Genomic DNA, 453,859 nt, shown 5'->3' on the forward strand with positions numbered 1-453,859 from the left:
GGTCTGCCCGCCGTACCGGGCGCGCGCGGTCTGCCCGCCGTACCGGGCGCGCGTCCGCCCGTAACGGGTCACCGGCAGCCACAGCCGCCGGTGGGCGGCGCAACGTAGGTGCAACGTCGGTCCGCCTAGCCTCACGCCGGAAGCTGCCCACGGCGGGCAGCGCTTCACCGGGAGGCAGACCAGCATGACCCGTTACGCGGCGCCCGGCACCGAGGGCGCGATCGTCTCCTACCAGGCGCGCTACGACCACTTCATCGGCGGTGCGTACGTGCCGCCGGCACGGGGGCAGTACTTCGAGAATCCGTCGCCGGTCAACGGCCGGCCGTTCACCGAGATCGCGCGCGGTACCGCGGAGGACGTGGAGCGGGCGCTGGACGCGGCGCACGAGGCGGCGCCCAGGTGGGGCCGTACGTCGGTGGCGGAGCGGTCCGACATCCTGCTGAAGATCGCCGATCGCATGCAGGCCCACCTCGAGCCCCTCGCGGTGGCCGAGAGCTGGGAGAACGGCAAGCCGGTGCGGGAGACGCTGGCGGCCGACATCCCGCTGGCCATCGACCACTTCCGCTACTTCGCGGGCGCCATCCGCGCGCAGGAGGGCTCGCTGGGCGAGATCGACGACGACACGGTGGCGTACCACTTCCACGAGCCGCTCGGGGTGGTCGCGCAGATCATCCCGTGGAACTTCCCGATCCTGATGGCCGCCTGGAAGCTCGCGCCGGCGATCGCTGCGGGCAACGCGGTCGTCCTCAAGCCCGCCGAGCAGACGCCGGCCTCCATCCACTACTGGATGAGCCTGATCGCCGACCTGCTGCCGCCGGGCGTGGTGAACATCGTCAACGGGTTCGGCGTGGAGGCGGGCAAGCCGCTGGCCTCCAGCCCGCGGGTGGCGAAGGTGGCGTTCACCGGGGAGACCACCACCGGGCGGCTGATCATGCAGTACGCCTCGGAGAACATCAAACCGGTCACCCTGGAGCTGGGCGGCAAGTCGCCGAACATCTTCTTCGACGACGTGTGGGCCCACGACGACGACTTCCGGGACAAGGCGCTCGAGGGCTTCACGATGTTCGCGCTCAACCAGGGCGAGGTGTGCACCTGTCCCTCCCGGGCGCTGGTCCAGCGCGGCCACTACGGCGAGTTCGTCGAGGCGGCCGTGGCGCGCACCCGGCAGATCACGCCGGGGCATCCCCTGGACACGGACACGATGATCGGCGCGCAGGCCTCCAACGACCAGCTGGAGAAGATCCTCTCCTACCTGGACATCGGCCGGCAGGAGGGCGCCAGGGTGCTCACCGGCGGCGAACGCATCGAGTACGACGGCGAGTTGAAGGGCGGCTACTACGTCCAGCCGACCATCTTCGAGGGCGACAACCGCATGCGGATCTTCCAGGAGGAGATCTTCGGCCCGGTCGTCTCGGTGGCTTCCTTCGGCGACTTCGACGACGCCATCAAGATCGCGAACGACACGCTGTACGGCCTCGGCGCGGGCGTGTGGACCCGGGACATCAACACCGCCTACCGCGCGGGCCGCGCGATCCAGGCGGGCCGCGTCTGGACCAACTGCTACCACGCCTACCCAGCACACGCGGCGTTCGGCGGCTACAAGCAGTCGGGGATCGGCCGGGAGACGCACAAGATGATGCTGGAGCACTATCAGCAGACCAAGAACCTGCTGGTGTCGTACTCGCCGAAGAAGCTGGGCTTCTTCTAGACACGAGCAAGGGGGGCGCGCCGGCGGCCCTGGCCCGGTCCGGCTGTGGACGGCTGGGCCGGAGGCCGGGCTCCGATGCCCTCACGGTGTGTCCTCCTTCCGTCGCACCGCACGCCGCGTGGACCGACGAGGGATCAGCATGGGCTGCACGAGCCGCCGCCGGTCCAGACCGCTGCGGGCGTTGATGACGGCGATCAGCAGGTCGACGGCCTCGGCACCCACCCGTTCCGGACGCAGGCTGAGCGTGGTGACGGGCGGGGCGGTCGTCGCGTAATCCGGGTCCTCGCTGATACACGCCACCAGCAGGTCCCGCGGCACCCGAAGACCGTGACGGCGAGCGGCGGCGAGGATGTTGTGGCCGGAGTCGGAGTAGACCCCGACGACGGCCTCCGGTCCCGGATCACGGCGGAGCAGCCGACCGACCGCGTCCTGTTCGACCGCGAAGTAGTCGGGCAGCGTGGCGTACTCCCACCCCACCGGCGATCAGCAGTGCGCCGGGCCGCGTGCGTTGCAACGAGGTGAATGCCCCGTACGGCCCCTCGACGAACGCCCGGCTCCCGACCGGGACGCCGCAGGCCGGCGCTGGTGCTGCCGACCGCCTTGGCGGTCAGGCGCAGCGTACGGCCGTCCGGTGCCGCAGACAGCGAGAACGGATTCGCCAGCCACCAGTGGTGGTGCCCGGGGAACCGCCAGATGCAGAACTGGCCGGCCCGGGCAGGCAGCCTGTGGAGGTGGCGGCCGGTGACACGCACCGACGTGGTCCGACTCGGCCACCACTTCCACGACCCGGAACCGGTGATAGGCGTTGCGCCACAACAGCGCCCAACGCGCCGCCACGACCGGAGTATGGCGCCTTGCCGCAGCCGTGAAGTCGTCGCCTTCACCGCTTCCCCTCTGACCCTCTGGCGAGGACGCGGACCCTGCCGCCGCCCCATGTGGTTCACCGCTGGCCGGTTCGAAATTTCGGTCCACATTCGGAAATCAGGGTTGCCACGAGTATCGGATAGCGCCCCAGCACATCAACACCGTACGAGGAATCGAACTTCACGAACCGCATGGAGAGCGGGGACTCACCCTTCCACTGCGATCGAATGTTTCGAGATGTCAGCCGAATCATGCGAAAGGTATTGACGGCTCGTCAGGGCTCCCCAATCATCCAGGATGCTCGGCAAATCGAGCATGGTTCGGTATTGCGAACAACGTGGAGCACCCCGCACCCGACCGTACGAGGAGAACCATGAACCCGCTGAAGAGGCTCGGCCGTCGCCGAGCCTCGGTCTTAGCCGTCCTGGCCGCGGCCGTCCTGGTGACGCCGGGCACCGCGACCGGCGCACCCACCGCCGTCAAGGCCTCCACTCTGGGCGCCCAAGCGGCCCAGACCGGACGGTACTTCGGCACCGCCGTGGCCGCCGGACGGCTCGGTGACGGCACGTACACCCGGATCCTTGACCGGGAGTTCAACGCGGTCACGCCCGAGAACGAGATGAAGTGGGACACGACCGAGCGGTCCCGCGGCTCGTTCAACTTCGGCCCCGGCGACCAGATCGTCAACCGGGCGACGTCCCGGGGGCAGCGCGTACGCGGCCACACCCTGGTCTGGCACTCCCAGCTGCCCGGCTGGGTCAGCTCCATCAGGGACGCCAACACGCTGCGCAGCGTGATGAACAACCACATCACGACCGTGATGAACCACTACAAGGGCAAGGTCTTCGCCTGGGACGTGGTCAACGAGGCCTTCGCCGACGGCGGCAGCGGCCAGATGCGCAGCTCGGTCTTCCGGGACGTACTGGGCACCGGCTTCGTCGAGCAGGCCTTCCGCACCGCGCGGTCGGCCGACCCGGGCGCCAAGCTCTGCTACAACGACTACAGCATCGAGAACTGGAGCGACGCGAAGACCCAGGGCGTCTACCGCATGGTGCGCGACTTCAAGGCGCGCGGCGTGCCCATCGACTGTGTCGGCTTCCAGGCACACTTCGGCAACGGCGGCCCGCCCGCCAGTTTCCAGAGCACGCTGTCGAACTTCGCCGCCCTCGGGGTGGACGTCCAGATCACCGAGCTGGACATCGCACAGGCGTCGCCGACCGCGTACGCGAACACGGTCAGGGCCTGCATGAACGTCGCGCGCTGCAACGGCATCACGGTCTGGGGCATCCGCGACAGCGACTCCTGGCGGTCCTCGGAGAACCCGCTGCTGTTCGACCGCAACGGCAACAAGAAGGCCGCGTACAACGCGGCGCTGACGACGCTGGGCGGGACGCCCGCCGCCACCCGCAGCGCTGCCGACGCCGCTGCTCTTCCCAGCCGTTACTCGTGGAGCTCCAGCGGTCCGCTGATCGCACCGAAACCGGACTCGACCCACAACATCGCCGGGATCAAGGACCCTACGGTCGTCCAGTACAACGGCAAGTACCACGTGTTCGCGAGCGTCGCCAGCTCCTCGGGCTACAACCTGGTCTACCTGAACTTCAGTGACTGGTCCCAGGCGGCCTCGGCCACGCACCACTACCTGGACCGCACCGCCATCGGGTCCGGGTACCGGGCCGCACCGCAGGTCTTCTACTACGCGCCGCAACGCCTGTGGTACCTCGTCTACCAGACCGGCAACGCCTCGTACTCCACCAACCCCGACATCAGCAACCCGAACGGGTGGAGCGCACCGCGCAACTTCTACTCGTCGATGCCCGACATCATCCGGCGGAGCATCGGCAACGGCTACTGGGTCGACATGTGGGTGATCTGCGACAGCGCCAACTGCTACCTGTTCTCCTCCGACGACAACGGGCACCTGTACCGCTCCCAGACGACCGTCGGTCAGTTCCCGAACGGCTTCACCAACACCGTCATCGCGGCCCAGGACTCCAAGTTCAACCTGTTCGAAGCGAGCAACGTGTACAAGGTGCAGGGCAGCAACCAGTATCTGCTGCTCGTCGAGGCCGTCGGATCGGACGGCCGCCGCTACTTCCGCTCCTGGTCCTCGGGCAGCCTCGCCGGCTCCTGGACGCCCCTGGCCGCGTCGGAGAGCAACCCGTTCGCGCGGGCGAGCAACGTCTCCTTCCCCTCGGGTGCCTGGACCCGGGACATCAGCCACGGCGAGATGATCCGGGCCGGCTACGACCAGACACTCACCATCCCCGCCTGCCGGCTCCAGTACCTCTACCAGGGCGTCAACCCCAGCGCGGGCGGCGACTACAACCTCCTGCCGTGGCGGCTCGGCCTCCTGACCCAGACCAACTCGACCTGCTGACCGACCGTGCCGTGGGGAGCGCTTCCGCAGGGAGCGCTCCCGATGCGCGCCGCCGGCCTGCGGACACGTCCCTGCCGGAAAGCCTCGGCACCGGCCTGTCAGGAGGGGATGATCTGCCACTGCTGCTGGGGGAGGGCGGTGTAGGCCCACTGGTTGATGGTGGCACCGTCGGCGGTGGAGCCGCTGTCGACGTTGAGGGACAGGCCGCTGAGCCGGTTGGTGAGGAGGTGGTAGCCGCCGCCGGCGGGGGTGATGGCCCAGTGCTGCTGGGGTGCGTCGGCGTCGGCCCAGATGTCGGAGCCTTGACCGTTCACGCGGGAGAGTCCGCCGATTTCCAGGAGCGTGCCGCTGTTGACGTTGCGGATCTTGTAGTAGCCATTGTCGGCCGGGACGGTGGTCCACTTCTGGTTGGCGTGGTTCTGCCAGGGCCACTGCAGGATGGGGGTGTTGTCGGCGGTCCTGGCGCCCGAGACGTCGGCGACCTTGCCGCTGTGGCGGGCGACGAGGCGGTACACGGTGCCGTCCCCGGGAAGAGGGTGGAGACCAAGGCGGGTTCGGCGGCTGCAGCGGAACCGGGCCGTGGGTGCAGGCGGACCTGGAGAACGGCTTGTTCTTCGGCGGCAGCAAGGCGTGGAACCCCAGCCAGGTCTCCCGGACCAGCCGCTTCGTCACCGCGATGCTCAAGAACAACGGCACCACCCGGATGGCGCTCAAGGGCGCGGGCGCCCAGTCCGGGAGCCTGACGCAGCTCTACAGCGGCGCATTGCCCAGCGGTTGGAGCCCGATGCACAAGCAGGGCGCCATCATCCTCGGCAGCGGCGGCGACTGCTGCCAGACCAACCGCAACGCGAGCGCGGGCACCTTCTACGAGGGCGCCATGGTCAAGGGCTACCCCTCCGACACCACCGACGCCGCGGTCCAGGCCAACATCACCGCGGCCGGCTACAGCACCGGCACCACCGCCCCCTTCACCCCGGGCGCGAAGGTCTCGCTGCAGGCCACCACCCCCTGCTGCACCAGCGACTACCTGCAACACGACGCGAGCGACGACAAGGTCGTCATCGCACCGGTGTCCAGCAGCAGTTCCGCCACCGACAGGGGCGACGCCACCTAGATGGTCCGCGCCGGCCTGGCCAATCGGCTACGTGGCGAGCAACGGCGGTACCAACGCCTGGGACACGTCGTCGTCATGGGCCCAAGACACCAGTTGGCTGTCTGCTGCGCCCTGGAGCTGACGAGCGACCGGCGTCACGCTTCTCACCAGGAGGATCAGTCCGTCGGCAGGGTGTCCGGCAGGCCCAGTGCGGTGGAGACCTGGCGCCAGACGGACGTGAGGGCCGTGTCCAGGGTGACCGTCGGGTCGCGGAGCATGAGGCGGATGCCGTAGCCGTCGCTCAGCGACAGGATCAGCGTGCTCAGGTCGTCGACGTCGGTCGGGGTGAACTCGCCGGAGGCGATGCCGCGCCGTACGGCGTCGGCGACCCAGGCGTGCAGTTGCGCGTACAGGTCCACGGCGAAGGCGCGGGTGGTCTCGTCGCGCAGTGCCCGGGCCCACAGTTCCTGCCAGAGCCGCCAGTCCTGGTGCAGCTCGGGATCGGTCGGCAGCAGGCTGCGCAGGATGCGGGCCAGTACGACCGCGGCGGGGGCGGTCTCCGCGTCGCGCTCGACGTCGAGGGCCGTATGGGCGAAGGAGTGGGTCATCGCCTCGGTGAACAGCTTCTCGCGCGTCTCGAAGTGGTAGTGCAGGAGCGCCGTCGACACGCCGGCCCGCTCGGCGACCATGCGCATGCGGATCTTCTCGAAGCCGATGTCGGCGATCACTTCGCACGCCGCCGTCAGGATGCGCTCGCGCGTGTCCGCTGTGCGCACCTTGGTGGACACCCTGGCGCTCCCCTCGTTCGTTGGCCCTACGCCGTGGCCATCTTCCCTCACCTTTTCCCTCACCGCGGCCCCGCCGGGGTGGTGGCACGGCACTGTGGCTCTCCGTCGTAGCTGTGGAAGCCCCGTCCGGACTTCCGCCCGAGCAGGCCGGCCTCCACCATCCGCGACAGCAGCGGGGGCGGCGCGTACTGGGGTTCGCGGAACTCGGCGTACAGCGACTCGGCGATGGCGCGGGTGGTGTCGAGGCCGATGAGGTCGGTCAGCGCCAGCGGGCCGAGTGGGTGGGCGCAGCCGAGGACCATGGCGCGGTCGACGTCCTCGGCGCCGGCGCTGCCCGACTCGACCATGCGGACCGCTGCCAGCAGGTAGGGCACGAGCAGCGCGTTGACGATGAAACCGGCCTTGTCCCGGGTGCGGACGACCTCCTTGCCCAGCGTGCGGGTCACGAAGCTCTCGGCCCGGTCGAGGGTGTCGGGCGAGGTGAGCAGCGAGGGGACGAGTTCGACCAGGCGCAGCACCGGTACGGGGTTGAAGAAGTGCACCCCGACGACGTTCCCGGGCCGGCTGGTCGCGGAGGCGAGCCGGATGACCGGGAGGGAGGAGGTGTTGGTCGCCAGCAGTGCGCGGTCGTCGGTGAGGACGGCGTCGAGGCGCGTGAAGACGTCGAGCTTGAGGCGCTCGTCCTCCGCCACGGCCTCGATGACCAGGTCACGGTCGTGGAGTGCCTCGATCTGGTCCACCAGGGTGATCAGGCCGGCGGCCGCCTCGCGGCGTTCCTCGCCGAGCCTGCCGTGGGCGGTGGCCCGGTCGAGCGAGCGGGCGATGCGCAGGCGGCCCGCGCGGGCCGCCTGCGCATCGCGTTCCACCACGGTCACCGGCAGGCCGGCCCGCGCACAGACCTCCGCGATGCCCGCGCCCATCAGTCCGCAGCCGACGACTCCGATGCGTTCGATGTCGGTCATGCCGAGTTCCCTTCGGTCCGTGCCGGCCGGGGCGGCCGGTGTCGTCAGGCGGTGGGCAGGTCCAGGACCCCTGAACCGCGCTTGATCAGCTCATTGGCGATGATCAGGCGCTGGATCTCGGAGGTGCCCTCCCAGATCCGGTCGACGCGCAGCTCGCGGTAGAGGCGTTCGACGGCGTACGCGCGGTCGTAGCCGCGGCCGCCGTGGATCTGCAGGCACCGGTCGATCACCCGGCCGGAGGCCTCGCTCGCCGCGAGCTTGGCGATCGACGCCTTGGCGTGCAGCGTCTTGCGGTCGTCGGCCGTGGCGTGGTCGACCTCCCAGGCGACCTGGTGGGTGTAGGCGCGGTTGACCGCGATGTCCACGGCACTGTCCGCGAGCATGCCCTGGATGAGCTGGTACGAGGCGATCGGCGCCCCGAACTGCTCGCGCTCCACCGCCCAGTCCCGGGCCAGCTCCAGGGCGCGCTCGGCGGCCCCGGTGGTGCGGGCGGCGATCATCAGGCGCTCCTCGGTGAACCATGAGCGGGTGATGTCGTACCCCTCGCCGATGCCACCGAGGACGGCGTCCGCGCTCACCTGGACGTCGGTGAAGGTGAACTCGGGGTGCTCGTAGACGAAGGTGTGCATGAAGCGCGGCACCCGCGTCATCTCGATGCCGGGGGTGTCCTTGTCGACGAGGAAGAGGGTGGGGGCGCGCTCCGGGCCCGCCGCGGCGAGGACGATCATGAAGTCGGCGTGGTCGCCGACCGTCACGAACCACTTCTCGCCGTTCAGCACCCAGCCCTGGTCGTTCTTCGTCGCGGTGGTGGCGATGCCCTGCGGGTCCGAGCCGGCGCCGCGCTCGGTGACGGCGTAGCAGTCGCGCCGCTCGCCCCTGATCACCGGGACGAGGAAGCGTTCGCGCTGCTCAGGGGTGCACCAGCGCAGAGCGTTGGCGGGCCGCCACACCATGTCCCACAGGGCGCCGGTGAGCCGTCCCAGCTCCTCCTGCACGGTGACCTGCTCGGCGATGGTGAGACCGGCGCCGCCCCACTCGGCGGGCATGTTCACGGCCTGCAGCCCCGCCTCCAGGACGGCGTCACGGATCTTGGCGTGGGCGTCGGCCCGGAGGCCGTTGTTCTCCTCGCACTCGGTCTCGTAGGCGGCGATGACGTCGGTGAGGGCGCGGGCGTCGGCCTTGAGCCGTGCCTGGCGCGGGGTGAGACGGAAGTCCATGGAGGTCCTCGCTTCGCGGTGGTGAGGGGGCGGGTTCAGTGCGTGGGCAGGGCCAGGGCGCGGGTGCCGCGCTTGATCAGCTCGTTGGCGATGATCAGCCGCTGGATCTCGGAGGTGCCCTCCCAGATGCGGTCGACGCGCAGCTCGCGGTACATGCGCTCGACGGGGTAGGTGCGGTCGTAGCCACGGCCGCCGAAGATCTGCAGGCAGCGGTCCGCGACCCGGCCGGCGGCCTCGCTGGCGGCGAGTTTGGCGGTGGAGGCCTTGGCGTGCAGTGTCTTGCGGTCGGTGCCCGGCTGATCGGCCTCCCAGGCGACCTGGTGGGTGTAGGCGCGGTTGACCGCGATGTCCACGGCGCAGTCGGCGAGCATGCCCTGGATGAGCTGGTACGAGGCGATCGGCGCCCCGAACTGCTTACGCTCCACCGCCCAGTCCCGGGCCAGTTGCAGGGCGCGCTCGGCGGCGCCCACGGTGCGGGCGGCGATCATCAGGCGTTCGTCGGTGAACCATTCCTTGGTCAGCTCGTAGCCGTTGCCGACGCCGCCGAGCACGTCCTCGTCGGCCACGAAGACGTCGGTGAAGGTGAATTCGGGGTGCCCGTTGACCGCGGAGTGCATGAAGGGCGGCACGCGGGTCACCTCGACGCCGGGTGCGTGCTTGTCGACGAAGAAGAGCGTCGGCAGTCGTTCCGGCCCGGCGTCCGCCTGCACCAGCAGGAAGTCGGCGATGTCGCCGCAGGTGACGAACCACTTCTCGCCGTTGAGCAGCCAGCCGCCGTCGGTGCGGGTGGCCGTGGAGGTCCCGGCGGAGGGGTCCGATCCCGCGCCCGGCTCGGTGACGGCGAACGCGTCGAACCTCTCGCCCCGGATCACGGGCAGCAGGTACTTCTCGCGCTGCCGCTCGTCGCCGTACGCGAGGACGTTCGCAGGCCGCCAGGGGATGTCCCAAAGACAGTTGGTCACCTTGCCGAACTCCTCCTCCACGATCACCTGGTCCAGCAGGCCGAGGCCCGCTCCGCCCCACTCGGCGGGCATGTTGATGGCGTAGACGCCGGCGTCCATGGCGGCCCGGGTCAGTTCGGCGACGAGCGGCTGCGGCAGCGGGCCGCCGGCCTGCTCGGACTGGTCCTCGTACCGCATCAGCAGGCGTGCGTAGTCGGCGGCACGGCGCTTGAGGCCGGCCTGCTCGGGGGTGTAGCGCATGTCCATCGGTGCCTCTTCGGGTTCGGTGCGTGAAGGGACGGGTCAGGCGAGTACGGCGCGGGAGTCGAGCGCGAGGACCCCGTGCGGGAGCACGAGCAGCGGGTTGACCTCGATCTCGGCGATCTCCGGGTGGGCGGCGGCGAACGCCGTGATCGTCTCCACGGCGGCGGCGGCCGCGGCAACGTCGACGGGCGGCCTGCCGCGCACCCCGTCGAGCAGGGCGGCCGTGCGCAGTCCGCGCAGCAGGTGCAGGGCGCGGCCGGCGGGCACGGGGGCGAGGGCGAAGGCGACGTCGTGCAGGGCCTCGGCCAGCACCCCGCCCAGGCCCACCAGGGCGACGGGGCCGAAGCGGGGGTCCCGGTCGACGCCGACGATCAGTTCGACGCCGTCGGTCAGATCCGCCATGGCCTCCACGGAGTAGGAGGGGGCATCGAGCCGGGCGTGCATCTCCCGGAAGGCGGCGAGGAGTTCGTCGGGTCCGGCCAGACCGAGTGCCACGCCGCCGGCGTCGGACTTGTGCAGCAGATGGAGGGCCTTGAGGACGTACGGCCCGGAGAACTCTCCGGTTGCTGCCAGCAGTTGGGCCTCGTCGCAGATTTCCCGGGCGGCGGGGAAGGGGAGTCCGGCCGCTTCGAGGGCCCTGCGGGTCCGCAGGTAGCCGCTCTCGGTCAGCGGTGCGTCCGGCGGCGGCAGGGGCGGGACGCCGGTGCGCCGAGCGGCGGGGGTGGTGGCGGCGAGGGCGCGGGCGGCGTCCTCGGTGGCGGAGAAGACCGGTATGCCGGCCGCGGCGAGAGTGCGGCAGCTGGGCGACTCGGGATGCATCGACTGCACCACGAGCGGTTTCGCGGTGGCCTCATGGCGGGCGGCGATGAGCCGGGCGGCGGCCCGTTCCCCCTCCGCGAGCGCCGTACCGCCTCCGCCGAGCCCGCCGTCGGCGGCCGCGTACCCGCCGAAGTAGCCGGTCATCAGGACGGCGTCGGTCTCTTCGGCCGCCAGCAGCGCGGCGACGGCCCCGGCGTACGAGCCGGGATCCTGCTCGCCCATGCCAGCGAGGTCCACCGGGTTCGCGACGGCCGACTGGTCCCAGAGGATCCGCCGGAGGCGGTCCCGGGTCGGCGGGTGCAGTTCGGGGACGGTCAGACCGGCGCCCTCGGCGGCGTCGGCGGCGATGACGCCGTGGCCGCCGCCGTCGGTGAGGACGGCGACCCGGCGGCCGGCCGCGCGCCGCGTCCCGCTCAACGCGGCCAGGACGACGGCGAGTTCGCGTGGGGTGGCGACCAGTTCGACGCCGGCGTCGCGGCAGGCCGCCGCCACCACGTCGGCGGAGGTGGTGAGCGCCCCGGTGTGGGACTGGGCGCTGCGCGCGGAGGCGTCGCCGCGGCCGGCGGTGAGCAGGACCACGGGCTTGCCGGCCGCGGCGGCCGCCTCCGCGAAGGCGCGTCCGTCGGCGAAGTCCTCGGCGTAGACGGCGACGGCCCGGGTGCCCTCGTGCCGGGCGCAGTCGGCGAGGAGGTCCACGAGGGTGACGTCGGCCTGGTTGCCCAGCGACACGAACCGGGAGAAACCGAGGCCGTGCGGGCGGAAGCGGAGCTGGAGTTCCAGGGCGAGGTTGCCGCTCTGGCTGAGCAGCGCGACACCGCCGGGCGTGAAGGTGTCGGAGGCGAGGAAGAGGTCGGTGGTGTTGTCGGCCAGTCCCAGGCAGTTGGGGCCGACCATCACGGCGCCGGCGGCGCGTACCCGCTCGGCGACGGCGTGCTGGCGGTCCCGTCCCGCGGCACCGGTCTCGGCGAAGCCGGCGGTGATGGCGACGATGGCCCGGGCGCCGCACGCGAGGGCCTCGTCGACGGCGTCCTCGAAGCCGGCGGCGGGTACGGAGACCACCGCGAGGCCGACGGGTTCGCCGATCGCGCTCAGGCTGGGGGCCGCGCTGCGGCCGAGCACCGTGCCGCCGCGCCGGTTGACCAGGTGCACGGGCCGGCGGCCGTTCGCGCGCAGGGCCTGGACGGCGATGGCGTGGCCGTACTTGGCGGGGTCGTCGCTGGCACCGACGACGGCGACGGAGACCGGGTCGAAGAGTGCCGACAGATCGCGTGCCATGTCACTTCACCAGGCGCAACGCGGAGTTGGGGCAGGCTGCCACGGCGGCTTCGGCTGCATCGACGGCGTCGACGGCAGCCGGCTCGCCGACCCGGATCCTTGCGTACCCCCACTCGTCGAGGTCGATGAGCTCGGGCGCGGGTTCCTGGCAGAGGCCGTAGCCCTGGCAGCGGGTGGAGTCCAGCAGGAGTTTCACGGTGGGTCCTTTCAGGGCGCGGTTGCGGAGGGGAACGGGTCAGGGCACGGTCACCGCGAACCGGCGGGCGTCGTCGGGCACCACGCCCGCGCATGCCGGGCAGCCGGCCGCGCGGTGGGCGTCGATCCGGTCGGGGAAGTGGGTGAGCAGGGTCGCGACGATGCGGGCGGCCGCGTCGAGCAGTCCGCAGGCCCCGCGACCGGGCAGTTGGCGTGACCAGCGGTGCAGCTTCTCGGCCGTGTCGTCGTCCGCCTCGCCGCGCGCGACGGCCGTGAGGCTTCCGGCCAGCGCACCGGTTCCGGAGACGCACACCCCGCACTGCCGGGCGCTCTGCGCCGCGAGGTGCGCGGCGGCCTCGGCGGCGACGGCGACGGGGCAGTCCTGGCGGTGCAGGAAGTGCAGGGCTGCGCAGCCGAGCGCTCCACCGGCCGCCTTCAGACGGTCGTGGTCGAGCGGCAGGTCGGGCCATCCGGGGCCGTGGAGGCCACCGAACAGGCCGCCCAGCAGGACCGCTTCGGCGGTGCCGTGTCCGCCCAGGTCGGCGAGGACCTTCAGGTGGGTACCGGCGGGCGCCTCCATCAGCGCGGCGGCGGAACCGCCTGTTCCCGACAGGGTCACCAGATGAGCACCGGCGACGGACGCGGCGGCGTCGGGGTACGCGTGCATGACCGCGATCCGCGCCAGCGTCTCCACGTTCGCGACCAGCGTGGGCGCGCCGCCGACCCCCGCCTCGAACGGGCGTGGGGGCTTCGCGGTGGGGAGTGCCGGCCCGCCCGAGATGCGCCGTACGACCGCGGTCTCCTCTCCGGCCACGTACGTGTGGTCCGCGCGTACGACGTCGACGCGCGGGCCGGCGGGCCGCTCGGCGAGGGCGTGCCGGACGGCCTGCGCGGCGACGGCGTCGGAGAGGTAGACGAAGCAGTGTCCGGCGCCGGTCATGGCCGCGGCCAGCCGCAGACCGTCCAGGACCAGGTGGGGGCGGTGGCGCAGCAGCCACCGGTCCTTGACCGAGCCGGGCTCGCCCTCCTCGCCGTTGGCGACGACGACGGGCCGCCCGGGTGCGTCGCGCACGGCGCGCAGCTTCACGGCGGCGGGGAAACCGGCGCCCCCGCGACCGCGCAGTCCGGCGACTGCGATCCGGTCGAGCAGCCCGTCCGGCGCGCGAAGCGGCGCGTATCCACCCGCGGCGAGGTACTGCGCGAGGTCTTCGGCGCCGCGGTACGGCTCGGCACCGGGCGCCGGCGGGGCGAGCAGGCCGGGCTGTGCCGCGGGGAGGAGGGAGTGGACGCCGGTCATACGGTGCTCCAGGGCTCGCGGTGGCCGGTGCGGGTGGGGCGGCTGCGGGCTCTCAGGCGTGTCAGCGCGCCCTCCAGGTCCTGCCGCTGGGTGGCGGTGCGTGCGTAGCCGGTGCCGGGCAGCCCGATCAGCATGCGGTGGTGATCGAGGACGACCTCGCCGGCCAGCAGCGCCGGACCGGGATCGGCGTCCGCGGCCCCTGTGGCGGCCCGGACGACCAGGTCGGTGACTTCGCGCAGGTAGCGCAGCCAGCCGCGCTGGGTGCCGCGCAGCACGAGCCGCTCGACCCGGTGGCGCTCGGCGGCCACCAGGGCCGACGGCGGGCCGCCGGCCGACTGCGCCCGCAGGGCGGCCACGGCGGCGGGCAGTTCCTGCTCGGGCTCCGGCGTGAGGCCGAGCCAGACCAGACTCCGGCGTGCGCTCATGGGTGCCTCCTGGACGCGGTGGCGAAGGCGATGGCATGGACAGGGGTGCTTCGGTGGCCCGTGCGGGGTGGGCGGGGAAGCACGTGCGGATGCCGGCCGTGAGGCCGTGCATGGCGGGGACAGGGGTGAACCGGGGGCGGACCAGCGGTCGGAGCGGTGCGAGATGCACGGTCGGAGCCGTGTCACCGCCCGGGGAGTGCCTCTGGACGGGCCGGGCGGCCCTCGGCGGGCCCCCGTCGTCCATCTTCCCGCACACTAACTAACTAATCAGTCAGGACACAAGCCTTGACTTGCCACGACCTCGGGCCCACTCTGACTAACCAATTAGTCAGCCGGATCCCGGCAGGTCGGAACCTCGCCTGTCGTGTCGCTCCGGCCGAGCCTCACCGGCCATCGCCGCCCGCGCGGCGCGGAGGAGGAATCCATGCACCTCTCGACGACCGGGGCAGCCACCGTCCCGCCTGCCCCGCCGGAGCCGCCCCCCGAACATCCGGGGGAAGCGCTGCCCGCCCGCTACTACACGGATCCGGCCATCGCCGAGGCCGAGACCGACCGCATCTTCGCCAGGTCCTGGCAGCTCGTCTGCCACGAGTCCGACCTGCCGGGCCCCGGTGCCCGCCTCACCGCGACCGCCGCCGGCCGGGAGGTGCTGGTCGTCCGCACCGAGGACGGTGGCCTCGCCGCCCACCTCAACGTCTGCCGGCACCGCGGCACACGCCTGGTCACCGGACCCGAGCCGTCCGGCAAGGCCATCCGGTGCCCCTACCACGGCTGGACCTACAAGCTGGACGGCCGGCTCGTCGGCGCCCCCGAGGCCCGCCGCATCCCCTGCCTGGACAAACCCCGCCTCGGACTGCACCCGGTCAAGGTCGAGTCGTTCCTCGGCTTCGTCTTCGTCAACCTCGACCTGGAGGCGACCCCGCTCGCCGAGAGCTGCGCCGGCCTCGCCGAGGCGGTCGGCCGCTACGCCGGACCCGGCCTCGTCCCCGTGGGCAGGCACCGCATTCACGACCTGGCGGGGGGCGAGGAGCAGAAGGCCAACTGGAAGGTGATCGTCGACAACTACCTCGAGGGCTACCACGTCCCGGTGGCCCACCCCGCGCTCATGCGGCTGCTGGACTACCAGGCGTACACGGTGGACGTGCAGGAGAACTACGTCCTGTTCGAGTCCCCGCTGCGGGACAAGCCCTCCTCCAACTGGACCGAGCGGCTGTACCAGCGCCTCGCGAGCCCGATGCCGGGACTGACCGCGTCCGACCGGCGCGTCTGGCGGTACGCCGTGATCTATCCGAACACGCTCATCGACTTCTACCCTGACCACGTGCTCGCCTGGACCGCCCTGCCGACCGCCCAGGACCGAGCGGCGATCCCGGGCGCCTTCTACACCAAGCGCGGCGAGAGCGTCCGCACCCGGCTGGCCCGGCGGCTGAACATCCACATCGGATGGGTCACCAACGACGAGGACGCCGAACTGGTGGAGCGCGTGCAGGCCGGCCTCACCACCCCGGGCTTCGAGCCGGGACCGCTCTCGCAGCGCGAGGCGGCCGTGGGCTGGTTCGCCCGCCGGATCCGCAACGACCTGGCGGGAACGACCGACGCCCGGGACGCCCGCGAGGGGAAGACCACCGTCCGGGATGCCCACGAAGAGACTCCCCACCTCCGAGACACCGGCGAAGGAGCACCCCAGCTCCGCAACGACCGCGAGACGATGGCCCCCACCCAGCACAACCGCGAGACGACGGCCCGCCCCCGCCACGACCGCGAGACGACCGCCCACGCCCCGGGCAACCGCGAGACGACGGCCCCCACCCAGCACAACCGCGAGGCGACGGCCCAGCTCCGCAACGACCGCGAGACGACCGCCCCCACCCCGGACGACCGCGAGACGACCGCCCCCGCCCGGCACGACCGCGAGGGAGCCGCGCAGTGATGTCTTTCCGCACCCCGTGCGCCGTACGTCTCCGCTCGGGCTTACCGCTCCCCCGCTGACGCACGCCCGCGCCCTCCCCAGACCGGTCTTTCCCACGGAGTCAGGGCCTCCGTGAGCCGACCAGCCGGTCCAGCCCTGGAGTTGTGCCGTTCCTCGACGAAAGAGGACGTTCCGTGTCCCCCGAGGTACTCTCCACGACCCGTCGCTCCGTGCTGCGGGCAGGCGCCTGCGGCCTGCTCGGCGCCGCGGTCGACGGCTGCGGGTTCATGCCCGCGAAAAAGCCCGACGCGCGGGCACTGGCCCCGGTCAGACCGCACGTCGACGGCGATCTCGTCTACTTCAACTGGGCCGACTACGTCGACCCGTCCGTGTTCAAGGGCTTCGAGAAGGAGTACGGCGTCAAGGTCGTCCAGTCGAACTTCGACTCGATGGAAGGCATGGTCGCCAAGCTCAACGCCGGAAACCGCTACGACGTCGTCTTCCCCTCCGCCAAATGGGCCCAGCGCCTGGCCCACGCGGGCCGGCTGCGCCGTATCGACCACGCCCAGCTCACCAACGCCCACGCGATCTTCGGCACGTACACCTACTTCGCCGACCCCTGGTACGACCCGGGCTCCGCGCACACCGTCCCCTTCACCGCGTACAAGACCGGCATCGGCTGGCGCCGCGACAGGATCGGCGAACTCACCGGCTCGTGGCGGGACCTGTGGAGCGACAAGGCGCGCGGCAAGGTCTTCCTGCTGGACGACCGCGACGAGGTGCTCGGCATGGGCGCCCTCGCACTCGGACTCGACGTCAGCACCGGCGACGCCGGTGACCTCGACCGCATCACCTCCCTGCTGAGCACCCTGCGCCCCCAGCTGCGCGGCTTCTCCAGCGACAGCTACAACAACCTGCTCAACGGCAACGCGGTCATGACCCAGGCCTGGAGCGGCGACATGGCCGCCATGCTGAACCAGGCCAAGGACCCCTCGGTGTTCGGCTTCGAGGCCCCGAAGGAAGGCACGCCGATCAACTCCGACTGCTACGCCATCCCCTGGAACGCCGCCCACCCCGGCACCGCGATGCTCTTCATCGACTACATGCTGCGGCCGGAGAACGTGAAGAAGAACATCGAGTACATCGGCTACCCGATGCCGGTCGCCGGGACCGAGAAGACGTACGCCGAACTGGTCCGGCCCTTCCCCGAGTGCCTCGTCACCGAGGACGAGCTGAAGGGGGACCTGTTCTTCCGCAACGGCAGCCGCGCGGCGGAGGACGCCCGCGACACCGCCTGGACCCATGTGAAGGCGGGCTGACATGGCACTGCTCCGCTCCTCCTCCCGTCCCCGCCGGCGCGCCGACGACACCCGCATGTGGACCTGGTTCATGCTGCCCGGCACCCTGTGGATGACCGGATTCCTGATCGCCTCACTGGTGCTGGTCGGCGTCCTCGCGGTCGGCACCACCGACGACCTCGGCAACCCCCGCTTCGGCTTCGACCTGTCCGGCGTGCGCGCCCTGGCCGACCCCGCCTACACCGAGGTCCTCGCCCGCTCCCTCGGGTACGCCGTACTGACCTGCGTGCTCTGCCTGCTGATCGCCTACCCGGTGGCGTACACCGTCGCCCTGCACGGCGGCCGGTACAAGCACGCGCTGATCGCCGCCATCGTGGTGCCGTTCTTCGCCAACTACCTGGTCCGCATGTACGGCTGGTCGGTGGTCCTCTCCGACGACGGACCGGTGCTGCGCGCCCTGCGGGCCATCGGCCTGGCCGACGGCGACACGAAGATCCTCAACACGGGCGCCGGCGTGATCGCCGGTCTCGTCTACGGCTTCGTCGTCTTCATGATCATCCCGCTGTACGCGGCCCTGGAACGGCTGGACGTCTCGCTCATCGAGGCCGGCCGCGACCTGTACGGCGGCCCGGTCCGCACCTTCTTCTTCGTCACCCTGCCCGCCACCCGGCAGGGCGCGGCGGCCGGGCTCGTCCTGGTCTTCCTGCCGGCGATGGGCGACTTCGTCAGCGCGCAACTCATGGGAGGGCCGGACCAGATCATGATCGGCAACCTGATCCAGGACAAGTTCTTCCAGGGCCAGAACTGGCCGCTGGGCTCCGCCCTCACCATGCTGCTGATGCTGGTGCTGCTGGTCGGGATGCTGGGCTATCTGCGGCGCACCCGCAAGGACGAGGCGGAGGCCCGCCGATGACCCTGCTGCGTCCTCGCTCCGCCGGCGCTCCCGCCCGTCCCGCCGCCCGTCCCCGCGCCCGCCGCGGGCGCGCCGACCGCCGACCGCGGCTCCTCATCGCCGTCACCGGCCTGTTCTTCGCCGTGCTCTACCTGCCCATCGCCGTGGTGGCCCTGTTCTCCTTCAACTCCAAGAAGTCCCTGACCGTGTTCGGCGGGTTCAGCCTGCGCTGGTACCGGGCCTTCGTCCATGACGACGTGCTGATCTCCTCCCTGGGGACCAGTCTGCGCATCTCCCTGGTCGCGATGGCCGGTTCGGTGGTGCTGGGCGTGGCGCTGGCGCTCGGTCTGGTGCGCTGCCGTACCCGGCTCGGTTCGCTGGCCGGCCTCCTCATGCTGGTGCCGCTGATCACGCCGGAGATCGTCACGGGCGTGGCCTCGATGCTGCTGTTCAAGGGCCTGGGTGTGGCCCTGTCGACCGGCACGGTGATGCTCTCGGAGATCACCTTCTCCATCTCCTACGTCACGGTGGTCCTGCGCTCCCGGATCGCCGCGCTGAACCCGGAGGTGGAGGAGGCCGCGATGGACCTGGGCGCCACCCGCTGGCAGGCGGTCCGCCTGGTGACCCTGCCGGCCCTGCTGCCCGCCGTGCTCGCCTCGGCCGTACTGATCTTCGCGCTCGTCTTCGACGACTTCGTCCTCGCCTACTTCACCACCGGCGTCGACCCGCAGCCCCTGTCGGTGCGGATCTACTCCGCGATCCGCTTCGGGGTGCAGCCCACCATCAACGCCGTCGGCACGCTGATGCTCGCGGGATCCATCTGCCTGATCGCCCTGGCCCTGTTCGTTCCGCGCCTGTTCGGCCGCCGCGGCGGCCTCGACATCCTCTCCGGAGAGTGACCCATGGACGCGACCCCCGCCGTCCGGCTCGACGGCGTCTCCAAGCAGTTCGCCGACTCCTACGCCGTCCACCGTCTCGACCTCGACATCGAGGCCGGCCACTTCTTCTCCCTGCTCGGTCCCTCCGGGTGCGGCAAGACCACCACGCTGCGCATGATCGGCGGCTTCAGCGACCCCACCGAGGGTTCGGTGCTGCTCGCCGGTGAGGACGTGACCGCGCTGCCGCCGAACCGGCGCAACGTGAACACGGTCTTCCAGAGCTACGCGCTGTTCGACCATCTGAGCGTCGCCGACAACGTCGCGTTCGGGCTCAAGCGCAAGGGCGTCGACAAGGCCGAGAGGCGGCAGCGCGTCGGCGAGATGCTGGAACTCGTCCAGCTCTCCGCCCTCGCCGACCGCAGGCCCCGCACCCTCTCGGGGGGCCAGCGGCAGCGCGTCGCCCTGGCCCGGGCCCTCGTGAACCGGCCGGCCGTCCTGCTCCTGGACGAGCCGCTGGCCGCCCTGGACCTGAAGTTGCGCCGGCAGATGCAGGTGGAGCTGAAGCAGATCCAGCGGGAGGTCGGCATCACCTTCGTCTTCGTCACCCACGACCAGGACGAGGCGCTGACCATGTCCGACCGGATCGCCGTGCTGAGCGAGGGACGCATCGAGCAGTGCGGCACTCCCGAGGACGTCTACGAGCATCCCGCCAGCCGGTTCGTGGCCTCCTTCATGGGCACGTCCAACCTGATGACCGGCACCTACCGAGGCGGTGAGGTCGCGCTGGAGCAGGGCCCCGCACTTCCGGTCGGCCGCCGCGGCGGCATCCCGGACGGGACCTCGGTCAGCGTCTCGGTGCGCCCCGAGAAGATCTGGCTGTCCGACTTCGAACCGGGCATGGCGATGCTGTCCGGGGTGATCCGCGAGACGGTCTACAGCGGCCCGACGACCACCTACCTCATCGAACTGGCCCCGGGGGTCACCCTGTCCGTGCTGGAGCAGAACACGGCCCGCGCGCGCATGGAGGACCGCTGGAGCGGCGGCGAGACGGTGGAGTTCGGCTGGCGGCCCGAGCACTGCCTGGTCCTGGCCTGATCCCCTGCCGACGACATGACGAAAGCGACACCGATGCATCACGACGTGATCGTGCTCGGCGCCGGCCTGGCCGGCCTCGCCGCCGCCCGGGACCTGGCCTCCGCCGGCACCGATGTGCTCGTGGTGGAGGCGCGGGACCGCGTCGGCGGCCGGGTCGAGCAGACCCGCACGACCGACGGCCGCACCGTCCAGCTGGGCGGTGAGGTGGTCGGCCACGCCCACACCGCATACCTGCAACTCGCCAAGGAGCTCGGGCTGGAACCGGTTCCCAGCTACGTCGCCGAACCGGGCCTGATCACCCGCTCCACACCCGAGGGTGCCTCCGCCGGTGACCCTCCGCACTGGTTCGGGCCCGGAGACCTGGCCCGGCATGAGCGACTGAGCCGGGAGTTCGCCGCGCTCGCCGCCACGGTCGACCCCGACGACCCCTGGTCGCATCCGGAGGCGGCCGCCCTGGACCGGCTGTCCGTGGCCGGCTGGCTGCGCTCCTGCCACGCCTCACCCGCCGTGGTGCGGCTGTGGGAGATCGGCCAACGGGGCCTGGCGGGCGGGTCGTACGAGCGGATCTCGCTGCTGGCCGCGCTGCGCAAGAGCGCCGCGGTCCCCGGTACCGGGGACTACGACTACGGCAGCTGGGAGGGGCTGCGGCTCGCGGCGGGTGCGGCCACCCTCGCCGAGGTCATGGGCCGCGAACTGGGACCCCGGGTTCGCCTCGGCTCACCCGTCGCCGCGGTCGGCGTACGCCCCGGCCGGTGCGCCGTACGTCTGGGCACCGGGGAGGTCCTCACCGCGGCGGCCGTGGTGAGCGCCCTGCCGGTCGGGCCGCTGCGCTCGGTCGCCGTCACCGGGGTGAGCGACGCCCGGCTGGCCTCGCTGCACCGGCAGCGCCAGGCGGTCGCCGCGAAGTTCGCCGCCGTGTACGACCGCCCCTTCTGGCGGGCCGACGGTCTGAACGGCCTGTCCGAGGCCGAGGGCGTGCTGGGCAGTACCTGGCCGCAGAACGAGGGCGTCCTGTCGGCGCTGATACCGCCCGAGCGCTACGGCGTGCTGCTGGGCACCCCGCCGGAGCTGCGCACCCCGGAGCTGCTGGGCGAGATGGCCGGCATGTTCGGCGAGGAGGCCCTGCGGCCGGCCTCCTGCCATCTGCGGCTGTGGGGCACCGACCCGTGGACGCAGGGCTACGTCACCCAGTGGCCGCCGGGTGAGGTGATGGCGGTCGGCCCGCTGCACGGCACCCACGAGCCGCCCTTCTACGTGTGCGGCTCCGACCAGTGGGTCGCCGGATACATGGAGGGCGCCGTCCGCACCGGCCGCGCCGCAGCCGAGGAGGTGCTGAGCCGTGGCTGACACCGCCCCGCTCACCACGGTGCTGAACCACATCGGCGGCCGGGACGTGCCGGCCGCGTCCGGGGCCACTTCGGGGCTGATCGACCCGGCGACCGAACTCCTGCACGGCCTGGCCCCGCTCTCAGCGAGCGAGGACGTGGACGCGGCCTGCCGGGCGGCCCGGAACGCCTTCGACGGCTGGTCGGTCACGACACCCGCGCAGCGGCAGACCGCGCTGCTGCGCATCGCCGACTCCCTGGAGCGGGAGGCCGCCGCGGTGGCGAGAGCCGAGGTGACCGACACGGGCAAGCCGCGCGCCCGGTTCCTCGCGGACGAACTGCCGGCGATCGTCGACGTGCTGCGGTACTTCGCCGGGGCCGCCCGGAACCTGCCGGGGGCCGCGGCGGCCGAGTACACCCCGGGCCGCACCTCGGTGCTGCGCCGCGAGCCGGTCGGTGTGTGCGCCCAGATCACGCCGTGGAACTACCCGCTGATGATGGCCGTGTGGAAGATCGCGCCGGCGCTGGCCGCCGGGAACACGGTCGTCCTCAAGCCGTCGGACACCACACCCTCCTCGGCCTTGCTCCTGGCTCGGCTGGCGGCCGAGCACCTGCCCGCCGGCGTGCTCAACGTCGTGTGCGGCGATCGGGACACCGGACGCTCGCTGGTCGCCCATCCCCACGTCCGGTTGATCGCCGTCACGGGCAGTGTCCGCGCCGGGCAGGAGATCGCCACCGCGGCGGCGGCCGACCTCAAACGGCTCCACCTCGAACTCGGCGGCAACGCACCGGTGCTGATCCACCGGGACGCAGATCTCGGGGACGCGGTCGAGCAGTTGTCGTGCCTGGCCTTCTACAACGCGGGCCAGGACTGCACGGCGGCCACCAGGATCCTCGTCGACCACCGGGTCCACGACGACTTCCTGGCCACCTTCGCGGAACGGGCGGCACAACGGCGCCCCGGTGCCCCCGACGACCCGCGCGCCGATTTCGGGCCGCTCGCCAACGCCGCTCAACTCACCACCGTGAGGGAGCTGTTGGCCCGCCTGCCGCGCCACGCCGAGGTGGTCGCACGGGGTACGCCGGTGGGCCGCCCGGGCTATTTCCATCCCGCCACGGTGGTCGCCGGGGTCCGTCAGGCGGACGAGATCGTCCAGAGCGAGGTCTTCGGGCCGGTCGTCACCGTGCAGCCCTTCACCGACGAGTCCGATGCCTTCCGAATGGCCAACGGGGTGCCTCAGGGGCTGGCCGCGAGCGTCTGGACACGCGACCACGACCGGGCCATGCGGGCGAGCCGGGCGCTGCACACGGGCGTGGTCTGGGTCAACACGCACGGCACGACCGTGTCGGAGATGCCGCACGGCGGGGTCCGCCACTCGGGCCACGGCAGCGATCTCTCCCTCGCCGGGCTGCTGGACTACACGCAGGTGAAGCACGTCATGCTGTGACGTCCGCCCGGCCGGTCTCGAGGACCTTCTTCAGGGTGGCGAGTTCGGTGTCGACCAGGCCGGCCTGCTCCTCGAAGGCGGCCGGGGTGAGCGACGGCGGCCGATGGAAGGTGATCATGAACTCGGCGCCGTCGCCGTTCGGGACCACGCGGGCCGGTACCCGCCAGGAGGCGGTGTCGTCGACGTAGTCGTGGTCGAGGATGCCGAACTCGGCGTTGGCGCGCAGCCGCAGCCTGGCCGGGCCCAGCGGGGTGGACATGCGCCACCAGTCGGGGTCGTCGGTGGGCGCGACGGACTGGACGTTGACCACGGCCCAGGTGGGCCAGTTCGCCGGATCGGCGAGGAAGGCGAAGACGTCCTCCCAGGGGCGGTCGATGCCGATGGTCTTGGTGAGGGAGTGGCTGATGCTCATGGTGCGCTTCCTTCGGGGTGGTCGGGTGGTGCGGCGGGGTGGACCTCACCCACCAGGCGCCGTATCCACTGCTCCAGCTGCCGGCGCTGAGCGGCGTCGAGCGAGCCGAAGTAGTGACGGTCGTTGCGGTCGGCCAGCTCGGCGAGGACAGGCACGAGGTCCTGCCCCCGGTCGGTCAGTACGAGCCGGACCGTGCGCCGGGAGGCGGGGTCGGGCTCGCGGCGGACGAGGCCCTTGGCCGCGAGGCGGTCCACCAGGCGGGAGACGGCTCCCGGATCGATGTCCATGTGCGCGGCCACCGCCTTGGTGGTGTCGTGGCCGTGGAACACGCTGACCATCACCCCCCACTGGGAGACGGTGACGTCGTGCCGGCCCAGTTCGGCCTCGAACCGGCCGTGGACCTCGTCGGACAGGCGACGGAGCCAGTAGCCGAGGTGGTCGTGGAGTCCGCTTGTGTCACTCACACGTCCAGCATTATTGCCGTGACAACAATTGTCAAGGCAAGAGAGATGGCCGACCGCGACGCCGATCGCTCGCACGGAGCGCCGAGTCGGGCGGACGCTCCCGCAGCGCCCCGTAGGCGAAGAAGTACGCGGGGAGCCGGCGCAGTCCGCGCGACTCGGCGAGCAGCCACGCCACGCGCCGGGCCCGCGCCACACTCCCCAGCGGGGGCCGGCCGCGCAGCACCGGCGCGATGAAGCGGGCGTGGGCCAGGCGCTGGAGGGCCTGCGTGGCGACCGTGGTGGCACGGCGGCGGCGCTGCACGCGGCGCAGGTCACGCCGCCGCACGGTGCCTCGGCGCAGCGGCTCGGTGAGGCAGCGGGCGGCGGCCACCGCGTCCTGCACCGCGAGGTTGATGCCGATGCCGAAGACCGGCGACATCGCGTGCGCGGCGTCGCCGATGCACAGCAGGCCGGGGCGGTGCCAGCGGCGCAGCCGGTCCAGGCGCACGTCGAGGAGCTTGACCTCGTCCCAGGACCGCACGGCGTGCGCGCGCTCGGCGAGCCAGGGGGCGGCCGCCCGGAAGTCGGCGAGGAAGCGGTCGAGGCCGGCGGCGCGGCGCCGGGAGTCGCTGCCCTTGGGGATGAGCGCGGCGCACTGCCAGTAGTCGCCGCGGTCGATCATCGCGGTGAGGAAGCGGTCACCGACGCCGCCGACGAGGCCCTGCGGGTCGCCTTCGTCGCGCGGCAGCCGGAACCACCAGGCGTCCATCGGGCAGGCGAAGCGGCGCAGCCCGAGTTCCGGCCGGGCCCGGGCCAGCGAGCCGCGGCCGTCGCAGGCGACGGTGAGCAGGGCGCGCAGCTCGCCGGTGCGGCCGTCGGCGGTGCGGTGGCGCACCCCGGTCACCCGCCCGGACTCGACCAGGAAGGATGTCGCCTCCGTGTTCATCCACAGATGGAAGGACGGTTCGCGCCGGGCCTCGTCCGCGAGCAGGTCCAGCAGGTCCCACTGGGGCACCATCGCCACATAGTCGTAGGGACCGGGCAGGACCGCGAGGTCCGCGACCGTGACCGGCGAACGGCCGGCCCCGAGGGGCAGCTGGAGGGTGCGGACGCGGCGCTGCGGGAGTGCGGCGAAGCGCTCGGCCAGCCCCAGCTCGTCGAGCAGCACCAGGGTGGAGGGGTGGACGGTGTCGCCGCGGAAGTCGCGCAGGAAGTCGGCGTGCTTCTCCAGCACCGTCACCTCGACGCCGGACCGGGCCAGCAGCAGAGCGAGCACCATACCCGCGGGGCCACCGCCCACGACACAACAGGTGGTCCGTTCCATGACGGTCCCGCCTTTCACGGGAGCAACAATTCATCATTCGATGAATATTCTACTCCTGCAGCAGCGCGGAGTGGAGACGTTCAGGCGGCGCTCTTCTTGCGGCGCGCCGTGCGTGCGAGGGCGTCGATGAGTTGCTCGCGGGTCATCTTCGACCGGCCGGGGACGTCTTGGTCGCTCGCCCGCTGGTACAGCTCGGCCTTGCTCAGCTTCTGCAGCTCTCTCCTGCCGCCGGTGCTGCGGTCGCGGGTCTTCGCCGTCGCCGTACCGGCCTTCCTGGGTGGAGCCTTCCGCGCCGGCGTGCGCGCCGCTCTGCGGGGGCCGGGCTTGCGCTGCTGCTGGGCAGCCGGCTCCTTGCCGCCACGGCCGGACCGGGCGGCCTGCAGGCTGCCCTCGAGGACCTTCATCAGGTCGATCACGTCGGTGGCCTCCGGCGCCTCCTCCGCCACCGCGATCTCCTGGCCCTCGGCCTTGGCCCTGACCAGCTCGCGCACCTTCTCCTGGTAGGTGTCGTGGTAGCGGCCCGGAACCCAGTCGGTGCTGAGCGCGTCGACCAGTTGCAGGGCCATCTCGAGCTGTTTGCCGCCGCCCGCGCGGCCCGAGGGCAGCTCGGGCAGTTCCTCGCCGGGGTCGCGGACCTCGTCGGCCCAGTGCAGCGTCTGCAGCACCAGGACCTTCTCCTCCGCGCGCAGGGCCGTGAGGTACTGCTTGTTGCGCATGACGAAGGTGGCGATGCCGGCCTTGCCGGCCTCCGCCAGGGCGGCCCGCAGCAGCTCGTAGACCTTGGTGTACTCGGTGCCGCCAGGGGCGAGGTAGTAGGTGCGGTCGAAGTACACCGGCTCGATCCGGTCCAGGTCGACGAAGTCGGAGATGTCGATGGTCTTCGAACGGCCCGGCGCGATCTCGTCCAGCTCGTCGGGCTCGACCACCACGTACTCGCCCTCGCCCGTCTCGAACCCTTTGACGATGTCGCTGGTGTCGACCTCCTCGCCGGTGCGTTCGTTGACCCGCCGGTTGCGGATCCGGTCCGAGGTGCCGCGCTGCAGTTGGTGGAAGTGGATCGTGTGGTCCTCGGTGGCCGTGTACAGGCCCACGGGCACGGTGACGAGCCCGAAGGTGATCACACCTGTCCAGATCGCCCGTGCCATTCCGCGCTCCGTCCCCTCGCCCAGCGCCCCGACTGGATCTGCCTCTTCGCATCCACGCTCGCATCGCTGCCTCCGGGCCGCGCGCCGAGGGGAGGAGGGGCGCCGTCGGACTCATGGACCGGTCATGAACCGCGTGGGGACGAGGGCTGTGGGCGCAGGAGGAGCAGGGCGATGTCGTCGTTGCGGGCGGTGTTGTGCGTGTGGTCGCGGACGAGGGTGTCGGCGACGGCGTCCATGGGCTGGTGGGGGGCGTGGGCGAGGTGGGCGGCGAGCGCTTCGATGGCCTCGTCCAGGTCGGTGCCCGGGGTTTCGACGAGGCCGTCCGTGTAGAAGGCCAGCACGCCGTCGGGCGGCAGGGGGATCTCGGTGGCCCGGTAGTCGGCGGCGGGGTCGATGCCGAGCAGGAGCCCGCGGGGGATGCGGAGGATGTCGGTACGGCCGTCGGGGTGCCGCAGGAGCGGGGGTGGGTGGCCGGCGATGGCCAGCTCGGCGCGGTGGCGCGCGAGATCGAGATGGGCGTACAGGCAGCTGGTGAACAGGCCGCTGTCGAGGTCGGTGAGCAGGCGGTTGGTGCGCGCGAGGACTTCGCCCGGCGGGGCGCCGGCGGTGGCGTGGACAGCGGTGCGTACCTGCCCCATGAGGGCGGCGGCGTTCACGTTGTGCCCCTGGACGTCGCCGATGGTGGCGGCGACGGTGGTGTCGTCGAGGCGGATGAGGTCGTAGAAGTCGCCGCCGATCTCCATGCCGTGGGCCGCGGACAGATAGCGGGCGGCCACTTCCAGGCCGGGCACGGCCGGCAGGGAGGCGGGGAGCAGGCCGGTCTGCAGGCCGTGGGCGAGGTGGTGTTCGGCGTCGTACAGGCGGGCGCGGTCCAGGGCCTGGGCGAGCAGGCCGGCAAGGGAGACCAGGACGGCGCGCTCGTCCGGTGTGAAGGAGTGGGGCTGGTCGTAGGAGATCACGCAGCAGCCGACGGGCCGGCCGGAGACGATCAGCGGCAGGAACGCCCAGGCCGCCCTGCCCGTGATCCGCGGGATGTCGGCGTTCAGCCGGGCCATTTCGTCGGGCGAGGCGAAGAACAGCGGAACCCCTGAGGTCACCGCGCGTACGGTGGGGGCTCCCCGGTCCCGGAAGGGGGGCAGGTCCAGGCAGCTGAGGAGCTCGGGCCGGTAGCCGCGGTGACCGACGATGCGCAGCCGGCCGCCCTCGGCCACGGAGACGACGAAGCCCTGGGCGTGAAAGGCGGGCAGGACGTGGTCGGCGGCCTGTTCGATCACGTCCTGGACGGTGACGGCCTCGGTGAGCGTGGCGGCCAGGCGCATCAGGTCGTACAGTCCCCCTGCCCCAGCCGGCGAGGCGCGTCCCCGGTGGGCGGGTTCCGGGCGGTCGGCCGGGGGTGTGTCGATGGGGTGGGCGCCGGGGACGATGCAGACGCTGACGCCGGAGGCGTCCGGGTGCAGCTGGAAGTCCAGCGACCGCCCGGCCGGGCCCGGCATGCTGAAGGACGTGGGCCGACGGCCGATCACCGCGGCCCGGTAGCGGTCCTCGAAGACCGGGTCCTCCAGCCAGGGCAGCGCCTCCCACAGCAGTGACCCGAGCAGGTCCGGCACGCCGCGGGCCAGCAGGTCGGCTGCGGCGGCGTTGACGAAGCCGACCCTGCCCTCCTGGTCGAGCGCCACGCAGCCCTCCGAGAGCCGGTTGGCGAAGTCCGCCGCGGCCAGCGCCTCCGCCGGTCCGGCCGTGCGCGCAGGCGACGGAGCCGGGATGTGCACGGTGCGCCCGGGCAGTACCGGGTGCCCGTCATCGGCGGCCTGCTGCAGGAGCGCGCCCATGCGGTCACAGGCGGCAGCGAGCGCCTCGCGCTGGTGCGCGCTCAGGCCCCCGGGCCGGGAGCCCGGCCACAGCAGCAGCAGCCCGCCCCGTACCGCGGCACCCGCGGCGACGGGTGCCGCCACCAGCGCCACGTCGTACGGCATCACGAGCGACGCCCTCGGGTACCGGCTCGCCAGCTCCGTCTGGCCGGCGACCCACACGGTGCGCCGTTCCCGCACCGCCTCGGCGACCGGGCCGGACGCGGTCAACGGCAGCCGGGCATAGAGCGCGGCGATCTTCGTCGGAACACCGCTGACCGCTGCCAGCCGCAGCACCTGTTCGCTCGGCGACACCAGATGGAACAGGCACGCGGACGCACCCGTTTCCCGGACCACGTGATTCAGGGTGGGGACGAGGAGTTCCGCTCCGGATCCGGCGGCCCGCGCGACACGGTCGCGGGTCCCCCGCTGCACCGTCCGAGAGGCACGCGGGCGCCCGAAACGGTTTCGGGCCGCCCCGCCGCTGATCCCCAAGGCGGCTCCGATCCGCGCCCAGCTGACGCCGGCGCGCCGATCGGCGAGCACGGCCTGCCGAACCAGCTGCTCGGCCAGCCCGGGAACCTCGGCCGCCGCAGCGGACAGGCACCTCGCGGCGGCCCGCCGCGCCGGGAACCGGGCATCGGCCTGCTGCGCCGCCGCCTGCGCCCCGGCCAGCAGCTCCGCGCCGGCCAGCAGCATCGCCTGCCGGGCCTGCGCCGCCCCCCGCCAGCGACGCCGCGCCCGCCAGGCCGCCTGCCGGTGCGCCGGGCAGCAGTACCGCCGGTTGGTGGCCGACCGATCCGGTAGCGGCACACCGCACCAACCGCAGCGGGCATCACCCATATGCGCACAATACGCCCCAAATCCGAGACGATGCAGCGGGCCATGAGGTGGGGCCGGCGACGCTCTCTCACGCGGAGAGCGCGGTATCATTTGACCCCGTACAACCTTGGCTTCGGCCGGAGCGCGGCCCTGCTCCCGCCGGGGCCCGGCCCCCTCGGACGGGAGAGTTCCATCGTGCGCGCACTCGTCATCCGGCACGACCATGCGACGGAGCCCGGACTGGTCGGTGAGCGGCTCGAGCAGCGTGGGTACGACCTCACGCTCCTCACGGTCGTCCCCGAGGAACGGCACCACGCGCCGGACGTGCGGTGCGACTTCCCCGACGCCGACGGCTGGGACCTGGTCGTGGCACTCGGTGCGCCCTGGTCGGTGTACGACGGGACGGCGGTCGGCAGCTGGATCGGCGGTGAGCTCGCCCTGCTGCGCAAGGCCCACCACCTCGGCATCCCGGTGCTGGGCATCTGCTTCGGCGCGCAGGCACTGACCACGGCGCTGGGCGGCTCCGTCGAGGCGGCGGTGCGCCCCGAGATCGGCTGGTTCGGCATCGACACCGACGAGCCCGCCCTGATACCGGCCGGCCCCTGGATGCAGTGGCACTACGACCGCTGCGTCCCGCCGCCCGGCGCCGAGGAGCTGGCCCGCAACGCCGTGTGCACGCAGGCGTTCCGGGTCCGCAACTCGCTCGGGGTCCAGTTCCATCCCGAGGCGGTCCCGTCCGTCGTGCGGCGCTGGGTGGACCTCGGCGGCGCCGAGCAGTGCGTGCGGCTCGGCATCGACCCCGAGGAGGTGGTCGCACGCAGCCACGCCTTGGCGCCGGTGGCGCGGGAGAACGCGTACCGCCTCGTCGACGCGTTCCTCGACCATGCCACCCCCGTCGGCTGACACCGACCGACGCCGGCAGCCACCCGCACCTGCGCAGCGGTCCGGCCGGTCGGCCGGCTGTTCGTGGGTGCTGGGCGCCGGCAGGCGGGCCGGTGGGCGCTCGGTGGCCAGGAGCAGCAGGGCGCGCGCGCCGAAGACGAGCTGGTGCAGGACCAGGCCGTCCAGCGCGGCGAAGACCAGGCGGGTCAAGGACGGGGCGCCCCGCCGGGGAGGATGCGGGACAGCTCGCGCTGGGTCGCGTCGACGCACTCGTCGTACAGCGCGCGGATCGGGGGCAGCAGCTCGGGGCGGCGCCGGGCCTCGAGCAGCAGCCCGTACTGGAACGCCTGCTGGTCCGGGTCGGCCGTGACCATGTCGGGCAGCCCTGGGGCGAGGGCCTCCTCGATCAGCGCGTTCCGCGAGCCGAAGTGGTGCACGACCAGCCCGTGGGCGACCCCGGCCTCCTCCGCGACCGCCCGGTAGGTGAGCCTGCGCAACCCCCGCGGGCAACCACGCACACGGCGGCGTCCAGCAGGGCCTCGCGGCCCATGCCGCCTGGTCAATGGCTGTCCACCTGGATAACTTCTTCGGTCCGCCCTCTTGCGGGAGCGGGAGCGGCCTCCATAACGTTTGGCATCAAATGAACCCGCCACCTTCCCCGTCGCCCAGGAGGCATCGGTGAGCGCTCACGACACCCACGACGTGCACCGGCACATCGAGCGGCTCGCCGCAGAGGGCATCGACGTCGTCCGGGTCACCTATCCCGACCTCATCGGCATCGACCGCGCCCGCGACGTCCTGCTCGACCATCTGCCCTCGGCCTGCGCCCACGGCCTGGCCTTCTGCCGGGCGGTGTACCACACCAGCCCCCAGGGCGACACGGTCCCCGTCGCGGGCGGGCTGGAGGCGGGGCTGCCCGACATCACCGTCCGGCCGGATCTGGACACGCTGGTCGCGCTGCCCTGGGAGCCCGGTGTCGCCTCGTGTCTCGGCGAGGTGACCGACCCGGCGACCGGAGCCCCGGCCGCCGAGTCGCCGCGCGACCTGCTGCGCACCGTCCTCGACCGGTGCGCCGAGCACGGGCTGCGGCCGGTCGTCGGCCCAGAACTGGAGTACTTCCTGCTGGAGCCCGCACCCGGCACTCCCCGGGGCTGGCGCCGCGCCCCCGAGACGAAGGGCGCCGTCTACACCGCCGGCCTGCGCGCCGACCCCGACAATCACCTGCTGCGCACCCTGCGCCGGCTGCGCGACCTGGACATCGGCGTGGTCAGCGGGAACGTCGAGTTCGACGGCGGCCAGTACGAGATCAACCTCGACCACTCCACGGCACTGAACGCCGCCGACCGCGCCTTCCGGTTCAAGTCCGCCGTCAAGGAACTGGCCCGCACGGAGGGCAAGCTGGCCACCTTCATGGCCAAGCCGTTCAACGACGCCGGCGGCTCCGGGTTCCACCTCCACCTGTCCTGCGAGGGCGAGGACGGCCGCAATGCCTTCGACGACCCGACCGGGGCGTACGGCCTGTCCGCCACCGCACGGCAGGCGGCCGCCGGCATCCTCGCCCACGCCCCGGCGCTGGCCGCCCTCGCCAACCCGACGATCAACTCCTACAAGCGCTTCGGCCCCGGCACCCTCGCCCCCTGGCTCATCGACTGGGGCATGGACAACCGCAGCGCCATGGTCCGCGTCCCGCCCGAGCGCGGCTCCGGGGCGCGGATCGAACTCCGGCTCGGCGACGCGAGCGCCAACCCCTACCTGCTGATCGCGGCCACCATCGCCGCGGCGCTGCTGGGTGTGCTCGCCGGGGAGGAGCCCCCGGCCCCGCTGGAGGGGTACGGCTACGACACCACGCACTCCGCGGTGCTGCCGGCGACCCTGCCCGCCGCCCTGGACGCCCTGGAGGCGGACACCGCCCTGGCCGACGTGCTCGGCAAGAACTTCACGGCTGCCTATCTCGCGTACAAGCGCGACGAGGCCGCGCGGTTCGGACGACACGTCACCGACTGGGAGTTCACCGAGTACGCCTACCACCTGTGACCGAGGAGTCCCCGCATGACCGAGCCCCCGCCGGCAGCCGGAGGAGGCCCCCAACTCCGGTTTCTGGACGGTGACCCGGCACGCCGACATCTGTGCCTGGGCAATCTGCTCGCCCGCACCGAGATCCGGATCATGTTCGAGGAGCTGATCCCGCGCCTGGCCGACATCCGGCTCACCGGTGACGTCCCCCGCGTGCGCTCCAACTTGGTCAACGGCATCAAACGGCTGCCGGTCGAGGTCACCCCGGCCTGAGCGGACGCCCGGCTTCCGGGGCGGGCGCCCTCGGCGGCCGGTCCGGGGGGCCGAAGCGCAGATGGTCGGGGATCGCGGTCCACCAGCGGGCCTGCGCCCGGATGCTCGCCGACTGCGTCGTCGAGGCCGCCAGGGTGCGCAGGCGGTCGGTGTCACCGCTCATGCCGAGGGCGTACACCAGCGTGGACAGCACCCGTTCGTCGGCGCGGCCCGGCCGGTGCGCGTCCGGTGTCGCGTAGCGGGCCAGGGCCGCGGTCCAGAACGTGTCGTCGCTGTGGCCGTCGAGATGGCCCAGGGCCTGCGCGGCGGCATGGGCGACCGGGGCCGGTGCGTGGGGGTGCAGGATCAGGTCCTCGATCCAGGAGCGTTCGGCGCCGGCTCCCAGGCAGCGCAGCGCGGCGAGCGCACGCAGCAGGAGCCTGCCGGACGCCGGGCCGTCCTGGTGGACCTGGTCCCTCAGGGCGGTCGCCACTGTCGTCCGGTACGGGGTGGCGGCGAGCAGGAGGGCGGCGTGCATCCGGACGTCGGACACCGGTGCGTGGAGGACCTCGCGCACCAGGCTGCGCAGGACGGCGTCCTCGAAGCCCGGGATCTCGCGGGGCAGGGCGCTCACGGCGGCCCGGGCGACGCGGTCGATCAGGGACGCGTCGGGGGCCGGCGGCGGTTGTTCGTCACGGGCCGCCGACCGGGTGGAGCGTGCGGTCTCCCGGGCGGCGTGCGGGAGTTCGCCGTGCGGGACGGCGGTGATCAGTGCGCGGGCGAGGGCGCGCGCGTCGTCGTAGCGGACGCTGGTGTCGTGCAGCAGGTCGGCGCAGACCGCCGCGACCGTACGGAGCTGCTGGGTGCTGAAGTGGCCCTCGTGCACCTTGCGGACGCAGGCGAGCAGCGCCCCGTAGAAGGCGTCGTCGTTCGCGGGGTCGTGGAGCTGCGCGAGGACGTGGCGGGCGGCGTCGGGATGGGCGCTGGTGTCGAGCAGGCAGATGGTCTCCACGAGCCCCTGGTTGCCGGGCTCGGCTGCGGCGGCGCAGGCGGCGATGGCGAAGGGCTGGGCCGCAGGGTGCAGCAGCAGTCTGCTCATCGCCTCGAAGCGCTGCTTCCAGGCGGCTCCGTCGGAGATCAGCGTCTCGGTCAGCAGCCGGGTGCACAGGGCCGACCAGTCCGCCGCGCGCAGCCAGACACCCGGGCGGGCGGCCAGGGTCGCCGTCAGGTCGTCCCAGTCGGCCGCGGTCACCGGCGTGCGGCTCGTGGCCGCGTCCAGCAGATCACCGGTCCTGGCCGCCGCTGCCGGGTCGTCGTCCGGGTCGGGGCGGGCCAGCAGCGGGCCGGGGCCGGCCGCGGGGACGGCGTAGCGGTTGACGGTGTCGATGGCCGAGGTCAGCAACCGGGGTGGCAGGGCGAGCACTTCCTCGTACCGGCGCACGGCGAGGTAGGGAAGGGTCACCCGGGCGTTCTCCCAGCGGGAGATCCGGCTGGGGTCGACCGGATGGGGCCAGGCGCCGCCGGGGAAGGCCTCGGCGAAGGCGTAGCCCCGGGTCCACTCCTCCCGGGCGCCGTAGAACCGGTTCACGCGCAGCAGCCAGGCCGCCCGGTGCCGGACGGAGACGGGGCCGGCCGGGCCGTCGGACTCGTGGGCCGGATGCGGGGGCCGGCCACGCCCTGCGGATGCCATCGCCGTCCCCGGATTTATTGCGGCCGCCCGGAGGGCGCGCAAGACGCGATGCCGTGGGGTGCGATGCGCCCTACCGTGGGGCCGGGTCGACGGCCCGGGGCGGTGGCGCGGCCCGCCCGGGCGTGGGACCGGGGGGCGCCGTCGCTCCGCCGTGGGACCGGGTCGTCGCAGGGGTGACGCGGGACAGGGGGCGGTTCGCGATGCTGACGGTATGCCGGACCGGCGCACGGGTGGCGCCGGGCAAGCGGGGGACGCACGGTCCCGAGGACGGCGACGACGAGGTGTGCCCGCGCCCCGGGGCGGCTCAGCCGGCCGACAGGGTCCGCACCCGGGGGTCGTGGCGCAACCGGTCGGCGTAATCGGCGAGCGCGGACGGGCGCAGGTCGTGCAGCAGGGACGGGCGGCCGCGGTTGGCGGTCTGGTCCAGCCATTCGAGCATCCTCCAGCAGCAGCGGAACTGGTCGTCCATCAGCTGGGCCGGCCACCGCGGCACGGCCGCCTCGGGTGGCTCGGCCGGCTCCGGCAGCGTCAGCCGCAGATCACCGTCGCCCCCCTGCCCGGCACCGGGCCGGTCCCGCAGCGCGTCCTCGACGCGGTCCAGGGCGCGCCGGGCGGCGTCGGCCCACTGCGGGCCCGGGGTGCCGCCGAGGGCGGTGAGGTCGCGGCGCCGGGCCCACCACTCGACGTAGGCGCGCGGCGGGCGGACGTGGACGACGCGTGCGGGGGTGTCCCGCAGCAGCCGCAGCAGCCCGTCGGCGTAGGGGCTGTCGCTGCCGAAGACGTACGGCTTGACGACGACCACCGCGGGCCAGGGCGTGCCGTGCTGGTGGCGTGACCTGATGTGCCCGGCGACGAAGGCCCAGCCGCGCAGTCGTCCGGTCCTGCGGTGCAGCGGCTCGCTGTAGACGATGCGGTCGCCGTCCACGGCGGTGGCGGAGTTGACCGGTACGTGTTCCCAGCCGAGCGCCTCGGCCAGCAGCGCCCCGGCGTGGGCGACGGACCAGGCGGCGCCGATCACCACCACGGGGCGGGTGTCGGTCAGGTGGTGGGGCGTGACGGCGGGGCGGGCCAGGCCCGTGCTGGTGTTCTGCACCAGCAGATGGGCGGGCCACTGCCCGGCGGCGTCGCGCCACAGCGTGGTGCCGGGTTCGCCCTGCCAGCTCCACTCCCCCGCCCCGCGCAGTGCGCGGGCGGTGGCCAGCCGCAGTTCCGCGGCCACCCGGGCGTAGGCGGTGTCCGGCTCGGGCGGGCCGTCGACGTCGGGGATCCCGGCGGCCAGGGCGCGCGCGGCCAGGGCCGCGGGGGCCAGCGGCTCGGCGCCGTCCACCAGGCGGAACTCTCCCACCAGCGCGGTGGTGGCCGGGTAGGCGGCGCCGGAGCGGACATGCGCCAGCGTGACCCGGAACCGGTCCGCCGCCGGCCGGTGGGAGAGCACCGCTTCGGCCGCCCGGACGGGGGCGGGCCGCGCCGGGGCGGCGGCCAGCGCCCGCAGGTGCTCCCCGAGACCGCCGAGCGTGTCGATCGCGGTCAGCACTCCGGGTGCCAAGGTCTCCGGCAGGGTCTCGTGCCGGTGCGGCTGCGGGGGCAACCAGCCGATGTCTGCCAGCACCCGGGCCGGATCCAGGCCGGCCAGCTCCGCCAGGGCGCGGACGAACAGCGGGTCCGGGCGGCGCGATCCCGCCAGCCACTTGCGCACCGTCTCGTGGTGGTAGCCGAGTCGGGTGGCGATGGCGTTGTCGCTGACGCGTTTGCCGTCCGCCTCCAGCGCGGCACGGCACGCGGCCAGCGCGGAGCGGATCCGCTCCCGCTCCGGTGCGGCGAAGGTCATTCCCCTCCCCTGGGCAGCCTGGGACATCCGACGCGGCCGCGTACAGAAATGACAACCAGATCGTACGGATCCGACACCCCCGAGGGCGGAGATTCCGGGAATCTGGGACAGCTATGACCGGTGGGCCGGCTGTGCTTCGGCGAGGTGACGAGGCCGCCGGGCCGGGAGAAGGGGCGGGGCAGTGGGGTTCTCTGTGGTCGTGCTCGTGCTGCTGGGCATCGTGGTGGCCGGCATCGCCTGGCAGAAGGCGCTCGGCACACGCATCAGCACACCTGAGTACATCGACGTCGAGCTGCCGCTCGACACCATCGTCGCCGTGGGCGGCCGGGCCACGTCGTCCGTGCTCAGGCGCGCCCTGGGCGGTGGCGCCGTGCCCGCCGAACAGGACGTCAGCGGTGGGGTGTCGTGGCGGGTGCGCAGCAAGGGAGGCGTACTGATCATGCAGGTGCGCCCGGCCCTCGACGGCCGCGGCTACCGCGTGTCGGGCTGGGCGGAGGAACTGACGCCCGCTCAGTACGGCAGGAACGCGCGCTCCGGCCTGTTCGCCCTCAGTTTCGCGATCATGAACCGGATCTACGAGGCGCTGGGCGTGGCGCACGCGCCGAGCATTCTCATCCGCCAGCGCAAGCGGGCCTTCCGAGCGCTGGCCCGTGCCACGGAGCAGTGAGGAGCGCCGATGTTCGGAGCACGTCCGCAGGTGCACGCGGCCCTGGCCAGCCGTCTGTTCAACGGCGAGAACCGGACCGCGCAGCGTCTGGTCGGCGTCAACCAGGACGTCCTGCTCGCGGCGCTGGCCGACGGGGAGCTGATCAAGACGGTCGTCGCCGAGGAGGCGCTGGACTCACGCGTCGCCATGGTCACGTCCCGGCGGCTGGTGATCGCCCGCAAGCGGCGGATCGAGGGGTCGTACGAGCCCGGCCGTATCAGCCGGACCCGGCTGCTGCGGCATCCGGGCGGGACCTGGATGGCCGCGATCGACGGTCCGGGGCTGGTCCTCGGCTTCCGTGACCGTGTCCCCGCCGACCATCTGGCCGTCGCGGTGGACCAGTTCCTGCTGACGAGCCGGCCCGTGGTCACCGCGCCGCGGGACATCCCCGAGCTGCTGCCCGACTACTACCGGTCGATCCTTTTCGCCACCGGCAAGCCGGACACCCCGCACAACGTCGTCGCGCTCATCAACCTGGTGGCCCAGATGCTGAGTCTCAACGCGATCATCTGGTTCGGGCAGGTGGACGATCCGGGGGCCGAGGAGCAGTTCCTCGGGCGCTTCCGGGGTGGCGGGCCCGAGGAGCGGCTCGTGCATGTGGTCGACGACATGATCGACTTCCTCTGGGCCTGGCGGGCCGGCTGCCATCAGGGCCTGCGGGACTTCGTCCGCGAGGCCCACGAGAAACTGAGCGGCCCGAAGAGCCAGTTGTGGCGCTACGGCGACGAACTGCCCTTCGACATGTGGAGCGACGACGAGGACGGCATTCAGCAGTGACCGGCGCGGTGGGCTGACGCGCAGGTTGTGCCGGGGCGACGGTCCGACCCGGGGATGCAGCGGACAGGGGTGCGGCGGGGCGGCAGGCGGACGGCCGGTCGGCCCGCGCGCAGCCGCCTCGTCCCGGGCGACGCCCGCGAACAGGGGTGGCGATGATGCCGGCGGCGGGGGTCGGACTGATCAGTTTTGGAGAAGCCACGCGCGCGGGCGGCCTTCTAACATCGAGTCAAGTCCCAGAGCGGGGGCACGGACGAATGGAGGCCGAGATGGGCGAGACGGGGTTCACGGTCGAGGAGCGCGCCGCGATGAAGGAGCGCGCCCGGGAGACGAAGGCGGCGCGCCGCGGCTCCGCCAAGGCGGACGGCACGGCCGAGGTGCTCGCGAAGATCGCCGAGATGGAGCCGGGCGACCGCGCCCTGGGCGAGCGGATCCACGCCCTCGTCACGGCCGCCGCGCCCGGGCTCACGCCGAAGCTGTGGTACGGGATGCCGGCCTACGCCAAGGACGGCAAGGTCGTCTGCTTCTTCCAGTGTGCGGCGAAGTTCAAGGCCCGCTACTCCACCCTCGGCTTCAACGACCCGGCCCAGCTGGACGAGGGCGCGATGTGGCCGACCGCGTACGCGCTGACGGGTGACCTGTCGGCGGCCGACGAGGCACGGATCTCCGAACTGGTGAAGCGGGCGGCGAACTGACCGGGCGCCGTCCGCCGGCACAGCCGATCAGCGACGTGTGAGGCTGCCGGGCCGCCGACCCCGGCGCATCCCGCGGGTCGGCGGTTGCCCGATCGGATCGACGTGCGGTCCGACGGCGGCCGGACGGGCGGCGTGGTGGAGCACCGTGTGGGCGGTGCGGTCTGGTGGGAGCCCGCAGTGGCCCTCGCGGCGTCGAGGCGCCGACCCGGAGGAGGGCGGCGTCGGCCGGGTCGCGCACCCCGCGCCGTACCACCTCGTGGTCGTCCAGCGGGAAGGGCTGAGGCCGGTTGCACAGCGCCCAGGGCGACGGGAGCCGCCGCGCGCCGGAGGGCATCGTGCCGCCGACGCGCACCCGGGCGTCCGTCGCGGCGGGCCTCGTCGGCGGGACGCGGGGTGCCGGCCGACGGGGGCGGCGGGCCTGCTTCCCCCGTCGGTCCCGGGAGCGCCCGACCCCGTCACCCCGGCCGGCCGGGCGCCCCCCGCGCGAACGGAACCCCTCAGGCGCCCACGTACTGTGCGAGGTGCTCCCCCGTGAGGGTGGACCGCGCCGCGACGAGGTCGGCCGGGGTTCCCTCGAAGACGACGCGGCCGCCGTCGTGGCCGGCACCGGGCCCGAGGTCGATGATCCAGTCGGCGTGCGCCATGACCGCCTGGTGGTGCTCGACCACGATGACCGACTTGCCGGAGTCGACGAGCCGGTCCAGCAGCCCGAGCAACTGCTCGACATCGGCGAGGTGGAGGCCGGCGGTCGGCTCGTCCAGGACGTAGACGCCGCCCTTCTCGGCCATGTGCGTGGCCAGCTTGAGCCGCTGCCGCTCGCCGCCGGACAGTGTGGTGAGCGGCTGGCCGAGGGTGAGGTAGCCGAGCCCGACGTCGGCCAGGCGCCGCAGGATCGCGTGGGCCGCCGGGGTCTTGGCCTCGCCCGCGGCGAAGAACTCCTCCGCCTCGGTCACCGACATGGCCAGCACCTCGCTGATGTCCCGGCCACCGAGGTGGTACTCCAGCACCGACGCGTCGAACCGCCGGCCCTCGCACACCTCGCACGTGGTGGCAACGCCCGCCATGATCGCCAGGTCGGTGTAGATGACGCCGGCGCCGTTGCAGTTGGGGCAGGCGCCCTCGGAGTTGGCGCTGAACAGGGCCGGCTTGACGCCGTTGGCCTTGGCGAACGCCTTGCGGATCGGGTCGAGCAGCCCGGTGTACGTCGCCGGGTTGCTGCGCCGGGAGCCGCGGATCGAGCCCTGGTCGACCGACACCACACCCGCAGCCGCGGGGATCGACCCGTGCACCAGGGAGCTCTTGCCTGAGCCGGCGACCCCGGTGACGACGGCCAGCACCCCGAGCGGGATGTCGACGTCGACGTCCCGCAGGTTGTGCGTGTGCGCACCGCGGATCTCCAGCGTGCCGGTGGGCTTGCGCACCGTCTCCTTGAGCGCGGCGCGGTCGCCCAAGTGCCGGCCGGTGATGGTGCCGCTGCCGCGCAGCCCCTCGACGGTGCCCTCGAAGCAGACGGTGCCGCCCGCCGTGCCGGCGCCGGGGCCGAGGTCGACGACGTGGTCGGCGATGGCGATCACCTCGGGCTTGTGCTCCACGACGAGCACCGTGTTGCCCTTGTCCCGCAGACGCAGCAGCAGGTTGTTCATCCGCTGGATGTCATGGGGGTGCAGTCCGGTGGTGGGCTCGTCGAAGACGTAGGTGACGTCGGTGAGCGAGGACCCGAGGTGGCGGATCATCTTGGTGCGCTGCGCCTCGCCGCCCGACAGCGTGCCCGCCGGCCGGTCGAGCGAGAGATAACCGAGGCCGATCTCCACGAAGGAGTCGAGGGTGTGCTGCAGCGTCGTGAGCAGGGGCGCCACCGACGGCTCGTCGAGGCCGCGCACCCAGGCGGCGAGGTCGCTGATCTGCATCGCGCAGGCGTCGGCGATGCTGACCCCCTCGATCTTGGAGGACCGGGCGGCCTCGCTGAGCCGGGTGCCGTCGCACTCGGGACAGGCGGTGAAGGTGACCGCCCGGTCCACGAACGCCCGGATGTGCGGCTGCATCCCCTCGCGGTCCTTGGCGAGCATCGACTTCCGGATGCGCGGGAGCAGCCCCTCGTAGGTCATGTTGATGCCCGCGATCTTCATCCGGGTCGCGTCGCGGTGCAGGAAGTCGTCCAGTTCCCGCCTGGTGTAGTCACGGATGGGCTTGTCCGGGTCGACGAGGCCGGACTCGCTGTAGAGCCGGTAGTTCCAGCCGCCCTCCTTGTAGCCGGGGATCGTCAGGGCGCCCTCGCTGAGCGACTTGGTGTCGTCGTAGAGCTGGGTCAGGTCGAAGTCCTGGACGGTTCCCCGGCCTTCGCAGCGCGGGCACATCCCGCCGGTGATGCTGAAGGCGCGCCGCTCCTTCACGGTCCGTCCGCCGCGCTCCACGGTGACGGCTCCGGCTCCGCTGATCGAGGCGACGTTGAAGGAGTACGCCTTGGGTGAGCCGATGTGCGGCTGCCCGAGCCGGCTGAAGAGGATGCGCAGCATCGCGTTGGCGTCGGTGGCGGTGCCGACCGTGGAGCGCGGGTCGGCGCCCATCCGCTGCTGGTCGACGGTGATGACGGTGGTCAGCCCGTCGAGCACGTCGACCTCGGGGCGGGACAGGGTCGGCATGAAGCCCTGCACGAAGGCGCTGTAGGTCTCGTTGATCAGCCGCTGCGACTCCGCGGCGATCGTGTCGAACACCAGCGAGCTCTTGCCCGAGCCGGAGACGCCGGTGAACACCGTCAGCCGGCGCTTGGGGATCTCGATACTGACGTCCTTGAGGTTGTTCTCGCGGGCGCCGTGCACGCGGATCAGATCGTGGCTGTCGGCGACGTGCGGCGTGGTCGGCTGCGGGTCCGTCCTCGGGGCCATGCGAATGTCTCTTTCATCTGTGGGCGGGGCTGCCGTCACGCTAGTCGCGCCGTCGCGTCGCGCGCTTCTCCATTCCTGCCCAGTGCCGCGCGAGCGGGCGTCTTTCCGCCACGCCTGCCACGCCCGCCGGATCCCTCACACGCGCCGAATGCCGATGCCGTAAACACCGTGATTGGTCATTTTTGCTGTCATAGTGCCGCCATGGACATGAGAGCGCCGCTCCCCGGCCGACGCGCCCGGCGTGCGGTCCTGGCCGCGACCGGTGCCGTCGGTCTCGCGGGGGCCGCCGTCCTCACCGTCGTCCTGGCGCACGGGGAGCACCCCGCGCCGGCCCGTGCCGGGCACCCTGCGAGCGGCGCCTCGGCCGGCCCGCCCCGGGAGGCCCCCTCGCCCGGCGCCCGCGGCCTCGGCGACCCGCTGATGCCGCTGGACGGCAACGGCGGCTACACACTGCGCCACTGCACCCTGGCCTTCGACTGGCGGGCGCCCGACACGCCGTTCCCCGCCACGGCCACCCTCCGGGCCACGGCCACGCAGGCCCTCTCCCGCTTCGACCTCGACTTCGCGGGCAACACGCTGCGCACGGTGAGCGTCGACGGCGCACCGGCGCGGGCGGTGCGCGACGGCGACGAGCTCGTCGTCACCCCGGCCCGGCCGATCGCCCGCGGCCGCACCTTCACCGTCACCGTCGCGTACACCGCCGACCCGACACGGCGGCGGCACCGCGACGACGCCATCCAGGACTACGGCTGGGTGCCCACGGCCGACGGCATGCTGCTGGCCCCGCAGCCGGACGGCGCCAAGATGATCTTCCCGGCCGACGACCACCCCAGCGTGCGGGCGCCCTTCACCTTTCGTGTCACCACCCCGCCCGGCCTGACCGCGGTGGCGGGCGGCCGGCTCGTCGAGCGGGTGCGGCTGCCCGGCGGACGCACCCGCTGGACCTACGACTCCGAGCATCCGGTCGCGGCGCAGCTGGTGCAGCTGGCCATCGGGAAGTTCTCCGTGGTGACCGGCCGGGGGCCGGGCGGGCTGCCCGTGCGGGACGTGGTGCCGGACGGCCTGGTCGCGGACACCGGGGCCTACCGCGCGCTCACCCCGGGGCACCTGGCCTGGCTGGAGCAGCGGCTCGGCCCCTACCCGTTCCGCCGCTACGGCGTGCTGGTCGGCGACACGGACCTGCCGGTCGCCCTGGAGACGCAGTCGCTGTCCGTCGTCCCGAGCGCCGACCTGCTGGGCGACCGGGTCGACGCGGAACGCAACCTCGTGCACGAACTCGCCCATCACTGGACGGGCGACAGCGTGGCGATCCGGCGCTGGTCCGACCTGTGGCTGAGCGAGGGACACGCCCGCTTCTACGAACGGCTGTACGCCGACACGCACGGCGGCCCGGACATGGAGGAGGCCATGCGGGACGCGTACGCGGCGCACGACCAGTGGCGGCACGACGACGGCGCCCCCGCCGAGCCCGCCGCGGCGACCCTCTTCCGCCAGATGCGCTACGACGGCTCGGCACTGGTGCTCTACGCGCTGCGGGAGAAGGTCGGCGAGGACACCTTCGCGCGGATCGAGCGGTCCTGGGTGACGCGGTACCGGGGCCGCGCCGCCGGTACCGCGGACTTCGTCCGGCTCGCCTCCGAGGTGGCCGGAGAGAACCTCGCCCCCTTCCTGCACCCGTGGCTGTACGGGGCGCACACTCCGCTGATGCCGGGTCACCCGGACTGGCGAGTGGACCCGGTCCAGGAGGACTGACGGGTCCTCAGGTAAAGCGGACACGCTGCGTCCGACCGGGTGGCCTGTGCCCGGCGGCTGGTCCACGCCAGTGACGCTCGGCGCGACGCGGCGCGAAAGGCACGGAAACGTACGAGGGGTGACGTGACGGGCAAACGCCCACAACCCGCCTTGCCCTGTTCGCGTTTGTCCTCGCCGTGCCGAAACCCCCTGGGAGACCACCGCATGAGAAAACGCGTCACCCGACACGTCTGGACCACCGTGCGCGGGCACCGGCGGCTCATCTGCGCGACCGCCTCGGCGGCCCTCGTGGTGCCATTCCTGGTCGACCGCTCCGGCGACACCGCCGTACCGGCCGACCAGCTCCTCCAGGAGCAGTACCGGGCCGCCGCGGAGGAGTTCCATGTGCCCCGCAGCGTGCTCCTGGGCGTGTCCTACCTGCAGTCCCGGTGGGACTCGCATCCGGGCACCCCGAGCGTCGTCGGCGGCTACGGGCCGATGCACCTGGTGGACACGCTCCAGTCGCCGCAGGCCCGCCACGGTCAGGCCCGGCCGCACCCGGCGACGGCGGGAGCCCCCGCCGGCCACCCCGGCAAGTCCCCGGACAGCGGCACCGGGCAGCCCGCCGATCTGCGCCGGGCCGCCCGGCTGCTGGAGCTGCCGCCCGCTCAGCTGCGCACGGACGACGCCGCGAACGTGCGCGGCGGCGCGGCCCTCCTCGCGGCCACCCAGCGCGAGCTGGGCAAGCCGCTGAGCGCCGACCCGGCGGACTGGTGGGACGCCGTGGCCCGGTTCCCGGGCACAGGTGACAGCGTGTCGGCGGCGGCGTACGCGAACGACGTCTACGACGTGATCCGCCGCGGCGCGCACCGCCTCACCGACGAGGGGCAGTACGTCGCCCTCGCCGCGCATCCCGCCGTCCGCCCGCACGCCGCCCTCACGCAGGGCGAGCAGCGGCCGAAGAACGTGGACTGCCCGCCCGAGCTGTCCTGCTCCTGGCTCGGGGCGCCGTACGTCCGGACGGACGACGGCGGGTACGGCAACCACGACCTGGCCGACCGGCCCAAGGACCAGCGGATCGACTACATCGTCATCCACGACACCGAGGCGCCCCTGTCGTCGATGTTCATGACGATCCAGGACCCGGAAGAGGCGTCGTGGCACTACTCCGTCCGCTCCAGCGACGGCCATGTCACCCAGCACGTGCGGCTCAAGGACTCGAGCTGGCACTCCGGGAGCCAGTTCGTCAACGGCCGCTCGATCGGCGTCGAGCACGAGGGATTCCTGCGGCAGCCCGACGCCTGGTACACGGAGCAGATGTACCGGTCCTCGGCGCGCCTGGTGAAGTACCTCGCGAAGAAGTACCACGTGCCGCTGGACCGGCAGCACATCTTCGGCCACGACAACGTGCCGTCGCCGACCGAGGACACCATCCCGGACATGCACGACGATCCGGGGCCCTTCTGGGACTGGCGGCACTACTTCGACCTGCTCGGCGCGCCGCTGCGGGCGACGGCCGGGCCGGACAGCGACGCGGTGATGATCCTGCCGGACTACGCCCGGCACAAGCCGGAGTTCACGGGGTGCGTCAAGAGCGGTGTGCCGTGCGCGCCGCACGGCTCGAGCGCCGTACACCTGCACACCGAGCCGGACGACGCCGCCCCGCTGATCCAGGACCCGGGCCGGCGCCCGGACGGGGACGAGACCACCAAGGACGTCAACGACCTGGGGTCGCGGGTCTCGGCCGGGCAGACCTTCGCGGTCGCCGAGCGCCGGGGTGACTGGACGGCGATCTGGTTCCAGGGTCACGAGGGGTGGTTCAGGAACCCGGCGAACCAGCCCACGGCCGTCGGGGCGCGCGCCCGCGTGGTGACCCCGAAGCAGGGCCTGGAGGAGATCCCCGTCTACGGCCGCGCCCTGCCGGAGGAGACGGCCTACCCGGAGGGGGTGACCCCGCAGACCGAGTCGCCGCTCCCGTACACCCTGCGCGCGGGCCAGCGGTATGTGACGGGCTCCCAGGTGTACGGCACGTACACCGACCGGTCGTCCTTCACCGACTCCCCGGCGCCGGTGATCAAGGGCAGGGAGGCGTACTACGAAATCCAGTTCGACCACCGGCTCGCCTACGTCAGGGCCGGCGACGTGGACGTGAAGACGGTGGACGCGCCGCTGACGAGCCGTGAGACTGGACCGGTGGCAGGCTCCGGCTCTCCAGGACGGTGACCCATGGAAGTGGACGTACCCCGCGTCGAACTCACCCCTCGCGCGGCGGACCTGGTGCGCCGGCTGCGCGCCGAGCACGGTCCGCTGATGTTCCACCAGTCGGGCGGCTGCTGCGACGGCAGCGCGCCCATGTGCTACCCGGACGGCGAGTTCCGCACCGGCGACTCGGACGTGCTGCTGGCGGAGCTGGCGGTGGAGGGCGTCGGGGAACCGGTGACCTTCTGGATGTCGCGCAGCCAGTACGAGGTCTGGAGCCACACACGGCTGATCGTGGACGTCGTACCAGGCCGCGGGAGCGGTTTCTCGCTGGAGGCACCCGAGGGGGTCCGTTTTCTCACTCGTTCTCGCGTACTCGACGCCTAGACGCCCCGCGAGCCGCCCGCGTCTGCTGCACTTCCCTTGAGCGAAGGGGAAGTTGAGGAGACATCAGGAGGCGCGGGTGGCGCGTGTCGGGCGGCAGACGGCGGCAGGCAGATCGGTTCTCACGGTCCTCACGGCATTCGGCGTGCTGGCCGGTGCGGCCCTGGCGGGGGCGGCACCGGCCGGCGCCGTCCAGCGGGGCAAACGGATCGCACCGGGGGTCACGTACCGGCAGTTCGACATCGACGCGGCGGCGGGCGGGACACACGCCCATCTGCTGACCGTCGACCTGGACAACCCGCACGTCCACCTGGACCTGCTGTACCCGGGGGTGGTGGCGGCCCGGGCGACGGTGTCCCGGCTGGCGGACTCGGCGGGCGCGGTCGCGGGTGTCAACGGCGACTTCTTCCACATCAGCGAGACCCAGCATCCGGGCGTCGAGGCGACGGGCGCGAGTGTGGGGCCGGCGGTCGCGGACGGGCAGGCGCTCAAGGCGGCGGTGCCGGACGGGCAGCGGTTCGGGCCCGCGCTGCCGCCCGGCACCACCACGGAAGAGGTCCTCGGCGTGGGCACCGACCGCCGGGCCCGGCTGGACCGCCTCCGTCTCACCGGTTCGGTGACCACACCGCAGGGGCGGCTGCCGCTCAAGGGGCTGAACCAGTACGCGCTGCCGGAGAACTCGGTCGGCGCCTTCACCTCGCTGTGGGGCACTGCCTCCCGCGAGCGCGCCGTCTGCGGCACGGACACCAGGCGGTCGGCGCCGTGCAGCACGGACACCCACGAGGTGACGCTGCGCGACGGCCGGGTGGTCTCCGCCACCGACGCCCCGGGCAGCGGCTCGATCCCCTCGGGCACCACGGTCCTGGTGGGCCGCGAGGAGGGTGCCCAGCAGCTGCGGAAGCTGTCGGTCGGCGACCGGGTGAGTGTCACGCACGATCTGGTGGCGGCCACGTCCGGGGTGCCGTACGTCTTCGCCGTCGGCGGGTTCCCGGTGCTGCGCGACGGCAGGCCGCTCGCCGGCCTCGACGACACGACCTCGGCCGTGCGCACGGTCGTGGGCTTCACCAGCGGCGGACGGCGGATGCTGCTGCTCGCCCTGGACGGTGCCTCCGACTACCGCACCGGCATGACGGTCGCCGAGGAGGCGGCGGCGATGCGGGGCCTCGGCGCGTCCGACGCGTTCAACCTCGACGGCGGCGGGTCGAGCGACCTGGTCACCCGCGACGAGGGCGCGAGCGGCGTGACGGTCCGCAACCACCCGAGCGGCGGCGCCGAGCGCCCGGTGGCGAACGGTGTCGGCGTGTTCTCGGACTGACGCGGGGCGCTCAGGGCCGCAGGCTGCTCACCAGTTCGGCGGTCGCCGAGAGCCCGCTGTGGATGGTGGGCGCCATGCTCGTGCTGGCCAGGTAGAAGCCGAGCAGCATGCAGACCAGGGCGTGGGACATCTTCAGCGCGCCGTTGCGGATGAAGACCACGGCCAGGATCGACAGCAGCAGCACCACAGAGATGGAAATGGCCATCTGGAACCTCCTCCGCCACGCCCCGTATGCGGCGTTCGGCCGCAAGTGTGGCGCAGGGGAGGGTTGGTCCGGGCGGCCGACATGTCCTCCGATCGTGTGGTGTTGACCGGACGGATGTGCGGCAAGGCCCGCCCCCGGCGGGGGCGGGCTTCTCGGCGCGGGGTCGCTCAGGGCGCCTGGAGGTCGACCAGTGCGGCCAGTGCCTCGCGGTGGGCGCCGGCGGTGCCGTAGGCGATCGAGTCGGCCTTGGCGCGCTTGAGGTACAGGTGGACCGGGTGCTCCCAGGTCATGCCGATCCCGCCGTGCAGCTGCAGCGCCTCCTCCGCCGCGTGGACGGCGACGGGCGCCGCGTACGCCTGGGCGACGGCGACCAGCACCTCGGCGTCCTCGCCGGAGGCCAGCGCGTCGGCGGCCGCCCGGGCGGCCGCCCGGAGGTTGACCACCTCCAGCCAGAGCTGGGCGAGGCGGTGCTTGAGCGCCTGGAAGCCGCCGACCGGCCGGTTGAACTGCTTGCGTTCCTTCAGGTACCGCACCGTCTCGGTCAGCGTCCACTCGGCGACGCCGAGTTGCTCGGAGGCGAGCAGTCCGGCGGCGGCGCGCAGTGCCCGTCGTACGGCCGGCTCGGCGTCGCCGACACGGCGGCCGGGCGCGCCGTCGAGCGTGACGGTGGCGAGCGGACGGGTCAGGTCGAAGGAGACCTGCGGGGTGACGGTCGCTACGGAGGCCTCGACCGCGTACAGCCCGCCGTCGTCCGCGGGTACGAGCAGCAGGTCGGCGGCGGCCGCGTCGGCGATGCCGGTCAACTCGCCGTGCAGGGATCCGCCGTCGAGTCGTACGGTCGCGAAGGCGGCGCCCGCGGCGGTGTGGAGCCCGACGGCGAGCACGCCGACCGTCGTCGCCTGGGCCAGCCCGGCCAGCAGGTCGTCGGCGCCGCACTCCAGCAGCGCCTCGGTGGCGACGACGGCACTGGTCAGGTACGGCACGGGCGCGACCGCCCGCCCCAGTTCCTCCAGGACGACGGCGGCCTCCCGGTGCGTGGCGCCCTGGCCGCCCAGTTTCTCCGGGATCAGCAGACCGGCGAGGCCCATGTCGCCCGCGAGTGCCTTCCAGGCCGCGATGTCGTGCGGGGCGTCCGACTCCGTGCGGGCGATCACCCCCGGCGCGTCGCAGTGGTCGGCCAGCAGGTCCCGTACCGCCGACCGCAGTGCCTCTTCCTCCTCGGAGTAGAGAAGATTCGTCATCGGGCGAGGTCCTTCCAGGCGACGTCCTTGTCGGTGCGCGGCTCGGCGGGCAGGCCCAGGACGCGCTCGGCGACGATGTTCAGCAGGACCTCGCTGGTCCCGCCCTCGATGCTGTTGCCCTTCGACCGGAGGTAGCGGTACCCGGCGTCGCGGCCGACGAAGTCGACCAGCTCGGGCCGGCGCATGGTCCAGTCGTCGTACAACAGGCCCTCCTCGCCGCGCAGCTCCACCTCCAGGCCGCTGATCTCCTGGTTGAGGCGGGCGAAGGCGAGCTTCATGCCGGCGCCCTCGGGGCCGGGCTGACCGGCGACGAGCTGCTGGCGCAGGCGCTCCGCGGTGAGGCGGGCGACCTCGGACTCCACCCACAGCTTCAGCAGCCGCTGGTGCAGGTCGTGGGTGCGCAGCTCCGGGCGCTCGCGCCAGGTCCTGGACACCGGGCCGATCATGCCGCCCTCGCGGGGCAGCCGCATGCCGCCGATGGCGACGCGCTCGTTGTTCAGCGTGGTCTGCGCGACCCGCCAGCCGTCGCCGACCTCGCCGAGGCGGCGGGAGTCGGGGATGCGGACGTCGGTGAGGAAGACCTCGTTGAACTCGGCCTCACCGGTGACCTGGCGCAGCGGCCGCACCTCGACGCCCGGGTCGGTCATGTCGCACAGGAAGTAGGTGATGCCCGCGTGCTTGGGCACGTCCGGGTCGGTGCGGGCGATGAGGATGGCCCAGCGGGCGACGTGGGCGCTGGAGGTCCACACCTTCTGCCCGTTGACCACCCAGCCTCCCCCACTCTCCCGTACGGCCCGGGTGCCGAGGGCGGCCAGGTCGGATCCGGCGCCGGGCTCGCTGAACAGCTGGCACCAGACCTCCTCGCCGGTCCACAGGGGCCGCAGATAGCGCCGCTTCTGCTCCTCGGTGCCGTACTTCAGGATCGTCGGCGCGGCCATGCCGAGGCCGATGCCGATGCGCCGGGGGTCGTTGTCCGGGGCGCCGGCGGCTTCCAGTTCGGCGTCCACGACGACCTGCAGCGAGCGCGGGGCACCGAGCCCGCCCAGGCCCTCCGGGTAGTGCACCCAGGCCAGGCCGGCGTCGAAGCGGGCGCGCAGGAAGTCGAGGCGGTCGGTGTCCGCGGGGGGATGCGCGGCCAGCAGCTCCCGGGTGCGGCGGCGCAGTTCTTCGGCGTCGGTCATGCTGCTTCCTCCATCACCACGGCGATCCGGCCGGTGGTCCGGCCGTCCGCCACCTTCTGCACGGCCACGGCCGCCTCGCTCAGCGGCACCCGCTCGCTCACCAGCGGCTTGATCGCGCCGCGGGCGGCCAATTCGGTCAGTTCCTCGTGGCAGCGCAGGACCAGCTTGGGGTTCTTGGTGTTGTACAGGCCCCAGTGCAGGCCCAGGATCGAGTAGTTCTTCACCAGCGCGTGGTTGAGGGCCGGGCTGGGGATGGTGCCGCTCGCGAAGCCGACCACGACGATCCGGCCCTCGAACGCGACGAGCTTGGCGGACTGGGCGTAGGCCTCGCCGCCGACGGGGTCGTAGATCACGTCGGCGCCCCGGCCGCCGGTGGCCTCCTTCACGGCCGCGACGACGTCCTCGCCGCGCCGGTCGACCACCACGTCGCAGCCCAGGTCGCGGGCCACGGCCGCCTTGTCGGGGCCGCCCACGACGCCGATGACCGTGGCACCGGCCGCTTTGCCGAGCTGGACGGCGGCGCTGCCGACCCCGCCCGCGGCGGCGTGCACGAGCAGGGTCTCGCCCGCCTCCAGGTGCGCCCGGCGGTGCAGACCGAACCAGCCGGTCTGGTAGCCGATGTGCAGCGCGGCGGCCTCCGCGTCGTCGAGCGACTCGGGCGCGGGCAGCAGCGCCCGGGCGTCGGCGACGGCGTACTCGGCGAGGCCGCCGTGGGGCAGCACGGGGTTGGCGATCACCCGGCGGCCGTCCTCGGTCTCGGCGCAGATCTCCACCCCGGGGGTGAAGGGCAGCGGCGGCCGCACCTGGTACTGGCCCCGGCACAGCAGGGCGTCCGGGAAGTTGATGTTGGCGGCGCGCACGCGCAGCAGCACCTGGCCGTCACCCGGTGCGGGCCGCTCCACCTCCGCGAGGCGCATCACCTCGCTCGGCTCGCCGTTCTCGTGCACTTGCCATGCCTGCATGCGGGGCCTCCACGGGACTGCTTCGTCTGACCGGTCCGACGGCATACTAAGCGGTCGCTTGCCCATCGGGGAACAGTCGTGTGCGTCACGCCCGCCGGGGTTTGGCCCGCACGTGCATCCGCTCGCCCTGCGGCCCGAACAGGCTCAGGAACTCCACCGGCCCCTCCCCCGTCGACCCGAACCAGTGCGGCACCCGTGTGTCGAACTCGGCCGCCTCCCCCGACGACAGCACGACGTCGTGCTCGCCGAGCACCAGCCGCAGCCGCCCCGAGAGGACGTACAGCCACTCGTACCCCTCGTGGCTGCGGGGCTCCGGTTCGTCCTTGCGCCGGGGTTCGCGCACCTTGAAGGCCTGCAGGCCGCCGGGCTGGCGGGTCAGCGGCCAGAAGGTGCGGCCGCCCCGCTCCAGCGGCTCGGCCCGCACCCGCGGATCCCCGACCGGTGGCGCCCCGACCAGCTCGTCCAGCGGGACCTGGTGCGCCTGCGCGATGGGCAGCAGCAGCTCCAGGCTGGGCCTGCGCAGCCCGGCCTCCAGCCGGGACAGCGTGCTCACGGAGATGCCGGTCACCTCCGACAGCGCCGCGAGCGTCACCTCCCGCTCCTTGCGGATCCGCCGCAGCCGGGGGCCGACGCCCGCCAGAACCTCGTCCGTCGTCATACCGGAATTGCAATTCCGGCAAGGCCGTTTGTCAACGCGGCATGTCCCTGCCCGGCCGGCCGCGTGTACCGCACGATCCCCAGCAGGTCCGGCAGGGCGCGCGGGGCACGAGGCACCGTTCGGGACCACCGGGTGACCGGCGATCGCGCCCCGGATCCGGCGGCGGGCCGCACCGGGGCGTGCCCAGCAGGTGAGCGGCGTGGCGAGCCGCAGCCTCCGGCGGGAGGGCGGTCGGCGGGGAGCCGGGTGCGCGGATTCCGGCGCGGCCGTCCGGGTGTGGACCCCGGGCCGGCGGTGCACCATGACTGCATGCTGCTGACCCGGCTCGCGCAGGTGTCCCGGGAGGTCGCCGCGACGGCGGCCCGGTCCCGCAAGACCGCGCTCCTCGCGGAGCTGTTCCGGGACGCGGAGGCGGACGACGTGCCGATCGTCATCCCGTACCTGGCCGGACGGCTCCCCCAGGGCCGGCTCGGCGTCGGCTGGAAGGTGCTGAGCCGTCCGGTGTCGCCGGCCGCCGAGCCCTCCCTGACGGTGCGGGAGGTCGACGCCCGGCTGACCGAGCTGGGCAAGGTGTCCGGCCCCGGTTCGCAGGCCGAGCGCGTCCGGCTCGTCGGCGCGCTGATGGGCGCGGCCACCGAGGACGAGCAGCGCTTCCTGCTCGGCCTGCTCACCGGCGAGGTCCGGCAGGGCGCGCTGGACGCCGTGGCGGTCGAGGGGCTCGCGCAGGCCACCGGCGCGGATCCGGCGGAGGTACGGCGGGCGGTGATGCTCGCCGGGTCGCTGCAGACGGTGGCCCAGGCGCTGCTCGCCGAGGGGCCGGCGTCGCTGGACCGGTTCCGGCTGACCGTCGGCCGCCCGGTGCTGCCGATGCTCGCGCACAGCGCCTCCTCCGTCGCCGAGGCGGTGGAGAAGCTCGGTGCGTGCGCGGTGGAGGAGAAGCTGGACGGCATCCGCGTGCAGGTGCACCGGGACGGCGACACCGTGCGGGTCCACACCCGCACCCTGGACGACATCACCGACCGGCTGCCGGAAGTCACCGCCGCCGCGCTGGCGTTGGCGGGCGAGCGGTTCATCCTGGACGGCGAGGTGATCTCCTTCGACGCGGACGGCCGGCCCCGCTCCTTCCAGGAGACGGCGGGCCGGGTCGGCTCCCGCACGGACGTGGCCAAGGCCGCCGGAGAGGTGCCCGTCTCCCCCGTCTTCTTCGACGCCCTCGCGGTCGACGGCCGGGACCTGCTCGACCTGTCCTTCGCCGAGCGGCACGCGGAGCTGGCCCGGCTGGTGCCCGGGCCGATGCGGGTGCGCCGGACCGTGGTGTCCGGCCCCGGCGACACTCCCGAGGCGGAGCGCTTCCTCGCCGACACCCTGGCCCGGGGGCACGAGGGCGTGGTCGTCAAGGCACTGGACGCCCCCTACAGCGCCGGCCGGCGCGGCGCCGCCTGGCTGAAGGTCAAGCCCGTGCACACCCTCGACCTGGTCGTGCTGGCCGCCGAGTGGGGCCACGGCCGCCGCACCGGCAAGCTGTCCAACCTCCACCTGGGCGCGCGCACCGCGGACGGCGGCTTCGCGATGCTCGGCAAGACGTTCAAGGGCATGACCGACGCGATGCTCGCCTGGCAGACCGAGCGGCTCCGGGAACTGGCCGTCGAGGACAACGGCTGGGTGGTGCGGGTGCGGCCCGAACTCGTGGTGGAGATCGCCTACGACGGCCTGCAGCGCTCCTCCCGCTACCCGGCCGGGGTCACCCTGCGCTTCGCGCGCGTCGTCCGGTACCGGGAGGACAAGCGGCCCGCGGAGGCCGATACGGTGGAGGCCCTGCTGGCGGCCCACCCGGAGGTCAAGCCGTGACGGTCCGTACGACGAGGCGCAGCGCGGGACTGCTGCTGTTCCGGCACACCGACGACGGGCTCGAGGTCCTGCTGGGCCACATGGGCGGGCCGTACTTCGCGAAGAAGGACGCGGGCGCGTGGACCGTGCCCAAGGGCGAGTACGAACCGGACGAGCCGGCCTGGGAGGCGGCGCGCCGGGAGTTCCAGGAGGAGCTGGGACTGGCCCCGCCCGACGGGGAGGCGGTACCGCTCGGCGAGGTCGCCCAGGCCGGCGGCAAGATCGTCACCGCGTGGGCGGTGGAGGCGGACCTCGACCCGGAGTCGATCCACCCCGGCACCTTCACCCTGGAGTGGCCGCCGAGATCCGGACGGGTGCGGGAGTTCCCGGAGCTGGACCGGGTGGCGTGGTTCGGTCTGGACCGGGCCCGTGCGGTGATCATCACGGCACAGGCGGCGTTTCTCGACCGGCTGGCGGAGCACTCGGGCTGAACAGGGGCCTACGCGTTGCGACGGGCGCGGTCGCGCGCGAAGGTCGAAGCAAGCCCGCTCCCAGGGAGGTCAGCCATGCCCATCGCGACGGTGAACCCGGCGACCGGCGAGACGCTCAAGACGTACGAGCCCATGGGCGAGGAGGAGCTGGAGCGCCGGCTCCAGCTCGCGGAGGCCACGTTCCGCACGTACCGGACGACCACCTTCGCCGAACGCGCCCGTCTGCTCACCAAGGCCGCCGACCTGCTGGACGAGGACCAGCAGGAGATCGGCAGGGTCATGACCACCGAGATGGGCAAGCCGGTCAAGCAGGCCCGCGCGGAGGCCGCGAAGTGCGCCAAGGCGATGCGCTGGTACGCCGAGCGCGCCGAGGGACTGCTGGCCGACGAGGAGCCGGCCGAGACGGACGTGAAGGACTCCGGCGCCTCCCGGGTGCGGGTGCGCTACCGGCCGCTCGGCCCGGTGCTCGCGGTCATGCCGTGGAACTTCCCGCTGTGGCAGGTGGTGCGCTTCGCCGCGCCCGCGCTGATGGCCGGGAACGTGGGCCTGCTCAAGCACGCCTCCAACGTGCCGCAGACCGCCCTGTACCTGGAGGACCTCTTCCACCGGGCCGGTTTCCCGGAGGGCTGTTTCCAGACACTGCTGATCGGCTCGGGCGCCGTGGACGACATCTTGCGCGACGAGCGGGTCAGGGCCGCGACGCTCACCGGCAGCGAGCCGGCCGGGCGGGCCGTGGCCTCGACCGCCGGGGAGATGATCAAGAAGACGGTGCTGGAGCTGGGCGGCAGCGACCCCTACGTCGTCATGCCCTCCGCCGACCTGGACCGGGCGGCGCAGGTCGCGGTGACCGCGCGCGTGCAGAACAACGGGCAGTCGTGCATCGCCGCCAAGCGCTTCATCGTGCACACCGACGTGTACGACGCCTTCGCCGAACGCTTCGTCGCGGGCATGCGCGCGCTGAAGTCCGGCGACCCGCTGGAGGAGGACACCGACCTCGGGCCGCTCTCCAGCGAGCAGGGGCGCAGGGACCTGGAGGAACTGGTCGACGACGCCCGGCGCGGCGGTGCCGAGGTGCTGTGCGGCGGGGAGCGTCCGGACGGCCCCGGCTGGTACTACCCGCCGACCGTGCTGGCCGGGATCACCCGGGAGATGCGCATCCATCGCGAGGAGGCGTTCGGGCCGGTCGCCACCCTGTACCGGGCCGGGGACCTGGACGAGGCGGTGCTGATCGCCAACGACTCGGCGTTCGGCCTGAGTTCGAACGTGTGGACGCGGGACGAGAACGAGGTGGAGCGGTTCGCCCGGGACCTGGAGGCCGGCGCGGTGTACGTGAACGGGATGACCGCCTCCCATCCGGCGTTCCCGTTCGGCGGCGTGAAGCGGTCGGGGTACGGGCGTGAGCTGTCCGGGCACGGAATCCGCGAGTTCTGCAACATCACCACGGTTTGGCAGGGTGCGTGAGCACCGCGCAGCTACCATCCCGTTCTGTGAACCGCGAAGTGACTCTGCCTCTGATCGTCGACGACCGCGGTACCTTGCAGGTGGCTGCGGCCGACGTGAGTAAGCTGTTGCGGACCGTCGGCGGGCGGTGGCTGCATCTCGTCGAGGCCGGGGAGCAGCTCGACGAGGACACCGTGGCCGCGCTGACCATCGAGCTGGCGAAGCTGGCGGATCGCATCGACGTGGCGTGCATCGCGCACAGCAGCGGGGCACCGTAGACCTGTCCGCAGACCTGGCCGACCGTGGGCCGTCCCTGACCCCTGGTCACCGATTCGGCGTAGTCCGACGAGAGATCGTCGCTCCCTCGGGTGAACCTGGGTGGACCACCTTCTGACCGGTGGGCGAAGGCCTGCCGGACGGCGAAAGCAGGGACGGCTCATGGCGACTTTGTGCAGACCCTCGGTGTCCGTACCAGAACACGTGATCACGATGGAGGAGACGCTCGAGCTGGCACGTACGCACCACGCGGACCACCCGCAGCTCCCGCTGGCCCTCCGGCTCATCGAGAACACGGGCGTCCGCACCCGCCACATCGTGCAGCCCATCGAAGAGACCCTGAAGCACCCGGGCTTCGAGGAGCGCAACAAGCTCTACGAGGCCGAGGCCAAGGCCCGTGTCCCCGCGGTCATCCAGCGGGCGCTGGACGAGGCCGAACTCCTGACCTCCGACATCGATGTCATCATCTACGTGTCGTGCACGGGCTTCATGATGCCCTCGCTGACCGCGTGGCTGATCAACGAGATGGACTTCCCGAGCAACACCCGACAGCTCCCCATAGCCCAGCTGGGCTGTGCGGCCGGCGGTGCCGCCATCAACCGGGCCCACGACTTCTGCGCGGCCTACCCGGAGGGCAACGCGCTCATCGTCGCCTGCGAGTTCTGCTCGCTGTGCTACCAGCCCACCGACCTCGGCGTCGGCTCGCTGCTGTCCAACGGCCTGTTCGGCGACGGCATCGCCGCGGCCGTGGTGCGCGGCCGGGGCGGCACCGGCGTCCAGCTCGAGCGCAACGGGTCGTACCTGATCCCCAAGACGGAGGACTGGATCGCCTACGACGTACGCGCGACCGGCTTCCACTTCCTGCTGGACAAGCGGGTGCCCACGACCATGGAGCCGCTGGCCCCGGCGCTGCAGGACCTGGCCGGCAACCACGGCTGGGACGCCTCCGAACTGGACTTCTACATCATCCACGCCGGCGGCCCCCGAATACTCGACGACCTCAGCAAGTTCCTGAAGGTCGAGCCGCACGCGTTCCGGTTCAGCCGGGCCACGCTCACCGAGTACGGCAACATCGCCAGCGCCGTCGTCCTGGACGCGCTGCGCCGCCTGTTCGACGAGGGCGGCGCCCAGCACCGGGCCCGCGGGCTGCTGGCCGGGTTCGGGCCCGGCATCACCGCCGAGATGACGGTGGGCCGCTGGGTCCGCTCGGACGGAGACGCGCGATGACGAGTGCGCCGCTCACCCGGCCCATGCCCCCGATCCGGCACTGGCCGGCCGTCGACCTGACCGGGACGGACTTCGACCCGGTGCTGAGGGAGCTGATGCAGGAGGGCCCGGTCACCCGCATCCAGCTGCCCAACGGAGAGGGCTGGGCGTGGCTGGTCACCCGGTACGACGACGTGCGGGCGGTGGCCAACGACCCCCGCTTCGGCCGGGAGGCGGTCATGGACCGGCCGGTCACCCGGCTCGCCCCGCACTTCATCCCCGACCGGGGTGCGGTCGGCTTCCTCGACCCGCCCGACCACACGAGGCTGCGGCGCGCGGTGGCCTCCGCGTTCACCGCGAAGGGCGTGGAGCGGATCCGCGGCACGGCACGTGCCATGCTCGACGAACTGGTCGACGAGCTGCTGCAGGACGGCCCGCCCGCCGACCTGACACGTGCGGTGCTCGGCCCGTTCCCGATCGCGGTCATCTGCGAGCTGATGGGCGTCCCGGTCGCCGACCGGCACGCCATGCACACCTGGACCCAGCTCATCCTGTCCTCCGCGCACGGCAAGGAGGTCAGCGAGAAGGCCAAGCGCGAGATGAGCGCCTACTTCTGCGACCTGATCGGGGTGCGCGGGAACAGCACGGGCGAGGACGTCACCTCGCTGCTCGGCGCCGCCGTGGGCCGCGCCGAGGTCGCCCTGGAGGAGGCCGTCGGCCTCGCCGTGCTCCTCCAGATCGGCGGCGAGGCGGTGACCAACAACAGCGGCCAGATGTTCCATCTGCTGCTCAGCCGCCCCGAACTGGCCGAACGGCTGCGCTCCGAGCCGCGGATCCGGCCCCGGGCCATCGACGAACTGCTGCGCTACATCCCGCACCGCAACGCCGTCGGCCTGTCCCGGATCGCCCTGGAGGACGTGGAGATCGCGGGCGTGCGCATCCGCGCCGGCGACGCGATCTACGTCTCCTACCTGGCCGCGAACCGTGATCCGGACGTCTTCCCCGACCCGGAGACGATCGACTTCGCGCGCAGCCCCAACCCGCACGTGGCGTTCGGCTTCGGCCCGCACTACTGCCCCGGCGGCATGCTGGCCCGGCTGGAGTCCGAGCTGCTCCTCGACGCGCTGCTGGACCGGGTACCGGGCCTGAAGCTGGCCGTGCCCCCGAACCAGGTGCCCTTCAGGAAGGGCGCGTTGATCCGGGGGCCCGAGTCCCTGCCGGTGACCTGGTGAGGCGGCGATGACGGCGACCGAAGCACTTGCGACCGAGGGGCTGCTCGTCCCGCCGGGCCACGGCCGGGTCGTGGAGACACCCGCCCAGCGTGTGACGTTCAAGGTCACCGGCACGCACTCGCGCATGGCCTCCACCTTCGAGGTGGAGGTCCCGCCGGGCTTCGACGTCGGCGCCCATGTGCACACGCGCAGCGAGGAGTTGTTCTACGTCCTCGAGGGCGAGCTGGACGTGCTGGCCTTCGAGCCCCGCATCCGCACCCCCGACCACTGGCAGAGATGGGAGTCGAGGTCCGGCAACAGGGTGGTCCGGGCGACTCCGGGCACGGTGATCGTCGTACCGCCGGGCTGCCCGCACGCCTTCGCGAACCCGACGGACACGCCGGCGAAGATGTTCTTCCAGGCGTCCCCGCCTCCGGACCACGAGCGCTACTTCGAGGAGCTGCTGGAGATCCTGGGAAGCGGCGGCCCACCGGACCAGGAGGCCATCGAGGCGCTGAGAGTCAAGTACGACATCCAGCAGCTCACGCCGCTCAGGCACAAGGGACACTCGTGAGAGAGCCGGAGGGGCGTGGGGCCGCGCGCCCCTCGCCCCCACGGCGCTACCGGATCGGCATCCCCGACAGGGTCCGCGCGATCACCAGGCGCTGGATCTCGCTCGTCCCCTCGAAGATCGTGTAAATGGCGGCGTCCCGGTGCATCCGCTCGACGGGATACTCCCGCGTGTAGCCGTTGCCGCCGAGGATCTGGATCGCCTGCGCGGTCACCTTCTTCGCCGTCTCGCTGGCGAACAGCTTCGACATCGACCCCTCGGCCGCGGTGAACGGCTTTCCGTTGACCGCCATCCACGACGCCCGCCACACCAGCAGCCGCGCCGCGTCGATCTGCGTCCGCATGTCCGCGAGCTGGAAGGCGACGCCCTGGTTGTCGATGATCGGCCGCCCGAACTGCTCCCGGGTCCTGGCGTAGTCGAGGGCGACCTCGTAGGCGGCCCGGGCGGTGCCCACCGCCATGGCGCCGACGGCCGGCCGCGACGCCTCGAAGGTCGCCATCGCCGCGTTCTTCACCCGCTCACCGCCCGCCTTCGCGCGCTCGCGGGCCCGGGCGAGCCGCTCGTCCAGCTTCTCCTTGCCGCCGAGCAGGCACGAGCCGGGGACGCGGACGTTGTCGAGGACGACCTCGGCGGTGTGGGAGGCGCGGATGCCGTGCTTCTTGAACTTCTGCCCCTGGGCCAGGCCCGGCGTGCCCGGCGGGACGATGAAGGAGGCGTGGCCCTTGGAGCCCAGTTCCGGGTCGACGACGGCCACGACGACGTGGACGTTGGCGATGCCGCCGTTGGTCGCCCAGGTCTTCGTGCCGTTGATCACCCACTCGTCCTTGGCCTCGTCGTAGACCGCGTGGGTGCGCATGGAGGCGACGTCGGAGCCGGCGTCGGGCTCGGAGGAGCAGAAGGCCGCGACCTTGACGTCGTTCTGGTCGCCGTACATCTGCGGGATCCAGGTGCCGATCTGTTCCTCGGTTCCGTTGGCGAGAACGCCCACGGCGGCCAGGCCGGTGCCCACAATGGACAGGGCGATGCCCGCGTCGCCCCAGAACAGCTCCTCCATGGCCATCGGGATGCCGAGGCCGGTGGGGTCGAAGTACTGCTGCGCGTAGAAGTCGAGGGAGTAGATGCCGACCTTCGCGGCCTCCTGGATGACCGGCCAGGGAGTCTCCTCACGCTCGTCCCATTCGGCGGCGGCGGGGCGGATGACGTCTGCGGCGAAGCCATGGAGCCAGTCCCGGACTTCCTTCTGCTCGTCGTTCAGCTCCATGGTGAACTCGGCCATGACCCCTCCAGCGGCGATACGTACAGTGTTACTAGCGGTAACCCGAGTCTGTTACTGACCAGTAGGAAAAGTCAACTCCTGATGACGCCTCGGCATCCCGTTCGATGTCAGGGGCGAGGACAGTGTTAGTTTGCGCTGGCGTCACCGAATCAGCACGGGTGGGGAGAGCACATGGACACCACACAGCGGACCGATCAGCAGCGGTCCGCCGACCGCCGACGGCGTGAGCTGCTGGAGGCCGCCGACCGGGTGGTGCTGCGCGACGGCCCCCAGGCGTCGATGAACGCGATCGCGGCGGAGGCGGGCATCACGAAGCCGATCCTTTACCGCCACTTCGGCGACAAGGGCGGGCTTTACGCGGCTTTGGCCAAGCGGCACACGGACGCGCTCCTGGACTCGCTGCGGGCTGCGCTGGACGCGCCCGCCGACCGGCGCGAGCGGGTCGAGGCCACGCTGGACACCTACCTCGCGGCGATCGAGGCGCGGCCTCAGGTGTACCGGTTCCTGATGCACCCGGCGGAGGGCAGCACGGGCGGCGACCAGGGGTTCGACGTCGGCAAGCACTCGGCTCCGCTGCTGCGGCGGATGGGCGAGGAGCTGGCGCAGGTCATCGAGGAGCGGCTCGACCTGGGGCCGGGGAGTCAGCAGCTGGCGCGGGTGTGGGGACATGGCATCGTCGGGATGATGCACGCGGCCGGCGACTGGTGGCTCGGGGAACGGCCCTGCACCCGGGCCGAGTTGGTGCGCTCACTGGCGGATCTGCTGTGGGGCCGGCTCGCCGCCGCCGGGGACAGGATGGGGGGTCCCGGGTTCTGACGGCCGTTCGCCCGGCCGCGGGTGCGGGAGGCTGAGCGCACCCGCGTGGCGGAGCGGCACCTCAGGCACTGCGCCGCACCCCTTCAGGTGGCGCGGCCCGCCCGGTGCCAGGAGGCCCGGTCGATCTGCCTCAGCAGTCGGCGGTGACGCCGGCCCGTCACGTGGTCGACGTACAGCTTGCCCTCCAGATGATCGCACTCGTGCTGCAGACATCTGGCGAAGAAGCCGGTGCCGTGCACGGTGACCGGCTCCCCCGCCGCCGTGAACCCCTCGACCACCGCGCGGTCGTACCGCTCCGTGCCGGCCTCCAGGCCCGGCAGGGACAGGCAGCCCTCCGGACCGCGGATCACCACGCCGTCGGCCTCCACGAGCCGCGGATTCACCACGTGCCCGAGGTGGCGGACCTCCTCGTCGTCCGGACAGTCGTAGACGAACACCCGCAAAGCGGACCCGATCTGGTTCGCTGCCAGGCCCACCCCCTGGGCCGCGTACATGGTCGCGAACAAATCCTCCACCAACTCCGCCAGTTCGGGGCCGAAGTCGGTGACGTCCCGGCAGGGCTCGCGCAGGACGGGGTCACCGAGCAGGGTGAGAGGCCGGACTCGCCCGCGGGCGCCCGGAATGGAACCGTGTCGCATGGCGGCAAGGGTACGGTTCCCTCGGCCCACGCCCGCCGCGCAGGCGTGGGCCGGGATTCGGGTGTGCGAATGGATCTCGATAGGCTGAGGTCCACACCACGTTGCCGGATGGCTCAGGCGCGGCGCGTACGCAAGGAGGATCGAGAACTGATGGCAGGCAACTCGGACCCGCTCACGCCGCGGGCCAAGCTGGCCGTGACCGCGGGCAAGGCGGTCGCTGCGGCATCGCGCGCCGCAGGGCGCGGCAGCGGGTCGGTGATCGGTGGCCGGGTCGCACTGAAACTCGACCCCGACCTGCTCGCCCGGCTCGCCCAGAACCTGGACGTCGTCCTGGTGTCGGCGACCAACGGCAAGACCACGACCACCCGGCTCATCGCGGAGGCGCTGCGCGCCGCGGGCCCGGTCGTGTCCAACGCGCTCGGCGCCAACATGCCGGCCGGCATCACCTCGGCGCTCGCGGGCGGCTCGGAGGCGAAGTTCGGCGTCATCGAGGTGGACGAGAAGTACCTGGCCGGGGTGGCCCGGGACACCAGCCCGAAGTGCATCGCCCTGCTGAACCTCTCCCGCGACCAGCTCGACCGCGCCGCCGAGACCCGCATGCTCGCCGAGAACTGGCGCGAGGGCCTCGCCGGATCGAAGGCCGTGGTCGTCGCCAACTGCGACGACCCGCTGGTGGTGTGGGCCGCCTCCTCCTCCCCCAACGTGATCTGGGTCGCGGCCGGGCAGATGTGGAAGGACGACGCCTGGTCCTGCCCGTCCTGCGGTGGCGTGATGCAGCGCCCGGGCGACGACTGGTTCTGCGGCGAGTGCGGCTTCCGCCGGCCGACGCCGAGCTGGGCGCTCTCGGGCGATCACGTGCTCGACCCGCACGGGTCCGCCTGGCCGATCCACCTGCAGCTCCCGGGCCGCGCCAACAAGGCGAACGCGGCCAGCTCGGCGGCCGTGGCCGCCGTCTTCGGGGTGCCGCCGCAGGTCGCCCTGGAGCGGATGTACCAGGTGCAGGCCGTGGCGGGGCGGTACGACGTCGTCCAGTTCCAGGGGCGCGACCTCAGACTTCTGCTGGCCAAGAACCCGGCCGGCTGGCTGGAGACCTTCTCCCTGATCGACCCGCCGCCGGCCCCGGTGATCCTCTCCGTTAACGCGCGCGGTGCCGACGGCACCGACACCTCCTGGCTGTGGGACGTCGACTACACGCGGCTGACCGGTCACCCGATCTTCGTGATCGGTGACCGCAAGCTGGACCTCGCCGTCCGGCTGGAGGTCGCGAACCAGCACTTCCAGGTCTGCGACACCCTCGACCAGGCCGTGCAGATGTGCCCGGCCGGCCGGATCGAGGTCATCGCGAACTACACCGCGTTCCAGGACCTGCGCCGCCGCGTCGGCAACTGATCTTCTGATCCTCGAAGGGCGATCACCTCATGAGCGACAACCAACTGCGGCTGGTGTGGATCTACCCGGACCTGCTGAGCACCTACGGCGACCAGGGCAACGCGCTCGTCGTGGAGCGCCGGGCCCGGCAGCGCGGACTGGACGTGGCCCGGCTCGACGTGCGCAGCGACCAGCCGATCCCGACCTCCGGTGACATCTACCTGATCGGCGGCGGCGAGGACCGGCCGCAGCGGCTCGCGGCCGAGCGGCTGCGCCGCGACGGGCATCTGCACCGCGCCGTGGAGAACGGCGCGATCGTCTTCTCCGTCTGCGCCGGCTACCAGATCCTCGGGCACGAGTTCATCAACGACCTCGGCCAGCGCGAGCCCGGCCTCGGGCTGCTCGACGTGGTGTCGGTGCGCGGCGAGGGCGAGCGGTGCGTCGGCGACGTGCTCGCGGACATCGACCCGCAGCTCGGGCTGCCCCAGCTGACCGGCTTCGAGAACCACCAGGGCGTCACCCACCTCGGCTCGACGGCCCGCCCGTTCGCCCGGGTCCAGATCGGCCGTGGCAACGGCACCGGGGACGGCACGGAGGGCGCGTACAACGGGACGGTCTTCGGTACGTACATGCACGGACCGGTGCTGGCCCGCAACCCGCAGATCGCCGACCTGCTGCTGAAGCTGGCACTCGACGTCAACGCGCTGCCGCCGATCGACGACCGCTGGTACGAGGCGCTGCGCACCGAACGCATCGCGGCCGCGCAGCAGCCCGCGTAAGCGGCGCGAGAGCAAGACTTCAGCAAGGACTCAGCGTGTTCCGGCACGGTGGTTCCGGGCCCGCCTGACGGCGCGTCCGCTCACATGTGCGGGCGCGTCCAGCAGGCGGACGCCCGCTACGGAGCCACCCCCTCACGCCGGTAGGGTGACCGGGAATCCGCCGGACGACGTGGTCCGGTTTCCCGGCCCACGTTGAGAAGGTATTTCGGGCTATGCGCATTGGTGTCCTCACGTCAGGCGGCGACTGCCCCGGCCTGAACGCCGTCATCCGGTCCGTCGTGCACCGTGCCGTCGCCGACCACGGTGACGAGGTCATCGGCTTCCGGGACGGCTGGAAGGGCCTCCTGGAGTGCGACTATCTGAAGCTCGACCTGGACGCCGTGGGCGGCATCCTCGCGCGCGGCGGCACCATCCTCGGCTCCTCCCGGGTCCGTCCCGAACATCTGCGGGACGGCGTGGAGCGGGCCAAGGGCCATGTCGAGGAGCTCGGGCTCGACGCGATCATCCCGATCGGCGGTGAGGGCACCCTGAAGGCCGCCCGGCTGCTGTCGGACAACGGGCTGCCGATCGTGGGCGTGCCCAAGACCATCGACAACGACATCGCGGTCACGGACGTCACCTTCGGCTTCGACACGGCGGTCGGTGTCGCCACCGAGGCGCTGGACCGGCTGAAGACCACCGCCGAGTCGCACCAGCGGGTGCTGATCGTGGAGGTCATGGGCCGCCACACGGGCTGGATCGCGCTGCACTCCGGCATGGCGGCCGGCGCGCACGCCATCGTCGTCCCGGAGCGGCCGTTCGACATCGACGAGCTGACGAAGAAGGTCGGCGAGCGGTTCGCGGCGGGCAAGCGGTTCGCGATCGTGGTCGCCGCGGAGGGGGCCAAGCCGCGCGCCGGTTCGATGGAGTTCGACGAGGGCGGCAAGGACATCTACGGCCACGAGCGCTTCGCGGGGATCGCGCGGCAGCTGTCCATCGAGCTCGAACAGCGGCTCGGCAAGGAGGCCCGCCCGGTCATCCTCGGGCACGTGCAGCGTGGCGGCACGCCGACCGCGTACGACAGGGTGCTGGCCACCCGCTTCGGCTGGCACGCGGTGGAGGCGGTGCACCGGGGCGAGTTCGGCCGGATGACGGCGCTGCGCGGGACCGACATCGTCATGGTGTCGCTGGCGGAGGCGGTCGAGACGCTGAAGACGGTTCCGGTGGAGCGCTACGACGAGGCGGAGTGCGTGCTGTAGCCGGCGCAGTTCCCCGCCCCCCTGAGGGTGTTGCGGCCGACCCCGGTCACGAGGGTGCCCGGGGTCGGCCGTACCCTGAGTGCGGACAGAAACCGCACAACCCCCACGAATCAGGAGCCGGCGATGGATCACAGCGGGCACGGCATGATGATGGATCTGCCGCCGTTCACGCTGGGGCGAGGGCTCGAGTGGTCGGCGGACCCGTTTTTCCTGGTCGCCTGCCTGCTGGGCCTCGGGCTCTACGGCTGGGGGGTCGTACGGCTGCGGCGGCGCGGGGACGCCTGGCCGGTGGCGCGGACGGTGTCGTACGTCGTCGGAGTGCTGACCATCGCCCTGGTGATGTGCACCGCGCTGAACGACTACGGCATGGTCATGTTCAGCGTGCACATGGTGCAGCACATGATCATCAGCATGCTGTCGCCGATCCTCATCCTGCTCGGCGCCCCGGTCACCCTGGCGCTGCGCGCCCTGCCGACGGCCGGCCGGGGGCGCAGGGGTCCGCGTGAGCTGCTGCTGGCGCTGCTGCACAGCCGGTACCTGCGCGTCATCACGCATCCGGCGTTCACCATCCCGCTGTTCATCGCGAGCCTGTACGGGCTGTACTTCACCCCGCTGTTCGACTTCCTGATGGGGTCGAAGACCGGGCACATCGCGATGATGGTGCACTTCCTGGCCGTGGGTGTCGTCTTCTTCTGGCCGATCATCGGCGTCGACCCCGGCCCGCACCGCCCGGGGTATCTGATGCGGATGCTGGAGCTGTTCGCGGGCATGCCGTTCCACGCGTTCTTCGGCATCGCGCTGATGATGGCGTCCACGCCGATGGTGGAGACCTTCACGCATCCGCCGGCCTCCCTCGGCATCGACGCGCTCTCCGACCAGAACGCGGCCGGCGGCATCGCCTGGGCGTTCAGCGAGGTCCCGTCCGTGCTGGTGCTGATCGCGCTGCTCTTCCAGTGGTACGGCTCCGAGCAGCGCCAGGCCAAGCGCCTGGACCGCGCCGCCGACCGGGACGGCGACAAGGAGCTGGAGGCGTACAACGCCTACCTGGCCTCGCTCAACGCGCGCGAGAGCTGAGGCATCCGCGAGGGGTGTGGCCCGGGGTATGCCCTCGGGGCCGTAATCGGGGCACCATGGTCTGCGACGGACCATGAGGAGGGTGTCGCGATGCCCGGTTCCAGCGGTTCCACGAACGGTGCCACCAAGGCGATGGGGGCGATGACCTTCGGCGGGCTCGTCCTCGTGACGGCCTACACGGTCGCACTCGGCAGCAACGGCTGGCTGTGGTTCGGCTGGGTGGTGCTGGGACTGCTGACCCTCGCACTGGTGGTCACCCAGTCCTAGAGCCGCCGCGGCGGGCGTGGCTGATTACAGTGCCCGCATGAACAGCAGGGCCGCGTCCTTCGACGACCTCGACCGGAAGATCATCACCGCGCTGATGGCGAACGCCAGGACCAGCTTCGCCGAGATCGGCGGGGCCGTCGGGCTGTCCTCCACGGCGGTCAAACGACGCGTGGACCGGCTCCGGGAGACCGGGGTCATCACCGGGTTCACGGCCACCGTGCAGCCCTCCGCCCTCGGCTGGCGCACGGAGGCGTACGTCGAGGTGTACTGCGAGGGCGCCGCCCCGCCGCGGCGCCTGGCGGAGGTCGTGCGCAACCACCCGGAGATCACGGCGGCCATGACGGTGACCGGCGGCGCGGACGCGTTGCTGCACGTACGGGCCCGGGACGTGGAGCACTTCGAGGAGGTGCTGGAGCGGATCCGCACCGAGCCGTTCATCCGGAAGACGATCAGCGTGATGGTGCTGTCCCACCTCCTCCCGGAAAGCCCGGAAGCCGGTGCCACCCACGCGGCACCGGAGTGAGCCGCACCATGCGCAGCACTCGTGCGTGAGGGCGGGAGAAGACGCAGCGATGCTGCGGATGTGCGCAGTCTTCGTTCCTTGTCGTCCGTCGGCGTCGCTTCTTACCTTTGTGTCACCCCTCAGTGACACACAGGAAAGCGGAGGAAACCCTCTGTGTCCGAAACACGTGTGCCGCGCCTTCGGCGCTTCCTCGTCTGCGAACCCAGACACTTCGCCGTGCAGTACGCGATCAATCCCTGGATGCACCCCGACCGTCCGGTCGACGTGGACCTCGCCCAGGAGCAGTGGCAGGAGCTGATCCGTGCCTACCGCGCCCACGGGCACACCGTCGACGCGGTCGAGCCCGTGCCCGGGCTGCCCGACATGGTCTTCGCCGCGAACGCGGCCTGCGTGGTCGACGGCCGGGTCTTCGGCTCCCTGTTCCACGCGCCCGAACGGCGCCCCGAGTCGGTCCACTACGACACCTGGTTCAAGGCGGCCGGGTACGACGTCCACCGCCCCGAGTCGGTGACCGAGGGCGAGGGCGACCTGGTGTGGACCGGCCGGTACGTGCTGGCCGGCACCGGGTTCCGCACCACCCGTGAGGCCCATCGGGAGGCGCAGGAGTTCTTCGGCCATCCGGTGATCGGCCTGAGCCTGGTGGACCCGTACTTCTACCACCTGGACACGGCGCTGTTCGTCCTCGACGACGACAACATCGTCTACTACCCCGAGGCCTTCTCCCCGGGCAGCCGCGAGGTGCTCCGGCGGCTGTACCCGGACGCGGTGCTCGCCACCCGCGACGACGCGATGGCCTTCGGCCTGAACTCCGTGTCCGACGGCCGGCACGTCTTCATCGCGCCGCGGGCCGAGGCGCTGGCCGCACGTCTGGCCGACCATGGTTATGTCCCCGTCCCCGTCGACCTGTCGGAGTTCCACAAGGCCGGCGGTGGCATCAAGTGCTGCACCCAGGAGATCCGCTGATGACCGCGCCCACCCGTGCAACCGCGCGCACGCGTACGTCCGCCGACCTGATCCGGGCGGAGGAGCCGGTCCTCGCGCACAACTACCACCCCCTGCCCGTGGTCGTCGCCCGGGCCGAGGGCACCTGGGTGGAGGACGTCGAGGGCCGCCGCTACCTGGACATGCTCGCGGGCTACTCGGCCCTGAACTTCGGCCACCGGCACCCGGCGCTGATCGAGGCCGCGCACCGCCAGCTCGACCAGCTCACGCTGACCTCGCGCGCCTTCCACAACGACCGGCTCGCCTCGTTCGCCGAGCGGCTCGCGGAGCTGACCGGACTGGACATGGTGCTGCCGATGAACACCGGCGCGGAGGCGGTGGAGAGCGGCATCAAGGTCGCCCGCAAGTGGGCGTACGACGTCAAGGGTGTCCCCGCCGACCGGGCGACGATCGTCGTCGCGGCGGACAACTTCCACGGCCGTACGACGACCATCGTCAGCTTCTCCACCGACGAGACGGCCCGGGCCGGCTTCGGCCCCTTCACACCCGGCTTCCGGATCGTGCCGTACAACGACCTGGCCGCGCTGGAGGAGGCGGTCGACGAGACGACGGCGGCCGTGCTGATCGAGCCCATCCAGGGCGAGGCCGGGGTGATCATCCCGGACGAGGGCTATCTGACCGGGGTCCGGGAGCTGACCCGGCGCAAGGGCTGTCTGTTCATCGCGGACGAGATCCAGTCGGGCCTCGGCCGCACCGGCCGGACCCTGGCGGTTGAGCACGAGGACGTCGTCCCGGACATGCTGCTGCTCGGCAAGGCGCTGGGCGGCGGCATCGTGCCGGTGTCGGCGGTGGTGGCCCGGCGCGAGGTGCTGGGCGTGCTGCACCCGGGCGAGCACGGCTCCACCTTCGGCGGCAACCCGCTGGCGGCGGCGGTGGGCACGGCCGTGGTCGAACTGCTGGAGACCGGGGAGTTCCAGCGCCGGGCCGCCGAGCTGGGGCTCGTCCTGCGGGGTGGTCTGGCCGACCTGGTCGGCAAGGGCGTGACCGGGTTCCGGGCGCGCGGGTTGTGGGCGGGCGTCGACGTCGACCCGGCCCTCGGCACCGGCCGCGAGATCAGCGAGCGGCTGATGCGGGAGGGGATCCTGGTCAAGGACACCCATGGCTCCACGATCCGGCTCGCTCCCCCGCTGACCATCACGGCGGAGGAGCTGCGCTCGGCACTGGACGCGCTGGAGAAGGTGCTCGGCGAGGGCTGAGACGGGGGCGGGGGGGGGGGGGGGGGGGGGGGGGGGGGGGGGGGCCCCCCCCCCCGTGTCCTTCTTCTCCCCACCCCCCCCCCCCCCCCCCCCCCCCCCCCCCCCCCCCCCCCCCCCCCCCCCCCCCCTCCCCCCCCCCCCCCCCCGCCCCCCCCCCCCCCCCCCCCCCCCCCCCCCCCCCGCCCGTCTCGGGGGGCGGCGCCGGTCAGCGACGGCCCGTCGCCCGCCGCCGCACCGACCAGAACAGCGCCGCCGAACCCAGCGCCAGCGCCGCCGCGCCGCCGACCGCGGCGTACGAGGCGCCGGAGGAGGCCCCGGTCTCGGCGAGGTTCGCCGCAGTGCCGTCCGCCTCGGGCCGGTTGGCCGGGGCCGCCGTGGCGGGCTTCGGCGAGGTGCTCGTCTCGCCGCCCCCGTGCCCGTGGTGCCCGACCGCCGACCGGCCGGCACCGGCCTCGATCTGCCGGTCCGAGGGCGCCGACGCGCTCGGGGCGGGCGTCGAGGATCCGCTGCCGCCGCCGAAGTCGACGTCGGAGCAGGAGTAGAACGCCTCCGGGCTGTCCGAGCGCTGCCAGACCGCGTACAGCAACTGCCGGCCCGTACGCTCGGGCAGGGTGCCGGAGAACGTGGAGAAGCCGCCTGAGGCGACCGGGTCCGTGGCCGTCGCGACCGGATGCGCCAGGTCCAGATCCGCCCAGGCCGTCGGCTTCGCCGGGTCGTAACCGGGCTTGGTCAGATAGACCTTGAAGGTGCCCTTGTGCGGGGCGGTCACGCGGTACTTGAAGGTGTACGACCCGCCGCGCACCCGCGTCGCCGGCCAGTCGGCACGGGCCAGGTCCAGCCCCTTGAACTCCTCGTTGCCGGCGCTGCACAGCTTGCCGTCCGGTATCAGCTGCCGGTGCCGCCCGGCGGCGTCGCCGATCCGGATGCCGTTCCAGTCGTACAGCGCCTGCGTGCCGCCGGCCGCCACGGCGGCCCTGCACGCCGCCGACTCCGGATGCTCCGGGCCCTCCGCGTAGCACTGCGCGACCCGGCTGACCGGGTCGCCCATCGAACCGTGCGCGGACGCGGGCACGGCGGCGAGCGCGGTGAGGCCGAGGGCGGCGACGGCGACGGCGGCGGCCTGGCGGCGTGCGGGCATGGGGGACTCCTCGCAGCGGTCTCTCGACAGGGGCTGATCCCGTGGGGGCGATTCGAAGCTAGCCCCAAGAAACCGTGGGATCGCCTGCTGAGGGCGGCTTGCGGAGATCCTTATGGTGCCGTTAAGGGAGTGCTGAGGCTGCGCTCAGGTAGGTACCGTGCGCCGCATGACGCACGCACGCATCCGGCCGGCCGGCGCGGCCGACGTACCCGCCGTGAAGGCCGTGACCGACGCGGCCTACCAGCACTACATCGAGCGCATCGGCGTGGTGCCGCAGCCCATGCGGGCCGACCACGCGGCGGACGTGGCCGCCGGAAAGGTGTTCGTCACCGGGGAGCCCGTGACCGGGCTGGTGGTCGTCGAGGCGTTCCCCGGCCATCTGCTGCTCCACAGCATCGCCGTCCACCCCGGCGCCCATGGACGGGGCGTGGGGCGACGGCTGCTGCACTTCGTCGACGCGCACGCGCGGACGCTGGGACTCGGCGAGGTCAGGCTCTACACGAACGCGATGATGTGGGAGAACCAGGAGATCTATCCGAAGTACGGCTATGAAGTCGTCGAACGCCGGGTCGACGGGCCGTACGACCGCATTCACTACCGCAAGATGCTGGACTGAGGGCTCGCCGGGCGTCAGCCGTCGGGCCACCAGGTGCGGGCGATGTCCTTGCGCACCTCGGGGCGCGCCGTGGGGGCCTGCTGCTCCGCGTCTTCGCGGACGCGGCGGCCGTCAGTCCTCTTCAGGGGCTTCTGCACGGTCACACGGCGCATGGCTGCCTCCTTCGGTGCCTACCGGGTATCCGCGATGTCACGGGGGTAGACACTTTCGGCGAGAGTTCCTCATCGGTGCCGGATTGTCAGTGGCGGGTGTCACTCTTCGGGTATGACGAAACAGAGTGGGACCACGGGTGCGCAGCGTGCCGGGGTGGACTGGGACGCCGAGGCCGCCGCGTTCGACGACGAGCCGGACCACGGCCTGCGCGACCCCGAGGTGCGGGCCGCCTGGGCCGTCAGGCTCCGGGGCTGGCTGCCCGAGCGCCCCGCCGACGTGCTCGACCTCGGCTGCGGCACCGGCAGCCTGTCGCTCCTCGCGGCCGAGCAGGGACACCGGGTGACCGGGGTCGACGGCTCCCCGGCCATGGTGGAGCGGGCGCGCGCCAAGCTCGCCGGACGCAACGCCGTGGTCCTGCACGGCGACGCCGCCGCCCCTCCGGTGGGGGAGCAGCGCTACGACGTCGTCCTCGTCCGGCACGTCCTGTGGGCGCTGCCCGACCCCGCGCGCGTCCTGCGGCACTGGCGGGCCCTGCTGCGACCCGAGGGCCGGTTCGTGCTGGTCGAAGGCGTGTGGGGCGCGCTCACCCCGGTCGGCATACCCGCCGCCCGGCTCACGGCCCTGCTGGAACCGGTGGCCGCGCGGGTGCGCGTGGAGCCCCTGTCCGACGACCCCGCGCTGTGGGGGAAGACCGTGACCGACGAGCGGTACGCGGTGCTGGCGACCGTGTGAGCACACCGTCACGGCAGCAACGCGTCGAAGCCGCCCCCGCGGGCCAGCGCCTCCAGCTCGTCCAGGGCGGCCAGCGCGGCGGACGCTGCCCCCGGATCCCGCTCCGCCAGCCCGCTCTCGGCGAACTCGTCCTCGTCCAGGCGGCGTACGTCCGTGCCGTCGCCGGAGCGCCACAGGTCCAGGTCGAGGTCCTCGACGACCAGCTCGCTGCCGGACCGCACGGCGGGCCGGGTGACGTCGCAGTACCAGCCCTTGACGGTGCCGTCCGCGGCCCGGACCTCCTTCACCGAGTACCAGCGGTCCCGCCAGTAGTGCTCGGTGAACACGTCACCGGGTTCGAAGCGCACGAACCCGAAGTCGCGCACGCCCCCGCCCGCCCACGGTGCGCGCACCGAGACGCGGACACCGTCGTCGGACAGCAGCTCCGCCGGGTAACGGATCTTCGTACGGCCGCCCTTGACCAGTACCACCTCCACCCGGTCAGCCGAGTTCGCGGACATAGCGCACCTCCGTGGCGCAGATCTCGTAGCCGAGCCACTTGTTGACCGCGATCATCGGGTCGTTGCCGGCGTCGTTGCCCGTGAAGGCCTCGGTGATGCCGGCCTCGCGGGCCCGGTGCAGGGAGTGGATCTTGGCGAGCTTGGCCAGACCCCGGCCGCGGTGGGCGCGGGCGGTACCGGTCATCGCCGTGGAGTATCTGGTGGCGCCGTCGGTGTAGGCCACGGTGAAGGCGACCGGTCGGCCGTCGACGACCACGGCCGTGGTCAGCTCGCGGCTCAGCAGCGGGTGCCGCCAGTTCTGCTCCAGCCAGGCGTCGTAGTCCGTGAACCGGGTCGGGATCATGCCGGGTTCGTCCGACACCGTCTCCGCGTCCAGTGCGAACAGCGGGCGCGGGTCGTCCGCGAAGTCGGCGGCGGTGCGCAGCTCGACGCCCCGCGGCACCTCCGGGAGCGGCGGGAGAGCGCCGTTCGCCAGGTCGAGCCGGAGGAAGTGGGCGGGCCGGCCCCTGGAGTAGCCGTGCCGCTCGGCGAAGGTCCGGTTGGCGGGCTCGTCGAGGACCCAGGTGTACAGCTTCGTCGCGCCGACGGTGGCGAGGTGCTCCTCCCCGGCCCGGACGAGCAGCCGGCCGGCGCCGCGCCCGGTCCGGCCCGGGCGCACATAGACGTTGAGGGTCCCCTGGCCCGGCTCCGGACTGTCCTGCACCAGCGACGCCCCGGCGGCGCCGATCACCTCGCCGTCCTCCTCCGCGACGAGCAGCCGGGTGCGGGCGTCGGGGTGACTGTGCACGAGGAAGTGCCGGATCGAGTCGGGGGTGAACAGGATGTACGGCAGGGCGAGATGGCGCACCCGGGCGTAGCCCTCGGTGTCGGCCGGGACGTCGGGGCGGAGGTCGCGCACGATCACGGTCATGGGGAGGCACCGTACGGGCAGTCGTGCCGGGGGTGCCTCTCATTTTCCTCCGCGTGCGGGACAATCGGCGCTGTGAGCCTGAAGATCCACATCGATGACAGCGCGCCGCCGTACGAGCAGGTGCGGGCGCAGATTTCCGAGCAGGCGCGGTCCGGGGCGCTGCCGGTGGGGTACCGGCTGCCGACCGTGCGCGGACTGGCCGAGTCGCTGGGGCTCGCGGTGAACACGGTGGCCAAGGCGTACCGGGCGCTGGAGGGCGACGGGGTCATCGAGACACGGGGACGCAACGGCACCTTCGTGGCCGCCGCGGGCTCGGCCGCGGAGCGGGAGGCGTCGCTGGCCGCGCAGGCGTACGCCGAGCGGGTGCGGCGGCTGGGGCTGGCGGAGGAGGAGGCGCTGGCCGCGGTGCGCGACGCCCTGCGGGCGGCGTACGGCTCGTAGGACCTGTCCGGCGGATCATGCCGGTGTCGCCGGGCCCGGGTCACCGGTGTGCCACGGGCTCCGGTGTCCGCGTCACCGTGCGGCCGGCCTTGCGTGCCGCCCGGGCGAAGGTCACCGCGTCCCGCACCGCCGCGCCCCCGGGGTCGTTGTTGAAGTACGCGTACACGTCCTCCGCGTCGGACCACGTCGTCGCGATGCGGTCCACCCACGTCTCCAGACTGCGCCGGCCGTAGCGCGGCCACGGCTGGGCCCGGCCCTGGTGGAAGCGGACGTAGCCCCAGGGCGCCGTGCGCCACAGCGGGGTGACCGGGCGGGCCTGGACGTCCGCCCAGCACAGGGCCGCTCCCCGGGACGACAGCACGTCCCGCACCTGGGGGATCCACCAGGAGTCGTGGCGCGGCTCGACCGCCACCCGCGTCCCCGCGGGGAAACGGGCCAGGCAGGCGTCCAGCAGGGACGGGTCGGCGCGCAGGGTCGGCGGGAGCTGGAGCAGGACCGGGCCCAGCCGGTCGCCCAGGCCCGCCGCGTGGGTCATCAGCCGGTGCACCGGCTCCTCGGGGTCCTTCAGCCGCTTGATGTGGGTCAGATAGCGGCTGGCCTTGACCGCGACCACGAAGTCCGGCGGCACCCGCACACGCCACGCGGCGAAGGTGTCGTACGACGGCAGCCGGTAGAAGGCGTTGTTGATCTCCACCGTCGCGAAGAACCGGGTGTACTCCTCCAGCCACAGCCGCGCCGGGACCCCGGCCGGATACACCAGGTCCCGCCAGTCCTTGTACTGCCACCCCGAGGTGCCGACGAACAGGGTCATACCCTCATCAAAGCACTACAGGTACAGCCCCGCGTCCGCCCCGTCGCGCGCCCCCGGCACCGACGCGGGCGTCGTGCCCCGGCGCAGCGCGTACAGCTCGGCCAGCGTCGCTCCGTCCCGGCCGACGCCCTCCTCCGTGCCGAGCCAGTTCGCCGCCTCCCGGCGGGTCAGCCGGCCCACCTCGATGCGGGCCAGACAGCGGCCGGGGCGGACCACGGCGGGGTGCAGACGCTCCAGGTCCTCGTTGGTGGTCACGCCCACCAGCACGTTGCGTCCCTGGCCGAGCAGGCCGTCGGTCAGGTTGAGCAGCCGGGACAGGGCCTGGCCGGCGGTGTGCTTGGCCTCGCCGCGGATCAGTTCGTCGCAGTCCTCCAGCAGGAGCAGCCGCCAGCGGCCCTTGCCCGCGCCGTCCTCCTCGCCGATCGCGATGTCCATGAGATACCCGACGTCGCTGAACAGCCGCTCCGGGTCCAGCACACAGTCCACCTGGCACCAGTCGCGCCAGGACCGGGCGAGCGTGCGCAGCGCGGAGGTCTTGCCGGTGCCGGGCGGGCCGTGCAGGAGCAGCAGCCGGCCGGCGATGTCCTCCGGCGTGGTCTTCATCAGGCGGTCCATGGCTTCCGCCACCGGCTCCGTGTAGTTGGGCCGCACTTCCTCCCAGGTGCCCGCGGAGATCTGGCGGGTGGTGCGGTGCGGGCCGCGGCGCGGCGAGACGTACCAGAACCCCATCGTCACGTTCTCCGGCTGCGGTTCCGGCTCGTCGGCCGCGCCGTCGGTCGCCCGGTCCAGCACCGACTTGGCCAGTTCGGCGCTGGTCGCGGTCACCGTGACGTCCGCGCCGCGGTTCCAGCGGGAGACCAGGAGCGTCCAGCCGTCGCCCTCGGCGAGGGTCGCGCTGCGGTCGGCGTCGCGGGCGACCCGCAACACCCGGGCGCCCTCCGGCACCAGGGTCGCGCCGGAGCGCACGCGGTCGATGTTGGCCGCGTGCGCGTACGGCTGCTCGCCCGTCGCGAAGCGGCCGAGGAACAGCGCGTCGACGACATCGGAGGGTGAGTCGGAGTCGTCGACGTGGAGCCGGATCGGCAGAGCGTCGTGTGGGTTCGCAGACATGCCGCCATGATCCGCCACCGATGCGCTCGGCGCACGGCATTTCCGCCGCTTGTTCCGTGTCATCCCAACCCTGCCCGCGCCGTGGCCCGCGCCGTTAGTGTTGTCCTTGATGGGACGTCATGGGTGGTATTCGGGGGCTCGGCGGTGGCGGCTCACCGCCCTGCTCGGTGCGGGAGTGGCCGCGCTGGCCCTGGTGGTGACCTTGATCAACGCGCTGCCCGGCAACGGCGCGAGCACGGCCGGCACCACCCGCGCCGGCGACCGGGTGCACGGCACGCCCGCCACGGTGCCCGCGCACCCGCAGCCGTACGTGGGCTGGGGCTTCACGCACACCCAGTACAGCGCCGACCAGGGCAGCGCCGCGGCCACCGGGCGGGTCGAGCGGCTGCTGGCCAAGGACGGCGGGCTGCCGCAGGACCAGGCCCTCATGGGCTGGGGCGCGGACAACCCCGAGCCGGTGAAGGGCCGTTACGACTTCGGCTCGTTGGACCGCCGCATCGACTTCGTCCGCAGGTCGGGCGGCACCCCCGTCATCACGCTGTGCTGCTCGCCGGACTGGATGAAGGGCGGCCGGGCCGGCGTCGGCAACACCGACTGGAGCCGGGCCGCGCTGGAGACCGCGCCCACCCCGGACCACTACCAGGACTTCGCCGACCTCGCCGCGACCGTCGCCCGGCGGTATCCCGACGTCCGCCACTTCCTCGTCTGGAACGAGTTCAAGGGCTTCTGGAACGACGCCCGGGGCCGCTGGGACTACGAGGGCTACACGAAGCTGTACAACCTCGTCTACCGGGCGCTGAAGAAGGTCGACAAGGACATCATGGTCGGCGGGCCGTACCTGGTCATGGACAGCCTCGACCCGCGCGACCAGAACGCCTCCGGCGCGCTGAAGGGGCCCTGGGGCGCCATGGACCAGCGGGTCCTGGACGCCTTCGGCTACTGGAACACCCACAGGGCGGGCGCCGACTTCGTGGTCGTCGACGGCTCCAGCTACACCAACGACGACGAGCTGCTGCCCGACGAGTTCGCGGCCACCGACAAGCTCACGGCCGTCAGCCAGTGGGTGCGGCGCCGGACCGGGGACCTTCCCCTGTGGTGGGCGGAGTACTACGTCGAGCCCGCCGACCGGGGCGACGACCGCACGGGCTGGTCCGAGACCCACCGCCGGGCCGTCCACGCCGCCGGACTGATCGCCCTGGCCAGGGGCGGCGCCGACTCCGCCTTCTACTGGAACCCGGAGGAGAAGCAGGGCCCGGGCTGCCCCGGCTGCCTGTGGACCCCGACCGACACCGCGGACGGGGGCCGGCCGCTGCCGATGTACGGCCTGCTGTCCCGCTTCGACAAGGCGTTCCCGCCGGGCACCCGGTTCGAGAAGGTGTCCGTCGCCCCGGACGACGTGCCGAACGTGCGGGTGCTGGCCGACAGCCGGACGGTGCTCGTCGTCAACATCCTGGACCGGACGATCAGCGCCCAGGTCGACGGCAGACGGTTCGCCATGCGGGCCTACGAGGTGAGGTGGCTCGACCGCTGAGCCACCCCGCTCCCGTCACTTCATGGTCAGGAACCGCTGCACCAGCGAGGCCAGCAGCAGCGCCAGCAGGGGCACCGAGAACCAGAAGGTGCCCTGCAGCCATCGCAGTCGGCGCACGCCGGGCCGTGCCGCGACCCGGACCACCTCGCGGGCGGTGAGCAGCAGGATCAGCGCCACGGCGGCGAGCGCGCCCGCCACCGACCACGGCGTCCAGGTCACCTGCGGCCCGATCGGCCCCGGATCCGGCTTCGGCACCGGGCCCGCCGGCTGCCTGCGCAGGGCGAAGACGGTGACGTCGTCGTTGACCAGGACCTTCGTCAGTTCCTTCCGGTCGTCCAGATTCCTGAGCAGCCTCGACTCCCAGGTCGCCGAGTAGCCCGCGTCCAGCTCCAGATAGGTGACCTGACTCTCGTTGACCATCAGATACGAGTGCGGACCCGCGTCCTTCAACGCCTTGACCAGGCCCGCCACCAGCACCGGGTCGACCGGCGCCTGCGTCGGCACGTAGTTCACCCGCTCCATGTCGCGCGCGCCCCACGGCATCGCCGGTGTCACGTCGTTGACCGGGTCCTGGGTCAGCCACAGCAGCCGTACGGTCGGCCTGTCGTGGGCGTACACCCAGTTCATGGCCGCGACCTCACCGGGCCGCGTCCTTTCGAACGGCTCGTTGCCCCAGCGGGCCACCAGGAAGCCGCCCATCAGCAGCAGCCCCGCCAGCAGCGCGGCCGGCGGGGCGAGGCTCGCCCGGTCCTGCGCCCGCTCCTCGGCGGTGACCCCGCTGCGCGGGAAGAGGGCGAGGGCGCCGAGCAGGGCCGCGCCGGGCAGGGCGAACATGAAGACGCGCAGCGCCATCTCACCGCCGTACGACTGCATGCCGAAGCCCAGGAACGGCACGAAGGTGAGCACCAGCAGGGACCGCTCCCGGTACCGGTGGAGGCGCCGCCGCCACCAGCCCCAGCAGGCGAGGCCCATCACCGAGCCGGCCAGCAGCACCCGGGTGTACAGCACCAGCTTGTGGGTCGGACTCCCGCCCTGGATGCGGCCGGACACGGAGGTCGAGACATTGCTGCCGACGCCGCCGACCCCACCGAACAGGTCGTCGAAGTGCCCGGACCAGTACGGCTCGGCCATGAAGCCGACCCAGACCGCGACCAGCACCGCGAACAGCAGCGGCAGCCCGCGCAGTTCGGACCGGCCGGCCAGGACCAGGACGGCCAGCACACCGAGCATCACGAACGGGGTGAGCTGGTGCGCCGGCACGCAGGCCGCGTACAGCCCGATCAGCACCAGCAGCAGCACCGCCTTCTGCCGCCGGTCGGTGCGCTCCACCTCGGCCTCGCCCGGGCGCAGCCGGGTCCAGATCACGCCCGGGGCGCGGAACCAGACCAGCAGGACCGCTACGAAGACGAGGTACAGCAGATAGGTGAAGCCCTGCGGGGAGAAGTAGTCCTGGCCGACCCAGCCGCTCAGCACGAAGATCCAGACCCCGGTCCACTTCGCCCGCCAGCTGGCCCGCAGGGAGCGGGTGAGCAGGAACAGCGGTGCCAGATAGGCGAGTTGAACGGCGGTCGGCCACCAGCGCAGGATCTGCGTGAAGTCGTCGACGCCGCACGCCCTGCCGACGAACGCGGCCGCCGCGAAGAACCCCGGCCAGCTCCAGCGGGCGTCCAGGTCCGGTACGGCGGACCCGGTGCGGTCGATGTAGTCGATGAAGCCCAGGTGCTGCCAGGCCGTGGCGAACCGCGGCTCGGTCTCGATCACGGCGGGCAGCGCGTGCAGGGACACCACGGTCGCCAGCAGCGTGACGAGCAGCAGCGCCCGGTGCTCGCGGCGCAGCCGGAGCAGCGAGGCGAACACCGTGACCAGCAGGGCGGCGCCCACCAGCGTCGGCAGCGGCAGCACGGAGACGAGCCCGAGCCCGCCCATCCCGTCCAGATCGGCCTCACCGAGCCGCAGCGCGGGCACCCAGTACAGCAGGAGCGCGGCGACGAGGAGACAGCCGAGGACGACACCGGGGCGGGTGGGCAGCAGAGGGCCGCGGGGGCCGGGCGGCGGCTCCTCGGACCCGGGAAGCACCACCTCCTCGTCCTCCACGGCGCGTCGGAGCGCCGACTCGTCGGACGGCGCGCCGGTCTCCGCCTGCGTGAACGGCGCGTCCACCTCGACCCCGTCGAACGGCGCGGCCACCTCCGCCTCCTTGAGCAGGGCCGCCTCGGCCGGCCCCAAAGACGCCTCGGCGCCCGGCTCCGGCTGCTCGACCGGCGCGGGCAGGCCCGCGGGCGGGGTGCCCGGGCCGGGCCGGACGTCCGGCCGGCGTTCGACGTGGTCGAAGTCGACGTGGATGCCGAGGGCGAGGGTGTCGTGGTCCAGCGACCAGGCCGGGCCGCGCCGGTGCGCCGCCGAACCGGCCGGGACCTCGCGGGGTCCGAGACCGAGGTCGGCGAGGTCGCCGTCCGGTGCCGCGGTCTCCGGTACGGGGGCGGGCGCGGAGCGGATCGTCCGCCACAGCCGGGGCGCCGCGATCGCCACGATCACCGTGAGGCTGGCGATCTCGGCGACACCCGCGCCGGTCAGCCCCATCCGGGGCAGAAGCAGCAGCGTCAGGCTGAGCACGAGCACGCACAACAGGCCCTGCAGCCAGGCGAGCCCGGCGGTGCGGCTCTGCGCGCGCAGCACCGCGAAGTACGTCTCCATCACCACCCGGAGCACCCCGCCGACCGCGAACCAGCGCAGCAGCGGGGTCGCCGCGTCCGCGTAGCCGGGGCCGAAGACGCCCAGGATCCAGGGGGCGCCGACGAACAGCACCACGGCGATGGGCAGCATGATCCGGGCCATCCGCTTCAGCGCGGACCGGGTGTTGGCGGCCAGCCGCCCCGGGTCGTGCGAGCCCTCGACCGTCAGGGAGGCACCCATGTTGATGGCGAGCAGGTTGGTGGTGCCGCCGATGGTGGTGGCGATGTAGAAGTACGCGTTGTCCTCGGAGCTGACCTGCGAGGCGATGATGACCGGGACGAGGTAGACCACGGCGAGCGAGAAGAGCGAGCCGGTGTAGTCGCCGGCCAGGAACCTGCCGATCTCCTTCAGCGACGGCGGGCGGGCGTGGTCCTCGGTCGCCTCGACGTGCCGGGGCACCAGCCGCCGGAACACCAGCCAGCCCAGCGGCACCACCGAGGTGGCGATCGCGGCGATCCAGGACACGAAGACGCCGGTGGTCGGGACGGCCACCGCCAACGCGACCAGCAGGCCCAGCTTGACCGCCGAGAACACGGTGTTGCCGACCGGCACCCAGGGCGCGCTGCGCAGCCCGGTCAGCACACCGTCCTGCAGGGTGAGCAGGTTCCAGGCGACGACGGCCGCGATGAAACCGAGGCCGTTCACCGGCCCGTGCAGGAAGCGGTACGACGGCCCCCAGGTGTCCAGTGTCAGCAGGAAGAGGCCGGCCGCCAGCGCGACGACCAGCGAACTGCCCGCGTAGGTGCGGAAGACGAGCCGGGCGGTGCGCCGCCCGGACACCGGGATGAAGCGGGCCAGGGCGCCGGTCAGGGTCACCGCGGTCAGCCCGGCGAGGAACTTCATCGCGGCGATGGCGGCCGAGCCCTGCCCCACCGCGGAGTCGGAGTAGTAGTGGGCCGCCGCCAGCCAGAAGCCGAGGCCGAGGACGGCGGAGATGCCGGTGTTCAGCATCAGCGCGTAGGCGTTGCGGAACAGCTGGCTGCCGCCGGGGGGCCGGCCCGTCCCGGGCAGGCGGAGCCGGCGCCCGGACGGTGCGGGCGCCGCGGTACCGGGCGTGGCGGTGTCGGTGGTGGTCGTCGTGTCAGACACGGGAACGGATGGCCTTCCGGCGGACCTGGCGTGCTCTGCGGACGAGGGCGTAGCCCTTGGTGAGGGCCCGGTCCCGGGCGAACGTACGGGCGATCGCGCGGCCCTGGAGCAGCCGCTCGAACTCCTCGATGCCGGTGCTGCGGCGCACGGTGACGCGTTGCAGGGCGTACGGCCCCTGCCGGCGCCGGGCGAGCCCGTTGCCGACGGCGAGCGCCTGGTCGTACCCGGCCGCCCGCACCGCCCGGCGGACCCGGCCGCTGGAGTAGCCGTAGGGGTAGGCGAACGACAGCGGCCGGGTGCCGAGTTCGCCGGTGACGATCTCGGTGCAGCGCACCAGTTCCGCGTGCAGCGAGGCGTCGTCGAGCTGGTCGAGCTGCGGGTGGGTGTGGCTGTGCCCGCCGATCTCGACGCCGGTGGCGGCGAGGTCGCGCACCTGCTGCCAGTCGAGCATGGTGTCCAGGCCGCCGCCCATGTCGTGGGCGCCCCGGATCCAGCCCGTCGAGACGAACAGGGTGGCGGGGAAGCCGTGCTTGGCGAGGACGGGCAGGGCGTGCCGGTGGACGCCCTCGTAGCCGTCGTCGAAAGTGATCAGCACCGGCCGCGCGGGCAGCGCCCGTCCGGACCGCCAGCCCGCCGCCAGTTCGGCGGTTGTCACCGGCGTCAGCCCCAGGTCACCGACGAGTGCCAGCTGCTCGGCGAAGGCCTCCGGTGCGACCGACAGACCCCGGGTGGCGTCGTTGGGCGCGCTCGCGACGGAGTGGTACATCAGAACCGGTACGGCTGCGTCGGTCATGTGTCCGCTCCCTCCGCCGCACTGCCCGCGGCGACCGGCACCACCGAGAAGGTCGCCGTGCCTCGCCGGGCGCGTGCCGTGCCCACCAGGTAGCCGCCCGCCGCCGTGAGCACCCCTGCGACGATCGCGCCCGCGCGCCCCGCGCCGCCCGGGCGGGCGAGGAGGGCGTCGCGCAGGCCGCGGGCGATTCCCGCGGGCAGGACGCGGGTGGTGTAGCGGCGTTCGGACTCCAGGCCCTTGGCGGCGCCGACGCTGCGGGACACCAGGGCCTTGGAGAGGCCCTCCGCGTAGGTGCGGGTACGGAAGTAGGCGAAGTGCTCGCGGGCTTCCGGCACCCGGTGGTGGATCACCGCCCGGTCGTCGATGAGCAGAACGGCGTCGGGCCGGGCGCGGCCGAGGCGGATGCACAGCTCCGTCTCCTCGCAGCCCAGCGGGCGCCGGTCGCCGTCGCGGCCGATGCCGGTCGCGAAGCCGCCGGCCGCCTCGAACGCCGAACGCCGGAAGGAAGCGTTTCCGCCCAGCACGTTGCGCACCCGGACCCGGCCCGGCGGCAGACCCCGGTAGGTGCAGCCGACCACCCAGTCGAACTCCTCCGGGAACCAGGCCGGGCGACGGCCCGACGCCCAGACCGGCACCGTGCGGCCGCCGACCGCCAGCACGCGCGGGTCGGCGTACCCCTCGGCGAAGCGGCGCAGCCAGTCCCGCTCGGCCACGGCGTCGTCGTCCAGGAAGGCGATCACCTCGCCCCGGGAGGCGGCGATGCCGGTGTTGCGCCCCGCCGACAGGCCGCGCGGCCCGGCGTTGGCGAGCACGCGCACCCCCGAGGTCTCCTTGTACTCACGCTCCAGCCGCTCCCGCAGGGCGGTGTTGTGGTCCACGACCAGAAGTGTCTCCAGCGCCGGATACGACTGCGCGCGCACCGAGGAGACCGCCGCGAGGATGTCCTCCCAGCGGTCCTCGGTGTACACGCAGATCACGACGGAGATGCCGGGATCCTTCAAGACACCTCTCCCCGGACCGTGTCGAGCAGCGGCGAGGGGTGTTCCTGGCGGCGCAGCTCGCGCCGGTTGGAGCGTTCTCCCAGGATCACCTTGAGCACCCGGAAGCCGTCCCGCACGGCCCGCAGATTGCTCGTGCCGTGGATGCGCAGGTACTCGTGGCTGGGGATCTCCTGCACCTTCAGCCCCGCCTTGACCACTCTGATGTTCATCAGTGTCTCGACCTCGAAGCCGGTGCAGTCGAGCTCGATCTTGTCCAGGCAGTGCCGCCAGAACGCGTTGTAGCCGTAGCACAGGTCGGTGTAGCGGGCGCCGAACTTGCGGTTGACGACCGTGCACAGCGCCCAGTTGCCGAGCTTGCGGATGAAGGTCATGTCGTCGGTGCCGCCGCCGTTGGCGAACCGCGAGCCCTTGGCGAAGTCGGCACCGGAGACCAGCGCGGAGACGTACGACACGATCTCGCCCCCGTCGGCCGAGCCGTCGGCGTCGACCATCACGATGATGTCGCCGGTGCACGCCTCGAACCCGGTGATCAGGGCGTCCCCCTTGCCCTTGCCCCGCTGTTCGACGACCTTCACCTGCGGCCACAGCGAACGGGCCACCTCGACGGTGTCGTCGGTGGAATTGCCGTCCACCAGAACGACTTCGTGTATCCAGTCCGGAAGGGTCTTGAAGACGTAGGGCAGATTCTCCGCCTCATTCATGGCGGGAATCACCACGCTCACCGGCGGAGTGATCGCCAGGTGAGAGGAGATGGGCCGATAGTGGGCGGCGATTAACGGATCTTGGCCCGCATTCGGCGTACGCAGAACGGAACTCATGAGCTGGTCCCTCTCGTCCGGTGGACCGCCCGCCCCTGGGCGGCCCGGCTCTGTGTCCGGTTCGAAAGGGGGGTTCTCGTCCCCGGCACGGCGAACCGCTCTCCGCACCCGAGGATGAGCTGGCAAAGCTGGCCGGCCTGCCGGAAGAAGAAGGCAGCCGGTCGCGCGGCACGGCTCGGTCACACACTGCGGTCACCGAGCGCGGCACCCCCCTACCGCGCCCCGCGACGGAACGTCACGGCCCTGAGCCCTCCCCTGAACCGTATGACGACGGACCGATGCGGGTGAGATGTACGACGGTATTGACGATTGAAGCAGAATGGCAAGACCTGGAAGGTGGTCTCACGTTTTTGTTGGTTTGGCCGTTACACAACGTTGACCTGCATTGATCACTCTTGGGAGTGTTTCCTCGAACGGAATTTCCCCCGGGCGAGGACGGACAGGAAGAGCAGCAGACTGAGCCCGGTCACCGCGACGACTCCGCCGCGGACCGACCAGCGGTGCACGGCCAGCATGCCCTGGGCAACCAGCATGTCCACCACCACCGCGCCCGCAAGCGCGGTGAGCACCCGGCCGTAGGGATCCAGCCCGCGCAGGGTTGCAGCGATCCCCGCGGCCGGCGCCGCGAGCAGGAAGAACAGCGTGCACGGACCGCGCAGCGGTGAACCGGAACCGGTGAGCGCGAGTAGCGCGCCGACCGCGCCGACGGCCGTGGCCGCCCCCGCGAGCAGCGGTGACAGGTCCCTCCCCGGCCCCGTCCGCGCCCGCCCGGCGTCACCCTCGGCGCCGTCCGGTGAAGGTGTCTTGATACCTAAGGTCTGCATTGGCGACTTTGCCCCCCGACGCGCCGGATGCCGGGCTTCAATGTCGCGCAGGCCCGAGCGGCCCGTCAAGACGACCGTCCGCCTCTAAACATGTGTTCCCGTCAGGTCCGGCGCGCTCTTCGTGGTGGAGAAACCCCAAAAGTTTTGGCATGGACACTTCCTGTCAACACGCGTAGTTGCTACGACAGTTATGGCAGAGATCCTGCTAAAGGGAGGTTCCATGAGACGTTCCCGACTTACCGGATTCGTGACCTCGCTCCTCCTCGCCGCCGGCCTGTCCCTCACCGGGGCGGCGACGGCGCAGGCTTCCTCGACAGCCGCGACCGGCGGCTACGTGGCTCTCGGCGACTCCTACTCCTCAGGGGTGGGTGCCGGCAGCTACATCAGCTCCAGCGGTGGCTGCGACCGCAGCACCAAGGCGTACCCGTACCTGTGGAACGCCGCCCACAACCCGTCCTCGTTCGCCTTCAACGCCTGCTCCGGCGCGAAGACCGACGACGTGCTCGCGAGCCAGCTCGGTTCCCTCAACTCCGCCACCGCCCTGGTGTCCCTCACCATCGGCGGCAACGACGCGGGATTCTCCGACGTCATGACGACCTGTGTGCTCCAGTCCGACAGCGCCTGCCTGTCCAAGATCAACGCGGCCAGGGCGTACGTCGACTCCACGCTCCCCGGCAAGCTCGACACCGTCTACGACGCGATCAGCGCCAAGGCCCCGTCCGCCCGGGTGGTCGTCCTCGGCTACCCCCGGTTCTACCTGCTCGGCCAGACCTGCCTCGGCCTGTCCGAGACCAAGCGGTCCGCGATCAACGGTGCGGCCGACTACCTGGACACCGCCATCGAGAAGCGCGCCCTGGACCACGGCTTCGTCTTCGGCGACGTCCGCACCCCCTTCACCGGCCACGAGATCTGCTCCGGCAACTCCTGGCTGCACAGCGTCAACTGGCTGAACATCACCGAGTCGTACCACCCCACCGCGGCCGGCCAGTCCGGCGGCTATCTGCCGGTGTTCACCAACGCGGCCTGAGCCGCACGGGACGGCACCACCGTCCATCCGAGCCTTCGCGCGTCCACCCGTCCGAGTGAACTGTCCGGGTGAATTCCCACGAGGGACCCTCAGGGATTCCGAGGGTCAGTCCTCAGGGGGTTCTCAGGGGGTTCTCAGTGGGAAGCCGAAGGAGACGCGGAGGCCCCGTCCGACGGGGTCTCCGTCGCCGTCGAGCAGGTCACCGAGAACGGCACGGAGTTCGACGTCGTCCGCACGGGAGCGCGCACCTCGACGCTGATCTCGTTCTCGATCGTCCCGCTGCCGGAGTAGGCCGTCACGGTCACCCGCGTCTGCCGCGTCCGCCCGCCGTCCGCCGGGAACGACAGCGTCTTCCACTCCGGGTCGGAGACCGACCCGTGCGCGAGCACCCACCGGTACTCCACCTGCGTGGGCACCCGCCCGACCGTGAACGTCGCCGTGAACGCGGGTGCCTGCGCGGTCGGCGGCGGACAGCTCCCGGCGTACGTCGTGTGCGCGCCGGCCAGCGTGACGTGCACCGACTGGGCCGGCGCGCTGCTCGCCGGGCCGCTGCTCGGCGAGGGCGGCGGCGCCGACGTGTGCGCACCGCTGCCGGAACCGGGGGAGGCGGAGTGCCGCGCGGTGCCGCTCGCCCGGCTGGTGTGCGCGCCGTCGGTCCCGCCGGAGCCGTTGTCGCGGTTCAGCAGCGCGTACGTCAGCCCTGCCAGCGCCAGCACGAGCACGAGCACCCCGGCGACCAGCACCGCGCCGGCCCGCCTGCCGCGCTCCGGTTCACCGGCCGTGGTCCGGGGCTCCTGATACCCCGTGGGCAGCGGCATCGGCGGGGTCGGAGCCGGCTGCCGCGGCCCGGCCGCGAGCGTCGGGTCGTACGGCGAGACCGGCACCGGCGCGGTGCGGGCGGAGGGCGCCCCGCCCGCCGCGACGATCCGCAGGTCGTGCTCGGCCTGCTCGGCGGACAGCCGCTCGGCGGGGTCCTTGCGCAGCAGGCCCTCGATGACCGGGGCGAGCGGCCCGGCCCGGCGGGGCGGCGGCAGCTCCTCGTCCACCACGGCACGCAGGGTGCTCAGCGGGGTGTCCTGGCGGAACGGGGAGTCACCCTCCACGGCCGCGTACAGCAGCACGCCCAGCGACCACAGGTCCGACTCAGGGCCCGGCGTGCGCCCCAGCGCGCGCTCCGGCGCGAGGAATTCGGGGGAGCCGATCACCTCACCGGTCATGGTCAGCGCCGAGCTGCCCTCGACCGTGGCGATGCCGAAGTCGGTGAGGACCACCCGGCCGTCGTTCGCCAGCAGCACGTTCGCCGGCTTCACGTCCCGGTGCAGCACCCCGGCGGCGTGCGCGGCGCGCAGCGCGGCCAGCACCTCGGCACCGACGTGGGCGGCCCGCTGCGGCGACAGCGGACCCTCGGCCTCCAGCTGGTCGGCGAGGGACAACCCGCGCACCAGCTCCATCACGACCCAGGGGCGGCCGCCCTCCAGCGCCACGTCGTACACCGTGACGACGTTGCGGTTCGCCACCCGGGCCGCCGCCCATGCCTCGCGCTCCAGGCGCGTGTACAGCCGTTCGACGTCCGACGCGGGCAGTCCGGCCGGGGCCCGCACCTCCTTGACGGCCACCTCGCGGTGCAGCACCTCGTCACGGGCGCGCCACACGGTGCCCATGCCGCCCTCGCCCAGCGGGGCCAGCAGACGGTAGCGGCCCGCGATCACACGCTCAGGGCCGTATTCTTCGGACACGGGCGCCCCCCACGGCATCTCACGTGATTCCTCCACAAACGTAGCTCAGCCCAGCGCCGATGCCGCCCCCTTGAGCACCAGTCCGGCACCCAGGGCGACGACGACCAGCGCGGACACGAGGGGCAGGGTGCGGTGCACCAGGCCGGCCACCGGATGGGTGCTCCAGCGCGGGCGCCGGTCCAGCACTCGGGTGACCCCCGAGCCCAGCCGGACCACGGCGAACCCGGCCGCCGTGAGCGTCAGCGCCAGCCCGGCGCCGTACGCCACGACGAGCAGCAGCCCGAACCAGGCCTTGCCGAGCGCGGCGGCACCGACCAGCACGACGACCGCGGAGGGGCTGGGCACCAGCCCGCCGGCGAACCCGAGGAGGATCGTGCCGCGGAGGGTGGGGGCGGTGGGGTGGCTGTGGGTGTGACCGCCGTGGGTGTGCTCGAGGACGTGCGCGTGGGGGTGGGGGTGCCCGTGCGGGCCGTGGTCGTGACCGTGGTCGTGCTGGTGGTCGTGGTCGTGATGGCCGTGGTCGTGACCGTGGTGGGGGGCGCCCACGGTGGCCAACTGGCGCTCCTCCACCTCCGCATGGGCATGCGTGTGCCCGTGTCCGTGCGCATGTCCGTGTCCGTGTTCGTGTTCGTGTTCGTGTCCGTGGGAGCGGTTGCGCCAGGCCCGGCGTACGAGGTTGGCGCCCGCCGCGAGGACGAGGAGGCCGCTGGCGATGCCCAGCCAGGCGATCACCGACGGGGTGGCGGCGGAGCCGGCCGTGACCAGCAGGCCCAGAGCGACCACGCCGAGGGTGTGGGTCACCGTGACCGAGGCGGCCAGCGGCAGCACGTCCCGCAGCCGGGCCCGGCCCCCGCGCGCGGCGGCCGAGGCGGCCATCAGCGTCTTGCCGTGCCCCGGCGCGAGGGCGTGCAGGGCGCCGAGGACGACGGCGACGAGGAGGGCCAGCGCGGCGAAGCCGAGGGTGAGGTGGTCGCGGGCCACCAGGTTGTCCAGGGCGCGGGTCCAGCGGTCGGCGCCGCGCGGCAGGACGGAGGCGCCCGGTGCGTCCTGCCGCTCCTCGGCGAGGGCCGGGCCTCCGGGGCGGACGCGCAGCGAGGCGTCGACCGTGTCGGCGGGGGAGGACAACAGGTCCTTCGGATAGGTGGTGAGTTCGTGCGAGACGGAGCTCTTCGGTACGTCCGTCCCGGTGAGCGTCATGCGGTCGCCGCGCGCGGTGATCTCCCGCCAGCCGGGCCCGCTGGTGGCGCCCGCGCTGTGGAAGCCGACGGCGACGGACCGCGTGTGGGGCAGGGGTGCGGTGAACCGGCACGTCACGCGAAGGGTGTGGAGCCCGGCCTGGCCCGGCCGCAGCTCGGCCCGGGCGGAGCCCGGGGTCAGCGTGGCCGGCCGGCCGGCGACGGTGAGTCTGCTGTCCCGCGCGGCCCCGGCGCAGCGTTGCTCGGCCCACGACGCCAGGCCGAGTCGCTGGATGCCGGGCTCGGCCTGGGTCGCCGGGATCTCGGCGAGGTCCTCCACGTGGTCGACGCGGAGCTGCCCGGGGGCGGCGACGAGACCGTCGTAGCGGTTGACGGTGAAGTTGCCGAGGGGGTGGGCGCTCGCGGCCGTGGCCGGGGTGAGCGCGAGGGCGCAGGCGGCGGTGAGGACGGCCGCTGCGGTGGCGAGTGGGCGGCGGAGGTTCACCGGGCCGCCTCCAGGGCCTTGCGGGCCTTCGCGGCGCCCAGGGGGGAGAAGCCGGGGTTCAGCTTCAGGGCCGCCCGCAACGAGGCCCGGCCGTCCTTCTCGTGGCCGGTGGCCAGCTCGATCATGCCGCGGTGGTAGAGGAAGGCGGCGTTGCGGTAGCCGGTGGCCGTGGCCCGGCGGGTGTACGTCAGCGCTTCGCCGTCGCGGCCGTTGACGTGCAGGGCCCAGGCGAGCGCGTCCGCGGTGTGCACGGTGCGGCGGCGGGCCCACTCGGCGCGGGCCGCGTGCAGGGCGGAGGTCTTGTCGCCGTGGTCGGCGGCGGCCAGAGCGGTGTCGAGGTCGGCGTTGACGCCGTTGGCGCGGGCCAGGGCGATCCAGGCGTCGACGAGGGCGTATTGGTCACGAGCGCGCGCCCGATCGCCGGGCTTGCCGCGGGACTCGTACAGTTCGCCGAGTTCGACGAGCGGGCCGGGCAGCGGGTAGCGGGAGACGACGGTCCGCATACCCTTGATCGCCTCGTCGCGCCTGCCGACCGCCGCCTGTGCGCGGGCGCGGCCCTCGAGGGCGGGGAGATAGGTGTCGTCGGCGGCCAGGGCGCGGGCGTAGTGGCCGAGCGCTGCCTTGTAGTCGCCCTGGTTCCAGGCGAGTTGGCCGAGCTGGGCGGCCACGTAGGCCACGTCGCCGGACGAGGTGGCGCCTGCGAGCGCCTGCTGGAGCACGCGGTGGGCGGTCTTGACGTCGCCGCGCAGTTCGTGCACGTAGGCGTACCGGGTGAAGACCGGTACGCCCGGCTTGCGCGCGTCCGCCGTCTCGGCGGCCCGGGAGGCGTCGGCGTACCGGCCGAGTTCGACGAGGGCGTCGATACGGGTGGACAGGGCGCGTTCGCTGTACGGGTTCTGCTGCAGAGCCCGGTCCGCGTAGGTGAGGGCGTCCTGGAAGTCGTGCCGGGCGGCGGCGAGGGCGGCCCGGCCGGCCAGCGCCTGGTCGTTGCCGGGGGCCAGCGTCAGAGACCGCTTCAGGGCCTTCTCGGCCTGCGGGTACCGGGCGGGGTCGCCCTTGGTCCGCGCCTGCTCGTCGTAGGCCAGACCGAGGGTGGCCCAGCCGCTGTAGTCCTTGGGCTGGGACCGCAGGTGAGCCTGCAGCGCGGCGATGCTCGCGTCCAGGTTCCCGCTGCCGAGCAGCCCCGGGTCGACGGCACTGGACGCCGCCACCGGCGTCGGCCCCTGCTCCCGCGCCGCCCCGAAGGCGATGGCCCCACCGGTCAGCGCGACGGCCGTCAGCACCGCGCATCCCGCCAACTGCACCCCCCGCCACCGCCGTCCCGCGGCGGCGACGCGCCGCACGGCGGCAACCTTGCGCGCGTCAGCGGACCGATCCGCTTCCGGCCCGGAGCCTGCGCCGGAGCACTCCGCCGAGCGAACGGCGCTTCCGGCCGCCGGTGCGGAGTCCTCCGACGGAGTGGGAGCGTCGGCTGGACTCCGGTGCGCATCGGCCCCCGCCGTCCGACCCCCGCCCGCCGAACCCCCCGGTGTCCGCGACGGTGTGTCGTGGGGGTCGGGGTCCGGCGGGGTGGGCCCGGCGGCGGTGGGCCTGTCGGCGGGGGTCTGCGGGGGCATGGGTCTCCTCGGTCGCCTGGTGGGGTCGAAGGGGAAGGCGCGGCCCGCCGTGGGGGAGGGGGTACGGGCCGCGCCGGTCACAAGGGAGCGTGCGGGTCAGTACGGGCGCTGCATGCGGCGGCGCCACCAGGTGACGGCGGTGCCGAGCAGCAGGATCGCCGCCGCGCCCGAGGCCGCCGAGGCGGCGATCATGACCGTGTTGCCGGAGCCGCCGGAGGAGGACCCGGCCGGCTGCAGGGCGTCACCGAGCTGGCTGCGCACGTCCGCACCCGAGGTCGTCCCCTTGGCGAGCCGGCCGCGCGAGCCGGCGGTCGGCTCGGCGATGTACGGGAAGTACTTCTCGAACTTCTTGTCGTTCTTGTTCACCGCGTCGCCCAAGTCGTTCTTGGACCCGACGAGTTCGCCCTCCATGACCTGCAGCGCCTCGTCGATCACGTCGTCCGTGAGCCGGCGCCCGTTCGGGAAGCCCGCGTTGTCCCCGTCGAGGACGCCCAGCCGCTTCGGGTGCATCGCCGGCTTGACCGAGGTGTTCAGCCGCAGCTCCTCCGCGGGCTTCACGTACGGCGGCTGGTTGAGCCCCTTCACACCCTTGAGGAAGACGTCGACCAGGTCGTTGCGCGGCTCCGAGGGCGCCTTGATCTTGTAGATCGACTCGATGAGCTTCGGCAGCTCGGGGTTGGTGACGTTGCGCAGGAACTGCCCGTCGTAGGCCGGCTGGGACGCGTTGAACTTGTCCTTGTCCTTCTGCGGGTTGACCACCTCGTTGACCAGCGGGTTGCCCAGCCGCGACACCTGCGAGTAGTAGCCCTGCGCGTTGCGCCGCTGCGTGGTGGACCAGATGCCGACGACCGGCTGCTTCGACGACTCGCGGATCAGGTCGTTCGGGACCTGAAGGGCGATCGTGTTGACGTTGTAGCCCTTGAGGGTGTCCCGCCCGACCTCGGTCAGGTTCCCGCCGTACAGCAGGTCGAAGACCCGCAGGTCCGCGAAGAACGGGTCGTCGGCCTGGCCGGCGAAGGTGGCGGCGCCGCCCGCGGCCTTGTACACGGCCTGCGAGCGCAGCTTGGCGTAGTACGGCATGGACGCCTTGCCGACGTTCGACGGCGCGACCGGCACGTTGTCCGCGACCCGCGTCTTCGACACCGCACGCTGGTGCTTCAGCCGGATCAGGTCGATGTCGTAGGTCTGGGTGATGTTGAGGTCCGGGTCGTCGAGGCTGGTGACCGGGCCGGTGTTGTACAGGAAGGTGTTGCCGTTCTTCGTGTGCGTCTTGAAGGTGTAGCGGAACACCAGGTCGTCCTGCGCGTCCCCGTTGTTGTCGATGTGCAGGTCGTACTGCGCGTCGTCCGCGAACGTGTAGAAGTTCGGCCCGCCCGCCGGCTCCTCGAACGGGATCCAGTTCGCCACGATCGTCGTCGTGTCGGGCTTGTCCGGGCTGACGAACGCGTACAGGTCCGTGTTGTCGTACTGCGGCGTCCCCGAGATCAGCGGAGCCTCCCGGTGGGAGGAGGCGGAGGCCGCCCCGGGTTCCAGCGTGGCGACGCCGGCGGCTGCGAGCCCCCCGGCGGCCAGCGCAGCACAGATGAGCGAGACCAGGCCCTTGCGTCCCGTGCCGCTCCTGGAGATGAGAGGTGTCATGCCGTCCGTCCTCAGTGCCAACTTGCCTTGACGGACGGGTATACGGAGCGGCGAGCCGGTTCGGATTGGTCGGACGGAAAAAATCTTTTCGGCTTTCCGGACCCGCGTTTTCGCCTCCGGGATCCGTATCAACCGCCGGAGGTGTGCTCTCGTGCGGATGCGTGGTGTGCGAGGAAGGGCCGGCTGCGGCCACGGAAGGGGGACCGGTGGGGAGGCGGACGAACTCCTGGTACTCGTCGCCGGCGGCGACCAGCGGGCCTTCGAGGATCTGTACGCCGTGGTTGCCGGACCGGTGTTCGGGCTCGTCCGGCGGGTCGTGCGCGACCCCGCCCAGTCCGAGGAGGTCGCCCAGGAGGTGCTGCTCGAACTCTGGCGCTCCGCCGCCCGGTTCGATCCCCGCCGGGGCAGCGCCCTGTCCTGGATCCTGACCCTCGCCCACCGCCGTGCCGTCGACCGGGTGCGCAGCGCCCGTGCGGCCGGCGAACGCGAGCAGCGCGAGGCCCTGCGCGCCGGTGAACCCGCCTTCGACCATGTGGCCGAGGAGGTCGAGGCGGGCCTGGAGCGCGAGTGGGTGCGCCGCTGCCTGACCCGGCTCACCGCCCTGCAGCGCCAGTCCGTCACCCTCGCCTACTACGACGGTTACACCTACCGTGAGGTGGCCGAGCGGCTCTCGCTGCCGCTGGGCACGGTCAAGACGCGGATGCGCGACGGGCTCACCCGGCTGCGTGAGTGCCTGGGAGGTGCGGCATGAGCATCCTCGGCCGCCTGCTGGGCCGCGCGGACCTGCACTCCCTCGCCGCGCCCTACGCGCTCGACGCCCTCGAACCGGGCGAGCGGCGCCGGTTCGAGAAGCACCTCGGGGACTGCGACCGCTGCGCCGAGGAGGTGCGGGTGCTGGCGGAGGATGCGGTGCGCCTCGCCTGGTCCGCGGCCGCCCCGCCCCCGGCCGCCCTGCGCGACCGGGTGCTGGCCGCCGTACGCACCACCCCGCAGGAGCCGGCGCGGTCGGCCGCCCGGGAGCGCGCGCCGCAACTGCCGCCGCACGTCTGGGGAGCCCAGCCCCCGCCGGCCCGCACCCGTACGCCCCGCACGCGCCCCCTGTTCGTGCCGCTGGCCACCGCGACAGCCGCGGCGGCCCTTGTCGTGGCCTCCCTCTTCGGCGTCCAGGCGCACCGCACCCAGGGCAGGCTGGACGCCGAGCGCGACCGGGCACGTGAGATCGCCCACGTTCTCGCCGCTCCCGACGCCCGCGCCGCGAACAGCAAGGACGCCCGCGGCCGCAGTATCGGAGTGATCGCTTCCGTATCGGAGGGGCAGGCCGTCGTCACCCTGAGCGGATACGGCACCCCGCCGGGCGGCCGCGTCCACCAGCTCTGGCTCATGCGCCCTCGTGTGCAACCGCGCTCCCTCGGGCTCCTCGCGGGCGACACGCCGTTGATCGCCAAGGGTCTCGACAAGTCGGCGACGTCACTCGCCGTAACCGTCGAGCCTGACGGAGGGTCAGCACAGCCCACCGGCCAGCCCGTTGTCCAACTCACCCTGAAATCGGTCGGATTCGGAGAGTAGTCAACGGTGCATGGTCAACCGCCTTGCAGGGAAGGTGAATCCTGTGGCCGAGATACCCGCATGCCTCGGCGGGGCGATAGGGTTACCCTGCCCGGGCCGGGTGACTCGTACGGGTGGGGAGTGACATGGAGCAGATAACAGTGCGCAGCAGGGCCAGGATCCCTGCGATCACCTGCGGGAGCAGCGCGACCAGTTCGCGGCTCGACCGCCATCTGTCGGTGCTGGCGGGTCCCGCCATACCGCAGCGGGAGACGGTCGAGGCGACCTCGCTGATGCGTGAGCTGACGGCACGTGACACTCCGCAGGAGCGCAGCGACCAGGGTCGGCGGGTCAGCCGTGTCTCGCTGTTCGCACCGCTGCGCCGGCTGCGCCGTTCGCTGTTCGGCGGCCACTGAGCCCGGCGGGCTCGCGTCCCCGACTCGAACCCGAGCGAACCGGCGGTCCTGGATCCTCTCCGGGGCCCGCGCTCAGGCCACCACACCGTCCCGGCGCAACGCTGCGATCTCCGCGTCCGTCATCCCCACGGCACGCAGCAGCGCCCCGGTGTGCTGACCGAGCGCGGGCACGTCGCCCATCCGTGCCTCGTCCCCGCCCGGCAGTGTGATGGGAGGCAGCAGCGCCTTCAGCGGCCCCACCGGCGAACCCACCCGACGCCACCGCTCCCGGGCCGCCAGCTGCGGATGTTCCGCCAGCTCGTGCAGGTCCCTGAGCCGGGCACAGGCGATCCCCGCCTTCTCCAGCCGGGCCAGCGCCTCGTCCGTGTCCAGCACCCCCAGCGCCCGCGCGACCAGCGCGTCGGTCCGCTCGCGATGGGCGACACGCGCCGCGTTCGTGGCATACGCCGGATCCGTGCCGAGCGCGGGCTCCTCGATGACCTGTTCGGCCAGCCGCCGCCACTCACGGTCGTTCTGCACCGACAGCAGCACCCGTCCGCCGTCCGCCGTCGCATAGGCGTCGTACGGGGCGATGACGGCGTGCGCGAGACCCGTGCGCGCCGGGGGCTCACCCCCGTGCATCGCATGGTGCAGCGGATGCCCCATCCACTCCGCCAGCGCCTCCAGCATCGACACCTCCACCGGCCCGCCCCGCCCGGTCGTGCCGCGCCGCACCAGCGCGGCCAGCACCCCGGAGAAGGCGTACATGGCCGCCGCGATGTCCGCCGCCGGGATCCCCGCCTTCACGGGCTGCTCCGGCGTCCCGGTCACCGACACGAGCCCCGCCTCGCACTGCACGAGCATGTCGTAGGCCCGTTTGTCGGCGTACGGCCCCGAGCCGCCGTACCCCGAGATGTCCACGGCGATCAGCCGCGGGTGCGCCGCGCACAGCGTGGCCGCGTCGAGTCCGAGCCGGGCGGCGGCCCCGTGGGCGAGGTTCTGCACGAACACGTCCGCGTCCGCGACCAGCCGCCGTACGACGCCGAGGCCGCGCGGGTCCTTCAGATCCAGCGCGATCGACTCCTTGCCGCGGTTGCACCACACGAAGTGCGAGGCGAGGCCGCGCGCCGCGGTGTCGTAGCCGCGCGCGAAGTCGCCGCCGTCGATCCGCTCCACCTTGACGACCCGGGCGCCCAGGTCGGCGAGCTGCCGGGTCGCGAAGGGCGCGGCCACGGCCTGTTCGACGGCGACGACGGTGATGCCCTCCAGGGGCAGCGGCTGCTGGGTCATGAGCCGATCATGCCCCTGGGACGCAGCTCTGTCAGCGGTGCAGGTCACCGCTCCCCGTGCGCGTACCGGCGTACGGCGAGCGGCAGGAAGAGGGCGGTCAGCGCGAGGCTCCAGGCGAGCGCCCCGGCGACCGGGTGGGCCACCGGCCAGGCCGCGCCCTCCGGGGCGGGCGCGTTGCCGAACAGGTCCCGCAGGGCGGTGGTCACCGCGCTGATCGGGTTCCACTCGGCGAGCGTGCGCAGCCAGCCGGGGAGGTTGTCGGTCGGGATGTAGGCGTTGGACAGCAGCGGCAGGACGAAGGAGGAGGCGCCGAGTTGTCCGGCGGCGTCCTCGCTGCGGGTGAGCAGCCCGAGGAAGATCCCGGCGCAGGTGCACGCGAACCGGAAGAGCAGCAACAGCCCCACGGCCCCGGCGGCCGCGAGCGCGGACCCCTCGATCCGCCAGCCCACGGCGAGCCCCACCAGCAGCAGCGGCACGGTCCCGGCGGTCGTGACGACGAGGTCGGCCACCGCCTGCCCGAGCGGTACGGCGGCCCGGCTCACCGGCATCGTGCGGAAGCGGTCCGTCACGCCGCGGTGCGTGTCCGCGGCGGCCTGGAACATGCCGGTCATCAGCCCGCCGGCCGCGGTCGCCACCAGCAGGCCGGGCACCAGGAAGGAGCGGTACTCACGGCCGGGCATCGCCAGCGCGCTGCCGAACACGTACCCGAAGAAGAGCAGCATGTTCACCGGCATCATCTGGGTCAGGACGGCCAGGCCCGGGCTGTTGCGGACCCGGCGCAGCTGCCGGCCCGTCATCGCCAGGCCGTCGTGGGCGAAGGCGCTCATGTCACCAGCTCCTTGTGGTCGGCGGTCTCTCCGGTGAGCCGCAGGAAGACGTCGTCGAGGGTGGGCGGCCGCAGGCTCGCGTCGAGCAACGGCACCCCGGCCGCGTCCAGCTCGCGCACCAGGCGGGGCAGGGTGAGGGTCGGGTCGGTGGTGACCGCGCCGGCGGTGCGGCGGTCGCGGTCGAGGACGGGTTCGCACCCGGTGAGGTGGTCCAGGACCGCGGCCGCCGCCGGCAGCCCGTCCGCATGGGCGACGACGACCTCCGCGTAGGAGCCGATGAGGGCCTTGAGCTCGGCGGGGGAGCCGGTGTGCGCGACCGTTCCCAGGTTCATCAGGGCGATGTCGTCGGCGAGTTGGTCGGCCTCCTCCAGGTACTGCGTGGTCAGCAGCACGGTCGTGCCCTCGGCCTTCAGCTCGCGCACCGCCTCCCAGATCCGGGTGCGGCTCGCCGGGTCGAGTCCGGTGGTCGGTTCGTCGAGGAAGAGCACGTCGGGCCGCCGGATCAGGCTCGCGGCCAGGTCCAGCCGACGGCGCATGCCGCCGGAGTAGGCGGACGCCTTCCGGTTCGCCGCCTCGGCCAGCCCGAACCGCTCCAGCAGCTCCTCGGCCCGGCGGGCGGGCGCCGCCACCCGGTGCAGCCGCGCGAACAGCCGGAGGTTCTCCCGGCCGGTGAGGTCGCCGTCGACCGACGCGTACTGCCCGGTGACGCCGATCCGGCGCCGTACGGCCGCCGCCTCGCGGACCAGGTCGTGGCCCGCGACGCGCGCGGAGCCGGCGTCGGGCCGCAGCAGCGTGGTGAGCAGCCGTACGGCCGTCGTCTTGCCGGCGCCGTTCGGTCCGAGGAGCCCGCACACCGTGCCCCGGGCGACCGCCAGATCGAGGCCGCGCACGGCGTGGACGGCGCCGAAGCGCTTCTCCAGACCTTCACTAAGTACAGCGTACGTAGTAGTCATGCGCCGACCATACCGCACTACGTACGGTGTACGTAACTAGGATGGTGACCGAGGTGATGACCGATGGCAGTCCGAGGGGCCGTCCCCGAAGTGATCTGGGCGCGCCCCGAGCGCACGGGACGGGGTCCGAAGCCGGCGTACACGCGCGACGACATCGCGGCGGCGTCCGTCCGGATCGCCGACGCGGAGGGGCTCGACGCGGTGTCCATGCGGCGCGTCGCGGCCGAACTGGGCTGCGGCACCATGTCGCTGTACAACTACGTGCCGCGCAAGGAGGACCTGTACGAGCTGATGGTGGACGCCATCAGCGCCGAGCACGAGCTGTGGGAGCCGAGCGGCGACTGGCGGGCCGACATGCTGCGGGTGGCCCACCAGACCCGCGCGCTGATGCACCGGCACCCGTGGCTGCCGCGCCTGATGTCCCCGGTCTACGGTTTCAGCCCGCACGCCCTGCGCTACCTCGAGCACTGCCTGGCCTGCCTGGACCCGCTGGAGGCGCCCTACGGCACCAAGCTGGAGCTGATCGCGATGCTCAACGGTGTGGTGACGACCTACGTGCGCAACGAACTCGACACCGCCGAACGGGTGCGCGCCCTGCCGTGGTCCGAGGATCAGGAGAACGCCGTCCGCATCGCCTACCTCGGCAGCCAGATCGCCTCCGGCGCGTATCCCCGCATGGCGGCGGCCTTCGCCGAGGATGCGGGACCGATCGACCTGGAGGCGGTGTTCCAGCGGGCACTGGAAAGAGTCCTCGACGCGTACACGCCGCGCCGGCCCGACGGGACGGCACGGCGGGAGGGGGAGTGAACCGGGAGCGCGCGCAGGGCCAGCTCGCCCTGATCGCCGAGACCGTGCGGGCCGCAGACGACCACGGCATCCCCCTGTGGCTGCGCGGGGGCTGGGCGATGGACTTCTTCCTCGGCGAGGTGACCCGGGACCACGGGGACATCGACTGGTTCGCCTGGGCGCGGGACGCGGGCACCCTCACCGACACCCTGACCCGGCTCGGCCACCGACCGGTGCCCGGACCGCCCCCCGCCCTCCAGCTCGACTTCGTCAAGGACGGCCTGGACAGCAGCTTCACCCTCCTGGCCCGCGATGCGGCGGGCCGGGTCACCGTCGCGGGCGGCCCCTGGGCCGGCACCCCCTGGCCCGACGGGCTGCTCGGGGCGGAGCCGGGCCGCATCGGGGAGCTGGAGGCGGCGATCGTCTGCCCGCGGGTGCAGGTGGAGATCAAGCGGATGATGCCCGTGTGGGACCCCTCGCGGCCCCGGCGGGTGAAGGACGCCGAGGACATCGCGCGGCTCGAGGCCGCCCTCGGACGCCGTCAGTGACCGCTCATCGCCAGAGCAGGGCGAACTGGCCGTTCGGGCCCTCCTCGGGGTGGGTCAGGACCGAGGCGGGGCGGCGGGCGGACGGCGGGGGCGGGAGGATGCCGGCCCGGCGCAGGTCGGTGGAGGTGATCGGCGAGGTCGGGGACAGCGCGGCCCGGATCGGCTTCAGCTCTGCCAGGAGGGCCAGGACCGTGATCAGTTCCAGGAGTTCCGAGGTCCAGGCCTGCGGCCAGGTCGCGGGGCGGATCGCCGTCAGGGTGCCCGGCTCGGGCGGGGCCGTGCGGGACGCGAACCAGGACTCGAGGACGCGCGCGCCGGCCAGTTCGTAGTCCCAGGCCTCGGGCGGGACGGGGGAGATGCGGCCCTCGTCGACGTGGAGGGTCTCCTCGTCGCGGTCGTAGTGGAGGGCGAGGGGACGCGCGGGCAGGGGCGCGCGGACGTAGGGGCGGCGGCCACCGGGCAGTTTGGGGCGTTCGCCGTCGCGGCGCATCAGCCACAGCATGCGGCGGCCCGACTCGACCCCCCGCGCCCACACCTCGCCGTCCCCGGTGAGCGGCACCGTGAGGTCCGGGCGGACCGTCCAGAGGATCCACGCCAGGACGTCGGCCGGCGCCGGGCGGTGACCCAGGCGGGCGGCCAGATGGTCCAGCAGACCCGGCGCGAGGTTCGGCTCCGTGCCGCCCGGGCGGCGGTACAGGGGGCGGATGCGGCCGGTGCGGAGCGTGGGCAGGACCGACGTGGCCAGCAGAGGGTCCTCGGCGCCCGTCTCCACCACGAACACCTGCTGTTCGTCCGCCACCCGCCACAGCTCGGGCCGGGCCACGTCGAGCAGCCGGTGGTCCGGGATCAGCCACTGTTCGTCGAAGGGTGCCGCCAGCACCCGTACCGGCTCCGCGCAGGGGCCCTCCGCGCGCGCCAGCGGCTCGGTACCGGTGGACCGGCCGGGCAACTGGGCCACCGCGGAGCGCAGCGTGCGCGAGCGCGTCGGGCCGAACAGCGCCTCCCGGTCGGGCCCTTCGGCCCGGAGCAGCGCGTCCCAGCGGGCCCTCAGACACGCCGGGTCGGGGGCCGTCGGCCAGGCGCGGCCCGGCCGCAGCGGTGCGACGGACCACGGCATGAGGTCCGCCAGCAGCGGAGCGTCGTCGTGCGTCACGCTGGGCATCGTACGACCTGCCGGTGACAGGCCCAGGGCCTGTCTGACAATTCGCGTCTGCCGCCCGACGCCATGCACGCACTCTCGCCGCACCGACCCCGGACCCAAGTACATCCAGTACGAGGGCCTGGGGCCGGCACGCCGAGAGCACGCACCTGACGCCGCGCGGCCGCCCTTCGGGCAACGACGGGGATTGTCAGACAGGCCCTAGGTGGCGTCGAGGGTCACCGTGAAGGAGAAGCGGTCGCCCCGGTAGTGGATGACCGCCACGTCCAGCACCCGCCCCCCGGCGTCGTACGTCACGCCCGTGTAGTGCAGGATCGGGCTGAGCAGCGGCACCTCGAGCAGCCGCGCGGTCTCCGGGTCGGCGAGCCGGGCCTCCACGGTGTCCGTGATGCGGCTGATGTCCGCCCCGACGACGTCCCGCAGCACCTTCGTCATCGGCCAGCGGACCAGATCCTCCAGGTCGATCCGCGCGGCCAGTTCGGGGCGGACGTGGTTGCGGGCGTGGTTGGTCGGCTCGCCGGTCTTCTCGTCGCAGCGCAGCCGGTGGTACGACGCCACCTGGGCGAGATCCGGGAAGTACTCGGCGAGTTCGCCGGCCACCGGCGCCTCCCCGTGGTCCAGCAGCTCGGTCGTCATCCCGGACTGCTGGGCCACGATCGCGTCCACCGAGCCCAGCAGCCGCACCGGGGCCCCGCGCCGCGCCCCCGGCTCGATGAACGTGCCGCGCCGCCGGTGCCGGCTGATCAGCCCCTCGTCCTCCAGCTCCTTCAGCGCCTGCCGCATGGTCAGCACGCTGACCCCGTAGTGCTCCGCGAGCTGCTCCTCGGTGGGCAGGCGCAGCGGGTCCCGCGGGGAGCGGCCGAGTATCGAGGCGCGCAGCGACTGCGACACCTGGTACCACAGCGGCAGCTTGCGGTTCAGGACGATCGAATCCGGAGCGAAGGCGGTCACACGGCTATCCGTACCTGTCGGGGTGTGGTCAGTGCAATGGACGGAAGTGGCGCTCCAGACCCTGCCACACGTCGTCGTAGCGCGGCTGGAGATGGTCCGCCCCCGCCGCCTGCGGGGTGAGCGTCACCGGCCAGCGGGTCTCGAACATGAACGCCAGCCCGTCGTCGATCTTCTGCGGCCGCAGCTCCGCCGCGCTCGCCCGGTCGAACGTCTCCCGGTCCGGGCCGTGCGCCGACATCATGTTGTGCAGCGAGCCGCCGCCCGGCACGAAGCCCTCCGCCTTCGCGTCGTAGGCCCCCTCGATCAGGCCCATGTACTCGCTCATCACGTTCCGGTGGAAGTACGGCGGCCGGAAGGTGTCCTCACCCACCAGCCAGCGCGGCGCGAAGACCACGAAGTCCACACCGGCCAGGCCCGGAGTGTCCGACGGCGACGTCAGGACTGTGAAGATCGACGGGTCCGGATGGTCGTAGGAGATGGTGCCGATCACATTGAAGCGGCGCAGATCGTAGAGGTACGGCACATGGTTGCCGTGCCAGGCGACCACGTCGAGCGGGGAGTGGTCGTAGGTGGCCGTCCAGAGGTTGCCGCAGAACTTGTTCACCACCTCCACCGGGCCCTCCACGTCCTCGTACGCGGCGACCGGCGCCCGGAAGTCCCGGGCGTTCGCGAGCCCGTTGGCGCCGATCGGGCCGAGGTCGGGCAGCCGGAAGGGCGCCCCATAGTTCTCGCACACATAGCCACGCGCACACTCGTCCAGCAGCTCCACACGGAAGCGCACCCCACGCGGGATCAACGCCACCTGGGCCGGCTCCACATGCAGCCGTCCGAACTCGGTGTGCAGCAGCAGGCCGCCCTGTTCCGGCACGATCAGCAGCTCGCCGTCGGCGTCGGAGAAGACCCGCTCCATCGAGGAGTTGGCGTGGTACAGGTGCACTGCCATGCCCGTGCGCTGGGCCGCGTCGCCGTTGCCGCCCAGCGTCCACAGACCGGCGAGGAAGTCGGTCCCCGCCGGCGGCTCGGGCAGCGGGTTCCAGCGCAGCCGGTTGGGGTCGGGCACCGTCTCGGTGAAGGGGGCCGTGCGGATCGCGCCGTTGCCGGTGCGGGTGAACGCCGGGTGCGCGGCGGACGGGCGGACGCGGTACAGCCAGGAGCGGCGGTTGTGCGCCCGGGGCTCGGTGAACGCCGCACCGCTGAGCTGCTCCGCGTACAGGCCGAGCGGCGCGCGCTGCGGCGAGTTGCGGCCCTCTGGGAGGGCGCCCGGCACCGCTTCCGAGGCGTGTTCGTTGCCGAACCCCGACAGGTACGACAGTCCCTCGGCGCTCTTGCGTGCGTCCCCGCTCATGATCGCTCCCTTGCGCTCCTGATTCCTATGCATCACCGTAGGAATAGCCGGGGGCGGGCGCAAGAGGGCCCCGGGGTCCTCTCCGGGGCGTGCGGGGTCCCTCTCAGGTAGGGGCGGAACCAGACTTCAGGGGGATTCGGGGTGGCGAAGCGCTGTTCTAGTCTCCGGGACATGTCATGGAGGTCGTGGAAGGGCCGCACCCTCACCGCACTCGCGGTCGGTGTCCTGGTGTCGCTCGGTGCGGGGGGCTGCGGGACCGGCGAGGCGCACACGGGTGCCGTCTCGCCCTCCCCGGTGGGCAAGGTGCTGAACGGCACGGACGACAGCGGCCGGCACCTGCGCGAGGTCGGCACGGCGGACGCGCCCGAGGTCGGCGTCGAGGTGACCCCGGACGCCGCCGGGGGCTGGGACGTGCGGCTGACGCCGCGCCACTTCCGCTTCTCCCCGGCCGGCGCACCGCACAAGGCGGTCCCCGGGCGCGGCCTCGCCGGCCTCTTCGTCGACGGCCGCCCGGTGACCCGGCTGCGCACGCCCGGATACCACCTGCCCGCCCGCCTCGTACCGCACGGCACCCACCACGTCACCGCCCGCCTGTACGCCGATGACGGCACGGTCTGGGCCGTCCAGGGCAAGCCGGTCGAGAGCACCGCCGACATAACGGCCTCCGTCGCGGAGTCCGAACCGGCCGCCACCGCCCCGGAGTAGAGACCGTCCCGCTCCCGCGGGTGCCTCGCGACGGCCGATGAGTGCATCGACCACCGTTCTCCGTACTGGGGGCCGAGGTTCACCCGACCCGGGGGGAGAGGCATCATGAAGTCCGTGCCCCACGCGACATCGCTTCGCCGCGCGCCCGTCCAGCGGCGCAGTGCCGAACGGCTGACGAGGATCCTCGACGCCTGCGCCGACCTGCTCGACGAGGTCGGCTACGACGCCCTGAGCACGCGGGCGGTGGCCCAGCGCGCCCAGGTCCCCATCGGCTCGGTGTACCGCTTCTTCGGCAACAAGCGGCAGATGGCCGACGCCCTCGCCCAGCGCAACCTCGAGCGCTACAGCGAGCGCGTCACCGAGCGGCTGAAGGAGGCGCGGCGGGGTGACTGGCGGGCCGCCATGGACGCCGTCCTGGACGAGTACCTCGGTATGAAGCGCACCGCGCCCGGCTTCTCCCTCGTGGACTTCGGCAACCAGATCCCGGTCGGCACCCGGCAGGGCGAGCCCAACACCAGGGTCGCCGACCGCCTCACCGACCTGCTCGCCGGCTACCTCGGCCGCACCCCGGACGACGATCTGCGCCGGGTCTTCCTGGTCGCCGTGGAGAGCGCGGACACCCTGGTGCAGCTCGCCTTCCGGGTCGATCCCGCAGGGGACGAGGCGATCATCCAGGAGACGCGTGAGCTGCTGCGGGCGTATCTGGCGCGCGTGCTCGACTGAGATCCCGCTCCGGCCGGGAAAGAGGACTCCCCTCCATGCGTACCGGTCGGTATGCTCACCCGGTGCCCGCCCTGCCGCCGGGCCCCCCGGGCGTTCGCCCGCCCGGCACCGCCGCCGACCCTCCGGGAGGACCCCGTGTCCCGCACCGCCCTGCGAATCTGCCCCTTGTGCGAGGCCACCTGCGGCCTGACGCTCACCGTCGAGGGCACCCGCGTCACCGGCGCGCGCGGCGACCGCGCGGACGTCTTCAGCAAGGGCTTCATCTGTCCCAAGGGCGCCTCCTTCGGCGCCGTCGACGGCGACCCCGACCGGCTGCGCACCCCGCTGGTCCGCAGGGACGGCGCACTGCGCGAGGCCACCTGGGAGGAGGCCTTCGACGCCGTCGCCGCCGGGCTGCGCCCGGTGGTGGAGCGGTACGGCGCGAACGCCCTCGGTGTCGTCCTCGGCAACCCCAACGTGCACACCATGGCCGGCGCCCTCTACCCCCCGGTGCTGCTCGGCGCCCTCGGCACCCGCAGCCTGTTCACCGCCTCCACGGTCGACCAGATGCCCAAGCACGTCTCCAGCGGGCTCCTCTTCGGCGACGCCAACGCCATCCCCGTACCGGACCTGGACCACACCGACCATCTGCTGCTCATCGGCGCCAACCCCCTGGAGTCCAACGGGAGTCTGTGCACCGCCCCCGACTTCCCCGGCAAGCTCCGGGCGCTGAAGGCGCGCGGCGGCCGGCTCATCGTCGTGGACCCGCGCCGCACCCGGACCGCCAAGCTCGCGCACCAGCACCTCGCGATCCGCCCCGGCACCGACGCCCTGCTGCTCGCCGCGATGGCGACCGTGCTCTTCGAGGAGGACCTGACCGACCTCAGGCGCCTCGCCCCGCACGTCCAGGGCCTGCCCGAACTCCGCGAGGCACTGCGCGATTTCACCCCCGAGGCGGTGGCCCCGGCCTGCGACCTCGACGCGGACCTCATCCGCACCCTCGCCCGCGACCTGGCCGCCGCCCCCACCGCCGCCGTCTACGCCCGCATCGGCAGCTGCACCGTGCCCCACGGCACCCTGGCGAGCTGGCTGGTCGACGTCCTCAACATCCTCACCGGCAACCTCGACCGGCCCGGCGGCGCCCTCTTCCCGCAGGCCGCCACCGACAGAACCCCCCGCCCGGCGGGCCCCGGCCGCGGCTTCGCCCTCGGCCGATGGCGCACCCGGGTACGGCAACTCCCCGAGGCGAAGGGCGAGCTGCCGCTCTCCGCACTCGCCGAGGAGATCGACACCGCGACCGAGGAGGGCGAGCCCCTCCGCGCGCTCGTCGTGATCGCGGCCAACCCGGTGCTGTCCGCACCCGACGGCCGGCGCCTCGACAAGGCCCTGGAGTCACTGGACTTCATGGTCAGCGTCGATCCGTATCTCAACGAGACCTCCCGCCACGCCGACGTCGTGCTGCCGCCGCCCCCGCCGTCGCAGAGCCCGCACCACGACTTCGCCTTCAACACCCTCGCCGTGCGCAACCAGGTCCGCTACACCCGCCCCGCCGTCCCGCTCGAGCCCGGCCGCATGGCCGAGACCGAGATCCTCGCCCGGCTGATCCTGGCCGCCACCGGCATGCACGGTGCCGACCCGGGCGCCGTCGACGCGATGGTCGTCGAGCAGACCCTCGGCAAGGCCGTGGCCGACCCGCACTCCCCGGTCCACGGCCGCGACCCGCAGGACCTCGCCGCCCTGCTGACCGGGGAGACCGGCCCCGAGCGGCGACTGGACCTGATGCTGCGCCTCGGACCGTACGGCGACGGCTTCGGCGCCCGGCCCGACGGGCTGACCCTGGAGAAGCTGCTCGCCCACCCGCACGGCATCGACCTCGGGCCCCTGCGCCCCCGCCTGCCGCAGCCGCTGAAGACCGTCAGCGGACGCATCGAGCTGCTGCCCGAGCCGATCGCCGGCGACCTGCCCCGGCTGCGGGAGGCCCTGCGCGAGCGCCCGGCCGGGCTGGTCCTGGTCGGCCGCCGCCATCTGCGCTCCAACAACAGCTGGATGCACAACGTGCCCGCCCTCACCGGCGGCTCCAACCGCTGCACCCTGCACCTCAACCCCGAGGACGCCCAGCGGCTCGGCATACGCGACGGAGAGCCGGTGCGGGTCAAGGGCGCCGGGGGAGAGGTGACCGCGCCCGCCGAGGTCACCGACGGCGTCCGGCCGGGCGTGGTGAGCCTCCCGCACGGCTGGGGCCACGACCGTCCCGGCACCCGGCTGAGCCACGCCGCCGGCGACCCCGGCGTCAACGTCAACCAGCTCCTCGACGGCAGCCTGCTGGACCCGCTGTCGGGCAACGCGGTGCTGAACGGGGTGCCGGTCGAGGTCAGTCCAACCCTGTGACCTGCAATTCTGCTCGTATTGCTCGCACGTCGACGTCTTGTTGACGAGGCTTGGGCCGACCTAACGTCATCGCACCGCCGACCCCCAGGTGGGATGTTCAAGGGCGAACGTCAGGTATCCACTCATGCTGACCATCCTCGGCTTCGCCATGATCGCGACCTTCCGGCTTCGCGCAGGGGGCGGTGTCCACGGCCCGGCCCGCCGTCTCCTACCGGGCCCTCGCGCTGGGCGTCGACGAGCGGGCCGTCGGCGTCATCGCGGGCGTGTACGCCCTGCTCCCGCTCTTCGCCGCCGTACCGCTCGGCCGCCGTACCGACCACGGCCGGTGCGCACCGCTGCTGCCGGCCGGCGTGGTGCTCGTCTCCGGCGGGTGCGTGCTGAGCGGATGCGTGAACTCCCTCTGGGCCACGGCCCTGTGGAGCGGGGTGATGGGACTCGGGCACCTCTGCTTCGTGATCGGCGCCCAGTCGCTGGTGGCCCGCCGGTCCGCGCCGCACGAACACGACCGCAACTTCGGGCACTTCACCATCGGCGCCTCCCTCGGCCGGCTCGTCGGACCGATCGCCGCCGGTGCCCTGATCGGCGGCCCCGACCTGGCCGGCAGCAGCGCCCTGGCCCTGGTCGTGGCGGGCGCGGGCGCGGCGGTCGCGGTCACCTCGCTGTGGCGCATCGAGGACCGGACGGCGGTCGGCTCCCGTACCGCGCGCGGCGAGCGGGTGCCGGTCGGGGGCATCCTGCGCGCCCGGGGCGTCCCGGCGGGCATGCTGATCAGCCTCTCCGTCCTGTCGGCCACCGACATCCTCACCGCCTGTCTCCCGGTGGTCGGCGAGCACCGGGGCATCGCCCCCTCGGCGATCGGCGTGCTGCTGAGCCTGTGCGCGGGTGCCACCATCGCCTGCCGGCTCGTTCTGACCCCGCTGCTGCGGCTGCTCGGCCGCGCCGTGCTGCTCACCGTGACCTGCTTCCTGGCGGCCGTGCTGTGCGCGGGGGCCGCCCTGCCGGTGCCGGTGTGGGCGCTCGGGCTGATGCTCACCGCCCTGGGCTTCTGTCTGGGCGTGGGGCAGCCGCTGTCCATGACGACGGTCGTCCGGGCCGCGCCCGAGGCCGCGCGCTCGACGGCGCTCGCCCTGCGGCTGACCGGCAACCGGCTCGGTCAGGTCGCCGCACCGGCCGGCGCCCGCCTGGTCGCGGGCGTTGCGGGCGCGGCCGCGCCGTTCGTGATGCTGGGGGCGCTGCTGCTGCTGTCGGCGGGGGTGGCCCTGCGCTCCCCGGGTGCCGGACGGGCGGCCGAGGGGGCCGGCGCGGTGGCGGGGGCGGGGCGGAAGGGGTCGGCGTTGCGCCGTACGAGCGATATGTGACGGCGCGTCCGGCGTTGTGCCGAGACTGCGGGACCGGGTGTGTGCAGAGTCCCAACGACAGGCCGATTTGTATGAAAATCGTACTCACCCGGAGGAGCTGGCATGCCCACCCTGACACTTCCACGGCCCCTCTCCCGCGCGGGCGCCACCCTCGTCCTCACCGCCTTCGCCGCCGCGGGCGCGTCATGGGTGGCGGCACCCGAAGCGGCGGCCCAGGGGGAGAACGGCGACATCAGGATCCACCGCGTGGGTGTGCCCTTCGGCGTCTCCAAGGACGACCCGCTGGTCTGCAAGTTCTATCTCGACGCCGTCAACTTCGACAATCTGCCGCGCATCGGCTACCAGATCACCCCGCAGCCCCCGCTGCCCACGCAGGCCACCGTCACCGGTGACATCCAGCTCGCCGGCGGCGCCGGGCACACCGACCCGCTGGGCCTGGCCGACGGGCAGTACGAGATCTCCTGGGGTGTGCCGGCCACACCGACCGTGCCGGCCGTGCAGAAGCGCAAGGTCTTCCGCGTCAACTGCCACGACGGCAAGCAGGATCCGGCGCACGGGCCCGGCGGCCAGATCCAGGACAACCAGCAGGGCGACCAGCGCGGTGACCAGCAGGGCGACCCGCAGGGCGAGCGCGGCGACGCGGCCTGGGGCCAGGGCGGCGACCACAACGACGGCCCCAAGGGCGGTGTGCACGCCGGCGGCGGCGGACTCGTCGACACCTCGGGCGCCTTCTCACCCGTCGCGGCGGCAGCGGCCGTGGGCCTGGTCGCGGTCAGCGGCGCCGTGTACATCCGGCTGATCCGCCGCCGCCCCCATGGCGCCGCGTAGGCGCCGACGCAGGCCCTGGCACCGCACCCGTGCCTACCGGCTCGTCAGGACGGCTCTGCTCGTCGCCGTCCTGGTGACGGTGGGGGTCCGGTGCGAGGGGCAGGACCGGACCGACTCCGTCCAGGCGGCCGGCCGGGCGGCCGCGCCGGAGGCGCCCCCGCCCCGTCCGCTGCCCCGGTCCCGGCCGACGTCCTTCCGCGTCCCGTCCCTCGGCATCGACGCGCCGGTCGTCGGGCTGCGGCTGGACGCGGACCGGCGCCTGGAGACACCACCGCTCGACAAGCCCAGGCTGGTCGGCTGGTACGAGGGCGGCGCCACCCCCGGCGAGTCGGGCACCGCCGTCGCCGTGGGCCACCGGGACACCCGGACCGGCCCCGCCGTCTTCGCCGCGCTCGCCCTGGTCAAACCCGGCAGGCGGATCGAGGCCCGGCGCGCGGACGGCCGTACCGCCGTCTACACCGTGGACCGGGTGAAGGTCTTCGACAAGGCCGACTTCCCCGACCGGGAGGTCTACGGCCCCGCCGAGCGCCCCGAGCTCCGCGTGCTCACCTGCGGCGGACTGTTCAGCCGGCGCACCGGCTACACCAGCAACGTGGTGGTGTTCGCCCACCTGACGGCGACGAGATGACCCCCTCCGGCACGCGCCGGATCCCTGTGCCTCCCGGCTTCGTGACGGCGGATGTCGTGCCGACTCTTCCCCAGGGGGTGCACATTCCGTTAACTTCCGTGACGCGTAGGGGCTGTCGGCGTATTTTCGCCGGCCGATCGGCCCGCCCTCAGGCGGGCGGACGACGCGTCACGCGCCGGCAGACCCCCGGCCCCGTACGACCCGCACGGGGCCTTCGGACCCACGGAGCAGCGGCGCTCCGGACAGCCCCCGGGGGCAGCACGCATGACACGCGCCATCTCTCTGCACGACGTGAGCAAGTCCTACGCGCGGGGCCCCCGCGTCGTCGACCGGGTGTCCCTCGACATCGCGCCCGGTGAGTTCCTCGTCCTGCTCGGCCCGTCCGGCTGCGGCAAGTCCACCGTGCTGCGCATGATCGCGGGCCTGGAGGAGATCGACGACGGCGAACTCCTCCTCGACGGCGAGTTCGCCAACGACTGGCAGCCCTCCGAGCGGAACATCGCGATGGTCTTCCAGAACTTCGCCCTCTACCCGAGCATGACCAGCCGCGACAACATCGGCTTCCCGCTGCGCATCGAGTCACCCGGCACCGACCCCCGGGCCCGGGTGGACGCGACCGCCCGCATGCTCGGCATCGAGGATCTGCTCGACCGGTTCCCCGGCCAGCTCTCCGGCGGCGAACGCCAGCGGGTCGCCATGGGCCGGGCCATCGCCCGCCACCCGTCCGCCTTCCTGATGGACGAGCCGCTGTCCAATCTCGACGCCAAGCTGCGCAACCATCTGCGGGCCGAGATATCCCGGCTCACCCGCGAACTCGGCGTCACCACGGTGTACGTCACCCACGACCAGTCCGAGGCGATGTCCCTCGGCGACCGGGTCGCCGTCCTGCGCGGCGGCGTGCTCCAGCAGGTCGGCACCCCGCGCGAGGTCTACGCGCTGCCCCGCAACGTCTTCGTGGCCGCCTTCATCGGCACCCCGCGCATCAACCTGCTGCGCGGCCTGGTCCGCGCCCCGCTGGACGGCGCCATGACCATCAGCCTCGGCAAGCAGGCCCTGCCGCTGCCCGAACCCCTCTCCCTGGACCACCAGCTGCTCCGCGTGCAGCAGGGCCGCGAGGTCATCGTCGGGCTGCGCTCGGAGGCGGTGCGCATCGCCAAGCACAGCTCCGCCCGGCCCGGCGAGGTGCCGCTGACCGGGCTGGTGGAGCACATGGAGTTCCAGGGCCACGAGACCCTCGTCCACTTCGACACCGGCTCCAGCCCCGCCGTCGTACCCGAGCTGGAGGCCCCGCGCCCGGCCTCCCGGACCGCCCGCCGGCGCCGCCGGGACGGCGGCACGGGCGTGCTGGACCGGCTGAAGGAGCGGGCGAGTGCGCTGCGGGCCGGACCGGTGGTCGTCCTGGAACAGCCCCCGGAGACCGAGCCCGCGCCCCCGGAGGGCCGGCTCCCCGGCGACCTGGTCGTGCGCACCACCCCCGACATCCGGCTGCGCCACGGCATGCAGGTGCCGCTCCTCGTCGACCTCGCGCACCTCTTCGTCTTCGACCAGCACGGCGACCGCATCTGCCCGGCCCCGGCCCGGCTCCCCGACCTGGGCGAGTGAGCCCCGCCCGGCCCGGCGATGATGTGCGGGGACGTCTGGCGCGTAAAAACTAACGCCGCTAGTTTGTGTGCCGGACGACGCACACCCGCCGGGAGGAAGCAGCATGAAGGCACACGACGGCCTGTACATCGACGGCGCCTGGCGCCCCGCCGAGAGCAGAGACGTGATCGAGGTCGTGAACCCCGCCGACGAGCAGGTCATCGCCCAGGTCCCGGCGGGCACCGCGCTGGACGTCGACACCGCCGTGCGCGCCGCCCGTGCCGCCCTCCCGGCCTGGGCGGCCACACCCCCGGCCGAACGCGCCGCACGCCTCACCGCCCTCCGGGACGTCCTGCTGGCCCGCTCGGACGAGATCGCCGAGACGGTCACCGCCGAGCTGGGCTCTCCGCTGCAGTTCTCCCGGACCGTGCACGCGGGCGTACCGATCGCGGTCGCCGGCTCCTACGCCGAACTCGCCGCGACCCACTCCTTCGAGGAGAAGGTCGGCAACTCCACCGTGCTGCACGAGCCCATCGGCGTCGTCGGCGCGATCACCCCCTGGAACTACCCGCTGCACCAGATCGTCGCCAAGGTCGCCCCCGCCCTGGCGGCCGGCTGCACCCTCGTCCTCAAGCCCGCCGAGGACACCCCGCTCACCGCCCAGCTCTTCGCCGAGGCCGTCCACGAGGCCGGCGTCCCGGCCGGTGTGTTCAACCTCGTCACCGGCCTCGGCCCGGTCGCCGGACAGGCCCTCGCCGAGCACCCGGGTGTCGACCTCGTGTCCTTCACCGGCTCCACGGCGGTCGGCCGGCAGATCGGCGCGGTGGCCGGCGCGGCCGTCAAGAAGGTCGCGCTGGAACTGGGCGGCAAGTCCGCCAACGTCATCCTGCCGAGCGCCGACCTGGCCAAGGCCGTGAACGTCGGTGTCGCCAACGTGATGTCCAACTCCGGCCAGACCTGCAGCGCCTGGACCCGCATGCTCGTGCACGCCGCCCGGTACGACGAGGCCGTCGAGCTGGCCGCCACCGCCGCCGTCAAGTACGGCGACCGGATCGGCCCGGTCGTCAACGCCAAGCAGCAGGCCCGCGTGCTCGGGTACATCGAGAAGGGCGTCGCCGAGGGCGCCCGTCTCGTCGCCGGCGGCCCCGAAGCCCCGCGCGAGCGGGGCTACTTCGTCAGCCCCACCGTCTTCGCCGACGTCACCCCCGAGATGACCGTCGCCCAGGAGGAGATCTTCGGGCCCGTCCTGTCCGTCCTGCGCTACGAGGACGAGGACGACGCCCTGCGCATCGCCAATGGCACGGTGTACGGCCTCGCCGGCGCCGTCTGGGCGGGCGACGAGGCCGAGGCGGTCGCCTTCGCCCGCCGCATGGAGACCGGTCAGGTCGACATCAACGGCGGCCGGTTCAACCCCCTCGCCCCCTTCGGCGGCTACAAGCAGTCCGGGGTCGGCCGGGAACTCGGCGCGCACGGACTCGCCGAGTACCTCCAGACCAAGTCCCTCCAGTTCTAAGGATCCCGCCACCCATGGCCGTACGAGCCGCCGTCCTGCCCGCCATCGGCGCCCCCCTGGAGATCACCGGCGTCGAGCTGCCCGATCCCGGTCCCGGACAGGTCCGGGTCCGCCTCGCCGCCGCCGGCGTCTGCCACTCCGACCTGTCCCTGGCCAACGGCACCATGCGGGTGCCGGTCCCGGCCGTCCTCGGCCACGAGGGCGCCGGCACGGTCGTCGCCGTGGGGGAGGGGGTCGGCCACGTCTCCCCGGGGGACGGCGTCGTCCTCAACTGGGCCCCCTCCTGCGGGAGCTGCCACGCCTGCACGCTCGGCGAGGTCTGGCTGTGCGCCAACGCGCTGAACGGAGCCGCCGACGTCTACGCCCGCACCACCGACGGCACCGACCTCCACCCCGGCCTGAACGTCGCCGCGTTCGCCGAGGAGACCGTCGTCTCCGCCTCCTGCGTCCTGCCCCTGCCCGCAGGGGTGCCGCTGACGGACGCCGCCCTCCTCGGCTGCGCCGTCCTCACCGGCTACGGCGCCGTCCACCACGCGGCGCGCGTCCAGCCCGGCGAGACGGTCGCCGTGTTCGGCGTCGGCGGCGTCGGCCTGGCCACCCTCCAGGCGGCCCGGATCGCCGGCGCGTCCCGGATCGTGGCCGTCGACGTCTCCCCCGAGAAGGAGGAACTGGCCCGCACGGCCGGCGCCACCGACTACGTCCTCGCCTCCGACACCACCGCCCGCGAGATCCGCGCCCTCACCGGCAAGCAGGGCGTCGACGTCGCCGTGGAGTGCGTGGGCCGGGCGGTCAGCATCCGCGCCGCCTGGGACTCCACCCGTCGGGGCGGCCGTACGACGGTCGTCGGCATCGGCGGCAAGGACCAGGAGGTCACCTTCAACGCCCTGGAGATCTTCCACTGGGGCCGCACCCTGACCGGCTGCGTCTACGGCAACACCGACCCGGCCCGCGACCTGCCGGTGCTCGCCGAGCACGTCCGGGCCGGCCGTCTGGACCTCTCGGCCCTGGTCACCGAACGGATCGCCCTGGAGGGCATCCCGGCGGCCTTCGAGAACATGCTCGCGGGCAAGGGCGGCCGGGCGCTGGTCGTCTTCTGACGCTCAGGGCACCTTCTCGGGTCGCGGCTCCCCGGCCGCGACCCGCCGCCCCCGCCCGCTCCCGGCCCGGGACCGCGACACGGCGACACCCGCGAGGCACAGCACACCGCCGGCCAGTGTCAGCAGCCCGGGCACCTCGCCGAGCGCCAGCCACGACATCAGCACCACCAGCGCGGGCACCGCGTACGTCGTCGCGCCCATCCGGCTGGCCGTGGTCCGGGCCAGGGCGTACGCCCAGGTCGTGAACGCCAGCGCCGTCGGGAAGACCCCCAGGTAGATCATGTTCAGGGTGGCCGACAGCGGGGCCCGGGCCGCCTCGCCGGCCAGCTGCCCGGCGAACGGCAGACAGCCCACGGCCCCGACCAGGCACCCGAACGTGGTCACCTGCAGGGCGCTCGCCTGCGCCAGGGCGGGCTTCTGCGCGACCACCCCGGAGGCGTACGCCACGGCAGCGAGCAGGCACAGCGCCACGCCGAGCACGGAGGACCGCCCTCCGCCGGACATCGACAGCCCCACGGTCACCGCACCCGCGAAGGACACGGCCATCCCCGCCAGCAGCCTCGGCGGCATCGGATCACCGAGCAGCCGGGAGCCGAGCAGGGCGATCAGCAGCGGGCCCACGTTCACGACCAGGGCCGCCGTGCCGGCGTCCACCTGCTGCTCGCCCCAGTTCAGGACCACCATGTAGAGCCCGAACCACAGCACCCCCGACAGCAGGATCCCCCGCCAGGCGGCCTTCGGCGGCAGCCCCTCCCGCCGTACGGCCCACAGCACCCCCAGCGCCAGGGCACCCGCGAGCAGCCGCCCCAGCGCGAGCGCCCCCGGCGAGTAGGCGCCGCCCGCACTCCGGATCGCCACGAAGGCGGAGGCCCACAGCACGACGGTCAGAGCGGCCGCACCGGCGGGGAGGAGGGGGTGACGAGAGGTACGCATCATGGTCCCGAGGTTAGGCGGAGCGCCGGGGACGAGGCCGGCGGTATTCGGACGGGGCGGCCCGACGGCCGGCGGCGCGGGCCGGTCCGGCGGCGCGGGCCCCGGCAGCCCCGCTGGCCGCTACACGCTCTCCCGCACCTGCTCGTACTGCTGCGCCAGCCCGTCCAGCAGCGCCGTCAGCCCCGTCTCGAAGGCCCGCTCGTCGATCTTCTCCTGCTGCTCGGCCAGCAGATGCGCCTGGCCCAGGTGGGGATAGTCGGCGGGGTCGTACGCGCTCGCGTCGTCGACGAAGCCCGCAGCGAAGGAACCGAGCGCGGAGCCCATGATGAAGTACCGCATCAGCGCGCCGATGGAGGTCGCCTGGGCCGGCGGCCAGCCGGCCTCGACCATCGCGCCGTACACCGCGTCGGCCAGCCGCAGGGCCGCCGGGCGGCGCCCGGGGCCGCGCGCCAGGACCGGGACGATGTTCGGGTGGTCGCGCAGGGCCGTCCGGTAGGAGACGGCCCAGTCGTGCAGCGCGGTCCGCCAGTCCCGGCCGCCGTCGAACATCGACAGGTCCACCAGCCCGCTCACCGAGTCCGCCACCGCCTCCAGGATCTCGTCCTTGGTGCGGAAGTGGTTGTACAGCGAGGGCCCGCTCACCCCCAGCTCGGCGGCGAGCCGCCGGGTGGAGACGGCCGCCAGGCCCTCCCGGTCCACGAGGTCGCGGGCCGTCTCGACGATCCGGTCGGTGCTGAGGAGGGGCTTGCGCGGTCGGGCCATGGCGCACATAGTAGGGCTGCACATGGAAACTAGCAGTGCTAATTTAAATGTACGCCTTTCAAGGTCCGTCTGGTGTGGGGTGATCGCGTGGTGAACCTGGAGCTGAGCGAGGAACAGGCAGCCGTACGGCAGCTCGCCCGCGACTTCGTCGAGCGCGAGATCGCCCCGCACGTCATCGCCTGGGACCGCGCCGAGGAGGTCGACCGGGGCATCGTGAAGAAGCTCGGCGAGGTCGGCTTCCTCGGTCTGACCGTCGACGAGGAGTACGGCGGCTCCGGCGGCGACCATCTCGCGTACTGCCTGGTCACCGAGGAACTGGGGCGCGGGGACTCCTCCGTGCGCGGCATCGTGTCCGTCTCCCTCGGGCTGGTCGCCAAGTCGGTCGCCGCCTGGGGGAGCGAGGAGCAGAAGCGGCGCTGGCTGCCTGGCCTGACCGCCGGGGAGTACGTCGGCTGCTTCGGCCTCACCGAGCCCGGCACCGGCTCCGACGCCGGCCACCTCACCACCCGGGCGGTGCGCGACGGGGAGGACTACGTCCTGAACGGCACCAAGATGTTCATCACCAACGGCACCTGGGCCGACGTCGTCCTGCTCTTCGCCCGCTCCACCGATGCCCCCGGCCACAAGGGCGTCTCCGCGTTCCTGGTCCCCGCCGACACCCCCGGCCTGACCCGCCGCACCATCCACGGCAAGCTCGGCCTGCGCGGCCAGGCGACCGCCGAGCTGGTCCTCGAGGACGTCCGGGTGCCCGCCTCCGCGCTCCTCGGCGAGGAGGGCAAGGGGTTCTCGGTGGCCATGTCCGCGCTGGCGAAGGGGCGGATGTCGGTGGCGGCGGGCTGTGTCGGCATAGCCCAGGCCGCGCTCGACGCGGCCGTCGGGTACGCCGGCGAGCGCGAGCAGTTCGGCAAGCCGATCGCCCACCACCAGCTCGTCCAGGAGCTGATCAGCGACATCGCCGTCGACGTGGACGCGGCCCGGCTGCTGACCTGGCGGGTCGCCGACCTGATCGACCGCGGCCGGCCGTTCGCCGTCGAGTCCTCCAAGGCCAAGCTGTTCGCCTCCGAGGCCGCCGTACGCGCCGCCAACAACGCCCTGCAGGTCTTCGGCGGCTACGGCTACATCGACGAGTACCCGGCCGGCAAACTCCTGCGCGACGCCCGGGTGATGACGCTGTACGAGGGCACCAGCCAGATCCAGAAGCTGCTCATCGGGCGTGCGCTGACCGGGGTGTCGGCCTTCTGAGTACGGTGCCCGGCGCGTGTGCGGCCTTTGAGTACGTCGCCTGAGTACTCCGGCGGATGTGGCGCGGGCCACGTCCGCCGATGATCGATGCCATGAATGACACACCGGTCAAGCAGCAGAGCACGGCCGCCTTCTACGGCCAGGCCGTCGCATCGTTCGCGGTCGCCATGACCGCCACCACCATCGGCATCTTCCGGCTGAACGCGGACGCGTGGGTCCGCGGCTTCCTCGGCATCGCCGTCCTCTACCTGGTCACCTCCGCGTTCACGCTCGCCAAGGTGATCCGTGACCGCCAGGAGGCCGGGCAGATCGTGAGCAGGGTCGACCAGGCCCGCCTGGAGAAGCTGCTCGCCGAGCACGACCCCTTCGAGAAGATCTGAGCCCGCCGTCCGCACCGGCGGCTCCGGGCGGCCGGACTAAGCGAGCGCTCACCTTCGGCGGTATGGTGGTGTTTCCTGTCACCGAGAGGGGCGAACGAGCGATGAGTACGGGCCAGGAGACGACCGGCGGCGAGGTCGAGCCGTGGGAAGAGGTCACCCCTGACGCGGCCCGGCGGCTCCTCGTCGCCGCCGTGGAGGCCTTCGCCGAGCGCGGCTACCACGCGACGACGACCCGCGACATCGCGGGCCGCGCCGGCATGAGCCCGGCCGCGCTCTACATCCACTACAAGACCAAGGAAGAGCTGCTCCACCGGATCAGCCGCATCGGGCACGACAAGGCCCTCGACATCCTGCGCACGGCGGCGCGCCGCGAGGGCACCGCGACCGAGCGGCTGGCCGACGCCGTCAGCTCCTTCGTCCGCTGGCACGCCGGGCGGCGCACCACCGCGCGGGTCGTGCAGTACGAACTCGACGCGCTCGGCCCGGAGGCCCGCGCCGAGATCGTCGCGCTGCGCCGTCAGGTGGACGCCGAGGTGCGCGGGATCATCGAGGACGGCGTGTCCGCGGGCGAGTTCGACGTGATCGACGTCAAGGGCACCACCCTGGCGGTGCTCTCCCTGTGCATCGACGTGGCCCGCTGGTTCACCGTGGACGGCCCGCGCACCCCCGACGAGGTCGGCGCCCTCTATGCCGACCTCGTCCTGCGCATGGTGGGCGCCAAGTAGGCCCCTCGTCAGAGGTAGTACCGGGCCACCGACTCCGCGACGCAGGCCGGCTTGTCGCCGCCCTCGCGCTCCACGGTGAAGGCGACGGTCACCTGGACGCCGCCGGGGACGTCCTCGACGCCGGTGATGGTCGCGGTGGCGCGCAGCCGGGAGCCGACCGGGACGGGGGAGGGGAAGCGCACCTTGTTCGTGCCGTAGTTCACGCCCATCTTCACGCCCTCGACGTGGATCAGCTGCGGCCCGAAGAGGGGGAGCAGGGAGAGCGTGAGGTAGCCGTGGGCGATGGTGGTGCCGAACGGCCCGGCGGCGGCCTTCTCCGGGTCGACGTGGATCCACTGGTGGTCGCCGGTGGCCTCGGCGAACAGGTCGATCCGCTTCTGGTCGATCTCCACCCAGTCCGTGTGTCCCAGCTGCTCGCCCACGGCGGCCTTCAGCTCGTCGGTGGAGGTGAAGGTCCTCGGTTCTGCCATGTTCCCGGCCTCTCGCTCGCGTCTCTACGCCTCTAAGCAACTGCTTAGCATGGTCGCCTCGAGGCCCCCTGTCAACGGAGCCGGGCCGAGGCCGGGTGGGTAGGCTCTGAGGAGTGCCCCAGATCCCCGAGAAGATCCACGAGCTGACCGTCGGCCAGGTCGCCGCACGCAGCGGCGCCTCCGTCTCCGCCCTGCACTTCTACGAGTCCAAGGGACTGATCACCAGCCGCCGCACCTCCGGCAACCAGCGCCGCTACAGCCGCGACACCCTGCGCCGGGTCGCCTTCGTCCGCGCCGCCCAGCGGGTCGGCATCCCGCTGGCCACGATCCGCGAGGCCCTCGCGCAGCTCCCCGAGGAGCGCACCCCGACCCGCGAGGACTGGGCCCGGCTCTCGGAGGCGTGGCGCTCGGAACTGGACGAGCGCATCAAGCAACTCAACCGCCTGCGCGACCACTTGACCGACTGCATCGGCTGCGGATGCCTCTCGCTGGACACCTGCGTGCTGTCCAACCCGGACGACGTGTTCGGCGAGCGGCGGGCGGGGTCGAGGCTGCTGTCCGAGGGACGGTAGAGGGACGGCAGGGAGGGTGGCGGGGGAGCACCCCGCCACCCCGCCCGAGTCACTCGTACTCGGTGCCCCCCTTCCGCGTCAGGTACGCCGGGCTCACCGCCTTCGCGATGGCCCGGCCCCCCGTCACCCCGCTGTACCGCTCCACCGCAGCCCGTATCACCACACCCTCCCGCAGATGCAGCCCCCGCCCGGACACCGTCTCCCGTCCGCTCGCGAACTCCAGCACCCGCTCGATGCCGTACGGCCCGGAGTACAGCCGGGGCACCACGGGCAACGACCCCTCCAGCAGTTCGCCCGCGTCCAGCCACCGCACCTGCCCGTCGATGTCCGCCGACACGTCGAACGCCGCGAATCCGAGGCTCTCGCGCCGGCCGTCGGCGCCGTACGACAGGTCCTGCACCCCGGCGCCGTAGACCTCGCCGAAGATGCCGACCCGCCGCGCCCCCAGCCGGTCGCAGAGTTTCGCCGCGGTCTCGGCCACGCCGTGCCCGCGCACCGCCCGCCAGTACAGGTTGCGGGGATCCTCCTTCAGGGCCAGGGACTTGGCCCCGAAGCCCTTGGAGGAGACGTACACCCGCCCCTCGTCGGCGACATACGTCAGCAGGCAGGCCGAGCCGTGCAGCTTCTCCGTCAGGACGACCGGCTCGCCCGGCGCGAAGATGTCCGGGTAGCGCTGGATGTTCTCGATGTCGACCCAGGGCAGCAGATCGGGGGCGGACTCGACGTCGCCGTCCATCGTGGGCGGGATCGGCGGCACCCACTTGGTGATGCCCAGCCGCTCGGCGAAGTCCGTGCCCTCGGCCGCCGCCCGCGCCAGGTCCACGTCGGCCAGCGCCTTCGGCCGGCACACGATGCCCTGCGACAGCTCGCCCCGCAGCCGTACCGCCTTGACCCGGTTGGCGTCGCCGCCCGCCAGTCGCCCGGTCAGCCCCAGCTCCTCGATCAGATCGGCCGGCAGCACGGCCTGCTCCGGGATGTAGACGGCGGCCTCGCCGGTGCGGTACGCGCCCTTGGCGACCACGGCCCGGTACAGCCCCACCTGGGCCAACTCCAGCGCGTCGGCGTTCGGATGCTCGTGGACGGTCAGCACTTCGGCGGTGACGCGCAGCGTCGACATGGGGACTCCTCGGTCTCTCACGGTTCGTCAGCTCGGTTTCATCGCCTCCTCACTGTCCGGACGCAAAAGGGCTGGAGCGACCGGATTTGACCCTGCTAACGTCATGCTCCTCGACCGACGGCAGCAGCTGCTCACCTCACCGGGCCGGCGCCCGCCGACCGGGTCGCCCGGGTCGGTCGGGGGTGCGGCATCCCCGGCGCACCCCCGGTCGCGCTCGTGCGGTCAGGCCGACATCAGGAGCCGCTCGCGCCTGGCGTAGGCCACGGCCTGCGGGGTGAGGACGGGGCGCGGGACCAGGATGCCGCAGTCCGTGCAGACCGGGCCGGAGGACGGCTCATGGTCCAGACCGTACTTCCAGACGAGGCGCTCCCCGCCGCACACCGGGCACGCCGCGCCCGGTTCCCGGTTGAGCGCGGCGATCAGCCGGCGCAGCACCTCCGCCAGCGGCTCGTCGGGGTGGACCCGGGGGTCGTCGCACCAGGCGACCCCGAACCCGCCCCAGGTCAGCCGGTGCCAGTCGTCCACGCTGCCCGGCCGGCGCAGCCCGTCGTGCTTCTCCTTCTTGCGGCGCTCGGCGAACTCGGTCTCGTAGGTCAGCCACACCGCCCGCGCCTCCTCCAGCTCCTCCAGTGCGGCCACGAGCCGCGCCGGTTCGGGAGACCGGTCCTCCGGGCCGAAACCGGCCCGGGAGCACAGATGGTCCCAGGTCGCCCTGTGCCCGTAGGGAGCGAACCGCTCCAGGCACTTGCGCAGCGAGTAGCGCCGCAGTGCCAGATCACACCGCGGATCGCGCACCTGTCTCGCCAGACTTCGGAATCCGGCCATAGCCCTGCACCTCCGTCACACCTGCGTCCGCACTTCGGTCACTTCGGCGTCGCCGTACGGGTTCCGCGCGACGTCGCCGAGTAGACGTATCGACACACGAATCGGCTCCATCCGTTTTCCGATGCCCTCCCATAAGGCGCCCCGGGTTGACCGCCCGGCATCGGCCGCAGTCCCTCCAAAAGTTGACGTTCGTTCATCTTCTAATCCCGGGGATACCGGCGGTAACATCCCGCCCACCCCCGTTCCGCGAGGAGCTGCCATGCCACGGAGCACCCCACTCCACGAGTTGTTCGACAAACTGAGAACTCCCCGCAGGCTCACCGGGTTCCCGCGGCCCCCGGGGACCTCCGGGCTCACCGGGTTCCTGAAGACCGCATCCGTATGCGTCCTCATCGCCGGACTTCTCTCCCCGCTCACCCAGGCCGCGGCGGCCGACGGCGCCACCGCCTCCAACGACTACTGCGGCGGCCAGTGCTCGGACATCCTGCCGCCCGGCGAGAACGGCAACGCCACCCTCGCCCAGATCCTGCTCAACCAGGCCTTCGGCACCCAGCCCTCGCACGCCGAGGACCAACTCGGCCCCTACGCCAACCTGGCCACCGGCTACTCGGGCCTCACCGACGCGAAGATCAACACCTTCTTCAACGACGCGTCGTTCGGCGTCCCCTCCGACCAGGTCGCCTCCACCGAGAAGCCGGCCGGCCGCGGTGACGTGACCATCGTCCGCGACAAGAAGACCGGTGTGCCGCACATCACAGGCACCACCCGCTACGGCACCGAGTTCGGCGCCGGATACGCGGCCGCCGAGGACCGGCTGTGGCTCATGGACGTCTTCCGGCACGTCGGCCGCGGCCAGCTCACCTCCTTCGCCGGCGGCGCCGCCGCCAACCAGGGCCTGGAGCAGCAGTTCTACCGCAACGCCCCGTACACCGAGGCCGACCTCCAGGCGCAGATCGACAACGCCGTCGCCCGCAACGGCGCCCGCGGCCAGCAGGCCCTGGCCGACGCCAACGCCTACCTCGCCGGCATCAACGCCTACATCGACGCCTCCGACTCCGGCCGCTACTTCCCCGGCGAGTACGTCCTGACCGGCCACAAGGACTCGATCACCAACGCCGGCACCATAGACCACTTCAAGATCACCGACCTGGTGGCGCTCGGCTCGGTCATCGGCTCCCTCTTCGGTTCCGGCGGAGGCGGCGAGGTCAACAACGCCCTCTCCCTGATCGCCGCCCAGTCCAAGTACGGCGTGGCGGAGGGCACCAAGGTCTGGGAGTCCTTCCGCGAGCGCAACGACCCCGAGGCCGTCCTCACCGTGCACAACGGCGAGAGCTTCCCGTACGCCTCACGGCCCGACGACGCCCAGGGCGAGGCGCTGCCCGACGCCGGCTCGGTGACCCAGGAACCGCTCGTCCACGACCGCACGGGCAGCGCCGCCACCGCGAGCGCCAAGAGCGCCTCCACCACGGCGGCCAGGACGACGCTGAGCTCCGCCAGGCGCGGCATGTCCAACGCCCTCGTGGTCAGCGGCAAGTACACCGCGAGCGGACACCCGATCGCCGTCTTCGGGCCGCAGACCGGCTACTTCGCTCCGCAGCTGCTCATGCTCCAGGAGATCCAGGGCCCGGGCATCAGCGCCCGCGGCGCCTCCTTCGCGGGCCTGAGCATGTACGTGGAACTCGGCCGCGGCCAGGACTACTCCTGGAGCGCGACCACCTCCGGCCAGGACATCATCGACAGCTACGCCGTCGAGCTCTGCCAGGACGACTACCACTACCTGTACCACGGCACGTGCACCGCCATGGACAAGGTCGAGCAGAAGAACTCCTGGAAGCCGACCGTGGCCGACGGCACCGCCGCGGGCTCCTACACCATGCGCGTGTGGCGGACCAAGTACGGGCCGGTGGAGTACCGGGCCACCGTCGGCGGCAAGAAGGTCGCCTACACCAACCTGCGCTCCTCCTATCTGCACGAGGCCGACTCGATCATCGGCTTCCAGATGCTGAACGACCCGGACTTCGTCAAGGGCCCGAAGGACTTCCAGGCGGCGGCGCAGCACATCAACTACACCTTCAACTGGTTCTACGCCGACTCCCAGCACACCGCGTACTACAACAGCGGTGACAACCCGGTCCGGGCGAGCGGCGTCGACGCCGAGTTCCCGGTGTGGGCGCAGCCGGCGTACGAGTGGAAGAACTGGGACCCGGCCACCAACACGGCCGACTACACCCCGGCCTCCGCCCACCCCAACTCCGTCGACCAGGACTACTACGTCTCCTGGAACAACAAGCAGGCCAAGGACTACACGACCGCGCCCTGGGGCGACGGGTCCGTGCACCGCGGCAACCTGCTCGAGGACCGGGTGAAGAAGCTGGTCGCGGCCGGCGGGGTGACCCGCGCCAAGCTGGTGCAGGCCATGGCGGACGCGGCCCTCGCCGATCTGCGCGCCGAGGACGTGCTGCCGAAGCTGCTGAAGGTGATCAACTCCTCGCCGGTGACCGACTCCACGGCCGCCGACGCCGTCAGCAAGCTCCAGGCGTGGGTGACCGCCGGCGCCAAGCGCACGGAGACCTCGGCGGGCTCGAAGACGTACGCCAACGCGGACGCCGTCCGGATCCTGGACGCCTGGTGGCCGCTGCTGGTGAAGGCGGAGTTCGAACCCGGGCTCGGCAGCGACCTGTACACCGCCTTCACCGACAACCTGCCCGTCGACGAGGCGCCGTCCGCCGGGCACGGGCCCACCGGCTCGCACGCCGGAAGCTCCTTCCAGTACGGCTGGTGGAGCTATGTCGACAAGGACATCCGGGCGGTGCTCGGTGAGTCCGTGCAGGGCGGGCTCGCGCAGAAGTACTGCGGCGGCGGCAGCCTCGGCTCCTGCCGAGACGCCCTGATCAGCACCCTGAAGCAGGCGGCCGGGACGACCGCAGCCCAGGTCTACCCGGGCGACGACCAGTGCTCGGCCGGCGACCAGTGGTGCGCCGACTCGATCGTCCAGCGCACCCTGGGCGGCATCAAGCACGGCAAGATCAGCTGGCAGAACCGCCCGACCTTCCAGCAGGTCGTGGAGTACACCTCGCACCGGTGAACAGCTGAGGGCGAACCGGCGTCGGCCGACGGGTGTTGGCCGGCGCCGGTTCCCCGTCGGTCACCCGATGCGCCCCGCCGCCAGCACCACCCGGGCGAGTTCCGGATGGACGATGTCGCTGTGGGCGCCGGCCGGGGGACCGCCGCGGCGGACGACCGACGCCGCGTCCACGTTGACGCAACCGGTCGTCGGGAGCGGTCCGCGCAGGGCCGTCGCGAGGTCCAGGTGGGCAGTGCCCGGCACCGCCTGCACCCCGTCGTGTCCCATGGCCCCCCAGCGGTCGCCCAGCAGATGCGCGAGGGAGAGCCCGCCGACCGAGCGGTCGTCGTCCGAGCAGCGCGAGGCCAGCGGGTAGAAGGTGCCGAGCGCGCCGTCGAAGCGCGAGTAGCAGCACACCAGCGGCCCGTCGATCCGCTTCTGCCGGTCGCCCAGCGCCCCCGCAGCGTCCGGGTCGAACGGCAGGCGCGTGGCGAACGCGTAGTGCGAGAGCGCCCCCTGGAGCAGGGTCACGGACTTCACCGCGCGCACGCCCCCGGGCAGCCCCCGCAGCGCGAACGACACCAGCCGCCCGCCGAAGCTGTGCCCGACGAGGTGCACCCGCACCTTCGGCGACCGGACGGCCAACTGCCCGACGAACGGCCCCAGTCCGTGCTCGCCGACGGTGCCCGCCCGTCGCTTCATCGCGTAGTACGTCGCCTGCCGCAGCAGCTCCTTGGCGCCGTCCCACGGGTTCGGCAGCGAGAACTCGGCCGGTGTCCCGTCCGGCGGCGCGGCCAGCGCCTCGGCGAGCTCCGCGCAGGCGGTCGCCGTGTCGCAGCGGAACACGACCGGCCCCTCCTCCTCGGGCGTGTCCGCCACCGCGGGCGGCCGCGGCCCCGGCTCGACCAGCAGCCGCACCAGCCGCCCGAACTCCGCCAGGCCCGCGTCCCCGGCCGGCCGCTCCTCCAGCAGCCGCGTCAGCCGGTCGAGCACGGTGGCCCGGCCAGGGAACGTCTCCAGCAGGGCGCGCCGGGTGTCCTTGTCCAGCGCAGGGCCCGGCGCCGCCTCCGCCTCGGCCGCCGCCACGGACCGCGGGAAGTCGGGGATCGGCTCGTCGCAGAAGCGCATCGACGGCCAGATCACGCCCACGTACCCGATCCGCGCCTTCGGGGCGAGCCCCGGGATCGGCGCGAAGAAGCGCCGGTACAGCGCGGTGGCACCCGACCGGTCGTTGTTCCAGCCGTGCGCGAAGACGATCAGGTCACGGACGCCGCGCTCCGTGACCTGGGCCAGCAGCCGGTCGCGTTCGGGGCCGTCCACGTCCCCGTCCGCGTCGAAGGTCAGTTCCCAGTAAGGCCTCACGCTCATCCCGGCATCCGCCATGACAGGCTCCCTCGTCCCCCCGAAACGATGCGATGTGCGCGTATCGTCCTGCGGCGGGGCGAAGTTGGCCATACCGTACGGCTCACTTGTAGAGCAGATACTTCATCCGCACCGCCTGGAACTCCGCCAGCTCCTCCTGCCAGGCGCCGACCACCTCGTCCGGACCCGCTCCCGCGTCGATCATCGTCCGGACGCGCGCGGAGCCGGTGAGCTTGTCGATCCAGTGGTCGGGGCGCCAGGCGAAGCCGTCCCACACCTTCCGCGCGGTCACCAGCAGCGCGATCCCGGTGCGCACGGGGTCGTAGGCGCTCCGGTCGTGCACATGGATCTGGACGCCCCCGACGGTCTTCCCCTGGAACTTGGAGAAGGTGGGCGCGAAGTACGCCTCCCGGAACCGCACGCCCGGCAGCCCCAGCTCGCCCGCCGCCGCGGCCCACCGCCCGTCGACGCCCTCGGCGCCGAGGAGTTCGAAGGGCCGGGTCGTGCCGCGCCCCTCGGAGAGGTTGGTGCCCTCGAACAGACAGGTGCCGGAGTACACCAGCGCCGTGTCCGCAGTCGGCATGTTCGGGCTCGGCGGCACCCAGGGCAGGCCGGAGGCGTCGTAGAACCCGGTGCGCCGCCAGCCCTCCATCATGACGGTGTCCAGCGGGACCGGGGTGGCGAGGAACTCGCCGTTGAACAGCCGGGCCAGCTCGGCGACGGTCATGCCGTGCGCCTGCGCGATCGGCTGCCGGCCGACGAAGGTGGCGAACTCCTTGTGCAGCACGGGACCCTGGGCCGAGCGGCCGGTGACCGGGTTCGGCCGGTCCAGGACGACGAACCGCTTGCCGGCGAGCGCGGCCGCCTCCATGCAGTCGTAGAGGGTCCAGATGTAGGTGTAGAAGCGGGCGCCCACGTCCTGGATGTCGAAGACGACCGTGTCGACGCCGGAGGCGGTGAAGACGTCGGCCAGCGGCGCGCCGCTCTTCAGATACGTGTCGTAGACCGGCAGGCCGGTCGCCGGGTCGTCGTAGCGGCCCTCGGAGCCGCCGGCCTGGGCGGTGCCGCGGAAGCCGTGCTCGGGGCCGAAGACGGCGGTGAGCCGCACCCGCGGGTCCGCGTGCATCACGTCGACGATGTGCCGGGCGTCCCGGGTGATGCCGGTGGGATTGGTGACGATGCCGACGCGCCGGCCGCCGAGCAGGGAGTAGCCGTCGGCCGCGAGTCTCTCGAAGCCGGTGTGCAGGCGCCCGCCGTGGTGGCGGGGCAGTGGCGCGGCCGCCAGGGTGGCCGAGGCGAGGAGGTTCCGTCGGGACACGGGCATGGGAGGGCCTTTTCGTCGGTCCGCGGAGTGCGGCAGTCAGGTGGTCGTTCGCGTGGTTTTCCCGCGCCTCTTGAGGTTGGGTCGGTCGCCCTTCCCTCACACATACCGACCGGTTAGTCTGGCCTTGCCGAACCGAGTCGCGTCGTGTCGAAGGAGACCGATGGTGGAAGCCGTGCAGGATGCGGGAGTGGTCGTCACCGGAGCGGGCGGTGGAATCGGGGCCGCGCTGGCCCGCCGGTTCGCCGCCGAGGGCGCCCGGGTGGTCGTGAACGACCTCGACGCCGAGCGGGCCAAGGCGGTGGCCGAGGAGATCGGCGGGACCGCCGTCCCCGGGGACGCCTCCGCGATCGTCGGGGACGCGCGGGACGCGCTCGGCGGCACCGTGGACGTCTACTGCGCCAACGCCGGCGTCGCCTTCGAGGACGGGGGCGTGGACGGGCCCCTCGACGAGAAGTCCTGGGCGGTCTCCTGGGACGTCAACCTGATGGCGCACGTCCGGGCGGCCCACGCGCTGCTGCCCGACTGGCTGGAGCGCGGGCACGGCCGGTTCGTGTCCACCGTCTCCGCCGCCGGGCTGCTCACCATGATCGGCGCGCCCTCGTACAGCGTCACCAAGCACGGCGCCTACGCCTTCGCCGAGTGGCTGTCGCTGACCTACCGCCACCGCGGTCTGAAGGTGCACGCCATCTGCCCGCAAGGAGTGCGCACCGCCATGCTGGAGGCGACCGGCAGCGCCGGCGACCTGGTGCTCCAGCCGACCGCGATCGAGCCGGACGCCGTCGCGGACGCCCTCTTCCAGGGCATCGCCGAGGACCGCTTCCTGATCCTGCCGCACCCCGAGGTCGCCGGCTTCTACCGGGTCCGGGCCGCCGACCCCGACCGCTGGCTGGCGGGCATGAACCACATCCAGCAGACCTGGGAGGAGGGCCGGTGACCGTCTCCCGATACGCGGCCCGCCCCTGGCTGGCCCTGCTCACCGACGCGCAGCGCGCCCCGGTCGACCCGGCGGACTCCCTCGTGCACGCCCTGCGGCGCGCCGTCGCCGAGGCACCCGACCGCACCTTTCTCGCCTACTTCGACGCCCGCCTGAGCTACCGCGAGGTGGACGAGCTGACCGACTCCGTCGCCGCCCACCTCGCCGCGCGCGGTCTGCAGCGCGGCGACCGGGTCGCCGTCCTGCTGCAGAACTCCCCGCACTTCGTGCTCGCCGTCCTCGGCGCCTGGAAGGCGGGCGCGACCGTCGTGCCGGTCAACCCCATGTACAAGTCGGCCGAGGTCGCCCACGTCCTGCGGGACGGCGAGGTGGCCGCGCTGGTCTGCTCCGACCGGGCCTGGCAGTCGTACCTGCGCGAGACGGCCGCGGACTCGCCGGTGCGGATCGTGCTCACCGGATGCGAACGGGATTTCCAGACCCGCGACGACGCGCGCGTGCTCACCTTCGAGCGGCTGCCCCAGGCCCCGGACGCCGACGACCTCGTGGCCGTCGCCCGGCGGGGCGGCACGGCACCCGAGGGCCGCGACCCACGCCCCGCGGACATCGCCCTGATCAGCTACACGTCCGGCACCAGCGGCACCCCCAAGGGCGCCACCAACACGCACGGCAACATCATGCACAACGCCGAGCGGCAGAGCACCGGCCTGGCCCTGCCCGAGGCGCCCGTGTACTACGCGCTCGCGCCGCTGTTCCACATCACCGGCATGGTCTGCCAGTTCGGCGCCTGCCTGAACAGCGCCGGCACCCTGGTGCTCACCTACCGCTTCGAGCCCGGTGTCGTGCTGGAGGCCTTCGCCGAGCACCACCCGCACTACACGGTCGGCCCGTCCACCGCCTACATGGCGCTGGCAGCCCACCCGGACGCCACCCCGGAGCACTTCGCCTCCTTCGTCAACATCTCCTCCGGCGGCGCGCCCGTACCGCCCGCCCTGGTGGAGAAGTTCGCGGGGCACCTCGGGCCGTACATCCGCGTGGGCTACGGCCTCACCGAGTGCACCGGGCCCTGCGCCTCCGTGCCGCCCGGCCTCCGGGCGCCGGTCGACCCGGTCTCCGGGACGCTGTCCGTCGGCCTGCCCGGCGCCGACACGCTCGTGCGGATCGTCGACGACCGGGGCGCCGAGCTGCCCTTCGGCGAGCAGGGCGAGATCGTCGTGCGCGGGCCGCAGGTGGTCCCCGGTTACTGGCGGCGCCCCGAGGCCACCGCCGAGACGTTCCCCGAAGGCGAGCTGCGCACCGGCGACATCGGCTTCATGGACGAACAGGGCTGGCTCTACGTCGTCGACCGCAAGAAGGACATGATCAACGCCTCCGGCTTCAAGGTGTGGCCGCGCGAGGTCGAGGACGTGCTGTACACCCACCCGGCGGTGCGCGAGGCGGCCGTCGTCGGCGTGCCCGACGGCTACCGCGGGGAGACCGTCAAGGCCTACATCAGCCTGCGCCCGGGCGCCGAGGCGGACCCCGGTGAACTCGCGGTGTACTGCAAGGAGAGACTGGCCGCCTACAAATACCCGCGCAAGGTGGAGATCCTGCCCGACCTGCCGAAGACGGCAAGTGGGAAGATCCTCCGGCGGGAACTGCGTTCCCGCACCGACAACGACTAGCAGCAGAACCGGAAGGCAGGTGGCGGCAGTGCCCAGGACGACGGACGGAGACGGGACGCCCGTTCCGCAGCGGCTGCTGAACGCCGCCACCCGCCTCTTCGCCGAGCAGGGCTACGACCGCACTTCGGTGCAGGAGATCGTGGAGGCGGCCGGCGTCACCAAGGGGGCGCTGTACCACTACTTCGGCTCCAAGGACGACCTCCTGCACGAGGTGTACGCGCGCGTACTGCGCGTCCAGCAGGAGCGGCTCGACGCCTTCGCGAACGCCGACGAGCCGATCGAGAAGCGGCTCAGAGGCGCGGCCGCCGACGTCGTCGTCACGACGATCGAGAACCTCGACGACGCGATGATCTTCTTCCGCTCCATGCACCACCTGAGCCCGGAGAAGAACAAGCAGGTGCGCGCCGAGCGCCGGCGCTACCACGAACGCTTCCGCGCGCTCGTCGAGGAGGGCCAGCGCACCGGCGTCTTCTCCACGGCCACGCCGGCCGACCTGGTCGTGGACTACCACTTCGGCTCGGTCCACCACCTGTCGACCTGGTACCGCCCCGACGGCCCGCTCACCCCGCAGCAGGTCGCCGACCACCTCGCCGACCTACTGCTGCGCGCACTGCGGCCGTAGGGCTCCGGGCGGCGACCGCCCGCAGGGCCTCGGCGGCCCGCGCGGGTGGGTCCGGTCTCCGGCCCGAACACCGCGCCCGCGGCGTCGGTGTCCCCGGCACGGCGCAGCGCGTCCGCCGCCTGGGCCGAGCCCGCGTCGACGCCGACCGCGAGCAGCAGCTCACGCCGGCCGGACCAGCGCGTCCGGTCCGGCGACACCGGCGACGGCCACCCCGAGCCCCCAGGGCGCCGCGGCCGGCTCCAGCGCCCCGGAGTCCACCACGGTCAGCAGCCGTTCCAGCGTCACCCCCGACGCGTCGGCGGTCGGTGTCCCCGCATCCGTCACGCTCCCGCCTTCCCCGCACGCGTGCGCCGCACCGGCGCCCCTCCGGTCCGTCCCGGAGAGGCGCGACATCAACGCCCGGGGCGCACTCGACGGCGCACGCCGGCACGGGGAAGGGAGCGGCCGGCTACACGTACCGCTTCAGTTCCCGCCGCGCCAGCGACCGCTGGTGCACCTCGTCCGGGCCGTCCGCGATCATCAGCGTGCGCGCCGCCGCGTACAGCTCGGCCAGCGGGAAGTCCTGGCTGACGCCGCCCGCGCCGTGCAGCTGGATCGCCCGGTCGATGATGTCGACGACCGCACGAGGGGTGGCGATCTTGATGGCCTGGATCTCCGTGTGCGCACCCCGGTTGCCGACGGTGTCCATCAGCCAGGCCGTCTTCAGCACCAGCAGCCGCAGCTGCTCCACCGTCACGCGGGCGTCCGCGATCCAGTTGTGCACGACGCCCTGCTGGGCCAGCGCCTTGCCGAAGGCGGTACGGGACACCGCGCGCCGGCACATCAGCTCGATCGCCCGCTCGGCCATGCCGATCAGCCGCATGCAGTGGTGGATCCGGCCGGGACCGAGCCGCGCCTGGGCGATGGCGAAGCCGCCGCCCTCCTCGCCGACCAGGTTCGACACCGGCACGCGCACCTGGTCGAAGATCACCTCGGCGTGGCCGCCGTGCGAGTGGTCCTCGTAGCCGAACACCTGCATCGCGCGCTTCACGGTCACGCCCGGGGTGTCGCGGGGGACCAGGACCATGGACTGCTGGCGGCGGATGTCGGCCCCGTCCGGGTCCGTCTTGCCCATCACGATGAAGATCTTGCAGTCCGGGTTCATCGCCCCGGAGATGTACCACTTGCGGCCCGTGATGACGTACTCGTCGCCGTCCCGTTCGATGAGCGTGGTGATGTTCGTGGCGTCCGAGGAGGCCACCTCCGGCTCGGTCATCGCGAACGCCGAGCGGATCTCGCCCGCCAGCAGCGGCTCCAGCCACTGCTTCTTCTGCCGCTCGTCACCGAACTGCGCCAGCACCTCCATGTTGCCGGTGTCGGGCGCGGCACAGTTCGTCGCGGTCGGGGCGAGGTGCGGGGAGCGGCCGGTGATCTCCGCGAGCGGTGCGTACTGCAGGTTCGTCAGCCCGGCGCCGTGCTCGGCGTCGGGCAGGAACAGGTTCCACAGGCCCTGCCTGCGCGCCTCGGCCTTCAGCTCCCCGACCACCGCCGGGGTGTCCCACGGCGAGGCCAGCCGGGCCCGCTGCTCCTCGGCGACCGCCTCCGCCGGGTAGACGTACTCGTCCATGAAGGCGAGGAGTCGGGCGCGCAGTTCCTCGGTGCGGGCGTCGAACGCGAAGTCCATGGCCGGTCAGCCTTCCTGAAGAGTGGTCAGTCCGTGGTCGATGAAGACGGGTACCAGCTCGCCGATGCGGTCGAAGCCGCGCCCGACCGTCTGGCCCAGCGTGTACCGGTAGTGGATCCCCTCGAGGATCACGGCGAGCTTGAACCAGGCGAACGCCGTGTACCAGGACACCGCCGACACGTCGCGCCCCGAGCGCGCCGCGTACCGCTCGATCAGCTCCTGCGGGGAGGGATGCCCCGGCGCCTCGGCGGTGGTCGACACGGGCGAGGCGGGCAGGCCGAGCGGCCGGCTGTACATCACCAGCAGGCCCAGGTCGGTGAGCGGGTCACCGAGCGTGGACATCTCCCAGTCGAGGATCGCCCTGATCCGGTCGTCGTCCCCGATGAGCACGTTGTCGAGCCGGTAGTCGCCGTGGACGACGGCGGGCGCCGGGGAGACGGGCAACTGCCGGCCCAGCGCGGCGTGCAGCTCGTCGATGCCGGGCAGGTCGCGGTTGCGGGAGGCGTCGAGCTGCTTGCCCCAGCGGCGCAGCTGCCGGTCCAGGAAGCCCTCGGGCCGCCCGAAGTCCTCGAGGCCCACTTCGGCGGGGTCCACCGCGTGCAGCTCGACCAGCGTGTCCACCAGCGACAGCACCGCGTTCCGGGTGCGCTCCTCGCCGAGCGGGGCGAGCTGCTGCGCGGTGCGGTACGGGGTGCCCTCGACGAACTCCATGACGTAGAACGGCGCCCCGAGCACCTCCTCGTCCTCGCACAGCAGCACCGGTCGGGGAACCGGCACCGAGGTCGGGTGCAGGGCGTTGATCACGCGGTGCTCGCGCTTCATGTCGTGCGCGGTGGCCAGCACATGGCCGAGCGGCGGCCGCCGGACCACCCACCGGGAGGTGCCGTCGGTCAGCGCGTAGGTGAGGTTCGACCGTCCGCCCTCGATCAGCCGGCCGGTCAGGGGGCCGTCGACCAGACCGGGACGCTCACGGTCGAGCAGCGCGCGCAGCCGGTCGAGATCGAGTCCGGGCGGGTGGTCGGCGCTCATACATCACTCCTACGAACGGGCGAACAGGAACATCGTTCATGATGCCGACCGGTCGGTATGTCGTCCAGTGCGCGGACCGAACAGGAAGCGAAACGTGACGGGAGCCACGATAGACCGACCGCCCCCGCCGGTCATGGCGCCGGACTTCGGTGGGTACGGGGTTCTGGCGACGGTTGTGAACGAAGGTTCCGACGACGGACAGGCTGCCACGCGAACGGACCGCCCCGGGGCATCCCGCTTGCGTGGCGCACCACTACACCGGAGGGTCGAGGGCATGAAGGCCATCAGCTACAGCCGCTACGGCGGTCCCGACGTGCTGGAGTACGGCGAGGTGCGCGACCCGAAGGTCGGTCCCGACCAGGTGCTGGTGAAGGTGCGCGCCGCCGCCGTCAACCCGGTCGACTGGAAGTGCCGTGAGGGCTACCTCGACTCCCTGCTGGACGCCGTCTTCCCGGTGATCCCCGGCTGGGACGTCAGCGGGGTCGTCGTACGGCCCGGCGCCGCGGTGACCGAGTTCTCCGCCGGCGACGAGGTGATCGGGTACGTCCGGGAGGACTTCCTGTCCCGGGGCACCTTCGCGGAGTACGTCGCCGCGCCCGTGCGCACGCTGGCCCGCAAACCGCGCAACCTGTCCTTCGAGGAGGCCGCCGGCCTGCCCCTGGCCGGCCTGACCGCCTATCAGGTGCTCAAGGCGCTGGAGGTCGAGCGCGGCGAGACCCTCCTGGTGCACGCGGCGGCCGGCGGCGTCGGCTCCCTGGCCGTCCAGATCGGCGCCCACCTCGGCGCCCGGGTCATCGGCACGGCCAGCGAACGCAACCACGACTTCGTCCGCGGCCTCGGCGGCGAGCCGGTCACCTACGGCGACGGCCTGGCCGAACGCGTGCGCGGACTGGCCGCGGAGGGCGTGGACGCGGTCTTCGACACCATCGGCGGCGACACGCTGAAGGCCTCCGCCAACCTGCTCGCCCCCGGGGGCCGCCTGGCCTCCATCGCCGACCCCGAGGTGGTCGGCTTCGGCGGCCGCTACTGCTTCGTCCGCCCCGACGCCGAGGACCTGACGTACCTGTCCGAGCTGGCGGAACAGGGGGCGCTGTCCGTGAACGTCGAGGAGACCTTCCCGCTGGAATGCGCGGCCGACGCCCACCGGCTGAACCAGGAGGGCCGCACCCGCGGCAAGATCGTGGTGACGGTGGACGGGTCGTAGTGGCTTCCGCTCGGATCAGGCCGGACCCCGCGAGCCCGGCATGATCCAGGCGAGAGGCCTAGAGGACGAGCGCGGTCGCGCACACCGCCAGGGCCACCGCGCACAGCGCCGCGGCCGTCGCGGAGCGAGGGGTGAGCGCGGGGGGCCGGGGTGCGCAGGACAGGGCGCGGATCCGGTGGTGGGCCACCAGCAGGAAGCACAGCCACAGGGCACAGCACAGCGCGCACACCACGAACCCGAGGGCCGACGGGCCGCCGTGCAGCGCGGTCCGCACCGCGAGTACGGCGGCCACGGCGGCCGACAGCGTCGTACGGCGCCAGGCCAGCCGGGTGCGCTCCGGCTGCAGCCCCGGATCCCGGTCCGCGCTCACCCCTCCCATCCGGCCAGCACCACCACGACCATCACGACGGCCACCACCGCGACCACCACACCGAGCAGCGCCGGGAACCGGGACGCCGGCAGGTCCTCGCCCCGCCGCATCGCCCGCTCGCAGCGCACCCAGTGGTTCACCGCGCGCAGCGAGCACAGCACCCCGGCGCCGAGCAGCGCGAGCGCGAGACCGACCCGCCACGCCCAGCGCAGGTCGGGCAGGAACTGGTCCACCGCGAAGCCGCCGCCGATCAGCGCGAGGGCGGTGCGCAACCAGGCCAGGAAGGTGCGCTCGTTGGCCAGCGAGAACCGGTAGTCGGGGGTGCCGCCCTCCTGTCGTACCTGCTCAGGGGCGAACCACAGCCGGACGTTGCGCACGAACTCGCTCACGCGCACGACCCTACCGGGGTGTCAGCGGGCCGCCCGGAACGACCGCAGCCGCTCGTACGCCGCCAGCCCGTCCGGCACCCACTCCCAGTCGCCGAGCCGCCGCTCCACCTCCTCGTCGGCGAGGAAGTCGTACCACTGGACCTCCTCCGCCTGCGGCCGCACCGGGAGCCGGCAGCGCACCTCGTACACCGCCGACCACCAGCTCTTCCCTGCGCCGTCGTCGTACAGGAACTTGAAGAGGTACGCGGGGCGGGGCAGGCCCGTGACGCCCAGCTCCTCCTCCGCCTCGCGCAGCGCCGCCGCGTCGTAGGACTCGCCGGCCCCGACGACTCCGCCGACGAACATGTCGTACCGGGAGGGGAACACCAGTTTGGTGGCGGTGCGGCGGTGCACGAAGAGCCGGCCGGCCGGGTCCCGGGCCTCGATGAAGACGCACCGGTGGCGCAGGCCCCGGGCGTACGCCTCGCCGCGCGCCACCCGGTCGACGACCCGGTCGTGCTCGTCGACGATGTCGAGGATCTCCTCAGCAGGGTTCATGACCGTATCCAAGCAAAACCCGAAGGCCCGGCGCGGTCAGCGGCGCTGGAGGTCGCGGGCCTGCTGCGGCTCGGTCGGGCCGCAGGGCATCGCCGGGTGCAGGCCGAGCAGCACGATGCCCGCGACGATCGCCGCGAGACCGGCCGCCTCCCAGGCCAGTGCGCCGGTGTCGGTGCGCAGCCGGTCCCCGAGGAAACCCACCCCGCACAGGATGCCGGCGAGCGGCTCGGCGGCGGTGAGCGCCGGCAGTGACATCCGCAGCGGCGCCGTCTCGAAGGCGCTCTGCACCAGCAGCAGCCCGGTGACCCCGCACGCCAGCACGCCGTAGGGCTGCCAGCCGGTGAACAGTTCGCCGAACCCGCCCTCGGCGAAGCGGGTGCCGCTCACCCGGGTCAGCGCGTCCTGCACGCCGTAGAGCAGCCCGGCCGCGGTGGCCAGCAGCACCGGGCCCCAGCTCAGCCGGGAGCGTTTGCCGTACGTGGTCAGCACCAGGGCCGCGCCGACCATCGCGCCGATGATGAGCCAGTGGCGCAGCGGGTCGGTGACCGCGCTGCCGCCGCGCGGCTGGCCCGCCAGGATGAAGGTGCTCACCCCGCCGGCGAGCAGCGCGAGACCGGCCCAGCCCTGCCGGCCCAGGGGCTGTCTGGTCTGATGCCGGGACAGGGCGAGGGCGAACAGCAGGTTCGTCGCGAGCAGCGGCTCGACCAGGGAGATCTCGCCCTTGCCGAGCGCCATCGCGCCCAACACCATGCCCGCCACCATCAGTCCGAGGCCGCCGAGCCAGCGCGGCACCCGCACCAGGTCGAGCAGCAGCCGGAAGGACAGGAAGTCGCTGAGCGGAGCCTTCTGGGCGGCGTTCTGCTGGAGCACGAATCCGAAGCCCAGGCAGCACGCGGCACTCACGGAGAGGAGGAGAACCAGAACGGACACGCTGCGTACCTCGATCATCCGGCCGGGTCACGGGTGCGTAAGGGCCGACTGTAGCGCTCCCGGGACGGCATTGCCCCGGTGAGTACCCGGAACCGGGCAGTCGACTCGGCCCGGTTGGCGCACCGGACCCCGGCAGGGGGTTGGAAACGGCGGCGGGCCGCCCGGTCATGGTCCGCCGCCCGGTCGCCCGGCGCCATGGCGTACGCCACAGACAGCCGCCGGATTCCCGCACGAGGTGGTACGGGCGAGAGAGGGCCCTCTCGTCTCAAGTTCTCTCTTCCGGAAGGTGATTGAAGTCAGTAACACCTCGGTTCCGCTTGACGCAAACGTTGGCTGAGGGTTTGCTGTGCGTGGTCGGCCGATGACAGCCCGAGAAACAGGAAGTCCGGTGCCCTCCCTCCCGTCTCTGCTCGGCACGCGCCGGGCCCCCACGGAGTCCTCCGGCGACACCGCCCCGGAGGCCGTCGCCGACGCGCCCGACGAGGCCCTCGGTGACGTCGAACTCCTCGCCGCGCGAGCCGCGTTGGCGCAGGGCCGATGGCAGGCCGCGCGCTCGTTGCTGCTGCACACCGGCGACGACTGGGACCGCCGCGCCCACCGCATCACCGTGCTCGCCGCGCAGCCGTACGCCGCCGCGTGGGCCCGCGACTGGCTGCTGGCGGAACCGGAACCGGAACCGGGGCCCGGGTCCGGGCGCGTTGCGGGGTTCGAGCCGGGGTCCGGGTCCGGTCCGGCTTCGGGGCTCGAACCCGGGTCCCCGTCCGGTCCGGCTCCGGGGTCCGAGCCCGCGTCCGCGTCCGGGCCGGCTTCAGGGTCCGCGTCCGAGCCGGGGTCCGGTTGCGGGTCCGCGTCCGGGACGGCTTCAGGGTCCGCGTCCGAGCCGGGGTCCGGGTGCGGGTCCGCGTCCGGGCCGGCTTCAGGGTCCGCGTCCGAGCCGGGGCCCGGTTCCGCGTCCGCCTCGGGGCCGGCTCAGGGGTCCGCGTCCCGGCCGGGGCCCGGGGCCGGGTCGGAGCCGGGGTGCGGTTCCGCGTCCGCGTCCGGGCCGGCTTCGGGGTCCGCGTCCCGGCCAGGGTCCTGGTTGGCGTCGGAGCCGGGGTTCGGTTCCGGGGCCGGCGACGCCGCCACGCTGTACGCCCACGCCCTGGTCCAGCGCGCCTTACGCGGCAAGGAGGACCCCGGCCGGGCCCGCGAGGCCTGCCGTACCGCCGCCGCGCTCGTCCCCGCCGACCCCACTCCCTGGCTCGGACTGCTCCTGCTGGCGCGCGCCCTGGGCCCGGAGTGCGAGGTGCTGCGGGTCTTCGCCGAGGTCCGCGCGCGCCACCCCGAGCACCATCACGCCCACCATCTGCTGGTCGCCCGTCTGGCCGAGCGGCCGCACGGCGGCCCGGCGGAGTCGCACGAGGTGTACGACCTCGCCGAGCGGACCGCCGCCGACGCCCCCGCCGACTCCCCGCTGGCCGTGCTGCCGGTGGTCGCCTACGCCGAGCGCTACCGCGCCCTGGCCGCCGCCGGCCTCGCCCCCGCCGACCCGGCCGGCACCCGGCACTGGTCCGGTCCGCGGGCCCGCCGGATCCTGCGCGCGGCCTTCGACTGGTGGCTGGAGTGGGAGCACGACGAGCACCCCCGCCGCCACCTCGACCTCAACCACCTGGCCTTCGCGATGTCCTGCGCCGGCCGCCCGGCCGAGGCGGCCGCCCTGTTCCGGCGGATCGGCCGCCACGTCACCGTCGCCCCCTGGTCCTACCCGCACCGCGACCCGCACCGGGCCTTCCGCGCCGCCCGGGCCCGCGCCTTCGGGTGCGACTGAGACATCCGCGCCGTCCAGCCGTACCCGGAGGCGGGAACCGCGTAAGAACTCATTACGGAATCCTGACCGGCGACCGCATGGCCTGGCTCCGCAGGGCCCCGAGTGCTCGAATGAATACGTGAACTCTGAACCGACCGAGGAACCCGAGGCGCACGGCAGGCCGATCGGCCGCCGCGTGTTCCTCGGCACGCTCGGCCTGGGCGCCCTCGGCGTCGCCGCCGCGCCCGTGCTGCAACGCGGCCTGGAGGGCTTCCTCGGCGGCGTCTCCGGCAGCGACCCCACGGGCCTGACCGGCCTGCTGCCCAACGGCGGCGGCTTCCGCTACTACTCCGTCGCCGCCTCCGTCCCGCACCGGGGCCCCGCCGACTACCGGCTCGCCGTCGGCGGTCTGGTCGACCACCCGCACACCTACACCCTCGCCGACCTGCGCGCCCTGCCGCAGACCCGGCTGGTCAAGGACGTCCAGTGCGTCACCGGCTGGCGGGTGCCGGGCACCCCGTTCGAGGGCGTACGGCTGTCCCACCTGCTGGACGCGGCGGGCGTCCGGTCCTCCGCCAAGGCCGTCCGCTTCACCTGCTTCGACGGCACCTACACCGAGAGCCTCACCCTCGACCAGGCCCGCCGCGCGGACGTCCTGGTCGCTCTGCGCATGCAGGACAAGGACATCGGCCACGACCACGGCGGCCCGGTGCGCCTCTATGTCGCCCCCATGTACTTCTACAAGTCGGCCAAGTGGCTCTCCGGCATCACCGTGACCGACCGCGTCCAGCCGGGCTACTGGGAGCACCTCGGCTACGACGTCGACGCCTGGGTCGGCCGCTCGAACGGACGCACCGATGAGCCTACGAGCTGAGACCCCGGCGCCGCCGAGCGCCCGCGTCCGCCGATTCGGCCACGCCCAGCGGTGGGTGCACCGGGCGACGGCCGCGCTGATGGGGGTGTGCGTGGTGACGGCGGCCTGCCTCTACATCCCCCAGCTCGCGGTGCTCGTCGGCCGCCGGGAACTGGTCGTCCGCGTCCACGAGTGCGCCGGGCTCGCGCTGCCCGTCCCGGTCCTGCTCGGCCTGGCCTCCCGCGGCTTCCGCGCCGACCTGCGCTTCCTCAACCGCTTCGGCCCGCACGACCGGATGTGGCTGCTCGCCGCGCTGCAACGCGACAAGCGGCGCTCCTCCCGGCCGGCGGGCAAGTTCAACGCCGGCCAGAAGGTCTACGCGGCCTGGATCGCCGGCGCCACGCTGGTGATGCTCGGCACCGGCCTGATGATGTGGTTCACCCATCTCACGCCGCTGATGTGGCGCACCTCGGCCACCTTCGTCCACGACTGGCTGGCCCTGACCATCGGCGTCGTCCTGGCGGGCCACATCGGCATGGCCCTGGGCGACCCGGAGGCCAGGCGGGGCCTGCGGACGGGGTCGGTGAGCAGGGAGTGGGCGAAACGGGAGCACCCCTTGTGGCGCCCCTGACGGCACTTGGCCCCCGCGTGGCCCGCCGTCCCGGGACCGGCGGGCCGACGCCGCACTGGGCGCCGACGCGGGGTACCCGGAACCTACGCTGCCGCCGCGCGAAATGGAACCCCCGATTCCTGTTGACCCTCGGACGTGCACCGACGCACCCTGAACGCCACGCACAAGGGAGCACAGCATGAGCCGAGCCACCACCACGCACCGCGTCGTCGAGTACTGGACGGACAAGGACACCCACGTGATCCTCCCCGTCCAGCGCAGCGAAGAGGTCGACCGCATGAGCGACGCACAGGTGATCGCGACCTACGGAGACCCCGAGGACGGCACCGTCGTGCGCATCGCTCACTAGGGCCTCTCGTTCGGATCATGCCGGGCTTGCTCCGGAAGAGACCCTGGGCCCCTCCCCGGGCGCCGCTCAACCCGTCAGGTCCAGCAGCACCTTGCACGCCCGGCTCCGGTCGGCGGCCCGCGCGAACGCCGCCTCGGCCTGCCGCACGGGCATCACCGCGTTGATCGGCCCGTAGAACTCGCCCCGGTCCGCCAGGAGTTCCAGCGCGACAGCACCTGTCCGCTCACGAAGTCGGCGGCGGGGGAGGCGAGAAAGAAACCCCGCCCACCAGGTCCTCCGGGCGCCCCGGCGCCCCGCCGGTGTCCGCCTGCGCACCCAGGCCCTGAACTCCTCGTCCGCGACCAGGGGACGGGTCGGTTGACCTGGAGTCGGTGAACTCCAGCAGCGGGGCGCGCAGTTGCATGCCCGCGTCGTTGACGAGGGTGTCGAGCGGGCCCACCCGCTCCTCGACCTCCGCGATCCCGGAGGCCGCGTCGGTCACGTCGAACACCGCTGTCTGCACGTCACCGGGGAGATCCCCGGCCGCCTTCGCCGGCCGCTCGCGGTCGCGCCCGTTGAGCACCACCGTGCAGCCGGCCTCCGCAAGGCCGCGACCGGAGCCGGTCACCAGGGCCGTGCGGCCGCTGATGTCGAAGAGCGGGTGGGCCGTCGTGGCCGTCCCCCTAGATGATCAGTGAGAGGAGCAGGACCAGACCGCCGGCGACCACCGAGATGATCGTCTCCATCACCGACCACGTCTTGACGGTCTGTCCGATGCTCAGCCCGAAGTACTCCTTCACCAGCCAGAAGCCGGCGTCGTTGACATGGCTGAAGAAGAGCGAGCCGGCGCCGATCGCCAGGACCAGCAGGGCGGCGTGAGTGGTGGACATGTCGGCCGCGAGCGGCGCGACCAGACCGGCCGCCGAGACGGTCGCCACCGTCGCCGAGCCGGTGGCCAGCCGGATCGCCACGGCGATCAGCCAGGCCAGCAGCAGGGCCGGGATCGACCAGTCCTTGGAGATCTCCAGGATCATCCGGCCCACGCCGCAGTCGATCAGTGTCTGCTTGAAGCCGCCGCCGGCGCCGACGATCAGCAGGATGCCCGCGATGGGCATCAGGCCCTTCTCGACGGTCTGCTGGATGCGGTCCTTGCTGAAGCCGGCGGGCCGGCCCAGCGTGAAGATGCCGACGATCACGGCGGCGAGCAGTGCGATCAGCGGGGAGCCGACGACGTCGAAGACGCGCTGGGTCATGTTCGCGGGGTCGTCGAGGACGATGTCCACCAGCGCCTTGGCCAGCATCAGCACCACCGGCAGCAGCACCGTGGCGAGCGTCGCCCCGAAGCTCGGGCGGCGCTCCAGCTCCTCCGAGGGGCGCTGCGGGATCATCCGGTCGGGGGCGGGCACGTCCACCCAGCGGGCGGCGACCTTCGAGAACAGCGGCCCGGCGATGATCACCGTCGGTATGGCGACCAGGATGCCGAGCGCGAGGGTGACGCCCAGGTTGGCCTTGACCGCGTCGATCGCCACCAGCGGGCCGGGGTGCGGCGGGATCAGGCCGTGCATCACGGACAGACCGGCCAGCGCGGGGATGCCGATGCGCATCAGGGAGTAGTTGCCGCGCTTGGCGACGATCAGCACGACCGGGATCAGCAGCACGATGCCGACCTCGAAGAACAGCGGCAGACCCACCACGGAGGCGATCAGCACCATCGCCCACGGCATCGCCCGCCCGCCGGCCTTGGCGAGGATCGTGTCCACGATCTGGTCGGCGCCGCCGGAGTCGGCGAGGAGCTTGCCCAGGATCGCCCCGAGCGCGATCAGGACGCCCACGCCGGCCACCGTGGAGCCGAGCCCGGTGGTGAAGCTGGTGATGACCTTGTCGAGCGGTGCCCCGGCGACCGCGCCGAGCACCAGGGAGCCGATGGTCAGGGACAGGAACGCATGGAGTTTGAACTGCGTGATGAGCAGGACGATGACGGCGATGCCCACCAGGACGGCGATGCCGAGCTGGGCGTGGCCGGCCGAGGTGATCGGAGCGGGCGTGTCCGCTGCCAGCATCTCGACGCTGAGTCTGGTCACGGGGTTCCCTTGCAGGTACGGGGGACGGGGGTGGGTGTTACTCGGTGATGCCGGGAAGCGCGTCGAGGGCCTGCACGGCGCGCTCGGTGATCTCCTCCGGGGAGCCGACGACTTCCACGGCGACCCCCGGCTCGTCCGGCTGGAGCGGCTGCAGCGTGGCGAACTGGGAGTCCAGCAGCGCGGGCGGCATGAAGTGACCCTGCCGTTCGGCCATCCGGTCCTCGATCAGCTTCCGGTCGCCCGTGAGGTGCACGAACACGATTCCGGGAGCCGAGGCCCTGAGCCGGTCGCGGTACGACCGCTTCAGCGCCGAGCTGCTGACCACCCCGCCGAGCCCGGCCCGCCCGTGCGCCCAGTGGCCGATGGCGTCCAGCCACGGCCAGCGGTCGGCGTCCTGGAGCGGGACCCCGGCCGACATCTTGTCGATGTTGGCCCGCGGGTGAAAGTCGTCGCCCTCGGCGTAGGGCACGCCCAGCCGGGCGGCGAGCAGCGGACCGATCGTGGTCTTGCCCGTCCCGGAGACGCCCATCACGACGACGACCTGGGGGGTGCGCATGACTGCCTCGCTGTCTTCCTCGACATCCGACGCCGGAGCGGCGTCGCCACACTGAAACCCATTAGTCCGATGAATTCAAGAGACTGTGACTTATAAGTCTGACTTTTTGGGCCCGTGATCCACCCCGTACGCTGAGTGCATGACCACACCGGGCCGGGGGCTGCACGGCCGTGTACTGGACACCCTCGGCCCCGCGATCACGGCGGGCGAGTACCCGCCGGGCAGCGTGCTGCGCACCGACGAGCTGGCACAGCACTTCGAGGTGTCACGCTCCGTGATGCGTGAGGCGGTGCGCGTGCTGGAGTCGATGCACCTGGTCGAGTCCCGCCGCCGGGTGGGCGTGACGGTCCGCCCCAAGTGCGAGTGGAACGTCTACGACCCGCAGGTCATCCGGTGGCGTCTGGCCGGTGCCGACCGCCCGCACCAGCTGCGCTCCCTGACCGTGCTGCGCTCCGCGATCGAACCGGTCGCGGCGGGCCTCGCCGCCCGGCACGCCACGCCCCAGCAGTGCGCCGACCTCACCGAGTGCGCGCTCGGCATGGTGGCCAACTCACGCGGCCACCGGCTCCAGGAGTACCTGGTCCACGACATCGCCTTCCACCGGGTCATCCTCATCGCCTCCGGCAACGAGATGTTCGCCCGGCTCGGCGACGTCGTCGCCGAGGTGCTGGCCGGCCGCACCCATCACGAGGTGATGTTCGAGGACCCCGACCCTGCGGCCGTCACCCTGCACGTCCAGGTCGCCGAGGCGGTACGCGAGGGCGACGGGCCCCGCGCCGAGAAACTCACCCGCGAGATCACCGTCGGCGCCCTCCAGGAGCTGGACATCCTGGCGCCGTAGCCGGCATCACGCCGGGAAGTCCCCGTCGACGTACACCCACGCCCCGTCCACCCGCGCGAACCGGCTGCGCTCGTGCAGCGAACCGCCGCGGTAGGAGGCGCGGAACGTCACGGTGCCCGCGCTGTGGAAGGCCGAGCCGTCGGTGGTGTCCAGGATCTCCAGGCCGGTCCACCGCATCCGCGGATCCAGCTCCAGCCGCTCCGGCCGCGTCCGGGGATGCCAGGTGCGCAGCAGATAGCCCGTGTCCCCCCGGACGAACGCGCTGTAGCGCGAGCGCATCAGCGCCTCGGCGGTGGGCGCGGTCGCCGGGCCCGCGTGGTACCGCCCGCAGCAGGCGTCGTAGGACTCGGTACGGCCGCAGGGGCAGGAACGCGAGGTCATGGGCCCCATTGTGCCCCGCACCAGGGGAGGCGCCGAACGCCGGTGCGGTGCACAGTGGAAGGGGTGACGCACCGGCGCGTCCCGTGGCCTCGCGGCGCGGTGAGGAGGGACGGACGATGACCCGACCCATGAGCGGCCGGCCCCCGTCGGTCAAGGAGTGGCGGCTCGAGCTCTACCTGTCCGAACACGACCCGGACACCACGGCCCGGATCGTCCTGGACACCGGTGACAACGTTCTGGAGAGCCGCGCGGAGGCCCGCCGCAACCCCTACGACATGGCGGTGCCGGAGATCGGCGACGAACTCGCCGCCGGACGCGCCCTGATCGCCATGGGCCGGCGGCTGCTGCGCGCGGCCAACGGCGACATGAAGGCGCTCGGCGCGACCGAGACGGAGAGCCCCGCACCGCTCTGGCTGCCCAGGGAGTGAGGGGGCCCGCCATGCCCTTCACGGACCGGACCGACGCCGGACGGCGGCTTGCCGCACGGCTCGCCCACCTCAGGGGCCAGGACGTCGTGGTGCTCGGTCTCCCCCGGGGCGGGGTGCCGGTCGCCGCGCTGGTCGCCGACGCCCTCGACGCCCCGCTGGACGTCTGCCTGGTCCGCAAGCTGGGCGTGCCCGGCCGACCGGAGCTCGGCATGGGCGCGATCGGCGAGGACGGCGTCCGCGTCATCAACCAGGACGTGCTGCGCGGCACCGGAGTCGGCCCGGCGGACCTGGCGCGGGTCGAGGAACACGAACGCGCCCTCCTGGAACAGCGCGCCGCCCGCTACCGGGGCGAGCGCCGCCCCGTCACGGTCGCCGGCCGCACCGTCGTGGTCGTCGACGACGGCATCGCCACCGGCTCCACCGCGCGGGCCGCCTGCCGCATCGCCCGCGCCCGCGGCGCCGCCCGGATCGTGCTGGCCGCACCCGTCGCACCCCGCTCCTTCGCCGGCCGGCTCGGCGACGACGCCGACGACCTGGTGTGCCTGGAGACCCCCCGGGACTTCTTCGCCATCAGCCAGTTCTACGGCGACTTCACCCAGGTCGACGACGAGGAGGTCACCGCCTGCCTGCACCACGCGGCCGCCCGGCGGCAGCGCCCCGCCGGCCACGGCCACGGCCACGGCCCCGCGGACCGCGAGGTGGAGGTGGCGGCCGGAGCCGTACGGCTGCGCGGACGGCTCACCCTGCCCGAGAACGCCACCGGCGTCGTGGCCTTCGTCCACGGCAGCGGCAGCAGCCGGCACAGCCCCCGCAACCAGTTCGTCGCACGGGGCCTGAACCGGGCCGGACTGGGCACCCTCCTGTTCGACCTGCTGACCGAGGACGAGGAACGCGACCGCGCCAACGTCTTCGACATCGCCCTGCTCGCCGGCCGGCTCTCCGGCGCCACCGCCTGGCTGCGCGAGGAACCCGCCGCCCAGGGGCTCGCCGTCGGCTGGTTCGGCGCCAGCACCGGCGCGGCCGCCGCCCTGTGGGCCGCCGCCGAGCCCGGCACCCGGCCCGCCGCCGTCGTCTCCCGCGGCGGCCGGCCCGACCTCGCCGGACCCCGGCTGCCCGCGGTCACCGCACCCACCCTGCTCGTCGTGGGCGGCGCCGACCGGCTGGTGCTCGAGCTCAACCGGGAGGCGCAGGCGCGCCTGCGCTGCGAGAACCGGCTCGAGGTCGTCCCCGGCGCCACGCACCTGTTCGAGGAGCCCGGCACCCTGGAACGGGTGACCGACCTGGCCCGCGACTGGTTCACCGACCACATGGCGCCCGCGCACGTGTAGGCGGCCGTCATGCGTGCCGGAGCCGTCACCCTGTTCCTCGCCGGCGACGTCATGCTCGGCCGGGGCGTCGACCAGATCCTCCCGCACCCCGGCGACCCGGCCCTGCGCGAGGACTACGTGCGCGACGCCCGCGGCTACGTCGCCCTGGCGGAGGCCGCGAGCGGCCCGATACCCCGGCCGGTCGACCCCGAGTGGCCGTGGGGCGACGCACTGGCGGTCCTCGACCGCGCCGCGCCCGAGGCCCGGGTGATCAACCTGGAGACCGCCGTCACCCAGGACGGAGACTTCGCCCCCGGCAAGGCCGTCCACTACCGCATGCACCCCGCCAACCTGCCCTGCCTCGCCGCCGCCCGCCCCGACGTCTGCACCCTTGCCAACAACCACGTCCTCGACTTCGGACCACCCGGCCTGACCGAGACCCTGGACTCCCTCGCGGCGGCCGGACTGCGCACCGCCGGGGCCGGCCGGGACGCGACCGCCGCATGGCGCCCCGCGGCCGTCCCGCTGCCCGGCGGCGGGCGCGTCCTCGTCTTCTCCTTCGGCATGCCCACCAGCGGCATCCCGCACGACTGGGCCGCCGGCCCCGAGCGGCCCGGGGTCGCCCTGGTCGACGCGCCCACCGCGAGCGCCGCCGCCGCGTTCGCCGACCGGGTCCGGCAGACCGCACGGCCCGGCGACCTCGTCGTCGCCTCCCTGCACTGGGGACCCAACTGGGGCTTCCCCGCCACCCGCACCGAGATCCGCTTCGCCCACGCACTCGTCGACGCCGGCGCGGACGTCGTCCACGGCCACTCCTCCCACCACCCGCGCCCGGCCGAGGTCCACCGGGGCAAGCTCGTCCTGTACGGCTGCGGCGACCTCGTCGACGACTACGAGGGCATCGGCGGCCACGAGCACTACCGCGACGACCTGCGCCTGCTCTACCTGGCCTCCGTCGACCCCGGCACCGGACGGCTGGCCGGCCTGCGCATGGTGCCGCTGCGCGCCCGCTGCATGACCCTGGAGCACGCCACCGACGAGGAGACCGCGTGGCTGGGCGGCGTCCTGGACCGCTACGGCCGTCCGCTCGGCACCCGCACCGCGCACGAGCCCGACGGCACGCTCACGCTGCGGCCCCTGTGACGGCCCGGGGCCGGCCCGCCCGGCTCAGGCCTTGCGCAGCAGGCGGCGCAGCCGGTTCAGCGGCCAGGTGTTGATCACGTCCTCCCTGGTGAGCCAGCCCCGCTGGGCGGTGCCCACGCCGTAGCGCACCTGGGCGAGGTGGCGCACCGAGTGGGCGTCGGTGTTCACCGCGAACCGCACGCCGTACCGGCGGGCCCGCAGGATGTCCTCGTCGCACAGGTCCAGCCGGTCGGGCTGGGCATTGACCTCCAGCACGGTGCCGGTGCGCGCACACGCGGCGAACACCTCGTCCCAGTCCGCGTCGACACCCGGCCGCCTGCCGATCAACCGGGTCGTCGGATGCCCGAGGATGTGCACGTACGGGTTCTCGCAGGCCCGCACCAGACGCCGGGTCATCGCCGCGCGTCCCTGATCGAAGTGCGAGTGCAGCGACGCCACGCACAGATCGAAACCGGCCAGGAAGTCCTCCGGCCAGTCCACCTCGCCCTCCGGGCCGATGTTCAGCTCCGTGCCGTGCAGCAGCCGCATCCGGTGGTACGTGCCGTCCAGCTCCCGCAGCCGCTCGCGCTGCGCGAGGATCTTCTCGTCGGTCATCCGCTGCATGTACAGGTTGGGCGCGTGATCGGTGACCGCGTAGTACGCGTAGCCCCGTGCCGCCGCGGCCTCCACCATCTGCTCCAGCGGCGCGAGACCGTCGGTGAGATCCGTGTGGGTGTGCAGGTCACCCCGGATGTCCCGCTCCGTCACCAGCTCCGGCAGCTCCCCGCGCACCGCCGCCTCGATCTCCCCCCGGTCCTCCCGCAGCGTCGGCGCGATCCACGGCAGCCCCAGTCGCGCGTACACCTCCTCCTCGGTCCGCGACGCCAGCGACCGGCCGCTCTCGGTGTCGAACACCCCGTACTCGGAGAGCTTCAGCCCCTGGTGCACGGCGATGGTGCGGGTGCGAATGTTGTGCCCCTTGGACCCGGTGAAGTACTGCAGACCGGCACCCCACGACTCCGGGGGCAGCACCCGCAGATCCACCTGGAGACCCTTGGCGGTGCGCACCGACGTCTTCTTCGCGCCCCGCGCGACGACCTCGGCCGTGGCCGGCAGCTCGCACAGCGCCTCCATGAAGGGCGCCGACCGCTTCGCCGCCACCAGCACGTCGAGGTCCCCGACCGTCTCCCGCATCCGGCGCAGCGACCCGGCGTAGGCACAGCGCCCGCACCCGGTCACCGCGGACAGCTGCCCGACGATCTCCTCGGCCGTCTCCAGGGCCGACGACAGCGGCACCCGGGACCCGGCCCGCCGCAGCAGCTCGATGCCGTGCCGGATGTTCTCCTGCGTCCTCTCCCCGAACCCCTTGAGATCGGCCAGCGCGTCCGCCTCGATCGCCGCCGCCAGCTCGTCCACCGACGAGATGTGCAGGTCCTCGTAGAGCCGCAGCGCCTTCTTCGGGCCCAGCGTCGGGATCGTGATCAGTTCCCGCACCCCCGCGGGGATCTTCGCCCGGCGCTCCTCGACCAGGGCGATGCGTCCGGTGCGCAGGTACTCCAGCACCTTGTCGGCGATCGACCGACCCACGTTCGGGATCTCCCTGAGGCCCTCGGCGTCGAGCTGCGAGACGTCGGCCGGATACCCGCCGATGGCGCGGGCGGCCTTCTCGTAGGCGCGCGCCTTGAAGGCGTCGCCTCCCGTGATCGCGATGAGGTCCGCGTACTCCTGCAGGAGCGCCTCGACCTCGTCATTGGGCCGGGCCACAGCTCAAGTCTAGGAAGCCCCGCGCCCCGGGCGCACGAAGAAGGCCCCTGCCGGGCAGGGGCCTTGCTGGTGTCCGAGGGGGGACTTGAACCCCCACGCCCGATAAAGGGCACTAGCACCTCAAGCTAGCGCGTCTGCCATTCCGCCACCCGGACAAGGTGTCTGTCGTGCGGGGTTTCCCCCGCGGCGACGAAGGAAACATTACCAGGCTTTCCGGGGGTGGCTGATCACCCCCCGTCCCCGGGGCGCGGCCGGCGTGAACGGCGTGTGACGGGCTGGCACCGGTCTTGGGCCCCGGAGCGGCGCGGGGAGAGGATGAGGGAGACCACCAGCAGTGACAGCGGGAGGAAGCACGTGAGCGAGACGGACACGGCCAGGGGCGTCACCGGCGAGGACGAGGTCGTGGACCTCTGCCGCGAGCTGATCCGGTTCGACACCAGCAACTACGGCGACCACTCCGGCCCCGGCGAGCGCCGGGCCGCCGAGTACGTCGCCGAGAAGCTCGCCGAGGTCGGGCTGGAACCGCAGATCTTCGAGTCGCACCCGGGACGTGCCTCCACCGTGGCCCGTATCGAGGGCGAGGACCCCTCCCGGCCCGCGCTGCTCATCCACGGCCACCTGGACGTCGTCCCGGCCAACGCCGCCGACTGGACCCACGACCCCTTCTCCGGCGAGGTCGCCGACGGGTGCGTGTGGGGGCGCGGGGCCGTCGACATGAAGGACATGGACGCCATGACGCTCGCCGTCGTGCGCGACCGGCTGCGCTCCGGGCGGCGGCCCCCGCGCGACGTAGTCGTCGCCTTCCTCGCCGACGAGGAGGCGGGCGGCACCTACGGCGCCCGCTACCTGGTCGACCACCACCCCGAGCTGTTCGAGGGCGTCACCGAGGCGATCAGTGAGGTGGGCGGGTTCTCCTTCACCGTGGACGAGCAGCGGCGGCTCTACCTGATCCAGACGGCCGAGAAGGGCATGCACTGGATGAAGCTGACGGTGGCCGGCACCGCCGGGCACGGCTCGATGATCCACCGGGACAACGCGATCACCGAGCTGTCCGAGGCCGTCGCCCGGGTCGGCCGGCACACCTTCCCGGTGCGGGTCACCAAGACCACCCGGGCCTTCCTCGACGAACTGGGCGACGCGCTCGGCCTCGAGCTGGACCCGGAGGACATGGAGACCACCCTCGCCCGGCTCGGCGGCATCGCCAAGCTCATCGGCGCGACCCTGCGCAACACCGCCAACCCCACCCAGCTGAACGCCGGCTACAAGGTCAACGTCATCCCGGGCGAGGCCACCGCGCACATCGACGGACGGTTCCTGCCGGGGCACGAGGAGGAGTTCCTCACCGACCTCGACCGGCTGCTCGGCCCGCACGTGCGGCGCGAGGACGTGCACAGCGACAAGGCCGTCGAGACCACCTTCGACGGCGCGCTGGTCGAGGCCATGCAGGCGGCACTCCTCGCCGAGGACCCCACCGCCAAGGCGATCCCCTACATGCTCTCCGGCGGCACCGACGCCAAGTCCTTCGACGACCTCGGCATCCGGGGCTTCGGCTTCGCCCCGCTGAAGCTGCCGCCGGAGCTGGACTTCGCCGGCATGTTCCACGGCGTGGACGAGCGGGTGCCGGTGGACGGGCTGAAGTTCGGTGTGCGGGTGCTGGACCGGTTCCTCGACGCGTCGTGAGGTGGCGCGAGCCGGCGCGGGAACCGGCGCGGGAAAGGACCGCATAATCGGGCGCCCGTACGAGATCGACTGAGAAGGGTGAATGCGACCATAAGCTCGTAGCTCCATTACTCCCTCCTCGTTACAGGTAATGCGATCAGCGACACGAGATCGCTTTTGCCAACAAGGAGGAATAATGATCAAGAAGGTCGTCGCTGCTGCGGCTGCCACCGGTGGGCTGGTTCTCGCGGGCGCGGGCCTGGCCGTCGCCGACTCCGGTGCCCAGGGTGCCGCGGTGCACTCCCCGGGCGTCGTGTCCGGCAACGTCGTCCAGGTGCCCGTTCACGTGCCGGTGAACGTCTGCGGCAACACGGTCTCCGTGATCGGGCTGCTGAACCCCACCTTCGGCAACACCTGCATCAACAAGTGACGTCGGCTCCCTAGAGGCGTCTTTCACGCCGTCGGCCTCGGAGCGCCCGCCATGCGCTCCGGGGCCGACGGCTCTTTCCGGAAATCGAAGGCAGGGAAATTCAGCATGCGACAGAGCACCCGCAAGGGCCTGATGACCATGGCGGCCGCGACCGGTGTGATCGCCGCCGCGAGCGGCTACGCCCACGCCGACGCGGGCGCGACCGGTTCCGCCGCCCACTCGCCGGGCGTGCTGTCCGGCAACACGGTGCAGGCGCCGGTGCACGTGCCGGTGAACGTCTGCGGCAACACCGTGAACGTCGTCGGGATCCTGAACCCGGCGGTCGGCAACCAGTGCGCCAACGAGGGCGGCGGGAGCCACAGCGGCTCCGGCGGCTCGCACGCGAGCGGCCACACCAGCGGCTCGCCGGGCGTCGGCTCCGGCAACACGGTCCAGGCCCCGATCGACGTCCCGGTCAACGTGTGCGGCAACAGCGTCGACGTGATCGGCGTGGGCAACGCGGCCAAGGGCAACGACTGCACGAACGGCGGCGGCCACCACACCCAGCCGCCCGGCCAGCCCGGCCAGCCCGGCCAGCCCGGCCAGCCCGGTCAGCCCGGTCAGCCGGGGCATCCCGGCCACCCGGGGCACCCGGGGCACCCCGGCCACCCGGGACACCCCGGCCACCCGGGTCAGCCGGGGCACCCCGGTACGCCGCAGCACCCGGGCACGCCCGGCAAGCCCGGCACGCCCGGTGGCCACACCCCCCACGACTCGTCCCAGGTGAAGCAGCAGGGCGGCTCCTCCCAGTCGCTGAGCAGCGACCAGCTCGCCCACACCGGCAGTGACCTGCCGCTGGGCCTCGCCCTGCCGGCGAGCGCCGGAGCGCTGCTGGCCGGCGCGGTGCTGTACCGCAAGGCCCGGGCCTCGGCCTGACGCGGGCACACCGGCACAACGGAACGGGCCCTGCCGATGCCGGCGGGGCCCGCTCCGTCTCACATGTCCTGCTTCACCACGTGGCACGCACCTGGCGGATGATCCGCCGGCGCAACCGCACCCTGCGGCTGCCGTCGCGCAGCAGGCTCAGTCGGTCCAACTCCCAGTGTCCGTACTCGGCATGGTCCGTCAGCAGACGCGTGGCCTCCTTGCGGGACACCCCGCGAGGCACGTACACGTCGACAAATTCGTATTCCGGCATCGCATCTATTGTGCGGGCTGGTGCCCGGTACGGATAGCGTCTGCACTATGTCTGATGCTGCGCAGCCGACCGCTGCCGAGGTACGCGCCGCCGCCGAGGCGGTCAAGACCGCGCTCGACCGCCACCTGGCGGCCGTCGAACGCAGGACGGGGGAGGACGACCCGGCCGTCTACGAGGCGTTCAACGCGCTGGCCGCGGCCGCCGAGGCGTACGACGAGCTGCTCTACGACCGCTACGACGAGGTCACCCCCTTCGAGATCCCCGGTACGGACGACACCCTGCCGCCGTACGCGGGCCCCGAGGAACCGAACGCGGTCAGCGTGCTGATCCGCCGCGACTACGCCGTGGTGCAACCCCAGCGCCTGCTGGCACAGGCCCACCGGGTGGAGGCGGCGGAGTACGAGGACGACGGCGCGGGCGAGGAGGCCTCCGTCACCGTCCCCGGGGCGCTGGGCATCCTGTTCGGCGAGTTCGAACCGGACGAGATCGCCTCCCGGCACAAGGAGTTCGGCCTGGAGGAGGGCGACTCCACGCTCTGGGTCACCGCGGCCGACGAGCCGGCCGAGCCCGGTGAGTGGCTGGAGTCGCCCTTCGAGCAGGTGGACGCGCAGCGGGTGGTGTGCCGGTTCGACGTCAGCGCGGTGTTCGACGAGGACGTCTCCGACGACGAGGACGACGATCTCGACTTCGACGACGAGGCCGGCGAGACCGCAGACGGGCAGGAGGACGGGGACGGGGTGGAGGTCGTCGAGAGGTGACCCCCGCCCGCGGGGTGGGCGAGGGAAAGGATCACCCCGCCGCCGGCACCTGCGTGCGCAGCAGCGTCTGCAGGCGGGTCGTGCGCGGCTTGGCCGGGACCTTCGCCACCGCTTGCGGCAGCGCCTGCTCCACCCCGTGCACCACCGACAGATGGCGCTCCGCCCGGCCGAACGCCGTGTACACCCAGGGCCTGCTGAGCGTCTGCGCGGCGTCGCCCGGCAGAACCACCACCGCGGCGGGCCAGCGGGCGCCCACCGCCTGGTGCGCGGTCAAGGCCCAGCCGTGCCGCACCGTCTGCTCCACCCGCTCCCGGGGTACGACGACGGGGGCGCCCGCGCACTCCAGGTGCAGCCCGTCGGCGCCGGCGCCCGTGACCCGGCCCGGCACCGTACGGCCCGGGGCGGGGGAGTAGGCGATCCGGTCGCCCGCGTCGAAGCCGCCGAAGCGGCCGGGGCCCGGGTTGAGACGTTCCTTGAGGGCGGCGTTGAGGGCCCGGGTGCCGGCGGCGCCGCCGTGGCCCGGGGTGATCACCACGGTCTGCTCCGGCGGCACCCCGATCGCACGCGGCACCGAGTCCGCGACCAGCTGCACCGTCCGGTGCACCGCCTCACCCGCGTCGCGCACCGGCACGATCACGATCTCCTTGCCGGGCGCCTCGACCTGGTTCAGCTCACCGACACCGATCCCGGAGACCAGCTCGCCGAGCGGGCCGGTGTCCGGTGTACGCGACGCCACCTGCGGACACACCCGTGCGGCCGCCAGATCGGCGAACACCCGCCCGGCCCCGGCCGACCACAGCACCGCGGGATCCCCGCTCAGCACCAGCCGGGCACCGTCCGGCAACGACTCCACCACCATCGCGGCACTCTCCACGTCGAGCTGCGGCGCGTCCAGCACGACCAGCAGATCGAGATGCAGTGCACCTTCGGCATCCCGCCCGGGCCCTTCTGCTCCCGAGAGAAGCCCGGCCAGGGTGGCGACCGGGGGCTGGAAGGCGTCACGGCCGAGGGGGCTGTGGGTGGCGGCCCACGCGCGCAGGCCGAGTCCGCGGGCCGCCTCCAGCAACTGCGCCGCCTCGCCGCGGGACGCCTCGCCGCCGGTGTGCAGGACCAGGCCGTGTCCCGCGACCGTGCGGATCAACTCGGCGGCGGAGCCCCGGGCCGAGGCGGCAGCCGCCTCCCAGCCCTCGGCGAGGCCCTCCTCCTTCGGCACGGAGTCGACCAGCCGGGCCAGGCCGTCGGCCAGACTCTCCTCGGCGAGCGCGTACCGCTCCAGGCCGACCAGGACCCGGACCGGACGCTCCCCCTCGCCGTCCTCCTGCTGCTCCTGCTCCTCGGGTGCCGCTGCGCCCGGCTCGTCCAGGGCGTCCTGGAAGACCAGCGCCTCGCCCTCGGCGAGCGTGCTCTGCACGGCCGCGTCGGCGCCGGCCACGCCCTGCCGGCCCAGGGCCGCGGTGAGTGCGGGCAGCTCCAGGGCGGTGTGCCCGGCCAGCGCCGCCTGCTCCAGCAGCCACACGGTCACCGCGCGTCCGCGCCGCTCGTCGTCCGGGCCGGCCGCCGCGCCGAGCAGCGCCCGCGCGAACGTGTCGGCCTGGTCGGGCCGTACCCCGCCGACCCGCAGCAGCTGCCAGGGGTCCTCCCGGAGCGCCGTGCCGGCGCCTTCGCCGAGGGCTGCGGCCACCTGCGCGGCCAGGGCCTCGGGAGCGCCGCCCTCGGCCAGCACCCCGCGCACGGCCTCGACGCTCTCCTGGCCGGGGGCGGGGGGTGCGGCGGCGGCCGCCGTGGGCTGCGGCCGCCGCACCGGCTCGGGAGCCGGACGGCGCGGGGCCGGCGCGGGCTCGCGGAAAGCGGCGGCGACCGGCTTCTCGCCACTCTCCACGGCCCGGACCGCCGCGAGCAGATCGGCCGCCTTGCCGCTCAGTTTGGCCCCGCTCGGGACGGGCCCCTTCTTGGCGGCCTTCCGCTGCTCGATCCGCTCCCGCTCCAGCCGCTGGGCCGCCAACTCGGCCTCGGCCTCGGACAACTCGGCGCCGACCGCGCCGCCTTCGACCCCGTCGGCCGCCGCGTCGCCCCCGCCCTCACCGGTCACGGCCGGCCCGCGGTCGGCCGCTCCGGCGTCCCCGGCCGAGCTGCTGTCGCCCGCATCGGTCCCGGCGTCGCGAGAGCCCCCGGTGGACTCCACCGTTGCGCCGGCCCCGGCACCCTCGGCCTCGTGCTCGGCGCCGTCCGGAGTCCGTCGGCCCTCGGCGGCTCCCGGCGTCCGACCGGTTCCCGTCCGGGGGGTGTCGGGGGTTCCCGGTCCGGCCTGCTCCGTGGTCTCCGGGTCCGTGCTCACAGCGTGCTCCAGTCGTGATCGGGATAGCGGTGCACGGGCGCCGACACGTCGTCCAGCGCCCGGCAGATCTCGTCAGGAAGACTAAGGGCCTCCACTGACAACGCCCCCGTGAGCTGCTGCGCGTTGCGCGCGCCGACGATCGGGGCCGCCACGCCCGGCCGGTCCCGCACCCAGGCGAGGGCCACCTGGAGCGGGGTGACCGCCAGCCCGTCGGCGGCCGTCGTCACCGCGTCGACGATGCGGCTCGCCGTGTCGTCCAGGTACGGCTCCACGAACGGGGCCAGATGCTCGGAGGCGCCGCGCGAGTCCGGGGGAGTGGTGTGCCGGTACTTGCCGGTGAGCACGCCCCGGCCCAGCGGCGAGGAGGGCAGCAGCCCGACGCCCAGGTCGATCGCGGCGGGCAGCACCTCGCGCTCGACACCGCGCTGCAGCAGCGAGTACTCCATCTGCGCGCCGGCGATCCGGGTGCGCAGGCCCGGCGCCGCAAGCTGCCAGGTGGCCGCCTTGGCGAGCTGCCAGCCGCAGAAGTTGGAGACCCCGGCGTACCGGGCCCGCCCGCTGCTCACGGCCAGGTCCAGCGCCTGGAGGGTCTCCTCGAGCGGTGTCTCGTGGTCGTAGGCGTGGATGTGCCACACATCGACGTAGTCCGTGCCCAGCCGGGCCAGCGAGGCGTCCAGGGCGGCGAGCAGATGGCCGCGGGAGCCGTCGAAGCGGCGGTCGGGGTCCGGCACGCTGCCCGCCTTGGTGGAGATCACCAGGTCCCGGCGGGGCACCAGCCCGTCCATGAGCTGCCCGAGCAGATACTCGGCCTCGCCGTCGCCGTACACGTCCGCCGTGTCGACCAGCGTGCCCCCGGCCTCCCAGAACGCCTTCAGCATGTCCGCGGCGTCGTGCTCGTCGGTGTCCCGGCCCCAGGTGAGGGTGCCGAGTCCGATCCGGGACACGCGCAGGCCGGTACGGCCGAGATGCCTCTGCTCCATGAGCGCGAGATTACTGGCCAGAGCCGCTGCGGTGGGTTGCCTGTGGACAACTCCTACCACCGCGGACAGCGGCCGATCGGGCGTCCGATCCCCGGCATGCCCTGCCCCTGGACCCCGCCCCCGCGCTAAGGTCTGCGCCAAGGGACGTTACTCACGGGTAAGGGGAATCGGCCATGCAGCTCGGGATCAACCTCGGCTACTGGGGCGCCGGGATGGACGCGGACAATCTGGCCGTGGCGCAGGAGGCCGAGCGGCTGGGCTACTCGGTGTGCTGGGCCGCGGAGGCGTACGGCTCGGACGCGGCCACGGTGCTCAGCTGGGTCGCCGCGCAGACCGAGCGGATCGACGTCGGCTCGGCCATCTTCCAGATTCCGGCCCGGCAGCCGGCGATGACCGCGATGACCGCCGCCACGCTGGACTCGCTCTCCGGCGGCCGCTTCCGGCTGGGCCTCGGCGTCTCCGGCCCCCAGGTCTCCGAGGGCTGGTACGGCGTCCGCTTCGACAAGCCGCTCGCCCGCACCCGCGAGTACGTGGAGATCGTCCGCAGGGCGATGACCCGCGAGCGGCTGAGCTACGAGGGCGAGCACTGGACGCTGCCGCTGCCCGGCGGCCCCGGCAAGCCCATCAAGCTCACCGTGCACCCGCAGCGCGACCACATCCCGCTGTACATCGCCGCGATCGGCCCGAAGAACCTGGAGCAGACCGGCGAGATCGCCGACGGCGCGCTGCTGATCTTCCCCTCCGCCGAGCACCTGGAGGAGACGACGATCACCCACCTGCGCGCGGGCCGCGAGAAGGCGGGCAAGACCCTCGACGGGTTCGACGTCTGCCCGACCCTGCCGCTCGCGGTCGGCGACGACAAGGACGTGGCCCGGCTCGCCGACACCTTCCGCCCCTACACCGCGCTGTACGTGGGCGGCATGGGCAGCTTCAAGCAGAACTTCTACAACCGGCTGGCCCAGCGCATGGGGTACGAGAAGGAGGCCGCCGAGATCCAGGAGAAGTACCTCTCCGGCGACAAGCAGGGCGCCGCCGCCGCGATCCCGCAGGACCTCATCGACAAGACGACCCTGCTGGGCTCCGTGGACCGCATCGCCGACCGGATGAAGGCCTACGCGGCCGCCGGCGTCACCACCCTCAGCCTGGCCCCCGCCGGCTTCACCCTCGACGAGCGGCTCGCCTCGCTGAGGGCCGGCAGCGAGGCCCTGGAACGCGCCGGGCTGGCCTGAGGTCCCGTCGGGGGAAGGATTCAGCGGCCGTGGTGGGGGCTCGGGGGTCTTCCCCGCCACGGCCGTCACGAAGGACAACGCGCCGGGCGCCGCACGGTTACGACCCCGGCGCTCCTCCTTTCGGCCGAGCAGGCCCAGGCACGTGTTGCGCGCACCCTCTGCCCCGATTTGACTCGCTCTCCGGGGGATCCTGCAGAGAGGTGTCTTCCCATGCTGTCGGCCAAGCGTCTGTTCCAGGAGATCCTCGGCAACGACGACTCCTTCCGGCTCTTCTGTTCCATCGCCGCCAGCGGAGAGGCCCAGGGCGGCTGGGAGAACGGGCGGATCGCCGCGCTGGTCCCGGACGCCGAACGCGCCCTCGCCCCGAAGATCGCCCGCCACGGCGCCGACGAGCACAAGCACGGACGCATCTTCCACGCCCTGCTGAGCAAGCGCGGGCTCAGCCCGGTCCCGGTCCCGCCCGAGACGGACTACACGATGCTCCTGGAGCAGCGCGGCATCGGCCTCGCCCACGCCAAGCTCCGGCGCGACGAGCCGCTCACCGTGCGGGACATCATCGTCTACCTCGCGCACAGCCGCGTCACCGAACAGCGCGCCGCCGACCAGATGCGGATGCTGCGCACCTGCTTCGCGGACGACCCCGACATCGGCCGTGCCGTCCGTATGATCGCGCGCGACGAGGACCACCACCTCGCCTACACCCACGAGGAGCTCCTGCGCCTCGCCGCCGCCGGGCACGGCCCCTTCATCCGCGCCACCCTGCGCGCGTGCGCGCGCGCCGAGTCCCGCGTCCACCGGGACGTCGGCCTCGCCGTCATGGCCCGCATGGCCCGCATCCTCGGCTGGTCCCGGGCCCGGTCCGCGGCCCTCGCCGCCGGCATCCACGCCCTGTACGCCTACGAGCGGCTGGGCGGCCTGCGCCGCATGACCACCCTGCGGATGCCCGAGTGCCGCGACGCCCTCGGCGGACCCGCCGCACCCGCCCCCGAGTACGCCCGATCCCCGCTCACAGCCAGCCCCGACGCTTGAACAGCCGGTACAGCAGCACCTCCAGGACGGCCATCACCACGATCACCACCGGGTACGACCACAGCCAGTGCAGCTCGGGCATGTGATCGAAGTTCATCCCGTAGATCCCCGCGATCATCGTCGGGACCGCCGCCATCGCCGCCCAGGACGAGATCTTGCGCATGTCGTCGTTCTGCCGCACGCTCATCTGCGCCAGATGCGCGGACAGGATGTCCGACACCAGCCGGTCCAGGCCCTCCACGGACTCGTTCACGCGCATGAGATGGTCGTTGACGTCCCGGAAGAACGGCCGCGCCTTGTCGTCCACGTACGCCACCCCGCCGCCGAACCCGCCCGTGCCGGCCAGCCGGGTCAGCGGCAGCGCGAGCGGCCCGGTGGCCCGGCGGAACTCCAGGATCTGCCGCTTGAAGGTGTAGATCCGCGACGCCGTGTGCCGCGAGCCCCCGCCGTCCGGCGAGAACACCTCCGCCTCCAGCTCCTCCAGGTCCGTCTGCAGCTCCGTCGCCACCTCCAGATAGTGGTCGACGGTGGCGTCGGCGATCCCGTACAGCACCGACGTGGGCCCCTTGCCCAGCATCTCCGGCTCCTCCTCCAGCCGGCGCCGCACCGCGGCCAGCGGCGCGCCCTCGCCGTGCCGGACGGTGACCGCGAAGGCGTCACCGACGAAGACCATCACCTCGCCCGCCGACACGGTGTCGCTCTCCGGCTCGTACACCACCGGCTTGAGCACCATGAACAGCGAGTCGTCGTACACCTCCAGCTTCGGCCGCTGATGCGCCTTCAGGGCGTCCTCCACGGCCAGCGGGTGCAGCCCGAACTCCTCGGTGACCAGCGCGAACTCCCGCTCGGACGGCTCGTGCAGCCCGATCCACACGAACCCGCCCGCCGCCCGCGCCTCCTGCAGCGCGTCGGACAGGTCCTCCGGGCCCTCGGTACGGCGCCCATGCCGGTAGATGGCACAGTCCACGATCACGGAGCACATTCTCCCTTCGTCCGCACACCGGTGTCCGCCGCCGTGCGCTTACGCTGGTCCGCATGCCCACGCTGATCCTCGTCAGGCACGGACGGTCGACCGCCAACACCTCAGGGGTGCTCGCCGGCTGGACGCCCGGCGTCGCACTCGACGAGCGCGGCACCGCCCAGGCCGCCGCGCTGCCCGGCCGGCTCGACGGGCTGCCGCTCTCCGAGGTCGTCGCCAGCCCCCTGCAGCGCTGCCAGGAGACCGTGCGGCCGCTGCTCCAGGCCCGGCCCGGACTGCGCTGCCACACCGACGAGCGGATCGGGGAGTGCCACTACGGCGACTGGTCCGGCCGCAAGCTCGCGGAACTGAAGGACGAGCCGCTGATGGAGGTCGTGCAGGCGCATCCGTCGGCCGCCGCCTTCCCGGGCGGCGAGTCCATGCGGGCCATGCAGACCCGCGCCGCCGAGGCCGTACGCGAGTGGAACGCGCGCGTGGAGCGCGATCACGGCGCCGACGCCGTCTACCTCATGTGCTCGCACGGCGACATCATCAAGGCGCTCGTCGCGGACGCCCTCGGGCTTCATCTCGACCTCTTCCAGCGGATCTCCGTGGAACCGTGTTCCATCACCGCCATCCGTTACACCCGCCTCAGGCCGTTTCTCGTCCGTCTCGGCGACACCGGGGACTTCGCCTCCCTGGCCCCGCGCGAGGAACCGCCCGGCGACGACGCACCGGTCGGAGGTGGTGCGGGCGCACCGTGATCGTCGGCCGCAGTAGGGTGAAGCGATCCGCACCGTCGCCCGCACACGTGCCCCGCACTGCAGCAACTCACGAGACCCATGGAGACAGGACGTGTCCCGTCAGGTGTTCCTCTACGATCCGCCGGACCGCTTCGTGGCCGGCACGGTCGGACTGCCCGGACGCCGTACGTTCTTCCTCCAGGCCACCGCAGGATCCCGGGTGACCAGCGTGGCACTGGAGAAGACCCAGGTCGCCGCGCTCGCCGAGCGCATGGACGAACTGCTGGACGAGGTCGTACGACGCAGCGGCGGCAGCGCGGCCGTCCCCGCCGTCGCGCCCTCGGAGATCGCCGACACCGCCCCGCTGGAGACCCCCGTCGAGGAGGAGTTCCGGGTCGGCACCATGGCCCTGGCCTGGGACGGCGAGGAACAGCGCATGATCGTGGAGGCCCAGGCCCTGGTGGAGCTGGAGGCCGACACCGAGGAGGACCTCGCCGAGGCCGAGGAACGGCTGCTCCAGGACGAGGAGAACGGGCCCCCGATGCTGCGGGTCCGGCTGACCGGCGCGCAGGCCAGGGCCTTCGCCAAGCGCGCCCTCGACGTCGTCAACGCCGGGCGGCCGCCGTGCCCGCTGTGCAGCCTCCCGCTCGATCCGGAAGGACACGTATGTCCGCGCCAGAACGGATACCGCCGCGGAGCGTGACCGCCGCAGGCACCGGCGCCGCCGAGCTGCTCGCGCGCGGTGAGCTCACCGTGCGCGGCCGGATCCGCGAGGCGTCGAACGCGGCGCTGTTCTGCACGGTCGCCCACGACGGCCGGGAAGCCTCCTGCGTGTACAAGCCCGTGGCCGGCGAGCGCCCGCTGTGGGACTTCCCCGACGGCACCCTGGCCGGCCGCGAGGTGGCCGCCTACGAGGTCTCCGAGGCCACCGGTTGGGGCCTCGTCCCGCCGACCGTGCTGCGCGACGGGCCGTACGGCGAGGGCATGTGCCAGCTGTGGGTCGACGTCACCGCCGAGGCGGAACTGCTCGCCCTGGTGGACGCCGAGGAGCCCGAGCCGGGCTGGAAGGCCATCGGCCTGGCCGAGGTCGGCGAGGGCCGCACCGCGCTGCTCGTGCACGCCGACGACGAGCGGCTGCGCCGCCTCGCCGTCCTCGACGCCGTGATCAACAACGCCGACCGCAAGGGCGGCCACCTGCTGCCCACCGCCGACGGCCGCCTCTACGGCATCGACCACGGCGTCACCTTCAACGTCGAGGACAAGCTGCGCACCCTGCTGTGGGGCTGGGCCGGGGAACCCCTCACCGAGGACGCCGTCGGCGTCCTCGAGCGGCTGCGGGACGCCCTCGGCGCCGGTCTGGGCGCCCGGCTGGCCGGACTGATCACGCCGGCCGAGATCGACGCCACGCGCGCGCGGGTCGACGCCCTCCTCGCCTCCGGCCGCCACCCGGAGCCGAGCGGCCAGTGGCCCGCGATCCCCTGGCCCCCCGTGTGACCGGCGGGTGAGCACACCGGCCGGGAAAGTACAAGAGTGCCCAACCGGCCATCCGGCCCGATCCCGTTCGTCTACGCAGCTCGCGGCCGGGTTAGGCTCATGTACATGCATGCCTGGCCCGCTTCCGAGGTCCCCGCCCTGCCTGGTCAGGGCCGCGACCTGAGGATCCACGACACCGCGACCGGCGGCCTCGTCACCCTCGACCCCGGTCCCGTCGCCCGTATCTACGTCTGCGGCATCACCCCGTACGACGCGACCCACATGGGTCACGCGGCGACCTACAACGCGTTCGACCTCGTGCAGCGCGTGTGGCTCGACACCAAGCGGCAGGTGCACTACGTCCAGAACGTCACCGACGTCGACGATCCGCTGCTGGAGCGCGCGGACCGGGACGGCGTCGACTGGGTCGCCCTCGCCGAGAAGGAGACGGCCCTCTTCCGCGAGGACATGACCGCCCTGCGGATGCTCCCGCCGCGGCACTACATAGGCGCCGTCGAGGCGATACCCGGCATCGTCCCGCTCGTGGAGCGGCTGCGCGACCTCGGCGCGGCCTACGAGCTGGAGGGCGACATCTACTTCTCCGTCGAGGCCGACCCGCACTTCGGCGAGGTCTCGAACCTCGACGCGGCCGCCATGCGGCTGCTGTCCGCCGAGCGCGGCGGCGACCCGGACCGCCCGGGCAAGAAGAACCCGCTGGACCCGATGCTGTGGCTGGCCGCCCGTGACGGCGAGCCGAGCTGGGACGGCGGCTCCCTCGGCCGGGGACGCCCCGGCTGGCACATCGAGTGCGTGGCCATCGCCCTGGACCACCTCGGCATGGGCTTCGACGTCCAGGGCGGCGGCTCCGACCTCGCCTTCCCGCACCACGAGATGGGCGCCTCGCACGCCCAGGTGCTCACCGGCGAGTTCCCCATGGCCAAGGCGTACGTGCACGCCGGCATGGTCGCCCTGCACGGCGAGAAGATGTCCAAGTCCAAGGGCAACCTCGTCTTCGTCTCCCGGCTGCGCCGCGACGGCGTCGACCCGGCCGCCATCCGCCTCGCCCTGCTCGCCCACCACTACCGCTCCGACTGGGAGTGGACCGACCAGGTCCTGCAGGACGCCCTGGACCGCCTCGGCCGCTGGCGCGCGGCCGTCTCCCGCCCCGACGGCCCGCCCGCCGACGCACTGGTGGAGGAGATCCGCGAGGCCCTCTCCAACGACCTCGACGCCCCGGCGGCCCTGGCCGCGGTCGACCGCTGGGCGGCCCGTCAGGAGCGGGAGGGCGGCACGGACACCGGAGCGCCCGGCCTCGTCACACGGTCGGTGGACGCGCTGCTGGGGGTGGCCCTCTAGGCGCGGCGAAGGGGCGGCTCCCCGCCACGGGGAGCCGCCCCTTCGCCGTACCTTCGTACCTCCGGGCCCTCAGTCCTCGGAACCGTCCTGGTCGTCCTCCTTGGGCCCACCGCCGGAGGCACGCGGCTTACCGCCCGGAGGGACATCCCGCCGCCGCAGATACCGCTCGAACTCCCGGGCGATCGCCTCGCCGGACGCCTCCGGCAACTCCGCGGTGTCCCGGGCCTCCTCCAGCGTCTGGACGTACTCGGCGACCTCGCTGTCCTCGGCCGCGAGCTGGTCCACGCCCACCTGCCAGGCCCGCGCGTCCTCGGGCAGCTCGCCCTGCGGGATGCGCAGGTCCAGGAGGTCCTCCAGGCGGTTGAGGAGGGCCAGCGTGGCCTTGGGGTTGGGCGGCTGGGAGACGTAGTGCGGGACGGCCGCCCACAGCGACACCGCCGGGACGCCCGCGTGCGCGCACGCCTCCTGCAGGACGCCGACGATGCCCGTCGGGCCCTCGTACTTGGTCTCCTCCAGGTCCATCCGCCGGGCCAGGTCCGCATCGGACGTGACCCCGCTGACCGGGACCGGACGGGTGTGCGGGGTGTCACCGAGCAGGGCGCCCAGGATCACCACCAGCTCCACGCCCAGCTCGTGCGCGAAGCCGAGCAGCTCGTTGCAGAACGACCGCCAGCGCATGGACGGTTCGATGCCGCGCACCAGCACCAGGTCGCGCGGCTTCTCACCGGTGACCCGGACCACCGACAGCCGCGTCGTCGGCCACGTGATCTTGCGCACTCCGGCGTCCATGAACACCGTGGGGCGGTTCACCTGGAAGTCGTAGTAGTCCTCGGCGTCCAGCGCCGCGAACACCTCACCTTTCCACTCGCGTTCCAGATGCGCGACCGCGGTGGAGGCGGCGTCGCCGGCATCGTTCCAGCCCTCGAACGCGGCCACCATGACTGGGTCGATCAGCTCGGGAACCCCCTCCAGCTCGATCACCCAGTGCCTCCTTCCGACGTGCCCTCGCCTGACGTCCCAACCTTACGGCGTCCGCCGGGGGCGCCCGCAGCCCCCCGGCCCGGGGGGATGCACGGATCACTGCCCCGATCGCCGCCGGGGAACACCCCTCTTGGGCACCGGAGCGCGGCCCGCCCGCAGAGGGAGGTCACAGGGTGCTGCGCAGCCACTGCTCCACGCTCCCGATGTGCACCGTCGCCCAGGAGCGGGCGGCCTCGGTGTCCCGGTCGCGCAGCGCGGCGAGGATCGCCCGGTGTTCGCGCAGGGTGCGCGCGACCGCGTCCTCCTGGGTGAGGCCCCGCCAGATCCGGGCCCGTGTCGTCGGCCCCGACAGACCTTCCAGCAGCGAGCACAGCACCGAGTTCCCGGCGCTTCGTACGATGCCCCGGTGGAACTCCAGGTCGGAGGCGACCAGTTCCTCCACCGACGGCTCGTCGCCGAGCGCGTCCAACTGGGCCGACAGCGCGTCCAGTTGCTGCTCGCTGATGCGCAGCGCCGCCATCGCCGTCGCGGCCGGCTCGAGGATGCGGCGCACGGCCAGGAACTCCAGCACGGTGTCGTCGCGGTGGAAGTCCACCACGAAGCTCATGGCCTCCAGCAGGAGTTGCGGGTCCAGACTGGTGACGTAGGTGCCGTCGCCCTGGCGCACGTCCAGGATCCGTATCAGCGACAGCGCCCGCACCGCCTCCCGCAGCGAGTTGCGGGACAGGCCAAGCCGGGCGGCCAGCTCGCTCTCCTTGGGCAGCCGGTCGCCGGGGCGCAGCGCACCGGAGACGATCATGTCCTTGATCTTCTCGATCGCCTCGTCGGTGACGGCCATGACCGGGCCTCCTCTTGTTCAGACATCGGACGTGTCCGCCTCACAGTATGCGGCTCGCCACCGACAGGCCCCCACGCGCGCGGAAGGGGCGGCTCCATCGGCGTGGAGCCGCCCCTCCCGCTGATCCGGACCCGGTGCGGCGGGGTCCGGAGCGTCGGCGGGCGCCGGTCCTGGTCAGGGGGAGGACCGGCCCCCACCGGGGCCTACTTCTTGTCGAGCAGGTCCTGGACCTTGGCACGGACCTCGTCCGTGGCCAGGCCCCGGATGGTCAGCGTGGTCCGGCGGCGCAGCACGTCGTCCGGCGTCTCGGCCCACTCGTGGTCCCGGGCCCACACGACCTGCGCCCAGATCTCCGGGGCGTCCGGGTGGACGCGCTCGGCCAGTTCCGGGTTGTCGTTCGCCAGGCGGGCGATGTCGAACGCCAGCGAGCCGTAGTGGGTGGCCAGGTGCTTGGCGGTGTCGGCCGCCATGCGCGGGCCGGGCGCCGGGCGGTCGGTGAGCAGCCGGTGGGCGACCGCGCGCGGGTTGGCGATGCCCGGCAGCGGCAGCTTCTTCGGCAGCGAGGAGATCGGCTCGAAGTCGTCACCGAGCGGGTGGCCCGGCAGCGACTCCAGCTTCTGCATCACCGTGCGGCCGATGTGCCGGAAGGTGGTCCACTTGCCGCCCGCGACGGACAGCATGCCGCCCTTGCCCTCGGTGACGACGGTCTCGCGCTTGGCCTTGGCGGTGTCGCCGGGGCCGCCCGGCAGCACCCGCAGACCGGCGAACGCGTACGTCATCAGCTCGCGCTCGAGCTGCTGGTCCCGGACGGAGAACGCGGCCTCGTCCAGGATCTGGGTTATGTCGTTCTCGGTGACGGAGACGTCCGCCGGGTCGCCCTCGTACTCCTCGTCGGTGGTGCCGAGCAGCAGCATGTCCTCCCAGGGGAGGGCGAAGGTGATGCGGTACTTGTCGATCGGGGTCGCGAGGGCGGCCTTCCACGGAGAGGTCCGCTTCAGCACCAGGTGCGCGCCCTTGGACAGGCGGATGGAGGGGGCCGCGTTCGGGTCCTCCATGCGGCGCAGGTGGTCGACCCAGGGCCCGGTCGCGTTCAGCACCAGGCGGGCACCGACCCCGAACTCCTCGCCGGACAACCGGTCCCGCAGTTCGGCGCCGGTGACCCGGCCCTTGGTGAAGCGCAGCCCGGTGACCTCGGCGTGGTTCAGGACGACCGCACCCGCCTCGACGGCCGCGCGGACCGTCATCAGCGCCATGCGGGCGTCGTTCATCTGGTCGTCGCCGTACACGGCCACGGCCTTGAGGTTCTCGGTGCGCAGCTCGGGCACGTCCTGCGCCGCCTTGGCGGGGGAGAGCAGGTGGCCCACGCCGTCACCGAACGCGGAGAGCGCGGAGTAGGCGAAGACGCCCGCGCCGAGCTTCGCCGCGCCGTGCGGCCCGCCCTTGTACACGGGGAGGTAGAAGGTGAGCGGGTTCGCCAGGTGGGGGGCCACCTGGCGGGAGACCGCACGGCGCTCGAAGTGGTTCTCCGCCACCAGCTTCACCGCGCCGGTCTGCAGGTAGCGCAGACCGCCGTGGAGCAGCTTGGAGGAGGCGGAGGACGTGGCACCGGCGAAGTCGCCGGCGTCGACCAGCGCCACCCTGAGCCCGGACTGCGCGGCGTGCCAGGCGGTGGAGATGCCCAGGATGCCGCCGCCGATCACAAGAAGGTCGTACGACGCCTTGGCGAGCTGCTCCCGGGTCTCGGCCCGGCTCGGGAGCGAGCCGGAGGCCGGGTGCGTGCCCAGGGCAGGCAGGGTCTGCAGGGTGGACTGACTGGTCATGTCGGGTACTTACTCCTCGTCAGAGCTGTCTGAGCCGGCTGTCAGGTGGCCGCTCAGCTCTCGTCCTCGAGCCAGCCCATGGTCCGCTCGACGGCCTTGAGCCAGTTCTTGTACTCACGGTCGCGGGTGGCCGCGTCCATGCGGGGGGTCCACTCGGCGGCCCGGCGCCAGTTGGCGCGCAGTTCGTCGGTGCTGGACCAGAAGCCGACGGCGAGGCCGGCGGCGTAGGCGGCGCCGAGGCAGGTGGTCTCCGCGACCATCGGGCGCACCACGGGCGCGTCCAGGACGTCGGAGAGCGTCTGCATCAGCAGGTTGTTGGCGGTCATGCCACCGTCGACCTTCAGGGTCACCAGCTCGTCGCCGGAGTCCTTGACCATGGCGTCCGCGATCTCCCGCGTCTGCCAGGCGGTGGCCTCCAGGACGGCGCGGGCGAGGTGCGCCTTGGTCACGTACCGGGTCAGGCCGGCGATCACACCGCGGGCGTCGGAGCGCCAGTGCGGGGCGAACAGGCCGGAGAAGGCCGGTACGAAGTAGGCGCCGCCGTTGTCCTCGACCGAGAGCGCGAGCGTCTCGATCTCGGCGGCCGTGGAGATCAGGCCCATCTGGTCGCGCATCCACTGCACCAGGGAGCCCGTGACGGCGATGGAGCCCTCCAGGGCGTACACCGTCGGCTGGTCGCCGATCTTGTAACCGACCGTGGTCAGCAGACCGGCGTAGGAGTTGATGATCTTGTCACCGGTGTTCATCACCATGAAGGTGCCGGTGCCGTACGTGGACTTGGTCTCGCCCTCGGAGAAGCAGGTCTGGCCGAACAGGGCCGCCTGCTGGTCGCCGAGCGCCGAGGCTACGGGGATGCCGCCCAGCAGGTCGCCGAGCTTGCCGCCGGTGACCTCGCCGTAGACCTCGGCGGAGGAGCGGATCTCGGGCAGGATCTGCATCGGCACGCCGATGGACTCGCAGATCTTGTCGTCCCACTGCATCGTGTGCAGGTTCATCAGCAGGGTGCGCGAGGCGTTGGTGACGTCGGTGTAGTGCTTGCCGCCGTTGACACCGCCGGTCAGGTTCCAGATGACCCAGGTGTCCATGGTGCCGAAGAGGATGTCGCCCGCCTCGGCGCGCTCCTGGAGGCCCTCGACGTTGTCGAGCAGCCAGCGGGCCTTCGGCCCGGCGAAGTACGAGGCCAGCGGGAGGCCGGTCTCGCGGCGGAAGCGGTCCTGGCCGACGTTGCGTCCGAGCTCCCTGCACAGGGCGTCGGTGCGGGTGTCCTGCCAGACGATCGCGTTGTAAACGGGCTCACCGGTGTTCTTGTCCCACAGCACGGTGGTCTCGCGCTGGTTGGTGATGCCGATGGCCTTGATGTCGTCGCGGGTGATGCCGGCCTTCTCGATGGCCCCGGCGACGACCTCCTGGACGTTGGTCCAGATCTCGGTGGCGTTGTGCTCGACCCAGCCCGGCTTCGGGAAGATCTGCTCGTGCTCCTTCTGGTCGACGGAGACGATCCGGCCGTCCCGGTCGAAGACGATGCAGCGCGAGGAGGTCGTGCCCTGGTCGATTGCCGCGATGAACGGGCCTGCGGTGTGGGCGTCGGTCACTGTGTGCTCCTGAAATCCTTGGGTGTGGGGCTGTACGTACGGCGCGTGCGCGAAGCGCGTGCTCAGGCGAAAGCGACGTTGTAGATGCCTGCGGCGATGGCGCCGCCGATCAGCGGACCGACCACCGGGACCCAGGCGTAGCTCCAGTCGGAGCCGCCCTTGTTGGGCAGGGGCAGCAGGGCGTGCACGATGCGCGGTCCCAGGTCACGCGCGGGGTTGATCGCGTAGCCCGTGGGGCCGCCGAGCGAGAGACCGATGGAGACGACCACCAGCGCGGTGATCAGGGCGCCCAGGGTGCCCAGACCGTTGCCCTTGTCGTTCAGGCCCTGCGTGAGGACCGCCAGCACCAGGACCACGGTGCCGATGATCTCCGTGAGCAGGTTCTGCACCGCGTTCCGGATCTCCGGGCCGGTGGAGAAGACGCCCAGGACCGGGCCGGCGCCCTTCTCCTGGGCCTCGACGGCCTTGGCCGCCGTGGCCTGCGCACCCGGGCCACCGACGATCTCCTTGTCGGTGAGGTGCGCGTGGAACTGGCCGTAGTAGGCCACCCACACCAGGGCCGCGCCGATCATGGCGCCGAACAGCTGGCCGCCCCAGTAGACCGGCAGGTTGCTGAAGTCCTTGTCCTTGATCGCGAGCGCGAGCGTCACGGCAGGGTTCAGGTGGGCGCCGGAGAGCGGCGCCGAGGTGTAAACAGCCGTGAGTACGGCGAAACCCCACCCGAAGGTGATGGCGAGCCAACCGGCGTTACGGGCCTTGGAGGCCTTCAGCGTCACGGCGGCGCACACGCCACCGCCGAGCAGGATGAGTATGGCGGTACCGATGGTCTCGCCGATGAAGATGTCGGAGCTGGACACCCGCGACTCCTTTGTCCTTCGTCCAGGGAAGCCGAACCCCGGGTCCCTCCGGGGGTTGGCGCCCTCGGGGGTGAGAGCGATGCCGGCCCTTGGCGTTGTCACACTCTAGCGCGTATTGCCGGTAGGTGTTCGACAATGCCGACCGATGGACGGGAGTCTTGCTTCGGCGTCACGCATGCGTCAAGGGTTCTGTTGTCGAAAACAGGATCGTTATTGATCGCTGCCGGTTGCCGCCCTTTCCTCACCCTTTCCGGCTCTTCCAGCCTTCCTGGCCCTTCCTGCGGTGACATACGCTTTCGCCCGGTATGTCCATTTCAGGGTATGGCGAGAACCGGAACGCCGCTCGCGTCCCGGTCGTCTCCGCAGGAATCGCCGCTGGTCGGCGGCAGGTCAGAAGCGCTGCGCGCCGAGGTCCCGCGACACCGCGCGGGCGCAGTCCCGCACCGCCGCGATCAGCTCGGGCTGCAACTCGCCGCCACGGCACAGCCGTTCCACCGCGCCCGTGACGCCCACCGCGCCCACCGGCATGCGGCGCCGGTCGTGGATCGGCGCGGCCACCGAGGCCACGCCCTCCCAGGTCTCCTCCACGTCCGCCGCGTAGCCCCGCGCGCGCGTGAGGTCCAGGAGATGCTCGAAGTCCTCCAGATCGCACACCGTGCGGTCCGTGAACGGCTTGCGGTCGGCCTCCAGCGCCTCGCTGTGCGCCACCGGGTCGTAGGCCGACAGCACCTTGCCCAGCGCCGTGGAGTGCAGCGGCTGCATGGCCCCGATCTCCAGCACCTGCCGGCTGTCGTCGGGTCGGAAGACGTGGTGCACGATCAGCACGCCCTGCTGGTGCAGCACGCCCAGGTACACGCTCTCCCCGCTGGAGCGGGCCAGGTCGTCCGTCCACACCAGCGCCCGCGCCCGCAACTCGTGCACGTCGAGATAGGTGGTGCCCAGGCGCAGCAGTTCCGCGCCCAGCTGGTAGCGGCCGGAGGCGTCGTCCTGTTCGACGAAACCCTCCTGCTGGAGGGTGCGCAGGATGCCATGGGCGGTGCCCTTGGCGAGGCTCAGCGACGAGGCGATGTCCGACAGGCCGAGCCGCCGCTCGCCGCCCGCGAGCAGCCGCAGCATCGCGGCCGCCCGTTCGAGCGACTGGATGTTCCGTGCCATCGCCGTTCTGCCTCCGTCCTCTTCGACCGTTGCCGAACGATGCATCACCCTGTTCGGCAATGTCGAACACTACCGGTCGCTGTCGACCCACCGCCAATGACCCGTCGACAGCTGTTACATGGGCGGTGGCCCGCGCGTCGCCGCTCGGCCGTCCGGCCCGGTCACCCGCGGCCCCGGCGTCCGCCTCGTGGACGCCGCTGCCCATCCAAGCCCAAGCCCGGTTACCCTGACGCCGTGCCCCGTGCCCGGCCCCCGTCCGGGCAAGCCGCATAGCCGACAGCCGTCGCACCCCAGGGAGCCCCTTCATGGCCTCGTTGCCACCGACCCCTTCCGCCGACAGCCGGACCCGTGCGTCCGCGCTCCGGGACGCGCTCGCCACCCGTGTGGTGGTGGCCGACGGAGCGATGGGCACCATGCTCCAGGCCCAGGACCCGACCCTCGAGGACTTCCAGCACCTCGAAGGCTGCAACGAGATCCTCAACATCACCCGTCCGGACATCGTCCGCTCGGTCCACGAGGCGTACTTCGCCGTGGGCGTCGACTGCGTGGAGACGAACACCTTCGGGGCCAACCACACGGCCATGGCGGAGTACGACATCGCCGACCGGGTGTACGAGCTGTCCGAGGCCGGTGCCCGCATCGCCCGTGAGGTGGCCGACGAGTTCTCCGCCGACGGCCGCCAGCGCTGGGTCCTCGGCTCCATCGGCCCCGGCACCAAGCTGCCCACCCTCGGCCACATCGGGTACACCACCCTCCGCGACGGCTTCCAGGCCAACGCCGAGGGCCTGCTCACCGGCGGCGCCGATGCCCTGATCGTGGAGACCACCCAGGACCTCCTGCAGACCAAGGCCTCCGTCCTGGGTGCCCGCCGCGCCATGGAACGCCTCGGCATCGAGGTGCCGCTGCTGTGCTCCATGGCGTTCGAGACCACCGGCACGATGCTGCTGGGCTCGGAGGTCGGCGCCGCGCTGACCGCGCTGGAGCCGCTCGGCATCGACATGATCGGCCTGAACTGCTCGACCGGCCCCGCCGAGATGAGCGAGCACCTGCGGTACCTGACCCGGCACTCCCGCATCCCGCTGCTGTGCATGCCGAACGCCGGCCTGCCCGTCCTCACCAAGGACGGGGCGCACTTCCCGCTCGGTCCCGAGGGCCTGGCGGACGCGCAGGAGAACTTCGTACGCGACTACGGCCTCTCCCTCGTCGGCGGCTGCTGCGGCACCACCCCCGAGCACCTGCGCCAGGTCGTCGAGCGCGTCCAGGGCGTCACCCCGAGCGAGCGCCGGCCCCGGCCCGAGCCCGGCGCCGCCTCCCTCTACCAGTCCGTCCCCTTCCGCCAGGACACCTCCTACCTGGCCATCGGCGAGCGCACCAACGCCAACGGCTCCAAGAAGTTCCGCGAGGCCATGCTGGAGGGCCGCTGGGACGACTGTGTCGAGATGGCCCGCGAGCAGATCCGCGAGGGCGCGCACATGCTCGACCTGTGCGTGGACTACGTCGGCCGCGACGGCGTCGCCGACATGGAGGAACTCGCCGGCCGCTTCGCCACCGCCTCCACCCTGCCGATCGTGCTCGACTCCACCGAGGTCGACGTGATCCGGGCGGGCCTGGAGAAGCTCGGCGGCCGCGCGGTGATCAACTCCGTGAACTACGAGGACGGCGCCGGCCCCGACTCCCGCTTCGCCAAGGTCACCCAGCTGGCGAAGGAGCACGGCGCCGCGCTGATCGCGCTGACCATCGACGAGGAGGGCCAGGCCCGCACCCCTGAGAAGAAGGTCGAGATCGCCGAACGGCTGATCGAGGACCTGACCGGGAACTGGGGCATCCACGAGTCGGACATCCTCATCGACACCCTGACCTTCACCATCTGCACCGGTCAGGAGGAGTCCCGCAAGGACGGCCTCGCCACCATCGAGGCGATCCGCGAGCTGAAGAAGCGCCACCCGGCCGTGCAGACCACGCTGGGCCTGTCCAACATCTCCTTCGGCCTCAACCCGGCCGCCCGCATCCTGCTGAACTCCGTCTTCCTCGACGAGTGCGTCAAGGCGGGCCTGGACTCCGCGATCGTGCACGCCAGCAAGATCCTGCCCATCGCCCGGTTCAGCGAGGAGGAGGTGCAGACCGCCCTCGACCTCATCCACGACCGGCGCAGCGAGGGCTACGACCCCCTGCAGAAGCTCATGCAGCTCTTCGAGGGCGCCACCGCCAAGTCCCTCAAGGCCGGCAAGGCCGAGGAGCTGGCCGCCCTCCCGCTGGAGGAGCGCCTCAAGCGCCGCATCATCGACGGCGAACGCAACGGTCTGGAAGCCGACCTGGACGCCGCGCTCCAGGACCGCCCCGCCCTCGACATCGTCAACGAGACCCTGCTGGACGGCATGAAGGTGGTCGGCGAGCTGTTCGGCTCCGGCCAGATGCAGCTGCCGTTCGTGCTGCAGTCCGCCGAGGTGATGAAGGCGGCCGTTGCCTACCTCGAACCGCACATGGAGAAGTCGGACGCCGAGGGCAAGGGCACGATCGTGCTGGCCACCGTGCGCGGCGACGTGCACGACATCGGCAAGAACCTCGTCGACATCATCCTGTCCAACAACGGCTACAACGTCGTCAATCTGGGCATCAAGCAGCCCGTCTCCGCGATCCTGGAAGCCGCCGAGGAGCACCGGGCCGACGTCATCGGCATGTCCGGCCTCCTGGTGAAGTCCACCGTGATCATGAAGGAGAACCTCGAGGAGCTCAACCAGCGCGGCCTCTCCGCCCGCTTCCCGGTCATCCTCGGCGGTGCCGCCCTCACCCGCGCCTACGTCGAGCAGGACCTGCACGAGCTCTACGAGGGCGAGGTCCGCTACGCCCGCGACGCCTTCGAGGGCCTGCGCCTCATGGACGCCCTGATCGGCGTCAAGCGGGGCGTGCCGGGGGCGAAGCTGCCGGAGCTGAGGCAGCGCCGGGTGCGCGCGGCCACCGTCGAGGTCGAGGAGCGGCCGGAGGAGGGGCACGTCCGCTCCGACGTCGCCACCGACAACCCGGTGCCCACCCCGCCCTTCTGGGACACCCGGATCGTCAAGGGCATCCAGCTCAAGGAGTACGCGAGCTGGCTCGACGAGGGTGCGCTGTTCAAGGGCCAGTGGGGTCTGAGGCAGGCCCGCACCGGTGAGGGGCCCTCGTACGAGGACCTGGTCGAGACCGAGGGCCGGCCCCGCCTGCGCGGCCTGCTCGACCGGCTGCAGACCGAGAACCTGCTCGAAGCGGCCGTCGTCTACGGCTACTTCCCCTGTGTGTCCAAGGACGACGACCTGATCATCCTGGACGAGCGGGGCAACGAGCGCACGCGCTTCACCTTCCCGCGCCAGCGCCGCGGCCGCCGGCTGTGCCTGGCCGACTTCTTCCGCCCGGAGGAGTCGGGGGAGACCGACGTCGTCGGTCTCCAGGTCGTCACCGTCGGTTCGCGCATCGGCGAGGAGACCGCCAAGCTGTTCGAGGCCAACTCCTACCGCGACTACCTCGAACTGCACGGGCTGTCCGTCCAGTTGGCCGAGGCGCTCGCCGAGTACTGGCACGCCCGCGTCCGCGCGGAACTCGGCTTCGCCGGCGAGGACCCGGCCGCGATGGAGGACATGTTCGCCCTGAAGTACCGGGGCGCCCGCTTCTCCCTCGGCTACGGCGCCTGCCCCGACCTGGAGGACCGCGCCAAGATCGCCGAACTCCTGCAGCCGGAGCGCATCGGCGTCCACCTGTCGGAGGAGTTCCAGCTCCACCCCGAACAGTCCACGGACGCCATCGTCATCCACCACCCGGAAGCCAAGTACTTCAACGCCCGCTGACCCCTCCGGGGGTTCGGCCGTCGCCACCTGCCGGCCGCTCCGTGTCCGGTCGGCGCGCGAGCGCGGGTGGGTGGACGGCCGGTCGCGCAAATCCCCGCGCCCCTGCGGGGGCAGACCGATTGGCCCTCCGGCCTGCGCCGGGGGTGATTTTCGGGATACCCCAGGGCGCGAGGGATAAACGAGGCGCTTTGCACGGCGGAGTCGTACACTGGTCGGTCCACTGCAGGCCGGTTCCCGTGCGGGAACCGGCCTGGTCGTCCCTCAAGGAGGTGCGCCCGGATGACCAGCACGGTCCCCGCGCTCGGAACCCGTACGGCCGAAGGCTCCGCCCTGCAGGCGGTGCTCCTCGACATGGACGGCACCCTGGTGGACACCGAAGGCTTCTGGTGGGACGTCGAGGTCGAGGTCTTCGCCACTCTCGGCCACACCCTCGACGATTCCTGGCGGCACGTCGTGGTCGGCGGCCCCATGACCCGCAGCGCCGGCTTCCTCATCGAGGCCACCGGCGCCGACATCACCCTCGCCGAACTCTCGGTCCTGCTCAACGACGGTTTCGAGGCCCGCATCGGCCAGGCCCTGCCGCTCATGCCCGGCGCCGCCCGGCTCCTCGCCGAACTGCACGAGCACGCCATCCCCACCGCCCTGGTCTCCGCCTCCCACCGGCGCATCATCGACCGGGTCCTGACCGTGCTGGGCCCCCGCCACTTCTCCCTCTCCATCGCCGGCGACGAGGTCTCCCGCACCAAGCCCTACCCCGACCCCTATCTGCTCGCCGCCGCGGGGCTCGGCGTGGACCCGGCCAGATGCGCGGTCGTCGAGGACACCGCCACCGGCGTCGCCGCGGCCGAGGCCGCCGGCTGCCACGTGGTGGCCGTACCCTCGGTCGCCCCCATCGTCCCCGCCGAGCGGCGCACCGTCGTGAGCACCCTCGAAGAGGTCGACCTCGCATTTCTACGCGGGCTGATGACGGAAATGCCCCAGCCCTTCACCCAGCGTGCGAAGCCTTAGTCCATTGGCCGCGTTGGACAAAATTCCGAGGAAGTACACCCAGGTGGAATTCCCGGCCGTCCGACCGGCCGAATTCCGGTAAGCGCGACCACAGTTGGGAGTGTGACGTTCCCCACTCCCGTCCGGCTCGACATCGTTGCCCAAGTGTGCTGACCGCCCCGCGTCGGGGCCGCCGGCCCTGCCCTTGTGTCCGGATTCATGGAACGCTGCACCAATCCTGCCGCTGTCGGGTGTTCGGTGTGTCCGCAACCGGTTTCACTCCGTGATGGCCTCTCCGCTCCCACGGCTGTGAACCGTCCCGCAGGTGCGGACTAATCTCGTCCGCGAGAACATCGCCGCAACCCCCGTGATCCGCCGCACCACCCATGCATGCCGGGTACACGGACCCGAACAGCTCTGGAGAAACTCCCGCATGAACCGCAAGACTTTGGTGCTGCCGGCAGTCGCCGGCCTGCTGACGCCGGTTCTCGCCGCGTGCGGCGGATCCGACAGCGGGAGCAAGAGCGGGAACGCCATCGTCGTCGGCACCACGGACCGGTTCACCGCCACGAGCGACGCCCCCGCGCCCCTGGACCCCGCCTACGCCTACGACGTCGGCACCTGGAACATCCTGCGCCAGACCGTGCAGACCCTGATGACCCAGCCCAAGGGCGAGGGCGACCCCGTGCCCGACGCCGCCGAGAGCTGCTCCTTCACCGACAGTGGCAACGAGCGCTACGCCTGCAAGCTGCGCGAGGGCCTGAAGTTCTCCAACGGCGACAAGGTCACCGCCGCGGACGTCAAGTACTCCATCGAGCGCGCCCTGCGCATCAAGGCCGACAGTGGTGTCTCCGCCCTGCTCAACACCATCGACACCATCGAGACCCAGGGCGACCGCGAGGTCGTCTTCCACCTCAAGACCGCCGACGCCACCTTCCCGTACAAGCTGTCCACCCCGGTCGCCGGCATCATCGACCCCAAGGACTACGAGAAGGGCAAGCTGCGCGACGGCTTCGACGTCGACGGCTCCGGCCCCTACACCTTCAAGGCCGACGTCAAGGACAACGCGATCGTCAGTGGCACCTTCACCAAGAACCCCGACTACAAGGGCTATGTGAAGGTCAACAACGACCAGGTCGTGCTCCGCTCCTACGACGACGCGCAGGCCATGGGCGAGGCGATCGACAGGGGCGACATCGACGTCATGACCCGCACCATGTCCCCGGCGCAGATCCAGAAGCTCGACGCCGGCTCCGACGAGAAGGTCGACCTCGTCGACATGCCCGGCCTGGAGATCCGCTACCTGGCCTTCAACACCAACGCCCCCAGCGTGAAGAACAAGGCCGTCCGCCAGGCCATGGCCCAGGTCATCAACCGCGGCGAGCTCGTCTCCAAGGTCTACGGCACCCAGGCCGAGCCCCTCTACTCGCTGGTCCCGGCCACCGTCACCGGCCACTCCAACTCGTTCTTCAACACCTACGGCAACCCCAGCGCCGCCAAGGCGAAGGACGTGCTCACCAAGGCCGGCATCACCACCCCGGTGAAGCTCACGCTGCACTACACCACCGACCACTACGGCCCGGCCACCAAGCAGGAGTTCCAGATCCTGCAGAAGCAGCTCAACGCCAGCGGCCTGTTCGACGTCAGCATCCAGGGCCACCCCTGGGCGACGTTCCGGCCCGCCGAGCAGAAGGGCCAGTTCGACGTCTACGGCATGGGCTGGTTCCCCGACTTCCCCGACGCCGACAACTTCCTCGCGCCCTTCCTCGACAAGGACAACTTCCTCGGCTCGCCGTACTCCAACAGCACCATCCAGCACACGCTGATCCCGGACTCCCGCCGCGAGGCCGACCGGCTCAACGCCGCCAAGACCCTGACGCGGATTCAGGACATCGTCGCCGACGACGTCCCCGTGCTGCCGCTGTGGCAGGGCAAGCAGTACGTCGCCGCACGGGACGACATCACGGGCGTCTCCTACGCCCTCAACTCGTCCTCGACGCTGCAGCTCTGGGAGCTCGGCCGCGGTGTGAACGGCTGACACTCCTGTGCCCGGGGCCCGGGACGGCGGCCCCGGGGTGACCGACCGACGACAAGGCACATGCTGTGAACATGCGCAACCAGTGGCCGGTCCTGCCCATCGTGGCGGGGCTGGCCTCCGGCCTGTTGACCGGCTGCGGCGCGGACACCGGTGACTCCGGGGGCACCGGCTCCTCCGTGGTGATGGGGACGTCCGACGACGTCCTCGCCACGGACCCGGCATCCGGCTACGACCCCGGATCCTGGCTGTTGTTCAACAACGTCTTCCAGTCGCTGCTCAGCTTCCCCAAGGGAGCGACCGAGCCGCAGCCCGAGGCGGCGAAGAGCTGCACCTTCACCGACGGCCGGGCCATGGTCTACCGGTGCGAGCTCGAGCCGGGCCTGAAGTTCAGCAACGGTGACGACCTCACCTCCGCGGATGTGAAGTTCTCCTTCGACCGCATGCTGAGGATCAACGACTCGGCCGGCCCGGCCATCATGTTCCCCATGCTCGACAAGGTCGAGACACCCGACGCCAAGACGGTCGTCTTCAGGCTCAAGGTCCCCGACGCCACCTTCCCGAGCAAGATCGCCTCCGGCGCCGGTTCCATCGTCGACCACCGCCAGTACGACGCGGGCCACCTGCGCACCGACGGCAAGGCCGTCGGCTCCGGCCCCTACACGCTGGACTCCTTCGACAAGGACCGGGCGGTCTTCTCCGTCAACCCCGCCTACCACGGCACCGCCAAGGTGAAGAACTCCGGCGTCACCCTCAAGTTCTTCCACGGCGACCGCACCGCCCTGAAGAAGGCCATCGAGAACGGCGACGTCGACATCGCCTACCGCGGCCTGACCGCCGCCGACATCGCCGGCCTCGACCGGCAGGACGGCACCAAGGGCATCGACGTCATCGAGGGCAGCAGCGCCGAGGTCCAGCACCTGGTCTTCAACATGAACGACCCCGTCGCGGGCAAGCTCGGCGTGCGCAGGGCCATGGCCCACCTCATCGACCGCGACGCCCTCGTCAGGGACGTCTACCGGGACACCGCCACCCCGCTGTACTCGATCGTCCCGGCCGGCATCGCCGGCCACAACACCGCCTTCTTCGACACCTACGGCGCCCGCCCCTCCAGGGCCAAGGCCGCCGCCGCGCTGCGCGAGGACGGCATCACCGGCAAGGTGAAGCTCACCCTGTGGTCGACGCCGTCCCGCTACGGCCCGGCCACCGACGAGGAACTGAAGGCCATCGCCGCCCAGCTCAACGCCAGCGGACTGTTCCGGGCCGACGTGAAGTCCGTCCCCTTCGACCAGTACGAGAAGGACATCGCCCACGGCAAGTACGGCGTCTACGTCAAGGGCTGGGTGCCCGACTACCCCGACGCCGACAACTTCACCGCGCCCTTCTTCGGCGAGGGCAACGTGCTGGGCAACCACTACACCAACAGCACCATCACCGGGACCCTGATCCCCGGCACCGCCGCCCAGAGCGACCGCGCCGCCACCGACAAGGACTTCGGCAGGCTGCAGGACATCGTGGCCGACGAACTGCCCGTCCTGCCGGTCTGGCAGGCCAAGCAGTACGCCGTCGTGCGCGACGGCGTCTACGGCCTGGAGTACTGCCTGGACGCCTCCACCGTGTTCCGGTTCTGGGAACTGAGCAAGAGCTGACCGCCCGACACGCGTGAAGGGCGCCCCCTGCCCAGGGGGCGCCCTTCGCACATCGCCGTCACTGCGCGCCGGGACGCACCAGCCCGCTCTCATAGGCGTACACCGCGGCCTGCACCCGGTCGCGGAGCCCCAGCTTGGTCAGCACATGCCCCACATGCGTCTTCACCGTCGTCTCACTGACGAACAGATCCGCGGCGATCTCCGCGTTCGACAGCCCGCGCGCCACCAGCTTCAGCACCTCCACCTCACGGTCGGTGAGGGTGTGCAGGGTGTCCGGCACCGGCTCCTCACCCGACGGCAGATGAGTGGCGTACTTGTCCAGCAGGCGCCGGGTGATGCTCGGCGCCAGCATCGCCTCACCGGCCGCCACCACCCGGATCGCCTGCACCAGCTCGTTCGCGGGCGCGTCCTTCAGCAGGAACCCGCTCGCCCCCGCGCGCAGCGCCTCCACCACGTACTCGTCCAGATCGAACGTGGTCAGCACCAGCACCTTCGCCGGGCCGTCCCGGCCGGGCCCGGTGATCTGCCGGGTCGCCTCCACCCCGTCCATCCGCGGCATCCGGATGTCCATGAGCACGACATCCGGCTGCAGTGCGCGCACCTGGTCGAGGGCCTGCAAGCCGTCGCCGGCCTCGCCCACGACCGCGATGTCCTGCTCGGCCTCCAGGATCATCCGGAAACCGGTACGCAGCAGGGGCTGGTCGTCGACCAGTAGGACACGGATGGCCACGTGACACTCCTTCGCTAGTCCGGCCCCATTCTGCCCTGACCAACGGCACCGGAACCGGCCGCCCTCGGCGTGAGCGGATAGGGCGGGGGAGTGCCGCCGAACTCCGGGCAGTGCGCCTGGTGGTCGCACCATCCGCACAGCTTCGTCGGCCGTGGCCGCCAGTCCCCGCTCTCCGTGGCCGACCGGATCGCCTCCCACAGCGCCAGCAGCTTGCGCTCCACCCGCTCCAGGTCCGCGAGCACCGGGTCGTAGGTGAGCACGTCCCCGCTGCCCAGATACACCAGTTGCAGCCGCCGCGGCACGATCCCCTTCAGCCGCCACACCACCAGGGCGTAGAACTTCATCTGGAACAGGGCACCCTCCGCGTACTCCGGCCGCGGCGCCTTGCCCGTCTTGTAGTCGACGATCCGCACCTCGCCGGTCGGCGCGACGTCCACCCGGTCGATGATCCCGCGCAGCCGCAGCCCCGACTCCAGCTCCGCCTCCACGAACAGCTCCCGCTCGGCCGGCTCCAGCCGCGAGGGATCCTCCAGCGTGAACCAGCGCTCCACCAGCCGCTCGGCCTCGGCGAGCCACTGGGCCAGGCGCTCGCCCTCCGGGTCGTCGGCGAACAGCTCATCGACCTCCGGCCTGCTCTCCCGCAGCCGGTCCCACTGACCGGGGATCAACGCCTTCGCCCGTGGCGCGGTGCGCTCCGCGGCCGGCGCGTCGAACAGCCGCTCCAGCACGGCATGCACCAGCGTGCCCCGGGTGGCCGCCGCGCTCGGCTTCTCCGGCAGGCGGTCGATCACCCGGAACCGGTACAGCAACGGACACTGCATGAAGTCACTGGCCCGAGAAGGCGACAGCGACCGCGGCACCCCACCGCCCCGCGCCCCCTCACCGGCACCCGGTGCCCCGGCTGCGGCGGTGACCGGCCCTGCCGCGTCGACCGAGGCGGCGATCGGCGCCATGCCCTCGGCCGACGCGGGGCCGGGATGCGCCGTCCCGGCCGGGATGACGGACGGCTCTGTGCCCTCGGTCGACGCAGCGGTCGGTGTCGCGCCCTCGGCCGACGAGGTGTCCGGACCGGCGGCCCCGGCTGCCGGGGTGGCCCCCGGGCTCCCCCCGGGCACCGGCTCCGTCGCGGCCACCGGGTCCGCGGCCACCGGGTCCGCATCGGCCGCGGAACCGACCCCTGGCGCGGCGCCCGCCCCTGTCACCGGGTCCGCCCCTGCCGGCTCCTCTGCTCCGCCCGGCAGGGCCCCCGCGTCCTCGATGCTGCTGTCCATGACCACAGACCATACGGGTCGGCACTGACAGTCACCCAGCCACGGGCCGCGTGGACACACGACGACGGGGCAAACACAAGGGAGCCGGGGCGGAACGTGCCACCACGGCCGCATACCATCGACCCGAGACCCTTCCGCCCGGCAGGCGCGAAGGACGCTTCGAACGAGGGGACACCGTGGACGTGAGCGGCGGAAACGGGCAGCCGCGGTCCGGCGACGACGAGCCGGCCGAGCACCCCGCAGGTCCAACGCCCCCGGCACCCCGACCCACCGACCCCGACCCGGCGCCGCCCCCGGCCCCCCAGGGCGAGGACACCGGCGCGGCACCCCCCGAGCCGACGAAGGACGAGGCCGCCCCGCCCCGAGCGCCGCACGACGCCGGTCCGGCCGCCCCGCCCCGAGCGCCGCACGACAAGGACACCAGCACCGCAACCCCCGAGCCGCCGCACGGCGAGGAAACCCGCGGCGCAACCCCCGAGCCGCCGCACGACCGGACCACCCCGGCCAAGCCCCCGCAGCCACAGCAGCCGCCGCACGGCGAGTCCGCCCCGGTCGCCGCGTCTCCGCAGCCGCCGCACGGCGAGTCCGCCCCGGTCGCCGCGTCTCCGCAGCCGCCGCACGGCGAGGACCTGCCGGCCGGCAGCCCTGGGGCGACGCGCTCCGAGAGCCGCCGGCACGTCGCCCCCGAGAAGGCCCCCGCAGGGCAGCGCACCGGCCCCGGCGAGCAGCGGACCCTCGCTCAGTCCGGGATCGCCAAGGGGGAACCCCCGCAGCGGCCCAAGGAGCCGGGGGGCGGGCTGCTGATGGGGCGGCCGTTCGGCGTGCCCGTGTACGTGGCGCCCAGCTGGTTCCTCGTGGCCGCGCTCATCACCTGGGTCTTCGGCGGCCAGCTCGATCGCGTGCTGCCCGGACTCGGCGCGGCCCGCTACCTCGTCTCCCTCTTCTTCGCCGTCGCCTTCTACGCCTCCGTCCTGGTCCACGAACTGGCCCACACGGTCGCCGCCATCCGCTTCGGACTCCCCGTCCGCCGCATCCAGCTCCAGTTCTTCGGCGGCGTCTCCGAGATCGAGAAAGAGGCCGAGACCCCCGGCCGCGAATTCGTCCTCGCCTTCGTCGGCCCCCTGCTCTCCCTCGTCCTCGCCGGCGTCTTCTACCTCGCCATGAAGCCGGTCCAGCCCGACACCGTCCCCGGCGTCCTCCTCGCCGGCCTGATGATCTCCAACCTCATCGTCGCCATCTTCAACCTCCTGCCCGGCCTGCCCCTCGACGGCGGCCGCATGCTCCGCGCGGTCGTCTGGAAGATCACCGGCAAACCCATGACCGGCACCGTCGCCGCCGCATGGGTCGGCCGCGCCCTCGCCCTCACCGTCCTGATCGGCCTGCCCCTGCTCAACCGCTCCGGCACGTTCGGCGGCAGCGGCCAGGACAGCAACGGCATGGACACGGTCACCGACGCCCTGCTCGCCGCCATCCTCGCCGCCATCATCTGGACCGGCGCCGGCAACAGCCTGCGCATGGCCCGCCTGCGCGAACACCTCCCCGAGCTCCGCGCCCGCGCCCTCACCCGCCGTGCCGTACCCGTCGAGAACGACACCCCCCTCTCCGAGGCCCTGCGCCGTGCCAACGCCGCCGGCGCCCGCGCCCTCGTCGTCGTCGACGCCGACGGCAACCCCCTCTCCCTCGTCCGCGAGGCCGCCATCGTCGGCGTGCCCGAACACCGCCGCCCCTGGGTCGCCGTCAGCGGCCTGGCCCAGGAGCTCACCGACGGCATGCGCGTCTCCGCCGAGCTGGCCGGCGAGGAACTCCTCGACACCCTGCGCGCCACCCCGGCCACCGAATACCTCGTCGTCGAGGAGACCGGCGAGATCTACGGCGTCCTGTCCGCGGCCGACGTCGAACGCGCCTTCGTGAAGGCCATGGCCCGCCCCTCCTGATGGTCGGCGGCCCCCTCAGGTGCCGGTAGGCTGGTCACATGTCCGAACCGACCGGTGCCGCCCGCAGGCGCGGGCCCTTCAAGGTCGGGGACCAGGTACAGCTGACCGACCCCAAGGGCCGCCACTACACGTTCACGCTCGAAGCCGGGAAGAACTTCCACACCCACAAGGGCTCCTTCCCGCACGACGAACTGATCGGCGCTCCCGAGGGCAGCGTTGTCCGCACCACCGGCAACGTCGCCTACCTCGCGCTGCGCCCCCTGCTCCCCGACTACGTCCTGTCCATGCCCCGCGGGGCAGCCGTCGTCTACCCGAAGGACGCGGGGCAGATCCTCGCCTTCGCCGACATCTTCCCCGGCGCCCGCGTGGTGGAGGCCGGCGTCGGCTCCGGCTCGCTCAGCAGCTTCCTGCTGCGCGCCATCGGCGACCAGGGCATGCTGCACAGCTACGAGCGCCGCGCCGACTTCGCCGAGATCGCCCAGGCCAACGTCGAGCGCTACTTCGGCGGCCCGCACCCCGCCTGGCGGCTCACCGTCGGCGACCTCCAGGACAACCTCTCCGACACCGACGTCGACCGCGTCATCCTCGACATGCTCGCCCCCTGGGAATGCCTCGAGGCCGTCTCCAAGGCCCTCGTCCCCGGCGGCATCCTGTGCTGCTACGTGGCCACCACCACCCAGCTCGCCCGGACCGTGGAGTCCATCCGGGAGATCGGCTGCTTCAACGAGCCGACCGCCTGGGAGACCATGATCCGCAACTGGCACATCGAGGGCCTCGCCGTCCGCCCCGACCACCGCATGATCGGCCACACCGGCTTCCTCCTCACCGCCCGCCGCCTCGCCGACGGCGTGGAGCCGCCCATGCGCCGCCGCCGCCCCGCCAAGGGCGCCTACGGCGAGGACTACGCCGGTCCCAACGCCGACGGCGGCACCGGCCGCTGACAGCCGTTCCCTCCGGCACCACAACGCACGGGCGCCGTGACCGAGTTCCCCACCTCACCCGGGAACCCCGGCACGGCGCCCGCACGTTGACACGGCACCACGTGCGTACGACCGCGCGCGGGCCCCACGCCCACGCCAACCCGTACCGACCCCGCCGTTCCCCCGCACTGTGACGTGTGGCACCATGCTGGCCACCCCACCGGCACAGCCCTCACAGGAGACACTCCTAGTGCAGCAATCCGCCGTTCCGGAGCTCGCCCACACGCACACCCGGCCCATCCACTGGGTCGCCACCGCCACCGCGGTCGCCGGCGTCATCGCCCTGTCCTCCGTGGCGCAGCCCGGATCGGCCACGGCCGCCCAGCCGGCCCCCGGCACCGAGGCCAAGTCCGCTCCCGCCGCCGCGGCGCCGCCCGGCACCACCGGCGTGACCTTCCCCCTCAGCTGCGGACCCGTCAAAGCGATCGTCGTGAAGAAGGCCACCGGCGACCTCGACGGCGACGGCAGGCCGGAAACCGTCGCCGTCGTCCACTGCGACGCCCCCATGGGCACCCCGCCCGACGGCGTCTACGTCCTCACCCGGGGCAGCGACAACGCCAAACCCCGCGTGGTCGCCACCCTCGTCGACCCCAAGGACCGCACCACCGTCACCGACTTCGCCCTCCGCGCGCGCAGCGTCACCGCCACCCTGCTCGGCTACTCCTCGGCCGACGTACCCAGTTGCTGCCCCGACCTGAAAACCCCCACCAAATGGCAGTGGAACGGGACCGCGTTCATCCGCTCCGCCCCCGCCACGCCCCACAGCGTGTGACCCGGCCCGCCGCCCCGGCGGCACCCACCGGGCCCCACGCACGCGCGCCCCACCGGCGGCCGACACCGGCACCCACGCGCGCGTGGCGACCGGACAGCCGCCACTGGCACCGGCACCGCGACCGGCCGACCGAGCGGACCTACTCCGCCTCCGGCCCGTAGACCTCTACCCCGTCCGCGACCCGGCGCACATGAATGCACTCGCCGGGACACTCCTTCGCCGAGTCCACCACATCCGCCAGCAGCGGCAACGGCACCGGCACCGTCGCCCCCCTGTCCTGAAGCAGCTCCTCGTCCGCGCCCTTGACATACGCCAGCCCGTCGATGTCCAGCTCGAACACCTCAGGCGCGTACTGCGCGCAGATCCCGTCGCCGGTGCACAGATCCTGATCGATCCACACCTCCAGCGCCTCGCCGCCCGGGGCCTCCTGCTGCACGGTCACCTCTCCTGCCGTCGGATCGCCGGACGGCCCGCCCGGCGCGCACGCCAGCCCGGTCCGCACCAGCGGCTGTTGAACACCCCCGACCCTACCTCCGCGCCCATCACCCCCACGTTCGGGCGAGAACGGGTTTCCGCCCCGCCCTCGCGGGTACGAGCGCTCGACCGGGGAAGGGAGCCCCGGACACCGGGACGGCCGCTTTCCAGCCGCCCCGGCCGTGACGCCCACCGCCCGACCCGTCGCTCTGCGTGATGATCGCGCGAGCGCTCGCACCCCTGCCCACCTACCGGACGACCGGCCCGGAACGGACAACTCCGGCCACTCCTGAAGGGTTTTGACCGTTCCCGACATGGAACAAGCCGCTTCCGAATCACGTTGAGTGGGTATCCCCTCGGCACGAGGGAGAGCGCACCGGGTGACCGACGACACACCTTGACAGTCTCTGTGATCTAGGGGTTTCAATCGTCACCCACCCAGGTAGGGTCTGGAAGCGTCCAGCTCCCCTTGGAGGAGGTGAGGACCGTGGCAGCCCACGACGACGACATGAACCGCGGCATCCGCCCGGGACGAGGGTCCGACGACCCGGCCGGGCAGATCGCCTACCTTGAGCAGGAGATCGCCGTCCTGCGACGCAAGCTCGCCGACTCTCCGCGGCACACGAGGATTCTCGAGGAGCGGATCGTCGAGCTGCAGACCAACCTGGCCGGCGTCTCCGCCCAGAACGAGCGCCTGGCCAACACCCTCCGCGAGGCCCGCGACCAGATCGTGGCCCTCAAGGAAGAGGTCGACCGGCTCGCCCAGCCGCCGGCCGGCTTCGGAGTCTTCCTGCAGGCCAACGAGGACGGCACCGCCGACATCTTCACCGGCGGCCGCAAGCTCCGCGTGAACGTCAGCCCCAGCGTCGACCTCGACGACCTCAGGCGTGGCCAGGAAGTCATGCTCAACGAGGCGCTCAACGTGGTCGAGGCCATGGAGTTCGAGCGCGTCGGCGACATCGTCACCCTCAAGGAGATCCTCGAGGACGGCGAACGCGCCCTCGTCCTCGGGCACACCGACGAGGAGCGGGTGGTACGGCTCGCCGAGCCGCTGCTGGACGTCACCATCCGCCCCGGCGACGCCCTCCTGCTCGAATCCCGCTCCGGCTACGTCTACGAGGTCGTGCCCAAGAGCGAGGTCGAGGAACTCGTCCTCGAAGAGGTCCCCGACATCGGCTACGAGCAGATCGGCGGCCTCGGCAACCAGATCGAGGCCATCCGCGACGCCGTCGAGCTGCCGTACCTCTACCCCGACCTCTTCAAGGAGCACGAGCTGCGCCCGCCCAAGGGCGTCCTGCTCTACGGCCCCCCCGGATGCGGCAAGACCCTCATCGCCAAGGCCGTCGCCAACTCGCTCGCCAAGAAGGTCGCCGAGGTCACCGGGCAGGCCGCCGGCAAGAGCTTCTTCCTCAACATCAAGGGCCCCGAGCTCCTGAACAAGTACGTCGGCGAGACCGAGCGGCAGATCCGCCTCGTCTTCCAGCGCGCCCGTGAGAAGGCCAGCGAGGGCACCCCCGTCATCGTCTTCTTCGACGAGATGGAATCCCTCTTCCGCACCCGCGGCTCCGGCGTCAGCTCCGACGTGGAGAACACCATCGTCCCCCAGCTCCTCGCCGAGATCGACGGCGTGGAAGGCCTGCAGAACGTCGTGGTCATCGGCGCCTCCAACCGCGAGGACATGATCGACCCCGCCATCCTGCGCCCCGGCCGCCTCGACGTGAAGATCAAGATTGAGCGCCCGGACGCCGAGGCCGCCAAGGACATCTTCGGCAAGTACCTCACCGAGCGCCTGCCGCTCCACGCCGACGACCTCGACGAACACGGCGGCAGCAAGGAGACGACCGTCCAGAGCATGATCCAGACGGCGGTCGAGCACATGTACGCCGAATCCGAGGAGAACCGCTTCCTGGAGGTCACCTACGCCAACGGCGACAAGGAAGTCCTCTACTTCAAGGACTTCAATTCCGGCGCCATGATCGAGAACATCGTCGGACGCGCCAAGAAGATGGCCATCAAGGACTTCCTCGAGAAGAACCAGAAGGGCCTTCGGGTCTCCCACCTCCTCCAGGCCTGCGTGGACGAGTTCAAGGAGAACGAGGACCTGCCCAACACCACCAACCCCGACGACTGGGCCCGCATCTCCGGAAAGAAGGGCGAACGGATCGTCTACATCCGCACCCTCATCACCGGAAAGCAGGGCGCCGACACCGGACGCTCCATCGACACCGTGGCGAATACCGGTCAGTACCTGTAACGGCAGGGCGGCTGCGGGTGCCCTCGGCGGGTACCCGCAGCCGACTGTTTTTCAGGCCACGACCGGAGCAGGCAATGACGCAAATGATCTCCCCACCAGCGCAAAGGCGTTCTAGGCTCTTCACTACCGCCGAGTCGCGCAGTGCGGAGACGGGCACCGCACACGCACCGCAACACCGGCGGTACGCGAGCAGCGCCCACGACCGAGGGCGCCGCCGGGCAAGGAGGGCCGCATGACCGTACGGCGAGTAATGGGCATCGAGACGGAGTACGGGATCTCCGTCCCCGGCCACCCCAACGCCAATGCCATGCTCACCTCGTCCCAGATCGTCAACGCCTACGCAGCGGCGATGCACCGGGCCCGCCGGGCCCGCTGGGACTTCGAGGAGGAAAACCCGCTACGGGACGCACGAGGCTTCGACCTCGCCCGCGAGGCCGCCGACGCCAGCCAGCTCACCGACGAGGACATCGGCCTCGCCAACGTCATCCTGACCAACGGCGCACGCCTCTACGTCGACCACGCCCACCCGGAATACAGCGCCCCCGAGGTCACCAACCCCCGGGACGCCGTCCTCTGGGACAAGGCCGGCGAGCGGATCATGGCCGAGGCCGCCGAGCGGGCGGCCCAGCTCCCCGGCGCACAGCCCATCCACCTCTACAAGAACAACACCGACAACAAGGGCGCCAGCTACGGCACGCACGAGAACTACCTGATGAAGCGGGAAACCCCCTTCTCGGACATCGTGCGCCACCTGACCCCCTTCTTCGTCTCCCGCCAGGTCGTCACCGGCGCCGGCCGCGTCGGCATCGGCCAGGACGGCCACGAACACGGCTTCCAGCTCAGCCAGCGCGCCGACTACTTCGAGGTCGAGGTCGGCCTCGAGACCACGCTGAAGCGGCCCATCATCAACACCCGCGACGAGCCCCACGCCGACGCGGAGAAGTACCGCCGGCTCCACGTGATCATCGGCGACGCGAACCTCTCCGAGATCTCGACGTACCTCAAGCTGGGCACCACCGCCCTCGTCCTGTCCATGATCGAGGACGGCTTCATCGCGGTCGACCTGGCCGTCGACCAGCCCGTACGCACCCTCCACCAGGTCTCGCACGACCCCGGCCTGCAGCGCCTGATCACCCTGCGCAGCGGACGCACGCTCACCGCGGTCCAGCTCCAGATGCAGTACTACGAGCTGTCCCGCAAGTACGTCGAGGAGCGCTTCGGGGCCGACGCCGACGAGCAGACCAAGGACGTCCTGGCCCGCTGGGAGGACACTCTCAACCGGCTGGAGAACGACCCCATGAGCCTCGCCGGCGAGCTGGACTGGGTCGCCAAGCGCGAACTCATGGAGGGCTACCGCCGCCGCGACGACCTCGACTGGGACGCCGCCCGTCTCCATCTCGTCGACCTCCAGTACGCCGACGTACGGGCCGAGAAGGGCCTGTACAACCGCCTGGTGGCCCGCGGGCGCATGAAGCGGCTCCTGGACGAGTCCGAGGTCGACAGGGCCCGTACGAAGCCGCCGGAGGACACCCGCGCCTACTTCCGCGGCCGCTGCCTCGAGCAGTACGCGGACGACGTGGCCGCGGCCTCCTGGGACTCCGTCATCTTCGACCTGCCGGGCCGGGACTCCCTCCAGCGCGTCCCAACCCTGGAACCGCTACGCGGAACGCGAAATCACGTCAAGGAGCTGCTGGACCGGTGCCGTACCGCGGAAGACCTGGTCAGGGTGCTCTCGGGCGGCTGAACAGGGCTTGCGGGGTACTCGTACCGCCCCGGGCGGGCAGGGTGGAAATCCCACCGCCCGGGAATCATCGAGGTGGCCCCCGTACGTTCTCGAAACTGCGGGGCCGATGTCGGACCCGGCTTGTAGGGTCTGATCATCACCGATCGGCAGGAATGCCGACCTGACGACCATGTCGGGCGATCTGAGCGGGGTGAGGGTTATGGCAACCAAGGACACCGGCGGCGGCCAGCAGAAGGCCACGCGTTCCACCGAGGAGGTCGAGGAGCAGGCCCAGGAGGCCCAGGCTTCCGAGGACCTCAAGGAGCGGCACGAGAAGCTGAGCGACGACGTGGACTCCGTCCTGGACGAGATCGACGATGTGCTCGAGGAGAACGCAGAGGACTTCGTTCGAAGCTTCGTCCAAAAGGGCGGCGAGTAGCTTTAGCCTTCGGATCGAAGGTGGCGGGGGCGGTGGGTTGGCAAGCGAAAAGTGCGTGAAGCGCTGCTCGCGGCACAAGCAGCACAAGCCGCGGGCAGCGTCCGCGTCGCGCACAGCCCCCGTCGAGTGGCAACCATCGCATCGGTCGGATGCCCCGGCTGTGCATGTGGATCACTGCCGCAGGACGGGTAGGGTCCGTGGCGTACTGTGCTTCAACTGCAATTCGGCCATCGGCTCTTGAGGGACGATCCCGACGTTGGTCGTCGTGCTGTTGCTTACCTGGAAGGAAACCCGTGGAAGCCAATCCTCGTAGCACCGGGCGTCTACCAGCTGCCTTCCTGACGCCAGGGTCCTCCTCCTTCATGGACTTCCTCGCCGAGCACCAGCCCGAGCTGCTGCCCGGCAAACGGCAGCTGCCGCCCACACAGGGGGTGATCGAGGCGCCGCACGGGACGACGATCGTGGCCGTCACCTTCCCCGGCGGTGTCGTGCTGGCCGGTGACCGCCGGGCGACGATGGGGAACGTGATCGCGCAGCGGGACATCGAGAAGGTGTTCCCGGCGGACGAGTACTCGGCGGTGGGCATCGCCGGCACCGCCGGTCTCGCCGTGGAGATGGTCAAGCTCTTCCAGCTGGAGCTGGAGCACTTCGAGAAGGTCGAGGGCGCCCAGCTGTCGCTGGAGGGCAAGGCCAACCGGCTGTCGACGATGATCCGCTCCAACCTGGGCATGGCGATGCAGGGCCTGGCGGTGGTCCCGCTGTTCGCGGGGTACGACCTGGACCGGGAGAGGGGCCGGATCTTCTCGTACGACGTGACGGGCGGCCGCTCCGAGGAGCACAACTTCGCGGCGACGGGCTCCGGCTCGATCTTCGCGCGGGGTGCGATGAAGAAGCTGTTCCGGGACGACCTGACCGAGGAGCAGGCCACCACGCTCGTGGTCCAGGCTCTGTACGACGCGGCTGACGACGACTCGGCGACCGGTGGTCCCGATGTCGCCCGCCGGATCTACCCGATCATCACCGTGATCACCGAGGACGGTTTCCGCCGGCTGACCGAGGACGAGTCCTCCCAGCTCGCCCGTGCGGTGCTGCAGAAGCGTCTGGAGGAGCCGGACGGCCCGAAGGCCGCCCTGCTCTGAGCGCGACCCGGCTGTTCTCGAGGTGATCACAGTGACCATGACAGAAAGGGACGGATAACCGGTGTCGACGCCGTTCTATGTCTCCCCCCAGCAGGCCATGGCCGACCGGGCGGAGTACGCCCGCAAGGGCATCGCCCGCGGCCGCAGCCTGGTCGTGCTGCAGTACGCCGACGGCATCGTGTTCGTCGGCGAGAACCCGTCCCGTGCGCTGCACAAGTTCAGCGAGATCTACGACCGGATCGGTTTCGCGGCCGCCGGCAAGTACAACGAGTACGAGAACCTGCGGATCGGCGGTGTGCGGTACGCCGATCTGCGCGGATACACCTACGACCGTGACGATGTGACGGCCCGGGGTCTGGCGAACGTGTACGCGCAGACGCTGGGCACGATCTTCTCCTCGGCGGCCGAGAAGCCGTACGAGGTGGAGCTGGTGGTCGCCGAGGTGGGGGAGACCCCCGAGGGCGACCAGATCTACCGGCTGCCGCACGACGGTTCCATCGTGGACGAGCACGGCTCGGTGGCGGTGGGCGGCAACGCGGAGCAGATCAGCAGCTTCCTGGACCAGCGGCACCGCGACGGCATGTCGCTGGCGGAGGCCCTGAAGCTGGCCGTACAGGCGTTGTCCCGGGACACCAACGGCAGTGAGCGGGAGATCCCCGCGGAGCGGCTGGAGGTGGCAGTGCTGGACCGTACGCGTCCGCAGAAGCGCAAGTTCAAGCGCATCGTCGGCCGTCAGCTCGCCCGTCTGCTGGAGGCGGAGGGCGCGGCCACCGAGGCGGAGAGCTCCGAGGAGGAGTAGGCCGCCGTCCACCCGTAGCACCGCGATCTCTCCGGCACCTCACCTTGCGCGCCCCGGCCGTCTCCGCGGCCGGGGCGCGGTGCGTTCGTTTGTCGTGCCACCTGCGTGGATGACCGGCTCCGTCGGGGGCACTCGGGGGACACGACAGGACCTCGGTGCGGTGAGAGGTGGGAGTGTCATGGCGGAGCAGAGGGCGTCCTCGGTCCTCACTGCCCCGGTGCGAGGCGCGGCCTCGGTCCTGGGGCGGTTGCCCGGCGCCGGGATGGTGACCAGGGCCGCGGAGGACACGCTGAACAAGGTGGGCGCGGTGTCGCCGCGGGGCCGCCGGATGGCGGTGTACACCGGTGCGGGGCTGCTCGGTGTCGCGGGGGTGGTGGAGTGGCCCGTGGCGCTGACCGGTGCGGCGGTGGCGTGGCTGACGCAGCCCCGGCCCGCCGAGGAGTCTCCTGAGCGGGTGCGGCCGCCTGCGGCCGAGCCGGACGACCAAGCGGTGCTGCGGGCCGCGACGCACACGGCTGGGCCGGCGCAGGGGAAGCCGGAGGCGCCGGAGCAGGGTGCGCCCGGCGCGCACCCGGGTCCTCTGGGGCCCACGGCCCGGCCCGATCGGACGACTCGCTGATGCGCTGACCCGCTCGGCTCGTCGCCACCGTCACACCCCCGACTTCCTGGCCCGACCTCCCTGATCGCTGAGGACGCTCCATGACGATCACTTTGTTGACTCCGTCCGCTGTCGCGCGGTTGCTGCCCGCGGCACCCCGGGCGCTGGCGAGGGCGGCCGCCCCGGTCGTGGGGGCGGCGGCGGGCGCGATGGCCGGTACGGCGCGTGCCGGTGTGCGCGGCGCGGACGCGGCGGTGCGGGCGGCGCGGGTGGCCGGCAACGCGCTGCCGGGTGCGGCGGGCCGGTGGCGGGCGGGCGCCCGGCAGCATGTCGCGTTGCGGCCGGCGCATGCGGAGGCGGCGCGGCACGGGACGGCGCAGTTGGCGCGCCGGGTGGCCGAGGCGCTCGAGGAGCATCCGGACGTGCTGCTGGCGTACTGGGATCAGGGGCTGGCGCGGCTGGTGGTCACGGCGGTCGAGGACCGGCTCTCGGACGACCTGCTGGAGCACGTGGCTCAGGTGGCGGAGCGTCACGGGCTGGTGCTGGCGGACGGGGGCACGGAGGGGGTCGTGCACCCCGCCGATCCGGTCGGGGTGCGGGTGGCCGCGGCGGCGCTGGCGGCGGATGTCGTGGGCACGGGTGCGGGGCTGGCGGCGTACTCGTTGCGGTTGCCGCCGTCGCCGCGGGTGGTGACGGCGATGGTGACGTTCCTGCGGGAGAACCCGCGGGTGCGGGGTGCGCTGCGGCGCAGGCTCGGCGGGCCGGGGATGGATCTGGCGCTGGCGTGCGCGAACGCGGCGGCGCACGGGGCGGGGCAGAGTCCTGCCTCGTTGCTGCTGGACGGTTCGCTGCGGGTGTGCCAGCTGGCGGAGGCGGTGGCGCGTGCCGCCGCGTTCGACGCGGTGCACGACGAGTTGTGTGCTCCGCACCGGGTGAGCGTGGGGGTCGGTGCGGAGGACGCGGGGCGGCCGCCGCTGCGGGCGACGCCGGCGCAGGAGTACGCCTCGCACGCGGCCACGGGCAGTGTGCTGGGAGCGGCGGCGACGTTGCTGGTGAAGCACGACGTCGCCGAGGCGGCCGAGGCGGTGCTGGCGGGTTCCCCGAAGGCGGCCCGGTACGGCCCGGCAGCTTTCCACGCGGTGCTGGGGGGCGCGCTGGCCCGCGTCGGTGTGCTGGTGCGCGATCCGGAGCGGTTGGGGCAGCTCGAGACGGCGGGGACGGTGGTGCTGCATCCGAGCGCGCTGCGCACGGCGGACGGACGGGCGGATCCGTGGACGGAGCCGGTGCTGGACGCGGCGCGCCGGGCCGGGCTGCGGGTGGTGCTGGTGGACGACCCGGTGCTGGAGGACTTCACGGGGCTCGCGGATCAGGTGGTGGATGCCCGTCGGCCGCTGGACGACGTGGTGTACGAGCTGCGCCGGGACGAGGGTGCTGTGATCACGGTGGCCCGGATGCGGTCGTCGGACGAGAGCGATGTGCTGGCGGGGCTGCGGGGGAGTGATCTCGCCGTTGCGCTCGCGGACGACGGCGGGGCCGTGGTGTGGGGCGCGGACGTCGTGGCGCGGCGTGGGCTGCGGGACGTGTGGCGGGTGCTGCTGGCGGTTCCGGCTGCCCGGGCGGTGGGGCGGCGCTCGCAGACGCTGGCGCGGTCGGGCGCCGCGCTGTCGGGGCTCCTGGTGGCGGTGGGCGAGTCCAAGGGCGGGCGGGGGCGCCGGGCGGTGCTGCCGGGGATGCGCCATGCGCCGGTGGACGTGGGCGCGGCGAGTGCGCTGCTGTCCGGAGTGCGGTCGGCGTTGGGGGTGGCGCTGGCCGCCGAGCCGCACCCGCGTCCCCGGGTGCACTGGCACGAGCTGGACCCGAGGGAGGCCCGGGAGCAGCTGGAGCACGAGCCCGCAGCCGCGGAGCCGACGCCGTTGCAGGGGGTGACCGGGCCGGTGCGCGGGGTCGCGCGGACGGTGTCGGAGCATCCGGTGGTCGCGCCCGTGCGATGGGGCGTGGAGCTGGGCCGGGCGGTGCGCGGTGAGTTGCACGATCCGCTGACGCCGGTGCTGGCGGTGGGGTCGGCGGCGTCGGCGATTCTCGGGTCGGTGGTGGACGCCCTGCTGGTTCTGGGCGCGCTGGACCTGAACGCGCTCGTCGGGGGTGTGCAGCGGCTGCGTGCCGAGCGGGCGTTGTCGGGGCTGCGGGCGGAGCAGAAGCGGAAGGCGCGGGTGGCGCCGTCCGAGGCGGAGGCGCCGGCCGGCGGGACGCGCACGGTGGAGGCGGGCCGGCTGCGGGCGGGTGACGTGATCGAGCTGCAGGGCGACGACGTGGTGCCGGCCGACGCGCGGCTGCTCTGGGAGGACGGGCTGGAGGTCGACGAGTCGGCGCTGACGGGGGAGTCGTTGCCGGTGCAGAAGCAGACGGCTCCGACGCCGCACGCCGCGGTCGCGGACCGGCGGTGCATGGTGTTCGAGGGCACGACGGTGGTGGCGGGGCAGGGACGTGCCGTGGTGGTGGACACGGGGGAGCGTACGGAGGCCGCCCGTGCCGTTCATCTGGCCGCCAGGATTCCGCCGTCGGCCGGGGTGCAGGCGAGGCTGCAGGAACTGACCGCCAAGGCGCTGCCGTTGACGCTGGCGGGCGGGGCCGCGGTGACGGGGCTGGCCCTGCTGCGCGGTACGCCGATCCGCGAGGCGGTCAGCGGCGGGGTGGCGGTGGCGGTGGCCGCGGTGCCGGAGGGGTTGCCGCTGGTGGCGACGGTGGCGCAGCTGGCGGCGGCCCGGCGGCTGAGCCGGGACGGTGTGCTGGTGCGGACGCCGCGCACGCTGGAGGCGCTGGGCCGGATGGACACGATCTGTTTCGACAAGACGGGCACGCTGACCGAGAACCGCCTGCGCCTGGTGCGGGTGTCGGACGCCGAGGGTGCGGTGTGCGCGGCCGGTGAGGCGCCGGCGGCGCGGACGATGCGGTCGGCGGCACGCGCGTGTCCGCGGCTGAACGGCGGCTCGGAGCGGCCGGTGCACGCCACGGACGAGGCGGTCCTGGACGCGGCGGGCCCGGACGAGGAGTGGACGCAGCTGGAGGGACTGCCGTTCGAGGCGGCCCGTGGGTACGCGGCCGCCGTCGGCCGGGCGGGGGACGGGCCGCGGGTCCTGGTGGTGAAGGGAGCTCCGGAGACGGTGCTGCCGGCCTGCGCGAACCTGTCCCCCCGTGCCTCCCGGGCGGCCCAGGAACTGGCGGCCGACGGTCTGCGGGTGCTGGCGGTCGCGGAGCGGCGGCTGGACGAGGGCGAGCGGGAGGCGGACGTTCTGGAGGAGCCGCTGCGGGAACTGCGGTTCACGGGCCTGCTGGCGCTGTCGGACGTGGCGCGGGAGACGTCCACGGCTCTGGTGCACGGGCTGTACGAGGCCGGTGTGCGGCCGGTGATGCTCACCGGGGACCATCCGCAGACGGCGCGCGCGATCGCCCGTGACCTGGGCTGGCCGGCGGATCCGGTCGTGGTGACCGGAGACGATCTGGCGGCGGCGGACCGCTCGGCCAGGGCGCGGATGCTGCGCGACGCGGGGGTGGTGGCCCGGGTGGCGCCGGAGCAGAAGCTTCAGGTCGTCGAGGCGTTGCGGGATGCGGGCCGGGTGGTCGGCATGGTGGGCGACGGCGCGAACGACGCCGCGGCCATCCGTGCGGCGGACATCGGTGTGGGCATCAACGCGCGCGGTTCGGCGGCGGCGCGCAACGCCGCGGACATCGTGCTGACCGACGACGACCTGACCGTGCTGACCGATGCGGTCGGGGAGGGCCGGGCGCTGTGGCACAGCGTCGCGGACGCGATCGCGATCCTGATCGGCGGCAACGCCGGGGAGGTCGGCTTCGGACTGGTGGGGACGCTGCTGTCGGGCCGGGCGCCGCTGTCGACGCGCCAGATGCTGCTGGTGAACCTGTTCACCGACCTGTTCCCGGCGATGGCGGTGGCCGTGACGCCGACAGCGGGCGAGGAGGCCGCCGCGCGGACGGCGCCGCGCTCTCCGGAGGACGCGGCCGGCGGAGTCCTGGGCGAGCCGTTGATCCGGCAGATCCGGCACCGTGCGCTGACCACCTGCCTGGGCGCGGTGACCGCCTGGCTGGTCGGCCGGTTCACGCCGGGCACGGCACGCCGGTCGAGCACGATGGCGCTGTGCGGGGTGGTGGGCACGCAGCTGGCGCAGACCCTGCTGGACCGCCGCGACAGCCCGCTCGTGCGGTTCACGTCGCTGGGCTCCGCCCTGGCGCTGGTCGCGCTGATCGAGACGCCGGTGGTGAGCCAGGCGTTCGGCTGCACGCCGCTGGGCCCGGTGGCGTGGGCCGGTGTCGTGGCGGGGATCGCGGTGGCGCTGGCCGGGCAGCGGGCCCTGCCGCGCCTGGAGGAGACGGTACGGCGCCTGGTGCCGGCGGCGGCCGCCTAGGCGGTGCCGTCGAACGCACCCCCTGCCCGAAGGGCGCGGGAGGTACCGCCGGGGCGCGGGAGGGGCCGCCGGATGCCGTGGCCTCTCCTAGGCCGGTGGCGGTGCCGTGGAGCCGCGTACGACGAGCTGGACCGGGATGTCGCCGCCGGCGGGCCGCCGGCCGTCCAGCACGGCCAGGAGGGCTTCCATGCCGCGTTCGCCGAAGAGTTCGGCGTCGAGTCGTACCGTCGTCAGTTCGGGGTCGAGGGCGGTGGCCAGGGCCAGGTCGTCGAGGCCGGTGACGGAGACGTCGTCGGGAACGGCGAGGCCGAGGCGGCGCAGGGCCTTGTAGGCGCCGGCGGCGAGTTTGTCGTCGTCGCAGACGACGGCCGTGGGCCGGGATCCGGGCGCGGTGAGCGCGGCCTCGGTGGCGGTGAGGGCGCCGTCGATGGAGATCGGGGCGCGCGCCGTCCGCAGCTGTGTCCCGGGTACGGCGGCGAGGCGGGCGGCCAGTTCGCGCGCGCGGGCCTCGAAGGTCCAGGACGGGATGTCGGCGGCGAGGTGCAGGATGCGGCGGTGGCCGAGGCCGAGCAGGTGGTCGGCGACCTGGCGGACGCCGTCGGCGATGTCGAGGTTGACGGTCGCGGCGCCGAGGCTGCCGTCGGGGTCGCTGTCGAGCATGACCAGGGGGAGCTGGTCGCCGCGGATGGCGGTGAGGGCGTCGGCGGCCATCGAGGAGGCGATGACGCCGTCCAGGGCGGCGGAGGCGGAGGCGAAGGGGTCGCGGGCGGGGCCGATGCCCTCGGGGGAGGGGTAGAGCACGACGCCGAAGCCGTGCCGGGCGGCCACGCGCGCGGCGCCGGTGTAGACGCCGGCGAAGAACTCGGTGGTCAGGGCCGGCACGACGAGCAGGACGGTGCGGGTGCGGCCGAGGCGCAGGTTGCGGGCGGCGAGGTTGGGCCGGTAACCGAGGTCGCGGGCGGCCTCGCGGACGCGTGCGGCGGTGGCCTCCGAGACCCGGCCGCGCCACTTGTCGCCCAGGACGAGGGAGACGGCGGCCTGGGAGACCCCGGCCGCCTGGGCGACGTCACGGCTGGTCGGGCGCGTGCTGCTGCGTGCCACCGTGGGGGTGCTCCTCTGGGGTGCGTCGTGGGGGCGGGGTTGTCCGCCTGGACGTGTGACAGCGCACATGGTACGTATGACGGGCGGGGTTATACGTAACACGTCGGGGCGTCGAGGCGTTCCGGGCGAGCCACGGAAGGGCGGCACATGGCCACGGGATACCTGGAGATACTCCGGGCGCGGCATGCGCTCCGGCTGCTCACCGGCACCCTGGTGGGCCGCCTGCCCAACGCGACGGCTGCGATCGCCCTGGTGCTGTTCGTCCGCGCCCAGGGCGGCACGTACAGCCTGGCGGGCGCCCTCGCGGCGGTGTACGGCGTGGCCAACGCGGTCGGCCAGCCGGTGCTGGGCCGGCTCGTGGACCTGTACGGCCAGCCCCGGGTCCAGCTGCCCGCCGCCGTGCTGTCGGCCCTCGCCATGACGGTCTTCGCGCTCGGCGGCACCGACCCACTGCCCCTCGCCCATGCCGCCGTGGCCGCCGCGGGCCTGTTCACCCCGCCCCTGGAGGGCGGCCTGCGCGCGCTGTGGCCCTCGGTGCTGCGCCGCGAGGAGCAGGTGCACACCGCGTACGCCATGGACGCGGTCGCGCAGGAGATCATGTTCACCGTGGGACCGCTGCTGGTGACCCTGTGCGTGTCCCTGTGGGACGAGCGCGCGGCCCTGCTCGTGCTGAACGTGCTGGGCGTCCTCGGCGCGCTCTGCGTGGTGCTCTCGCCGCCCTCGCGCGCGTGGCGCTCGGCCCCGCGCGAGGCCCACTGGCTGGGCGCCCTGCGCTCGCCCGGCCTGCTCGCCCTGCTCGGCGCCTTCCTGTTCGTCGGGATCGCGCTCGGGTCCATCACCGTTGCCTCCGTGTCGTACGCCGACGGCCACGGCGGCGACGCCGTCTACGGCTGGATGATGGCCGGGCTCGGCCTCGGCGCGCTCATCGGCGGCACCGTCTACGGCGCCCGCCGGTGGGGCGGCGCGCCCGAGCGGCGGCTGCGGGTGCTGGTGGCGCTTCTGGCGGTGTGTTACCTGCCGCTGACGCTGATGCCGGGCGCGGTCGCCATGGTGCTGCTCACCGTGCTCTCCGGGGTGTTCCTCGCGCCGTGCATCGCCTGCGCGTTCATCATTGTCGACCGGCACGCGCCGCGCGGCACGGTCACCGAGGCGTTCTCCTGGCTGGTGACGACGTTCACCGTGGGAGCCTCCGTCGGAACGGGCCTGGCGGGCCCGGTCGTCCAGGCCGGTGGCGCGCTGTGGGGATTCGCGCTGCCGGGCGCCGCGGGGGCCGTGTCCCTGCTGGTCCTGCTCGCCACCGGACGGGTCCTCGCAGCTCCCGCGTGGAGCGGGGTTGTTGCGGCTTCATCGGAAAATGATCCAAATCGTGCTGCCGAACCCCGTTTCAGCTCAGGGGATCGGGCGTAATGTTCAGTCATGGACCGCCGCATTTTCGGGCTGGAGAACGAGTACGGCGTCACGTGCACGTTCAGGGGACAGCGGCGCCTGTCTCCTGACGAGGTGGCGCGGTACCTCTTCCGCCGTGTCGTGTCATGGGGCCGCAGCAGCAATGTCTTTCTGCGAAACGGCGCCCGGCTCTATCTCGACGTGGGCTCACATCCGGAATACGCGACACCGGAATGTGACAACGTGACCGAACTGGTCACCCACGACAAGGCCGGCGAGCGCATTCTCGAAGGACTCCTGGTGGACGCGGAACGACGCCTGCACGAGGAGGGAATCGCGGGCGACGTCTACCTCTTCAAGAACAACACCGACTCGGCGGGCAACTCCTACGGCTGCCACGAGAACTACCTGGTGGCCCGGCACGGGGAGTTCTCCCGGCTCGCGGACATCCTCATCCCCTTCCTGGTGACGAGGCAGCTGCTGTGCGGCGCGGGCAAGGTCCTGCAGACGCCGCGCGGCGCCGTCTACTGCGTCAGCCAGCGCGCGGAGCACATCTGGGAGGGCGTCTCCTCGGCGACGACCCGCTCCCGGCCGATCATCAACACCCGCGACGAACCGCACGCCGACGCCGAGCGCTACCGGCGGCTGCACGTCATCGTCGGCGACTCCAACATGTCCGAGACGACGATGCTGCTCAAGGTCGGCGCCACCGACCTGGTGCTGCGCATGATCGAGGCGGGCACCGTGATGCGCGACCTCACCCTGGAGAACCCGATCCGGGCGATCCGCGAGGTCAGCCACGACATCACCGGCCGGCGCAAGGTGCGCCTGGCCAGCGGCCGGGAGGCCTCCGCGCTGGAGGTGCAGCGCGAGTACTTCGACAAGGCCGTCGACTTCTGCGACCGCCGCGGCATCCGCACCGGCACGGTCGCGCAGGTCCTGGACCTGTGGGGCCGCACCCTCGAGGCGATCGAGACCGAGGAACTGGACCGGATCGGCACCGAGATCGACTGGGTGATGAAGTACAAGCTCATCGAGCGGTACCGGGCCAAGCACAACATGACCATGTCCCACCCGCGGGTCGCCCAGATAGACCTCGCCTACCACGACATCCACCGCCGTCGTGGCCTGTACTACCTGCTGGAGAAGAAGGGACAAGCGACCCGGATCTGCAACGACTTGAAGATCTTCGAGGGCAAGTCGGTTCCCCCGCAGACCACTCGGGCCCGGCTGCGCGGCGACTTCATCCGCCGTGCCCAGGAACAGCGCCGGGACTTCACGGTCGACTGGGTGCACCTCAAGCTCAATGACCAGGCACAGCGCACGGTGTTGTGCAAGGACCCGTTCCGTTCGGTGGACGACCGCGTGGAGAAGCTCATCGCCGGAATGTGACGAAGCTTTCCGAGTCAAGTGTTTCCGCACCGAAATGCCGGAACGCCACACGGGCGCCGTACGTTTCCCGTACGGCGCCCGTCCCGCACCGTAGAGTTGCGCGCACGCCAACCGCAGGACCGACCGATTACGAGGCTCTTCCGTGCGCCGACGCTCACTCCTTCTCGCCGCTGTCCCCGCAGGACTGGTCACGCTCGCCGCGTGCGGCGACGACAAGTCCGACTCGAGCAAGGCCGGCGCCTCTCCGTCGCCCTCGGTGTCCGCCCCGCCTCCGCCCAAGATCGTCGAGGGGCCGCTTCCGGCGATCACGGCGGGCACGAAGTTCGGTGAGAAGCCGACCGTCGCCAAGGGCCAGGGCGACCCGTCGAAGGACCTCGCGGTCAAGACGGTCATCGCGGGCAGCGGCAGCACGGTCGCCGAGAACGACTTCATCCAGGCGAACTACCTGGGCCAGATCTGGAGCAGCGGCAAGGTCTTCGACAACTCCTACGACCGGGGACGCCCGCTGGTCATCCAGCTCGCCCAGGGCAGCATCATCGACGGCTGGCGCTACGCGCTCGCGGGCAAGAAGAGCGGCAGCCGCGTCCAGATCGCCGTCCCGCCCACCTGGGGCTACGGCAAGTCCGGCAACTCGCAGGCGGGCATCAAGGGCACCGACACGCTGGTGTTCGTGATCGACGTGATCGACTCCTTCAACTCCAAGAGCTCCGCCAAGGGCAAGCCCGTCCCGCAGAACGACGCCGCCCTGCCGACGGTCGGCACCAACACCGACGGCAAGGCGCCCGACATCAAGATCGACAAGAAGGCCGCCCCGCCCAAGAAACTGGTGTCCACCTACGTCCTGGAGGGCGACGGCCCCGCGGTCAAGGCGGACCAGACCGTGCTGTGCCAGTTCAAGGGCGTCGTCTGGGCGAGCGGCAAGACCTTCCAGCAGACCTACGGCTCCGGACGGCTCGCCCAGTTCTCGCTCGAGCAGATGCAGCAGGTCGTCAAGGGCCTGGCCCAGGGACTGACCGGCAAGAAGGTCGGCAGCAGGGTCATGATCGTCATCCCGCCGGACCTCGGCTACGGCAACACCCCGCCGAGCGGCGGCGTCGTCCAGAAGGGCTCCACGCTGGTGTTCTCGGTGGACATCCTCGCCGCGATGTAGCGGGGGCCGCGCCACGGCCTCCGTGGCGGGCGGCAGACCTGCGGGGATGACAGACTGTCCGTGTTTCGTGTCGTACACCAGCAGGAGCTTTTGACGTGAGCATCGAGAAGCCCGAGATCGACTTCCCGGGCGGCGAGCCGCCGGCCGACCTCGAGATCAAGGACATCTGGGAGGGCGACGGCGACGTCGCCGAGGCCGGGGACATCGTCAAGGTCCACTACGTGGGCGTCGCGTTCTCCACCGGCGAGGAGTTCGACGCGTCCTGGAACCGCGGCACCCCGCTGGACTTCCAGCTCGGCGTCGGCCAGGTCATCCAGGGCTGGGACAAGGGCGTGCAGGGCATGAAGGTCGGCGGCCGCCGCCAGCTCACCATCCCCGCGCACCTCGCCTACGGCGACCGCGGCGCCGGCGGCCGGATCGCCCCGGGCGAGACCCTGATCTTCGTCTGCGACCTGGTGGGCGTGGGCAAGCGCTGACCGAACCTGGTCGAAGCAGGGCCCGTGCTGTCCGCGCGGGCCCTGCGGGCACGACGCCCCGTGTCGTCCCGTGTCCGCATCGGGCCGCCTTCCCGGCTCCGGCTTTTGCCGCGACACCCCGGAGCGGTACGGTCATCGATCGGAAGCACCACAGGGAAGGCGAAGGGCGTCGATGGCCATTGCCAAGGCCGAGCGGCTGATGAACCTCGCGCTGTGCCTGCTCGGCACACGGCGGCCGCTCAGCAAGCGCGAGCTGCGCGACTCCATCGAGGCATACGTCGAGGCGTCCAGGCCAGGACAGGGCGCGGCCTCCAGGCCGGGACAGGGCGCGGCCGCGAGCGACGACTCCTTCAACCGGATGTTCGAGCGGGACAAGGACGACCTGCGCGAGCTGGGCCTGGTCATCGAGACCGTCGAGAACATCGACGGCGAGGTCGGCTATCTCGCCCGCCGCGACAGCAACCGCCTGCCGCCCATCACCCTGGACGCCGAGGAGGCCGCCGCGCTGGGCCTGGCCGCCAAGGTCTGGCAGCAGGCCCGCCTCGCCGGCGCGGCCAGCGGCGCCCTGCAGAAGCTGCGCGCCGCCGGGCTCCCCGAGGACGTCGACCCCTACGAGGCGCACGGCGCCCTGGAGCCGCGCATCCCCGTGCACGAGGCCGCGTTCGAGCCGCTGATGCTGGCCTGCCGCGACCGCCGCCCGGTCGTCTTCGACTACCGCAAGGCCTCCGCCGCCCACCCCGAGCCCCGGCACGTCGAACCGTGGGCGCTGGAGTGCTGGCGCGGCCACTGGTACCTGGCCGGCTTCGACCGCGACCGGGGCGCCGAGCGCGTCTTCCGGCTCTCCCGGATCACCGGCCGGGTCCGCTCCCGCGGCACGGGCTTCACCGCACCGGTGCCCGACGTCGTCACCGTCCGCGAGACCGTGGCGAGCTGGGCCGGTGAGATCGCCGACGGCACCGCGCTGATCCGGCTGCGCTCCGGCGCCGGTTACCCCCTTCGGGCGAAGGCCACCCGGGTGCGGGAACTCGGCGACGGCTGGGACGAGTTGGAAATTCCGTACGGGCACGGCCTGGACGCCTGGCTGGTGGAGTTCGGGCCGGACGTGGTGGTCCTGGAGCCGGCCGAGCTGCGCGCCGACGTGGTCGACCGGCTGCGTGCCGTGGCCAAGGGCTGAGGGGGAGCGGAGCACAACCAATGGCAGGCAAACCGGTCAGGCCCGTGAACGCCATCGACCAGACCCGGCGGATGCTCTCCCTGGTCACCTACCTCAGGGAGCGGCCCGGCGCGCGGATCGCGGACGTCGCGCGCGCCTTCGGCATCACCGAGGACGAGCTGGTCGCCGACCTCGATCTGCTGCCCATGTGCGGCACCAGCTTCCGCGGCGGCGACCTGCTGGACATCGACACCGACGGCGAGCGCATCTGGTGGCACAACCCGGCCGCGCTCGGCGAGGAGGCCGCGGAGCCGCTGCGGCTCGCCGCCGACGAGGCCACCGCGCTGCTGGTGGCCGCCCGCGCCGTGTCCACCCTCCCGGGCCTCAGGGAGAGCGACCGGCAGGCCCTGCTGCGGGCCACCGCCAAGGTGGAGGCCGCCGCCGGTGAGGCCGCCGGTGCCAGCTCCCGGCTGTCGGTGACCTTCGAGTCCGAGGGAGGCGTCTTCGCCGACGTCGACCGGGCCATATCGGAGCGCCGCCGGCTGTGGATCCGCTACTACTCGCCGGCCCGGGACGAGGTCACCGAGCGCGAGATCGACCCCATCCGGCTGGTCAGTGTCGGCCACACCTATGTGGAGGCCTGGTGCCGCCGCTCCGAGGCCCGGCGCACCTTCCGGCTCGACCGGGTCGCCGAGATCAGGATCCTCGACGAGCCGTCCGCGCCGCCCGAGGTGGAGCTGCGGGACCTGTCCGAGGCGCTGGTGCAGCCCGCCGCCGAGGACCCGGAGGTCGTGGTCGACGTCGGCCCCGGCGGCCGCTGGGTGGCCGAGTACTACCCGCACGACAGCGCCGATGAGCTTCCCGACGGCGGGCTGCGTATCACTCTGCGCACCCCCGATCCGGCCTCCCTGAGACGGCTCGCCCTGCGGCTCGGCCGCGACGGCCGGATCGTCTCGCCGCCCGAGCTGGCCGACAGCGCCCGCCGGGCGGCCGCGGAGGCCCTGGCGGCGTACGACACACCGCCGCGGGCGGTGCACGGTGTTCCCGACAGTCAGGAGCGAGGGCTGTGAGCGAGTCTGCGGGGTCCGGCACGCAGGACGGCGTGGGTCAGATGACGGTGGCGGCCGCCTTCGCCGGGATGAGACGCGTGGTGCCGGTGATGTTCAAGGCCGGCTGCCCGGACTGCCGGGGCCGTTTCGAACTCGCCGCCGGCGCCCTGCGCCTCGCCATCGGCGCCACGAGCCGTACGACGTTCTACTCCTTCACCTGCCCCGACTGCGGAGCCGCCGTGCGCAAGCCGGCCGGGGAGCGCATCGTCGAACTGCTCACCGGCGGCGGCGTCCGCACCCTGCGGCTGCACTCGACGGTGTAGGACGGGTTCGGGACGGTCTAGGGTCGACGTCATGTTCTGGCCGATGTTCGCCGTAGCCGTGGGTTTCGTGGGTCTCGCCGTGCTGGGGGTGCTCGCCGTCCGGGTCTTCGTGGAGGCGCGGCGGCTCGGGCAGCAGGTGGCAGAGTCCGCACGCCGGATCAACCGCGCCGCCGACGACCTGGAGCGGGCGGCGGTGAGCACCGCCCGCGCCGCGGACGCCCTGTGAGTGCCGACCCTTGTACGATCCGGGTCACTTCGCCCTGTCACCTGCCCGGCCCGGCCGGGTACGCTGCAGATCGCGGCCCGGAGAACGAGGCACGGTCCGCAGGCAGAGAAATACGCAAGGGGATTGTTCCACGTTCACTCCTGGGCGTTACGATCGCTGCCAGCACGATGGTCTGACACTTGTCCGGCCGGTCGGACAGCCCCGCCGCCCCGCCTCGGTGAGAAGGTGAAGATTTATGTTCCGCAACGGACTTGAGCCGTGGCACCTGCTGCTCCTCGTACTGGTGATCGTCCTCGTGTTCGGCTCCAAGAAGCTTCCGGACATGGCGCGCTCGCTCGGCAAGTCCGCCCGCATCCTCAAGAGCGAGGCGAAGGCGATGAAGGACGAGGGCAAGCAGCCCGCCGCCCAGCCCGCCGAGGAGCCCGCTCCCGCTCAGCGCACGATTCAGGCCGCGCCCGGCGACGTGACCAGCTCCCGGCCGGTCAACGAGCCGACGGACACGACCCAGCGCTGACGCGAGGACCGGGTACCACCGGTCCGCTGCACGAGATGAGGATGTGGGTTGCTCAAGTCTGCCCGCAAGAAGGAGAGGGATCCCGAGGGGCGTATGCCACTCGTGGATCACTTGCGTGAGCTGCGCAACCGGCTCGCGAAGGGTGTCCTGGCGATCCTGGTCGTCACGATCGTGGCGGCGTTCTTCTACCGCGACATCATCAACTTCGTCACCGAGCCGGTGCTCGACCAGGTCGGCTGCCAGCAGACCTTCGGGGAGCTGGCCAAGGCCAAGAACAGCCACTGCGCGCACATCACCGTCAGCGGTCTGCTCGCTCCGTTCACGCTGGCCCTGAAGGTCGCGCTGATGGCCGGTGTCGTGCTGGCGTCGCCGGTCTGGCTCTACCAGCTGTGGGCGTTCGTCGCGCCGGGTCTGCACCGCAACGAGAAGAAGTACGCCTACGCGTTCGTCGGCTTCGGTTTCCCGCTGTTCCTCGGCGGCGGCTACCTCGCGTACCACGTGCTGCCGACCACGGCGAAGGTCATGATCGACCTCACGCCGGACAGCGCCGAGAACCTGCTGCCGCTGGACAACCTGCTCGACCTGGTCACCCGCATGATCGTCGTCTTCGGCCTCGCCTTCGAGATGCCGCTGCTGCTGGTCATGCTGAACCTCACCGGCGTCCTGTCCGGCCGGCGCATGTTCGGCTGGTGGCGCGGCATGGTCGTCGGCATCACCGCGTTCTCGGCGGTGGCCACGCCCAGCCCCGACCCGATGACGATGCTGGCCCTGGCGGCGCCGATCTGGGGGCTGTACTTCATCGCCGTGGCGATCGCGCTGATCAACGACCGGCGCCGGGCCCGCCGGGAGGCGGAGGGCCCCGGCGACGACGAGGCGTCCGAGCTGGACCTGACCCCCGAGGACATCGGCGAGGTCGAACCCGTCCCGGCCGCCCGCGCCCTGCCCGAGCAGGCGACCACGGAGCGCGTCAACGGCTACGACGACGTGACCTGATCCACACCGGGCCCACCCACGGCTGCCCCCGACCCTTCCGCGCACCGGAAGGGCCGGGGGCAGCCGTCTTCGCCTACGGTCCCCGTTCCGGATAATGATCGTCCTGTTGTCAGTGGGGCCCGGTACGCTCGAAAGCACGATGACAGAGGACCTCTCACCGGCCGAGCGGTACGCGGCAGCCCGCAGGCGGGCAGCCGAGCAGGCCACCGCCCTCGCGTCCTTCCGCGAGATGTACGACTTCGGCCTCGACCCCTTCCAGATCGAGGCCTGCCAGGCACTCGAAGCGGGAAAGGGCGTGCTGGTGGCCGCCCCCACCGGCTCGGGCAAGACGATCGTGGGCGAGTTCGCCGTCCACCTCGCCCTGCGCCAGGGCAAGAAGTGCTTCTACACGACACCGATCAAGGCGCTGTCGAACCAGAAGTACGCCGACCTGTGCCGGCGCTACGGCACGGCGAAGGTCGGGCTGCTCACCGGAGACAACAGCGTGAACCCCGACGCCCCGGTGGTCGTGATGACCACCGAGGTCCTGCGGAACATGCTGTACGCCGGCTCGCAGACCCTGCTGGGCCTCGGCTACGTGGTCATGGACGAGGTGCACTACCTCTCCGACCGCTTCCGCGGCGCCGTCTGGGAAGAGGTGATCATCCACCTGCCCGAGTCGGTGACCCTGGTGTCCCTGTCGGCGACCGTGTCCAACGCCGAGGAGTTCGGTGACTGGCTGGACACCGTCCGCGGCGACACCGAGGTGATCGTCTCCGAGCACCGGCCCGTGCCGCTGTTCCAGCACGTGCTCGCCGGACGCCGGATGTACGACCTGTTCGAGGAGGGTGAGGGCCACCGGAAGGCCGTCAATCCCGATCTGGTGCGCCTGGCCCGCATGGAGGCGACCCGGCCGTCGTACCAGGACCGCCGGCGCGGCCGTGCCATGCGCGAGGCCGACCGCGAGCGCGAGCGCAGACAGCGCTCCCGCGTGTGGACCCCGGGGCGTCCGGAGGTCATCGAGCGCCTGGACGCCGAGGGACTGCTCCCGGCGATCACGTTCATCTTCAGCCGCGCCGCCTGCGAGGCCGCCGTCCAGCAGTGCCTCTACGCGGGTCTCAGGCTCAACGACGAAGAGGCTCGGGAGCGGGTGCGCGCCCTGGTCGAGGAGCGCACCGCCTCCATCCCGCCCGAGGACCTGCACGTCCTCGGCTACTACGAGTGGCTGGAGGGCCTGGAGCGCGGCATCGCCGCCCACCACGCCGGCATGCTGCCGACCTTCAAGGAGGTCGTCGAGGAGCTGTTCGTGCGCGGCCTGGTCAAGGCCGTGTTCGCCACCGAGACCCTCGCCCTGGGCATCAACATGCCCGCCCGCTCGGTGGTGTTGGAGAAGCTCGTCAAGTGGAACGGCGAGCAGCACGCCGACATCACCCCCGGCGAGTACACCCAGCTCACCGGCCGAGCCGGGCGCCGCGGCATCGACGTCGAGGGCCACGCCGTCGTGCTCTGGCAGCGCGGGATGAGCCCCGAGCACCTCGCGGGACTCGCGGGCACGCGCACCTACCCGCTGCGCTCCAGCTTCAAGCCGTCGTACAACATGGCGGTCAACCTGGTCGAGCAGTTCGGCCGGCACCGCTCGCGCGAGCTGCTGGAGAATTCCTTCGCGCAGTTCCAGGCCGACAAGTCGGTCGTCGGGATCTCCCGGCAGGTGCAGCGCAACGAGGAGGGCCTGTCCGGCTACAAGGCCTCCATGACCTGCCACCTCGGCGACTTCGAGGAGTACGCCCGGCTGCGCCGCGAGCTGAAGGACCGGGAGAACGAGCTGGCCCGGCAGGGCGCCAACCAGCGACGCGCCGAGGCCGCCGTCGCCCTGGAGAAGCTCAAGCCGGGCGACGTCATCCACGTGCCCACGGGCAAGTACGCCGGCCTGGCCCTCGTCCTGGACCCCGGGCTGCCCGCCGGCCGGTCCAACGGCCACCGCGGTTTCGACCACCACGACGGCCCGCGCCCGCTGGTGCTGACCGCCGAACGGCAGGTCAAGCGGCTGGCCTCGATGGACTTCCCGGTGCCGGTCGAGCCGCTGGACCGGATGCGGATCCCGAAGTCCTTCAACCCGCGCTCCCCGCAGTCCCGCCGCGACCTCGCCTCGGCGCTGCGCACCAAGGCCGGGCACATCCCACCGGACCGGCACCGCAAGCGGCGCTCCGAGGCCGCCGACGACCGCGAGATCGCCCGGCTGCGCACGGCGATCCGCGCCCACCCCTGCCACGGGTGCAACGACCGCGAGGACCACGCCCGCTGGGCCGAGCGCTACCACCGGCTGCAGCGCGACACCAGGCAGCTCGAACACCGCATCGAGGGCCGGACGAACACCATCGCCCGCACCTTCGACCGCATCGTCGCGCTGCTGACCGAGCTGGACTACCTGCGCGGCAACGAGGTGACCGAGCACGGCAAGCGGCTCGCCCGGCTGTACGGCGAACTGGACCTGCTGGCCAGCGAATGCCTGCGCGAGGGCGTCTGGGAGGGGCTCGCCCCCGCCGAACTGGCCGCCTGCGTCTCGGCCTTGGTCTACGAGGCACGGGTCGGCGACGACGCCATGGCGCCCAAGCTGCCCTCGGGCAAGGCCAAGGCGGCGCTCGGTGAGATGGTCCGCATCTGGGGCCGGCTGGACGCCCTGGAGGAGGACTTCCGGATCAACCAGACCGAGGGCGTCGGCCAGCGCGAGCCCGACCTCGGCTTCGCCTGGGCGGCGTACATGTGGGCCTCCGGCAAGGGGCTCGACGAGGTGCTGCGCGAGGCGGAGATGCCGGCCGGTGACTTCGTGCGCTGGTGCAAGCAGGTGATCGACGTGCTGGGCCAGATCGCGGCGGCTTCTCCGGTGGAGGGCTCCACGGTGACGAAGACCGCGCGCAAGGCGGTGGACCAGCTTCTGCGCGGAGTGGTGGCCTACTCCTCGGTGGGCTGATCCCTCGTCCCTCGGGGGGGGGGGGGGGGGGGGGGGGGGGGGAGGCCCCCCCCCCCCCCCCCCCCCCCCCCCCCCCCCCCCCCCCCCCACACCCCTTCCCCCCCCCCCCCCCCCCCCCCCCCCCCCCGCCCCCGATCCGTCCCGAACCCCTTGATTCACTCATCACGGTGAGTCACTTTCGCACGCCCGTATGTCGTCACATTCCGTGTTCGAACATATGCGCATCGTATAAATGGAGTCGAGCGTACTCCTGCTTCCAGGGTGATTTCAGGTGCTTGCTGAATATGACACGGCGATGATCCGGTCGGACTAAGCTCGCCCGCGACGCACCGAGTTGAGGTGAATTCGTGCGCCTGTTCCCAATTACCCATTAGATCCCATCAGTTCCATGAACCTTCCCCACGAAAGCTCCCCCGACACCCAGCCGACCCGTCTCAGAAGGCATCCATGGTGAGTGTCCGAAAGCCGCCCGGCGGCCGTGAACGTCCCTATGCGCGCGTCCTGTTGCCGCCGGCCATAGTGATGGCCGCGGCCACCGGGGCCGCCGTCGCCCTGGTACCGGCCACGGCCCGGATCGCCGTCGGCGTGTGCGGGGCCGTGGGCCTGCTCCTGGTCCTCGCCACGGCGGGCGAAGTCGTCCGTCGCGGACGCAGACTCCGCGAGGCACAGGCCGAGCACGCCCGTCACACCGCGTATCTGGAGCACCGCCTCGCCGCCTACGACGCGGAGATCGCCCGCCTCGCCACCGACATCCTGCCTGTCGGCCTGCACCGGCTGCGCGCCGGGGAATCGCTGCGCGAGGTGATGCGCAAGGTCGTCGACAGCAACCCCGAGCTGCGACTGACCGAGGCCCAGCGCGAGCTGATCCACCAGGCGCTGCGCGGCGCCGACCACGAGATCTCGATGCGCGACGCCACCGAGCGCTCCTTCGTCAGCATCGCCCGCCGCGTCCAGGCCATCGTCCACCAGCAGGCCAAGGAACTCCGCGAGATGGAGGAGGACCACGGCCGCAACCCCGAGGTCTTCGACGACCTGCTGCGCATCGACCACGGCACCGCGCTGATCGGCCGCCTCGCCGACTCCATCTCCGTCCTCGGCGGTGGCCGCCCCGGCCGCCAGTGGCCCCTGCCCGTGTCGCTGTACAGCGTGCTGCGCGGCGCCATGTCCCGGATCCTGGAGTACCGGCGCATCGAGCTGAACTCGATCGTCACCGTCAACATCAAGGGCACCTCGGTCGAGCCGATCCTGCACGCAGCCGCCGAGCTGATGGACAACGCCACCCGCTACTCCCCGCCGACCACCAAAGTGCATGTCACCGCCACCGAGGTGCAGACCGGCCTCGTCATCGAGATCGAGGACGCCGGCGTCAGCCTCAGCGAGGAGTCCCGCGCCCGCATCGAGCAGGCCATCACGGACGCCATGGCGCGCGACGACGCGCACAACCTCGGCGACAGCCCGCGCCTCGGCCTCGCCGTCGTCGGCCGGCTCTGCAAAGCCTTCGACATGCAGGTCTCCCTGCGCGCCTCCGCCTACGGCGGCGTCCGCGCCATCCTCGTCGTACCCCGCGTGATGACCACCACCGAGCCCGGCGCCGGAGCCGCGCACGGCATCGGCGCGACGGCGGTGCCGATCCCCGAACTCGGCGCCGTCGAGGGCCCCAAGCGCCCGCCCAAGAAGCGCCGCCCCACCAGCCCCCGCATCCCCGCCGGGATCTCCATGGAGGACGACGTCCCCGAGGTCACCGAGTGGACGGCGGGCGGGCTGCCGCAGCGCCGCAGCCGGGTGAAGACCCCCCTCAGCCAGCGGCTCGCCGAACAGGCCGCCATCGAGCGCGCCGAGCGCGAGGGCCGGCCCACCATCTGGTCGCAGACCAAGCGGGAACCCGAGCCCGAGCCCGAGATCGACCCCGAGCGCAAGAAGCTCATGGACCGGCCGCCCGGCCTGTGGGTCGACGCCTTCTGGGACGGACTGCGCCAGGGCATGCCCGAGGGCGCCACCGCCTCCGAACTGACCGACTTCACGCGGAACCCGACCGCGTACCTGCACCTGATCGATGATTCGGCCGCCCCCACCGAGGCCGACGACGAGGGGAACCTCAAGTGATCCAGCAGCGAGCGAACCTGGACTGGATGCTCAAGCAGCTGAACGACGGCGTGCCGGGCATCCAGATGATCGTGGTCCTCTCCGCCGACGGACTGCGCATCGCCCGCTACGGCGGCGACCCCGACGCCGCCGACCGGGTGGCCGCCGCCTGCGCGGGCGTGCAGAGCCTGGCCGGCGCCATCATCCAGGAGATCCCCGGCGCCGGTGACATGAAGCTCGTGGTCATCGAGATCGACGGCGGCTACTTCTACCTGATGTCCGCCGGTGCCAACGCCTACCTCGCCGTCCTCGCCGACGTCACCTGCGAACCCGGCCGGATGGGCGCCATGATGCGCGATCTCGTGGTCCGGATCGGAGCCCATCTCACCAGTCCGCCCCGGCGGAACGGGCAGACCGTATGACTCCTCCGCGACGCAAACGGCGCCGGCCGCAGCACCTGCCGCCGCCCCCGCCCCCACCCCCGGCGGCACCGCAGGGCGAGGGCGGCGACAGGGAACTGCGCAATCTCGAGCGGCTCTACACCATCGCCGGCTCCGGCGACGCCGGCCGGGCCGAACTCGACCTGGTCACGCTGATCGTGGCGCGCTCCGCGCCCATGCCGTCCGCCTCGCCGGAGGAGGCGGCCGTGCTCCGGCTGTGCACCGCCCCCCTGTCCGTGGCCGAGCTCTCGGCCTATCTCAACCTGCCGTTCAGCGCGATGACCGTCCTGATCACCGAGCTGATCACGGCCGAACTGGTGCAGGCGCGCGCCCCGATCGTCCGCCAGGCGCTCCCCGACCGTTCACTCCTCGAAGCGGTGATGCATGGACTTCAACGGCTCTGACACGATCCCCGGCCCCCGTACCGAGGACCATCTGCCGCACACGGCCCAGGCCGCGGTGAAGATCGTGATCGTGGGCGGCTTCGGCGTCGGCAAGACCACCATGGTCGGTTCCGTCAGCGAGATCAGACCGCTGACCACCGAGGAGACCATGACCCAGGCCGGCATCGGGATCGACGACAACTACGGCTCCGAGTCCAAGACGGCCACCACCGTGGCCATGGACTTCGGTCGCATCAGCATCACCGACAAGCTGGTGCTCTACCTCTTCGGCACCCCCGGCCAGGAACGCTTCTGGTTCCTGTGGAACGGCCTGTTCGAGGGCGCGCTCGGCGCGGTCGTCCTGGTCGACACCCGGCGTCTGGAGGTCAGCTTCGACGTCATGGGACGGCTCGAGGAACGCGGCGTGCCCTTCGTCGTCGCCGTCAACACCTTCCCCAACGCGCCGCGTTACCCCGTCGAGGAGCTGCGCACCGCGCTGGACCTGGCCCCGGAGATCCCGATCATCGACTGCGACGTACGCCGCCGGGCCTCCAGCAAGGACGTGCTGATGACCCTGATGCGCTTCCTGCACTCCCTGGCCCTGTCCGGCGCCCTCTCCTGATCCCCGTCCGCCCCCACCCCTTACCTTTCCCGTTCCGGAGCGACACTGTGACGTCCGAACCCCAGTCCCTGACCGGTACAGACCCCACCGCCGGCCCGCCGCCCGGCTGCCCCGCGCACGGCCTCGGCCCCGGCAGGCTGCACCGGCTCTACGGCCCCGACGCGGAGGACCTCGGCGACCTCTACGAGCGCCTGCGGGAGGAGCACGGCGCCGTGGCGCCCGTCCTGCTCCACGACGACGTACCGATGTGGGTGGTCCTCGGGCACGCCGAGAACCTGCACCTGGTGCGCAGCCCCTCCCAGTACACCCGCGACAGCCGGATCTGGAGCCCGCTGCAGGAGGGCATGGTCAAGCCCGACCATCCGCTCATGCCGCACATCGCCTGGCAGCCCATCTGCTCGCACGCCGAGGGCGACGAGCACCAGCGGCTGCGCGCGGCGGTCACGGGGGCCATGTCGACCATCAACCACCGCAGCATGCGCCGCCACATCGGCCGCTACACCCAGGAACTCGTCAACGCCTTCTGCGAGCGCGGCCGGGCCGACCTGGTCTCCCAGTTCGCCGAGCACCTGCCGATGGCCGTCATGTGCGAGATCCTCGGCATGCCCGAGGAGTACAACGACCGGATGGTGCAGTCCGCCCGCGATGCGCTCAAGGGGACCGAGACCGCCATCCAGAGCCACGCCTACGTCATGGACGCGCTCAGCCGGCTCACCACCCGGCGCCGCGCCCGGCCCGAGGACGACGTCACCAGTCACCTCATCGGCCACCCGGCGGGGCTGACCGACGACGAGGTCCGCGAACACCTGCGGCTCGTCCTCTTCGCCGCCTACGAGGCCACCGCCAACCTGCTCGCCAACGCGCTGCGCATGGTCCTGACCGAGCCCGGCTTCCGCGCCCGGCTCAACGGCGGGCAGATGACCGTACCGGAGGCCATCGAGCAGTCGCTGTGGGACGAGCCGCCGTTCAGCACCGTCCTCGGCTACTTCGCCAAGCAGGACACCGAGCTGGGCGGGCAGCGCATCCGCAAGGGCGACGGGCTGCTCTTCGCCCCCGCCCCGGGCAACATCGACCCGCGCATCCGCCCGGACCTGTCCGCCAGCATGCAGGGCAACCGCTCCCACCTCGCCTTCGGCGGCGGCCCGCACGAGTGCCCCGGCCAGGACATCGGCCGTGCCATCGCCGACGTCGGCGTGGACGCGCTGCTGACCCGGCTGCCGGACGTCCAGCTGGAGTGCGCGGAGGAGGAGCTGACCTGGCGCTCGTCGATCGCCTCGCGGCACCTGGTGGCGCTGCCGGTGCGGTTCGAACCCAAGCCCCAGCAGGACACCGGACTGCCGCCCAGCCCCTCGCCCATCCCGCCCCAGCGCTCCACCTGGCAGGTCGGCACCCTCAGCACCGACCCGGCCCCCGCCGCTCCGGAGCCCCGCCCCACGCCGCCACCCGCCCCCGAACCCGAGCCGGCGGCACCTCCGGCACCGGCGGCAGCGCAAGCCCCGCACCGCGAGAACGTATGGCGGCGCATGCTGCGCTGGTGGCGGGGAGAGTGACCGGGCCTAGGACTCCGTGCCCGCCCAGCGCGCCGGGGAGGTCCACGCCTCCAAAGTCCGGCCGCTGACAAGTGCGTGCTCCACCCCGGTGACCGGATCGGTGAACTCCAGCCTGCGCGCGAGCAGTTGCAGCGGCCGGCGGAAGTCACCGGCCGGTCCGGGCGCGGTGATCTCCGGGTAGAGCGGGTCGCCGAGGATGGGCACGCCGAGGGCGTTCAGATGCACGCGGAGCTGGTGGGTCTGGCCGGTCTCCGGCACCAGCCGGTAGCGTCCGAGGCCGTCCCGCTCCCGGTGGTCGGCCAGCTCCACCCGCGTCACCGCGTTCGGCTCGCCCGGAATCTCCCGGGCGGCCAGGACCGCGCGCTCCTTCAGGATGCGGCTGCGCACCGTGCGGGGAAGGGCGAGCGCGGGGTCGTACGGCGCGACCGCCTCGTACTCCTTGCGCACCCGCCGGTCCCGGAACAGCGTCTGGTACGCGCCGCGCTCCTCGGGCCGGACGGTGAACAGCACCAGCCCGGCGGTGAGCCGGTCCAGCCGGTGCGCGGCGGTCAGCGTCGGAATGCCCAGCTCGCGCCGCAGCCGGGCCAGCGCGGTCTCGGTGACATGCGTGCCGCGCGGGGTGGTGGCGAGGAAGTGCGGCTTGTCCGCCACGACGATGTGCGCGTCCCGGTACACCACCTCCACCGGGAACGGCACCGGCACCTCCGCGGGCAGCTCCCGGTGGAACCAGACGAACATCCCCGGCTGGTACGGCGCGTCCGGTGCCACCGCCCGCCCGTCGGCCCCGACGACCAGCCCCGCCCGGAACATCGCCTCGACCGCGCCCGCCGGGGCCCCCGACAGCCGCTCCACGAGATGCTCGCGCACGGTGCCCCACGCGCCGCCGAACGGCAACCGCACCCGCACCGCGTCGACACCGTCCCGCTGCGGGAGCGGGGCGGGCGGGGGAGGGGTACGGCGTCTCATCGGGGTACAGGGTACGGCGGCGCGGGCGGCCCCGGACACGCGAGAGCGGCGGCACCCGTCAAGGTGCCGCCGCCCCGGCCGGGTTCACGCGGCGGCCGCGCCGCCACTCTCCTGCTCGGCCTCGATGCGGGCGTTCCAGTCCCGCTTGGAGGCCTGCCAGCCGTCCTCGTTGTGCCCGAGGCGCCAGTAGCCGGAGACGGACAGGTCCTCGCGCGGGATCCGCAGATCCACCCGGAGCAGCCGGCGCAGCTCCTTCACGAAGGACGCCTCGCCGTGCACGAACGCCTGCAGCCGGCCCTCGGGGAACTCCAGCGCGCGCACGGCCGCCAGCAGGGCCTCGCCCACCGGCCGGTCCCCGCGGTGCAGCCAGACGACCTCCACGTCGGAGTCGATCTTCTGCTCCTCCTCGGGTCCCGCCACCTCCACGAAGGCGTGCGCCCGGGCGCCGGCGGGCAGCGTCTCCAGGGCGCGGGCGATCGCGGGCAGCGCGCTCTCGTCACCGGCGAGCAGATGCCAGTCGGCCTCCGGGTCGGGCGCGTACGCACCGCCGGGGCCCATGAAGTGCACGCTCTCCCCGGGCCGCACCCGGGTGGCCCAGGGGCCGGCCAGGCCCTCGTCGCCGTGGATCACGAAGTCCAGGGTCAGCTCCCGGTGTTCGGGATCCCAGGCGCGCACCGTGTACGTCCGGGTCACCGGCCACTGCTCGCGCGGGAACTCGGCGCGGATCCGCTCCAGGTCGAAGGGGACGGGGTAGGTCACGCCCTCCGGGCCGAACAGCAGCTTCACATAGTGGTCGGTGCAGGTGTCCGCTGCGAAGTCGGCCAGCCCCGGGCCGCCGAGCACCACACGCTGCATGTGCGGGGTCAGCCGCTCGGTACGCACCACCTGGGCGGTACGGGGCTTGCGCGGCTTTCGTTCCGGACGCTCTGCCATCACGGCCTCCTGCTGCATTGGTTAGGTTAGCCTAAGTTAGCATCCCCTCACCGGCCACACCTCTCTCCGAGAGCCCGACGGCATCCCTTTGCCGGAAGTTTCCCGACCGCGCCGGGAGTCTCCCGCCCGGGGATCAGCCCTCGGCCGTCCCGAGCGTCGTCAGCAGCCGCTGCAGGGAGCCGCCCAGCCCCCAGCGTGCCGCCAGCTTCTCCAGTCCCGCTGGATCGCGCGGGGCCCGCGGCAGCGCGGTGTCGACGTCCGGCAGCGGGACGTCGCCGGCCACCCGTACGACCTTCGGCGCGACCGCGACGTACGGCCGGGCCTCGGTGAGCCGCTTGCGCTGGGACGGCGTGAGCCTGGAGGCGGGGTCGTCGACCGCCGCCATGATCCCGGCCAGGTCGCCGAACTCGGCGAGCAGCCTGGCGGCCGTCTTCTCGCCGATCCCGGCCACGCCCGGCAGGCCGTCGCTCGGGTCGCCGCGCAGCAGCGCCAGATCCGCGTACCCCCTGCCGTCGACCCCATACTTCCCGCGCAGCACCGCCTCGTCGGTCAGCTGCAGCGTGCCCACGCCCTTCAGCGGGTACAGCACCCGGATCCCGCGCCGGTCGTCCACCAGCTGGTACAGGTCGCGGTCGCCCGTGACGATGTCCACCGGGCCGTCCGCGCGGGCGGCGAACGTGCCGATCACGTCGTCCGCCTCGTACCCCTCGACCCCCACCCGGGCGATGCCGACCGCGTCCAGCACCGCCTCGATGACCGGCACCTGAGGGGAGAGGGTGTCCGGCACCTGCTCCTCGTCCGGCGCGTCCGTGTGCTCCTCGGCGACCCGGTGCGCCTTGTAGGTCGGGATGAGGTCCACCCGCCACTGCGGCCGCCAGTCGGCGTCCATGCAGGCCACCAGCCGCTGCGGCCGGTGGTCCTTCACCAGCCGGTCGATGAAGTCCAGCAGCCCGCGCACGGCGTTCACCGGCGTGCCGTCCGGCGCCTTCACGGAATCGGGCACGCCGAAGTAGGCGCGGAAATACAGGGATGCGGTGTCGAGCAGCATGAGTCGTCCGGTCACGCTCGCATCATGCCGCACAGCACCGACAGCGGCCCTCCGCCGCCTCGGGCAGCACCCGGGCCCGGTCGGCCAGTGGGCGCCGGTCGCCCTGCGGGGCGGCAGGGCGGGCGGCGCCGTACGTCCACATGTGTACGGACCGGCCCACCCCTCGCGGCATTCCTGCCACGCAGCCACGGAAAGGATCCGGCCAACCACGCCCTGCCGTCGCCCCGGTGCCGTCGGGAACACGGACGGCCGTATCCGCCTTGAACCAGGTACGACCCGTCCCGCACGGCGCCCCGCCCGGCTGGCGCGAACCGTGGGGGTGCGGGCCCACCGGCGTGTCAGGGATGTGACAGGCGCGTGAAACGGTTTGCCGAACATGCGTAGGGTGCAGACAACTCTTCAGAGGTGTGTCCCGCGGTGGGCACCCGGTCCGTGGCACGACGAGTGAAGGAGGGAGCCGGAGCGATGGGCGACCACAAAGAGCAGCAGCCCGTGCGGGTGGGCGCGGCCGTCCGGCGGCGTCGCCGCGCGCTGGCGCTCACCCTCGCCGTCGTGGCCGAGCGCAGCGGCCTGTCGGTGCCCTTCCTCAGCCAGGTCGAGAACGACAAGGCGCGCCCGAGCCGCGGCTCCCTGGAGAAGCTGGCCGACGCCCTGCGCACCACCGCCGTGGAACTCCTCGCCGCCGCCGACCCGGCCTGCAGCGTGGACGTCGTACGCGCCGAAACCGTCGTCGACGGCGACTTCGACCCGCGCACCCGCTCCCTCGTCCGCGGACACCACCAGCTGCACGCCTCCGAGTTCACCGGCGACCACGACGCCGGCCGCGAGTTCCAGCACCGCAACGACGAGCTGATGTACGTGGCCGACGGCGCCGTGGAGATCGAGGCCGAGGGCCGCGCGTACCGCCTCGGCCGCGGCGACACCCTGTACCTGACCGGCGGGGTCCGCCACCGCTGGCGGGCGACGGTCCCGGACACCCGGGTGATCGTGGTGGCCGTCGCCGAGCACATCGAGGCGGTCCAGGACCGGACGCGTTAGTGCGGGTCGTCTCCCTGGTCCCGTCCCTGACGGAGGCCGTGGCCGCCACGCTGCCCGGGGCCCTCGTCGGCGCCACGGACTGGTGCAGCCACCCGGCGGACCTGGACGTCACCCGCGTCGGCGGCACCAAGAACCCGGCCGTGGACCGCGTCCTCGCGCTCGCCCCCGACCTGGTGATCGCCAACGAGGAGGAGAACCGCGCCCCCGACCTGGACGCCCTGCGCGCGGGCGGCCTTCAGGTGCTGGTCACCGAGGTGCGGACGGTTCCGCAGGCCTTCCAGGAGCTGGACCGGGTGCTGACGGCCTGCGGCGCGCCGGCCCGGCCCCGCTGGCTGACGGAGGCCGAGGCCGCCTGGGCGGCGCTGTCGCCGCCCGCCGGGCACCGCACGGCCGTCGTGCCGGTCTGGCGCCGCCCGTGGATGGTCCTCGGCCGGGACACCTTCGCCGGCGACGTCCTGGCCCGTCTGGGCGTCCACCAGGTGTACGCCGGCCACTCCGAGCGCTATCCCCGCATCCCCCTGGAGGAGTTGCGGGCGGCGGCCCCGGACCTCGTGGTCCTGCCCGGCGAGCCCTACCGGTTCACCGCCGACGACGGGCCCGAGGCCTTCCCCGGGCTGAGCTGTGCACTCGTCAGCGGACGGCACCTGACCTGGTACGGCCCGTCGCTGGCCGAGGCCCCCCGGGTGCTGGGCGAGGCGCTGCGAGCAGCTCACCGCCGAGCAGCCCGCGCACGGTCCCGGCGGCGGCCGCCGACCAGGCCGTGACGAGCAGGCCGTACAACCCGACCGCCAGCCCCTGGTACACCGGCACACCGGTGTGCCGGGCGAGGGCCGCCGCGCCGGTGACACACGTGCCCACCGGGAACGTCAGCGCCCACCACGTCATCGCGAACCCCATCCCCTGCCGCCGGGCCCGTACCAGGTGCGCCCCCGCGAGCCCGAGCCACAGCAGCGCGAATCCCATCACCGGCACCCCGTAGAGCACGGCGAACACGGCGAGACCGCGGTCGTACGGCGCCGGTACGACCCCGGGGGCGGCCTCTGCGATCAGGGCCACGGCGGTGGTGGACTGCCCGAGCGGGCCGAGCACCAGGAACAGGGTCGGGGTGAGCGCGAGCGGCAGCGGCCCGGAGGTGATCGCCCGGGCGAAGACCAGCGGCAGCGCCGCCAGGGTCGCCAGCAGGCTCAGCCCGAACAGCGCGAGGCACCCCATCAGCAGCGTCTCGCGCGGCTGCCCCGGCGGCAGGTACGGCACCAGCAGCGGCCCGAGCGCGGCGGAGACCATGGGCGCGACGAGCGGCAGCAGCCACACCGGCGAAGCCTGCGACGGCTCGACCCGGTGCCGTACGGCCATCAGGTACGGCACGGCGACGGCGGCGGCGAGCCCGACCCCCGTCCCCGCGGCGAACAGCACCGCGTCGAGCACCACGGCCGGGCCGGTGCCGATCCAGTCCCGGCCCACCGTCAGGGCGCCTCCGCCGACGGCCAGCAGGGCCATGGACAGACAACCGTAGAAGGGGGCCACCGCGGGATCGAGGAGATGGGCGCGGGCCTGGTCGCGATGGTGGGCCCAGTGCAGGGACCGGGCGGCCAGGAGCGTCACCAGCAGCACGAGCGCCAGCGCCCAGACACCCGTGCAGACGGCCCGCAGGCCACCCAGAGGCAGGCGCAGGGCGGCGCCGGCGGTGCCGACGACCGAGGTCCCCATGACGCAGGCGTACCAGTGGGGGCCGAGATGCCGGACGCGGGGCACCCGCACGGCGGAAGGGAGCTGGGCTGCGATGACCATGACACCACCGTCCAGCGGATGCCGGAGAGCGACCAGGGAGTTCGGCCCTATGGGGGCATAAGCTGGTTTTATGAGCGAGGAGTACGCGACGGACGACGGCCTGCCCGGCGGCTCGCTGGCGCACCGGGTGCCCGACCTCGGCGCGCTGGAACTGCTGCTGGCCGTGGCCCGGCTGGGCAGCCTCGGGGCGGCGGCCCGGGAGGTCGGCATCACCCAGCCGGCCGCCAGCAGCCGCATCCGCTCGATGGAGCGCCAGCTGGGCGTGGCCCTGGTCGACCGCTCGCCGCGCGGCTCCCGGCTCACGGACGCGGGTGCCCTGGTGACCGACTGGGCCCGCCGTGTGGTGGAGGCGGCGGCCGCCTTCGACGCGGGGGCCCGGGCCCTGCGGGACCGCCGCGACTCACGGCTGCGGGTCGCGGCCAGCATGACCATCGCCGAGTACCTGCTGCCGGGGTGGCTCCTCGCCCTGCACGCCGAGCGGCCCGACACGGCGGTGTCCCTGCTCGCGGGCAACTCCGCGAAGGTGGCGGAGCTGCTGCTGGACGGCGAGGCCGACCTGGGCTTCGTGGAGGGGCTCACGGTCCCGGCGGGCCTGGACTCCACGGTGATCGCCAGGGACCGCCTGATCGTCGTCACGGCTCCCGGCCATCCCTGGGCCCGCCGCCGGCGCCCGCTGACCCCGCAGGAGCTGGCGGCCACACCGCTGATCCTGCGCGAGCGGGGCTCGGGCACCCGCCAGGTCCTGGACAGTGCGCTGGGCGGCCTCGCCCGCCCGCTGATCGAGCTGTCCTCCACGACGGCCGTGAAGGCCTCGGCGGTCAGCGGCGCCGGCCCCTCGGTCCTGAGCGAACTGGCCGTGGGGGAGGAGCTGGCCATGCGGCGCCTGGTGAGCATCCCGGTGGACGGCGTGTCCCTGCGCCGCGACCTCCGGGCGGTGTGGCCGACGGGCCACAGACCGACGGGCCCGGCGCGGGAGCTGCTGTCGCTGACGAGGGGTTAGGCCCGGCCGACCATGCCGGCCTGCCCCGCTGGGTCCCAGGGTCTTTCGACCGAACGAGAGGCCCTAGGTCGCCGGTGACCGGCTCGCCGTCACCAGGGCCCGCACGACCCGCAGATCCTCGCCCATCTCCGGATGCCACTGCACCCCCAGCACCCACCCCGCGGCCGACGGCAGTTCCACCGCCTCCACCGTCCCGTCCTCCGCGTGAGCGCACGGCACCAGACCGGTACCGAGCCGCTCCACCGCCTGGTGGTGATAGGTGGGCACGGAGGTCTCCTCCGGGACGATCCCCGCGTACAGAGTCCCCGGCACCGGCTTCACCGGATGCCCGCCGAACACCCCGACCACCTCCGCGTGCCCCTCCAGGTGCTGGACGAGCGTCCCGCCGAGCGCCACGTTCAGCAGCTGCATGCCCCGGCAGATCCCCAGCAACGGCACCCGTGCCGCCAGCGCCGCCTCGATCAGCGCCAGCTCCCAGGCGTCGCGCCGCACCGCGGGCGGTCCCGTGCGGGGGGAGCGCTCGGCGCCGTACCGGGACGGATCCACGTCCGGGCCGCCCGCGATCACCAGCCCGTCCAGCCGCCCCACCACCCGGGCCGCGTGGCCGGGGTCGTCCGGCGGCAGCATCACGGCGAGCCCCCCGGCCCGCTGCACGAGCCGCGGGTACGCCGAGGGCAGCAGGGCCGCCTCCAGCTCCCACACGCCCCACCGCGCCCCCGTCTCCAGGTACGTACTCACACCGATCAGCGGCCGCACGTCGCTCACTGGCGTCCTCCCGGCATCCAAAGGTCCACCTCTCCACCTTTGCAGGGCGCCCTCATGCCAGGAAACCCCGCAGCAGCGCCGCCGTACCCGCGCAGTGCTCCCGCATGATCTCCCGGGCGCCGTCCGCGTCCCCGTCCAGCACCGCCTCCACCAGCGCGGCGTGCTGCCGCTGCGAGTGCTCCAGGTTGCGCACCAGCAGCGGGATGCCGTCCAGCAGGTCGTTGACCCGCGCCCGGACCCCGGCGTACTGCGCGGTCAGCGACGGCGACCCGCACAGCTCGGCCAGCGTCAGATGCAGCAGCGTGTCCCGCCGCCGGTAGTCCGCGAGCGGCGCGTCACTGGTCCGGTCCAGCGCCTCCCGCAGCCGCTCGGCCTGCCCGGGAGCCAGCCCGTGCGCGGCGCACAGCCCCGCCGCGCCCACCTCCAGCACCTCGCGGAAACGCAGCACGTCCTCGATGTCGACCTCGGCGATCCGCCGGCGCAGCCCGTCCTCGCCGCCCGCGTCGGCGCGCGGCAGCACGAACGTCCCGCCGTACCGCCCGCGCCGCGCCTCCACCAGCCCCTGGTCCTGCAGCACCTTCAGCACCTCGCGCAGCGTCACCCGGCTGATCCCGAGCCGCTCCGCCAACTCCCGCTCGGCGGGCAGCCGTTCGCCGGCCGGCACCAGGCCGAGGCGGACCACCTGCAGGATCTGCTCCAGCGCCTCCTCGAAGCCGTTGCCCGCCCGCACCGGCCGGAGCACCGGGGCGAGCCGGTCGTCCACCGGCTGCGCCCCCCGCGCGTCCGTTTCCCGCGGCATCCGGCCCTGCCCCCTTCCCAGGCAATGGTTCTCCGCAATACCTTATGGCTCCCGGTCCCGGCCGCACAGTGCCGCACAGCCGAAGGAGGCTCTCCCGTGGCAGACCGCACACCCCCGCTGAGCGTCGAGGAGCTGCACGCCCTCGTCTCCGGCGGTGAGATCGACACGGTCGTCCTGGCCTTCCCCGACATGCAGGGGCGGCTCCAGGGCAAGCGGTTCGCCGCCCGCTTCTTCCTCGACGAGGTCCTGCACCACGGCACCGAGGGCTGCAACTACCTCCTCGCCGTGGACACCGAGATGAACACGGTCGACGGCTACGCGATGTCCTCCTGGGACCGCGGCTACGGCGACTTCGCGATGCGCCCCGACCTCACCACCCTGCGCCGCATCCCCTGGCACCCCGGCACCGCCCTGCTCCTCGCCGACCTCGCCTGGGAGGACGGCTCCCCGGTCGCCGCCGCACCGCGCCAGATCCTGCGCCGCCAGCTCGACCGCCTGGCGGAACTCGGCTATACCGCGCAGGTCGGCACGGAACTGGAGTTCATCGTCTTCAAGGACAGCTACGAGCAGGCCTGGGACGCGCACTACCGGGGCCTGACCCCCGCCAACCAGTACAACATCGACTACTCCATCCTCGGCACCGGCCGCATCGAGCCCCTGCTGCGCCGCCTCCGCAACGACATGGCGGGCGCCGGGCTCACCGTGGAGTCCGCCAAGGGCGAGTGCAACCCCGGCCAGCACGAGATCGCGTTCCGCTACGACGAGGCCCTGGTCACCTGCGACCAGCACGCGCTGTACAAGACCGGCGCCAAGGAGATCGCGTCCCAGGAGGGCGTCTCGATCACCTTCATGGCCAAGTACAACGAGCGCGAGGGCAACTCCTGCCACATCCACCTCTCGCTCGCCGACGCCGACGGCACCAACGTCATGGCCGGGCCGGACGGGATGTCCGAGGTGATGCGGCACTTCCTGGCCGGACAGCTCGCCGCCCTGCGCGACTTCTCCCTCCTCTACGCCCCCAACATCAACTCCTACAAGCGCTTCCAGCCGGGCTCCTTCGCCCCCACCGCCGTCGCCTGGGGCCACGACAACCGCACCTGCGCCCTGCGCGTCGTCGGCCACGGCCGCTCCCTGCGCTTCGAGAACCGGCTCCCCGGCGGTGACGTCAACCCCTACCTCGCCGTCGCCGGACTGGTCGCGGCCGGCCTGTACGGCATCGAGCAGAAGCTCGAACTCCCCGAGCCCTGCCCGGGCAACGCCTACGCCGCCGACTTCGCGCACGTCCCGACCACCCTGCGCGAGGCCGCCGAGCTGTGGGAGAACAGCCCCGTGGCCAAGGCCGCCTTCGGGGACGAGGTCGTGGCCCACTACCGCAACATGGCACGCGTCGAACTCGAGGCCTTCGACGCCGCGGTCACCGACTGGGAGCTGCGCCGCTCCTTCGAACGCCTGTGAAACGCCTGTGACATGCCTGTGAAAGGTCACCCCTTGTCCGACCCGCACGAGCTCGTCGTCCTCAACCCCGCCACCGAAGAGACCGTCGCCACCGTCCCCGCCGCCGGCGCCGAGGAGGTAGACGCCGCCGTCGTACGGGCCGTCCGCGCCCAGCGGGCCTGGGCCGCCGTGTCGCCCGCGGACCGCGCTCGCCTGCTGCGCCGCTTCGCCGACACCGTCGACACCCACGTCGAGGAACTGGCCCGGCTGGAGGTCCGCGAGGCCGGGCACACCCTGGGCAATGCCCGCTGGGAGGCCGGAAACGCCCGCGACCTGCTGCTCTACGCGGCCGGCGGCGCCGAACGCCTGCTGGGCAGGCAGATCCCGGCCCCCGGCGGCTGGGACGTCACCTTCCACGAACCGCTGGGCGTCGTCGGGGTGATCGCCCCCTGGAACTTCCCCATGCCGATCGCCGCCTGGGGGTCCTTCCCGGCCCTCGCGGCCGGCAACGCGGTCGTCCTCAAACCCGCCGAGACCACCCCGCTCACCGCGCTCCGCCTGGCCGCACTCGCCCTGGAGGCGGGCCTGCCCGAGCACCTCTTCCAGGTGCTCCCCGGCCACGGCCGCATCGCCGGCTGCGCCCTGGTGGACCACCCGGACGTGGCCAAGATCGTCTTCACCGGCTCCACCCGCACCGGCCGCGAGGTCATGGAGCGGTGCGCGCGGAGCGTCAAGCCGGTCACCCTCGAACTCGGCGGCAAGAGCCCCAACGTCGTCTTCGCCGACGCCGATCTGAAGGCCGCTCTGGACCCCTTCTCCTTCCTGGACAACTCCGGCCAGGACTGCTGCGCCCGCACCCGGATCCTGGTGCAGGAGACGGTGCTGGAGGAGGCGCGCGATTTCCTCGCCGGCGCACTGGCCGCCGTGGTCGTCGGCGACCCGGCCGACGAGAAGACCCAGATGGGGCCGCTGATCTCCCGTCAGCAACGGGACCGCGTACGGTCGTACGTCCCCGAGGGCGCTCCCGCCCTGCGCGGCAGCGCCCCCGACGGCCCCGGCTTCTGGTTCCCGCCGACCGTGCTGACGGGGGAGCGGCCGGACGGCGCGGCCGCCCGCGAGGAGATCTTCGGCCCCGTCGCCGTCCTGCTGCCCTTCACCGACGAGGACGACGCCGTCCGCCTCGCCAACGACACCCCCTACGGCCTGTCCGGCTCCATCTGGACCCGGGACGTGGGCCGCGCCCTGCGCGTCTCCCAGGCCGTGCGCGCGGGCAACCTGTCCGTCAACTCCCATTCCAGCGTGCGCTACTGGACCCCGTTCGGCGGCTTCAAGCAGTCCGGCCTCGGCCGGGAACTCGGCCCCGACGCACTGACCGCCTTCACCGAGACCAAGAACGTCTTCATCAGCACGGAGGGCCCCGCACTGTGACCGAAGAGATCGTCTGCCGCCGGCTGGCCGGCCGTACCGCTGTCGTCACCGGAGCCGGCAGCGGCATCGGCCTCGCCGCCGCCCGCCGCCTCGCCTCCGAGGGCGCCCACGTCGTCTGCGGCGACATCGACGAAGCCCGCGGCAAGGCCGCCGCCGAGGAGACCGGCGGGCTCTTCGTGAAGGTCGACGTCACCGACCCCGACCAGGTCGAGGCGCTGTTCAAGGCGGCCTACGACACCTACGGCAGCGTCGACGTCGCCTTCAACAACGCCGGCATCTCCCCGCCCGACGACGACTCCATCCTGGAGACCGGCCTGGAGGCCTGGAAGCGCGTCCAGGAGGTCAACCTCACCTCCGTCTACCTGTGCTGCAAGGCCGCCCTGCCGTACATGCGCCGCCAGGGCAAGGGCTCCATCATCAACACGGCGTCCTTCGTGGCGAGGATGGGCGCCGCCACCTCCCAGATCTCCTACACGGCCTCCAAGGGCGGCGTGCTCGCCATGTCCCGGGAGCTGGGCGTGCAGTTCGCCCGGGAGGGCATCCGGGTCAACGCGCTGTGCCCGGGGCCGGTCAACACCCCGCTCCTGCAAGAGCTGTTCGCGAAGGACCCCGAGCGGGCCGCCCGCCGCCTCGTGCACATCCCGGTCGGCCGGTTCGCCGAGGCCGAGGAGATCGCCGCCGCCGTCGCCTTCCTGGCCAGCGACGACTCCTCCTTCGTCAACGCCACCGACTTCCTGGTGGACGGTGGGATCTCCGGGGCCTACGTCACCCCGCTGTAGGCCGGCCGGTCACAGGAACGTGTGCCCCTCACCCCGGTAGGTGGGCACGGTCGCGGTGACCGTGTCCCCCTCGACGAGGTGCAGCGTGTCGAACCGCTCGCACAGCTCGCCCGCCTTGGCGTGCCGGAACCAGACCTTGTCGCCGATGAGCAGGTCGTCCGCGGGCGAGCCGAGCAGCGGGGTCTGCACCTCGCCCGGGCCCTCCTGCGGGTCGTACTTCAGCCCTTCCGGCAGATACGGCACCGGCAGCCGGTCGGGGCCGGGGGCCCCGGAGGCCGGGTAGCCGCCGCCGAGCACGGTGACCACGCCGACGCCGGGCCGCCTCACCACGGGCTGGGCGAACAGGGCGGCCGGGCGGCCGGTGAAAGAGGTGTAGTTGTCGAAGAGGCGCGGCACATAGAGCCCCGAGCCGGCCGCGATCTCCGTGACCGCGTCCTCGGCGGCGGTGTGCTGCACACTGCCGGTGCCGCCGCCGTTGACGAACTCCAGGTCGGGTGCCACCGCCCGCACCGATCGCACCACGGCGGCGCGCCGCTCGGCGAGCTCCCGCCGGGCGGTGGCCTGCATCAGCCGGATCGCCCGCGAGCGCACCGGCCGCCCGGCCACCGCGTCCCCGACCCCGGCAATGTGCCCCTCGTACGCCATGATCCCCACCAGCCGGAAACCGGGGCGCCGGGCCACCGCCCGGGCCAGCTCGGCCAGTTGGGCGGGGGAGTGCAGTGGCGAGCGCCGCGCGCCCACCCTGACCCGGCCGCCCAGCAGCTTCAGCGAGGTGTCCAACTCCAGGCAGACCCGCACCACTTCGCGTCCGCCGTCGCGGGCCGCGTCGATCAGGTCGAGGTGGGCGACGTCGTCGACCATCACGGTGACGGCGTCGGCGAGCTTGGGATCGGCGGCCAGTTCGGCGAAGGCGGAGCGGTCGGCGGACGGGTAGGCCAGCAGGACGTCGTCGAACCCGGAGCGGGCGAGCCACAGGGACTCGGCGAGGGTGAACGACATGATGCCCCGGAAGCCGTCCCTGGCCAGGACCCGCTCCAGCAGGGCACGGCAGCGCACGGACTTGCTGGCGACCCGGACCGGCTTCCCGCCGGCCCGGCGGACGAGGTCGTCCGCGTTGGCGTCGAAGGCGTCGAGGTCCACGATCGCGAGAGGGGCGTCGAGGTGGGCGGTGGCCCGGTCGTAACGGGCCCGGTCGGCGGCGCGCGCAGTCATGACGGAAGCCTGCCAGACCGGATTACCGCAGGGTAGGGGGACGATACGGGCAGATGCCCCGCCCTGGTGGACTGGTTCTCGTTCTGTCGCGGACTGGCCGTAGAGTGACGCGCACGTACGGCGGAACCTGCCCGGCCGCACACCTGAACCGGGATGCCGGTCCAGCCGTACGGGTATGCGTGCCCGGAGGAGCTTCGCACGAGCTTCGTACCGGGTGCGGCCGAGGAGCACGACGGCCCGCGTACGAGGAAACGGCCCGGGCACGAGGAAACGGGGGGTGCATGAGCACGGAAGCGCGCCGCGCCCCCGTCCCCCCACGCCCGACGAGCCCACCCTCCGCGGACGGCGACCTGGCCGACGAGCCGTCGGTGTTCACGCCGCGCTCCCCGCGGGGCGGGGCGAGGCGGCCCGAGGAGGAACCACCGCCCCCCGGCCCCTCCCGCCTCACCGCCACCGTCCCCACGCCCCCCACCCCGACCAGCCCACCCCCACCCCCTGCCTCGGCCCGCTTCCCCGACACCCCACCGACGGCGGGCCGCCCGGGCGCGGACGGTGCCACGGCCACTCCGCCGCAGGCGGGCCGCCCCGGCACCCAACCGCCGGCAGACCGCACCGACTCCGGACCGTCCACCGGCACACCGCCGCCCCGGCGCCCCGACGGTACGTCCGCCGACGCACCGTCGGCAGGGGGCCGTGCCGGTGCGGGTGCGTCCGCCGGTGCCGGGCCGGTGGCCGGGCGCCCCGGCGGTACGTTCTTCGATGCACCGCCGGCAGGGGGGCGCACGGGAACGGGACCGGCCTCTGGTGCCGTACCGATGGCCGCGCGTCCCGAGGGCACGCCCGGGGGCCGTGCCGGTGCGGGGCCGTCCGCCGGTGCCGGGCCGAGTGTCGGGCGCTCCGATGCCGGGCCGAGTGCCGGGCGCTCCGGTGGCGTGCCCGTTGATGCCTCGTCGGCCGGGGGCGGTGGGGGCGCGGTCGCGCCGCCGCGGCCGTCCCACCGGCCGGGGACTGCGCCCCGTGGCGCGGCCGCCCCTGCACAGACCCCGGAGGAGACGACGACCCGGCTCCGTCCGATCCCCCCGGCCTCGCCGTCACCGGGTCCCGCTTCCGCGTCTTCCTCCGCCCACGGTGCCGCTGCCGGGTCGGCGGCCGCGTCGGCGCGGCGCCCGCGGGCGCAGGTCCCGGCGGAGGTGCTGGAGGAGACCACCGCTCGGTTGCGGCCGATCCGCTCGGGGGCCGCACCCCTGCCCGAGCCACGCCGGCAGGCGCCCCCGACGCGGGACGTGCGTACCGCGTGGAGCCCCAGTGACCCCGCGCACCCGACGAGCCCTCCGCCCGTGTCGCCGGATCCGGCGATGTCGTGGAACGCGGGGGCCGCCGCACGGCCCGCGGCGGACCCGGAACCGGGGCGGCGGCTCGGCGTGCGCGTGGCGCCCCGTACCGCTGCTGCCGCCGCCTGCCTGGTGCTCGGCATCGGGCTCATCGGCGGTGCCGTGACCGGAAGTTGGCTCACCGGCGACAGCGGTGACGGCGCCACCCCGAGCGGCTTCAGCGCGGCCGGCACCCTGTGGCACAGCGTCCCCGTCGACCAGCTCTTCCCGCCCACCGTCCAGGGCACCGGCGCCGGCCCCGGCGGAGCCGACCGCACCTGGACGCGGATAGCCGTGGCCCCCGACAGCGGCTGCGCCCACGCCTTCGACCCCCTGCTGCACAAGGCGCTCGCCCCCGTAGGCTGCCAGCGGCTCCTGCGCGCCACCTACACCGACGCCACCCAGAGCTACGTCACCACCGTCGGCCTGCTGTTCACCAAGGGCGACGCCGCCGCCATGTCCGCCCTCGCCGCCCGCTTCCGCGACGAGCACCTGACCGACCGCACCGACCTGATGCCCCGCCCCTTCGCCGCCAAGGGGACCGTCGCCGCCGGCTTCGGCGACGAGCAGCGCGCCAGCTGGACCATCAGCGTCCTCACCGACGCCCCCGTCGTCGCCTTCGCCGTCTCCGGCTGGGCCGACGGCCGCAGCGTCGACTCCCCCCGGCCCGCCGCGGACGCCACCCGCTCCGGCGCCACCTCGGCACCCGCCCAGGCCGGCCTCGGCAACGAGGCCCAGGGCCTGGCCGACCGCGTCGAACGGCGGCTGCGCCAGACCGTCCACTCGGCCACGGAGAAGCCCTCGTGAAGCGATCGTCGTCCGGCCGCCGCCGCACCGGCGTCACCGGCTCCGCCGTGAGCCTCCTGCTGACCGGCTCCCTCGTCCTGCTGCCCGCCGCCACCGCCCACGCCGACGGCATCCGGGGCCAGCAGTGGGGCCTGTCCGCCCTCCACCTCAGCGAGGCCTGGCGCACCACCAAGGGCCAGGGCGTCACCGTCGCCGTCCTGGACACCGGGGTCGAGGCCGACCACCCGGACCTGGCCGGCAACGTCCTGCCCGGCAAGGACATGATCGGCTTCGGCGCCCGGCAGGGCGACCGCACCTGGGCCCGGCACGGCACCGCCATGGCCGGCATCATCGCCGGGCACGGCCACGGCCCGGGCGACGCCGACGGCATCATGGGCGTGGCCCCCGAGGCCAAGATCCTCCCCGTCCGCGTGATCCTCGAGGACGGCGACCCCGCCCGCAGCAGGGCGCGTACCACCCGGGGCAACGCCCTCGCCGACGGCATCCGCTGGGCCGCCGACCACGGCGCCGACGTCATCAACCTCTCCCTCGGCGACGACTCCAGCTCCGCGCACCCGGAGCCCAGCGAGGACGAGGCCGTGCAGTACGCGTTGCAGAAGGGCGTGGTCGTCGTCGCCTCCGCGGGCAACGGCGGCGACAAGGGCGACCACGTCTCCTACCCGGCCGCCTACCCGGGAGTCATCGCCGCCACCGCCGTCGACAAGTTCGGCACCCGCGCCTCCTTCTCCACCCGCCGCTGGTACGCCGCCGTCAGCGCGCCCGGCGTGGACGTCGTGATCGCCGACCCCGACCACAAGTACTACGAGGGCTGGGGCACCTCGGCCGCCTCCGCCTTCGTCTCCGGCGCGGCGGCCCTGGTCAAGGCGGCGCACCCCGGCCTGACCCCGGCACAGGTCAAGAAGCTGCTGGAGGACACGGCCAGGAACTCCCCGGTGGGCGGCCGTGACGACTCCCGCGGCTTCGGCATGGTCGACCCGGCCGCCGCCCTCGAGGCGGCCCACCGCCTCGAACCCGAGAGCCTGCGCCCCGCGTCCTACGGCAGGAAGTACTTCGGCTCCGGCCCGGACCCGGCCAAGGCCACCAGCGGCGCCTCGGACTGGGCGGGCCCGCTGGCCGGCAGCATCGGCGGCGTCCTCCTGGTGGCGGCGGTGGTGCTGTGGAGAAGCCGCAAGTTCACCTCGACGCGCCCGTGAACCCCGACACCGCCGCCTTCGCCGCCGCCTCCACCAGGGCGATCCCCTCGGACCGGCCGACCGTCCCCTTGGACAGCACCGCCACCAGGTACTCGGTCCCGTCCACCGTCACCCGCCCGATGCTGTTCACGACCCACAGACCGGTCGTACTGCGCGCAAGCCACCCGTTCTTCAGCGCCCACGAGGAGCCGGTCGCCGCCGCCGACACCCCCCACTGCTGATCGGCCTGCACCCCCTTCATCAGGCCCTGGACGAACGTCCGCGACGCCGCGCCGAGCAGCGAGTCCGCCCCGAACACCTGCCGCAGCAGCACCAGTTGGTCCGCCGCCGTCGTCCGGGTCAGGCCCCACAGCCCGCCGTCGCCGCCCGAGGTCGCCGTCAGTCCGAACCGCTTGTTCGCCGCGTCGAGCCCGGCCGCCCGCCCGATCGTGTGCCACAGGGCCGTCGCGGAGGCGTTGTCGCTGTTCTCGATCATCCTCGTGGCGTACGCCTTCTCCGCCGCCGTCAACCGCCGCCCCGCGTCCTGCGCCTGGAGCAGCAGCGTGGCCAGGATGTCGACCTTGACGATGCTCGCCGTGTCGAACGCGTCGTCGCCGTACACGGCGCCGGCGCCCGAGGCCGGATCCAGCACCGCCGCCGACACCTGCGCCCCCGACGGCACGCTCACCCGCGCCATCGCCTCGGTCAGCAGCGCCTCGCGGTCCACCGCCGGGGCGGACGACTCCGTCACGGGTTCCACCGATGCCTCCTCGCCCGCCGTGGCCGGGGAGGAGGCCGACGGCGCCGCCGCCACGATACGGTCCCGGCACCCGGCAGCGTCCGCGCCTTCACGTGGACGGTGCCGCCCGCGGTGACCCCGCCGACGGCCACGACGGCGAGGGCGACGACGGGCGACGGCGTCCCAGGAGAAACCCGGCGGCGCACCCGCTATAGGGTCGGTGACCGTGGAGACGAAGAACATTCCCGACCCCGGCTTCTCCGACGACGACGGCTCCGCCGACCCCCGGCTGAGCGCCGCGCTCGCCGCCTGGGCCGAGGACCGCGCCGCCGTGCAGCCCGTCCTGGCGGCGCTGAAGGGCGCCCGGCTGCTCGTGCCCGTCGTCGCGGTGCTCGGCGAGGTCGAGGAGGACGAGAAGGGGCTGCGCCGCGAGAAGACCAGCGACATGGCCGTACCGACCCTGAAGGCCGGCGGCCGCACCGCCCTGCCCGCGTTCACCTCCACCGACTCCCTCGCCCGCTGGGACCCGCAGGCCCGCCCGGTCGCCGTACCCCTGCACCAGGCGCTGCAGGCCGCCGCGCACGAGAAGGCGGACACGGTCGTGCTGGACCTGGCCGGACCGGTGCCCTTCGAGCTGACCGGCGCGGCGCTGCTCGCCCTCGCCGAGGGCCGCACCAGCACCGACCCGCTCGCCGACCCGGCGGTGGTCGACGCCGTGCGGACGGCGGTGGCGGCGGAGCCCGCCGTGCTGCGCGCCCACCTCGGGCCCGGCCGGGCCGACGGCACCCTCGCCCTCGTCCTGGACCCGGCCGCCGCACCGGCCGAGGCGGCCCGTGCGGTCGCCCAGCGCCTCGCGGCCGACGAAACGCTGAGGGCCCGCCTGGTGCGCGGTCTCGACCTGGCAGTGCTGCCGGCCGGGACGACGCCTCCGGGCGAGCCCCTCTTCGTGAAGGAGACGGGTCAGCCGTAGACCGGGCCGGTGTACTTCTCGCCCGGCCCCTGGCCCGGCTCGTCCGGGACGAGCGACGCCTCGCGGAAGGCCAGCTGCAGCGACTTCAGGCCGTCGCGCAGCGGGGCCGCGTGGAAGGAGCTGACCTCGGTCGCGCTCGCGTCCAGCAGACCGGCGAGCGCGCTGATCAGCTTGCGGGCCTCGTCCAGGTCCTTGTACTTCGCGCCCTCCTCGCTCAGCCCGAGCTTCACGGCGGCGGCGCTCATCAGGTTGACGGCGACCGTCACGATCACCTCGACGGCGGGGACCTCGGCGATGTCCCGGGTCATCGCGTCGAAGTCGGGGGTCTCAGGAGGGGTCTCACTCATGCCCCACACCATAAGCGGTCGCCCGGACCCGGCTCGGGCGAGCCTTGTCAAGCGGTCTCCGGTTCGCCCTTGTCAAGCGTTCCTGCTAATCTGGTGGACGACCGGCCGGACATCGCTGTGTCCGGCCCACAAGTGGAGGCTCCGATCTCCCACCTGACCGTCCCCCGGGACGGCGGGTCACCCGGTCAGGCGGCCACCATCGTTCCGTACGGACGATGGAGTCGCCCGAAAGCGCGCCCCGCGGCATCGCGGCGGTGCTCCGGTTGTGCATGGGAGCCCCGCCTGTGATCGTCCGGGGCATTTTTTCTGCTTCGGCGCGGTTAGGTCTTACGAAAACAGACGTACGCGGCTGTCCGCCAGACCGTCGCGTGGTGCTACCGAGGAGGATCCATCAGCGCCGAGCCCCGCATCAACGACCGGATTCGCGTTCCCGAGGTGCGACTTGTCGGTCCCAGTGGCGAGCAGGTGGGCATCGTCCCCCTGGCCAAGGCACTGGAGCTTGCGCAGGAGTACGACCTGGACCTGGTCGAGGTCGCGGCGAACGCCCGTCCGCCCGTGTGCAAGCTCATGGACTACGGGAAGTTCAAGTACGAGTCGGCCATGAAGGCCCGTGAGGCGCGCAAGAACCAGGCGCACACGGTCATCAAGGAGATGAAGCTCCGGCCGAAGATCGACCCGCACGACTATGACACCAAGAAGGGTCACGTCGTCCGGTTCCTCAAGCAGGGCGACAAGGTCAAGATCACGATCATGTTCCGTGGTCGCGAGCAGTCCCGGCCCGAGCTGGGCTACCGGCTGCTGCAGCGGCTCGCGGAGGACGTCCAGGACCTCGGCTTCGTGGAGTCGAACCCGAAGCAGGACGGCCGCAACATGATCATGGTCCTCGGTCCGCACAAGAAGAAGACCGAGGCGATGGCCGAGGCCCGTCAGGCGCAGGAGGCCCGCAAGGCCGAAGCGAAGGCGAACCCCGGTAAGTCGCAGAACCCTGCCGAGGCTCAGGCACCGTCCGAGGAGCCTGCCGAGGCGTGATCCCGGGGGACCCGCGTCCCCAGGATGTAACCGAAACAAGAGCGACGCTCCACCGTGCCCGGTTTTCCCGACCGGGCACCGGAGCGCCACCGACGAGGAGAGAACGGCGCTATGCCGAAGAACAAGTCGCACAGCGGTGCCAGCAAGCGCTTCAAGGTCACCGGCTCCGGCAAGGTGCTCCGTGAGCGCGCCGGCAAGCGCCACCTGCTCGAGCACAAGTCGTCCCGCGTGACGCGCCGCCTCACCGGCAACGCCGAGATGGCCCCGGGCGACGCCGCGAAGATCAAGAAGCTTCTCGGCAAGTGACGCCCGGCGCCCTGAGCGCCGCACGTCTGGACCGGGACCCAATCGTTTCCGGGTCGTGTGAGGACCCCCACGACCCCGCTACAAGGAGTTAACAAGTGGCACGCGTCAAGCGGGCAGTCAACGCCCACAAGAAGCGCCGGGCGATCCTCGAGCAGGCCTCCGGCTACCGCGGTCAGCGTTCGCGCCTGTACCGCAAGGCCAAGGAGCAGGTCACCCACTCGCTGGTCTACAACTACAACGACCGCAAGAAGCGCAAGGGTGACTTCCGCCAGCTGTGGATCCAGCGCATCAACGCCGCTGCCCGCGCCAACGGCATCACGTACAACCGCTTCATCCAGGGTCTGAAGGCCGCGAACGTCGAGGTCGACCGCAAGATCCTGGCCGAGCTGGCGGTCAACGACGCGAACGCGTTCGCCGCGCTCGTCGAGGTCGCGCAGAAGGCGCTGCCGTCGGACGTCAACGCGCCGAAGGCCGCGTGACGCTGCGCCGCTCCAGGCCGGTGCGATTCGGACCCGTGGGCTTCGTGCCTGCGGGTCCGTTGCTGTGTGGTGCGGCTTCGTCCGGCACCGCCGGACAGCGCCGTGGTGGCTGAGCACCGTCGCGGCGGAGAAGAAAGTGGCGGCACCAGAACTGCTAAGGAAGAGACCATGTCCCCCGTCAGCCCCGAGCTGATCTCCCCCCGGTCCGCGCGTGTGAGTGCTGCGCGGCGGTTGGCCAAGCGGAACTTCCGGGGGAAGGAGCGGCTGTTCCTCGCGGAGGGGCCGCAGGCCGTGCGGGAGGCCGCCGGGCACCGGGGTGCCGAGGGCGGGGCGACGCTCGTCGAGCTGTTCGCGACCGTCGAGGCGGCGGAGCGGTACGCCGACATCGTCGGGGAGGCCCGCAGCGCCGGCGCCCGGGTGCACCTCGCCTCCGAGGACGTCATCGCCGACATCTCCACCACCGTCACCCCCCAGGGCCTGGTCGGGGTCTGCCGGTTCCTGGACACGCCGTTCGCGGACGTCCTCGCCGCCCGGCCGAAGCTGGTCGCCGTGCTCGCGCACGTGCGCGACCCGGGCAACGCCGGGACGGTGCTGCGGTGCGCCGACGCCGCCGGTGCCGAGGCGGTCGTGCTGACCGACGCCTCCGTCGACCTGTACAACCCCAAGGCGGTACGGGCCTCCGTCGGCTCCCTGTTCCATCTGCCCGTCGCCGTGGGGGTGCCCGTGGCGGAGGCCGTCCGGGGGCTGAGGGACGCCGGTGTGCGGGTCGTCGCCGCCGACGGCGCCGGGGACCGCGATCTGGACGAGGAGCTGGACAGGGGAGCCATGGGCGGGCCGACCGCCTGGGTGTTCGGCAACGAGGCCTGGGGGCTGCCCGAGGAGACCCGCGCCCTCGCCGACGCCGTCGTACGCGTGCCCCTGCACGGAAAGGCCGAGAGCCTGAACCTGGCGACGGCCGCCGCCGTATGTCTCTACGCGTCGGCCCGCGCACAGCGCGCCTCCGGAGGGTGCCGCTCCGTCACCGACAGCTAGTAAGGTGGCCAGCTCGGGGCCCTGCGCCGTCTGAGAGGTGGGGTACGGGGATGAGGGTGGCCGGCACGAGCGCTGCGCCGGGGGGACCGGACGCGGGACACACGGCCGTGTCCCGGCATCGTGACGAGACGGGCCTCGACCCGGACCAGCTGCCCGACGGACTGGTCGTCGCCGACGAGGACGGCCGTGTCGTCTGCTTCAACGCCGCCGCCGAGCGCATCACCGCCGTCCGCGCCGCCGACGCCCTCGGACAGTGGCTGGAGAAGGCGCTGCCGTTGGAGGACCTGGAGGGGCGGCGCTGGTGGCAGCTCACCGACCCCTACGGCGGGCTCGCGATCCGCACCCGGCAGCCCGAGCGCAACCTGCTGCTGCCCGGCGGCCGGGAGGTGCTGGTCTCCGCCCGGTATGTGCGGGGCGCACCGCTCGGACCCGTCCAGCGCGTCGTCGTCTCCCTGCGCGACACCGAGGCCCGGCGCCGCACCGAGCGCAGTCACGCCGAGCTGATCGCCACCGTCGCCCACGAGCTGCGCTCCCCGCTGACCTCCGTCAAGGGTTTCACCGCCACACTGCTGGCCAAGTGGGAACGCTTCACCGACGACCAGAAACGCCTGATGCTGGAGACCGTCGACGCCGACGCCGACCGCGTCACCCGGCTCATCGCCGAGCTGCTCGACATCTCCCGCATCGACTCCGGCCGTCTGGAGGTGCGGCGGCAGCCCGTCGACATCGGCGCGGCCGTCGGCCGGCACATCCAGGCCTACGTGGCCGCCGGGCAGCGCGCCGACCGCTTCCTGCTGCGCATCGAGCAGCCGCTGCCCTCCCTGTGGGCCGACCCCGACAAGATCGACCAGGTGCTCAGCAACCTCCTCGAAAATGCGGTGCGGCACGGCGAGGGAACCGTCACCATTGACGTCACGCCCACGCCGTCCCCGCGCGAGGGCGAGGAAACCGGCACGTCGGTCACAGTGAGCGACGAGGGGCCAGGCATCCCGGAGGAGTCCATGAACCGCGTCTTCACCCGCTTCTGGCGGGGCAGCAAGCGCGGCGGCACCGGCCTCGGGCTCTACATCGTCAAGGGCATCGTCGAGGCCCACGGCGGCACCATCACGGTCGGCCGCGCCCCCGGCGGCGGCGCCGAGTTCCGATTTACGTTGCCCGTGGCGGCCCCCGCGTATCTCGCGTAGTGGCCCACGGGCGCATTCGCATTCCGCCACCCCGTTAGACTCGGCCTTTGGCACCTTTGTGTCCTTCACGCGGCCCGCAGCGAGCCACAGTGGGCTCAGAGTCGGTGACGGGGACCATCCGCCAGCCAATCGGAAGCACGGGAAGAGATGTCGGCACCCAATAAGTCGTACGACCCTGTCGAGGTCGAGGCGTTGAAACCGGAAGAGATCGAGCGCATGCGGGACGAGGCGCTCGCCGCCTTCGCCGCCGCGGACTCCCTCGACGCGCTCCACGAGGCCAAGGTCGCCCACACCGGCCCCGCCTCACCGCTGGCCCTCGCTAACCGCGAGATCGGCGCCCTGCCCCCGCACGCCAAGGCCGACGCCGGCAAGCGCGTCGGCATGGCCCGCGGCGCCGTGAACAAGGCGCTCGCCGGCCGCCAGGCAGAGCTCGAGGCCGAGCGGGACGCCCGCGTGCTCGTCGAGGAGGACGTCGACGTCACGCTGCCCTACAACCGCGTCCCGGCCGGCGCCCGGCACCCGCTGACCACGCTCTCGGAGCGCATCGAGGACGTCTTCGTGGCCATGGGCTACGAGGTCGCCGAGGGCCCCGAGGTCGAGGCCGAGTGGTTCAACTTCGACGCCCTCAACATCGGCCCGGACCACCCGGCCCGCGGCGAGGCCGACACCTTCTTCGTGCAGGGCGGGGGCGGCGGCACCGAGTCCGGCGTCGTCCTGCGCACCCACACCTCGCCCGTGCAGATCCGCTCCCTGCTCAGCCGCGAGCTGCCGGTCTACGTGATCTGCCCCGGCCGGGTGTACCGCACCGACGAGCTGGACGCCACGCACACCCCGGTCTTCCACCAGGTCGAGCTGCTCGCCGTCGACGAGGGCCTGACCATGGCCGACCTCAAGGGCACCCTGGACCACATGGTCCAGTCGCTGTTCGGCGAGGACATGAAGACCCGGCTCCGGCCGAACTTCTTCCCCTTCACCGAGCCGTCCGCCGAGATGGACATGGTGTGCTACGTCTGCCGCGGCGAGTCCGTCGGCAACCCCGACCGGCCCTGCCGCACGTGCTCCAGCGAAGGCTGGATCGAGCTGGGCGGCTGCGGCATGGTCAACCCCAAGGTGCTGACCGCCTGCGGCGTCGACCCGGAGAAGTACAGCGGCTTCGCCTTCGGGTTCGGCATCGAGCGGATGCTGATGTTCCGCCACAACGTCGAGGACATGCGAGACATGGTCGAGGGTGACGTCCGGTTCACCCGGCCGTTCGGGATGGAGATCTGATGCGGGTCCCGCTTTCTTGGCTGCGGGAGTACGTCGACCTGCCGGCGACGGAAACCGGCCGCGACGTCCAGGAGAAGCTCGTCTCGGCCGGGCTCGAGGTCGAGACCGTCGAGCACCTCGGCGCCGACCTCAAGGGCCCGCTCGTCGTCGGCCAGGTGCTGACCATCGAGGAGCTGGAGGGCTTCAAGAAGCCGATCCGGTTCTGCACCGTCGACGTCGGCCGGGCCAACGGCACCGGTGAGCCCCAGGAGATCGTCTGCGGCGCCCGCAACTTCGCCGTCGGCGACAAGGTCGTCGTCGTGCTCCCGGGCGCCACGCTGCCCGGCGGCTTCTCCATCGCCGCCCGCAAGACCTACGGCAAGGTCTCGCACGGCATGATCTGCTCCAGCGGCGAGCTGGGCATGGGCGACGACGGCACCCACGGCATCATCGTGCTGCCGCCGGAGACCGAGGTCGGCAAGGACGCCATCGAGCTGCTCGAACTGGTCGACGAGGTCCTGGACATCGCCGTCACCGCCAACCGCGGCGACTGCCTGTCCATCCGCGGTGTCGCCCGCGAGACCGCCATCGCCTACGGCCTGCCGCTGCGCGACCCGGCCCTGCTGGACGTGCCGGCCCCGAACGCGTTCGGCTACTCGGTCCAGGTCTCCGAGCCCGTGGGCTGCGACCGCTTCACCGCCCGCACGGTCACCGGCCTGAGCCCCGAGGCGCGCTCCCCGATCTGGCTGCAGCGCCGCCTGCAGAAGGTCGGCATGCGCCCGATCTCGCTCGCCGTCGACGTCACGAACTACGTGATGATGGAGCTGGGCCAGCCGCTGCACGCCTACGACCGCAACCTGGTCCAGGGCACGATCGGCGTGCGCCGGGCCGAGGAGGGCGAGAAGCTCGTCACCCTCGACGGCGTCGAGCGCACGCTGCACGCCGAGGACCTGGTCATCACCGACGAGCGCGGTCCGATCGGCCTCGCCGGTGTGATGGGCGGCGCGAACACGGAGATCGCCGACCACGAGGCCACCCTGGACGGGGCGAACGCCTCGACCGACGTGGTCATCGAGGCCGCCCACTTCAACGCGGTCTCGATCGCGCGTACCGCCCGCCGTCACAAGCTGTCCACCGAGGCCTCCCGCCGGTTCGAGCGGGGCGTCGACCCGCAGGCCGCCGCGGCCGCCGCGCAGCGCACCGTGGACCTGCTGGTCCTCCTCGCGGGCGGCACGGCCGAGGCCGGTGTCACGGAGATCAGCGCGCCCTCCGCGCCGCACACGATCACCGTCCCGGCGAACCACCCGGACAAGGTCGCGGGCGTGGTGTACGGCCGTGAGACCGTCGTACGCCGTCTGCAGGAGATCGGCTGCGACGTCTACGGGCAGGACGAGCTGATCGTCACGGTGCCGTCCTGGCGGCCCGACCTCGCCGAGGCCAACGACCTGGCCGAGGAGGTCATCCGCCTGGAGGGCTACGAGAACCTGCCCTCCACGCTGCCCCGGCTCCCCTCGGGCCGCGGCCTGACCCATCGTCAGCGGCTGCACCGCCGGACCGGCCGCGCGCTGGCCGGCGCGGGCTACGTCGAGGCACCCAGCTACCCCTTCATCGGCGAGCAGGTCTTCGACCAGCTCGGCCTGGAGGCGGACGACCCGGCCCGCCGCGTCGTGAAGCTGACCAACCCGCTCAGCGACGAGGAGCCCGCGCTCCGCACGACGCTGCTGCCGGGGCTGCTCGGCGCCCTGCGCCGCAACGACGGCCGGGGCTCGCACGACCTGGCGCTGTTCGAGACCGGGCTGGTCTTCCACCCGCGTGACGAACAGCGGGTCGCCGCGCACCTGCCCGTCGACCGGCGCCCCACCGACGAGGAGATCGCCTCGCTGAGCGGAGTGCTGCCCGAGCAGCCGCGGCACGTCGCCGTCGTCCTCGCCGGCGCCCGCGAGCAGGCCGGCTGGTGGGGCAAGGGCCGCCCCGCCGACTGGGCCGACGCGGTGGAGGCCGCGCGGACCGTCGCCCGGGAGACCGGGGCCGAGCTGATCGTCCGCAAGGGCCAGTACGGTCCGTGGCACCCCGGCCGCTGCGCCGAGCTGGTGGTCGTCGCCGACGGCGCCGAGCGGGTCGTCGGCCACGCGGGCGAGCTGCACCCGCGGGTGCTGAAGGCCCTCGGGCTGCCCGAGCGCACCAGTGCGATGGAGCTGAACCTGGACGCGCTGGAGGCGGCGGGCGACGGCCTCCCGCAGGCGCCGAGCATCTCCACGTTCCCGGTGGCCACGCAGGACGTCGCCCTCGTCGTCGACAAGCCGGTGCCGTCCGGCGAGGTCGAGGCGGCGCTGCGCGAGGGCGCGGGTGAGCTGCTGGAGTCGATCCGGCTGTTCGACGTGTACGAGAACGCGGAGCAGCTGGGTGACGGGAAGAAGTCGCTGGCGTACGCGCTGCGGTTCCGGGCGGGCGACCGCACGCTGACCGTGGACGAGGCGTCCGCCGCCCGGGACGCGGCGGTCGCGCTCGCGGGTGAGCGGACCGGAGCGGTACTGCGGGGCTAGTCGCCGCCGGTGTGCAACGCGCCCCCCATGGGGCGCGTTGCCGCCCTGCCGGCTGCATAAATGCAGGCCGGCTTCGGTTGCCTCACTCGTTCGGGTGGGAAACCGGGACGATCTGACCCACCCGGGTCATGCCGTCGACAGAATCGGACCGGCCTTTCGGGGTCGGTCCGTCTCTCTGTCAGGGCCCACATGGGGGACCAGAGGCATGATCCGCATCAAGGCACGGGCACCCACCGCGCGGGCAGCCGTCCTGCCCACCCTGTTCCTCGCGGCCGGCACCGGACTGATACTCCATGTCCGCCAGACCCTGCTGCGGGAACTGCGGCAGGCCCGCCGGGTCGCCGGGGCCGCCCAGCGCGTGCTGCTGCGGCCGCTGCCGTCCCGGCTCGACGGGCTGAACATGGCCGCCGCGCAGGTGTCCGCCGACCGGGGCGCGGCGGTGGGCGGTGATCTGTACGAGGCCGTCGCCACCGAGCACGGCGTCCGCGTGCTGATGGGGGACGTACGGGGCCACGGCCTCGACGCCCTCGGCACCGTCGCCGCCGTCCTCGGCAGCTTCCGCGAGGCCGCCCACGACGAGGCCGAACTCACCCGGGTGCTGAGGCGGTTGGAACGGGCCCACGCCCGCCATCTGCGCGAGCGCTCCCGCGCCGACCATCCGTCGAGCGGCCGGGACCCGGGCCCGCCGGTCGCGGAGGAGTTCGTCACCGTCCTGCTTCTGGAGATCGGCAGGGACGGCGACCTGCGCGCCCTCAACTGCGGTCACCCCTGGCCGTACCTGCTCAGCGGCACGACCGTCGAGCCCCTGAGCCAGGCGGATCCGCTCCCGCCGCTCGGCCCCTTCCCGCTCCCGGCGGAGCTGGAGGACCAGCACCGCGGCCACTTGCTCCGCGGCCAGTCCCTGGTCCTGTTCACGGACGGAGCGGAGGACGCCAGGGATGCCCGAGGCCGGTTCTTCTCCCTCCCGGCCGTCCTGCGCGAGGCCGTGCGCACCCACCCGGCCACTCCGCAGAGGGTGCTCCGCGCGGTCTTCACCGCCCTGCTGCACCACACCTCCGGCAGACCGGCGGACGACGTGGCGGTCCTGGTCCTGCGGAACGACCGAGGAAGGGCGGGGCTGTCCTGCCCCGGCGCGCGGCACCCCCAGGAGGCGTACCCCGGCCAAGCCACCGCTTTTTGAGGGGGAGCCGGCGGCTTGGCCGGGCATTTCAGTCAACCGGTCCGCCACTCTCCGCGACAGCGCGCGCACAGCACGGATGCGCGCACTCCGTTCACACCCCGTGTGAACGCAGAGCCACTACGCTGACCGCACCAGGCCACCCGGGGGGCATCCATGCAGCCCAACACTCTTCTCGACGCGATCCTGGACGAGGCGGGGATCTCCCACGCGGGTCTTGCCGCCCACGTCAACCAGGCCGGCCGGAAACGGGGCCTCACGCTCCGCTACGAGCACACCGCCGTCGCCCGGTGGCTGAAGGGACAGCGGCCCCGGGGCCAGGCGCCCGACCTGATCTGCGAGGTGCTCGCCGCCCGGCTGCACCGCACGGTCACGCTGGACGACATCGGCCTGGGCGTGCCGGGGGAGCCCAGCGCCCCGCACACCGGCTCCCTGTCGGGCTTCGTGGAGCGGGCCACCGCCCTGTGGCGCTCCGACGAGCAGCAGCGCCCGCACGTCCTCGGTGCCCCCGCGGTCACCGGAACGCCCGCCGTGATGCCGGTCTGGGAGTGGGAGAACCCGCCCGAGGACGCGGACGTCTCGCGCGGCGGCCGGCACCGGGTGACCACGGCCGACATCGAGATGCTGCGCGCGGCCCGGACGCACTACGAGCAGATGTACCGCAAGGCGGGCGGTGTCGCGACCCGCAGCCGGATCGTCGGCTTCCTCAACGCCGAGGCGGCCCCGCTGCTGCGCGGCAGCTACACCGACGCCACGGGCCGTCAACTGCACCGGGCCACGGGCGGGTTGGTGGCGATCGCGGGCATCTGCGCGTACGACTCCGACGCGCACGGACTCGCCCAGCGCTACTTCCACCAGGCGCTGCGGCTCGCGAAGGCCAGCGGCGACCGGGGACTTGGGGCGTACGTCATCGCGCTGCTGGTCAACCAGTCGCTGTTCATGCGGGAGTACCGGCAGGCCGTCGCCTTCGCCGAGGCCGCGCTGCGCGCCGCCGGCAAGCACATCACCCCGGCCCTCGCCTCCGACCTGTACGCGATGCAGGCCAAGGCGTACGCCCATCTCGGCGATGCGAGCAGCGCGCTGTCCTGCATCCGCCGTGCCGAGACGGCCGCCGAGCGCATCCGGCGCGGGTACGAGCCCGACGAGACCGGTTACGTCCAGCCGGGCCTGGTCAACGTCCAGGTCGCCGAGGCGCTGCTGAGCCTCGGGGAGCTGGCCGCCGCCGGCGAGCACGCGACCGCCGCGGTGGACAACCCGGCGCACGACCGCGGCCGGGTGCACCGGCTCGCCATGCTGAGCACGATCGAACTGCGCCAGGGCAACGCCGACAAGGCGGTGGCCACCGCCGTGCAGATGGCGGAGCAGGCCCGCGGGATGGAGTCGCAGCGGCTGCGCGACAGACTCCGCGCGGTGCGCGAGCATCTCGTGCGCTGCGGCTCGGCCGGGACCTCCGAGGCCGCCGAACTCATCGACGGCGCGCTCCGCGTGCCCCTGTAGGCCCACTGCAGGAGCACGGCCCCTGCTGCGATATTGCCCCTTACTCGGCGGAAGGTGGCAGAACCGTGCAGTGGACGAAGCAGAACGAACAAACTGTGTATGAAAACCGCTGGTTCAGCGTCAATCTCGCAGATGTCGAGCTGCCGGACGGCCGGCACCTCGACCACTTCCTGATCCGGCTGCGGCCGGTCGCCGTCGCCACGGTGGTCAACGAGGCGGGGGAGGTCCTGCTCCTGTGGCGCCACCGCTTCATCACCGACAGCTGGGGCTGGGAGCTGGCCGCGGGTGTGGTGGAGGACGGCGAGGACATCGCGAGCGCGGCCGCCCGGGAACTGGAGGAGGAGACCGGCTGGCGGCCGGGCCCCCTGCACCATCTGATGACGGTGGAGCCGTCCAACGGCCTCACCGACGCCCGGCACCACATCTTCTGGTCCGACAGGGCGCGGTACGTCGGGCCTCCGGTGGACGACTTCGAGTCGGACCGCCGGGAGTGGGTCCCGCTCAAGGTCGTCCCCGACCTGATCGCCCGGGGGGAGGTCCCGGCCGCCAACATGGCGGCCGCGTTACTCCTGCTGCACCACATGCGTCCGAGCGACGGGTAGCGGGACAACGGCCGGGCCCCGGCACCGGATCGGTGCCGGGGCCCGCGTACGGCGGTCGGCCGCGGGATCAGCCGCAGGGTCAGGCGTAGGTGTAGAAGCCCGAGCCGGTCTTGCGGCCCAGCCGGCCCGCCTCGACCATGCGCTGCAGCAGCGGGGGAGCGGCGTACAGCGGCTCCTTGTACTCGGCGTACATCGAGTTGGCGATGGAGACGATGGTGTCCAGGCCGATCAGGTCGGACAGCTTCAGCGGGCCCATCGGGTGGGCGCAGCCCATCTCCATGCCGTTGTCGATGTCCTCGCGGCTCGCGATGCCCGACTCGAACATGCGGATCGCTGACAGCAGGTAGGGCACCAGCAGTGCGTTCACCACGAAACCGGAGCGGTCCTGGGCGCGGATGGCGTGCTTGCCGAGCACCTTCTCGGCGAAGAGCTGGGCGCGGCCGAGGGTGCCCTCGGAGGTGGTCAGCGCCGGGATCAGCTCCACCAGCTTCTGCACCGGGGCCGGGTTGAAGAAGTGGATGCCGACGACGTGGTCGGGCCGCGAGGTGGCGACCGCCAGCTTCACCAGCGGGATCGAGGAGGTGTTGGAGGCGAGGATCGCGTCCGGGCGGGTCACCACCTGGTCCAGGACCTGGAAGATCTCGGTCTTGACCTGCTCGTTCTCCACGACGGCCTCGATCACGAGATCGCGGTCGGCGAACTCCCCGAGATCGGTGGTGAAGCTCAGCCGCGCCTGCGTGGCGTCCCGCTCCTCCTCGGTGATCTTGCCGCGCTCGGCGGCCTTCGACAGGGAGTTGAACAGCCGGGTGCGGCCGATCTCCAGGGCCTCGCCGGTGGTCTCGGCAACCTGCACGTCCAGTCCCGCGCGGGCGCACACCTCGGCGATGCCCGCACCCATCTGGCCGCAGCCCACGACTCCGACGCGCGCAATGTCTCCCGCTGGGATGCCCGTCACATCGTCCCCTTCGCTGGTTCTCCGGCGTTTTGTCCGGCTGTGGCAGGACTCCGGGTTCGGCGCCTGCTCCGATCGTGCACGTTACCGCCAAGTATCGATGATCGATCGCCCGGGTGGGTGCATCCTGGGGCGCGAAACGATCCGTAAGGGTGCGGATCCGGAGCGTATGGGGGTGTGCGGATGGGGCGGATGTCACGGCGCGCGTTCGCGCTGGCGGCGCTGTCGGCACTGGCGACGGCCCAGAGCGCGGCGGCGGCACCGGACGGGGGGCCTCGGCACGGCGGGCGGCACGGGCGGGGTGCCGCCGAGATGCGGGGGGTGTGGCTGGCGACGGTGTCCAACCGCGACTGGCCCTCGAAGCCCGGGCTGCCGGCCGCCGAGCAGCGCGCGGAGCTGACCGCCCACCTGGACCGGGCGGTCCGCGACCGGCTCAACACCGTGATCTTCCAGGTCCGGCCGACGGCGGACGCCCTGTGGCCCTCGCCGTACGAGCCGTGGTCGGAGTACCTCACCGGCACCCAGGGCGAGGACCCCGGCTGGGACCCGCTGGGCACCGCCGTGCGCGAGGCCCATGCCCGGGGCCTGGAACTGCACGCCTGGTGCAACCCGTACCGCATCGCCAACCACGCCGACCCCGGCCGGCTCGCCGCCTCGCACCCGGCCCGCAGACACCCGGACTGGGTGGTCACCTACGGCGGCCGGCTCTACTACAACCCCGGCCTGCCCGAGGTCCGCGCCTTCGTGCAGCGCGCCATGCTCGACGCGGTGGCCCGTTACCCGGTGGACGCCGTCCACTTCGACGACTACTTCTACCCCTATCCGGTGGCCGGTCAGACCTTCGACGACGACGACGCCTACGACCGTTACGGCGGCGACTTCTCCAGCCGGGCCGCCTGGCGCCGGGACAACGTCGACCGGCTGGTGCGCGAGATGGCGGCCGGCATCCGGCGGATCCGCCCCGGCACCCGGTTCGGGATCAGCCCCTTCGGCGTCTGGCGCAACGCCACCACCGACCCGCGCGGCTCGGACACCCGGGCGGGCGTGCAGACGTACGACGATCTGCACGCGGACACCCGCACCTGGGTGCGCGAGCACTGGATCGACTACATCGTGCCGCAGGTGTACTGGCACATCGGCTTCGCCGCCGCCGACTACGCGACCCTGGTCGACTGGTGGGCGGACGTCGCCCGGGGCACCCGGACCCGCCTCTACATCGGTGAGGCGCTCTACAAGGCCGGTGCCGCCGGGCAGCCCTCGCCGTGGCAGGACCCGGTCGAGCTCTCCCGCCACCTCACGCTCGCCGCCGGACACCCGCAGGTGCGCGGGCACGTGTTCTTCGCCGCCAAGGACGTGGCGACGGACCCGATCGGCGCGATGGCACGGGTGGTCGCCGACCACTACGAGCAGCCGGCGAGACCCCCGCGCTGAACTACAGGCGCTGTTCCTCGTCCTTGTGCCTGACCTGGCAGTCGGGGCCGGGGGACATCACGGCCTCGTGTCCGTCCGGGAAGCGGACACGGTAGGGCGGGTTGCCCTCGGTCCCCATCACTTCGACGACTTCCGAGACCTGGTCGTGTTGGCCGACCACCCTGCCGTGCTGGACAAGCTGGTCGCCCACGGATGCACGCATCGGCAGGCCCTCCTCACGATCACGACCGCTGGGTGACGGCGATGCACACGAGTACGGCGACGGCGGTCAGCGGAGCGGCCACCGTGAGACGCTCGCCCAGCAGCAGCGCCGACCACACCAGTGTGAGCAGCGGCTGGGCCAACTGCAACTGGCTGGCCCTCGGGATGCCGATGGCCGCCATCCCGCGGTACCAGGCGACCAGCCCGAGGAACTGCGAGCCCACCGCCAGCCACAGCAGCCCGGCCACCCCGTGCGCGGTCAGGTGCACCGGTTCGTAGGCCAGCGCCAGCACGGTGCCCGGCACGCCCAGCGGCAGGCACAGCACCAGCGCCCAGCCGATCACCTGCCAGCCCGGCATGACCCGGGCCAGTCGGCCGCCCTCGGTGTACCCGGCCGCGCACACCAGCAGCGCGGCGAACAGACAGCCGTCGGCGGCCGTGAGCGCACCGCCGCTCTGGCCGATCGTGAAGGCGACCACCGCCGCCGCGCCCGCCGACGCCGCCCACCAGAACCGGCGCGAGGGCCGGTGACCCGTGCGCAGCGCCGAGCAGACGGCGGTGGTGAGCGGCAGCAGGCCCACCACGACGGCCGCGTGCGCGGTGCTGGAGGTCTGCAGCGCGAGCGTGGTCAGCAGCGGGAAACCGAGCACCACACCGGCGCCGACGACCCCCAGCCCCGGCAGATGGCGCCGCTCGGGCAGCGGCACCCGCAGCGCCAGCAGGCACCCGCCCGCCACGAGCGCGGCGAGGACGCTGCGCACGGCCACCAGCGACCAGGGGCCGAAGCTGTCCAGACCCCACGCCGTCGCCGGGAAGGTGAGGGAGAAGGCGACGACCCCGAGGGCCGCCTGTCCGGCGCCGAGACCCCGATGCTGCGTCGGAACGGTGGTGACCGCTATCGGGCTCGCTGCAGTAGCGCTACTCTGGCTCTCATGCAAGAGCGTAGCAGTGTCGGGGAACTGGCAGAACAGCTGAGACGGGAACTGAACCGCTACTCACCAGGTGGAAAGCTCCCGTCGAGCAGGGCACTGGTCGAGCGGTTCCGGGTGAGTCCGGTGACGGTCTCCCGCGCCCTCGCCCAACTGGCCGCCGAAGGACTGGTGGTGACCCGGCCCGGCGCCGGCGCCTTCCGTGCCCGGCCCGGCAGCCCGCAGCCCCCGGCCGGCGACACCTCCTGGCAGGAGGTCGCGCTCAGCGCCGACGGCGCCGCCGACCTCGTGCCGCGCACCGTGGACGCCTCCGGGGTCACCGTGTCCCTGGCCGCACCGCCGCCGGGCGTGCTGGAGTTCAACGGCGGCTATCCGCACCCCTCTCTGCAGCCCGAGCGGGCGATGGCCGCCGCCCTCGCCCGGGCCGGGCGCAGGCCCGGAGCCTGGGGGCGCCCGCCGCTGGAGGGGCTGCCGGAGCTGCGCGAGTGGTTCGCGCGCGGCATCGGCGGTGGCGTCACCGCGGCCGAGGTCCTCGTCGCCGCCGGCGGCCAGGCGGCGCTCGCCACCGCCCTGCGCGCCCTCGCCCCGCCCGGCGCCCCGGTCCTCGTGGAGTCGCCCACCTACCCCGGGATGCTGGCCCTGGCCCGCGCGGCCGGGCTGCGCCCGGTCCCGGTGCCGGTCGACCCCGACGGCGTACGGCCCGACCTGCTCGCCGACGCCTTCCGGGCCACCGGCGCCCGCGTCTTCGTCTGCCAGCCCCTGTTCCAGAACCCGACCGGAGCCGTCCTGGCCCCCGGGCGGCGGGCCGAGGTGCTGCGCATCGCACGGGCCGCGGGCGCGTTCGTCGTCGAGGACGACTTCGTACGACGCCTCGTGCACGCCGACGCGGGCCCGCTGCCCCGGCCGCTGGCCGCCGACGACACCGACGGCGTGGTCGTCCACGTCGGCTCGCTGACCAAGGCCACTTCGCCCAGCTTCCGGGTGAGCGTGCTGGCGGCCCGCGGGCCCGTGCTGGAGCGGCTGCGCGCCATCCAGGTGGTCGACAGCTTCTTCGTCCCCCGGCCGCTGCAGGAGGCCGCTCTGGAACTGGTCGGCTCCCCGGCCTGGCCCCGCCACCTGCGCGCGCTGTCGGCGGAGTTGAAGATCCGCCGCGATGCGATGACCGGCGCGCTCGCGCTCCACCTGCCCGAACTGGCGCTCCCGCACATCCCGTCCGGCGGCTACCACCTCTGGCTGCGCCTGCCGGACGGAACCGACGAATCGGCACTGACCGCCGCCGCCCTGCGCGCCGGCGTGGCGCTCACCCCCGGCCGCCCCTACTTCAGCGCCGAACCTCCGGCCGGCCACCTCCGGGTCAGCTTCGCGGCGGTCGCGGGGACCGGGGAGATCGCGGAGGGGGTGCGGCGACTGAGGGCCGCCTGCGACGAGGTGTTCTGACGCCAACGCTGCTGGACCTGCGGGGAAATGCGGTCGACGCCGGCCCGCGGGGCCTGTGAGGATCTCCGGCATGAGCGACGCACCCGAGCTGCCCGAGGGCTACGAGTTCTCCGCCGACCCCGACCGTGTCGACGTCGACCGGGTCCACGGCTGGCTGTCGACCGACACCTACTGGGCGCAGGGGCGTTCGCACGAGACGCACCGGCGCGCGATGGAGTCCTCGCTGAACTTCGGTGTCTACGACACGGCGTCGGGGGAGCAGGTGGCCTACGCGCGCGTGGTGACCGACCGGGCGCTGTTCGCCTGGCTCGCCGACGTGTACGTCGACCCCGCCGTGCGCGGCAGGGGCGTCGGCACCGCGTTCGTCGGCCGGATCCGCGACCACCTGCGGCGCTACGGCGTGCGCCGCATCCTGCTCGCCACCCGGGACGCGCACGGCGTCTACGCCAAGCTCGGCTTCCAGCCGCTGGACCGGCCCGATGAGTGGCTGGTGCACCCATTCGAGTAAGCATGCGCACACCTGCGGTCACCGACAGGTAACACCCCTTGACCTGCGCACCTTCGCGGCTCACCATCACCGCATGCCACTGAGGGTGACGTTCGTCGCCGCCGCGCGCAGTTCCCCGCTGCTCGCGGAGCGCTTCGAGGACGACCGGCCGCTGGACCAGGCCGGCTGGGACGAGGTGCAGCGCGTCGCCGGGGATCTGCTGCCGCTGGCCGCGGCCGAACTGCGCTACTGCTCACCGACGCCGCGCAGCCGGGCCACCGGTGACGCCCTCGGCTACGCCCCGCTGGTCCAGCTCGCCCTGCGCGACTGCGACATGGGCCGCTGGCGCGGACTGACGCTGGGCGAGGCGATGGCCCGCGAACCGCAGGCGGTGGACGCCTGGCTCGCCGATCCGCGCGCCACCCCGCACGGCGGCGAGTCGCTGCTGGGGTTCATCTCCCGGATCGGCGGCTGGCTCGACACCCGCCCGGTGGACGACGGCTGCCGGATCGTCGCGGTCGCCGAGCCCTCCGTGATCCGCGCCGCCCTGGTGTACGCCCTGAAGGCCCCGCCCTCCTCGTACTGGAACATCGACGTGCGCCCGCTGTCGACGACCACGCTCTCGGGCCGCGGCGGCCGCTGGAACCTGCGTCTGGACGCCGTCGCCGCTCAGCCTTCGCGCGCGTAGTCGGTGACCAGCACCAGGTCCTTGGCCGGTCCGCCCACCCGCCACACCGTGCGCCAGTGGCCGGCGTCGCGGACGGTGAACTCGCCCTGGTAGAGGTCGGCCGCGCACGGGTGCTCGGCGACGTATCGGCCCGAGGCCAGGTCCAGGTGGTGGAAGGGGCGCCCGTCGGCGAACCGCACGTCGGCCGTGCCCGGCGCCGGCCCCGGCAGGAAGCGCAGCGTCCGCGTCGCCGGCCGGGTCACGCCGTGCCACGTGAAGTGCCCCGACTCCTGGTGCAACAGCCCGCCGCCGGGCAGTGGATCGAAGACGGTGACGCCCTCGAAGCGCCCCGCGTCCCCACCGGACAGGTCCCGCACGCTCCGCTCCACCCGCCAGCGCCCGGCAAAATAGGCGAGCACGTCCCTCACGCACCACACCTCGCTCACCTCCGGCCCCACCGAGACGTCCACGGCGGTCGCCCCGCAGTCCTCCGCCTTCACCGGGGTCGCGCCGAAGTTCACGTGCACCTTCCACCTTCCCGCCGAGCTCCGTCACCTTCCTGCGGATCAGGCAGAAGCAGCCGGACCCTTGTCCGTGGGCTGCTGCCCGACCGGCAGCAGTCCGCGCTCGGCGAAGACCTTCTTGGCGACAAAGGTCGCGTTCAGGGCCCTGGGGAAGCCGCAGTAACCGGCGGAGTGCAGCAGCGCCTCCACGATCTGCTCCGGGCCGAGGCCGACGTTGAGGGCCGCGTTGACGTGGACCTCCAGTTGCGGCTCACAGCCGCCGAGCGCGGTCAGCATGCCCAGGGTGACGAGCTGGCGGTCACGGGGAGCGAGCTGGGGGCGGTCGTAGATCTCCCCGAAACCCCAGGCGACGATCTGGTGCCCCAGCTCGGGGCTGATGTCGGAGAGCGAGTCGATGACCCGCCGGCCCGCCTCGCCGTCGACCCTGCGCAGCACCTCCATGCCGTGGTCGAAGCGCTCTTCCCTGGTGGTGCTCTCGCTCATGGCGGCTGGTCCGTCCCCGTCCGCCGCTCGTCCGGCGGTCGTTCGTCGTGGTCGATCGGTTCGCCGCCCACGCTAGGAGGTGGAGCGCACTCCAGGTCAACCGCACGCCGTGGGCGCCCGCCGACGTGTGTCGCGCAGCCGTCCCTTCGGCCCGCGCCCGCGCTGCCGCTGCGCGCCGCCCTCCGGCTCGGCACGGAGTGCAGACCCCCGGCCATGTGACCATCATCACCGCCGTCACGGCCCTCGCCGGCGTCCAGATGGTCATGCTGGGTGTCATCGGGGAGTACACCGGCCGCATCTCCTACGAGGTGAAGCAGCGTCCGCACTTCCTGGTGAAGGCGACCGACGTGAAACGGACGAAAGACCTCATTCCTTGAAGCGACAGATCCTCACCTTCGGCCTGGTCGGTGTGATCAACACCGCCGCCTATTACTGTCTCTACCTCTTGTTTCTCACCTGGCTGCCCTATCTGGCGGCACATGTGCTCGCCTTCGGCCTCAGCATGGTCGGCTCCTTCTTCCTGAACGCGCGCTTCACCTACCGCACGCGACCGACCTGGCGGAAATTCCTGCTGTTCCCGCTGACCAACGTCACCAACTTCCTCGTCACGACCGTCGGTGTGTACGTGATCGTCGACGTCCTGCACGCCGGGAGCCGCCTCGCCCCGCTGCTCGCCTCGGCCGCGGCTATCCCGGTCACCTTCGTCGTCTCCCGCTGGGTGATGCTGCCCAAGCCCAAGTCGATTGCATAAACGTGCATCGATACGTATAGTCATGCCATCCAGAGGAGGGTGGACATGGCGGTACGTGCGGCGGTGGCCGGAGCGAGCGGATACGCGGGCGGAGAGGTCCTGCGGCTGCTCCTCGCGCACCCCGAGGTCGAGATCGGTGCCCTGACCGGCAACTCCAACGCCGGGCAGCGGCTCGGCGCGCTCCAGCCGCACCTGCTGCCGCTGGCCGACCGGGTGCTGACCGAGACCACGGCCGAGCACCTGGCCGGACACGACGTCGTCTTCCTGGCGCTGCCGCACGGGCAGTCCGCCGCCGTCGCCGAGCAGCTCGGCCCGGACGTCCTCGTGGTCGACATGGGCGCCGACTTCCGCCTGAAGGACCCGGCCGACTGGGAGCGCTTCTACGGCTCCCCGCACGCCGGCACCTGGCCCTACGGCCTTCCCGAACTGCCGGGTGCCCGCGCCGCGCTGGAGGGGTCCAAGCGCATCGCGGTGCCCGGCTGCTACCCCACCGCCGCCTCCCTCGCCCTGTACCCGGCCTACGCGGCCGGCCTCGTCGGGCCCGACGCGGTGATCGTCGCCGCGTCCGGCACCTCCGGCGCGGGCAAGGCGCCCAAGCCGCACCTGCTCGGCAGCGAGGTCATGGGCTCCATGACGCCGTACGGCGTCGGCGGCGGCCACCGGCACACCCCCGAGATGATCCAGAACCTCAGCGGGGTCGCCGGGGAGCGGATCTCGGTGTCGTTCACGCCGACCCTCGCCCCGATGCCGCGCGGCATCCTCGCCACCTGCAGCGCCTCCGCGAAGGAGGGCGTCACCGCGGAGTCGGTGCGCGCCGCGTACGAGAAGGCCTACGCCGACGAGCCCTTCGTCCACCTGCTCCCCGAGGGCCAGTGGCCGGCGACGGCGGCCGTGTACGGCTCCAACGCCGTCCACGTGCAGGTCGCCCACGACGCCGCAGCGGGCCGCGTCATCGCCATCAGCGCCATCGACAACCTGACCAAGGGCACTGCGGGCGGTGCCCTGCAGAGCATGAACCTCGCCCTGGGGTACCCCGAGACCACCGGGCTTTCCACGATCGGAGTCGCACCGTGAGCGTCACGGCAGCCAAGGGATTCACGGCGGCGGGCATCGCCGCCGGGATCAAGGAGAACGGCAACCCCGACCTGGCCCTCGTGGTCAACAACGGGCCCCGCCGTGCCGCGGCGGGCGTCTTCACCTCCAACCGTGTGAAGGCCGCGCCGGTGCTGTGGTCCGAGCAGGTCGTCAAGAGCGGCCAGGTTTCCGCCGTCGTCCTCAACTCCGGCGGTGCCAACGCCTGTACCGGCCCCAAGGGCTTCCAGGACACCCATGCCACCGCCGAGAAGGCGGCCGAGGCGCTCGGCCGGGGCGCCATCGAGATCGCCGTCTGCTCCACCGGGCTCATCGGCGTCCTCCTCCCCATGGACAAGCTGCTGCCGGGCGTCGAGACCGCCGCCGCCCAGCTCTCCGAGCACGGCGGCGAGAAGGCCGCCATCGCCATCAAGACCACCGACACCGTCCACAAGACCGCCGTCGTCACCCAGGACGGCTGGACGGTCGGCGGCATGGCGAAGGGCGCGGGCATGCTCGCTCCGGGTCTTGCCACCATGCTGGTCGTCCTCACGACCGACGCCGCGCTCGACAACGACGTACTGGACGAGGCGCTCCGGGCGGCGACGCGCACCACCTTCGACCGCGTGGACTCCGACGGCTGCATGTCGACCAACGACACGGTTCTGCTGCTCGCCTCGGGCTCCTCCGGCATCACCCCGGCGTACGAGGAGTTCGCCGAGGCGGTCCGGCAGGTCTGCGACGACCTCGGCCAGCAGCTCGTCCGGGACGCCGAGGGCGCCTCCAAGGACATCAGGATCGAGGTGATCAACGCGGCGAGCGAGGACGACGCGGTGGAGGTGGGCCGCTCCATCGCCCGCAACAACCTCCTCAAGTGCGCCATCCACGGCGAGGACCCCAACTGGGGCCGCGTGCTCTCCGCGATCGGCACGACGCGGGCCGCCTTCGAGCCGGACCGGCTGAACGTCGCCATCAACGGCGTCTGGGTGTGCAAGAACGGCGGCGTCGGCGAGGACCGCGAGAAGGTCGACATGCGCTACCGCGAGGTGCACATCGTCGCCGACCTCGCCGCGGGCTCCGAGACCGCCACCATCTGGACCAACGACCTCACCGCCGACTACGTCCACGAGAACAGCGCCTATTCCTCATGAGCACTACGCGTAAGCACACCGCGCTCCCCAAGGCCCAGATCCTCATCGAGGCGCTGCCCTGGCTGGTCAAGCACAACGGCAGGACGGTCGTCATCAAGTTCGGCGGCAACGCCATGATCGACGAGGACCTGAAGGCCGCGTTCGCGCAGGACGTCGTGTTCCTGCACCACGCCGGGCTCAAGCCCGTCGTCGTGCACGGCGGCGGCCCGCAGATCAGCCGGGCGCTGGATCGGCACGGCATCGTCAGCGAGTTCAAGGCCGGCCTGCGGGTCACCACCGAGGACGCCATGGACGTCGTACGGATGGTGCTCGCCGGGCAGGTGCAGCGCGAGCTGGTCGGCCTGCTCAACCGGCACGGGCCGCTCGCCGTCGGCCTCACCGGCGAGGACGCGCACACCATCACCGCCACCAAGCACCAGCCCCGGATCGACGGCGAACCGGTCGACATCGGGCGGGTGGGCGAGATCACCGACATCGACACGGGCGCGATCGAGGCCCTGCTCGCCGACGGCCGCATCCCGGTCGTCTCCTCGATCGCCCGTAGCCAGGACGACGGACATGTCTACAACGTCAATGCTGATACGGCGGCTGCGGCACTCGCTGCGGCACTGGGCGCCGAAACCCTCATGGTCCTCACCGACGTCGAGGGCCTCTACGAGGACTGGCCGAACTCCGACGAGGTGATCAGCCGCCTCACCGCGTCCCAGCTCGAGAAGCTGCTGCCGGAACTGTCCGCCGGCATGGTGCCGAAGATGGAGGGCTGCCTGCACGCCGTGCGGGGCGGTGTGCACACCGCCCGCGTCATCGACGGCCGGGTCCCGCACTCGATCCTGCTGGAGATCTTCACCGACGAGGGCATCGGCACCATGGTCGTGCCCGACGAAGCCGAGGGGGAACAGTCATGACGGGTATCGCGACCAACGCAGAGCTGACCGCGCGCTGGCAGGGCGCGCTCATGAACAACTACGGCACCCCGCGACTGCCCCTGGTGCGCGGCGAGGGCCTGAAGGTCTGGGACGCCGAGGGCCGGGAGTACCTCGACTTCGTCGGCGGCATCGCCACCAACGCCCTCGGCCACGCCCACCCGGCGATCGTGGCGGCCGTGAGCACGCAGGTCGCCTCTCTCGGCCACATCTCCAACTTCTTCATGGCCGAGCCCACCGTCGCCCTCGCCGAGCGGCTGCTGCAGCTCTTCGGCCGCGAGGGCCGGGTCTTCTTCTGCAACTCCGGCGCCGAGGCCAACGAGGCCGCCTTCAAGATCGGCCGGCTGACCGGGCGGACGCACGTCGTCGCCACCCAGGGCGGCTTCCACGGCCGCACCATGGGCGCCCTCGCGCTCACCGGCCAGCCCGCCAAGCGGGAGCCGTTCCTGCCGCTGCCCGGCGACGTCACCCACGTGCCCTACGGCGACGCACAGGCGCTCGCGGCGGCGGTCACCGAGGAGACCGCGCTGGTGATCATCGAGCCGGTCCAGGGCGAGAACGGGGTCGTCGTGCCCCCGGCCGGCTACCTCAAGGCGGCCCGCGCGATCACCGCAGCCACCGGCGCCCTGCTCGTCCTGGACGAGGTGCAGACCGGCATCGGCCGCACCGGCACCTGGTTCGCGTACCAGGCCCACGAGGGCGTCCTGCCCGACGTCGTCACCCTCGCCAAGCAACTCGGCGGCGGGCTGCCGCTCGGCGCCACCGTGGCCTTCGGCCGCGCCGCCGACCTGCTCCGGCCCGGCCACCACGGCACGACCTTCGGCGGCAACCCGGTCGCCTGCGCCGCCGGACTCGCCGTCCTCGACACCATCGCCGGCGACGGTCTGCTGGAGAACGTGAAGCGGCAGGGCGAGAAGCTGCGCGAGGGAATCGAGGCCCTGGGCCACCCGTTGATCGATTATGTCCGGGGCGCGGGCCTGCTCCTGGGTATCGTGCTCACCGGGCCGCACGCGTCACAGGTGCAGCAGGCGGCCCAGGAGGCCGGGTTCCTGGTGAACGCGCCCGCTCCCGACGTCGTCCGGCTCATGCCCGCGCTGAACCTCGGCGACGACGAGACGGGTGCGCTGCTCCGGGCGCTGCCCGGCATCCTCGATGCGGCGAGCCCGGCGAACGGGGACGGACGATCCGGAGAATGAGACGACGATGAGCCAGGCGCAGGACCACGAGCAGGCGGCGGGCGCCGGGCCCGCCGTGCCGCAGACCCGCACCGCCCGCCACCGCCGGATCGTGGACATCCTCAACCGGCAGCCGGTGCGCTCCCAGAGCCAGCTGGCGAAGCTGCTCGCCGACGACGGGCTGAGCGTCACCCAGGCGACGCTCTCCCGGGACCTCGACGAGCTGAACGCGGTGAAGATCCGCAACACCGACGGCGACCTGATCTACGCGGTGCCGAGCGAGGGCGGGTTCCGCACACCCCGCGCCCCGCTCGGGGGGTCGGCGAAGGAGGAGCGGATGCGGCGGCTGTCCCAGGAGCTGCTGATCTCCGCGGAGGCCTCCGCGAACCTCGTGGTCCTGCGCACCCCGCCGGGCGCCGCCCAGTTCCTGGCCTCGGCGATCGACCAGGCCGAACTGCACGACATCCTCGGCACCATCGCCGGCGACGACACCCTGCTGCTGATCAGCCGGGAGCCGACCGGCGGTCAGGCGCTCGCGGACCATCTGCTGCGGCTGGCGCAGAACGGGCACTGATCCCGCGTGCGGGGCCGGGCCCCGGGGCGTTGAATGGAGGGGTGTCCTTCCGCGACGGGCGGGCAATCCCGTGGCGGCGCCCGTCCGTATACAGAGGTGTGTCGGGTTTCCGGTTCCCCGTGGGCCGTCTCCCGGACGAGGCACTGCTGTCCGGACTGGCCACCGGTGATCCGGAGCTCGCCGTCACCTTCGTACGAAGGTTCCAGCACCGGGTCTACGGCGTCGCCATGGCGGTCACCGGAGATCCGCAGCTCGCCGAGGACATAGCCCAGCAGACGTTCGAGCGCGCCTGGCGTCACGCCCAGATCTACGACTCGCGCCGCGGTTCGGTCGCGACCTGGCTGACGACCATCGCGCACAACCTCGCCATCGACGCCGTCCGCGCCCGGCGGACCGAGCCGGTGGCACCCGAGGACCTCGATGCCCTGCTCGGCGTCGTCAGCGAGACCCCCGAGCGGTGGGCGCTGGCCGACGAGGCCTCGTCCCAGCTCCGGGCCGCCGTGGCGCGGCTGCCGCGCGAACAGGGTCGTGCGCTGGTGATGGCGGGCATCTACGGAATGACGGCCCAGCAGATCGCCGACGCGGAGGGCATCCCGCTGGGTACCGCCAAAACGCGGATCAGAGCGGCGATGGCGAAGCTGCGCATCGCCCTCGCGTCGGTGAGCCGAGGCGACCATGCCGAGTGACATGACCTGCGAGAAGCTGCGGGACACCGCGGCCGAGCTGGCGCTGGGTGTGCTGCCCGGCCGGCAGCGGGCCGAGGCGGTCGCCCATCTGGAGCGGTGCGCCGAATGCCGGGAGTACGTCCAGCAGCTCTGCCGCGTCGGTGACCGGCTCATCGGCCTGCTGCCGGACCGCGAGCCACCGCTCGGGTTCGAGACGCGGGTGGCCCGCCGGCACGCCCAGGACACCGCGGGCCAGGAGGCGCGCCCGCGCGCGCGGGCGGCCGGCCCCTCACGGGGGCTGCGCGGCCGCGCCCGAGCGGCCCGGCTGCGGCACGCGCCGGCCGCGCTGTCCCTCGCGGCGGTCTGCGGGTTCGCGGGCTGGGCCGTCGGCACGGCGATCGAGGACGTGACGGTTTCGGCGCCGGTCGTCGGGCACAGCGAGCCCATGCTGGTCGGGGACATGACCTCGGCCGTCGACGGCGGGCAGCCCGTGGGGGAGGTGTACGCCCGTCCCGGGACACCCGGCTGGATCTTCATGTCGGTCGCGCTCGACGGGACCGGGGCGCCCTACAGCGGCAAGGTGACCTGTCTGCTGGAGCGCTCCGACGGCCGGACGGTCCGCCTCGGCGACTTCGCGCTGCGCGACGGACAGGGCGACTGGGGGCGGGCGACCCGCGTCGATGCGGCGGCCGTCTCCGGTGCCCGCCTGGTCTCCTCCGACGGCAAGGTCCTCGCCACGGCCCGGCTGGAGACGGGGCACATGGTGACGGGCACCGGGCAGGCGGCGTGACCCCCGGGCGGTGAACTGCCGCGTTCAGCGGTCCGCCGCGCCGGGCAGCGCCGCCTCGAGGGCCGCCGTCAGCGCGGCGACCGTGGGACGGGACGCCGGGTCGGGGTGCAGACAGGCGTCGACGGCGGCGGCGAGGGTGGGCGGCAGGCGCCGCCGCGTGGCGGCCCGCGGGGCCCGCTGCTCGAGCTGCGGGCGGCGCCGGCCGGTGCCGCTGGTGCTCCCGGCGTCCCTGCTGCCGGGCCCGCCCTCGGTCCTGCCGCAGTCGAACGCCGCCTCCCCGCAGGCCACTTCGAAGAGCGTGACACCGATGCCCCACACGTCGGCGGCGGCCGTGAGCGGCCCGCCGCGCGCCTGTTCGGGAGAGAGGTAGCAGCAGGTGCCGATCCCGGCGGGCGCGGGACCGGGAGGCCGCGCGACGCTCAGGTCCAGCACCTTGGCGTGACCGCGGTCCACCACCACGTTGGACGGCTTCAGGTCCAGGTGCAGCAGCCCCTGCCGGTGCAGATAGTGCACCGCCGAGCACAGCTGGGTGCCCAGCAGCGCGACGTCGGTGGCGGCGGGCCGGTGCCGCAGCCGGTGCACGAGGTGGGAGAGCGTCTCGCCGGTCAGCGTCTCCAGGACGACGAGCGGCTCGGGCGACGTGACGGTCTCGTAGCCCCGCACCAGGTGCGGATGGGCGAAGTCGCGCAGCCACCGCCCCTCGCGCAGCAGCCGTTCGGCGAGCCCCGGCTCGCCCCGGAGGTCCGGGCGCACCACCTTGATCACACAGCGGCAGGCGCGTTCCTCGCTCCAGGCGTCGTAGACGTCGAGCCAGCCGGTGCGGGCCAGGTGCGCCAGCACCTGGTAGCCGGGGGCCGGTTCGGTGCCCGGGGGCAGCGGCGGTGCCTCGGTGGCGGGGGAGACGGTCACGACAGCACCCTCCCCGCGGCCGGGGGCCCGGCCATCGAACTGAGCCGGTGCAGCCGGGCGTACGCCCCGTCGTGCCCGACCAGCTCGTCGTGGGCGCCGTCCTCGACGACCCGGCCGTGGTCGAGCACCACGATGCGGGTGGCGTCGCGGACGGTCAGCAGGTTGTGGGAGATCACGACGGTCGTCCGGCCGGCCATGAGCCGGCGCAGCGGATCCATGATCCGCCGGCCCGAGCGGACGTCGAGCCCGGTGGTCGGCTCGTCCAGCAGCAGCACCGGCGCGTCCCGGATCATGGCGCGGGCGATCGCCAGCCGCTGGCACTGGCCGCCGGACAGCGTCCGGCCGCGCTGGCCGACCAGCGTGTCGTAGCCCTCCGGGAGCCGTTCGACGAACTCGTGCGCGTCCGCGGCGCGCGCCGCCGCGACGATGTCCGCGTCCGTGGCGTCGGGCCGGCCGTAGGCGATGTTCTCCCGGACGGTGCCGTGGAAGACGAGCGTCTCCTGCAGCACCACCGAGACGTTCTGGCGCACGTCGGACAGCCGCAGTTCCCTGAGGTCAATCCCGTCCAGGCGTACGGCCCCGCGGTCGGGGTCGTAGAACCGCAACTGCAGCTTCGCGGCCGTCGACTTGCCCGCCCCGCTGGCCCCGACCAGCGCCAGCGTCTCCCCGGGCGCCACGTGGAAGGACACGCCCGACAGCGCCCAGGACGCGGCCCCCGGGTAGCGGAACCAGACGCCGTCGAACTCCACGTCGCCGCGCGCCCGTCCGATGTGCCGGGCAGCCGGCGCCTCGGCCACCTGGGGCCGCTGGTCCAGCAGTTCGATGATCCGTTCGGCCGAGGCGGAGGCCGCGTAGAACGTGGTGCCGAGGTGGGACAGGCCGCGCACGGGACTGTAGAGCTTGCTGATCAGGGCGAGGAACACCAGCAGTCCGCCCAGGGTGAGCTGTCCCTGGGCCAGCTTCCAGGTGCCGAGACCCATCACCGCGAGGCCGCCGGACACCTCGATGAGTTCGACGACGGGGCCGTAGACGGCGCGGATGCGCGTCGAGGTCATCACCGCCCGGAACCTGCCGAGGTTCTCCCGGTGGAAGCGGCGCTCCTCCCAGCCCTGCCGGTTGTACGCCTGCACCAGCGCCACGTTGCCCAGCGACTCCTCGGCGATGGCACTGATCGAGCCGCTGCGCCGCCTGCGTTCGCGCGCGGCCTCCTTGCTCAGCCGGGAGAAGTGCCGGGCGGCGGCCCAGAACAGCGGCACGATGACCAGGGCCAGCAGCGTCAGGTCCCACCCCAGGGAGAACAGCAGGCCGAGGAAGACACCGAGGCGGACCACGTAGTAGAGGGCGTCCGCGACCCCGGAGAGCAGGAAGGTCTCGACCGCGTCGACGTCGCCGGTGACCCGGGACAGCACGTCCCCGAGCCGTCGGCGCTCGAAGAAGCCGAGGGAGAGCCCCTGGACGTGCCGGAAGACGTCGGAGCGCAAGGAGAGCAGGAAGCGTTCCCCGACCCAGGTGGACGTCACCTCGTCGGCGAACGCGAGGATGCCGGAGCAGAGGATGAGCCCCAGGTAGGTGGGGGCGATCCACAGGAAGGGCCGCAGATCCCGGGGGACGAGCACGTCGTCCACGACGAGCTTGAAGAGCCAGATCTCCGCCGCGTCGACGCACGGACCGACCAGGCTGAAGACGACGACGGGCACCAGCCATCGCCGGCCGCCCCGGGTGTACGGCCAGAACCGTCGGAACACCTCGCGCGGGGCCACCGGGGGCGCGGCCGCCACGAGGGCGTCGGAGGACTCGCCGATCGTCAGCAGACGCCGCAGGACATGCGCCATGTCAGGGATCCCTCATGGACCGGCGAAGCGGACCGGGTCCTCAAGGGCCTCCGGTCCGCTCGGCCTGCGGGTGGCGATCAGTAGCCGTTGTGGCCGTGGCCGTGGCCGCTGCCGTGGTTGTTGCCATGGCGGTTGCCGTGGCGGTTGCCGTTGGAGTGGCCGTTGCCGTGGCCGTTGCTGTGCCCGTGCCCGGAAGAGTCGTGGTTCGACGTGTTGTCGTGGCCGCGGCGCTTGGCAGGCATCAGGCTGCTGAAGATGGCCATGTTCGTTCCTCCTGAAACTCGCTGCACTTGTGATACGTGCCAGGGCGGAACAGGGATGGCATATCGGGGTAAATGGTTGAGATTTGTTCTGTCGGGCGAGGTCAGCCGAGCCGGGCCGCCAGCCCTCCGGTGCAGCGCACCTCGTCCCCGGCCGTGATCAGCAGCGCCTCGATGTCCGGCAGCGACTCCAGCCAGGCCAGCCCGGCCCGCGAGCCCATCGCGAACGCGGCGGTCGCCCAGCAGTCAACCCAGGTCAGCCGGGGGCCCACGACGGTCACCGACACCAGGTCCGTCACCGCCGACTTCCCCGTGCGCGGATCGACGATGTGCGCGCCCCGCTCGGCCGTCCCGGACGTGGCCACCGACAGCTCGTCCACTCCGGCCGCCGAGATCACCGCTGCCAGCCCGCCCGGGCGCAGCGGATCGGCAACCCCGACCCGCCACGGCCGCTGCGGCTCCGGCGCGCCCAGCATCTGCACGTCACCACCGCCGTTCACGCTGACGCCGCTCACCCCGTCCACCGCGGCCAGCAGCCGCGCGGCCCGCTCGGCGGCCCAGCCCTTGACGATGCCGGTCGGGTCCAGCGATCCCCGGTACCGGGTGCTGAACCATCCGTCGCTCACCCGTTCCGCCTCGGCCGCCAGCTCCAGCACCTCGGTGACCTCGGGCGCGCACCGGTCCACGGTCAGCTCGCCGCGGACCAGCCGGGACACCTCGCTGTCCTCGCGGTAGGTGGAGAAGAGCGCGTCGGCCCGGTGCAGGCCCTCGACCGCCTCGCCGAGGGCCTGCCGCAGCGCACGGGGTTCCCCGCCGCGGACGTCGAAGGAGAAGACGGTCCCCATGACCTCCTCCGCGTGACGCACCGCGGCGGGAGCTTCGGAAGGCTCGGCCACCGCGTCAGCCACCGGCCTGGTCCAGCGCCGACTGCAGCGACTGCTTGTAGCCGGTGCTGGTGTAGGTGGCGCCGGAGACCGCGTCGATGTTCGCGGTCCCGGCCGCGACGGCCTCCTGGTTGAGCCTGGGCACGGCGAGGGCGGTCTTCTGGTCGCTGACCCCGCCCTTGGGCGCCTGCACCGCCTCCGCCTTGGTGATCTTCCCGCCGCTGACGGTGATCCGGACCTGCACCGGGCCGTACTGCGTCTGCACGGTCTTCCCGGTGACGGTACGGGCCTGGGCCTGCCCGGAGCCGGACGTGCTCGAGGAGCCGGAGGAACCGGCGGAGCCCGACGAGCCGGACGGCAGGGCCTTCACCTTGTCCAGCGCCGACTGCAGCGACTGCTTGTAGCCGGTGCTGGTGTAGGTGGCGCCGGAGACCGCGTCGATGTTCGCGGTCCCGGCCGCGACGGCCTCCTGGTTGAGCCTGGGCACGGCGAGGGCGGTCTTCTGGTCGCTGACCCCGCCCTTGGGCGCCTGCACCGCCTCCGCCTTGGTGATCTTCCCGTCCGCGACGGTCAGCCGGACCTGCACGGCCCCGTACTGGGTCTGTGCCACGTCACCGGTCACCGTGCCGGAGCCGGCCGCCGGCTGGACACCGCCCTGCTGGCCGCCCTGCGGCGCCTCCTGGCCCGCGGCCGTCTGCTGCGGGGCCGCGCCGGCCGCCGACGCGGCCGACGAGTCCGAGGCGGGCTTCAGCGACAGCAGCAGCACGACTCCGGACACGGTGGCGGCGGTGGCCAGCACAACGCGCCGAATGGGGTGGCTCTTCCTCATCGCTTCTCAGGCTCCCGCTCACATCTCGAACGACTCGTGGTGGATGCGCCGCGCGGGAACGCCCGCGCCACGCAGTGCCTCGTACACCGACTGCGCGAACCCGGGCGGACCGCACATGAAGACGTCGTGGCGATCGACGTCCGGGATCTTGCGCTGGAGGTTCTCCGCGGAGATGTCCGGACGCTCGCCGTCGGGGCTGTTGACCGCGTACATCAGCCGCGCGCCCCGCTCCTTGGCGATCGTGGCCAACTCGTCCCACAGCGCCAGGTCCTGGGTGGTGTTGGCCCGGTAGAGCAGGGTGATGTCACCGGCCGCCCCGGGCAGCGTCTCGAACAGCGCCCGCATCGGGGTGATGCCGACCCCGCCCGCGACCAGCAGCACCTTGCCCCGGCTGCGCCGCTGCGCGGTCATCGCGCCGTACGGGCCCTCCGCCCACACCCGGGTGCCGGGCGTGAGCTCGCGCAGCCGTTCGCTGTGGTCGCCGATCGCCTTCACGGTGATCCGCAGCATGTCGGGCCGGGGCGCCGCCGACAGGGAGTACGGGTGCGAGCTGAACCGCATCCCGGGTGCGAGGAACCGCCAGCGGAAGAACTGGCCGGCCTCCGCGCCCATCCGGTGCAGCTTCCGCCCGCCGATCAGCACCGACACGATGCCCGGCGTCTCCTCGATCACCGCCTCCACCCGCATCCGGTGACGCAGGTTCAGCCGGATCGGGGTCAGGATGCGGTACCAGACCACGAGCGCGGTGACCGAGCCGTACAGCGCGTACCAGAAGGTCTTGGCCGTCGGCTCCAGCGCGAAGTCGTTGCCGGTGGTGATCTGGTGCCAGAACGTCAGGAACACCGCCGCGTACGTCAGCAGATGCACGTGGTACCAGGTGTCGTACGGCAGCCGGCGGCGGATCCCGCCGACCGACGTCAGCCCGATGACGAGGAACAGACCGGTGCCGATGGCCGCCTTGCCCATGTCGGGCAGCTGGTTCACGGAGTCGACGGTCTGCTGGACGATGTCGCCGAGCGACTTGCCGGCCTGCAGCGCGTACCCCCACATGGTGAGGAAGACGTGCGCGGCGACGAGGCAGAGCGTGTACCGGCCGCTCATCGCGTGCCAGCGCGCCACCCGGTCGGAGCCGACCCGCCGCTCCAGCGCCGGGACGCGCGCCATCTGCAGCACGACCAGCGCCATCAGGTACCCGGCCAGCAGACCGGTGATCCGGCCGGCGTTCAGGATCTTGCTGTTGTCGTCCGCGATGGACGGCGTGTTGTGCCACCAGAGCCACAGCACGGCCGCCGCGCCCGCCCACACGGCGAGCAGCAGCGGGACGGCCGGGGAGCGGCGCGGACGGATGCGGCGCATCGTCTGTCGGCGGGCGGCACGTCCGCCTGCGAGCGTGGTGGTCACGGTTCCTCCGTGGGGACTTGACCCTTGGCCCACAGATACGTGCCGCATGCGCTGAGTGTTCAGAGGCCCGCGGAGTCCAGCGCGGACTGGAGCGACTGGCGGTAACCGTCACTGGTGTACGTCGCTCCCGAGACCGAGTCGATCTGCGCGCTCTGCGCCGCCAGTGCCTCACGCCGCAGTTGGGGCAGGGCGTAGCTGTTGATCTCCTGGTCGCGCGGATTGTCCTGCGGGTAGCTGACCGCGGTCACGTCGGTGATCGTGCCGCTCTTGATCGTCACCCGCACCCGGACCGGGCCCCACCGGGTCTGCACGGTGTCCCCGGTGACCGTCCTGGTCACCGACTTCGAGCCGGACCTCGAGCCGGACTTCGAGCCCGAGCCCGAACTGCTGCCGCCGGACGAGGACGCTCCGCCGGAGGCGGCCGAACCGCTCGACGCCGCTGGTGACTCGGCGCTCACGGTCGCCGACGTCGGGGTGGTGTGCGGCTTCAGCGACAGCAGCATCACCATCCCGGAGACGGTGGCGGCGCTCGCCAGCAGGATGCGGCGCAGGGGGCGGTTCTTCTTCAACGGGTGCACGTCGGATGCCTCACAGCTCTCAGAACTCGAACGACTCGTGATGGATGCGGCGGTCCGGCACCCCGGCCGCGCGCAGCGCCTCGTACATGTCCCGCGCGAAGCCGTGCGGGCCGCAGATGTAGACGTCGTGGCCGGCCAGGCCCGGGAAGCTCGCGCGCAGCGTCTGCGCCGTGATCTCCGGGCGCTCGCCCCGCGGCCCGTTCAGCGCGTACCGCACCTGGGCGCCCCGCCACCGGGCGATCGCCTCCAGCTCGCCGCCGAGAGCCAGGTCCTCGGGACCGCGCGCCCGGTACAGCAGCGTGACCTCGCCCGGCAGCGTCTCGAACAGGGCGCGCAGCGGGGTGATGCCCACGCCGGCCGCGATCAGCAGCGAGTGGTGGCCGGTCGCCCGGTCCGCGGTCAGCGCGCCGTACGGCCCCTCCGCCCACACCCGGGTGCCGGGGCGCAGCAGAGGCAGGGCCGCGCTGTGGTCGCCGAGCGCCTTGACCGTGATCCGCAGCAGCTCCGGGCGCGGCGGCGCCGACAGGGAGTACGGCGTCGACGTCCAGCCCATGCCCTCGCCGAGGAACCGCCAGCGGAAGAACTGCCCCGGCCGCGCACCCAGCTCCTCCAGGTGCCGCCCGCGCACGACGACCGAGTAGACCCCTTGCGCCTCCTGGTGCACCGAGTCGACCCGCAGCCGGTGGCGCAGGTTCAGCCGGACCGGGGCGAGGATCCGGTACCGGAGCACGAGCGCCGCCACCCCGAGGTACAGCGCGTACCAGACCGCGGTCGCCACCGGCTTCCCGTTGAACTCGTCGCCCAGGGCGAGCTGGTGCCCGAAGGCCAGGAACACCGCCGCGTACGTCAGCAGGTGGACGTAGTACCAGAACTCGTAGCTGGTCCGGCGGCGCACCGCCCGCGCCGAGGTGATGCCGATCGCGAGAAGGATCACCGTCCCGGCGGTGGCCTTGAGCATCTCCGGGTAGTCCAGGACCACGGTGACCGCCTCGTGCCACAGCGAGGCCCGGTCCTGGGCGGCGTACCCGGTCAGGATCAGCACGACGTGCGCGAGCAGCAGGCAGACCGTGTAGCGGCCGGCCATCGCGTGCCAGCGCGCCACCCGGTCCGAGCCGACCCGCACCTCCAGCAGCGGCACCCGCGCCATCAGGCCCACCAGCACCGCGCAGGCGTACCCGCACAGCAGCCCGGCGATCCGCCCGGCCCCGGTCAGCCAGCCCGCCGCACCGACCACGGAGCCGGTCCCGGCCCACCAGAGCGCGACCACGGCGGCCGCCCCCGCCCACAGCACGGCCAGCACGGGCCCCGCGGGGGAGCGCCGGGCGGCCGGGGACACGGGCGGGGCCACGCGTCGCTCGTCCACGGTGGTCATGTGTTCGTTCCCTTCCTCCGTCAGGCCTGCCACTGTGCGCGGCGAAGCTCTGAGGGGCCTCTGAGCGGGCCGTTCCTGAGTGGATTCAGAGGAAACTCAAAGCCACCCGGCCACCACCGGGACCTGCGGGGGAGCGATGCTGGAGGGGCGATGAACACCACCCGCTCCGGCCGCCCGGCCCTCACCCGACCCGACGGCACCCCGCTGCGCGTCCTCGTCGTCGACGACGACCCCGACCTCGCGGAGGTGCTCACCGGCGCCCTGCGCTACGAGGGCTGGCAGGTGCGCGCCGCCGGCGACGGCGCCTCGGCGGTCACCGCCGCGCGTGAGCTGCTGCCCGACGCCGTCGTCCTGGACGTGATGCTCCCCGACACCGACGGCTTCAGCGTGCTGCGCCGCCTGCACGAGGTGAAGCCGGACGTCTGCGTGCTCTTCCTCACCGCGCGGGACGCCGTCGAGGACCGCATCGCCGGTATCACGGCGGGCGGCGACGACTACGTCACCAAGCCCTTCAGCCTGGAGGAGGTCGTCGCCCGGCTGCGCGGACTGCTGCGCCGCGCCGGCATGGCCCGCCAGCTGGAGGAGGGGCCCCGGCTGACGGTCGGCGACCTGGTCATGGACGAGGAGGCCCGCGAGGTCACCCGGGGCGGCGAACTGATCGAACTCTCCCCGACCGAGTTCGAGCTGCTGCGCTTCCTCATGCGCAACCCGCGCCGCGTGCTCAGCAAGGCCCAGATCCTCGACCGGGTCTGGTCCTACGACTTCGGCGGCCGGGCCCATGTGGTCGAGCTGTACATCTCCTATCTGCGCAAGAAGGTGGACGCGGGTCGCGAACCCATGATCCACACGGTGCGCGGCGCCGGGTACGTCCTCAAGCCGGTCAGCCCATGAGCCCGCGGCACCTGCCCCGCCCCCGCACCCTGCGCGCCCGGCTCACCTTCGGCCTGGTGATCCTGCTCGCGGTGAGCTGCGCGGCCGTGGGCCTCGCCGCCGTCGTCGAACTGAACGGCTTCCTCACCCAGCGTCTGGACGAGCAGCTCGCCCAGGTGGGCACCCGCTTCCCGGAGAGCCTGGAGCACCGGGGCCGGCTGCCGGACGACCACGACGGCGACGAGCACGGCGACACCCGCCGTCAGGCCACGGGCACCTTCGGCGCCCGGCTGCTGAACGGCACGGTCACCAACAAGGGGCTCATCCGCTCGGGCGACCCCTCGGCGGACCTGACCGTCCACCTCACGGCCACGGACCGGGAGCGGCTGGCCGCGGTGCCGGTCGACGGCGGGCCGCACACCGTCGAGCTGTCCGCGCTCCACGCCTACCGGGTCGTCGCCACGGCCGGCCGGGACGGGGACGTGCTGATCGTCGGGCTCCCGCTGGAGCCCGTCCGCACGGCCGTGCACCGCCTGGAACTGGTGTCCGGCGCCGTCTTCGGCCTGGCCCTCGTCGTCACCGGCGTGGCCGGGGCCCTCTGGGTGCGCTGGTCGCTGCGCCCGCTCAGCCGGGTCGCCGCCACCGCCACCCGGGTGAGTGAACTGCCGCTCGCCAGCGGGGAGGTGGCGCTGCCGCCGCGGGCGCCGGAGTCGGACCCGCGCAGCGAGGTCGGCCGGGTCGCGGTGGCCTTCAACCGCATGCTGGGCCATGTCGAGAACGCCCTGACCAAACGCCACGCCAGTGAGGAGCGGCTGCGCCGCTTCGCCGCCGACGCCAGCCACGAGCTGCGCACCCCGGTCGCCTCGGTCCGCGGCCACGCCGAGCTGGCCCTGCTGCACCCGGGCCCGGTGCCACCGGAGATCACCCGGGCCCTGGAACGCATCACCGCCGAGTCCTCCCGCATGGGCGAGATGGTCGACGACCTGCTCCTGCTGGCCCGCCTGGACGCGGGCCGCCCGCTGGAGCGCGGCCCCGTCGACCTCACCCATCTGGTGCTGGACGCGGTGACGGACGCCCGGGCCGCCGGCCCCGAGCACCGCTGGACCCTGGACCTGCCGCAGGAGCCGGTCACGGTGACCGGCGACGCGCACCGGCTGCACCAGGCGGTGGCCAACCTGTTGGCCAACGCCCGTTTGCACACACCCGTGGACACCAAGGTGACGGTGACCCTGGAGACCGGGGGCGGGTCGGCGCTGCTGTCCGTCCACGACGACGGTCCCGGTGTCCCCGCGGACATCCGGGCCCATGTCTTCGAGCGCTTCACCCGCGCCGAGCACCGCCGCCGGCCGGGCGCCCCCGGCGGCGGGGCTGGGCTGGGCCTGTCGATCGTCGCGGCGGTCGTGGAGGCGCAGGGAGGCGGTGTGAGCCTGGAGAGCGGCCCGGGGTCCACGACGTTCACCGTGCGGCTGCCGCTCGCGGACGTCAGTACCGGGTGAGGGCGGTCGGCCCGTCGACGGTGCCGATCGCGATGTGCGGCTCCCGGGCGGGGTCCGCCCACCGCAGCAGCTCGCGCATCGCGTCCTTCGGCACCGACACGCAACCGGCCGTGGCCGCCTGCCCGTTCACGTGCAGGAAGATGCCGGCCCCCCGGCCCCGCACCGGCCGGTCGTAGTTGAAGGCGGTGACGAGCCCGTACGCGTACTGCGTCCCGTAGGAGATCAGGTGCTCGGACTCGGAGGCACGGCAGTCGGCGGGCAGCGGATCGACCCACCGGTTGTACGCCGAGGACGCGCTGTCCTCGCACCACCAGGAGCTGTCCTTCACGGCCCGGTACGGCATGCGGGTCCCGTCCGGCGCCGCCTCGATCCCGAACCCGAACGGAAGGCCGTACAGCCCCGTCGGGGTCGTGTTCGTGCCCTGCTCGCGCGTGGTCCCCTCCACGAGCCCCTTCGCGCCGAACCGGGCCGGCGCGGTCCCGGCCTGGACCCACTGGCCGTCGCGCAGGTCCCACCAGGTGAGCGTCCCCGAGGTCGCGTCGGTGCCCGGGGCCTGGGCGGTGATCAACTGCGTGCCGCCACCCGTGTCCGCCATCAGCGCGGGCAGCGGCTCCGGTCCGCGGCCCGGCGTGAGACCGAGCACGCAGACGGAGGCGGACAGGAGGGCGACGACGACACCGGGGCGCATGGCTCAGACGGTAGACGGCGGCAGCGGGAGCGGCAGCCCGGGTAGTCCGTCCAGGCTCGTCGCCACGTGCTCCTTCTTCTCGAAGTACGCGCTCAGCGAGGCGTCGTCCTCCCGCGCGAACCGCTTCCCGTGCAGGTCGCGGTCCTCCTCGTACGCCATGCGGGGGACGGTGTAGCCGCAGGTGTCCCGCACCAGTTCGGCGTGGACGACGATGATCGCGCGCAGCCCGTGCACGCTCGCGTCGATGCCGGGGAAACGGGTGAGCAGGTCCTTGAAGCGCGGGTCGTCACGGAAGACCGGCTCGCCCCGGCCGTGCACCCGCACGATGGTGGGCGGTCCCTGGAAGGCGCACCACATCAGGGTGATCCGCCCGTTCTCCCGCAGGTGCGCGATGGTCTCGGCGTTGGACCCGGCGAAGTCCAGGTAGGCCACCGTCAGTTCGTCGAGCACCGCGAAGGAGCCCTTGAGGCCCTTGGGGGAGAGGTTCACGGTGCCGTCGCCGGACAGGGGAGCGGTCGCGGTGAAGAAGAGGGGCTGCTCCTCGATGAACGTCCGGAGCCTGCCGTCTATGCGCTCATACGTCTTTCCCATGTTCCGTGATTATCCGCGCAACTCCGTTGTTTTGCCTAACAAATTGACTGCGACGGAGCGTTCCGGAGGCTTCCGGAACGTTCCGGACCCACCGCGGGGCCGCCCCGGCCGGCGCTGCTGCGGGGCGGCCCCGGCTGCCTGTCACGTCACTTGGTGAGCGTGCAGGCGGCCAGCGAGTCCAGGCCGGTGGGCTTGGTGCCCTTGCGGCCGATGGAGATGGCGATCCGGTCGATCGTCGAGACGCGCTTGTCCTTGAGCGGGCCGAGGATCGCGTTGTTGACGAAGTTGGGGCCGCCCTGGCCGACGGTGTTCTTCAGGCGGGTGTTGGCCTCCTGGATCTGCGTCTGGAGCAGGGCGAGGTTGCGGTTCACCTCGGCCTGCGCGGAGGCCGGCACGGCCGGCAGCTTCGAGGCGACGTCCGGGCAGGTGATCGTGCCCGCCCCGGTGTTGCCGTTCGCCGCGTTGGCGTTGGCGTTCGCGTTGGCGTTGGCGTTCGCCTTGCCAGGCCGCTGGTTCCCGGCGTTGCCCGACTGCTGGTTCCCGGCGTTGCCCGACGCCTGGCCGCCGCCGGTGTTCGCGGCGCCGCCCCCGCTCAGGGTGCAGGGGGCGAGCGCGTCGAGGCCCGTCGGCTTGGCCGCCGTCCGTCCGATGGCCGTGGCCATGCGGTTGATGGTCGAGATGCGCTTGTCCTTGAGCGGGCCGAGGATCGCGTTGTTGACGAAGTTGGGGCCGCCCTGGCCGACGGTGTTCTTCAGGCGGGTGTTGGCCTCCTGGATCTGCGTCTGCAGCAGGGCGAGATTGCGGTCGATCTCGGCCTTCGCCGAGGCCGGCACGGCGGGCAGCTTCGAGGCGACGTCCGGGCAGGTGATGGTGCCGACGCCGGTGTTGCCGCCGGCCGCCAGGGTGCGGGCGGAGTTGCCGCTGTCGCTCTTGCCGGGCGTACCGGCGAGGGCGGAGCCCGCGATCACCGCGCCGGAGAGCGCCACGGCGGCGGCGCCGCCGATGAGCGCGACGCGACGCTTGTTGTGCTTCGGAAGAGCCCTGGACATGCGGATGCCTCACTTGGGTCGGGGGTGGGTCTGGACGAGCTGTGGTCGACGCGGCGCCTGCGTTCGCAGTGAGGTACGGGAAAGCGGTTTCACCTGTTCAACGTTCCTGTGAAATCCCCTCCGACCGCGGTGGCGATTGACGAACCATGCAGAGTTCTGCATACTCATGCATGTCAGCGAATGCACTGTGAGGAGAAACCCGTGACCGAGCGCGTCGTACTCGCCTACTCAGGCGGTCTGGACACCTCCGTCGCCATCGGCTGGATCGCCGAGGAGACGGGCGCCGAGGTCATCGCCGTTGCGGTCGACGTCGGCCAGGGCGGCGAGGACCTGGACGTCATCCGCAAGCGCGCCCTCGCGTGCGGCGCCGTCGAGGCCGAGGTCGCGGACGCCAAGGACGAGTTCGCCGACGAGTACTGCCTCCCGGCGATCAAGGCCAACGCCCTCTACATGGACCGCTACCCGCTGGTCTCCGCCCTCTCCCGGCCGACGATCGTCAAGCACCTCGTCGCCGCCGCCAAGAAGCACGGCGCCACCACCGTCGCCCACGGCTGCACCGGCAAGGGCAACGACCAGGTCCGCTTCGAGGCCGGCATCGTCGCCCTCGCCCCCGACCTCAAGTGCATCGCCCCGGTCCGTGACTACGCGATGACCCGGGACAAGGCGATCGCCTTCTGCGAGGCCAAGCAGCTCCCGATCGCCACCACCAAGAAGTCCCCGTACTCCATCGACCAGAACGTCTTCGGGCGCGCCGTCGAGACGGGCTTCCTGGAGGACATCTGGAACGCCCCGATCGAGGACATCTACGAGTACACGTCCAACCCGGCCGTGCCGCGCGAGGCCGACGAGGTGATCATCACCTTCAAGGAGGGCGTCCCGGTCGCCATCGACGGCAAGCCCGTCACCGTGCTGCAGGCCATCCAGCAGCTCAACGAGCGCGCCGGCGCCCAGGGCATCGGCCGGATCGACATGGTCGAGGACCGCCTCGTCGGCATCAAGTCCCGCGAGGTGTACGAGGCTCCGGGCGCGATCGCCCTGATCACCGCCCACCAGGAGCTGGAGAACGTCACCGTCGAGCGCGAACTCGCCCGCTACAAGCGGCAGGTCGAGCAGCGCTGGGGCGAACTGGTCTACGACGGCCAGTGGTTCTCCCCGCTCAAGCGCGCCCTGGACGGCTTCATCAACGAGGCCAACCAGCACGTCTGCGGCGACATCCGGATGACCCTGCACGGCGGCCGCGCGGTCGTCACCGGCCGGCGCTCGGAGTCGTCCCTGTACGACTTCAACCTCGCCACCTACGACACCGGCGACACCTTCGACCAGGCGGCGGCCAAGGGCTTCATCGACATCTACAGCCTGTCGTCGAAGATCGCCGCCAAGCGGGACCTCGCCTGAGGCGCCGGTTCACCTCACACGCACTAGCCTGACAACCGCCTCCTCACTTCCGAACAGTGGGGAGGCGGTCGCACATGACGATCTCCCGAGGAGCGACGCAAGTGAGCAGCAACAGCGGTGACGTACGGCTCTGGGGCGGCCGTTTCGCCGACGGTCCCGCCGAGGCCCTGGCGAAGCTGTCCGCGTCCGTCCACTTCGACTGGCGGCTCGCGCCCTACGACATCGCCGGCTCCCGTGCCCACGCGCGCGTGCTGAACAAGGCGGGCCTGCTCACGGACGACGAGCTGAGCCGGATGATCGCCGGGCTCGACCAGCTCGAGGCGGACGTCGCGGACGGTTCCTTCGTGGGCACGATCGCCGACGAGGACGTCCACACGGCCCTGGAGCGGGGTCTCCTGGAACGCCTGGGCCCGGACCTCGGCGGCAAGCTGCGCGCCGGCCGCTCCCGCAACGACCAGGTGGCGACCCTCTTCCGGATGTACCTGCGCGACCACGCCCGGATCATCGGCGGCCTGATCGCCGACCTCCAGGACGCCCTGATCGGCCTGGCGGAGGCCCACCCGGACGTGGCGATGCCCGGCCGCACCCACCTCCAGCACGCCCAGCCGGTGCTCTTCGCCCACCACGTCCTGGCGCACGCCCAGGCGCTGTCCCGGGACGCCGAGCGACTGCGCCAGTGGGACGAGCGCACGGCCGTGTCCCCGTACGGCTCCGGCGCCCTGGCGGGCTCCTCCCTCGGCCTGGACCCGGAGGCGGTCGCGCAGGATCTCGGCTTCGAGCACGGCAGCGTCGGCAACTCGATCGACGGCACGGCCTCCCGGGACTTCGTCGCCGAGTTCGCCTTCATCACCGCGATGATCGGCGTCAACCTCTCCCGGATCGCCGAGGAGGTCATCATCTGGAACACGAAGGAGTTCTCCTTCGTGACCCTGCACGACGCGTTCTCCACCGGTTCGTCGATCATGCCGCAGAAGAAGAACCCGGACATCGCCGAGCTGGCCCGCGGCAAGTCCGGCCGACTGATCGGCAACCTGACCGGGCTGATGGCGACCCTGAAGGCCCTGCCCCTCGCCTACAACCGTGACCTCCAGGAGGACAAGGAGCCGGTCTTCGACTCCTGCGACCAGCTCGAGGTCCTGCTCCCGGCCTTCACCGGCATGATGGCGACCCTCACCGTGCACCGCGAGCGCATGGAGGAGCTGGCCCCGGCCGGCTTCTCGCTCGCCACGGACGTCGCCGAGTGGCTGGTCAAGCAGGGCGTGCCGTTCCGCGTGGCCCACGAGGTCGCGGGGGAGTGCGTGAAGGTCGCCGAGGCCGAGGGCAAGGAGCTGGACGAGCTGACCGACGAGCAGTTCGCCAAGATCTCCGCCCATCTCACCCCGGAGGTCCGCTCGGTCCTCAACGTCCCGGGCGCCCTCGCCTCCCGCAGCGGCCGCGGCGGCACGGCACCCAGCGCGGTCGCAGTCCAGTTGGCCGAGGTCAAGGCCGACGTGGCGGCCCAGCACGCCTGGGCCACGGCCAGGCAGGCGTAAGCAGCCGCTCCACCCACCGCCCGACAGGGCCCGGACATCCCGTCCGGGCCCTGTGTGCTGCCCGGCCGGTGCCGCCCGCTCCGATAACGGATGGGATTCGGCCAGTGGCCGAAACCTTGACGCACGTCTACCCGGAGGTAACTATTCCGCTTACCGGTCGGCATGGCCGAACGCCGGTCGATCACCGCCCCCGCACGAAAGGGACGCCATGCGCGCCGCACGAACACGACGGACAGCCCGCCTCCTCGCCGTCACCGCGGCGGCCGCGCTCTGCGCCCTCGGCCTCACGGCCCCCGCGAGCGCCGCCGACACCCCGCCGCCCGGCGCCAACGACTGGTCCTGCAAGCCCGACTCGGCACATCCCCAGCCCGTCGTCCTGGTCAACGGCACCTTCAAGACCTCGTACGAGAACTGGCTGACCCTGTCACCCGCGCTCGCCCGGGCCGGATACTGCGTCTTCTCCTTCGACTACGGCGATCTGGAGACCGCCCCGATCCCGGACTCGGCGGCCGAGCTGCGCGACTTCGTGGCCGCCGTGCTCGGCGCGACCGGCGCCGGCAAGGTCGACATCGTCGGGCACAGCCAGGGCGGCATGATGCCCCGCTACTACGTCAAGTTTCTCGGCGGCGGCGCCCTGGTCGACGACCTGGTCGGCATCGTGCCCTCCAACCACGGCACCACCAACCCGCTCGCCCTCGCGGCCGGCGCCACCGTGTGCCCCTCGTGCGTCGACCAGACCGCCGGCTCGGACTTCCTGCAGAAACTCAACTCCGACCCGGAGGCGCCGGGCGGGCCCGACTACACGGTCGTCGCGACCAGGTTCGACGAGGTCGTGGTGCCGTACACCAGCGCCTTCCTCGACGGCCCCGCCTCCCATGTCACCGACGTGCTGCTGCAGGACCGCTGCCCGCTCGACCTCACCGAGCACGACCAGGCGCCCAAGTCCCCGCTGGTCGAGCAGTGGGTGCTGAACGCCCTGGGCCGCCGGGGGCCGGCCGACCCCGCCTTCGTGCCACGCTGCGTCAGCGCGGGCTGAACCGCCGCGAGCTGGGTAGATTGGTGCGGGACACCCCCTCAGCCGATCGCGCAGGGAGCCCCCCATGCCGTTCAGCCGCCTGGCCGCCGCGACCACGCCCACCGCGCACCTCGGACTCGGTCTGGCCGCCGTCGGCCGGCCGGGCTACATCAACCTCGGCCGGGAGGACGACCTCCCGGCCGACCGCACCGTGGACGCGCTGCGCGCCCGCACCCACGAACTCCTCGACGCCGCCTACGCCCAGGGCGTGCGGTACGTCGACGTGGCCCGATCCTACGGCCGTTCGGAGGAGTTCCTCGCCGACTGGCTGAAGGCCCGCCCGGACGTCGACGACGTGGTCGTCGGCAGCAAGTGGGGCTACACCTACACCGCCGGCTGGTCCGCCGACGCCGAACAGCACGAGGTCAAGGACCACGGTCTGGCGACCTACGAGCGCCAGCGCGCCGAGACCGACGCCCTCCTCGGCGAGCGGCTGGATCTGTACCAGATCCACTCGGTGACCCCGGACAGCCCGGCCCTCACCGACAAGGAACTCCACGCGCGCCTCGCCGAGGCCGCCGCAGGGGGCCTGACCATCGGCTTCTCCACCAGCGGCCCCGCCCAGGCCGACGCGATCCGCGCCGCGCTCGAGGTCACCGTCGACGGCGAGCCCCTCTTCCGCACGGTCCAGTCGACGTACAACGCCCTCGAGACCTCGGCCGGCACCGCCCTCGCCGAGGCGCACGAGGCCGGGCTGACCGTGATCGTCAAGGAGGGCATGGCCAACGGCCGGCTGGCCGCGCCCCACGCCCCGGACGCGCTGAAGGCCGTCGCCGAGGAGACCTCTCTCGGCTGCGACGCCGTGGCCCTCGCCGTGATCCTGCGCCGGCCCTGGGTCGGGGTGGTCCTCTCCGGCGCGGCGACCGTCGGCCAGCTCGCCTCCAACCTGCACGCGGCCGTCGTGGACCTCGACGACGACCAGCTCACCCGTCTCGCCGCACTGGTGGAGGACCCGCGCGCGTACTGGGAGCGGCGCGGACAGCTGCCCTGGCACTGACGCAACCCTCCGCCGACCAGCGGCGCTGAGTCACGTACGCCTATTGTGAGACATCAATGTCTCACATGGGCTATGCTTGTCTCATGCCCTTGGATCGTGACCATGTGCTGCGCAGCGCAGCCGCCCTGCTGACCCGCAAGTCGACCGCGACGATGGACGAGGTCGCCAAGGCCGCCGGGATCAGCCGGGCCACGCTGCACCGCCACTTCGCCGGACGGGACGCGCTGGTCCGCGCCCTGGAGGCGCTCGGCATCGCCGAGTGCGAGGCGGCGCTGGACACCGCCCGGCTGGACGAGGGCCCGGCGGGCGAGGCCGTCCACCGCCTGGTCCGCGCCATCGAGCCCGCGGCCGGCCTGCTCGCCTTCCTCTACACCGAGAACCAGCTCTTCGAGGGCGAGGGGCAGAACGAGGGCTGGGCCCGCATCGACGTACGGCTCACGGCCCTGTTCCGGCGCGGCCAGGAGAGCGGCGAGTTCCGCATCGACCTGACCCCGGCCTGGCTCACCGAGGCGCTGTACGGCCTGCTGGCCTCCGGCGCCTGGGCGGTGGCGGAGGGCCGGGTGGCCGCCAAGGACTTCACCTACATGATCGTCGAGCTGCTGCTCGGCGGCGCACGCCGCACGCCCGCATGAGCCACGGCGTACCGCGCACCGGCGACGCACGCACGCGTCCGCCACGACCTACGAACGCCTAAGAAGCGAGAGGAATCATGACCAGCACCCTGCAGCCGGCCCGCGTGGCGGAGGCGGAGAAGCGCCCGGGCCGCTGGCTCGCGCTCTCGGTCCTCGTCCTGGCCGTGCTGCTGGTGGCCGTCGACGCCACCGTCCTCGGCCTCGCGACCCCCTACATCAGCGAAGACCTCGACCCCTCCGGCACCCAGCTGCTGTGGATCGGCGACGTCTACTCCTTCGTCATCGCCGGTCTGCTGGTGTCCATGGGCAGCCTCGGCGACCGCATCGGCCGAAAGCGGATCCTGCTCGGCGGCGCCACGGCGTTCGGTGCCATCTCGGTGCTCAACGCCTACGCGAGCACACCGGAGCTGATGATCCTGGCGCGCGCACTGCTCGGTGTCGCGGGCGCCACCCTGATGCCCGCCACCCTCGCCCTGATCCGCAACCTGTTCCACGACCCGCGCGAGCGCAGCCTCGCCGTCGGCATCTGGGGCGCGACGGCCTCCGCCGGCACGGCCGTCGGCCCGATCGCGGGAGGCTTCCTCCTGGAGCACTTCTGGTGGGGCTCGGTCTTCCTGATCAACCTGCCGGTGATGGCGGTGCTGGTCCTCGTCGGCATCCGCACTCTGCCCGAGTCCCGCAACCCGCACCCGGGCCCCTGGGACCTGGTCGGCGTGCTGCTGTCGCTCGTCGGCATGATCGCCGTCGTGTACGCGGTGAAGGAGGCCGCCGCCCACGGCCCGACCTGGCCGGTGCTCGTCACGGGCCTGCTCGGCGCCGCCGCCCTGTACGGGTTCGTCCGCCGCCAGCTCACGCTGCCGGTCCCGCTGCTGGACGTGCGCCTGTTCCGGCGCCGGGGCTTCAGCGGGGCGGTCCTCGCCGACCTGCTGACCGTGCTCGGCATGTCGGGGCTGGTGTTCTTCCTCTCCCAGTACCTGCAACTCGTTCAGGGAAGGCACCCCTTCGAGGCGGGCCTGGCCGAACTCCCCGCCGCCGTGGGCGCGGTGGCGGCGGGCCTGGTCGCGGGCCGCGCGGCGCGCCGCTTCTCGGTCCGGGCGGTGGTCTCGGGCGGCCTGGCGGCGGTCGGCCTGTCCCTGGCCGTGCTCACCACGCTGAACGCGTCGACGGGCTACCCGGTCCTCGGCGCCGCCCTCCTCGTCGTGGGCATCGGCGCCGGCTTCTCCTTCACGGTCACCGCCGACGTGATCCTGGCCGGCGTGCCGAAGGACCAGGCGGGCGCGGCGTCGGCGGTCTCGGAAACGGCCTACGAACTGGGCGCCGCCCTGGGCATCGCCCTCCTCGGCTCCATCGTCACCGGCGCCTACCGCGACTTCGCCGGCCCCACCGGCACCCCGCCCAGCGCGCACGAGTCACTGGGCGCCGCGGTGGAGGCCGCACACACCATGCCGCCCCACACGGCCGGCCAGATGCTCACCGCGGCCCGCGAGGCCTTCGTCCACGGCCTGCACCTGGCCTCGGGCGCGGGAGCGGCAGTCCTCCTGGCGACGGCGACGGCGGCGTGGTTCCTGCTGAAGGAACAGAAGCTGGAAGGCGCCGACTGAGCAGAGCCGGCCGGCGGCGCTCAGGCGGCCTTGGCCTTCGTGGCGTACATGTCCACGTACTCCTGGCCGGACAGCCGCATGACCTCGGCCATCACGGAGTCGGTCACCGCCCGCAGCACATACCGGTCCCGGTCCATCCCGTCGTACCGGGAGAACTCCAGGGCCTCACCGAACCGCACCGTCACGCGCCCCGGGCGCGGAATCCCCCGCCCGCCCGGCTGCAGCTTGTCCGTCCCGATCATCGCGAACGGCACCACCGGCGCCCCGGTCATCAGCGTCAGCCGGGCGATGCCGGTGCGCCCCCGGTACAGCCGGCCGTCGGGCGACCGGGTGCCCTCGGGGTAGATCCCGAAGATCTTCCCCTCCTCGAGGATCCGCCGCCCGGTCATCAGCGCGGCCACGCCCCCGCTCGCCCCGTCCCGGTCGACCGGGATCATCCCGACGCCGGTGAAGAACCACGCCATCAGCCGGCCCTTGACGCCCTTGCCGGTGACGTACTCGTCCTTGCCGATGAAGAAGACCTGCCGCTTGGTGACGAGGGGCAGCACGATCGAGTCGATGAACGTGAGGTGGTTGCCCGCGAGGATGACGGGTCCGTCCCCCGGGATGTGCTCCACGCCCTCCACCTGTGGGCGGAACATCAGGCGCATGATCGGTCCGAGCACTGCCTTGATGAGCGCGAAGCGGGACAACGGGTCCTCCGGCGTCGAGAGGGGTCGGTATGAGTCTGTGCAGGTGAGGACATTACTCGCGGCTCCGGGGGAAGCGCACATCGGGTTCGCCCGGTTCACCGATGTCTTACGTACTGTTGACGCTGGTTTACCTGCGGTGGCGCCGGTGACGCCCGGGCGGCGGTGTGACGGACATCGCGCGAGGCCGGTGCCGCCCCGGCCGCCCGGCGGCGCCGACGGGCCGTCACATCGCGTCCCGCACCGGACATCCGGCGTCACCCGGGTGTTCGAACCGAGGTCTCCCGCCGGTCATCCGAACGCCCCTACGATCGGCCCGCACCGAACACCCGACGGCAGGAGGGCGCGCATGGACAGCGACCGGGCGAACGAGCAGACGCAGGGAACCGGACGGCGGGCGCTCCTCGGCGCCGCGGTGCTCGGCGCGGGCGGAGCGGTCCTCGGACTGCCCGGCACCGCCACTGCCGCCGGAGCCCGGGCAGCCGGAGCGGGCGGGCACGGGGGCCGCGGGCTGAAGAGCCTCCCGGTGCCGACGATCATCGGCCACCGGGGCACCGCCGGCTACCGTCCCGAGCACACCTTCGGCTCGTACGACCTGGCCCTCGACCTCGGTGCCGACGTCGTGGAGGCCGGCGACCTGGTGCCCACCAAGGACGGCCACCTCGTCTGCCGGCACGAGCCGGAGATCGGCGGCACCACCGACGTGGCCGCGCACCCGGAGTTCGCGGACCGCAAGACCACCAAGGTCCTCGACGGCGTCCCCACCACCGGCTGGTTCACCGAGGACTTCACGCTCGCCGAGCTGAAGACGCTGCGTGCCGTCGAGCGCATCCCGGCCAACCGGCCGCACAACACCCTCTACAACGGGCGCTGGGAGATCCCCACCTTCGAAGAGGTCCTGAAGTGGCAGGACGAGCAGACCCGCAGGCGCGGGAGGCAGGTCTGGATCTACCCCGAGACCAAGCACCCCACCTACTTCCGCAAGCTGGGCCTCGGCCTGGAGGAGCGGGTGGCGAAGCTGCTGCGCAGGCACGGCAAGGACGGCCGCGACGCGCCGGTCATCGTGCAGTCCTTCGAGCCGACCAGCATCCAGAGGCTGAACCGGCTCGTGGACAACCCGCTCGTCGTGCTGCTCTCCTCGGCCGACAGCCGCCCCTACGACTTCGTCGAGGCCGGCGACCCGCGCACCGTCGCCGACCTGATCACACCCGGGGGCCTGCGGGAGATCGCCGGCTACGCCCAGGGCATCGGCCCGACGCTGGACCTGGTCATCCCCAAGAAGGCCGACGGCACCCTCGGCACGCCGACCACCCTGGTCGCCGACGCGCACAAGGCGGGCCTCGTGCTGCACCCGTACACCATGCGCAACGAGAACCCGTTCCTGCCGGCCGAGTACCGCAAGGGCAGTGCGGCGGACGCCTACGGCGACGTGTTCGGCGCCTACCGGACCTACTTCGCGACCGGCATCGACGGCGTCTTCACCGACAACGCCGACACCGGCCTGCTCGCCCGCGCCGACTTCCTGACCCGCTGAGCCCTCGTCAACCGTTCGGCCCGCCGCACCTCGTTCGGGCTCACTCCGTGCCGCCCCGGCAACCCGCCGCCGGGGCGGCGCGTCGTTCCGCACATGACGCACGACCTGGTAGCCGCCCTGCGGCCCCTGCTCACCGCCGAAGCCAGTGCCGAGGCGCCTGCCTCCGGGAGCGAACCGGGCGACTTGGAGCAGGCCGTCTGGCTCCGCCTGCTGGAGCGTCTGCGCGCCGACGGGCCCCCGCCGGACCCGCAGGACTGGCTGCGCAAGGCGGTCCGGGCCGAGGCGCGCCGCAGCCGCCGTACCACCCGTCTCGAACGGCCGTACGGCGTCGAGCCGGCCGACGAGGCCCGGCCCGGCCCCGAGCAGGCCGCCCTCGCCGCCGCCCGGTACCGCGCCCTGCGCGAGGCGGTGCGCCGGCTGCCCGGCCGCTGCCCCGGCCTGCTGGAGGCGCTGCTCTCGCCGAAGGACCTGACATACCGGGAGATCGCGGGGGAGTTGGGTATCTCACAGGGCAGTCTGGGACCGGAACGCTCCAGATGTCTGGGATGTCTGCGACGTTTGCTCACACCGGAGGTTGCGGCCCGCGAAGGGCGGGGATAGGAGTGAGGGACGACCGGTGATCAGGTGAGCGGGAGGCATGCGCACATGGGCATGAGCGTGACCATCTCGGGGGCGACCGAGCACGACGCGGAGCAGATCTTCAGGCTCCAGTACCTCTGCTTCCAGAGCGAGGCGGCGCTGTACGGCAACTACCGCATCGATCCGCTCGTCCAGAGCCTCGACTCCGTCCGCCAGGAGGTCGCCGCCGACTGCGTCTTCGTCGCCCGGCTCGGCGACGAGGTGGTCGGCTCGGTGCGCGGCAAGGTGACCGAGGACGGCGCCGCCGCCATCGGCAAGCTGTGCGTCCACCCCCGCCTGCAGGGCCACGGCATCGGCGCCCGGCTGCTCCGCGCCGCCGAGACCGCCCTCGCCGAACAGCGCGGCGCCACCCGCTTCCGCCTGCACACCGGCCACCGCAGCGAGGGCAACCTGCGGCTGTACCGGCGCGTGGGCTACCAGGCGGTGGGTCGCTCCAAGGGCGCCGACGGCGTGGAGATGATCGTCCTGGAGAAGCAGGTCCCCACCGGCTCGTACGCGGCGACCGCCTGACGCCGTACCGGCGTGCGGGGACCCCGCGTCCCCGCACCCGATCGCGGATCAACTCCCTTACCTCCGTGCGCTTTCGTGCCACCATGGGACCGGAGCGAATGGGGGGACGCGGTGGCGACCGACAGCCCGTTGCCGGACCTGGACGCGGTGAGGGCCCTCTTACGGGGCGCCCCCGACGAGAAGCTGCTGCAGCGGTACGCCGAGGCGGCCGAAGTGCCGCGCGCCGGCAGGCGGGCCGCCGGCGGCAGGTACCCGTTCGAGACGGCCACCGACCTGCTCACCGTGGGGCAGATCTGGATCGGCCTCCCCCGGCTGCACGGCGAGGAGGCCGACGCCCCCGGCCACCGGGCGGCCCCGACCGAGGCGGACGCCGTGCCGCGGGCGCTGCTCGCCGGCGCGCCGTCCGGCGCCGACGAGGCCGAGGAGCCGGCCGCCCTCATCACCCGGACCCGTCACGCCCTGACAGCGGACCGGCACGGGAAGGCCGAGGACGAGTCCACCGCCCGCCTGATGCACGCCTTCCACCAGGGCATCCGGGAGGGCCTGAGCAAGCCCCGGGCCCTGCGCGCGGCCCAGCGGGCCGCCCTGGACGCGGGCGACCTGCCGCTGCAGCGGGCACCGTTCGTCCTCACCTGCGGACGGGACGCGCAGACACCGGACCAGACCCGCCCGGCGGAGCCGCATTGAGAACCAGAGCCATCGTCGTCGGTATCGACACCTACGCCCACAAGCCGCTGACCAGCGCGGTCAGTGACGCCGAAGCCTTCGCCGACCGCCTGGTCGACCTCGGGCTCGCCCGGCCGCCGGAGATCCGCCTGCTGCGCGACGAGGAAGCCACCCGGCACCGGCTCGGCGCCGAGCTGAAATCCGTCTACGACGACTGGCGCGGACTGGACCGGCTGGTGTTCTACTTCTCCGGCCACGGGCTGCTCGCCCCCGTCGACGCCGCCCGCGCCGTCTACTGCACCGCCCTGCTCCCCGTGGACGTCGAGGACCCGGCGCGCGACGCCCACCTGCTGCTCCACCTCGACGAACTGCGCTCCCGGCTGCGCCGGGCGGGCCCGCCCGAGCAGTACCTCTTCGTCGACGCCTGCCGCGACCTCGCCCTCGACGAGGAACCGGCCAACGTGCCGCCGCTCGGCTGGCCCGCCGGCCCTCAGCCGTCCGGCCCGCCGAACGCGCAGGCCACACTGCACGCCGTGGCCCCCGGCGGCATCGCGCAGGGCGTCAAGAACGGGCTCGGTGTCTTCACCGGCGACCTGCTGCGCGCCCTGACTCCCGCCAGCGCGGCCGCCACCTGGTCCGACGACCACGGCGACTACGTCGTCACCATGGAGTCCCTGCGCGACCACCTGCGCGCCGAGGCGGCCGGGCGCCTGCGGGACCAGCCCCGGTGGCAGCGCAGCTACCGGCTGCCCGAGCTGGACGTGGCCGACCCCTCGCCCGGGGCGCTGCTGACCGGCGTCGAGCCGCCGCGCGGTTCGCTGACCGTCGTCATCGAGCCGGAACACGCCGCCGCATCCACGCAGGTGCACCTGGCCCGGCAGCGCAACGAACTGGCGGCCCCCCGCTGGCCCCCGGTGAAGAGCGGCGACGCGGTGCTCGTCGAGCCGCAGCGCTACGAACTCGTCGCCCGCACCCGCGGCGGCACGGCCGTTGCGGAGCCGCGGTGGATCGACGGACGCACGGACACGGTCGCCCTCGTGCGGGTGGTCGTCCCCGGTCAGCTCCTCCCGGAACAGCAACCGGAGAACGGCCCGGGCGTCGCCCTCGCCCGCGACGGCATGATGCTCCGTGACACCGGCGACCCCGTCGGCACCGGCCGGGCACACGTGACCGCGCTCGATCCGCGCACCGTCATCACGGTGCGCAGCCTGGAACCGCCCGGCGTGCGCGAGACGGCGACCGGCACCTTCGACCGGCCGCTGCCGCCCGGCTTCTACCGGGTCGAACTGCGCCTCGGGGCCGAGGAGATCAGCGCCGTCGACACCGAGATCACCCCCGGCCGCACCCTGACCGTCCGGCCGACGGCACCGTCCACACCGCTGCTGCGGTCCCTGGCACCGCTCACGGACCGGCTGCGGGCCGGCCTCGGCGCCCCGGCCGCCCTGCCCCCGACCCTCACGGCCGCGACCGTCCTCAGCGCGCTCGGCGCCTACGGCCCCGCGTCCCTCGGCGCGCCGGGCGACCCGGGAGACTGGGGCACGGCCCGGCTGCGCGTCGCCCTCGCGGTGGAGGGGGAGGACGACGCATGGCACCTGGAACGGTCCGCGCTGCTGCGCTCGCTGACCTGCCGGACGGCCACCGGCCCCGCCGACGGGATCCCGGTGCCGCTGACGGCGCTCGCCACCCCGGCCGGTGACGGACCGCGCGTGCTCCTCGGCGCCGCCCAGCCGCCGGGGACCGCCTTCACCGTGCGGGTGGACTCGCCGCACACCGGCCGCTTCGACATCCCCGCCGCAACCGCACCGGACCACGTCACCGTGGTGACCCTCGTCCTGCGCCCCGACGGCACCGTCGACCTCGGCCAGCACCTCCTGCCGGCCGGCGGCGGCCGGGTGCTCGCCGACCTCGGTCCCGGCTCCGGCACCGAACTGCTGCGCGAACTGCACGTCGCCCGGGCCCTGTTCGCCACCCGGGAGCTGATCGCCGCCGCCGACCCCGCCCGCGACCTGCTGCCCCACGACCTGCTCCGGGGCGTACCGGCCGACCCGCTGGTCGCCTGCATGGCCTACTACGCGTGGCGGGACGCCGCGACGCAGGAGCACCCCGAGGCCGCTCTGCAGGCGTTCCTGCACGCCGACCGGCTGCGTCGGCGGTTCCCGGAACTGCCGGACACCTGGTCCGTCACCGCCCTGGACCGCCTGCCCGACCCCGACGGCATCCGGCGCGGCCGCCCCCTGCTCGCGCGCAGCCTGGCCGTCACGGGCCCGGCAGACCCGCCCCCGGCCACCGCCGATGCGGCCCGCCCGGGCGTCGCCGGTCCGCACTCCGCCTCCGCCGAGGCCGCGTCCCGGGCGTCCGGGCGTCCGGCGGAGCCCGCACCGCACACCGTCTGGTCCGCGACGTGGCATGCGCCCGCGCCTCCGGACGGTCCGAACCCGGGAGGACGATGAACCTCGCAGACACGTTCCGGAAGCAGGGCACCCAGATGTTCTGGCAGCGGCTGCCGGACGACCAGGTGCCCGACCGGGAGTCCGGTCCCGTCATCGAGGCCGACGAGGCGTATCTGATCGTCCGGCTGACCGAGATGTACCTCGGCCGCAGCCGCACCCTGTGGCGCAAGACGTACCCGATGGTGCACGGCTGGGTCACCACGGCGGACTCCGAGGAACACACGGTCGCCGGACCCGGTCAGCTCCAGGGACTGGCCTCCGGGGACCTGGACCGGGTCCTGGTCCTCAACAGCCGGCTGGCCGGGCCCACCCCGTTCACCGGCGGTGACGTCGACCTGATCGTCGGCCTGTACTCGGTGCCCGGCGACGACGCCGCCCAGGCCCTGGTGTCCACCGTCGGGTCGTTCTCCGGCCTGAGCGGGGTCGTGCCGCAGGCCGCCACACAGGTCGTGAGCCTGGTGAAGTCCTCGGTGGAGAACATCCTGCGGCTGAACGCCACCACCCTGCAGCTCGGCGTGAGCGACAGCTTCTTCGCCGACAACCCGCTGCGCGCCGGGTTCCACGTCGGCATCGGCGCCGAGGCCGGCTCCGTCGACCCCGCCCGGCTCTGGCTGGTGGGCGGGTCGCTGCGCGAAGGACCCGACCCCGTGGTGGCCAAGCCGTACCGCGCACACGACTTCTTCGTCGTCCAGGTGGAACGGCTCGAGACCCGGCCCGACTGGGCGGCCCTGCCGGGCATCGCCTCCTTCAGCGACGAGTTCGCGGCGGTGCTCGCCGACGGTACGGCCACGGCGGCGAAGCGGGAGCGGCTGGGACTGCTCTGGCCCGGCTTCGTCGCCGCCCTGACCGCCTCGCCGCACCTGACCGCGCGCCAGGCCCGCACCATCGGGGCCGACGTGGCCGAGGACCTCAAACTCCGGTTGAAAGCCCTGGACGAGGGCAACCCCTTCGAGGACAAGTCCGCCGCACCGGACGGGAGCGAGTGGGACCCGGCCCGGTTCGACCTGGCGACCGTGCCCGACCGCATCGCGCCGCCCGACGCCGGCCTGCCCGTCGACCCCTTCGCGTGAGCCGCCGCCCGGCCGCCCCGGGCGGCCGGGCGCATCCGCACCTGAGCACCGGCACACGAGAACGCCTCGACGAGGGCGTGACGCATCTGCTGCGCTCCATCGAGCCGACCGACCCGACAACCGCCGCCACACCCTCACCTCCGACTCCGTCGACGTCGACGAGGCCAGGCGACCTGGACGACCTGGAGGAGGCCATGGCTCTTGAGGGGGAGCTGTGAGGCGCGGTGCGGACGCCGGTCAGGCCGCCGGGTGGGCGGTGCGGGAGCCGGCCCTGCGCAGCCAGTACAGCGCCGTCAGCGGCAGCAGCACCGGGATGAAGACGTATCCCATGCCGTACTGCGACCACACGGTCGCGTCCGGGAAGGCCGACGGCTCGACCACCGTCCACGTGCCCACGATCAGCACACCCGCGAGCTCCGCGGCGCAGCACACCAGCGCCGCCCGGCGCGCGGTCTCGCCGCCCCGGATCAGCGTGTACGTGATGAAGCCGTACACCAGGCCCGCCAGCGCCGACAGGGAGTAGGCGAGCGGTGCCCGGCCGAAGTCCGTCGCGATCTGGTACGCCGAGCGTGACACCGCGCCGACGACCATCACGCCGTAGAACCAGACCAGCAGCATGCCCGGACCGCTGATCAGCCGGGCCGGCTTCTCCTCCACCGCCGTCACCTCAGCCTCCCCAGATGTCGTAGAGCCGCACTTCGAGGACGGCCAGCACCACACAGCCGGCCGCCACCGTCACCGAGCCCCAGCGCGTGCGCTCGGCCAGCGACATGAAGCCCGCCGCCGGAATGCACGCGAACGCGCCGAGCAGATAGGCGACGAAGATCGTCGTGCCCTGTTCCGGCTTCTCGCCCCGCGCCAGCTGCACGATGCCGACCACGAGCTGGACCACGGCCAGCAGGGACACCACGGCCATGCCGATGAAGTGCCAGTCCTTGGTCGGCTGGTCCCGGTAGCCGGCCCAGCCGCACCAGGCGGCGAGCAACAGCGCGGCGACTCCGGTCACCAGCGTCAGGGCGTTGAGCATGCAGCGACCCTATTACGGCGGAATGGCCGGGACGCCGCCGACCCCGTCGTACGCCGGAGGGCCGAGGTCGTGACGATCCGAGCAGCTCGAGGTCGCCGGCGTGCCGAACGGCGGAGTACGGCTCCTGCCCGGCACCCGGCACCCGGCACCCGGCACCACCCGGCGCCTGGCGGCCGGCACGACCACCGTGGCGTTGGCCACAACCCACCGCGCCGAGGAGCTGGACGCCGACATGGTGATGAACGACCTGTCGGCCCTGTCGGCACTGGCCACCGACGGCGGAGTGATGATCTCCCCGCCGCGACCGAGTCCCGGCCGAGGCTGTCCATGACTGTCCAGCATGCGGACAGCGGCGGCCTGTCAGCACCGTACGTCTGGTTTACTGATCGCATGACCACGACGAGCAACCGCACCCCTGCGACCGAGGCGACCATGACGCCCGGTGCTCGCTGTATGTGTCGAATGTGCGCCTTCTAGAGGGCCCCCGCACCACCTGAGCCTCGCGCCCCGAAGCGAGAGCCGTGGCCTGTCCACCCGCCCGCTCCGCGGCGGGGCGGACCGACGCCGCCCAGCGCACACGACGTTCTCCCCGGTTCCTCGCGCCCGCGAGAACCGTGCCGCGTCCCTGACCGAATGCCATGCATGCACCCGTGCCCGGGCACACCCACGCCCGCGCACTCGACAGTGACGGAAACCCACGTGATCACCACCTCGGGCCTCACCAAGGTCTACCGCTCCCGCGGCCGCGAGGTCACCGCCCTCGACGGCGTCGATCTCCATGTCCGCGAAGGCGAGGTCTACGGCGTCATCGGCCAGTCCGGCGCCGGCAAGTCCTCCCTGATCCGCTGCGTCAACCTGCTGGAACGCCCCACCGCCGGCACGGTGACCGTCGCCGGCCGGAACCTCACCGCGCTCGCCGGACGCGGCCCGCGCGCCGGACGGGAACTGCGCCGCGCCCGCAGCCGCATCGGCATGGTCTTCCAGCACTTCAACCTGCTGTCCTCGCGCACCGTGCAGGACAACGTCGAACTGCCGCTGGAGATCCTCGGCCGGTCCGGCAGGGAACGCTCCCGCAAGGCGCTGGAACTGCTCGACCTGGTCGGCCTCGCCGACAAGGCCAAGGCCTACCCCGCCCAGCTCTCCGGCGGCCAGAAGCAGCGCGTCGGCATCGCCCGCGCCCTCGCCGGCGACCCCGAGGTGCTGCTCTCCGACGAGGCCACCAGCGCCCTCGACCCCGAGACCACCCGCTCCATCCTCCAGCTCCTGCGCGACCTGAACCGGCAGTTGGGCCTCACCGTCCTGCTCATCACCCACGAGATGGACGTCGTGAAGTCGGTCTGCGACTCCGCCGCCCTCATGGAGCGCGGCCGGATCGTGGAGTCCGGCACGGTCAGCGAGCTGCTGGCCACCCCGGGCTCCGAACTGGCCGCCGCCCTCTTCCCGGTGGGCGGCGAGGCCACGGGCACCGACCGCACCGTCCTCGACGTCACCTTCCAGGGCGAGGCCGCCCAGCCGGTCATCTCCCAGCTCTCACGCACCTACAACATCGACATCTCGATCCTCGGCGCCGCCATCGACACCGTCGGCGGACTGCAGATCGGCCGCATGCGCATCGAACTGCCCGGCCGCTACGAGGACAACGTGGTGCCGGTCGGCTTCCTGCGCGAACAGGGGCTGCAGATCGACGTCGTGGGCCAGGAGGCCCTGCTGGTGAAGGAAGGTGCCCAGTGACCTGGTCCGAGATGCAGCCGCTGCTGTCGCAGGCGTGTACGGAGACCTTCCACATGGTGCTCTGGTCCACCCTCGTCGCCGTCGCCGCCGGCCTTCCGCTCGGCATCCTCCTCGTCCTCACCGACCGGGGCGGGCTGCTGCAGAACGCCGTCGCCAACAAGGTGACCGGCCAGATCGTGAACATCGGCCGGTCGATGCCGTTCATCATCCTGATGGTCGCCCTGATGAGCTTCACCCGCTGGGTCACCGGCACCACCATCGGCACCACCGCCGCGATCGTGCCGCTCGCCATCGGCGGCATCCCGTTCTTCGCCCGCCTGGTCGAGACGGCCGTCCGCGAAGTGGACCACGGTCTCGTCGAGGCCGTGCAGGCCATGGGCGGCAACACCTGGACCATCGTCCGCAAGGTCCTCGTCCCCGAGGCGCTGCCCTCCCTGATCGCCGGCACGACGACCACCGTCATCGCCCTCATCGGCTACTCCGCCATGGCCGGCACGGTCGGCGGCGGCGGCCTCGGCGACCTCGCCGTCCGCTACGGCTACCAGCGCTTCGAGACCGAGCTGATGTGGATCACCGTGGCGATCCTCGCCGTCGTCATCTCGCTCATCCAGTTCGCCGGCGACCTCGCGGCCCGCACCCTGCACAGCCGCGGCGGCCGCTCCGGTGCCGCGCCGAAGCTGCGCCTGCTCAAGGCGAAGGAGCCGGCCGCGGCCGACATCGGCAAGGTCGCCTGAGCACCCTGAACTCCCCGTACGCCCACCCGTCACCCGACCACCGCCCCTCGACGACGGCGCTTCGCGCCGACAGCCCCTGATCCGGGGTCGCACCACCCTTAAGGAAAGGCACTTTTCGTGCGTAACACCGCCAAGCTCACCACCGCCGTTCTCGCCGCCGGAGCCCTCACCCTCGGGCTGACCGCCTGCGGCTCCGAGAAGGGCTCGGGCTCCGCCGATCACAGCGGACCGCTGGTCGTCGCCGCGAGCCCGACCCCGCACGCCGAGATCCTGAACTTCGTCAAGAAGAACCTGGCGAAGAAGGCGGGCCTCGACCTCGAGGTCAAGGAGTTCACCGACTACATCACGCCGAACACGGCCACCGAGGACGGCTCCGTCGGGGCCAACTACTTCCAGAACCAGCCCTACCTCGACGACTTCAACAGCAAGCGCGGCACCCACATCGTGCCCGTCGTCACGGTGCACCTGGAGCCGCTCGGCCTGTACTCCCACAAGGTCAAGAAGGCCGACGAGCTGAAGAGCGGTGCGACCGTCACCATCCCCAACGACGCCGTCAACGAGGCCCGCGCGCTGAAGCTGCTCGCCGCGAACGGCCTCATCACCCTCAAGGACGGCGCCGGCAACGAGGCGACCCCGCAGGACATCACCAAGAACCCCAAGAACCTGAAGTTCAAGGAGGTCGAGGCGGCCCAGACCCCCCGATCCCTGGACGACGTCGACGCCGCCGTGGTCAACGGCAACTACGCCATCTCCGCCGGGCTCAAGCCCGCCGAGGACGCCCTCGTCCTGGAGTCCGCGAAGAACAACCCGTACGGCAACTTCCTCGCCGTGAAGAAGGGCAACGAGAAGGACCCGCGGGTCAAGAAGCTCGCCAAGCTGCTGACCTCGCCCGAGGTGAAGAAGTTCATCGAGGACAAGTACCAGGGCTCGGTCATCCCGTCCTTCTGAGGCCATATCGCCACGCACGGGGTCCGCTTCCTCACACGGGGTGGGCCCCGTCGTGCGATTCGGTGCTTTCATGCTGCATGCTGGGCAGTTCAGCCAGGGCCCCGCACGGTCCTGACGGTGTCTCAAGGACTTTTCCGAAGGTTACGGAGCGGCGCATGACTAGCACCTTCCCCACCATCTCCATCAGCACGGAGCGGTTGGTGCTGCGTCCCCTCGACGAGGACGACGTGCCCGCGCTGGCCGAGATGATGAACGACGAGCAGATCGCCGCCTGGACCGACGTGCCCCAGCCGTTCACCGAGGACGGCGCCCGGCACTGGATCACGAAGTACGCGCCCGCCGAACGCGCCGCCGGACGCGGCCTGGACCTCGCCGTCACCGAGTTCCTCACCCAGCGCCTGGTCGGCATCGTCCAGCTCACGAGGACCGACTGGCACATCCGCGCCACCGAGCTGTCGTACATCATCGCCCCCTGGGCACGCGGCGAGGGCTACGCCTCCGAGGCCGCGCTCGCCACCGCCCAGTGGCTCTTCGGCGACCAGAAGTTCGAGCGCATCGAGATCCGCACCGCCGCCGACAACACCGCCTCGCAGCAGGTCGCGCAGAAGATCGGGTGCATCAGCGAGGGCGTCCTGCGCAACGCCTGCATAGTCCACGTGCGCACCGAGGACGGCACCTGGACCGACGTGCGCACGGACTTCATCGTGTGGAGCCTGCTCCCGGAGGACCTGGAGGGCGCCGACGGGCAGCTCGCCGACACCGGGGGTTTCACCTCGTACTCCGACTGGAACTGACGCCCACGGGGCCCGCGGGGCCGCGTCCCGCGCGCGGACGACCGCTCCACCGGGTACCCTCACGGAGCCCGCCCACGGGCCCGTACCCCTGACGACCTGCGACGACCTGGAGAGAGACGACGATGGCCGACCGGGTCACGGTGATCGGCTGGGACGGCTCGCCGCTGACCGACGCGGCACGCGCCGCCCTCGGCGCCGCCACGCTCGTGGCCGGCGCGGCCCACCACCTGGCGCTTCCCGAGATCCCGCCCGCCGCCGAGCGTGTCCGCCTCGGCAGCGTCGCCCTGGCCGCCCGCCGCATCGCCGCCCACCGCGGCACGGCGGTCGTGCTCGCCGACGGCGACCCCGGCTTCTTCGGCGTCGTACGGACCCTGCGCGCACCGGAGTTCGGCCTCGAGGTCGAGGTGGTCCCCGCCGTCTCCGCCGTGGCCGCCGCCTTCGCCCGCGCCGCCATGCCCTGGGACGACGCCCAGGTGGTCGTCGCCCACCCGCGCACCCTGCGCCGGGCCGTGAACGTCTGCCGCGCCCACACCAAGGTCGCCGTCCTCACCGCGCCGGGTGCCGGGCCCGCCGAACTGGGCCTGCTGCTCGAAGGAGTCCACCGCACCTTCGTCATCTGCGAGGAGCTGGGCACCGAACGCGAACAGGTCACCGTCGTCACCTCGGACAAGGCCGCCGACCACACCTGGCGCGACCCCAACGTCGTCATCGTCATCGGTGGCCCGGCGGCCGCCGAGGGCGGCGGCTGGATCGCCGGACGCGAACCGGGCGCCGGCCCGCGGGGCTGGGTGCAACCGGACGAAGAGTACGCCGCATACGACGCGTACTCCGCGCACGCCGCGTCCGCCGGTGGGCAGGGGTTCGGGCCCGGGCCCGGGCTCGGCGAAGGGGAGACGCAGCTGCTGCGGGCCGCCCAACTCGCCCGCCTCGGGCCGCGCGTCGGCGACCTCGTCTGGGACATCGGCTGCGGCAGCGGGGCGTTCGCCACCGAGGCGGCCCGCGCCGGAGCCGCCGTCATCGCCGTCGACCGGCTCCCCGAGGCCTGCGCCCGCACCGAATCGGCCGCCCGCCGCTTCGGCGTCCAGCTCCAGGTCGTGCAGGGCACCGCCCCCCACATCCTCGAAAACCTGCCCGAACCGGACGTCGTACGGATCGGCGGCGGGGGAGCGGTCGTGGTCTCCGCGGTCGCCGACCGCCGCCCGCAGCGCGTCGTCACCCACGCCGCGACCCGCGACGAGGCCGAAATCATCGGCCGCGGCCTGACCGAACACGGATACCGGGTCGAGTGCGCCCTGCTGCAGTCGGTCGAACTCGACACCAGGGTCTGGACGGAGACCGAGCGGAACGTCGCGTTCCTGCTCAGCGGGGTGATGCCCGACCGCGCCCCGTGATCCGGTAGTCATACCGCGCGCGGTAGGCTGGCCGATCGTTGTACCGCATCCGTGGCCCGGAACTTCGTTCGCCAATGTCCGGAAAACGCGCCCGTTTTGGGGTGGGTGTGGTACGGCGGAACCCGAGGACGCGCAACGTGGCGCAGTCCACAGCGGGCTGTCGCGGATCATGCTGTCGCGATGGCGGAACGGCCGGGACAATGCCACTGAATGGCTTTGTCGCCTTTTTTGGGCGCGTCGTTCGTGCCGCTGGGCACGCACGCTCGTTCTTCACTACGGGGCGGTCGGTGCGCCGTTCCGGGTGAGCTGGTCGTAGAGAAGCACTAACCGATGGGCGAGGGGTACGCATGACCGACACCGGCCAGGTCCCGGGCGAGGGGCAGCCGGAGAGCGCAGGCATGGTGGAACAGCCGGGCGTCCCCGCGCACGGCGCGTACACCTACCTCTCCGAGGCTCCCGCCGAGGACGAAGACCTGCTGCTGCCGGGTGCCCAGGGCGCGTGGGGCAACGAAGTGCCGCCACCGCCCCCGGAGCCGGTCGTCGAGACCGTCCACGAGCCCGGCCCGCACGAGACGGCGGGCCGGGACAGCGGTTCCGTCGACCTCAGCGGGGTACGGCTGCCCAACCCGACGCCGGCGTCCGTGCCGCCGTCGCCGATCCTCTCGGCGCCGCACGACCCGGCGCCCGCCGCGCAGCCGCCGCGCAGGCCGCTGCACCTCGGCCCGCCGATCCCTGACACCTCCGCCAGCCCGGTCCGCTCCCTCGCCGACCGCGGACCCGCGGACGCGCCGGTGCGGCAGCCGGCTCCGGCCGCCGCCCCCGAGTACCTGGACGCGCAGCCCCTGCACGACATGGTCCCGCAGAGCGCGGCCCCCTGGGGTGCCGTCCCCGGGGCCGCGGCCCAGGTCGGCCAGGAGGCCCCGGCTGCGGAAACGGTTGCTCCGCCCGTCGGCGCACCGGGCCCGGCCCAGGCGGCGGTGGCCCGCCTGGCCGCCCAGGCGACCGTCGTGCACGGCCACGACGGGGTCCAGCCGGCCCATGGGCACGACGGCGTGTACGGCACCGAGACGGCCCTCGTCGCTCAGGCGCCGGAACAGGGCGCTCCGGAACAGGGCGCTCCGGGGCAGGCGCCGATGCCCGTGCAGAGCGAGGGCCCCGCGGGGGCCGTGCCGGCTCAGGGCTCCGACCAGGGCCCGGCGGAACCCGCCGGTGCCGTGACGCCCCAGGGCGAGGTGCCCGCGACGCCCGGCTTCCGGCCCGACACCACGGACCGGACCGCACAGGACGCGCCCGCGGAAGCCGCCGAGGTGCCCGCCGACGCGACTCGGCCCGTGACCGCCACGTCCGCGCCGGAGGCCCAGGCGACGGGCGACCCGACCGCTGAGGCCGTGATGAGCCCGGCCCCCGCGCCGGAGGCTCCTGACGCCACGGCTCCCGCCGAGGGCGTTGCCACGGCCCCTGTCCCGTCCACACCGGAAGCCGCAGGCCCGGTCGCGGGCGACATGCCGGCCCCGGTGGCGCAGACCCCGCAGGACGCGGCCCGGGCGGAGGCACCGGAGGCCGTGGGCCCGGCCCCCGCCCCGCAGACCCCGGACGCTGCAGCTGCGCCGGAGAGCGGTGCTCCGGTGCCGGACGCGTCGGAAGCCGTCGTCCCGGCCCCTCTCCCGGACGTCCCGGAGGCCGCTGCTGCGGCCGGGGCACCGGAGGCCGCAGGCTCGGCCCCCGTCCCGGACCTCCCGGAGGCCGCTGCTGCGGCCGGGGCACCGGAGGCCGCAGGCTCGGCCCCCGTCCCGGACCTCCCGGAGGCCGCTGTTCCGGCCGAGGCGCCGGAAGCCGCAGGCCCGGCCCCGGTGCCGCAGAGCCCGCAGACCGTGGCCCTGGCCGAGGCGCCGCAGGCCGCGGGCCCGGCCCCGGTGGCGCAGACCCCGGAGACCGTGGCCCTGGCGGAGGCACCGGAAGCCGCGGGCCCGGCCCCGGTGGCGGAGACTCCGGAGGCTGCCGCTGTCGCCGACGCCCGTTCTGTCGCCCCTGTCCCGGACGCGCCGGAAGCCGCGGAACCTGCCGCCGTGGACGGTACCCCGGCGCCCGCCTCCGCCCCGGGTGCCGAGACCCCTGCCACGGACGCCCCCGAACCAGGGCCGGAGGGCTCCCTGCCCTCGGAGACCCCGGACGCCGTCGCCCTGGCCGAGGTCGGCGACCGCCCCGATGCCGAGGTCGCGACTGCGGGCCCCGTCGCCACGGACACCCCGGAGGCCGCGGCCCCGCCCGCGGACACCGTCTCGGACACTCCGGACGCCGCCGCCCCTGCCGAGGGCGCAGCTGCATCCCTCGCCCCGGAAGCAGAGGTTCCGAGTGCTGTGGGTGGCCCGCTGCCCCCCGCTGCAGCCATCCCGGACGCAGCTGCTCCGGCCGAGGACGGTGCCGACGCCCCCGCCGCGCAGGCCGAACCCGCGGCCGATGACAACGGCACCGCTTCCACCACCGAGGCGCCCGACCCCGCCCTCCTGCACGCCCAGGGCCCGCAGCTCGCCGGAGCCGGAACCGCCCCGCAGCAGGGCGTGGCCGCCACCGGCCCGGAGTCCACGCCGGCCCCGGACGCCGGCACAGCCGAGCCCACCGCTCCGCAGGGGCAGCCCGCCCCCACCCCGGACCTCGCCGCGGAACAGCCGACCCCCGGCGTCCCTCCGCAGCACCTCGGACAGTTCGTGCCGGTCGACGGTCAGGTGCCCAGCACCCCGCACCTCGCCCCCGCGCAGCCGCTCGGCATGCCCGGGCAGGTCACCGTGCCCGCGCCGCGCGGCGCGGCCGTCGCCGAGCACGCCCCCGATGTCGTACAGCAGGCGGAGGACCTGGAGACCAGGGCCGCCGACCAGGAAGAGAGCACGGCCGCCGTGGAAGAGGTACGACAGCCCACCGGACCGGCCGCGCCGCCCTACGACGACGCCGAGCGCGAGGCCGTGCTGAAGGTGATGCGCGAGCGCCGCGACATCCGCAACGGCTTCCGCAGCGACCCCATCCCGCACGAGGTGCTGCTGCGCGTCCTGGAGGCGGCGCACACCGCGCCCTCCGTCGGCCACTCCCAGCCCTGGGACTTCGTCGTCATCCGCTCCGCCGACACCCGGCGCACGATGCACGAACTGGCCATGCGGCAGCGCGAGGCATACGCCAAGTCGCTGCCCAAGGGCCGGGCCAAGCAGTTCAAGGAACTCAAGATCGAGGCCATCCTCGACACCCCGGTGAACATCGTCGTCACCGCCGACCCCACCCGCGGCGGCCGCCACACCCTCGGCCGGCACACGCAGCCGCAGATGGCGCCGTACTCCGCGGCACTCGCGGTGGAGAACCTCTGGCTCGCCGCCCGGGCCGAGGGCCTCGGCGTCGGCTGGGTCAGCTTCTTCGACGAGCGCGAGATGGTCCGCGCCCTCGGCCTGCCCGAGCACCTGGAGGTCATCGCCTACCTGTGCGTCGGGTACGTCGACGAGTTCCCGGACGAGCCCGAGCTGATGCAGGCCGGCTGGTCCAAGCGGCGCCCCCTGTCCTGGGTGGTGCACGAGGAGACGTACGGCCGCCGTGCCCTGCCCGGAGAGGAACCCCACGACCTGCTCGCCGAGACCGTCGCACAGATCCGCCCGCTCGACGCCAAGGCACTCGGGGAGGCCTGGGAGCGCCAGAAGCGCATGACCAAGCCCGCCGGCGCGCTCGGCATGCTGGAGATCATCTCCGCGCAGCTGTCCGGCCTGTCCCGGCAGTGCCCGCCGCCGATCCCGGAGCCCGCCGCCGTCGCGATCTTCGCGGGCGACCACGGTGTGCACGCGCAGGGCGTGACCCCCTGGCCGCAGGAGGTCACCGCCCAGATGGTGGCCAACTTCCTGGGCGGGGGAGCGGTGTGCAACGCCTTCGCGGGCCAGGTCGGCGCCGAGGTGTGCGTCGTGGACGTCGGCGTCGCCGCCGACCTGCCGGCCACGCCCGGTCTGCTGCCCCGCAAGATCCGCGGCGGCACGTCCGACATGACCACCGGTCCGGCGATGACCCGCGAGGAGGCCAAGGCCGCCATCGAGGTCGGCATCGAGACCGCCCGCGACCTGGTGGCGGCCGGCAACAAGGCGCTGCTCACCGGTGAGATGGGCATCGCCAACACGACGGCGTCCGCCGCGCTGATCTCCGTCTTCACGGGCGTCGACCCCACCGAGGTCACCGGCCGGGGCACCGGCATCAACGACGAGACGCTGGCCCGCAAGACCGAGGTCGTGCGCCGTGCGCTGGAACTCCACCAGCCGGACCCGGCCGACCCCATCGGGGTCCTCGCGGCCATCGGCGGCTTCGAGCACGCGGCCATGGTCGGGCTGCTGCTCGGCGGCGCGTCGCTGCGTACGCCGGTGATCCTGGACGGCGTCAGCGCCGGCGCCGCGGCCCTGGTCGCCCGCGCGATCGCCCCCGAGGTGCTCGCGGCCTGCATCGCCGGGCACCGCAGCGCCGAACCGGGCCATGTGGCCGCCCTCAACAAGCTGGGCCTGCGCCCCCTGGTCGACCTCGACCTCCGCCTCGGCGAGGGCACCGGCGCGCTGCTCGCGCTGCCGCTGGTGCAGAGCACGGCGCGGGCCATGCACGAGGTGGCGACGTTCGACTCGGCGGGAGTCACCGAGAAGTAGGAGCGCGGGAGGAAGGGGCTGCTCCGGTGCGACGGAACCGGACGCCCCTTCCCTCGACGGTGGGTCCGTGGGCAGCCGTCGCGCCGGAGGCACCCCCAGGCCCTCGAGGCACTGGGAAGCAACGGGCGGGCACGGACCCACGCACCCGGCCGCGCCCAACCACTGGACACCCGAGCCGCCCTTGCCGCCGGGCACCGTAAAATCCGCACGTCAGGGCCACCGCACAGCGACCGGAGGAGCCACCCTCATGGCCGAACATCCCGCCTACCCCGTAGGCCTCCGCCTCACCGGCCGCCGTGTGGTCGTCCTCGGCGGCGGCCAGGTCGCCCAGCGCCGCCTCCCGGCACTCATCGCGGCGGGCGCGGACATCGTCCTGGTGTCCCCCGAGGCGACCCCCTCCGTGGAGGCGATGGCCGACGCGGGCGAGATCAGCTGGCAGCGGCGGCCCTACACCGACGGCGACCTCGCCGAGGCCTGGTACGCCCTGATCGCCACCAGTGACCCCGACGCCAACGCACAGGCCTCCGCCGAAGCCGAGCGCCACCGCGTCTGGTGCGTCCGCTCCGACGACGCCGACGCGGCCACGGCCTGGACGCCGGCCACCGGGACCAGCGAGGGCGTGACCGTGGCCGTCCTGACCACCGACGCGCGCGGCCGCGACCCGCGGCACACCGCCGCCATCCGCGACGCGGTCGTCGAGGGCCTGCGCGACGGCACCCTGGTCGCCCCGCACCACCGCACCCGTACGCCCGGCGTGGCCCTGGTCGGCGGCGGACCCGGCGACCCGGACCTGATCACCGTGCGCGGCCGCCGCCTGCTCGCCGAGGCCGACGTCGTCATCGCCGACCGCCTCGGCCCGCGCGACCTGCTCGCCGAACTCCCGCCGCACGTCGAGGTCATCGACGCCGCGAAGATCCCCTACGGCCGCTACATGGCCCAGGAGGCCATCAACAACGCCCTCATCGAGCACGCCAAGCAGGGCAAGTCGGTCGTACGACTCAAGGGCGGGGACCCGTTCGTCTTCGGCCGGGGCATGGAGGAGGTCCAGGCTCTCGCCGAGGCCGGTATCCCGTGCACGGTCGTCCCCGGCATCTCCAGCTCGATCTCCGTGCCGGGCGCGGCCGGCATCCCCGTCACCCACCGGGGCGTGGCCCACGAGTTCACCGTGGTCAGCGGGCATGTCGCCCCCGACGACGAGCGCTCCCTGGTGGACTGGCCGTCGCTGGCGAAGCTCACCGGCACCCTGGTGGTCCTCATGGGCGTCGACAAGATCGGGAAGATCGCCGAGACGCTGGTCGCGCACGGCAGGTCGCCCGAGACCCCCGTCGCCCTCGTGCAGGAGGGCACGACGGCCGCGCAGCGCCGGGTGGACGCGACCCTCGCCACGGTCGCCGAGACCGTACGCGCCGAGGACGTGCGGCCGCCGGCGGTCGTCGTCATCGGCGACGTGGTCCGGGTCGGCCCGGAGCCCGTGGCTTGATCACGCGTAACCCCGGGTAACACGACCCGTTCCAGCCGTTGGCAGCACACCCCGGACAAGGCAGTATCACCCTGTGGCCGATCTCATCACCGTTGAGGATCCCGACGACCCGCGCCTGCGCGACTACACGGGCCTGACCGACGTCGAACTGCGCCGCAAGCGCGAGCCGGCCGAGGGCCTGTTCATCGCGGAGGGCGAGAAGGTCATCCGCAGGGCCAAGGAAGCCGGGTACGAGATGCGCTCCATGCTGCTCTCGGCCAAGTGGATCGACGTCATGCGCGACGTCATCGACGAACTCCCGGCCCCCGTGTACGCCGTGAGCCCGGAACTCGCCGAGCAGGTCACCGGCTACCACGTGCACCGCGGCGCCCTCGCCTCCATGCAGCGCAAACCGCTGCCGACGGCCGGGGAGCTGCTGCGGACCGCCCGCCGGGTCGTGGTCATGGAGTCGGTCAACGACCACACCAACATCGGTGCGATCTTCCGCTCGGCAGCCGCCCTCGGCATGGACGCCGTACTGCTGTCGCCCGACAGCGCGGACCCGCTGTACCGGCGGAGCGTCAAGGTCTCCATGGGTGCGGTGTTCTCCGTGCCGTACGCCCGCCTGGAGAGCTGGCCCAAGGGGCTGGAGTCGGTCCGCGAGGCCGGCTTCACCCTGCTCGCGCTGACCCCGGACGAGAAGGCCAGGACCCTCGACGAGGCCGCCCCGCACACGATGGACCGGGTGGCCCTGATGCTCGGCGCGGAGGGCGACGGCCTGTCCACCCAGGCCCTGGTCGCCGCAGACGAATGGGTGCGCATCCCGATGTCGCACGGCGTGGACTCGCTGAACGTCGGCGCGGCGGCCGCGGTGGCGTTCTACGCGGTGGCCTCGGGCCGGCCGCGCTGCTGAATCCCGCCGGCGACCGGGGTCACTTCCCCGCGCCGGTGTCGGCCTCCATCGTCGACTCGTACCGCTGCGACATCAGCTTGCTCTCGTCCAGCGGTGTGAAGACCGGCTGCACGTGCTCCTGCCGCTGGTCGCCACCGAGCCCGCGCGCCGGACCCTGGCAGCCCTGCGCCACCGCGATGCCCAGCGCCACCAGCAGCGTCACCACCACGAACACGAACAGCCGCTGGCGCAGCAGCCGGGGGTTGGCCGGCCGCAACCCGGACCCCGTCGGACGCGGTGCCGGGCGCCCCGTACCACTGCGCGGGACCGGACGGCTGCCGCTGCCGGAGCGCTGGCCGGCCACGCGCGGGACCGGGGTCGAACGGGCCGTACCCGGACGTGCCGCGGCGCCCCCGCCGCGTACGGGACCGCCGCCCCGCGCCGGCGCGCCACCCCGCGCGGGCGCGGTGCCGCGCGGCACCGGGGTGCCGGGGGAGGAGCGCCGCTGGGTGCGCTGCGGCTCGGGATAGGTGTCGACCAGCCGTCCGGTGGGCCGGTCCGCCTCCGCGGCCCGCGGCGCGGGCGGCCGTACGTCGGCCAGGCCCTGGGCCTCGCGGGCGGCGATCTCCTTGAGCCGCAGCGACAGTTGGAGGGTGCTGGGCCGGTCCTCGGGGTCCTTGGCGAGGCACGCCCGCACCAGCGGGGCGAGGGCGTCCGGAACGCCGTGCAGGTGCGGCTCCTCGTGCACCACGCGGTACAGCATCACCTCGGAACTGCCCTGTCCGAAGGGCGAGTCACCGGTCGAGGCGTACGCCAGGGTCGCGCCCAGCGAGAACACGTCCGTCGCCGGGGTGACGGCGGCACCGCGCACCTGTTCGGGGGCGAGGAAACCGGGGGAGCCCACCGCCGTGCCCACATGGGTCAGCGTGGAGGCGCCGGTGGCCCAGGCGATGCCGAAGTCGATGATCCGCGGTCCCTTCGGCGACAGCAGGATGTTGGAGGGCTTCAGGTCCCGGTGGACGACGCCGGCCTCGTGCACCGCGACCAGCCCCTCGGACAGGGCCGCGCCGATCGCCGCCGCCTCGGCCGCACCCAGCGGACCGTCGTCGGCGACCTTGTCGTGCAGGGAGGGCCCGGGCACGTACTGGGTCGCGAACCAGGGACGCTCGGCCTCCAGGTCCGCCGCGACCAGCCGGGCGGTGCAGCCGCCCCGGATGCGCCGGGCCGCCGAGACCTCGCGGGCGAAGCGCGACCGGAACTCCTGATCCTCCGCCAGGTCGGGCCGGATCACCTTCAGCGCGACCCGCTGCCCCTTCTTGTCGGAGCCGAGGTAGACCACACCCATCCCGCCCGCGCCGAGCCGTCGGTGAAGCCTGAACGAGCCGACGACGCGCGGGTCCTCGCGCCTCAGGCGCATCATCGCCATGTTCATCCCCGCTGCCCGGTCCCTGTGACGTGGCACAGCTTACGTTTCCACGGCCGCCTGCGCGCAGAGGCCGCGCCCTCTGGGGCGGACGGATTGTGCGTACGGGGCGCACGAGGTGAAAGACGGTCAGGGAGTGTGGCCGTACGGTGCCCTTGGGACAGATGTGACATCAACGGGCGGGCACGGTACGGAGGTTGATCACGTGCCGGCCGGCCACGGCCGGTGCGCGGCAGCCGCCCGGAAGGACCCGCCGACGGCCGGGCGCACCGGGCCGGGGGCGGGCCGCCCGATGGGCACCACCCGCCTCCGGGCCCCCGCCGAAGTGACTGAAGTCACTCCGGCCCCCCTGGAGGAAGGTCCGGACATGGCGGGACACAGTGGGCGCCCCCTCCGGGAAGACCCCGAGACCTGGGACCGCGTCTCCACCCAGGGGAGTACTCCGCAGGTCGTGGCTCATCCTCCGGGAGGCCCGCGATTCGGTACGAGGGCATGACGCCCGCCGGGGCTCGCGTGCCTAGATTTGAGGTCAAGCGGCGGGTGCAGCACTCGTCCCCCGAGGTCAGGCACCCGCCGCTGCCAACGACAACTGAGACGGTCAGGAGAGGGACCATGGCCCACACGGCACCGCGACGCAGCGCGTTCGCCCCCCGCCGGACGGGCCGCCGCCACCCCCTGGTGGCGACCGTGATGGCCCTTCCCCTGGCGGTGCTGCTGCTCCTCGTCTTCGACGGCTGGGAGACAGTGGCCACACAGGCGTCGTCCGTGGGTGCGATGCTGGGGCGCTGAGCGCGACCCCAGGCCCGGAAGAGCGGTCCGGGCGGGGACATCCATCCAGGAAACCCCGTGGGGACGGGGGTGCGGCGGACGGCACTGATGCCGGCGCAGCTGGGGAGCTGCGCCGGCATTGCGCCGTTTCGGGGGTGTGCTTCGTGGGGAGGATCGCGCCGCCGCGATCTGCGCGGTGTGCGCCGGGGCCTGCTGGGCCGTCGTGATCCGGGGTGCGTCGTGGCTGGTCGGGCGGTCCCCGTGGCCCTGGGGGTGCAGTACCGTCGGCCGCACCAGTCCACCTTGCCGAGGTCCTCGTGATGTCAGACGCCCCCGACCTTGTGTCCGTGCTCGCCGTGCGGGCCGCGGACGCCGCGCATCCGCGGGACGGGGGAGCGGCGTGCGGCTGTGGCAGTACGCCGCTCGCCGACCGGGCCGACGCCACCGTGGTCCGGCATGCCGGTGCCGTGGCGAAGGCTCATGCGCCGGGGACGGATCGCGACGAGCTGACGCTTCGGCTCGCCACGGCCGCCGCCCTTCCGGACCTTCTTCTGGCGCCGCTCGGCGCCGAGCCCGTCCCCCTGTACGACCGCCTCGTGACCTTGTGGCCGTACGGCGTCCCCGTGGACCCGGACGATCCCGACGCGGCCCCTTGGGAAGCCGCCGCCACGCTGCTCGCCCGGCTGCACCGGACGGCCCCGCCCGGCCTCCTGCCCCCGATGCGCGGCCCGGCCCGGGCCGCCGATGCCGTCCGCCGCCTGCGTACGGCCCTGTCGGCCACGCCGCATCCAGCGGGGCCCCCGGTGCTGCGGGCCTGGGACGCCCTGCCCGCGTGGGCGCGGGCCGAGGCGCCCATGCCCGGACCGCCGGCCCTCTGTCATGGTGATCTCCATCTCGGCCAGCTCGTCCGGCACCCGGCCCCCGGCGGCCCCTGGCGGCTGATCGACGTGGACGACCTGGGGCCCGGCGTTCCGGCCTGGGACCTGGCGCGGCCCGCCGCCTGGTACGCGTGCGGGCTGCTCCCGCCCGACGAGTGGACCCGCTTCCTGGCCGCCTACCGGGCGGCACGCGGCCCCGCCGTACCCAAGGACGGTGACCCCTGGCCCGCGCTGGACGTGCCGGCCCGTGCCCTCACCGTGCAGACGGCGGCGCGCGCCCTCACCAAGGCGCTCGCGGCCGGCCGTCCCCTGGACGAGGTGGAGCAGGCCCTGGTGGACGCCTGTGCCCGAATGAAGTCGGTCCCTCATCAGTTGACGCGCGGATTCCCGAAGTAGGCTGCAACCGACCGGGGCCGGACGGAGTCTGTCCTGGGGAAACACGAAGCAGGACCGACCGGCGAGGAGTTGAGCCGACCATGCAGTGTCCGAAGTGCCATGCGCCGATGCACACCTACAACCGCAATGGCGTCCAGATCGAGCAGTGCAGCGGCTGCCGCGGCATCTTCCTCGACTACGGCGAGCTGGAGTCGCTGACCCGCCTGGAGTCCCAGTGGTCCCAGCCGGCGCCCCCGCCGCCCGCCCCGCAGGCCTACCCGGCGCCGCCCGCCCCGGCCTGGGGCGCCCCGCACGGCGGTGGCCACGGAGGGCACTACGGCGGTCACGGCGGCCACCACCGTCACAAGAGCTTCGGCCACATGCTGTTCTCCAGCTGAACCGGCGGACGACGAAGCCCCCGGCCGTACAAGACGGCCGGGGGCTCGCTGCGGTGTGGACGATACTGGGATTGAACCAGTGACCTCTTCCGTGTCAGGGAAGCGCTCTCCCGCTGAGCTAATCGTCCTCAGGCCGTGACCCGAAGGTCACCGACTGTGCGTGCGCGATACTGGGATTGAACCAGTGACCTCTTCCGTGTCAGGGAAGCGCTCTCCCGCTGAGCTAATCGCGCGGGAAAGGATCTTCGAGAAGATCCAGTGGACGATACTGGGATTGAACCAGTGACCTCTTCCGTGTCAGGGAAGCGCTCTCCCGCTGAGCTAATCGTCCTTGGAGGTGGAGACGGGATTTGAACCCGTGTAGACGGCTTTGCAGGCCGTTGCCTCGCCTCTCGGCCACTCCACCAGGAGTGTAGGGGATCGGGAGGAACCCCTTCTTCCTTCGAGCGGACGACGAGGCTCGAACTCGCGACCTCAACCTTGGCAAGGTTGCGCTCTACCAACTGAGCTACGTCCGCCTGTCGTTTCGGTTCGCTTGCGCGTCCCGGCGACGTGTTGAACTCTAGCGGATTCCCGGGCCAGTACAAAAACGCGTTTGCGCAGCGTGCTGCGCCGCTTCTCCCGGACGACGTGCTCAGGGCCCCCGGCCGACATGCCCGGGCCGCCCTCCGGGCACCCGCCCTAGACTCGACCCCGTGCTTCACTTCCCGTCCCGGCTCCCCGCGCTGGCCCGCTTCGGCGACCGTCTGGCCACCGGCCTCCTCGACGTCACCAGCGACCCCGCCGCCCTGGACTCCGCGGGCTTCTGGGCCGTCTGCGCCGACTTCGAGGGCCGCCTGACCTGCGCCCGCTTCGCGGACGTACGCGAGGAGCCCGTGCCCGCCCCGGTGCCCGGGGCCTGGCGGGGCCCGGCGGTGGACGACTGGACCACCTCCCTGGACCGTGCCGGATACACCGCCGGCGTGGACCGGATCCGCGCGCACATCGCGGCCGGCGAGGTCTACCAGGCCAACCTCTGCCGGGTGCTCGGCGCGCCCGTCGACCCCGACGCCGACGTGGACGCCCTGACCGCCCTGCTGGCCCGCGGCAACCCGGCGCCCTATGCAGGAACGATCCGCCTGCCGGAGCACGGCGTGGAGATCGCCACCGCCTCGCCGGAGCTGTTCCTGCGCCGCGACGGCCGCGTCGTCGAGTCCGGCCCCATCAAGGGCACCGGCCGCACCGAGGCCGACCTGCTGGAGAAGGACCACGCCGAGAACGTGATGATCGTGGACCTGGTCCGCAACGACATCGGGCGCGTCTGCGCCACCGGCAGCGTGACCGTCCCCGACCTGTGCGCGGTCGAGAAGCACCCCGGCCTGGTCCACCTGGTCTCCACCGTGCGCGGCGAGCTGCGCACCGACGCCGGCTGGCCGGAGCTGCTCGCCGCCGCCTTCCCGCCCGGCTCGGTCACCGGCGCCCCCAAGTCCAGCGCCCTGCGGATCATCGAGGCCCTCGAGACCGCGCCGCGCGGCCCGTACTGCGGCGGCATCGGCTGGGTCGACGCCGACCGGGGCACCGGCGAGCTGGCCGTGGGCATCCGCACCTTCTGGATCGACCGGTCCGACGCCGGCGCCGCCGTCCTGCGCTTCGGCACCGGCGCCGGCATCACCTGGGGGTCCGACCCCGAGGCCGAGTGGCGGGAGACCGAACTGAAGGCGTCCCGGCTGCTCGCGGTAGCGTCGGGGACGTACGAGGCAAGCGGAGGGGCACTGACATGAGGATCTGGCTGGACGGCGGGCTGCAGGACCTGGAGTCCGCCCGTGTCTCCGTCTTCGATCACGGGCTGACCGTGGGGGACGGAATCTTCGAGACGGTGAAGGCGGTGGAGGGCAGGCCCTTCGCGCTCACCCGTCACCTGGACCGGCTGACCCGCTCGGCCCGCGGCCTCGGCCTGCCCGACCCCGACCACGAGGAGCTCCGCCGGGCCTGCGCGGCCGTGCTGGAGGCCAACCCGATGCCGCTCGGCCGGCTGCGCATCACCTACACCGGCGGCCACGGCCCCCTCGGCTCGGACCGCGGCGACCACGGCCCGACCCTGGTGGTGGCCCTCGGCGCGACCACGCGCCGACCCGACTCCACCGCCGTGATCACCGTCCCCTGGACCCGCAACGAGCGCGGCGCCCTCACCGGCCTGAAGACCACCTCCTACGCCGAGAACGTCGTCGCCCTCGCCCGCGCCCACCAACACGGAGCCTCCGAGGCCCTGTTCGGCAACACCGTCGGCGAGCTGTGCGAGGGCACCGGGTCGAACGTCTTCGTCGTCCTGGACGGCGAGATCCACACCCCGCCGGTCTCCTCCGGCTGCCTGGCGGGCATCACCCGCGCCCTCGCTGTCGAGTGGACCGGCGCCAAGGAGACCGACCTGCCGCTGGACGTCCTGCGGCAGGCCGACGAGATCTTCCTGACCTCGACCCTCCGGGACGTCCAGGCCGTGCACCAGGTCGACGACCGGGAACTGCCCGGCGCACCGGGCCCGGCGACCGCCAAGGCGATGCGGATCTTCGAGGAGCGGTCCGGGGACGACCTGGACCCCTGAGAACCGAGGTCCCACGCCCGAAAAAGGGCTGCCGTGTCGGGGCGTCATGGGTAGAACACCTGTGATGACGACGACCCTGCGGCCGGCCGAGCCGCTCCAGCAGCGCCCCGACGGGACCCGTTCCCGCCGTTACCAGGTGTGCGTGAACAGCCGTCCCGTCGGCGAGATCCACCTAGGCACCTCGCCGTCGCTGGGCACCGGCACCGCCCGCATCCTCGCCCTGGAGATCGCCGAGCCCGACCGGCGCCGCGGGCGCGGCACGGTGGCCGCGCTCGCCGCGGAGGAGGTGGCCCGCGGCTGGGGCTGCACCCGGATCGAGGCCGTGGTCCCCGCCGGGGCGGAGGCCGCGCTGCGGCTCCTCGCCGCCCTCGGCTACACCCTGCGCAACCGCGGCATGGCCAAACACCTCGGGCACACCCCGCCCGAACTGCCCCCGGGCAGCCGCGCGCGGCCGATGACCCCGGCGGAGTTCGACGCCTGGTACGCCCAGGAGTCCGAGGACTACGCCCGGGACTGGATGCGGCGGGGCCTGAGCGAGGCCGAGGCCCGGGACAAGGCCCGCCGCGACCACGAGACGCTGCTGCCGGACGGCCTCGGCACCGACGGCATGCTCTTCAGCGTCCTGGAGCACGAGGGCACACGGGTGGGCACCCTGTGGCTGGCGCTCGAGGACGACCGGGCGTACGTCTACGACGTCGAGACCGACGCAGCCCACCGCGGCCACGGACACGGCCGCACCCTCATGCTCCTGGCCGAGCGTCAGTCCCTCGAGGCCGGCCGGCAGGTCCTCGCCCTCAACGTCTTCGCGGGCAACACCCCGGCCGAGCACCTGTACGACAGACTCGGCTACGGGGCCACGAGCCACGCCTACGCCAAGCCCCTGCTGTGACGGCGGGACCGTCCTGGCAGGTCAGGATCACGCCATGACGGACAGGCGCGTGAGGATCAAGGACCTCGTGATCGACTGCGTGGACCCGGAGCGGCTCGCCGCTTTCTGGGCAGAGGTGCTCGGCCGGCCGGTGGTGGCCAGGACGGGGCCGTACGTGTGGCTGGAACGGGGGGACGGCCCCGGCATGGGCTTCCAGAAGGTGGCGGGACCGAAGGCCGGCAAGAACCGGGTGCACTTCGACATCGCCGCCCCGGATCCGGCCGCCGAACGGGCCCGGATCGAGGCGCTGGGGGGCCGCGTCCTCACCGAGTACGCGACGGGCGGGTTCCTGGTGATGGCCGACCCCGAGGGCAACGAGTTCTGCGTGATCCCGCCCGGCCCCTTCGACGTCGACGACGACGGGCACGCCGACTACCTCGGCGGTGCCGAGACCTCGTGAGCCGGCCGGCCCGGCACCGGGTACGCGGCCGCCTCAGTCCTGTCGCGCCGCCAGCAGCCGGTCCGTGATCTCCTCGATCCGCCCGAGCAGTCCCTCCTGGCTCTTGCCGCCGTCGAGGCGCTCGCCGCCGATGACGTACGTCGGCGTGCCGGTGACGCCGATCGCCTTGCCCTCGGCCTGGTCGGCGTCCACGATCAGGATGTGCCGGCCGTCGATCAGCGCGGTGTCGAACTCCTCGGCGTCCAGGCCCAGTTCCCGGGCCACCTCGACCAGGAAGGGTTCCCCCTTGCGGTCCAGCTCCTCGACCCGGCCCAGCACCGCCTCCACATACGGCCACCCCTTGCCCTGCTCCAGGGCCTCCTCGGCGGCCTGCGCGGCGGCGAAGGCGTGCCGGTGCTTCTCCAGCGGGAAGTGCCGCAGCCGCAGTTCCAGCCGGTCGCCGTAGCGCTCGCGCAGGGCGCGCACATCGTCCAGGGCGGTGCGGCAGTCGGGGCACTGGAGTTCGCACCAGACGTCGAGGACCACGGCCTCGGTGCGCACGGGGGAGGAGTCGCTCATGCCGACCAGTCTCCCAGGCCGGACGCCACCGACCCAACCGGGACCCTGCGGGCCCTGCGGGCCCACGGTCCGTGGGGAGCCGACGGTCCGTGGGGGTCCGAAGGTCGCCACGGATGCGAAGGTCGCTACGGATGCGAAGGTCGCTACGGACACGAAGATCCCTGCGATCCGACGGCCCCTACGGACGCGAAGGTCCCTGCGATCCGACGGCCCTTACGGGGCACGGGCGCACCGGCACCCCAGGAGGAGACGACCCGGAGATGTCCCTGATGTCGGGCTGGAGCATGGCCGCGCGACGTCCGGGCGGTGCAGGATGGAAGGGACGCAGCGCATGCCGTCGTGCGCCGCGTCGCTGCCGCCCGACCGAGCCCGCCAGGAGGACCGGATGATTGCCGAGACCGTCTGCTCCGCCGTGTCCGCGGCGGGCCTGGGCATCGCGGTGGTCACGGCCTACCGCAAGCGTTTCCTGGCGGCCGCCCGCATAGCGGCCTACTCGCTCGTGCCGATCGGCCTGGTGATGACCGGAGTCGTCGGCTGGCTCTCCGACACCGCCTTCAGCCCCACCGCCTGGGCCGGCTTCGGCGCACTCGGCGCCGCCTGGCTGCTCTTCGCCGGGACCCGGGCCGTGGAGCGACGGCGCGGCGGCACCCGGGCCGAGCGCAGGGCGGCACGCGGCGCCCAGGCCGGCGCGGTCGCCCCCGGCGCCTCCGCCCCCTCCCTCGGCACCGGAACCACCTCCGCCGGACGGCCCGCCACCCCACGCACCACCAGCGCGGCCGACGACTTCAGCGACATCGAGGACATCCTCAAGAAGCACGGCATATGACCTGAAACCGCTCACATTCGGAAGCAAGTCGAGCGGGCCGGTGTGGAAACCGGTGAACTCCCGCACTCGGCGGGTGTGTTGATCGCCAAGGGGGTCCTCCCTGGGCCATCATCACCCGCGAGATGCTGGACACGACACAGAGCGAGGCCGCGCCGCCGAAGGACGAGCCGCGCGGGTGCCTCTTCGCCCTTTCCCAGCCACCGCTGATGATCTTCCTAGCGGTGATCGGGTGTCTGCTCCTCATGGCTGCGCTGCACGACCTGCTGTGGCTGTGAGCCGTACACGTCCGTCCCGGCGCCACCCGCCGGGGCCGGCGTCGATCCGCGGGACGAGCACGAGTCGGGACGAGCACCAGTCGGGACAAGCACGAGTCGGGACGGGCGTCGATCCGCCAGGGTGCCGATTCTGCCGGACCCGGGGCGGCCGACTCAGCCCGCCGCCTCCTTGCGCCGGGCCCGGTAGGCGGCCACGTGCAGCCGGTTGCCGCAGGTGCGGCTGTCGCAGTAGCGGCGCGAGCGGTTGCGGGAGAGGTCGACGAAGGCACGCCGGCAGTCCGGTGCCTCGCAGCGCCGCAGCCGCTCCTGCTCCCCGGCCACGACGAAGAACGCGAGCGCCATGCCGCAGTCGGCGGCCAGGTGGTCGGCGACCGAGGCACCGGGGGCGAAGTAGTGCACATGCCAGTCGTAGCCGTCGTGGTCCGTCAGGCGCGGGGTGGTGCCCGCCGCGGCGACCAGATCGTTGATCATCCCGGCCGCGGTTCGCGCGTCCGGGGCCGCGAAGATCCCCGCGAACCGGCCCCGGACCTTGCGCACCGCGGAGAGGTCGAACTCGGACAGCACCCCGACATCGCTGATTTTGTGGCTTTGCACGAATGCGCCGAGGGCCGCCACATCCGGCAGTCCGTCCGCCGCCGTCTCGTCCTCCGGCACGGTGTTCACCAGATCCACCACGGTGTCGAGCGCACACCGGGTGTCGTGGGTGATCAGCACGTTTCGCTCCCTGGCCTGGGGGGTCGGGCGGGCGCCCGCCGATGCTGGCCGATGGTAGCGACAACCCCGCTCCCCGCGCCGGGTCCCGCCCCACCCGCTTGCCGGTACAACGCCCTCGTCCCGGCCCCGGTTCCCGGGCTCGCCGGCGAGGCACCGTAGCCGCCCGAGCCCGACCAGGCGCCCCCTGCCCCGAGCGCAGGGCACAGCACGGCGCCGTCCCATGAGCACTCACGGTGACGACGCCGGGCGGTGCCGTATGCGGTTGTCCTGGCCCGTGCCGTCTCCCCGAGTGGACGGCGCCGGGCGGCTTCGAGGGGCCGCGGCCTAGCTCTCCGCCAGGATGTGCGAGAGCTCCTGATCCAGATCGAAGTGCCGGTGCTCCGTGCCGGGCGGCACGGCGGCGTCGGTCCGCTTCAGGAAGGACTCCAGGGCCCGCGCCGGGGCCTCGAGCAGGGCTTCCCCCTCCGGGGAGCTCAGGGCGATGCACACGACGCCCTGACCATGACTGCGGGACGGCCAGACACGGACGTCGCCGGTCCCTGTGGGACGGTGAAGCCCCTCGGCGAGGAGGTCGCGGGCGAACACCCACTCGACGGTCTCCTCGGCTCCGGTGTGGAAGGTGGCGTGCACGGCGTAGGGGTCGGCCGTGTCGTACCGCAGGCCTGCGGGGACAGGCAGGGAGGACTCGCTCGACACAACGAGGCGCAGGTGCAGCTCGCAGCTGACCGTGGTGTTCATAAGCGCCAGGGCCTTTCGCTCAGTGTGCGCTCGGGGATTCGCACGTCGGCGAAATCGACATGCCACCTACGGTGCCGTTGTAAACCCCTCTGAGGGTTTTGCGTGCCTTTACGTAACTCTTCCGGCCGAGAACTCGTACCCGACCTGCGTCCATTCCAGTGACGTGATTCACTCGGGTAGGGTTTGGATGTATGAATACGGGGAGTGACGAACTGGACGAGGTCGCCGTGATGGCGGACAAGGCGAGGGCGGAGGCGCCGCACGGGGAGCGGGCCGAGCAGGCTGAGGAGACCGAGCAGGGGCTCGGTTCCCGGGCGCCGGAATTCATCAAGTCGCGCCGGGTGCTGCACCTGAGCTGGCAGGTCGGCGTCTTCGTGCTGGGCCTGGCCGTCGTCGGGGCCGGCATCGTCATGCTCCCGCTGCCCGGACCCGGCTGGGTGGTGATCTTCGGCGGCATGGCGATCTGGGCCACCGAGTTCGTCTGGGCCCAGCTGGTGCTGCGCTGGACGAAACGGAAAGTCACCGAGGCGGCCCAGCGTGCCCTCGACCCCAGGGTGCGCCGGCGGAACATCGTCCTGACGGTGATCGGCCTGGTGGTCGTGGGTGTGCTGATCGGGATCTACGTGTGGAAGTTCGGCGCCGTGATGCCCTGGAGGATCAAGGGCCAGTGATCCGGCGCGGGGGCCAGCCCGCCCGCAGGTCCCGCCCCTGGTCGGAGGCACCCCCTGACATGGGGTAATGTTCTTCCTGCGCCCGGGCGATTAGCTCAGTGGGAGAGCGCTTCGTTCACACCGAAGAGGTCACTGGTTCGAACCCAGTATCGCCCACCCGGAACCGACGGCCCGCCTGCAAGAAGCAGGCGGGCCGTCGGCGTGCGACCGGTCGGCGGGCCGGCGATCCAGGTGCGGGCCCGCGGCCGGCACGGTGACGGACCCACGGCGAGCGCCGCCGCACGGCCCCCGCGATCCGCCCCGGCGGACCCCGCGCCGCGCATCCACGTCACCGGACGCACGGCGACACGTCACCGGCCGTACGGCGAGCGCCGCCGCACGGCCCCCGCGATCCGCCCCGGCGGACCCCGCGCCACACACCGACGCCGCGCGCCCACGTCACCGGCGCTCACGGCCAGGCGCAGCCCCGGCCAGGCGCAGCCCCGGCCAGGGGCAGCCCCGGCCAGGCCTGAGCCGGCTCGCCCGCGCCGGGCGCCACCCCACGGAAGAGGCGCACGACCCCCACACCCCCCACACCCCCCGCACCCCCCGAGTCGCAGCGCCGTACGCCTCCCGCACCGCCGACGCATGCGCCAAAGCGCCAAGTGGCAGCTCTGTGCCAGCCGACAAGCCGGCCACCTGCGCCTTTGCTCCGCCCCCCGGTACATTTCCTCCACTCGCCCCGAGTCCACGCGCAGCGTTCTCGGCCACGGCGCCGCCCACGCCCCCCGAGCCGATCGCCCAGGACGCCGATCGCCCACGCCACCCCGAGCCGATCGCCCAGGACGCCGAGGCCCACGACGCCGAGGCCCCCGACGCGGAGGCCCCCGACGCGGAGACCCGCGAGCCAAGGCTCACGAAGCGCACGCCTCCCCGCCGCCCCGCCGGTTCCGTCCGCGCGGGCCCTCGTACGGACCGCCGCCGGCCGAGTGCCCCCAGCGGCTGACCAAACGTCACTTCACCTGCAGCGTCGCCCCAGTTGGCGGACTCTCGAGGCCCGTCCCGCCGGGAGCGGTCCCCAAGAAAATCCTGTCCGACTCATTGACGCACCCCCGGCCCCTCCGTAACTTGTGCCAGCAAGCGCTTACTTGAAACGATTCATGACGTACCACAATGCTGCGGGGAGGGCCCGACTGTGGGAACCAGCGGGAATCTTGAGAGGCGTACGCTCCTGAAGGCGGCCGGAGCGTCGGCGGCCGCGCTCGGGCTCGGCGCGACGGCGGCGTGCGGCGGCGGCAGCGGTTCCGGGGACGGGACGGTGACGATCCGTTACTCCTGGTGGGGTGCCGAGGAACGCGCCAAGAAGATCAACCAGACGATCAAGCTGTTCGAGAAGAAGTACCCGAAGATCAAGGTCAAGACCGACTTCCAGACCTATCAGTCGTTCTGGGAGAAGTTCCAGACCCAGGCGGCCGGCGGAAATCCCCCGGACGTTTTCCAGAACGCCGTCACCTTTCTCCGGAAGTACGACAAGAGAGGAATTCTCCTCGACCTCAAGTCACAGGTGCAGGCCGGCAATCTGAGCCTGGATCACTTCCGCGCCGACGTCACGAAGGTCGGCGAGGTCGACGGCAAGCAACTCGGAATTCCTGTCGGTTCCAACACCATGGCGCTCGTCATCGACAAGAAAATCTTCCAGAAGGCGGGCGTCGAGCCGCAGCCCGGCTGGACCTGGGACGAGTACTTCAAGGCCCTGAAGACCGTGCACGACAGGACGAAGGTCCCCGGGGACACCGGCTACTTCTCCATCATGTACCTGTACGACCTCTATCTGCGGCAGAACGGCAAGGCGTTCTTCACCAAGGACGGACTCGGCTTCGACAAGGCGGACCTGACCGAGTGGTGGACGGACGGCTACAACCGCATCAAGGCCGGCATCGTCACCGACCCGAAGGTCGTCCAGCAGGACCAGCCCAAGTCCTCGCTCTCCGCCGGCCACGGTGCCTCGGAGTTCACCTGGGACAACTTCACCGTCCGTTACTCGGCGGAGGGCGAGAGCACCTACGGCCTCGCCCCGATCCCCACCATGGACGGCAAGCACACCGGCCAGTACCTCGCCTCCCTGATGCTCAGTGCCTCCGCGCACACCGCGCACCCCAAGGAAGTCGCCCAGTTCATCGACTTCATGGTCCACGACCCCGGGGCCGGCAAGATCATGGGCTACGACCGGGGCATCCTCGCGAGCACCGAGCAGTACGAGGCGTACAAGCCGACCGACGCGGTGAACAAGGAGATCGCGCAGTACGAGGCGGACACCGCCAAGTCCGGCGTCCTCGGCACGATCACCCCGCACCCCTCGGGTGCCGACACCATCGAGGCCGCCTTCCTGCGCATCGGCGGCGACCTCGGACAGGGCAAGACGAAGGTCCCGGACGCGGTGAAGCAGTTCTTCACCGAGTCCGAGGCCGCCTTCCAGGCCTGATGGGACACTCCGTGACGCTCGTCAAGGACACCGTGCGCGCCACCCGCAAGACAGGTCCGGCCGCCCACGCAACCGCGGGGCGGCCGGGCCGCCGGCGGGAGAACCTGGCCGGCTACCTGTTCATGTCCCCGTGGATCGCGGGCTTCCTGCTGCTGACGGCGGGCCCGATGGTGGCCTCGCTGTACTTCGCGTTCACCGACTACAACCTCTTCAACTCCCCGAAGTGGGTCGGGCTCGACAACTTCACCAAGATGTTCGACGACCCGCGCTGGCAGAAGTCGGTGGAGGTGACCGCCAAGTACGTGGTCATCGGCACCCCGCTGAAGCTGCTGCTGGCGCTCGGTGTCGCCCTGCTCCTGGCGCAGAGCCGGCGGGGCCAGGCCTTCTACCGGGCCGCCTTCTACGCCCCCTCGCTCATCGGCGCCAGCGTCTCGGTCGGTTTCGTCTGGCGGTCGATCTTCTCCGACGGCGCCGTCGTGGACCGGACCCAGTCCTTCTTCGGCCGGCACGTCGGCGGCTGGGTCGGCAACGCCGACTGGGTGCTGTACTGCCTGGTCGCGCTCACCGTCTGGCAGTTCGGCGCGCCCATGGTCATCTTCCTGGCCGGGCTGAAGCAGGTGCCGAGGGAGCTGTACGAGGCGGCCGAGATGGACGGCGCGGGGCCCTTCCGGAAGTTCTGGAACATCACGCTGCCGATGATCTCCCCGGTGCTCTTCTTCAACGTGCTCCTGGAGACCATCCACTCCTTCCAGATCTTCGGCTCGGCGTACGTCGTCTCCAACACCTATTGCGGACCGGCCGACGCCACGCTCGTCTACACCTGCTACCTGTACCAGCAGGGCTTCAAGAACGCCCAGATGGGCTTCGCCTCCGCCATGGCCTGGATGCTGCTGCTCGCCGTGGCCCTGGTGACGGCGGTCCTCTTCTGGTCCCAGAAGAAGTGGGTGCACTACGAGGAGGGCGCCCGATGAGTGCGGTCACCACCGAGCCGGCCACCGTCGAACCGGCCGCGGCCAAGCGCCCGGTCCCCGGCCGCCGGCGCACCGGCTCCCTCGCCTGGCACCTCGGCGCGCTGCTGATCCTCGCGGTCATCCTCTACCCGGTCGTCTGGGTGATCGGCGCTTCGTTCAAGCCCAGCAAGGACATCATCAACAGCCTCACTCTGTTCCCCTCCCACCCGATCCTGTCCAACTTCAAGGGCCTCGCCGACGGCATAGCGGACATCACGGTCTGGACCTTCTTCCAGAACTCCCTCCTCTACGCGGGCGGTGCCGTCGTCGGCGTGCTGATCTCCTGCTCGCTGACCGCGTACGCCTTCGCCCGCATCCGGTTCGCGGGGCGCAACCTGCTGTTCTCGCTGATGATCGGCACACTGCTGCTGCCGTACCACGTGCTGCTGATCCCGCAGTACGTGGTGTTCCAGAAGCTGGGGCTGGTCAACACCTACGTGCCGCTGCTGATCGGCAAGTACCTGGCCACCGAGGCGTTCTTCGTGTTCCTCATGGTGCAGTTCATGCGCAACCTGCCCCGCGAGCTGGACGAGGCCGCACGGCTCGACGGCTGCGGGCACCTGCGGACGTACTGGTCGATCGTGCTGCCGCTGTGCCGGCCCGCGCTGATCACCAGCGCGATCTTCACCTTCATCAACGCCTGGAACGACTTCATGGGCCCGCTGATCTACCTCAACGAGCCCGGCAAGTACACCGTCTCGCTGGGCCTGATGATGTTCCGCGACTCCGACGGCGTGGCCGCCAACTACGGCGGCATGATCGCGATGTCGCTGGTCGCGCTGTTGCCGGTGCTGCTGTTCTTCCTCGCCTTCCAGCGGTACCTGATCGACGGCATGGCGACCTCCGGACTGAAGGGCTGAGGGGGTCACCATGGCGCACGCGCGCATCAAGCCCCGCAGGGAGCCGGTGTTCACCACAGGGGCCTCCCCGGCTCGGGCGGAGTCGAGAGATGGGGGAAGGTTCGGCGTCTTCGCCGAGTGTCTGCTGACCGGGGTGTGGATCGCGGTGGCGTCCCTCGGCGTGGTCACCTACCCGGCCGCCTTCGCCGCCGGCGCGCGGCACCTGCGCCGTCGTACGGCCCACGAGCGCGGCGGGTGGCGGGAGTTCACCGCCGATTTCCGGGCCGCCCTGCGCGGCGGCTGGGTGGTCGGCGCCGCCGGGTGGGCCGTGGCGGCGCTGGTCCGGGTGGACGTCCAGGCCGTGCGCGCCGGGCTGCCCGGCGGGCCGCTGGTGGCGGCCGTGGGGCTGTTCGCGCTGATCGGGTCGGCCGTGGCCGGGCTGCGTGCGACGGCCGTCTGGGCACCGGGGGAGAACTGGCGCGCCCTGCTCGCGGCCGCCGGCCGCCGTACGGTCCTCGATCCCGCCGGATCCTTCCTGCTCGTCGGCGGAGCGGTCCTCGTCTGCTGCTCCGCCCTGCTCATCGCCCCCCTGGCGGTCCCGGTACTCGGGGCCGTCGCCGCGGCCGCCGTCGCCGTGGAGGAGCGGTACCGGCGCCGCTGACCGAAGCGGCGCCCTCCGGCCAAGGCCGGCGGTCCGGGCGCAGTCGGAGCCCGTGCCCGGCGCCGCGCCTCTCTCTGTCATGCCCCTGACCAGATGCACGGAACGGCTTCCCGCACGGAAAGGAACGGCTGAACCATGTCTCCCCTCCCCCGCAGGTCCCTCCTCAAGGCGGCCGCCGTCGCCTCAGCCGCCACCCGGTTCAGCCGGGCCCTCGGGGCGAAGGGCGCCGAGGCGGCGCCCGCAGCCGCGGCCGACGGCGCCGACCCGGTCACCCTGGACTGGCTGGAGGACGGCGGCCTCGGCGCGGCGCCCGGTTCCACCGTCGGCGTGCCCTGGCCGATGGGCGCCCACAAGGCCGACCAGACCTTCGCCGTCACGGACGCAGGCGGCAAGGACGTACCCGTCCAGACCTGGCCGCTCGCCCACTGGCCCGACGGCTCGCTCAAGTGGACCGCGCACGCCGTCGGTTCCGGCTCCGGCAAGCTCACCCTCACCGCCGGCACGCCCACGGCACCGGACCGGAAGGTCACCGTCGACCAGAGCGGCGGCACCATCGACGTCTCCACCGGCGTCATCACCGCGAAGATCGGCAAGAACGGCTCGACGCTCATCAAGTCCGTCACCCGGGGATCCACCGAGATCGCCCGCAACGGCAGGCTCGTCCTCATCCGGCAGCCCGAGGTGGAGGACGAGGACCAGGGCACCGTCCGGACCGAGCGCTTCGACGGCGCGATCGACGACGTCACCGTCGAACAGGACGGCCCGGTCCGCGCGGTGGTCCGCATCGACGGCAAGCACCGCAAGGGACACCGCGGCTGGCTGCCCTTCTCCATCCGGCTGTACTTCTACGCCGGGTCCGAATCCTTCCGCATGGTGCACACCATCACCTACGACGGCACGCTGGAGCCCGGAAAGGCGAGCGGGGACTTCGTCCGCGGGCTCGGCGTCCGCTTCTCCGTGCCGATGCGGGACGCCGCCTACGACCGGCACGTCCGCATCGGCGGCGAGGGCACCGGCCTGCTGCGCGAGGCCGTCCAGGGCATCACCGGACTGCGCCGCGACCCGGGCGCCGCCGTTCAGGCCGCCCAGTACGAGGGCAGGAAGCTGCCCGACCCGTCCACCTGGGACCAGCGCGTCACCAGCCGCCTGCAGTACATCCCGCACTGGGGCGACTACACCCTCTCCCAGCTCTCCGCCGACGGCTTCACCCTGCGCAAGCGCACCAAGAAGGGCTACGGCTGGATCGGCGCCGGCGGCGGCAGACGGGCCTCCGGCTTCGGCTACGTCGGCGGGGCGAGCGGCGGTCTCTCCTTCGGACTGCGCGACTTCTGGGAGAAGTTCCCCGCCCAGCTCGACATCCGCGACGCCCACACCGACGAGGCCACCGTCACCCTCTGGCTCTGGTCGCCCGAGGCACAGCCCATGGACCTGCGCTTCTACCACGACGGCATGGGCCAGGACACCTACGCCGAACAGCTCGAGGGCCTGAACATCACCTACGAGGACTACGAGCCGCAGTTCGGCACTCCGTACGGCATCGCCCGCACCTCCGAACTCCTCTTCTGGGCCAACGGCTCCACACCCGCTGCCGACACCCTCGCCGACCAGGCCAAGGCCGTGCGCACGCTCCCGCAGCTCGCCGCCCCGCCCCAGCAGCTCATCAAGGCCAAGGTCTTCGGCCCCGGCCTGTTCTCCGAGCCGGACCGCTCCACCGCCGCCAAGGCGAAGATCGAGGACCACCTCGACTTCCTCTTCACCTACTACCGCGACCAGGTGGAGATGCGCCGCTGGTACGGCTTCTGGGACTACGGCGACATCATGCACACCTACGACTCCGCGCGGCACGTGTGGCGCTACGACATCGGCGGCTACGCCTGGGACAACTCCGAGCTCTCGCCCGACCTCTGGCTCTGGTACGCCTATCTGCGCAGCGGCCGCTCGGACATCTTCCGCTTCGCCGAGGCGATGACCCGGCACACCGGCGAGGTCGACGTCTACCACATCGGCCAGTGGGCGGGTCTCGGCACCCGGCACGGCGTGCAGCACTTCGCCGACAGCGCCAAGCAGCAGCGCATCGCCAACACCACCTACCGGCGCTTCTACTACTTCCTCACCGCCGACGAACGCGTCGGCGACCTCATGCACGCCAACGTCGACTCCGACGAGACGTTCCTCGTCCTCGACCCGCAGCGCAAGGTCCGCACCGACCCCTACACGCCCGACCGGCACGCCCTGTCCATCGGCTTCGGCACGGACTGGAGCGGCCTGGTCTCGGCCTGGCTCACCGAGTGGGAGCGCAGGGGCCCCAAGTGGGAGAAGGCCAAGGCGCGCGTGCTGTCCACGATGGAGGGCATCGCCGCCCAGCCCAACGGCTTCGTCCAGGGCAGCGGCCTGTACGACCTGGACACCGGCAGGTTCGCCGTCGCCGACAAGCCGGTGGTGTCCGTCTCGCACCTGTCGGCCGTCTTCGGCCTCAACGAGCTGTGCGCCGAGCTGATCCACCTCGTCGACATGCCGAAGTTCAAGGAGGCCTACCTGGACTACTGCCGCTACTTCAACGCCGGCAAGAGCGAACAGGCGGCCCGCTACGGCTCGCACTTCGGCACGCTGCTGCTCTTCCAGGGCCACTCGCGCCTGGACGCCTACGCCGCGGTGCAGACCGGTGACGCCGCGCTCGCCGAGCGGGCCTGGACCAAGTTCTACAGCTCCGACGGCTACGCCGAGTCCTCTCCGTGGAAGACCGAGAAGCTGACCGGACCGGCCACCCTGGTCGAGGGCAGCGAGGCGAGCTGGGTGTCGACCAACGACACCGCCCTCTACGGGCTCGCGGCCATCGAGAACCTGGCCCTGCTCGGGGACAGGATGCCGGGCTAGGCGCTGCGGGGGAGCGCCGTCGCACGGGCGGCGGCGCTCGTCCGGCCAGTGTGGCCCGCGTCACGGCCTGGCACATGAGTACGCGTACTCAGATGGCCGCGCCCCGGGCAGGCTCAGCCCATGGACTGGACCCACTACCGCTTCCGCACCCTGTGGTCCCTGCCCTTCCCGACGGCGGCCGTCTACGCCGTGCTGGACCGGCCCGAGGACTATCCGCGCTGGTGGCCACAGGTGCGCTCGGTGACCCGGCTCGACGCCGGCACGGGCCTGCTCACCGTCCGCTCGGTCCTGCCGTACGACCTGAACTTCACCGCCCGCGAGACCCGCCGCGACCCGGCCGCGGGCTGCCTGGAGAGCGCCCTGTCGGGCGACCTCGAGGGCTGGGCCCGCTGGACGGTCACCCCCGACGGCTCGGGGACGCTGGCCCGCTACGACCAAGTGGTCGACGTGACCAAGCCGCTGCTCAGGCGGCTCGCCGTGCCGGGCCGCCCGCTGTTCCGCGCCAACCACCGGCTGATGATGCGGGCCGGCCGCCGCGGACTGCTGCGCCACCTGCAAGCGGTTTGAACGAACCCCGTCGGCACCTGTATTGTTCAGTGCGTTCCCGGGCGATTAGCTCAGTGGGAGAGCGCTTCGTTCACACCGAAGAGGTCACTGGTTCGAACCCAGTATCGCCCACCGGGAGAGGCCGGTCCGCACCAGCGGACCGGCCTTTTGTGTTGCGCGAGGCTCCAGGCCGGGGCGTTCCGCCGCACCCGGCCGATCCGTCCGGCCGGGGCGTCCCGCTCCGTCACGCCGCGGCCGGCAGGTCCGGGCGCAGGGGCCAGTCCGTGCTGACGATCTCCTCCGAGCCGCTGCGGGCGAACCACGCCTGCAGGCCGCGCGCCTGCGCCGCGTGCCAGTCGGCCTGGAGGGCGTGCAGCTCGGCGGGGGACAGGCGCTCCAGGCGGGTCGCGAAGCGGCGGCCCACGGCCCGGACGACCTCCAGCGCGGCCAGCGCGTCCGCCGCCGCGTCGTGCGCGCCCTCCAGCGGCACGCCGTAGTGCGCGCACAGGTCGGTCAGCGTGCGGCGGCCCTTGCGGTAGCGGTCGAGCTGCTTGTCCAGGACCCGGGGATCCAGCACGTGCAGCGGGGTCGCCTGGAACCAGCGGTCCAGCGACGACGCCCGGTGCCGGCGCAACTCCCGGTCCAGCAGGGTGAGATCGAACGGGGCGTTCATCACCACCAGCGGGCGCCGCATGGCCGCGTGCTCGGCCAGCTGCTCGGCTATCTCGTACATCACCGGCGCCGGCCAGCGGCCGTTGTGCTGCAGGTGATCCTCCGTCAGCCCGTGCACCGCCGTAGCCTCCTCGGGCACCGGCACACCCGGGTTCACCAGCCAGCGGGTGATCCGGGGACGGTTTCCCGGCGCGTCCTGGACCACGACGGCGGCCGACACGATCCGGTCGGTCTCGACGTCCACGCCCGTCGTCTCCGTGTCGAAGGCGGCCAGCGGCCCCTCGTACCAGCACGTCATCCCAACCCAACTCCTCGCTCAAGCATGGCAGGTGACGTTCCGTCTTCTGCCCGTTTGGTGATACCCGGGCCGTTTGCGCCGTACGCCGGAAGGACACAACAGGAGTACGGGTCTTTGCAGTTCAGCGACCCGCAGCGGGGAAACTCCTGGGTGGAAGGCTGTTGTTCATGGCCATGGCGCAGCCCGAGCGGGGCGGGCTGCTGCCCGAACGCACGGGCCCCCTTCGCGGCACGCTCGCCACCACGGCCTGCATGGAGACACTGCAGGTCGGCTATCTGCACGCGGTCGCCGCCGCGGCGGGCTGCTCGCTGTCCCAGCCCTTCCCGGACAACGGCATCGACTGGCACGTCAGTCACAGCGCGCCCGGCCACACGGTGGACGACGAGGTCACCATCAAGGTGCAGCTCAAGTGCACCTACCAGATCGCCCCCAACCCCCCGGGCCGCTTCTTCTCCTTCACGCTCGACAACGACCATCTGCGCAAGCTCGCCCGCACCCCGGTCTCGGTGCACAAGATCCTGGTCGTCATGCTCGTCCCGCGCGCCCAGGACGACTGGCTGCGCGCCGGCCACGACCGGCTCGACCTCAGGCACTGCTGCTACTGGACCAACCTCGCCGGCCACCCGGTCACCGGCCGGCACCGGACCACCGTGCGGATCCCGACCTCGCGCATCTTCGACGACCGGGCGCTGTGCGAGATCATGGCCCGGGTGGGAACGGGAGGCAGGCCGTGAGAAGCCGTCCGTACGAGGAACTGCCGCGTCAGGTCCGGCCGCACCCCGACGACCTCGTCTGGAACCGGCCGCCCGACCCGGCCCAGGTCGACCCCGCCGTGCTCGGCGCCCTGCTGCACCGGCACGGCTGGCAGCGGCGCGGGGGAGCGCCCGGGCGCTACGGCCGCTGGACCCCGCCCGTGCCGGGCGCCGGCGGGACCAGCCTGCTGGTGCCCGAGAGCCGGGCCTTCCCCGACAGCGACGACCTGCTCGGCGAGGCCCTCGACGCCCTCACCCGCAGCGACACGCCCTCCGCGCGCGAGGTGCTGATCGCCCTCGCCGTGCCCAGCGACGAGATCCGCTGGTGGCGCGACACCCCGGGCGGGCCGGCGGGCGCCGCGCCCTGGACGGCCGACGAGCGCCTGCGCGGCGCCGCCCGGCAGATGCTGCTCGCCGCCGCCCTCGCCACCCGCGCGCGGGCCGGCTACTACGGCGCCCGGCACCGGCGGCCCGCCGCCGCCCTGCTGGAGAACGTGCTCGTCGGCCCCGCCGCCGAGGGCCGCAGCCTGACCGCCTTCGCGCCGGTGGCCGCCGGCCGCCCGCTCGCCGTCCGGCTCCACCAGGCCCTGTACGCGGCCCGCGAGGCCATCGACTACCAGCGGGCCACCGGCGGCATGGACGCCTTCGACGGCGCCGTCGAGGCCGGTGTCAGCCGGGAGCTGACGGAGGCGCTGACCGCTCTCGTGCGCGGCACCGAGGGCGCCCGCGTCGCCGTCGCCTGGGCCCCCGGGGCCGGGGTGCCCGCGGGCTGCGCGGCCTCCGCCGAGCCCGTCGAGTTCTCCCCCGGCGACCTGCCCGCGCTGCACGCGGCCGGCGCCCGCTATCTGCGCGAGGAACCCTCCGTCCCGGTCCGCGTCACCGGTGCCGTGGTCCGGATGCGCCGCTCCGGCCCGCGCGGCGAGGGCACGGTACGGCTGCGGGTGCTGGCCGGCGCCGAGGTCCCGCACGTCCGCGTCACCCTGGGCGAGGAGGAGTACCGCATCGCCGGCCACGCCCACCTCGTCGGCCTCCCGGTGCGCGTGGACGGCAGGCTCGAGCGCCGGGGCGGCTTCCGCCGGCTCACCGGCGCCTGCGGTGTCGTACCCGTACAGGTGGACGAGGCCGAGCGGGACCGGCTGCTGAAGTCCCTGCAGGAGAACCTGGACTATGTCGAGGAGGCGTACGGGACCGAGGACGGAGGGTGACCGTTTCGCGGTCGGTGGTGTCGGGTCGGTACGATCCCTTGTGCGCGCGCTCCTGGTATGGCGCCGCACCCCACCTTCAGTCAGGAGAGACCGGTGTCAGACGTCCGTGTGATCATCCAACGCGATTCCGAGCGGGAAGAACGCGTGGTGACGACGGGCACTACGGCCGCCGACCTCTTCGCGGGCGAGCGCTCGATCATCGCCGCGCGCGTGGCCGGCGAGCTGAAGGACCTCGCGTACGAGCTTGCCGACGGTGACGAGGTCGAGGGCGTCGACATCACGTCCGAGGACGGCCTGAACATCCTGCGCCACTCCACCGCGCACGTCATGGCGCAGGCCGTGCAGGAGCTGTTCCCCGAGGCCAAGCTGGGCATCGGCCCGCCCGTCAAGGACGGCTTCTACTACGACTTCGACGTCGACAAGCCCTTCCACCCCGATGACCTCAAGGCCATCGAGAAGAAGATGCAGGAGATCCAGAAGCGGGGGCAGAAGTTCTCCCGCCGCGTGGTCACCGACGAGCAGGCCCGCGAGGAACTGGCGGACGAGCCGTACAAGCTGGAGCTGATCGGCCTCAAGGGCGCCGCCTCGCACGACGACGGCGCGGACGTCGAGGTCGGCGCCGGCGAGCTGACGATCTACGACAACCTGGACGCCAAGACCGGCGAGCTGTGCTGGAAGGACCTCTGCCGCGGTCCGCACCTGCCCTCGACCCGGCTCATCCCGGCGTTCAAGCTGATGCGCAACGCAGCCGCCTACTGGCGCGGCAGCGAGAAGAACCCGATGCTCCAGCGCATCTACGGCACCGCCTGGCCGACCAAGGACGAGCTGAAGGCGTACCTGGACTTCCTCGCCGAGGCGGAGAAGCGCGACCACCGCAAGCTCGGGTCCGAGCTGGACCTGTTCTCCATCCCCGAGCAGATCGGCTCCGGCCTCGCCGTCTTCCACCCCAAGGGCGGCATCGTCCGCCGCGTGATGGAGGACTACTCGCGCCGCCGCCACGAGGAGGAGGGCTACGAGTTCGTCTACACCCCGCACGCGACCAAGGGGAAGCTCTTCGAGACGTCGGGTCACCTGGACTGGTACGCCGACGGCATGTACCCGCCCATGCAGCTCGACGAGGGCGTGGACTACTACCTCAAGCCCATGAACTGCCCGATGCACAACCTGATCTTCGACGCGCGCGGCCGCTCCTACCGTGAACTGCCGCTGCGCCTCTTCGAGTTCGGGACCGTGTACCGGTACGAGAAGTCGGGCGTCGTGCACGGCCTGACCCGGGCCCGCGGCTTCACCCAGGACGACGCGCACATCTACTGCACCCGTGAGCAGATGTCCGAGGAACTCGACAAGACGCTCACCTTCGTCCTCGGCCTGCTGCGCGACTACGGCCTGACCGACTTCTACCTGGAGCTGTCCACCAAGGACCCGGAGAAGTTCGTCGGTTCCGACGAGGCCTGGGAGGAGGCGACCGAGACGCTGCGCCAGGTCGCCGAGAAGCAGGGTCTGCCCCTCGTCCCGGACCCGGGCGGCGCCGCCTTCTACGGCCCGAAGATCTCCGTCCAGACCAAGGACGCCATCGGCCGCACCTGGCAGATGTCGACCATCCAGCTCGACTTCAACCTGCCCGAGCGCTTCGACCTCGAGTACACCGGCCCCGACGGCTCCAAGCAGCGTCCGGTCATGATCCACCGCGCGCTGTTCGGCTCCATCGAGCGGTTCTTCGCGGTCCTGCTGGAGCACTACGCGGGCGCCTTCCCGGCGTGGCTGGCGCCGGTCCAGGCGATCGGCATCCCGATCGGTGACGGGCACGTGGAGTACCTCGAGAAGTTCGCCGCGGCCGGCAAGAAGCAGGGCCTGCGCATCGAGGTGGACTCGTCCTCGGACCGCATGCAGAAGAAGATCCGCAACGCCCAGAAGCAGAAGGTGCCCTTCATGGTCATCGCGGGCGACGAGGACATGTCGAACGGCTCGGTCTCCTTCCGCTACCGCGACGGCTCCCAGGAGAACGGCATCCCGTTCGACGAGGCCCTCGCCAAGATCGCGAAGGTCGTGGCGGAGCGCACCCAGGTCTGATCCGCGCGACCGGCCAGGGCCCCCGGGAGGTTCAGCGTCCCGGGGGCCTTTCGTCACCCTCGCGGGAGAAGGTCTGCATCAGCCAGGACGAGAACGATCCCGTCACCGCGCCGAGCAGGGCGAGCCCGCAGGCCATGATGGCGGTCGCGATCATCCTGCCGAGCATGGTCACCGGGGTGACGTCGCCGTAGCCGACGGTGCTGAGCGTCGAGGCGGCCCACCACACGGCGTCCCCGAAGGTGCGGATGGTCGCCCCGGGCGCCCCGCGTTCCTGCTGGTAGACCGCGAGCGCCGCGGAGAACCCGAGCAGCACGGTGGACAGGCCCGCGTACGCGATCACCCGCACGTGCAGGGACAGCCGGGGGTCTCCCTGCCGACGCTGGATGACGTCGTAGAGCGGCACGATCCGCAGCGGGCGCAGCAACGGCAGAAGGACCACGACCGTGTGCAGGAAGTGCGTGCTGACGAAGCGGACGAAGCGCTGCCTCCCCAGGCGCCAGCGCACCACGTAGTCCACGGCGAACAGCACCCACAGGGCCAGCAGCACGAGCCCGCACAGGCTCCGCCAGAAGGGCGCCAGGTGCGTGGCGAGCACACGGGTCGCATAGGCGGCAAGGAAGAGCAGCGAGGCCAGGAACAGCGGAATCTCGGTGCGCTGCTCCCAGCGGGCGTAGCGGCTGTCGTCGTCCACCGGCCAAGCTTGGCCGGTGACCGCCTCCCCGCCGCCCCGGCGACACGCCGCGAACGGGCGAAGCCATATGCTGCCTTGCATGACGAGTGAGCCGGAGCAGCAGATCGGAGTGGGGACGCAGGACGCGTTCCAGCGCCTGTGGACGCCCCACCGGATGGCCTACATCCAGGGCGAGAACAAGCCGACCGGTCCTGGGGCCGACGACGGCTGTCCCTTCTGCTCGATCCCGGCCAAGTCCGACGAGGACGGGCTGATCGTCCGCCGCGGCGAGCACGTCTACGCCGTGCTGAACCTCTACCCGTACAACGGCGGCCACCTGATGACCGTGCCCTTCCGGCACGTGGCCGACTACACCGACCTGAACGGTGCGGAGACCGCCGAGCTGGCCGAGCTGACCAAGCAGGCGATGACCGCCCTGCGCACCGCCTCCGGCGCGCACGGCTTCAACATCGGCATGAACCAGGGGACGGTGGCCGGCGCCGGCATCGCCGCCCACCTCCATCAGCACATCGTCCCGCGCTGGGGCGGCGACACGAACTTCATGCCGGTGGTCGGCCACACCAGGGTGCTGCCCCAGCTCCTGGCGGACACCCGCAAGATGCTGGCGGAGGCCTGGCCCGTCTAGAGTCCCCGGTGCCCTCTGTCGAGGGCACCGCTCACGCGTCGTACAGGTCCGCCTTCCGCGGGGTCGGGTCCTGCACCTGGCCGCTGAGGAAGGACGAGCGGGTGCCGAACTTCTCCGTGTCGACGCCGTTCTCCTCCAGGACCCGGATCGCCGCCGAGTGCACCACCCGCAGCACCGGCGTGGCCGCGCGCAGCGCGTCGTCGGCCATGAAGCGGTGCCGCCACGGCTGGTCGGCCCAGGCGTGCCGCAGGCCGAACGGCTCGGGCAGGACCAGGGAGCCGCCGAGCCAGTTGAGCAGCGGCGGGTACCAGGTCAGCGGGGCGCGCGCGGTGAGCCGTACCACCTCGTCGGTGGGCACCAGGGGCAGACTGACCGTGCGGTTCTCCCAGGGCTTGAGCGACTTGGCGACCTCCTTGGTGGGCGCCGCCGGCTTGGTGGTGAACAGCGGGTTCACCGGTCCCAGCGCGTGCCCGGTCACCTCGATGCGCAGCGTCTCGTGCAGCACGGTCACCGTGATCAGCATGGTGATGACCAGCTGCCCGTCCCACAGCGTCCACTGCACGCCCAGATAGTGGCGGTCACCGCTGCCGAACTGCTGCTTGTTGCAGATGTCCTGTATCGCGTGCTGCTTGACCTGGAAGGCCTCGACGTCCGTGCCCTCGGGCCGGGACACCTCCTTGGCGTTCTCCCCGATCGGCGTGACGATCCAGTGCCGTATCGACGGCCGGGGGAAGCCGCCGGTGTTCAGCGGGCCCCGCTCCAGCATGCGGAGCTGGTCGTGGATCGAGCGGATGACGTCCCAGCTGCGGAAGGGGTGGATCTCCCGGCCGGCGTCGGCGGGCACCAGGTCCTCCGCCAGGTGCCAGGCGCCCCAGCGGGTGCCCATGCCGAGTATGCCCTTGGGCCCGGCGTAGAAGACCGAGTTGGACCGCTGCTCGGCGCTGAGCCGGGCCAGCGACTGGCGCAGCTGCTCGGCCGCGGTCTCGCCGGGGCTGCGCGGCACCGCCTCGGGCACCTTGGCGCCGACGCTGCTGCCCGAGAGCAGCCCGTCCCAGCGCGCCCGCAGGTCCTTCGCGGAGCGCTCGCAGATCTGCTTGGCCCAGAACCAGCCGAGCACCGGGGCGACCACGGCCGCGCGCGCGTACCACCCCCAGAAGCCGGTGAACGGCATCTTCAGCAGGAACAGCCCGGCGAGCACGCCGACCCCGGTGAGCAGGGCGGTGGCCAGCGCCCCGGCCCGCTTGTCGTCGCGCTTGGCGACGAGGGAGCGGAGCTGGAAGACGAGCAGCCAGCCGATCAGTCCCGGCAGGAAGATCAGACCGCACAGCACCATGACGGCGGTGAGCCGGTTGTCCCGCTCCCGGCGGATGTTGTTGGCCGCCATGCAGTGCTCGACGACGACCTGGGGCTCGGCGCCGAAGGACTGGATGAGCGGCTTGCGGCCGGGCGCCAGCATGCGGTCGACCACCGCCCGGGAGAAGGCCTCACCGAGGTTGGGCCGCAGCAGCGCCCACTTGCCGGGCTTGACCGTCGACTGGTGCCATTCGTTGTCGGTCTTCTTGATGTCCTCGACCACGTTGTCCCGGTAGGCCGCAGAGGCCAGGGCGAACGTCGCCGCCTGCCCCTCGTCGCCGGAGACGGGCACCTGCGGCCCGTCCCACTCCGTTCCCACCGACATTCCCGCCCCCATCGCCGCCGGCCCCGCTCCTGCGGCCTTCCCGACTTCCCTGGTCCGCACACCTGTTGAACAGGCCGACGTGCCGGCACCACGGCAGGACCGCGGGCGCCCGGCACGACGTGATCACGTGATCAGCGTATCCGCAGCCACCGACACGGCGTCGGCGGACGGCCGAAGCCGCCCACCGGCGCACGGAGTGGCGAGGTGGTGAACTACGGGGTCTCGCCCGCCTGTTCGCGCACCCGTTCGGCGATCTGCGGTGGCATCGGCTCGTGCCGGGCGTACGCGCGGTCGAAGCGGGCCGTGCCGTGGGACAGGGAGCGCAGGTCGATGGCGTACCGGCCGATCTCGAACTCGGGCACCTCGGCGCGCACCAGGGTCCGTCCGGAGCCCACCTGCTCGGTGCCGAGCACCCGGCCGCGCCGGCTCGACAGGTCGCTCATCACCGCGCCCACGTAGTCGTCGGGCACCAGGACGGTCACCTCGGCCACCGGCTCCAGCAGATGGATCCGGGCGTCGGCCGCGGCCTCGCGCAGGGCCAGCGCGCCCGCCGTCTGGAAGGCGGCGTCGGAGGAGTCCACCGAGTGCGCCTTGCCGTCCAGCAGGGTGACCCGCACGTCCACGAGCGGATAGCCGGCGGCGACCCCCTTGGCGGCCTGCGCCCGCACGCCCTTCTCCACGGACGGGATGAACTGGCGCGGCACGGCACCGCCGACCACCTTGTCCACGAACTCGATGCCCGAGCCGCCGGGCAGCGGCTCCACCTCGATCTCGCAGATGGCGTACTGCCCGTGCCCGCCGGACTGCTTCACGTGCCGCCCGCGCGCGGCGGCCTTCGTGGCGAACGTCTCCCGGAGGGAGACCCGGTGCGGCACGACGTCGACCTGGACGCCGTACCGGCTGCGCAGCCGCTCCAGGGCCACGTCCGCGTGCGCCTCGCCCAGGCACCACAGGACCACCTGGTGGGTGTCCTGGTTCTGCTCGAGCCGCATCGTGGGGTCCTCGGCGACCAGCCGGGACAGGCCCTGGGAGAGCTTGTCCTCGTCGGCCTTGCTGTGCGCCTGGATGGCGAGCGGCAGCAGCGGGTCCGGCATCTGCCACGGCTCCATCAGCAGCGGCTCGTCCTTGGCCGAGAGCGTGTCCCCGGTCTCGGCGCGGGCCAGCTTGGCCACGCACACCAGGTCGCCGGCGACGGCCTGGGGCACCGGGCGCTGCTGCTTGCCGAACGGCATCGACAGGGCGCCGACCTTCTCGTCGACGTCGTGGTCCTCGTGCCCCCGGTCGGCCAGGCCGTGCCCGGAGACGTGCACCGTCTCGTCGGGGCGCAGGGTGCCGGAGAAGACGCGGACCAGGGAGATGCGGCCGACGTAGGGGTCGGAGGAGGTCTTGACGACCTCGGCGACCAGCGGGCCGCTCGTGTCGCAGGCCTTCAGCTCGCGCGGCTTGCCGTCGAGGGTGGTGACCGCGGGCATGGGGTGCTCGAACGGGGTCGGGAACCCGCCGGTGATCAGTTCCAGCAGTTCGACCGTGCCGAGGCCCTGCCGAGCGCCCTCGGCGGCGGGGGCGGCGGCCAGGACGGGGAAGAAGGTGCCGCGCGCGACGGCCCGCTCCAGGTCCTCGATCAGCGTCTTGACGTCGACCTGTTCGCCGCCCAGATACCGGTCCATGAGGGTCTCGTCCTCGCTCTCGGCGATGATCCCCTCGATGAGCCGATTGCGGGCCTCCTCGATGTCCGGCAGCTGGTCCTCGCCGGGTTCGGACTCCTTGCGCTCGCCGGTCGAGTAGTCGAACAGCTTCTGCGACAGCAGCCCGGTCAGCCCGGTCACGGGCGCGTGCCCGTCGGGTCCCTCGGGGCCGCGCAGCGGCAGGTACAGCGGCAGCACGGCGTCGGGGTCGTCCGCGCCGAACGCCTCCGCGCACACGCGGGTCATCTCCTCGAAGTTCGCGCGCGCGGCCTCCAGGTGCGTGATCACGATCGCGCGGGGCATGCCGACGGCCTGGCATTCCTCCCACACCATGCGGGTGGAGCCGTCCACGCCGTCCGAGGCCGAGACGACGAAGAGGGCCGCGTCCGCCGCGCGCAGACCGGCCCTCAGTTCCCCGACGAAGTCCGCGTAGCCGGGGGTGTCCAGAATGTTGATCTTGATGCCGTCCCATTCGACCGGGACCAGCGAGAGCTGTACCGAGCGCTGCTGGCGGTGCTCGATGTCGTCGTAGTCGGAGACGGTGCCGCCGTCCTCGACGCGGCCCGCCCGGTTCAGCGCCCCCGCGGTCAGTGCGAGGGCCTCCACCAGAGTCGTCTTGCCCGAACCGGAGTGGCCGACCAGCACCACATTCCGTACGGACGCGGGGTGGTCGGCCGCCAGAGCCCTGCCGGCGGCCCCGGGGTGGTGAGTCTGTGCCTTGTCGCCCATGATCCTGCCTCCCGTGCACGGTGAGGTCACTGTGGGCGCGGACACGCGGGACCCGCGTGCACTGGCGGCTCCGGCGACGCCCGCGGTTCTTCGACCTTCCCACTCCCGTCACCCCGCGTCCATACGAAGGACCGACGGACGGCCGGCGGACCGCCGGCGGACGGCCGCGGATCACCGTGAAGGGGATGCCGCGGCCCAGGTCGTGCCCCCGCGCGCGGGCCCGCACCGGCTCGGGGGCCCGGCTGCGGGTGCCCGTCAGCCGCGCACACGCGCGCGTGGCTACGATGGGCCAGCCGGAGGCCACCAGGGCCGCGGCCAACCGACCGTCGGGAAGGCCATGCTGAACAAGTACGCGCGTGCTTTCTTCACGCGTGTCCTCACGCCGTTCGCCACGTTTCTCATCCGCCGGGGCGTGAGCCCCGACACGGTCACGCTCATCGGCACCGCCGGCGTGGTCGCGGGAGCGCTGGTCTTCTACCCCCGGGGCGAGTTCTTCTGGGGCACGGTCGTGATCACGCTGTTCGTCTTCTCCGACCTGGTCGACGGCAACATGGCCCGCCAGCTGGGCCGCTCCAGCCGCTGGGGCGCCTTCCTGGACTCCACCCTCGACCGGGTCGCCGACGGCGCGATCTTCGGCGGCTTCGCCCTCTGGTACGCGGGCCACGGCAACGACAACGCGCTGTGCGCCGTCTCGATCTTCTGCCTGGCCAGCGGGCAGGTGGTGTCGTACACCAAGGCCCGCGGCGAGTCGATCGGACTGCCGGTCGCGGTGAACGGGCTGGTCGAGCGCGCCGAGCGGCTGGTGATCTCCCTGGTCGCGGCCGGTTTCGCGGGCCTGCACAAGTTCGGTGTACCGGGCATCCAGTGGCTGCTGCCGATCGCGCTGTGGATCGTCGCCGTGGGCAGCCTCGTCACGCTGATCCAGCGCGTCGTCACCGTCCGCCGCGAGTCCGCCGAGGCGGAGGAGGCGGCGGCACGGCAGAGTGCGTCCCAGGGGAGTGAGGCGGCGCAGTGAGCACCGCCGACCGGCTCACCGACACCCTGTACGGACTCGGCTGGAGCACCGTCAAGAGGCTCCCCGAACCCGTCGCCGTCCGTCTCGGGCGCACCATCGCCGACCTCGCCTGGAAGCAGCGCGGCAAGGGCGTGCAGCGCCTGGAGGCCAACTACGGGCGCGTGCTGCCCGACGCGACGCCCGAGCGCCTCGCCGAGCTCTCGCGCGCGGGGATGCGGTCGTACCTGCGCTACTGGATGGAGTCCTTCCGGCTCCCGGCCTGGAGCGCCGAGCGCGTCAAGGCGGGCTTCGACCCCAAGGACCTGCACCACCTCACCGACGGCCTGGCCGCCGGCCGCGGGGTGATCCTCGCCCTGCCGCACCTGGCCAACTGGGACCTGGCCGGCGCCTGGGTCACCACCGCGCTCGAAACGCCGTTCACGACGGTCGCCGAGCGCCTGAAGCCCGAGACGCTGTACGACCGGTTCGTCGCCTACCGGGAGGGCCTCGGCATGGAGGTCCTGCCGCACAGCGGCGGCGCCGCCTTCGGCACCCTGGCCCGCAGGCTGCGCGACGGCGGGCTGGTCTGCCTGGTCGCCGACCGGGACCTGTCCGCCTCCGGCGTCGAGGTCGAGTTCTTCGGCGAGAAGGCCCGGATGCCCGCGGGGCCGGCCCTCCTCGCCCAGCAGACCGGCGCCCTGCTGCTGCCCGTCACCCTCTGGTACGACGACTCACCCGTCATGCGGGGCCGGGTGCATCCCCCGGTCGACGTACCGGAGTCAGGTACCCGGCCCGAGAAGACGTCTGTCATGACACAGGCGCTGGCCGACGCCTTCGCCACCGGAATCGCCGACCATCCGCAGGACTGGCACATGCTCCAGCGCCTGTGGCTCGCCGACCTCGACCCCGCGAAGGGACCCTCGTGAGAATCGGGATCGTCTGCCCGTACTCCTGGGACGTGCCCGGTGGCGTCCAGTTCCACATCCGCGACCTCGCCGAGTACTTCCTGCGCCTCGGTCACGAGGTCTCGGTCCTGGCCCCGGCCGACGACGACACCCCGCTGCCGCCCTACGTCGTCTCGGCCGGCCGCGCCGTCCCCGTGCCGTACAACGGCTCGGTGGCGCGGCTGAACTTCGGCTTCCTGTCGGCCGCGCGGGTGCGGCGCTGGCTGCACGAGGGCAAGTTCGACGTGATCCACATCCACGAACCGACCTCGCCCTCGCTCGGCCTGCTGACCTGCTGGGCGGCCCAGGGGCCCATCGTGGCCACCTTCCACACCTCCAACCCGCGCTCCCGCGCGATGATCGCCGCGTACGCGATCCTGCAGGCCGCCCTGGAGAAGATCAGCGCCCGGATCGCGGTGAGCGAGTACGCCCGCCGCACCCTGGTCGAGCACCTCGGCGGGGACGCGGTGGTCATCCCCAACGGCGTCGACGTCGACTTCTTCGCCAAGGCCGAACCGCGGCCGGAGTGGCAGGGCGACACCATCGGCTTCATCGGCCGCATCGACGAGCCCCGCAAGGGCCTGCCGGTCCTGATGCGGGCGCTCCCGAGGATCCTCGCCGCCCGGCCGCAGACACGGCTGCTGGTGGCGGGCCGGGGCGACGAGAAGGCCGCCGTCGAGGACCTGCCGAGGGAACTGCGCTCCCGGGTGGAGTTCCTCGGCATGATCAGCGACGAGGACAAGGCGCGGTTCCTGCGCAGCGTCGACCTCTACGTCGCGCCCAACACCGGTGGCGAGAGCTTCGGCATCATCCTGGTCGAGGCCATGTCGGCGGGCGCCCCCGTCCTCGCCTCCGACCTGGACGCCTTCGTGCAGGTCCTCGACCAGGGCCAGGCGGGCGAGGTGTTCGCCAACGAGGACGCGGACGCGCTGGCCGAGGCCGCCCTGCGGCTCCTCCAGGACCCGGCCCGGCGGGCCGAACTGCGCGAGCGGGGCAGCGCCCACGTGCGCCGCTTCGACTGGTCGACGGTCGGCGCCGACATCCTGTCCGTGTACGAGACGGTGACCACCGGCACGACCGCGGTGGCCACCGACGAGCGCTCGGGCCTGCGCGCACGCTTCGGGCTCGCGCGGGACTGAGCCGGGGACCGGCTGACGTACCGCACGACCGGAACGCACAGGGCGGCGACCGGGGCGATCACCGCTAGGGCGTTCCGGATCCGGCGGCTCCTGCGCCCCTCGCCCCCGTCGCCCGGCGTGCTCCCGGGCCGGTGCCCCGCTGTGGGGCGCCCGTGCACTCCATGAATCCCCGTGCCGGAGCCGGGTAGCCTTGCCGCCCGTGACCACCCTCATCTGGATCCTCGTCGCGCTGCTGGCGATCGGTGTGTACCTCAGCTGGACGGCCGGGCGGCTGGACCGGCTGCACGTGCGGATGGACGCCGCGCGGGCCGCACTCGACGCGCAGCTGCTGCGGCGGGCCTCCGTGGCGCAGGAGCTGGCCACCTCGGGGGTGCTGGACCCCGCCGCCTCGATCGTGCTCTACGAGGCCGCGCACGCCGCCCGGCAGGCCGAGGAGGAGCATCGGGAGGTCGCCGAGAGCGAGTTGAGCCAGGCCCTGCGCGCAGTCTTCGAGGATCCGCAGCAGGTGGAGGCCGTCCGGGAGGCCCCGGGCGGCGAAGAGGCGGCACATGAGCTGGCCGAGGCCGTCCGCCGGGTCCCGATGGCCCGCCGTTTCCACAACGACGCCGTGGGAGCGGCCCGCAGGCTCCGCGAGCACCGCAAGGTGCGCTGGTTCCGGCTGGCCGGCCACGCCCCGTTCCCGCTGGCCTTCGAGATGGACGACGAGCCGCCGGCGGCCCTGGTGGAGCGGGCCGCCTGACCTCACTCGAGGCAAAAGGATCCACCGGCTTGCCATTGGCCCTTGCTGTGGCCTGGTCCACTCGCGTTTCCTCGGTGCTGCACCAAACCCTCTTCCCCTTCAGTGAGGTCACCCGTGTCCACCATCGAGAACCAGGCTCCCGAGACCGGCACCGCGCGCGTGAAGCGCGGCATGGCCGAGCAGCTCAAGGGCGGCGTGATCATGGATGTCGTCACGCCGGAGCAGGCGAAGATCGCCGAGGACGCGGGCGCCGTCGCCGTCATGGCCTTGGAGCGGGTCCCGGCCGACATCCGCAAGGACGGCGGCGTGGCCCGGATGTCCGACCCGGACATGATCGAGGGCATCATCGACGCCGTCTCCATCCCGGTCATGGCCAAGTCCCGCATCGGCCACTTCGTCGAGGCCCAGGTCCTGCAGTCCCTCGGCGTCGACTACATCGACGAGTCCGAGGTCCTCACCCCGGCCGACGAGGTCAACCACTCCGACAAGTGGGCCTTCACCACCCCCTTCGTCTGTGGCGCCACCAACCTGGGCGAGGCCCTGCGCCGCATCGCCGAGGGCGCCGCGATGATCCGCTCCAAGGGCGAGGCCGGCACCGGCAACGTCGTCGAGGCCGTGCGCCACCTGCGCCAGATCAAGAACGAGATCGCCAAGCTGCGGGGCTTCGACAACCACGAGCTGTACGCCGCCGCCAAGGAGCTGCGCGCCCCCTACGAGCTGGTCCGCGAGGTCGCCGAACTGGGCAAGCTGCCGGTGGTCCTGTTCTCCGCCGGCGGCGTGGCCACCCCGGCCGACGCGGCCCTGATGCGTCAGCTCGGCGCCGAGGGCGTCTTCGTCGGCTCCGGCATCTTCAAGTCCGGCGACCCGGCCAAGCGCGCCGCCGCCATCGTCAAGGCGACCACCTTCTACGACGACCCGAAGATCATCGCGGACGCGTCCCGCAACCTCGGCGAGGCCATGGTCGGCATCAACTGCGACACCCTCCCCGAGACCGAGCGCTACGCCAACCGCGGCTGGTAACCACCCATGTCCGAAGCACCTGTCATAGGCGTCCTGGCCCTCCAGGGCGACGTACGGGAGCACCTCATCGCCCTGGCCGCGGCCGACGCCGTGGCCAGGCCGGTGCGGCGCCCCGAGGAACTCGCCGGGGTCGACGGCCTCGTGCTGCCGGGCGGCGAGTCCACCACCATCTCCAAACTGGCCGTCCTCTTCGGCGTGATGGAGCCCCTCCGCGCGCGCGTGCGGGACGGCATGCCCGTCTACGGCACCTGCGCCGGCATGATCATGCTCGCCGACAAGATCCTCGACCCGCGCTCGGGCCAGGAGACCATCGGCGGCATCGACATGATCGTGCGCCGCAACGCCTTCGGCCGGCAGAACGAGTCCTTCGAGGCCGCGGTCGACGTCAAGGGCGTCGCGGGGGATCCTGTGGAGGGCGTCTTCATCCGCGCCCCGTGGGTCGAGTCCGTCGGCGCCGGCGCCGAGGTGCTCGCCGAGCACCAGGGCCACATCGTCGCCGTCCGCCAGGGCAACGCGCTCGCCACGTCGTTCCACCCGGAACTGACCGGCGACCACCGCGTGCACTCCCTGTTCGTCGACATGGTGCGCGCCAACCGGACACCGGAGTCCTAGTAGGATCTCTGGCGTTCGTACGGAGACGGGTTACGCGAAGGAGACAGGCAGATGTCCGGCCACTCTAAATGGGCCACGACGAAGCACAAGAAGGCCGTGATCGATGCCAAGCGCGGCAAGCTCTTCGCGAAGCTGATCAAGAACATCGAGGTCGCGGCGCGGATGGGCGGCGTCGACCTCGACGGCAACCCGACGCTCTACGACGCCGTCCAGAAGGCCAAGAAGCAGTCGGTTCCCAACAAGAACATCGACTCGGCCATCAAGCGCGGCGGCGGCCTCGAGGCCGGCGGCGCCGACTACGAGACGATCATGTACGAGGGCTACGGCCCCAACGGCGTCGCGGTGCTGATCGAGTGCCTCACCGACAACCGCAACCGCGCCGCCTCCGACGTCCGCGTCGCCATGACCCGCAACGGCGGCTCCATGGCCGACCCGGGCTCGGTGTCGTACATGTTCAGCCGCAAGGGCGTCGTCATCGTCCCCAAGGGCGAGCTGTCCGAGGACGACGTGCTGGGCGCGGTGCTGGACGCCGGCGCCGAGGAGGTCAACGACCTCGGCGAGACCTTCGAGGTCATCAGCGAGGCCACCGACCTGGTCGCGGTCCGCACCGCCCTCCAGGAGGCCGGCATCGACTACGACTCCGCCGAGTCCAGCTTCGTGCCCTCCGTCCAGGTCGAGCTGGACGAGGAGGGCGCCAAGAAGATCTTCAAGCTCATCGACGCGCTCGAGGACAGCGACGACGTGCAGAACGTCTTCGCCAACTTCGACGTGAGCGACGAGATCATGGAGAAGGTCGACGCGTAACGCTGCCGCGGACCGAGCGGTACGGCGGGCCGGTGGGACACGTCCCCCGGCCCGCCGCCGTTGTCAGTGGCGGCCGATAACCTGGCGTCGGTCGTGGATCATTCACGACGATGGCGGATGAGGGGAGGGGCGCTGTGCGCGTACTCGGGGTGGACCCCGGGCTGACCCGGTGCGGCGTCGGTGTCGTCGAGGGCGTCGCGGGGCGCCCGCTCACCATGGTCGGTGTCGGCGTCGTCCGCACGCCCGCGGACGCCGATCTCAGCCACCGGCTCCTCGCCGTCGAGCAGGGCATCGAGCAGTGGCTGGACGAGCACCGGCCCGAATACGTCGCCGTGGAGCGCGTCTTCAGCCAGCACAACGTGCGCACCGTCATGGGCACCGCCCAGGCCAGCGCGGTCGCCATGCTGTGCGCCGCCCGGCGCGGCATCCCCGTCGCCCTGCACACCCCCAGCGAGGTCAAGGCCGCCGTCACCGGCAGCGGACGCGCCGACAAGGCACAGGTCGGCGCCATGGTCACGCGGCTGCTCCGGCTGGCGGCGCCGCCCAAGCCGGCCGATGCCGCCGACGCCCTCGCGCTCGCCATCTGCCACATCTGGCGCGCCCCCGCGCAGAACCGACTCCAGCAGGCCGTCGCCCTGCACACCTCGAAAGGCCGTACGGCATGATCGCCTTCGTGAGCGGACCGGTCGCCGCCCTCGCCCCCGACTCAGCGGTGGTCGAGGTGGGCGGCATCGGCATCGCCGTCCAGTGCACCCCGAACACGCTCTCCGGGCTGCGGACCGGCCGGCCGGCCAAGCTGGCCACCTCCCTGGTCGTCCGTGAGGACTCCCTGACGCTGTACGGCTTCGCCGACGACGACGAGCGCCAGGTCTTCGAGCTGCTGCAGACCGCGAGCGGCGTCGGCCCGCGCCTGGCCCAGGCGATGCTCGCCGTGCACTCCCCGGACGCGCTGCGCCGCGCGGTCGCCACCGGTGACGAGAAGGCTCTCGTCGCCGTCCCCGGCATCGGCAAGAAGGGCGCCCAGAAGCTGCTGCTGGAGCTGAAGGACCGGCTCGGCGAGCCCGTCGGCGCGCCTGCCGTCGGCGCCCCCGTCTCCCAGGGCTGGCGCGACCAGCTGCACGCGGCCCTGATCGGCCTCGGCTACGCCACCCGGGAGGCCGACGAGGCCGTCTCCGCCGTGGCCCCGCAGGCCGAGGCCGCCGGCGGCACCCCGCAGGTCGGCCGGCTGCTGAAGGCCGCCCTGCAGACCCTCAACCGCGCCCGCTGACCCCGACCCCTGCCGAGGCACATTCATGAACTGGGACGACACGACCGACGGCGCCGCCGAGGAGCGGCTCGTCGGCCCCGCCGCCGACCGGGAGGACCAGGCCGTCGAGGCCGCCCTGCGCCCCAAGGACCTCGGCGAGTTCATCGGCCAGGAGAAGGTCCGCGAACAGCTCGACCTCGTCCTGCGCGCCGCCCGCGCGCGCGGCGCCACCGCCGACCACGTCCTGCTCTCCGGCGCGCCCGGCCTCGGCAAGACCACCCTGTCGATGATCATCGCGGCCGAGATGGGCGCCCCCATCCGGATCACGTCCGGCCCCGCCATCCAGCACGCCGGCGACCTCGCCGCGATCCTCTCCTCCCTCCAGGAGGGCGAGGTGCTCTTCCTCGACGAGATCCACCGCATGTCCCGGCCCGCCGAGGAGATGCTGTACATGGCGATGGAGGACTTCCGCGTCGACGTCATCGTCGGCAAGGGCCCCGGCGCCACCGCCATCCCGCTGGAGCTGCCCCCGTTCACCCTGGTCGGCGCCACCACGCGCGCGGGCCTGCTGCCGCCCCCGCTGCGCGACCGCTTCGGCTTCACCGCGCACATGGAGTTCTACGAGCCGCACGAGCTGGAGCGGGTCGTGCACCGCTCGGCGAACCTTTTGGACGTCGAGATCGAGCCGGACGGCGCCGCCGAGATCGCCGGCCGCTCCCGCGGCACGCCCCGCATCGCCAACCGCCTGCTGCGCCGCGTCCGCGACTACGCGCAGGTCAAGGCGGACGGCCTGATCACCCGCGAGATCGCCGCGGCCGCCCTCGCGGTGTACGAGGTCGACGCGCGCGGCCTCGACCGCCTGGACCGGGGCGTCCTGGAGGCCCTGCTGAAGCTGTTCGGCGGCGGACCGGTCGGCCTGTCCACGCTCGCCGTCGCGGTGGGGGAGGAGCGGGAGACCGTCGAGGAGGTCGCCGAGCCGTTCCTGGTCCGCGAGGGCTTGCTGGCCCGCACCCCGAGGGGCCGCGTCGCCACGCCCGCGGCCTGGGCGCACCTCGGTCTGACCCCGCCCCGCCCGTCCGCGGCGGCCGGCGGACAGCAGGACCTGTTCGGGGCGTGATCCTTTTGTGACGGCGCGGGGATTGGCCGGGTCAGGAACCCAGGTGCCATGCTGAGCGTTGTTCCATGCGCGTGGACTCGCTTAGACTCCGCCGATGCCGCCTTTGCGGGCGGCGCCGACCCACCCCCATCCAACAGGCCGCTCACCGCGCGGTCGCGCGAAGGAAATTCCGTCCCGTGAATGCCTTTACCCTTCTCCCCTTCATCGTGCTCATCGCGGCCATGTTCCTGATGACGCGCTCGGCCAAGAAGAAGCAGCAGCAGGCTGCCAACATGCGGAACGAGATGCAGCCCGGCTCCGGTGTCCGCACGATCGGGGGGATGTACGCGACGGTCAAGGAGGTCAGCGAGGACACCGTCCTCCTCGACGCCGGACCGGGCGTCGAGCTCCTCTTCGCCAAGAACGCGATCGGCGCCGTCCTCACCGACGACGAGTACAACCGCATCGTCCACGGCATCGAGCACGACCTGAAGTCCGACGCCGACCTCGTCCCGGACGACGCCTCCTCCCTCACCGAGACCGACGCGGCCGACGAGCCTGCCGCCGCTGCCGCCGCCTCCGACGACCAGGCCGTCGACCTCGGTAAGAAGGACGCCGCCGAGGACAAGGCCGACAAGGCCGAAGAGACCGACGCGGCCCCGGCCGCCGAGGCCAAGGCGGAGGACGAGCCGAAGAAGACCGACGGCGACGCCGACGCGAAGTAGTCACGTCCCGGGGTGCGGTGCGCGGCCCGCCCGCGCACCCCGCACCCCGGGCGCGTCTGTTTCCGCACGGCAGCCCGACACCATGTCATGGCCGACCGCGCCGACCGGGCGCGGGGCGGCCCGAGAGGGAGTACGAGAAGGTGGCAGCACCTAAGAGGGGCCGGAGCGCGAGCGCCCAGAGTAAGCCAGGGCGCTCGCTGGCCCTCATCCTGATCGCCATCGTGGCGCTCGCCGGGGGAATGTTCGCCTCCGGAAACACCACTCCGCGTCTCGGCATCGACCTTGCCGGTGGTACGAGCATCACGCTCAAGGCGAAGGCCGACCAGGGGTCGGCGATCAACAAGGCCAACATGGACACCGCGGTCGACATCATGAACCGCCGTGTCAACGGCCTGGGCGTCTCCGAGGCGGAGGTGCAGACCCAGGGGAACGACCACATCATCGTCAACATCCCCAAGGGCACCAACTCCAAGGAGGCCCAGCAGCAGGTCGGCACCACCGCCAAGCTGTACTTCCGCCCGGTCCTCACCAGCGAGCCCAGCACCGGCGCCTCGCCGAGCCCCGCGCCGAGTGCCTCCTCCAGCGGCAGCGGCTCGCCGAGCCCGTCGAGCAGCGCCTCCGGCAAGCAGAAGGCCTCCTCGCCGACCTCCGCGTCGCCGACCGCCACCGCCACCTCGCAGGGCCGCGCCGTCACCGACGCGCTGAAGGCCGACACCACGCCGTCGTCCTCGGCCTCCCCGAGCGCGTCGTCCTCCCCGAGCGCGTCGTCGTCCTCGGACGCCAAGTCCTCCGCGAGCCCGTCCGCGTCGCCGTCCGCCGGCAATGCCGAGACCGCACGGCTCCAGGCGCAGTACGCCGCGCTGGACTGCACCAAGCCCGCCGCGCGGGCGAAGGCCGGCTCCGGCACCAAGCCCAGCGATCCCATCGTGGCCTGCGGCGAGATCGACAAGGTCTGGTACAAGTACATCCTCGGCCCGGCAGCCGTGGACGGCACCGAGGTCAAGAAGGCCGCCGCGGTCTTCGACACCCAGGGCGCCTCCGGCTGGCAGGTCCAGATGACCTTCACCAACAGCGGCTCCAAGAAGTTCGCCGACATCACCGGCCGGCTGGCCAAGAACCAGCGCCCGCAGAACGAGTTCGGCATCGTCCTGGACGGCGAGGTCGTCTCCAGCCCGTTCGTGCAGCAGGCCATCACCGGCGGCCAGGCCGAGATCTCCGGCAGCTTCACCCAGCAGGAGGCCCAGAGCCTCGCGAACATGCTGTCGTACGGCGCCCTGCCGCTCTCCTTCAAGGAGGAGACCGTCACCACGGTGACCGCCGCGCTCGGCGGTGAGCAGCTGCACGCCGGTCTGCTCGCCGGCGCCATCGGCCTCGCGCTGGTCGTGATCTACCTGGTGGTCTACTACCGCGGCCTGTCGATCGTCGCCATGGCCTCGCTGCTGGTCTCCGCGATCCTCACCTACGTGATCATGTCGCTGCTCGGCCCGGCCATCGGCTTCGCGCTGAACCTGCCGGCCGTCTGCGGTGCCATCGTCGCCATCGGTATCACGGCGGACTCGTTCATCGTGTACTTCGAACGCATCCGGGACGAGATCCGGGAGGGCCGCTCCCTCAGGCCGGCCGTCGAGCGGGCCTGGCCGCGCGCCCGGCGCACCATCCTGGTCTCCGACTTCGTGTCCTTCCTCGCCGCTGCCGTGCTGTTCATCGTCACCGTCGGCAAGGTCCAGGGCTTCGCGTTCACGCTGGGTCTGACCACCGTGCTCGACGTGGTCGTCGTCTTCCTCTTCACCAAGCCGCTCATGACGCTCCTCGCCCGCCGCCCGTTCTTCGCGAACGGCCACAAGTGGTCCGGTCTCGACCCGAAGGGCCTGGGCGCCAAGCCGCCGCTGCGCCGTACCCGCCGTCCCGCCGGTCCTGCCGCCGGCCCCGTCGACCCGAAGGAGGCGTGAGATGTCCAAACTCGGCAACCTCGGCGCCCGGCTGCACCGCGGCGAGATCTCCTACGACTTCGTCGGCAAGCGCAGGATCTGGTACGGCGTCTCGATCCTGATCACCATCACGGCCATCGTCGGCCTGGCGGTGCGCGGCCTGAACATGGGCATCGAGTTCCAGGGCGGTGCGGTCTTCACCACCCCGACGCACATGAGCACCACGGTGGCGAAGGCGGAGGAGTACGCCCAGGAGGCCTCCGGCCACGAGGCGATCGTGCAGAAGCTCGGCAACGGCAGCCTGCGCATCCAGATCGCCGGCATCGACACCGACAAGTCCGACCAGATCAAGCAGGCCCTGGCCAAGGACCTGAACCTCAACCCGGAGAAGCTGGCCGCCGACCTGGTCGGCCCGAGCTGGGGTGAGCAGATCGCCAACAAGGCCTGGCAGGGCCTCGGCATCTTCATGGTGCTCGTGGTGATCTACCTGGCGATCGCCTTCGAGTGGCGCATGGCCGTCGCGGCCCTCGTCGCGCTGATCCACGACATCACCATCACCACCGGTATCTACGCCCTTGTCGGCTTCGAGGTCACGCCCGGTACGGTGATCGGTCTGCTGACCATCCTCGGTTACTCGCTCTACGACACGGTCGTCGTCTTCGACAGCCTCAAGGAGCAGACGAAGGACATCACCAAGCAGACCCGCTTCACCTACAGCGACATCGCCAACCAGTCGATCAACGGCACGCTGGTCCGCTCCATCAACACCACCGTGGTCGCCCTGCTGCCGGTGGCGGGCCTGCTGTTCATCGGCGGCGGCTTCCTCGGCGCCGGCACGCTGAACGACATCTCGCTGTCACTGTTCGTCGGCCTCGCCGCCGGCGCCTACTCCTCGATCTTCATCGCCACCCCGCTCGTCGCCGACCTCAAGGAGCGCGAGCCGGCGATGCGGGCCCTGCGCAGGCGGGTCCTGGCCAAGCGCGCCCAGGCCGCCGCCGAGGAGGACCTCGGGGAGGCCCGCACGGGCGCCGGTGACGGGCCCGAGGACGCCGCGCCCGCTGTGGTGGGCCCGCGCAACCAGTCCGCGTCCCGCAGCCGGGGCCGCGGCCGACCCTCGGGGAAGCGTCGATGACCGACATCCGGGAGCTGCTGCTCAGCCGCATTCGGGACGTGCCCGACTACCCGGAGCAGGGCGTGATGTTCAAGGACATCACGCCGCTGCTCGCGGACCCGGCGGCGTTCACGGCCCTGACCGACGCGCTGGCCGAGATCGCGACGAACACGGGGGCGACCAAGGTCGTGGGCCTGGAGGCCCGTGGCTTCATCCTGGGCGCCCCGGTCGCCGTCCGCGCGGGCCTGGGCTTCATCCCGGTCCGCAAAGCGGGCAAGCTCCCCGGCGCGACGCTGCGCCAGGCGTACGACCTGGAGTACGGCTCGGCGGAGATCGAGGTGCACGCGGAGGACCTGGTCACCGGTGACCGGGTGCTGATCGTGGACGACGTCCTCGCCACCGGCGGCACCGCGGAAGCGGCGATCCACCTCATCCAGCGGGCCGGCGCGGAGGTCTCCGCCCTCGCCGTCCTCATGGAGCTCGGTTTCCTCGACGGCCGTGCCCGGCTGGAGCCGGCCCTGAACGGGGCGCCGCTGGAGGCCCTCCTCCAGGTCTGAACCCAGGTGGGCCCAAGAGGCGGGCCCGAGGTCTGCGCTCCGGGCCCGAGCCCGACCGATCCCGGCCCCGACGGCCGCCCCGGCACCTGCCGGGGCGGCCGTCGCGCGGTTCTCCCACGTGTGCCGGCCGCACGTCGCGCGATTCCCGGCCCCCACGAGCCGGGCCTGGAATCCCCCGCCGGTCCCTCGTGTTTCACCGGTAGACGGTCCTCACATCCGCCTGAAGGCGATGACCGGGCGCAGGATCGCTACCATGGGGTCTCCGGAGCCTGACCGGGGGACCCGGATCGCGCACGAGGAGTCCTCTTGCCAGACGAGGCCCAGCACCTGACCGCCGCCAAGCCCGAGCCCGCCTCGGCCCCGGCGGCCAAGTCCGCGCCGAACGCGTCCACCGCGAGCAACGCGAAGAACGACGCCCGCGGGACGGTCGAGCACGCCCAGTCCGCGCCCGTCGAGAAGGCGGCCGAGGCCGCGCGACCCAAGCCGGCCCCTCCCGTGCGCGCCGCCGCCGGCCAGCCCGCCCGCTCCGCCTCCTCCAACCGCGTCCGCGCCCGCCTCGCCCGGCTCGGGGTGCAGCGCGCGAACCCGTACAACCCCGTTCTGGAGCCGCTGCTGCGGATAGTGCGCAGCAACGACCCCAAGATCGAGAACTCCACGCTGCGCCAGATCGAGCGCGCCTACCAGGTCGCCGAGCGCTGGCACCGCGGCCAGAAGCGCAAGAGCGGCGACCCGTACATCACGCACCCCCTCGCCGTGACCACCATCCTCGCCGAGCTGGGCATGGACCCGGCCACGCTCATGGCAGGCCTGTTGCACGACACGGTCGAGGACACCGAGTACGGCCTGGACGACCTGCGCCGCGACTTCGGGGACGTCGTCGCCCTGCTCGTCGACGGTGTGACCAAGCTGGACAAGGTCAAGTTCGGCGAGGCCGCGCAGGCCGAGACCGTGCGCAAGATGGTCGTGGCCATGGCCAAGGACCCCCGCGTCCTGGTCATCAAGCTCGCCGACCGCCTGCACAACATGCGCACCATGCGCTACCTCAAGCGCGAGAAGCAGGAGAAGAAGGCGCGCGAGACCCTCGAGATCTACGCGCCGCTCGCCCACCGCCTGGGCATGAACACCATCAAGTGGGAACTGGAGGACCTCGCCTTCGCGATCCTCTACCCCAAGATGTACGACGAGATCGTACGGCTGGTGGCCGAGCGGGCGCCGAAGCGCGACGAGTACCTGGCCATAGTGACCGACGAGGTCCAGGCCGACCTGCGCGCCGCCCGCATCAAGGCGACCGTCACCGGCCGCCCGAAGCACTACTACAGCGTCTACCAGAAGATGATCGTCCGCGGCCGTGACTTCGCGGAGATCTACGACCTGGTGGGCATTCGTGTACTCGTCGACACGGTCCGCGACTGCTATGCCGCCCTCGGCACCGTGCACGCGCGATGGAACCCGGTCCCCGGCCGGTTCAAGGACTACATCGCGATGCCGAAGTTCAACATGTACCAGTCGCTGCACACGACGGTCATCGGCCCCAACGGCAAGCCGGTCGAGCTGCAGATCCGCACCTTCGACATGCACCGCCGCGCCGAGTACGGCATCGCCGCGCACTGGAAGTACAAGCAGGAGGCCGTCGCCGGCGCCTCCAAGGTCCGCACCGACGCCCCGAAGACGTCGGCGAAGGACAAGGACGCCATCAACGACATGGCGTGGCTCAGGCAGTTGCTGGACTGGCAGAAGGAGACCGAGGACCCCGGCGAGTTCCTGGAGTCCCTGCGCTTCGACCTGTCCCGCAACGAGGTCTTCGTCTTCACGCCCAAGGGCGACGTCATCGCGCTGCCCGCCGGTGCCACCCCCGTGGACTTCGCGTACGCCGTCCACACCGAGGTCGGTCACCGCACCATAGGAGCGCGGGTCAACGGCAGGCTCGTACCGCTGGAGTCCACCCTGGACAACGGCGACCTGGTGGAGGTCTTCACCTCCAAGGCACCGGGCGCGGGCCCCTCCCGGGACTGGCTCGGCTTCGTCAAGTCCCCGCGCGCCCGCAACAAGATCCGCGCCTGGTTCTCCAAGGAGCGCCGGGACGAGGCGATCGAGCAGGGCAAGGACGCCATCGTCCGCGCCATGCGCAAGCAGAACCTGCCGATCCAGCGCATCCTGACCGGCGACTCCCTGGTCACGCTCGCGCACGAGATGCGCTACTCCGACATCTCCGCGCTGTACGCGGCGATCGGGGAGGGCCATGTCTCCGCGCAGAACATCGTGCAGAAGCTGGTCCAGGCGCTCGGCGGCGAGGAGGCCGCCACCGAGGAGATCGACGAGACGGTCCCGCCGTCCCGCAGCCGCGGCCGCAAGCGCCGCTCCAGCGCCGACCCCGGCGTGGTCGTCAAGGGCGTCGACGACGTGTGGGTCAAGCTGGCCCGCTGCTGTACGCCCGTCCCCGGCGACCCGATCATCGGCTTCGTCACGCGCGGTAGCGGCGTATCGGTTCACCGCAGTGACTGCGTCAACGTCGAGTCACTGTCCCGCGAACCGGAGCGCATCCTCGACGTCGAGTGGGCACCCACCCAGTCCTCGGTCTTCCTGGTCGCCATCCAGGTCGAGGCGCTGGACCGCTCACGCCTGCTGTCGGACGTCACCCGCGTCCTGTCCGACCAGCACGTCAACATCCTCTCGGCGGCCGTCCAGACCTCCCGCGACCGCGTGGCCACCTCCCGCTTCACGTTCGAGATGGGCGACCCGAAGCACCTGGGCCACGTCCTGAAGGCGGTGCGGGGCGTGGAGGGCGTCTACGACGTCTACCGTGTGACCTCGGCGCGCAGCCGCTCGTAGCCGGAACACGGAAGAGGGCCCCACACGCCTGTGTGGGGCCCTCTCCCATGCACGGAAGGGGAATCAGCCGCCGAACTCCTGCAGGCCCTTCAGGGCCTGGTCCAGCAGTTCCTGGCGGCCCTCCAGGTCCTTCTCCAGCTTGTCCGCCCTGGCGCTGTTGCCCTGGGCGCGGGCCTGCTCGATCTGCGCCCGCAGCTTGTCCACGGCGGCCTGCAGCTGACCGGTGAGACCCTCGGCACGCGCGCGTGCCTCCGGGTTCGTCCGGCGCCACTCGGCCTCCTCGGCCTCCTGGATCGCCCGCTCGACCGCGTGCATCCGGCCCTCGACCTTCGGCCGCGCGTCCCGCGGGACGTGGCCGATGGCCTCCCAGCGCTCGTTGATCGAGCGGAACGCGGCCCGCGCCCCCTTCAGGTCCGTGATCGGCAGGAGCTTCTCGGCCTCCTCGGCCAGCTCCTCCTTCAGCTTCAGGTTCTCCGCCTGCTCGGCGTCCCGTTCGGCGAAGACCGAGCTGCGGGCGGCGAAGAAGACGTCCTGGGCGCCGCGGAAGCGGTTCCACAGATCGTCCTCGTGCTCGCGCTGCGCACGGCCCGCGGCCTTCCACTCCGCCATCAGCTCGCGGTAACGGGCCGCCGTCGGGCCCCAGTCCGTCGAACCGGACAGCGCCTCCGCCTCGGCGACCAGCCGCTCCTTGGTCCGGCGGGCGTCCTCGCGCTGCGCGTCGAGCTGCGCGAAGTGTGCCTTGCGGCGCTTGGAGAACGCCGACCGGGCGTGCGAGAAGCGGTGCCACAGCTCGTCGTCGGACTTGCGGTCCAGCCGCGGCAGCCCCTTCCAGGTGTCCACCAGTGCCCGCAGCCGCTCACCGGCGGCCCGCCACTGGTCGGACTGCGCCAGCTCCTCGGCCTCGGTGACCAGCGCCTCCTTGGCCTTGCGGGCCTCGTCGGACTGCCGGGCCCGCTGGGCCTTGCGCTCCTCGCGCCGGGTCTCGACCGTCTCCACGAGCTTGTCGAGGCGGGCCCGCAGCGCGTCCAGGTCGCCGACCGCGTGGTGCGCGTCCACCTGCTCGCGCAGGTGGTCGATCGCGGCCTGGGCGTCCTTCGCCGACAGATCGGTGGTCTGCACGCGCTTCTCGAGGAGGCCGATCTCGACAACCAGGCCTTCGTACTTGCGCTCGAAGTAGGCCAGCGCCTCCTCAGGGGAGCCGGCCGCCCAGGAACCGACGACCTGCTCGCCGTCGGCCGTACGCACGTACACGGTCCCCGTCTCGTCGACGCGGCCCCACGGGTCGCTGCTCACAGCGCCTCCTCCACATGATGCCTGCGGAGGGCTCAGCACCCCCGGGCATCGTCCACAGTTTCGTCACGGCCAACATAGGCGACCAGCGGGTTGCCTGTCCGCATCCAGCGCGGCCGAAATTCCGCAGTTGGCCGTCTCGGTCGTCAGGACTTGCTGACCGTCGCCTTGTTGATGACCACGGTCGCGTTGGGGGCGCCGTCACCGGCCCCCGTGTTCTCGCCCGCGGCCGCGATCTTGTCGAGCACCTTCAGGCCCGCCGCGTCGATCGTTCCGAACGGGGTGTAACTGGGCGGCAACGGGCTGTCCTTGTAGACGAGGAAGAACTGGCTGCCTCCCGTGTGCTTCTGCCCCGTGTTGGCCATGGCCACCGTGCCCGCCGGGTACTTGTTGCCCTTGAGGCTCTTGTCCTTGAGGTTCTCGTCCGGGAGCGTGTAGCCCGGCCCGCCGCTGCCGACGCCCGTCGGGTCGCCGCACTGCAGCACGTAGATACCGTTCGTGGTCAGGCGGTGGCACTTGGTGTGGTCGAAGTAGCCCTGGCCGGCGAGGAAGTTGAACGAGTTCACCGTGTGCGGCGCCGCCGACGTCTTCAGCGCGATGGCGATGTCACCGCACGTCGTCGCGAGCTTCATCGTGTACTTCGCCGACGTGTCGATCGTCATCGCCGGCTCCTTCTTCCAGCTCAGCTTCTTGACCGAGCCCTTGGCCGGCTTCGCGCACGGGTCCGGCGCCTTGCTGCTCGGGGTCGCGCTCGGCGTGACGTCGGCGCCGGCGTTCGTCTTCTTGTCGTCGTCGTTCTTCAGCACCCCGGTCGTGTACAGCGCCACGCTGCCGATCACGACCACGCCCAGCACCGACGCGATCACGGAGTTGCGCATGCGCGCCTTGCGGCGCGACTGGGTGCGCCGCTGCTGCTGCCGCAAGAACTTCTCCCGGGCGAGCTGACGCCGCCGCTGCTCCTGGCTGACCACCGGGTTCTCTCCTCATGCGTGTCGTGTGTCGACCGGTACGCGTGCGTCCTGTGAGCCGACATCCGCGTGTAGCCCCGTACCGTATATGGGTTCGCTGAGGAAACGGCAGCGCCGGTAGGCTCTGACTGCGGCTCCGGCCGCCCGTAATCGACACAACGAAGGACGATCGTGCTCATTGCCGGGTTCCCCGCCGGGGCCTGGGGGACGAACTGTTATCTCGTCGCCCCCGCCCCCGGTGAGGAGTGTGTGATCATCGACCCCGGCCACCAGGCCGCCGACGGCGTCGAGGAAGCACTGAGGAAGCATCGGCTGAGGCCCGTCGCCGTCGTCCTCACCCACGGCCACATCGACCACGTGGCCTCGGTCGTCCCCGTGTGCGGTGCGCACGACGTACCGGCCTGGATCCACCCCGAGGACCGGTACATGATGAGCGACCCCGAGAAGGGGCTCGGCCGGTCCATCGGCATGCCGCTGATGGGCGAGCTGACCGTGGGGGAGCCGGACGACGTCAGGGAGCTGACCGACGGCGCCACGCTCGACCTCGCGGGCCTGAAGTTCTCCGTCGCGCACGCGCCGGGCCATACCAAGGGGTCGGTGACCTTCCAGATGCCCGAGACCGCGGACATCCCGTCGGTCTTCTTCTCCGGGGATCTGCTGTTCGCCGGCTCCGTCGGACGCACCGATCTGCCGGGCGGATCCATGGAGGACATGTTCGAGTCGCTGGCCCGTGTGTGCCTGCCGCTCGACGACTCCACCGTGGTGCTGTCCGGCCACGGCCCCCAGACGACCATCGGCCAGGAGCGCGCCACCAACCCCTATCTGCGGCAGGTGGCGGCCGGCCAGGGCACCTTCCAGGCGCCCCGACGAGGAATGTGACGAGAGAGCTTTCGTGAGTACCTTCCAGGCACCCAAGGGCACCTACGACCTGATTCCGCCCCGTTCCGCGATCTTCCTCGCGGTGCGCGAGGCGATCGCGGCCCCCCTGCAGAGCTCCGGGTACGGCTATGTCGAGACGCCCGGCTTCGAGAACGTGGAGCTGTTCGCGCGCGGGGTCGGCGAGTCCACCGACATCGTGACCAAGGAGATGTACGCCTTCGAGACCAAGGGCGGCGACCGGCTCGCCCTGCGCCCCGAGGGCACCGCCTCCGTGCTGCGCGCCGCGCTGGAGGCCAACCTGCACCGCCAGGGCAACCTGCCGGTGAAGCTCTGGTACTCGGGCTCGTACTACCGCTACGAGCAGCCGCAGGCGGGCCGGTACCGCCACTTCTCCCAGGTCGGCGCCGAGGCGATCGGCGCGGAGGACCCGGCGCTGGACGCCGAGCTGATCATCCTGGCCGATCAGGCCTACCGCTCGCTGGGCCTGCAGAACTTCCGCATCCTGCTCAACAGCCTGGGCGACCGGGAGTGCCGGCCGGTCTACCGGGCCGCCCTCCAGGACTTCCTGCGCGGCCTGGACCTGGACGAGGACACGCTGCGCCGGGCGGAGATCAACCCGCTCCGCGTCCTGGACGACAAGCGCGAGTCGGTCCAGAAGCAGCTGACCGGCGCCCCGCTCCTGCGGGACTACCTCTGCGACGCCTGCAAGACGTACCACGAGGAGGTGCGTGAGCTGATCACCGCGGCGGGCGTGGCCTTCGAGGACGACCCGAAGCTGGTGCGCGGACTGGACTACTACACCCGCACCACCTTCGAGTTCGTGCACGACGGCCTGGGCTCCCAGTCCGCGGTGGGCGGCGGCGGACGCTACGACGGGCTGTCCGAGATGATCGGCGGCCCGGCGCTGCCGTCGGTCGGCTGGGCCCTCGGTGTGGACCGTACGGTGCTCGCCCTGGAGGCCGAGGGCGTCGAGCTGCCCATCCCGTCCTCGACCAGCGTCTACGCGGTGCCGCTCGGCGAGGAGGCCCGCCGTCTGCTGTTCGCCAAGGTCACCGAGTTGCGCAAGCTCGGCATCGCGGCGGACTTCTCCTACGGCGGCAAGGGGCTGAAGGGCGCCATGAAGAACGCCAACCGCAGCGGGGCCCGCTACGCCCTCGTCGCCGGCGAGCGCGACCTCGCCGAGGGCGTCGTCCAGCTCAAGGACATGGAGTCCGGCGAGCAGACACCGATCGGCGTGAACGAGATCGTGGCCGAGCTGGAGTCCCGCCTCGGCTAGGGCTCACCGAGAGGGCGCCGGGGGACGACCCTCGGCGCCCTCTCGACATCGAACTGCCGTACCGTCTCGCGACCGTCAACTCGGCGGATGCCGATTCGTCCTGCCGGACGATTCCGACCTGCGATCTCCACGCGCCGAACGGCCGGAAACGAACGATCCGCGGCCGTCGTGCGTACCTCCTTATGTCCATCGAACGGTGGACACACCAGGGGGTGCGGCACAATGGCCCGTGCCCGAAGAAGGTCCAAGTCTCAAGTGACGGAATCGGCGTGATGAGCAAGACGACAGTCAAAGACGTCTCCACGGAGCCAGGGCCCGAGCGTGCCGCCGACGCACCTCGCACGGTCGGCGGCAGCCGCGCCTTCGCCCTGATGCTGGTGATCACCGGCGCGGCCGGACTGCTCGCCGCGTGGGTCATCACGCTCGACAAGAACAAGATCCTCGAGGCGAAGCTCGCCGGGAAGACGTTCACACCGGGCTGCAGCGTCAACCCGATCGTGTCCTGCGGCAGCGTCATGGAGAGCAAGCAGGCGGCGGCCTTCGGGTTCCCGAACCCCTGGCTGGGCCTGGTCTGCTACGGCATCGTCGTCTGCGTCGGCATGAGCCTGCTGGGCCGCGCCCGCTTCCCGCGCTGGTACTGGCTCACCTTCAACTTCGGCACGCTCTTCGGCGTCTCGTTCGTCACCTGGCTGCAGTTCCAGTCCCTGTACCGGATCAACGCGCTGTGCCTGTGGTGCTCCCTGGCCTGGGTCGCCACGATCACCATGTTCTGGTACGTGACCTCGTTCAACGTGCGCAACGGCTTCCTGCCCGCGCCGCGCCCGCTGAAGACCTTCCTCGGCGAGTTCACCTGGGTCGTCCCGGTCACGCACTGCGGCATCATCGCCATGATGATCCTGACCCGATGGGGCAGCCAGCTCTGGGCCTGACCAGGGGCCGCCCGGCATTGTCAGTGCCGTGTCTTAGGGTTTCAGCGTGGAACCCGACCTCTTCACCGCCGCAAGCGAAGAACGCCAGGAGAAGGACCCCGCGGCCAGTCCCCTGGCGGTGCGCATGCGCCCGCGCACGCTCGACGAGGTCGTGGGCCAGCAGCACCTGCTGAAGCCCGGCTCGCCGCTGCGGCGGCTGGTGGGGGAGGGCTCCGGCGGCCCCGCGGGACCCTCCTCGGTGATCCTCTGGGGCCCGCCCGGCACGGGCAAGACGACCCTCGCCCACGTGGTCTCCAAGGCCACGAACAAGCGGTTCGTGGAACTGTCCGCGATCACCGCCGGCGTCAAGGAGGTCCGCGCGGTCATCGACGGCGCCCGCCGCGCCGCCGGCGGTTTCGGCAGGGAGACCGTCCTGTTCCTGGACGAGATCCACCGCTTCAGCAAGGCCCAGCAGGACTCCCTGCTCCCCGCGGTCGAGAACCGCTGGGTCACCCTCGTCGCGGCGACGACCGAGAACCCGTACTTCTCGGTGATCTCCCCGCTGCTGTCCCGTTCGCTCCTGCTGACCCTCGAGCCCCTCACCGACGACGACGTCAGGGGCCTGCTCCGGCGCGCCCTCGCCGACGAGCGCGGCCTGAAGGACGCCGTCGCCCTCCCCGAGGACACCGAGGAGCACCTGCTGCGGATCGCCGGCGGCGACGCCCGCCGCGCCCTGACCGCCCTCGAGGCCGCGGCCGGCGCCGCGCTCGACCAGGGCGAGTCCGAGATCACCCTGCAGACCCTGGAGCAGACCGTCGACCGGGCGGCGGTGAAGTACGACCGCGACGGCGACCAGCACTACGACGTGGCCAGCGCCCTCATCAAGTCCATCCGCGGCTCCGACGTCGACGCCGCCCTGCACTACCTGGCCCGCATGATCGAGGCCGGCGAGGACCCGCGCTTCATCGCCCGCCGCCTGATGATCTCCGCCAGCGAGGACATCGGCCTGGCCGACCCGAACGCGCTGCCCATCGCGGTCGCCGCCGCCCAGGCCGTCGCCATGATCGGTTTCCCCGAGGCCGCCCTCACCCTCAGCCACGCCACCATCGCCCTCGCCCTCGCCCCCAAGTCCAACTCCGCGACCACCGCGATCGGCGCCGCCATGGAGGACGTACGCAAGGGCCTGGCCGGCCCGGTTCCGCCGCACCTGCGCGACGGGCACTACAAGGGCGCGGCCAAGCTCGGCCACGCGCAGGGGTACGTCTACCCGCACGACCTGCCCGAGGGCATCGCCCAGCAGCAGTACGCCCCGGAGGCCCTCAAGGACCGCGAGTACTACACCCCGACCCGGCACGGCGCCGAGGCGCGATACGCGGACGCGGTCGAGTGGACGAGGAAGCACCTCGGTCGCAGGGGGCCCTGACGGCCCTGTAGACTGCTCCGAAGCGCCGAGTCCTGTGCTGTCAGAGCGGGACAACCGGCCGGAGCCCGGTCCCTCGCGGACCGGTTCCAGGAGCGTCGCGCACCGTCGAACGGTGTCGCGGGCAGCCCACCACCACCCGGGTTCCCGGGAGAGGCCGGTGGGCCACTCGCGTGCTGCACGTATGTGCCCAGACCAGGGGAGCGGCTGCCCACCCCGTCCACTTCGGACGCGGCGGGTTTCCCCGGCTGCGGATGCGACCTCCCCGAACCCTGACGAGCCGGAAACCAGAAGGAAGAAAGAGACAGTGGCGAACCAGTCCCGCCCCAAGGTCAAGAAGTCGCGTGCCCTCGGCATCGCGCTGACCCCGAAGGCCGTCAAGTACTTCGAGGCCCGCCCCTACCCGCCGGGTGAGCACGGCCGCGGCCGCAAGCAGAACTCGGACTACAAGGTCCGTCTGCTGGAGAAGCAGCGCCTGCGCGCTCAGTACGACATCTCCGAGCGCCAGCTGGTCCGCGCCTACGAGCGTGCGTCCAAGGTGCAGGGCAAGACCGGTGAGGCCCTGATCGTGGAGCTGGAGCGCCGCCTCGACGCGCTGGTCCTGCGCTCGGGCATCGCCCGCACGATCTACCAGGCCCGCCAGATGGTCGTCCACGGCCACATCCAGGTCAACGGCCAGAAGGTCGACAAGCCGTCCTTCCGCGTCCGCCCGGACGACGTCGTGCAGGTCCGCGACCGCTCCAAGGACAAGACGCTCTTCCAGATCGCCCGTGAGGGCGGCTTCGCCCCCGACGGCGAGACCCCCCGCTACCTGCAGGTGAACCTCAAGGCCCTGGCGTTCCGCCTGGACCGCGAGCCGAACCGCAAGGAAGTCCCGGTCATCTGCGACGAGCAGCTCGTCGTCGAGTACTACGCCCGCTGACCCCAGCCCGGCGCAGCACTCCAGCCCGCCGTCTCCCCGCCCTTCCGGGCGGGCGAGGCGGCGGGTTCGTGTTTTCGCCGCCCGCCGACGGTAATCCGGTACGGACCCCCATCCCCGGCGCGATAGGCTCGGGTGCACGACTTATCGATGCTCAGGCACGTTTCAGGGAGCGGGTGCGCACAGTGTCCGGTGGAGAGGTGGCCGGGATCCTGGTGGCCGTCTTCTGGGCGATCCTGGTCTCCTTCCTCGCCGTCGCCCTGGTGAGGCTGGCCCAGACGCTCAAGGCGACCACCAAGCTCGTGGCGGACGTGACCGACCAGGCCGTCCCGCTGCTCGCCGACGCCTCGGCGGCCGTGCGTTCCGCGCAGACCCAGATCGACCGGGTCGACGCGATCGCCTCCGACGTCCAGGAGGTCACCTCCAACGCCTCCGCGCTGTCGACCACCGTCGCCTCCACCTTCGGCGGCCCCCTGGTCAAGGTCGCGGCCTTCGGCTACGGCGTGCGCCGGGCGCTGGGCGGCCGCAAGGAGGACGTGCCGGCGAAGTCGGCCCGGCGTACCGTGATCGTGGGGCGCACGGTCCCTGCCGCACGGCGCAAGCGAGACCTCCGCGGGAAGAGGGACTGAGACCGAGCGATGTTCCGCCGTACGTTCTGGTTCAGCACGGGTGTCGCCGCCGGTGTGTGGGCCACCACCAAGGTCAACCGCAAGCTGAGGCAGCTGACCCCCGAGAGCCTCGCCGCCACCGCGGCCAACAAGGCCCTGGAGACCGGTCAGCGCCTGAAGGACCGCGCGGTCGGCTTCGCGCTCGACGTCCGCGACAACATGGCGCAGCGGGAGGCCGAGCTCGAGGAGGCCCTCGGTATCCACGAGGCCCCCGGACTCGCCGCGCCCCGGCGGTACGCCGCCATCGAGAACAACCCCGGCACCGGCCACAGCGACAACCCCAGCACGCAACGCAGCACACCGAAGTACATCGAGAACACGACGTACTCGTACAACCGGAATGAGGACCACTGATGGAGTCGGCCGAGATTCGCCGCCGCTGGCTGAGCTTCTTCGAGGAGCGCGGGCACACCGTCGTCCCTTCGGCGTCGCTCATCGCGGACGACCCGACTCTGCTCCTCGTCCCCGCCGGCATGGTGCCCTTCAAGCCCTACTTCCTGGGTGAGGTCAAGCCGCCGTTCCCGCGCGCCACCAGCGTGCAGAAGTGCGTGCGCACGCCCGACATCGAAGAGGTCGGCAAGACCACGCGCCACGGCACCTTCTTCCAGATGTGCGGCAACTTCTCCTTCGGCGACTACTTCAAGGAAGGCGCCATCAAGCTCGCCTGGGAGCTGCTCACCAGCCCCCAGGACAAGGGTGGTTACGGCCTGGAGCCGGAGAAGCTCTGGATCACCGTGTACCAGGACGACGACGAGGCCGAGCAGATCTGGCACGAGGTCGTCGGCGTACCCAAGGAGCGCATCCAGCGCCTGGGCATGAAGGACAACTTCTGGTCCATGGGCGTCCCCGGCCCCTGCGGCCCCTGCTCCGAGATCAACTACGACCGCGGCCCCGAGTTCGGCGTCGAGGGCGGGCCCGCCGTCAACGACGAGCGGTACGTGGAGATCTGGAACCTCGTCTTCATGCAGTACGAGCGCGGCGAGGGCACCGGCAAGGACAACTTCGAGATCCTCGGGGACCTGCCGAGCAAGAACATCGACACGGGCCTGGGTCTCGAGCGGCTCGCCATGATTCTGCAGGGCGTGCAGAACATGTACGAGATCGACACCTCCATGGCCGTCATCAAGAAGGCCACCGAGCTGACCGGCGTGGCCTACGGCGACGCCCACGACTCGGACGTCTCCCTGCGCGTGGTCACCGACCACATGCGCACCGCCACGATGCTGATCGGCGACGGCGTCACCCCCGGCAACGAGGGCCGCGGCTACGTACTGCGCCGCATCATGCGCCGCGCCATCCGCAACATGCGCCTGCTCGGCGCCACCGGCCCGGTCGTCAAGGACCTGATCGACGTCGTCATCGGCATGATGGGCCGGCAGTACCCGGAGCTGGTCACCGACCGCGAGCGCATCGAGAAGGTGGCCCTCGCCGAGGAGAACGCCTTCCTCAAGACGCTGAAGGCCGGCACCAACATCCTCGACACCGCCGTCACCGAGACCAAGCAGTCCGGTGGCACGGTCCTCTCCGGCGACAAGGCCTTCCTGCTCCACGACACCTGGGGCTTCCCGATCGACCTCACCCTCGAGATGGCCGCCGAGCAGGGCCTCTCGGTGGACGAGGAGGGCTTCCGCCGCCTGATGAAGGAGCAGCGGGAGCGCGCCAAGGCCGACGCCCAGGCCAAGAAGACCGGCCACGCCGACATGGGCGCCTACCGCGAGATCGCCGACGCGGCCGGTGAGACCGACTTCATCGGCTACACCGACACCGAGGGCGAGTCCACGATCGTCGGCCTGCTCGTCGACGGTGTCTCCTCCCCGGCCGCCACCGAGGGCGACGAGGTCGAGGTCGTCCTGGACCGCACCCCGTTCTACGCCGAGGGCGGCGGTCAGATCGGCGACACCGGCCGCATCAAGGTCGACTCCGGTGCCGTCATCGAGGTGCGCGACTGCCAGAAGCCGGTGCCCGGGGTGTACGTCCACAAGGGCGTCGTCCAGGTCGGCGAGGTGACCGTGGGCGCCAAGGCCCACGCCGCCATCGACAACCGCCGCCGCAAGGCCATCGCCCGCGCCCACTCGGCCACCCACCTGACCCACCAGGCCCTGCGCGACGCCCTCGGTCCGACGGCCGCCCAGGCCGGTTCCGAGAACCAGCCCGGCCGCTTCCGCTTCGACTTCGGCTCCCCGTCCGCCGTGCCCACGGCCGTGATGACCGACGTCGAGCAGAAGATCAACGAGGTGCTCGCCCGCGACCTGGACGTCCGCGCCGACGTCATGGGCATCGACGAGGCCAAGAAGCAGGGCGCCATCGCCGAGTTCGGCGAGAAGTACGGCGAGCGCGTCCGCGTCGTGACCATCGGCGACTTCTCCAAGGAGCTGTGCGGCGGCACGCATGTGCACAACACCGCCCAGCTCGGCCTGGTGAAGCTGCTCGGCGAGTCCTCCATCGGCTCGGGTGTCCGCCGTATCGAGGCCCTCGTCGGCGTCGACGCCTACCACTTCCTCGCCCGGGAGCACACGGTCGTCAACCAGCTGACCGAGCTGATCAAGGGTCGTCCGGAGGAACTGCCCGAGAAGGTCTCCGGCATGCTCGCCCGGCTGAAGGACGCCGAGAAGGAGATCGAGAAGTTCCGCGCCGAGAAGGTGCTGCAGGCTGCCGCCGGTCTCGCCGAGTCCGCCAAGGACGTCCGCGGCATCGCCGTGGTGACCGGCCGGGTCCCGGACGGCACCAGCACCGACGACCTGCGCAAGCTGGTCCTCGACGTGCGGGGCCGGATCCAGGGCGGCCGGGCCGCCGTGGTCGCTCTCTTCACGGTCAACAACGGCAAGCCGCTGACCGTCATCGCCACCAACGAGGCCGCCCGCGAGCGCGGTCTCAAGGCCGGTGACCTGGTTCGCACCGCCGCCAAGACCCTCGGCGGCGGCGGTGGCGGCAAGCCGGACGTCGCCCAGGGCGGCGGCCAGAACCCGGCCGCCGTCGGCGAGGCCGTCGACGCCGTGGAGCGGCTCGTCGCCGAGACCGCCAAGTGACGGCGAAATCGACGGCGAGAACGACGGCGAAATCGACGGCGAAGTAAGGAAACGGTCGGACATGCGCAGAGGACGCCGACTCGCCATCGACGTCGGGGACGCCCGGATCGGGGTCGCCTCGTGCGACCCCGACGGGATCCTCGCCACCCCGGTGGAGACCGTCCCCGGCCGGGACATCCCGGCCGCCCACCGCAGGCTGCGGCAGCTGGTGGAGGAGTACGAGCCGATCGAGGTCGTCGTCGGACTCCCTCGCTCCCTCAAGGGGGGCGAGGGCCCGGCCGCCCTCAAGGTCCGCACCTTCGCCCAGGAACTCGCCAAGGGCATCAAGCCGGTGCCGGTCCGCCTCGTGGACGAGCGGATGACGACCGTCACGGCCACCCAGGGACTGCGCGCCTCGGGGGTGAAATCCAAAAAGGGCCGGGCGGTCATCGACCAGGCGGCCGCCGTCGTCATCCTGCAGCAGGCGCTGGAATCCGAACGGGTGTCAGGTAAAGCACCCGGAGAGGGCGTCGAAGTGGTCATCTGATCGCGATACGGTAACGTTCCGCGCGATGCGCCGGTGTTCGAACAGCCGGGGCACAGCAAGAGGCGGAACGGAAGCCGGCCCACCGGCCGCGTGACCGTCGGCCTCGCGGCTCTAGGGGATCGATGACTGAGTATGGCCGGAGCCCAGGCTCCGAACCGTGGCATCCGCAGGACCCGTTGTACGGGGACGGCGGATGGGAAGGGCAGCAGGCGCACTCCGGCCATCAGCCTGCCCACGGCGGCCGGCCGCAGCAGCACCCCCAGCAGTCGCAGTACGGCGACTGGACGCAGGGGCAGCAGCCCGGGTACGACCAGCAGCCGTACCCGTACTACGACGAACAGGGTCACCAGCACTACGGCCAGCACTACGCCGGCCAGAACCAGCAGTACGCGTCGCACACCCAGCAGCAGCAGTACCACCCCCAGGGCGGCTGGGACGCGACCGGCACCCACGGCCAGATGCCCTACGCGGCCGACCCGGGCGACCCGTACGGCCAGCAGCCCGTGGCCTACGGCGGGGAGCAGCCCGACTTCTACGGCACCGAGGACGCCTACCCGCCGCCGGAGCCGCCCGGGCGCAGGCGTCCCGAGGCGGATCCGGAGCCCGAGCCCGCGGCCGGCGAGGAGGAGCACGCCTTCTTCGCGGGAGGCGGCGTCGACGAGGACGCCGAGGACGAGGCCGAGAGCCGGCCCGGCCGGGGCGAGCGGCGCGGCCGGAAGCCGGTCAAGAGCAAGAAGCGGCGCACCGGCTGCGCCTGCATGGTGGTCGTCCTGGTCTTCGGCGGCGGCCTCGGCACCGTCGGGTATTTCGGCTGGAAGTTCTACCAAAATCGTTTCGCCCCGGCTCCGGACTACGCGGGCGACGGCCTCAAGGAGACCGTGACCGTCGAAATTCCGGGCGGCGCGGGCGGCTGGGAAATCGGCCGCCGGCTGAAAGCGGCGGGGGTCGTCAAGAGCGCCGAGGCGTTCGTCCATGCGCAGGGGCAGAACCCCAAGGGCGATCAGATCCAGGCGGGCGCCTATGTCCTGAAGAAGGAGATGTCCGCCGCCAGCGCCGTTGTCCTGATGCTCGACCCGAGGAGCCAGAGCAACGTCCTGGTGAAACCGGGCGAGCGTAATTCCAAGGTCTACCAGGCGATCGACAAACAGCTCGGCCTGGCCTCCGGAAGCACGCAGAAGATCGCCAGGCAGCAGTACAAGAAACTCGGCCTGCCCGCCTGGGCGGAGAACAGCAGCAGCATCAAGGACCCGCTCGAGGGCTTCCTGTTCCCGGCCACCTATCCGGCCGCCAAGGGAATGAAGCCCGAGGCGATCCTGAAACAGATGGTCACCCAGGCCAAACAGAAGTACACCGCCTACGGCCTGCCGTCGAAGGCCCAGGCACTGGGCCTGAAGAACCCGTTCCAGCTCGTCACGGTCGCGAGCCTGGTGCAGGCGGAGGGCAAGACGCACGAGGACTTCCGCAAGATGGCGGAGGTGGTCTACAACCGCCTGAAGCCCACCAACACCGAGACCAACCAGTTGCTGCAGTTCGACTCGACCTACAACTACCTCAACGGCACGAGCAACATCCACATCTCCGAAAAGGAGATCAACAGCAACACCAACCCGTACAACACCTATACGCACAAGGGTCTTCCGCCCGGTCCGATCGGCAATCCCGGCGAGGACGCGCTGAAGGCGGCACTGAATCCGACGCACGACGGCTGGATCTATTTCGTGGCGACCGACGGCACGAACAACACCGAGTTCGCCAAGACCTACGCAGAATTCAAACAGCTCAAGGACAAATTCAATGCCAGCTCGGGCAACTGACGCCCGCCGGGCCGCCGTGCTCGGTAAGCCCATCGCCCACTCCCTCTCTCCGGTGCTGCACCGGGCGGCCTACGACGCGCTCGGGCTCACCGACTGGTCGTACGACCGGTTCGAGATCGACGAGGCCGCCCTGCCCGGTTTCCTGGACGGACTGGGCGAGGAGTGGGCGGGGCTGTCGCTGACCATGCCCCTCAAGCGCGCGGTCATCCCGCTGGTGGACGAGATCAGCGAGACCGCCGCGTCCGTGGACGCCGTCAACACCGTCGTCTTCACCGAGGACGGCCGCCGCCTCGGCGACAACACCGACATCCCGGGCATGGTGGCCGCGCTGCGCGAGCACGGCATCGAGCAGGTCGAGTCGGCGGCGATCCTCGGTGCCGGGGCCACCGCGTCCTCCGCGCTCGCCGCCCTGGCCCGGATCTGCACCGGTGAGGTCGTCGCCTACGTCCGCAGCGAGGCCCGCGCCGCCGAGATGCGCCAGTGGGGCGAGCGGCTCGACGTCGACGTCCGTACGGCCGACTGGGCGGACGCCGAGCAGGCCCTGCGCGCCCCCCTGGTGATCGCCACCACCCCGGCCGGCACCACCGACGCCCTCGCCGCCGCCGCGCCCGAGCGGCCCGCCACCCTCTTCGACGTGCTCTACGACCCCTGGCCCACCGAGCTCGCGGCCCGCTGGTCCATGTTCGGCGGCGCCGTCGTCAGCGGCCTGGACCTGCTGGTCCACCAGGCCGTCCTCCAGGTCGAGCAGATGACCGGCCGCACCCCGGCCCCGCTGGAGGCCATGCGGCAGGCCGGCGAGAAGGCGCTGGCCGCGCGCTGAGCCCGAGATCCTCGCGTCCGACTGCTGGACCAGCGGCCGGGTCCGGGCCCGGGACGTGGGAGGATCGGAGGTGGCGGACCGGGGTCGCGCACCCGGTCGCGCCGTCGCCGTACGCGAGACCCGCGTACGCAGGGCAGTACCGGGCGCGAACACGGAGGAGCACCGTTGAGCAGGCTGCGTTGGCTGACCGCGGGGGAGTCCCACGGTCCCGCACTTGTCGCGACGTTGGAGGGGCTTCCCGCCGGCGTGCCGATCACCACGGAGATGGTGGCGGACCACCTGGCGCGGCGCCGGCTCGGCTATGGCCGTGGTGCGCGGATGAAGTTCGAGCGCGACGAAGTCACCTTCCTGGGCGGCGTCCGGCACGGCCTCACCCTCGGCTCACCGGTCGCGATCATGGTGGGCAACACGGAGTGGCCCAAGTGGGAGCAGGTCATGGCGGCCGACCCGGTCGACGCCGAGATCCTCGACGGCCTCGCCCGCAACGCGCCGCTGACCCGCCCGCGCCCCGGCCACGCCGACCTCGCCGGCATGCAGAAGTACGGCTTCGACGAGGCCCGCCCGATCCTGGAGCGCGCCTCCGCCCGCGAGACCGCCGCCCGCGTGGCGCTCGGCGCGGTCGCCCGGTCGTACCTGAAGGAGACGGCCGGCATCGAGATCGTCTCCCACGTCGTCGAACTGGCCGCCGCCAAGGCCCCGCAGGGCGTCTACCCGACGCCGGCGGACGTCGAGCGGCTGGACGCCGATCCGGTGCGCTGCCTGGACGCGGACGCGTCGAAGGCGATGGTCGCGGAGATCGACCAGGCCCACAAGGACGGCGACACCCTCGGTGGTGTGGTGGAGATCCTGGCCTACGGCGTTCCGGTCGGTCTGGGCTCGCACGTGCACTGGGACCGCAAGCTGGACGCGCGCCTCGCCGGTGCGCTCATGGGCATCCAGGCGATCAAGGGCGTCGAGATCGGCGACGGCTTCGAGCTCGCGCGGGTGCCGGGTTCGAAGGCGCACGACGAGATCGTGCGGACCGACGAGGGCATCCGGCGGGTGTCCGGCCGCTCCGGCGGCACCGAGGGCGGTCTGTCCACCGGTGAGCTGCTGCGGGTGCGTGCCGCGATGAAGCCGATCGCGACCGTGCCCCGGGCTCTGCAGACCATCGACGTGACCACCGGCGAGGCGGCACAGGCGCACCACCAGCGCTCGGACGTGTCCGCGGTGCCGGCCGCCGGCATCGTGGCCGAGGCGATGGTCGCGCTGGTCCTCGCGGACGCGGTCGCGGAGAAGTTCGGCGGCGACAGCGTGGCCGAGACCCGCCGCAACGTGCGGTCCTACCTCGACAACCTGCGGATCCGGTGACCGTCGTGCCTGTGGTCGTCCTCGTCGGCCCGATGGGCGTGGGCAAGTCCACCGTCGGGCAGCTGCTGGCCGAGCGGCTGGGCGTCGGTCAGCGGGACACCGACGCCGACATCGAGGCCGCCGAGGGCCGCACCATCGCCGAGATCTTCGTGGACGACGGCGAGCCGGCCTTCCGCGCGCTGGAGAAGCAGGCGGTGCGCACCGCCCTCGCCGAGCACGAGGGCGTCCTCGCGCTCGGCGGCGGGGCCGTCCTCGACCCGGACACCCGCGCGCTGCTCGCCGGCCACCGGGTGGTCTACCTCTCCATGGACGTCGAGGAGGCCGTCCGGCGCACCGGCCTCAACGTGGCCCGCCCGCTGCTCGCGGTCAACCCGCGCAAGCAGTGGCGCGAGCTGATGGAGGCCCGGCGGCACCTGTACGAGGAGGTCGCCACCGCCGTCGTACCGACGGACGGCCGCACCCCCGAAGAGGTCGCGCAAGCCGTGCTGGACGCACTGGAGTTGACCGCATCCCCCGGGGGACGACCCCCGGGCCCCCGGCCGGAGGACGTCATGGCGAACCAGGTGACAAGGATCCAGATCGCCGGCAGCGCGGGCACCGACCCGTACGAGGTGCTGGTCGGCCGGCAACTGCTGGGCGAGCTGGCCGGGTTGATCGGCCCCAGGGCCAAGCGCGTCGCGGTGATCCACCCGGAGGCGCTGGCCGAGACCGGTGACGCGCTGCGCGCCGACCTCGCCGGGCAGGGCTACGAGGCCGTCGCCATCCAGGTGCCCAACGCGGAGGAGGCCAAGACCGCCGAGGTCGCCGCCTACTGCTGGAAGGCGCTCGGCCAGTCCGGCTTCACCCGCACGGACGTCGTCGTCGGCGTCGGCGGCGGCGCGACCACGGACCTCGCCGGCTTCGTCGCCGCGACCTGGCTGCGCGGGGTGCGCTGGATCGCCATCCCCACCACCGTCCTCGCCATGGTGGACGCGGCGGTCGGCGGCAAGACCGGCATCAACACCGCCGAGGGCAAGAACCTGGTCGGCGCCTTCCACCCGCCCGCCGGTGTGCTGTGCGACCTCGCCGCGCTGGACTCCCTCCCCGTCAACGACTACGTCTCCGGGCTGGCGGAGGTCATCAAGGCCGGCTTCATCGCCGACCCGGTGATCCTCGACCTGATCGAGTCCGACCCCGAGGCCGCCCGCACCCCGGCGGGTCCGCACACGGCCGAGCTGATCGAGCGGTCGATCCGGGTGAAGGCCGAGGTCGTCTCCTCGGACCTGAAGGAATCGGGTCTGCGCGAGATCCTCAACTACGGCCACACCCTCGGCCACGCCATCGAGAAGAACGAGCGCTACAAGTGGCGGCACGGCGCCGCCGTCGCGGTCGGCATGCACTTCGCCGCCGAACTCGGCCGCCTGGCCGGGCGGTTGGACGACGCGACGGCGGACCGCCACCGTTCGATCCTCGAAGCGGTCGGCCTGCCGCTGCACTACCGCTACGACCAGTGGCCCAAGCTGCTGGAGACGATGAAGGTCGACAAGAAGTCCCGCGGCGACCTGCTGCGCTTCATCGTCCTCGACGGCCTGGCCAAGCCGACGGTCCTGGAGGGCCCGGACCCGGCCGTGCTGCTCGCCGCCTACGGAGAAGTGGGCCAGTAAGCACCCGGCTGTTCCTTCCGCCCGATTCCCTTGCCGGGCCGGGCACTTCTCACCGCCCCCGGTCGTTTCACCAAACGACGGCCGGGGGCGGTACCGTTCGGTAGGGAGCGGGTCCGCACCCGCCTGCCAACGCCAGATGTGTGTACGAGACGGAGTGGCAACGGATGCAGCACGCAGTGGGGTCTCCGCTGCCGCCGCCCCACCAGCCGGGGCAGGGACCGCACGCGGACTGGGCGTCGGCCGCGCACCACCCGGGAGCCCCGCAGGGTCCCGCACCCGTGCCCCCGCCGCCACCCGGATTCCCCGCGGCGGGCCCCGCGCCCACCGCCGGGCCCATGCCGCCCACACCACCGCAGCACGCCCCGGCCCCGCCCGCGCCCGACACCACGGGCCACGTGCCGCTGCCGCCCGGCGGCCCGGTCGGCGTGCCCACCGCACCACCGGCGGCCGCCACGGCCCCGGACCCGACGGCCACCACCCTGGCCGTCCTGCTGATCGGCCCGGCGGGCGCGGGCAAGACGAGCGTCGCCAAGTACTGGGCGGACCACCGTCGGGTGCCCACGGCCCACATCAGCCTGGACGACGTACGCGAATGGGTCCGCTCGGGCTACGCGAACCCGCAGTCGGGCTGGAACGACAACTCCGAGGCCCAGTACCGTCTGGCCCGCCGCACCTGCGGCTTCGCCGCCCGGAACTTCCTGGCCAACGGAATCTCCTGCATCCTCGACGACGCGGTCTTCCCGGACCGCCCGGTCGTCGGCCTCGGCGGCTGGAAGCGCCACGTCGGTCCCGGCCTGCTGCCGGTCGTCATCCTCCCCGGCCTGGACATCGTCCTGGAGCGCAACGCCGAACGCACGGGCAACCGCCGCCTCACCGACGAGGAGGTGGCCCGCATCCACGGCCGCATGGCGGGCTGGTACGGCTCGGGCCTCCCGATCATCGACAACTCCCAGCTGGACGTCGCCGGCACGGCACGCGTCCTGGACGAGGTCCTGGCGAGGGCCATGGCAAGCCCTCCGGCCTGGTGACGCGGGGGAGTGCGGCTCGCAGGACGGCACCGCCCCCACCAGCCCCGCAGCCCCACTCGGCCCCCACAAATCGGCATAAACGGGATAAAACTCCTACGCTCATCTCATGTCAGAGGTGTACGCGAACCGCCGATCCCGGCTGAGGGAACACTTCAACGCGGCCGGCACCACGGCAGCGCTGGTCACCCGCCCCGCCAACGTGCGCTACCTCGCGGCCGCGGCCCCGCAGGGCTCCGTCCTGCTGCTCGGCAGACGGGAGGACCTGCTGGTCTGTGCCGTCCCGCCGGACGACCGCCCCACCGAGGGGCGCCCCGACGAGGCCCTGCCCGTGCACGTCCTGCCGTCCTCCGCGGGCGACCCGGCGGTGTCGGCCGCGGGCCTCGCCGCCGGGCAGGGCGCCGAATCCCTGGCCGTGGAGGAACACCACCTCACCGTCGCCCGGCACCGCGCCCTGACCTCGGTCGCCCCCCGACTGCGCCTCGCCGACCTCGGGTCCGCCGTGGAGCAGCTCAGGGTGGTCAAGGACGAGGAGGAGATCTCCTGCCTCCGCATCGGCGCCGAGATCGCCGACCAGGCCCTCGGCGAGCTGCTGGAGTCCATCCTGGTCGGCCGCACCGAGCGGCACCTGGCGCTGGAGCTGGAGCGGCGCCTGGTCGACCACGGCGCCGACGGCCCGGCCTTCCCGACCTCGGTGGCCACGGGCCCGAACTCGGGCCGGCGCGGCCACCGGCCCACCGACCGGCGCGTGGAGGAGGGCGACTTCCTCTCCGTCTGCCTCGGCGCGACCTACCGGGGCTACCGCTGCGAGATCGGCCGTACCTTCGTCATCGGCACGTCGCCGGCCGACTGGCAGGTCGAGCTGTACGACCTGGTCTTCGCAGCCCAGCGCGCGGGACGCGAGTCCCTGGCGCCCGGCGCCGCCTACCGGGACGTGGACCGCGCGGCACGCCAGGTGCTGGACTCGGCGGGCTATACGGAGGCCCTGCCACCGCTGACGGGACACGGTGTCGGACTCGAAATCGACGAGGACCCGCAGTTGGCCCCCGCGGCCATGGGTAAACTGGACGCTTGCGTGCCGGTCACCGTCGAACCGGGGGTCCACCTCCCGGGCCGGGGCGGTGTCCGGATCGATGACACGCTCGTCGTACGCCCCGAGGCGGACGGCGGACCCGAGCTACTCACCATCACGACCAAGGAGCTGCTCGCGCTGTAGCGCGTGACCCGGGGTCGTACGTCAGTCCAGGAGATTCCGCAACCGTGGCTTCCACGAACGACCTCAAGAACGGCATGGTGCTCAAGCTCGAAGGCGGCCAGCTCTGGTCCGTCGTCGAGTTCCAGCACGTCAAGCCCGGCAAGGGCCCGGCCTTCGTGCGCACCAAGCTCAAGAACGTGCTCTCCGGCAAGGTCGTCGACAAGACCTTCAACGCCGGTGTCAAGGTCGAGACGGCCACTGTCGACAAGCGCGACATGCAGTTCTCGTACATGGACGGCGACTACTTCGTCTTCATGGACATGGAGACCTACGACCAGCTGATGGTCGACCGCAAGGCCGTGGGCGACGCCGCCAACTTCCTGATCGAGGGCTTCACCGCCACCGTCGCGCAGCACGAGGGCGAGGTGCTCTTCGTCGAGCTGCCGGCCGCCGTCGAGCTGACCATCCAGGAGACCGAGCCGGGCGTCCAGGGTGACCGCTCCACCGGCGGCACCAAGCCGGCCACGCTGGAGACGGGCCACCAGATCCAGGTGCCGCTCTTCATCACCACCGGTGAGAAGATCAAGGTCGACACGCGTACGAGCGACTACCTCGGCCGGGTGAACAGCTAACCGTGGCTGCCCGCAACACGGCCCGCAAGCGTGCCTTCCAGATCCTCTTCGAGGGCGACCAGCGCGGCGCCGACGTCCTGACGGTCCTCGCGGACTGGATCCGGCTCTCCCGGACCGACACCCGGCAGCCGCCGGTGAGCGAGTACACGATGCAGCTGGTCGAGGGCTACGCGGAGCACGCGCGGCGGATCGACGAGCTGATCGCGCAGTACGCGGTCGGCTGGACGCTCGACCGGATGCCGGTGGTCGACCGGAACATCCTGCGGCTGGGCGCGTACGAGCTGATCTGGGTGGACGAGACGCCGGACGCCGTCGTGCTGGACGAGATGGTGCAGCTCGCGAAGGAGTTCTCCACCGATGAGTCGCCGGCGTTCGTGAACGGTCTGCTGGGGCGGCTCAAGGAGCTGAAGCCGTCGCTGCGCCGGGCCTAGCCGAGCGCGCGTGATCGTAGGAAAACACCGCCGGGGTGGCCGGAACCGTCTGGTTCCGGCCACCCCGGCGGCACGTTTCTGCTGAGGGTGTGAGCGATCAGGCCTCTTCGTGGGTGGCCACCGCACGGCGCGCGTCCGCGTCGAGGACACCCCAGCTGATGAGCTGCTCGGTGAGGACCGAGGGGGACTGGTCGTAGATGACGGCGAGTGTGCGCAGGTCGTCCTGGCGGATCGAGAGCACCTTGCCGTTGTAGTCGCCGCGCTGGGACTGGATCGTCGCCGCGTAGCGCTGCAGGGGACCCGCCTTCTCGGCCGGCACCGTGGCCAGCCGCTCCAGGTCCAGGACCAGCTTCGGCGGCGGCTCGGCGGCGCCGCCCGGCGTGGTGCCCGGCAGGAGCTCCTGCACAGGAACGCCATAGAAATCGGCCAGCTCGGCCAGGCGCTGCACGGTCACGGCACGGTCACCGCGCTCGTACGACCCGACCACCACGGCCTTCCAGCGCCCCTGGGACTTCTCCTCGACACCGTGGAGGGAAAGGCCCTGCTGGGTGCGGATGGCCCGGAGCTTGGCCCCGAGCTGTTTGGCGTATTCGCTGGACATATAGCTCCCCGGACACTGTCGACGCGGCCGGCTGTGGTTTCCATGCCGCGCGGTTGGTAACTCACTGTGAGGTTACGCAGCGTGACACTCGCGCGTCAAGCCGAATGGTCCACACCGACTCTTCCGTGACGGTGATGGCCGATTACGCCGACCGGGTGATCGAGGTCTGTCGGCGACCTGCTACCGTGGATGGCGCAAATCCGACGTCCTTTAAGGTCCGTCCCGTGAGGCGGAGAAGGAGGTCCGTTTCGTATGGACAAGCAGGACTCGCCCGCGCATGCGCAGGCGTCCGATGCGCGGCCCGTTCTCGAAGGCCCCGACATCGCGCGCGTGCTGACCCGCATCGCCCACGAGATCGTCGAACGCGCCAAGGGCGCCGACGACGTGGTGCTCCTCGGCATCCCGACCCGGGGCGTCTTCCTCGCCCAGCGGCTCGCCGCCAAGCTGGAGCAGATCACCGACCGCAAGGTCCCCGTCGGCTCGCTCGACATCACCATGTACCGCGACGACCTGCGCATGCACCCGCCGCGTGCGCTGGCCCGCACCGAGATCCCCGGTGACGGCATCGACGGCAAGCTGGTCGTCCTCGTCGACGACGTGCTCTTCTCCGGCCGCACCATCCGCGCCGCCCTCGACGCCCTGAACGACATCGGGCGCCCCCGTGCGGTGCAGCTCGCGGTCCTCGTCGACCGCGGCCACCGCGAACTGCCCATCCGCGCCGACTACGTCGGCAAGAACCTCCCCACGTCGCTGCGGGAGACGGTCAAGGTCCAGCTCGCCGAGGAGGACGGTCGCGACACCGTGCTGCTCGGTGTGAAGCCGTCCGGCCAGTAGCAAGTCCGGCGTACGGCTTGCCCCGGCATGCCCGTACGCGCACCGGTCTGCCCTGAACCTCCCTGAATGAACTGCCTTACGGAGCCTGACAGATGCTGCGTCATCTCATCTCGGCCGCCGACCTCACCCGCGACGACGCCGTCCTGATCCTCGACACCGCCGAGGAGATGGCCCGGGTCGCCGACCGGCCGATCAAGAAGCTGCCGACCCTGCGCGGCCGCACGATCGTCAACCTCTTCTTCGAAGACTCCACCCGCACCCGGATCTCCTTCGAGGCCGCCGAGAAGCGCCTCTCCGCGGACGTCATCAACTTCTCCGCCAAGGGCTCCAGCGTGTCCAAGGGCGAGTCCCTGAAGGACACCGCGCAGACCCTGGAGGCGATGGGCGTCGACGCCGTCGTCATCCGGCACGGCGCCTCCGGAGCCCCCTACCGCCTGGCCAACTCCGGCTGGATCGACGCCGCCGTCATCAACGCCGGCGACGGCACGCACCAGCACCCCACCCAGGCCCTGCTGGACGCCTTCACCATGCGCCGCCGCCTCGTCGGCCGGGACGCCGGCCTCGGCCAGGACCTGGCCGGCCGGCGCATCACCATCGTCGGCGACGTGCTGCACAGCCGGGTCGCCCGCTCCAACGTCGACCTGCTGCACACCCTCGGCGCCGAGGTCACCCTGGTCGCCCCGCCCACCCTGGTGCCCGTCGGCGTCGAGACCTGGCCCTGCGAGGTGTCCTACGACCTCGACAGCACGCTGCCGAAGTGCGACGCCGTGATGATGCTCCGCGTCCAGCGCGAGCGGATGAACGCCGCGTTCTTCCCGACCGAGCGCGAGTACTCCCGGCGCTACGGCCTCGACGGCGACCGCATGGCGCGGCTGCCCGAGCACGCCATCGTGATGCACCCCGGCCCGATGGTCCGCGGCATGGAGATCACCGCCGAGGTCGCCGACTCCCCGCGCTGCACGGTCGTCGAGCAGGTCGCCAACGGCGTCTCCATCCGGATGGCCGTGCTGTACCTGCTGCTGGGCGGAAACGAGCCTGCCGTCACCCACTCTCGGACCGAGGAGAAGTAAGACCATGAGCAAGATCCTGATCCGTGGTGCGAAGGTGCTCGGCGGCGAGCCGCAGGACGTGCTGATCGACGGCGAGACGATCGCCGAGGTCGGCCGGGGACTGAGCGCCGAGGGCGCCGAGGTCGTGGAGGCCGGCGGCAAGGTGCTGCTGCCGGGCCTGGTCGACCTGCACACGCATCTGCGCGAGCCCGGCCGAGAGGACTCCGAGACCGTCCTGACCGGCACGCGCGCGGCCGCCTCCGGCGGCTACACCGCCGTGTTCGCCATGGCCAACACCTTCCCGGTCGCCGACACCGCCGGTGTCGTCGAGCAGGTCTGGCGGCTTGGCCGGGAGCACGGCTACTGCGACGTCCAGCCCATCGGCGCGGTCACCGTCGGCCTGGAGGGCAGGAAGCTCGCCGAGCTGGGCGCCATGCACGAGTCGGCCGCCGGGGTCACCGTCTTCTCCGACGACGGCAAGTGCGTCGACGACGCCGTGATCATGCGCCGCGCGCTGGAGTACGTGAAGGCCTTCGGCGGCGTCGTCGCCCAGCACGCCCAGGAGCCGCGCCTCACCGAGGGCGCCCAGATGAACGAGGGCGTCGTCTCCGCCGAACTGGGGCTGGGCGGCTGGCCGGCCGTCGCCGAGGAGTCGATCATCGCGCGGGACGTGCTGCTCGCCGAGCACGTCGGCTCCCGCGTGCACATCTGCCACCTGTCGACCGCCGGCAGCGTCGAGATCGTCCGCTGGGCCAAGTCCCGCGGCATCCGTGTCACCGCCGAGGTCACCCCGCACCACCTGCTGCTGACCGACGAGCTGGTGCGCACCTACAACCCCGTCTACAAGGTCAACCCGCCGCTGCGCACCGAGCGGGACGTGCACGCCCTGCGCGAGGCGCTCGCCGACGGCACGATCGACATCGTCGCCACCGACCACGCCCCGCACCCGCACGAGGACAAGGACTGCGAGTGGGCCGCCGCCGCCATGGGCATGGTGGGCCTGGAGACCGCGTTGTCGGTGGTCCAGGAGACCATGGTCGACACGGGCCTGCTGGACTGGGCCGGCGTCGCCGACCGGATGTCCGTCAAGCCCGCGCAGATCGGACAGGCCACCGGACACGGCCGCCCCGTCTCGGCTGGTGAGCCCGCCAACCTCACCCTCGTCGACACGGCATACCGTGGCCAGGTGGACCCCGCGGGCTTCGCCTCGCGCAGCCGCAACACCCCCTACGAGGGGCGTGAGCTGCCGGGCCGTGTGACGCACACGTGGCTGCGGGGCAAGGCCACGCTCGTCGACGGGAAGCTCACGTGACACCTGTAATCCTGCTGGCCGAGGCCAGGAAGTCGGCCGAGGTCACCGACTGGCCCGCCCGCATCGGCTGGCTCGTCGGCCTCGCCCTCTTCGTCGCGCTCATCTACTGGCTGATGCGCGAGGGCTGGAAGTGGCGCGGCACCCTCCAGTCCGACCTGCCCGAGCCGTCCGCCGTGCCGGAGGACGCCGGCCCGGCCAGACTGAGCATGAGCGGCCGCTACCACGGCTCCACCACCGCCGGGCAGTGGCTGGACCGCATCGTGGCCCACGGCCTGGGCACCCGCAGCCGGGCCGAGCTCACCCTGACCGACGCGGGCCTGGAGGTCGAGCGCCCCGGAGCGCGGGACTTCTTCGTCCCCACCGCCGCGCTGCGCGGCGCCCGGCTGGACAAGGGCATCGCCGGCAAGGTCCTCACCGAGGGCGGACTGCTGGTGGTGACCTGGGCGCTCGGCGACAAGCTGATCGACTCCGGCTTCCGCTCCGACCACGCGGCCGAGCACGCCGAGTGGGTCGACACCCTGAACCAGATGACCAACGACACGGAAGGCGCACGATGACGACCTCCACCAGGGGAGCCGCCAGGGTTCCCGCCGTACTCGTCCTGGAGGACGGCCGCACCTTCCGCGGCCGCGCCTACGGGGCCGTGGGGGAGACCTTCGGCGAGGCCGTGTTCTCCACCGGCATGACCGGCTACCAGGAGACCCTCACCGACCCGTCGTACGACCGGCAGATCGTCGTCGCGACCGCCCCGCAGATCGGCAACACCGGCTGGAACGACGAGGACGACGAGTCCAGGCGCATCTGGGTCTCCGGCTACGTCGTGCGCGACCCCGCGCGCGTGCCGTCCAACTGGCGCGCCAAGCGCTCCCTGGACGACGAGCTGGTCGCCCAGGGCGTCGTCGGCATCTCCGGGATCGACACCCGGGCCCTCACCCGCCACCTGCGCGAGCGCGGTTCGATGCGCGCCGGCATCTTCTCCGGTGAGGCGATCGCCGCCGAGTCCGAGCTCCTCGCGCGCGTGCAGGCACAGCCGCACATGAAGGGCGCGAGCCTCTACGAGGAGGTCGCGACGAAGGAGGCGTACGTCGTCCCCGCGGTCGGCGAGAAGCGCTTCACGGTCGCCGCGATCGACCTCGGCATCAAGGGCATGACCCCGCAGCGCATGGCCGAGCGCGGCATCGAGGTCCACGTGCTGCCCGCCACCGCCACGGCCGACGAGGTCTACGCCGTGAGCCCCGACGGCGTGTTCTTCTCCAACGGCCCCGGCGACCCGGCCACGGCCGACGGCCCGGTCGCGCTCATGCAGGCCGTCCTGGAGCGCAGGACGCCCCTGTTCGGCATCTGCTTCGGCAACCAGATCCTCGGCCGCGCCCTCGGCTTCGGCACGTACAAGCTGAAGTACGGCCACCGGGGCATCAACCAGCCGGTCCAGGACCGCACGACCGGCAAGGTCGAGGTCACCGCGCACAACCACGGCTTCGCGGTGGACGCGCCGCTCGACAAGGTGAGCGACACCAAATTCGGGCGTGCCGAAGTCTCCCACGTCTGCCTCAATGACAACGTCGTGGAGGGGCTGCAGCTGCTCGACCAGCCGGCCTTCTCCGTCCAGTACCACCCGGAAGCGGCAGCGGGCCCGCACGACGCCGCCTACCTGTTCGACCGCTTCGTCACCCTGATGGAGGGCCAGCGTGCCTAAGCGCACCGATATCCAGTCCGTCCTGGTCATCGGCTCCGGCCCGATCGTCATCGGCCAGGCCGCCGAGTTCGACTACTCCGGTACCCAGGCGTGCCGCGTGCTCAAGGCCGAGGGCCTGCGCGTCGTCCTGGTGAACTCCAACCCGGCGACGATCATGACCGACCCGGAGATCGCCGACGCCACCTACGTCGAGCCGATCACGCCCGAGTTCGTCGAGAAGATCATCGCCAAGGAGCGCCCCGACGCCCTGCTGCCCACCCTGGGCGGCCAGACGGCCCTGAACACCGCCATCTCGCTGCACGAGAACGGTGTCCTGGAGAAGTACGGCGTCGAGCTGATCGGCGCCAAGCCCGAGGCGATCCACAAGGGCGAGGACCGCGACCAGTTCAAGGAGGTCGTGGAGGAGGTCCGCAGGAAGATCGGGCACGGCGAGTCGGCCCGCTCGGTCATCTGCCACACCATGGACGACGTCCTCCAGGGCGTCGAGACGCTCGGCGGCTACCCGGTCGTCGTCCGCCCGTCCTTCACCATGGGCGGCGCCGGCTCCGGCTTCGCGCACGACGAGGAGGAGCTGCGCCGGATCGCCGGCCAGGGCCTCACGCTCTCCCCGACCACCGAGGTGCTCCTGGAGGAGTCCATCCTCGGCTGGAAGGAGTACGAGCTGGAGCTGATGCGCGACAAGCACGACAACGTCGTGGTCGTCTGCTCCATCGAGAACTTCGACCCGATGGGCGTGCACACCGGCGACTCGATCACCGTGGCGCCCGCGATGACGCTGACCGACCGGGAGTACCAGATCCTGCGCGACATCGGCATCGCGGTGATCCGCGAGGTCGGCGTCGACACCGGCGGCTGCAACATCCAGTTCGCGGTCAACCCCGAGGACGGCCGGGTCATCGTCATCGAGATGAACCCGCGTGTGTCGCGCTCCTCGGCGCTCGCCTCCAAGGCGACCGGCTTCCCCATCGCCAAGATCGCTGCCAAGCTGGCCGTGGGCTACACGCTGGACGAGATCCCGAACGACATCACGCAGGAGACCCCGGCCTCCTTCGAGCCCACGCTCGACTACGTGGTCGTCAAGGCTCCGCGGTTCGCCTTCGAGAAGTTCCCGCAGGCGGACTCCACGCTGACCACCACCATGAAGTCGGTCGGCGAGGCCATGGCCATCGGCCGCAACTTCCCCGAGGCCTTCCAGAAGGCGCTGCGCTCGCTGGAGAAGAAGGGCAGCCAGTTCGCCTTCACCGGCGAGCCCGGCGACAAGGAAACGCTGCTGCGCGAGGCCGTGCGTCCCACCGACGGCCGGATCAACACGGTCATGCAGGCCATCCGCGCGGGCGCCACCCCGGAGGAGGTCTTCGCGTACACGAAGATCGACCCCTGGTTCGTCGACCAGCTCTTCCTCATCAAGGAGATCGCCGACGAGCTGGCCGGCGCGCCCGAGCTGACCCGGGAACTGCTCGCCGAGGCCAAGCGGCACGGCTTCTCCGACCAGCAGGTCGCCGAGATCCGGGGCCTGCGCGAGGACGTCGTCCGCGAGGTCCGGCACGCCCTCGGCATCCGCCCGGTCTACAAGACGGTCGACACCTGCGCCGCCGAGTTCGCCGCGAAGACGCCGTACTTCTACTCGGCGTACGACGAGGAGACCGAGGTCGCCCCGCGCGAGAAGCCGGCCGTGATCATCCTGGGCTCCGGCCCGAACCGCATCGGCCAGGGCATCGAGTTCGACTACTCCTGCGTCCACGCCTCCTTCGCGCTGTCCGACGCCGGGTACGAGACCGTGATGGTCAACTGCAACCCGGAGACCGTCTCCACGGACTACGACACCTCCGACCGCCTGTACTTCGAGCCGCTGACGCTCGAGGACGTGCTGGAGATCGTCCACGCGGAGTCCCTCGCCGGCCCGATCGCCGGTGTGGTCGTCCAGCTCGGCGGCCAGACCCCGCTGGGCCTCGCGCAGGCCCTGAAGGACAACGGCGTGCCGATCGTCGGCACCTCGCCGGAGGCGATCCACGCCGCCGAGGACCGCGGTGCCTTCGGCCGCGTCCTCGCCGAGGCCGGCCTGCCCGCCCCGAAGCACGGCACGGCCACCACCTTCGACGAGGCCAAGGCCATCGCCGACGAGATCGGCTACCCGGTCCTGGTCCGGCCCTCCTACGTCCTCGGCGGGCGCGGCATGGAGATCGTCTACGACGAGACCCGCCTCGCGAGCTACATCGCCGAGTCGACCGAGATCAGCCCCTCCCGGCCGGTCCTGGTCGACCGCTTCCTGGACGACGCGATCGAGATCGACGTCGACGCGCTCTACGACGGCGAGGAGCTGTACCTCGGCGGCGTCATGGAGCACATCGAGGAGGCCGGCATCCACTCCGGCGACTCGGCGTGCGCCCTGCCCCCGATCACCCTCGGCGGCTTCGACATCAAGCGCCTGCGCGCCTCCACCGAGGCCATCGCCAAGGGCGTCGGCGTGCGCGGCCTGATCAACATCCAGTTCGCGATGGCCGGCGACATCCTCTACGTCCTGGAGGCCAACCCGCGTGCCTCCCGCACGGTCCCCTTCACCTCGAAGGCGACCGCGGTGCCGCTGGCCAAGGCCGCCGCCCGGATCTCGCTGGGCGCCACCGTCGCCGAGCTGCGCGCCGAGGGCCTGCTCCCGGCGAACGGCGACGGCGGCGAGCTGCCGCTGGACGCGCCGATCTCCGTCAAGGAGGCCGTCATGCCCTGGTCGCGCTTCCGCGACATCCAGGGCCGCGGCGTCGACACCGTCCTCGGCCCGGAGATGCGCTCCACCGGCGAGGTAATGGGCATCGACTCCGTCTTCGGCACGGCGTACGCCAAGTCGCAGGCGGGCGCCTACGGCCCGCTGCCCACCAAGGGCCGCGCCTTCATCTCCGTCGCCAACCGCGACAAGCGCTCGATGATCTTCCCGGCCCGCGAGCTGGTCGCGCACGGCTTCGAGCTGCTCGCCACGTCCGGTACCGCCGAGGTCCTCAAGCGCAACGGCATCAACGCGACCGTGGTGCGCAAGCAGTCCGAGGGCACCGGCCCGAACGGCGAGAAGACCATCGTCCAGCTCATCCACGACGGCGAGGTCGACCTCATCGTCAACACCCCGTACGGCACCGGCGGCCGCCTCGACGGCTACGACATCCGTACGGCGGCCGTGGCCCGCTCGGTGCCGTGCCTGACGACCGTCCAGGCGCTCGCGGCGGCCGTGCAGGGCATCGACGCCCTCAACCACGGTGACGTGGGCGTCCGCTCGCTCCAGGAACACGCGGAGCACCTGACCGCGGCCCGCGACTAGCAGCCCTCGAGGGGGACACCGGAAACGGTGTCCCCCTCTTCATGAGGCTCACGAAGCTTCAAGAGGACAGGTACATGTACAAGCTTTTCTTCCGTCTGGTGTTCACCCGGATGGACCCGGAGCGGGCCCACCACCTCGCCTTCCGCTGGATCCGCCTCGCGGCACGCGTCCCCGTGCTGCGCACCTTCGTCGCGGCCGCCCTCGCGCCCCGCTACAAGGAGCTGCGCACCGAGGCCTTCGGGCTGCGGATGCACGGCCCCTTCGGGCTCGCCGCGGGGTTCGACAAGAACGCTGTCGCCGTCGACGGGATGTCGATGCTCGGCTTCGACCACGTCGAGATCGGCACGGTCACCGGTGAGGCGCAGCCCGGCAACCCGGCAAAGCGGCTGTTCCGGCTGGTGCCGGACCGGGCGCTGATCAACCGCATGGGCTTCAACAACGACGGCTCGCTGGCCGTGGCGGCCCGCCTGGCGACCCGCGAGCCGGTCTTCCGGACCGTCGTGGGCGTCAACATCGGCAAGACCAAGGTCGTCCCGGAGGCGGAGGCCGTCGGCGACTACGTGAAGTCGGCCGAGCGCCTGGCGCCGTACGCCGACTACCTGGTCGTCAACGTCTCCTCGCCCAACACGCCGGGCCTGCGCAACCTGCAGGCGGTGGACCATCTGCGCCCGCTGCTGACGGCCGTCCGCGAGGCCGCCGACCGCGTGGTGGCGAACCGGCGCGTCCCGCTGCTGGTGAAGATCGCTCCGGACCTCGCCGACGAGGACGTCGACGCCGTCGCCGACCTGGCGGTGGAACTGGGCCTGGACGGCATCATCGCCACCAACACCACCATTGCGCGCGAGGGACTCGGTCTGATTTCCGGGCCCTCGCTCGTGAAGGAGACCGGCGGTCTCTCCGGTGCGCCCCTGAAGGCGCGCTCGCTGGAGGTCCTGCGCCGCCTGTACGCGCGCGTGGGCGACCGGATCACCCTGGTGGGCGTGGGCGGCATCGAGACCGCCGAGGACGCCTGGCAGCGGATCCTGGCCGGTGCCACGCTGGTCCAGGGGTACAGCGCCTTCGTCTACGAGGGCCCGTTCTGGTCCCGCGCGATCCACAAGGGCCTCGCCGCGCGCCTGCGCACCAGCCCGTACGCCACCCTCGCCGACGCCGTCGGCGCCGACGTGAGGAAGCCTGCATGAGCCCGATGGAGCCCTTCGGCGCCCGCCTGCGCCGAGCCATGGACGAGCGCGGCCCGCTGTGCGTCGGCATCGACCCGCACGCCTCCCTGCTCGCCGAGTGGGGCCTGAACGACGACGTGGCCGGTCTCGAGCGGTTCAGCCGCACGGTCGTGGAGGCGGTGGCCGACCGGGTCGCCGTGATGAAGCCGCAGAGCGCTTTCTTCGAGCGCTTCGGCTCCCGTGGCGTGGCCGTACTGGAGAAGGTCGTCCAGGAGGCGCGCGCGGCCGGGACCCTGGTCGTGATGGACGCCAAGCGCGGCGACATCGGCTCGACCATGGCCGGATACGCCGAGGCCTACCTGCACAAGGACGCCCCGCTGTTCTCCGACGCCCTCACCGTCTCGCCCTACCTCGGCTACGGCTCGCTGAGCCCGGCCGTCGCGCTGGCCCGGGAGAGCGGCGCCGGGCTGTTCGTGCTGGCGCTGACCTCCAACCCGGAGGGCCCCGAGGTGCAGCACGCGGTCCGTGCCGACGGCCGCAGCGTCGCCGCGACCGTGCTGGCCCACCTCGCCGCCGAGAACGCGGGAGAGGAGCCCCTGGGGTCCTTCGGGGCGGTCGTGGGCGCCACGGTGGGCGACCTCTCGGCGTACGACCTCGCCGTCAACGGCCCCCTCCTCGCCCCGGGCGTCGGCGCACAGGGTGCGACGGCGGCCGACCTGCCGGCGGTGTTCGGCAGGGCGGTGCGCAACGTGGTTCCGAACGTCAGCCGGGGTGTCCTGCGCCACGGGCCCGACGCCGGGGCGCTGCGCGCGGCCACGGAACGCTTCGCACAGGAGATCGGGGACGCCGTCGCGGGCGGCTGAGAACTGCGCCGGACGCCGCCGGCGAGCGGCACCGGGCCGACTTGAGTGTGAATACATCCTCAAATCGAGGGCATTATGTCTGAAATGTCCGGCCTGACGGCGGCTGACCAGTACTTTTCCGCTGTTCTCGCTGACTCTGGCGGACTTGCCCGCTAGTCTCCGAGCAGAGTGACGGGCAAGCGTGTTGCTCGTAGCTCCCCAGGTGTGGGGCGACTAGGTTCCTCACCGGTCCGTATCCGACAGTTCGACATCCGAGGTGACGTAGGCGTGGCTCTTCCGCCCCTTACCCCTGAACAGCGCGCAGCCGCGCTCGAAAAGGCCGCCGCGGCTCGCCGGGAGCGGGCCGAGGTCAAGAATCGACTCAAGCACTCCGGCGCCTCCCTGCACGAGGTCATCAAGCAGGGCCAGGAGAACGACGTCATCGGCAAGATGAAGGTCTCCGCACTGCTCGAGTCGCTGCCCGGCGTGGGCAAGGTCCGCGCCAAGCAGATCATGGAGCGTCTGGGCATCTCCGAGAGCCGCCGCGTGCGCGGTCTCGGGTCCAACCAGATCGCTTCCCTGGAGCGTGAGTTCGGCAGCACCGGCTCCTGAGTCCGGCTGCCGCCGGACCGGGAGTCCCGGGCACTCCGGGATTGCTGGAATAATCGCTGCATGGCTGTAACCCTCCGGGGGACGACCCCCGAACCCCCGGACGTACGTCCGCGGCTGACCGTGCTCTCCGGCCCCTCCGGGGTCGGCAAGAGCACGGTCGTCGCCCATATGCGCAAGGAACACCCCGAGGTCTGGCTCTCCGTCTCGGCGACCACCCGCAAGCCCCGCCCCGGCGAGGAGCACGGAGTCCACTACTTCTTCGTCACCGACGAGGAGATGGACAAGCTGATCGCCAACGGTGAGCTGCTGGAGTGGGCCGAGTTCGCCGGCAACCGCTACGGCACGCCCCGCGCGGCCGTCGTGGAGCGACTGGAGAACGGCGAGCCCGTCCTGCTGGAGATCGACCTCCAGGGTGCCCGGCAGGTCCGTGAGTCCATGTCCGACGCCCAGCTGGTGTTCTTGGCTCCGCCCTCCTGGGAGGAGCTGGTGCGCAGGCTCACGGGCCGGGGGACCGAGCCGCCCGAGGTCATCGAGCGCCGCCTGGAGGCGGCCAGGACCGAGCTGGCGGCCGAGCCGGAGTTCGATACGACCCTGGTCAACACCTCCGTCGAGGACGTGGCCCGCGAGCTGCTAGCCTTGATGGACGTTGTGTGATCGTGACCGTGTTCATGAGGGTCACGATGATCGATTCTTTTCCACCCATCGGAAGGTAGAGCGTGTCCTCTTCCATCACCGCGCCCGAGGGCATCATCAACCCGCCGATCGACGAGCTCCTCGAGGCCACCGACTCGAAGTACAGCCTCGTGATCTACGCGGCCAAGCGTGCCCGCCAGATCAACGCGTACTACTCGCAGCTCGGCGAGGGCCTCCTCGAGTACGTCGGTCCGCTGGTGGACACCCACGTGCACGAGAAGCCGCTCTCGATCGCCCTGCGCGAGATCAACGCGGGTCTGCTGACCTCCGAGGCCATCGAGGGCCCGGCGTAGTAGTACGTTCAGATCGCAGGTGCTTTTGTCCACAGGCCCGGCAGCCGGCTGCCGGGCCTGTGGTGTGTGATGGACTCGTAGGCAGCCGAGCCGGGAGAGATGGCGGGACATGGTGGACAAGCCGAGGGTCGTTCTGGGCGTCAGCGGCGGCATCGCCGCGTACAAGGCCTGTGAGCTGCTGAGAAGGCTCACGGAGTCGGGCCACGACGTGCGCGTGGTGCCCACCGCCTCCGCACTGCACTTCGTAGGCGCCGCCACCTGGTCCGCCCTGTCCGGCAACCCCGTCGCCACCGAGGTCTGGGACGACGTCCACGAGGTCCCGCACGTCCGCATCGGCCAGCACGCCGACCTGGTCGTGGTGGCCCCCGCGACCGCCGACACGCTCGCCAGGGCCGCTCACGGCCTCGCCGACGACCTGCTCACCAACACGCTGCTCACCGCCCGCTGCCCGGTCGTCTTCGCGCCCGCCATGCACACCGAGATGTGGGAGCACCCGGCCACCCAGGAGAACGTGGCCACGCTGCGCCGCCGCGGCGCCGTCGTCCTCGAGCCCGCCGTCGGCCGCCTCACCGGCGTCGACACCGGCAAGGGCCGGCTGCCCGACCCGGTGGAGATCTTCGAGGTCTGCCGCCGGGTGCTGGCCCGGGGCGTCACCGAGCCCGACCTCGCGGGGCGCCACGTCGTCGTCTCGGCCGGCGGCACCCGTGAGCCCCTCGACCCCGTCCGCTTCCTCGGCAACCGCTCCTCCGGCAAACAGGGCTACGCCCTCGCCCGTACGGCCGCGGCACGCGGCGCCCGGGTCACGCTGATCGCGGCCAACAGCGCGCTGCCCGACCCGGCCGGCGTCGACGTCGTCCCGGTGGGTACCGCCGTCCAGCTGCGCGAGGCGGTGCTGAAGGCCGCGGCGGACGCCGATGCGGTGGTCATGGCCGCCGCCGTCGCCGACTTCCGCCCGGCGGCCTACGCGGCCGGGAAGATCAAGAAGAAGGACGACCAGGAACCCGAGCCGATCGTCCTGGTGCGGAATCCGGACATCCTCGCGGAGATCTCGGCCGACCGCGCCCGCCCCGGACAGGTCGTCGTCGGCTTCGCCGCCGAGACCGACGACGTCCTCGCCAACGGCCGCGCCAAGCTCGCCCGCAAGGGCTGCGACCTCCTCGTCGTCAATGAGGTGGGGGAGCGCAAGACCTTCGGCTCGGAGGAGAACGAGGCCGTGGTTCTGGGCGCCGACGGCACCGAGACCCCCGTTCCGCACGGACCGAAGGAGGCCCTCGCCCAGACCGTCTGGGACCTGGTCGCCACCCGCCTGAGCTGACCCGCCGGGCGCCCCGGGGGCACCCCGACACGCCGTCCGGGAGCACCCGCGCTGGGCCGTCCGGGCAGCATGATTTCGGCCGTTCGGCGTCTTTCGCGGCCACGACAATGTGGCGTGGCGGCCCTGGCCAAGCCCGCGCGGCATTGTGCAGAATGCCCGTGCCGCAGGTCACAGCGCTCCCGAGAGGCGAGACAGGTGGGCCGGCGGCGATGCGCGACCGATAAACTGTTCACGGACTACGCCGGGCGCAGCCCCCGCGCGCGGTCCGCCCATGATCAGCCAGCAGCCGCTGCAACCCCAGGGAGCGTTGTGTCCCGTCGCCTGTTCACCTCGGAGTCCGTGACCGAGGGTCACCCCGACAAGATCGCTGACCAGATCAGCGACACCATTCTCGACGCGCTTCTGCGCGAGGACCCGACCTCCCGGGTCGCCGTGGAGACGCTGATCACCACCGGCCTGGTGCACGTGGCCGGCGAGGTCACGACCAAGGCCTACGCGGACATCGCCACGCTGGTCCGCAGCAAGATCCTCGAGATCGGCTACGACTCCTCCAAGAAGGGCTTCGACGGCGCCTCCTGCGGCGTGTCCGTCTCCATCGGCGCGCAGTCCCCGGACATCGCGCAGGGCGTCGACACGGCGTACGAGACCCGGGTCGAGGGCGACGAGGACGAGCTGGACCGGCAGGGCGCCGGCGACCAGGGCCTGATGTTCGGCTACGCCTCCGACGAGACGCCGACCCTCATGCCGCTGCCGATCTTCCTGGCGCACCGCCTGTCCAAGCGGCTCTCCGAGGTCCGCAAGAACGGCACCATCCCCTACCTGCGCCCCGACGGCAAGACGCAGGTCACCATCGAGTACGACGGCGACAAGGCCGTCCGCCTCGACACCGTGGTCGTCTCCTCCCAGCACGCCTCCGACATCGACCTGGAGTCGCTGCTCGCGCCCGACATCCGCGAGTTCGTCGTCGAGCCCGAGCTGAAGGCGCTGCTGGACGACGGCATCAAGCTGGACACCGAGGGCTACCGCCTGCTGGTCAACCCGACCGGCCGCTTCGAGATCGGCGGCCCGATGGGCGACGCCGGCCTGACCGGCCGCAAGATCATCATCGACACCTACGGCGGCTTCGCCCGCCACGGCGGCGGTGCCTTCTCCGGCAAGGACCCGTCCAAGGTGGACCGCTCGGCCGCCTACGCGATGCGCTGGGTCGCCAAGAACGTCGTGGCGGCGGGCCTGGCCTCCCGCTGCGAGGTCCAGGTCGCCTACGCCATCGGCAAGGCCGAGCCGGTCGGCCTCTTCGTCGAGACCTTCGGGACGGCCAAGGTCGAGACCGAGAAGATCGAGAAGGCGATCGACGAGGTCTTCGACCTCCGCCCGGCCGCCATCATCCGCGACCTCGACCTGCTCCGCCCGATCTACGCCCAGACGGCGGCCTACGGCCACTTCGGCCGCGAGCTGCCCGACTTCACCTGGGAGCGCACCGACCGCGTGGACGCGCTGCGCAAGGCCGCGGGGCTGTAGGCCCCCGGCCCGGTTCCTCACCGAGGCCCGGTCTCCCTTCGGGGAGGCCGGGCCTCGGCGTTGATCCGGGCGACGGGTGGCTGCGGATCCTGCCGGTTCCGGCGACGGGGCCGGCGCGGGCCGAGCGGCCGAAGGCGACCGGCGCCGGCCGTCCGGCTCGACTGTCCGTGCCGTTTGGTAAGAATGCAAGCGTGAGCAGCGAGAACGAGCCGGGGGGCGGCGGGGCCGAAGGGGCGCCGCCGGAGCAGCTCGCGCTCATCCGTGAGAGCGTGCGCGGGGCCAAGGTGCCCCGGGCCAAGCCGCGCACCTGGCGGGGAGCCGCGCTCGCCAAGGAGCGGCCGGTCGCGCGGGTGCTGGTCGACAAGGGCGTCCTGCATCTCGATCGGTACTTCGACTACGCCGTGCCCGAGGAGCTGGACGCCGACGCACAGCCCGGCGTCCGGGTCCGGGTGCGGTTCGGGGCCGGGCGTGGCCGGGTGCGCGAGGGGCGCCGCGAGGGCGGCGGTCTCATCGACGGGTTCCTCATCGAGCGGCTCGCCGACTCGGACTACTCCGGACCACTGGCCGCCCTCGCCCAGGTCGTGTCCCCCGAGCCCGTGCTGAGCGAGGAGCTGCTGGGGCTCGCCCGGGCCGTCGCCGACCGGTACGCGGGCAGCCTCGCCGACGTGCTGCAGCTGGCCGTGCCGCCCCGGAACGCGCGGGCCGAGCAGCGGCCCTCGCCCCCGCCGCTGCCCCCGCCCGCCGCGCCCGACACCGGCTCCTGGACGCGGTACGAGCACGGGGCCGCGTTCCTGGAGTCGCTGGCCGCCGGCCGGGCTCCCCGGGCCGTGTGGAACGCCCTGCCGGGGCCGCTGTGGAGCGAGGAGCTGGCCCGGGCCGTCGCCGCGACGCTCGCCTCGCGGCGGGGTGCGCTCGTCGTCGTCCCCGACGGCCGGGCCGCCGCGCGCGTCGACGCCGCGCTCACCGCGCTGCTCGGCGAGGGCCGGCATGTGCTGCTCACCGCCGACGCCGGGCCCGAGAAGCGGTACGCGCAGTGGCTCGCGGTGCGGCGCGGGTCCGTGCGCGCCGTCGTCGGGACCCGCGCGGCCATGTTCGCGCCCGTGCGGGACCTGGGGCTCGTCGCCCTCTGGGACGACGGGGACGACAGCCACAGCGAGCAGCACGCCCCGCAGCCGCACGCACGCGATGTGCTGCTGCTGCGCGCCGCCCAGGACAAATGCGCCTACCTGCTGGGCGGTTGGAGCTGCACCGTGGAGGCCGCACAGCTCGTGGAGAGTGGCTGGGCGCGGCCCCTGGTCGCCGGGCGGGAGCAGGTACGGCGGGCCGCGCCGCTGGTGCGGACGGTCGGGGACGGCGACCTCGCGCGCGACGAGGCGGCCCGCGCCGCCCGGCTGCCCACCCTCGCCTGGCAGGTGGCCCGCGAGGGCCTGCGGCACGGGCCGGTGCTGGTCCAGGTGCCCCGGCGGGGGTACGTGCCGCGCATGGCCTGTGCCCAGTGCCGGGTGCCGGCCCGCTGCCGGCACTGTTCGGGGCCGCTCGAGGCCCAGGACGCCGGTGCGCTGCGGTGCGGCTGGTGCGGGCGCGAGGAGGGGGCCTGGCACTGCCCGGAGTGCGGCGGCTTCCGACTGCGCGCCCAGGTCGTGGGCGCCCGCCGGACGGCCGAGGAACTGGGGCGTGCCTTCCCCGCCGTGCCGGTGCGCACCTCGGGGCGTGAGCATGTGCTGGACACGGTGCCGGGGACGCCGGCGCTGGTGGTGAGCACCCCGGGCGCCGAACCGGTCGCGGAGGGCGGCTATGCGGCCGCTCTGCTGCTGGACGGCTGGGCCATGCTGGGGCGGCCCGACCTGCGGGCCGGTGAGGACGCGCTGCGCCGGTGGATCGCGGCCGGTGCCCTCGTGCGGCCGCAGGGCGAGCAGGGGACCGTGGTCGTCGTCGCGGAGCCGACCCTGCGGCCCGTGCAGGCGCTGGTGCGCTGGGATCCGGTGGGGCACGCGGTGCGGGAGCTGGCGGAGCGCGCCGAGCTGGGGTTCCCGCCCGTGTCCCGGATGGCGGCGGTGTCGGGGCCGGCCGAGGCGGTCGCCGACTTCCTGCGGGCCGTCGAACTTCCCTCGGACGCCGAGGTGTTGGGTCCGGTCCCGGTGCCGCCCACACTCCCCGGCCGCCCACGCAGACCCGGTGCCCCACCGCCGGGCGAGCACTGGGAGCGGGCCCTGGTACGGGTACCGCCGGGCAGCGGGTCCGCACTGGCCACCGCCCTGAAGACCGCTCAGGCGGCACGCATGGCCCGGGGCGGCGGGGACCCGGTGCGGGTGCGGATCGACCCGCCGGACATCGGCTGACGGAGCGCCGGGCGGCCGCCGGGCACCGGCTGGCCGGGAGGGGTGAGGGGCCGCTGCGCGTACGCTCCCGGGCATCAACGACCGTGGCAGGGCCGGCGGAATCGCCGCTGCCCGCACGGCCCCGCGGAGCCTCGGCGCGCGGCCGCCCTCCCGGTGAGGTTCGGGAGGGCGGGGGAGGCCGGGTCAGCCGTTGCGGGGGCCGGGGAATGCCGTCGGGCGGGCGTCGTCGCGCAGCGTGGGGCTGCCCGCGGTCGGCTGCGTCGGCATGGAGCGGGCCGCCGGTACGGTCGGAACCGCGGGCAGCGCGGTGCTCACGTTCAGCGTGCGGGTGCCCGACGGCTCCGTCGCCCGGTCCGCCTCGGCGGCCGCCTGGGCCGCGGCGCGGCGCGCGCCGTAACGGCGGTGCACCGCCTGCTTGGTGACCCCGAGCGCCGAGCCCACCGCGTCCCAGGAGAAGCCGAGCGAGCGGTCGAAGTCCACGGCGGCCGTCACCAGGGTCTCGACACTGTCCCGGAGTTCCTGGGCGAGGCGCACCGTCGGGGCGGGGGCGCGCCCGTAGACGACGAAGCCCGTGGACGGGCCCGAGCGGCGCGGGCGGTAGACGTTGCCCAACTGGGCGGTGAGCGTGCGCAGCGCGTCCACCTGCCGGCGGACCCGCTCGATGTCCCGCACCAGCAAGTGCAGGCTGGCCCGGGCCTGGGCGTCGTGGGTTGCGTGGTCGGCCATGAACAAGCCTCTCGAACCGGCGTTGAAAGGAATTGGGCCGCGAAGGGGGCCCGATGGGGTCAACTCTCCTTTGACCAACGCGTGTGCGCTCCGCTGGTCACGGGGTGGGGGCGTACGGGCATATGCGTACGCCGCCCGGCGCTGCGCACACCTCGCCCTGCCGGCCGCGCACCGACAGCGTGCAGTGGGAAGCCGGCCGGCCCCAGCGGGCGTTCGCCGTCGGCGGCTGTCGGCCCGGGGCCATAGACTGGTGCGCTGCCCGTCCGACCCCGACCGAGAGGCCCGATCCCGCCCATGAAGCTCGTCTTCGCCGGTACCCCCGAGGTCGCCGTTCCCGCTCTGGACGCCCTTCTCGCCTCCGGGCGGCACGAGGTGGCCGCCGTCGTCACGCGGCCCGACGCGCCGGCCGGGCGGGGGCGCAGGCTGGTCGCGTCGCCGGTGGCCGAGCGGGCGGAGGAGGCCGGGATCGAGGTGCTCAAGCCCCTCAAGCCGCGCGATGCGGAGTTTCTGGAGCGGCTCACGGAGATCGCCCCGGACTGCTGCCCGGTCGTCGCCTACGGCGCCCTGCTGCCCAGGGCCGCCCTGGACATCCCCCGGCACGGCTGGGTCAACCTGCACTTCTCGCTGCTGCCCGCCTGGCGCGGCGCCGCACCCGTGCAGCACGCTCTCATGGCCGGCGACGAGATCACCGGGGCGTCGACCTTCCTCATCGAGGAGGGCCTCGACTCCGGGCCCGTCTACGGCACCGTGACCGAGGAGATCCGCCCCACCGACACCAGCGGCGACCTGCTCACCCGGCTCGCCTTCGCCGGGGCCGGGCTGCTCGCCGCGACCATGGACGGCATCGAGGACGGCACCCTCAAGGCCGTACCGCAGCCGGCCGAGGGCATCACCCTCGCGCCGAAGATCACCGTCGAGGACGCCCAGGTCGACTGGGCGGCGCCCGCGCTGCGGGTCGACCGGGTGGTGCGCGGCTGCACCCCGGCGCCCGGCGCCTGGACCGTCTTCCGCGGGGAGCGGCTGAAGCTCATCCAGACCACGCCCGTGCCCGAGCGCACCGACCTCGCCCCGGGCCGGCTCGCCGTGGCCAAGAACAGCGTGCACGTGGGCACCGGGTCGTACGCCGTCGAGCTGGTGTGGGTGCAGGCGCAGGGCAAGAAGCCGATGCGCGCGGCGGACTGGGCGCGCGGCGTGCGCATCGGCGAGGGCGAGAGGCTGGGCGGCTAGGACGGGCCCCGGACCCGGGAGGCCGAGCCGGCGTGGGGCCGACGTAGGCTGAGAAGCGCATCCCTTCTTCCCATCCGGAGCACCTTTTTCGTGAGCGAGCAGTCCCGGCGGCCGCGCCGGCCCGCCAAGCCCTACCGCCGTCCCCAGAAGGACCCCGTCCGCATCCTCGCCTTCGAGGCGCTGCGCGCGGTGGACGAGCGGGACGCGTACGCCAACCTCGTGCTGCCGCCGCTGCTGCGCAAGGCGCGGGAGAAGGACGGCTTCGAGCCGCGGGACGCCGCCCTGGCCACCGAGCTGGTGTACGGCACGCTGCGCCGGCAGGGGACGTACGACGCCGTCATCGCGGCCTGCACCGACCGCCCGCTGCGGGAGGTCGACCCGCCGGTGCTGGACGTGCTGAGCCTCGGCGTGCACCAGTTGCTCGGGACGCGGATCCCGACCCACGCGGCCGTGTCCTCCTCCGTCGAGCTGGCGCGGGTCGTGCTCGGCGACGGGCGGGCCAAGTTCGTCAACGCCGTGCTGCGCAAGGTGGCGCAGGACGACCTCGACGGGTGGCTGGAGAAGGTCGCCCCGCCCTACGACGAGGACCCCGAGGACCATCTCGCCGTCGTGCACTCCCACCCCCGCTGGGTCGTCTCCGCGCTGTGGGACTCCCTCGGCGGCGGGCGGACCGGCATCGAGGAGCTGTTGAGGGCCGACAACGAGCGGCCCGAGGTGACCCTCGTGGCGCGGCCGGGCCGGGCCGGCACGCAGGAGCTGCTGCGTGAGGAGGCGGCCGTGCCGGGGCGCTGGTCGCCGTACGCGGTGCGGCTCGCGGAGGGCGGAGAGCCGGGGGCCGTCGAGGCCGTGCGCGAGGGGCGCGCCGGGGTGCAGGACGAGGGCAGTCAGCTGGTCGCCCTCGCGCTGGCGGCCGCTCCCCTCGACGGGCCCGACGAGACGTGGCTCGACGCGTGCGCCGGCCCCGGCGGCAAGGCCGCGCTGCTGGCCGCCCTCGCCGCCGAGCGCGGTGCCGCTCTGCTCGCCTCCGAGAAGCAGCCGCACCGGGCGGGGCTGGTGGCCAAGGCGCTGCACGGCAACCCGGGGCCGTACCAGGTCGTCGCCGCCGACGGCACCCGGCCGCCGTGGCGGCCCGGCACCTTCGACCGGGTCCTGGTGGACGTTCCGTGCACCGGCCTCGGCGCCCTGCGCCGCCGCCCCGAGGCCCGCTGGCGCCGCCGCCCGGAGGACCTGGAGAACTTCGCGCCGCTCCAGCGCGCCCTGCTGCGCACCGCCCTCGACTCGGTCCGCGTCGGCGGGGTCGTCGGCTACGCCACCTGCTCCCCGCATCTCGCCGAGACCCGGGCGGTCGTCTCCGACGTCCTCAAGCAGCACCCGGACACGGAACTGATCGACGCCCGCCCGCTGCTGCCCGGCGTGCCCGCGCTCGGGGAGGGCCCGGACGTACAGCTCTGGCCCCACCTGCACGGCACGGACGCGATGTACCTGGCGCTGATCCGCAGAACGGGCTGAGCGCCGCGGGGCCGTGCCGATGCGCGGCTCCCGCGGACCCGCGGACAAAACACAACGCGGCGGACCGCCGTTACGGCCGAGCGCGGCGGCATGGCAGGCTTGGGTCATGGCCGTGCAGATCAACCCCAGCATCCTGTCCGCCGACTTCGCCCGCCTGGCGGACGAGGCCCGGGCGGTCGAGGGAGCCGACTGGCTCCACGTCGACGTGATGGACAACCATTTCGTCCCCAACCTCACGCTCGGCGTGCCGGTCGTGGAGTCCCTGGCCCGTGCCACGGGCACCCCGCTGGACTGCCATCTGATGATCGAGGACCCCGACCGCTGGGCGCCGCAGTACGTGGAGGCGGGGGCCTCGTCCGTCACCTTCCACGTGGAGGCCGCCGCCGCTCCCGTGCGGCTCGCCCGGGAGATCCGCGCCAAGGGCGCCCGCGCCTCCATGGCGCTGAAGCCCGCGACGCCGATCGAGCCGTACGAGGACCTGCTGCCGGAACTCGACATGCTGCTGATCATGACGGTCGAGCCGGGCTTCGGCGGCCAGGCCTTCCTCGACATCATGCTTCCGAAGATCCGCCGCACCCGGCAGCTCATCGACAAGCACGGCCTCCAGCTGTGGCTGCAGATCGACGGCGGTGTCTCGGCCTCCACCATCGAACGGTGCGCGGAGGCCGGGGCGGACGTGTTCGTGGCCGGGTCGGCCGTGTACGGCGCGAAGGACCCGGCCGAGGCGGTGCGTGCCCTGCGCACCCAGGCGGAGGCGGCCACCGCCCGGGCGTCCTGGGCATGCGACCACTGAGCCACGGCAACGTGAACGGTTGAGAGAACGGCGCCCATCAGGGCGATCAGCAACGCCGGATCTGCAAGGATGAACGGCGAATCCAGAGTGTGAACAGCAGTGAGGAGATCGCCGTGTCGGGTATGTCGGCGGGCCGGTCAGCAGTGCGGATGGGACCCGCTGAGCTGGTGCAGGCGGCGGCCATGGCCCGCCGCTTCTACCTCGAGGGCAAGTCCAAGATCCAGATCGCGGAGGAGTTCGGCGTCAGCCGCTTCAAGGTGGCCCGGGTCCTGGAGACCGCTCTCGAACGGGACCTCGTACGCATCGAGATCCGCGTCCCGGCCGAGCTGGACGCCGAGCGCTCCGACGCGCTCCGCGCCCGCTACGGCCTCAGGCACGCCGTCGTGGTCGAGTCCCCGGCGGAGGCCGAGGAGACCCCCGACCCCGAGAACCTGGGCGAGGTCGCCGCCGACCTGCTCGGCGAGCTCGTCAACGAGGGGGATGTGCTCGGGCTGGCCTGGGGCCGGTCCACCATCCACATGGCGGCGGCGCTCGACCGGCTGCCGCCCTGCACGGTGGTGCAGCTGACCGGCGTGTACGACGCCGGCACCTCCGAGCGCGGATCGGTCGAGGCCGTGCGCCGCGCCGCCCAGGTGTCGGGCGGTGACGCCCACCCCATCTACGCGCCGATGCTGCTGCCGGACGCGGCCACCGCCGCCGCGCTGCGTCATCAGACCGGGATCGCCCGGGCCTTCGAGTACTTCGACAAGGTCACGGTCGCCTGCGTCTCCATCGGCTCTTGGGAGCCGGGCATCTCCACCGTGCACGACATGCTCAGCGACGAGGAGCGCGCGCACTACGCCTCGCTCGGTGTCGCCGCCGAGATGGCCGCCCACCTCTTCGACGCCGAGGGCCGCCGGATCGGGCGCGACCTGGGGGAGCGGTGCATCACGGTCAAGGCCGACCAGCTGCGCCGTATCCCGGAGGTCGTGGCGATCGCCGGCGGACAGCGCAAGGCGGCCGCGATCGACGCCGTGCTCCGCTCCGGGCTGGTGACCAGCCTGGTCACGGACACCTCTGCCGCCGACTACCTGATGACGGCAGGCCCGACGCCGAAGTCCGCGCTCGGCCGGACGGACCCGGACGGGCACTGAACGCGTGTGACGCGGGGGCGGCCGTGGCAGCATCGTCGGCATGCTGCTGAGGTTCGTCCCCCGCGCGCTGGCGGGACTGCTGGTCTGTTTCGCCGTCCTGCTGACCGGATGCTCCTCCCCTCCGGGCGCCGCGGCCACCGCCCCGGCCGTGTCCACGCCCGCCTGGGCGCACGGCATGGACACCGTGCCGGAGTCCCGGCTCCCGGCCGAGGCCCGGCAGACCCTCGCCCTGATCGACCGGGGCGGCCCCTTCCCGTACGCCCGTGACGGCATCGTCTTCGGGAACCTCGAGGGCCACCTGCCGAAGCACCCGCGCGGCTACTACCACGAGTACACCGTGCGGACACCCGGCTCGCACGACCGCGGGGCGCGGCGCATCGTCACCGGTCGGGGCGGGGAGTTCTACTACACCGACGATCATTACAACTCCTTCCGGGCGGTGCTGAGATGAGTGAGGACCTGACGGGCCGCTTCGTGGTCGCGCTCGACCTCGACGGCGTCACGGACAAGGCCGGCCTGATGGACCGCGCCGCCCGCGCCCTGGGGCTCCCCGACTGGTTCGGCCGCAACTGGGACGCGCTCGCCGACTCCCTGTCGGACCTCTCCGTCTGGCCCGAGGAGGCCGAGGGCCGGGGGCTGCTGCTCGTCGTACGGGGCTGGCAGGCGTACGCGAAGGCCCGGCCCGAGGAGTGGGCGACCGCCCGGGAGGTGTTCGAGCACGCGATGGGCGTGATGCCGGCGCTCACCGTCTCCCTCGCCCTTGGAGGATCCTCCTAGGGCGCGGAGGGGGGCCTGGAGGTTCTGTGGGGGCATGGCGGCGGGACCGCCATGGGACAATGAAGTACGTGCTCTTTCCCCCTGGCGCACCCGTCAGGGGGTCACCTCTGATCGACTGGGATGTGCAGCACGTGCGTTTCCTCAATGACATCCAGCCCGCGTACGACCTGACGTACGACGACGTGTTCATGGTGCCGAGCCGCTCCGCGGTGGGCTCGCGTCAGGGCGTGGACCTCGCCTCGCCGGACGGCTCGGGCACCACCATCCCGCTGGTCGTCGCCAACATGACCGCGATCGCCGGCCGCCGCATGGCCGAGACGGTGGCCCGGCGCGGCGGCCTGGTGGTCATCCCGCAGGACATCCCGATCGACGTGGTCACCGACGTCGTCTCCTGGGTGAAGAGCCGCCACCTGGTGCTGGACACCCCGATCGTGCTGGCCCCGCACCAGACCGTCGCCGACGCGCTCGCCCTGCTGCCCAAGCGGGCGCACAACGCGGGCGTGGTCGTCGACGACGGCCACCGGCCCGTCGGTGTGGTCACCGACGCCGACCTCAGCGGCGTCGACCGCTTCACCCAGCTCGAAGTGGTCATGTCCAAGGACCTGCTGCTGCTGGACGCCGACATCGACCCGCGCGAGGCCTTCAACACCCTCGACGCGCACAACCGCCGCTACGCCCCCGCCGTCGACAAGGACGGCAGGCTGGCCGGCATCCTCACCCGCAAGGGCGCCCTGCGCGCCACGCTGTACACCCCGGCCGTCGACGCCCGGGGCCGGCTGCGCATCGCCGCCGCCGTCGGCATCAACGGCGACGTGGCCGGCAAGGCCAAGCAGCTGCTCGACGCGGGCGTCGACACGCTCGTCATCGACACCGCGCACGGCCACCAGGAGTCGATGATCAACGCGATCAGGACGGTGCGCGCCCTCGACCCGCAGGTCCCCGTGGCCGCGGGCAACATCGTCTCCGCCGAGGGCGTCAAGGACCTGATCGACGCCGGCGCGGACATCATCAAGGTCGGCGTCGGCCCCGGCGCCATGTGCACCACCCGCATGATGACCGGCGTGGGCCGGCCCCAGTTCTCCGCCGTCCTGGAGTGCGCCGCCGAGGCGCGCAAGTACGGCAAGCACGTCTGGGCGGACGGCGGCATCCGGCACCCGCGCGACGTGGCGATGGCTCTCGCGGCCGGCGCCTCCAACGTGATGGTCGGCTCCTGGTTCGCCGGCACCTACGAGTCCCCGGGCGACCTCCAGCAGGACGCGAACGGCCGCCCGTACAAGGAGTCCTTCGGCATGGCCTCCGCGCGTGCCGTGGCCAACCGCACCTCGGAGGAGTCGGCCTACGACCGGGCCCGCAAGGCGCTGTTCGAGGAGGGCATCTCCACCTCCCGCATGTTCCTCGACCCGGCCCGCCCGGGCGTCGAGGACCTGATCGACTCGATCATCGCGGGCGTGCGCTCCTCCTGCACCTACGCCGGCGCCGGTTCGCTGGAGGAGTTCGCCGAGAAGGCGATCGTCGGCATCCAGAGCGCGGCCGGGTACGCCGAGGGCAAGCCGCTGCACGCCAGCTGGAGCTGAGCGCGGCGCTCGCCGGCCTGCAATGAATGGGCGCCCCGGGCGGCCGGAACGCAATGATCTTGCGTGGATGTGCAAGGTTGCTGCATTACGCCCGTAAAGGCCGCCCCCGTAAGGTGCTGCGCTGTACGTGGTGTGGCGGGGACCCCGCTCGGCGGGTTCCTGCCCTCGCGGGCGTCCGCCGGTTCCCCCACCCTGACCGGCAGCGAAAAGGAGCCAGCGCGTGCTCGACCAAGGCGCACCCCCGCAGAACCAGCGAGCGGCCGCCCCGGCGTCCTCGGGCGTCGGTGCGCGCCTCATGCGGCGCAAGCCCGTGGAACGGCTGGTCGCGGAGGGCGGCCAGGGGGAGGGAGGGGCGCTCAGGCGATCGCTCGGCCTGTGGCAGCTCACCATGATCAGCATCGGTGCCACCTTGGGAACCGGCATCTTCGTCGTCCTCGGCGAGGCCGTTCCCAAGGCCGGTCCGGCCGTCACCCTCTCCTTCGTGATCGCCGGGCTCACCGCGCTGTTCTCGGCCCTCTCCTACGCCGAGCTGGCGGGGACCATCCCGGTCTCCGGCTCGTCGTACTCGTACGCATACGCAACGATGGGCGAGCTGATCGCCTGGGTCTGCGGCTGGTGTCTGCTCCTGGAGTACGGCGTGTCGGTGGCCGCCGTGGCCGTCGGCTGGGGCGAGTACCTCAACGAGCTGCTGTCCGGCACGATCGGCGTCACCATCCCGGACGCCCTGGCCAACCCGCCGGGCGTCGACGGGGGCGTCTTCAACCTGCCGGCCCTGATCGTCGTGCTCCTGGCGATGGTGTTCCTGCTCGGCGGTGCCAAGGAGTCCGCGCGGGCCAACACCGTCATGGTGTGCGTCAAGATCGCGGCGCTGGTGCTGTTCTGCGCCATCGGCTTCATGGGCTTCAGGTCCGGCAACTACGCCCCCTTCATGCCGCTCGGCATGACGGGTGTCAGCGCGGCCGGCGCCACGCTGTTCTTCTCCTACATCGGCTTCGACGCCGCCTCCACCGCCGGCGAGGAGGCGAAGAACGCGCAGCGGGACCTGCCGCGCGCGATCATGCTGTCCCTCGTCATCGTCACCGCCCTGTACGTGCTGGTCGCGGCCGTCGCCGTCGGCGCCCGGCCGTGGCGGAAATTCAGCGGCTCCGAGGCGGCGCTCGCCCGGATCATGAAGGACGTCACCGGGCAGAGCTTCTGGGGCACCCTGCTGGCCTTCTGCGCGGTCATCGCCATCGCGAGCGTCGTCCTGACCGTGCTCTACGGCCAGACGCGCATTCTCTTCGCCATGTCCCGCGACGGCCTGGTGCCCAAGGCCTTCGCCAAGGTCCACCCGAAGACCGGGGCCCCGCGCACCAACACGGTGATCGTCTCGCTGTTCTGCGGTGTCCTCGCCGCCGCGATCCCGCTGGGCCGGCTGGCCGACGCCACGAGCATCGGCACGCTGTTCGCCTTCGCGCTGGTCAATGTCGCCGTGGTGGTGCTGCGCCGGACCCGGCCGGAGATGAACCGCACCTTCCGCGTGCCGCTGTCGCCGGTGCTGCCCGCGCTGGGCTTCCTCTTCTGCGTATGGATGATGGGCAGCCTGTCCGCCGTCACCTGGGTCGTGTTCGGTGTCTGGATGGCCGTCGGGCTCGTGTTCTACTTCGTGTACGGCTACCGCCGTTCCCGCCTCGCCGGCGCCGACGACGCCGCGGTGGCGGCGGAGAAGTGACCGACCCGGAGAAATGAACCACCCCCCGTGCTGAACGATCTCGACGAACGTATCGTCCACGCCCTCGCCGAGGACGCACGCCGCTCCTACGCCGACATCGGGCAGATGGTCGGCCTGTCCGCGCCCGCCGTGAAGCGGCGCGTGGACCGCCTGCGGGCCACCGGGGCCATCACCGGGTTCACCGTCCGGGTGGACCCGGCGGCGCTCGGCTGGGAGACCGAGGGGTTCGTGGAAATCTACTGCCGGCGCAACACCTCTCCGGAGACCATCCAGCGGGGGCTGGAGCGCTACCAGGAGGTGGTGGCCGCGTCCACCGTGACCGGCGACGCGGACGCGATCGTCCAGGTCTTCGCCTCCGACATGCGCCACTTCGAACGGGTCCTCGAGCGCATCGCCGGGGAGCCGTTCGTGGAGCGCACCAAGTCGGTGCTGGTGCTGTCGCCGCTGCTGCGCCGCTTCTCGTCGGGGGCTCCGGGATAGGCCCTCACGCGGCCCGGCGGCCGACCGTCGTCAGCAGCCGGCGCATCACGGACGCGTGGGCGCCGCTGCCGATCACCAGCATCCGGTACAGCGCTCCGGCCGGACCGGGAAAGACGGCCCGGGTCTCCGCGCTCACGCGTGTGCGGCCCGGGCCGCAGGGCTCCAGGCGGAAGGTCAGCGCGTACCTCGACAGCCGGTGGCCGCCGGTGAGCCCCAGCTCCCGGCCGGGCCGGGCCGCGGACACCCGGAAGCCGCGCACCGTCGAGCCCACCCTCAGGGGGCGCGGCCCGGACGCCGTGCGGTCGGCGCAGCCGATCACGCGGGCGTAGCCGTCCTTGAGGGTGGCCCCGGCAGATCCGTCCAGCACTTCGCCGATCGCCCGCCAGACGGCGTCCGGGTCGGCCGCGACGACGGTCGTGTGCGTGTCCACGTACGGCAGCGGGTCGGTCCGGACCTGTGCCTGTCCCATCTGCGTGCCCCGTTCGCTCGACTCGGCCCCGGCCTTCCCCGCGCCAGGGCTCGGTTCACTCTCCCACCGGCTCGCGGCGGCCGGACCTCCGCCCCCGCGTGGCGGTCGGCACGTTTGCCCCGCCGCTCCTCGCGCTCCCTGCCTCGCCCCTGGCCCCAGCCTCGGGCGCGTCGCCGCGGTGACCCCGGGTTACCGCAGGTCACCATTGCGGTCCGGGTGCCGATCCCGTAGGTTGTGCCGGTCCTACTGGCAGGTAACACCGGCAGGTAATCCATGCGCTGGCCCGTCGGCCGTCCCACCACCGTCCGCACGCGGATCGTTGCGCTCGCCCTCGCCCCGGCCGTCGCGCTGATGGCCCTGTGGAGCTTCGCCATGGTGTCCGTCACGGCGGAACTGCGCGCGCTGATCCGGCTGCAGGGGGTGTACGAGGACTTCGGCACCCCCGTGGACACGGCCATCGGGCAGATCCAGATCGAACGCCGGCTGTCCGCCGCCTACCTCGGCGCCCGCCTCGACACCACCGCCGCCGGTGATCTGCTCGGCCAGCAGCGCCGTACCGACCGGGCCGTCGACGCCATGCGGCAGGCGGTCCGCGGCGGCGACCGGAGCCGGCTCACGGAGCGGCAGCGGCAGTCCCTGGACGCCATGGTCGCCGCCACCGGGAAGCTGGAGGGGCTGCGCGAGCGCGTGCTGTCCCGGAGCATCACCTGGGACCGCGCGGTCGAGGAGTACGGCGCGCTCGTCGAACCCGGCTTCGACGTCGAGTCCACGCTCACCGCCCTCCAGGCCGGGCAGCTCGCCCGCGAGGCCCAGGTCGTCGTCGAGCTGGTGCGGGTACGGGAGTTCGTGTCCCGGGAGGACGCCCTGGTCGCCGGGGCGCGGGCGGCCGGGACCCTGACCGACGGGCAGTACGACGCCCTCACCGCGACCATCGAGGACCGGCGCGTCTTCGAGCGGACGTACGTACCGGACCTGCCCGCCGACTCGCGCGCGCTGTTCCAGGACTTCCAGCGCGGCCGGCTGCACCGCTCCCTGGTGCGCGGCGAGGACGCGCTGCTGCGGGCCGGGGCCGGACGGGCCGGGGAGGCCGTGGCGGCGGACACCTGGCGGTCCACCACCGACCGGGCCGTGCAGCGCTACATGCGGCTGTGCACCCGCTCCGCCGAGAACTCCGCGGCGCGCGGCCGGGCCTTCGCCTACCGCGAGCTGACCAAGGCCGCCGTCGTCGGCGCGATCGGACTGGCCGCCGTGGCGCTGTCGCTGTGGTTCGCGGTGCGGGGCGCGCGGCGCATCTCGCGCCGCCTGGAGACGCTGCGGGACGCCGCCGACCTGCTCACCACGCGGCAACTCCCGGACGTCATGCGGCGACTGAGCGCCGGTGCGGAGGTGGACGCGCTGGCCGAGGCGCCGCCACTCGCCGCCGACGAGATCCGCGACGACGAGATCGGCCAGGTCGGCCGCTCCTTCAACAGCGCAAGGCTGGCCGCAGTCGAGGCCGCCGTCCAGCAGGCCGGCCTGCGGCGGGGGCAGTTCGCGGTGCTGCTCACCATCGCGCGGCGCAACCAGGCGCTGGTGCACCGCCAGTTGAAGCTCGTCGACACGCTGGAGCGGCGCACCGACGACCCGGACGTCCTGCGCCAGCTCTTCCGCATCGACCATCTGACGACCCGCATGCGCCGGCACGCGGAGAGCCTGATCATCCTCTCCGGCGCGGCCCCCGGCCGCCGGTGGCGCGGGCCGGTGCCGATCGCGGACGTCGTGGCCTCGGCGGTGAGCGAGATCGAGGACTACGCGCGCGTGGTGGTGCCGCCGATGCCGGAGATCGGCGTCGCGGCGGACGCCGTCGCCGACGTCGTGCATCTCGTCGCCGAGCTCCTGGAGAACGCCACGGTGTTCTCGCCGCCGCACACCCAGGTCACCCTGCGCACCGGGCGGGTCGGCAGCGGCTTCGTCCTGGAGATCGACGACCGCGGGCTCGGCCTGGACGCCGACCAGCGCGAGGCGGCGCACCGCACCCTCACCGACCCCGACGCCTTCGACCCCACCCGCCACGACCGCCTCGGCCTCTACGTGGTCGGCCGCCTCGCCGCCCGCCACGCCATCGAGGTGACCCTCCGGGACTCCCCGTACGGGGGTACGACAGCGGTGGTGCTGCTCCCGGAGAAGGTCCTGGCGGAGCCGGAGCCCGCGGCTGCGCAGGTACGACAGCTGCCGGCGCGCGGGAAACCACCGGCGCCGGAGCCGCCCGCCGCCGAGCCGGGAACCGCACCGGCTCCGCCTTCGGAGCCGCAGCAACCCCGGCGGCCCTCTCCCGCCCCCGGCGGCGCCGCTCCCGCGCCCGCCCTCCCGACCCGTACCCGGCAGGCCTCCCTCGCCCGGGAGCTGCGGGACGAGCCGGTGGCCGCCGAGCGGGCCCCGGAGCGCGCGGCGGACCCCGACGAGATGCGGGCCGTCTTCGGGGCCTTCCAGCGCGGCCTGGAGCGTGGCCGCAAGGGGCTGCCCGTGACCGGCGACGCCCACGACACGCCCGCCACCGCAGACGAAGGGACGGACAGCGACGATGCACGGTGACGACCAGAGGCCCGAGAGCCAGGCCCCGCCCGCCGACGCACCCGGCACGGACCTCGGCTGGCTGCTCGACGACCTCGTCGCGCGCACCGACCATGTCCGCCAGGCCGTGCTGCTCACCGCCGACGGGCTCCCCCTCAGCTCCTCGGAGGGGATGCGCCGGCGGGACATCGAGCACCTGGCGGCCGTCTGCTCGGGCTTCCACGGCCTGGCCCGCTCGGCGGGGGAGCGGTTCGAGGCCGGGCAGGTGCGGCAGACCATGGTCATGCTGGAGGACGCCTACCTGTTCATCACCCCGGCCGGCCAGGGCAGCCGCCTCACCGTGCTGAGCGACGCGCGCACCGACGTCGGACAGCTCGCCCACGAGATGGCCCTCCTCGTCCGCCGCCTCGGCCACCACCTGGACGCCGCCACCCGCTCGGCCCCGTGACGCGGCCCGTGGGCGACGAGCACTGGTACGAGGACGAGACCGGGTCGATGGTGCGCCCCTACACCGTCACCCGGGGCCGCACCCGGCCCTCGGACCGGCACGCCATCGACCTGATGTCCCAGGTCACCGCGCTGGAGCCGGACGGCGGCGGGGCACAGCCGGCACTGGACCACGCCCGCGCCGCCCTGCTGGACCTCATCCGCCGCGGCGCGCGCCCCGTGGCCGAGCTGGCCGCGGACGCCGACCTGCCGCTGACCGTCGTCCGCGTCCTGCTGGGCGACCTGGCCGAGGCCGGGCTGATCCGCATCGACGAGCCCCGCCGCCCGCCCACCGGCGGCCCGGCCGCCGACCCCGGCCTGCTCCGCGAGATCGTCGAACGGCTGCGACAGCTCTAGAGTCCGGACGCCGGCCGGCAGAACCGGGACGTGCGGATCGGACCATTCGGAGGCCCGGCTGCCCCCGGCACGCCGGGCGAGCCGCGCAACGAATCGCCGTCCGGCCCCCTCGCCACGCAACAAACCGCGCACCGGCGCGCAACGGCTCCTTCTTGTCCGGCAGAGCGCGCCGACCGTACCGTCTAACTGACCCCAGACCACCCTCTTCCGGTGAGGACACGCATGCGCACCGCCCTGCTCCAGAGCTCCGGCCGCCCCGGCTCCACCGTCGAGAACCTCAAGGTCCTCGACGAGGCCGCGGGCCGGGCCGCCGCCGAGGGCGCCGCGCTGCTCGTCGCGCCGGAGATGTTCCTGACCGGGTACGCGATCGGCGACGACATCGGCCGCCTCGCCGAGCCCGCCGACGGCGACGCGGCGGACGCGATCGCCTGGCTGGCCTCCCGGCACGGCCTCGCCATCGCCTACGGCTACCCGGAGCGCGACGGCGACACCGTTTACAACTCCGCCCAGCTGATCTCCGCCGACGGCACCCGGCTCGCGAACTACCGCAAGACCCACCTCTTCGGCGGCTTCGAACGCGACCACTTCACCCCGGGCGAGCAGCCGGTCGTCCAGGCCGAGCTGGACGGCCTGACCGTGGGCCTGATGATCTGCTACGACGTCGAGTTCCCGGAGAACGTCCGCGCCCACGCCCTGGCCGGCACCGACCTCCTCGTGGTCCCGACGGCGCAGATGCACCCCTTCGAGTTCGTCGCCGAGTCGCTGGTGCCGGTGCGGGCCTGGGAGAGCCAGATGTACGTCGCGTACGTCAACCGCGTCGGCGCCGAGGGCGAGTTCGACTTCGTCGGGCTGTCCGTCCTGGCCGGCCCCGACGGCGTCGCCCGCACCCGCGCCGGACGCGGCGAGGAACTGGTGTTCGCGGACGCCGACCCCGACTTCCTGGCCGCCTCCCGCGAGGCGAACCCGTACCTGAAGGACCGCCGCCCCGGTCTGTACGGGTCCCTCGCCTGAACCCCCGAGCCTTCCCCCGAACCACCCCCGCGCAAGGAGTCCGTACCCCATGACGTCCACGGTGCCCAACGCCGTCGAGCACGCAGACGAGCAGCAGCCGCCGATCACCATGTTCGGCCCGGACTTCCCCTACGCCTATGACGACTTCCTCACCCACCCGGCGGGCCTCGGCCAGGTCCCGGCGACCGAGCACGGCACCGAGGTCGCGGTCATCGGCGGCGGCCTGTCCGGCGTCGTCGCCGCGTACGAGCTGATGAAGATGGGCCTCAAGCCCGTCGTCTACGAGGCCGATCAGCTCGGCGGCCGGCTGCGCACCGTGGGCTTCGAGGGCTGCGACGAGTCGCTGACCGCCGAGATGGGCGCCATGCGCTTCCCGCCGTCCTCCACCGCCCTGCAGCACTACATCGACCTGGTCGGCCTGGAGACCAGCCCGTTCCCCAACCCGCTGGCCGAGGCCACCCCCTCGACGGTGGTGGACCTCAAGGGCGAGTCGCACTATGCCGAGACCATCGACGACCTGCCCCAGGTCTACCGGGACGTCGCCGACGCCTGGAACAGGTGCCTGGAGGAGGGCGCCGACTTCTCCGACATGAACCGCGCCATGCGCGAGCGGGACGTGCCGCGCATCCGCGAAATCTGGGCGAAGCTGGTCGAGAAGCTCGACAACCAGACCTTCTACGGCTTCCTCTGCGACTCCGAGGCCTTCAAGTCCTTCCGGCACCGCGAGATCTTCGGCCAGGTCGGCTTCGGCACCGGTGGCTGGGACACCGACTTCCCGAACTCCATCCTGGAGATCCTGCGTGTCGTCTACACCGAGGCCGACGACCACCACCGCGGCATCGTCGGCGGCTCCCAGCAGCTGCCGCTGCGCCTGTGGGAGCGCGAACCGGAGAAGATCGTCCACTGGCCGTACGGCACCTCGCTGAAGTCCCTGCACGTGGACGGCGAGCCGCGCCCGGCAGTGACCCGGCTGCACCGCACCGCGGGCAACCGGATCACCGTGACGGACGCGGACGGCGACATCCGCACCTACAAGGCGGCGATCTTCACCGCCCAGTCCTGGATGCTGCTGTCCAAGATCGCCTGCGACGACTCGCTCTTCCCGATCGACCACTGGACCGCCATCGAGCGCACCCACTACATGGAGAGCTCCAAGCTCTTCGTCCCGGTCGACCGGCCGTTCTGGCTGGACAAGGACGAGGAGACGGGCCGGGACGTCATGTCGATGACGCTCACCGACCGCATGACCCGCGGCACCTACCTGCTCGACAACGGGCCGGACCGGCCCGCCGTCATCTGCCTGTCCTACACCTGGTGCGACGACAGCCTGAAGTGGCTGCCGCTGTCCGCCAACGAGCGGATGGAGGTCATGCTGAAGTCGCTGTCGGAGATCTATCCGAAGGTCGACATCCGCAAGCACATCATCGGCAGTCCGGTGACCGTCTCCTGGGAGAACGAGCCCTACTTCATGGGCGCGTTCAAGGCCAACCTGCCCGGCCACTACCGCTACCAGCGGCGCCTGTTCACCCACTTCATGCAGGACCGGCTGCCCGAGGACAAGCGGGGCATCTTCCTCGCCGGCGACGACATCTCCTGGACGGCCGGCTGGGCCGAGGGCGCCGTCCAGACCGCGCTGAACGCGGTCTGGGGCGTCATGCACCACCTCGGCGGCACGACCGACCCGTCCAACCCTGGTCCGGGCGACGTCTACGACGAGATAGCACCGGTGGAACTCCCCGAGGACTGACCCTGCGCGGTGGGCCCTGCTGGGCGTTCCGAGGGAGTGCCACCGGGCGGACGGCGAAGGAGTCCGCCGGCGGGGTCATACCCCCGCCGAGCGGGCCTTCTCGTAGAGCTCCGTCGCGATGTCCTTGAGTTCCTGGGCGTCGCGTGGAGCGGTCTGTAGGTCGAGGATGATCTCGTCCAGCCCGAGCTCGGCGTGCTGGACCAGGTCCGCCACGATCTGGTCGGCGCTGCCCCGGAACGGCCGGCGGTCCCCGCCTTCGTACGGCCGCGCCGCGTGCTCCGCGTTCACCCGCAGCACCGTCCGGATCGGCTGCTGCCGGCCGCGCTCGGCGGCCAGGTCCTGCAGCTCGGCCCACTGGGCGGCGACCTGCTCGACGCCCGTGGCCACCGGCAGCCAGCCGTCGGCGTGGTCGACCAGCCGCCGCTGCGCCCGCCCGCCGCTCGCGGCCAGCAGGATCGGGATGGGCCGGGCCGGCTTGGGGCCGACCACGGCCGAGGCGATCCTCGTCGTCCGGCCCTCGTACACCACCGGATCCGGGCCCCACACCGCCCGGCACACGTCGATCACCTCGTCCAGTGCCCGGCCGCGCTCCTCGAAGGGCGCTACGCCACTCGCCGCGTACTCGTCGTGGGACCAGCCCGTGCCGAACCCGGCGATCACCCGGCCGCCGCTCGCCGCGTCCAGCGTGGCCAGCGACTTGGCGAGGCGGAAGGGCGCGTGCAGCGGCGCCACCAGCACGCTGGTGCCCAGCCCGACGCGTTCGGTGGCGGCGGCCGCCAGGGTCAGGGTGACCAGCGGGTCGGCGACCGCCCGGTAGGAGTCGGGCCAGGGCAGGCCGGGGATGCCGTAGAGGCCCTGGGTGGCGGGTTCCGGGAAGAGGGCGCGCTCGTACACCCAGACGCTGTCGTATCCGATCCGCTCGGCGGCGCGCGCCACGTCGGGGACGTCCTTGCCGAGGTCGTACTGCCGATTCTGCGGGAGGCCGAGTCCGAGCCGGGTCGCCATGTGCGTTGAGCTCCTTCGCGATCGGGTGCGGCATCAACGTAGCGAGAGCAGAGCCGGGTTCCCGGGAGCCCGCGCGGGCCGGCCGGGCGCGCTCAGTCGGGGAGCGGAGTGAGCAGCATGCGACCCGCGAAGCCGACCGCCGCGTCCAGGCGCTCGGCGAACTCCTCGGCGACGTCCGCGCAGTGGCGCAGCGCCCACAGCGCCCTGGCCGCCGCCCAGCTCGCCTCCCGGGCCCGCTCCAGGCTCCAGGAGCCCAGCAGATGGGTGAGCGGGTCGGCGATCTGGAGCAGGTCGGGGCCGGGCATCAGCTCCTCGCGGACGTGCTCCTCCAGCGCGACGAGGAGGTCGCCCACGCGCTCGAACTCGTCCTCCAGCTCGGCAGGTTCGCAGCCGAGCGTCCGACAGGCGTCCACCACGGCGAGCGCCAGATCGTGCCCGATGTGCGCGTTGACACCCGCCAGCGCGAACTGCAGGGGGCGTACGCCGGGGTGGCGGCGGAACTGGAACAGCGGCCGCCAGCAGGCGGGCGGCCGGTGCCCCTCGGCCTCCGCGTCGACCGCCGCCAGGTACCGCTCGGCGAACCGCACGTCCAGCGCGCTCGCGGCCCGCGCGTCCGTGAACTCCCCGGCTGCCAGCCGCCGGCCGACCTCCTCGGTGACGGCGAGATAGACGCGGTTGAACACGGCGATCCCGTCCCGCTCGGGCAACTCCGCGTCGAGCGCCCGCATCCGTGCCAGCACGGTCTCGACGGGGGCGGTGACATGCTCCAACTGCGCCATGGAGGGAAGGGTCCCAGTCCCGTCCCGCCCGGCACGGCAACGAGCCCGCCGCTTCGCCGGAACGGGGGAACGGGCGGCGGTCCCGCGAGCCTCGGCGCGGCGTCCGAGGCCGGCCGCGACGGCACCGCCGCGTCCGCCTACGACTCGGCCCGCCGGGACTTGTCGTCGTAGGCGGACGTGCCCTCGTCCAGCAGCGGTTCCTGCTTCTTCAGATGTGCGGGGGCGAACGCCCGCAGCGCGTGGTAGCCGGTGATGACGACCAGGGTGCCGAGCGCGATGCCGCTGAGCGAGAAGTGGTCGGTGAACTTCATGGTGACGTTGCCGACGCCGATGATGATGCCCGCGGCCGCAGGCACCAGGTTCAGCGGGTTGCGCAGGTCCACCTTGGCGTTCAGCCAGATCTGCGCGCCGAGCAACCCGATCATGCCGTAGAGGATGACGGTGATGCCGCCGAGCACGCCGCCCGGGATCGCGGCCACGACCGCACCGAACTTGGGGCAGAGGCCGAACAGCAGCGCGAAGCCGGCGGCGGCCCAGTAGGCGGCGGTGGAGTAGACGCGGGTCGCGGCCATCACGCCGATGTTCTCGGAGTACGTGGTGTTGGGCGGGCCGCCCACCGCGGTCGACAGCACCGAGGCCACGCCGTCCGCCGAGATCGCCGTACCGAGCTTGTCGTCCAGCGGGTCGCCGGTCATCTCGCCGACCGCCTTGACATGGCCCGTGTTCTCCGCGACCAGCGCGATGACGACCGGCAGCGCCACCAGCACCGCCGACCACTGGAACGAGGGCCCGTGGAAGGAGGGCAGGCCGATCCAGTCGGCCTTGGAGACGCCGGACAGGTCCAGCCGCCAGTGGTCGGTGAGCCGACCGTCCGCGCCCACGGAGTGGATCTTGCCGAAGATCCGGTCGAAGGCCCAGGAGATGCCGTAGCCGAAGATCAGCCCCAGGAAGATCGCGATGCGCGACCAGAAGCCGCGCAGGCAGACGACCGCGAGCCCGGTGAAGAGCATCACCAGCAGCGCCGTCCACTGGTCCTGCGGCCAGTACGTCGACGCGGTCACCGGGGCCAGGTTGAAGCCGATCAGCATGACGACCGCGCCGGTGACGATCGGCGGCATCGCGGCATGGATGATCCGCGCGCCGAACCGCTGCACCGCGAGCCCCACCAGGAACAGCGCGGCACCGACGACGAGGACCGCGCCGGTCACCGTCGCGCTCGTACCGCCCTGGGCGCGGATGACGGCGGCCACGCCCACGAACGACAGGGAGCAGCCCAGATAGCTCGGCACCCGGCCGCGGGTGGCGAGCAGGAAGATCACCGTCGCCACGCCCGACATCATGATGGCCAGGTTGGGGTCGAGGCCCATGAGCACGGGGGCGACGAACGACGCCCCGAACATCGCCACCACGTGCTGGGCGCCCAGGCCCACCGTGCGCGGCCAGGACAGCCGTTCGTCGGGGCGTACCACCGCACCGGGCGCGGGTGTGCGCCCGTCACCGTGCAGCTTCCAGCGCACGCCGAGGTCCATGGTGGGGTTTCGCTTTCTGTGTACGTGAAGGGGGTCCGCACCATTGTCGGGGGCACCAGGCGGCTCTCCGCCCACCCGGTCCGGACGGTGAACGGTGTTCATGCAAGTGATCTCGCCCGCCGGGGGCGTCTGAGCGGTCGCTTAGAATGGTTCGCCCGGGGCGCAGGCCCCACCGTGATGTTCAGGAGCCCCCTGTGACCGCCGAAGCACCGACCGCGCCCCCCGTCTCCCATGGCCGGCTGATCCCCGTCACCGTCCACTTCGACGACCTGGACGCGCTCGGGCTGCTGCACAACGCCCGCTATCCGCTGATGGTCGAGCGGGCCTGGACCGAGCTGTGGAGCGGGCACGGCGTGCGCTTCGACGGCGACTGGCAGGCCGCGGGCGACGCCTGCAACGCGGTCCGCGAGCTGCGCATCAGCTACGAGGCGCCGGTGACCCGCCCGGGCACCTACGCCGTCCACCTCTGGCTGGAACGGCTCGGCACCACCGGCCTCACCTACGGCTTCCGCTTCTGCTCGGCCGACGGGATGCGGACGTACGCGCAGGGCACCCGGGTGCTGGTCCGGCTGGACGCGACCACGCTGCGACCGGCCCCGTGGAGCGAGGCGTTCAGGGCCGTGGGTCGGGAACTGCTGCGTCCTGCCGGCTGACCTCGCCCAGGGAACCGCGCTCGGCGGTGCGCAGCACGCCCGCGAACAGGGCGAGGCCGCACGCCAGCGCGGTCACCACGCAGAAGGAGACCATCAGGCTGGTCACCTGCGCCACCCCGCCGATCAGGCTGGGCGCGACCAGGCCCGAGGTGTACGTGATCGTCGCCACGCCCGCGATGGCCTGGCTGGGGTTGGGCCCGGCGTGCCCGGCCGCCGCGAAGCACAGCGGCACGACCACGGCGATGCCGAGCCCCATCAGCGCGAACCCGGCCATCGCCGTCGCCGGACGACCCGCCGCGACGATCAAGAGGCCGCCCAGCACCGCGAGGACGCCGCCGGCCCGGACGGTACGGACCGCGCCGAAGCGGTTCACCACCGCGTCGCCGGCGATCCGGGCCAGCGCCATCGTCAGCATGAACCCGGTCGTCGACGCGGCCGCCAGGCCGGCCGAGCTGTCGAGCCGGTCCCGCAGGAACACCGCCGACCAGTCCAGACTGGCCCCCTCCGCGAACACCGCACAGAAGCCGACCGCGCCGATCAGCAGGGCCGAGCGGGGCGGGAGCGCGAACCGGGGCGGTGGCTCCTCGTGCTCGGCGGGCTGGACGTCGAGGACCCAGCCGCAGGCCGGCACGCCGAGCACGGTCAGGACGGCCGCCGCGAGCGCGAAGTGCAGGCGGGCGTCCGAGCCGAGGTGCGCGGCGAGCGTGCCGGCGGCCGAGCCGATGAGCGCGCCCGCGCTCCACATGCCGTGCAGGCCCGACATGATCGACCTGCCGAGCCGCCGCTCGACCTCGACGCCCAGCGCGTTCATCGCGACGTCGGCCATGCCCGCGCTCGCGCCGTAGGCGAACATCGCCAGGCACAGCGTGTACAGGTTCGGCGCGAGGGAGGGCAGGATCAGCGAGAGCGTCCACAGCGCGATCAGCCCGCGCAGGGCCGTGCGGCTGCCGAAGGTGTGGCTGATCCGTCCCGCGAGCGGCATCGCGCAGGAGGCGCCGAACGCGGTGAACGCGAGGGCGAAGCCCAGTTGGCCGGCGCTGAGGGAGGCGTGGTCCTGGATCCAGGGCACGCGGGTCGCGAAGGAGCCGGTCACGGCGCCGTGCACGGCGAAGACGGCCGCCACGGCGTACCGGGCGCGCCTGACCTCCTCGTGCGAGAAGCCCGCGTCACTCATGGTCCCGTCCCTCCCGAGGAGTTGCCCCGCTGCGCCCCCGCAGTACCGCCGTAAACTATCAGGGAGCCTGCCTGATAGATAGTGGATATCCCGGCACTCCGCGTCTGGGAGGATGCCCGTCATGCCCGCATCACCGAGCACCGCCCGGGCCATCAACGACCGGCTGGCCCTGCGGCTTCTGCAGCAGGAAGGCCCGCTGACGGCCGGGCAGTTGAAGCAGCTGACCGGACTGTCCCGGCCGACGGTCGCCGATCTGGTCGAACGGCTCACCGCGTCCCGCCTGATCACGGTGGTCGGGGAGTCCGGCGAGCAGCGCCGGGGGCCGAACGCGCGGCTGTACGGCATCGTCGCCGACCGCGCCCACCTGGCGGCGCTCGACGTGCGCACGGGGGGCGTCTTCGTGCTGGTGTCGGACCTGGTGGGGCGGGTGCTGGCCGAGGCGTCGGTGCCGATCGGCGGGGACACCGGGACCGGGGCCGCCGTGGAGCGGGCGGTGGGGGCGGTGGAGCGGGCCCTGAAGGAGGCGGGCGCCGACCGGCTGCACACCGTGGGCATCGGAGCGCCGGGGCTCGTCGATCCCGCCGGCGGCGAACTGCGCGACTCCGGCGGCCTGCCCGCCTGGCACCGCCGGCTGGCCACGACCCTGCAGGAGCGGCTCCCGGAGGCACGGGTCACCGTCGAGAACGAGACCAACCTGGCCGCCCTGGCCGAACAGCGCGAGGGTGCCGCCCGCGACCGCGACACCTTCGTCCTCCTCTGGCTGGGGCACGGCGTCGGCGCGGCGGTCGTCCTCGACGGCACCCTGCGCCGCGGCGCCTCCGGCGGTACCGGCGAAATCGGATTCCTCCCCGTCCCCGGCACCGCATCCCTGCCCACGTCCCGCGACTGCGACGGCGGCTTCCACTCCTTGGTTGCGGCTGCGGCGATCGGGGACTTGGCGAGGAGGTTCGGGCTGCCGGCGGCGGATGTGCCGGACGGACCCGGGGTTGCGGAGGTGGTCCGCGGGGCGGTGGCGGCGTGGTCCGGCGAGGGGTCGGGCTCCGCGGTCGCCGAGGACCGGTCCGGCCGGCGTGACGATGCCGGGCTGCTGCCGACGGCCCAGGCGGCCGGTGCGGCGGCGGCTCCCGGGATGGCCGGGGGTGGCGCAGCCGGGCCGTCGAGGGCGGCAGGCGGTGCGGCCGACGCACGCACGGAGGGCGCAGCCCGCGAGACCGGGGTCGGCGGGCGCAGTGATGGCGGGCGGCCGGCCTCGGTGGCCCGCGCGGGTGCCGTGATGGGTGACCTCGCGACCGGCGGGGGTGGCGATGCCGGGCTGCTGCCGACGGCCCAGGCGGCCGGTGCGGCGGCGGCTCCCGGGGCGGCCGGGGGTGGCGCAGCCGGGCCGTCGAGGGCGGTGGCTCCCGTGGGCGGAGCGGGTGCGAACGGTGCGGCGGCCGACCCCGGCACGCGCGTGCGTGCCGATACCGGGCCCGTCGGACCGGCGGGTGCCGATCTGTGCCCCGGCGGCGACCGCGCCACGCGCGACGGCCCCGGCCCTCGTACCCCCGGCGGGCCGGCCGGGACGAGCGGCGGGTTCCGGACCGACGGTGGGTCGGCCGGATCCCTCTCCGATGCCGGGCGGTTTCTCGCGGTTCTGGCCGATCGGATCGCCGTAGGGGCCGCTTCCGTCGTCGCTGTGCTGGACCCCGGGTGCGTCGTGCTCGGTGGGGAGGTCGGGCAGGCCGGGGGACCGGTGCTCGCGGGACTGGTGGAGGAGCGGTTGCGGCGGATGTCGCCGCTGGCCACCGAGGTGCGGGCCAGCAGCCTCGGCGGCGCCGCGGTCCTGCGCGGAGCCCTGCTGACCGCGCGGGACCGGGCCCAGGACGACCTCTTCGCCCCCGCCGAGCAGCGCTAGGAGCTGTCCGGCGGATCAGGCCCTAGCCGAACCGCCGCTCCAGGTACTCCTCGAAGGTGCCCTTGCCCACCGCCTGTTCCGGGGTCAGATGGCCGCCCGCGCGGAAGGCGCGGTAGGTGGTGCCGAAGAGCGGGACGTTCAGGACCGGGCGGCGCCGGCCGGTCGCCCGCAGGTACGCGCGGGCCAGTGACTCGAAGGTGCGGACCTCCGGGCCGCCCATGTCCGGCACCCGCCCGGCCGGCCGGGCGACCGCCAACTCGGCCATCCGGTCGGCGACTTCCGCCACCTCCACGGGCTGGTCGGACACCCCGGCCGGCAGCAGCAGGACGGGCAGCCGGGCCAGCCCCCGAAGCAGCGTCACCGGCAGATCGTGGAACTGCGTGGCCCGCAGCACGGTCCAGCCGAGCCCCGATCCCTCCACGAGCCGTTCCACCGCGAGCTTGGTCCGGTAGTAGCCGAGCGGCACCCGGTCGACGCCGACGATCGAGATGTAGAGCAGGTGGCCCACCCCGGCCCGCCGTGCCGCCGCAATCAGATGCTCGGCCGCCTGCTCGTCCCCGCGCCGGCCGCTCGCGCAGTGCACGACCGTCTCGACCCCGTCGAGGGCAGCGTCCAGGCCGGCCCCGCCCTCGCGCAGATCGACGGCGTACGGCCGGCTGTGCCGGCTCAGTACCCGCACCTCGTGGCCGTCCGCCTGCAGCCGCTCCGTGACGAGCCGCCCGAGCGTGCCGGTCCCGCCGGTCACCAGGATCGTGGTCATGCGTTCTCCGTCCCTCCAAACCTGTGCGCCCCGGGCCGGGGCGCCCCTGTGTCCCATGGGACAGCGCAGCCACCGGAAATGTGACAGGGCCGGGCGGGATCCTGGCGGCCCGGCGGCGGGCAAGGGCCTTCGTCACCGCCGCCGGGTCCGTCCGCACCATAAAAGGACTAGACCAGCGGGTCAATGGTCCGGACTAACGGGTCGTCGGAAAAGTCCAGTGACGCGAGCTGTGAGCCACCCCACAGCATTCGCCCGCATGGACGGCTGGCGGCCGTGGCACACTGGCCCTGTACCAGAAGCAGCGCACTCCGGGGTCGGTGAAAGTCCGAACCGGCGGTTACAGTCCGCGACCCGGTCGCTTCCAGCGGCCGGTTGACCAGGTGAAATTCCTGGACCGACGGTTAAAGTCCGGATGGGAGGCAGTGCGCGGCGGGCGAGCATGCACGTATGCGCGCCGGCGTCTCTGGGCTCGTCCGCATCGGACGGGTCCTTTTCGGCGTCGCCCCGCATGCGCTCACCCGTATCTCTGTCGTCATCGACAGCCCCGGAGTCCGTGCCCGAATGAGGCAGGAGGACCCGGGAAGTGTTCACCGGAATCGTCGAAGAGCTGGGTGAGGTCACCGCCGTCGAGAACCTCGGCGACGCCTCCCGCTTCCGGCTCCGTGGCGCCGTCGTGACCGAGGGCGCGCAGCACGGCGACTCCATCGCCGTGAACGGGGTCTGTCTCACCGTCGTCGACCACGAGGGCGACGAGTTCACCGCCGACGTCATGGCCGAGACCCTGGACCGCTCCAGCCTCGGCGCGCTGACCGTCGGCTCCCGCGTCAATCTCGAGCGCCCCACCGCCGTGGGCGCGCGCCTCGGCGGGCACATCGTGCAGGGGCACGTCGACGGCACCGGCGAGGTGCTGGAGCGCAAGCCCTCCGAGAACTGGGAGATCGTCAAGGTCTCGCTCCCGGCCGGCCTCGCCCGCTACGTCGTGGAGAAGGGCTCCATCACGGTCGACGGCATCAGCCTCACCGTCGTGGAGGCCGGCCCCGACTACTTCACGGTCAGCCTCATCCCGACCACCCTCGCCCTGACCACGCTCGGCGTGAAGCAGCCCGGCGACCCGGTCAACCTCGAGGTCGACGTCATCGCCAAGTACGTGGAGCGGCTGCTCGCGGCCGGTCAGGGGGCCGACCGGTGAACTGGCTCAACTCCGAGGCGTTCACACTCTTCGGCCAGCACATCATCTGGTCCGACATGACCGGCAACATCCTCGGCCTCATCACCCTGGCCCTCGGCTGGCGCCGCTCGCTGTGGACCTGGCCGGTGCAGTTCCTCTCCGGCCTCGTCCTCTTCGCCGCCTTCTACGGCCATCTGACCGGCAGCGCCGGCAAGCAGGCCGTCGTCATGGCCGTGGCGCTGTACGGCTGGTGGCAGTGGCAGCGCAACAAGGACCGCGCCGCGGACGGCCACATCGTCCCCCGGTTCGCCACCTGGCGCGAGCGTGCGGCCATGGTGGCCGGGGCCGCCGCCGGCACGGTCGCCGTCGCCCTGCTCTTCAAGGCCTACCCGAGCCTGTCCTGGGACCCCTGGCCGGACGCCTACATCTTCGTCGGCACCATCGTCGCGATGTACGCCCAGGCCAAGGGCATGGTCGAGTTCTGGTTCGCCTGGCTGCTCGTCGACGTCGTCGGCGTGCCCCTCAACTTCGCCAACGGCTACGCCTTCTCCGGCTTCGTCTACGTCATCTACGGCGCACTCGTCCTGTGGGGCATGCGCGACTGGTGGCTGCGCTCCCGCCGGAGCACGCAGCCCGTCCTGGAAGGAGCGCCGGCATGACCTCGGCACCGATCCTCTACAGCACGGACGACATCGAGAACTTCGGCCTCGACCCGGTCGAGCGGGCCATCGCGGACATCGCCGCCGGCCGCCCGGTCGTGGTCGTGGACGACGAGGACCGGGAGAACGAGGGCGACCTCGTCATCGCCGCCGAGAAGGCGACCCCCGAGATCGTCGCCTTCATGATGAGCGAATGCCGGGGCCTGATCTGCGCCCCCATGGAGGGGGAGGAACTCGACCGGCTGCGGCTGCCGCAGATGGTCGAGGACAACACCGAGTCCATGAAGACCGCGTTCACCGTCTCCGTGGACGCCTCCGCCGCGCACGGGGTGACCACCGGCATCTCGGCCTCCGACCGCGCCACCACCCTCCAGCTGCTCGCGAGCGGCGAGGCCGGGCCCACCGACTTCGTCCGCCCCGGCCACATCTTCCCGCTGCGCGCCCGGCCCGGCGGCGTCCTGGTCCGCAACGGCCACACGGAGGCCGCCGTCGACCTCGCCCGGCTCGCCGGACTCCGCCCGGCCGGCGCCATCGTGGAGATCGCCGGCGAGGACGGCCGGATGCTGCGGCTGCCCGAGCTGATCCCGTTCGCCCGCAAGCACGGCCTGACGATCATCTCCATCGAGGACCTGATCGCCTACCGGCGCGGCAGCGAGCCCACCGTCCGCCGCGAGGCCGAGACCCGCCTGCCCACCCGGCACGGCACGTTCCGGGCGTACGGCTACCGGTCCACGGTCGACGGCGTCGAGCACGTCGCCCTCGTCCACGGCGAGATCGGCGACGGCGAGGACGTCCTGGTCCGCGTCCATTCCGAGTGCCTCACCGGTGACGTCTTCGCCTCCCTGCGCTGCGACTGCGGCCCCCAGCTCGACACGTCCCTGCGGCGCATCCAGGAGGAGGGCAGGGGAGTGGTGGTCTACCTGCGCGGCCACGAGGGGCGCGGCATCGGCCTGTTGTCCAAGCTGCGGGCGTACGAGCTGCAGGAGCAGGGCCACGACACCCTCGACGCCAACCTCGAACTCGGCCTGCCCGCCGACGCCCGGGACTACGGCGCCGGCGCGCAGATCCTGCGGGACCTCGGCGTGCGCGGCGTCCGCCTGATGACCAACAATCCCGAGAAGACCGAGGCGCTGCTGCGCCACGGCCTGGAGGTCACCGGCCGCGAGCCGATGCCGGTCCAGGCCGGTGAGCACAACCTCCGCTACCTGCGCACCAAGCGGGACCGGATGGGGCACGACCTGCCCTGGCTCGACACACCGGCCGTGCCGGCCCCCGCGGCCACCTGCGGCAACCAGTAGCACAAGCAAGAACGCACTTAGGAGAGACGTGAGCGGCAAGGGTGCACCGGAGCTGTCCGTACGAGGCGCGAGCGACCTCAGGGTCGCCGTCATCGCGGCGCAGTGGCACGAGCAGGTGATGGACGGTCTGGTGAACGGCGCGCTGCGCGCCCTGCACGAGCTGGGGATCGACGAGCCGACGCTGATCCGGGTCCCCGGCAGCTTCGAACTCCCGGTCGCGGCCAAGGCCCTGGCGAGCCGCGGCTACGACGCGGTCGTCGCCCTCGGCGTCGTCATCCGCGGCGGCACCCCGCACTTCGACTACGTGTGTCAGGGCGTCACCCAGGGCCTCACCCAGGTGTCCGTGGAGACCGGCGTCCCGGTCGGCTTCGGCGTGCTCACCTGTGACACCGAGGAGCAGGCCCTGGACCGGGCCGGCATCGAGGGGTCCAGCGAGGACAAGGGCCACGAGGCGGTGACGGCGGCGGTCGCGACCGCGGCCACGCTCCGCTCAGTATCCGAACCCTGGCACTGAGGAGTCGCCCGCACCGCGTAGGGTGGGCATCACCATGTCCAAGAAGACGTTCGAGGAGCTCTTCACCGAGCTCCAGCACAAGGCCGCCCACGGCGACCCCGCCACCTCCCGCACCGCCGAGCTGGTCGGCAAGGGCGTCCATACCATCGGCAAGAAGGTCGTCGAGGAGGCCGCCGAGGTCTGGATGGCCGCCGAGTACGAGGGCAAGGAGGCGGCCGCCGAGGAGATCTCGCAGCTGCTCTACCACGTCCAGGTGATGATGGTCGCCCGCGGGATCTCCCTGGACGACGTCTACGCCCACCTCTGATCCGTACCCGCCCACAGTCCCGTAGAGAACGAGCAAAGGAAGCCGACCTCATGCTGCGCATCGCCGTCCCCAACAAGGGTTCCCTGTCCGGCCCTGCGGCGGAGATGCTGCATGAGGCCGGCTACCAGCAGCGCCGGGAGTCCAAGGAGTTGCGGATCGTCGACCCGGTGAACGAGGTCGAGTTCTTCTACCTCCGCCCCCGCGACATCGCGATCTACGTCTCCTCCGGCCGCCTCGACATCGGCATCACCGGCCGCGACCTGCTGGTCGACTCCGGCGCCGACGCCGAGGAGATCCTGCCGCTCGGCTTCGCCCGCTCCACCTTCCGCTTCGCCGCCAAGCCGGGCACCGCGGACGGCGTCGAGGACCTCAAGGGCAGGACCGTCGCCACCTCCTACGAGGGCATCGTCGCCGGTCACCTCGCCGACCGCGGCATCGACGCCTCCGTCGTCCACCTGGACGGCGCCGTCGAGACCGCGATCGAGCTGGGCGTCGCCGAGGTCATCGCCGACGTCGTCGAGACCGGCACCAGCCTGCGCAACGCGGGCCTGGAGGTCTTCGGCGAGCCGATCATGAAGTCCGAGGCGGTGGTCGTCCGCCGCACCGGCGCCGCCGCCGACGAGGCCGCCGAGTCGAAGGTCCAGCAGTTCCTGCGCCGCCTGCAGGGCGTCCTGGTCGCGCGGACGTACGTGATGATGGACTACGACTGCCGCGTCGAGCAGCTCGAGAAGGCCGTCGCGCTGACCCCGGGTCTGGAGTCGCCGACCGTGTCCCCGCTGCACAACGAGGGCTGGGTCGCCGTGCGCGCCATGGTCCCCGCCAAGGAGGCCCAGCGGATCATGGACGACCTGTACGAGATCGGCGCCCGCGCCATCCTGACCACGGCCATCCACGCCTGCCGTCTCTGAGGGCCGCACGACCATGTCCGACCTTCCCGCCCTGCCCGTCACCTTCCGGCCGGGCCACACCCGCGTGATCCTGCTCACCGCCGGTGTCGTGATCTTCCTGGTGATCTCCGGGATAGCGATGCTGCTGGAGCAGCTCGGCCCGGGGGAGCGGCTCAGCTTCGTCGTCACCGGGGCGCTGATCTTCTGGGTCCTGGCCCAGCTCGCCCGGGTGAAGGTCGTCGCCGACGAGTCCGGCGTCACCGTCGTCAACATCGCCGGCAAGCGGCGGCTGGCCTGGGCGGAGATCCTCCGGGTGAACCTCCGCCCGGGTGACCCGTGGGTGTACCTCGACCTCAGCGACGGCACCAGCCTGCCCGCCCTCGGCATCCAGCCCGGCCTGGCCAAACAGCGCGCCATCGCCGACGCGCGCGCCCTGCGGGCCCTCGCCGAGGCCCACACGACGTCCCCCGGCCGCGAGGATCAGGGCTGACTCCGGGGCGTCCACCCTGCCGCGGCGGGCCCTGTCTTGATTAATCTGGTGGCGGAGGCGTTTTTCGCTGCGCCCCCGCCCCTGCGTGCCGCCCGGCGCACAGGGGTTCCTGCTACCCGAGGAGTGACCCTCTCCGGCGATGGACGGATCGTCCTGTAGTACCTGCGCCGCCCCCTCCCGACATACCGCGGACCGTGTCCGCGCGGACGTGGAGGCGGCGGCATCATGAGCATCCCCCTGCTGCTGCTCGCAGCGGCGTTTGTGCTGATCCTGGCAAACGGCTTCTTCGTCGCGGCCGAATTCGGCCTGGTGACGGTCGAGCGCCCCGAGGCGGAGGAGGCCGCCGCCGACGGCGACCGGCGCGCCCGCACGGTCGTGGAGTCGCTGAAGGAGCTGTCCTTCCAGCTCTCCGGCACCCAGCTCGGCATCACCATCACCTCCCTCGTGGTCGGCATGCTCGCCGAACCGGCGCTGGCCGAGCTGCTGCGCGGCCCGTTCGCCGCGGTCGGCATCCCCCGGGGCGCCGTCTCCGGTGTCGCCGTGGTCGTCGGCATGCTGCTGGCCTCCGCCGTCCAGATGGTGATCGGCGAGCTCGTGCCGAAGAACTGGGCGGTGTCCCGGCCGATGCAGGTCGCGCGCTTCGTCGCGGGCCCGCAGTCCCACTTCTCCCGCCTGTTCCGCCCGGTCATCGCCGTGCTGAACACCGTCGCCAACCGCCTGGTGCGCGCCCTCGGCGTCGAACCCGCCGAGGAGCTGGCCTCCGCCCGTACCCCGGGCGAACTGGTGTCCCTGGCCCGGCACTCCGCCCAGGCCGGCGCCCTGGAGCAGGACACCGCCGACCTGTTCGTGCGCACCCTGTCCCTCGGTGACCTGACCGCACAGCACGTCATGACCCCGCGCGTGAAGGTCAGCGCCCTGCAGGACACGGCGACCGCCGAGGACGTGGTCAACCTGACCCGTGCCACGGGCCTGTCCCGCTTCCCCGTCTACCGGGAGAAGATCGACGAGGTCGTCGGCATGGCCCACCTCAAGGACGCGCTGGCCGTCCCCGTGCACGACCGGCTGCGCACCCCCGTCGGCCGTATCGCCCGCAAGGCGCTCCTCGTCCCCGAGACGCTGCCGGTCCAGCCCCTGCTCGCCCGGCTGCGCAGCGAGCAGCCCATCGCCGTCGTCGTGGACGAGTACGGCGGCACGGCCGGCGTGGTCACCCTGGAGGACATCGTCGAGGAACTCGTCGGCGAGGTCCGCGACGAGCACGACGCCAAGGACGTGCCCGAGCTGGCCCCGGCACCGCCGGAGGACGGCAGGCCGGCCTGGGACGTCGACGGCAGCTGCCGGGTCGACATCCTGCTGCGCATAGGCCTCGACGTGCCCGAGGGACCGTACGAGACGGTCGCCGGACTCGTCGCCGACCTGCTCGGCCGCATCCCGGCCCCCGGTGACCGCGCCGAGCTGCCCGGCTGGCGGCTGTCCGTCCGCCAGGTCGGCCACTACCGCGCCGAACGGGTCCGCCTGGTCCGCACGGTCCCGGCCGTGAACGTCATGGAGGCCGCCCGATGAGCGTCCTCCAACTGTTCTTCGCCGCACTGCTCGTCCTCGCCAACGGTTTCTTCGTCGGTGCCGAGTTCGCGCTCGTCTCCGTCCGCCGCAGCCAGATCGAACCGCTCGGCACCGCGCGGGCCCGGCAGGTGCTGTACGGGCTGGAGCGGCTGCCGCAGATGATGGCCGCCGCCCAGTTCGGCATCACGGTGTGCTCGCTGACACTCGGCGCCGTGGCCGAGCCGACGGTGGCGCATCTGCTGGAGCCCGTGTTCCAGGCCGCCCGGCTGCCCGACGGGATGGTCCACCCGCTCGGCTACGTCATCGCGCTCGCCGCGGTCGTCTTCTTCCACCTGGTCATCGGCGAGATGGTGCCGAAGAACCTGGCCATGGCCGCACCCGAGAAGGCGGCGCTGTGGCTCAGCCCGGGCCTGGTCGCCTTCGCCCGCCTGTGCAGGCCGATCACCGTGGCGCTCGGCGCCTGCGCCCGGGGCATCCTGCGGCTCTTCCGCGTCGAGCCCAGGGACGAGGTCGAGGCCGTCGTCACCAGCGAGCAGCTCAACCGCCTGCTGGAGGACTCCGGCCAGGCGGGCCTCCTCGACCCCGAGGAGCAGGAGCGCCTGGAGGACGCCCTGGAACTGGGCTCCCGCCCGGTGACGGACGTGCTGCTGCGGCGCGAGTCCCTCGTGACGGTGACACCGTCGGTCACGCCGGGGCAGATCGTCGCGCTGACGGCGCGCACGGGTTACTCCCGCTTTCCGGTCACGGCCGGGAAGGGTGCCTTCATGGGCTACGTGCATGTGAAGGACGTCCTCGACCTGGAGGACTCCGAACGGGCGGTGCCCCAGCACATCTGGCATCCCATGACCACGCTGCGCGCGGAACTCCCCCTCGACGACGCCCTCACCGTGATGCGCCGCGCGGCCACCCACCTGGCGCAGGTGGCGGACGCCGGCGGCAAGGTGCTGGGCCTGGTGGCCATGGAGGACGTACTCGAACTCCTGGTCGGCGAGGTCCGCGACCCGGCCCACCGGGACACGGCCGACGTCAGGCTGACCGAACCCAGGACGAGCGGCGAACCGGAGGAGGCGCTGGCCACCTAGGCGGCCCCTACAAGGCCGACGGATCCTGCGGCCCCCGTCCCGAGAGAACCTCCCCGTACGCCTGCATCAGGTCCGGCAGGCGCAGCGTCGCCAGGTCCTCTCGGGACAGGGCACCGGGATACGCCGACAACCGCAGGTCCCGGTACGCGCAGCTCTTCTCGTACAGCGTCCGCAGGAACCGCCCGTTGCCCAGCTCGTCGATCCACCCCTGGTCGACCACGTGCCCGGCGATGGAGCGCAGCTCCTCCAGCGCCTCCTCGTCCCACAGGTCCCCGTTCTCGGCGGCGAGCACCTTGCCGATCTCGGTGAGCTCCAGCGGCCGGTACGAGGGAAAGTCCACGCGCGTGGTGAAGCGCGAGGAGAGGCCGGGGTTGGCCGCGAGCAGCCGGTCCATGCCCTCCGGGTAGCCGGCCAGGATCACCACCAGGTGGTCCCTGTTGTCCTCGGCCCGCTTCAGCAGCACCTGCAGCGCCTCGTCGCCGTACGCGTCCCCCTTGCCGTACCCGGAGTTGGACAGCGAGTAGGCCTCGTCCACGAACAGCACCCCGCCGATCGCGGAGTCGATCAGCTCGTTGGCCTTCACGGCCGTCTGCCCCAGATACTCGCCGACCAGGTCGGCCCGCTGCGCCTCCACCAGGTGGTCGCCGCCCAGCAGCCCCAGCGCGTAGAACACCCGTCCGAGAATGCGGGCGACCGTGGTCTTGCCCGTCCCCGACGGCCCCGAGAAGACGAAGTGCCGTTTCGGCGGCTGCACCGGCAGCCCCTGCCCGGCCCGCAGCCGCGCCATGTTCAGTTGCGCCGACAACGCCTTGACCTGGCGCTTGACCGGCTCGAGCCCCACCATGCGCTCCAGTTCGGCGAGCGCCTCCTCGAGTAACGCGGGGTCGGTCGGGCCGGTGGGCAGCGGCGAGGACGCGTACCCGTTCTTCACCCGGACCGCCGGGTCGGAGACCGACGGCAGCGGCCCGGTCGGCAGATCCGGCTCCGGCAGCCGCAGATCACGGCCCTCGACACCGAACAGCGGATCGAGCGTGTCCGGCCCGTCCACGGTGTCCGCGCCCGCACCGCTCAGCGTGATCGCCGCGAGCCCGGCCGGATCGTCGTACCCGTCCCCCTCGGCGATCGCGGCGAGCCGCGCGGAGGTGTCCATGAAGGCGGCATCGACCCGGTGCACCGCCCGGTACAGCGGGAGCGCCGCCGCGCTGCGTCCCGTGCCCTCGTGCGCCCGCGCCAGCCAGTACCGCAACTCCTTGCGCTGCGGCTGTTCGCTGCGGCAGCGCATCAGCGCCGCCGACAGCAGCGGCTCTGCCTGCCCGTACATCTCCAGCCGGACCCGGGCCATGCCGCCGAACAGGCCGGCCTCGATGCCGAGCATGGGATCGTCGAGCAGCGGATCGGTGTGCCGTACGAGCTGGTCCCAGTCCTTGACCAGGTAGGCGCGGCAGGCGTGCAGGAACCGGACCTGCGGGTCGGTGTCCACCGGGGGCAGCCCGGCGAGCGCCCGGTCCAGCTCGGGCACGTGCCGGCCGTCCAGCCAGTGCGACGCGTGCGCCAGCAGCAGATCGCGCGGGCTCTCCAGCACCGGCTGCACCCACCAGCCCAGCCAGTACCAGGAGTTGAGGGTCCGGCGGTGCCGGGCGCGCTGCTCCCCGAAACGGTCCCGGTGGCGGAACATGCGCAGCAGCGCGGTCGTCGTGTCGATCCGCAGTGCGTGCAGCCCCAGCCAGGCGTCGGCCATCCCCGGGTCCATCCGCACCGCGACCCGGAACTCCTCCTCCGCCTGCGGATAGGCACCCATCGTGTAGGCGTCCACACCTCGCAGCCAGGCGAGGTCGGCCGGGGCCTCGGGGCCCTGCGTGCCGAAGTCCATCACGTCCCCCACAGACCGTGCCCCCGTTGGTTCACCGCCGGGCAGGCGCCCGGTGGCCGCCGCGGTCGAACCGCTGTGCCGCGGACCGGAGTTGCAGGTGCGCGAGGCAGCCGCCCGATGGTCGCACCGAGGGCATCGTACCCGGGGGCACGCGCGCTCCGAAGGGTGCCGCACGGGCCGTTCGACGAGGAGGGAACGGACGGGGCGCGCGGAAAATGGTGACCGAGGGTGATCGGAGAGGTGCGCGCGGCGGCCGGAGAACGGGCCGCGGACAGAACGAAGCCCCCGATCACGGGGGAACAACCGGGGGCTTCGCGTCTGCGGGCGACTCCGAAGGGCCGCACTTGGGAACGTAAGCCCTGTACGGCCCCCGGGTCAAGCGGAGTTGAGGCACTCCGAGAAGTTCCCCCGCAAGGGTCTTCACGGGTTCAGCACATTGCCGACGGCCCCTCACGCTCGGTGACGATCCGGTCCGGTCCAGGTGTCACCGCCGGCCCCGGCAGCACCTCGTACCCCGTCGGTGTCTGACGCACCAGGAGATCGGCACGGGGGCGTGAGGGGTCGGCGGCGAAGTGCGCGCGCTCCGCCTCGACCCACCCGGCCCAGAACTCCCGCTGCTCCGCGCCGTCCCGCAGCCTGCCCCGCGTCCAGGACTCCTGCGCCGGCAACTCCATCCACAGCAGCAGCGCCAGATGCGGTCGCAGCGCGCGGCGTCCGGCGCCGACGCCCTCGATCAGCACCACGGGCGCGGGCGGCAGCGGGAGCGGCGCACCGAAGACCCGGGTCCGCCAGTCGTAGGGCGTGTAGTGCGCGTGCTCGCCGCGGGAGTAGGGGGTGATCACCTGGGCCAGCAGCCGGTCCGTCCAGTCGAAGAGCTGCTCGTGACTCGCGATGTCGTCCAGGTGCAGCACCGGCGCCCCGCCCAGCGCGGCCGCCAGCCGTCCGGCGAAGGTGGACTTGCCGGAGCCGGCGTGCCCGTCGACCCCGATCAGCCGGACCGGGCCGCAGGAAGGGGGGAGCCCGCGCAGCCGGGCGGCGAGGTCGTGAATGGCGAATCCCGAGGTGTGGTGCGGTGTGGGGGAGTTTTCCGGAAACAGTCTAGTAGTGGCCCGTGGGGGCCGTGCGGGCGGGTCCGGAAAAAGTCACTTCTTGAACCACTGGCTGACCGCCGGTCAATCAACCGATTTAACTTGCGAATCGCCGACCGAAATGCGAAATGAGGCGTTCCCGGTGCGCCGGGTGCTGAGTAAGGTGCCTCCTGCGCAACCGCGAGGCTTCGTACGGGGACGGACAGGGGAACATGGCCGCGGAGTTATTCGAAGGGCACTACGTATGGCATCCGGCGGCCGACGACCGCGTCCTGGCGAGCGTATGCGTCGATGTGCGCGCCGGCCGGTCCCGCAGCGCGTACGAGGCGCTCGCCGAGACCCGTTCCGACTTCGCGCTGCGCGCCCACCGCTCCCTGGTGCTGGCCTCCGAGGCCGCCGGCACCGACCTGGTCGAACGCTGGCTGGCCGAGGAACCGAGCCCCGAGGCCGCGCTGATGTGGGCCCGGGTCGCGGTGCAGCGCGCGATCCGTGCCGCCGACGCGCAGGGCGAGCACGTCCAGGCGCTGGAGCGGATCGCGCTGACCGCCTGCGACCGGGCCGCCGCGCTGGCCCCCGGCGACCCCACCCCCTGGGTCGCCAAGCTGGCCATGGCCCGGCTGCACCGGCTGCGCGACCCCGCCCCGCAGGGGCTGCTCACCGCCCCGCCCGGACCCTGGCGGCTGTTCGCGCACATCCTGTCGCTGGACCCGTGGCACCGCGAGGCCCACCACCGCTTCCTGTCGTTCTTCTTCGCGCGCCACGGCGGCTCGGTCAACGCGGCCTGGGACGTGGCCGCCTTCCTCAGCCAGCGCGCGCCCGCCGACTCCGCGCTGCGGCTGCTGCCCCTGGTCGCGCTGGTGGAGAGCTACAACCCCACCCAGCTGCTCGCCGACCACGTCTGGGAGCAGCCCCAGTGGCGCTCCACCGCCCTGGCGATCTACCGCAACTGGCTGCCCACGGTGGCCGGTTACCGGTTCACCCCGGTGCTCGACCTGGCCTACCTCGCGCACGCGCTGGTCATGGCACAGCGCGAGTTCGAGGCCCGGGCGGTCTTCGCGGCGATGGGCCCGTACGCCTCGCGCATGCCCTGGAGCGCCTTCGGCGACCCCGCCGAACAGCTCTCCCGGGCCCGGCGCGCCTGCGGCCTGCCCGTCCCGGGGCCCGCCTGACCCGCACCTGCCCCACCCCCCACCGAGAAAGGCCGATCTGTGTCGGAACGGATGTCGACCTCACGGGCGAAGGCCCACAGGAAACAGGACCCGGTCATGCTGGACGACGACGCCACCCTGCATGCGATGGGTTATCCACGGAAACTGACCCGGCGTTTCAAGGCGTTCGACAACTTCGCGATCTCCTTCACCATCATCAATATCCTCTCGGGTATTTTCTCGTCGTTCGGATACGGCATGAATGCGGGCGGCCCGCGCATTCTCGTGTTCGGCTGGATAGGCGTCTCCGTGATGGTGCTGTTCATCGGAGCGGCGATGGCGGAAGTCGCCTCCGCCTATCCGACGAGCGGTGCACTCTATTTCTCCGCCGGTAAACTCGCCCGACGGCACAAGGGGGCCTGGTCCTGGTTCACCGGCTGGCTGAACTTCGTGGGCCAGATCGGCGGCACGGCCGCCACCGGGTACGCGGCCGCCACCTTCATCCAGGCGTTCATCGCCCTGCAGTGGTCCTCGTACCGGCCGACCGCGCACCAGACGGTGCTGCTCACCGCCCTGATCATCGTGGTGCAGGGGCTCGCCAACACCTTCACCGTCCAACTCGTCGCCGTACTGAACCGGATTTCCGTGTGGTGGCTGCTCATCGGACTCGTGGTGATCGTGAGCACACTCGTCGTGATGCCCGACCATCACCAGTCCGCGTCCTTCGTCACGCATTTCGTGAACAACACGGGCTTCTCCAGCGGGCTTTACGGCGGCATGCTCGGCCTGCTGGTCACCAGCTGGACGTTCACCGGGTTCGACGGCAGCTTCCACATGTCGGAGGAAACGGTCCGCGCGACGGTCAACGCGCCCAAGGGGATCACCCGTGCCATCGGCTATTCGGCGATCACCGGGCTGATCCTGATGCTCGCCCTCGTCTACAGCATCGGCGACTACGCCAAGGTGGCCGGTTCGGCTGCGCCGCCCGTCCAGATCCTCATCGACGGCCTCGGTCTGGGCACCGCCAAGGTGATGCTGCTCATCGTGATCGGCGCGATGCTCTTCTGCGGGCTGGCCAACCTCACCAGCAACACCCGGCAGATCTTCGCGTTCTCCCGGGACGGCGCCATGCCGGGCTCCCGCTGGTGGCACTCGGTCTCGCTGCGCACCCGCACGCCGGTCAAGGCGGTCTGGCTCGCGGTGGCCTGCTCGCTGGCCCTGGTGCTGCCCGGCTGGTGGTCGCACACGGCGTTCACGGCCATCGTCAGCGTCAACGTGGTCGGGCTCTTCCTCGCCTACGCCGTGCCGATCTTCCTGCGGCTGCGCCTCGGCGGCGACTTCCAGCCGGGCCCCTGGCACCTGGGCCGCTGGGGCCGGCCGATCGGCTGGGCCGCGGTGGTCTGGATCGTGCTGAGCAGCGTCCTGTTCATGCTGCCCCAGGCCTCGCCGATCACTGTCGACTCCTTCAACTACGCGCCGATCGCCCTGGCCGTCGTCCTCCTCGTGGCCACGGCCTGGTGGTTCACCACCGCCCGCCGCCGCTTCCAGGGCCCGATCAGCTACGGCCGTCCCGACGAGGTCGCGGCCATGGACCTCATCTGAACGACGTGCGGCCACGGCCCGCCCGGGCCGTGGCCGCATCGCCGTCCCGAAATCCGCGCAGGTCCCGCCAGTGGTCGAGACCAATATTGGTGGGCGCGCCGTGTGCCGAAGTGCTGGCAGGAGCATGCCGTCCGGATCCATAGTTGGCGCACGCACCGCATCCGACCAGCCACGAGCGGACACCTGGGGGTAACCGCGCCCATGAGCAGAGCCCAGCAGCCGTCGCGCAGAACCGTCCTCACCGCCGCGGTGGTCGCCGCGGTCGCCGCAGGAGCCGTGCCCGCGGCCGCCGTCCCGGCAGCGGCGTCCGACGCCGAGGACCTCACCGAGGCGCCGGCCCGCCCCGTCGACTACCACGCCTGGACGACGTACCACGACTGGCGGCGTGGCACCGCCGAGGGCGTGCGGGCCGTACCCGGCGCGCGTCCCGGCGTCGAGATCGCCGCCCCCACCGGCCGCACCGACTACACCGACCCGCACACCGGGCGGACAGCCACCTGGGAGTACGCCACCTGGACCTCCCCGGTCCACCGGCTCACCGTGCCCGCGACCGAGGTCGTCGCCTCCTGGAACGCGCACACGCCCGACGGCACCTGGCTCCAGGTCGAACTGCAGGGCACGTACTCCGACGGCACCACCACGCCCTGGTACGTGATGGGCCGCTGGGCGGCCGGGGACCAGGACATCAAGCGGACCTCGGTGGACGGCCAGAGCGACGGCAGGAGCTCGATCTGGACCGACACCTTCGCCATCGACGACGCGAGCACGGGCCTGCGCCTGGCGGACCACCGACTGCGCCTCACTCTCTACCGCAGACCGGGCACCCGACTCACCCCGACCGTCTGGCGGCTCGGCGCGATGGGCTCGGACGTCCCGGACCGCTTCACCGTCCCCGCCTCCGCGCCGGGCCTCGCCCGCGAGCTGGTCGTACCGCGCTACTCGCAGGAGATCCACAAGGGCCAGTACCCGGAGTACGACGGCGGCGGCGAGGCCTGGTGCAGCCCCACCTCCTCCCAGATGATCATCGAGTACTGGGGCGGCCGGCTCACCCCCGAGCAGCTGTCCTGGGTCGATCCGACCTACGCCGACCCGCAGGTCGACCACGCGGCCCGGTTCACCTACGACCACCAGTACGAGGGCTGCGGCAACTGGCCCTTCAACGCCGCCTACGCGGCCACCTTCCACGGCCTGCAGGGCGTGGTCACCCGGCTCGCCTCGCTCACCGACCTCGAGACGCTGATCGCCGCCGGCATCCCGGCCATAACGTCCCAGTCCTTCCTCAAGAGCGAGCTGACCGGCGCCGGATACGGCACCTCCGGGCATCTGATGACGGTGATCGGCTTCACCGCCGACGGTGATGTGATCGCCAACGACCCCGCCTCGCCGGACGACGCGGCGGTGCGCCGGGTCTACCTGCGGCGCGAGTTCGAGAACATCTGGCTGCGGACCAAGCGGTACAACGCCTCCGGCAAGGTCGTCTCCGGCACGGGAGGCGTCTGCTACCTCTACTTCCCGGCCCGCCCGACCGGGCGCCAGCGCAGGGCGCTCGCGGCCGTAGGGGTGCGCTGACCAAGGCCGTGTGAGCAACGTCTCCGCCGCACACGCCGTCGCGGGTGGCAAGGTGGACGCAAGGGGGGCCACGCCCGTACGCCCGACCTCTGCGAGAAACCATGACCGCACACTCGGCCACCGCCACCCGCGTCCGCACCGGCGGCCCCCGGGAAGACGGCCCGGAGATCCTCGAGCAGGTGATGGGGTGGGTCCTCGTCGTGGTGCTCGCGATGCTCGTGACCCGGCTCGGCCTGCTCTGACCCGGCCCCGCGCGCCCGGCATGTTCTGACATACTGCGGAGGTCCCGCCGACCTCCTAGACCAGGGTCGAAATTGAATATGCCTCACCAGCGTGCCGCCGTCCGTCCCCGGGCGCGCGGCACCGAGCGCTCCCTGGCGCGTCGCGCCGAACTCATCGCCATCGGGCGGAAGTTGTTCGCCGACACGTCCTACGACGCGCTGTCCATGGACGACATAGCCCGGCAGGCGCATGTCGCCAAGGGGCTGATCTACTACTACTTCCAGTCCAAGCGCGGCTACTACCTGGCGATCATCGAGGACTCCGTCGCCGACCTGGTCGCCTTCGCCGCGAGCGGCCTCGAACTGCCCGCCGTGGACCGCGTCCACCGCACCATCGACGGCTACCTGCGCTTCGCCGAGCACCACCAGGCCGCCTATCGCACCATCGTCAGCGGCGGGGTCGGCTTCGACACCGAGGTGCACGCCATCCGGGACAGGGTGCGCGAGGCGATCGTCACCACCATCGCCGAGGGGGCCTACGGCCGCAGCGCCATCGCCCCGGCCGCCCGTATGGGCCTGCTCTCCTGGGTGTGCAGCGTCGAGGGCGCCACCCTCGACTGGATCGCCCGCCCCGAACTCTCCCGCGACACCATGTGCGAGCTGCTGGTGAAGACCCTCGGCGGGGTCCTGCGCGCGATCGAGGAGCTGGACCCGTCCCACCCCGCGCCGCCGCCGGCCCGCCGCGGCGCCTGACGCCCCTCGCGCACGGCACGGACAGGGAGCGGAGGCTCGTGGTCCTCCGCTCCCCGGTCCGTGGAAGAAGCGTTCAGCGCCGTGCGCGCGGAGCCAGGGCCCCTCGTCAGCCGATGGCCCTGATCAGCTCACCGTTCGCCGTGTCGCCGCTCAGCTCCCAGAAGAAGGTGCCCCCGAGGCCCTGCTGGTTCTTGTACGTCATCTTCGTGGCGATGGTCGCCGGGGTGTCGTAACTCCACCAGTTGTTCCCGCACTTGGCGTAGGCCGTGCCGCCCACGGTGCCGGTCGCCGGGCACTTGGTGCGCAGCACCTTGTAGTCCTCGATGCCCTGCTCGTACGTCCCCGCCGCCGGGCCGGTCGCCGTGCCGCCCGGCGCCGCCTGGGTGACACCGGTCCAGCCGCGCCCGTAGAAGCCGATGCCGAGCAGCAGCTTGGACGCCGGGATGCCGAGGCCCTTGAGCTTGGCGATGGTGGCCGAGGTGGTGTAGTTCGCCTTCGGAATGCCCGCGTAGGAGGTCAGCGGGGAGTGCGGGGCCGTCGGGCCGGTGGCGTCCCAGGCGCCGAAGTAGTCGTACGTCATCGGGTTGTACCAGTTCACGGACGACGCCGCGCCCGCGTAGTCCGCCGCGTCGATCTTGCCGCCGCCGGTGGCGTCCGCGGTGATCGCCGCGGTGACCAGGGCGCCGGAGCCGAACTTCGAACGCAGGGCGGCCAGCACGTTCCGGAACGCCTCGCGCCCGCTGGTGTCACAGGTGTTGCCGCAGGCGTTCGGGTACTCCCAGTCGATGTCGATGCCGTCGAACAGCCCCGCCCACTTGGGGTTCTTCACCAGGTCGTAGCAGGACTGGGCGAAGGCGGCCGGGTTCTTCGCGGCCTCGCCGAAGCCGGCGGACCAGGTCCAGCCGCCGAAGGACCACAGGATCTTCAGGCCCGGGTGCTTCTTCTTCAGCTTCAGCAGCTGGTTGAAGTTGCCGCGCAGCGGCTGGTCCCAGGTGTCGGCGACGCCGTCGACGGACTCGGCGGCGGTGTAGGCGCGGTCGGTGGCGGCGTAGGAGTCGCCCATCGCGCACTTGCCGCCGGTGACGTTGCCGAAGGCGTAGTTGATGTGGGTCAGCCGGGCCGCCGAGCCCGAGGTCTCGATGTTCTTGACGTAGTACTTGCGGTCGTAGGTGCCCCACTCGGTGAAGTAGCCGACGACCTTCGAGCCGGCCTTGAGGTGGGCAGCGGCGGGCGCGGCCGCGGTCGCGGTGCCCGCGCCGGCCAGCAGCCCGGCGCCGAGGACGGCCGAACACGCGGCGGCGACGAGCGCCCGGAACCGGGTGCGGGGACGGTGGGGAGTGTGCATCCAGTGTCTCCTCGTGGGGGAGAGGGGAACGCGCGCCGATTGGCATGAACGCGGTAAAGCGTTGGTCATGCACAGTAGGAGGACTAGACCATTAGGTCAATGGTTCGGACCAATCCTGGGGCCCGAGAAGGCCCCCGCCGGCTTCCGGCTGGATTCCTGAAGTAAGCGGTCGTTAACTGGTGACGGGAGGTTGCCGATCGGGCATACTCACGGCACAGCCGCTGGTCAGCAGCTTCCGAGACCCGGGAGCGGGATGCCTTCGGCCGGATCCGAACGACCAGGCGGAGTCGCCCCCACCCAAGGCGCACGTCCGCCGATGTGCCCGAACAGGGAGGAGACCGACGCCATGTCCGACCGCGACCCGCAGCCGGTGGAGCGTCAACTGCCCACGGAAGAGGCGAGAGATCTGCTCGCGCTCGTCCGTGAGATCGCACAGCGCGAGATAGCGCCGAAGGCGGCCGAGGAGGAGGACGCCGGGCGCTTCCCGCGCGAGGTCTTCACCCTGCTCTCGGAATCGGGCCTGCTGGGCCTGCCGTACGACGCGGAGTACGGCGGCGGCGACCAGCCCTACGAGGTCTACCTCCAGGTGCTGGAGGAGCTGGCGGCGGCCCGCCTCACCGTGGGCCTCGGCGTCAGCGTGCACACGCTCGCCTCCTACGCCCTCGCCGCCCACGGCACCAAGCAGCAGCAGGTCGAGCACCTGCCCGCGATGCTCGGCGGTGGCCTGCTCGGCGCCTACTGCCTCTCCGAACCGTCCTCCGGCTCGGACGCGGCCTCCCTGCGCACCAGGGCCGTCCGGGACGGCGACGGCTGGGTGATCACCGGCACCAAGGCCTGGATCACGCACGGCGGCATCGCCGACTTCTACACCGTGATGGCCCGCACCGGCGAGGAGGGCCCGCGCGGGATCACCGCCTTCCTGGTGCCCGGCGACGCCGAGGGGCTGAGCGCGGCCGTGCCCGAGAAGAAGATGGGAATGAAGGGCAGCCCGACCGCCCAGATCCACTTCGACGGCGTGCGCGTCCCCGACGACCGGCGCATCGGCGAGGAGGGCCAGGGCTTCTCCATCGCGCTGGCCGCCCTCGACTCCGGGCGGCTCGGCATCGCGGCCTGCGCCATCGGGGTGGCCCAGGCGGCCCTGGACGAGGCGGTCGCCTACGCCACCCAGCGCCGGCAGTTCGGCCGGCCCATCGCCGACTTCCAGGGCCTGCGCTTCATGATCGCGGACATGGCGACGCAGATCGAGGCGGGCCGCGCGCTGTACCTCGCGGCCGCCCGGCTGCGGGACGCCGGCCTGCCGTTCGCCAAGCAGGCCGCCATGGCCAAGCTGCACTGCACCGACACGGCCATGAAGGTCACCACGGACGCCGTGCAGATCCTCGGCGGGTACGGCTACACCGCCGACTTCCCGGCCGAGCGCTACATGCGCGAGGCCAAGGTCCTGCAGATCGTCGAGGGCACCAACCAGATCCAGCGGATGGTCATCGCCCGTCACGTGGCGGGGCCGGAGGGTCGCTGAACTGCCCCCTGAGGACCGTCGGGGCCGCCAGCCTGATCCACTCCGGGTCGTGGCGGCCCGGAACGGTGCGGCCCCGGTCGGCCCAGGCGCGCATCAGCGCGCGGTAGATGGGCGGGTCCTGCGGGGTCGGCGGCGGAACCGATTCTGCCGGACGGGGCACGAAGACGCGGCGCTGACGCCCGATGGCCGAGTACGTGGGGGTCATACCAGGGGAAACGCGAGGACGCCTCCCAGGTCACCGCCCATCGCAATCGCGCGTGAGTTCACGGACGTCCGGCTCGGGCAACGCCCGGTTCCGCCGCGCCCGGATCACCGCTCCGGCGCTCCGTAGGGCGCACTGAACCCGCACCACGGCCGCGACGCGCGCCATGGTGCAGGGGTGGTCACAGCGGTGCGGTGGCTCAGGCGGCCCGGCGCATCGCCGGCACGCGCATCGGGCGCGAACCCGGGCCGCCGACGTGCGAGAAGGGCTGCGTCCGCCAGTTCAGACCCTGGGGGAGCGTCAGCAGAAGGGCGGTGTCCTGCTCCTGTGGAGCGACGGACTCGTCCGCGGGGCGTGCCTCGGCCGCCGCACGGCCCGTGCCCGCGCACACCGTGAGCCCGAACGGGTTCCACGGCGAGGCGCACAGCGCGTGCTCGGGCAGGACCTCCTCGTCCGCCAGCAGCGCGATCGGCTGCGCGCAGTCCGGGCAGATCACCCGGTACATCTCGAAGGTGTCGTAGGCGTCGAGTTCCTCGGGCTCGAGGGCCTCGGGTTCGACGCCCTCCGGCTCGGGCTCGACGCCCGGCTGCTGCCGCTTGGGCACGGAACGACCACGGCGATGGACACTCTGCATGGGTTTCTCCCCCTAAGGCTGGGCCGTGAAGGCGCTGCGGCCTCGACCACAGCAAGCACTTCCCGTCCCGTCTCGGCGGTAATCACGAGAACATCACGGAGCCCGTTCGAGCGCTGTGGCGTTCGTCACATGCCGTGCGCAGGTGCCCGGTGCGGTGGTTTTTGTGCCGAACGTGGTGTGACCTGCGTTGCCGAGCTATCCGAGGAGATCATCCGCACTGTAGGTTTTGGCGCCATGGAGGAGCTGGACCGTCAGATCGTGCAGCTGCTCGTCAAGGACGGGCGGATGAGCTACACCGACCTGGGCAGGGCCACGGGCCTGTCCACGTCGGCCGTGCACCAGCGGGTGCGCCGGCTCGAACAGCGTGGCGTCATCCGCGGGTACGCCGCGGTCGTCGACCCCGAGGCCGTCGGGCTGCCGCTGACCGCCTTCATCTCGGTGAAACCGTTCGACCCCAGCGCCCCCGACGACATCGCGGACCGTCTCGCCGGCGTCCCCGAGATCGAGGCCTGCCACAGCGTCGCCGGGGACGAGAACTACATCCTCAAGGTGCGCGTCGCCACCCCGCACGAGCTGGAGGAACTGCTCGCCAGGCTGCGCAGCCTGGCCGGAGTGTCGACCCGGACGACGGTGGTCCTGTCGACGCCTTACGAGGCCCGCCCGCCGCGGATCTGAACCCTCGGCGGCACCGGCGCCCCAGGTGCGTCCGCGCCCCCGTGGCGAGAGAGACTGTCGGCCATGAGTGAGCGCACTGCCGAGCCCCCCCAGACCGTCCTCCTGCGCCGCGGTGAGGTCCACAGCCCCGCCGACCCCTTCGCGACGGCGATGGTCGTCGAGGCGGGGCAGGTCGCCTGGGTCGGCTCCGAGGGCGCCGCCGACGCCTTCGCCGACGGCGTGGACGAGGTGGTCGACCTCGACGGCGCCCTGGTGACCCCCGCCTTCACCGACGCCCATGTGCACACGACCGCCACCGGTCTCGCCCTGACCGGCCTGGACCTGTCCGGCGCGCCCTCGCTGGAGGCGGCCCTGGCCCTCGTCCGGGACTTCGCCGCCGCCCGCCCGGGCGACCGCGTCCTGCTGGGCCACGGCTGGGACGCCGCCCGCTGGCCCGGCGGCCGCCCGCCGACCCGCGCCGAGCTGGACGACGCCACCGGCGGCCGCCCGCTGTACCTGTCCCGCATCGACGTGCACTCGGCGGTCGTCACCACCGCGCTGCTGGACCTGGTGCCCGGCCTGCGGCCCGTGGACGGCCCGCTGACCGCCGACGACCATCACGCCGTACGGGAAGCCGCCCTCGCCGCCCTCACGCCCGCGCAGCGCGCCGAGGCCCAGCGCACGGCCCTCGCCCACGCGGCCTCCCTCGGCATCGGCACCGTGCACGAGTGCGGCGGCCCGCGGATCTCCTCCGAGGACGACTTCACGGGCCTGCTCGCGCTCGCCGCCGAGGTGCCCGGGCCCCGCGTCGTCGGCTACTGGGCCGAGCAGGACGTCCACAAGGCCCGCGAACTCGGCGCGCTCGGCGCCGCCGGCGACCTCTTCGTCGACGGCGCCCTCGGCTCGCACACCGCCTGCCTGCACGAGCCGTACGCCGACAGCGGCCACTTGGGCACCGCCTACCTGGACGCCGACGCCGTCGCCGCCCATGTCGTCGCCTGCACCGAGGCGGGCCTCCAGGCGGGCTTCCACGCCATCGGAGACGCCGCGGTGACCACGGTCGTGGAGGGCGTGCGCGCGGCCGCCGAGAAGACCGGCCTCGCCCGCGTACGGGCCGCCCGGCACCGCGTCGAGCACGCCGAGATGCTCACCCCCGAGACCGTGGCCGCCTTCGCCGAGCTGGGCCTGATCGCCTCCGTCCAGCCCGCCTTCGACGCGCTGTGGGGCGGCGAGGACGGCATGTACGCCCGGCGGCTCGGCGCCGAACGGGCCCGCGCCCTGAACCCCTTCGCGGCCCTGCTGCGGGCCGGTGTGCCCCTCGCCTTCGGCTCCGACAGCCCGGTCACGCCGCTCGACCCCTGGGGCACGGTCCGCGCCGCCGCCTTCCACCACACCCCCGAGCACCGCGTCTCCGTCCGGGCCGCCTTCACCGCCCACACGCGCGGCGGCTGGCGGGCCGTCGGCCGCGACGACGCGGGCGTCCTGGTGCCCGGCGCCCCCGCCGACTACGCCGTCTGGCGCACCGGCGACCTGATCGTCCAGGCTCCCGACGACCGGGTGGCCCGCTGGTCGACCGACCCGCGCTCCGGCACCCCCGGCCTGCCCGACCTCACCCCGGGCAGCGACCTGCCGGTCTGCCTGCGCACGGTCGTGGGCGGACGGACGGTGTTCGTACGGCCGGGCGAGTGATCTCCCGGGGTGGCGCGGGGGCGATCATCGCCCGCCGCCGCGTCGCCCGACCTGCGCATCCTCCGCGCTCACCGTGAGGGTGCGGCCGTCCGTGCAGGTCAGAGGGGTGTTGACAGTCGACGGCCGGGGGCCGGTAGGTTCGGCCGCGTCCACCACCGGACGCCCGACCGGGGAGTGTTCGCAACTCGTCGCAGCGCCGCTGGGTCAGGGACGGTGTGCCGCACCGGGGCACCGTCACTGGGAGCCAGGCTCAGCGCCCGCGCCGGCGAGGGGACCCTCCAGCCGGTCGGCCAGGTGTGACCCGGGTGGGGCCCGGGTGCTCAGTAGACAACGGCTTTCGGACGATCCGCAGCCAGCGGGTCCCAGGTCGGCCCGAAGGGCGCCGGGCCCCCATCCGTCGCGGACGAAGGTGCCGAAAAGCGCGTTCTTACCCCACTCTTGTGGAATAGACACCACCGTACGAACGTGCTGTCACATCAGACCAGGCCGCGGCCACTAAGGTGGACGCCTGCGGTACGACATGAAGGGGCAGCAGTGAACGACGGCGACGGGACCCTCGCGGCCAGGGCCCAGGGGAGGCAGTTCGGTCCGCTCGGCACGACCTTGGTGATCATCCCGACCTACAACGAGGCGGAGAACATCAAGACCATCGTCGGCCGGGTCCGCAGGGCCGTCCCCGAGGCACACGTCCTGGTGGCGGACGACAACAGCCCCGACGGCACCGGCAAGCTCGCGGACGAGCTGGCCGCCGAGGACGACCACGTCCAGGTGCTGCACCGCAAGGGCAAGGAGGGCCTGGGCGCCGCCTACCTGGCGGGCTTCCGCTGGGGCATGGAGCGCGGCTACGGCGTGCTGGTCGAGATGGACGCCGACGGCTCCCACCAGCCCGAGGAGCTGCCCCGGCTGCTCACCGCCCTCAAGGGCGCCGACCTGGTGCTCGGCTCCCGCTGGGTGCCCGGCGGCCGCGTGGTCAACTGGCCCAAGTCCCGCGAGTTCATCTCCCGCGGCGGCAGCCTCTACTCCCGGTTGGCGTTGGACCTGCCGCTGCGCGACATCACCGGCGGCTACCGCGCCTTCCGCCGCGAGACCCTGGAGGGGCTGGGCCTGGACGAGGTGGCCTCGCAGGGCTACTGCTTCCAGGTCGACCTGGCCCGCCGCGCGGTCAGGGCCGGCTACCACGTGGTCGAGGTTCCCATCACCTTCGTCGAGCGCGAGCTGGGCGACTCCAAGATGAGCCGCGACATCCTGGTCGAGGCGCTGTGGCGCGTCACCGCCTGGGGCGCCACGGACCGCCTCGGCAAGCTGAAGGGGAAGGGCGGCAGGGGCAAGGCCTGAGCCGGGGGTCCGTCCGCGTCGCTCGCGGGTGGGGCGGCCCCTTGTGCCGTGCTGAGGGGGGTCCAGGCACACTGGGAACATGACGACTGGCGCTCCCACCTCCGCGACCACCGCTCGGCCCCGGCGTTCCCGGCTGCGCAGGTACCTGCCGCTCGGGGTCGCCGCGTGGCTGGTGCTGGAGATCTGGTTGCTGACGCAGGTCGCGGGCGCCGCAGGCGGCCCCACGGTGTTCCTGCTCCTGGTGGCGGGCGTCGTCGCCGGCTCCGTGGTCATCAAGCGGGCCGGGCGCCGCGCCTTCCGGAACCTGAACGAGGCGCTCCAGCGCGGGGGTTCCCCGGCCCGTGGCGGCGGCAACGGGCTGATGATGCTCGGCGGTCTGCTGCTGATCCTCCCGGGCCTGATCTCCGACGCCGCCGGACTGCTCCTGCTGCTTCCGCCGGTGCAGAAGGCCGTCGGCCGCGCCACCGAGAGCGCCCTGGAGCGACGGCTGCGCAGGTCCGCCCCCGGGACCCTGGGCGACGCCTTCCAGCAGGCCCGCATCCACCGCCCCGACGGCAAGGTGGTCCAGGGCGAGGTCGTCCGGGACGAGCGCCCCGAGCCGGGACAGCAGCGGCCGCCGCTCACCCGCTAGCTTCGCCGCGCGCGGCGACTCTCCCTCACCCGGGACAGCGAAAACCGCGGGCGCCGTACGTGAGATTCACGTACGGCGCCCGCGGCTTCTCGCGTGCGTCGCCTCGCGGCTTCCCGCTAGGCGGACTTGCGGCTGTCCCGGGGATGAACGGCGATGTTCATCGCCCCCGAGCGCAGAACCGCCAGACGCTCCTCGAGGACCTCTTCGAGCTCCTCACGGGTGCGCCGCTCCATCAGCATGTCCCAGTGGGTACGCGCGGGCTTGGCCTTCTTCTCTTCCGGGCCGTCGCCGTCCACCAGAAGTGCCTGGGCCCCGCAGACCTTGCACTCCCACTCCGGCGGGATCTCCGCCTCGACCGAGAAGGGCATCTCGAAGCGGTGCCCCTTCTCGCATGCGTACTCCACGGCCTGGCGCGGAGCCAGGTCGATACCGCGGTCCGTCTCGTAGCTGGTCACTACGAGGCGCGTACCGCGAAGAGCTCGCTCACTCATGAATCGTGCCTCCCGGGCTTGTCGCCCACAGGACAGGTGTCGCTGTCGTCGTCATCCGGTCAACGTCCGGTCGGCGGTAAAGATTCCCGTTCCGTGTCCCGTTCCGGGTCATGCGTCGCCGTCGTAGCCGCCCCTTGTTCTACCCACAGGCGCCCGGTTTGTCACATCTGATAGCAGATGTCACCCAGCGTTTCGGCATCTTTGACGCGCAGTAACGGTCCGCCTGGCAGGCCAAACGCGTACACTACCGCCCTTTGGTGTTGAGTGCTAAATCAGCCCTAGATCTTTTCCGGAACCGGGTTCCCCGCTTCGCCGATCGCCCGCCGCACCGGAACCCGTGCGAGCAGGGCGAAGCCCACGACGAAGAAGGCGACCAGCGAGACGATCGCCGACCGATAGCTTCCGGTCAGCTGATAGGTCACACCGAACAGCAGCGGGCCGAGCCAGCTCATCCCGCGGTCGCTCATCTCGTAGGCCGAGAAGTACTCGGCCTCCTTGCCCGGCGGCACCAGATGGGAGAACAGCGACCGGGACAGTGCCTGGCTGCCGCCGAGGACCAGGCCGATCCCGCCGGCCAGCACGAAGAACCCCACCGGAACCCGGGCGGGCAGGAAGTAGCCGGCGCCCAGCGTGAGCGTCCAGGCCACCAGTGAGCCGAGGATCGTCCGCTTCGCCCCGTACGTCCGCGCCAGCCGCCCCATCGCCAGCGCCCCCGCCACCGCCAGCACCTGCACCAGCAGCACCGCCACGATCAGCGTCGACTGGCCGAGCCGCAACTCCTCGGAGCCGTAGACCGAGGCCTGGGAGATCACGGTCTGGATGCCGTCGTTGTAGATGAGATACGCCAGCAGGAAGGCGAGCGTGAGCGGATGCCGGCGCATGTCCCGGACGGTGGCCCCGAGCTGCCGCAGCCCGGGGGCGGTGGCGTCCGCGGCGCCGGCCCCGCGCGCGTGCCGGTCGCGCAGCCGGCGCAGCGGCACGAGCGTGAAGGCGCCCCACCACAGCCCGGCCGAGGCGAGGCAGACCCGGACCGCGGCGGTCTCGCTCAGCCCGAAGGAGTCGTGCGCCGTGTACAGAACGAGATCGGCCACCAGGACCAGGGAGCCCGCCGCGTAGCCGAAGGCCCAGCCGCGCGAGGAGACCGCGTCGCGCTCCTCGGGCGGGGCGATCTGGGGCAGGTAGGAGTTGTAGAGCATCATCGCGACGGACTGTGCCGCGTTGGCCACGACGAGCAGCACCCCGCCCAGCAGGTACCGGTCGCCGTCCAGGAAGAACATGCCCGTCGTCGCGGCCGCCCCGGTGTACGCCGCCGCCCCGAGCAGCGGCTTCTTGCGGCCGTCACGGTCGGCGGCGCTGCCCACCAGGGGCATGACCAGCACCGCGACGATCACCGACAGGGACACCGAGTAGGCGAAGAAGGAGCCCGCCCGCACCGGGACGCCCAGGGGATGCACATAGCCGTCGGCGTCCGCCGCGTGCTCGGCCACCGAGGTGAGGTAGGGGCCGAGGAACACGGTCAGCACGCTCGTCGAATAGACCGAGCACGCCCAGTCGTAGAAGTACCAGCCGCGCTGCTCGCGCCGCAGTCCCGCGGCCTCGTCGGCCGTCCCCGCCCGCACGGTGTCGGTGCCCACCCGTGCCCTCGCTTCCCCGCAGAAGTGCCGTGCGAAGGAGCGGGGCCGGACGCGAAGGGCCCTCAGACCCAGACGCCGCGGTCCTCCATGACCTTGCGCAACGTGTCGATGTGATCGGTCATGATGCCATCGACGCCCAGGTCCAGCAGCCGGTGCATCCGCTCCGGCTCGTTGACGGTCCACACGTGCACCTGCAGCCCGCGCGCGTGGGCGGCGCGGACGAACCGGTGGTCGACCACGGGCACGCCCGACTGGGCCTCGGGCACCTGCGCCGCGACCGCCGACCGGCGCACCGCGGCCGGCAGCCCCCAGGAGCGCAGCCGCAGGCCGAGCACCCCGCGCGTGCCGAACGAGGTCGCCAGCCGCGGCCCGGCCAGCCGCTGTGCCCGCAGCACCCGCGCCTCGGAGAAGGAGCCCACGCACACCCGGTCCCAGGCGCCCGCGCGTTCGATCAGCTCCAGCAGGGGGCGCAGGGCCGGCTCCGCCTTGACGTCCACGTTCCAGCGGACCTCGGGAAAGGTCTCCAGCAGCTCCTCGAAGAGCGGCACCGGCTCGCTGCCGCCCACGCGCGCGTGCCGCACGTCCGCCCATGGCAGGTCGGCGATCCGGCCGGCCCCGTCGGTGACCCGGTCCAGGGTCGCGTCGTGGAAGGCGACGAGCCTGCCGTCCGCCGTGGCGTGCACATCGGTCTCCATGTACCGATAGCCGAGGTCCACCGCGCGCCGGAACTGCGCCACGGTGTTCTCCAGCCCGTCGGCGGCCCCGCCGCGGTGGGCGAAGGCGATCGGGCCGGGGTGCTCCAGGTACGGGTGGCGCAGGGGCGGCGTCAAGGTGGTCACGGACGCAGTATCGCGCGCCCGGGTGTCCCCGCGGCAACGACGGTGCTCCCCTCCGCTGCCGGCGGGGTGGCGAACGTGCGCAGGAAGAGCTGGGCCAGCGGGCCGATGGACAGCGCGTAGAGCAGCGTGCCGACGCCGATGGTGCCACCGAGGGCGAAGCCGGTGATCACCACCGCGAGCTCGACGGCCGTCCGCATCAGCCGGATCGAACGGCCGGTGCGCCGGTGCAGCCCCGTCATCAGCCCGTCGCGCGGCCCCGGACCGAAGCTCGCCGCGATGTACAGCCCGGTCGCCGCACCGTTCAGCACGATGCCCGCCACCAGCACCGGGATCCGTACGGCGAGGCTGTGCGCGTCCGGGACCAGGGCCAGGGTGCCGTCCATGGCGAGACCGACGACGAAGACGTTGGAGACCGTGCCGAGCCCCGGCCGCTGGCGCAACGGGATCCACAGCAGCAGCACCAGCGCCCCCACGACGATCGACACCACGCCGATGGACGCCCCGGTGAGCTTCGCGAGCCCCTGGTGCAGCACGTTCCAGGGCTCCAGCCCCAGATCCGCCTCCACGAGAAGCGCCGAGCTCGCGCCGAAGAGCGCGAGCCCGGAGTACAGCTGGATCAACCGTCTTGCAAGATGGCCACGAGTGGACACGAAGATTCCCCCCTGGGTGGTGGCGGTGGCCTGACGCATGACACTCTGTGGCTTGGGATGGAAGGCCATCCATGGCCAATTCGGGGAAGGTGGACTGATCGTCATGGCGCAATGGACCTCGGCCGTGGGGGCCGCGCAGCTCGCCCGGCTGCTCACCTCCCAGCAGGACCGCCCGGCGCCGGGCACGCGCCGTCCGCCCGCCTACCGCGCCCTCGCCGACGGCATCCGGCTGCTGGTGCTGGAAGGCAGGGTTCCGGTGGCCGCACGTCTGCCCGCGGAACGGGAACTGGCCCTCGGCCTGTCCGTCAGCCGCACGACGGTCGCCGCCGCCTACGAGGCGCTGCGTGCCGAGGGCTTCCTGGAGTCCCGGCGCGGCGCCGGCAGCTGGACCGCCGTACCGGCGGGCAACCCGCTGCCCGCCCGGGGCCTGGAACCGCTGCCCCCGGAGGCCCTCGGCTCGGTGATCGACCTGGGCTGCGCCTCGCTCCCGGCCCCGGAGCCGTGGCTGACCCGGGCCGTGCAGGGCGCGCTGGAGGAGCTGCCTCCTTACGCCCACACGCACGGCGACTACCCGGCGGGCCTGCCCGCCCTGCGCTCGATGATCGCCGAGCGCTACACCGCGCGCGGGATCCCCACCATGCCCGAGCAGATCATGGTCACGACCGGCGCGATGGGTGCCATCGACGCGATCTGCCACCTCTTCGCGGGCCGCGGTGAGCGCATCGCCGTCGAGTCGCCGTCCTACGCCAACATCCTGCAGCTGATGCGGGAGGCGGGCGCGCGGCTCGTGCCGGTCGCGATGGCCGAGGGACTGACCGGCTGGGACCTCGACCGCTGGCGCCAGGTCCTGCGCGAGGCGGCGCCCCGGCTCGCGTACGTCGTCGCCGACTTCCACAACCCGACCGGCGCGCTCGCCGACGACGACCAGCGGCGCCGGCTGGTCGACGCGGCCCGCTCGGCCGGCACCGTGCTGGTCGCCGACGAGACCATGTCCGAGCTGTGGCTCGACGAGTCCCTCGGGGACGCCGGCATGCCCCGTCCGGTCTGCGGCTTCGACCCGGCCGGATCCGCCGTCATCACGGTCGGCTCGGCCAGCAAGGCGTTCTGGGCGGGCATGCGCATCGGCTGGGTGCGGGCGGCACCGGACATCATCCGCAGCCTGGTCGCCGCGCGCGCGTACGCCGATCTCGGAACGCCGGTCCTGGAGCAGCTGGCGGTGAACTGGCTGTTCAGCACCGGTGGCTGGGAACAGGCCGTGGAGCTGCGGCGGCGGCAGGCCCGGGAGAACCGTGACGCCCTGGTGGCCGCGGTACGCCGGGAACTGCCCGACTGGGAGTTCGAGGTGCCCCAGGGCGGCCTGACCCTGTGGGTCCGCGCGGGCGGCCTTTCGGGCTCTCGGCTGGCCGAGGCGGGCGAACGCGTCGGCCTGCGCGTCCCCTCCGGACCCCGCTTCGGCGTCGACGGCGCCTTCGAGGGGTATGTGCGTCTGCCCTTCACGGTGTCGGGCGCGGTCGCGGAGGAGGCGGCGTCCCGCCTCGCGGCAGCGGCGCGCCTGGTCGCGACGGGAGCGACGGGGGGCACGGAGGCACCGCGCACGTTCGTGGCGTAGCGGCGCCACGGGTGGGCTCGTGGGCGCCTCAGGGGTACAGGGGCCGTGGGGCGGCCCGGGTGGGCGCGGCGGCACACGCGCGCGGGGGAGCGGCGCCGGCCCCGGCGGGCCCGGCACCGGGTGCCTACGAGCGCTCGGCGGCAACCGCCTCCGCGGCGTGCGGCGCCGTCTCGACCGCCTCGACGTCGACCGCCTCCACCGGCGTCGTCCGCGCCGGCAGCAACGCCAGCACCGCCTCCCGGTCGCCCTCGCTCGTCGCGTCGTCGTAGGGATCCGGAGTGCATGGCACCTGAAGGCGGTGCACGGGTCCGGACCCCAGCCGCGCGTAGCCGCGCCCGGCCGGCACCTGGGCCGGCGGCGTCGTGTGCGGCGGCATCCCCAGTACGGCCTCCACCTGTTCGGGCGCCGCCGGCCCCAGCACAACCCGCGCGCGCGTGTGCTGCCGCACCGCCTCGCACAGCACCTCCGCACTGTCGAACTGCTCCGCCACCACGACGGTCACGTTCGCCGCGCGCCCGTGCCGCAGCGGCATCTGCAGCAGCACCTGCGGGTCCTTGCGGTGCTCGGCCTCGGCGAGGTGCGTGAAGACGGTCGGCCGGTCCAGGAGGAGCCACAGCGGGCGCCGGGTGTCGTCGGGCGGCGGGTCGCCCGCCTGCCGGGCCCGGTTGACGGCGATGAGCCGCCGCTCGGTCTCCTGGGCGGCCCACTCCAGGCTGGCCAGGGCCCCGGCCGGCGCGCACTCCACCGCCAGCACGCCGTCCCGGCCGGTCAGGCACGCGTACTCGCCGGTGCCGCCGCCGTCGACGATGAGGACGTCACCGTGCTGCAGCGCCTGCAGGGCGATCGAGCGCAGCAGGGTCGAGGTGCCGCTGCCGGGATGGCCCATGGCCAGCAGATGCGGCTCGGTCGAGCGCATGCCGGTGCGCCACACGACCGGCGGGACGTCACGCCGGTCCTCCCCGTAGGACAGCGGCAGCGTGCGCTGCACCTCGGTGGGGTCGGTGAAGCCGAGGACCGTCTCGCCCGGCGCGGTGACGAAGCGCTGGGCGGCGATGTCCGTGGGCAGCGGGGCGAGGGCGGTGACCGTGAGCCGGTTGCCGCTCTCGTCCCACTCGAAGTGGTACTCACGGCCCCGCCCGGCCTTGGCGGTGAGCAGCTGCTCGATCCGCGCGCGGGCCGCGCTCTCGCCGTCCGGGAAGTGCGCGGGGTAGCGGATCACGAGGTGCCCGACGCGCCCGGCGTCGTCGAACCCGTGTTCCTCGATCGCCTTGTCCCACTCCCCGCCGTGGGCGTACAGCGGTGCCGGGTCCTCGGGGACGGAGAAGTACGGCACCAGTGCCTCGTACAGCGCCCGGAGCCGCTCGGTCTGCGACGCGTCCGGCCCCTCGGGCTCCGGTGGCGTGCGGTCGCGGCCCTGCCAGGCGGCCGCCGCCATCAGGGCGATGGCGGCGAGCAGCGGCCCGTACGGCATCAGCGCCACGACCAGGACCACGGAGGCCGCCAGGAACAGCAGCGGCCCGCGCTTGTCCTTGGGTGTCTCGGCCCACCTGCGCCGCCCGGCCGAGGCCAGCCGGCGCAGCCCGCGCGAGATGGTGATCAGCGGGTGGAGGACGTCGGTGGCGCTGTCGGCCGCCGTCCGGGCCAGCTCCCGGCTCCGGGCGATCTGTGCCCGGGCGATCTGCGCGCTGTCCTTGCTCAGAATGCGGGGAAGAGGGCGCCGGGCCACTGCTGTCTCCTGACGGTGCGTACGGGCGGGAGGTGGGGCGTCAGAATTTGATGCCGCCGAGGAGGCTCGCCAGACTCTCGCCGCCGGCCTTGATGCTCGGTGCGATGGCGGTGCTCGCCAGGTAGAAGCCGAACAGGGCGGAGACGCACGCGTGCGAGCCCTTGAGCCCGTCCTTGCGGAAGAAGAGGAAGACGATGATGCCGAGCAGGACCACGCCTGACATGGAGAGGATCATTTGGGGTCTCCTGGTGTCGAGAGGGGACAGTCACCATGAGTACTTCCAGAATCACAGGATGTGTCTATACGATAAAAGGTGCAACTGGGTGAATTCCGGTGCTTTTCACCCTCGCGATGGAGTCGCCGGTAGGCCGGTTGAGCAGGGCGCTTGCGTCCGGCGCGGTCTGCAGTGATCTTTACCTCGGGCACTTCGGGTCATGTGAGGCGCGAGCCAGTACCCTTGCGATTCACCTGAACGGTTGTAATGAGAGGCGGTCCGGCCGATGAGCGAAGCCCTCGACCCCGAGGTCGTGGAGCTGGCGACCAAGATCTTCGATCTGGCCCGGCAGGGGCAGACCGAGGCGCTGGTGGCGTACGTCGACGCGGGCGTTCCGGCCGACCTCACCAACGACCGCGGTGACAGTCTGGTGATGCTCGCCGCGTACCACGGCCACGCCGACGCGGTGCGCGCCCTGCTCGCCCGGGGCGCGGACGCGGACCGGATCAACGACCGGGGTCAGACCCCGATCGCCGGGGCCGTCTTCAAGGGCGAGACGGACGTGATCAAGGCCCTCCTGGAAGGCGGCGCCGACCCGGCCGCGGGCACCCCCTCGGCCGTCGACACCGCACGCATGTTCGGCCGGACCGCACTTCTGGAACTGTTCGACGCACACTGATACGCATGTCCTGATCAGCTACGACACGGAAAACGGGGGAGGCGGTACGGGGCCGCCGGAAATACGGTCGCGGCAGCACAAACCGCGGGTCATCATGACGTCGTGATTCACGGACGCGATGGCTGGGCAGGTGTTGCCGCACCGCGCGGGCCGTGATGCGGTCCGCATGGGCCACCGACGAGAGGCAGAGAGAGATGGTCTACAGCAAGCAAGAGACGGCGGGCGCTCCGACGTTGTGTCACGCGGCCAGGTAGTGCGTGTTTCCCGGTTGCGTCGACGCTTGATGTGAGGCTGTTTCCCATGTTCGATCCGGTCATAGCGCCCAGCGGTACGCTGCTCGGCCTGCTCCAGCGCGGCCGCGGCGACGGCACGCTGCACGCCCTCACCGCCCCACGCGCGGAAGCGCTCGCGGCGCTGAACCACTGTGTGCTGCGCGACCCTCGCCACGACTGGCAGGTGGAGAACCGCTCCCTGTACTACGCCCGGCTCTACCTCGACCTGAACGGCGAGCTGGACGCCGTGGAGGCGCACCTGTTCTCCCCGGAGGACGTCCTCGACGACGACGAGTCCCGTACCGGCCTCGCCCTGGCCGTCCTCGGGCACCTCGCCTCCTACGGCAGGCGCGACGCACTCGCCCTGCTGCGCAGGTACGCCGCGCACGGCGCCAACTGGGCCTGGGCCCTGGACGAGCTGGCCCTGCGGGACGACGACGCGGGTCTGCGCGCCCTCGCCGCCCCCGTCCTGGCCCGCTTCCCGGCCGACCCGGAGGGCGAGGCCGAACTGGCCGCCGCCGTACGCGACGCCTTCGAGCCACGGCCCTGGCGGCTGTGGGCCGAGGATTCCCGGGAGTCGATCGCCACGCGCGTGCGTGCCGCCCAGGAGACCGGCTGTTTCGACCGCTGGCAGCGCCAGATGCGGCCCACCGGGCCACGCCCCGGCTGGAGCGTGGGAGCCGTACTGGAGTGGGCTCAGCAGGGCGTGGAGCGCGGCGCCGTGCTCCATGTGCCGGCCGCCCGCTGTCTGGCCGCCGTGGCCGGCCCCGAGGACCGGCCGGAGATCCTCCAGGCCGCCCGGCACGGCACCGAGGGCGCCCGCTGCGCGGCGCTGCGCTATCTCGCCGACTGCAACGACCCCGACGCCCTGGCCCTGATCGAGGCCGCGGTCGCCGACGGACCGGCGGTCGTCGTGGAGGCCGCCGTCGACGCCTTCGAACGGATGCGCAGTATTGCCGCCATCGATCACGCGCGCGGCTGGGCCCAGCGGCCCGACGCGCTCGGCGCCGCCGCCGGCCGCGTGCTCGCCTGCAGGGGCGGCGCCCAGGACAGCGACCTGGTCCTCGGCGCCCTGCGCGAGGCCGTGCGTGGGGAGGGCCCGGACGCGCCCACCCTCTGGAGCCTCGTCGACGGGGCCGGCCGCCTGGGCATCGCCTGCGCCGCCCCCGTCCTGCGCCACGTCTACCGCGAGACGGCCTCCTCCCATCTGCGCGGCCGTGCCGCCCGCGCCCTGGCCGCCACCGACCCCTCCTTCGCCACCGGCTTCGCCGTCGAGTGCCTGTGGGACTGCGAGGAGACCACCCGCGAACTGGCGGCCCGGCACGCCGAGACCGGTGACGCCCGGGTCGTGGAACGGCTCCGCCGCCTCGCCGCGGATCCGGCCGAGGAGGACGAGGTACAGACGGCGGTCCGCAGCCGCTTCGGGCCGGACGCGCAGTCCCTGTGACCCGACAGGGCGCACCTGTGGCGGGCGGGGGACCGCCCCGGGGTGAGCCCGGAGTGACCAGGAGGCCCGCCCGGCGTGGCGGCGGCCCGAACCGCCCGTATGCGCATCGTCATGGTGACCGGATCGCCTCCCCGGCATGAACGGCGTCGTCCACTGCGCGCTGCAGACCGCCCGCGCCGAGACCGAGGTCCTCGCGCCACCGCGACCCGCCGCACGAGCCCTTCCCGTTGGCCGGCGACAGGCGAACTGCGGCCCCGGGGCTCAGCGGCGCCGTACCGCCACGAACCGCACCGGGGTGCCAGGAACGGCCTGCGCGGCCGCCGGGAGGTCGACGGCCCGGACGACGGCGATCACCGGGTAGCCCCCGGTGGTGGGATGGTCGGCGAGGAAGACCACGGGGCGGCCGTCCGGCGGCACCTGGACCGCGCCGAGCACCATGCCCTCGCTGGGGAGTTCGCCGGTCCGGGCCCGTTCCAGAGCGGGGCCCTCGGTGCGCAGCCCGATGCGATTGCTCGCCGAGGACACCCGGTACGCGTGCGTGGTGAGGTCCTGCACCGCGCGCGCGGTGAACCAGTCGTCGCGCGGTCCCAGGGTCACCCGGAGCACGAGTTCGGCCGGCGGGCGCGGCTGCGGGGCGGCGTCCACGCGCGCGGGAGGGCCCGCCGGCGTGCCGAGCGGCAGGACCGCGCCGTCCGTGAGGGGCGGCGGGCCGAGGCCGGACAGCAGGTCCGTCGACCGGCTGCCGAGGACCGGCTCCACGGCGATCCCGCCGGAGACGGCCACATAGGCGCGGACGCCGGCGACGGCCGCCCCCACCTCCAGCAGTGCACCGGCGGGTACGACCACGGGGGCGCCCCAGGGCACCGGGCGGCCGTCCACCGTGACCGGGCAGGGCGCGCCGCCGACCGCGACGGTCACCGTCGAACGCGGCCGCAGCGCGCAGCCGTTGAGCGTGGTCTCCAGCACGGCCGCGTCCGGCGCGTTGCCGGCCAGCCGGTTGACCAGGGCCGCCGCATGCGGGTCGAGCGCCCCCGAGCGGGGCACACCGAGGTGCGCGTACCCGGGCCGACCGCGGTCCTGCACGGTGGTCAGCGCCCCGGCCCGCACGACGACGAGCGCACGGTCGCTCATGCGGCCTCCCGCCGTACGAGGCGCGGGCGCGCGCGGCGGCGGCCGCCGCGGGCCGGAGCCGGCTGCCGGGGGCCGGTCATGCGTCCCCCACCGGTACGAAGCGCACGCGCGTGCCCGGCGACAGCAGCGCGGCCGGTACGCGCGCGTGGTCCCACAGCACGGCCGGCGTCGTCCCGATCAGCTGCCAGCCGCCCGGCGAGGAGCGCGGGTACACGCCCGTGTACGGCCCCGCCAGCGCGACGGAACCGGCCGGGACCGCCGTGCGCGGGGTGGCGCGGCGCGGCACGTCGTAGCGGGCGGGCAGCCCCGTGAGGTAGCCGAAGCCGGGCGCGAACCCGCAGAAGGCCACCGTGAATTCGGTCTCCGCGTGGATCCGGGCCACTTCGCGCGCGGAGACGTTCCAGTGGGCGGCGACCTCGGCGAGGTCCGGGCCGTCGTACCGCACGGGAAGTTCGACCAGCTCCCGCGCGTGCGTGGGAGCGGCCGGCACGTCCGAGGCGGTCAGTTCGGACGCCCAGCGGGCCGGGTCGTCGAGGCCGTCCAGCAGGACCGTGCGGGCCGCCGGAACGATCTCCCGGACGGTCAGCGAGCCCTCCGCGCGGCGCCGCAGCAGCTCCGCGTGCAGGGCCTGCGCCTCCACGCCCGAGGCGACCTCCACCAGCAGCGCGTCGTCGCCGACGGGGAGCGCCCTCATGCGAAGGCCTCGACCCGCACGCCCGCCGCCACCAGCCGCTCGCGCACCCGGCGTGCCAGCTCCACGGCACCCGGCGTGTCACCGTGCAGGCACAGCGAGCGGGCGCGCACCCGGATCCTCGCGCCGGAGTGGGAGGTGACCGCGCCGGAGCGCGCGAGGCCCAGCGAGCGCTCCACGACGGCGGCCGGGTCGGTCACCACGGCGCCGTCCCGGCCGCGCGGCACCAGCGTGCCCTCGTCGGTGTAGGCGCGGTCCGCGAACGCCTCCGTGACGGCCGGCAGGCCCGCCTTCGCGGCCAGCTCCAGCAGGCGCGACCCGGGCAGGCCCAGCACCGGCAGCGAGGAGTCGGCCAGCAGCACGCCGTCGACCACCGCGCGGGCCTGCTCCTCGTCGTGCACCACCCGGTTGTAGAGCGCGCCGTGCGGCTTGACGTACGCCACGCGCGCGCCGGCCGCCCGGGCGAACACCTCCAGGGCGCCGATCTGGTAGGCGACCTCGGCCGCCAGTTCGTCGGGCGGTACGTCCATCGCGCGCCGCCCGAACCCGGCGAGGTCCCGGTAGGACACCTGCGCGCCGATCGTCACCCCGCGTGCGGCGGCCAGCTCGCACACCCGGCGCATGGTGGCCGCGTCCCCGGCGTGGAACCCGCAGGCCACATTGGCGCTGGTGACGACGGACAGCAGCTCTTCGTCGTCGGTCAGCCGCCAGCGGCCGAAGCCCTCGCCGAGGTCGGCGTTCAGATCGATCGCGGTCATGGTGGTTTCCGTGTCTCCGGTCCTGTGCGGTGGGTTGCGGGTGGTCGGCGTCAGTCGACGCCGACCACGCGGTACTGCTCGTCGCGGGCGTCGGTCAGGAACATCTGGCCCGGTGCGTGCGTGATCGCGAACGGTGGCCGCGAGGCCATCACGGCCGCCTGCGGGGTCACCCCGCACGCCCAGAACACCGGGATGTCGTCGGGCGCGGCGGCCACCGGGTCGCCGAAGTCGGGCCGGCCGAGGTCCTCGATGCCGAGGGCCCCGGGGTCGCCGCAGTGCACCGGGCCCCCGTGCACGGCCGGCAGCAGGCCGCTCTCGCGGATCGCAGTGCTCAGGTGCTCCGGCGGCACGGGCCGCATGGACACCACCATCGGCCCGCGCAGCCGGCCCGCCGGGCGGCACTGCCGGCCGGTCACGTACATCGGCACGTTGCGGCCCTGTTCGACGTGCCGGATCGGGACGCCCGCCGCGGCCAGCGCCCACTCGAAGGTGAAGCTGCACCCGAGCAGGAACGTGACCAGGTCGTCGCGCCAGTGCGCGCGCACGTCCGTCGGCTCCTCGACCAGCTCGCCGTCCTGCCACACCCGGTAGCGCGGCAGATCGGTGCGCAGGTCCGCGCCGCCCGCGAGCACGGTCGTCACCGAGCCCGCGTCCGTGACGTCGAGCACCGGGCAGGGCTTCGGGTTGCGCTGGCAGAACAGCAGCATGTCGTACGCCCAGTCGGCCGGCACCGAGATCAGGTTGGCCTGCGTGTGGCCCGCCGCGACGCCCGCCGTGGGGCCTGCGAGGCCCTCACGGAAGCGCAGGCGCGCGGCTTTCGGGCTCCACGCGTGCGCGTGCGGGTCGGCCAGGGTCACCGGCCGGTCCTCGGTACGGTGCACGCGCATCACACCAGCTCCTTCCCGCGCGTCTCCGGCAGCCCGAGCAGGGCGAGTGCCGCGATGCCGTAGCCGAGGGCGCCGAACACCAGCGCACCGCCCACGCCCCAGCTGTCGGCCAGGAAGCCGACCACGGTCGGGAACACCGCGCCCACCGCGCGGCCGGTGTTGTACGTGAAGCCCTGTCCGGTGCCGCGCACCGCCGTCGGGTACAGCTCGCTCAGGTAGGAGCCGAAGCCGCTGAAGATCGCCGACATGCAGAAGCCGAGCGGGAAACCGAGCACCAGCAGCAGGGTGTCGGCGCCGTGCGGGATGTTCGCGTACGCCAGGATGCAGACCGCCGACAGCAGCGCGAACAGCCAGATGTTGCGGCGCCGGCCGAGCCGGTCGGTGAGGTGACCGCCGGTCAGGTAGCCGAGGAAGGCGCCGGTGATGAGGAACGTCAGATAGCCGCCGGTGCCCACCACCGACAGGCCCCGGTCGGTCTTCAGGTAGGTCGGCACCCAGGTCGCCAGCGTGTAGTAGCCGCCCTGGACGCCCGTGGACAGCAGGCCCGCGAACACCGTCGTGCGCAGCAGGCCGGGCTCGCCCTCCCTGCCGGGCCGGAAGATGGCCGCGAACGAGCCGCGCGCCGGGCTCTGTTCGCGGGCCGCCGTCGCCTCGGGCGCGTCGTGCACCCGGCGGCGCAGCCACACCACGAGCAGCGCGGGCAGCGCCCCGGTCCAGAACATGATGCGCCAGGCAAGGTCGTCGCCGGCGAAGGAGAACACCAGCGTGTAGACGACCGCGGCCAGCGCCCAGCCGACGGCCCAGGAACTCTGGATCGCGCCGAGGGTACGGCCCCGGTGCTTCGCGCTCGCGTACTCGGCGACCAGGATCGCGCCGACCGCCCACTCGCCGCCGAAGCCGAGGCCCTGCAGGGCGCGGAAGACCAGCAGCGTCGCGTAGTTCGGTGCGAAGCCGCAGGCCACGGTGAACACGGCGTACGTGATCACCGTGATCATCAGCGCCCGGACCCGGCCCACCCGGTCCGCGACCACGCCCGCCACGGCACCGCCGATCGCGGAGACCACCAGCGTGACCGTGGTGAACAGGCCGGTCTGACCGCTGTCCAGGCCGAAGTACGCCGCGAGCGCCACCATGCTCAGCGGCAGCGTGAAGTAGTCGTAGGAATCCAGGGCATATCCGCCGAAAGCTCCGGCGAAGGCGCGCCGGCCGCCCGGGCCGAGGGCGCGCAGCCAGCCGAACGCGCCGCCGGCGACGGGGCGTTCACCCTGGGCCGGCCGTGTGCCGGGAGTCGCGGGGCGGGGCGAAGGGGTCGTGCTCATGGGCACCTCGCAGAGGGAGGGAACGGAGGGTGCGGGGAACTGAGCAGTGCCGTGCCGTGCGAAAGCGAGGGGCTGCGCGGTGGGGGAGCGCGCTGCGCCGTGGGGAGCACCGTAGAGGATTGTTCAACGATCCTTCAACACCCGTGTTGTCTCGTTCCTGGGTCTGCGATTGAATTCCGGGCATGGCAGAGCAGCTGACGGGACTGGCCGACGACCGCGCCCTCCTCGGGCGCACCAGCACCGCCGAACGGGTCTCCGACATCCTCAGAAGCCGTATCGCCGAGGGCTACTTCCCGCCGGGCACCCGCCTGTCCGAGGACGCCATCGGCGGCGCGCTCGGCGTCTCCCGCAACACCCTGCGCGAGGCGTTCCGGCTGCTCACCCACGAACGCCTGCTCGTGCACGAACTCAACCGCGGCGTGTTCGTGCGGGTCCTGACCGTGGAGGACGTCGAGGACATCTACCGCACCCGGGCCCTGGTCGAGTGCGCGGTCGTCCGCGGCCTCGGCGAGCCGCCGTACGGGCTCGAGCGGCTGGCCGCCGCCGTGACCGAGGGACAGCTCGCCACACACGAGAATGACTGGAAAGCGCTGGGCACGGCGAACATCCACTTCCACCGGGAACTGGTCGCACTGGCCGGCAGCGAGCGCACCGACGAACTGATGCGCAGCGTCTTCGCCGAACTGCGGCTCGCCTTCCACGTCGTGGACGACCCGCAGCGGCTGCACGAGCCGTACCTCGCCCGCAACCGCCAGATCCTGCAGGCCCTGCAGGCCGGTGACCGGCGCGAGGCGGAGCGGCTGCTGGAGACCTACCTCTCCGACTCGCGCGAGCGGATCGTCGAGGTGTACCGCCGGCGGGTCGGCGAGGACGGCACTTCCTGACTCCGGGCGCCTGCCGGGGGTGGCGGCCGTGGCTTCTGCCTCGTTTGGGCCGTTGTCAGACCGAGGACCTACTCTGTGCACCGTGACTTCGCCTGCATCGACGGACCGTGTTCCGCCCCAGCTCAGCGCGGGGCCGCGCCCGGCACCGGGCCCGGCCGCCGACGAGGGTCTGGCGCGGCGGCTGCGAGCGCTCGCCTGCACCGCGCCGCTGCACGACCTGGACGCCCGCAAGGCCAACCTGGCCGGCGAGTACACGGTGTACGGCATGGCCGAGGTGGCCCTGGCCGCCATCGACCTGGTCACGCTCAACATGGACTTCGACACGGGCGCCGACCACGAGCAGATCGTGGCCCGGCTCATCCCGCGCATCGCCGCCCAGGCCCCGCACCGGCCCGTCGCCGAGCACGAGCGGGTGGCCCGCTGGGTCCTGGAGAACCTGATCAACGTCGGCAGCGTCGACCGCGGCTTCCGCGCCGTCTACGGCACCTTCGCGCCGGACGGCACGTACGTCCGCCGGGACTACGACTTCAAGCTGATCGAAGAGGTCCCCGGCCCCGGCGGCACGGTCTACCTGCGCACGACCGACGAGGCGGTCAACGTCCTGGTCGGCGCCCTGGACACCGACGTCACCAGCGCGCAGATCGCCGCCGAGGTCAAGCTGGAGGTGCTGATCAACCGCGGCCGCCTCGCCGACGCCCAGCTCGCCGCCGAACAGGCCCGCTACCGCACCGTGCAGTACTCCGAGACCCTGCGCCGCGCCCTGGACGCCACCCGGCGCAACGTCCGCGCGGTCGACTGGCTGAGCGCCGTGCCCGACATGATCGCCGAGGCGCTGGAGCACGTCGCCGAGCGGTACCGCCACGAGAACGCGATCCTCACCAACATCCGCAAGGCCCGCGACGAGACCGAGGACCCCGAGCACAAGCGCCGCGCCGCCGAACTCGTCGACATCGTCAAGGACTGCATCCGCCGGCACACCCAGCTCCAGTCGCGCCTGCTGGAGGCCGGCCCGCTCTTCCGCGCGGAGCAGGACCGGCAGGCCTTCGCCACCCCGACCGCCACTGCCGGCATGGACCTGTACGGCCACCTGGTCGCGCCGGTGCTGCCGCTGCCCCTGGAGCAGGCGATCCGGGTCACGGACGCCTTCTTCGCGCACGGCACGGGGCTGCGCACCCCGGTGTCGGTGCGGGTGGCCGACCTCGTCGGCATACTGCTGACGCCCCCGGTGGAGCGGGAGCACCTGGGCGCCGAGATGCCCGAGCCCGACCTGATCGCCACCCCGGACGACAGCCGGTTCAGCGAGGAGCAGCTGGCCGCCGCCATGGAGCTCCTCGACCTGCCCGCCGACGCACCCCGCAGACTGTCCGGGCTGCTGGCGCAGGCGCGCCGGCAGGACCCCGATCTGCCCTATCTCGTCGCACTGCTGGCCGTCCACGCGGCCAGCCCGCCGGTCGGCACGGCCTACCGCCAGGGCGAGGAGAAGCTGCTGTTCGCCGTGGACGACGGCACGGAACTGGACGACCCCGAGTTCGGCGGGGCCGACCTGATCGTCGGGACGGCCCTGCTGGACGCGGCCGGGATGGCGGCCGACCGGACGGAAGCAGCATGAGTGAGCACGAACGCGACAAGGAGCCCCAGCCGTGAGCGAGCACGCCGAGTGGAGTGAGACTCCGGCCCCGCCGCCGCCGGCAACCGCCGCCGTCACCCCCGCCGACGCCGCCGACGCGGCCCGGCTCGTCGCCTTCGGGCTGCAGCCCAAACTGCAGCCCGCCCGCGACCAGGAGTACACGGACCTGCTGCGGCGCTACCGCGAGGACCCGGTGTTCGCGCGACTCGCGGACGCCGTCGCCACGGGGCTCGGGCTCGTGGTCCTGGAGGTGTCCCCGCGCGCGGGGATGGCCGTGACCGCCGCGGAGGACTCGGTGTTCGCCGTCCGCATGGGCGACTACGCGCGTCGCACCGCCGCCGACTCCGGCGACCGGTTCCTGCACGGACTGGCCCATCTCGCCGTGGCCGCCCTGGCGTTCCCGCGTCCCGAGGACCTGGCCGACGACTCCTACATCGGCAGGGTCACCGTCAACGGCGTCGACGCCTTCGTCCGGCAGGCCTGCCGCCGGCTGGAGGAGCGCGCCGAGGAACAGGGCGAGAACACCGACCCGGCCACCGACGCGCCCGGCCTGGAGGCCGCCTGGCGGATCTGGGCCAGACGCAGCGCCACCGGCGCCACCAAGGACGCCCGCCGCCCGGCCGCCTCCACCACGGGCATCGTCGCCAAGGCCCTGGCCTTCCTCACCGACTCCGGATTCCTGCAGCGCACCGGCGACGACCACGGCGGCACCTACCGCACCACCGCGCGCTACCAGCTCCAGGTCCGTGACATGGCCGGGAGCGCCGCGATGGCCGAGCTGCTCGACCTCGGGGTCGTCCCCGTCACCGACGGCACACCGACGCTGATGGCCGCCGAGGACACCGACGACCTGGACCTGGTCGCCGACGCCGGGCTGCCCTTCCACACGCCCTCGCATCCCTGACCACCGCCCCGAACTGCAAGAAGACTGACGAGAGTCCGCCATGTACGAGCTGTCCCGGGTCCGCCTCTACTCCATCGGGCCCGCCGGTGCGCGCTACGCCGACACCGTGCTTGACCTGCGGGGCGTGGGCGAGCCCGTGCCCGACCCCGCGCCCGCACAGGCGGAGTTCTTCGAGGAGGAGCCGGCCGGCCCGCCGCGCCGCCCCGCGCCCGCGGGCGTGCTGTTCCTGGAGAACGGCGGCGGCAAGTCCGTCCTGCTCAAGCTGATCTTCTCGGTGATGCTGCCGGGCCACCGCAACACACTCGGCGGCGCCAGCTCCGGCGTGCTGCGCAAGTTCCTGCTCGCCGACGACTGCGGACACGTCGCGCTGGAGTGGCAGCACGTGCAGACCGGCGAGTGCGTCGTCGTCGGCAAGGTCAGCGAGTGGCGCGGACGGCAGGTCTCCAACGACCCGCGCAAGTTCGCCGAGGCCTGGTACTCCTTCCGGCCCGGCCCCGGCCTCAGCCTGGACAACCTGCCCGTCGCCGAGTCCACCACCGTACGGCCGCCCGTCGAGGGCACCTCGGGCGCCCAGGGACGGCGGCGCACCATGAAGGGCTTCCGGGACGCCCTCACCGAGGCCGGCAAGGCCTACCCGCACCTGGAGGTGCACTGGGAGGAGATCCACGACCGCTGGATCGAGCACCTCGGCGACCTCGGTCTCGACCCCGAACTCTTCCGCTACCAGCGGGAGATGAACGCCGACGAGGGCGAGGCCGCCGGTCTCTTCGCGGTCAAGAAGGACTCCGACTTCACCGACCTGCTGCTGCGCGCGGTCACCGACACCCGTGACACCGACGGGCTCGCCGACCTCGTCAGCGGCTTCGGCAACAAGCTGGGCCGACGCGCCGAGCTGATCGCCGAACGGGACTTCACCGCCGGTTCGGCCGACCTGCTCGGGCGGATCGTCGAGGCCGCCGACGCCCGCTCCCGCGCGCGTGAGATCCACGCCGGCGCCGAGCGCCGCACCCGCACGCTCGCCCGGCGGCTGTCCGCCCGGGCCGTGCGGGAGCGGGTGCGGGCCGCCGACCTCGCCCAGCGGGTCACGGCCGCCGCCTACGCCGTCACCCACTCCGAGGGCGCCCGCGAGCGCAGCGCCCTGATCGCCGCCGAACTCGCCTACCGGCACGCCTCCCTGGCGCTCGCCGCCGCCGAGAAGACCGCCGCCGCGCAGAAGCGCGAACTGGCCGACGCGCGCACCCTGCACTCCGCCTGGCAGGCCGCCGAGGCCGTGCTGCGCCACCGCGCCGCCGCCGACCGCGTCGCGCGCGTGTCCGCCGCCATCCAGGAGGCCGAGCGCGACGCCGCGCCCGCTCTCGCCGCCCGCGCCAAGGCCGCCGTGGACCTCGTACGGGCCCTGCACGCCGCCGCCGAGAGTGCCGAGACCCTCGCCAACGAGGAGGAGGAGCGCTCCGCCGCCCTGCAGGAGGCCGGCGAGTCCGCCTACCGGGACTCCACGGCCGCCGCCACCGAGGCCCAGCGCGCCCGCAGCGAGGCCGGACATCTGCGCCAGCGGCTCACCGAGGTCGAGCAGGAGACGGCCGAGGCGGTCCGCGCCGGCTGGCTCGACGACAGCGCGCCGGACGCCGACCCGGCCCGTGCCGCGCTCGCCGCCAGCGACGCCGAGAAGACCGCGGTCGCCGCCTGGGACGCCGCCCGGGAGGCCGCCCGCAGGGCGACCGAGCACGCGCGCGAGGCCGCCTCCGCGGAATCCCGTGCCGAACTGACCGCGGCCCGCGCGGCGGACGCGGCGACCGCCGCGGAGCGGGCCCACGACGCGGAGCGGCGGCTCGCCGAAGCGCTCGCCACGGAGGAGCGGCTCGCCGAACTGCTGAGCCTCCCGGGCGCCCCCGGGACCGGGCAGGCGGCGGTGCCGGCTCCCCGCTCGGCGTCCGACACGAGCACCGGCGGCGGGGCACGCGGCCGGGCGCACGGCCCCGAGGAACCGGCCGGCCCCGGCCCGGACGGCACCCCGCGCCCGCCCGCCGAAGGCCCCCTGACCGCCGAGGAACTGGACCGCTGCGCCGACGAACTGCGCGCCCTCCTCGACGACGCCGTGGCAGCCGCCGAACGGCACCTCTTCGAGCTGCGCACCGCCGCCGCCGACGACGCCCGCATCCTCGGCGCCCTCGGCGACGGCGGACTGCTGCCGCCCGGCCCGGACGTGCTGGCCACCGTCGAGTTCCTCGGCGAGCACGGCATCCCGGCACTGCCCGGCTGGCGCTACCTGGCGCAGGCCGTCGACCCCGCCGACCACGCGCGGGTGCTCGCCGCCCGCCCCGAACTCGTCGACGGCGTCGTCATCACCGACCCGGACACGCACGCGCGTGCCCGCGAGGCGCTCACCGACGCCGCCCTGCTGCCGCGCTCCGCCGTGGCCGTCGGCACGGCCGCCGCCCTGCTCGCACCCACCCCGGCACCCGACGACACCCCGGGCGACGTCTTCCTCGTACCGCCGAACCCGGCCATGCACGACGAGCACGCCGCCGACGAGGAGCGGCAGGCGCTGCGCGCGCGGGCCACCGAGCGCGACGAGGAGATCCGCACCCTCGCCGCCCGCCTCGGCAAGGACCGCGAACTGGCCGCCCGGCTCGCCTCCTGGCGCACCGGCTGCCCGGCCGGACGGCTCACCGAACTCGCCGAGGCCGCCCGCGAGGCCCGCGCGTTCGCCGAGGAGGCGGAGGCCGAACTGGCCGAGGCACGCACCGCCCGGGCCGAGGCGGACGAGGCCGCCGCCGAGACCACACAGGTGCGCGACGAGCGGCAGGAGGCCGCGCAGAAGGCCCGCCGCGCCGCCGACGCCCTCGCCGGACTCGCCCACCGGCTGCGCGAACGCGCCGGCTGGCAGGCCAAGCTCCGTGAACTCGCCGACGAGGCCACCGAGTCCGAGGCCCGCGCCCAGGCCTGCCTGGAACGCGCCCGCACCGCCGACGAGGACCGCCGCGCCGCCCAGCGCGCCGCCGACGACGCCCGACGCACCGCGCGGGCGCTGCGCGCCGAGCGCTCCGAGATCGCCGGCGCGCCCGACGACGTACCGGTGGCCGAGACGGACACCTCGAAGGCGTCCCTGCCGGCCCTCCGCGAGGCCTACCGGGCGGCCTCCCAGGTGTACGAGAAGGTCGGCGTCGGCGCCGATCTGCGCGCCGAGCAGGCCCGCGCGGAGAGCGACGAGAGCGCGGCCCGCGCCGAACTGGACCGGCTCAGCAACAAGGTGCGCACCCGCGCCGAGCAGTTGCTGCAGTCACCCGACGGCTCCGACGGCCCCTCCCGGCAGGCGGCCGCCGCGCGCGCGGAGGAGCTGGTCCAGCTCCTGGAGACCCGCATGTCGACGGCGAGCGAGCAGCTCGGCCGGCTGCGCGGCGAGGCCGAGCGGCACGCGCCCGAGGACGGCGAGGCACACACCGAGCTGCCCGAGGAGCTCCTCCCGCGCGACGCCGAGCACGCCCAGGCCCTGCTGCGCACCGCCACGGCCGAACTCGCCGCCCGTACCGAGGCGCTGGCCGAGGCCCGCGAGGCGCACGCCGAACTGCTGGCGGCCCATCGGGCCGCCGAGGACGCCGCCGGTGGCTTCGACGAGATCGCCGCCATGCTCCGCGACCTGCTGCGCGAGCACACCCCCGAGGAGGACCAGGAGGAGCCCGAGCCGTATCCCGGCACTCTGGAGGAGGCCCGGCACTCCGCCGCCGAGACCCGCCGCTCGCTGCGCGGCTGCGCCGCCGACCTGTCCGCCGCCGAGGCGGCCGTGCGCGAGGCCGGCGACGTGCTCGTCCGCCACGCCAACTCCACGCGCTACGAACAGGTCCGCACCCCCGCCCGGCAGCAGATCCGCGAGCTGCCCGCCTCCGCACTGCCCGACCACGCCCAGAAGTGGGCGGACGCTTTCGCCCCCCGCCTGCGCGTCCTCACCGACGAACTGGCCCAGCTGGAGCGCAACCGCGACTCGATCGTGGACCGGCTCAGAGGTCTGGTCGAGTCCGCCCTCGCCACCCTGCGCTCCGCCCAGCGGCTCTCTCGCCTGCCCGAGGGGCTCGGCGAGTGGTCCGGGCAGGAGTTCCTGCGCATCCGCTTCGAGGAGCCCGATCAGGCCACGCTCACCGAACGGCTCGGCGAGGTCATCGACGAGGCCACGCGCGCGGCGGTGAAGAAGAACTCCGACCTGCGCCGCGACGGCATGTCCCTGCTGCTGCGCGGCGTCGCGGCGGCACTGCAGCCCAAGGGCGTGGCCGTCGAGATCCTCAAGCCGGACGCCGTCCTGCGCGCCGAACGCGTGCCCGTCGGCCAGATGGGCGACGTGTTCTCCGGCGGTCAGCTGCTCACCGCGGCCATCGCCCTGTACTGCACGATGGCCGCGCTGCGCAGCAACGACCGGGGCCGGGACAGGCACCGGCACGCGGGCACGCTGTTCCTGGACAACCCCATCGGCCGCGCCAACGCGACGTACCTGCTGGAGCTCCAGCGGGCCGTGTCCGACGCGCTCGGCGTCCAGCTGCTGTACACCACCGGCCTGTTCGACACGACCGCACTGGCCGAGTTCCCCCTGGTCATCCGGTTGCGCAACGACGCGGACCTCAGGGCGGGCCTGAAGTACATCAGCGTGGAGGAACACCTCCGCCCGGGACTGCCGCAGCAGCCCCGGGCCGGAGAGGCGGTGCACAGCGAGATCACGGCGACGCGGATGTTCAAGAAGCCGGCGTAGTCGTCAGCGGTCCCGGCCGCGAAGGTGTGGAAGTTGCCGAGGGTACGCTCGAGTTCGGGTCGGTAGCCGAACTCGGCGAGTTCGGCGTCGTCGTGGTGATGGGGGCCTGGCGATCGCCCGGTGGTCGTCATGAGCGGACTCCTCTGGCTGTCGGCCGGACCAGCCCTGCAGAGCGGGCGTACGCGGCCAGGAGCCGGTGCCGGGGTCAGGGGGCGACAGACGGCCGACGCTGGGTGTCACGGGTGGGACAGACGGCCGGCGCCGGGGTCACGGGTGCGACAGGCGGCTCGCGCCGCCCCGTCGGCGTATCCGCTCCTGCTCCCGCACGGCGGCCCGTTCCTCCCGGCGGCGGGCGCGGCGCTCGCGGCGTAGCGACCGGGCCGTGCTGCTCGGTTCGGAGAGCACGCCGTACCGCTGGTTCCAGACCTGGCGGGTCACCCACACGTCGACCACGGCCCAGGTGGCCACCACCGTACTCACCACACTGCTGATCACCATCGGGAACGCCAGCCAGGACCCGGCCATCGTGCACAGGAACGCCACCATGGCCTGGATCAGCGTCACCGCGGTGATCAGCACCGCCCGCACCGCCGCCGTACGCACCGGATCGGGCATCCGGCGCCGCTTCGCCGGCTCCTCCACCCACAACGGCCGGTACGGCTGCCGCTCTTCGCCGAAACTCCGCCCGGCACGCCCAGGCGCCGGAATGTCGCGATCCGGCGCCTCGTGGCCCCGCCGCGCCATCGAGCGCTCCGCCACGCTCTCCCCGGGCGCCTCGACCCGCTCCGCCGTGCCCATCACCCTGTCACTCCCCACCGCCAGCAGACCGCTCGCTCCGGTATCCGAAGACCCCGACTCCCCAGTGGCTGCCCGGCTTGCGCTGTTTTACGCCGCCGGGGTGCGGGATGCGGCTCCTGTGGCCGATTCCGCCCCCATCTCCCACTGAGAAGGACGAACAACAGCCTGCGAAGATTCCCCACTTGTGAAAGTTTCCAGCCAACCGGCCGCTCGTACCGTCTCGATCGTCTCCGTCCTGGCATATGCATGCTGGTGGCAATCTCCCGTAATGCCCGGACAACTCGCCATCTCTCGTCACCGGAGCGGAAGTTCGCCCTCCGGACATGCCTTCGAGATCTCCGTGGGGCGGTAGTAGGCTCGCGCCGTTTGCTGACGGACATGTGTACCCCCGGCCGCGGGGGTCGAGCTGGGGGAGGCCATGCGCTTTCGCGGGAAGTCCATCCGCCGGAAGATCGTGGCGCTGCTTCTCGTGCCGCTGGTTTCCCTGACCGCCGTCTGGGGCTTCGCCACGGTGCTCACGGGGCGTGAAGTGGCCCAGCTCTTCCGGGTCACCGACGTCGTGCAGGACCTCGGGTATCCCACCGAGGACACCGTCCGCGCCCTGCAGCAGGAGCGCCGCCAGAGCCTCGTCTACCTGGCCGACCCCCGGGCCGCCGACGCCCTCACCGCGCTGCACCGCACCCGCGCCGCCACCGACCGGGCCGTCGCCAAGATCCGCAAGAACGCCCGGGACGACGACGTCCTCGACGGGATGGACGGGGACGGCAGCGACCGCCTCACCACCGTCCTGGACGCCTTCGACGGCCTGGACAACCTGCGCCGCGGCGTGGAGGAGCGCACCGTCGACCGCGCCCAGGCCCTCCACTCCTACAACCGGGTCGTCGACCCGTGCTACTCCCTGCTGGCCAGCCTCGACGGCATCGACGACGTGGAGATGGACAAGCAGTCCCGCGCCCTGGTCGATGTCACCCGCGCCCGCGAGATGCTCTCCCGGGAGGACGCCCTGCTCGGCTCCTCCCTGGTGGTCGGCAGGCTCTCCCAGGCGGAGACCCGCGAGATCTCCGACCTCGTCGCCCAGCGCACCCTGCTGTACGACATCAGCCTGCCGCTGCTGCCCACCGCGGAACGCGAACGGTACGAACGCTTCTGGAACGACGCCACCACAGCCCCGCTGCGCACGGCGGAACGATCCGTCATCAACACCGGATCGGGAACCCCGCGCGATGTCACCGCCGGCCGATGGGACTCCACCGCGGCGAGTGTCCTGGACCGACTCGGCACCCTCGACGACCAGGTCGGCGACCGCTTCCAGGACCGCATGCGGCCCGTGGCCGTCGCCGTGATCGTGCGGGCCGCCGTCGCGGGCGTCCTCGGCCTGCTCGCCCTGCTGGTCTCCCTCGTCCTGTCCGTGCGCGTCGGCCGCAGCCTCATCCGCGACCTGCGGCAACTGCGTCTGGAGGCGCACGAGGCGTCCGGCGTGCGGCTGCCCGGCGTGATGCGCCGCCTCTCCGCCGGCGAACAGGTCGACGTCGAGACCGAGGTGCCCCGGCTGGAGTACGACAGGAACGAGATCGGCGAGGTCGGCCAGGCCCTCAACACCCTCCAGCGCGCCGCCGTCGAGGCCGCCGTCAAACAGGCGGAACTGCGGGCCGGTGTCTCCGAGGTCTTCGTCAACCTGGCCCGCCGCAGCCAGGTCCTCCTGCACAAGCAGCTCACCCTGCTCGACACCATGGAGCGCAGGACCGAGGACACCGACGAGCTCGC

Annotated in this window: 412 protein-coding genes, 8 tRNA genes, 12 pseudogenes and 1 riboswitch (2 of these 433 running past the window's edge); of the genes and pseudogenes, 283 read left to right on the forward strand and 149 right to left on the reverse strand. The window is 72.5% G+C overall.

Annotated elements, in window-relative coordinates:
• Together ACZ404_RS02305 and exaC are read left to right on the forward strand one after the other, a co-directional pair.
• Window positions 1-108 carry the end of a winged helix-turn-helix domain-containing protein gene (locus ACZ404_RS02305; protein WP_468435837.1) on the forward strand. It extends 1,320 nt beyond the left edge of the window, so only the last 108 of its 1,428 coding nucleotides appear in the window; its start codon lies beyond the left edge, outside the window; it ends in the stop codon at window positions 106-108.
• Window positions 109-184: 76 nt separating this feature from the next.
• Entirely contained in the window at window positions 185-1,708 is a 1,524-nt protein-coding gene (gene exaC / locus ACZ404_RS02310) for an acetaldehyde dehydrogenase ExaC (protein ID WP_468435383.1), read from the forward strand.
• 81 nt (window positions 1,709-1,789) lie between these two features.
• On the opposite strand, the gene ACZ404_RS02315 is transcribed toward exaC, so the two are convergent.
• Window positions 1,790-2,185: a substrate-binding domain-containing protein gene (locus ACZ404_RS02315; RefSeq protein ID WP_468435384.1), complete on the reverse strand. Its 396-nt coding sequence runs from the start codon at window positions 2,183-2,185 to the stop codon at window positions 1,790-1,792.
• Window positions 2,151-2,524, reverse strand: a pseudogene (locus tag ACZ404_RS02320) (oxidoreductase); the annotation flags it as partial. The gene ACZ404_RS02315 and the pseudogene ACZ404_RS02320, both read right to left, overlap by 35 nt.
• A 421-nt stretch (window positions 2,525-2,945) precedes the next feature.
• Here ACZ404_RS02320 and ACZ404_RS02325 point away from each other — a divergent pair.
• Window positions 2,946-4,952 (forward strand): glycoside hydrolase, encoded by a 2,007-nt coding sequence (locus tag ACZ404_RS02325; RefSeq protein WP_468435385.1) that lies wholly within the window; start codon window positions 2,946-2,948, stop codon window positions 4,950-4,952.
• 98 nt (window positions 4,953-5,050) lie between these two features.
• Here ACZ404_RS02325 and ACZ404_RS02330 read toward each other — a convergent pair whose 3' ends face one another.
• Window positions 5,051-5,467: an RICIN domain-containing protein gene (locus ACZ404_RS02330; protein WP_468435386.1), complete on the reverse strand. Its 417-nt coding sequence runs from the start codon at window positions 5,465-5,467 to the stop codon at window positions 5,051-5,053.
• Window positions 5,468-5,535: 68 nt separating this feature from the next.
• Here ACZ404_RS02330 and ACZ404_RS02335 point away from each other — a divergent pair, with 68 nt between their 5' ends.
• Window positions 5,536-6,066: an arabinofuranosidase catalytic domain-containing protein gene (locus ACZ404_RS02335; protein WP_468435387.1), complete on the forward strand. Its 531-nt coding sequence runs from the start codon at window positions 5,536-5,538 to the stop codon at window positions 6,064-6,066.
• Window positions 6,067-6,221: 155 nt separating this feature from the next.
• Here ACZ404_RS02335 and ACZ404_RS02340 read toward each other — a convergent pair whose 3' ends face one another.
• From ACZ404_RS02340 to ACZ404_RS02375, 8 genes are read right to left on the reverse strand one after another with little or no spacing between them, the layout of a single operon-like run.
• The gene (locus ACZ404_RS02340) at window positions 6,222-6,833 is read right to left on the reverse strand and encodes a TetR/AcrR family transcriptional regulator (RefSeq protein ID WP_468435388.1); all 612 of its coding nucleotides are present in this window, start codon (window positions 6,831-6,833) and stop codon (window positions 6,222-6,224) included.
• 59 nt (window positions 6,834-6,892) lie between these two features.
• Entirely contained in the window at window positions 6,893-7,795 is a 903-nt protein-coding gene (locus ACZ404_RS02345) for a 3-hydroxybutyryl-CoA dehydrogenase (RefSeq protein ID WP_468435389.1), read from the reverse strand.
• A gap of 44 nt (window positions 7,796-7,839) precedes the next feature.
• Complete coding sequence (locus ACZ404_RS02350) at window positions 7,840-9,012, reverse strand: acyl-CoA dehydrogenase family protein (protein WP_468435390.1); 1,173 nt, start codon at window positions 9,010-9,012, stop codon at window positions 7,840-7,842.
• 35 nt (window positions 9,013-9,047) lie between these two features.
• A complete protein-coding gene (locus tag ACZ404_RS02355; protein ID WP_468435391.1) occupies window positions 9,048-10,220 on the reverse strand; it encodes an acyl-CoA dehydrogenase family protein in 1,173 nt (390 codons plus the stop codon).
• Between the two features lie 36 nt (window positions 10,221-10,256).
• Window positions 10,257-12,311, reverse strand: coding sequence for an acetate--CoA ligase family protein (locus tag ACZ404_RS02360; RefSeq protein WP_468435392.1), 2,055 nt, complete (start codon window positions 12,309-12,311; stop codon window positions 10,257-10,259).
• A gap of 1 nt (window position 12,312) precedes the next feature.
• Window positions 12,313-12,507 (reverse strand): ferredoxin, encoded by a 195-nt coding sequence (locus ACZ404_RS02365; protein WP_468435393.1) that lies wholly within the window; start codon window positions 12,505-12,507, stop codon window positions 12,313-12,315.
• Between the two features lie 39 nt (window positions 12,508-12,546).
• Window positions 12,547-13,803 (reverse strand): NADH-ubiquinone oxidoreductase-F iron-sulfur binding region domain-containing protein, encoded by a 1,257-nt coding sequence (locus ACZ404_RS02370; RefSeq protein WP_468435394.1) that lies wholly within the window; start codon window positions 13,801-13,803, stop codon window positions 12,547-12,549.
• A complete protein-coding gene (locus ACZ404_RS02375; RefSeq protein ID WP_468435395.1) occupies window positions 13,800-14,228 on the reverse strand; it encodes a hypothetical protein in 429 nt (142 codons plus the stop codon). Before ACZ404_RS02375 ends, ACZ404_RS02370 begins: the two co-directional genes overlap by 4 nt.
• Before the next feature lie 424 nt (window positions 14,229-14,652).
• Here ACZ404_RS02375 and ACZ404_RS02380 point away from each other — a divergent pair, with 424 nt between their 5' ends.
• The 7 genes from ACZ404_RS02380 to ACZ404_RS02410 all read left to right on the forward strand — a co-directional run bounded on the left by ACZ404_RS02380 (window position 14,653) and on the right by ACZ404_RS02410 (window position 23,073).
• Complete coding sequence (locus ACZ404_RS02380; protein WP_468435396.1) at window positions 14,653-16,158, forward strand: aromatic ring-hydroxylating oxygenase subunit alpha; 1,506 nt, start codon at window positions 14,653-14,655, stop codon at window positions 16,156-16,158.
• A 173-nt stretch (window positions 16,159-16,331) separates the two neighbouring features.
• Window positions 16,332-17,456, forward strand: a complete 1,125-nt coding sequence (locus ACZ404_RS02385; protein WP_468435397.1) for a polyamine ABC transporter substrate-binding protein — start codon at window positions 16,332-16,334, stop codon at window positions 17,454-17,456.
• A gap of 1 nt (window position 17,457) precedes the next feature.
• Window positions 17,458-18,348 carry an ABC transporter permease gene (locus ACZ404_RS02390; protein ID WP_468435398.1) on the forward strand — a complete coding sequence of 297 codons (891 nt, stop codon included), beginning with the start codon at window positions 17,458-17,460 and terminating at the stop codon, window positions 18,346-18,348.
• Window positions 18,345-19,226, forward strand: a complete 882-nt coding sequence (locus ACZ404_RS02395; RefSeq protein WP_468435399.1) for an ABC transporter permease — start codon at window positions 18,345-18,347, stop codon at window positions 19,224-19,226. The genes ACZ404_RS02390 and ACZ404_RS02395 overlap by 4 nt, the downstream gene beginning before the upstream one ends.
• A gap of 3 nt (window positions 19,227-19,229) precedes the next feature.
• Window positions 19,230-20,300 (forward strand): ABC transporter ATP-binding protein, encoded by a 1,071-nt coding sequence (locus ACZ404_RS02400; RefSeq protein WP_468435400.1) that lies wholly within the window; start codon window positions 19,230-19,232, stop codon window positions 20,298-20,300.
• Window positions 20,301-20,315: 15 nt separating this feature from the next.
• Window positions 20,316-21,647, forward strand: a complete 1,332-nt coding sequence (locus ACZ404_RS02405) for a flavin monoamine oxidase family protein (RefSeq protein ID WP_468435401.1) — start codon at window positions 20,316-20,318, stop codon at window positions 21,645-21,647.
• Window positions 21,640-23,073, forward strand: a complete 1,434-nt coding sequence (locus tag ACZ404_RS02410) for an aminobutyraldehyde dehydrogenase (protein ID WP_468435402.1) — start codon at window positions 21,640-21,642, stop codon at window positions 23,071-23,073. Before ACZ404_RS02405 ends, ACZ404_RS02410 begins: the two co-directional genes overlap by 8 nt.
• On the opposite strand, the gene ACZ404_RS02415 is transcribed toward ACZ404_RS02410, so the two are convergent.
• The 5 genes from ACZ404_RS02415 to ACZ404_RS02435 form a co-directional block, all read right to left on the reverse strand.
• A complete protein-coding gene (locus ACZ404_RS02415) occupies window positions 23,063-23,485 on the reverse strand; it encodes an SRPBCC family protein (protein ID WP_468435403.1) in 423 nt (140 codons plus the stop codon). The genes ACZ404_RS02410 and ACZ404_RS02415 overlap by 11 nt on opposite strands.
• Window positions 23,482-23,949 (reverse strand): MarR family winged helix-turn-helix transcriptional regulator, encoded by a 468-nt coding sequence (locus ACZ404_RS02420; protein ID WP_468435404.1) that lies wholly within the window; start codon window positions 23,947-23,949, stop codon window positions 23,482-23,484. The genes ACZ404_RS02415 and ACZ404_RS02420 overlap by 4 nt, the downstream gene beginning before the upstream one ends.
• 31 nt (window positions 23,950-23,980) lie before the next feature.
• Window positions 23,981-25,252, reverse strand: a complete 1,272-nt coding sequence (locus ACZ404_RS02425) for an FAD-dependent oxidoreductase (RefSeq protein WP_468435405.1) — start codon at window positions 25,250-25,252, stop codon at window positions 23,981-23,983.
• 80 nt (window positions 25,253-25,332) lie between these two features.
• The gene (gene ku, locus ACZ404_RS02430; RefSeq protein WP_468435406.1) at window positions 25,333-26,397 is read right to left on the reverse strand and encodes a non-homologous end joining protein Ku; all 1,065 of its coding nucleotides are present in this window, start codon (window positions 26,395-26,397) and stop codon (window positions 25,333-25,335) included.
• A gap of 122 nt (window positions 26,398-26,519) precedes the next feature.
• Window positions 26,520-29,087 carry a SpoIIE family protein phosphatase gene (locus ACZ404_RS02435; protein ID WP_468435839.1) on the reverse strand — a complete coding sequence of 856 codons (2,568 nt, stop codon included), beginning with the start codon at window positions 29,085-29,087 and terminating at the stop codon, window positions 26,520-26,522.
• 174 nt (window positions 29,088-29,261) lie between these two features.
• Between ACZ404_RS02435 and ACZ404_RS02440 the strand changes: the two genes are divergently transcribed.
• Window positions 29,262-29,969, forward strand: a complete 708-nt coding sequence (locus ACZ404_RS02440) for a type 1 glutamine amidotransferase (protein ID WP_468435841.1) — start codon at window positions 29,262-29,264, stop codon at window positions 29,967-29,969.
• A gap of 129 nt (window positions 29,970-30,098) precedes the next feature.
• On the opposite strand, the pseudogene ACZ404_RS02445 reads toward ACZ404_RS02440, so the two are convergent.
• Window positions 30,099-30,498: pseudogene (locus ACZ404_RS02445) on the reverse strand (TetR/AcrR family transcriptional regulator); the annotation flags it as partial.
• 128 nt (window positions 30,499-30,626) lie between these two features.
• On the opposite strand from ACZ404_RS02445, the gene ACZ404_RS02450 reads away from it, so the two are divergent.
• Window positions 30,627-31,982, forward strand: coding sequence for a glutamine synthetase family protein (locus ACZ404_RS02450; RefSeq protein ID WP_468435407.1), 1,356 nt, complete (start codon window positions 30,627-30,629; stop codon window positions 31,980-31,982).
• An 87-nt stretch (window positions 31,983-32,069) separates the two neighbouring features.
• Window positions 32,070-32,234: pseudogene (locus ACZ404_RS02455) on the forward strand (cytochrome P450); the annotation flags it as partial.
• On the opposite strand, the gene ACZ404_RS02460 reads toward ACZ404_RS02455, so the two are convergent.
• Window positions 32,221-33,903, reverse strand: coding sequence for a hypothetical protein (locus tag ACZ404_RS02460; RefSeq protein WP_468435408.1), 1,683 nt, complete (start codon window positions 33,901-33,903; stop codon window positions 32,221-32,223). The pseudogene ACZ404_RS02455 and the gene ACZ404_RS02460 sit on opposite strands and share 14 nt — an antisense overlap.
• 304 nt (window positions 33,904-34,207) lie before the next feature.
• Window positions 34,208-35,731 (reverse strand): hypothetical protein, encoded by a 1,524-nt coding sequence (locus ACZ404_RS02465; RefSeq protein WP_468435409.1) that lies wholly within the window; start codon window positions 35,729-35,731, stop codon window positions 34,208-34,210.
• 181 nt (window positions 35,732-35,912) lie between these two features.
• Between ACZ404_RS02465 and ACZ404_RS02470 the strand changes: the two genes are divergently transcribed.
• From ACZ404_RS02470 to ACZ404_RS02480, 3 genes are all read left to right on the forward strand, one after another.
• Window positions 35,913-36,398 carry a hypothetical protein gene (locus ACZ404_RS02470; protein ID WP_468435410.1) on the forward strand — a complete coding sequence of 162 codons (486 nt, stop codon included), beginning with the start codon at window positions 35,913-35,915 and terminating at the stop codon, window positions 36,396-36,398.
• 9 nt (window positions 36,399-36,407) lie between these two features.
• A complete protein-coding gene (locus ACZ404_RS02475) occupies window positions 36,408-37,214 on the forward strand; it encodes a hypothetical protein (protein WP_468435411.1) in 807 nt (268 codons plus the stop codon).
• Between the two features lie 266 nt (window positions 37,215-37,480).
• Window positions 37,481-37,906, forward strand: a complete 426-nt coding sequence (locus tag ACZ404_RS02480) for an iron chaperone (protein WP_468435412.1) — start codon at window positions 37,481-37,483, stop codon at window positions 37,904-37,906.
• A 497-nt stretch (window positions 37,907-38,403) separates the two neighbouring features.
• On the opposite strand, the gene ACZ404_RS02485 is transcribed toward ACZ404_RS02480, so the two are convergent.
• The gene (locus tag ACZ404_RS02485) at window positions 38,404-40,788 is read right to left on the reverse strand and encodes an ATP-binding cassette domain-containing protein (RefSeq protein WP_468435413.1); all 2,385 of its coding nucleotides are present in this window, start codon (window positions 40,786-40,788) and stop codon (window positions 38,404-38,406) included.
• 201 nt (window positions 40,789-40,989) lie between these two features.
• On the opposite strand from ACZ404_RS02485, the gene ACZ404_RS02490 reads away from it, so the two are divergent.
• From ACZ404_RS02490 to ACZ404_RS02505, 4 genes are all read left to right on the forward strand, one after another.
• Entirely contained in the window at window positions 40,990-42,540 is a 1,551-nt protein-coding gene (locus ACZ404_RS02490) for a M1 family metallopeptidase (protein WP_468435414.1), read from the forward strand.
• Between the two features lie 204 nt (window positions 42,541-42,744).
• A complete protein-coding gene (locus ACZ404_RS02495) occupies window positions 42,745-44,742 on the forward strand; it encodes an N-acetylmuramoyl-L-alanine amidase (RefSeq protein WP_468435415.1) in 1,998 nt (665 codons plus the stop codon).
• Between the two features lie 3 nt (window positions 44,743-44,745).
• Window positions 44,746-45,105, forward strand: coding sequence for a DUF779 domain-containing protein (locus tag ACZ404_RS02500; protein WP_468435416.1), 360 nt, complete (start codon window positions 44,746-44,748; stop codon window positions 45,103-45,105).
• A 142-nt stretch (window positions 45,106-45,247) separates the two neighbouring features.
• On the forward strand, window positions 45,248-46,417 hold the full coding sequence (locus ACZ404_RS02505; protein WP_468435843.1) for a phosphodiester glycosidase family protein: 1,170 nt from the start codon (window positions 45,248-45,250) through the stop codon (window positions 46,415-46,417).
• A 10-nt stretch (window positions 46,418-46,427) separates the two neighbouring features.
• Here the strand turns inward: ACZ404_RS02505 and ACZ404_RS02510 are convergent, their stop codons facing one another.
• From ACZ404_RS02510 to ACZ404_RS02530, 5 genes are all read right to left on the reverse strand, one after another.
• Window positions 46,428-46,622, reverse strand: coding sequence for a hypothetical protein (locus ACZ404_RS02510; protein WP_468435417.1), 195 nt, complete (start codon window positions 46,620-46,622; stop codon window positions 46,428-46,430).
• A 167-nt stretch (window positions 46,623-46,789) separates the two neighbouring features.
• On the reverse strand, window positions 46,790-47,863 hold the full coding sequence (locus ACZ404_RS02515) for an acyl-CoA dehydrogenase family protein (RefSeq protein WP_468435418.1): 1,074 nt from the start codon (window positions 47,861-47,863) through the stop codon (window positions 46,790-46,792).
• A complete protein-coding gene (locus ACZ404_RS02520) occupies window positions 47,860-49,044 on the reverse strand; it encodes an acyl-CoA dehydrogenase family protein (RefSeq protein WP_468435419.1) in 1,185 nt (394 codons plus the stop codon). Before ACZ404_RS02520 ends, ACZ404_RS02515 begins: the two co-directional genes overlap by 4 nt.
• Window positions 49,041-50,006 (reverse strand): NADPH:quinone oxidoreductase family protein, encoded by a 966-nt coding sequence (locus ACZ404_RS02525; RefSeq protein ID WP_468435420.1) that lies wholly within the window; start codon window positions 50,004-50,006, stop codon window positions 49,041-49,043. Before ACZ404_RS02525 ends, ACZ404_RS02520 begins: the two co-directional genes overlap by 4 nt.
• 85 nt (window positions 50,007-50,091) lie before the next feature.
• Window positions 50,092-50,664, reverse strand: coding sequence for a helix-turn-helix domain-containing protein (locus ACZ404_RS02530; protein WP_468435421.1), 573 nt, complete (start codon window positions 50,662-50,664; stop codon window positions 50,092-50,094).
• Window positions 50,665-50,973: 309 nt separating this feature from the next.
• Between ACZ404_RS02530 and ACZ404_RS02535 the strand changes: the two genes are divergently transcribed.
• The 7 genes from ACZ404_RS02535 to ACZ404_RS02565 all read left to right on the forward strand — a co-directional run bounded on the left by ACZ404_RS02535 (window position 50,974) and on the right by ACZ404_RS02565 (window position 57,689).
• Window positions 50,974-52,512 (forward strand): ATP-dependent DNA ligase, encoded by a 1,539-nt coding sequence (locus ACZ404_RS02535; protein WP_468435422.1) that lies wholly within the window; start codon window positions 50,974-50,976, stop codon window positions 52,510-52,512.
• Window positions 52,509-52,982: an NUDIX hydrolase gene (locus ACZ404_RS02540; protein WP_468435423.1), complete on the forward strand. Its 474-nt coding sequence runs from the start codon at window positions 52,509-52,511 to the stop codon at window positions 52,980-52,982. Before ACZ404_RS02535 ends, ACZ404_RS02540 begins: the two co-directional genes overlap by 4 nt.
• A gap of 75 nt (window positions 52,983-53,057) precedes the next feature.
• Window positions 53,058-54,443: an NADP-dependent succinic semialdehyde dehydrogenase gene (locus ACZ404_RS02545; protein ID WP_468435424.1), complete on the forward strand. Its 1,386-nt coding sequence runs from the start codon at window positions 53,058-53,060 to the stop codon at window positions 54,441-54,443.
• A 26-nt stretch (window positions 54,444-54,469) separates the two neighbouring features.
• Window positions 54,470-54,700, forward strand: a complete 231-nt coding sequence (locus ACZ404_RS02550) for a DUF6213 family protein (RefSeq protein WP_043477773.1) — start codon at window positions 54,470-54,472, stop codon at window positions 54,698-54,700.
• A gap of 160 nt (window positions 54,701-54,860) precedes the next feature.
• The gene (locus tag ACZ404_RS02555) at window positions 54,861-55,925 is read left to right on the forward strand and encodes a type III polyketide synthase (RefSeq protein WP_468435425.1); all 1,065 of its coding nucleotides are present in this window, start codon (window positions 54,861-54,863) and stop codon (window positions 55,923-55,925) included.
• Window positions 55,922-57,136, forward strand: a complete 1,215-nt coding sequence (locus ACZ404_RS02560) for a cytochrome P450 (RefSeq protein ID WP_468435426.1) — start codon at window positions 55,922-55,924, stop codon at window positions 57,134-57,136. The genes ACZ404_RS02555 and ACZ404_RS02560 overlap by 4 nt, the downstream gene beginning before the upstream one ends.
• Window positions 57,137-57,143: 7 nt before the next feature.
• Window positions 57,144-57,689 carry a cupin domain-containing protein gene (locus ACZ404_RS02565; protein WP_468435427.1) on the forward strand — a complete coding sequence of 182 codons (546 nt, stop codon included), beginning with the start codon at window positions 57,144-57,146 and terminating at the stop codon, window positions 57,687-57,689.
• Window positions 57,690-57,735: 46 nt separating this feature from the next.
• Here ACZ404_RS02565 and ACZ404_RS02570 read toward each other — a convergent pair whose 3' ends face one another.
• Window positions 57,736-58,962, reverse strand: a complete 1,227-nt coding sequence (locus ACZ404_RS02570; protein ID WP_468435428.1) for an acyl-CoA dehydrogenase family protein — start codon at window positions 58,960-58,962, stop codon at window positions 57,736-57,738.
• A 171-nt stretch (window positions 58,963-59,133) separates the two neighbouring features.
• Here ACZ404_RS02570 and ACZ404_RS02575 point away from each other — a divergent pair, with 171 nt between their 5' ends.
• Entirely contained in the window at window positions 59,134-59,778 is a 645-nt protein-coding gene (locus tag ACZ404_RS02575; protein ID WP_468435429.1) for a TetR/AcrR family transcriptional regulator, read from the forward strand.
• Window positions 59,779-59,861: 83 nt separating this feature from the next.
• On the opposite strand, the gene def is transcribed toward ACZ404_RS02575, so the two are convergent.
• Entirely contained in the window at window positions 59,862-60,416 is a 555-nt protein-coding gene (gene def, locus ACZ404_RS02580; RefSeq protein ID WP_468435430.1) for a peptide deformylase, read from the reverse strand.
• Between the two features lie 150 nt (window positions 60,417-60,566).
• On the opposite strand from def, the gene ACZ404_RS02585 reads away from it, so the two are divergent.
• The 8 genes from ACZ404_RS02585 (at window position 60,567) to rocD (ending at window position 67,863) form a co-directional block, all read left to right on the forward strand.
• Complete coding sequence (locus ACZ404_RS02585; protein WP_468435431.1) at window positions 60,567-61,805, forward strand: DUF1727 domain-containing protein; 1,239 nt, start codon at window positions 60,567-60,569, stop codon at window positions 61,803-61,805.
• Between the two features lie 29 nt (window positions 61,806-61,834).
• Window positions 61,835-62,563 carry a type 1 glutamine amidotransferase gene (locus ACZ404_RS02590; protein ID WP_468435432.1) on the forward strand — a complete coding sequence of 243 codons (729 nt, stop codon included), beginning with the start codon at window positions 61,835-61,837 and terminating at the stop codon, window positions 62,561-62,563.
• Between the two features lie 212 nt (window positions 62,564-62,775).
• Window positions 62,776-63,801, forward strand: coding sequence for a 6-phosphofructokinase (locus ACZ404_RS02595; protein ID WP_468435433.1), 1,026 nt, complete (start codon window positions 62,776-62,778; stop codon window positions 63,799-63,801).
• Window positions 63,802-63,924: 123 nt separating this feature from the next.
• Entirely contained in the window at window positions 63,925-64,875 is a 951-nt protein-coding gene (locus ACZ404_RS02600) for a cytochrome c oxidase assembly protein (protein ID WP_468435434.1), read from the forward strand.
• A gap of 90 nt (window positions 64,876-64,965) precedes the next feature.
• Window positions 64,966-65,142: a hypothetical protein gene (locus ACZ404_RS02605; RefSeq protein WP_468435435.1), complete on the forward strand. Its 177-nt coding sequence runs from the start codon at window positions 64,966-64,968 to the stop codon at window positions 65,140-65,142.
• A gap of 37 nt (window positions 65,143-65,179) precedes the next feature.
• Entirely contained in the window at window positions 65,180-65,665 is a 486-nt protein-coding gene (locus tag ACZ404_RS02610) for an Lrp/AsnC family transcriptional regulator (protein ID WP_468435436.1), read from the forward strand.
• 153 nt (window positions 65,666-65,818) lie between these two features.
• On the forward strand, window positions 65,819-66,628 hold the full coding sequence (ddaH, locus tag ACZ404_RS02615) for a dimethylargininase (protein ID WP_468435437.1): 810 nt from the start codon (window positions 65,819-65,821) through the stop codon (window positions 66,626-66,628).
• A complete protein-coding gene (gene rocD / locus ACZ404_RS02620; protein WP_468435438.1) occupies window positions 66,628-67,863 on the forward strand; it encodes an ornithine--oxo-acid transaminase in 1,236 nt (411 codons plus the stop codon). The genes ddaH and rocD overlap by 1 nt, the downstream gene beginning before the upstream one ends.
• 205 nt (window positions 67,864-68,068) lie before the next feature.
• Here rocD and ACZ404_RS02625 read toward each other — a convergent pair whose 3' ends face one another.
• On the reverse strand, window positions 68,069-69,001 hold the full coding sequence (locus ACZ404_RS02625) for a lytic polysaccharide monooxygenase auxiliary activity family 9 protein (protein ID WP_468435439.1): 933 nt from the start codon (window positions 68,999-69,001) through the stop codon (window positions 68,069-68,071).
• 166 nt (window positions 69,002-69,167) lie between these two features.
• Here ACZ404_RS02625 and ACZ404_RS02630 point away from each other — a divergent pair, with 166 nt between their 5' ends.
• Entirely contained in the window at window positions 69,168-69,617 is a 450-nt protein-coding gene (locus tag ACZ404_RS02630; protein ID WP_468435440.1) for a GNAT family N-acetyltransferase, read from the forward strand.
• A gap of 14 nt (window positions 69,618-69,631) precedes the next feature.
• Here the strand turns inward: ACZ404_RS02630 and ACZ404_RS02635 are convergent, their stop codons facing one another.
• On the reverse strand, window positions 69,632-69,769 hold the full coding sequence (locus tag ACZ404_RS02635; RefSeq protein ID WP_468435441.1) for a hypothetical protein: 138 nt from the start codon (window positions 69,767-69,769) through the stop codon (window positions 69,632-69,634).
• Between the two features lie 112 nt (window positions 69,770-69,881).
• Between ACZ404_RS02635 and ACZ404_RS02640 the strand changes: the two genes are divergently transcribed.
• Window positions 69,882-70,502, forward strand: a complete 621-nt coding sequence (locus ACZ404_RS02640; protein ID WP_468435442.1) for a class I SAM-dependent methyltransferase — start codon at window positions 69,882-69,884, stop codon at window positions 70,500-70,502.
• 8 nt (window positions 70,503-70,510) lie between these two features.
• Here the strand turns inward: ACZ404_RS02640 and ACZ404_RS02645 are convergent, their stop codons facing one another.
• Together ACZ404_RS02645 and ACZ404_RS02650 are read right to left on the reverse strand one after the other, a co-directional pair.
• The gene (locus tag ACZ404_RS02645) at window positions 70,511-71,002 is read right to left on the reverse strand and encodes a ribonuclease FAU-1 family protein (protein ID WP_468435443.1); all 492 of its coding nucleotides are present in this window, start codon (window positions 71,000-71,002) and stop codon (window positions 70,511-70,513) included.
• Window positions 70,983-71,912: a GNAT family N-acetyltransferase gene (locus ACZ404_RS02650; RefSeq protein ID WP_468435444.1), complete on the reverse strand. Its 930-nt coding sequence runs from the start codon at window positions 71,910-71,912 to the stop codon at window positions 70,983-70,985. Before ACZ404_RS02650 ends, ACZ404_RS02645 begins: the two co-directional genes overlap by 20 nt.
• Before the next feature lie 72 nt (window positions 71,913-71,984).
• Between ACZ404_RS02650 and ACZ404_RS02655 the strand changes: the two genes are divergently transcribed.
• Window positions 71,985-72,353, forward strand: a complete 369-nt coding sequence (locus ACZ404_RS02655) for a GntR family transcriptional regulator (RefSeq protein ID WP_468435445.1) — start codon at window positions 71,985-71,987, stop codon at window positions 72,351-72,353.
• A gap of 40 nt (window positions 72,354-72,393) precedes the next feature.
• Here ACZ404_RS02655 and ACZ404_RS02660 read toward each other — a convergent pair whose 3' ends face one another.
• Together ACZ404_RS02660 and ACZ404_RS02665 are read right to left on the reverse strand one after the other, a co-directional pair.
• The gene (locus tag ACZ404_RS02660; protein WP_468435446.1) at window positions 72,394-73,164 is read right to left on the reverse strand and encodes a DUF72 domain-containing protein; all 771 of its coding nucleotides are present in this window, start codon (window positions 73,162-73,164) and stop codon (window positions 72,394-72,396) included.
• Window positions 73,165-73,179: 15 nt separating this feature from the next.
• Window positions 73,180-74,274, reverse strand: coding sequence for a DUF5925 domain-containing protein (locus ACZ404_RS02665; RefSeq protein WP_468435447.1), 1,095 nt, complete (start codon window positions 74,272-74,274; stop codon window positions 73,180-73,182).
• A gap of 109 nt (window positions 74,275-74,383) precedes the next feature.
• Here ACZ404_RS02665 and ACZ404_RS02670 point away from each other — a divergent pair, with 109 nt between their 5' ends.
• Complete coding sequence (locus tag ACZ404_RS02670; protein WP_468435448.1) at window positions 74,384-75,805, forward strand: GH39 family glycosyl hydrolase; 1,422 nt, start codon at window positions 74,384-74,386, stop codon at window positions 75,803-75,805.
• A gap of 15 nt (window positions 75,806-75,820) precedes the next feature.
• On the opposite strand, the gene ACZ404_RS02675 is transcribed toward ACZ404_RS02670, so the two are convergent.
• The 5 genes from ACZ404_RS02675 to ACZ404_RS02695 all read right to left on the reverse strand — a co-directional run bounded on the left by ACZ404_RS02675 (window position 75,821) and on the right by ACZ404_RS02695 (window position 83,063).
• Window positions 75,821-79,627 carry a lipopolysaccharide biosynthesis protein gene (locus ACZ404_RS02675; RefSeq protein WP_468435449.1) on the reverse strand — a complete coding sequence of 1,269 codons (3,807 nt, stop codon included), beginning with the start codon at window positions 79,625-79,627 and terminating at the stop codon, window positions 75,821-75,823.
• Window positions 79,620-80,420, reverse strand: coding sequence for a polysaccharide deacetylase family protein (locus ACZ404_RS02680; protein WP_468435450.1), 801 nt, complete (start codon window positions 80,418-80,420; stop codon window positions 79,620-79,622). The genes ACZ404_RS02675 and ACZ404_RS02680 overlap by 8 nt, the downstream gene beginning before the upstream one ends.
• Window positions 80,417-81,421, reverse strand: coding sequence for a glycosyltransferase family 2 protein (locus tag ACZ404_RS02685; RefSeq protein ID WP_468435451.1), 1,005 nt, complete (start codon window positions 81,419-81,421; stop codon window positions 80,417-80,419). The genes ACZ404_RS02680 and ACZ404_RS02685 overlap by 4 nt, the downstream gene beginning before the upstream one ends.
• The gene (locus tag ACZ404_RS02690) at window positions 81,418-82,239 is read right to left on the reverse strand and encodes a glycosyltransferase family 2 protein (RefSeq protein WP_468435452.1); all 822 of its coding nucleotides are present in this window, start codon (window positions 82,237-82,239) and stop codon (window positions 81,418-81,420) included. Before ACZ404_RS02690 ends, ACZ404_RS02685 begins: the two co-directional genes overlap by 4 nt.
• Window positions 82,240-82,628: 389 nt before the next feature.
• On the reverse strand, window positions 82,629-83,063 hold the full coding sequence (locus tag ACZ404_RS02695) for a hypothetical protein (protein ID WP_468435453.1): 435 nt from the start codon (window positions 83,061-83,063) through the stop codon (window positions 82,629-82,631).
• A gap of 220 nt (window positions 83,064-83,283) precedes the next feature.
• Between ACZ404_RS02695 and ACZ404_RS02700 the strand changes: the two genes are divergently transcribed.
• Window positions 83,284-84,090, forward strand: a complete 807-nt coding sequence (locus ACZ404_RS02700) for an SGNH/GDSL hydrolase family protein (RefSeq protein ID WP_468435454.1) — start codon at window positions 83,284-83,286, stop codon at window positions 84,088-84,090.
• A 134-nt stretch (window positions 84,091-84,224) separates the two neighbouring features.
• Here ACZ404_RS02700 and ACZ404_RS02705 read toward each other — a convergent pair whose 3' ends face one another.
• From ACZ404_RS02705 to ACZ404_RS02720, 4 genes are all read right to left on the reverse strand, one after another.
• Window positions 84,225-85,826, reverse strand: a complete 1,602-nt coding sequence (locus tag ACZ404_RS02705) for a serine/threonine-protein kinase (RefSeq protein WP_468435455.1) — start codon at window positions 85,824-85,826, stop codon at window positions 84,225-84,227.
• A 45-nt stretch (window positions 85,827-85,871) separates the two neighbouring features.
• On the reverse strand, window positions 85,872-87,506 hold the full coding sequence (locus ACZ404_RS02710; RefSeq protein ID WP_468435456.1) for a HoxN/HupN/NixA family nickel/cobalt transporter: 1,635 nt from the start codon (window positions 87,504-87,506) through the stop codon (window positions 85,872-85,874).
• Entirely contained in the window at window positions 87,503-89,122 is a 1,620-nt protein-coding gene (locus tag ACZ404_RS02715; protein WP_468435457.1) for a tetratricopeptide repeat protein, read from the reverse strand. Before ACZ404_RS02715 ends, ACZ404_RS02710 begins: the two co-directional genes overlap by 4 nt.
• Window positions 89,123-89,218: 96 nt before the next feature.
• Window positions 89,219-90,760, reverse strand: a complete 1,542-nt coding sequence (locus tag ACZ404_RS02720) for a DUF4331 domain-containing protein (protein WP_468435458.1) — start codon at window positions 90,758-90,760, stop codon at window positions 89,219-89,221.
• A gap of 157 nt (window positions 90,761-90,917) precedes the next feature.
• Between ACZ404_RS02720 and ACZ404_RS02725 the strand changes: the two genes are divergently transcribed.
• From ACZ404_RS02725 to ACZ404_RS02735, 3 genes are all read left to right on the forward strand, one after another.
• Window positions 90,918-91,511, forward strand: a complete 594-nt coding sequence (locus ACZ404_RS02725; protein ID WP_468435845.1) for a sigma-70 family RNA polymerase sigma factor — start codon at window positions 90,918-90,920, stop codon at window positions 91,509-91,511.
• Complete coding sequence (locus ACZ404_RS02730; protein ID WP_468435459.1) at window positions 91,508-92,326, forward strand: anti-sigma factor; 819 nt, start codon at window positions 91,508-91,510, stop codon at window positions 92,324-92,326. Before ACZ404_RS02725 ends, ACZ404_RS02730 begins: the two co-directional genes overlap by 4 nt.
• 125 nt (window positions 92,327-92,451) lie before the next feature.
• Window positions 92,452-92,721, forward strand: a complete 270-nt coding sequence (locus tag ACZ404_RS02735; protein ID WP_468435460.1) for a hypothetical protein — start codon at window positions 92,452-92,454, stop codon at window positions 92,719-92,721.
• 72 nt (window positions 92,722-92,793) lie between these two features.
• Here ACZ404_RS02735 and ACZ404_RS02740 read toward each other — a convergent pair whose 3' ends face one another.
• Genes ACZ404_RS02740 through ACZ404_RS02750 form a run of 3 tightly spaced genes read right to left on the reverse strand, consistent with a single transcriptional unit; the run spans window position 92,794 to window position 95,770 of the window.
• Window positions 92,794-93,990: a CaiB/BaiF CoA transferase family protein gene (locus ACZ404_RS02740; protein WP_468435461.1), complete on the reverse strand. Its 1,197-nt coding sequence runs from the start codon at window positions 93,988-93,990 to the stop codon at window positions 92,794-92,796.
• A gap of 44 nt (window positions 93,991-94,034) precedes the next feature.
• Window positions 94,035-94,817: an ABC transporter permease gene (locus tag ACZ404_RS02745; RefSeq protein WP_468435462.1), complete on the reverse strand. Its 783-nt coding sequence runs from the start codon at window positions 94,815-94,817 to the stop codon at window positions 94,035-94,037.
• Window positions 94,814-95,770 carry an ATP-binding cassette domain-containing protein gene (locus ACZ404_RS02750; RefSeq protein ID WP_468435463.1) on the reverse strand — a complete coding sequence of 319 codons (957 nt, stop codon included), beginning with the start codon at window positions 95,768-95,770 and terminating at the stop codon, window positions 94,814-94,816. The genes ACZ404_RS02745 and ACZ404_RS02750 overlap by 4 nt, the downstream gene beginning before the upstream one ends.
• 63 nt (window positions 95,771-95,833) lie before the next feature.
• On the opposite strand from ACZ404_RS02750, the gene ACZ404_RS02755 reads away from it, so the two are divergent.
• Window positions 95,834-96,577 (forward strand): TetR/AcrR family transcriptional regulator, encoded by a 744-nt coding sequence (locus tag ACZ404_RS02755; protein WP_468435464.1) that lies wholly within the window; start codon window positions 95,834-95,836, stop codon window positions 96,575-96,577.
• Window positions 96,574-97,104 (forward strand): nucleotidyltransferase domain-containing protein, encoded by a 531-nt coding sequence (locus ACZ404_RS02760; RefSeq protein ID WP_468435465.1) that lies wholly within the window; start codon window positions 96,574-96,576, stop codon window positions 97,102-97,104. The genes ACZ404_RS02755 and ACZ404_RS02760 overlap by 4 nt, the downstream gene beginning before the upstream one ends.
• A gap of 4 nt (window positions 97,105-97,108) precedes the next feature.
• Here ACZ404_RS02760 and ACZ404_RS02765 read toward each other — a convergent pair whose 3' ends face one another.
• From ACZ404_RS02765 to hmgA, 3 genes are all read right to left on the reverse strand, one after another.
• Window positions 97,109-98,266, reverse strand: coding sequence for a type ISP restriction/modification enzyme (locus ACZ404_RS02765; RefSeq protein ID WP_468435466.1), 1,158 nt, complete (start codon window positions 98,264-98,266; stop codon window positions 97,109-97,111).
• 198 nt (window positions 98,267-98,464) lie between these two features.
• Window positions 98,465-99,214, reverse strand: coding sequence for a GntR family transcriptional regulator (locus ACZ404_RS02770; protein ID WP_468435467.1), 750 nt, complete (start codon window positions 99,212-99,214; stop codon window positions 98,465-98,467).
• Between the two features lie 28 nt (window positions 99,215-99,242).
• The gene (gene hmgA, locus ACZ404_RS02775; RefSeq protein WP_468435468.1) at window positions 99,243-100,559 is read right to left on the reverse strand and encodes a homogentisate 1,2-dioxygenase; all 1,317 of its coding nucleotides are present in this window, start codon (window positions 100,557-100,559) and stop codon (window positions 99,243-99,245) included.
• 171 nt (window positions 100,560-100,730) lie between these two features.
• Here hmgA and ACZ404_RS02780 point away from each other — a divergent pair, with 171 nt between their 5' ends.
• The 9 genes from ACZ404_RS02780 (at window position 100,731) to ACZ404_RS02820 (ending at window position 111,359) form a co-directional block, all read left to right on the forward strand.
• Window positions 100,731-101,264 (forward strand): hypothetical protein, encoded by a 534-nt coding sequence (locus ACZ404_RS02780; RefSeq protein ID WP_468435469.1) that lies wholly within the window; start codon window positions 100,731-100,733, stop codon window positions 101,262-101,264.
• A 105-nt stretch (window positions 101,265-101,369) separates the two neighbouring features.
• The gene (locus ACZ404_RS02785) at window positions 101,370-101,987 is read left to right on the forward strand and encodes a TetR/AcrR family transcriptional regulator (protein ID WP_468435470.1); all 618 of its coding nucleotides are present in this window, start codon (window positions 101,370-101,372) and stop codon (window positions 101,985-101,987) included.
• 135 nt (window positions 101,988-102,122) lie between these two features.
• Window positions 102,123-104,354 carry a molybdopterin oxidoreductase family protein gene (locus ACZ404_RS02790; protein ID WP_468435471.1) on the forward strand — a complete coding sequence of 744 codons (2,232 nt, stop codon included), beginning with the start codon at window positions 102,123-102,125 and terminating at the stop codon, window positions 104,352-104,354.
• 182 nt (window positions 104,355-104,536) lie between these two features.
• Window positions 104,537-105,712: an MFS transporter gene (locus ACZ404_RS02795; RefSeq protein WP_468435472.1), complete on the forward strand. Its 1,176-nt coding sequence runs from the start codon at window positions 104,537-104,539 to the stop codon at window positions 105,710-105,712.
• Between the two features lie 102 nt (window positions 105,713-105,814).
• Window positions 105,815-106,540 carry a hypothetical protein gene (locus tag ACZ404_RS02800; RefSeq protein WP_468435473.1) on the forward strand — a complete coding sequence of 242 codons (726 nt, stop codon included), beginning with the start codon at window positions 105,815-105,817 and terminating at the stop codon, window positions 106,538-106,540.
• Window positions 106,527-107,168 carry a class F sortase gene (locus ACZ404_RS02805; RefSeq protein ID WP_468435474.1) on the forward strand — a complete coding sequence of 214 codons (642 nt, stop codon included), beginning with the start codon at window positions 106,527-106,529 and terminating at the stop codon, window positions 107,166-107,168. The genes ACZ404_RS02800 and ACZ404_RS02805 overlap by 14 nt, the downstream gene beginning before the upstream one ends.
• Window positions 107,169-107,432: 264 nt before the next feature.
• Entirely contained in the window at window positions 107,433-108,770 is a 1,338-nt protein-coding gene (locus ACZ404_RS02810) for an ABC transporter ATP-binding protein (protein WP_468435475.1), read from the forward strand.
• Window positions 108,771-108,873: 103 nt separating this feature from the next.
• Window positions 108,874-110,262, forward strand: coding sequence for an aldehyde dehydrogenase family protein (locus ACZ404_RS02815; RefSeq protein WP_468435476.1), 1,389 nt, complete (start codon window positions 108,874-108,876; stop codon window positions 110,260-110,262).
• 14 nt (window positions 110,263-110,276) lie between these two features.
• Window positions 110,277-111,359 (forward strand): Zn-dependent alcohol dehydrogenase, encoded by a 1,083-nt coding sequence (locus ACZ404_RS02820; RefSeq protein ID WP_468435477.1) that lies wholly within the window; start codon window positions 110,277-110,279, stop codon window positions 111,357-111,359.
• A 3-nt stretch (window positions 111,360-111,362) separates the two neighbouring features.
• On the opposite strand, the gene ACZ404_RS02825 is transcribed toward ACZ404_RS02820, so the two are convergent.
• A complete protein-coding gene (locus tag ACZ404_RS02825) occupies window positions 111,363-112,295 on the reverse strand; it encodes a DMT family transporter (RefSeq protein WP_468435478.1) in 933 nt (310 codons plus the stop codon).
• 117 nt (window positions 112,296-112,412) lie between these two features.
• Window positions 112,413-113,054 (reverse strand): TetR/AcrR family transcriptional regulator, encoded by a 642-nt coding sequence (locus tag ACZ404_RS02830; protein WP_468435479.1) that lies wholly within the window; start codon window positions 113,052-113,054, stop codon window positions 112,413-112,415.
• Window positions 113,055-113,144: 90 nt separating this feature from the next.
• On the opposite strand from ACZ404_RS02830, the gene ACZ404_RS02835 reads away from it, so the two are divergent.
• From ACZ404_RS02835 to ACZ404_RS02845, 3 genes are all read left to right on the forward strand, one after another.
• Window positions 113,145-114,296, forward strand: coding sequence for an acyl-CoA dehydrogenase family protein (locus ACZ404_RS02835; RefSeq protein ID WP_468435847.1), 1,152 nt, complete (start codon window positions 113,145-113,147; stop codon window positions 114,294-114,296).
• A 92-nt stretch (window positions 114,297-114,388) separates the two neighbouring features.
• Window positions 114,389-114,676, forward strand: coding sequence for a YiaA/YiaB family inner membrane protein (locus tag ACZ404_RS02840; RefSeq protein WP_468435480.1), 288 nt, complete (start codon window positions 114,389-114,391; stop codon window positions 114,674-114,676).
• A gap of 101 nt (window positions 114,677-114,777) precedes the next feature.
• Window positions 114,778-115,401 carry a TetR/AcrR family transcriptional regulator gene (locus ACZ404_RS02845; RefSeq protein WP_468435481.1) on the forward strand — a complete coding sequence of 208 codons (624 nt, stop codon included), beginning with the start codon at window positions 114,778-114,780 and terminating at the stop codon, window positions 115,399-115,401.
• 8 nt (window positions 115,402-115,409) lie between these two features.
• Here the strand turns inward: ACZ404_RS02845 and ACZ404_RS02850 are convergent, their stop codons facing one another.
• On the reverse strand, window positions 115,410-115,871 hold the full coding sequence (locus ACZ404_RS02850) for a MaoC family dehydratase (protein ID WP_468435482.1): 462 nt from the start codon (window positions 115,869-115,871) through the stop codon (window positions 115,410-115,412).
• A gap of 113 nt (window positions 115,872-115,984) precedes the next feature.
• Here ACZ404_RS02850 and soxR point away from each other — a divergent pair, with 113 nt between their 5' ends.
• Window positions 115,985-116,443: a redox-sensitive transcriptional activator SoxR gene (soxR, locus tag ACZ404_RS02855; protein ID WP_468435483.1), complete on the forward strand. Its 459-nt coding sequence runs from the start codon at window positions 115,985-115,987 to the stop codon at window positions 116,441-116,443.
• 49 nt (window positions 116,444-116,492) lie between these two features.
• Here soxR and ACZ404_RS02860 read toward each other — a convergent pair whose 3' ends face one another.
• Together ACZ404_RS02860 and ACZ404_RS02865 are read right to left on the reverse strand one after the other, a co-directional pair.
• Entirely contained in the window at window positions 116,493-117,560 is a 1,068-nt protein-coding gene (locus ACZ404_RS02860; RefSeq protein ID WP_468435484.1) for an RNA ligase (ATP), read from the reverse strand.
• 222 nt (window positions 117,561-117,782) lie between these two features.
• Entirely contained in the window at window positions 117,783-118,385 is a 603-nt protein-coding gene (locus tag ACZ404_RS02865; protein WP_468435485.1) for a hypothetical protein, read from the reverse strand.
• A 259-nt stretch (window positions 118,386-118,644) separates the two neighbouring features.
• Here ACZ404_RS02865 and ACZ404_RS02870 point away from each other — a divergent pair, with 259 nt between their 5' ends.
• Window positions 118,645-121,470 carry a penicillin acylase family protein gene (locus ACZ404_RS02870; protein ID WP_468435486.1) on the forward strand — a complete coding sequence of 942 codons (2,826 nt, stop codon included), beginning with the start codon at window positions 118,645-118,647 and terminating at the stop codon, window positions 121,468-121,470.
• 60 nt (window positions 121,471-121,530) lie between these two features.
• Here the strand turns inward: ACZ404_RS02870 and ACZ404_RS02875 are convergent, their stop codons facing one another.
• Both ACZ404_RS02875 and ACZ404_RS02880 read right to left on the reverse strand, forming a co-directional pair.
• Window positions 121,531-122,832, reverse strand: coding sequence for a serine-threonine protein kinase (locus tag ACZ404_RS02875; RefSeq protein ID WP_468435487.1), 1,302 nt, complete (start codon window positions 122,830-122,832; stop codon window positions 121,531-121,533).
• An 82-nt stretch (window positions 122,833-122,914) separates the two neighbouring features.
• Window positions 122,915-124,135 carry an exo-beta-N-acetylmuramidase NamZ family protein gene (locus ACZ404_RS02880; RefSeq protein WP_468435488.1) on the reverse strand — a complete coding sequence of 407 codons (1,221 nt, stop codon included), beginning with the start codon at window positions 124,133-124,135 and terminating at the stop codon, window positions 122,915-122,917.
• A 160-nt stretch (window positions 124,136-124,295) separates the two neighbouring features.
• Here ACZ404_RS02880 and ACZ404_RS02885 point away from each other — a divergent pair, with 160 nt between their 5' ends.
• From ACZ404_RS02885 to ACZ404_RS02895, 3 genes are read left to right on the forward strand one after another with little or no spacing between them, the layout of a single operon-like run.
• Window positions 124,296-125,069: an SDR family oxidoreductase gene (locus ACZ404_RS02885; protein WP_468435489.1), complete on the forward strand. Its 774-nt coding sequence runs from the start codon at window positions 124,296-124,298 to the stop codon at window positions 125,067-125,069.
• Entirely contained in the window at window positions 125,066-126,730 is a 1,665-nt protein-coding gene (locus tag ACZ404_RS02890) for a class I adenylate-forming enzyme family protein (RefSeq protein ID WP_468435490.1), read from the forward strand. Before ACZ404_RS02885 ends, ACZ404_RS02890 begins: the two co-directional genes overlap by 4 nt.
• Window positions 126,731-126,758: 28 nt before the next feature.
• Complete coding sequence (locus ACZ404_RS02895) at window positions 126,759-127,352, forward strand: TetR/AcrR family transcriptional regulator (protein ID WP_468435491.1); 594 nt, start codon at window positions 126,759-126,761, stop codon at window positions 127,350-127,352.
• Window positions 127,353-127,511: 159 nt separating this feature from the next.
• Here ACZ404_RS02895 and ACZ404_RS02900 read toward each other — a convergent pair whose 3' ends face one another.
• From ACZ404_RS02900 to ACZ404_RS02910, 3 genes are all read right to left on the reverse strand, one after another.
• On the reverse strand, window positions 127,512-127,676 hold the full coding sequence (locus ACZ404_RS02900) for a hypothetical protein (protein ID WP_468435492.1): 165 nt from the start codon (window positions 127,674-127,676) through the stop codon (window positions 127,512-127,514).
• Between the two features lie 124 nt (window positions 127,677-127,800).
• Window positions 127,801-129,015, reverse strand: a complete 1,215-nt coding sequence (locus tag ACZ404_RS02905; RefSeq protein ID WP_468435493.1) for an acyl-CoA dehydrogenase family protein — start codon at window positions 129,013-129,015, stop codon at window positions 127,801-127,803.
• A gap of 6 nt (window positions 129,016-129,021) precedes the next feature.
• Entirely contained in the window at window positions 129,022-130,044 is a 1,023-nt protein-coding gene (locus tag ACZ404_RS02910) for a phosphotransferase family protein (RefSeq protein ID WP_468435494.1), read from the reverse strand.
• A 274-nt stretch (window positions 130,045-130,318) separates the two neighbouring features.
• Here ACZ404_RS02910 and ACZ404_RS02915 point away from each other — a divergent pair, with 274 nt between their 5' ends.
• Complete coding sequence (locus ACZ404_RS02915) at window positions 130,319-131,248, forward strand: NADP-dependent oxidoreductase (protein WP_468435495.1); 930 nt, start codon at window positions 130,319-130,321, stop codon at window positions 131,246-131,248.
• 58 nt (window positions 131,249-131,306) lie between these two features.
• Here ACZ404_RS02915 and ACZ404_RS02920 read toward each other — a convergent pair whose 3' ends face one another.
• The 4 genes from ACZ404_RS02920 to ACZ404_RS02935 are packed head-to-tail and all read right to left on the reverse strand — an operon-like array spanning window position 131,307 to window position 133,474.
• Window positions 131,307-131,627 carry a DUF202 domain-containing protein gene (locus ACZ404_RS02920; protein ID WP_468435496.1) on the reverse strand — a complete coding sequence of 107 codons (321 nt, stop codon included), beginning with the start codon at window positions 131,625-131,627 and terminating at the stop codon, window positions 131,307-131,309.
• Window positions 131,615-132,007, reverse strand: a complete 393-nt coding sequence (locus ACZ404_RS02925; protein WP_468435497.1) for a YidH family protein — start codon at window positions 132,005-132,007, stop codon at window positions 131,615-131,617. Before ACZ404_RS02925 ends, ACZ404_RS02920 begins: the two co-directional genes overlap by 13 nt.
• A 21-nt stretch (window positions 132,008-132,028) precedes the next feature.
• Window positions 132,029-132,544 carry an NUDIX domain-containing protein gene (locus tag ACZ404_RS02930; RefSeq protein WP_468435498.1) on the reverse strand — a complete coding sequence of 172 codons (516 nt, stop codon included), beginning with the start codon at window positions 132,542-132,544 and terminating at the stop codon, window positions 132,029-132,031.
• Between the two features lie 36 nt (window positions 132,545-132,580).
• Entirely contained in the window at window positions 132,581-133,474 is an 894-nt protein-coding gene (locus ACZ404_RS02935) for a DMT family transporter (RefSeq protein WP_468435499.1), read from the reverse strand.
• Window positions 133,475-133,862: 388 nt separating this feature from the next.
• Here ACZ404_RS02935 and ACZ404_RS02940 point away from each other — a divergent pair.
• The 5 genes and pseudogenes from ACZ404_RS02940 to ACZ404_RS02960 form a co-directional block, all read left to right on the forward strand.
• Window positions 133,863-134,144, forward strand: a pseudogene (locus tag ACZ404_RS02940) (hypothetical protein); the annotation flags it as partial.
• Between the two features lie 405 nt (window positions 134,145-134,549).
• Window positions 134,550-135,281 (forward strand): annotated as a pseudogene (locus ACZ404_RS02945) (hypothetical protein); the annotation flags it as partial.
• Between the two features lie 118 nt (window positions 135,282-135,399).
• Window positions 135,400-136,134, forward strand: a complete 735-nt coding sequence (locus ACZ404_RS02950) for a molybdopterin-dependent oxidoreductase (RefSeq protein WP_468435500.1) — start codon at window positions 135,400-135,402, stop codon at window positions 136,132-136,134.
• Entirely contained in the window at window positions 136,118-136,744 is a 627-nt protein-coding gene (locus tag ACZ404_RS02955; protein WP_468435501.1) for a cytochrome b/b6 domain-containing protein, read from the forward strand. Before ACZ404_RS02950 ends, ACZ404_RS02955 begins: the two co-directional genes overlap by 17 nt.
• A 178-nt stretch (window positions 136,745-136,922) precedes the next feature.
• A complete protein-coding gene (locus ACZ404_RS02960; RefSeq protein ID WP_468435502.1) occupies window positions 136,923-137,093 on the forward strand; it encodes a hypothetical protein in 171 nt (56 codons plus the stop codon).
• 152 nt (window positions 137,094-137,245) lie between these two features.
• Here ACZ404_RS02960 and ACZ404_RS02965 read toward each other — a convergent pair.
• The 3 genes and pseudogenes from ACZ404_RS02965 to ACZ404_RS02975 form a co-directional block, all read right to left on the reverse strand.
• Window positions 137,246-137,721 (reverse strand): annotated as a pseudogene (locus tag ACZ404_RS02965) (SDR family NAD(P)-dependent oxidoreductase).
• 34 nt (window positions 137,722-137,755) lie between these two features.
• Complete coding sequence (locus ACZ404_RS02970) at window positions 137,756-139,153, reverse strand: GntP family permease (RefSeq protein ID WP_468435503.1); 1,398 nt, start codon at window positions 139,151-139,153, stop codon at window positions 137,756-137,758.
• A 37-nt stretch (window positions 139,154-139,190) separates the two neighbouring features.
• Complete coding sequence (locus tag ACZ404_RS02975) at window positions 139,191-139,709, reverse strand: gluconokinase (RefSeq protein WP_468435504.1); 519 nt, start codon at window positions 139,707-139,709, stop codon at window positions 139,191-139,193.
• A gap of 139 nt (window positions 139,710-139,848) precedes the next feature.
• Between ACZ404_RS02975 and ACZ404_RS02980 the strand changes: the two genes are divergently transcribed.
• Window positions 139,849-140,550: a FadR/GntR family transcriptional regulator gene (locus ACZ404_RS02980; RefSeq protein ID WP_468435505.1), complete on the forward strand. Its 702-nt coding sequence runs from the start codon at window positions 139,849-139,851 to the stop codon at window positions 140,548-140,550.
• Between the two features lie 6 nt (window positions 140,551-140,556).
• Here ACZ404_RS02980 and ACZ404_RS02985 read toward each other — a convergent pair whose 3' ends face one another.
• Window positions 140,557-140,931, reverse strand: coding sequence for a YchJ family protein (locus tag ACZ404_RS02985; RefSeq protein ID WP_468435506.1), 375 nt, complete (start codon window positions 140,929-140,931; stop codon window positions 140,557-140,559).
• A gap of 116 nt (window positions 140,932-141,047) precedes the next feature.
• Here ACZ404_RS02985 and ACZ404_RS02990 point away from each other — a divergent pair, with 116 nt between their 5' ends.
• From ACZ404_RS02990 to ACZ404_RS03000, 3 genes are read left to right on the forward strand one after another with little or no spacing between them, the layout of a single operon-like run.
• Window positions 141,048-141,359, forward strand: coding sequence for a dsRBD fold-containing protein (locus ACZ404_RS02990; RefSeq protein ID WP_468435507.1), 312 nt, complete (start codon window positions 141,048-141,050; stop codon window positions 141,357-141,359).
• A gap of 11 nt (window positions 141,360-141,370) precedes the next feature.
• Window positions 141,371-142,687, forward strand: a complete 1,317-nt coding sequence (locus ACZ404_RS02995) for a phosphoribosyltransferase family protein (RefSeq protein ID WP_468435508.1) — start codon at window positions 141,371-141,373, stop codon at window positions 142,685-142,687.
• Between the two features lie 9 nt (window positions 142,688-142,696).
• Window positions 142,697-143,809: a CapA family protein gene (locus ACZ404_RS03000; RefSeq protein WP_468435509.1), complete on the forward strand. Its 1,113-nt coding sequence runs from the start codon at window positions 142,697-142,699 to the stop codon at window positions 143,807-143,809.
• A gap of 24 nt (window positions 143,810-143,833) precedes the next feature.
• Here ACZ404_RS03000 and polX read toward each other — a convergent pair whose 3' ends face one another.
• Both polX and ACZ404_RS03010 read right to left on the reverse strand, forming a co-directional pair.
• On the reverse strand, window positions 143,834-145,552 hold the full coding sequence (gene polX, locus ACZ404_RS03005) for a DNA polymerase/3'-5' exonuclease PolX (protein ID WP_468435510.1): 1,719 nt from the start codon (window positions 145,550-145,552) through the stop codon (window positions 143,834-143,836).
• Between the two features lie 67 nt (window positions 145,553-145,619).
• Window positions 145,620-145,707, reverse strand: a tRNA-Leu gene (locus tag ACZ404_RS03010).
• A gap of 199 nt (window positions 145,708-145,906) precedes the next feature.
• Here ACZ404_RS03010 and ACZ404_RS03015 point away from each other — a divergent pair.
• From ACZ404_RS03015 to ACZ404_RS03025, 3 genes are all read left to right on the forward strand, one after another.
• Window positions 145,907-147,232 carry a M20/M25/M40 family metallo-hydrolase gene (locus ACZ404_RS03015; RefSeq protein WP_468435511.1) on the forward strand — a complete coding sequence of 442 codons (1,326 nt, stop codon included), beginning with the start codon at window positions 145,907-145,909 and terminating at the stop codon, window positions 147,230-147,232.
• A 175-nt stretch (window positions 147,233-147,407) separates the two neighbouring features.
• Entirely contained in the window at window positions 147,408-147,641 is a 234-nt protein-coding gene (gene chpH, locus ACZ404_RS03020) for a chaplin ChpH (RefSeq protein ID WP_464816416.1), read from the forward strand.
• Window positions 147,642-147,746: 105 nt separating this feature from the next.
• A complete protein-coding gene (locus tag ACZ404_RS03025; RefSeq protein WP_468435512.1) occupies window positions 147,747-148,556 on the forward strand; it encodes a chaplin in 810 nt (269 codons plus the stop codon).
• Window positions 148,557-148,629: 73 nt separating this feature from the next.
• Here ACZ404_RS03025 and ACZ404_RS03030 read toward each other — a convergent pair whose 3' ends face one another.
• Window positions 148,630-148,818: a DUF5703 family protein gene (locus tag ACZ404_RS03030; RefSeq protein ID WP_014671721.1), complete on the reverse strand. Its 189-nt coding sequence runs from the start codon at window positions 148,816-148,818 to the stop codon at window positions 148,630-148,632.
• Window positions 148,819-148,865: 47 nt separating this feature from the next.
• Between ACZ404_RS03030 and ACZ404_RS03035 the strand changes: the two genes are divergently transcribed.
• Window positions 148,866-149,576 carry a hypothetical protein gene (locus tag ACZ404_RS03035; RefSeq protein WP_468435513.1) on the forward strand — a complete coding sequence of 237 codons (711 nt, stop codon included), beginning with the start codon at window positions 148,866-148,868 and terminating at the stop codon, window positions 149,574-149,576.
• Window positions 149,577-149,607: 31 nt separating this feature from the next.
• Here the strand turns inward: ACZ404_RS03035 and ACZ404_RS03040 are convergent, their stop codons facing one another.
• Both ACZ404_RS03040 and ACZ404_RS03045 read right to left on the reverse strand, forming a co-directional pair.
• Entirely contained in the window at window positions 149,608-151,911 is a 2,304-nt protein-coding gene (locus tag ACZ404_RS03040; protein WP_468435514.1) for a helix-hairpin-helix domain-containing protein, read from the reverse strand.
• The gene (locus ACZ404_RS03045) at window positions 151,908-152,891 is read right to left on the reverse strand and encodes an aldo/keto reductase (protein WP_468435515.1); all 984 of its coding nucleotides are present in this window, start codon (window positions 152,889-152,891) and stop codon (window positions 151,908-151,910) included. The genes ACZ404_RS03040 and ACZ404_RS03045 overlap by 4 nt, the downstream gene beginning before the upstream one ends.
• A 173-nt stretch (window positions 152,892-153,064) precedes the next feature.
• Here ACZ404_RS03045 and ACZ404_RS03050 point away from each other — a divergent pair, with 173 nt between their 5' ends.
• Window positions 153,065-154,120 carry an LLM class F420-dependent oxidoreductase gene (locus tag ACZ404_RS03050; RefSeq protein WP_468435516.1) on the forward strand — a complete coding sequence of 352 codons (1,056 nt, stop codon included), beginning with the start codon at window positions 153,065-153,067 and terminating at the stop codon, window positions 154,118-154,120.
• 210 nt (window positions 154,121-154,330) lie between these two features.
• The gene (locus ACZ404_RS03055) at window positions 154,331-155,149 is read left to right on the forward strand and encodes a ferritin-like domain-containing protein (RefSeq protein WP_468435517.1); all 819 of its coding nucleotides are present in this window, start codon (window positions 154,331-154,333) and stop codon (window positions 155,147-155,149) included.
• Here the strand turns inward: ACZ404_RS03055 and corA are convergent.
• The gene (gene corA, locus ACZ404_RS03060) at window positions 155,127-156,122 is read right to left on the reverse strand and encodes a magnesium/cobalt transporter CorA (protein ID WP_468435518.1); all 996 of its coding nucleotides are present in this window, start codon (window positions 156,120-156,122) and stop codon (window positions 155,127-155,129) included. The two genes, ACZ404_RS03055 and corA, sit on opposite strands and share 23 nt — an antisense overlap.
• 62 nt (window positions 156,123-156,184) lie before the next feature.
• Between corA and ACZ404_RS03065 the strand changes: the two genes are divergently transcribed.
• The 4 genes from ACZ404_RS03065 to mshC all read left to right on the forward strand — a co-directional run bounded on the left by ACZ404_RS03065 (window position 156,185) and on the right by mshC (window position 159,679).
• On the forward strand, window positions 156,185-156,871 hold the full coding sequence (locus tag ACZ404_RS03065) for a histidine phosphatase family protein (protein WP_468435519.1): 687 nt from the start codon (window positions 156,185-156,187) through the stop codon (window positions 156,869-156,871).
• A 91-nt stretch (window positions 156,872-156,962) separates the two neighbouring features.
• Window positions 156,963-157,553, forward strand: a complete 591-nt coding sequence (locus ACZ404_RS03070; RefSeq protein WP_468435520.1) for a DUF3090 domain-containing protein — start codon at window positions 156,963-156,965, stop codon at window positions 157,551-157,553.
• The gene (locus ACZ404_RS03075) at window positions 157,517-158,344 is read left to right on the forward strand and encodes an SCO1664 family protein (RefSeq protein ID WP_468435521.1); all 828 of its coding nucleotides are present in this window, start codon (window positions 157,517-157,519) and stop codon (window positions 158,342-158,344) included. The genes ACZ404_RS03070 and ACZ404_RS03075 overlap by 37 nt, the downstream gene beginning before the upstream one ends.
• Window positions 158,345-158,449: 105 nt before the next feature.
• Window positions 158,450-159,679: a cysteine--1-D-myo-inosityl 2-amino-2-deoxy-alpha-D-glucopyranoside ligase gene (gene mshC / locus ACZ404_RS03080; protein ID WP_468435522.1), complete on the forward strand. Its 1,230-nt coding sequence runs from the start codon at window positions 158,450-158,452 to the stop codon at window positions 159,677-159,679.
• Between the two features lie 69 nt (window positions 159,680-159,748).
• Here the strand turns inward: mshC and ACZ404_RS03085 are convergent, their stop codons facing one another.
• From ACZ404_RS03085 to ACZ404_RS03110, 6 genes are all read right to left on the reverse strand, one after another.
• Entirely contained in the window at window positions 159,749-160,660 is a 912-nt protein-coding gene (locus tag ACZ404_RS03085) for a PAC2 family protein (RefSeq protein ID WP_468435523.1), read from the reverse strand.
• 166 nt (window positions 160,661-160,826) lie between these two features.
• A complete protein-coding gene (locus ACZ404_RS03090; protein ID WP_468435524.1) occupies window positions 160,827-161,498 on the reverse strand; it encodes a FadR/GntR family transcriptional regulator in 672 nt (223 codons plus the stop codon).
• A gap of 203 nt (window positions 161,499-161,701) precedes the next feature.
• Window positions 161,702-163,318: a glycerol-3-phosphate dehydrogenase/oxidase gene (locus tag ACZ404_RS03095; protein WP_468435525.1), complete on the reverse strand. Its 1,617-nt coding sequence runs from the start codon at window positions 163,316-163,318 to the stop codon at window positions 161,702-161,704.
• A gap of 53 nt (window positions 163,319-163,371) precedes the next feature.
• Complete coding sequence (gene glpK, locus ACZ404_RS03100) at window positions 163,372-164,910, reverse strand: glycerol kinase GlpK (protein ID WP_468435526.1); 1,539 nt, start codon at window positions 164,908-164,910, stop codon at window positions 163,372-163,374.
• 62 nt (window positions 164,911-164,972) lie between these two features.
• Window positions 164,973-165,767, reverse strand: a complete 795-nt coding sequence (locus tag ACZ404_RS03105; RefSeq protein ID WP_468435527.1) for an MIP/aquaporin family protein — start codon at window positions 165,765-165,767, stop codon at window positions 164,973-164,975.
• 390 nt (window positions 165,768-166,157) lie between these two features.
• Complete coding sequence (locus ACZ404_RS03110) at window positions 166,158-166,922, reverse strand: IclR family transcriptional regulator (protein ID WP_468435528.1); 765 nt, start codon at window positions 166,920-166,922, stop codon at window positions 166,158-166,160.
• A 305-nt stretch (window positions 166,923-167,227) separates the two neighbouring features.
• Between ACZ404_RS03110 and metH the strand changes: the two genes are divergently transcribed.
• The 4 genes from metH to ACZ404_RS03130 all read left to right on the forward strand — a co-directional run bounded on the left by metH (window position 167,228) and on the right by ACZ404_RS03130 (window position 175,408).
• The gene (gene metH, locus ACZ404_RS03115) at window positions 167,228-170,737 is read left to right on the forward strand and encodes a methionine synthase (RefSeq protein ID WP_468435529.1); all 3,510 of its coding nucleotides are present in this window, start codon (window positions 167,228-167,230) and stop codon (window positions 170,735-170,737) included.
• A gap of 279 nt (window positions 170,738-171,016) precedes the next feature.
• Entirely contained in the window at window positions 171,017-171,745 is a 729-nt protein-coding gene (locus ACZ404_RS03120; RefSeq protein WP_468435530.1) for an HAD family hydrolase, read from the forward strand.
• 412 nt (window positions 171,746-172,157) lie between these two features.
• The gene (locus tag ACZ404_RS03125; protein ID WP_468435531.1) at window positions 172,158-173,762 is read left to right on the forward strand and encodes an ABC transporter substrate-binding protein; all 1,605 of its coding nucleotides are present in this window, start codon (window positions 172,158-172,160) and stop codon (window positions 173,760-173,762) included.
• 65 nt (window positions 173,763-173,827) lie between these two features.
• A complete protein-coding gene (locus ACZ404_RS03130) occupies window positions 173,828-175,408 on the forward strand; it encodes an ABC transporter substrate-binding protein (protein ID WP_468435532.1) in 1,581 nt (526 codons plus the stop codon).
• Between the two features lie 58 nt (window positions 175,409-175,466).
• On the opposite strand, the gene ACZ404_RS03135 is transcribed toward ACZ404_RS03130, so the two are convergent.
• Together ACZ404_RS03135 and ACZ404_RS03140 are read right to left on the reverse strand one after the other, a co-directional pair.
• Window positions 175,467-176,138: a response regulator gene (locus ACZ404_RS03135; protein WP_014671700.1), complete on the reverse strand. Its 672-nt coding sequence runs from the start codon at window positions 176,136-176,138 to the stop codon at window positions 175,467-175,469.
• Between the two features lie 14 nt (window positions 176,139-176,152).
• Complete coding sequence (locus tag ACZ404_RS03140) at window positions 176,153-177,091, reverse strand: RecB family exonuclease (protein ID WP_468435849.1); 939 nt, start codon at window positions 177,089-177,091, stop codon at window positions 176,153-176,155.
• Window positions 177,092-177,585: 494 nt separating this feature from the next.
• Here ACZ404_RS03140 and ACZ404_RS03145 point away from each other — a divergent pair, with 494 nt between their 5' ends.
• From ACZ404_RS03145 to ACZ404_RS03155, 3 genes are all read left to right on the forward strand, one after another.
• Complete coding sequence (locus tag ACZ404_RS03145; protein WP_468435533.1) at window positions 177,586-179,343, forward strand: site-2 protease family protein; 1,758 nt, start codon at window positions 177,586-177,588, stop codon at window positions 179,341-179,343.
• 38 nt (window positions 179,344-179,381) lie between these two features.
• The gene (locus ACZ404_RS03150; protein WP_289935715.1) at window positions 179,382-180,284 is read left to right on the forward strand and encodes a tRNA (adenine-N1)-methyltransferase; all 903 of its coding nucleotides are present in this window, start codon (window positions 179,382-179,384) and stop codon (window positions 180,282-180,284) included.
• 229 nt (window positions 180,285-180,513) lie between these two features.
• The gene (locus ACZ404_RS03155; protein ID WP_468435534.1) at window positions 180,514-181,095 is read left to right on the forward strand and encodes a hypothetical protein; all 582 of its coding nucleotides are present in this window, start codon (window positions 180,514-180,516) and stop codon (window positions 181,093-181,095) included.
• Between the two features lie 139 nt (window positions 181,096-181,234).
• On the opposite strand, the gene ACZ404_RS03160 is transcribed toward ACZ404_RS03155, so the two are convergent.
• Complete coding sequence (locus ACZ404_RS03160; protein WP_468435535.1) at window positions 181,235-181,537, reverse strand: ferredoxin; 303 nt, start codon at window positions 181,535-181,537, stop codon at window positions 181,235-181,237.
• 519 nt (window positions 181,538-182,056) lie between these two features.
• Here ACZ404_RS03160 and arc point away from each other — a divergent pair.
• The 8 genes and pseudogenes from arc to ACZ404_RS03200 all read left to right on the forward strand — a co-directional run bounded on the left by arc (window position 182,057) and on the right by ACZ404_RS03200 (window position 192,942).
• Window positions 182,057-183,823: a proteasome ATPase gene (arc, locus tag ACZ404_RS03165; RefSeq protein WP_468435536.1), complete on the forward strand. Its 1,767-nt coding sequence runs from the start codon at window positions 182,057-182,059 to the stop codon at window positions 183,821-183,823.
• A gap of 232 nt (window positions 183,824-184,055) precedes the next feature.
• Entirely contained in the window at window positions 184,056-185,567 is a 1,512-nt protein-coding gene (gene dop, locus ACZ404_RS03170) for a depupylase/deamidase Dop (protein ID WP_468435537.1), read from the forward strand.
• A 199-nt stretch (window positions 185,568-185,766) separates the two neighbouring features.
• Window positions 185,767-185,985, forward strand: coding sequence for a ubiquitin-like protein Pup (locus ACZ404_RS03175; RefSeq protein WP_059248381.1), 219 nt, complete (start codon window positions 185,767-185,769; stop codon window positions 185,983-185,985).
• A 151-nt stretch (window positions 185,986-186,136) separates the two neighbouring features.
• Window positions 186,137-186,327, forward strand: a pseudogene (locus ACZ404_RS03180) (endonuclease domain-containing protein); the annotation flags it as partial.
• A complete protein-coding gene (gene prcB / locus ACZ404_RS03185) occupies window positions 186,279-187,124 on the forward strand; it encodes a proteasome subunit beta (protein ID WP_468435538.1) in 846 nt (281 codons plus the stop codon). The pseudogene ACZ404_RS03180 and the gene prcB, both read left to right, overlap by 49 nt.
• A 61-nt stretch (window positions 187,125-187,185) precedes the next feature.
• Window positions 187,186-187,923: a proteasome subunit alpha gene (gene prcA, locus ACZ404_RS03190; RefSeq protein ID WP_468435539.1), complete on the forward strand. Its 738-nt coding sequence runs from the start codon at window positions 187,186-187,188 to the stop codon at window positions 187,921-187,923.
• A 178-nt stretch (window positions 187,924-188,101) separates the two neighbouring features.
• Window positions 188,102-188,542 carry a hypothetical protein gene (locus ACZ404_RS03195; protein ID WP_468435540.1) on the forward strand — a complete coding sequence of 147 codons (441 nt, stop codon included), beginning with the start codon at window positions 188,102-188,104 and terminating at the stop codon, window positions 188,540-188,542.
• 80 nt (window positions 188,543-188,622) lie between these two features.
• Entirely contained in the window at window positions 188,623-192,942 is a 4,320-nt protein-coding gene (locus ACZ404_RS03200) for an HAD-IC family P-type ATPase (RefSeq protein WP_468435541.1), read from the forward strand.
• An 87-nt stretch (window positions 192,943-193,029) separates the two neighbouring features.
• On the opposite strand, the gene ACZ404_RS03205 is transcribed toward ACZ404_RS03200, so the two are convergent.
• The gene (locus ACZ404_RS03205; protein ID WP_468435542.1) at window positions 193,030-194,043 is read right to left on the reverse strand and encodes a LacI family DNA-binding transcriptional regulator; all 1,014 of its coding nucleotides are present in this window, start codon (window positions 194,041-194,043) and stop codon (window positions 193,030-193,032) included.
• 147 nt (window positions 194,044-194,190) lie between these two features.
• Here ACZ404_RS03205 and ACZ404_RS03210 point away from each other — a divergent pair, with 147 nt between their 5' ends.
• The 16 genes from ACZ404_RS03210 (at window position 194,191) to ACZ404_RS03285 (ending at window position 210,729) form a co-directional block, all read left to right on the forward strand.
• Window positions 194,191-195,450, forward strand: a complete 1,260-nt coding sequence (locus tag ACZ404_RS03210; protein WP_468435543.1) for an MFS transporter — start codon at window positions 194,191-194,193, stop codon at window positions 195,448-195,450.
• Window positions 195,451-195,459: 9 nt separating this feature from the next.
• The gene (gene pafA, locus ACZ404_RS03215; RefSeq protein ID WP_061921237.1) at window positions 195,460-196,821 is read left to right on the forward strand and encodes a Pup--protein ligase; all 1,362 of its coding nucleotides are present in this window, start codon (window positions 195,460-195,462) and stop codon (window positions 196,819-196,821) included.
• 142 nt (window positions 196,822-196,963) lie between these two features.
• Window positions 196,964-197,971: an FKBP-type peptidyl-prolyl cis-trans isomerase gene (locus tag ACZ404_RS03220; RefSeq protein WP_468435544.1), complete on the forward strand. Its 1,008-nt coding sequence runs from the start codon at window positions 196,964-196,966 to the stop codon at window positions 197,969-197,971.
• A gap of 95 nt (window positions 197,972-198,066) precedes the next feature.
• Complete coding sequence (locus ACZ404_RS03225) at window positions 198,067-198,447, forward strand: FKBP-type peptidyl-prolyl cis-trans isomerase (protein WP_468435545.1); 381 nt, start codon at window positions 198,067-198,069, stop codon at window positions 198,445-198,447.
• Window positions 198,448-198,619: 172 nt separating this feature from the next.
• Entirely contained in the window at window positions 198,620-199,621 is a 1,002-nt protein-coding gene (locus ACZ404_RS03230; RefSeq protein ID WP_468435546.1) for a helix-turn-helix transcriptional regulator, read from the forward strand.
• Window positions 199,622-199,641: 20 nt separating this feature from the next.
• The gene (locus ACZ404_RS03235) at window positions 199,642-200,670 is read left to right on the forward strand and encodes a helix-turn-helix transcriptional regulator (protein ID WP_468435547.1); all 1,029 of its coding nucleotides are present in this window, start codon (window positions 199,642-199,644) and stop codon (window positions 200,668-200,670) included.
• Window positions 200,671-200,711: 41 nt separating this feature from the next.
• Window positions 200,712-200,972 (forward strand): hypothetical protein, encoded by a 261-nt coding sequence (locus tag ACZ404_RS03240; protein ID WP_468435851.1) that lies wholly within the window; start codon window positions 200,712-200,714, stop codon window positions 200,970-200,972.
• A gap of 31 nt (window positions 200,973-201,003) precedes the next feature.
• Entirely contained in the window at window positions 201,004-201,198 is a 195-nt protein-coding gene (locus ACZ404_RS03245) for a hypothetical protein (protein ID WP_468435548.1), read from the forward strand.
• Window positions 201,199-201,433: 235 nt separating this feature from the next.
• On the forward strand, window positions 201,434-201,712 hold the full coding sequence (gene tatA / locus ACZ404_RS03250; protein WP_468435549.1) for a Sec-independent protein translocase subunit TatA: 279 nt from the start codon (window positions 201,434-201,436) through the stop codon (window positions 201,710-201,712).
• 48 nt (window positions 201,713-201,760) lie between these two features.
• Entirely contained in the window at window positions 201,761-202,705 is a 945-nt protein-coding gene (gene tatC, locus ACZ404_RS03255; protein WP_468435550.1) for a twin-arginine translocase subunit TatC, read from the forward strand.
• 94 nt (window positions 202,706-202,799) lie between these two features.
• Complete coding sequence (locus tag ACZ404_RS03260; protein ID WP_468435551.1) at window positions 202,800-205,652, forward strand: DEAD/DEAH box helicase; 2,853 nt, start codon at window positions 202,800-202,802, stop codon at window positions 205,650-205,652.
• A 447-nt stretch (window positions 205,653-206,099) separates the two neighbouring features.
• Window positions 206,100-207,755, forward strand: coding sequence for an ATP-binding protein (locus ACZ404_RS03265; protein WP_468435552.1), 1,656 nt, complete (start codon window positions 206,100-206,102; stop codon window positions 207,753-207,755).
• Window positions 207,752-208,156 carry a roadblock/LC7 domain-containing protein gene (locus ACZ404_RS03270; protein WP_468435553.1) on the forward strand — a complete coding sequence of 135 codons (405 nt, stop codon included), beginning with the start codon at window positions 207,752-207,754 and terminating at the stop codon, window positions 208,154-208,156. Before ACZ404_RS03265 ends, ACZ404_RS03270 begins: the two co-directional genes overlap by 4 nt.
• Complete coding sequence (locus tag ACZ404_RS03275) at window positions 208,153-208,578, forward strand: DUF742 domain-containing protein (RefSeq protein WP_468435554.1); 426 nt, start codon at window positions 208,153-208,155, stop codon at window positions 208,576-208,578. The genes ACZ404_RS03270 and ACZ404_RS03275 overlap by 4 nt, the downstream gene beginning before the upstream one ends.
• Window positions 208,559-209,179, forward strand: a complete 621-nt coding sequence (locus ACZ404_RS03280) for a GTP-binding protein (protein WP_468435555.1) — start codon at window positions 208,559-208,561, stop codon at window positions 209,177-209,179. The genes ACZ404_RS03275 and ACZ404_RS03280 overlap by 20 nt, the downstream gene beginning before the upstream one ends.
• A 47-nt stretch (window positions 209,180-209,226) precedes the next feature.
• Window positions 209,227-210,729 carry a cytochrome P450 gene (locus ACZ404_RS03285; protein WP_468435556.1) on the forward strand — a complete coding sequence of 501 codons (1,503 nt, stop codon included), beginning with the start codon at window positions 209,227-209,229 and terminating at the stop codon, window positions 210,727-210,729.
• A 6-nt stretch (window positions 210,730-210,735) separates the two neighbouring features.
• Here the strand turns inward: ACZ404_RS03285 and ACZ404_RS03290 are convergent, their stop codons facing one another.
• The 3 genes from ACZ404_RS03290 to ACZ404_RS03300 form a co-directional block, all read right to left on the reverse strand.
• Complete coding sequence (locus ACZ404_RS03290) at window positions 210,736-211,695, reverse strand: pseudouridine synthase (protein WP_468435557.1); 960 nt, start codon at window positions 211,693-211,695, stop codon at window positions 210,736-210,738.
• A gap of 84 nt (window positions 211,696-211,779) precedes the next feature.
• Complete coding sequence (locus tag ACZ404_RS03295; RefSeq protein WP_468435558.1) at window positions 211,780-212,628, reverse strand: siderophore-interacting protein; 849 nt, start codon at window positions 212,626-212,628, stop codon at window positions 211,780-211,782.
• A 133-nt stretch (window positions 212,629-212,761) separates the two neighbouring features.
• Window positions 212,762-213,691, reverse strand: coding sequence for a 5'-3' exonuclease (locus ACZ404_RS03300; protein ID WP_468435559.1), 930 nt, complete (start codon window positions 213,689-213,691; stop codon window positions 212,762-212,764).
• A gap of 450 nt (window positions 213,692-214,141) precedes the next feature.
• Here ACZ404_RS03300 and ACZ404_RS03305 point away from each other — a divergent pair, with 450 nt between their 5' ends.
• Together ACZ404_RS03305 and ACZ404_RS03310 are read left to right on the forward strand one after the other, a co-directional pair.
• Window positions 214,142-214,714: a helix-turn-helix domain-containing protein gene (locus ACZ404_RS03305; RefSeq protein WP_468435560.1), complete on the forward strand. Its 573-nt coding sequence runs from the start codon at window positions 214,142-214,144 to the stop codon at window positions 214,712-214,714.
• Entirely contained in the window at window positions 214,714-215,478 is a 765-nt protein-coding gene (locus tag ACZ404_RS03310) for a helical backbone metal receptor (protein ID WP_468435561.1), read from the forward strand. Before ACZ404_RS03305 ends, ACZ404_RS03310 begins: the two co-directional genes overlap by 1 nt.
• Window positions 215,479-215,503: 25 nt before the next feature.
• On the opposite strand, the pseudogene ACZ404_RS03315 reads toward ACZ404_RS03310, so the two are convergent.
• A pseudogene (locus ACZ404_RS03315) lies at window positions 215,504-216,502 on the reverse strand (TDT family transporter); the annotation flags it as partial.
• Between the two features lie 70 nt (window positions 216,503-216,572).
• On the opposite strand from ACZ404_RS03315, the gene ACZ404_RS03320 reads away from it, so the two are divergent.
• Complete coding sequence (locus ACZ404_RS03320; protein WP_468435562.1) at window positions 216,573-217,502, forward strand: LysR family transcriptional regulator; 930 nt, start codon at window positions 216,573-216,575, stop codon at window positions 217,500-217,502.
• 63 nt (window positions 217,503-217,565) lie between these two features.
• Here the strand turns inward: ACZ404_RS03320 and ACZ404_RS03325 are convergent, their stop codons facing one another.
• Both ACZ404_RS03325 and ACZ404_RS03330 read right to left on the reverse strand, forming a co-directional pair.
• The gene (locus ACZ404_RS03325; protein ID WP_468435563.1) at window positions 217,566-218,267 is read right to left on the reverse strand and encodes a gamma-glutamyl-gamma-aminobutyrate hydrolase family protein; all 702 of its coding nucleotides are present in this window, start codon (window positions 218,265-218,267) and stop codon (window positions 217,566-217,568) included.
• 52 nt (window positions 218,268-218,319) lie between these two features.
• Entirely contained in the window at window positions 218,320-219,066 is a 747-nt protein-coding gene (locus ACZ404_RS03330; RefSeq protein ID WP_468435564.1) for a FadR/GntR family transcriptional regulator, read from the reverse strand.
• 96 nt (window positions 219,067-219,162) lie between these two features.
• On the opposite strand from ACZ404_RS03330, the gene ACZ404_RS03335 reads away from it, so the two are divergent.
• Genes ACZ404_RS03335 through ACZ404_RS03345 form a run of 3 tightly spaced genes read left to right on the forward strand, consistent with a single transcriptional unit; the run spans window position 219,163 to window position 222,707 of the window.
• A complete protein-coding gene (locus tag ACZ404_RS03335; protein ID WP_468435565.1) occupies window positions 219,163-220,521 on the forward strand; it encodes a glutamine synthetase family protein in 1,359 nt (452 codons plus the stop codon).
• Between the two features lie 33 nt (window positions 220,522-220,554).
• A complete protein-coding gene (locus tag ACZ404_RS03340) occupies window positions 220,555-221,928 on the forward strand; it encodes an aldehyde dehydrogenase family protein (RefSeq protein WP_468435566.1) in 1,374 nt (457 codons plus the stop codon).
• A complete protein-coding gene (locus ACZ404_RS03345) occupies window positions 221,925-222,707 on the forward strand; it encodes a 3-oxoacyl-ACP reductase (protein ID WP_468435567.1) in 783 nt (260 codons plus the stop codon). Before ACZ404_RS03340 ends, ACZ404_RS03345 begins: the two co-directional genes overlap by 4 nt.
• 9 nt (window positions 222,708-222,716) lie before the next feature.
• Here the strand turns inward: ACZ404_RS03345 and ACZ404_RS03350 are convergent, their stop codons facing one another.
• Window positions 222,717-223,919, reverse strand: coding sequence for an amino acid deaminase/aldolase (locus ACZ404_RS03350; RefSeq protein WP_468435568.1), 1,203 nt, complete (start codon window positions 223,917-223,919; stop codon window positions 222,717-222,719).
• Between the two features lie 1,355 nt (window positions 223,920-225,274).
• Between ACZ404_RS03350 and ACZ404_RS03355 the strand changes: the two genes are divergently transcribed.
• Window positions 225,275-226,096, forward strand: coding sequence for a hypothetical protein (locus ACZ404_RS03355; RefSeq protein WP_468435569.1), 822 nt, complete (start codon window positions 225,275-225,277; stop codon window positions 226,094-226,096).
• Window positions 226,093-227,289 (forward strand): type VII secretion-associated serine protease mycosin, encoded by a 1,197-nt coding sequence (mycP, locus tag ACZ404_RS03360; RefSeq protein WP_468435570.1) that lies wholly within the window; start codon window positions 226,093-226,095, stop codon window positions 227,287-227,289. The genes ACZ404_RS03355 and mycP overlap by 4 nt, the downstream gene beginning before the upstream one ends.
• On the opposite strand, the gene ACZ404_RS03365 is transcribed toward mycP, so the two are convergent.
• The gene (locus ACZ404_RS03365; protein ID WP_468435571.1) at window positions 227,270-228,028 is read right to left on the reverse strand and encodes a serine hydrolase; all 759 of its coding nucleotides are present in this window, start codon (window positions 228,026-228,028) and stop codon (window positions 227,270-227,272) included. The two genes, mycP and ACZ404_RS03365, sit on opposite strands and share 20 nt — an antisense overlap.
• Before the next feature lie 205 nt (window positions 228,029-228,233).
• On the opposite strand from ACZ404_RS03365, the gene ACZ404_RS03370 reads away from it, so the two are divergent.
• A complete protein-coding gene (locus ACZ404_RS03370; RefSeq protein WP_468435572.1) occupies window positions 228,234-228,977 on the forward strand; it encodes an SseB family protein in 744 nt (247 codons plus the stop codon).
• Here the strand turns inward: ACZ404_RS03370 and ACZ404_RS03375 are convergent.
• Window positions 228,968-229,324 carry a DUF1844 domain-containing protein gene (locus ACZ404_RS03375; protein ID WP_468435573.1) on the reverse strand — a complete coding sequence of 119 codons (357 nt, stop codon included), beginning with the start codon at window positions 229,322-229,324 and terminating at the stop codon, window positions 228,968-228,970. The two genes, ACZ404_RS03370 and ACZ404_RS03375, sit on opposite strands and share 10 nt — an antisense overlap.
• A gap of 390 nt (window positions 229,325-229,714) precedes the next feature.
• Here ACZ404_RS03375 and infC point away from each other — a divergent pair, with 390 nt between their 5' ends.
• From infC to ACZ404_RS03425, 10 genes are all read left to right on the forward strand, one after another.
• Window positions 229,715-230,353 carry a translation initiation factor IF-3 gene (gene infC / locus ACZ404_RS03380; RefSeq protein ID WP_468435852.1) on the forward strand — a complete coding sequence of 213 codons (639 nt, stop codon included), beginning with the start codon at window positions 229,715-229,717 and terminating at the stop codon, window positions 230,351-230,353.
• A 111-nt stretch (window positions 230,354-230,464) separates the two neighbouring features.
• Window positions 230,465-230,659 (forward strand): 50S ribosomal protein L35, encoded by a 195-nt coding sequence (rpmI, locus tag ACZ404_RS03385; protein ID WP_004933563.1) that lies wholly within the window; start codon window positions 230,465-230,467, stop codon window positions 230,657-230,659.
• A gap of 95 nt (window positions 230,660-230,754) precedes the next feature.
• Window positions 230,755-231,138 carry a 50S ribosomal protein L20 gene (gene rplT, locus ACZ404_RS03390; RefSeq protein WP_006141703.1) on the forward strand — a complete coding sequence of 128 codons (384 nt, stop codon included), beginning with the start codon at window positions 230,755-230,757 and terminating at the stop codon, window positions 231,136-231,138.
• Between the two features lie 168 nt (window positions 231,139-231,306).
• Window positions 231,307-232,170, forward strand: coding sequence for a TrmH family RNA methyltransferase (locus ACZ404_RS03395; RefSeq protein WP_468435574.1), 864 nt, complete (start codon window positions 231,307-231,309; stop codon window positions 232,168-232,170).
• Between the two features lie 50 nt (window positions 232,171-232,220).
• On the forward strand, window positions 232,221-233,354 hold the full coding sequence (locus ACZ404_RS03400) for a sensor histidine kinase (RefSeq protein WP_468435575.1): 1,134 nt from the start codon (window positions 232,221-232,223) through the stop codon (window positions 233,352-233,354).
• Between the two features lie 147 nt (window positions 233,355-233,501).
• Window positions 233,502-234,623, forward strand: a complete 1,122-nt coding sequence (pheS, locus tag ACZ404_RS03405) for a phenylalanine--tRNA ligase subunit alpha (RefSeq protein WP_468435576.1) — start codon at window positions 233,502-233,504, stop codon at window positions 234,621-234,623.
• Window positions 234,623-237,145: a phenylalanine--tRNA ligase subunit beta gene (gene pheT, locus ACZ404_RS03410; protein ID WP_468435577.1), complete on the forward strand. Its 2,523-nt coding sequence runs from the start codon at window positions 234,623-234,625 to the stop codon at window positions 237,143-237,145. The genes pheS and pheT overlap by 1 nt, the downstream gene beginning before the upstream one ends.
• 205 nt (window positions 237,146-237,350) lie before the next feature.
• Window positions 237,351-238,325, forward strand: a complete 975-nt coding sequence (locus tag ACZ404_RS03415) for a PP2C family protein-serine/threonine phosphatase (protein WP_468435578.1) — start codon at window positions 237,351-237,353, stop codon at window positions 238,323-238,325.
• A gap of 153 nt (window positions 238,326-238,478) precedes the next feature.
• Window positions 238,479-239,819: a transcriptional regulator gene (locus ACZ404_RS03420; RefSeq protein ID WP_468435579.1), complete on the forward strand. Its 1,341-nt coding sequence runs from the start codon at window positions 238,479-238,481 to the stop codon at window positions 239,817-239,819.
• A 65-nt stretch (window positions 239,820-239,884) separates the two neighbouring features.
• On the forward strand, window positions 239,885-240,421 hold the full coding sequence (locus ACZ404_RS03425) for an NUDIX hydrolase (RefSeq protein WP_468435580.1): 537 nt from the start codon (window positions 239,885-239,887) through the stop codon (window positions 240,419-240,421).
• 79 nt (window positions 240,422-240,500) lie between these two features.
• Here the strand turns inward: ACZ404_RS03425 and ACZ404_RS03430 are convergent, their stop codons facing one another.
• Window positions 240,501-241,376: a 3-hydroxybutyryl-CoA dehydrogenase gene (locus ACZ404_RS03430; protein WP_468435581.1), complete on the reverse strand. Its 876-nt coding sequence runs from the start codon at window positions 241,374-241,376 to the stop codon at window positions 240,501-240,503.
• Between the two features lie 180 nt (window positions 241,377-241,556).
• On the opposite strand from ACZ404_RS03430, the gene ACZ404_RS03435 reads away from it, so the two are divergent.
• Window positions 241,557-242,804, forward strand: coding sequence for a glycoside hydrolase family 10-like protein (locus ACZ404_RS03435; RefSeq protein WP_468435582.1), 1,248 nt, complete (start codon window positions 241,557-241,559; stop codon window positions 242,802-242,804).
• Between the two features lies 1 nt (window position 242,805).
• On the opposite strand, the gene ACZ404_RS03440 is transcribed toward ACZ404_RS03435, so the two are convergent.
• Together ACZ404_RS03440 and ACZ404_RS03445 are read right to left on the reverse strand one after the other, a co-directional pair.
• Entirely contained in the window at window positions 242,806-243,006 is a 201-nt protein-coding gene (locus ACZ404_RS03440) for a DUF1918 domain-containing protein (RefSeq protein ID WP_468435583.1), read from the reverse strand.
• Window positions 243,007-243,025: 19 nt separating this feature from the next.
• Window positions 243,026-243,943, reverse strand: a complete 918-nt coding sequence (locus tag ACZ404_RS03445; RefSeq protein ID WP_468435584.1) for a DMT family transporter — start codon at window positions 243,941-243,943, stop codon at window positions 243,026-243,028.
• Here ACZ404_RS03445 and ACZ404_RS03450 point away from each other — a divergent pair.
• The 3 genes from ACZ404_RS03450 to ACZ404_RS03460 all read left to right on the forward strand — a co-directional run bounded on the left by ACZ404_RS03450 (window position 243,938) and on the right by ACZ404_RS03460 (window position 246,546).
• The gene (locus ACZ404_RS03450) at window positions 243,938-245,371 is read left to right on the forward strand and encodes an aminotransferase-like domain-containing protein (protein WP_468435585.1); all 1,434 of its coding nucleotides are present in this window, start codon (window positions 243,938-243,940) and stop codon (window positions 245,369-245,371) included. The genes ACZ404_RS03445 and ACZ404_RS03450 overlap by 6 nt on opposite strands.
• A gap of 70 nt (window positions 245,372-245,441) precedes the next feature.
• Window positions 245,442-245,879: a GNAT family N-acetyltransferase gene (locus ACZ404_RS03455; protein WP_468435586.1), complete on the forward strand. Its 438-nt coding sequence runs from the start codon at window positions 245,442-245,444 to the stop codon at window positions 245,877-245,879.
• A 73-nt stretch (window positions 245,880-245,952) separates the two neighbouring features.
• Window positions 245,953-246,546, forward strand: coding sequence for a histidine phosphatase family protein (locus tag ACZ404_RS03460; protein WP_468435587.1), 594 nt, complete (start codon window positions 245,953-245,955; stop codon window positions 246,544-246,546).
• Here ACZ404_RS03460 and ACZ404_RS03465 read toward each other — a convergent pair.
• A complete protein-coding gene (locus ACZ404_RS03465) occupies window positions 246,528-246,971 on the reverse strand; it encodes a DUF6314 family protein (protein ID WP_468435854.1) in 444 nt (147 codons plus the stop codon). The two genes, ACZ404_RS03460 and ACZ404_RS03465, sit on opposite strands and share 19 nt — an antisense overlap.
• Before the next feature lie 120 nt (window positions 246,972-247,091).
• On the reverse strand, window positions 247,092-247,532 hold the full coding sequence (locus ACZ404_RS03470; RefSeq protein WP_468435588.1) for a carboxymuconolactone decarboxylase family protein: 441 nt from the start codon (window positions 247,530-247,532) through the stop codon (window positions 247,092-247,094).
• Between the two features lie 191 nt (window positions 247,533-247,723).
• Between ACZ404_RS03470 and ACZ404_RS03475 the strand changes: the two are divergent.
• The 9 genes and pseudogenes from ACZ404_RS03475 to ACZ404_RS03515 all read left to right on the forward strand — a co-directional run.
• A pseudogene (locus ACZ404_RS03475) lies at window positions 247,724-247,909 on the forward strand (glycosyltransferase); the annotation flags it as partial.
• Window positions 247,906-248,283 (forward strand): GtrA family protein, encoded by a 378-nt coding sequence (locus ACZ404_RS03480; RefSeq protein WP_468435589.1) that lies wholly within the window; start codon window positions 247,906-247,908, stop codon window positions 248,281-248,283. The pseudogene ACZ404_RS03475 and the gene ACZ404_RS03480, both read left to right, overlap by 4 nt.
• Window positions 248,284-248,328: 45 nt before the next feature.
• Window positions 248,329-249,357, forward strand: coding sequence for an N-acetyl-gamma-glutamyl-phosphate reductase (gene argC / locus ACZ404_RS03485; RefSeq protein ID WP_468435590.1), 1,029 nt, complete (start codon window positions 248,329-248,331; stop codon window positions 249,355-249,357).
• Window positions 249,354-250,505 (forward strand): bifunctional glutamate N-acetyltransferase/amino-acid acetyltransferase ArgJ, encoded by a 1,152-nt coding sequence (argJ, locus tag ACZ404_RS03490; RefSeq protein ID WP_468435591.1) that lies wholly within the window; start codon window positions 249,354-249,356, stop codon window positions 250,503-250,505. The genes argC and argJ overlap by 4 nt, the downstream gene beginning before the upstream one ends.
• On the forward strand, window positions 250,502-251,410 hold the full coding sequence (gene argB / locus ACZ404_RS03495; protein WP_468435592.1) for an acetylglutamate kinase: 909 nt from the start codon (window positions 250,502-250,504) through the stop codon (window positions 251,408-251,410). Before argJ ends, argB begins: the two co-directional genes overlap by 4 nt.
• The gene (locus ACZ404_RS03500; RefSeq protein ID WP_468435593.1) at window positions 251,407-252,624 is read left to right on the forward strand and encodes an acetylornithine transaminase; all 1,218 of its coding nucleotides are present in this window, start codon (window positions 251,407-251,409) and stop codon (window positions 252,622-252,624) included. Before argB ends, ACZ404_RS03500 begins: the two co-directional genes overlap by 4 nt.
• A gap of 7 nt (window positions 252,625-252,631) precedes the next feature.
• Entirely contained in the window at window positions 252,632-253,177 is a 546-nt protein-coding gene (locus tag ACZ404_RS03505) for an arginine repressor (protein ID WP_468435594.1), read from the forward strand.
• A gap of 98 nt (window positions 253,178-253,275) precedes the next feature.
• Window positions 253,276-253,863: an RNA polymerase sigma factor gene (locus ACZ404_RS03510; RefSeq protein WP_468435595.1), complete on the forward strand. Its 588-nt coding sequence runs from the start codon at window positions 253,276-253,278 to the stop codon at window positions 253,861-253,863.
• Window positions 253,853-254,632 carry a hypothetical protein gene (locus ACZ404_RS03515; protein ID WP_468435596.1) on the forward strand — a complete coding sequence of 260 codons (780 nt, stop codon included), beginning with the start codon at window positions 253,853-253,855 and terminating at the stop codon, window positions 254,630-254,632. Before ACZ404_RS03510 ends, ACZ404_RS03515 begins: the two co-directional genes overlap by 11 nt.
• 24 nt (window positions 254,633-254,656) lie before the next feature.
• Here ACZ404_RS03515 and ACZ404_RS03520 read toward each other — a convergent pair whose 3' ends face one another.
• The 8 genes from ACZ404_RS03520 to ACZ404_RS03555 all read right to left on the reverse strand — a co-directional run bounded on the left by ACZ404_RS03520 (window position 254,657) and on the right by ACZ404_RS03555 (window position 262,697).
• Window positions 254,657-255,541, reverse strand: coding sequence for a serine/threonine-protein kinase (locus ACZ404_RS03520; RefSeq protein ID WP_468435597.1), 885 nt, complete (start codon window positions 255,539-255,541; stop codon window positions 254,657-254,659).
• On the reverse strand, window positions 255,538-257,373 hold the full coding sequence (locus ACZ404_RS03525) for an ABC transporter ATP-binding protein (protein WP_468435598.1): 1,836 nt from the start codon (window positions 257,371-257,373) through the stop codon (window positions 255,538-255,540). The genes ACZ404_RS03520 and ACZ404_RS03525 overlap by 4 nt, the downstream gene beginning before the upstream one ends.
• Window positions 257,374-257,450: 77 nt before the next feature.
• Window positions 257,451-257,636 (reverse strand): hypothetical protein, encoded by a 186-nt coding sequence (locus tag ACZ404_RS03530; protein ID WP_468435599.1) that lies wholly within the window; start codon window positions 257,634-257,636, stop codon window positions 257,451-257,453.
• A gap of 101 nt (window positions 257,637-257,737) precedes the next feature.
• The gene (locus ACZ404_RS03535) at window positions 257,738-258,478 is read right to left on the reverse strand and encodes an FAD:protein FMN transferase (protein ID WP_468435600.1); all 741 of its coding nucleotides are present in this window, start codon (window positions 258,476-258,478) and stop codon (window positions 257,738-257,740) included.
• Window positions 258,479-258,533: 55 nt separating this feature from the next.
• Window positions 258,534-259,346: an FMN-binding protein gene (locus ACZ404_RS03540; RefSeq protein WP_468435601.1), complete on the reverse strand. Its 813-nt coding sequence runs from the start codon at window positions 259,344-259,346 to the stop codon at window positions 258,534-258,536.
• An 18-nt stretch (window positions 259,347-259,364) separates the two neighbouring features.
• The gene (locus ACZ404_RS03545; RefSeq protein ID WP_468435602.1) at window positions 259,365-260,747 is read right to left on the reverse strand and encodes a ferredoxin reductase family protein; all 1,383 of its coding nucleotides are present in this window, start codon (window positions 260,745-260,747) and stop codon (window positions 259,365-259,367) included.
• 59 nt (window positions 260,748-260,806) lie between these two features.
• Window positions 260,807-261,325, reverse strand: a complete 519-nt coding sequence (locus tag ACZ404_RS03550; RefSeq protein WP_468435603.1) for an FMN-binding protein — start codon at window positions 261,323-261,325, stop codon at window positions 260,807-260,809.
• 19 nt (window positions 261,326-261,344) lie between these two features.
• Complete coding sequence (locus tag ACZ404_RS03555) at window positions 261,345-262,697, reverse strand: ferredoxin reductase family protein (protein WP_468435604.1); 1,353 nt, start codon at window positions 262,695-262,697, stop codon at window positions 261,345-261,347.
• 150 nt (window positions 262,698-262,847) lie between these two features.
• On the opposite strand from ACZ404_RS03555, the gene ACZ404_RS03560 reads away from it, so the two are divergent.
• The gene (locus tag ACZ404_RS03560; protein WP_468435605.1) at window positions 262,848-263,588 is read left to right on the forward strand and encodes a response regulator transcription factor; all 741 of its coding nucleotides are present in this window, start codon (window positions 262,848-262,850) and stop codon (window positions 263,586-263,588) included.
• Complete coding sequence (locus ACZ404_RS03565; protein ID WP_468435606.1) at window positions 263,585-265,063, forward strand: sensor histidine kinase; 1,479 nt, start codon at window positions 263,585-263,587, stop codon at window positions 265,061-265,063. Before ACZ404_RS03560 ends, ACZ404_RS03565 begins: the two co-directional genes overlap by 4 nt.
• On the opposite strand, the gene ACZ404_RS03570 is transcribed toward ACZ404_RS03565, so the two are convergent.
• The 3 genes from ACZ404_RS03570 to ACZ404_RS03580 form a co-directional block, all read right to left on the reverse strand.
• On the reverse strand, window positions 265,050-265,751 hold the full coding sequence (locus ACZ404_RS03570) for a L,D-transpeptidase family protein (protein WP_468435607.1): 702 nt from the start codon (window positions 265,749-265,751) through the stop codon (window positions 265,050-265,052). The genes ACZ404_RS03565 and ACZ404_RS03570 overlap by 14 nt on opposite strands.
• A gap of 3 nt (window positions 265,752-265,754) precedes the next feature.
• Window positions 265,755-266,342 carry a pyridoxamine 5'-phosphate oxidase family protein gene (locus ACZ404_RS03575; RefSeq protein ID WP_468435608.1) on the reverse strand — a complete coding sequence of 196 codons (588 nt, stop codon included), beginning with the start codon at window positions 266,340-266,342 and terminating at the stop codon, window positions 265,755-265,757.
• Between the two features lie 146 nt (window positions 266,343-266,488).
• Window positions 266,489-267,391 carry a hypothetical protein gene (locus tag ACZ404_RS03580; protein WP_468435609.1) on the reverse strand — a complete coding sequence of 301 codons (903 nt, stop codon included), beginning with the start codon at window positions 267,389-267,391 and terminating at the stop codon, window positions 266,489-266,491.
• Window positions 267,392-267,592: 201 nt separating this feature from the next.
• Between ACZ404_RS03580 and ACZ404_RS03585 the strand changes: the two genes are divergently transcribed.
• The 6 genes from ACZ404_RS03585 (at window position 267,593) to ACZ404_RS03610 (ending at window position 274,623) form a co-directional block, all read left to right on the forward strand.
• Window positions 267,593-268,786 carry an argininosuccinate synthase gene (locus tag ACZ404_RS03585; RefSeq protein ID WP_468435610.1) on the forward strand — a complete coding sequence of 398 codons (1,194 nt, stop codon included), beginning with the start codon at window positions 267,593-267,595 and terminating at the stop codon, window positions 268,784-268,786.
• Window positions 268,787-268,887: 101 nt separating this feature from the next.
• A complete protein-coding gene (argH, locus tag ACZ404_RS03590; RefSeq protein WP_468435611.1) occupies window positions 268,888-270,318 on the forward strand; it encodes an argininosuccinate lyase in 1,431 nt (476 codons plus the stop codon).
• A gap of 208 nt (window positions 270,319-270,526) precedes the next feature.
• On the forward strand, window positions 270,527-271,354 hold the full coding sequence (locus tag ACZ404_RS03595) for an alpha/beta fold hydrolase (RefSeq protein ID WP_468435612.1): 828 nt from the start codon (window positions 270,527-270,529) through the stop codon (window positions 271,352-271,354).
• 64 nt (window positions 271,355-271,418) lie between these two features.
• On the forward strand, window positions 271,419-272,390 hold the full coding sequence (locus ACZ404_RS03600) for an aldo/keto reductase (RefSeq protein ID WP_468435613.1): 972 nt from the start codon (window positions 271,419-271,421) through the stop codon (window positions 272,388-272,390).
• 83 nt (window positions 272,391-272,473) lie between these two features.
• Window positions 272,474-273,022: a TetR/AcrR family transcriptional regulator gene (locus ACZ404_RS03605; protein ID WP_468435614.1), complete on the forward strand. Its 549-nt coding sequence runs from the start codon at window positions 272,474-272,476 to the stop codon at window positions 273,020-273,022.
• 77 nt (window positions 273,023-273,099) lie between these two features.
• Window positions 273,100-274,623 (forward strand): MFS transporter, encoded by a 1,524-nt coding sequence (locus tag ACZ404_RS03610; protein WP_468435615.1) that lies wholly within the window; start codon window positions 273,100-273,102, stop codon window positions 274,621-274,623.
• A gap of 20 nt (window positions 274,624-274,643) precedes the next feature.
• Here ACZ404_RS03610 and ACZ404_RS03615 read toward each other — a convergent pair whose 3' ends face one another.
• Entirely contained in the window at window positions 274,644-275,396 is a 753-nt protein-coding gene (locus ACZ404_RS03615) for a lysophospholipid acyltransferase family protein (RefSeq protein WP_468435616.1), read from the reverse strand.
• Window positions 275,397-275,661: 265 nt separating this feature from the next.
• Between ACZ404_RS03615 and ACZ404_RS03620 the strand changes: the two genes are divergently transcribed.
• The 7 genes from ACZ404_RS03620 to ACZ404_RS03650 all read left to right on the forward strand — a co-directional run bounded on the left by ACZ404_RS03620 (window position 275,662) and on the right by ACZ404_RS03650 (window position 282,399).
• The gene (locus ACZ404_RS03620; RefSeq protein ID WP_468435617.1) at window positions 275,662-276,846 is read left to right on the forward strand and encodes a glycerophosphodiester phosphodiesterase; all 1,185 of its coding nucleotides are present in this window, start codon (window positions 275,662-275,664) and stop codon (window positions 276,844-276,846) included.
• Between the two features lie 93 nt (window positions 276,847-276,939).
• Complete coding sequence (locus ACZ404_RS03625; protein ID WP_468435618.1) at window positions 276,940-277,446, forward strand: RNA polymerase sigma factor; 507 nt, start codon at window positions 276,940-276,942, stop codon at window positions 277,444-277,446.
• 45 nt (window positions 277,447-277,491) lie between these two features.
• Window positions 277,492-277,995 (forward strand): GNAT family N-acetyltransferase, encoded by a 504-nt coding sequence (locus tag ACZ404_RS03630; protein WP_468435619.1) that lies wholly within the window; start codon window positions 277,492-277,494, stop codon window positions 277,993-277,995.
• 111 nt (window positions 277,996-278,106) lie between these two features.
• Window positions 278,107-278,682, forward strand: a complete 576-nt coding sequence (locus ACZ404_RS03635; RefSeq protein ID WP_468435620.1) for a hypothetical protein — start codon at window positions 278,107-278,109, stop codon at window positions 278,680-278,682.
• The gene (locus tag ACZ404_RS03640) at window positions 278,679-281,111 is read left to right on the forward strand and encodes a caspase family protein (protein ID WP_468435621.1); all 2,433 of its coding nucleotides are present in this window, start codon (window positions 278,679-278,681) and stop codon (window positions 281,109-281,111) included. The genes ACZ404_RS03635 and ACZ404_RS03640 overlap by 4 nt, the downstream gene beginning before the upstream one ends.
• On the forward strand, window positions 281,108-282,181 hold the full coding sequence (locus ACZ404_RS03645; RefSeq protein WP_468435622.1) for a hypothetical protein: 1,074 nt from the start codon (window positions 281,108-281,110) through the stop codon (window positions 282,179-282,181). The genes ACZ404_RS03640 and ACZ404_RS03645 overlap by 4 nt, the downstream gene beginning before the upstream one ends.
• Complete coding sequence (locus ACZ404_RS03650; protein WP_468435623.1) at window positions 282,178-282,399, forward strand: hypothetical protein; 222 nt, start codon at window positions 282,178-282,180, stop codon at window positions 282,397-282,399. Before ACZ404_RS03645 ends, ACZ404_RS03650 begins: the two co-directional genes overlap by 4 nt.
• A 19-nt stretch (window positions 282,400-282,418) precedes the next feature.
• On the opposite strand, the gene ACZ404_RS03655 is transcribed toward ACZ404_RS03650, so the two are convergent.
• Window positions 282,419-282,847: a hypothetical protein gene (locus tag ACZ404_RS03655; protein WP_468435624.1), complete on the reverse strand. Its 429-nt coding sequence runs from the start codon at window positions 282,845-282,847 to the stop codon at window positions 282,419-282,421.
• A gap of 1 nt (window position 282,848) precedes the next feature.
• Window positions 282,849-283,208, reverse strand: coding sequence for a hypothetical protein (locus ACZ404_RS03660; RefSeq protein ID WP_468435625.1), 360 nt, complete (start codon window positions 283,206-283,208; stop codon window positions 282,849-282,851).
• A gap of 73 nt (window positions 283,209-283,281) precedes the next feature.
• On the opposite strand from ACZ404_RS03660, the pseudogene ACZ404_RS03665 reads away from it, so the two are divergent.
• The 9 genes and pseudogenes from ACZ404_RS03665 to ACZ404_RS03705 form a co-directional block, all read left to right on the forward strand.
• A pseudogene (locus ACZ404_RS03665) lies at window positions 283,282-283,539 on the forward strand (hypothetical protein); the annotation flags it as partial.
• Between the two features lie 368 nt (window positions 283,540-283,907).
• Window positions 283,908-284,939: a methionine ABC transporter ATP-binding protein gene (locus ACZ404_RS03670; protein ID WP_468435626.1), complete on the forward strand. Its 1,032-nt coding sequence runs from the start codon at window positions 283,908-283,910 to the stop codon at window positions 284,937-284,939.
• Window positions 284,936-285,673 carry a methionine ABC transporter permease gene (locus ACZ404_RS03675; RefSeq protein ID WP_468435627.1) on the forward strand — a complete coding sequence of 246 codons (738 nt, stop codon included), beginning with the start codon at window positions 284,936-284,938 and terminating at the stop codon, window positions 285,671-285,673. The genes ACZ404_RS03670 and ACZ404_RS03675 overlap by 4 nt, the downstream gene beginning before the upstream one ends.
• Window positions 285,674-285,790: 117 nt before the next feature.
• Entirely contained in the window at window positions 285,791-286,621 is an 831-nt protein-coding gene (locus tag ACZ404_RS03680; RefSeq protein WP_468435628.1) for a MetQ/NlpA family ABC transporter substrate-binding protein, read from the forward strand.
• A gap of 155 nt (window positions 286,622-286,776) precedes the next feature.
• The gene (locus ACZ404_RS03685) at window positions 286,777-287,415 is read left to right on the forward strand and encodes a GNAT family N-acetyltransferase (protein ID WP_468435629.1); all 639 of its coding nucleotides are present in this window, start codon (window positions 286,777-286,779) and stop codon (window positions 287,413-287,415) included.
• 122 nt (window positions 287,416-287,537) lie between these two features.
• Window positions 287,538-288,806: a precorrin-6y C5,15-methyltransferase (decarboxylating) subunit CbiE gene (gene cbiE, locus ACZ404_RS03690; protein WP_468435630.1), complete on the forward strand. Its 1,269-nt coding sequence runs from the start codon at window positions 287,538-287,540 to the stop codon at window positions 288,804-288,806.
• Window positions 288,807-289,153: 347 nt separating this feature from the next.
• Window positions 289,154-293,455 carry a nicotinate-nucleotide--dimethylbenzimidazole phosphoribosyltransferase gene (gene cobT, locus ACZ404_RS03695; protein ID WP_468435631.1) on the forward strand — a complete coding sequence of 1,434 codons (4,302 nt, stop codon included), beginning with the start codon at window positions 289,154-289,156 and terminating at the stop codon, window positions 293,453-293,455.
• A 247-nt stretch (window positions 293,456-293,702) separates the two neighbouring features.
• Window positions 293,703-294,935, forward strand: a complete 1,233-nt coding sequence (gene cobA / locus ACZ404_RS03700) for a uroporphyrinogen-III C-methyltransferase (RefSeq protein ID WP_468435632.1) — start codon at window positions 293,703-293,705, stop codon at window positions 294,933-294,935.
• Between the two features lie 73 nt (window positions 294,936-295,008).
• Window positions 295,009-295,827 carry a TrmH family RNA methyltransferase gene (locus ACZ404_RS03705; protein ID WP_468435633.1) on the forward strand — a complete coding sequence of 273 codons (819 nt, stop codon included), beginning with the start codon at window positions 295,009-295,011 and terminating at the stop codon, window positions 295,825-295,827.
• Window positions 295,828-295,846: 19 nt separating this feature from the next.
• On the opposite strand, the gene ACZ404_RS03710 is transcribed toward ACZ404_RS03705, so the two are convergent.
• Window positions 295,847-297,238 carry a serine/threonine-protein kinase gene (locus ACZ404_RS03710; RefSeq protein ID WP_468435634.1) on the reverse strand — a complete coding sequence of 464 codons (1,392 nt, stop codon included), beginning with the start codon at window positions 297,236-297,238 and terminating at the stop codon, window positions 295,847-295,849.
• A gap of 603 nt (window positions 297,239-297,841) precedes the next feature.
• Between ACZ404_RS03710 and ACZ404_RS03715 the strand changes: the two genes are divergently transcribed.
• From ACZ404_RS03715 to ACZ404_RS03725, 3 genes are all read left to right on the forward strand, one after another.
• Window positions 297,842-298,018: a hypothetical protein gene (locus tag ACZ404_RS03715; RefSeq protein ID WP_468435635.1), complete on the forward strand. Its 177-nt coding sequence runs from the start codon at window positions 297,842-297,844 to the stop codon at window positions 298,016-298,018.
• A 299-nt stretch (window positions 298,019-298,317) separates the two neighbouring features.
• Entirely contained in the window at window positions 298,318-299,271 is a 954-nt protein-coding gene (locus ACZ404_RS03720; protein WP_468435636.1) for a phosphotransferase family protein, read from the forward strand.
• Between the two features lie 80 nt (window positions 299,272-299,351).
• Window positions 299,352-299,648, forward strand: a complete 297-nt coding sequence (locus ACZ404_RS03725) for a TFIIB-type zinc ribbon-containing protein (RefSeq protein ID WP_468435637.1) — start codon at window positions 299,352-299,354, stop codon at window positions 299,646-299,648.
• Window positions 299,649-299,704: 56 nt separating this feature from the next.
• On the opposite strand, the gene ACZ404_RS03730 is transcribed toward ACZ404_RS03725, so the two are convergent.
• The 5 genes from ACZ404_RS03730 to ACZ404_RS03750 form a co-directional block, all read right to left on the reverse strand.
• Window positions 299,705-299,776 (reverse strand) — tRNA-Val (locus ACZ404_RS03730).
• A 33-nt stretch (window positions 299,777-299,809) separates the two neighbouring features.
• Window positions 299,810-299,881 (reverse strand) — tRNA-Val (locus ACZ404_RS03735).
• 26 nt (window positions 299,882-299,907) lie between these two features.
• Window positions 299,908-299,979: transfer RNA gene (locus ACZ404_RS03740), tRNA-Val, on the reverse strand.
• 1 nt (window position 299,980) lies between these two features.
• Window positions 299,981-300,054: transfer RNA gene (locus ACZ404_RS03745), tRNA-Cys, on the reverse strand.
• Between the two features lie 39 nt (window positions 300,055-300,093).
• Window positions 300,094-300,166, reverse strand: a tRNA-Gly gene (locus ACZ404_RS03750).
• 177 nt (window positions 300,167-300,343) lie between these two features.
• On the opposite strand from ACZ404_RS03750, the gene ACZ404_RS03755 reads away from it, so the two are divergent.
• The 4 genes from ACZ404_RS03755 (at window position 300,344) to ACZ404_RS03770 (ending at window position 303,554) form a co-directional block, all read left to right on the forward strand.
• Window positions 300,344-301,408 (forward strand): chorismate-binding protein, encoded by a 1,065-nt coding sequence (locus tag ACZ404_RS03755; RefSeq protein ID WP_468435638.1) that lies wholly within the window; start codon window positions 300,344-300,346, stop codon window positions 301,406-301,408.
• Window positions 301,405-302,226, forward strand: coding sequence for an aminotransferase class IV (locus ACZ404_RS03760; RefSeq protein WP_468435639.1), 822 nt, complete (start codon window positions 301,405-301,407; stop codon window positions 302,224-302,226). Before ACZ404_RS03755 ends, ACZ404_RS03760 begins: the two co-directional genes overlap by 4 nt.
• A gap of 64 nt (window positions 302,227-302,290) precedes the next feature.
• Window positions 302,291-303,115: a GNAT family N-acetyltransferase gene (locus ACZ404_RS03765; RefSeq protein WP_468435640.1), complete on the forward strand. Its 825-nt coding sequence runs from the start codon at window positions 302,291-302,293 to the stop codon at window positions 303,113-303,115.
• Window positions 303,116-303,149: 34 nt separating this feature from the next.
• Window positions 303,150-303,554 carry a VOC family protein gene (locus ACZ404_RS03770; RefSeq protein WP_468435641.1) on the forward strand — a complete coding sequence of 135 codons (405 nt, stop codon included), beginning with the start codon at window positions 303,150-303,152 and terminating at the stop codon, window positions 303,552-303,554.
• Between the two features lie 33 nt (window positions 303,555-303,587).
• Here ACZ404_RS03770 and ACZ404_RS03775 read toward each other — a convergent pair whose 3' ends face one another.
• Entirely contained in the window at window positions 303,588-304,112 is a 525-nt protein-coding gene (locus tag ACZ404_RS03775) for a DsbA family protein (RefSeq protein ID WP_468435642.1), read from the reverse strand.
• Window positions 304,113-304,497: 385 nt separating this feature from the next.
• Between ACZ404_RS03775 and ACZ404_RS03780 the strand changes: the two genes are divergently transcribed.
• Window positions 304,498-304,938 carry a hypothetical protein gene (locus ACZ404_RS03780; protein WP_468435643.1) on the forward strand — a complete coding sequence of 147 codons (441 nt, stop codon included), beginning with the start codon at window positions 304,498-304,500 and terminating at the stop codon, window positions 304,936-304,938.
• Window positions 304,939-305,060: 122 nt separating this feature from the next.
• Entirely contained in the window at window positions 305,061-305,213 is a 153-nt protein-coding gene (locus ACZ404_RS03785) for a hypothetical protein (protein WP_351707323.1), read from the forward strand.
• Window positions 305,214-305,366: 153 nt separating this feature from the next.
• On the opposite strand, the gene ACZ404_RS03790 is transcribed toward ACZ404_RS03785, so the two are convergent.
• Together ACZ404_RS03790 and ACZ404_RS03795 are read right to left on the reverse strand one after the other, a co-directional pair.
• Window positions 305,367-305,927: a CGNR zinc finger domain-containing protein gene (locus tag ACZ404_RS03790; protein WP_468435644.1), complete on the reverse strand. Its 561-nt coding sequence runs from the start codon at window positions 305,925-305,927 to the stop codon at window positions 305,367-305,369.
• 324 nt (window positions 305,928-306,251) lie between these two features.
• A complete protein-coding gene (locus tag ACZ404_RS03795) occupies window positions 306,252-306,665 on the reverse strand; it encodes an SsgA family sporulation/cell division regulator (RefSeq protein WP_004002642.1) in 414 nt (137 codons plus the stop codon).
• A 191-nt stretch (window positions 306,666-306,856) separates the two neighbouring features.
• On the opposite strand from ACZ404_RS03795, the gene ACZ404_RS03800 reads away from it, so the two are divergent.
• The 9 genes from ACZ404_RS03800 (at window position 306,857) to ACZ404_RS03840 (ending at window position 315,859) form a co-directional block, all read left to right on the forward strand.
• Window positions 306,857-307,336, forward strand: a complete 480-nt coding sequence (locus ACZ404_RS03800; protein WP_468435645.1) for a TIGR02611 family protein — start codon at window positions 306,857-306,859, stop codon at window positions 307,334-307,336.
• 84 nt (window positions 307,337-307,420) lie between these two features.
• Window positions 307,421-307,492 (forward strand) — tRNA-Val (locus tag ACZ404_RS03805).
• 1,018 nt (window positions 307,493-308,510) lie between these two features.
• The gene (locus ACZ404_RS03810; RefSeq protein ID WP_468435646.1) at window positions 308,511-309,797 is read left to right on the forward strand and encodes an ABC transporter substrate-binding protein; all 1,287 of its coding nucleotides are present in this window, start codon (window positions 308,511-308,513) and stop codon (window positions 309,795-309,797) included.
• The gene (locus tag ACZ404_RS03815; protein WP_468435647.1) at window positions 309,797-310,768 is read left to right on the forward strand and encodes a carbohydrate ABC transporter permease; all 972 of its coding nucleotides are present in this window, start codon (window positions 309,797-309,799) and stop codon (window positions 310,766-310,768) included. The genes ACZ404_RS03810 and ACZ404_RS03815 overlap by 1 nt, the downstream gene beginning before the upstream one ends.
• Window positions 310,765-311,667: a carbohydrate ABC transporter permease gene (locus tag ACZ404_RS03820; protein ID WP_468435648.1), complete on the forward strand. Its 903-nt coding sequence runs from the start codon at window positions 310,765-310,767 to the stop codon at window positions 311,665-311,667. The genes ACZ404_RS03815 and ACZ404_RS03820 overlap by 4 nt, the downstream gene beginning before the upstream one ends.
• 10 nt (window positions 311,668-311,677) lie before the next feature.
• Entirely contained in the window at window positions 311,678-312,307 is a 630-nt protein-coding gene (locus ACZ404_RS03825; protein ID WP_468435649.1) for a hypothetical protein, read from the forward strand.
• A gap of 135 nt (window positions 312,308-312,442) precedes the next feature.
• The gene (locus tag ACZ404_RS03830) at window positions 312,443-315,181 is read left to right on the forward strand and encodes an exo-rhamnogalacturonan lyase family protein (protein ID WP_468435650.1); all 2,739 of its coding nucleotides are present in this window, start codon (window positions 312,443-312,445) and stop codon (window positions 315,179-315,181) included.
• A 120-nt stretch (window positions 315,182-315,301) separates the two neighbouring features.
• Window positions 315,302-315,748 (forward strand): SRPBCC family protein, encoded by a 447-nt coding sequence (locus ACZ404_RS03835; RefSeq protein ID WP_468435651.1) that lies wholly within the window; start codon window positions 315,302-315,304, stop codon window positions 315,746-315,748.
• 39 nt (window positions 315,749-315,787) lie between these two features.
• Window positions 315,788-315,859: transfer RNA gene (locus ACZ404_RS03840), tRNA-Val, on the forward strand.
• A 112-nt stretch (window positions 315,860-315,971) separates the two neighbouring features.
• On the opposite strand, the gene ACZ404_RS03845 is transcribed toward ACZ404_RS03840, so the two are convergent.
• Window positions 315,972-316,697, reverse strand: a complete 726-nt coding sequence (locus tag ACZ404_RS03845) for an exonuclease domain-containing protein (protein WP_468435652.1) — start codon at window positions 316,695-316,697, stop codon at window positions 315,972-315,974.
• 167 nt (window positions 316,698-316,864) lie between these two features.
• On the opposite strand from ACZ404_RS03845, the gene ACZ404_RS03850 reads away from it, so the two are divergent.
• The 3 genes from ACZ404_RS03850 to thrS all read left to right on the forward strand — a co-directional run bounded on the left by ACZ404_RS03850 (window position 316,865) and on the right by thrS (window position 320,724).
• A complete protein-coding gene (locus ACZ404_RS03850) occupies window positions 316,865-317,431 on the forward strand; it encodes a DUF4365 domain-containing protein (RefSeq protein ID WP_468435653.1) in 567 nt (188 codons plus the stop codon).
• Entirely contained in the window at window positions 317,428-318,654 is a 1,227-nt protein-coding gene (locus ACZ404_RS03855; protein WP_468435654.1) for a hypothetical protein, read from the forward strand. Before ACZ404_RS03850 ends, ACZ404_RS03855 begins: the two co-directional genes overlap by 4 nt.
• Before the next feature lie 93 nt (window positions 318,655-318,747).
• Window positions 318,748-320,724 (forward strand): threonine--tRNA ligase, encoded by a 1,977-nt coding sequence (gene thrS, locus ACZ404_RS03860; protein WP_468435655.1) that lies wholly within the window; start codon window positions 318,748-318,750, stop codon window positions 320,722-320,724.
• A 31-nt stretch (window positions 320,725-320,755) separates the two neighbouring features.
• Here thrS and ACZ404_RS03865 read toward each other — a convergent pair whose 3' ends face one another.
• Window positions 320,756-321,415: a potassium channel family protein gene (locus ACZ404_RS03865; protein WP_468435656.1), complete on the reverse strand. Its 660-nt coding sequence runs from the start codon at window positions 321,413-321,415 to the stop codon at window positions 320,756-320,758.
• 67 nt (window positions 321,416-321,482) lie between these two features.
• Here ACZ404_RS03865 and ACZ404_RS03870 point away from each other — a divergent pair, with 67 nt between their 5' ends.
• A complete protein-coding gene (locus ACZ404_RS03870; RefSeq protein ID WP_468435657.1) occupies window positions 321,483-322,040 on the forward strand; it encodes an HIT family protein in 558 nt (185 codons plus the stop codon).
• A gap of 31 nt (window positions 322,041-322,071) precedes the next feature.
• Here the strand turns inward: ACZ404_RS03870 and ACZ404_RS03875 are convergent, their stop codons facing one another.
• Window positions 322,072-323,718, reverse strand: coding sequence for a hypothetical protein (locus tag ACZ404_RS03875; RefSeq protein WP_468435658.1), 1,647 nt, complete (start codon window positions 323,716-323,718; stop codon window positions 322,072-322,074).
• Window positions 323,719-323,930: 212 nt separating this feature from the next.
• On the reverse strand, window positions 323,931-326,132 hold the full coding sequence (locus tag ACZ404_RS03880) for an elongation factor G-like protein EF-G2 (RefSeq protein ID WP_468435659.1): 2,202 nt from the start codon (window positions 326,130-326,132) through the stop codon (window positions 323,931-323,933).
• A gap of 337 nt (window positions 326,133-326,469) precedes the next feature.
• Here ACZ404_RS03880 and pgsA point away from each other — a divergent pair, with 337 nt between their 5' ends.
• The 15 genes from pgsA to ACZ404_RS03955 all read left to right on the forward strand — a co-directional run bounded on the left by pgsA (window position 326,470) and on the right by ACZ404_RS03955 (window position 341,876).
• Window positions 326,470-327,147, forward strand: a complete 678-nt coding sequence (pgsA, locus tag ACZ404_RS03885; RefSeq protein WP_468435660.1) for a phosphatidylinositol phosphate synthase — start codon at window positions 326,470-326,472, stop codon at window positions 327,145-327,147.
• Complete coding sequence (locus tag ACZ404_RS03890; RefSeq protein WP_468435661.1) at window positions 327,144-328,052, forward strand: phosphatidylinositol mannoside acyltransferase; 909 nt, start codon at window positions 327,144-327,146, stop codon at window positions 328,050-328,052. Before pgsA ends, ACZ404_RS03890 begins: the two co-directional genes overlap by 4 nt.
• Window positions 328,049-329,209, forward strand: a complete 1,161-nt coding sequence (locus ACZ404_RS03895) for a glycosyltransferase family 4 protein (protein WP_468435662.1) — start codon at window positions 328,049-328,051, stop codon at window positions 329,207-329,209. Before ACZ404_RS03890 ends, ACZ404_RS03895 begins: the two co-directional genes overlap by 4 nt.
• 190 nt (window positions 329,210-329,399) lie before the next feature.
• Entirely contained in the window at window positions 329,400-329,948 is a 549-nt protein-coding gene (locus ACZ404_RS03900; RefSeq protein ID WP_468435663.1) for a LemA family protein, read from the forward strand.
• A gap of 114 nt (window positions 329,949-330,062) precedes the next feature.
• A complete protein-coding gene (gene pdxS, locus ACZ404_RS03905; RefSeq protein ID WP_468435664.1) occupies window positions 330,063-330,968 on the forward strand; it encodes a pyridoxal 5'-phosphate synthase lyase subunit PdxS in 906 nt (301 codons plus the stop codon).
• A 6-nt stretch (window positions 330,969-330,974) separates the two neighbouring features.
• A complete protein-coding gene (gene pdxT, locus ACZ404_RS03910; protein ID WP_468435665.1) occupies window positions 330,975-331,580 on the forward strand; it encodes a pyridoxal 5'-phosphate synthase glutaminase subunit PdxT in 606 nt (201 codons plus the stop codon).
• A 51-nt stretch (window positions 331,581-331,631) separates the two neighbouring features.
• The gene (locus ACZ404_RS03915; RefSeq protein WP_351242888.1) at window positions 331,632-332,384 is read left to right on the forward strand and encodes a YebC/PmpR family DNA-binding transcriptional regulator; all 753 of its coding nucleotides are present in this window, start codon (window positions 331,632-331,634) and stop codon (window positions 332,382-332,384) included.
• A 134-nt stretch (window positions 332,385-332,518) separates the two neighbouring features.
• On the forward strand, window positions 332,519-333,049 hold the full coding sequence (gene ruvC, locus ACZ404_RS03920) for a crossover junction endodeoxyribonuclease RuvC (RefSeq protein ID WP_468435666.1): 531 nt from the start codon (window positions 332,519-332,521) through the stop codon (window positions 333,047-333,049).
• Window positions 333,046-333,651 carry a Holliday junction branch migration protein RuvA gene (gene ruvA / locus ACZ404_RS03925; RefSeq protein ID WP_468435667.1) on the forward strand — a complete coding sequence of 202 codons (606 nt, stop codon included), beginning with the start codon at window positions 333,046-333,048 and terminating at the stop codon, window positions 333,649-333,651. The genes ruvC and ruvA overlap by 4 nt, the downstream gene beginning before the upstream one ends.
• A gap of 25 nt (window positions 333,652-333,676) precedes the next feature.
• A complete protein-coding gene (gene ruvB / locus ACZ404_RS03930) occupies window positions 333,677-334,747 on the forward strand; it encodes a Holliday junction branch migration DNA helicase RuvB (protein WP_468435668.1) in 1,071 nt (356 codons plus the stop codon).
• 176 nt (window positions 334,748-334,923) lie between these two features.
• Window positions 334,924-335,451 (forward strand): preprotein translocase subunit YajC, encoded by a 528-nt coding sequence (yajC, locus tag ACZ404_RS03935; protein WP_468435669.1) that lies wholly within the window; start codon window positions 334,924-334,926, stop codon window positions 335,449-335,451.
• A gap of 140 nt (window positions 335,452-335,591) precedes the next feature.
• The gene (secD, locus tag ACZ404_RS03940) at window positions 335,592-337,400 is read left to right on the forward strand and encodes a protein translocase subunit SecD (RefSeq protein ID WP_468435670.1); all 1,809 of its coding nucleotides are present in this window, start codon (window positions 335,592-335,594) and stop codon (window positions 337,398-337,400) included.
• Window position 337,401: 1 nt separating this feature from the next.
• Complete coding sequence (gene secF, locus ACZ404_RS03945; RefSeq protein ID WP_468435671.1) at window positions 337,402-338,511, forward strand: protein translocase subunit SecF; 1,110 nt, start codon at window positions 337,402-337,404, stop codon at window positions 338,509-338,511.
• Window positions 338,508-339,047 (forward strand): adenine phosphoribosyltransferase, encoded by a 540-nt coding sequence (locus tag ACZ404_RS03950; RefSeq protein WP_468435672.1) that lies wholly within the window; start codon window positions 338,508-338,510, stop codon window positions 339,045-339,047. Before secF ends, ACZ404_RS03950 begins: the two co-directional genes overlap by 4 nt.
• 306 nt (window positions 339,048-339,353) lie before the next feature.
• Window positions 339,354-341,876 (forward strand): RelA/SpoT family protein, encoded by a 2,523-nt coding sequence (locus ACZ404_RS03955; protein ID WP_468435673.1) that lies wholly within the window; start codon window positions 339,354-339,356, stop codon window positions 341,874-341,876.
• Between the two features lie 63 nt (window positions 341,877-341,939).
• On the opposite strand, the gene ACZ404_RS03960 is transcribed toward ACZ404_RS03955, so the two are convergent.
• Both ACZ404_RS03960 and ACZ404_RS03965 read right to left on the reverse strand, forming a co-directional pair.
• Window positions 341,940-343,169, reverse strand: coding sequence for a DUF349 domain-containing protein (locus tag ACZ404_RS03960; protein ID WP_468435674.1), 1,230 nt, complete (start codon window positions 343,167-343,169; stop codon window positions 341,940-341,942).
• 143 nt (window positions 343,170-343,312) lie between these two features.
• Window positions 343,313-344,137, reverse strand: coding sequence for a peptidylprolyl isomerase (locus ACZ404_RS03965; RefSeq protein WP_468435675.1), 825 nt, complete (start codon window positions 344,135-344,137; stop codon window positions 343,313-343,315).
• 168 nt (window positions 344,138-344,305) lie between these two features.
• Here ACZ404_RS03965 and ACZ404_RS03970 point away from each other — a divergent pair, with 168 nt between their 5' ends.
• The 17 genes from ACZ404_RS03970 to nusB all read left to right on the forward strand — a co-directional run bounded on the left by ACZ404_RS03970 (window position 344,306) and on the right by nusB (window position 362,666).
• Window positions 344,306-345,013, forward strand: a complete 708-nt coding sequence (locus ACZ404_RS03970; RefSeq protein WP_468435676.1) for an MBL fold metallo-hydrolase — start codon at window positions 344,306-344,308, stop codon at window positions 345,011-345,013.
• A 13-nt stretch (window positions 345,014-345,026) separates the two neighbouring features.
• A complete protein-coding gene (gene hisS, locus ACZ404_RS03975; protein ID WP_468435677.1) occupies window positions 345,027-346,289 on the forward strand; it encodes a histidine--tRNA ligase in 1,263 nt (420 codons plus the stop codon).
• 272 nt (window positions 346,290-346,561) lie between these two features.
• A complete protein-coding gene (locus ACZ404_RS03980; protein ID WP_468435678.1) occupies window positions 346,562-347,218 on the forward strand; it encodes a vitamin K epoxide reductase family protein in 657 nt (218 codons plus the stop codon).
• Between the two features lie 46 nt (window positions 347,219-347,264).
• On the forward strand, window positions 347,265-348,620 hold the full coding sequence (locus ACZ404_RS03985; protein WP_468435679.1) for a replication-associated recombination protein A: 1,356 nt from the start codon (window positions 347,265-347,267) through the stop codon (window positions 348,618-348,620).
• A gap of 304 nt (window positions 348,621-348,924) precedes the next feature.
• Entirely contained in the window at window positions 348,925-349,539 is a 615-nt protein-coding gene (gene rpsD / locus ACZ404_RS03990; RefSeq protein ID WP_014671539.1) for a 30S ribosomal protein S4, read from the forward strand.
• A gap of 173 nt (window positions 349,540-349,712) precedes the next feature.
• Window positions 349,713-350,165 carry a DUF948 domain-containing protein gene (locus tag ACZ404_RS03995; protein ID WP_468435680.1) on the forward strand — a complete coding sequence of 151 codons (453 nt, stop codon included), beginning with the start codon at window positions 349,713-349,715 and terminating at the stop codon, window positions 350,163-350,165.
• A gap of 9 nt (window positions 350,166-350,174) precedes the next feature.
• Window positions 350,175-350,558 (forward strand): hypothetical protein, encoded by a 384-nt coding sequence (locus ACZ404_RS04000; protein WP_468435681.1) that lies wholly within the window; start codon window positions 350,175-350,177, stop codon window positions 350,556-350,558.
• Complete coding sequence (gene alaS, locus ACZ404_RS04005; protein WP_468435682.1) at window positions 350,558-353,230, forward strand: alanine--tRNA ligase; 2,673 nt, start codon at window positions 350,558-350,560, stop codon at window positions 353,228-353,230. The genes ACZ404_RS04000 and alaS overlap by 1 nt, the downstream gene beginning before the upstream one ends.
• A gap of 61 nt (window positions 353,231-353,291) precedes the next feature.
• Complete coding sequence (gene ruvX, locus ACZ404_RS04010) at window positions 353,292-353,756, forward strand: Holliday junction resolvase RuvX (protein WP_468435683.1); 465 nt, start codon at window positions 353,292-353,294, stop codon at window positions 353,754-353,756.
• 122 nt (window positions 353,757-353,878) lie between these two features.
• Window positions 353,879-355,570, forward strand: a complete 1,692-nt coding sequence (mltG, locus tag ACZ404_RS04015) for an endolytic transglycosylase MltG (protein WP_468435684.1) — start codon at window positions 353,879-353,881, stop codon at window positions 355,568-355,570.
• Window positions 355,551-356,390, forward strand: a complete 840-nt coding sequence (locus tag ACZ404_RS04020; protein WP_468435685.1) for a shikimate dehydrogenase — start codon at window positions 355,551-355,553, stop codon at window positions 356,388-356,390. The genes mltG and ACZ404_RS04020 overlap by 20 nt, the downstream gene beginning before the upstream one ends.
• A gap of 165 nt (window positions 356,391-356,555) precedes the next feature.
• Window positions 356,556-357,740: a chorismate synthase gene (gene aroC, locus ACZ404_RS04025; RefSeq protein WP_468435686.1), complete on the forward strand. Its 1,185-nt coding sequence runs from the start codon at window positions 356,556-356,558 to the stop codon at window positions 357,738-357,740.
• A 32-nt stretch (window positions 357,741-357,772) separates the two neighbouring features.
• Window positions 357,773-359,383: a 3-dehydroquinate synthase gene (gene aroB / locus ACZ404_RS04030; RefSeq protein ID WP_468435856.1), complete on the forward strand. Its 1,611-nt coding sequence runs from the start codon at window positions 357,773-357,775 to the stop codon at window positions 359,381-359,383.
• Window positions 359,384-359,547: 164 nt separating this feature from the next.
• The gene (locus ACZ404_RS04035; RefSeq protein ID WP_468435687.1) at window positions 359,548-360,411 is read left to right on the forward strand and encodes a Pro-rich N-terminal domain-containing protein; all 864 of its coding nucleotides are present in this window, start codon (window positions 359,548-359,550) and stop codon (window positions 360,409-360,411) included.
• A gap of 106 nt (window positions 360,412-360,517) precedes the next feature.
• Window positions 360,518-361,624, forward strand: coding sequence for an aminopeptidase P family protein (locus tag ACZ404_RS04040; protein WP_468435688.1), 1,107 nt, complete (start codon window positions 360,518-360,520; stop codon window positions 361,622-361,624).
• Window positions 361,625-361,668: 44 nt separating this feature from the next.
• On the forward strand, window positions 361,669-362,235 hold the full coding sequence (efp, locus tag ACZ404_RS04045) for an elongation factor P (protein WP_217129986.1): 567 nt from the start codon (window positions 361,669-361,671) through the stop codon (window positions 362,233-362,235).
• A 2-nt stretch (window positions 362,236-362,237) separates the two neighbouring features.
• Entirely contained in the window at window positions 362,238-362,666 is a 429-nt protein-coding gene (gene nusB, locus ACZ404_RS04050; protein WP_468435689.1) for a transcription antitermination factor NusB, read from the forward strand.
• Between the two features lie 97 nt (window positions 362,667-362,763).
• Here nusB and bldD read toward each other — a convergent pair whose 3' ends face one another.
• Window positions 362,764-363,267 carry a transcriptional regulator BldD gene (gene bldD / locus ACZ404_RS04055; protein ID WP_014671524.1) on the reverse strand — a complete coding sequence of 168 codons (504 nt, stop codon included), beginning with the start codon at window positions 363,265-363,267 and terminating at the stop codon, window positions 362,764-362,766.
• Window positions 363,268-363,519: 252 nt separating this feature from the next.
• On the opposite strand from bldD, the gene pyrR reads away from it, so the two are divergent.
• From pyrR to ACZ404_RS04125, 14 genes are all read left to right on the forward strand, one after another.
• Window positions 363,520-364,101 carry a bifunctional pyr operon transcriptional regulator/uracil phosphoribosyltransferase PyrR gene (gene pyrR, locus ACZ404_RS04060; protein WP_468435690.1) on the forward strand — a complete coding sequence of 194 codons (582 nt, stop codon included), beginning with the start codon at window positions 363,520-363,522 and terminating at the stop codon, window positions 364,099-364,101.
• A 92-nt stretch (window positions 364,102-364,193) separates the two neighbouring features.
• Window positions 364,194-365,171 carry an aspartate carbamoyltransferase catalytic subunit gene (locus ACZ404_RS04065; RefSeq protein WP_468435691.1) on the forward strand — a complete coding sequence of 326 codons (978 nt, stop codon included), beginning with the start codon at window positions 364,194-364,196 and terminating at the stop codon, window positions 365,169-365,171.
• Between the two features lie 4 nt (window positions 365,172-365,175).
• The gene (locus ACZ404_RS04070; protein WP_468435692.1) at window positions 365,176-366,462 is read left to right on the forward strand and encodes a dihydroorotase; all 1,287 of its coding nucleotides are present in this window, start codon (window positions 365,176-365,178) and stop codon (window positions 366,460-366,462) included.
• Window positions 366,459-367,019 carry a PH-like domain-containing protein gene (locus ACZ404_RS04075; RefSeq protein WP_468435693.1) on the forward strand — a complete coding sequence of 187 codons (561 nt, stop codon included), beginning with the start codon at window positions 366,459-366,461 and terminating at the stop codon, window positions 367,017-367,019. Before ACZ404_RS04070 ends, ACZ404_RS04075 begins: the two co-directional genes overlap by 4 nt.
• The gene (carA, locus tag ACZ404_RS04080) at window positions 367,016-368,158 is read left to right on the forward strand and encodes a glutamine-hydrolyzing carbamoyl-phosphate synthase small subunit (protein ID WP_468435694.1); all 1,143 of its coding nucleotides are present in this window, start codon (window positions 367,016-367,018) and stop codon (window positions 368,156-368,158) included. Before ACZ404_RS04075 ends, carA begins: the two co-directional genes overlap by 4 nt.
• Complete coding sequence (carB, locus tag ACZ404_RS04085; protein ID WP_468435695.1) at window positions 368,151-371,459, forward strand: carbamoyl-phosphate synthase large subunit; 3,309 nt, start codon at window positions 368,151-368,153, stop codon at window positions 371,457-371,459. Before carA ends, carB begins: the two co-directional genes overlap by 8 nt.
• A 74-nt stretch (window positions 371,460-371,533) precedes the next feature.
• On the forward strand, window positions 371,534-372,640 hold the full coding sequence (locus ACZ404_RS04090; RefSeq protein WP_468435696.1) for a quinone-dependent dihydroorotate dehydrogenase: 1,107 nt from the start codon (window positions 371,534-371,536) through the stop codon (window positions 372,638-372,640).
• Window positions 372,637-373,482 carry an orotidine-5'-phosphate decarboxylase gene (gene pyrF, locus ACZ404_RS04095; protein WP_468435697.1) on the forward strand — a complete coding sequence of 282 codons (846 nt, stop codon included), beginning with the start codon at window positions 372,637-372,639 and terminating at the stop codon, window positions 373,480-373,482. Before ACZ404_RS04090 ends, pyrF begins: the two co-directional genes overlap by 4 nt.
• A 267-nt stretch (window positions 373,483-373,749) precedes the next feature.
• Window positions 373,750-374,073, forward strand: a complete 324-nt coding sequence (locus ACZ404_RS04100; protein WP_003977346.1) for an integration host factor — start codon at window positions 373,750-373,752, stop codon at window positions 374,071-374,073.
• 60 nt (window positions 374,074-374,133) lie between these two features.
• The gene (gene gmk, locus ACZ404_RS04105; RefSeq protein WP_468435698.1) at window positions 374,134-374,727 is read left to right on the forward strand and encodes a guanylate kinase; all 594 of its coding nucleotides are present in this window, start codon (window positions 374,134-374,136) and stop codon (window positions 374,725-374,727) included.
• Window positions 374,728-374,789: 62 nt separating this feature from the next.
• Window positions 374,790-375,059, forward strand: a complete 270-nt coding sequence (gene rpoZ / locus ACZ404_RS04110; protein WP_023842852.1) for a DNA-directed RNA polymerase subunit omega — start codon at window positions 374,790-374,792, stop codon at window positions 375,057-375,059.
• 112 nt (window positions 375,060-375,171) lie between these two features.
• Complete coding sequence (gene coaBC / locus ACZ404_RS04115; RefSeq protein ID WP_468435858.1) at window positions 375,172-376,374, forward strand: bifunctional phosphopantothenoylcysteine decarboxylase/phosphopantothenate--cysteine ligase CoaBC; 1,203 nt, start codon at window positions 375,172-375,174, stop codon at window positions 376,372-376,374.
• Window positions 376,375-376,683: 309 nt separating this feature from the next.
• The gene (gene metK / locus ACZ404_RS04120) at window positions 376,684-377,892 is read left to right on the forward strand and encodes a methionine adenosyltransferase (RefSeq protein WP_468435699.1); all 1,209 of its coding nucleotides are present in this window, start codon (window positions 376,684-376,686) and stop codon (window positions 377,890-377,892) included.
• A 191-nt stretch (window positions 377,893-378,083) separates the two neighbouring features.
• Window positions 378,084-380,231 carry a primosomal protein N' gene (locus ACZ404_RS04125; protein ID WP_468435700.1) on the forward strand — a complete coding sequence of 716 codons (2,148 nt, stop codon included), beginning with the start codon at window positions 378,084-378,086 and terminating at the stop codon, window positions 380,229-380,231.
• 183 nt (window positions 380,232-380,414) lie between these two features.
• Here the strand turns inward: ACZ404_RS04125 and ACZ404_RS04130 are convergent, their stop codons facing one another.
• Window positions 380,415-380,957 carry a hypothetical protein gene (locus ACZ404_RS04130; protein ID WP_468435701.1) on the reverse strand — a complete coding sequence of 181 codons (543 nt, stop codon included), beginning with the start codon at window positions 380,955-380,957 and terminating at the stop codon, window positions 380,415-380,417.
• A 294-nt stretch (window positions 380,958-381,251) separates the two neighbouring features.
• On the opposite strand from ACZ404_RS04130, the gene fmt reads away from it, so the two are divergent.
• The 9 genes from fmt to ACZ404_RS04175 all read left to right on the forward strand — a co-directional run bounded on the left by fmt (window position 381,252) and on the right by ACZ404_RS04175 (window position 390,161).
• Entirely contained in the window at window positions 381,252-382,184 is a 933-nt protein-coding gene (fmt, locus tag ACZ404_RS04135) for a methionyl-tRNA formyltransferase (protein WP_468435702.1), read from the forward strand.
• Between the two features lie 90 nt (window positions 382,185-382,274).
• On the forward strand, window positions 382,275-383,693 hold the full coding sequence (locus tag ACZ404_RS04140) for an RsmB/NOP family class I SAM-dependent RNA methyltransferase (protein ID WP_468435703.1): 1,419 nt from the start codon (window positions 382,275-382,277) through the stop codon (window positions 383,691-383,693).
• Between the two features lie 106 nt (window positions 383,694-383,799).
• Window positions 383,800-384,486, forward strand: a complete 687-nt coding sequence (gene rpe / locus ACZ404_RS04145) for a ribulose-phosphate 3-epimerase (RefSeq protein ID WP_468435704.1) — start codon at window positions 383,800-383,802, stop codon at window positions 384,484-384,486.
• An 89-nt stretch (window positions 384,487-384,575) separates the two neighbouring features.
• Window positions 384,576-385,619, forward strand: a complete 1,044-nt coding sequence (locus ACZ404_RS04150; RefSeq protein WP_468435705.1) for a sugar-binding transcriptional regulator — start codon at window positions 384,576-384,578, stop codon at window positions 385,617-385,619.
• Window positions 385,620-385,659: 40 nt separating this feature from the next.
• Window positions 385,660-386,070, forward strand: a complete 411-nt coding sequence (locus ACZ404_RS04155) for a guanyl-specific ribonuclease (RefSeq protein ID WP_468435706.1) — start codon at window positions 385,660-385,662, stop codon at window positions 386,068-386,070.
• On the forward strand, window positions 386,067-386,396 hold the full coding sequence (locus ACZ404_RS04160; protein WP_468435707.1) for a barstar family protein: 330 nt from the start codon (window positions 386,067-386,069) through the stop codon (window positions 386,394-386,396). Before ACZ404_RS04155 ends, ACZ404_RS04160 begins: the two co-directional genes overlap by 4 nt.
• 131 nt (window positions 386,397-386,527) lie before the next feature.
• The gene (locus tag ACZ404_RS04165) at window positions 386,528-387,970 is read left to right on the forward strand and encodes a GuaB1 family IMP dehydrogenase-related protein (protein ID WP_468435708.1); all 1,443 of its coding nucleotides are present in this window, start codon (window positions 386,528-386,530) and stop codon (window positions 387,968-387,970) included.
• Window positions 387,971-388,190: 220 nt separating this feature from the next.
• Window positions 388,191-389,681: an amino acid permease gene (locus tag ACZ404_RS04170; protein WP_468435709.1), complete on the forward strand. Its 1,491-nt coding sequence runs from the start codon at window positions 388,191-388,193 to the stop codon at window positions 389,679-389,681.
• A 27-nt stretch (window positions 389,682-389,708) separates the two neighbouring features.
• Window positions 389,709-390,161, forward strand: a complete 453-nt coding sequence (locus ACZ404_RS04175) for an Lrp/AsnC family transcriptional regulator (protein WP_468435710.1) — start codon at window positions 389,709-389,711, stop codon at window positions 390,159-390,161.
• Window positions 390,162-390,165: 4 nt separating this feature from the next.
• Here the strand turns inward: ACZ404_RS04175 and ACZ404_RS04180 are convergent, their stop codons facing one another.
• Window positions 390,166-390,630: an SRPBCC family protein gene (locus ACZ404_RS04180; protein ID WP_468435711.1), complete on the reverse strand. Its 465-nt coding sequence runs from the start codon at window positions 390,628-390,630 to the stop codon at window positions 390,166-390,168.
• A gap of 273 nt (window positions 390,631-390,903) precedes the next feature.
• On the opposite strand from ACZ404_RS04180, the gene ACZ404_RS04185 reads away from it, so the two are divergent.
• The 5 genes from ACZ404_RS04185 to ACZ404_RS04205 all read left to right on the forward strand — a co-directional run bounded on the left by ACZ404_RS04185 (window position 390,904) and on the right by ACZ404_RS04205 (window position 396,781).
• Window positions 390,904-393,201: a sensor histidine kinase gene (locus tag ACZ404_RS04185; protein ID WP_468435712.1), complete on the forward strand. Its 2,298-nt coding sequence runs from the start codon at window positions 390,904-390,906 to the stop codon at window positions 393,199-393,201.
• Window positions 393,191-393,628: a roadblock/LC7 domain-containing protein gene (locus ACZ404_RS04190; protein ID WP_468435713.1), complete on the forward strand. Its 438-nt coding sequence runs from the start codon at window positions 393,191-393,193 to the stop codon at window positions 393,626-393,628. Before ACZ404_RS04185 ends, ACZ404_RS04190 begins: the two co-directional genes overlap by 11 nt.
• Window positions 393,625-394,023, forward strand: coding sequence for a DUF742 domain-containing protein (locus ACZ404_RS04195; protein WP_468435714.1), 399 nt, complete (start codon window positions 393,625-393,627; stop codon window positions 394,021-394,023). The genes ACZ404_RS04190 and ACZ404_RS04195 overlap by 4 nt, the downstream gene beginning before the upstream one ends.
• Before the next feature lie 222 nt (window positions 394,024-394,245).
• Window positions 394,246-395,034, forward strand: a complete 789-nt coding sequence (locus ACZ404_RS04200; RefSeq protein ID WP_468435860.1) for a carbon-nitrogen hydrolase family protein — start codon at window positions 394,246-394,248, stop codon at window positions 395,032-395,034.
• A 49-nt stretch (window positions 395,035-395,083) separates the two neighbouring features.
• A complete protein-coding gene (locus ACZ404_RS04205; RefSeq protein ID WP_468435715.1) occupies window positions 395,084-396,781 on the forward strand; it encodes a flavin monoamine oxidase family protein in 1,698 nt (565 codons plus the stop codon).
• Window positions 396,782-396,856: 75 nt separating this feature from the next.
• Here ACZ404_RS04205 and ACZ404_RS04210 read toward each other — a convergent pair whose 3' ends face one another.
• The 3 genes from ACZ404_RS04210 to ACZ404_RS04220 all read right to left on the reverse strand — a co-directional run bounded on the left by ACZ404_RS04210 (window position 396,857) and on the right by ACZ404_RS04220 (window position 400,094).
• Entirely contained in the window at window positions 396,857-397,786 is a 930-nt protein-coding gene (locus ACZ404_RS04210; protein ID WP_468435716.1) for an LLM class F420-dependent oxidoreductase, read from the reverse strand.
• A gap of 92 nt (window positions 397,787-397,878) precedes the next feature.
• The gene (locus tag ACZ404_RS04215; protein ID WP_468435717.1) at window positions 397,879-398,565 is read right to left on the reverse strand and encodes a DUF5995 family protein; all 687 of its coding nucleotides are present in this window, start codon (window positions 398,563-398,565) and stop codon (window positions 397,879-397,881) included.
• A 137-nt stretch (window positions 398,566-398,702) separates the two neighbouring features.
• Window positions 398,703-400,094 (reverse strand): uracil-xanthine permease family protein, encoded by a 1,392-nt coding sequence (locus tag ACZ404_RS04220; protein ID WP_468435718.1) that lies wholly within the window; start codon window positions 400,092-400,094, stop codon window positions 398,703-398,705.
• A 194-nt stretch (window positions 400,095-400,288) separates the two neighbouring features.
• Between ACZ404_RS04220 and ACZ404_RS04225 the strand changes: the two genes are divergently transcribed.
• Window positions 400,289-400,747, forward strand: a complete 459-nt coding sequence (locus ACZ404_RS04225; RefSeq protein WP_468435719.1) for an acyl-CoA thioesterase — start codon at window positions 400,289-400,291, stop codon at window positions 400,745-400,747.
• Here the strand turns inward: ACZ404_RS04225 and ACZ404_RS04230 are convergent.
• On the reverse strand, window positions 400,707-401,921 hold the full coding sequence (locus ACZ404_RS04230; RefSeq protein WP_468435720.1) for an MFS transporter: 1,215 nt from the start codon (window positions 401,919-401,921) through the stop codon (window positions 400,707-400,709). The genes ACZ404_RS04225 and ACZ404_RS04230 overlap by 41 nt on opposite strands.
• Window positions 401,922-402,042: 121 nt before the next feature.
• Here ACZ404_RS04230 and ACZ404_RS04235 point away from each other — a divergent pair.
• Together ACZ404_RS04235 and ACZ404_RS04240 are read left to right on the forward strand one after the other, a co-directional pair.
• Window positions 402,043-402,939, forward strand: a pseudogene (locus ACZ404_RS04235) (ROK family transcriptional regulator); the annotation flags it as partial.
• Window positions 402,940-403,590: 651 nt separating this feature from the next.
• A pseudogene (locus ACZ404_RS04240) lies at window positions 403,591-403,815 on the forward strand (ROK family transcriptional regulator); the annotation flags it as partial.
• A 22-nt stretch (window positions 403,816-403,837) separates the two neighbouring features.
• Here the strand turns inward: ACZ404_RS04240 and ACZ404_RS04245 are convergent.
• Window positions 403,838-404,575, reverse strand: a complete 738-nt coding sequence (locus tag ACZ404_RS04245; RefSeq protein ID WP_468435721.1) for an SDR family oxidoreductase — start codon at window positions 404,573-404,575, stop codon at window positions 403,838-403,840.
• Between the two features lie 299 nt (window positions 404,576-404,874).
• Window positions 404,875-405,005: riboswitch (FMN riboswitch) on the forward strand.
• Between the two features lie 153 nt (window positions 405,006-405,158).
• On the opposite strand from ACZ404_RS04245, the gene ACZ404_RS04250 reads away from it, so the two are divergent.
• The 9 genes from ACZ404_RS04250 to ACZ404_RS04290 all read left to right on the forward strand — a co-directional run bounded on the left by ACZ404_RS04250 (window position 405,159) and on the right by ACZ404_RS04290 (window position 412,540).
• A complete protein-coding gene (locus ACZ404_RS04250) occupies window positions 405,159-405,764 on the forward strand; it encodes a riboflavin synthase (RefSeq protein ID WP_468435722.1) in 606 nt (201 codons plus the stop codon).
• Entirely contained in the window at window positions 405,761-406,402 is a 642-nt protein-coding gene (locus ACZ404_RS04255) for a nicotinamide mononucleotide transporter family protein (RefSeq protein WP_468435723.1), read from the forward strand. Before ACZ404_RS04250 ends, ACZ404_RS04255 begins: the two co-directional genes overlap by 4 nt.
• Window positions 406,399-407,700: a bifunctional 3,4-dihydroxy-2-butanone-4-phosphate synthase/GTP cyclohydrolase II gene (locus tag ACZ404_RS04260; protein WP_468435724.1), complete on the forward strand. Its 1,302-nt coding sequence runs from the start codon at window positions 406,399-406,401 to the stop codon at window positions 407,698-407,700. Before ACZ404_RS04255 ends, ACZ404_RS04260 begins: the two co-directional genes overlap by 4 nt.
• Before the next feature lie 28 nt (window positions 407,701-407,728).
• Window positions 407,729-408,214, forward strand: a complete 486-nt coding sequence (gene ribH / locus ACZ404_RS04265) for a 6,7-dimethyl-8-ribityllumazine synthase (protein ID WP_468435725.1) — start codon at window positions 407,729-407,731, stop codon at window positions 408,212-408,214.
• Window positions 408,215-408,248: 34 nt separating this feature from the next.
• Window positions 408,249-408,521 (forward strand): phosphoribosyl-ATP diphosphatase, encoded by a 273-nt coding sequence (locus ACZ404_RS04270; protein ID WP_030221505.1) that lies wholly within the window; start codon window positions 408,249-408,251, stop codon window positions 408,519-408,521.
• 50 nt (window positions 408,522-408,571) lie between these two features.
• Entirely contained in the window at window positions 408,572-409,429 is an 858-nt protein-coding gene (hisG, locus tag ACZ404_RS04275; RefSeq protein WP_468435726.1) for an ATP phosphoribosyltransferase, read from the forward strand.
• A 13-nt stretch (window positions 409,430-409,442) separates the two neighbouring features.
• A complete protein-coding gene (locus ACZ404_RS04280; RefSeq protein ID WP_468435727.1) occupies window positions 409,443-409,898 on the forward strand; it encodes a PH domain-containing protein in 456 nt (151 codons plus the stop codon).
• Between the two features lie 225 nt (window positions 409,899-410,123).
• Window positions 410,124-411,458, forward strand: coding sequence for a hemolysin family protein (locus tag ACZ404_RS04285; RefSeq protein ID WP_468435728.1), 1,335 nt, complete (start codon window positions 410,124-410,126; stop codon window positions 411,456-411,458).
• Window positions 411,455-412,540 carry a hemolysin family protein gene (locus ACZ404_RS04290; RefSeq protein ID WP_468435729.1) on the forward strand — a complete coding sequence of 362 codons (1,086 nt, stop codon included), beginning with the start codon at window positions 411,455-411,457 and terminating at the stop codon, window positions 412,538-412,540. Before ACZ404_RS04285 ends, ACZ404_RS04290 begins: the two co-directional genes overlap by 4 nt.
• A 7-nt stretch (window positions 412,541-412,547) precedes the next feature.
• On the opposite strand, the gene ACZ404_RS04295 is transcribed toward ACZ404_RS04290, so the two are convergent.
• Complete coding sequence (locus tag ACZ404_RS04295; RefSeq protein WP_468435730.1) at window positions 412,548-414,410, reverse strand: AAA family ATPase; 1,863 nt, start codon at window positions 414,408-414,410, stop codon at window positions 412,548-412,550.
• 428 nt (window positions 414,411-414,838) lie between these two features.
• The gene (locus ACZ404_RS04300) at window positions 414,839-415,459 is read right to left on the reverse strand and encodes a uridine kinase family protein (RefSeq protein ID WP_468435861.1); all 621 of its coding nucleotides are present in this window, start codon (window positions 415,457-415,459) and stop codon (window positions 414,839-414,841) included.
• A gap of 251 nt (window positions 415,460-415,710) precedes the next feature.
• Between ACZ404_RS04300 and ACZ404_RS04305 the strand changes: the two genes are divergently transcribed.
• The 5 genes from ACZ404_RS04305 (at window position 415,711) to ACZ404_RS04325 (ending at window position 420,791) form a co-directional block, all read left to right on the forward strand.
• On the forward strand, window positions 415,711-416,667 hold the full coding sequence (locus tag ACZ404_RS04305; RefSeq protein WP_468435731.1) for a hypothetical protein: 957 nt from the start codon (window positions 415,711-415,713) through the stop codon (window positions 416,665-416,667).
• Window positions 416,668-416,763: 96 nt separating this feature from the next.
• A complete protein-coding gene (locus ACZ404_RS04310) occupies window positions 416,764-418,248 on the forward strand; it encodes an amino acid permease (protein ID WP_468435732.1) in 1,485 nt (494 codons plus the stop codon).
• A gap of 201 nt (window positions 418,249-418,449) precedes the next feature.
• A complete protein-coding gene (locus ACZ404_RS04315; RefSeq protein WP_468435733.1) occupies window positions 418,450-419,817 on the forward strand; it encodes a peptidase C39 family protein in 1,368 nt (455 codons plus the stop codon).
• A 101-nt stretch (window positions 419,818-419,918) separates the two neighbouring features.
• On the forward strand, window positions 419,919-420,059 hold the full coding sequence (locus ACZ404_RS04320) for an SCO1431 family membrane protein (RefSeq protein ID WP_468435734.1): 141 nt from the start codon (window positions 419,919-419,921) through the stop codon (window positions 420,057-420,059).
• Between the two features lie 78 nt (window positions 420,060-420,137).
• A complete protein-coding gene (locus tag ACZ404_RS04325; RefSeq protein WP_468435735.1) occupies window positions 420,138-420,791 on the forward strand; it encodes a TetR/AcrR family transcriptional regulator in 654 nt (217 codons plus the stop codon).
• Between the two features lie 106 nt (window positions 420,792-420,897).
• Here ACZ404_RS04325 and ACZ404_RS04330 read toward each other — a convergent pair whose 3' ends face one another.
• On the reverse strand, window positions 420,898-422,136 hold the full coding sequence (locus ACZ404_RS04330) for a glycoside hydrolase family 18 protein (RefSeq protein ID WP_468435736.1): 1,239 nt from the start codon (window positions 422,134-422,136) through the stop codon (window positions 420,898-420,900).
• Window positions 422,137-422,482: 346 nt separating this feature from the next.
• Between ACZ404_RS04330 and ACZ404_RS04335 the strand changes: the two genes are divergently transcribed.
• Window positions 422,483-423,655 (forward strand): acyl-CoA dehydrogenase family protein, encoded by a 1,173-nt coding sequence (locus ACZ404_RS04335; RefSeq protein WP_468435737.1) that lies wholly within the window; start codon window positions 422,483-422,485, stop codon window positions 423,653-423,655.
• Between the two features lie 401 nt (window positions 423,656-424,056).
• On the opposite strand, the gene ACZ404_RS04340 is transcribed toward ACZ404_RS04335, so the two are convergent.
• Window positions 424,057-424,491, reverse strand: a complete 435-nt coding sequence (locus ACZ404_RS04340) for a hypothetical protein (protein WP_468435738.1) — start codon at window positions 424,489-424,491, stop codon at window positions 424,057-424,059.
• Window positions 424,492-424,725: 234 nt separating this feature from the next.
• Here ACZ404_RS04340 and ACZ404_RS04345 point away from each other — a divergent pair, with 234 nt between their 5' ends.
• From ACZ404_RS04345 to fxsA, 4 genes are all read left to right on the forward strand, one after another.
• A complete protein-coding gene (locus ACZ404_RS04345; RefSeq protein ID WP_468435739.1) occupies window positions 424,726-425,166 on the forward strand; it encodes an Lrp/AsnC family transcriptional regulator in 441 nt (146 codons plus the stop codon).
• Between the two features lie 63 nt (window positions 425,167-425,229).
• Window positions 425,230-426,834: an amidohydrolase gene (locus ACZ404_RS04350; protein WP_468435740.1), complete on the forward strand. Its 1,605-nt coding sequence runs from the start codon at window positions 425,230-425,232 to the stop codon at window positions 426,832-426,834.
• A gap of 534 nt (window positions 426,835-427,368) precedes the next feature.
• Complete coding sequence (locus tag ACZ404_RS04355) at window positions 427,369-428,169, forward strand: polyprenol monophosphomannose synthase (protein ID WP_468435741.1); 801 nt, start codon at window positions 427,369-427,371, stop codon at window positions 428,167-428,169.
• Between the two features lie 79 nt (window positions 428,170-428,248).
• Window positions 428,249-428,800 (forward strand): FxsA family membrane protein, encoded by a 552-nt coding sequence (fxsA, locus tag ACZ404_RS04360; protein ID WP_468435742.1) that lies wholly within the window; start codon window positions 428,249-428,251, stop codon window positions 428,798-428,800.
• 116 nt (window positions 428,801-428,916) lie between these two features.
• On the opposite strand, the gene ACZ404_RS04365 is transcribed toward fxsA, so the two are convergent.
• The 4 genes from ACZ404_RS04365 to yczE form a co-directional block, all read right to left on the reverse strand.
• Entirely contained in the window at window positions 428,917-429,291 is a 375-nt protein-coding gene (locus tag ACZ404_RS04365; RefSeq protein ID WP_003977404.1) for an RNA polymerase-binding protein RbpA, read from the reverse strand.
• 278 nt (window positions 429,292-429,569) lie between these two features.
• Window positions 429,570-430,925 carry an MFS transporter gene (locus tag ACZ404_RS04370; protein ID WP_468435743.1) on the reverse strand — a complete coding sequence of 452 codons (1,356 nt, stop codon included), beginning with the start codon at window positions 430,923-430,925 and terminating at the stop codon, window positions 429,570-429,572.
• A 62-nt stretch (window positions 430,926-430,987) separates the two neighbouring features.
• The gene (locus ACZ404_RS04375) at window positions 430,988-431,755 is read right to left on the reverse strand and encodes a glycerophosphodiester phosphodiesterase (RefSeq protein ID WP_468435863.1); all 768 of its coding nucleotides are present in this window, start codon (window positions 431,753-431,755) and stop codon (window positions 430,988-430,990) included.
• Window positions 431,756-431,760: 5 nt separating this feature from the next.
• Entirely contained in the window at window positions 431,761-432,453 is a 693-nt protein-coding gene (gene yczE, locus ACZ404_RS04380) for a membrane protein YczE (protein ID WP_468435744.1), read from the reverse strand.
• A 64-nt stretch (window positions 432,454-432,517) separates the two neighbouring features.
• Between yczE and ACZ404_RS04385 the strand changes: the two genes are divergently transcribed.
• The gene (locus tag ACZ404_RS04385; RefSeq protein ID WP_468435745.1) at window positions 432,518-434,023 is read left to right on the forward strand and encodes an SCO1417 family PLP biosynthesis transcription factor; all 1,506 of its coding nucleotides are present in this window, start codon (window positions 432,518-432,520) and stop codon (window positions 434,021-434,023) included.
• Window positions 434,024-434,147: 124 nt separating this feature from the next.
• On the opposite strand, the gene ACZ404_RS04390 is transcribed toward ACZ404_RS04385, so the two are convergent.
• Window positions 434,148-435,749 carry a P-loop NTPase family protein gene (locus tag ACZ404_RS04390; protein WP_468435746.1) on the reverse strand — a complete coding sequence of 534 codons (1,602 nt, stop codon included), beginning with the start codon at window positions 435,747-435,749 and terminating at the stop codon, window positions 434,148-434,150.
• Between the two features lie 40 nt (window positions 435,750-435,789).
• Window positions 435,790-435,984: a hypothetical protein gene (locus ACZ404_RS04395; protein ID WP_468435747.1), complete on the reverse strand. Its 195-nt coding sequence runs from the start codon at window positions 435,982-435,984 to the stop codon at window positions 435,790-435,792.
• A gap of 265 nt (window positions 435,985-436,249) precedes the next feature.
• On the opposite strand from ACZ404_RS04395, the gene ACZ404_RS04400 reads away from it, so the two are divergent.
• Both ACZ404_RS04400 and ACZ404_RS04405 read left to right on the forward strand, forming a co-directional pair.
• Window positions 436,250-436,642: an ankyrin repeat domain-containing protein gene (locus ACZ404_RS04400; protein ID WP_468435748.1), complete on the forward strand. Its 393-nt coding sequence runs from the start codon at window positions 436,250-436,252 to the stop codon at window positions 436,640-436,642.
• 300 nt (window positions 436,643-436,942) lie between these two features.
• Window positions 436,943-438,361: a HEAT repeat domain-containing protein gene (locus tag ACZ404_RS04405; protein ID WP_468435749.1), complete on the forward strand. Its 1,419-nt coding sequence runs from the start codon at window positions 436,943-436,945 to the stop codon at window positions 438,359-438,361.
• Window positions 438,362-438,622: 261 nt separating this feature from the next.
• On the opposite strand, the gene ACZ404_RS04410 is transcribed toward ACZ404_RS04405, so the two are convergent.
• The 5 genes from ACZ404_RS04410 to ACZ404_RS04430 form a co-directional block, all read right to left on the reverse strand.
• A complete protein-coding gene (locus tag ACZ404_RS04410; protein ID WP_468435750.1) occupies window positions 438,623-439,492 on the reverse strand; it encodes a 5-oxoprolinase subunit C family protein in 870 nt (289 codons plus the stop codon).
• Between the two features lie 76 nt (window positions 439,493-439,568).
• Window positions 439,569-440,186 (reverse strand): 5-oxoprolinase subunit PxpB, encoded by a 618-nt coding sequence (pxpB, locus tag ACZ404_RS04415; RefSeq protein ID WP_468435752.1) that lies wholly within the window; start codon window positions 440,184-440,186, stop codon window positions 439,569-439,571.
• Window positions 440,183-440,941 (reverse strand): LamB/YcsF family protein, encoded by a 759-nt coding sequence (locus tag ACZ404_RS04420; RefSeq protein ID WP_468435754.1) that lies wholly within the window; start codon window positions 440,939-440,941, stop codon window positions 440,183-440,185. The genes pxpB and ACZ404_RS04420 overlap by 4 nt, the downstream gene beginning before the upstream one ends.
• Window positions 440,942-440,991: 50 nt before the next feature.
• A complete protein-coding gene (locus ACZ404_RS04425) occupies window positions 440,992-441,828 on the reverse strand; it encodes a putative hydro-lyase (protein ID WP_468435756.1) in 837 nt (278 codons plus the stop codon).
• The gene (locus tag ACZ404_RS04430) at window positions 441,828-443,147 is read right to left on the reverse strand and encodes an MFS transporter (RefSeq protein WP_468435758.1); all 1,320 of its coding nucleotides are present in this window, start codon (window positions 443,145-443,147) and stop codon (window positions 441,828-441,830) included. Before ACZ404_RS04430 ends, ACZ404_RS04425 begins: the two co-directional genes overlap by 1 nt.
• 182 nt (window positions 443,148-443,329) lie before the next feature.
• Between ACZ404_RS04430 and ACZ404_RS04435 the strand changes: the two genes are divergently transcribed.
• The 4 genes from ACZ404_RS04435 to ACZ404_RS04450 all read left to right on the forward strand — a co-directional run bounded on the left by ACZ404_RS04435 (window position 443,330) and on the right by ACZ404_RS04450 (window position 451,297).
• On the forward strand, window positions 443,330-444,031 hold the full coding sequence (locus ACZ404_RS04435; protein WP_468435760.1) for a GntR family transcriptional regulator: 702 nt from the start codon (window positions 443,330-443,332) through the stop codon (window positions 444,029-444,031).
• Between the two features lie 82 nt (window positions 444,032-444,113).
• Window positions 444,114-445,640 carry a hypothetical protein gene (locus tag ACZ404_RS04440; protein ID WP_468435762.1) on the forward strand — a complete coding sequence of 509 codons (1,527 nt, stop codon included), beginning with the start codon at window positions 444,114-444,116 and terminating at the stop codon, window positions 445,638-445,640.
• A 31-nt stretch (window positions 445,641-445,671) separates the two neighbouring features.
• The gene (locus tag ACZ404_RS04445) at window positions 445,672-446,562 is read left to right on the forward strand and encodes a hypothetical protein (RefSeq protein ID WP_468435764.1); all 891 of its coding nucleotides are present in this window, start codon (window positions 445,672-445,674) and stop codon (window positions 446,560-446,562) included.
• A 40-nt stretch (window positions 446,563-446,602) separates the two neighbouring features.
• Window positions 446,603-451,297, forward strand: a complete 4,695-nt coding sequence (locus tag ACZ404_RS04450; protein ID WP_468435766.1) for a hypothetical protein — start codon at window positions 446,603-446,605, stop codon at window positions 451,295-451,297.
• 267 nt (window positions 451,298-451,564) lie between these two features.
• On the opposite strand, the gene ACZ404_RS04455 is transcribed toward ACZ404_RS04450, so the two are convergent.
• On the reverse strand, window positions 451,565-452,095 hold the full coding sequence (locus ACZ404_RS04455; protein ID WP_468435768.1) for a hypothetical protein: 531 nt from the start codon (window positions 452,093-452,095) through the stop codon (window positions 451,565-451,567).
• Between the two features lie 418 nt (window positions 452,096-452,513).
• On the opposite strand from ACZ404_RS04455, the gene ACZ404_RS04460 reads away from it, so the two are divergent.
• Window positions 452,514-453,859, forward strand: the 5' end (the start) of a protein-coding gene (locus tag ACZ404_RS04460; protein WP_468435770.1) for a nitrate- and nitrite sensing domain-containing protein. It continues 1,486 nt past the right edge of the window; 1,346 of the gene's 2,832 nt are visible here — the first part of the coding sequence; the start codon lies at window positions 452,514-452,516; the stop codon falls past the right edge of the window.

It is taken from the genome of Streptomyces sp. NPDC030798, from assembly GCF_055572275.1.

What these genes read in the sequence shown, in the direction of transcription:
- ACZ404_RS03515 (WP_468435596.1), top strand. Translation starts at nt 253,853, where the DNA reads ATGCCGAGTGACATGACCTGCGAGAAGCTGCGGGACACCGCGGCCGAG.
- ACZ404_RS03880 (WP_468435659.1), bottom strand. Translation starts at nt 326,132, where the DNA reads ATGGGCGACAAGGCACAGACTCACCACCCCGGGGCCGCCGGCAGGGCT.
- ACZ404_RS03715 (WP_468435635.1), top strand. Translation starts at nt 297,842, where the DNA reads ATGGCCCACACGGCACCGCGACGCAGCGCGTTCGCCCCCCGCCGGACG.
- ACZ404_RS03800 (WP_468435645.1), top strand. Translation starts at nt 306,857, where the DNA reads ATGAATACGGGGAGTGACGAACTGGACGAGGTCGCCGTGATGGCGGAC.
- ACZ404_RS02880 (WP_468435488.1), bottom strand. Translation starts at nt 124,135, where the DNA reads ATGCCCGTGTCCCGACGGAACCTCCTCGCCTCGGCCACCCTGGCGGCC.
- mltG (WP_468435684.1), top strand. Translation starts at nt 353,879, where the DNA reads ATGACTGAGTATGGCCGGAGCCCAGGCTCCGAACCGTGGCATCCGCAG.
- ACZ404_RS04290 (WP_468435729.1), top strand. Translation starts at nt 411,455, where the DNA reads ATGAGCGTCCTCCAACTGTTCTTCGCCGCACTGCTCGTCCTCGCCAAC.
- ACZ404_RS02810 (WP_468435475.1), top strand. Translation starts at nt 107,433, where the DNA reads ATGACACGCGCCATCTCTCTGCACGACGTGAGCAAGTCCTACGCGCGG.
- ruvA (WP_468435667.1), top strand. Translation starts at nt 333,046, where the DNA reads ATGATCGCCTTCGTGAGCGGACCGGTCGCCGCCCTCGCCCCCGACTCA.
- ACZ404_RS04065 (WP_468435691.1), top strand. Translation starts at nt 364,194, where the DNA reads ATGCTGCGTCATCTCATCTCGGCCGCCGACCTCACCCGCGACGACGCC.
- ACZ404_RS03035 (WP_468435513.1), top strand. Translation starts at nt 148,866, where the DNA reads ATGTCTGATGCTGCGCAGCCGACCGCTGCCGAGGTACGCGCCGCCGCC.
- pheT (WP_468435577.1), top strand. Translation starts at nt 234,623, where the DNA reads ATGCGGGTCCCGCTTTCTTGGCTGCGGGAGTACGTCGACCTGCCGGCG.
- ACZ404_RS04040 (WP_468435688.1), top strand. Translation starts at nt 360,518, where the DNA reads ATGTCAGAGGTGTACGCGAACCGCCGATCCCGGCTGAGGGAACACTTC.
- ACZ404_RS04280 (WP_468435727.1), top strand. Translation starts at nt 409,443, where the DNA reads ATGTCCGACCTTCCCGCCCTGCCCGTCACCTTCCGGCCGGGCCACACC.
- ACZ404_RS03400 (WP_468435575.1), top strand. Translation starts at nt 232,221, where the DNA reads ATGAGGGTGGCCGGCACGAGCGCTGCGCCGGGGGGACCGGACGCGGGA.
- hisG (WP_468435726.1), top strand. Translation starts at nt 408,572, where the DNA reads ATGCTGCGCATCGCCGTCCCCAACAAGGGTTCCCTGTCCGGCCCTGCG.
- ACZ404_RS02665 (WP_468435447.1), bottom strand. Translation starts at nt 74,274, where the DNA reads ATGTCTGCGAACCCACACGACGCTCTGCCGATCCGGCTCCACGTCGAC.
- ACZ404_RS03150 (WP_289935715.1), top strand. Translation starts at nt 179,382, where the DNA reads ATGTCCGAACCGACCGGTGCCGCCCGCAGGCGCGGGCCCTTCAAGGTC.
- ACZ404_RS03230 (WP_468435546.1), top strand. Translation starts at nt 198,620, where the DNA reads ATGGCCATTGCCAAGGCCGAGCGGCTGATGAACCTCGCGCTGTGCCTG.
- ACZ404_RS04430 (WP_468435758.1), bottom strand. Translation starts at nt 443,147, where the DNA reads ATGAGCACGACCCCTTCGCCCCGCCCCGCGACTCCCGGCACACGGCCG.
- ACZ404_RS03765 (WP_468435640.1), top strand. Translation starts at nt 302,291, where the DNA reads ATGACGACGACCCTGCGGCCGGCCGAGCCGCTCCAGCAGCGCCCCGAC.
- ACZ404_RS03630 (WP_468435619.1), top strand. Translation starts at nt 277,492, where the DNA reads ATGGGCATGAGCGTGACCATCTCGGGGGCGACCGAGCACGACGCGGAG.
- ACZ404_RS02350 (WP_468435390.1), bottom strand. Translation starts at nt 9,012, where the DNA reads ATGGACTTCCGTCTCACCCCGCGCCAGGCACGGCTCAAGGCCGACGCC.
- ACZ404_RS02495 (WP_468435415.1), top strand. Translation starts at nt 42,745, where the DNA reads ATGAGAAAACGCGTCACCCGACACGTCTGGACCACCGTGCGCGGGCAC.
- ACZ404_RS04400 (WP_468435748.1), top strand. Translation starts at nt 436,250, where the DNA reads ATGAGCGAAGCCCTCGACCCCGAGGTCGTGGAGCTGGCGACCAAGATC.
- ACZ404_RS02985 (WP_468435506.1), bottom strand. Translation starts at nt 140,931, where the DNA reads ATGACCTCGCGTTCCTGCCCCTGCGGCCGTACCGAGTCCTACGACGCC.
- ACZ404_RS02595 (WP_468435433.1), top strand. Translation starts at nt 62,776, where the DNA reads ATGCGCATTGGTGTCCTCACGTCAGGCGGCGACTGCCCCGGCCTGAAC.
- ACZ404_RS02490 (WP_468435414.1), top strand. Translation starts at nt 40,990, where the DNA reads ATGGACATGAGAGCGCCGCTCCCCGGCCGACGCGCCCGGCGTGCGGTC.
- ACZ404_RS02730 (WP_468435459.1), top strand. Translation starts at nt 91,508, where the DNA reads ATGAGCATCCTCGGCCGCCTGCTGGGCCGCGCGGACCTGCACTCCCTC.
- ACZ404_RS02910 (WP_468435494.1), bottom strand. Translation starts at nt 130,044, where the DNA reads ATGAGCGCCGACCACCCGCCCGGACTCGATCTCGACCGGCTGCGCGCG.
- ACZ404_RS02870 (WP_468435486.1), top strand. Translation starts at nt 118,645, where the DNA reads ATGCCACGGAGCACCCCACTCCACGAGTTGTTCGACAAACTGAGAACT.
- ACZ404_RS04215 (WP_468435717.1), bottom strand. Translation starts at nt 398,565, where the DNA reads ATGGCGCAGTTGGAGCATGTCACCGCCCCCGTCGAGACCGTGCTGGCA.
- ACZ404_RS04395 (WP_468435747.1), bottom strand. Translation starts at nt 435,984, where the DNA reads ATGATCCTCTCCATGTCAGGCGTGGTCCTGCTCGGCATCATCGTCTTC.
- ACZ404_RS02570 (WP_468435428.1), bottom strand. Translation starts at nt 58,962, where the DNA reads ATGGCCGAGTTCACCATGGAGCTGAACGACGAGCAGAAGGAAGTCCGG.
- ACZ404_RS04205 (WP_468435715.1), top strand. Translation starts at nt 395,084, where the DNA reads ATGACGTCCACGGTGCCCAACGCCGTCGAGCACGCAGACGAGCAGCAG.
- ACZ404_RS02905 (WP_468435493.1), bottom strand. Translation starts at nt 129,015, where the DNA reads ATGGACTTCGCGTTCGACGCCCGCACCGAGGAACTGCGCGCCCGACTC.
- ACZ404_RS02840 (WP_468435480.1), top strand. Translation starts at nt 114,389, where the DNA reads ATGAATGACACACCGGTCAAGCAGCAGAGCACGGCCGCCTTCTACGGC.
- ACZ404_RS03870 (WP_468435657.1), top strand. Translation starts at nt 321,483, where the DNA reads ATGCTGCCTTGCATGACGAGTGAGCCGGAGCAGCAGATCGGAGTGGGG.
- ACZ404_RS02635 (WP_468435441.1), bottom strand. Translation starts at nt 69,769, where the DNA reads ATGCGCCGTGTGACCGTGCAGAAGCCCCTGAAGAGGACTGACGGCCGC.
- ACZ404_RS02485 (WP_468435413.1), bottom strand. Translation starts at nt 40,788, where the DNA reads ATGGCCCCGAGGACGGACCCGCAGCCGACCACGCCGCACGTCGCCGAC.
- ACZ404_RS04245 (WP_468435721.1), bottom strand. Translation starts at nt 404,575, where the DNA reads ATGACCACGATCCTGGTGACCGGCGGGACCGGCACGCTCGGGCGGCTC.
- ACZ404_RS03815 (WP_468435647.1), top strand. Translation starts at nt 309,797, where the DNA reads ATGGGACACTCCGTGACGCTCGTCAAGGACACCGTGCGCGCCACCCGC.
- ACZ404_RS03200 (WP_468435541.1), top strand. Translation starts at nt 188,623, where the DNA reads ATGACGATCACTTTGTTGACTCCGTCCGCTGTCGCGCGGTTGCTGCCC.
- ruvB (WP_468435668.1), top strand. Translation starts at nt 333,677, where the DNA reads ATGAACTGGGACGACACGACCGACGGCGCCGCCGAGGAGCGGCTCGTC.
- ACZ404_RS03295 (WP_468435558.1), bottom strand. Translation starts at nt 212,628, where the DNA reads ATGGCAGAGCGTCCGGAACGAAAGCCGCGCAAGCCCCGTACCGCCCAG.
- ACZ404_RS02990 (WP_468435507.1), top strand. Translation starts at nt 141,048, where the DNA reads ATGACCCGACCCATGAGCGGCCGGCCCCCGTCGGTCAAGGAGTGGCGG.
- ACZ404_RS03030 (WP_014671721.1), bottom strand. Translation starts at nt 148,818, where the DNA reads ATGCCGGAATACGAATTTGTCGACGTGTACGTGCCTCGCGGGGTGTCC.
- ACZ404_RS03140 (WP_468435849.1), bottom strand. Translation starts at nt 177,091, where the DNA reads ATGGCGCCGATCGCCGCCTCGGTCGACGCGGCAGGGCCGGTCACCGCC.
- ACZ404_RS02725 (WP_468435845.1), top strand. Translation starts at nt 90,918, where the DNA reads ATGCGTGGTGTGCGAGGAAGGGCCGGCTGCGGCCACGGAAGGGGGACC.
- ACZ404_RS02375 (WP_468435395.1), bottom strand. Translation starts at nt 14,228, where the DNA reads ATGAGCGCACGCCGGAGTCTGGTCTGGCTCGGCCTCACGCCGGAGCCC.
- ACZ404_RS02600 (WP_468435434.1), top strand. Translation starts at nt 63,925, where the DNA reads ATGGATCACAGCGGGCACGGCATGATGATGGATCTGCCGCCGTTCACG.
- ACZ404_RS02610 (WP_468435436.1), top strand. Translation starts at nt 65,180, where the DNA reads ATGAACAGCAGGGCCGCGTCCTTCGACGACCTCGACCGGAAGATCATC.
- ACZ404_RS03950 (WP_468435672.1), top strand. Translation starts at nt 338,508, where the DNA reads ATGACCGACATCCGGGAGCTGCTGCTCAGCCGCATTCGGGACGTGCCC.
- ACZ404_RS02475 (WP_468435411.1), top strand. Translation starts at nt 36,408, where the DNA reads ATGTTCGGAGCACGTCCGCAGGTGCACGCGGCCCTGGCCAGCCGTCTG.
- ACZ404_RS03760 (WP_468435639.1), top strand. Translation starts at nt 301,405, where the DNA reads ATGAGGATCTGGCTGGACGGCGGGCTGCAGGACCTGGAGTCCGCCCGT.
- ACZ404_RS03260 (WP_468435551.1), top strand. Translation starts at nt 202,800, where the DNA reads ATGATCGTCCTGTTGTCAGTGGGGCCCGGTACGCTCGAAAGCACGATG.
- ACZ404_RS03210 (WP_468435543.1), top strand. Translation starts at nt 194,191, where the DNA reads ATGGCCACGGGATACCTGGAGATACTCCGGGCGCGGCATGCGCTCCGG.
- ACZ404_RS02325 (WP_468435385.1), top strand. Translation starts at nt 2,946, where the DNA reads ATGAACCCGCTGAAGAGGCTCGGCCGTCGCCGAGCCTCGGTCTTAGCC.
- ACZ404_RS03775 (WP_468435642.1), bottom strand. Translation starts at nt 304,112, where the DNA reads ATGAGCGACTCCTCCCCCGTGCGCACCGAGGCCGTGGTCCTCGACGTC.
- rpmI (WP_004933563.1), top strand. Translation starts at nt 230,465, where the DNA reads ATGCCGAAGAACAAGTCGCACAGCGGTGCCAGCAAGCGCTTCAAGGTC.
- ACZ404_RS03595 (WP_468435612.1), top strand. Translation starts at nt 270,527, where the DNA reads ATGCGCGCCGCACGAACACGACGGACAGCCCGCCTCCTCGCCGTCACC.
- ACZ404_RS02515 (WP_468435418.1), bottom strand. Translation starts at nt 47,863, where the DNA reads ATGACGAATCTTCTCTACTCCGAGGAGGAAGAGGCACTGCGGTCGGCG.
- ACZ404_RS02690 (WP_468435452.1), bottom strand. Translation starts at nt 82,239, where the DNA reads ATGAGTTCCGTTCTGCGTACGCCGAATGCGGGCCAAGATCCGTTAATC.
- ACZ404_RS02850 (WP_468435482.1), bottom strand. Translation starts at nt 115,871, where the DNA reads ATGGCAGAACCGAGGACCTTCACCTCCACCGACGAGCTGAAGGCCGCC.
- argC (WP_468435590.1), top strand. Translation starts at nt 248,329, where the DNA reads ATGGCGGTACGTGCGGCGGTGGCCGGAGCGAGCGGATACGCGGGCGGA.
- ACZ404_RS03055 (WP_468435517.1), top strand. Translation starts at nt 154,331, where the DNA reads ATGCTGTCGGCCAAGCGTCTGTTCCAGGAGATCCTCGGCAACGACGAC.
- carA (WP_468435694.1), top strand. Translation starts at nt 367,016, where the DNA reads ATGACGACCTCCACCAGGGGAGCCGCCAGGGTTCCCGCCGTACTCGTC.
- ACZ404_RS02590 (WP_468435432.1), top strand. Translation starts at nt 61,835, where the DNA reads ATGAGCGACAACCAACTGCGGCTGGTGTGGATCTACCCGGACCTGCTG.
- ACZ404_RS02480 (WP_468435412.1), top strand. Translation starts at nt 37,481, where the DNA reads ATGGGCGAGACGGGGTTCACGGTCGAGGAGCGCGCCGCGATGAAGGAG.
- ACZ404_RS03525 (WP_468435598.1), bottom strand. Translation starts at nt 257,373, where the DNA reads ATGGCGCATGTCCTGCGGCGTCTGCTGACGATCGGCGAGTCCTCCGAC.
- ACZ404_RS04190 (WP_468435713.1), top strand. Translation starts at nt 393,191, where the DNA reads ATGCACGGTGACGACCAGAGGCCCGAGAGCCAGGCCCCGCCCGCCGAC.
- ACZ404_RS03355 (WP_468435569.1), top strand. Translation starts at nt 225,275, where the DNA reads ATGTCGTGGAACGCGGGGGCCGCCGCACGGCCCGCGGCGGACCCGGAA.
- ACZ404_RS03720 (WP_468435636.1), top strand. Translation starts at nt 298,318, where the DNA reads ATGTCAGACGCCCCCGACCTTGTGTCCGTGCTCGCCGTGCGGGCCGCG.
- ACZ404_RS03560 (WP_468435605.1), top strand. Translation starts at nt 262,848, where the DNA reads ATGAACACCACCCGCTCCGGCCGCCCGGCCCTCACCCGACCCGACGGC.
- ACZ404_RS04230 (WP_468435720.1), bottom strand. Translation starts at nt 401,921, where the DNA reads ATGAGTGACGCGGGCTTCTCGCACGAGGAGGTCAGGCGCGCCCGGTAC.
- ACZ404_RS03305 (WP_468435560.1), top strand. Translation starts at nt 214,142, where the DNA reads ATGGGCGACCACAAAGAGCAGCAGCCCGTGCGGGTGGGCGCGGCCGTC.
- ACZ404_RS02650 (WP_468435444.1), bottom strand. Translation starts at nt 71,912, where the DNA reads ATGACCGTGATCGTGCGCGACCTCCGCCCCGACGTCCCGGCCGACACC.
- ACZ404_RS04155 (WP_468435706.1), top strand. Translation starts at nt 385,660, where the DNA reads ATGCTGCTGAGGTTCGTCCCCCGCGCGCTGGCGGGACTGCTGGTCTGT.
- ACZ404_RS02715 (WP_468435457.1), bottom strand. Translation starts at nt 89,122, where the DNA reads ATGCCCCCGCAGACCCCCGCCGACAGGCCCACCGCCGCCGGGCCCACC.
- def (WP_468435430.1), bottom strand. Translation starts at nt 60,416, where the DNA reads ATGCGACACGGTTCCATTCCGGGCGCCCGCGGGCGAGTCCGGCCTCTC.
- ACZ404_RS03795 (WP_004002642.1), bottom strand. Translation starts at nt 306,665, where the DNA reads ATGAACACCACGGTCAGCTGCGAGCTGCACCTGCGCCTCGTTGTGTCG.
- ACZ404_RS02465 (WP_468435409.1), bottom strand. Translation starts at nt 35,731, where the DNA reads ATGACCTTCGCCGCACCGGAGCGGGAGCGGATCCGCTCCGCGCTGGCC.
- ACZ404_RS02640 (WP_468435442.1), top strand. Translation starts at nt 69,882, where the DNA reads ATGACGAAACAGAGTGGGACCACGGGTGCGCAGCGTGCCGGGGTGGAC.
- ACZ404_RS04325 (WP_468435735.1), top strand. Translation starts at nt 420,138, where the DNA reads ATGCCTCACCAGCGTGCCGCCGTCCGTCCCCGGGCGCGCGGCACCGAG.
- ACZ404_RS02745 (WP_468435462.1), bottom strand. Translation starts at nt 94,817, where the DNA reads ATGAGCGCCTTCGCCCACGACGGCCTGGCGATGACGGGCCGGCAGCTG.
- alaS (WP_468435682.1), top strand. Translation starts at nt 350,558, where the DNA reads ATGGAGTCGGCCGAGATTCGCCGCCGCTGGCTGAGCTTCTTCGAGGAG.
- ACZ404_RS03980 (WP_468435678.1), top strand. Translation starts at nt 346,562, where the DNA reads ATGAGCAAGACGACAGTCAAAGACGTCTCCACGGAGCCAGGGCCCGAG.
- ACZ404_RS04130 (WP_468435701.1), bottom strand. Translation starts at nt 380,957, where the DNA reads ATGGCCGACCACGCAACCCACGACGCCCAGGCCCGGGCCAGCCTGCAC.
- ACZ404_RS04335 (WP_468435737.1), top strand. Translation starts at nt 422,483, where the DNA reads ATGTCCGACCGCGACCCGCAGCCGGTGGAGCGTCAACTGCCCACGGAA.
- ACZ404_RS04345 (WP_468435739.1), top strand. Translation starts at nt 424,726, where the DNA reads ATGGAGGAGCTGGACCGTCAGATCGTGCAGCTGCTCGTCAAGGACGGG.
- ACZ404_RS02785 (WP_468435470.1), top strand. Translation starts at nt 101,370, where the DNA reads ATGAAGTCCGTGCCCCACGCGACATCGCTTCGCCGCGCGCCCGTCCAG.
- ACZ404_RS04000 (WP_468435681.1), top strand. Translation starts at nt 350,175, where the DNA reads ATGTTCCGCCGTACGTTCTGGTTCAGCACGGGTGTCGCCGCCGGTGTG.
- ACZ404_RS04365 (WP_003977404.1), bottom strand. Translation starts at nt 429,291, where the DNA reads ATGAGTGAGCGAGCTCTTCGCGGTACGCGCCTCGTAGTGACCAGCTAC.
- hmgA (WP_468435468.1), bottom strand. Translation starts at nt 100,559, where the DNA reads ATGAGCGGGGACGCACGCAAGAGCGCCGAGGGACTGTCGTACCTGTCG.
- ACZ404_RS02660 (WP_468435446.1), bottom strand. Translation starts at nt 73,164, where the DNA reads ATGACCCTGTTCGTCGGCACCTCGGGGTGGCAGTACAAGGACTGGCGG.
- ACZ404_RS04210 (WP_468435716.1), bottom strand. Translation starts at nt 397,786, where the DNA reads ATGGCGACCCGGCTCGGACTCGGCCTCCCGCAGAATCGGCAGTACGAC.
- ACZ404_RS03785 (WP_351707323.1), top strand. Translation starts at nt 305,061, where the DNA reads ATGCTGGACACGACACAGAGCGAGGCCGCGCCGCCGAAGGACGAGCCG.
- ACZ404_RS02500 (WP_468435416.1), top strand. Translation starts at nt 44,746, where the DNA reads ATGGAAGTGGACGTACCCCGCGTCGAACTCACCCCTCGCGCGGCGGAC.
- ACZ404_RS02860 (WP_468435484.1), bottom strand. Translation starts at nt 117,560, where the DNA reads ATGTCGACGCTGCGCGTCACCGCCGAAGTGCTGACCGTCCACGAGCAT.
- ACZ404_RS02680 (WP_468435450.1), bottom strand. Translation starts at nt 80,420, where the DNA reads ATGACCGACGCAGCCGTACCGGTTCTGATGTACCACTCCGTCGCGAGC.
- pafA (WP_061921237.1), top strand. Translation starts at nt 195,460, where the DNA reads ATGGACCGCCGCATTTTCGGGCTGGAGAACGAGTACGGCGTCACGTGC.
- pgsA (WP_468435660.1), top strand. Translation starts at nt 326,470, where the DNA reads ATGCTGAACAAGTACGCGCGTGCTTTCTTCACGCGTGTCCTCACGCCG.
- ACZ404_RS04020 (WP_468435685.1), top strand. Translation starts at nt 355,551, where the DNA reads ATGCCAGCTCGGGCAACTGACGCCCGCCGGGCCGCCGTGCTCGGTAAG.
- ACZ404_RS03565 (WP_468435606.1), top strand. Translation starts at nt 263,585, where the DNA reads ATGAGCCCGCGGCACCTGCCCCGCCCCCGCACCCTGCGCGCCCGGCTC.
- ACZ404_RS02395 (WP_468435399.1), top strand. Translation starts at nt 18,345, where the DNA reads ATGACCCTGCTGCGTCCTCGCTCCGCCGGCGCTCCCGCCCGTCCCGCC.
- ACZ404_RS02885 (WP_468435489.1), top strand. Translation starts at nt 124,296, where the DNA reads ATGGTGGAAGCCGTGCAGGATGCGGGAGTGGTCGTCACCGGAGCGGGC.
- ACZ404_RS02695 (WP_468435453.1), bottom strand. Translation starts at nt 83,063, where the DNA reads ATGCAGACCTTAGGTATCAAGACACCTTCACCGGACGGCGCCGAGGGT.
- ACZ404_RS03330 (WP_468435564.1), bottom strand. Translation starts at nt 219,066, where the DNA reads ATGCCGCGGGAAACGGACGCGCGGGGGGCGCAGCCGGTGGACGACCGG.
- ACZ404_RS04270 (WP_030221505.1), top strand. Translation starts at nt 408,249, where the DNA reads ATGTCCAAGAAGACGTTCGAGGAGCTCTTCACCGAGCTCCAGCACAAG.
- ACZ404_RS02605 (WP_468435435.1), top strand. Translation starts at nt 64,966, where the DNA reads ATGCCCGGTTCCAGCGGTTCCACGAACGGTGCCACCAAGGCGATGGGG.
- ACZ404_RS04200 (WP_468435860.1), top strand. Translation starts at nt 394,246, where the DNA reads ATGCGCACCGCCCTGCTCCAGAGCTCCGGCCGCCCCGGCTCCACCGTC.
- chpH (WP_464816416.1), top strand. Translation starts at nt 147,408, where the DNA reads ATGATCAAGAAGGTCGTCGCTGCTGCGGCTGCCACCGGTGGGCTGGTT.
- ACZ404_RS04070 (WP_468435692.1), top strand. Translation starts at nt 365,176, where the DNA reads ATGAGCAAGATCCTGATCCGTGGTGCGAAGGTGCTCGGCGGCGAGCCG.
- ACZ404_RS03660 (WP_468435625.1), bottom strand. Translation starts at nt 283,208, where the DNA reads ATGCTCAACGCCCTGACGCTGGTGACCGGAGTCGCCGCGCTGTTGCTC.
- ACZ404_RS02955 (WP_468435501.1), top strand. Translation starts at nt 136,118, where the DNA reads ATGAGCCTACGAGCTGAGACCCCGGCGCCGCCGAGCGCCCGCGTCCGC.
- yczE (WP_468435744.1), bottom strand. Translation starts at nt 432,453, where the DNA reads ATGCGTCAGGCCACCGCCACCACCCAGGGGGGAATCTTCGTGTCCACT.
- ACZ404_RS02415 (WP_468435403.1), bottom strand. Translation starts at nt 23,485, where the DNA reads ATGAGCATCAGCCACTCCCTCACCAAGACCATCGGCATCGACCGCCCC.
- ACZ404_RS03835 (WP_468435651.1), top strand. Translation starts at nt 315,302, where the DNA reads ATGGACTGGACCCACTACCGCTTCCGCACCCTGTGGTCCCTGCCCTTC.
- bldD (WP_014671524.1), bottom strand. Translation starts at nt 363,267, where the DNA reads ATGTCCAGCGAATACGCCAAACAGCTCGGGGCCAAGCTCCGGGCCATC.
- ACZ404_RS03110 (WP_468435528.1), bottom strand. Translation starts at nt 166,922, where the DNA reads ATGGCACGGAACATCCAGTCGCTCGAACGGGCGGCCGCGATGCTGCGG.
- ACZ404_RS02370 (WP_468435394.1), bottom strand. Translation starts at nt 13,803, where the DNA reads ATGACCGGCGTCCACTCCCTCCTCCCCGCGGCACAGCCCGGCCTGCTC.
- ACZ404_RS04405 (WP_468435749.1), top strand. Translation starts at nt 436,943, where the DNA reads ATGTTCGATCCGGTCATAGCGCCCAGCGGTACGCTGCTCGGCCTGCTC.
- ACZ404_RS02820 (WP_468435477.1), top strand. Translation starts at nt 110,277, where the DNA reads ATGGCCGTACGAGCCGCCGTCCTGCCCGCCATCGGCGCCCCCCTGGAG.
- ACZ404_RS03455 (WP_468435586.1), top strand. Translation starts at nt 245,442, where the DNA reads ATGAGCGACGCACCCGAGCTGCCCGAGGGCTACGAGTTCTCCGCCGAC.
- ACZ404_RS02405 (WP_468435401.1), top strand. Translation starts at nt 20,316, where the DNA reads ATGACGAAAGCGACACCGATGCATCACGACGTGATCGTGCTCGGCGCC.
- ACZ404_RS04295 (WP_468435730.1), bottom strand. Translation starts at nt 414,410, where the DNA reads ATGGACTTCGGCACGCAGGGCCCCGAGGCCCCGGCCGACCTCGCCTGG.
- ACZ404_RS02380 (WP_468435396.1), top strand. Translation starts at nt 14,653, where the DNA reads ATGCACCTCTCGACGACCGGGGCAGCCACCGTCCCGCCTGCCCCGCCG.
- ACZ404_RS02630 (WP_468435440.1), top strand. Translation starts at nt 69,168, where the DNA reads ATGACGCACGCACGCATCCGGCCGGCCGGCGCGGCCGACGTACCCGCC.
- ACZ404_RS03625 (WP_468435618.1), top strand. Translation starts at nt 276,940, where the DNA reads ATGACGCACGACCTGGTAGCCGCCCTGCGGCCCCTGCTCACCGCCGAA.
- rpe (WP_468435704.1), top strand. Translation starts at nt 383,800, where the DNA reads ATGGCCGTGCAGATCAACCCCAGCATCCTGTCCGCCGACTTCGCCCGC.
- ACZ404_RS03265 (WP_468435552.1), top strand. Translation starts at nt 206,100, where the DNA reads ATGGTGAGTGTCCGAAAGCCGCCCGGCGGCCGTGAACGTCCCTATGCG.
- ACZ404_RS03605 (WP_468435614.1), top strand. Translation starts at nt 272,474, where the DNA reads ATGCCCTTGGATCGTGACCATGTGCTGCGCAGCGCAGCCGCCCTGCTG.
- ACZ404_RS02915 (WP_468435495.1), top strand. Translation starts at nt 130,319, where the DNA reads ATGAAGGCCATCAGCTACAGCCGCTACGGCGGTCCCGACGTGCTGGAG.
- ACZ404_RS02460 (WP_468435408.1), bottom strand. Translation starts at nt 33,903, where the DNA reads ATGGCATCCGCAGGGCGTGGCCGGCCCCCGCATCCGGCCCACGAGTCC.
- ACZ404_RS03500 (WP_468435593.1), top strand. Translation starts at nt 251,407, where the DNA reads ATGACGGGTATCGCGACCAACGCAGAGCTGACCGCGCGCTGGCAGGGC.
- ACZ404_RS02750 (WP_468435463.1), bottom strand. Translation starts at nt 95,770, where the DNA reads ATGACTACTACGTACGCTGTACTTAGTGAAGGTCTGGAGAAGCGCTTC.
- ACZ404_RS02975 (WP_468435504.1), bottom strand. Translation starts at nt 139,709, where the DNA reads ATGCGCACCCCCCAGGTCGTCGTCGTGATGGGCGTCTCCGGGACGGGC.
- ACZ404_RS03175 (WP_059248381.1), top strand. Translation starts at nt 185,767, where the DNA reads ATGGCAACCAAGGACACCGGCGGCGGCCAGCAGAAGGCCACGCGTTCC.
- ACZ404_RS02740 (WP_468435461.1), bottom strand. Translation starts at nt 93,990, where the DNA reads ATGACCCAGCAGCCGCTGCCCCTGGAGGGCATCACCGTCGTCGCCGTC.
- ACZ404_RS02645 (WP_468435443.1), bottom strand. Translation starts at nt 71,002, where the DNA reads ATGTCCGCGAACTCGGCTGACCGGGTGGAGGTGGTACTGGTCAAGGGC.
- ACZ404_RS03075 (WP_468435521.1), top strand. Translation starts at nt 157,517, where the DNA reads ATGTCCGCGCCAGAACGGATACCGCCGCGGAGCGTGACCGCCGCAGGC.
- ACZ404_RS03440 (WP_468435583.1), bottom strand. Translation starts at nt 243,006, where the DNA reads ATGCGTGCATCCGTGGGCGACCAGCTTGTCCAGCACGGCAGGGTGGTC.
- ACZ404_RS02345 (WP_468435389.1), bottom strand. Translation starts at nt 7,795, where the DNA reads ATGACCGACATCGAACGCATCGGAGTCGTCGGCTGCGGACTGATGGGC.
- ACZ404_RS03830 (WP_468435650.1), top strand. Translation starts at nt 312,443, where the DNA reads ATGTCTCCCCTCCCCCGCAGGTCCCTCCTCAAGGCGGCCGCCGTCGCC.
- ACZ404_RS03125 (WP_468435531.1), top strand. Translation starts at nt 172,158, where the DNA reads ATGAACCGCAAGACTTTGGTGCTGCCGGCAGTCGCCGGCCTGCTGACG.
- ACZ404_RS02575 (WP_468435429.1), top strand. Translation starts at nt 59,134, where the DNA reads ATGGACACCACACAGCGGACCGATCAGCAGCGGTCCGCCGACCGCCGA.
- rocD (WP_468435438.1), top strand. Translation starts at nt 66,628, where the DNA reads ATGACCGCGCCCACCCGTGCAACCGCGCGCACGCGTACGTCCGCCGAC.
- ACZ404_RS02930 (WP_468435498.1), bottom strand. Translation starts at nt 132,544, where the DNA reads ATGAACCCTGCTGAGGAGATCCTCGACATCGTCGACGAGCACGACCGG.
- ACZ404_RS04330 (WP_468435736.1), bottom strand. Translation starts at nt 422,136, where the DNA reads ATGCACACTCCCCACCGTCCCCGCACCCGGTTCCGGGCGCTCGTCGCC.
- ACZ404_RS02670 (WP_468435448.1), top strand. Translation starts at nt 74,384, where the DNA reads ATGGGACGTCATGGGTGGTATTCGGGGGCTCGGCGGTGGCGGCTCACC.
- fxsA (WP_468435742.1), top strand. Translation starts at nt 428,249, where the DNA reads ATGACGACTGGCGCTCCCACCTCCGCGACCACCGCTCGGCCCCGGCGT.
- pdxT (WP_468435665.1), top strand. Translation starts at nt 330,975, where the DNA reads ATGTCCGAAGCACCTGTCATAGGCGTCCTGGCCCTCCAGGGCGACGTA.
- secF (WP_468435671.1), top strand. Translation starts at nt 337,402, where the DNA reads ATGTCCAAACTCGGCAACCTCGGCGCCCGGCTGCACCGCGGCGAGATC.
- ACZ404_RS02555 (WP_468435425.1), top strand. Translation starts at nt 54,861, where the DNA reads ATGGCGACTTTGTGCAGACCCTCGGTGTCCGTACCAGAACACGTGATC.
- ACZ404_RS03120 (WP_468435530.1), top strand. Translation starts at nt 171,017, where the DNA reads ATGACCAGCACGGTCCCCGCGCTCGGAACCCGTACGGCCGAAGGCTCC.
- ACZ404_RS03575 (WP_468435608.1), bottom strand. Translation starts at nt 266,342, where the DNA reads ATGGGAAAGACGTATGAGCGCATAGACGGCAGGCTCCGGACGTTCATC.
- ACZ404_RS04315 (WP_468435733.1), top strand. Translation starts at nt 418,450, where the DNA reads ATGAGCAGAGCCCAGCAGCCGTCGCGCAGAACCGTCCTCACCGCCGCG.
- ACZ404_RS02920 (WP_468435496.1), bottom strand. Translation starts at nt 131,627, where the DNA reads ATGGGAGGGGTGAGCGCGGACCGGGATCCGGGGCTGCAGCCGGAGCGC.
- ACZ404_RS02525 (WP_468435420.1), bottom strand. Translation starts at nt 50,006, where the DNA reads ATGCAGGCATGGCAAGTGCACGAGAACGGCGAGCCGAGCGAGGTGATG.
- ACZ404_RS02560 (WP_468435426.1), top strand. Translation starts at nt 55,922, where the DNA reads ATGACGAGTGCGCCGCTCACCCGGCCCATGCCCCCGATCCGGCACTGG.
- ACZ404_RS02390 (WP_468435398.1), top strand. Translation starts at nt 17,458, where the DNA reads ATGGCACTGCTCCGCTCCTCCTCCCGTCCCCGCCGGCGCGCCGACGAC.
- ACZ404_RS03195 (WP_468435540.1), top strand. Translation starts at nt 188,102, where the DNA reads ATGGCGGAGCAGAGGGCGTCCTCGGTCCTCACTGCCCCGGTGCGAGGC.
- aroB (WP_468435856.1), top strand. Translation starts at nt 357,773, where the DNA reads ATGGGCGTGGGCAAGTCCACCGTCGGGCAGCTGCTGGCCGAGCGGCTG.
- ACZ404_RS02800 (WP_468435473.1), top strand. Translation starts at nt 105,815, where the DNA reads ATGCCCACCCTGACACTTCCACGGCCCCTCTCCCGCGCGGGCGCCACC.
- ACZ404_RS02845 (WP_468435481.1), top strand. Translation starts at nt 114,778, where the DNA reads ATGAGTACGGGCCAGGAGACGACCGGCGGCGAGGTCGAGCCGTGGGAA.
- ACZ404_RS02995 (WP_468435508.1), top strand. Translation starts at nt 141,371, where the DNA reads ATGCCCTTCACGGACCGGACCGACGCCGGACGGCGGCTTGCCGCACGG.
- exaC (WP_468435383.1), top strand. Translation starts at nt 185, where the DNA reads ATGACCCGTTACGCGGCGCCCGGCACCGAGGGCGCGATCGTCTCCTAC.
- ACZ404_RS03025 (WP_468435512.1), top strand. Translation starts at nt 147,747, where the DNA reads ATGCGACAGAGCACCCGCAAGGGCCTGATGACCATGGCGGCCGCGACC.
- ACZ404_RS04320 (WP_468435734.1), top strand. Translation starts at nt 419,919, where the DNA reads ATGACCGCACACTCGGCCACCGCCACCCGCGTCCGCACCGGCGGCCCC.
- ku (WP_468435406.1), bottom strand. Translation starts at nt 26,397, where the DNA reads ATGGCACGGGCGATCTGGACAGGTGTGATCACCTTCGGGCTCGTCACC.
- ACZ404_RS02520 (WP_468435419.1), bottom strand. Translation starts at nt 49,044, where the DNA reads ATGACCGACGCCGAAGAACTGCGCCGCCGCACCCGGGAGCTGCTGGCC.
- ACZ404_RS04285 (WP_468435728.1), top strand. Translation starts at nt 410,124, where the DNA reads ATGAGCATCCCCCTGCTGCTGCTCGCAGCGGCGTTTGTGCTGATCCTG.
- ACZ404_RS02700 (WP_468435454.1), top strand. Translation starts at nt 83,284, where the DNA reads ATGAGACGTTCCCGACTTACCGGATTCGTGACCTCGCTCCTCCTCGCC.
- ACZ404_RS03620 (WP_468435617.1), top strand. Translation starts at nt 275,662, where the DNA reads ATGGACAGCGACCGGGCGAACGAGCAGACGCAGGGAACCGGACGGCGG.
- ACZ404_RS02360 (WP_468435392.1), bottom strand. Translation starts at nt 12,311, where the DNA reads ATGGCACGCGATCTGTCGGCACTCTTCGACCCGGTCTCCGTCGCCGTC.
- ACZ404_RS03000 (WP_468435509.1), top strand. Translation starts at nt 142,697, where the DNA reads ATGCGTGCCGGAGCCGTCACCCTGTTCCTCGCCGGCGACGTCATGCTC.
- ACZ404_RS03710 (WP_468435634.1), bottom strand. Translation starts at nt 297,238, where the DNA reads ATGAACATGGCGATGATGCGCCTGAGGCGCGAGGACCCGCGCGTCGTC.
- ruvX (WP_468435683.1), top strand. Translation starts at nt 353,292, where the DNA reads ATGCGCAGAGGACGCCGACTCGCCATCGACGTCGGGGACGCCCGGATC.
- ACZ404_RS02625 (WP_468435439.1), bottom strand. Translation starts at nt 69,001, where the DNA reads ATGCCCGCACGCCGCCAGGCCGCCGCCGTCGCCGTCGCCGCCCTCGGC.
- ACZ404_RS03685 (WP_468435629.1), top strand. Translation starts at nt 286,777, where the DNA reads ATGACTAGCACCTTCCCCACCATCTCCATCAGCACGGAGCGGTTGGTG.
- gmk (WP_468435698.1), top strand. Translation starts at nt 374,134, where the DNA reads ATGGCTGTAACCCTCCGGGGGACGACCCCCGAACCCCCGGACGTACGT.
- ACZ404_RS02960 (WP_468435502.1), top strand. Translation starts at nt 136,923, where the DNA reads ATGAGCCGAGCCACCACCACGCACCGCGTCGTCGAGTACTGGACGGAC.
- dop (WP_468435537.1), top strand. Translation starts at nt 184,056, where the DNA reads ATGACCGTACGGCGAGTAATGGGCATCGAGACGGAGTACGGGATCTCC.
- ACZ404_RS02765 (WP_468435466.1), bottom strand. Translation starts at nt 98,266, where the DNA reads ATGCCCAGCGTGACGCACGACGACGCTCCGCTGCTGGCGGACCTCATG.
- ACZ404_RS03505 (WP_468435594.1), top strand. Translation starts at nt 252,632, where the DNA reads ATGAGCCAGGCGCAGGACCACGAGCAGGCGGCGGGCGCCGGGCCCGCC.
- ACZ404_RS04425 (WP_468435756.1), bottom strand. Translation starts at nt 441,828, where the DNA reads ATGCGCGTGCACCGTACCGAGGACCGGCCGGTGACCCTGGCCGACCCG.
- ACZ404_RS03570 (WP_468435607.1), bottom strand. Translation starts at nt 265,751, where the DNA reads ATGCGCCCCGGTGTCGTCGTCGCCCTCCTGTCCGCCTCCGTCTGCGTG.
- ACZ404_RS02545 (WP_468435424.1), top strand. Translation starts at nt 53,058, where the DNA reads ATGCCCATCGCGACGGTGAACCCGGCGACCGGCGAGACGCTCAAGACG.
- ACZ404_RS02805 (WP_468435474.1), top strand. Translation starts at nt 106,527, where the DNA reads ATGGCGCCGCGTAGGCGCCGACGCAGGCCCTGGCACCGCACCCGTGCC.
- pxpB (WP_468435752.1), bottom strand. Translation starts at nt 440,186, where the DNA reads ATGAGGGCGCTCCCCGTCGGCGACGACGCGCTGCTGGTGGAGGTCGCC.
- pyrF (WP_468435697.1), top strand. Translation starts at nt 372,637, where the DNA reads ATGAGCCCGATGGAGCCCTTCGGCGCCCGCCTGCGCCGAGCCATGGAC.
- ACZ404_RS02825 (WP_468435478.1), bottom strand. Translation starts at nt 112,295, where the DNA reads ATGATGCGTACCTCTCGTCACCCCCTCCTCCCCGCCGGTGCGGCCGCT.
- ACZ404_RS03245 (WP_468435548.1), top strand. Translation starts at nt 201,004, where the DNA reads ATGTTCTGGCCGATGTTCGCCGTAGCCGTGGGTTTCGTGGGTCTCGCC.
- ACZ404_RS02435 (WP_468435839.1), bottom strand. Translation starts at nt 29,087, where the DNA reads ATGGGTGATGCCCGCTGCGGTTGGTGCGGTGTGCCGCTACCGGATCGG.
- ACZ404_RS03395 (WP_468435574.1), top strand. Translation starts at nt 231,307, where the DNA reads ATGTCCCCCGTCAGCCCCGAGCTGATCTCCCCCCGGTCCGCGCGTGTG.
- ACZ404_RS04035 (WP_468435687.1), top strand. Translation starts at nt 359,548, where the DNA reads ATGCAGCACGCAGTGGGGTCTCCGCTGCCGCCGCCCCACCAGCCGGGG.
- ACZ404_RS04455 (WP_468435768.1), bottom strand. Translation starts at nt 452,095, where the DNA reads ATGGGCACGGCGGAGCGGGTCGAGGCGCCCGGGGAGAGCGTGGCGGAG.
- metH (WP_468435529.1), top strand. Translation starts at nt 167,228, where the DNA reads ATGGCCTCGTTGCCACCGACCCCTTCCGCCGACAGCCGGACCCGTGCG.
- ACZ404_RS03540 (WP_468435601.1), bottom strand. Translation starts at nt 259,346, where the DNA reads ATGAGGAAGAGCCACCCCATTCGGCGCGTTGTGCTGGCCACCGCCGCC.
- ACZ404_RS03615 (WP_468435616.1), bottom strand. Translation starts at nt 275,396, where the DNA reads ATGTGCGCTTCCCCCGGAGCCGCGAGTAATGTCCTCACCTGCACAGAC.
- ACZ404_RS03825 (WP_468435649.1), top strand. Translation starts at nt 311,678, where the DNA reads ATGGCGCACGCGCGCATCAAGCCCCGCAGGGAGCCGGTGTTCACCACA.
- ACZ404_RS03580 (WP_468435609.1), bottom strand. Translation starts at nt 267,391, where the DNA reads ATGTCCAGGGCTCTTCCGAAGCACAACAAGCGTCGCGTCGCGCTCATC.
- ACZ404_RS03875 (WP_468435658.1), bottom strand. Translation starts at nt 323,718, where the DNA reads ATGTCGGTGGGAACGGAGTGGGACGGGCCGCAGGTGCCCGTCTCCGGC.
- ACZ404_RS03320 (WP_468435562.1), top strand. Translation starts at nt 216,573, where the DNA reads ATGAGCGAGGAGTACGCGACGGACGACGGCCTGCCCGGCGGCTCGCTG.
- ACZ404_RS04310 (WP_468435732.1), top strand. Translation starts at nt 416,764, where the DNA reads ATGCTGGACGACGACGCCACCCTGCATGCGATGGGTTATCCACGGAAA.
- ACZ404_RS02980 (WP_468435505.1), top strand. Translation starts at nt 139,849, where the DNA reads ATGACCACACCGGGCCGGGGGCTGCACGGCCGTGTACTGGACACCCTC.
- ACZ404_RS04260 (WP_468435724.1), top strand. Translation starts at nt 406,399, where the DNA reads ATGACCTCGGCACCGATCCTCTACAGCACGGACGACATCGAGAACTTC.
- ACZ404_RS02815 (WP_468435476.1), top strand. Translation starts at nt 108,874, where the DNA reads ATGAAGGCACACGACGGCCTGTACATCGACGGCGCCTGGCGCCCCGCC.
- ACZ404_RS03915 (WP_351242888.1), top strand. Translation starts at nt 331,632, where the DNA reads ATGTCCGGCCACTCTAAATGGGCCACGACGAAGCACAAGAAGGCCGTG.
- ACZ404_RS03780 (WP_468435643.1), top strand. Translation starts at nt 304,498, where the DNA reads ATGATTGCCGAGACCGTCTGCTCCGCCGTGTCCGCGGCGGGCCTGGGC.
- ACZ404_RS03290 (WP_468435557.1), bottom strand. Translation starts at nt 211,695, where the DNA reads ATGAGACGCCGTACCCCTCCCCCGCCCGCCCCGCTCCCGCAGCGGGAC.
- ACZ404_RS03450 (WP_468435585.1), top strand. Translation starts at nt 243,938, where the DNA reads ATGCAAGAGCGTAGCAGTGTCGGGGAACTGGCAGAACAGCTGAGACGG.
- ACZ404_RS03850 (WP_468435653.1), top strand. Translation starts at nt 316,865, where the DNA reads ATGGCCATGGCGCAGCCCGAGCGGGGCGGGCTGCTGCCCGAACGCACG.
- ACZ404_RS04385 (WP_468435745.1), top strand. Translation starts at nt 432,518, where the DNA reads ATGGCGCAATGGACCTCGGCCGTGGGGGCCGCGCAGCTCGCCCGGCTG.
- ACZ404_RS04160 (WP_468435707.1), top strand. Translation starts at nt 386,067, where the DNA reads ATGAGTGAGGACCTGACGGGCCGCTTCGTGGTCGCGCTCGACCTCGAC.
- ACZ404_RS03420 (WP_468435579.1), top strand. Translation starts at nt 238,479, where the DNA reads ATGCAGCCCAACACTCTTCTCGACGCGATCCTGGACGAGGCGGGGATC.
- ACZ404_RS04090 (WP_468435696.1), top strand. Translation starts at nt 371,534, where the DNA reads ATGTACAAGCTTTTCTTCCGTCTGGTGTTCACCCGGATGGACCCGGAG.
- ACZ404_RS04180 (WP_468435711.1), bottom strand. Translation starts at nt 390,630, where the DNA reads ATGGGACAGGCACAGGTCCGGACCGACCCGCTGCCGTACGTGGACACG.
- mshC (WP_468435522.1), top strand. Translation starts at nt 158,450, where the DNA reads ATGCATGCCTGGCCCGCTTCCGAGGTCCCCGCCCTGCCTGGTCAGGGC.
- cobT (WP_468435631.1), top strand. Translation starts at nt 289,154, where the DNA reads ATGACCGACACCGGCCAGGTCCCGGGCGAGGGGCAGCCGGAGAGCGCA.
- ACZ404_RS02720 (WP_468435458.1), bottom strand. Translation starts at nt 90,760, where the DNA reads ATGACACCTCTCATCTCCAGGAGCGGCACGGGACGCAAGGGCCTGGTC.
- ACZ404_RS02425 (WP_468435405.1), bottom strand. Translation starts at nt 25,252, where the DNA reads ATGGAACGGACCACCTGTTGTGTCGTGGGCGGTGGCCCCGCGGGTATG.
- fmt (WP_468435702.1), top strand. Translation starts at nt 381,252, where the DNA reads ATGAAGCTCGTCTTCGCCGGTACCCCCGAGGTCGCCGTTCCCGCTCTG.
- ACZ404_RS03600 (WP_468435613.1), top strand. Translation starts at nt 271,419, where the DNA reads ATGCCGTTCAGCCGCCTGGCCGCCGCGACCACGCCCACCGCGCACCTC.
- ACZ404_RS03645 (WP_468435622.1), top strand. Translation starts at nt 281,108, where the DNA reads ATGAACCTCGCAGACACGTTCCGGAAGCAGGGCACCCAGATGTTCTGG.
- ACZ404_RS02735 (WP_468435460.1), top strand. Translation starts at nt 92,452, where the DNA reads ATGGAGCAGATAACAGTGCGCAGCAGGGCCAGGATCCCTGCGATCACC.
- ACZ404_RS03065 (WP_468435519.1), top strand. Translation starts at nt 156,185, where the DNA reads ATGCCCACGCTGATCCTCGTCAGGCACGGACGGTCGACCGCCAACACC.
- ACZ404_RS03275 (WP_468435554.1), top strand. Translation starts at nt 208,153, where the DNA reads ATGACTCCTCCGCGACGCAAACGGCGCCGGCCGCAGCACCTGCCGCCG.
- ACZ404_RS04435 (WP_468435760.1), top strand. Translation starts at nt 443,330, where the DNA reads ATGGCAGAGCAGCTGACGGGACTGGCCGACGACCGCGCCCTCCTCGGG.
- pyrR (WP_468435690.1), top strand. Translation starts at nt 363,520, where the DNA reads ATGGACAAGCAGGACTCGCCCGCGCATGCGCAGGCGTCCGATGCGCGG.
- ACZ404_RS02355 (WP_468435391.1), bottom strand. Translation starts at nt 10,220, where the DNA reads ATGGACATGCGCTACACCCCCGAGCAGGCCGGCCTCAAGCGCCGTGCC.
- ACZ404_RS04350 (WP_468435740.1), top strand. Translation starts at nt 425,230, where the DNA reads ATGAGTGAGCGCACTGCCGAGCCCCCCCAGACCGTCCTCCTGCGCCGC.
- ACZ404_RS03095 (WP_468435525.1), bottom strand. Translation starts at nt 163,318, where the DNA reads ATGACCAGTCAGTCCACCCTGCAGACCCTGCCTGCCCTGGGCACGCAC.
- tatA (WP_468435549.1), top strand. Translation starts at nt 201,434, where the DNA reads ATGTTCCGCAACGGACTTGAGCCGTGGCACCTGCTGCTCCTCGTACTG.
- ACZ404_RS03090 (WP_468435524.1), bottom strand. Translation starts at nt 161,498, where the DNA reads ATGGCCGTCACCGACGAGGCGATCGAGAAGATCAAGGACATGATCGTC.
- ACZ404_RS02585 (WP_468435431.1), top strand. Translation starts at nt 60,567, where the DNA reads ATGGCAGGCAACTCGGACCCGCTCACGCCGCGGGCCAAGCTGGCCGTG.
- ACZ404_RS04305 (WP_468435731.1), top strand. Translation starts at nt 415,711, where the DNA reads ATGGCCGCGGAGTTATTCGAAGGGCACTACGTATGGCATCCGGCGGCC.
- ACZ404_RS03725 (WP_468435637.1), top strand. Translation starts at nt 299,352, where the DNA reads ATGCAGTGTCCGAAGTGCCATGCGCCGATGCACACCTACAACCGCAAT.
- ACZ404_RS03415 (WP_468435578.1), top strand. Translation starts at nt 237,351, where the DNA reads ATGATCCGCATCAAGGCACGGGCACCCACCGCGCGGGCAGCCGTCCTG.
- ACZ404_RS03280 (WP_468435555.1), top strand. Translation starts at nt 208,559, where the DNA reads ATGGACTTCAACGGCTCTGACACGATCCCCGGCCCCCGTACCGAGGAC.
- ACZ404_RS02875 (WP_468435487.1), bottom strand. Translation starts at nt 122,832, where the DNA reads ATGGCGGATGCCGGGATGAGCGTGAGGCCTTACTGGGAACTGACCTTC.
- ACZ404_RS03845 (WP_468435652.1), bottom strand. Translation starts at nt 316,697, where the DNA reads ATGACGTGCTGGTACGAGGGGCCGCTGGCCGCCTTCGACACGGAGACG.
- ACZ404_RS02530 (WP_468435421.1), bottom strand. Translation starts at nt 50,664, where the DNA reads ATGACGACGGACGAGGTTCTGGCGGGCGTCGGCCCCCGGCTGCGGCGG.
- ACZ404_RS03045 (WP_468435515.1), bottom strand. Translation starts at nt 152,891, where the DNA reads ATGGAGCAGAGGCATCTCGGCCGTACCGGCCTGCGCGTGTCCCGGATC.
- ACZ404_RS03435 (WP_468435582.1), top strand. Translation starts at nt 241,557, where the DNA reads ATGGGGCGGATGTCACGGCGCGCGTTCGCGCTGGCGGCGCTGTCGGCA.
- ACZ404_RS03460 (WP_468435587.1), top strand. Translation starts at nt 245,953, where the DNA reads ATGCCACTGAGGGTGACGTTCGTCGCCGCCGCGCGCAGTTCCCCGCTG.
- ACZ404_RS02565 (WP_468435427.1), top strand. Translation starts at nt 57,144, where the DNA reads ATGACGGCGACCGAAGCACTTGCGACCGAGGGGCTGCTCGTCCCGCCG.
- ACZ404_RS03820 (WP_468435648.1), top strand. Translation starts at nt 310,765, where the DNA reads ATGAGTGCGGTCACCACCGAGCCGGCCACCGTCGAACCGGCCGCGGCC.
- ACZ404_RS03240 (WP_468435851.1), top strand. Translation starts at nt 200,712, where the DNA reads ATGACGGTGGCGGCCGCCTTCGCCGGGATGAGACGCGTGGTGCCGGTG.
- ACZ404_RS04340 (WP_468435738.1), bottom strand. Translation starts at nt 424,491, where the DNA reads ATGCAGAGTGTCCATCGCCGTGGTCGTTCCGTGCCCAAGCGGCAGCAG.
- ACZ404_RS04420 (WP_468435754.1), bottom strand. Translation starts at nt 440,941, where the DNA reads ATGACCGCGATCGATCTGAACGCCGACCTCGGCGAGGGCTTCGGCCGC.
- ACZ404_RS04185 (WP_468435712.1), top strand. Translation starts at nt 390,904, where the DNA reads ATGCGCTGGCCCGTCGGCCGTCCCACCACCGTCCGCACGCGGATCGTT.
- argB (WP_468435592.1), top strand. Translation starts at nt 250,502, where the DNA reads ATGAGCACTACGCGTAAGCACACCGCGCTCCCCAAGGCCCAGATCCTC.
- ACZ404_RS04220 (WP_468435718.1), bottom strand. Translation starts at nt 400,094, where the DNA reads ATGGACCTCGGCGTGCGCTGGAAGCTGCACGGTGACGGGCGCACACCC.
- ACZ404_RS04410 (WP_468435750.1), bottom strand. Translation starts at nt 439,492, where the DNA reads ATGAGCGACCGTGCGCTCGTCGTCGTGCGGGCCGGGGCGCTGACCACC.
- ACZ404_RS02865 (WP_468435485.1), bottom strand. Translation starts at nt 118,385, where the DNA reads ATGGCCGGATTCCGAAGTCTGGCGAGACAGGTGCGCGATCCGCGGTGT.
- ACZ404_RS03235 (WP_468435547.1), top strand. Translation starts at nt 199,642, where the DNA reads ATGGCAGGCAAACCGGTCAGGCCCGTGAACGCCATCGACCAGACCCGG.
- ACZ404_RS02780 (WP_468435469.1), top strand. Translation starts at nt 100,731, where the DNA reads ATGTCATGGAGGTCGTGGAAGGGCCGCACCCTCACCGCACTCGCGGTC.
- ACZ404_RS03610 (WP_468435615.1), top strand. Translation starts at nt 273,100, where the DNA reads ATGACCAGCACCCTGCAGCCGGCCCGCGTGGCGGAGGCGGAGAAGCGC.
- ACZ404_RS02535 (WP_468435422.1), top strand. Translation starts at nt 50,974, where the DNA reads ATGCTGCTGACCCGGCTCGCGCAGGTGTCCCGGGAGGTCGCCGCGACG.
- ACZ404_RS02510 (WP_468435417.1), bottom strand. Translation starts at nt 46,622, where the DNA reads ATGGCCATTTCCATCTCTGTGGTGCTGCTGCTGTCGATCCTGGCCGTG.
- ACZ404_RS03050 (WP_468435516.1), top strand. Translation starts at nt 153,065, where the DNA reads ATGCAGCTCGGGATCAACCTCGGCTACTGGGGCGCCGGGATGGACGCG.
- ACZ404_RS03555 (WP_468435604.1), bottom strand. Translation starts at nt 262,697, where the DNA reads ATGACCACCGTGGACGAGCGACGCGTGGCCCCGCCCGTGTCCCCGGCC.
- cbiE (WP_468435630.1), top strand. Translation starts at nt 287,538, where the DNA reads ATGGCCGACCGGGTCACGGTGATCGGCTGGGACGGCTCGCCGCTGACC.
- ACZ404_RS03470 (WP_468435588.1), bottom strand. Translation starts at nt 247,532, where the DNA reads ATGAGCGAGAGCACCACCAGGGAAGAGCGCTTCGACCACGGCATGGAG.
- cobA (WP_468435632.1), top strand. Translation starts at nt 293,703, where the DNA reads ATGGCCGAACATCCCGCCTACCCCGTAGGCCTCCGCCTCACCGGCCGC.
- ACZ404_RS03770 (WP_468435641.1), top strand. Translation starts at nt 303,150, where the DNA reads ATGACGGACAGGCGCGTGAGGATCAAGGACCTCGTGATCGACTGCGTG.
- ACZ404_RS03535 (WP_468435600.1), bottom strand. Translation starts at nt 258,478, where the DNA reads ATGGGGACCGTCTTCTCCTTCGACGTCCGCGGCGGGGAACCCCGTGCG.
- ACZ404_RS02830 (WP_468435479.1), bottom strand. Translation starts at nt 113,054, where the DNA reads ATGGCCCGACCGCGCAAGCCCCTCCTCAGCACCGACCGGATCGTCGAG.
- ACZ404_RS03530 (WP_468435599.1), bottom strand. Translation starts at nt 257,636, where the DNA reads ATGGCCATCTTCAGCAGCCTGATGCCTGCCAAGCGCCGCGGCCACGAC.
- ACZ404_RS02755 (WP_468435464.1), top strand. Translation starts at nt 95,834, where the DNA reads ATGGCAGTCCGAGGGGCCGTCCCCGAAGTGATCTGGGCGCGCCCCGAG.
- ACZ404_RS03375 (WP_468435573.1), bottom strand. Translation starts at nt 229,324, where the DNA reads ATGAGTGAGACCCCTCCTGAGACCCCCGACTTCGACGCGATGACCCGG.
- ACZ404_RS03350 (WP_468435568.1), bottom strand. Translation starts at nt 223,919, where the DNA reads ATGACTGCGCGCGCCGCCGACCGGGCCCGTTACGACCGGGCCACCGCC.
- pheS (WP_468435576.1), top strand. Translation starts at nt 233,502, where the DNA reads ATGTCGGCACCCAATAAGTCGTACGACCCTGTCGAGGTCGAGGCGTTG.
- ACZ404_RS02400 (WP_468435400.1), top strand. Translation starts at nt 19,230, where the DNA reads ATGGACGCGACCCCCGCCGTCCGGCTCGACGGCGTCTCCAAGCAGTTC.
- ACZ404_RS04450 (WP_468435766.1), top strand. Translation starts at nt 446,603, where the DNA reads ATGTACGAGCTGTCCCGGGTCCGCCTCTACTCCATCGGGCCCGCCGGT.